Source organism: Lentisalinibacter orientalis, assembly GCF_040706535.1.
GTDB lineage: Bacteria > Pseudomonadota > Gammaproteobacteria > Steroidobacterales > Woeseiaceae > Lentisalinibacter > Lentisalinibacter orientalis.
In genome coordinates this window covers 1-451,501 of record NZ_JAPDRJ010000003.1, presented here as the reverse complement: position 1 = coordinate 451,501, position 451,501 = coordinate 1, and the positions used below count along the sequence as shown (strand labels likewise).

Below are 451,501 nucleotides of genomic sequence, written 5' to 3'. Positions count from 1 at the left end.
GACGTTCCCGCGGCCCACATCGTGCGCAGCGGCGACACCCTGTATTCCATCGCCTTCCGCTATGGCCTGGAGGTGCGCGACGTCGCCCGCTGGAACGGCCTCGGCGACGGCTCGCTCATCCATCCGGGCCAGCGCATCGTCCTGCGCCCGACGGGGGCCGTCGCGCGCAACGGGACGTCGGGTTCCGGGTCTCCGGCGGCCGGTCAGGCCGGCAATGGCAACGCCGGTTCCCGGCTGGCGCTGCCGGACCTGCCGTCGCCGTCCTGGCGCTGGCCCACCGACGGCGCCATTGCGGCCGGCTTCGGCGAAGACAACGCCGCGCTGACCGGCGTGCTGATCGAGGGGCGGATGGGCCAGGCCGTGCGCGCGGCCGCCGACGGCCAGGTGGTGTATGCGGGCAGTGGGCTGATCGGCTACGGCAATCTGGTCATCATCAAGCACAACGCCACGTACCTGAGCGCCTACGGCCACAACCGCGCGCTGCACGTGGCGGAGGGGGAGACAGTGAAGCAGGGCGAGCGCATCGCCGAGATGGGCGAGGGCCCGGGCCGCAAACCGCGGCTGCACTTCGAGATACGCCGCAACGGCGAACCGGTGGACCCCCGGCCGTTCCTGCCGCGAGGACGCTGAGGCACCCGGGGGGGGCGAGCGGGGCGGCAGGGGCCGCCCGATCCGCGACCTCCCGCCGGCTACTCCACGATGAGCGCCGCCACCACCCGCCGCTCCTCGGCGGTCAGGATATTGAAGGTACGGCACGCGGCCCGGGTATCCATGACCTCGAGACCGATACCCTGCCTGGCCAGACCGCGGGTGAGCGCGGCGTCGGGGAAGCGCAGGCTGCGCCCGGAGCCGAGTAACAGGATCTCCGGCGCCAGCTCGACGGCGGGCGCGAGGGTGACGGCGTCGAGGTTGTCCACGTCCGCGCAGTCCCAGTCCCGCACCTCCTCGGGCAGCAGCAGCACGCTGGAGCGGTACAGGGTGCCGCTGATGGTGATGCCGGCCTCGGAGCAGGCCGTGATGCTGAGTCCCGCGGGTCTGTCGAGAGTGAATTTCATGAGGTCAATTTCATGGCGTATCATGCGTGCCCGGATGCGGGCGACGGCCCAAGCCCCGACCTTAGGGATTCCGCGGGTCGTGTCAATGCCGCACCGCCCGCTCTGAAGCCACCTGACACGCTCGATGAAATCTCTCCTGTTCCTGACGGATCTCGATCAGCCGGCGCTCGCACAGCTGCTGCCCGGCGTGGAAGCGGCCGGCACCTGGCGCGCCCCGGATGCCGCGAGCGCCGCGGCCTGCTGGCTGGGGATCGCTCTGCCGGCGCCGCCGGCGTGGCTGCGACTGGACGGGGAGCGCCACCGATGCGATCCGGGGTCTGGCGCTGCGGACGCCGGGCCGGGAAGACCTTGGCTGGCCTGCATGGATCCGGTGTCCATGGCCGCCGACATGCGGGAGCTGCACCTGCTGGAGCACGCGCCCGCGCTTGCCGACGACGAGGCGGCGGCGCTGCGCGAGGACATTCTGCCGAGCCTGCAGGAGCGGGGCTTCTCGCTGTGGGCCGGCGGGGCGGGACGCTGGTACGTCGCCTCCGAGCGGGAGTACGCATTCACGGCGGCATCGCCGGCGGTGGCGGGGACCGGACGCATACGCGACGAGCTCCCCGGCGGGCCGGACGCCGGCCTGTTCCGCGCCCTCGGCAACGAGATCCAGATGCTGTGGCACGACCATCCGGTGAACCGCTTCCGTGCGGAGCGGGGCCTGCCGCCGGTGAATTCCGTCTGGTTCTGGGGCGGCGGCCGGGCGGAGACCGGGCCTGCGACGGGCGGGCAGCGCCTGCCGCCGCTCCATGCGGACGACCCGCTGCTGACCGGCCTCTGGCATCGGCTCGGCGGCGAGACGGCCGCACCGCCTGCCGGTGACGCGGGGGCCCGAGTGCTCGCCGCGGGCTGCGTCATGGCACTGTCCGGCGAGATCCTGGCACGGCCGGCCGTCGCGAAGGCCCTGCGGGGGAACCGCGTCCGCATGGTCACCCGGGACGGACTATCCGCCACATTGCCGCGCCGCGGACCGCGAGCGCTGCTGGCGGCGTGGAGGCGGCGATGAGCGAGGGCGGTCTGGCGATCGTACGGCGGACGGCGGGCGAGGATGCCGCGCTGCCGGCCTCGCTCCACCCGGTGCTGCGCCGGGTGTACGCGGCCCGGGGCATCCGCACGGCGGAGGAACTCGAACTCGGGCTCCGTCATCTCGCGCCGGTGGGCGGTCTCGCCAACCTGGAGCGGGCGGTGGAGCTGCTGCTCGCCCATCGCGGCGGCCGCGTCACGATCGTCGGCGACTTCGATGCGGACGGCGCCACCAGCACGGCGCTGGTGATGCGCTGTCTGCGCCGCTACGGCTACACGGCCGTGGACTCGCTGGTGCCGAACCGCTTCGACTTCGGTTACGGGCTGACACCGGAGATCGTCGAGGTGGCCGCCGAGGCCGGGCCCTCGTTGATCGTGACGGTGGACAACGGCATCTCCAGCGTGCGCGGCGTCGAGCGAGCCCGCGAGCTCGGCATCGACGTGCTGGTCACCGACCACCATCTGCCCGGCGAGCGGCTGCCCGCGGCCGCTGCCATCGTCAATCCGAATCTGCCGGGGGACCCTTACCCGAGCAAATATCTCGCCGGCGTGGGCGTGGCGTTCTGCGTGATGGCCGCGCTGGGGCGCCGCCTGGCGGCGGAGGGGCAGGCGGGTGCCGAGCGCATCGCAGCGGATTACCTGGACCTGGTCGCCCTCGGCACCGTGGCCGACGTGGTGCCCCTGGACCGCAATAACCGGGTGCTGGTGCGCCAGGGGCTCGCGCGCATCCGCGCCGGGGCCGCGGTGCCGGGCATCCCGGCGCTGCTGCAGGCGGCCGGCCGGGACCCGCGGCGGGCGGTGGCCAGCGACCTCGCCTTCGGCGTCGCGCCGCGCCTGAATGCGGCCGGACGGCTGGAGGACATGAGCACCGGCATCGAGGCGCTGGTGTCGGATTCGGTCGCGGAGGTGCGCGGGCTGGCGTCCCGGCTGTCCGAGATCAACGACGAGCGCCGCCGCATCGAGGCGCGCATGCAGGCGGAGGCGCTGTCCTCGCTGGAGGACATCGACCTGCCGGCGGGGGAGAGCGCGCTGCCCCACTGCGTCACCCTGTACGATCCCGGCTGGCACCAGGGCGTGGTCGGACTGGTAGCCTCCCGCATCCGCGAACGGGTCAATCGCCCGGTGATCGCGTTCGCCGATGCCCGCGGCGGGGAGCTGAAGGGCTCGGCCCGCTCCGTACCGGGGGTGCACATCCGCGACGTGCTGGCCGCCGTGGCGGCGTCGGCGCCGGAGCTGATCGGGCGCTACGGCGGGCACGCCATGGCGGCCGGTCTCAGCCTGCCGCGCTCGAATCTGGACCGGTTCCGCCGGCTGGCGGCCAGCCGGGTGGCCGAGTGTTTCCCGGACGCGGACTTCAGCGGCACGCTGCTCACCGACGGCGAACTCGACGCCGCGGACATCGGCCTGCCGCTGGCCGAGGCGCTGCGCGAGGCGGGTCCGTGGGGGCAGGCGTTCCCGGAGCCGCTGTTCGACGGCGTCTTCATCGTCCGCGAGGCCCGCGTCGTCGGCGAGCGGCACTGGAAGCTGAGACTGACCGGCAGCGGCGCCGGGGCGCCGCTGGACGCCATCGCCTTCAACCAGGTGGACGCGGTGACGGTAATGCCGGGGCACCGGGTGCACGTCGCCTATCGGCTCGACGTGAACGAGTACGGCGGCATCCGTCGCGCCCAGCTCGTGGTGGAGAGCATGCAGCGGTTGTAGCGCCGTCGCTCGCGCCACTCATGATAGACTGCGCCGCTTGTTTTCGGAGGGGTGCAATGGACACCAACCAGATCAGAACAGAGATCGAAGACCTCTCGGCAAGGGCAGAGGCCCTGAGGAGGTATCTTTGACTACGCGGGCAAGTCGGAGCGACTGACCGAAGTCCTGCGCGAGCTGGAGGACCCGGCCGTGTGGCAGGACCCCGAGCGCGCCCAGGCGCTCGGCCAGGAACGCGCCGAACTCGAGAAGGTGGTCGGCACCCTCGATCGCATCGGTACCCGCGTCGCTGATGCCGGCGAGCTGTTCGAGATGGCGGCCGAGGAGGGAGACGAGGACACCCTGGCGTCCATCGCCCGGGACGTCGGCGGCGTCGCCCGGGACGTCGAAGGACTCGAGTTCCGCCGCATGTTCTCCGGCGAGATGGATTCGGCCAACGCCTTCGTCGACATCCAGTCCGGCGCCGGCGGCACCGAGGCGCAGGACTGGGCCGAGATGCTGTTGCGCATGTATCTGCGCTGGGCCGAGCAGCACGGCTTCCGCACCGAGATGATCGAGGCCTCCGAGGGTGAGGTGGCCGGCATCAAGAGCGCCACGGTGAAGTTCGTCGGCGAGTACGCCTACGGCTGGCTGCGCACCGAGACCGGCGTGCACCGCCTGGTGCGAAAATCGCCGTTCGACTCCGGCAACCGCCGCCACACGTCGTTTGCGTCGGTGTTCGTCTCGCCGGAGGTGGAGGACGACATCGACATCGAGGTGGACCCCTCGGACCTGCGCATCGACGTCTATCGGGCCAGCGGCGCGGGCGGCCAGCACGTCAACCGCACGGAGTCGGCCGTGCGCATCACCCACGAGCCCTCGGGGATCGTGGTGCAGTGTCAGAACGACCGCTCCCAGCACAAGAACAAGGCCACCGCGATGAAGCAGCTGAAGGCCAAGCTCTACGAACTGGAGCTGCAGAAGCGCCGCGCCGAGGCGGACGCCCTGGAGGACACCAAGGCCGACGTCGGCTGGGGCAGCCAGATCCGCTCCTACGTGCTGGACCAGTCCCGCATCAAGGACCTGCGCACCGGGATGGAGACCGGCAACACCCAGGCGGTGCTGGACGGCGACCTGGACGAATTCATCGAGGCGAGCCTGAAGCAGGGCCTGTGACAGCGCCGCCGGCAGAGCATCCGGCAGAGCATCCGGCAGAACATTGAGGGAAGAGCATTGAGTCAGGATAAGCCCGCGGAATCCGAGAACAAGCTGATCGCCGAGCGCCGGCGCAAACTCGCCTCGCTCCGCGAGGCGGGCGGCGCGTACCCGAACGACTTCCGCCGCGATGCGCTGGCGGCCGAGCTGCATGCCGCCTGGGACCAGGAGGACGGGGAGGCGCTGGAGGAGCGCGGCATCCGCGTCTCGGTCGCCGGCCGCATGATGGCAAAGCGGGTGATGGGCAAGGCGAGCTTCGCGAAGCTGCAGGACCACAGCGGCCAGATCCAGCTCTACATTCAGCGCGACGCGCTGCCCGAGGGCCTCTACCGGCAGTTCAAGGGCTGGGACCTCGGCGACATCGTGGCGGCCGAGGGCACGCTGTTCCGGACCCGCACCGGCGAGCTCAGCGTCAAGGTCGACGTCCTGCGGCTGCTGGTGAAGGCACTGCGGCCGCTGCCCGAGAAATGGCATGGTCTCACCGACCAGGAGACCCGCTACCGCCGGCGCTACGTCGACCTCATCATCAACGAGGACAGCCGGCGGGTGTTCACCACGCGCTCCGAGATCGTCTCCTTCATCCGCGCGTTCATGGACGAGCGGCAGTTCCTGGAGGTGGAGACGCCGATGATGCAGACGCTGCCGGGCGGCGCGCTGGCGCGTCCGTTCGTCACCCATCACAACGCACTGGACATGCAGCTGTATCTGCGCATCGCGCCGGAGCTGTTCCTGAAACGGCTGGTGGTCGGCGGTTTCGAGCGCGTCTACGAGATCAACCGCAACTTCCGCAACGAGGGAATCTCCACCCAGCACAATCCGGAGTTCACGATGCTGGAGCTCTACTGTGCCTATGCGGATCACCGGGATCTGATGGAGCTGGTGGAGAGCCTGATGCGCGGCGTGTGCGAGGCGGTCACCGGCGGCACCGCCGTCGAATACCAGGGCAGCACCTACGACTTCGGACCGGCCTTCCGCCGGGTCACCGTCGAGCAGTCGATCCTCGACGCCAACCCGGGCCTGGAGCCTGCCCGCGTGCGGGATCGGGACCACCTGGCCGCCGTGGCGGAATCCCTCGGCATCCCGGTGCTGGCCGGCTACGGGCCCGGCAAGCTGCAGATCGAGATCTTCGAGAAGACCGTCGAGGACACGCTGGATCAGCCCACCTTCGTGACTGCCTATCCCGTCGAAGTTTCGCCGCTGTCCCGGAGCAACGACGACGACCCCTTCGTCGCAGACCGGTTCGAGTTCTTCGTGGCGGGCCGGGAGATCGCCAACGGTTTCTCCGAACTGAACGACCCCGAGGACCAGGCGGAACGTTTCCGCGCCCAGGTCGAGAATCGCAGCGCCGGCGACGAGGAGGCCATGTCCTACGACGAGGACTACATCCGCGCGCTGGAATACGGCATGCCGCCCTGCGCCGGTCTCGGCGTCGGCATCGACCGGCTGGTCATGCTGCTGACCGACTCACCGTCGATCCGGGACGTGCTGCTGTTCCCCTACATGCGGCCGGAGCATGGCCATGAACATGGCCAGGAACAGGGCCAGGACGACGCTCAGCCGGTCTCGAGTTCCGGCACCGAGTAGGGCAGCGAGCCGGGGGCGGCCGGTGTGCCGTCCTCCAGGCGCAACTCGCCGCCGAGCTGCTTGATGGCGACCACTGCGAGGAATTCGCTGCCGCCGTCGGCGGCCGCGGCCCGCACCACGGTGCCGGCCGTGCTGCCGGCCTCGTCCAGCAGCCGTGCGCCGGGCGCGGGCGGCTCCGCCCCCGCGCTGAAACGGAGCATGCGCCGCGACGGCCGGCCCAGGTTCTCCGTGCGCGCCACCACCTCCTGCCCGGTGTAGCAGCCCTTGCGGAAGCTGATGGCATCCAGCAGGTCCAGGTTCAGCATGTGGGGCGTGAAGGACTCGGCCGTCTCGGGAGACAGCGCGGGGCGCCCGGCGCGGATGGCCGCGCGGCGCCAGGCTTCCGGCGGGAGCAGCGTCGCGTCCAGGCCCTGGAGATGATCGGCCGCCGTGCAGATCTCCATCACGCGCGGTTCGGTGCCGGGCAGCAGCCGCGTCGCCAGCACGGGTTCGCCCTCGGGCAGCTGCATGCCGCCGGGTCCGGAGTCGACGGCGACGAGCCGCGTATCCGGCTCGGGCGTGATGTCCACGTCGGCGCGCAGCCGATAGCGCAGCAGGCGCGCGGTGAAGTCGTCCGCCTGCCAGTCGGGCAGGAACAGCAGCACGCGATCGCGGCCGTGCACGAGGGTGAGCAGCGCGATCACCCGGCCCTTCGGGTTGCACCAGGCGGCGGTCAGGATCCGCTCCGCCTCGAGTCGCCCGAGGTCCTGGGTGAGCTGTCCCTGCAGGAAATCGATCCGGTCCGCGCCGGTCGCCGCGAGGCAGACCGGAGCGTCGCTGCCGGGATCGTTGCCGCGATCGTTGTTGGGGTTCGACGGTTCGCTCAATTCGCCTCCTCGGCCGTCCTGCCGGCCCGCTCCGGACGCCGCCGCAGTGGCCGGGTTTCAAGGGTTTGACTCAGTTCGGGCGGGTGCATCGAATGATCGCCTCTGGCATACTTAAACCATGTCTAAGCAGCCGCCCGAAACCTCCCCGGAGAGCAACGACGGAGCCCGCGAAGACGCTGGAAATGCGCCGCTCCCGGGTGACGACGCGCCGAAAGAGATCGGCGGCCGTCAGGGTCCCGATCCTACGCGTTACGGCGACTGGGAGAAAGGCGGCCGTTGCATAGACTTCTGAGGTGCCGCCGGGCCAGCGGGCCCGAGGCGCCGGGCACACCCGCCGTGTAGAGGCTGTCATCCGGCGCCGGATGACGAGACCGCGCGGCCGTGTCCTGCGAGCGCGACAAGGGTTCGACGCCGGCATCGGGAACAGCTTCGTCAGACGAAAAAGAGGGACATGGACAACACCAACAGGCCACTGTCACCGCACATCGGTGTCTACCGCTGGCGCATCACTTCCACGCTTTCCATCCTGCATCGGGGAACGGGTGTGGCGCTGTCCCTCTCCACGCTGCTGCTGGCAGCCTGGCTGCTGGCCGCCGCCTCCGGCGATGCGGCCTACGAGTCCGTCGCCGGCTTCGTCGGCTCGCCGCTCGGGCTGCTGATCCTGCTCGGCGGCAGCTATGCCTTCTTCTTCCACCTCGGCAACGGCATCCGGCACCTGTTCTGGGACGCCGGCATGGGCTTCGAGATGGAGCAGGCGAGGGCATCCGGCTGGGCCGTGGTCGCCATCAGCGTAGTGGCAACGGCGGTGCTGTGGGCCGTCATCCTCGCGTCGGGCAGCTAGAGGGAGCACGCACATGACCATCAAGACTCCCATGGCCCGGGCGCTCGGGCTCGGATCGGCCAAATCGGGCACGGAACACTGGTGGATGCAGCGGGTGAGCGCCGTGGCGCTGGTGCCGCTGACCCTGTGGTTCGTCATCGCGCTGCTCGGCCTGGACGGGCTGGATCACGCCACGGTGACTGCCTGGATCGCCCGGCCGGTAACGGCAGTGCTGCTGCTGCTGCTGGTCGCGACCCTCACCTATCACTCGTTCCTCGGCACCCAGGTGGTGATCGAGGACTACACAGGCGGCGCCACCCGCGTGATTACCCTGATGGCCGTGCGTTTCCTGCACGTCGTGGTGGCCGTCGCGGCGCTGTTCGCCATCCTCAAGATCGCTTTCGGGACTGATACATGAGCCTGGACAAGGACTTCATCGACCACAAGTACGACGTGGTCGTCGTCGGCGCCGGCGGCGCCGGACTGCGCGCCACCTTCGGGCTGGCCGAGGCGGGTTTCACGACCGCCTGCGTGACCAAGGTGTTCCCCACCCGCAGCCACACCGTGGCCGCCCAGGGGGGCATCAGCGCCGCGCTCGGCAACATGGGCGAGGACGACTGGCGCTGGCACATGTACGACACCGTGAAGGGCTCCGACTGGCTCGGTGACCAGGACGCCATCGAGTACATGTGCAAGGAGGCCCCGGACGCGGTCATCGAGCTCGAGCACTACGGCGTGCCGTTCTCCCGCACCGAGGACGGGCGTATCTATCAGCGCCCCTTCGGCGGCATGACCACCCACTTCGGCGAGGGCACCGCGCAGCGCACCTGCGCGGCGGCGGATCGCACCGGGCACGCCATGCTGCACACGCTGTACCAGCAGTCGCTGAAGCACGAGGCGGAGTTCTTCATCGAGTACTTCGCCATCGACCTGATCATGGAAGACGGCGTGTGCCGGGGCGTCGTGGCGCTGGATCTCGCCACCGGCCGCCTGCATCGCTTCAGCGCACATCAGGTCATCCTCGCCACCGGCGGCTACGGCCGTGCCTACTTCTCCTGCACCTCCGCGCACACCTGCACGGGCGACGGGGGCGGCATGGTGCTGCGTGCCGGCCTGCCGGTGCAGGACATGGAGTTCGTGCAGTTCCATCCCACCGGCATCTACGGCGCGGGCTGCCTCATCACCGAAGGCGTGCGGGGCGAGGGCGGCTACCTCACCAACTCGGAGGGCGAGCGCTTCATGGAGCGCTATGCGCCGAACGCGAAGGACCTCGCGTCCCGGGACGTCGTCAGCCGGGCGGAGACCATCGAGATCCGCGAGGGCCGGGGCGTCGGCGCGGAGAAGGACCACTGCTACCTGCACCTGGAGCATCTCGGTCGCGAGGTGATCGAGGAGCGGTTGCCCGGCATCGCCGAGACGGCGAAGATCTTCGCCAACGTCGACGTGCTGAAGGAGCCCATCCCCGTCCTGCCCACCGTGCACTACAACATGGGCGGCATCCCGACCGACTACCGGGGCCGGGTGGTGACCTCCAGGGACGGCGACCCGGACAGCGTGGTGCCGGGGCTCATGGCTGTCGGCGAGGCGGGCTGCGTGTCGGTGCACGGTGCCAACCGGCTGGGCTCGAACTCTCTGCTGGACCTGGTGGTATTCGGCCGCGCTGCGGCGCGGCACTGCGCCGAGAGCATGGACCGGGGTGCGCGGCACAAGCCGCTGCCGGACGACGCGGGCAAGACGACCGTGGAGAAGATCCGCGGCCTGCTGGAGCGCGACGGCGAGCGCCCGACCGCCGAGATCCGCCTCGAGATGCAGAAGCTCATGCAGAATCACGCGGCGGTCTTCCGCACCGGCGACCTGCTGGCCGAGGGCATCGAGAAACTGAAGGACACCTTCGGTGACTACCGCCGGGTCAGCGTCGCGGACAAATCCATGGTCTGGAACTCCGATCTGGTGGAGACGCTGGAACTGGAGAACCTGCTGCTGAACGCACTGGCGACGATCCACTCGGCGGCCAACCGGAAGGAGTCCCGCGGCGCCCAGGCGCGCGAGGACTACCCGGACCGCGACGACGAGAACTGGATGAAGCACACGCTGGCCTGGGTCGGCGAGGACGGGGGCGTGGAGATCGACTACCGCCCCGTGCACGGTCAGACGCTGACGGACGAGGTCCAGGCCATCCCGCCCAAGGCGCGCACCTACTGACCCGGACGGGCACACCCCGACACGGCAACACCAAGAGGAATCGGCAGACGTGGCAGAATTTCGACTCCCGGAGAACTCACGGATAGGGAAGGGCCGCCATTTCCCCGCACCCGACGGCGCGAAGAACGTGCGCCGGTTCGTGATCTATCGCTACGACCCGGACAGCGGCGAGAACCCGCGCATGGACACCTACGAGGTGGACATGGACGAGTGCGGCCCCATGGTTCTCGATGCGCTGATCAAGATCAAGAACGAGGTCGACCCCACGCTCACCTTCCGCCGCTCCTGCCGGGAGGGCATCTGCGGCTCCTGCGCGATGAATATCGACGGCGGCAATCACCTGGCCTGCATCACCGCCAACGAGGACGTGGGCGGCGACATCAGGGTCTACCCGCTGCCGCATCTGCCGGTGGTGAAGGACCTGGTGGGCGATCTCACGAACTTCTACGCCCAGTACGCCTCCATCAAGCCCTGGCTGCAGACCCGCACGCCGGCGCCGCCGGACCGCGAGCGGCTGCAGTCGAAGGAGGACCAGGAGAAGATCAACAGCCCGTCGGCCTGCATCCTGTGCGCCTGCTGCTCCACCAGTTGCCCGAGCTACTGGTGGAACGGCGACCGCTACCTCGGTCCGGCCACGCTGCTGGCCGCCTACCGCTGGCTGGTGGACAGCCGGGACGAGGCCACCGGGGAGCGGCTGGACGCGCTGGAGGATCCCTTCCGCCTGTACCGGTGCCACACCATCATGAACTGCACCCAGACCTGCCCCAAGGGCCTGAATCCGGCGAAGGCCATCGCCGAGACGAAGAAGATGCTGGCCGAGCGCCGGCTCTGAGGGCCGGGCGGCGATGACGGATTCCGCAGCGCCGCCGGGGCGGCTGCGCTGGCTGTGCCGGCGTGGCATGCGCGAGCTCGACGTCCTCCTGAGCGGCTTCCTCGAACAGGAGTATCCGCGCCTGGATGAGCCCCTAAAGGCGGATTTCGCGGCCTTACTGGAGTCGCAGGACCCGGAGATATGGGCTTATCTGCTCGGCAGAGCCGAACCGGAGCCCGGGTTTGCCGACATCATCCGACGGATTCGCGATTTCTCTGCCCGTTGACCGCGCGCATGGGCGCTGGCTGCACGGTTACATCGCGGCGGTCGCGCTGCTCACGGCCTTTGCGCTGGCCGCAGTCGGCAGCGGCTGGGGCCGCCTGGCCGGCGTCCTGCCGCTGGCGGCGGGGCTGGTCTGTCACCGCCGCCTTGCCGCCTGCGCGGCCCTGCCCGAGGCCGTGAGCTTCGATCCGGCGGGCGGCTGGTCGCTCAGCACCGGTCACGGGGAAGTGTGCGTCAGCCTGTCGCCGGCGAGCTGGTTCGGCCGCGGCGCCGCGCTGGCCGCATTCCGCGGCGACGGCGGGCGGCGGTGGCTGGTGCCGCTGCGGCCGCCGCGCTCGCAGCGCGGGGACGACTGGCGCCGCCTGCGCATACTCTGGCGCACGCGGCGAGGCGCTTTGGTTGCAAACTCGCCCAACTGCTAGAATTGATTCGGTCGTCCCGGCGTCTTTCATCAGGTCCATCATGCGCTGTAGCCCGCCACGCTAGCGGCACGTCGCGTGAGGCGCATCACAAACCGCATCACAAACAAGGATTTTCCTGCTCGCCGATGCCTTATCCCGAGAACTTTCCAGACGGCCCCCTGTCTATTGCGTTGGCAGTGCGCGATACCGTCCTGCGTGAGTCCGACCGATGAGCGCGAAGCGGAGCGACGCCGCACTGGTAAAGCGGGTACAGCAGGGGGACAAGCAGGCTTTCAACCTGCTCGTGCTCAAGTACCAGACGAAGATCGTGAACCTGGTGATGCGCTATGTGCGGGACCCCGACGAGGCCAACGACGTGGCCCAGGAGGCATTCCTCAAGGCCTACCGGGCCCTGCCGCGGTTCCGGGGCGACAGCGCGTTCTACACCTGGCTGTACCGTATCGCCGTCAATACGGCCAAGAACTACCTGGTGGCGGCGAAGCGCCGGCCGGTGGAATACGACCTGGATCTCCAGGACCCGGAACAATACGACATGCAGGCCCGTCTCAAGGATATCGACAGCCCGGAACGGGTTCTGATGAAGGACGAGGTGCAGCAGACGATCAATGAGGCGATCCAGGATCTGCCCGAGGATTTGCGCACGGCGATTGTCCTGCGCGAGTTGGAAGGCATGACCTACGAGGAAATCGCCGAGACCATGGAGTGCCCCGTGGGTACCGTGCGCTCGCGCATCTTCAGGGCGAGGGAAGCCATCAGTAAACGGATCGAGCCGCTCCTCGCGTGAGGCGTGCGGTCCGGCAGAAGAGATCGGTGTGACATGAACGACAAGCTACGAGACCAGATGTCGGCCTTCCTGGACGACGAACTGCCCGACGGAGAAGCGGAGCTGTTGTTACGGCGGCTGCAGGGCGACGAGGAACTGCGGCGCGTCGCCGGGCGCTATCTGCTGATCGGACAGGCGCTGCGGGGCGAACGCCTGGCGGGCGTCGACCTGGCCGGGCGGGTGGCGGCGGCGCTCGACGACGAGACCACCTACGGCGGCACCGTAGCCGGGCCCGTCCGCTCCCGCTGGCTGCGCCCGGCGGCCGGCGTGGCGGTGGCCGCGACCGTGGCGGTGGTCGCGCTGATGGGGCTGCAGAACACCGGCGAGGTGGCCGGGCCCGAGGCGGTCACCGCGGACACCGCCGAGGAAGCCCCGGTGGCGGCACCCCTGGATGCGGCCGCCGAAGGCTACGCCTACACCGTTCCGGCGGATGCGCCCGTGACCGTCCGGCCGGTGAGTGCCGTGCCGGCGCGGCTGACCAACTACATGATCAGCCACGGCGAGCGGGCTGGTACACTCATGCGCAGCGGCATGCACAGCCGCATCGTCACGCAGCCGAACGGACCGCTGGTAAATGCCACGGAATACGCCACGGAAACCTCCACGGAAAACTCCACGGTGACCTCTGAAGACGGACGGACGGGAACGGCAGAGAACCCGGCGGATGATGCGGCCCGGTAACGCAGCGGTGCGCGGCGGCAGCCTCTTCGCCGGCTTCGCCGCCGCGGCGCTGTGCGGCGCCGCGCTGGCGGCGGAACCCTCGCCCATGGAATGGCTGCAGCGCATGGCGGTGGCCGTCGAGCAGGCGAACTACAGCGGCACCGTCGTGCGGGTGCATAACGGTCAGGTGCAGACGCTGCGCATCGTCCATCGTTATGAAGACGGCGAGGTGAGCGAGAAGCTCGAATCCCTGGACGGGGCCGGCCGGGAGATCATCCGGGCCGGCGACGAGGTGCACTGCATCCTGCCCGAGAGCCGCATGGTGCTGGTCGAGCAGCAGATCAACCAGGAAGGTCTGTTCGGCCGTCTCGCCGTGCAGCCCGAGGCGCTGTCGCGCAGCTACGACCTCACCATCGAGGACTACGAACGCGTGGTGGGCCGCCCGTCGGTGCAGCTGGCCATCCGCCCCCGCGATCATTTCCGCTTCGGTCACCGACTCTGGCTGGACAAGGCCTCCGCCCTGCCGCTGCGGCGTCAGGTGGTGGGCACCGGCGGCGACATCGTCGAGGAGATGCGCTTCGCCGAGATCACCATCGGCAAGCCCATCCCGGCCTCGGCGTTTCGCCCGTCGATGGACATCGAGGGTTTCACCTGGGTGCGGGACGCCGGGCAGACGCCCGGGCGCGACGACGTCAATCCCACCGGCTTCGAGGCCCGGGAAGTGCCGAGCGGCTTCCGGCTGGTCTCCGCGGGCACGGAGCGTTTCCCGGACAGCGAGGGCGAGGTGGCCCACATCGTCTATTCCGACGGCGTCGCCAGCGTGTCCGTCTTCGTCGAGGCCGGGCAGCAGGCGGGCGGCAAGCTCGAAGGCGCCTCCCGTATCGGCGCCGCCTACGCCTTCGGCACCGTGGTCAACGGACACCAGGTCACGGTGATCGGCGAGGTGCCGGGGCATACGGTGCGGATGATCGCCAATTCTCTCGCCGCCGCGCCTGCCGGTGAGTGACAGCGACGGACTGCTGGTCCGCGACGGCCGGGTCGAGGCGGTCGACGGGCAGAGCGTGGCGGTGCGGGTGGCAGCGGCGGGCGCCTGCGCGCGCTGCGCCCGCGGCGAGGGCTGCGGTTTCGGTTTCGCGGCGGCGCGCGCAGGCGAGGGCCGGCTGATACTGACCAGGCCCCCGGGTTACCGCCCGGCGCCGGGCGACACCGTCCGCGTGGCCATGAAGCAGCGCGGTCTCGCCGGTGCCGCCGTTGCGGTCTACGGCATCCCGCTCGCGGGCCTGCTGGCGGGCAGCGTGGCGGCGACCCTGCTGGGTCTCGGCGAGCCTGCCGCTGTCGGCCTCGCGTTCGGCGGATTCGCGGCGGCTCTGCCGCTGGCCCGGGGGGTATCGCGGCGTCTGGACGCGGACGGCCGCTGCCATCCCCGCCTGCTCGTGGACGGATCGGCGGAGGCCGCCGCGGATGCGTGAGCTGACGGTATTTACCCGGCGCGGCTGTCACCTGTGCGAGGTCCTCATCGAGGAACTGATGCCGCTGACGCGGGGCCGGGTCCGCCTCCACCTGCGCGACGTGGACCGCGACCCGGACCTGGTCGAGCGCTACGGGTTGCGCGTGCCGGTGCTCGAGGCGGACGGCCGGGTGCTCTGCGAGGCCAGACTGGACCGGGCGCGGGTGCTGGAATACCTGGATCAGTGCGGCGCACCCACTGAAATCGGCGAACCGGAACCCCCGGGCCGTTTATAATCCGCGCTGCCCCGGGGACTCTCGGGTATCCGGGCCCGCCCGGGCACCGCGAGCCGGCTCCCCGCGCACCATCCTGAGTCGACTCCGCTTATATGAAGAATATCCGCAACTTCTCGATCATCGCCCATATCGACCACGGCAAGTCCACCCTGGCCGACCGCATCATCCACATCTGCGGGGGGCTGAGTGACCGGGAGATGGCCGCCCAGGTGCTGGATTCGATGGACCTGGAGCGCGAGCGGGGCATCACCATCAAGGCGCAGACCGTATCGCTGGAGTACACGGCGACGGATGGCCGCGTCTACGAGCTGAACTTCATCGATACGCCGGGCCACGTGGACTTCTCCTACGAGGTCTCCCGTTCGCTGGCCGCCTGCGAGGGCGCGCTGCTGGTGGTGGATGCCGCCCAGGGCGTAGAGGCGCAGAGCGTCGCCAACTGCTACACGGCCATCGATCAGGGGCTCGAGGTGGTGCCCGTCCTGAACAAGATCGACCTGCCGGCCGCGGAGCCCGAGAAGGTGATCAACGAGATCGAGGAGATCATCGGTCTGGAGGCGCACGACGCCGTGCTGGTCAGCGCGAAGACCGGCGAGGGGGTGCGCGAGCTGCTGGATACGCTGGTCACCCGCATACCGCCGCCGGTGGGCGACACGGAAGCGCCCCTGCAGGCACTCATCGTCGATTCCTGGTTCGACAACTACGTGGGCGTGGTCTGTCTGGTGCGGGTGGTGAACGGCACGCTGACGAACCGGGACAAGATCCGCGTCATGTCGACCGGCCGCGCCCACCAGGTGGACCGCGTGGGCAAGTTCACGCCGAAGATGCTCGATACGGAAACGCTGGAGGCGGGCGAGGTGGGCTTCGTCATCTCCAGCATCAAGGAGATCGACGGAGCGCCCGTCGGCGACACGCTGACCATCGACAAGCGGCCCTGCGACAAGCCGCTGCCCGGCTTCCGCGAGATGCAGCCGCGGGTGTTCGCGGGCCTGTTCCCGACCCAGTCCGACGACTACGAGACCTTCCGCGAGGCGCTGCAGAAGCTCAGGCTGAACGACGCCGCGCTGCACTTCGAGCCCGAGACCTCGGTGGCGCTCGGGTTCGGCTTCCGCTGCGGCTTCCTCGGCATGCTGCACATGGAGATCGTGCAGGAGCGGCTCGAGCGCGAGTACGGCATCAACCTCATTACCACGGCGCCCACCGTCGTCTACGAAGTGCTGACCGTGAGCGGAGAGATAATCAGCGTGGACAATCCGTCCGCCCTGCCGCCGACCGGCGAGATCGCCGAGATCCGCGAGCCGATCATCGTCGCCGGCATCCTGGTGCCCGAGGAGCACGTCGGCGCCGTCATGAAGCTGTGTATCGAGAAGCGCGGCGTGCAGACCAAGATGCTCTACCTCGGCGGCCAGGTCTCGCTGGAGTACGAGATGCCGCTGTCGGAGGTCGTGCTCGACTTCTTCGACCGCCTGAAGTCCGCCAGCCGCGGTTTCGCCAGCTTCGATTATCATTTCGCCCGCTTCCAGGCGGCCGATCTCGTGCGTCTCGACATCCTGATCAACAAGGAGAAGGTGGACGCGCTGTCGGTCATCGTCCATCGGGACAAGGCCTATCCAAGGGGCCGGGAACTGGTGGAGAAGATGAAGGAACTGATACCGCGGCAGATGTTCGAGGTGGCCATACAGGCGGCGATCGGCGCCCACGTCATCGCGCGCAGCACGGTCAAGGCACTGCGCAAGAACGTGACCGCGAAGTGCTACGGCGGTGACGTCAGCCGCAAGCGCAAGCTGCTGGAGAAGCAGAAGGAGGGCAAGCGGCGCATGAAACAGCTGGGCTCCGTGGAGATTCCCCAGGAGGCTTTCCTTGCCGTACTGCAGGTGGAGAAGTAAGGTGCTCAACCGGATCGTCGTGCGGAAATGAAATTGGACCTGTCACTGCTGTTGGTACTGGCCACGCTGATCACCGGCGTGATCTGGCTCGTGTGGGCGCTGGCCGGCCGCGGGCGCCGCGCCGGCGCGGGGGCGGAGGCCGGTGGCGGCATGCCGAAGATCGTGGAGTATTCGCGCTCATTCTTCCCCGTGCTGCTGCTGGTGCTGGCAATACGCTCGTTCGCCTTCGAGCCCTACCGCATCCCGTCGAGCTCCATGGTGCCCACCCTGCTGGTGGGAGACTTCATCTTCGTCTCCAAGTACTCCTACGGCCTGCGGCTGCCGGTGCTGCACACCGAGGTGGTGGAAACTGGCCGGCCGGAGCGGGGCGATATCGCAGTCTTCCGGCTGCCCTCCAACCCGGACATCAACTACATCAAGCGCGTGGTCGGACTGCCCGGCGACGAGATCGTGTACCGCAATCATCGGCTGTTCATCAACGGCGAGCCGGTCGAGATGGAGGCCGCCGCGCGCTGGACCGAGGACGGCGAGGCGGGCCAGCTGTTCATAGAGCGGCTGGGCGATAACGAACACCTGGTCCTGCTCCAGCGCAGCCCGCTGTCGGGCGTCTACCGCTTCGAGGTGCCCGAGGCCTGCTATTTCATGATGGGCGACAACCGGGACAACAGCCGGGACAGCCGCTTCCCGCAGGTGGGCTGCGTGCCGGAGGACAACCTGGTGGGGCGGGCCAGCCGCATCTGGCTCAACTGGCGCTGGGGCGAGTGGCCGCGCTGGGATCGCATCGGCGATAAAATCCGATAATGTGGCGCAGGTCACTGCGTGATCGGTTAATATCGCGTGACATAACGCTTTCCCAGCAGGTTCCGGAGGCGGATATGGTGGAGATTCGTCACATCGATTGCGGCGGCAGGCAGCGGGGCATGACGACACTCGGCATGCTCATCCTCGTGGCCTTCGTCGGCCTGTTCGTGTTCGCCGGCATCCGCCTGGTGCCTGTCTACCTCGAGCACATGAAGATCGTGAGCGTGCTCGACGGGGTGAAGGACGAGTTCGAGGGGCAGGGCCCGACCCGGCAGGACCTGATGCGTTCTCTGTCGCGGCGCTTCGACATCGAGAGCATCAACATCATCAGCGAGCGGGATCTCAGCATCAAGAAGATCGCGGATGGCTATGTGATCGAGGCCGATTACGAGAACCGCACGCCGTTCATCTCCAATATCTCGTTCGCCGTGAAGTTCAACAAGACCGTCGAGGTCCGCAGCTGATCTCAGCGGATCGAGGGGCGCCGCAGCGGGCTTTGGAAGACATCACCCAATGGGTCCGGCGGACCTTCGACTACGAGTTCGGCGATACCACACTGCTGGAGCGCGCGCTCACGCATCGCAGCGCGCCGGGACGCAGTAACGAGCGGCTCGAGTTCCTGGGCGATGCGGTGCTCGACTGCGTTATCTCCGACGCCCTCATCTCGCTGCGCCCCGACGCCGAGGAGGGGGAACTGAGCCGGCTGCGTTCGCGCCTGGTGCGCGACCATTCCCTGGCGCAGATCGCCCGCCAGCACGGCCTGGGGGAGCACCTGAAGCTCGGCTCCGGCGAGATGAAGAGCGGCGGCTTCCGCCGGGACTCCATCCTGGCAGACGGACTGGAGGCGCTGCTGGGGGCCATCTTCCGCGACGGCGGCTACGCGGAGGCCGAGCGGGTGGTGCGCCGGCTCTATGCGCGCCGGCTCGAGCACCTGCCCGAGGGCGATTCCCTGAAGGATCCGAAGACCCGCCTGCAGGAATGGCTGCAGGCCCGCGGCCTGCCGCTGCCCGCCTACGAGCTCACCGGGGCCAGCGGACCGGCGCACGCGCAGCGTTTCGAGGTACGCTGCCGGCTGGTGCAGCCCGAAGGCGAAGCGACGGCGAGCGGTGCCAGCCGCCGGGAGGCCGAACAGGAGGCCGCGCGCCGGCTGCTTGCCTCGCTGAGCGCCGGTTCGCCATCGTAGGACCCCATCGTAGGACCCCATCGTAGGACCCCATGTCGGAACAACAGCAACAGGACCACAGGTGCGGTTTCGTGGCCGTCGTCGGGCGGCCGAATGTGGGCAAGTCCACGCTGATCAACCGCATCGTCGGCCGCAAGGTGAGCATCGTCACGCCGCGGCCCCAGACCACCCGCCACCGCATCCACGGCATCACGGAGCGTGAGGGCGCGCAGATCATCTTCGTGGACACGCCGGGCCTGCACGGCAACCAGCCGCGCGCCATCAACCGGGCGATGAACCGGGCGGCCACCGGTGCCGCCGCGGAGGCGGATCTGCTGCTGTTCCTTTTCGACGCCAGGGGCTGGCGCGGGGCGGACCAGATGGTGCTGGAGCGCATCCGCGACTCGGGTCACCCCGTCATCGCGGTCGCCAACAAGGCCGATCTCGTGCGGCCGAAGGAGCGTCTGCTGGAGACGCTGGCGCGGGTCGCCGACCAGGCGGATTTCGCCGAGATCGTGCCGCTCTCGGCGCGCACCGGCGACAACGTGAACCGACTGCTCGAGCTCATCCCGCGCTACCTGCCGCTCTCGCCGCCGCTGTACGACCGGGACACCGTCACCGACCGCAGCGAGAGCTTCATGGCCGCGGAGCTGATCCGCGAGAAGCTGACGCTGAGGCTGCGCGACGAACTGCCCTACGGGCTCACCGTGGTCATCGAGAAGTTCGACCGCAGCCGCACCGGCTACGAGATCCACGCCGTCGTGTACGTGGACAAGCCGTCCCACAAGGGGATCGTGGTCGGACGGGGCGGCGGCGTCCTGAAGGCGGTGGGCACCGCGGCCCGGCGGGAGCTGAAACGGATGCTCGGCGCGCCCGTGCACCTGGAGCTGTGGGTCAAGGTGCGCGAGAACTGGGCGGATAGCGAGAAGAGCCTGCGCGAGTTCGGTTACGAGTCCCGGTGAGCCAGCGCTCCCGCATCGCCTCCCAGCCCGGCTTCCTGCTGCACAGCCGGCCGTTCCGGGACTCGAGCCAGCTGATCGAGATCTTCAGCCGGGACCACGGCCGCATCGGCCTGGTGGCGCGCGGCGTGCGCTCCGCCCGCTCGCGCTACCGCGGGGTACTGCGACCCTTCGCCCCGCTGGAGCTGTCCTGGTCCATCGCCGGCGACCTCGGCACGTTGACCGGCGTGGAGGCGGCCGGCCGGCTGCCCGACCTCTCCGGCGATGCGCTGATGGCCGGTTTCTACGTGAACGAGCTGGTGCTGAAGCTCACCCATCGCCACGACGCCCAGCCCGACGTCTACGCCGCCTATGAGGCGGCGGTGACCGGCCTGACCAGCCGTCTCGACGTGGAGTTCACGCTGCGTTGCTTCGAGCTCAGGCTGCTGCGCGCCATCGGCTACGGCCTCGATCTGGAGCATGATATGGTTACCGGCCTGCCGGTGGAGGACGACGCCTGGTACCGGGTGAAGGCGGCGGAGGGCGTCGCCCGGGTCACCGCGGACGGCCCCGACGCCTCCCTGTACAGCGGCGCCGAACTCCGCGACATCGCCGCCGAACGGCTGGAGGATCCGGTGCTCCTGAAACGGGCGCGCCGTATCCTGCAGGTGGCGCTGGAGCACTGCCTGGAAGGCAGGGAGCTCAGCAGCCGGCGGGTGATGCGCGCGATGCGCCGGCGCAGCGAAGCAGGCGACGGCGAGGCCCGTTAGGGCCGGAGCCGGTCTGCGCCCGGCCGGACAGGAAGACAGCGAGATGCAGACACTGAAACTCGGAGTGAACATCGACCACGTGGCCACCCTGCGCCAGGCGCGGGGCACGCGCTATCCCGATCCCGTGGAGGCGGCGTTCATCGCGGAGCGTGCGGGCGCCGACAGCATCACCGTGCACCTGCGCGAGGACCGGCGCCACATCCAGGACCGGGACGTGCGCGTGCTGGCCGGGACGCTGCAGACGCGCATGAACCTGGAGATGGCCGTCACGGAGGAGATGATCGCCATCGCCCTCGAGCTGCGGCCCGCCGATTGCTGCCTGGTGCCGGAGAAGCGGGAGGAGCTCACGACCGAGGGCGGCCTCGATGTCCTCTCGCGTCGTGACGAGGTGACCGACGCCGTGCTGCAGCTCTCCACGGCAGGCATCCGTCCCTCCCTGTTCATCGATCCGGATCCCGAGCAGCTCAGGGCGGCCTACGATTGCGGCGCGCCGGTGGTGGAACTGCACACGGGTGCCTACGCGGAGGCGGACGGTGCGGAGCAGGCCGGGGAACTCGAGCGCATCCGCGAGGCCGCGCGCTTCGGGGCGGAGAACGGCCTGACCGTGCACGCCGGGCACGGCCTGCACTATCACAACGTGGGGCCGATCGCCGCCATCCCGGAGATCGTCGAGCTCAACATCGGCCATGCCATCATCGCCCGTGCCGTCATCGAGGGACTCGGCGCCGCCGTGGCGCGCATGCGCGAGCTGATGCAGGGAGCGCGGGGCTCTTGATATTCGGCGTCGGCACGGACGTCGTCGAGATCTCCCGTATCGCCGATGCCTACCAGCGGTTCGGGGAGCATTTCGTGCGCCGGCTGCTGATGCCGCGGGAAGCCGAGCTGTTCCGGCGCAACAAGCGCCCGGTGCGATTCCTGGCGATGCGCTTCGCGGCCAAGGAGGCGGTGGTGAAGGCCATGGGCACCGGTTTCGCCCACGGCATGTGGATCCGGGATGCCGGCTTCGTGCCCGATCCCCGAGGGCGTCCGGTGGTGATCTTCTCGGAGCGCGGGCAGGCCGTCTGCCGCCAGCTGGGCATCGGCAACACCCACGTCAGCCTCACCGACGAGGCGGGGCTGGTGCTTGCATTCGCCGTCGCGGAGAGGGCAGACGGGCCGCCCGTCAATGATCCAGTGGATGATAAGTCAAATTAAGAAGATAGCTTAATGCATTGTTTTTCCTTTGATATAGAGACCATACCCGACATCGAGGCGGGGCGGCGCCTGTGGGATCTGGGCGACCTGTCCGACGACGACGTGGCGACCGCCATGACCTTCAAGCGGCTGCAGGATGCCGGCACGGAGTTCATGCCCCTGCATCTGCACCGGGTGGTCGCCATCTCGGTGGCGCTCAGGACCGGCGACAGCTTCCGGGTCTGGAGCCTCGGCGAGCCGGATGCCGACGAGGCGGAGATCGTCACCCGCTTCTTCGACGGCATCGAGCGCTTCGCACCCACGCTCGTGTCCTGGAACGGCAGCGGCTTCGACCTGCCGGTGCTGCATTACCGGGCCCTAATGCACGGCGTGGTGGCGTCGCGCTACTGGGAGACCGGCGACAGCGAGCGGGACTACCGCTACAACAACTACCTCGGCCGCTTCCACTGGCGCCATATCGATCTCATGGACGTGCTGTCCGGCTATCAGGCCCGCGCCCGGGCGGGCCTGGACGACATCGCCGTGATGCTCGGATTCCCCGGCAAGCTCGGCATGAGCGGCGACAAGGTCTGGGGCGCGTGGCAGGCCGGCGACATCGAGGGCATACGCAATTACTGCGAGACCGACGTCGTCAACACCTACCTGGTGTATCTGCGCTTCGAGTTCATGCGCGGCCGTATGTCGGCGGCCGACCTCGAGCAGGAATACGAACGGGTGCGCCGGAGCCTCGGCGAGAGCGGGGAGGCACACTTCGCGGAGTTCCTCGAGGCCTGGGACGGTGCCGCCGGCCGCTGAGGCCTGCGCCATCGCGAAGAAAATGGCGAAGAAGCAGCGCGAGCCGGAAGAGGCCGGCATCCTGGGCATTACCCACGACGGCCGGGGCATCGCCAACGTGCCCGGCAAGAAGGTATTTGTGGACGGCGCCCTTGCCGGCGAGCGGGTGCGCTTCCTGCGGCTGCGGCGGCGGAAGAACTTCGACGAGGCTCGGCTGGAGGCCGTGCTGGAGCCCTCGCCGGATCGGGTGGAGCCGCGCTGCGCGGTCTACGGCATCTGCGGCGGCTGTTCGCTGCAGCACCTGGCCGCCGAGCGTCAGATCGAGGCCAAGCAGCAGGTCCTGCTCGACAACCTGGAGCGCATCGGCGGCGTCACGCCGGAACGGGTGCTCGAGCCGCTGCGCGGGCCCGCCTGGAATTACCGGCGCCGGGCCCGCCTGGGCGTGCGCTATGTCCAGGGCAAGGGCAGGGTGCTGGTGGGCTTCCGGGAGCGCTTCAAGCCCTACGTCACCGACACGGGCCGCTGCGAGGTCCTCGCGGAGCCCGTCGGCGGGCTGCTCGGCGAACTCGCGGAGCTGATCTCCGGGCTGTCCGTGCGCGAGCAGATCCCCCAGATAGAGGTGGCCGTCGGCGACAACCTCACTGCGCTGGTACTGCGCGTGCTCGAGACGCCGTCGGCGGAGGACGAGGCGCGGCTCAGGGGCTTCGCGGAGGCGCACGAGCTGCGCTTCTTCCTGCAGACCGGCGGGGCGGACACGGTGCGGCCGCTGCCGGATGCCGACGGCGGCCTGCCCGAGCCGCTCCGCTACGAGCTGCCCGAGTTCGACCTGTCGATCCGGTTCCGGCCGCTGGACTTCATCCAGGTGAACGGCGCACTGAACCGGGCGCTGGTGTCCCGGGCGGTGGAGCTGCTCGAGCCCGGGCCGGAGGAGCGCGTGCTGGATCTGTTCTGCGGCATCGGCAATTTCACGCTGCCGCTGGCCAGGCGGTCCGGCGAAGTGCTGGGCATCGAGGGCAGCACCGATCTGGTGCGACGGGCGGAGGAGAATGCGGCGGCTAACGGCCTCGGCAATGCCGCCTTCCTGAACCGCGACCTGGCCGAGCCCGATCCGGGCGAGGACTGGCTGCGTTCCGACTGGGACCGGGTCCTGCTCGATCCCGCGCGGCCGGGCGCGGACGCGCTGGCACGGCACTTCGCCGAGCGGCCGCCGCGGCGGCTGGTGTACGTGTCCTGTCACCCGGGCACCCTGGCGCGGGACGCGGGCACGCTGACCGCCCCGGGGCGTCTCGGATTGTCTGCGGCCGGCGTTCTGGATATGTTCCCCCATACCAGCCACATGGAATCCGTCGCGGTATTCGACAGAATATGATGAAGTTCAGAGTTTTAGACTCAGATGCTGAAGTATTTTGTCGGACGGGGGCGAGATCTTCGGCAGGAACGACGGAGGGCGCATGTCACTCGGCCCGCTGATGGCGGACATCGAAGGGACGGAACTGACGCCGGCGGACCGGGATTTCCTGATGCATCCGGCCGTGGGCGGCGTGATCCTGTTCAGCCGCAACTATGCCTCGCCGGATCAGCTGACCGCCCTGACGGAGGCGATCCACCGGCTGCGCACGCCGGCGCTGCTGGTCGCCGTCGATCAGGAAGGCGGCCGCATCCAGCGCTTCCGCGAGGGTTTCACCGAGCTGCCGGCCGCCCGCTGGCTCGGGCGGCGCTATGACGTGGATCCGGACACCGGCCGACGGCTCGCCCGCCACACTGGCTGGTTGCTGGCAGCCGAGCTGGGTGCGGTCGGTGTCGACTTCTCCTTCGCACCGGTGCTCGATCTCGACTGGGGTCTCAGCGAGGTCATCGGCGACCGGGCCTTCCACGCCCACCCGGAGGCGGCCGGCGAACTCGCGGCGGCCTACATGCACGGGATGCAGGACGCCGGCATGGCGGCGGTGGCCAAGCATTATCCCGGGCACGGCGCGGTGGTGCCGGACTCCCATGAGGAACTGCCGGTCGACCGCCGTCCCTACGGCGAGATCATGGAAGACCTGAAGCCCTTCGAGCGACTCGTGCGCGCCGGCGTACCCGGCATCATGACGGCCCACGTGGTCTACAGCGAGATGGATGCCCGCCCGGCTACCTTTTCCCGCTGGTGGATCGGCGAGGAGCTGCGCGGGCGGCTGGGCTACAACGGCGCCGTGTTCTCCGACGACCTCAGCATGAAGGCCACAGAGAGCGTCGGCAGCATGTCGCGCCGGGCGCGGGCGGCGCTGGATGCCGGCTGCGACATGGTGCTGGTCTGCAACGACCGGGCACGTGCCGAGGCGACGGCCGAGGGCCTCGGCGATTACCGCAATCCGCCCAGCCTCGTCCGCCTGGCCCGTTTCCACGGGCGGCGGCGTACCGGCCGCCAGCGGCTGCTGGGCGGCGAGCGCTGGCAGGCGCTGCACGCCGAACTCGCGGAGGCCATGGACCGACCGGTGCTGGAACTCGATGCCTGACGACGCCTCCTGCGGCAAGGGCGGCGACGTGCGCATCCCCGAGGGTGCCGAGCGTATCGCGAGCCCGGAGGAGGTGGCTGCCGCCTTCGATCGGCTGGCCGGCGACATCAGCGCGCGCCTGGCCGGCCGCGAGCCCGTGCTGGTCGCCGTGCTGGAGGGCGGGCGCATGCCGGCCAATGAGATCTCCCGCCGGCTCGGCATCTCCCACGTAAACGACACGCTGCGGGTAGGGCGCTATGGCCGCGGTGCGACCGGCGGAGAGCTGCGCTGGCAGGCCGTGCCGGAGACGCCGCTCGCGGGCCGGTCGGTGCTCGTCGTCGACGACATCCTCGACGAGGGCGTCACGCTGGCGGCCGTCGCGAATCATTGCCGCGAGGCCGGGGCCGAGGAGGTGCTCACCTGCGTGCTGACCGTCAAGGATCTGCCCGACCGCGCAGCGCGCTTCAGCCCGGACTTCGTCGGCCTGCTGGTGCCGGACCGCTACATCGTCGGCTGCGGCATGGACTATCAGGGACGGTGGCGAGAGCTGCCGGGCCTGTACGCTCTCGAGGAACCCTTGTAGCAGGCCAGGTAACGGGCGAGGTAATGGGCGAGGTAATGGGCGAGGTAATGGGCGAGGTAATGCAGGAAGGGACGAAGGACAGCGGAATTGCCGTGATCGGCGGCTCCGGGCTGGAGCGCATGCCCGGCGTGGAGGTGGTCGACACGCGGGAGATGACGACGCCGTTCGGTCCGCCGTCCGCGCCGCTGATGGAGCTGGCCGCGGAGGGCGAGCGGTTCTGGTTCCTGTCCCGCCACGGCGACCGGCACGACATCGCACCCCACCGGGTGAACTACCGGGCCAACCTCTGGGCCCTGGACCAGCTCGGCGTGTGCCGCGTGATCGCGGTCAACGCCGTCGGCGTCATACCCGCGGAGCCGCCGCTGGGCACGCTGGCCGTGCCGGACCAGCTCATCGATTACAGCTGGGGCCGGGAGCCCACCTTCTTCGACGGCGAGTCCGGGCCGCTCGAGCACATCGATTTCACGGAGCCCTACGATGCGGCCCTGCGCCAGGTATTGATCGGCCGCGCCGCCGCCCTGGGCATCCCGTGCCGCGCCGGCGGGATCTACGGCGTCACCCAGGGTCCGCGGCTCGAGACCCGGGCAGAGGTGGACCGGCTGGCGCGGGACGGCGTCGAGTACATCGGCATGACGGGCATGCCGGAGGCGGTGCTGGCACGGGAGCTCGCGCTCGAATACGCTTGTTTGGCGGTGCTGGTCAATCGCGCGGCCGGACGGGGCCAGGCGGCGATACACGCGGACCTGGAGGAGAACCTCACTCGTGGCGCCGAAGCGGCCAGCCGCGTGGCGCTGGCACTGGTCGTCAGCGCCGCAGCGCCGTCGCCGGAGGATGCCTGAGAACCGATGAAGTCACTGTCCAAGAATCTGCTGGAGTCACTGCTGCTCGGCCTGCCCGAGGGGATGATGGTGGTGACGAGGCAGGGCGAGGACTGGCAGGCCGTGTTCTTCAACCCGGCGTTCGGCGAGCTGGCGCGGCTCAGCCCGGGGGAGGTGTCGGGCCAGAGCCTGAAGAGCATCCTGCACAAGGTCGGCGGCCGCGACGACTGGCCGCGGGTGGCGCAGGCGCTGGCGGACCGCGAGCCGATCTATCTCACCGTGTATCCGGGCATGCCGGACGAGCCCGGGCCGCCGTTGTCCCTGTGTGTGACGCCGCTGGAGGCGTCCGAGGGGAAGGAATACGCGGCCTGCCACCTGTCGTTGCGCAGGGGCGAGGCACAGGCGGCGGACGGTCCCCCGGACCCCGCCGAGGCACTGCCGGCGACGGAGAGGCGGGACGCGTCGACGGGACTCGCGCCGCGCGCGTTCTTCGACGGCGTGCTGACCCACGACTGGGCGCTGGCCCGCCGGGAGGGCCACCGTCTGTCCCTGCTCGTCTTCCGCATCGAGGCGTTCGGAGCCTATCTCGATACCTTCGGCCGGCATGCCACCGAGTCGATGATCCGGCGGGTCGCCCGCTGCATTACCCGGCGCCTGCGCCGGGCCAGCGATATCGCTTCCCGGCTGGAGGAGGACTGCATCGTGGCACTGGTCCACGGCGGCGACGAGTCCGCGGTGCGCGCCTTCGCCGATTCCATCACCCGTCAGGTACGTGAACTCGGCATCCATCACCCGCACTCGCCGGTGGGCCGGTTCGTCACGGTCCATTGCACGGTCACCGCCGCGCTGCCCGACGCCGAGCAGGACGCCAACGATTTCGTCATGGAAGCCCTGGCCTCGTCGGCCGAGCACTGAACGCGTCAGTCGGGCGCAGGCGAGGCGTCTGTGGGCGCCGGATCCGCCGCTGCTCCCGAGCCGGTGCCCGACGCTTCCCCGGCGGGTTCTTCCTCCACTTCCACCGGCGTCACCTTCGCCAGCACGCCGTAGCGGGGATGGTCGTAGTAGTGGAGTTCGCCGCTGCGCAGCTTGCGCCGCTCGCTGAGCCGGTACACGTCGGGCTCCAGCGCGTCCAGCGGCTCGCCGGCGTCCCGCCGCCCCCGGTCCGGGAATAGCGGCTCGGCCGTTGTCGTCTCCGGCGCGGGCAGGGACCGCCCCGGCTGCGACCACAGTTCCAGGTCCAGCTCCAGGTGCAGGAAGCGCGAGCGGTACAGCCGGGCCTCGCCCTGCAGGCGTTCCGGCAGCTCCGCAAGGCGGGACAGCGCCAGCGGCCGCGCCGTCTCCGGATCGTAACCCGGCTGCTGCCAGGCGATGTGCAGCAGCGGTTGGTAACCGTCCGTATTGCGGAGCCGCCGATACATCTCGCCCAGTTCGAGTTCCTCTTCCGGCAGCGGCATGAAACGGAAGACCGGTTGTTCGGGTTGATCCGCGTCGATGCCGGTCTCGCCCTCGGGATCGGCCGATGCCCCGGGCGAGGCGGCGTCCGCGACGGGCCGTTCTGGAAGGCGGTCGCCCCGCAGAGCGCCGCTCTCGGCGGCCTCGGCGTGGGCCTCGCTCCCGGCGTCTGCCTCGTCACCGGTTGCGGTGTCGTCGGCAGGGTCCGGCGGCGCGGACCAGTCCTCGGTGCTGCCGGCGAGCGAGTCGCCGTACTCGAAGACGATCAGCTCCACCCGGTATTGCTCGAGGGGCTCTTCGGCCCCGGTATCGGCCGGCACGCCGTCGGCCGACCCGGGCGGCGCCTGCTCCTGGGCCGGGAGCGGGCCCGCGGCCAGCAGCAGCACCGCGGCGAAGGCCGGCGCGAGGGCGGCTCGGAAGCAGCGTAGCCCGGTGAATGCTGTGCCCGGTGTGACCATGGCGCTAGCTTGCCATCGCCTCCGGCCGGGCGCCAGCGGCCAGACGGCCCAGCAGCGCGTGCAGATGCCCCACCCGATCGTCCACTTCGGGCAGCGGCGCGCGGAAGTTCAGCCGGTCGTCGTTCTTCAGGCGGTAGATGCTGCCCGGCTCCTGGATGAGCTCGATGAGCGTGATGGGCTCGACGGCCGGCTCCGGACCGAACTGCACCGAGCCGCCCTCCGGGCCGACGTCGATCTTGCGGATGCCCAGCGGCTCGGCCGCGATACGCAGCTCGGCCACCTGCAGCAGCCGGCGCGCCGGTTCCGGCAGCAGGCCGAAGCGGTCGATGAGTTCCACCTGCAGCTCGCGCAGATCGTCGGCGCTGTCGGTGCCGGCGATGCGCTTGTACAGCACCAGGCGCAGGTGCACGTCGGGCACGTAGTCGTCGGGCAGCAGGGCGGCGCAGTGCAGGTTGATCTCGACGCCGCCGTGCAGGGGCTTGTCGAAGTCCGGCTGGTCGCCCCGGCGCAGGCTCTCCACGGCCCGCTGCAGCATCTCGGTGTACAGCGCGAAGCCGATCTCCTGGATCTGCCCGCTCTGCTCGTCGCCCAGCAGTTCGCCGGCGCCGCGGATCTCCAGATCGTGGCTGGCCAGCGCGAAGCCGGCGCCCAGATCCTCCAGCGAATCGATGGCCTCCAGCCGCTTCACCGCGTCGGCGGTCATGGCGCCTTTCGGCGGCGCGATCAGGTAGGCATAGGCGCGGTGATGGGAACGTCCCACCCGGCCGCGCAGCTGGTGCAGCTGGGCCAGGCCGAAGCGGTCGGCGCGATTGATCACGATGGTGTTCGCCGTCGGCACGTCGATGCCGCTCTCGATGATGGTCGTGCACAGCAGCACGTTGAAGCGGCGGTGATAGAAATCCAGCATCACCTGCTCGAGCTCGCGTTCCGGCATCTGGCCGTGCCCCACCCGGATGTCGGCCTCCGGCACCAGTTCGGCGAGCTTCTGGCGCACCCGCTCGATGTCCTCCACCCGGTTGTGCACGAAGTAGACCTGGCCGCCGCGCTTGATCTCGCGCAGGCAGGCCTCCCGCACCATGGCGTCGTTCCACTGGCTGACGAAGGTCTTCACGGCCAGGCGTTCCGACGGCGGCGTGGTGATCAGCGACAGCTCCCTCAGCCCGCCCAGCGCCATGTTCAGCGTGCGCGGGATGGGCGTGGCGGTCAGCGTGAGCACGTCCACGTCCGCGCGCAGCGCCTTCAGCGCTTCCTTGTGACGCACGCCGAAGCGGTGTTCCTCGTCCACGATCACGAGACCGAGGTCCCGGAACAGCGAGGTGTGCTGCAATAGCTTGTGGGTGGCGATGACGATGTCCACCTTGCCCGCGGACACGTCGGCCAGCACGGTGTCGGTGTCCTTGCGGGAGCGGAACCGGGACAGCACCTCGATGCGCACCGGCCAGTCGGCGAAGCGGTCGCTGAACGTCTGATAGTGCTGCTGGGCGAGCAGCGTGGTCGGCACCAGCATGGCCACCTGCTTGCCGGCCTGGACGGCGACGAACGCGGCCCTGAGCGCCACTTCGGTCTTGCCGAAGCCCACGTCTCCGCAGACGACCCGGTCCATCGAGCTCGCGGTGCGCATGTCGGCGAGCACCTCGTCGATCACGCGCTGCTGGTCCTCGGTGGGCTCGAACGGGAAGTCGGCCTCGAACGCCCGGTAGTCGTGCTCGTCCAGGCGGAAGGCATGACCGGGCCGTGCCGCGCGGCGCGCGTACACGTCGAGGAGTTCGGCCGCGACGTCGCGCACCTTCTCCGCGGCGCTTCGCTTCGCTTTTCCCCACTGGTCGCTGCCCAGCCGGTGCAGCGGGGCGTTCTCCGGGGAGGCGCCGGTGTAGCGGGAGATCAGGTGCAGCGAGTGCACCGGCACGTACAGCTTGTCGCCGTCCGCGTATTCCAGCGTGAGGAATTCGGCCGGTATGTCGCCGACCTCGAGCGTCGACAGGCCCACGTAGCGGCCCACGCCATATTCCTCGTGCACGACCGGCGCTCCCTCGCGCAGGTCGCTCAGCTGGCGGATGATGTTCTCGGGGTCCCGGCTCGCGCGCCGCCGCCGGCTCGTCTGCCGGGCCCGCTCGCCGAACAGGCTCTGCTCCGGCACGATGGCCAGTCCCGCCGCGGGCAGGATGACGCCGTTCTCGAGCGGGCCGAGTGCGATGGCCAGCAGGGCGTCCGTGGCCGTGAACTCGTGCCAGTCGGCGACCCGGGCCGGCGCCCGTTTCAGGTCGGTGAGCAGGTCGGCCAAGGCTTCCCGGCGGCCGGCCGACTCGGCGGTGAAAAGCACCCGGCCGTCGAAGCCGTCCAGGAAGGCGGTCAGGGCGCCGGCCGCCTCTTCCCGCCGGCTGTCGAGCCGCAGCACGGGCACCGGTTTCGCGCCGAAGTCCTCGCCTTCGCCCGGCAGCGGCTTGTTGGCGGACAGCAGGATGCGCGGACGTCCGGCGAGCCGCTCGCGCACGGCGTCCACCGGCAGGAAAGCCTCGTCCGGCTCCAGGACGGGGCGATCCGGATCGAGCGACACCAGTGCATGGCGTTCCTCGATCTCGGCACGGAAAGCCGCCAGCGAGTCGTCCAGTTCGGCGCCGGCGGTGATCAGCGTGGACGGCGGCAGATAGTCCAGCAGCGTCGCGGTCTCGTCGAAGAACAGCGGCAGGTAGTACTCGATGCCGCCGTGGGCGATGCCTTCCGATACGTCCCGGTAGATCGGCGAGCGCGCGGCCTCGCCGGCGAAGCGGGCCCGGTAGCGGCGGCGGAAGCCGCGGACGGCATCCTCGTCCAGCGGCGCCTCCCGGGCCGGCAGGATCTCGATCTTCTCCAGCGACTCGCCCGAGAGCTGGGTGTCGGGATCGAAGGCCCGGAGCGTGTCGATCTCCTCGTCGAACAGGTCGATGCGGTAGGGCTCGCGGGAACCCATGGGGAACAGGTCGATGATGGCGCCGCGGACGGCGAACTCGCCGTGCTCCGAGACCTCGGGCACGCGCAGGTAGCCGCCGGCCTCCAGGCCGCGGATGAACTCGTCCCGGTCGAGGGTCTCCCCCGTGCTGAGCGACAGCGCGCGCGCCGTCACGTAGTCCGTCGGCGGCAGCCGCTGCATCAGGCACGGTGCGGCGACCACGACGATACCGCGCTGTAGCGCCGGCAGGCCGGCCAGTGTGGCGAGCCGCTCGGAGACGATGTCCTGGTGCGGTGAGAAGCTGTCGTAGGGCAGCGTCTCCCAGTCCGGGAAGTGGAACACCGGGGTATCGGCGTCGGCGAAGAAGCCCAGCGCCGCCTCCAGGCGGTCGGCCTCCCGCGCGGAGGCGGCGACGGCGAGCACCGGGCCCGGATGACGGGCCGCCGCCTCGGCGATGGCCAGCGCGTCGGCCTCGCCCACGAGTCCGCCCCAGCGCACGGGCGATGCGCCGGTTGCAGGCAAATCCGGTCTGCGTAGTGTTGCCGTCATAATGAAAAAGGCCGCCCGCAGGCAGCCCGCAAACAACGCGGGCCGCGTGCAGGCGGCCCGTCAGTATCTCACAACCGGCTTGTCGTTGCCGCCGCCGGGCCGTGGCCGGGGCGGTGGGCGGAAGAAGGTCAGGTAGAACGCCCGGGAGGCGTCGTCAGCCGGCGCTGCCGCGCTTCAGGACGGCGTGGATCACCCGGTCGTGCTCGAAATAGACCACGAACTCCGGATATTCCCAGCGCGTGATCGGTGGCTCGCCGACCGGCGCGCGGCGCATCTTCGGCTGTCCCCAGTCGGACTGTACCTTCTGCATGGTCATACCCCGGGTGGGTCGGTCGCCGCCGGTGAGCATGGCACTGCCGGTGTCCATGTCGAGGCTCTCCGCGTGGGCGGCGCTGCCCATGGTCATCAGCATGGTCATCGGCATGGCCAGCACCAGACCCGTCGTCAGGGCGGCAAGCGTCAGTTTCAGGCTCTGCATGGCGGCTCTCCGCTTCGAAACCGGGTCGAATATAGCACCGGCCGCATTGAGGAAAAATGTCGTAGTGCGTAGATTTGCCGGAATTTTTGTTGTAGGGAGCCGTCTGTGGAGTTCGACCGCCCGCTGCGCGAGGCCCGTCTGCTGCGTCGCTACAAGCGCTTTCTCGCCGACGCGGAATTCGCCGACACCGGGGAGGCGTGCACCGTGCACTGTCCGAATACAGGGGCGATGACCGGCTGCGCCGAGCCCGGCTCCCGCGTCTGGCTCAGCCACTCCGACAACCCGCGGCGCCGCTACGCCTGGACCTGGGAACTGGTGGAGACAGCCGACGGCACCCTGGTGGGCATCCACACCGGACGCACCAACGCCATCGTGGGCGAGGCGCTGGAGGCGGGCCGCATCCCCGAGTTGGCCGGTTACTGCGCGCATCGTTTCGCGGACCGCGATGCCGGCCGCCCGGCGCATGACGGGGGCCTGCGGCGGGAGGCCCGATACCCGGACTCGCGCAGCCGGGCAGACTTCCTGCTCGACGGCGAGCCGCCCTGCTGGGTGGAGGTCAAAAACGTCACCGCGGCGGTCAGCGGCCGCCGCGCCGTGTTCCCCGACGCCGTCAGCGCACGGGCGTCCGCGCACATGCGCATGCTGGCCGGGCGCCGGCGGGCCGGCGATGCCGCGGTCCTCGTCTTCTGCGTGCAGCGCGGCGACGTGGACGTGGTCGCGCCGGCCCGCGAGATCGATCCCGCCTACGCGGAGGCCCTCGCCGCGGCGGCGGCCGAGGGCGTGCAGGTGCTCGCGTGGGGTGCCAGCGTCACGCCCGAGGGCATCCGCCTGGACCGTCCGCTGGAGGTGGACATCGCCGGGTGAGCCGACAGCGCTTGTGGTTTAATCCTCGTCATGGCCGGCATGAAGGGACCGCTGGAACTCGCGATCGGACTCCGATACCTGCGTGCGCGCCGGCGGACCCGCTTCGTCTCGTTCATCACGCTGGCCTCGTCCATCGGGATCGCGGTGGGCGTGGCGGCGCTCATCGTCATCCTGTCGGTGATGAACGGTTTCGAGAACGAGCTCCGCAGCCGCCTGCTCAGCATGACTGCCCATGCCTCGGTGACGGGCACCGACGGCACCCTGGAGCGATGGCCGCAGGTGCTCGACCGGGTGCGCGCCGAGCCCGGGGTGCTGGCGGCGGCACCGTACGTGGAATTCGAGGCGATGGCCCGGTCCCGCGCCGGGCTGCAGCCCCTGTTCGTCACCGGCATCGACCCGGCGCTCGAGAGCGGGGTCTCGACCGCCGCCGCCAGCATGGTATCGGGGCGGCTCGGACGGCTGGAGCCGGGCAGCTTCAATATCGTGCTGGGCCGCCTGCTGGCGATCAATCTGGGCGTGCGGGTGGGCGACGAGGTGATGCTGCTCATCCCGCGGCTGACGGACGGCGAGGTTCGCCCGGAACTCCGGCGCTTCCACGTGGCCGGCGTGTTCGAAGCCGGATTGCAGGACCACGACGCCTCGCTGGCCCTGGTCGCGCTCGAAGACGCGGCGGCCATCCAGCGGCTGGGCGACGCGGTAAGCGGTATCCGGGTGAAGACCGACGACGTCATGCAGGCGCCTGCAACCGCGGCGGCGCTGCAGGAGAGCCTCGGCGAGGGCTACGAGACCAGCGACTGGAGCCGGGAGAACGCGAGCTACTTCCGTGCGGTGCGTCTCGAGAAGACCATGATGTCGCTGATCCTCTCGCTCATCGTCGCCGTCGCCGCCTTCAATATCGTGGCGAGTCTGGTCATGGTGGTCACCGACAAGGAGACGGACATCGCCATCCTGCGGACGCTCGGCATGAGCCCCGGCAGCGTGCTGCGCGTATTCCTCACCCAGGGACTGGTGATCGGCTGGGTGGGGGCCATCGGCGGCGTGGCGCTCGGCACGTTGCTGGCCGTGAACGTGCCGGTGATCGTGCCGGTGCTGGAGCAGACCTTCGGCTTCCAGATCATGCCCGGCGACGTCTACTACGTCACCGAGATCCCCTCGGACCTGCAGCTGGCCGACGTGATCGCGATCGCCACGGCGGCGCTGGGACTCACGGGCCTGGCCACCCTGTATCCGGCGCGGCGCGCGGCCGCCGTAGCGCCGGCGAGGGCGCTGCGCTATGACTAGGGGTGTTTCCGGGCAATCGCCCGGCGCAAGATACTGGGAGTGGCTGGTGGGCACGCGCTACGTGCGCTCCCGCCACCGCAACAGCTTCGTCTCCTTCATCTCCCTGATCTCGATGGCGGGCATCGCCGTGGGCGTGATGGTCCTCATCGTGGTCCTGTCGGTAGTGAACGGGTTCGAGCGCGAACTGCAGGAACGCATCCTGGCGATGTCGGCGGAGGCCACCATCGAGGGACCGGCCGGCCGTCTGGAGGACTGGCAGCGGCTCGCCGAGGGGGCGCTGGCCGACCCGCGGGTGCAGGCCGTCGCGCCGTTCGTCTCGGGCCGCGGGCTCGTGGCGGGTGCCGCGGCGATGAGCGGCGTCGCCATCCGCGGCATCGATCCCGCCCGGGAGAAGGACGTCTCCGGCATCGAGAGGCTCATGCGGGCGGGCTCGCTCGCCGACCTGCAGCCCCGCGGCTATCGGGTGATCCTCGGCGTCGACCTCGCCGACGCGCTGGGCGTCGCAACCGGCGACCAGGTACTGCTGATGCTGGCCGAAGGCGTGGTCACGCCCGCCGGCCTGATCCCGCGCATGCGCCGCTTCACCGTCGCCGGCACCTTCCGCGCCGGCATGTACGAGTTCGACCGCCGGCAGGTCTTCATGCATATCGATGACGCCGCCCGGCTGTTCCGTCTGGGCGACGACGTCAGCGGCCTGCGGCTCGCGCTGGGCGATCTCTTCGGCGCGCCGGCCATCGTGCGCGAGGTGGCGACGTCGCTCGGCGGCGGCCTCCTGGTCAGCGACTGGACGCGGCGGCACTCCGGCTTCTTCCGCTCCATCAAGATCACCAAGTCGATCCTGTTCGTGATCCTGCTGCTGGTGATCGCCGTGGCGGCTTTCAATATCGTCTCGACGCTGGTGATGGTGGTGAAGGACAAGCAGCGCGACATCGCCATACTGCGCACCTTGGGCGCACCGCCCGGCGGTATCCTGTCCGTGTTCGTGATACAGGGCGCCATCATCGGCGTGATCGGCACGGGCGTCGGCCTCGCGCTGGGCGCGGCGCTGACGCTGAATCTGGAGACGATCGTGGGTTTCGCCGAGGGGGCGCTGGGCTTCAAGTTCCTGGCGCCGGACGTGTATTTCATCAGCGATCTGCCGGCGGACCTGCGCGCGGGCGACCTGGCGCTGATCTGCGGCGTGGCGCTCGCGCTGTCGCTGCTGTCCACGCTGTATCCGGCCTGGCGGGGCGCGCGCACCGACCCGGCGGACGCCCTGCGATTCGACTGATTTCCGGGCGGGGCGGGCAGAAACGGCGGCGGCAGAGGCCGCGGCGCACATAGAGGATAGGCAAGGGAAGAGCACATTGACGGAAGGTATGGAGCCGGTCATCGAGTGCCGGGGACTGAAACGCAGCTTCCGCGAAGCGGGCGGCGAACTGACCGTGCTGGAGGGTGTCGACCTTACGGTGGCGCCCGGCGAGCGGGTGGCCATCGTCGGTGCTTCCGGCTCGGGCAAGACCACGCTGCTGCAGCTGCTCGGCGGGCTGGATGCGCCGACCGCCGGCGAGATCAGCATCTGCGGCAGGGCGATGCACCGGCTCGGTGACGGCGAACGGGGCCGGCTGCGGAACGAGGCGATCGGCTTCGTCTATCAGTTTCACCATCTGCTGCCGGAGTTCACGGCGCAGGAGAATGTGGCCATGCCGCTGCTGATCCGGCGGGTGGAGCGCGCGAGCGCGCTGGAATCCGCGCGGGAACTTCTGGCCCGGGTGGGGCTCGCCGAGCGCACGCACCACAAGCCCGGCGAGCTGTCGGGCGGCGAACGCCAGCGGGCGGCCGTGGCCCGGGCGCTGATCACCCGGCCGCGGGTGGTACTCGCCGACGAGCCCACCGGCAATCTGGACGGGCATACCGGCGAGCACGTGCTGGACCAGATGCTGGCGCTGAATCGGGAATACGGCACGAGCCTGGTGATCGTGACCCACGATCTCGGGATCGCGGCGCGGATGGACCGGCAGCTGGAGCTGAAGGACGGCCGGCTGGCGGCCGCCTGACGGTTTTCAGGGCAGGTCGCTTTCGTCAGGCCCGTCGCCGTCATCGCCGGCCGCGCGGTCCGCGCGGCGGCGCCGCGCCCGCACGTAGCCGCTGACCGACAGCCGCCAGATCAGGTTCAGCGAGAAGTAGCCGACGGCGGCGGTGGCGCTGCCGAGGATGAAGCAGCCCAAAAGGAAAGGCTGCCAGACGCCCATCATCTCCGTCACCGAGTCGGCGGGGATGTCCACGTTGGCCCGGGTCCGCATCTCCAGGATGGCGGCGCCGACCCGGTACGCCGCATAGTAGAAGGGCCCCATGGTCACCGGGTTGGTGATCAGCGTAGCGAGGACGGCGACAGGGATGTTCACCCGCAGGGCCAGCGCGACCAGCGCCGCGATGATGCTGTGCCCGGGCACCGGGATCCACGCGCAGAACAGCCCCACGCCGACCCCCGGTACGATACTGCGTCGGCGGGTGCTCCAGATGCGCGGCTCGTGCAGGATGCGCTCGAACGGGCGCATGTACCACTGCCGGGCCACGGCGTGGCGGTCGAAGTTCAGGCGGCGGAAGAAGTGTCTGGGCATGATCCCTGCGGGGCGCGGTGTCCGGGCGCGGCCATCTTAACGGATCGGGCCGGGGGATTCCGACGATGGCGCGCACGGCTCTCGCCCTGCTCGCGGGCATGCTGCTCGCGGCCCGGCTGCCCGCCCTGCCGCCGCTGTGGCTGATTCTCGCGGGTCTTGCACTGGGCGTCGCCGGACTGCTGCTGCGCCCGGCGCGGCTGGCGGCCGTCGCCCTGGCCGGGGCGGCCTGGTTCGCGCTGCATGCCCACTGGCAGCTGGCCGACCGCCTGCCTGCAGCCGACGACCGTCTGCAGACGACCGCAACGTTCGTGATCGAGGACTTTCCCCGTCTTCGCGGCCGGGCGGTGACCTTCGTGGCACTCAGCACCGATCCGGCCCTGCCGGCACGGATCAGGCTGAACTGGTACGAGCCGGAGACGATGCCGCGCATCGGCGAGCGCTGGCGCTTCACGGTGGTGTTGCGCGCACCCCGCGGCCTGGTCAACCCGGGCGGCTTCGACTACGAGCGATGGCTCTTCACGCGGGGCATCGGTGCCACCGGCTACGTACGCGGCGAGGGACGGCGGCTCGGCGGACCCGGTCCGCGGCGGCTGGCCTGGTGGCGCTCGCGGCTCGAGAGCGCCCTCGCGGCCGTGCTCCCGGAGGGGGCCGGCCGCGGTGTCATGGTGGCGCTGGCCACCGGCAGCCGCCATCGCCTGGATGGGGCGTCCACCGAGCTGTTCCAGGCGACGGGTACCTCCCACCTGATGGCCATTTCGGGGCTGCACGTGGGGCTGGTCGCCGGCCTGGTCTTCGCCCTGGCGGGACGGTTGCCCGGCGGTGGCGGACGGGACCGCGCCGCGCTGCTGGCGCTGGCCGCGGCCACGGCCTACGGCCTGCTGGCCGGCTTCGGCACGCCGGTGCGCCGGGCGCTGCTGATGCTCGGGACCGTGGTGCTCGCCGGCCGCTGGCGTCGGCCGCTGGGGCCCGTTACCGGGCTCGCGCTGGCGCTGATCGTCGTGCTGCTGGTGCAGCCGCTCGACTGTCTCACGCCCGGTTTCGCGCTCTCCTTCGGGGCGGTGGCGGCGATACTCGCGATCGCGGGCAGCGACGCCTCGGCCGGGAATGACGCCGGGGCGGTGGGCAGACTACGCACCCTGGCGTCCCTGCAGTGGCGGCTCTGGGTGCTGCTGGCACCGCTGACGCTGCTGTTCTTCGACCGGGTCGCGTGGTCGGCCATCCCGGCCAACCTCGTGGCCATCCCGGCGTTCGGCCTGTTCGTGGTGCCGGCCACGCTGGTCGGCGGCGCCGCGGCCGCCGCGGGCGGGATCCTCGCGGGTCCCGCAGCCTGGCTGCTGACGCTGACCCACGAGGCCCTCGGTCTCGTGCTTGCATTGCTGCAGTGGCTGGCCGGGCTGCCGGGCGCGGGTTACCAGCCGCCGGGCCGCGGCCCGATCGTGATCGCGCTCGCCGCCGTTGCCACGCTCGCGCTGTTGTTGCCGCGTTGCCTGCCGGGGCGCTGGATACCGGTGTGGCTGAGCCTGTCGCTGCTGCTGTGGCGGGGGAGCGGGGTGCCTCCGGGCTGCATCCGGGCAGACGTGCTGGACGTCGGCCAGGGCCTCGCCGTGATCGTGCGCACGCGCCATCACGCGATGCTCTACGATGCAGGGCCGGCCTATGCCAGCGGCTCCGATGCGGGGGAGCGGGTGGTCGTGCCGGCGTTGCGCGCGCTCGGTGTGCGGCGCCTGGACCTGTTGATGCTGAGTCATGCCGACAACGACCACGCGGGCGGCGCGGGAAGCGTCGCCGCCGCCGTGCCCGTGGCGCAGGTGGTCAGCGGCGAGCCGGGCGAGCTGACCGGCGTGGACGCCGCCGCCTGCGAGCGCGGCGGCCACTGGTCCTGGGACGGCATCGGCTTCCGCGTGCTCTGGCCGGTTGCCGCGGGCGCCGCGGGCAACGACGGCTCCTGCGTGCTGGAGGTGAGTGCCGGCAACCGCCGCCTGCTGTTGCCGGGCGACGTCGAGCGCGACAGCGAGCGGCGGCTGCTGGCGGCGGGCGGGCTGCAGCGGGCGGATGTGGTGCTGATGCCGCATCACGGCAGCGCCACCTCGTCCAGCGCGGCGCTGGTGGATGCGCTGACGCCGCGTTTCGCGATTGCCACGGCGGCCTGGCGCAACCGCTGGGGGTTCCCGCGTCCTGCCGTCGCCCGCCGCTGGCAGGCGAGCGGGGCCCGCGTGATGAGCACCGGCGACTACGGGGCGCTCGCGGTCACGCTCTGCCGTGACGGCCGCGAGGCGGAAATCGCTGCGCGCAGGGAGTCGCGACGGCGGCTCTGGTCGCCGGCGCCGCCTGCCGAGGCTTCTGGTCCCGGCAGTTCCTAGCAGGTATATTTCCGTTTTCTGGCGCAGCCTTGGATTATGGTCGAAATCATCAAAGCCGGCGGCTGGCTGATGCTGCCCATTATCCTGTGCGCGGTCCTCGCCATGGGCATCATGCTGGAGCGGCTCTGGTCCCTTAAACAGGAACGGGTGGTCCCGCAGGACCTCACGGCCCGGGTCTGGGGCTGGATCAAGAAGAACGAGCTCACCCAGAGCCACATCCAGTCGCTGCACCAGGGCTCGCCGCTGGGCCAGATCCTGGCTGTGGGCCTGGTCAATCGCAATCGCGACCGCGCGGTGATGAAGGAGAGCATCGAGGATACCGGCCGCCACGTGGTCCACGAGCTCGAGCGCTACCTGGATACCCTCGGCACGATCGCCGCGATCTCGCCGCTGCTGGGGCTGCTCGGCACGGTGGTCGGCATGGTGGAGGTCTTCACGGCCATCACCACCGAGGGCGTCGGCGATCCCGGCGCGCTCGCGGGCGGCATCTCCGAGGCGCTGATCACCACGGCCGCTGGACTCACCGTGGCCATCCCGTCGCTGATCGGTTATCGCTATTTCCGCAGCCGGGTGGACGCGCTGGTCGTGCAGATGGAGAAAGAGGCCCTGAAGCTGGTGGAAGCCGTGCAGCGGCGGCGCGATGCGGGACAGCGCCAGCCATGAATCTCGCCACCCGATCGAAGGAGGAGCCCGAGGTAAACCTGACGTCACTGATCGACGTCGTGTTCCTGCTGCTGATCTTCTTCATGGTCTCCACCAGTTTCGTGAAGGAGTCCCGGCTCACCATCACGCTGCCCGAGGCCGAGAGCGAGGCGCCGGCGGCGCAGACCGAGCGCCTGGAAGTGGCCATCACCGCCGCCGGCACTTTCCTGGTCAACGGGCGGGAGCTGGTCAACAACAGCCCGGTCACGCTGCGCCGCGCCCTGCTGGAGGTCTCCGGCGGCGACACCGGTCTGCCGGTCACCATCGTCGCGGACGCCGATGCCCGCCACCAGTCGGTGGTGACGGTGATGGACGTCGCCGGCCGCATGGGCTTCGTGAAGATCGACATCGCCACGGTCGCCGGCGAGGACTGAACGGACATGGCCGTGGTCTCCGTCGACTCTCACGGGCTCTCCGTCTATCGGCGCCTGCTCGGCTACACCGCCCACCATCGGCTGGTACTGATACTGGCCGGCATCGCCATGGCGCTCTCCGCGCTGGTGGAAGCCGGCATCGCGATGCTGATGGAGCCGCTGATGGACGAGACGCTGCTCGCGCGTAACGAGAGCGTCGCCTCCTGGATGCCGATCGCCTTCGTCGCCGCTTTCCTCGTGCGCGGCATCGCAGGCTTCGGTTCGGAGTACGGCCTGGGCTGGATCGGGCGCCAGATCATCACCAAGCTGCGTGCCGAGACCTTCGACAAGTACCTGGTGCTGCCTGCCTCGTTCTTCGATACGCGTTCGTCCGGGCCGCTGCTGTCGAAGATGACCTACAACATCGAGATGGTGGCCGAGTCCGCCACCAACGTGGTCACCGTGCTCATCCGCGACACGCTGAAGATCATCTCGCTGCTGGCGGTCATGATCTACCAGAGCCTGATCCTCACCGCCTTCGTCGCCCTGGTGGTGCCGCTGATCGCGGTGCTGATCGGCTACCTCAGCAAGATCTTCCGCCGCTACTCCCAGCGCATCCAGAACTCGGTGGGCGACGTCACCCAGGTGACCGAGGAGGCGGTGCAGGGCCATCGGGTGGTGAAGGTGTTCAACGGCCAGGACTACGAGCGCCGACGGTTCGGCGACGCCAACGAGAACAACCGCCGCCTGAACATGAAGCTGGTGGCCGCGAAGGCCGGCGGCATCGCCGTGACCCAGATGCTGTTCGCCGTCGGCGTGGCGGGCGTGGTGTACGTGGCCGGCGTGCAGTCGTTCGCCGGCGAACTCACGCCGGGCACGTTCACGGCATTCATGACGGCAATGGTATTCCTGCTCGACCCGCTGCGCCGGCTCACCAACATGAATGCGCCGCTGCAGCGGGGCATCGCCGCCGCCGACAGCGTGTTCGAGGTGCTGGACATGGAGGCGGAGCAGGATACGGGCACCTGGGAAGCGGACCGGGTGGCCGGCAAGGTGGAATTCCGCGACGTCAGTTTCGCCTACGCCGAGGAGAAGGGCGTGGTGCTGAGGGACGTGAACCTCACGGTGGAGCCCGGGCGCACCGTCGCCATCGTCGGCCGGTCCGGCAGCGGCAAGTCCACGCTGGTGAGCCTGCTGCCGCGCTTCTACGAGACCGATTCGGGCGAGATCCTGCTCGACGGGCGCCCAGTGCGCGACTACACCCTGGCCAGCCTGCGCGCGCAGATCAGCCTGGTGAGCCAGGACGTGGTGCTGTTCAACGACACCATTGCCAACAACCTGGCCTACGGCGCGGCCGGCGGGGTCGAGCGTGCGGACATCGAACGGGCGGCGGAGCATGCCTACGTGATGGAGTTCGTGCGGGAGCTGCCGCTGGGGCTGGAGACGGTGGTGGGCGATCGTGGCGTGCTGCTCTCGGGCGGTCAGCGCCAGCGCATCGCGATCGCCCGCGCGTTGCTGAAGAACGCGCCCGTGCTCATCCTGGACGAGGCGACGTCCGCGCTGGACAGCGAATCCGAGCGGCGGATCCAGCGCGCGCTGTCCGAACTCATGGAGGATCGCACGACGCTGGTAATCGCCCACCGGCTGTCGACCATCGAGAACGCCGACCTGATCGTCGTCATGGAGGCGGGCCGGGTGATCGAGACCGGTACCCACGAGGAGTTGCTGCAGCGCGAGGGGCCCTATGCCATGCTCCACCGCATGCAGTTCAGCGATAGCCAGGCCTGAGGATGCGCCGCCGGCTGGAAGACGTCTGGTACGGCGACGGCTCCGGCGGCCTGCTGTTGCGGCCGCTGGGCGCGCTGTTCGCCTTGCTGGTAGGGTTGCGGCGGCGCCTGTTCGCGGCGGGCGTGCTGCCGCGGCACCGGGCGGGCGCGCCGGTGATCGTCGTGGGCAACATCAACGTCGGCGGTACCGGCAAGACGCCGCTGACGCTGTGGCTGGCGCGCCGGCTCGCCGAGCGCGGCCGTCGGCCGGGCATCGTCAGCCGTGGCTACGGGGGCGACCCGGGGCCGCGGCCGCTGCGCGTGGAGCCCGGTTCCGACCCGGCGCGGGTGGGGGACGAGGCGCTCATCTTCGCCCGCCATGCCGGCTGCCCGGTGTACGTGCATCCTGACCGGGTGGCCGCCGCCAGAGCCGCCGTCGAGGCGGGCGCCGACGTGATCATCGCCGACGACGGCCTGCAGCATTATCGGCTGGCCCGGGACTTCGAGATCGCCGTGGTCGATTTCGACCGGGGTCTCGGCAACGGCCGCTGCCTGCCGGCCGGCCCGCTGCGCGAGCCGCCCGCTCGGCTCGACACCGTCGACCAAGTCTTCAGCCAGGGCCTGACCGGTATCGATCACGCCATCGGCTTCACCCTGCGCCCGGAAGGGGCCGTGAACCTGGCCGACGGCTCCCGGCGCGACCTGGCGGAGTTCTCCGGTCAGGCGGTCTATGCGATCGCGGGCATCGGCAACCCGGCGCGGTTCTTCCGCATGTTGCGCGACGCCGGAATGAAGGTGATCGAGCACCCGCTCGCAGACCACGCCGAGCCGTCGCGGCAGGAGCTGGACCCGCCGGACGCCCTGCCGGTATTCATGACCGAGAAAGATGCGGTGAAGGTGGCGGAGCGCGCCGGCCGGCGCCACTGGTACGTGCCGGTGAGCGTCGACATCGAGGCGGCGACCGCTGATGCATTCCTGGAGAAGCTGGATGAGCGACTGGATGCGGCGCGATGAATCATAGCTCCGAGAACCCCGCCGAGAGTAAAGCCGACGACGGTGTCTTCGTGTCATTCCACGTGGTCATACCGGCGCGCTACGCCTCCGAGCGGCTGCCCGGCAAGGCGCTCGCGGACATCGCGGGCCGGCCGATGATCCATCACGTGTGGGAGCGGGCGCGGGAGAGCGGAGCCGACAGCGTGATCGTCGCGACGGACAGTGAGCGGGTGCTCGAAGCGGCGCAGGCATTCGGAGCGGATGCGGTCCTTACCCGCGAGGATCACGCATCGGGCACCGACCGCATCGCCGAGGTGGCCCGCAGCCGGGGCTGGTCCGACGAGACGATCGTCATCAATCTGCAGGGGGACGAGCCGCTCATGCCGCCCGCGCTGATCGGCCGTGCGGCCTCGTTGCTGGCGCAGGGCGGGGCGGACATCGCCACGCTGGCCGCCCATCTGCACGACGTGGACGAGTTCCACGACCCCAACGTGGTGAAAGTGGTAACGGACGAGGCCGGCCATGCGCTGTATTTCAGCCGCGCGCCGATCCCGTGGCCGAGGAGTTCCACCGCCGAGCCGGAGCGGGTGGCGCCCCGTCACGCGCTCCGCCATCTGGGCCTGTATGCCTACCGCTGTGGCGCGCTCGCCCGCCTGGTGGACGCCGCGCCGGCGGAACTGGAGCTCACCGAGCGGCTGGAACAGCTGCGTGCCCTCTATCTCGGCCTGCGCATCCGTGTCGGCGTGGCCGGAGAACTGCCCGCACCGGGCGTCGATACGGTGGCGGATCTGGAACGGGTGCGGCAGATCCTCTCCGAGCGACTCTGACCTTCAGCGGGCGACGGCGTAGTCCAGCGCCGCCTGGCCCGCCGCAGCGGCCAGCAGTGAGGAGGCGCGCCGCATGCTCTCGCGGGTTGTCAGGCCGGGTCCGATCAGCCGCCATTCGTCGAGGCCGGCGGACAGGACGGCGTCGGCGTCCGGTCCCGCGGCCCCGACCAGCGCCACCGTCGGCACGCCCCGGGCGGCCGCGGCCCTTGCGACGCCCAGGCAGGCCTTGCCGGCGAGGGTCTGCCCGTCGATCCGGCCTTCCCCCGTCAGGCAGAGATCGGCTCCCTGCAGACGCTCGTCGAAGCGGCAGGTCTCCAGCACGCGCTCGATGCCGGATTCGAGCCGTGCGCGGGCGAATACCGCGAGCCCGGCGCCGAGACCACCGGCGGCACCGCCGTACCCGAGGGTGGCCATGTCCGCGCCCAGCTCCCGCCGCACGAGGCGGGCGAGGTGGGTAAGCCCATCCTCCAGCGCCGCGACGCCGTCCGGGTCGGCGCCTTTCTGCGGCCCGAAGACCGTGGCCGCACCCGCCGGTCCGAGCAGCGGCGCGTCCACGTCGCAGGCGCCGATGACCTCCGCGCCGGCGAGGGCCGCATCCGCGCCGCCGGTCTCGACGTGGAGGATGGAGAGGAGGTCGCCGCCGGACAGAGGGGATTCGAGCACGCGGCCATTGCCATCGCGGAAATGCCACCCCAGGGCCTGGGCCATGCCGCAGCCGCCGTCCACGGTGGCGCTGCCCCCCAGTCCCACGATCAGGCGCCGGGCTCCGGCACGGACGGCGGCGAGCATCAGTTCGCCGACGCCGAAGGTGGTCGTGCGGCGCGGGTCCCGCCGGGTCCTCGGCACGAGTTGCAGTCCGGCGGCCGCGGCCATCTCCATGACCGCGGTGCCGTCATCCACCAGTCCCCAGCAGGCGACGACGGGCTCGCCGCAGGGACCGGTTACGGGAGTCTCGCGGTATTCCCCGCCGAGGGCGGTCACCAGAGCCTCCACGGTGCCTTCGCCGCCATCCGCGACCGGGCAGACGTCCACCTCGGCGTCGGGCAGCGCGCGACGCACACCGTCGGCCATGGCGGCCGCGGCCTCCGTGGCGGAGAGGCATTCCTTAAAGCTGTCGGGTGCGCAGACGACCTTCACGCTGGCAATCACTTCTCTCCGGTCCGCCCGGTTTCGATGTTACAGAATCCCGCGGTCCGAAATGTCTGCGTCGAGCGCGCCATCGGCACGAACGGACGAGAATGCCCGGATCAGGACGCGTCAAGCCAACGCCCGGTTCAGGTTCAAGGCAAGGCCACCGTCCGACCATGCCGGCATTGCGGCGGTCCGCAACTGAGCAGGAGTGTTCGCGGCGTATCTCAATATCGGCCTGGTCTCTACAGCTACTTTTCCAACCACCGTGCTGCTTGCGCTCGCTTCAGGGGGATTTTGCGCTATGATTACTTTGTATCCATTGTGAACCGCAATGAACTGCGATGAACCGCCGAGGCGATAGGACATGACCACGGAAGCATTCAGTATTCGGACTGACCCCAAGAAGATCAGAAAGCTCGATAAGCTGGCCGAGCAGCAGGACCGGTCGCGAAATTACGTGGTAAACCAGGCGATCGACCAATATCTGGATCTGCTGGCCTGGCAGGATGAGCGGATCAAGGAAGGCATCAAAGCCGCGGATGCAGGTCGATTTGTCTCAGATGCTGAGATGGACGCGATATTTGACAAATACAAAGACGCTTAATCGTGCGCGTTCGTTGGACGACGCCGGCTGCGAAAGCTCTGCTCGCAATTCAGGAATACATCGCGAGAGAGAATCCACGTGCGGCATTCGAGGTCGCGCAACACCTTCGCGTAGCGGTGGATCAGCTGCGGGATCATTCCAGGATGGGTAGGGAAGGACGAGTGCGGGGTACACACGAATTCGTCGTTCACGGCATACCCTATATCGTTGCGTATCGTATCAAGCGGAAAGAGATCCAGATTTTGAGCGTTTATCATACGTCGAGAAAATGGCCCGAGTCGTTCGAATAGCAGGACCCAATTGATCGATATCGTCGGCATAACGCACAAGTCGACGGATACGGGCCCGGTATCTTCAAATTTGTGCGCCTGCTTGTGGGTACAATTCTGGCTACAAGCCTTGTCGGACACCCCGGATTTCGGCGGGCGTTCCGGAAAGGAATAATCATATAAACAAAGGCTTATGGAAAAACCCTCAACTATAAACGTACTCTTCGTCTGCATGGGCAATATCTGCCGGTCGCCCACGGCGGCCGGCGTGTTCCGCAAGCTCGTGGCCGACGCGGGACTGGAGGAGTTCGTGCACATCGACTCCGCCGGTACCCATGCCTACCACACCGGCGAGCCGCCGGATCAGCGGGCGGCCGCCGCGGCGGAACGGCGGGGCTTCGACCTCTCGGGCCAGTCGGCGAGACGAGTGACGGCGGAGGACTTCGAGCGTTTCGACTACGTCCTCGCGATGGATCGGGACAACCACGAGATCCTGCTGGGTGCCGCCCTCGAGGACCATCACGGCAGGATCCGCCTGTTCCTGGAGTTCGGCAGCGACCCCGCCCGGCAGGAGGTGCCGGATCCCTACTATGGCGGCGCGGTGGGTTTCGAGCGGGTGCTCGACCTGGTGGAAGACGCCGCGCAGGGACTGTTGCGCGACGTCCGGGCGAGGCTCGGGCGGGCCTGAGCCGGCTCCCGCCGACCCGGGCCCGCCCGGTCGTTCAGGGCTTGTCGCCGTCGTCCTCGGGCGTGGAGGACCAGACGGTGTAGCGCTTGTCCGGATCGGAGCGGATGGGCATCTCCCACGGCAGGAGCTTGTCCTGGTCCGCCGGCTTTGCCTGGCGGCCGGCGTCTTTCTCTGCTGGCTCGGATCCCGTCGCCGCCTCGCGTCCGGCAGGCGGTGAGTTCGCCTCCTTCGTGCCGGCATCGGTGCCGCGCCCGCGGCCTCGACCATTGCCGCCGTCGCTGTCGCCAGTGCCATCGCCAGTGCCGTCGCCATTGGCGGGGGCCGGTTTCGCGGCTGCGCCCGCCTGGTCCGGCCGGTCTTTCCTGTCTGCGGCTTTGCCCTCGGGAGCTGCACGGTCGGGAGCTGCGAATTTCTCCGCCGCCGCCGGCTTTCCGGCAGGCGCCGGCTTTGCCTCGGCCGACGGCTTGTCCGCCGCGCCGGAATCCGCCGCCGCCGCAGGCTTCTCCGAGCGGCCACGGTCGCCGGAACTCTCGCCGGCGGCCCGCGCGTCGCCGCCGTCGGCGCCGCGCCGGGATTCCGGTTTCGCGTCCTGTTGCGGCTTGCCCTCGTCGACCGTCTTGTCGCCGCCGGCCTCGCCCGAGCCGGTCTGCTGCTGACCGTCCTGCCTCGGCCCGCGGCGACGACGCCCGCGCCCGCGGCTGCCGCGGCGCTTCTTCTGGCTGCCTTCGCCGCTGGCCCCTTTCTGTTGCTGCTGCTGGCCCTCGTTCTGGCCCTGGCCTTGGCCTTGGCCCTGGTTCTGGGCCTTCTTGTCGTCCGCGCTCTCCTTGCCATCCGCGGCGGATTTCTGCGGTTTCTCGGCCTGCTGGCTCTTGCCGTCGGTCTTGCGGCCCTTGCGCGCGCCGCTCTTCTTGCCGCCGCGACCGCGCTGGTCGTCGCCATCCTTGCGGGCCTGTTGCTGCTTGCCCTGGCCGGCCTTGCCGCTCTTGCCGCTCTTGCCGCCAGTGCTGCCCTGGCGGGACCGGGAGGAGGCCGGGCGCTTGCCCGAGTCCCGCTTCCCGCGGGTCTTCCTGCCGCCGCTGTCCTCGTCGCCTGTGGCGAACAGATAACGCCACAGGCGGACGAACAGGCCGGGTCCCTGCGGACCCTGAGACGGGTCTTCCGCCAGCCGCTGGGGCGGCGGGGCAGGGGCGGACGGGACGATGGCCGTCACCGCCGGCTTCTCCAACGGCTTCTTGTCCGCCTGCCAGGAGGGGATCTCGTCCTCGCCGTCGACGGCTGCCAGCTCGTAGCTGACGCCGGTGTTCTCCGGCAGCAGCGTCTGGTCGTCACGCACGCGGCGGATGGAGTAGTTGGGCGTCTCGAGGTCCGGGTTCGCGACCAGCAGGAGTTCGACCTCGTTACGGTCCTCGACATTCTGCACCCAGTCCCGCTTCTCGTTCAGGAGGTAGGTGGCGACGTCGACCGGCAACTGGGCGATGACCTTCGCGGTGCGCTCCTTGCGCGCCTCCTCGCCGACCAGCCGCAGGATCGCCAGCGCGAGCGACTCCACGCCGCGGATGTTGCCGGTGCCGTTGCAGCGGGGGCAGATCTGGTGGCTGGATTCACCGAGCGATGGCCGCAGCCGCTGACGGGACATCTCCAGCAGCCCGAAGCGCGAGATCTTGCCGATCTGCACACGGGCGCGGTCCATGCGCACGGCCTCGCGCAGCCGGTTCTCGACCTCGCGCTGGTTCTTCTGCGGGCCCATGTCGATGAAGTCGATGACGACGAGTCCGCCGAGGTCGCGCAGGCGCAGCTGGCGCGCCACTTCGTCGGCTGCCTCCAGGTTGGTGTTGAGCGCGGTGCTCTCGATGTCCTCGCCCTTGGTCGCCCGTGCCGAGTTGATGTCGACGGAGACCAGCGCCTCGGTGTGGTCGATCACCAGGCTGCCGCCGGAGGGCAGAATCACCGAATGGGCGAAGGCCGACTCGATCTGGCTCTCGATCTGATAACGGGTGAACAGCGGTACCGCGTCGTCGTAGTACTTCAGCTTGCGCAGGTTGTGGGGCATTACCCGCTCGACGAACTCCCGGGCCTCGTTGTAGGCCTTGGTATCGTCGACCAGGATCTCGCCGATGTCGTTCGTGAGGTAGTCGCGCATCGCCCGGATGATGGCGTTCGATTCCTGGTAGATCAGGAACGGGGAGGGTCGTTCGACGACCACCTTCAGGATCGCCTCCCACACGGCGAACAGGTTGTCCAGGTCCCACTTCAGTTCCTCGGCGGAACGGTCGATGCCCGCGGTGCGCACGATGATGCTCATGCCGTCGGGAATCTCCAGCTCTTCCAGCGACTCGCGGATCTGCTCGCGGTCCTCGCCGACGATGCGGCGCGAGACGCCGCCTGACTTCGGCTTGTTCGGCTTCAGGACGAGGAAGCGCCCCGCCAGGCTGACGAAGGTGGTCAGCGCCGCGCCCTTGGTGCCGCGCTCCTCCTTGTCGATCTGGACCACGATGTCCTGGCCCTCGCGCAGCACGTCCTTGATGCCGGGACGGCCGCTGCCTTCGGGCTCCTTGACGTAGTACTCGGGAGAGACTTCCTTGAATGGCAGGAAGCCGTGCCGTTCTGCCCCGTAGTCGACGAAGGCCGCTTCGAGGCTGGGTTCGATCCGGGTGATCTTGCCCTTGTAGATGTTGGCTTTTTTTCGTTCCTGTGACGGTGTCTCGATATTAAGGTCGTAGAGCCGCTGGCCGTCGACCAGCGCCATGCGCAACTCTTCTTCCTGAGTTGCGTTCACCAGCATTCTTTTCATATTGCCCTGCTTTGATTTCTTGTGCGGGCGGCGAGTCGGTGTCTGCTGCCGGGACTGGCCGAGCGAACCGGGACGGGCAGGGGTATGCGGCGACCGGCCGGAGGCATCCGGGGTCGACCTCGTACTTCAGATAAGACTTGCCGAGTCGATGCGCGATGATCGACAGCAGCGCGGCAATGATCATGAAAAACCCTTGAAACCCTGGCGGCTCAGATGCTCGGGTGTCCCCCGGCCTGCAGGCCGACTCGCGACCACGCACGGCCCCCGAATCCGGGGCCTCTGAACAATGGCGTCCCTGTCTCTGTACCGGGAAATTACTCCGGGTTGACGGGGGCGCCCCGCTGAATCCGTCCGATCCGGTACGATAGCGGAGTACGGGACCGTGACCGGTCAGTAATATAGCAACCTCTTGCGCCTTCAGCAATCGGCTTAAGTTATTGTCCTCCTTCGATAAGTCCTCCACCGACTCCGGCCCCGGCAATGCTCCGGTGCGCCATGGCGTGAGAAAGCTCGCCGTCGCCGCCGACGACGCCGGTCAGCGCATCGACAATTTCCTCGCCCGGGAGTGGAAGGGCCTGCCGAAGCCGCGTATCTACCGCCTGCTGCGCAAGGGGCAGGTGCGGGTAAACGGCGGCCGTGTGAAGGCCGACTACCGGCTCTGTGCCGGTGACGAACTGCGCCTGCCGCCGGTCACGATCGAGCCCGCGCAGGCGGGCCGCCCCGACCGCGGCCTGGTGGAGCGGCTGCTCTCTGCCGTGCTGTACGAGGACAAGCGGCTGCTGGTCGTGAACAAGCCGAGCGGCGTCGCCGTGCACGGCGGCAGCGGCATCAGTTTCGGCGTGGTCGAGGCGCTGCGCGCCGGCCGCCCGGAGCTGAAGGTGCTCGAGCTGGTGCACCGGCTGGACCGGGAGACGAGCGGCTGTCTCGTGCTGGCGAAGAAGCGGAGCGCGCTGCGCGAACTGCATGCGCTGTTCCGCGAGGGGTCGGTGGAGAAGGTCTATCTGACGCTGGTCGCCGGCGACTGGCAGCTGGGCGCGCGCACGGTGGATCTGCCGCTGGCGGTGCACCGGCGCAAGGGCGGCGAGCGTCACGTCCAGGTGGATCAGGAAGCAGGCAAGCCGTCACGTACCCGGTTCAGCGTGCAGGCGGCCTACGGCAGCTGCACCCTGCTGAAGGCGCAGCCGGAGACCGGGCGCACCCACCAGATCCGGGTGCATGCCGCAGCCTGCGCGCATCCCGTGCTGGGCGACGAGCGATACGGCGACGAGGCGGCCAATGCGCGCTTCGCCCGGCTGGGGCTGCGGCGGCTGTTCCTGCACGCCCAGTCCATCGGCTTCGTCGACGGCAACGGCAACGACCGACTGTTCACCGCACCGCTGCCCGAGGAGCTCGACGCCGTGCTGGCGCGACTGAAAGAACGCCGCAGCTGACGGGTCGTCAGAGCAGCGGGACGCCGAGATCCTCGAGCGTGCGGGCGAGCCAGATCAGCGGCAGTCCCACGAGTCCTGTCGGATCCTGGCTCTCGATGCGCTCGAACAGGACCGGTCCGCTGGCTTCGGCCTTGAAGCCGCCGGCACAGTCCCAGGAGCGGTCCCGGTCCACGTAGCGCTCCGCGAGCGCCCGCTCGAAATGCCGGAAGCGCACCTCGGTGACGTCCGTATGCACCCTTTCCTCGCGGCCGGGACCATGGATGACGCAGACCGAGGTCAGAAATCGCATCGGCAGGCCGCGCGCCGCCAGCAGCTGGGCGATGGCGGCGTCCCGGCTGCCGGGCTTGCCGCAGGCCCGGCCTTCCAGCACCGCGACCTGGTCGGAGCCTATGACCGTTGCGCCGGCGTGCCGGGAAGCGACGGCCGCGGCCTTCTCCCGTGCCAGCCGCAGCGACAGCGCGGCGGGGGCTTCGCCGTCGAGCGGGGTCTCGTCCAGCTCGGGCGCCACACAGTCGAAGCGACCCAGGATCCGTGCCAGCAGGTCGCGCCGGTAGGGCGAGGAGGAGGCGAGGACGACGTCGGTCGGAGCGGGATTTTCCATTCTCGATCAGTCACCTGTACGGGCTCGCGGGCCTCTGCATGGCCCCGCATTTTCTTTGACAGCAGGGGTCAAGGCTCTTATCATCCGCCGGCTATGTCCAGCCCCATGCTTCAGGCGGTGCGGCCCGACGCGCTGGCCGCCCGACGTGAGGAGATCAGGGATACCATTCCGCTGGGCTCCACGGATCGTCTGGCGGCACTCGTCCGCGAGGTGCTGACGCGGTGCGACGGGGAGGTGCCCGGGGACTGGGAACGCCGGCCGCTTGCGGTCGAACTCGGTTTCGAGCGCCGGCAGGTCGAGGGCAATCAGCCGGTGCCGGCGGTTACCGGCACAGCGCGGGTTACGCTGCCGCTGGTCTGCGAGCGATGCCTGGGAATGATGGAGCTAGCGCTGGAAGCGGACATCGCGTTCCTGCTGCCGGACGCCGACATGACCGACGAGGCCCTGCCGGGCTTCGAGGTCTGGCCGGTGGAGGGCCGCGGCGTGCGGCTGCTCGACCTGGTGGAGGAGGAGTTGCTGCTGGCGTTGCCGCTGGCCCTCATGCACGAGGACCGTTCGCATTGCCGCCTGGTGACGGAGCACTACGCAGCGGACGACGCGGCAGCCGAGCCGGACACGCAGCGGCCGTTCAGCGCACTGAAGGCGCTGCTGAAAGAAGACGAGGATTAGCGTGGGTGACCGGCTGGCCGGATGCTCATATGACTTACAATCGATTCGAAACCGATCCCGCCTGATGCTCCAGGGCTGCCGGCGGGTCACTATTTTGGAGACCTGAAAATGGCCGTTCAGAAAAGTCGCAAGACACCTTCCAAGCGTGGCATGCGCCGCGCCCACGACGCGCTGAAGGGCGAGACGCTCTCGGTGGAGCCCACCACCGGCGAGACTCACCTGCGTCATCACGTGAGCCCCGACGGGTTCTACCGGGGCCGCCAGGTGGTCAAGCCCAAGGTCGTGGAAGAGCAGGACTGATTCCTGCCTGAGCCGGCGCGGGGCGAACCCCGGACCGGCTCTCCACACTCATGCAGGCCGTCGATTTCACCATCGCCCTGGATGCCATGAGCGGGGACCTCGGTCCCGGCGTCGTGGTGGCGGCGGCGAGGCAGGCGCTGCGGCGCCATCCTGCCCTGGCCATCGCGCTGGTGGGCGACGAAGCCGTGCTCGAGCCGCTCGTCGCCGCTGCCGGTGACGATGCCGCCGGCCGTCTCGCCGTCCGGCATGCCCCGGAGATCGTCACGATGAACGATGCGCCGGTGGACGCGCTGCGCCGCAAGAAGCGCTCGTCCATGCGCGTGGCCGTCGATCTGGTGAAGCAGGGCGAGGCCCAGGCCTGTGTGAGCGCGGGCAATACCGGCGCGCTGATGGCCATCGCGAAGTTCGTGCTGAAGACGGTGGAGGGCATCGACAGGCCGGCCATCCTCGCCGAGATGCCCGCGCGCGGCGGTTCGGTTCACATGCTCGACCTCGGCGCCAACGCCGACTGCACGGCCGAGCAGCTGTTCCAGTTCGCCATGATGGGCTCGGTCGTGACGGCAGACGTGCGCGGTCTGGAGAACCCGCGGGTGGCGTTGCTCAACATCGGCGAGGAAGAGATCAAGGGAGACCAGACCGTGAAGGCTGCGGCGGCCCTGCTCGCCGCCAGCGGGCTGAACTACGTCGGTTACGTCGAGGGCAACGACATCATCTCCGGCAAGACCGACGTGGTGGTGACCGACGGTTTCACCGGCAACGTGGCGCTGAAGACCATGGAAGGGACCGCCGGCTTCATCTCCGAGATGCTGAAGGCGGCCTTCACCGAGACCTGGCTTTCGAAGCTGCAGGCACTCGCGGCGCGGGGCGTGCTCGGCCGGCTGCGCGCCCGGCTGGATCCCAGGCACTATAATGGCGCGAGTCTGGTCGGTCTCACCGGCATCGTCGTGAAAAGTCACGGCAGCGCCGACGAGCTGGCCTTCCTGCACGCCATCGAGACGGCGGTGGTGGAGGTCGAGCACGACGTGCCGTCCCAGATCGGACGTCTGCTGCAACGGGAAGCCGCATGAAATATTCGCGCATCGAGGGTACCGGCCGCTGTCTGCCCGACAGGGTCCTCACCAACGCCGAGCTGGAGAAGATGGTGGAGACCACCGACGAGTGGATCCGCACGCGCACCGGCATCGAGCGCCGCCACATCGCCGCCGACGACCAGTACACCAGCGATCTCGCGGTGGGCGCCGCGCGGGAAGCCATGGCCGCCGCCGGCGTCGGCCCGGCCGATATCGACTTCATCGTCGTGGGCACCACCACGCCGGACCGGGTCTTCCCTAACGTGGGCTGTCTGGTGCAGGAGAAGCTGGGCATCCACGACTGCGCCGCATTCAGCGTCGAGGCGGCCTGCACCGGTTTCATCTATGCCTTGAGCGTGGCCGACAAGTTCGTGCGCACGGGCGCGGCCGGCTGCGCGCTGGTGATCGGCGCCGAGACGCTGTCCCGGATCACCGACTGGGACGACCGCCAGACCTGCGTGCTGTTCGGCGACGGCGCCGGCGCCGTGGTGCTGAAGCCGGCCGAGGAACCGGGTGTGGTCTCCACTCACCTCGGTGCCGACGGCCAGTACAAGGACCTGCTGTACTACCCGGCGGGTCCGTCCGAGAAGCTGGACGACATGCTGCGGGGCGAAGCCGCCATCCACATGCGTGGCAACGAGGTCTTCAAGGTGGCGGTGAAGACCCTGGGCAACATCGTCGACGAGACGCTGGCCGCCAACAGCCTGTCGAAGAGCGACATCGACTGGCTCATCCCCCACCAGGCGAACATCCGCATCATCCAGGCCACCGCGAAGCGCCTCGACATGCCCATGGAACGCGTCGTGCTCACCGTGCAGGACCACGGCAATACTTCCGCTGCTTCGGTGCCGATGGCCCTCGACGTGGCGATCCGCGACGGGCGCATCAAGCGCGGCCAGACCCTGCTGCTGGAGGCGTTCGGCGGCGGCTTTACCTGGGGTTCGGCGCTGATCCGCTACTGAGGGCCCGGCCGCTCTACCAGAGCGGAGCGGGTACGGCGGCGGTCTCCCGGTCGCGACGGGTGCGCCGGAACATGCGGTCGTGCAACTGCTCGCGCCGGGCGGCGATGCGCTCGCGGCGGGTCGCCGCGTCGGTGCCCACCTTGAAGCGCCGGAAATAGTTGTCCCGGAATCCGCAGAAATCCTCGTAAGCCTCGATGACGTGCTTCAGTTCCCGCAGGACGAGCTCGATCATGATGGCGTCGTCCAGATAGCCGAGTCCGGGCATGTCGTCGGGGATCAGGTCCTCCGGGTCGCCGAAGTAGATCAGCGCGGAGAGCAGTTTCAGCCGTTCCGTCGCAGGCAGCGCCCATTCCTCGTCCTCGAGCATGGCGCACATGGCCTGCAGGCGCGGCAGCCGCTCGCGGACGAAGTCCGGCAGCGCTCCCGGGTGCAGGGATTCCATCACGTCCCGGGTGGCCCTGACGATCTCCGCCTCGTCGGCGTCTTTCGCCGCGGCGCGGGCGCCTTTCATGGCCTTGCGGAACTGCTGGAGATCGCGCTCGCTGATGTACAGGCTGATTTTCACGCTCATGGGCTTCGCTCGCGGTCGTGGGGCCGGGGAGGGGCACGAGGGAAAGGTAGGCGACTCCGGAGAGGCGGTCAACGCCGGCCCGTCGACCGGATGCGGGATATCTGGGAGAATCTCCGCCGTTGCACCCCACGGTGCGTTGCGCAGAGATCCGCTCGATGAGGACGGTTGCAGGGAGGCTCGGCCTGGTCGCTATGGCGACGCTCGGTCTGTTAGTCACGATGCCGGCACGGGGCGAAGTTTTCGACCTGCCGGACAACGGCGATACCGTGGTCGGGCAGGTGACGACCGTCGAGTCCCGCGAGTGGGACACGCTGCTGGACATCGCCCGCCGTCACGGGCTCGGCTATTACGACATCGTCCGGGCCAATCCGGGCGTGGACCCCTGGTTGCCGGGCGACGGTACCGAGGTGGTCCTGCCGGCCCGCTTCATCCTGCCCGACGTGCCCTGGGAAGGGGTGGTGCTGAACCTGCCCGAGTACCGCATGTATTACTTCCCGCCGGCGGAGGCGGACGGCACGCGCACGGTCATGACCTTCCCGATCAGCATCGGCCGCATGGACTGGGAGACGCCGCTGGGGGTGACGCGCATCACCGTCAAGGCCCGGGACCCGGCGTGGTACCCGCCCGAATCCGTGCGCAAGGAGCACGAAGCCGACGGCCGCTCACTGCCGCGGGTGGTGCCGCCGGGGCCGGACAACCCGCTCGGGCAGTTCGCCATGCGTCTGGCGATCCCCGGCTACCTCATCCACGGGACGAACCGGCCGGCCGGTGTCGGCATGCGGGTGACTCACGGCTGTATCCGCATGTTCCCCGAAGACATCGAGTTCGCCTTCGAACGTATCCCGACCGGGACGCCGGTGCGCATCATCGACGAGCCCTACAAGTTCGGCTGGTACGACGGGCAGCTCTTGATGGAGGCCCACGAGCCGCTGGAGAGTCCGGCGGAGACGGACGACCCGGCGCCGGTCAGCACTCTCACGCGGCTGACGGAACTCTACGTGGCGGCCACCGGCGATCGTCGGGTGGAGGTGGACTGGGACCGGGTGGAAGCGCTGCATCACGCCGCCGACGGCATACCGCGCCGGGTGGACGCGGCCGGCGTCGGCGAGACGCTGGTGGCGGACCAGGACTAGCCCGTCGGAAGGGCGGAGGACTCGCGGACGAATCCTGCGGACAAAAAAACGCCGCGACGAGCGCGGCGTTGAAGAATCTCTGAACCTGCGAATTATTTGGACATCGATTTCTGGAACATGCGCTCCAGGCGTTCGCGGTTCGCATCGCAGCAGCTCTGCGCGCCCTGTGCGGCCGACAGCGCCTGGCTGGCGGTGCTCTGAGCGCTGGAAGCCATCTGGCTGGCACGGTCCGCTGCGGAACGTGCGGCTTCTGCAGCCGACTTCGCAGCAGCGGCGTCGGCAGCAGCGCGTTCGGCGGTCGCCTGCACTTCGTCGAGAGCGGTCTGGTTGGCACAACCGGTGACCAGCAGCATCGTGGCTGCGACGGCGCCGAGTTTCGTTGCGATTCTCTTCATATGCTTTTCCCCTATTGGAGGCATTAAAAACAAGCGTATTATTTATTAAACGCGGTCAGTGTTCAACGTAATCAGGCATCGAGGGCGGTTTTTTTTCGCTCCGAGGCATTTGATTTGTCTGCGTTTTGCGACAGGTATCCGGCGCTGTCCGTCAGAGTTCGCTGAGCAGCCGGCGGGCTTCGTCCTCCAGCCGTGCCAGTTCGCGCTCCAGGGAATCACGGTCGCGCTCGAGATTGCGGAGGCGGTAGTAGATCGAACGGCGCTGATCGTCGGTCAGGTCGCCTCGCTGGAGGTCGAATTCCAGCTGTCGTACCGCCCGTTCGGCATCGTCCAGATCCTCGCTCACCCGATGGATGCGCCGGCCCACCTGGTAGCCGCGGTAGAAGTCCTCCTCGTAGCCGGGCGGGCAGACGTCCTGATAGGTGCGGCCGGCACGGCCGTGGGCAAGGCCGCCGGGGACCGTGCACAGCCGGTCCAGGCCGGCGAGGCGACCGCGGGCGTAGGCGTCCTCGGCGGGGACGATGCCGTATTCGGCGCAGGCCTCCCGGTGTTCCTCGATGCGGTCGGGCGGATAGCCGGCGGCGCCATCGGCTTCTCCCAGCGCTTCCCAGTCGGCCTGGCGGCATTCGGTCTCCGAAAGGGTGGCACAGCCGCCGGCCAGGAGGGCGGCGGGCAGGATGAGCCAGAGAAACTTGCGCCGGACCCGAACCTGTATATAATCACAGTATCTGGGCATGCATACAGGATAACACCATGGCCGATCTCACCCCACGCCAGTCGCAGATTCTGAAACTCATCCAGGATTTCATCGCCGAAACGGGCATGCCGCCCACCCGGGCCGAGATCGCCGAGGAGCTGGGTTTCCGCTCACCCAACGCCGCCGAGGAGCACCTCCGGGCGCTGCAACGCAAGGGCGTGCTGGAACTGAGGCCCGGCACCTCCCGCGGCATCCAGCTGAAGGATTCCCTGCGCGAGCAGATGGGCCTGCCGCTGGTCGGGCGGGTGGCCGCCGGTCAGCCCATCCTGGCCGAGCAGAACATCGAGGCCCACTACCAGATCGACAAGAGCCTGTTCCGGCCGAAGCCTCATTACCTGCTGCGGGTGCAGGGCATGAGCATGAAGGACGTGGGCATCCTGGACGGGGACCTGGTGGCCGTGCACCGCACGCCCGAGGTGCGGAGTCGCCAGATCGTGGTGGCCCGTCTGGAGGACGAGGTCACCGTGAAGCGCTACCGGCAGGAAGGCACCATGGTCTGGCTGATGCCGGAGAACAGCGAGTTCGCCCCGATACGGGTGGATCTCGCCCATCAGCCGCTGGTCATCGAGGGCGTGGTCGTCGGCGTCATCCGCGACGGCATGCCGGTGCACTGACGCGTCTCCCGCTCCCGTGGACGAAGCCCTCGAACAGTTACTCGGCAGTTACCGGCTCTGGCGCGGCAGCGAGGGCGCCGTGCGGGAGGGTCAGGCCGGCCGGGTGGCGGCCACCGGTTACCGCAAGCTCGACGCCTGCCTGCCCGGCGGCGGCTGGCCGCTCGCCTCGCTCACCGAAGCCCTGTCCGCCGCCTGCGGCATCGGCGAGTTGCGCCTGTTCATGCCGGCGCTCTCCGCACTGTGCCGGCAGCGTGAGGGCTGGGTGGTCTGGATCGCGCCGCCCCATGTGCCCTATGCACCGGCGCTGATGCAGTGGGGGCTGGAAGTCTCCCGGGTACTGCTGATCCATCCGGCCCGTGATCAGGAAGCGCTCTGGGCGATGGAGCAGGCATTGACTTCGGGCACCTGTGTGGCGGTTCTGGCCTGGATCAATCGCATGGACGAGCGCACCAGCCGGCGGCTGCAGCTCGCGGCCGGCAGGGGAGAGAGCTGGGCCATCGCCTTCCGGCCGGCCGCCGCCAGGCGGGAGGCGTCCGCTGCCGCGCTGCGGCTGATGCTTCGCCCCGGCAGCAACGGCACCGATGTGGACCTGTTCAAGGTACGCGGCGCGCGGCCCGCGCTGGTGAGCGACTATGACGGCCGGGACGGCGGTAGTCCGTTGCCGCTGGTGCGCCCGCCGGGGGAGGGCCTGGAGGAGAGCGCGGCAGCGGTGGGCGTCGGCGGGCGCGCCGGTTCGGGCTGACGACGTGGCCGCCTCTCCATGGTATCGCCGCCCGAGCCCGATTCCGCCCTGCCGGCAGCAGGAGAGTCTCCGCATCCCCGGCCTGAACGGGGGCGGGTAACGGCCGCGCACGGACCCGCCCGGCAGCAGCCGCTGCCCCTCGGTGGTGGAGAACCGCCGGCCGAAGACCCGTCTCCTTCGTATTCGCGGCAGCGCCGCTCGCAGCTGTGGCTGTGCATCCGTCTGCCCGGGATCGCCCTCGAGGCACTGGGTGAGTCCGCGGCGTCGGCCGGGCCGGTGGCGGTGATGGAAGAGGAAGGCGGGCAGGTCGTCGTCCATCTCGCGAACGGGGCCGCCGCGGCGGCCGGGATCCGGCCCGGCCAGACGCTGAACGCCGCCCTGGCACTGGTACCGGAACTCCTCACCGTCTCGCGTCGGCCGCGGCGCGAGCGCATCCTGCTGGAATCCCTGGCTGACTGGGCGGGACGCTTCAGTCCCCTGGTCAGTCTGGAGGGCCCGGATGCGCTGCTGCTGGAAGTGCAGGGCAGCCTGCGTCTGTTCCGCGGTCTGGATCGTCTCTGCCGGCTGGTCGTCGAGGGGCTGCGGCAACGGGGGCACCGGCCCCTCGTCTGCGTGGCCCCCACGCCGCTGGCGGCGCTCTGGCTCTCGCGGGACGGCGGCGGCCGGGTGGAGGGTGTGGCGGAACTGCCACGGCATCTCAATTCGCTGGATCTGCGGGTCACCGGATGGCCGGCGGCGGTGCTGCGGGGGCTCGCGGGCACTGGCGTGACGAGCATCGGCGAGTGCCGCCGGCTGCCCCGGGAAGGATTCGCCCGGCGCTTTGGCGCGGCGCGGCTGCAGGCGCTGGACCGGGCCTTCGGCCGGCTGCCGGACCCGCGGCCCCATTACACGGGTCCGCCGCAATTCCGCGAACAGATAGACCTCGGAGAGGAGACCCGGGACGAGGCGCTGCTCGCGGCCGGCTGCTCGCGCCTGCTGGCCTCCCTGGAGGACTTCCTGCTGCGCCATCAGCGGGCGGCGCGGCGTCTGCGGTTCCGCTTCTTCCATCTGCGCGGCGGGGCGACGCCGCTCACCCTGGGCTTCAGCGATGCCTGCTGCGATGTGGAGCACTGGCGGAGCCTGCTCGGCATCCGGCTGGAGCGCCTCCGCCTGCCGGCGCCGGCGATCGCCGTGGAACTCGCCACGGGACGCCTGGAGCACCGCGAGGGCGACACGACGGCTCTGCCGCTGATACACGGCCAGGCCGGCCAGGCCGGCCGGCATGACGGCGGGCTGCCCCGGCTGGTGGAGAGCCTGCGGGCCCGGCTGGGCGAGAATGCCGTCCGCGGGCTCAGGAGTCTCGCGGAGCACCGGCCCCAGCAGGCCTGGGACGAGGTCGACCCCCTGGAGGGCCTGGCGGGCGGCGGCGGTGCGGGGCCGTCACCCTGGAGCCGGGTACGGGAATTGTCCGCGGTCGCCGACCGGGGAGAGGGCGATGATCTGCTGCTCGAGCGTCCGCTGTGGATATTGACGCAGCCCCAGCGGCTCGCCGTGCACGAGGGGCATCCCTGCCACGACGGCCCGCTGCAGTTCGTGGACGGGCCGGAGCGTATCGAGAGCGGCTGGTGGGACGGCGCGGACACGGCCAGGGATTACTACGTGGCCGAGACGGGCGCCGGCGCGCGGCTCTGGGTCTTCCGGGAGCGTCGCCCGCCGGCCGGATGGTATCTGCAGGGCATCTTCGGCTGAGATGACCTCTCGCTACGCCGAACTGCACGCCGTCAGCAATTTCACTTTCCTGCGCGGCGCCTCCCATCCGGAAGAACTGGTGGAGCGGTCGGACGCGCTGGGCTACACCGCGCTGGCCCTCACCGACGAATGCTCGGTGGCCGGCGTGGTGCGTGCCCACGGCGCGGCCCGCGGGCGAGACCTGAAATTCATCGTCGGCGCCGAATTCCGCCTCGCCGACGGGCCGGCGCTGGTGGCGCTCGCGGCCAGCCGCCGCGGCTATGCCCGGCTGTGCCGGCTGATCACCCGGGGCAGGCGCAATGCGGAGAAAGGTGCCTACCGGCTGCAGCGGGAAGACCTGGAAGACGGCCTGCCGGACTGCCTGGTGCTGTGGCTGCCGGGCCGGGACCTCGGCGGCAGCCGGCACGGCGACTGGTTCGCCGGGCTGTTCCCCGGCCGCTGCTGGATCGCCGCGGAGCTCGCCGCCGACGGGCTGGACCGGCCCCGGCTGGACGGGCTGGGCCGGCTCGCCCGGCGCACCGGCCTGCCGCTGGTCGCAGCCGGCGACGTGCACATGCATCGCCGCGGCCGCCGCGCTCTGCAGGATACGCTCACGGCCATCCGGCTGAAGGTGCCCGTGGCCGAGGCGGGGTTCGCCCTGCATCCCAACGGCGAGCGTCACCTGCGCTCGCGCCCGCGCCTCGGCGAGCTCTATCCGCCGGCGTTGCTGCGCGAGACGGTCGCGGTGGCGGAGCGCATCGACTTCTCCCTGGACGAACTCGCCTACGAGTATCCCCGGGAGCTGGTGCCGGCGGGCCATACCGCCGCGAGCTGGCTGGCGCACCTGACGGAGGAGGGCATGGCCCGGCGCTGGCCGGACGGTGCCCCGCGCAAGGTGCGCGACCTCGTGCAGCACGAACTCGCGCTCATCGCCGATCTGGCCTATGAGCCTTATTTCCTGACGGTGCACGACATCGTGGCCTGGGCGCGCTCCCGGGGCATCCTCTGTCAGGGGCGCGGCTCGGCCGCCAATTCCGCGGTCTGTTTCTGCCTCGGCATCACCGAGGTGGACCCGGAGCGGATGTCCACGCTGGTGGAGCGCTTCATCTCGAAGGAGCGGGACGAGCCGCCGGACATCGACGTGGATTTCGAGCACGAGCGCCGAGAGGAGGTGATCCAGTACATCTACGCGAAGTACGGCCGGGAGCATGCCGCGCTGGCGGCCACGGTGATCACCTACCGGCCGCGCAGCGCGATGCGCGACGTGGGCAAGGCGCTCGGCCTCTCCTCGCTGCAGACCGACAGGCTGGCGCGCGCCATGCAGTGGTGGGACGGCAGCCACGTGGACCCCGAGCGTGTGCGCGAGGCCGGCCTCGACCCGGACAGCCCGGGCATGCGCCGGCTGCTCACGCTGGTGCGCGAGCTCATCGGCTTTCCCCGCCATCTGTCCCAGCACGTGGGCGGCTTCGTCATCTCGGACGGCCCGCTGGAAGAGCTCGTGCCGGTGGAGAACGCCGCCATGGAGGGGCGCACCGTCATCCAGTGGGAGAAGGACGACCTGGAGGAGCTGGGACTGCTGAAGGTGGACGTGCTGGGCCTCGGCATGCTGACGGCGATCCGCCGCTGTTTCGACCTCATGCGCGGTTTCGACGGCCGCGAGCTGGACCTGGCCGGCGTGCCGGCGGAGGACCCGGCGGTCTACGACATGATCTCGGCGGCGGACACCATGGGCGTGTTCCAGATCGAGTCCCGCGCCCAGATGGCGATGCTGCCGCGGCTGCGGCCCCGCTGTTATTACGACCTGGTCATCGAGGTGGCCATCATCCGCCCCGGTCCCATCCAGGGCGACATGGTGCACCCGTATCTGCGCCGGCGCAGCGGCGAAGAGGCGGTGAGCTACCCCAGCGAGGAGGTCCGTGGCGTGCTGGAGCGCACCCTGGGCGTGCCGATATTCCAGGAGCAGGTGATGGAACTCGCCGTGGTGGCGGCCGGCTTCACACCCGGCGAGGCGGACCGGCTGCGCCGGGCGATGGCCGCCTGGAAGCGCCGCGGCGGGCTCGGCCCCTTCGAGGACAAGCTGAAGGCCGGCATGCGCGAGCGGGGCTACGGCGAGCAATTCGCCGAACAGATCTTCAACCAGATACAGGGTTTCGGCGAGTACGGTTTCCCGGAGTCCCACTCGGCGAGCTTCGCGCTGCTGGTCTACGTCTCCGCCTGGCTGAAATGCCATGAGCCGGCGGCGTTCCTGTGCGCGCTGCTGAACAGCCAGCCCATGGGTTTCTACGCGCCCTCCCAGCTGGTGCAGGACGCCGTGCGCCACGGCGTGGACGTGCGCCCGGTGGACGTGAACGCGAGCCGGGAGGAGTCCTCGCTGGAGCGGCGCGAGGACGACACGGCCGCGGTGCGGCTGGGATTCGACCGGGTCAAGGGGCTCGCCGCGGCCGCGGCGGAGTCGCTGGTGGCGGCGCGGGAGAGCGGGGGGCGGTTCGGCTCGGTGCAGGACCTCGCCGAGCGGGCGGGGCTGGATCGCGCCGCCCTGTCCGCCCTGGCCGCGGCGGGTGCGCTGGCCACCCTCGCGGGACACCGCTTCCGGGCCCGCTGGGACGTGGCCGGCGTGGAGGCTCCGGAGGGGCTGTTCCGGTCCATGACCCGCTACGAGGCATCGCCGCTCCTCGCCCGGCCGTCCGAGGGGCAGGACGTGCGCGCCGACTATGAGAGCCTCGGCCTGACCCTGGGGCGCCATCCGATGGCGCTGCTCAGGGAGCGTTTCCGCCGTCGGCGCTACATCACGGCGGAGGAATTGCCGGCAGCCGGGCACGGGACGCGGGTACGGGTGGCCGGGCTGGTGGTGACCCGCCAGCGGCCGGGGAGCGCGAGCGGGGTCACGTTCGTCACCCTCGAGGACGAGACCGGTCAGGTCAATCTGGTGGTGTGGAAGGCGACCGCGGAGGCCGAGCGGCGTGCGCTGCTATCGGCGCGGCTGATGGGGGTGGAAGGCGAGGTACAGATAGAGGGGGAGGTGGTCCATGTCATCGCCAGGAGGCTGACGGAGCACAACGGTCTGCTGGGGAGTCTGGCCGTGCGCTCGCGGGACTTCCACTGAAGTGTCGGAGTCAGTCGTCGAAGTCCCAGTCGTCCATGTCGCGCAGCGCACGCTCGAAGCGCTTCTGCTCCATCAGTTCCTCCAGCCGGCGACGCGCCGCGAAGCTGCCGGTGCCGCCGGACTGCGAGCCCTCAATCTCGGCGACCAGCTGTTCGACGTTGATCTCGACGGATAACTCTCCGACGTTATCATCGTCAGCGTCGTCTTCTGCGGACAGATCCGCATCCTCCATATCTTCATCCTCGAATTCGTCGTCCACGTCGAGTGGATCTTCCCGTTCCAACTGCATCAACGTCTCGTCCATGGGAGCGCCCCCGCGCCGGCTCGTGTCAGAGAGTTTATGTCACGTTCGGCGCATGTATATCCCGAATGGGGGTGCCAGCGCAACAGGGCGGGCCACAGTTTTTACAAAACTCGTAACTTTTTGTATTTATGCGGGAATTCGGCTATTGGATGAGATTGTTTATCTGGAAGATCGGCAACAGGATGGCCAGCACGATGGTCAGCACCACGCCGCCCATGAACACGATCAGCAGCGGCTCCATGATCCCCATCATGGTCGTGATGAGCCCGTCCATCTCCCGCTCCTGGTTGTCGGCGGCGCGGCCGAGCATCTGTTCCAGCTGACCGCTGGACTCGCCGCTGGAGATGAGGTGAATGGTCATGGGCGGGAACAGGCGGCTCGCGGCGAGCGAGCGGGAGATGGCGCCGCCCTCGCGCACCCTGAGCGAGGCTTCCTGCACGGCCTCGCGCATCGGCACGTTCATGATCACCTCGGCGGAGATCTTCAGCGCCTCCAGCACGGGCACGCCGCTGCCGGCGAGGATGCTGAGCGTGCGGGTGAACCGCGCCGTGTTGACACCCCGGGTGATGCGGCCGATCAGCGGCAGGCGCAGGAGCAGGCGGTGATAGCGCCGGCGCGGCCCCTCGAGCTTCAGCAAGCGCCACACGCCGAACGCGACGGCGGCGATTCCGGCGATGAGCAGCCACCACCATTCCCTCAGGAAATCGCTGATGCCGATCAGCAGCCGGGTGAGGATGGGCAGCTCGGCGCCGGTGGTCTCGAACACGCCGACCACCTGGGGCACGACGTAGGAGAGCATGAAGGCGATGATGCCGAGCGACATCAGCACGAGCACGATGGGGTAGACCAGCGCGTTCGTGATGCGCTGGCGCAGTGCCTGGCGCGTCTCCGTATAGTCGGCCAGCCGCTCGAGCACGGCGTCCAGATGACCGGACTGCTCGCCCGCCGAGACGGTGGCGCGGTAGATCTCGGGGAACGCCTGCGGGAACTCCTCCAGCCCGTCGGCGAGCGTGTGGCCTTCCATGACCTTGGCGCGCACTCCCAGCAGGATGCTCTGGGTGCGCGGTTTCTCCGTCTGCTGGGCCACGGCCTGCAGCGTTTCCTCCAGCGGCATGCCGGAGTTGACGAGCGTGGCGAGCTGCCGGGTGACGAGCGCGAGTTCCGTCGCAGAGAAGCCGCGGCGCAGCCCCACGGAGAACTGGCGCGCGGATTCCTTCTCGGCCACTTCCGAGACCTCGAGGGGCACGAGCGCGCGCTCGCGCAGGAGCTGGCGGACCTGCCGGGCGGTGTCGCCCTCCAGAACGCCTTTCTTCTCCTTGCCGGCGCTGTCGAGCGCGACGTATTCGAATGCTCCCACCTGGCCGGTCCCGGACGGATTCAGTCAGCCCGCGTAACCCGGAGTACCTCCTCCAGGGTGGTAACGCCGGAGAGGACTTTGGTGCGACCGTCGTCGCGGATGCTCGGGCTGAGATTGCGGGCGTATTTCTCCAGTTCGTGCTCGCCGGCGCCGTCGTGGATCATCGTGCGCATGTGATCGTCCACGGGCACCAGTTCGTAGATGCCTGTACGGCCGCGGAAACCGCCGTCCTCGACGTCGCCGGCCCGGTAGATGGTGGGCGGGTTGTCGGGGTCGGCCTTCAGGACGCGGCATTCGTACTCCCGGGCCGTATAGGGCACTTTGGTGTCGTCGTCGAGCACGCGCACCAGGCGCTGGGCCAGGACGCCGATGAGGCTGGACGACAGCAGGAAGGGCTCCACGCCCATGTCGCGCAGGCGGGTCACCGCCCCCACGGCGGTGTTGGTGTGCAGGGTCGAGAGCACGAGATGGCCGGTCAGCGACGCCTGCACGGCGATCTCGGCCGTCTCCAGGTCGCGGATCTCGCCGACCATGACCACGTCCGGGTCCTGGCGCAGGATGGCGCGCAGTCCCCGGGCGAAGGTCATCTCCACCTTGGTATTCACCTGGGTCTGGCCGATGCCGTCGATGTAGTACTCGATCGGGTCCTCCACCGTCATGATGTTTCGGCTGTTGTCGTTGATGCGCTCCAGCGCCGCATACAGCGTGGTGGTCTTGCCCGAGCCGGTGGGGCCGGTCACCAGCAGGATGCCGTGGGGCTTGTGGATGAGCTCGTCCATGGTGCGCTGGGAGGCCTGGTCCATGCCCAGCGAATTGAGATCCAGGCGTCCCGCCTGCTTGTCCAGCAGACGCAGCACCACCCGTTCCCCGTGGCCGGACGGGATCGTGGAGACGCGCACGTCGACGGCACGCCCGGCGATGCGCAGCGAGATGCGGCCGTCCTGGGGCAGGCGCTTCTCGGCGATGTCGAGCCTCGACATGACCTTGATGCGCGAGGTGATCAGCGGGGCCACCGCGCGCCGGGTCTCCAGTACCTCGCGCAGCACGCCGTCCACGCGGAAGCGGATGACGAGCCGGTTCTCGTAGGGTTCCACGTGGATGTCGGAGGCGTTCTCCTTGACCGCCTCGGTCAGCACGGCGTTGATCAGCCGGATGATGGGCGCGTCGTCGTCGCTCTCCAGGAGGTCGGAGGGTTCCGGCAGCTCCTGGGCCACCTGCAAGAGGTTCGTGTCGTCGCCGAGCCCCTCCATCATCTGCATGGCGTTGTTGCTGCCGCCCTCGTAGGCCTGTCGCAACATGGCGTCGAAGGCCTCCGCCGTCACGCGGGTAAGCTTCAGCGGCACGCCGGCATAGCGGCGCACCTCCGCCAGGCTCACCGGCGAGACGCCGACCCGGCAGATCACGTCGGCCTTGCCGTCGGCGTAGTCGCGGATCAGTACCCCGTGGCGCTTGGCGAATGAGAAGGGCAGGCGCTTCTCCGGCAGGTCGCCGATCTTCGGCGGTTCCGTCGCAGGGATCTCTTCGGCGAGACTCAGTTCCGTGGTCTCCATCTCACTCATTCGTCGATGTCCTCCCCGGACATTATGTTGCCGGGACGCTCGGACGGTTCGCTCGGCTCGTAGGTCTCCAGCGGCGGCAGCGTCGGCCGTGTCTTGCCGGGCATGAGGCGGATGCGGCCCTCTTCCTGCTGCATGTCGCGCATGTAGTTGTACTTCTCCTCGGTCGCCATGTGCGTCTGTTCCGGGTTGCGGAGGATGGAAGTACGGATGAATACCATCAGGTTCGCCTTCACCGTATTCGTGGAGCGGGAGCGGAACAGGTTCCCCAGCACCGGGATGCTGCCGAGCACGGGCACGCGCTGGTCGCTCTCGCGGATGGTGTCGTCGATGAGGCCGCCGAGCACCAGGATGCCGCCGTTCTCCACGATCACCGAGGTGGAGATCTTGCGCTCCTGGGTCACCAGGTCGACCGCGCCGGTGGCGCCCTGGGCAATGCTCGAGATTTCCTGGTTGATCTTCAGCACGATGGACTCGCCCTCGCTGATCTGCGGCGTGATCTCGAGTTTCGTGCCGACACTCTCCCGGTTGATGGTCTGGAACGGATTGACCGCGCCGGTATTAGCGCCGGTGTTGGTGAACTGCCCGGTGAGGAACGGCACCTCCTGGCCCACCTCGATGGATGCCTCCTCGTTGTCCATGGTCACGATGGTGGGCGTCGAGATGATGTTGGTGTCGGCGTCGCCCTGCAGGGCGCGCAGCAGCGCGACGAAACTCGTGCCGTTCTCCGAAATCCGCCCCACGCCGAGCGTGATGCCCGAGCCGAGACCGGACAACGCATTCGCCGCATCCTCGCCGCCGCCGGCGGCGGCTCCCGCCAGCCCGAGCAGATTCACGCCCGAGGAGGGGAAGTTCTGGATGCCGATGGCGTTGTTGTCGGCGCTGCCGTCCACCGCCCATTCCACGCCCAGCTCGGCGGACTTGTCCGCGGTGATCTCGACGATGATGGCCTCCACCAGCACCTGGGCCCGGCGGATGTCCAGCTTGTCGACCACGGCCATGATGGCGCGCATGGCCTTCGGCGGCGCCGTGACGATCATGGCGTTGGTGAGCTCGTCTGCCCAGATCTGCACCGGGCCGCCGGCGGCGCCGGCAAGACCGCCGCCCTGGGCTGCGGCCTGAGCGCCCTGGCCGCCGGCGCCGGCGCCCGTGAACTGACTTTGCAGCTTTGTGGATAGCTCTTCGGCGTTCGCGTAGCGCAGATAGCGCACGCGGGTATTGCCGCCGTCTTCCAGCGGCGTATCCAGGTGCGCGATCAGGGTGCGCATCTTCAGGCGCTGGTTCTTCTCGCCGCTGATCAGCACGCTGTTCGTGCGGTCGTCGGCCACCAGCCCGATCTGGCCCGCCCCCTCCGTGCGCTGGGCCTGCGCCAGCGAGGTCAGCACCCGGACGACGTCGCCCGCGGTGGCGTGCTCCAGCGGCACCACCTCGATGTCCTCGTCGCCTGCCTGGTCGATGCGGCCGATGATGCGCAGCAGCCGCCGGACGTTCGCGGCACGGTCGGAGATGATCAGCATGTTGGACGGCGGATGCGCCGCCAGGTGGCCGTACTGGGGGATCAGCGGCCGCAGTATCGGCACCAGCTGAGCGGAGGCGATGTTCTGCACCTCGATGACCTGGGTGACGATGTCGTCGTTGGCGGCGTCACCGGAGTAGGTCTCGGCGCCGGGTATCTGGCGCGCGTTGGCATCCGGCAGGATCTTCACGACATTGCCGCTCTGCACCGCCACGAAACCGTAGACATCCAGGATGGAGAGGAACGTCTCGTAGAACGCGTCCGCCGACATCGGCGTGGACGACAGCATGGTGACCTGCGCCTTCACCCGCGGATCCACGATGAAGTTGCGGCCCGTGACGTCGCTCACCGCCTCGATGATCTGGCGTATGTCGGCGTCCTTGTAATTGGGCGTGATCGTCGCGTTCTGGGCGACGGCCAGCCCGCATACCGCCAGCGCGGCCGCCGCGAGGGATGCGCGCAACAGCGCCGTGAGGGAATTGCGGGTGTGGCTGTTCTCGTTGTGCATGTTCACTGCCGTCTTCATCTGCTTCCGTCATCGCCCAGTTCCAGCTGGCTGGTGCTGAGCGTGAGCTGTTCGGACTGACCGTTGCGTTCCACGGTCACCGTGATCTGGGTGGCGTCGCCGAGGGTCCGGAATACCTCCATCCCGGTGCGGGGGTCGTTCATGGGCGTGCCGTTGATGGCGGTCACCAGGTCGCCGGGCCGCAGGCCCAGCGCGGCGAAGCTCTTGCGGTCACGGCCGGGGTACACCCGATAGCCGCGCTGCTGGCCGTCGGCGAAATAGGGTTGCGGACGGATGACGTCCATGAGCTGGACTGCGTTGTCCGTGATCATCTGCTGCACGCTGGGCTGGCTCGACGTCGTCGCCACGCGCGCCGAACTGGTCTGGCGGCTGCGGTTGACCGTCTGGCCCTCGGCTTCGCGGGGCAGTTTCAGTGCCTCCAGCGTGCCCGCGCGGTTCAGAATCACCCGGTCGGCGTAGACGGCATGCAGAGAGGCACCGCCGGGGATGCTGTCGCGGATGGAATACACCTTCTCGTCGCCGCGGCTGTCGGCGATGATGGCCAGCGAATAGGCCGGATCGTCGGCCGCCACCGTGCCCTTCAGGGTCAGGCTCAGGCGGGTCTCGGGCGCGTCGTCGATCTCCGACTGGACCGGAGCTGGCGCATCGGCGGAGGCTTCGCCGAACAGGTGTGCGTTGACGATGCCGGCAACGTCGATGCCGCTGACACGGGTATTGGACGCCGACGGGGCAGGGGATGCGGCCGGCGGCGGTGCGACGTCGTCCTCCTCGCCGGCGGGCACGAGCATCCAGATCATGGAGGCGAGCTGCCAGCCGATGGCGATGACCAGCGCGAGCGCCACCCACCGGGGCAGGTGGCGGCCCGCAGCCGACACCGCATCCGAAGGGCTCATGCTCTTGAGCTCCGCCAGTTTCATTTCCGCATTCATGGGTTTGCGCGGCACCCCTGCGCCTTGTCTGGCCCCCCGCCCGGAGAGCATCCCGCTCCGTCTAACGCACCGGAGGCATGATAAGGGTCAGCATATCACCGAACAAGGTGGTAACTACCTAAAAAATCGGCGCAAACGGAGCGCTGGCGCGGCTTCCGGCGGGGCGGTACCCGTGCCGGGGAACGTGCGCCGCCGCGGGTTGTCAACGGCACAGGCGGCCGCATATATATAATCCGTAGTCGGGCATCGCCGGCCCGCGGGCGTCATCGTCGAACAGCAGGAAGCTCCTCACCGGATCATGAGCGAAGAGACACCGAACAAGGATCAGCAGGACAACACCGGTCTGGCCGTCGAGGAATCCCGGCCAAAACTGAAGCGCCCGCCGCTGTACCGTGTGGTCCTGATCAACGACGATTTCACACCCATGGAATTCGTCGTGGAGGTGCTGGAGCGGGTGTTCGGCATGGACCGGCCGAAGGCGACCCGCATCATGCTCGAGGTGCACACGCGGGGGAAAGGCGTGTGCGGTGTCTATACCTACGAGATTGCCGAGACCAAGGTGGCCCAGGTGAACGGCTACGCGCAACAGCACCAGCACCCGCTGCTGTGTACCATGGAAGAGGCCTGAGCCTCAGAACTACTTCGACGACGGACGGTCGTAACCAACTATGCTGAACAGTGAACTCGAATTCTGCCTGAACGAGGCCTTCCAGTCGGCGCGCGAGAATCGCCATGAATTCATGACGGTGGAACACCTGCTGCTCGCGCTGCTGGACGTACCCCAGGTACACGACGTGCTGAGGGCCTGCGACGCCGACGTGGCGAAGCTGCGCGCACAACTCACCGAATTCATCGACGAGTCCACCCCGCGTGTGTCGCTGGAAGACGAGAACGATGTCCAGCCGACGCTCGGTTTTCAGCGCGTGCTGCAGCGGGCGGTCTTCCACGTGCAGTCGAGCGGGCGCAAGGAGGTCACCGGCCTGAACGTGCTGGTGGCGATATTCAGCGAAAAACAGTCCCAGGCGGTCTATTTCCTGAACCTGCAGGACGTCACGCGCCTCGACGTGGTGAACTACATCTCCCACGGCATCACGAAGATCGGTGACGAAGGCGGCGAGAATGCCGAGGCTACTCAGGAGGAGCCCGGCGTCGAACCCGAGGGCGGCTCGTCGGCGCTCGATAAATTCGCCACCAATCTGAACCGGCTGGCCGAGGAGGGGCGCATCGACCCCCTGATCGGCCGCAGCATAGAGATCGAGCGCACGGTGGAAATACTCTGCCGGCGGCGCAAGAACAATCCCCTGTACGTGGGCGAGGCCGGCGTGGGCAAGACCGCGCTCGCCGAGGGCCTGGCGCGGATGGTGGTCGAGGAGAAGGTCCCGGAAGTACTGCAGGACTGCACCATCTATGCCCTGGACATGGGTGCGCTGATCGCGGGCACCAAGTACCGGGGCGATTTCGAGAAGCGGCTGAAGGCCGTGCTGGCCGAGGTGCGCGAGGACCCGGGCGCCGTCCTGTTCATCGACGAGATCCACACCGTGATCGGCGCGGGTGCGGCTTCCGGCGGCGTCATGGACGCCTCCAACCTGATCAAGCCCGTGCTCGCCAACGGACAGCTGCGCTGCATCGGCTCCACCACTTATCAGGAGTACCGGGGCATCTTCGAGAAAGATCACGCACTGGCACGGCGCTTCCAGAAGATCGAGGTGCCGGAGCCGACGGTGGAGGAGACGGTGGAGATCCTGAAGGGGCTGCGCAGCCGCTTCGAGGAGCACCACGGCGTGCGCTACGCCACCGACGCGCTGGAGGCGGCCGCGGAGCTGTCCTCGCGCCATATCAACGACCGCCATCTGCCGGACAAGGCCATCGACGTCATCGACGAGGCCGGTGCGAATCTGCGGCTGAAGCCGGCGGCGGAGCGCGGCGATACGGTGACGGCGGAGATGGTCCAGAACGTCGTCGCCCGCATGGCGCGCATCCCGCCGAAGAGCGTATCCGCCTCCGACAAGGACGTGCTGAAGAACCTGGAGCGGGACCTGAAGCTGGTCATCTTCGGCCAGGACACGGCCATCGAGGCGCTGGCGTCGTCCATCAAGATGGCGCGCTCGGGCCTCACCGAGGAGGAGAAGCCGGTCGGCAGTTTCCTCTTCGCCGGTCCCACCGGCGTGGGCAAGACCGAGGTCACGCGACAGCTGGCCCTCTCGCTCGGCATCGAACTCGTGCGCTTCGACATGTCCGAGTACATGGAGCGGCACACGGTGTCGCGGCTGATCGGGGCCCCGCCGGGATACGTCGGCTACGACCAGGGCGGCCTGCTGACCGAGGCCGTGAGCAAGAACCCGCACTCGGTGGTGCTGCTCGACGAGATCGAGAAGGCCCATCCGGAAGTCTTCAACCTGCTGCTGCAGGTCATGGATCACGGCACGCTCACCGACAACAACGGCCGCAAGGCGGACTTCCGCAACGTGATCCTGGTGATGACCACGAACGCCGGCGCGGCGGAGGTGAGCCGCAGCTCCATCGGCTTCATGCAGCAGGATCACTCGAGCGACGCGCTGGCGATCATCAACAAGACGTTCACGCCGGAATTCCGCAACCGGCTGGACGCCATCATCCAGTTCGCCTCGCTGGACGCCACCTCCATCGCCCGGGTCGTCGACAAGCTGGTGGTGGAGCTCGAGGCGAAGCTCACCGCCAACAACGTCACACTGGAGCTCGACGACGAGGCCCGTTCCTGGATCGCCGAGCGCGGCTACGACCCGACCATGGGCGCGAGGCCGATGGCGCGGCTGATCCAGGAGAAGATCAAGCGTCCGCTGGCGGAGGAACTGCTGTTCGGCCAGCTGGCCGAAGGCGGGCACGTACGCATCCGGGTGAGCGAAGACGGGGATCTGGAGCTGAAGCCGGAGCCGGTGCGCCGCGAGCTGGCCCACCTGCCGGAGGATTCCGAGTAGGAGTGTAGGAGGGCCTTCAGGCCCGATTCGGCAAAATGGATCGGGCCTGAAGGCCCTCCTACATTATCAGGCTACCGTCCGCGGTAGACGATGCGGCCCTTGGAGAGATCGTAGGGCGTCAGTTCCACCGTGACCTTGTCACCGGTGAGGATGCGGATGTAGTTCTTGCGCATCTTGCCCGAGATGTGGGCGGTCACCACGTGACCGTTCTCGAGTTCCACACGGAATGTGGTGTTGGGAAGCGTCTCGATGACGACTCCTTCCATCTGAATGGCATCTTCTTTCGCCACGTGTTCGGCACACCTCGGTTCGCTGGGAGGCCGGCATTGTGCAGAAACTAGACCCCGTTTGCAACGCGGCCCGGAGCGGCCAGCGCCCGCGCCGGAAGCGGCTCCGCGGGCGCATCCCGGAGTTTCCGGCGCCCGGCGCAATGGCGGCGGAGGAGGTCGAGGAAGTCGTGCCTGGGCATGGTCTTCGCACCCATGCTGAGCAGGTGGGGTGAAACCACCTGGCAATCGATCAGGGCGAAATGCCGCCGGACCAGCTCGGCGCCGAGGGCGGCCATGGCGGTCTTCGAGGCGTCCGTCCGCCGGCTGAACATGGACTCGCCGAAGAACACCCGGCCGATCGCCAGGCCGTAGAGGCCGCCGGCCAGCTCGTCGCCCTGCCACACTTCCAGCGAGTGGGCCCAGCCCCGGGCGTGCAGTTCGGCGAACGCCTCCTCCATCGCCGCAGTGATCCAGGTGCCGTACTGGCCCGGCCGCGGCTCGGCGCAGGCGGCCATCACGCGCCGAAAAGCCCGGTTCCAGGTCACGGCGTAGCCCGCTCGACGCAGGCTGCGGCGCAGGCTGCGAGAGACGTGTATGCCGTCCGGGCGGAGCACGGCGCGGGGGTCAGGGGACCACCACAGCACCGGCTGGCCTTCCTCGTACCAGGGGAAGATGCCCCGCTCATAGGCGGCGAGCAGCCGCTCCGCCGACAGATCCCCGCCGGCGGCCAGCAGGCCGTCCGGATCGCGCAGCGCGAGTTCGGCGTCGGGGAACGCGTCCGGCGGGTCGTGTCGTGACAGCCAGTGGATGCGGTACATCGTGGCGGCGCCGGGCGGATCAGTCGGCGCGGAGGTCGCTGCGGAACGGAGAATGCTCCGCGGCCGCCTCGATGTAGTCGTCCACGTGCGCCCGCTCCTCGTCCAGATAGCGGCCGACGGCGGCCGCAAACTGGGGATGCGCCAGCCAGTGGGCGGACCAGGTCGCCGTCGGCAGGAAGCCCCGGCGGATCTTGTGCTCGCCCTGGGTGCCGGGCTCGAACAGCACGATCCCCTCGGCGATGCAGTATTCGATGCCCTGGTAGTAGCAGGTCTCGAAGTGCAGGCTGTGATAGTCGTCGTCGCTGCCCCAGTAACGGCCGTACAGCGTATCGCTGCCGCGATAGAAGACGGCCGCCGCGACGATGGCGCCGTCGGACTCGGCGACGATCACCCGCAGGGCGCCCGGTAGCGTGCGGCGCAGCTCCAGGAAGAACTCCAGGCTGAGATAGGGCACGTTGCCCCGGCGCATGAAGGTGTAACTCAGGAGCCGGAATACCTCGGTCCACTCGGCCTCGCTCAGCTCGTCGGCGGCCAGGTTGCGGAAACCGATGCCCGCTTCGGCCACGCGGCGGCGTTCGCGCCTCGCTTTCTTGCGCTTGGCGGAGCTGAAGTCGGCCAGGAAGTCGTCGAAGTCGGCATAGTCGCGGTTGCGCCACTGGAACTGGCAGTCCTTGCGCGCATGGAAACCGGCGCCCTCGAGTGCCGGCAGTTCCTCCCGGATGGGGAAAAGGACGTGGGCCGACGACAGGTCGCGCTCCCGGGCATGGGCGATCACGGCGGCCGCCAGCGCGGCGCGTCGGGACTGCGCCCCGTCGCCGCGGGTCAGCAGCCGGTCACCGGTGGCCGGCGTGAACGGGACCGCGGCGACCAGTTTCGGGTAGTAGGGGAGCCCGGCGCGGCGGTAGGCGTCCGCCCAGGCCCAGTCGAAGATGAACTCGCCCCAGGAATGGGTCTTCTCGTACAGCGGCACTGCGCCGACGAGTTCTCCTGCCTCGTACAGCGCCACGTGGCAGGGGGTCCAGCCGGTTTCGGGGGAAGCGCAACGGTGGCGCTCGGCCGCCGCCAGGAACTCGTGGCGCAGGAAGGGATAGCGCGGGTCGACCAGCGCGTTCCACGCCGCGGGCGCGATCTCGTCGATGCCGGCATGGATGCGGATGCCGGTGTCGCTTTCGCGTGGCAGCGGGCCGGCCACGGCTTAAGCCGCGGCCTCCCGGGACTGGTTCGTCTCCTGGGACTCGAGGTACTTGTCCGCATCCAGCGCCGCCATGCAGCCGGTGCCGGCCGAGGTGATCGCCTGACGGTAGACGTGGTCGGCCACGTCGCCGGCGGCGAAAACCCCCGGCACGCTCGTGGCGGTGGCGTTGCCGTCGATGCCGGACTTCACCACGATGTAGCCGTTGCGGGTCTCGAGTTGCTCGCGGAACAGCTCCGTGTTCGGGTTATGGCCGATGGCGATGAACACGCCGTCGCAGTCGATCTCGCGGGTGGCGTGCTCGTGGGCCGCGTCCCGGATGCGCACGCCGGTGACGCCGCCGTCGTCGCCCAGCACCTCGTCGAGCACGTGGTCCCAGACGATCTCCACCTTGCCTTCGTCCGCCCTGGCGAAGAGCTTGTCCTGCAGGATCTTCTCGGCCCGCAGGCTGTCGCGCCGGTGCACCAGCGTCACCTTCGACGCCAGGTTGGAGAGATAAAGCGCCTCCTCCACCGCCGTGTTGCCGCCGCCGACCACCAGCACGGGTTTGCCCCGGTAGAAGAAGCCGTCGCAGGTGGCGCAGGCCGAGACGCCGCGGCCCTTGTAGGCCTCCTCCGACGGCAGGCCCAGGTACTTCGCGGAGGAGCCGGTGGCGATGATGAGGGCGTCGCAGGTGTAGGTGCCGTAGTCGCCCTGGAGCGTGAACGGGCGCCGGGTGATGTCCGCGGTATGGATGTGGTCGTTGATGATCTCGGTGTCGAAGCGCTCGGCGTGGCGGAGCATGCGGTCCATCAGGCCGGGGCCCTGCAGGCCCTCCACGTCGCCGGGCCAGTTGTCCACGTCGGTCGTGGTCATGAGCTGGCCGCCCTGTTCCATGCCGGTGACGAGCACCGGGTCGAGTCCGGCCCTGGCCGCGTAGACCGCCGCCGAATAGCCGGCGGGCCCCGAGCCGAGGATCAGTACCCGGCAGTGTCTCGTCTCAGTCATAATTGCTCCGCGTCTCGTGCTCTCGGTGCGTCGGTGACCGGGCGGAACCCTGGTGGAACCGTGGCGGCCCCGGTCGATCAGAGGGACCGAGTTTATGGGATTGCGGCCGAGGTCGGCAAAATCCCGTGCTCGGCCGCCGGCCGCGTCGAAGTTGTGCTGAAGTTGCCGCGAAGTTGCCAAGGCGCCGGCCCGCGACCTATCGTAGGCGGCTCCGTCCGAGACATAATTCCCACTATGGCGAAAGCAACGCGTCTGAAACAGTCACGCACCGGTCCCCGCGCGCCCGTGCAGGCACCCCTCGTGCGCACCCTGAGGGAGGCGGCGCTGTGGGTCTTCGGCGCGCTCGCCATCATCCTGTTCGTGGCACTGGCCACCTATCACCCGGCCGATCCGGCCTTCTCCCAGGCCGGCGGGGCGGATCGCATCCATAACCGCATCGGCACGGTGGGGGCCTGGTTCTCGGACCTGAGCTACATGCTGTTCGGCGCGCCGGCGTACCTGTTCCCGGTGATGATGCTGTTCGCCGGCTGGCTGATCTTCCGCGAGCGCCGGAATCCCGAGCCCCTGGACCGGGCCGAATTCGGGCTGCGCTTCGCCGGCTTCCTGCTGACGCTGGCGACCAGTTGCGGCCTCGGCACGCTGCACTTCGCCGCCGCGGAGCTGCGCGAGACCGCGGGCGGCGTGGTCGGGCAGCTGGTCGGCGGCGGCCTGCAGTCGCTCATGGGCACGCTCGGCGCCACGCTGCTGCTGCTCGCCGTCTGGGTCGGCAGCGTGGCGGTGTTCCTCGGATTCTCCTGGCTGGCGGTGATGGACCACGTGGGCCATTTCGCGCTCGAGGGCTGGGAGCGGCTCGTCGGGCTGTTCGACCGGCTGCGGGACCGGGCCCGGGGTCGGCGCGCGCAGCAGGAGCGTCAGGAGGTGGTGCGGGCGGAGAAGAAGCGCACCGCCAGCCGGCCCAAGCCCCGCATCGAGCCGGTGATCCCGGCGCTCGAGACCAGCAACCGGGCCGAGAAGGAGCGCCAGGTGCCGTTGTTCGAGCCGCCGGGGGCCAGCGAGCTGCCGCCGCTGAGCCTGCTGGACGATCCGCCGAAGCAGAGCTCGGGCTATTCCGAGGACGCGCTCGAGGCGATGTCGCGCCTGGTGGAGCTGAAGCTGAAGGACTTCGGCATCGACGTCGAGGTGGTCTCCGTGCATCCGGGGCCGGTCATCACGCGCTTCGAGCTCGATCCGGCGCCGGGCGTGAAGTCCGCCCAGATCTCCAACCTGGCCAAGGACCTGGCACGCTCGCTTTCGGTGGTCAGCGTGCGGGTGGTGGAGGTAATCCCCGGCAAGGCCTACATCGGGCTAGAGATACCCAACGAGAGCCGGGAGCTGGTCACACTCGGCGAGATCCTGCGCTCGAAGGTCTACGACGAGATGGCCTCGCCGCTGACGCTCGCGCTCGGCAAGGACATCGGCGGCAACTCCGTGGTGGCGGATCTGTCCCGCATGCCTCATCTGATGATCGCGGGCACCACCGGCTCCGGCAAGTCCGTCGGCATCAATGCGATGGTGCTGAGTCTCCTCTACAAGGCCCAGCCGGAGCACGTGCGGCTGATCATGATCGACCCCAAGATGCTGGAGCTCTCCGTCTACGAGGACATCCCGCATCTGCTCACCCCCGTCGTCACCGACATGAACGAGGCGGCGAACGCGCTGCGCTGGTGCGTCGCCGAGATGGAGCGGCGCTACAAGCTGATGGCGGCGCTGGGCGTGCGCGGCATAGGCGGCTACAACCGCAAGGTGCGCGAGGCCGCCGACGCGGGCGAGCCTCTGAAGGATCCCACCTGGGAGCCGCCGGAGCTGGTGGACGAAGACAAGCCCGTCGAGGCGCCGGACCTCGAGCCGCTGCCGTTCATCGTCGTGGTGATCGACGAGCTGGCCGACATGATGATGATCGTCGGCAAGAAGGTGGAGGAGCTCATCGCGCGGCTGGCCCAGAAGGCCCGCGCCTCGGGCATCCACATGATCCTGGCCACCCAGCGGCCGAGCGTCGACGTCATCACCGGCCTGATCAAGGCCAACGTGCCGGCCCGCATCGCCTTCCAGGTCTCGGCCAAGGTGGATTCGCGCACCATCCTCGATCAGCAGGGCGCCGAGAACCTGCTGGGCCACGGCGACATGCTGTTCCTGCCGCCCGGTACCTCCATGCCGGAGCGCGTGCACGGCGCCTTCGTGGCCGACCACGAGGTCCACAAGGTGGTGAAATATCTGCGCAAGGCCGGCCAGCCGCACTACATCGATGAAATTCTCAGCGGCCCCACGAGTCCAATACCCGGCATGCCGGATATCGGCGGCGCCGGCGACGCGGGCGTGGACAGCGAGCAGGACCCCCTCTACGACGAGGCGGTGCGCATCGTGACCGAGACCCGCAAGGCCTCGATCTCCGGGGTCCAGCGGCGCCTGAAGATCGGCTACAACCGGGCCGCGCGCATGGTGGAAGCCATGGAAGAGGCCGGCCTGGTGGGACCGTTGCAGGCGAACGGCTCGCGCGAGGTGCTCGCGCCGCCGCCGCCCGAGGACTGAATGTGGGATCGAGAAAACGATGAGAATCCGGGTAGCACTGATCACGGCCGTGGCGGCCGCCCTGCTGGCGGCGCTGCCGGCTGCGGCCCCGCTGCAGGCGCAGTCGGGCGATGCGGACCCGGCGGCGGCACCGGCCGATCAGGCCGGGCAGACCGATCAGGCCGATCAGGCCGGGCAGACCGATCAGGCCGATCAGGCCGGACAGATCGATCAGGCCGACCAGGCCGATCCGGGCGCCGCCGGGCGCGAAGACCTGCGCGACGAGACGCGGGTGCCGGCGCAGTTGCGCCAGTTCTTCGCGGACATCGATACCATCCGCGGGGAATTCCGGCAGGTGCTGTTCGATACCCGCGGGGAGGCGGTGGAGCGCTCGGCCGGCGAATTCGCCATCCTGAAGCCGGGCCGCTTCCGCTGGGAGTATACCGAGCCGTACGAGCAGCTGATCGTCGCCAACGGCGACAAGATCTGGCTCTACGACGCGGATTTCGAGCAGGTCACGGTGCGCGAGCAGACGGATTCGCTGAGCCAGTCGCCGGCGATGCTGCTGGGCGGGGATGCCGCCGCCCTGGAGGCGTTCCGTTATCTCGGTTCCTACAGCCGGGACGGCCGTGACTGGCTGCGGCTGGAGCCGGTGGCGCCGGAATCGGACTTCCGCGCCGTGAGCCTGTCGTTTGCGGGCGGCGAGCTGGAGATGATGGAACTCACCGACGCACTGGGCCAGGTCACCCGCATCGAATTCACCGAGCTGGTCACGAACGATTCCCTGGACGCCGCGCTGTTCACGTTCGAGCCGCCGCCGGGGGTGGACGTCATCGGCGTCGGGGAGTCATCCGCGGCCACACCGACGGCGACAGGCAGCGGGTGAACACGGTGGCCGCGCTTCGCTACCGTCGCTGGTGGCAGGCGGCGGGCTACGCGCTCGTCGTCGCGCTGACCGTAAATTCGCTCATCCCCTGGCCCGAGCTCGCGGAGGCGCCGGACCATTTCGACAAGTGGCTGCATGCGGGCGCCTACCTGACCCTCACCCTGTGGTTCTGCGGCGTACACGAGCGCCGCCACTGGCCGCTGGTGGCCGTGGGGCTGCTCCTGCTGGGCGCGGCCATCGAGTTCGCCCAGGGCCGCACCGGCTATCGCCAGGCGGACCTGGCCGACATGGCCGCCAACGCTGCGGGCATCGCCGTCGGCCTGGCGGTGGCCGCCGCCGGCGCCGGTGCCTGGTGCCGCCGGCTGGAATCCCTGCTGCCGGGAGGCCGCCATGCCTGAGCCTGCCGGCGAACGCAGCCGTCGCGGCGACAGCCGCCCGCTGGCCGACCGCATGCGGCCGGCGGAACTGGCCGAGTTCGCGGGCCAGGAGCATCTGCTCGGCCCCGACAGCCCGCTGCCCCGGGCCGTGGCCGAGGGGCGCATCCATTCCATGGTGCTGTGGGGTCCGCCGGGCAGCGGCAAGACCACGCTGGCGCGGATGGTGGCGCGGCAGGGGGAGGCCCGGTTCATTGCGCTTTCGGCGGTGATGGCGGGGGTCAAGGACATCCGCGCCGCCGTCGAGGAGGCCCGCAAGGCGCGGGAAGACTTCGACGAGGCGACGGTGCTGTTCCTGGACGAGGTGCACCGCTTCAACAAGGCGCAGCAGGACGCCTTCCTGCCGTTTGTGGAGGACGGCACGCTGACCTTCATCGGCGCGACCACCGAGAACCCGTCCTTCGAGCTGAACAACGCGCTGCTGTCCCGGGCCCGGGTCTACGTGCTGCGGCCGCTGGACCGGGCGGCGCTGGTGCGCATCCTGGAGCGGGCCCTGGCGGACGAGGAGCGGGGCCTGGCCGGGCGGGTACTGCTCACGCCGGAGCAATTGCAGACGCTGGCCGAAGCGGCGGACGGCGACGCGCGCCGGGCACTGAACCTGCTCGAGCTCTGCGCCGACCTCGCGGGCGAGGAGGGCAGCGTCACGGACGGCGTGGTCGCCGAGGTCATCGCGGGCGGACGCCGGCGCTTCGACAAGGGCGGCGAGGCCTTCTACGACCAGATCTCGGCCCTGCACAAGGCCGTGCGGGGCTCGGACCCGGACGCCGCCCTGTACTGGCTGGTGCGCATGCTGGACGGCGGCTGTGACCCGCTCTACATCGCGCGCCGGGTGGTGCGGATGGCGAACGAGGACATCGGCTGTGCCGATCCGCGGGCGCTGCGCACGGCGCTGGACGCCTGGGAGGCCCAGGAACGGCTCGGCAGCCCCGAGGGAGAACTCGCCATCGCGCAGGCGGTGGTATTCATGGCTTGCGCGGCCAAGAGCAACGCGGTCTACACCGCCATGAAGGCGGCGCAGGCCGACGTGGAGCGCTACGGCTCGCTGGAGGTGCCCCTGCATCTGCGCAACGCGCCCACGCGGTTGATGAAGGAACTGGACTACGGCAAGGCCTACCGCTATCCCCACGACGAGCCGGACGGCTATGCGCCGGGCGTGGACTACTTCCCCGAGGAAATGCCGCGGCGAAAGTATTATCATCCCGTGCCCCGCGGCCTCGAGCAGCGCATCGGCGAGAAGCTGGAAGAGCTTCGCCGCCGGGACCGGGAAGCCGGCCAGGACCGAGCGCCGCCTCGCAAGACGACCAACGACGAATAGCCCGCAACGAGCCGCAGCCATGATCGACCCGAAGAGACTCAGAAACGAGGCGAAAGCCGTCGCGGCCAATCTGGCCCGGCGCGGATTCCGGTTCGACGCTGAAGCCTTCCTGCAGGCCGACGAGGAACGCAAACGCCTGCAGGTGGAGACGGACGAGCTGCGCCAGGAGCGCAACCGCAGCGCCAAGTCCATCGGCCAGGCGAAGGCGAAGGGCGAGGACATCCAGCCGCTGCTGGACGCCGTGCAGGATCTCGGCGACCGTCTCGACGCGGCGGAGAAGGAACTCGAGCGCGTGCGGGGAGAGCTGGAGGCACTGCAGCTCGGCCTGCCGAACTTGCTGGACGATTCCGTGCCGGACGGCGACACCGAGGACGACAACGTGGAGATCCGCCGCTGGGGCGAGCCGCGTGAGTTCTCGTTCGAGCCGCGGGACCACGTTGCCATCGGCGAGGCCGACGGACAGCTCGACTTCGAGGCGGCCAGCCGGGTATCCGGCGCACGCTTCGCGGTGATGTCCGGCGGCATCGCGCGGCTGCACCGGGCGCTGATCCAGTTCATGCTGGACGTGCACACCGGCGAGCACGCCTACCGCGAGGTCTACGTGCCCTACATCGTGCGCGGCGAGGCACTGCTCGGCACCGGCCAGCTGCCCAAGTTCGGTGAGGACCTGTTCCACATCGAGGACGAGCGGGATTTCTATCTGATCCCCACGGCCGAGGTGCCGGTCACCAACCTGGTGCGCGAACGCATACTGGAGGCCGACGAGCTGCCGCTGAAGATGGCCGCGCACACGCCGTGTTTCCGCTCGGAGGCCGGCTCCCACGGCAAGGACACCCGCGGCATGATCCGCCAGCACCAGTTCGAGAAGGTGGAGCTCGTGCACATCGTGCCGCCGGACCAGTCCTGGGACGCGCTGGAGGAGCTCGTGGGCAATGCCGAGAAGATCCTGCAGCGCCTGGAGCTGCCCTACCGGGTGGTGGCCCTGTCGGCGGGTGACACCGGCTTCTCCGCGGCCAAAACCTACGACATCGAGGTGTGGCTGCCGGGCCAGAGCCGCTACCGCGAGATCTCCTCCTGCTCCAACTGCACGGACTTCCAGGCGCGCCGCATGCAGGCCCGCTGGCGCAATCCGGAGACGGGCAAGCCGGAACCGCTGCACACTCTGAACGGCTCCGGCGTGGCGGCGGGCAGGGCATTGATCGCCGTGCTGGAGAACTACCAGCAGGAAGACGGCAGCGTGGACGTGCCGGAGGCATTGCGGCCCTACATGGGCGGCCGGGAGATTATTGCCTGACGAGCCTGCGGCGCCGGAACCCGGCGCGCCTGCTCGCCTGACGGTTCAGCGGGCCGTGGCCCGGTTCTTCAGCACCTTCTGCAGCTCGGCCAGCGCCTGTTCCCAGCGCTCCTCGGAGCCGCGGTAGTACTCCTCCCAGTCTTCCGTCGCCGGGATGCCGGCCACCTTGATCGTCAGCACCACGGCCTCGTCGGCCTCGCGGATGATGTATTCCTCGGTGATCGGGCCGGTGGGCAGGTGCTCGTCGCCCTCAGGCGGCACCATCACCACGCGCATGCGGCGCGGCGGCATGAATATATCGATGCGGCCCTCGAGCACGGAGTCGTCCTCGAATTCCACCCGGTAGCTGCCGCCGATGTGCGGCTCCACCGCCGCATCCCGTGCGTACCAGCGCACCAGCCATTTCTCGTCGGTGACGGTGCTCCAGACCGTCTCCAGCCGGTTCGTGAGACGGATCTCGTGAGTGTGGCTGCGGGTCATCTCCTCCGGGTGCACCGGCGGCGTCGTCTGTGGTTTCGCCGGCGCGGGCTCCGCTTCGTGCTCACGCCGTGCCTCTGCGGCGGCGTCCATCTTCGCCTGCTCCGGCAGGGAGATGAGGTGCAGGTCGCGCTGCGGGAAGGGGATGGTGATGCCGGCCTCGCGGAACGCCTTGTCGACGCCGAAGTTGATGTCGCTGATCACCGTGAAACGGCGCTCGATGCGCTTGATGCGCACGCGCAGCTCGAAGTTCAGCGAGCTCTCGCCGAAGGCCATGAACAGCGCCCGCGGCGCCGGCGCGCGCCCGTCCGTGATGACCTCGGGGTGTTCCCTGGCGATGGTCTCGAGGATGTCGCGCACCTTTTCGATGTCGGAGCCGTAGGCCACGCCCACCTCGATGCGCAGCCGCCCCTGGGGATTGCGGAACACCCAGTTGGTCACCCGGCCCGAGACCAGCTCCGAGTTGGGCACCAGCACGTTCTGGTTGTCGAGCGTCTCGATGTCCGTGGCGCGGATGCGCACCCGGCGCACGAAGCCCTCGGTGCCGCCGACGGTGACGAAGTCGCCCGCCTTGATCGGACGCTCGAACAGCAGGATCAGCCCGGAGACGAAGTTACTGGCGATGGCCTGCAGACCGAAACCGATACCGAGGCCGAGCGCCGTGACGAACCAGGCGAGGCCGGTCAGGTCGATGCCCGCGACGTTCAGTCCGATCAGTATCGCGATGACCACGCCGACGTATCCGAACAGGGTCACCAGCGCATCCCGCGCGCCCCGGTCGAGCGCCATGTGCCGCAGCCAGCGCCGGTCGATCCAGCGCTTTATCCAGCCAGTCACGACGATGAGTGCGGTGAGGATCAGGAGACCCTTGACGATCTCCGAGGGCACCAGCTCCAGCTGGCCGATCTCCCAGCCCTCGAAGATGCGGTACTCCAGCCGGTCCAGCGTGTTGCCCGAGCTGTCCCAGACGTAGATGACGTAGACGATGAAGCTGATCCAGAGGAACAGATCGATCACCAGCTGGATGAAGCCGAAGCTGGTGCGCGATTCGCGCTCGGCCGCGCCGAGCAGATCGCGCACACGCTGGGCCAGCGGTGCCTCGCCCTCGACCAGGCCCTCGAATGCACGGAATACGAGCCAGAGCAGTATCCACAACGCGAACAGGGCCAGCGCCGTGCGCACCAGGCCGTGGATCATGAAGCTCGACAGATTGTGATAGCCGAGCGCGGCGGCGCCCACGGCGGCCAGTACGGCGGTGATGCCGGCGAAGCGGAGGAAGCGGAAGCGCCCCTGCAGGCCCGGGATGCGGCGGATATAGATCAGCACCGACAGCAGCGACAGCGCCACGGCCAGCAGCAGGAGCACGTGCAGCAGGTTGTCGCCGACCGTGGCGCGGGGCCCCAGCCAGCCGGGGCCGAGCACGACGTAGCTCGACACCAGTCCGACCAGCAGCACTCGCATGCGCAGCCGGAGCGGCTGCACGTGATCGGGTATCAGACCGGGGACTTTGGCCGACGGTGATAGCGGGCCGGTCGCCCAGTCGATGATCACCGCGCCGACGCCGAACAGGAAGAGGGCGCCAGCGAGCCGCATGGCCGCCAGGTCGAAGTCCGCCCCGCGGATGGTCAGGAACAGCACCGACGTGAGAGCGGCACCCTCCAGCAGCAGCGGTGCATAGTTCGCCAGCGGTTTCGGGAACAGGTATTTCAGCCGCGGCGTATCGTCGATCTCCGTGACCGCCCGGAACCAGCGCATGAACCGGTGCCGGATGAATAGCCCCGCAGCGGCCGAGACGACCGCGGCGGCCAGCAGCAGCCAGAGCAGGCCGGCCTCGGTCACACCGGGCTGCAGGTCCAGTTTGGCGGTCTGGCGCAGACGCGACGGCCAGTCCTGCACGGTCTGCGGTATGGCGCGGATCAGCCCGATGATGGTGCTGCGGCGCTCCCACAGGAACGCCGCCGAGATCTCCGCCTGAATCTCGGCCACCAGATCGCTCAGATCCGAGGCCTGATTGACGATCTCGCGACAGGTCGAAAGACGCGCCTGCGCATTCGTGAGTTCGTTACGGATGCGCACCCGCTGATCCCAGAGCGAGGTGTCGATGGTGGGATCGACGTCTTCCAGTATCTTGTTCTGTTCGGTGAGGCGTTCGACCTCCGGCGACGTCTTGCGGACACAGGCCCGGCCGCGCTCGCCGAGCGCCTCGGCTTCCCGCTGTGCCTCCCGGAGCAGTTCCTTGTCGCGCTCGCCGGCCTCGAGCCGTCCGGCGAGATACTGCAGACGTTCCAGAGCGGCGGGCGGGGAAAAGGCCTCTCCCGTCTGCGCCAGGGCGCCCGTGCCTGCCGTCGCGAGTGCGCAGAACACGAGACCGAGGAAGGCTGGCCATCGGAGTCGGGCGCGGCGTTCAGCCTTCATGATTCGAGCGGTGTCCCCGGCGCGGCAAGATGCGGCCAGTATAACCAAAGGGTTGCGCGCAGTTGAAACGCCGTCGGCGCGGCGCCACAATGCCACGCACCGGAGAGGTGGCAGAGCGGTTGAATGCACCGGTCTTGAAAACCGGCAAGGGTTAGTAGCCCTTCGTGGGTTCGAATCCCACCCTCTCCGCCACTACCTTATTTTCGGCCATCCGAGTACGTCCACGAAACCCTACAAAATAAGGGTAATCCGCACATCTGAGGTCTATATCCGTCCGGTAATGTCCGCTACAATCTGCTTTGTAAGGGTAGGTGAATATGTAGGTGGAATAATGGCAGGTAAGGCAGCGAAGCCCTTTTCGGCTAAGGGTGTGGAGGCAAAGAACAAGCCCGGCATTTACGCGGATGGAGGTGGGCTGTATCTGCAAGTCAAACGGTCCGCGGCAGAGGCAGGTGATGGCCGCAAGATGCCGCCTGTCGTGAAATCTTGGCTGTACCGTTACAAGGTGCCTAAAGCGTCAGCGAAGAGCGGCTACAAGGACGTGTGGGTGGGTCTCGGTCCCGTGCGCGATGTGACCCTTGCCAAAGCCCGAGAGGCGGCGAAGGAGCTTCGCCAGTGGAAGCGAGAAGGGCTAGATCCTCTGACGGAGTTACGCCGCCGTCGCGGTCGGGTCGCGGCAGACAATACCTTCCGCGAGATCGCAGTGGCCTACATCGAGTCGAACCGGGCCGGCTGGACTTCGGACAAGCACGCGAAGCAGTGGAGCAATACGCTCGACACCTATGCCTACCCGGTGATCGGTGACACGGACGTGCAGGACGTGGACACGGTATCGGTGCTGGAAGTGCTGCGGCCCATCTGGTCTACCAAGACGGAGACAGCCACAAGGGTCCGCGCTCGCATCGAGGCCGTGCTGGACTACGCTGCCGCCCTAGAGCTGCGCGACGGTGAGAACCCCGCCCGCTGGCAAGGGAAGCTGAAGAAGCTGCTGCCGGCTGCGTCCAGGGTGAAGCGGGTACGCCACCACCCGGCCATGCCCTACGCCGAGGTGCCGGCGTTCATGCAGGCTCTACGGGAGGTCGAAGGCATCGCCGCCCGCGCTCTTGAGTTCACGGTGCTGACCGCCGCTCGCACGTCCGAGGTGATCGGCGCGACGTGGGATGAAATCGACCTGAAGGCGAAGCTGTGGACGGTGCCCGCCGAGCGCATGAAGGCCGGCAAGGAGCATCAGGTACCGCTCTGCGATGCCGCTGTGGCCGTGCTGGAAGGCATGAAGGCCCACGGTGACACCGGGTATCTGTTCAAGGGCCGCGATCCTGACAAGCCCCTCAGCAACATGACCATGACGAAGGTACTGCGCCGCATGGGCCGGGATGACGTGACCGTGCATGGATTCCGGTCCAGCTTCCGCGACTGGTGCGCAGAGGCGACCGACTACCCCCACGCGGTTGCCGAGCAAGCCCTGGCGCACACGATCCCGAACGCCACGGAGCAGGCATACCGACGCGGCCAACTGCTGAAGAAGCGCACCCTGCTGATGACGGACTGGTGCAACTACACCAGCAAGCCGGCAACGGCGAAGGTCACGCGGCTGCGCTCGAAAGCCAAGTAGTCCACCCGCGCCACGATCCCCCGCAGCGCGCACGTCTGTGTGCGCTCATGGCCCTGTCTATTTCACGGAGAAACCCGCGTTATTACCCGCTGACCATCTATTAGAAAACGGCTACGGTTGATCCCGAACTAAGGCAACCCGCCGTAAACAATCACGGATAGGTCGAGAGGTGACGACGATGAGGATTCTCCGCAAGCCCGAGGTGCTGAAGCGCACCGGCCACAGCCACAGCGCGCTCTACGAAGCCATTGCCGAGGGCCGATTCCCCAAGCCGGTGAAGCTGGGGCCGCGTGCATCCGGCTGGGTCGAGTCCGAGGTGGACGCCTACATCGAAAGCCTGATCCAGCAGCGCGACAGCAGCGGGCAGCAGTCTCAGGCCGCATAAACAAAAGCGCCGCCGGTTGTGAGGGGCCGGCGGCGCTTGGATTGCTTCAGATGGTGGAGGAAGCATGGGCAGTATACCGAAAAACCCTCAGCGTGCGACCGTGACCCCGATTGACTCACGGCGCACGGAGTCATTCTTCGCAGCGATACCGATGCGAGCGATTCAGGACAAGCGCCTCAAGCTGACGCACTGGCGAGTGCTGGCGGCAATCGCCAATGCGGACCAGTTCGGCAAGAACGGGCATCACTGTTTCGCTAGCCATAGCCGCATCGCGGAGTGGTCGGCCACGACGCGCCCCCTGGTCACCCGGACGATCCACGAGCTGATCGACTTCGGATATCTGGCAACCGAAGAGGTCGCCGGGCGGAATACCTATCGCGTGCTCTACGTCGATGGCCCCGAGGATGTATCCCACCAGATACCGAACGGTATCCCACCAGATACCACCGAAGAGGGGCGTGGTATCCCACCAGATACCGGGGGTGGTATCCCACCAGATACCGGGGTGGTATCCCACGGGATACACATAAGAAAAGAAGTAAATATAGAAGCTGAAGAAGAGGCAGCAGACGAAGGGACCGATATCGTCATTCCACTGAAGGACGGTACGCAGTGGTCACCGGATGCGCACCTGCTGTCGGTATGGCGCAAGGCGTACAGGAATATCGACGTGGTTGCCGAGCTGGCCCGCTGCGCATCATGGAACGAATCGAACGAAGCGAAGCGCAAGACCCGGAACGGGATCAAGCGGCACGTCAACCTGTGGCTGTCCGACAAGGATCACAAAGCCACGGCGCAGGCTGCCGAGGTCAACGAGCGAGAGGCCCGCATAGTCTGGGGCTAGAGGACAGCATCATGCCGAAACAGAAATCAGTCGCCGCCCTTGAGCGGCAAGTCGAAGAACTCACCGAGCGCGGTTACGAGCTGCGCGAGGCCCGAGAGGCGGCACGCACCGAAGAGAACCGGCTGCTGCTGGCCTACTCCGAGGGCAAGGCGAACAAACGCGACGTGGACAAGGCCACGCTTGCGGCCCGCGCCGCCGAAGTCCGCCTGGACGAGAACATCGCCGAGGTGGGCCGGCTGCGCGATGAACTCTCGGATGCCCGCCAGCAGGCCGAGGAAAGCGAGCGCCAGGCCGAGCGCCAGCGGATCGAGGATCTGATAGCCGAGCGCCGTCAGATGGTCGAGAGGGCCGCACAGGCGGCGCGGGAGTGCCGGCAGGCTATCGACCGAATCGTGGCAATCGACACGTCCGACGAGCTGCGCCTGTCCGGTACGTGGTACGGCACCGCGCATCTGCGAGAGGGCGTGCTGTGCCTTGCCGGGGAGATCGTGGACCGGCTCTTCCGGGTCGAAGAGATCGACCGCGCCAACCGAGGCCCCGGCGCAATAGGCCGAGGGGCGCACGGTGCGGCAGCATTCACGCAACTGGAAACCGAACGGTGCGACAGCGCCACGGCCAAGTCGGGAGGGTTCGACAATGCCGCGTAAGAAACTGACACCGGAGCAGGCGCGGGAGCGTCTGCACGAAATCATGGATGACGACAGCCATCCGTATCACGGTCATTGGGACCCGAAGCGCCGACGCGGGGCCCTGGACGAAGTGCTCGAGCTTCAGCGCATCGCGGAGGGCAAGCCCGAAGAGAGTGCGCCGAAGATCGGCCCGGAAGAGGCGACGGAGAAGCTGGACGCCATCTTCGCGGACCCCGATCACGCTTACTGGAATGCCGGCGATCTGTGGCCCTGGGAGCGCGACAAGGTAATGGCCGAAGTCGCCGACCTGGTCGCTGCCGAGGGCAAGGGCCGCGCACCCGAGCGCCCCGGCGTGGCGATGAACACGAACCCCGCATCAATCACGACAGAGGAATGACGACATGGCAACAGCAGCAGAGATCAATGCACGGCACAGTGAGCTGACGGCCGAGCGCGAGGTACTGGCAGAGCAGGCCCGGCATGGCAACGTGCAGGCAGCGGCCCGCTTGCAGCAGATTCTTCCGTGGATCAGTGCGCTGGCTACGGAGCTGACGAACGCTCGCCGGCTTGAGCTGGTGGACGAAGCCATCGCGGACGGTCAGCCGTGAGCGCGGCGGCAGAGGCGCGGACGACTGCACCCGTACAGGTCCGCACGGTCGAAGAGGCGGACGTTCCGCACCTGCTGCGCCTCTTTCGTACGTTTCATCAGGAGTCGCCGTTCTCCGATGAGCCGTACAATCCGCGCTCGGTCGGTGACACGCTCGGGCATTGCATGGATGAGAAGTTCCCCGACCGTGTGGCATTCGTGGCGGAGCTGGATGGCGAGGCGGTTGGTGCTGCCGGCGCAGTCATGCAGCACGTCTGGTTCGACTACTCGACGTTCTACGCCATAGAGGCGTTCTGGTTCGTGGCACCCCGTTTCCGGGGTCAGGGAATCGGCACGGCGCTGGCGTTTGCGATGGAGGGCTGGGCGAAGGGCAAGGGCTGCAAATACCTTGTCCTGAGTTCATTCGGTGATCGTGTGCCGCTCGACTATGAGCGGTGCGAAACAACGTACAGGAGGATGCTCTGATGGTCGCTACAGTCATTGCAGGGGTCGGCGCGGCTGCCGGCCTGTACGGAGCCATATCGTCCGCAGAGGCCGCGAGCGATGCGCGCCGCCAGGGCGATAAGGCAGCAGAGCAGGAAAGGCTCGCCACGGAAGAGCGGATCAGGCGTCTGGGCCGGGACCGTGATCTGATTATCGGCGCTCAACGGGCAGGCGCGGCAGCGGGCAACGTGGACGTGGCAAGCCGCTCAGTGAACGAGCTGCGGGCCGAGACTATCCGAGAGTTCGAGACTCAGATGGCCTTCACCCGGCGCGCTGGTGCCTTCGCTGCGCAGTCCGCCGAGATCCAGGGTGAGAGTGCCTCCTACCAGTACTTGGCGAGCGGTCTGCAATCGCTGGCCGGTGCCTTGCGGATCACTCACGATTCCAACTTCTTCGGGCTGGGTCCGAAGAATCAGCCGACGAACGAACGCACCGGATGAGCCGTACACACGCCAAACTGATCCGGCTCGAAACCTATCTGGCCGAGCCGCCACCGCCGCCCCCGAAGCCGGACGAAGAGCCGCCGGCCCCGATGGCGGACGAGCTGGTGACGCTGACCGGCGAAGAGGTGGCGATGGTGGTCCGTGACATGGCCGTGCAGTCGGCGCAGATGCGCCACACCGGGCAGTTGCAGGAAGGCGAACCCTGGATTCTGTACGCCGAGATTGCCGGCCTCATCAGCGATGCACGCGAGCACGCGCCGGATCGGTGGCTGGACCTGACGGACGAGCTGGCCGGGCTTGTGCCCGAGGACTGGATGCGGGGAGGCTGGCGGCGCTATATCGGCTGGACCGGCGAGCCGAAGCCGCACCCCCGCGAGGCGTACCGACGCGCTGGACTGCTGGACACGGACGGCAGGGTGGCCGATGGATGCTTCGCACGGCTGGACCCGGTAACGGGCACTGTGCGCGCTGTGCTGCCCTTGGCAGACCTGCACGATGATGGTCGGTACTGGCGGGAGCGTGGCGAAGAGATCGTCATGGCGGGAGCGTTGATCGGATCAGGCCGGGAGCAATGACCCCATGCCGTTTCAGAAGGGCAAATCAGGCAACCCGAAGGGCCGACCGAAGGGCATCAAGGATTCCCGCATCCGCTTCCGCGAGGCGATGGAGAAAGACCTGCCCGACGTGATCGCCGCCATGCTCCGGGCCGCGAAGGAGGGCGACGTATCGGCAGGCCGCGCCATCCTCGACAAGACGCTGCCGAGTCCGAGCAAGGGTGGGGCATTCATCCGCCTGGAACTGCCCGCGAAGGCCACACCCGCTCAGAAAGCCGAGCGGATCACGGACGCCATGCTGGCCGGCGAGATCGACGCAGACAGCGCATCCGTCATGTTGGCGAACGTGGAGAAGCAGGCCCGAGTCGAAGAACTGGCCGACCTGGTGCCGCGCCTGCACCGGCTGGAAGAGGCCATCGAGGCGATTCACCGCAAAAACCCGATGCTGGTCCCCGGCAAGCGGTGAGCTGTCTACCACGGTAGACAGGGTACAATTTGTACCCACCTGCCAGCAGGGTACCAATGGTACCCACCCCGCCCGAGAACAGTTGTTCACACCCTGCCGGCACCGGCTGAAATTTTGTTCGCGATTCAAAGCATGCTTAACACGATCCGTGGGAGAGTGGATGCGAGCCGTGCGGCTCTGATCTGCAACCACGGAGGACGAAGCAATGACCGAACACTGTGAACCGCGGTTCTCACACCGAGCGCCCGCACCGGGCTGGCTGAAGTCTCAGACACGCTGCGCCGAGGCGCTGATACCTGGGGCGAATCGCTCCCGGCTACTCGCGCACGATCTGCTGGAACACGTAGTAGGGGAGGCGACGGACGACAGGGCTATCCTGCTGGCCGATCTGCTGCGCCGTGAACTGGATGACGTGCTCGCACTGCTGAGCGTCATGGAGGCCGAGGGAATGAAGGCGCGAGCCTGAGAGTTGCCCAGGTCGAAGCGGCGGGAGTCTATGCAGGCTTCCGCCGTTTTCGTTTCTAGCCCCTCTGTGAGCGCGTGTGTGCCGATCTGCGGGACGCTGGTAGGGTGGTACCAGTGAAGGGGAGATCGCGCTTTCTAGACCCATAATCTTGCCCCGCACGGTGATGCGTTTCTCTGCGAGTCGGGCAGATATGGCGATGGCAGGGCGAGGGGTCGAGGCCAAGCGGGCGAAGGAGCGGATGTCTCGCGGGGGTCAAGGTGTGGAAAAAATTCCACCCGTTGAAACCGGCAAGGCCCGCGACAAGGCGGCTAAGGCGGTCGGAGCAGGGGTCAAAAGGGCAGGTAGCAACAGAAGATATGTAGGTGAGTGTGTAGGACAGAAATTGTGATCGCAAGAAACCACAATGCCTTCAGCACGTTACGAGACAGGTAGAGTGACACCCTCTCCGCCATCGCCGACTTCACTGCATTGAACTATCGGCTCCCCAACCAGTCGCATCCCATTATGATCACCACGGCCAAATTCGCCGCGACAGTTCTCTTGCTTGCTCTGATTTCCGGTATGTTTCTGCCGGCCAACGCACAACAGCAAACACAGGAACGCCCCCGCCCCTGCACCGAACGCCCCGAGTTCGCCCAGTTCGATTTCTGGGTCGGGAACTGGGAGGTGCGCACGGCCAAGGGCGATCTCGCGGGTACCAACCGGATCACGAAGCGAGCCGATGGCTGCGCGCTGCTGGAGGAGTGGACCAGCGCAGGCGGCGGCAGCGGCATCAGCGTGAACTACTACGACCCGGCCGCTGGCGAGTGGGTGCAGGTCTGGAACGGCAGCGGCGGCACCCAGATCACCATCCGCGGTGGTCTCGACGAGGGCGGGGCCATGGCCCTCTCCGGCACGCTGCACTACGTCAGCCGCGAGCAGACGGTGGCGTTCCGCGGCCTGTGGACGCCGCTGCCCGACGGCCGCGTGCGTCAGTACTTCGAGCAGTCGACCGATGACGGAGAGACCTGGCAGCCCTGGTTCGAGGGTTTCTACAGCCGTATCGACGAGACGGAGGAGGGCGCGGAGTGAGCCGCCGGTACCAGGGTCACCAGGGCGGTTACGGCGCCACGTCCCGCACGTTCACGTTCCCCACGACGAATCCGCTGCTGAACGGCGTCATCGTCGTGCTCGGTTTTCTCGCGCTCGGCGCGGCCATGCTGCTCGGCCTGGTCGTGCTGGCCGTGTTCCTCGTCTCGTTGTTCGTGCTGGCCGGCGTGGTCGGGCTGCGGCTGTGGTGGCTGCGCCGCAAACTCGGCAAACGGGAGCAGGGCACGACGGCTCGTAGCGGGGTCATCGAAGGCGAATATCGGGTCGTGGACCTCGAGGAACGACGCCGCGAGCGACGCTGAGGCGCCGTAGCCTGCCAAGGCAAAACCGCGTAAGCTTGCGCGCGTGGCAGCCAGCAGTTCGAAACGCCGTCGTCTCCGCCAACGCCTGATCTCGATGACGGGCTTCGTGCTCGTCGCCGTCGGACTCGCCTGGTTCTTCGAATCCCAGGCCACCACCACCATCCTGTTCGTCCGCCATGCCGAGAAGGCGACCGAGCCGGCCAGCGATCCGGGCCTGAGCGCGCAGGGCGAACAGCGAGCGAGGCTGCTCGCGCGAGTGCTCGGCGATGCCGACGTGGTGGCCGGCGTGGATCATATCTACGCCACCCAGTACCGGCGCACCCAGCAGACGGCGCGCCCGCTGGCCGACAGGCTAGAGATCACGCCCGTGCTCTACAACGCCGGAGATATCGTCGGCGTGCTGGAGAAGATCCTGCGGGAGCACAAGGGCAAGATCATCCTGGTCGTGGCTCACAGCGACACCATCCCCCAGCTCATCGCCGAGCTCGGCGGCAGCAAGAACGTGCCGCCCATCGCCGAGAACGAGTACGACAATCTCTACGTGGTCTCGATACCCTGGTTCGGCAAGACCAAGACCCTGCGCTTCAAGTACGGCGAGCCGCCGCCTCAGGCGGAGGCGGAGCCGGGGCCGGCCGGCAGATAACCCTCCTCGTCGAGCTCAGGGTAGGGCCGCCCCTCCCGGCGCAGCTGGTCGGCCACTTCCGGATAGCACCACTCGAACAGCTTCTGCCGATGTAGCTCGGGATCCAGCCGGCGCTGCTCGTACAGGCCCGCCGCCTGCCGCTGCCGTTGCGCCTCGTAGAGGATCAGGGCGGTGGCCACCGAGACGTTCAGCGAGGCCACCATGCCTTCCATCGGGATGACGATGTGCCGGTCCGCCGAGTCCGCCGCCTCGCGGCTGACGCCCCACAGCTCGGAGCCCAGCAGGACTGCGGTCGGCCCCGTGTAGTCGATGTCGCGGAAATCCACCGCGGTGTCCGAGAAATGGGCGGCGAGGATCTGATGGCCGGCGCTGCGCAGATGCCGCAGCGCCGAGCCGAGGTCACGGTGTGGCCGGATCTCCACCCATTTGCGCGAGCCCGCCGAGGCCATGTGATGGCGCGGGACCTCGCCGCCCTCGGAGATGGCATGGGCCTCGTAGATACCGACGGCGTCCGCGGTGCGCAGGATGGCGGAGATGTTGTGGGACTTGTGGACGTTCTCGGTGAGCAGGGTGAGGTCGGGCTGACGCCGGTCGAGGACTCTGCGGAGCTTCCGATATCGGGCCGGTGTCATGCGCGACTCCCAGGGAGCGCCCCTTTCAGCCGCTCCGTTTCCACCGTAAGGTTAAGGGATTCTAAACCGAGTGCGAGCGGAGATCACAACCATGTTCCGGCAGAAGACGATCGAGTTCCGGACGTCGGGGCGGGAGACGCTGGACATCACCGGCGAGGTGGAGTCGGCGGTGGCGGAGAGCGGCATCGAGACCGGACTGGCGCATTTGTTCCTGCGCCACACGAGTGCCTCCATCATGCTGTGCGAGAACGCCGACCCCGCCGTGCGGGAGGATCTGGAGCGCTTCATGCAGCGGGTCGCGCCCGACGGCGATCCGATGTTCCGCCACCGCTCGGAGGGCCCGGACGACATGCCCGCCCACGTGCGCACGGTCCTCACCCAGTCGGAGATGACGCTGCCGGTGGGCGCCGGGCGCCTGCTGCTCGGGACCTGGCAGGGAATCTACCTCTGGGAGCATCGCCACGCCGGGCACCGGCGGCAGCTCGCGGTGACCGTCTACGGCGAATGAGCTGACTCCGGCCCGGCCTGTGCGGCCGTCCTGGCCATCCTAGCCGTCGGCGTTGAGGCGGATCGCGTTCTCGATGAAGCTGCGGTGCTTGCCGATCATGAGATCGGCCTGCACGGCGTCGCCGATCTCGCCGTCGGGGGCGATCAGGTAGGTCACGCGCCGCACGCCGATGCCGAGCGGCCCGTCCGCGTCGTAGCGTCGGATCACTTCCTTGTCGGTATCGCAGAGCAGCTTGAAGGGCAGGCCGTGCTTGTCGCGGAAGCGCCGGTGGCTCTCGGCGTCCTGCGGGCTCACGCCGGTCACCTGCAGTCCCGCCGCGGCGAGTTCGCCGTGGATGTCGCGGATGTCGCAGGCCTCTTTCGTGCAGCCCGGCGTGAAGTCGGCCGGATAGAAATAGAGGATCAGCGGTCCGTCGGCGAGCAGGTCGGACAGCGAGACGGGATTGCCGTCCGCATCCGGCAGCGTGAACTCCGGTGCGCGTGTTCCAGGCTTCAGCATGGCTGGGTGCTCCTCAGTGATTCTCGAAAATGTCTTCCATGACCCGGTAGCCGCCGTCCTCCATGCCCATGGCCTGGTAGATGCGCCGGGCCCGGTCGTTACGATCGTCCACGTAGAGCCGCAGCCCGCCGATGCCGGGCGTCTCGCGGGCCAGTGTCTCGACGTGGCGGTACAGGGCGGAGAAAACGCCGCGGCCTCTCGCGTCGGGGCGGACGTAGACGCTCTGGATCCACCACAGCATGCCGTTGCGCCAGTCGCTCCATTCCCGGGTGGTCATGATCTGGCCGACGATCTCGCCGTCCAGTTCGGCCAGCCAGTAGCGGCCGAGCGAAGGGTCGGCGAGCAGGGCCGCCACGCCGGCGGCCACTGTCTCCGGGTCCAGCGTGACGTCTTCCGACTCGGCAGCCAGCAGCCGATTGAATTCCGCGATGATGGCCGCGTCCGCCGGTTCGGCATCTCTGATGCGGAGGGTCATGGGGTCTCCGTGGGATCTCCGTGGGGTCTCGTGCCGCTCATGATACCGGTTGCCGAGGCGCGGGTGGGGGCGGCCGGCGCCCCGCTGTTCCTGCGGAAGCTTCTGCTAGAATGCGGCCTCGGCAGGGCCCCGGTAGCTCAGCAGGATAGAGCATCAGATTCCTAATCTGAGGGTCACAGGTTCGAATCCTGTCCGGGGCGCGTTTCCCCTGCCGTGTGCATCCCCCGCCGGAGTCCGCTCATGAAGGTATTCGAAGTCAGAAAAGACCGTCTCGACGAAACCCGGATGGTGCAGCGGGATTTCCCGTCCGTGGGCGACGGCGAGGTGCTCCTCTCCGTGGACCGCTACGCCTTCACGGCGAACAACATCACCTACGCCGTGTTCGGGGAAGCCATGCATTACTGGGATTTCTTCCCGGCGGAGGAGGAGGGCTGGGGCATCGTCCCGGTCTGGGGATTCGCCGACGTGGTGGCCTCGCGCTGCGAGGGCATCGAGCCCGGCGAGCGCTTCTATGGCTACTACCCGATGGCGAGCCACGTGAAGGTGAGGCCCGGGCGGGTGGGGAAGTCCGGGTTCTCGGACGTCTCTGCGCACCGCCGTGAGCTGCCGGAGGTGTACAACCGCTACACCCGGACCAGCGCTGACCCGGCCTACCGGGAGGCGCTGGAGGCGCAGCAGATGCTGTACCGGCCGCTGTTCATGACCTCGTTCCTGCTGGACGACTTCCTCGCCGAGGCGGACTTCTTCGGGGCGCGGGAGGCGGTGCTCACCAGCGCCTCCAGCAAGACGGCGTTCGGCCTTGCGTTCCTCCTGCACCGCAACCGCAAGCCGGGCATCGAGATCCGCGGTCTGACCTCGCCGTCCAACATCGACTTCGTCAACGGCCTCGGCTGCTACGACACCGTGCACCCCTACGACGCCATCCACGAACTGCCGGGCGAACATCGCACCCTGCTGGTCGACTTCGCCGGCAATACCGGGCTGCGCCGCGCCATCCACGAACACTACGGAGAGTCTCTCGCCTACAGTTGCTCGGTCGGCGCCTCCCACTGGGATCAGGCGGCGGGCGGGGGCGAGCTGCCGGGCCCGAAGCCGACCCTGTTCTTCGCCCCTTCGTGGGTCGAGAAGCGGATGAAGGATTGGGGTCCCGGCGGCATCGAACAGCGTGTGTCCACCGCCTGGCAGGCGTTCCTGGAGGCTTCGCGTGACTGGCTGGAGATTCGCGAGGACAGCGGCGACGAGCCGCTGGAGCGGGTCTATCAGCGGACGCTCGCCGGCGACATGCCGCCCGGAGTGGGCCAGATCGTCGTCATGGCATGAGCGGGGCGGCGACGGACCTCGAGCCGGATCTCGAGCAGGAGAAGGCCGCCTGGCACGAGCGCTGGCAGGACGGCAGGACGGGGTTCCACAACGACGCGGTCAATCCGCACCTGGCACGGTTCTGGCCCGGGTTCGGGCTGCCGGCGGGCGCGCGCGTGTTCGTGCCGCTGGCCGGCAAGTCCCTGGATCTGCTGTGGCTGGCCGAGCACGGCTACCGGGTGGTGGCCAACGAGCTGAGCCCGCTGGCCGTCGAGGCATTCTTCGACGGCGCCGGCATCATGCCGTCACGCCGTCACGCGGGACCCTTCGAGATCTGGTCCCATGGGCTCATCACCATACTCTGCGGCGACTACTTCGCTCTGGATGCGGCCGTCACCGGCCGACTGGATGCCTGTTACGACCGTGCGGCACTGGTCGCCCTGCCGCCTGCGCTGCGACGCCGCTACATGGAGCGCCAGGCCGTGCTGCTGCCGGCGGGCGCGCCGGTGCTGCTGATCGGCCTGGATTACCCGCAGGAGGAGATGGAGGGGCCGCCGTTCTCCGTGCCGCAGGCCGAGGTCCGGGACCTGGCGGCCGGCCGTTTCGCGGTGGAGGTCCTCGCCTCTGGCATGGACATGCTGGCCGACAACCGGCGTTTCGCGGAGCGTGGCGTGACGCGCATGGAAGAGACGGTGTACCGGCTGGTGCGCAGCGGCTGAACGGGCCGCCGGCGCCGGGTTAGAATCCGGCGTGACCCGGCGGCAGGGTGAAGACGGCAGGGTGAAGACGGCAAGGGAGGCGAGATGAGCGACAAGTACCGTGAAGTGGGCTACAGCAGCGGCGTCATCGAGTACGGAGAACGGCCCGCGGTGGTGGTGGTGGACTTCCAGCTCGCCTTCACCGATGACGCTTATCCTCTCGGCGGGCTGCCGATGATCGACCGCGCCGTGGACCGTACCGCCGAACTGCTGCGGGTGGCCCGGGAATGTGGCGTGCCGGTCGCGAAGTGTTTCACCGCCTACGACAGCCCGCGGGACGTGCCGCACTGGAAGGTGCAGGCCGTGCACGACCAGTTCTACTTCGGCCATCCCTGCACCGCCATGGACCCGCGGGTGGACGATCCCGACTACGATTTCAACTTCGCAAAGAGTGCGCCCTCCATTTTCTTCCTGACGCCGCTGACCACCTTCCTGCACAAGGAGCGCGTGGACTCGGTGATCGTCACGGGCTGCACCACCAGCGGCTGCGTGCGGGCCTCCGTGGTGGATGCCTTCTCGCACGGCTACCGGGTGTTCGTGCCGACCGACTGCACGGGCGACGTGGACGAGGGCCCGCATCAGTCCAACCTGGCCGACGTCGGCAAGCGCTACTGCGAGGTCACCGACGCCGCGGCCATGATGGAGTGGTTCCGCGGCGGCCGGGCGGTAGAGGGCCGGCGCGCATGAGACGGGCGGGAAGCCGGAACCGCACCCTTGCGCCCGCGATCCTGCTGCTGCTTCTGGCCGGCTGCGGGGCCGGGCCGGACAGCGCCGATCGCCAGCCGGCGGTGACCGCCGCCGGGCTGGGCGAGCAGACGGTGCTGTCCGCCGCCGAGTATCTCGCCCAGCCGGCCTATGCCGGCGCGGATCTGGAGCGCGGCCGCAGCCTGTACCTGCAGTGCCGGGCCTGCCACACGATCGAGGAGGGCGGGAGCAATCTCGCCGGGCCGAATCTGCACGGCATCTTCGGCAGCCGCACGGCGGCCGTCGAGGACTTCCCGTATTCGGAAGCGCTGAGCGAGGCGGATTTCGTCTGGACGCCCCGCGCAATGGACGCCTGGATCACCAACCCCTGGCAGTTCCTGCCGGGCAACCGGATGAGCTACGGCGGCATGCGCCGGCCGGAGGATCGCCGCGACCTGATCGCCTGGATGCTGCAGGCTTCCGACGAATGAGGCTCAGGTGGCGGCGGAGCCCGTCGCCATCACGGCCGTCCAGCTGTCGATGAGGCGGCGCAGCTCCCGGGCGAAGCGTTCGGGCTGCTCCATCATCAGAAAGTGCCCGGCGCCCTCGACGATCACCAGCTCGAACCCGGGCTGCGCGCGGCGCAGTGCCTCGGCATCGGTGGGCCGGATATCGGCGTTGATCGTGCCGACCGGAACTTCCAGCGCGCTCAGGGCGGCCGACTCGTCGTAGCGCACGAGGCTCTCCAGCGCCGGCACCGAGACACCGACCGGAGCCGCCGCCATGTCCCGCCGTATCCAGTCTTCGAGTTCCGGCTCGGTGGAGGGCGCGAAGAACACGGGGTCGAGTATGCGCAGCGCCTTGCCGAGGTCTCGTCGGAACGGTTCCAGCTGGTTATCCAGGTCGTCCGGCGGCCGCTCCTCGACCGCCTGGAAGGTGTCCACGCCCACGACGCCGACCACCCGGCCTGGCAGGCGGCCCGCCGCTTCCACGGCCACGGGCCCGCCCATGGAGTGCCCGACCAGCACCACCCGCTTCAGATCCAGCTGCCGCACGACGGCGGCCACGTCCTCGCCAAAAGCGCCGATGGTCCAGGCCTGGCGGTTGGCACCCGACTCGCCGTGTCCGCCCAGGTCGACTGCGACCAGGTGATAGTCGTCCTCGAGCACCGCCATCGCGGGCTCCCAGTAGCGGCGGTCGCAGTTCCAGCCATGGATCAGCACCAGCGTGGGGGCGCCGGCGCGCCGGCCGCGCTCCTCCCACACAATGGACACGCCGCCGGCGCCTTCGGCCCGGTCGGCCGCAGGTATCGTTCCGTCCGGCATGCCGCTACAACCCGCCGTGAGTATCAGCCATCCGGCCAACAGAAGACCGGAGCCTAGTTTCTTCATTTCTTGCAACCAGTTGCATAAGGTTATTCAGGTCTATTCTGGAATTAGTGTGTCGCTGTGACGCCGCCTCCGGCCACCTTGAGCGGCGTCGGACATTCTTACAAACGAGGGCCGCCAGGGCGACCCCCTAGCGGCTAAGCCATTGTGGGTCGGCGACAATCCGGAAACGGTCCGGTTATTGCATCATTGCGGTGCACGTGCCGATCCGAGAGCCGATCCGAAAGGAGAACCGGAACCATGCGCCGAATCAGTCCTCCCGTCACCATTCCCGTCACCGCCGGCGCTGCGCCGCTGGAGCGCCGGGGGGACGACAGGCGACGATTCGGCTGGCGCACGGTGCTCCACGGCTTCTTCCGCTCCCGGCGGCGGCGGGCGCGGCGGGACGGCGACCGGCGGCACCCGTTCAGCGACTGGCACCATCCGTGGCTCCTGTTCCTCGGCATCGGCGTGATGGCGATGAGCGCGACGGATGCGTTCCTGACGCTGCGGCTGCTCGAGCACGGCGCGGTGGAGGCGAACCCCGTCATGCGCGTCCTGATCAATGCGGATATCCAGTGGTTCGTCGTGATCAAGCTGACGCTGACGGGACTCGGCCTGATGCTGCTGGTCTACACCAGCCGGGTGCTCCTTTTCCGCCGGGTCCGGGTGGGGCTGCTGATCACCGGCTTCTTCTGCGGTTATGCGTGCCTGATCTGCTACGAGTATCTCGGCCTGCTGGCGCTGGGCATCATCTAGGCGGATTCGTCCGGGGACGTGACCCGGTGCTTTCCCTGCGGGAAGCCCATCCGCTAAACTAGCGGCTTAGTTACCGTCATTTACCGCTGACCGCTGTATGCTGTTCGCTGCGGGCTGCCATGCGGCCCCTGCGGGGTTCCTTTTGCTATGTCACAGTCGCTGAAAGAGCAGTACGCGTCCTCGCCGCTCTTTGGCAGTAATGCCAGTGCCGTAGAGGCCCTCTACGAGCAATTCCTCGATGACCCGGACAGCGTTCCCGAGCGCTGGCGGCGTTTTTTCGGTGATATCGCCCCGGATGCCGACGGCGAGGTGCCCCACGGCCCCATCCGCGATGCCTTCCGCGAGCGCTCGCTGGCCGCCGGCGGCAACGGACGCGCCGGCACGGCCGTCTCGCGGGGGCGCACCCGGGCGGTAACGGCCAGCGAGAAGCAGGCCGCCGTCTCGCGTCTCATCCAGGTCTACAGCCTGCGCGGGCATCAGATCGCGGATCTCGATCCGCTGGGGCTGCAGGAGCGCCACGTGCCGGCGGTCCTCAAGTTCGACTTCCTGGGCCTGAGCGACGCCGACCTCGACGACGAGTTCTACACCGGCGGCCTCGCCGGCACCGGCCACGAGCGCATGAAGCTGCGCGACATACTCGCGCTGCTGCGCAAGATCTATTGCGGAAAGATCGGCGCCGAGTTTGCGCACATCTCCCGCGCGCGGGAGCGGCTGTGGCTGCGCGAGCGCTTCGAGCGCGGCATGGCCGAGGACCACCTGGACGTGGAGCAGCGCCGCTGGCTGATGGAGCAGCTGACCCGCGCCGAGGGCATCGAGCGCTATCTGCACACACGCTACGTGGGCCAGAAGCGCTTCTCGCTGGAGGGTGGCGAGAGCCTGATCCCGCTGCTCGACGACCTGATCCAGCGCGGCGGCGAGGGCGGCATCAAGGAAGTGGTCATCGGCATGGCCCACCGAGGCCGCATCAACGTGCTGGTCAACCTCCTCGGCAAGAGCCCGGAGGAGCTGTTCTCGGAATTCGAGGGCAAGGTGGACCTGGAGAACCTCTCCGGCTCCGGCGACGTGAAGTACCACATGGGCTTCTCCTCGGACATCCGCACGGCCGGCGGCAACGTCCACATCGCGCTCGCCTTCAACCCGTCGCATCTCGAGATCGTCAATCCCGTGGTGGAGGGCTCTGTGCGCGCGCGCCAGCAGCGCCGCGGCGACCTGGACCGCAACGAGATCCTGCCCGTGCTGATCCACGGCGACGCCGCCTTCGCCGGCCAGGGCGTGGTCACCGAGACGTTCCAGATGTCCCAGGCGCGGGGCTTTCGCACCGGCGGCACGGTGCACATCGTGGTGAACAACCAGATCGGTTTCACCACCAGCGACCCGTCCGACGCCCGCTCCACGCCCTACTGCAGCGACGTCGCCAAGATGATCGAGGCGCCGGTCTTCCACGTGAATGCGGACGACCCGGAGGCCGTGGTGTTCGTCAGCCGGCTGGCCCTGGCCTATCGCCAGCATTTCAAGAAGGACGTGGTCATCGACCTGGTCTGCTACCGGCGCCACGGCCACAACGAGGCCGACGAGCCGGCGGCCACGCAGCCGGTGATGTACGGTCGCATCCGCGAGCACCCGACCACCCGCGAGATCTACGCCCGCCAGCTGAAGGAGGCCGGCATCGTCGACGACGACGCGCTGAAGCAGATGACCGATGCCTACCGCAGCCGGCTGGACGAGGGCCAGCCCGTGCCGCAGGCGGCACTCGGCATGATCGGCAACGAGTTCACGGTGGACTGGACCGGTTACCGGGATGCCGACTGGGACCAGCAGATCGTGACCGCCATCGGCAGCGAGCGGGTGGAGGCACTGGCCGAGCGCATCGTGACGCTGCCGGAGGACTTCGAGCTACACAGTCGGGTCAAACGGATCATCGACGACCGGCGCAAGATGGGGCAGGGCGAGCTGGAGATGGACTGGGGCTTTGCCGAGACCATGGCCTACGCCTCGCTGATCGAGGACGGCTACGACGTGCGGGTCACCGGCCAGGACAGCGGCCGGGGTACCTTCTTCCATCGCCATGCGGTGCTGCACAACCAGCCGGACGCGCGCGAGTACGTGCCGCTGAAGCACATCGCGGAGCGGCCCGGTGCGTTCACCGTCATCGATTCGCTGCTCTCCGAAGAGGCGGTGCTGGGTTTCGAGTACGGCTTCTCCACCACCGACCCCAACGCTCTCGTGATCTGGGAGGCGCAGTTCGGCGACTTCTGCAACGGCGCCCAGGTGGTGATCGACCAGTTCATCAGCTCGGGCGAGGCGAAGTGGGGCCGGCTGTGCGGCCTGACCCTGTTCCTGCCCCACGGCTACGAGGGCCAGGGCCCGGAGCACTCCTCGGCGCGCCTGGAGCGCTTCCTGCAGCTCTGCGCCGAGCACAACATGCAGGTCTGCGTGCCGTCCACGCCGGCGCAGATGTTCCACATGCTGCGCCGCCAGATGCTGCGCTCGTTCCGCAAGCCGCTGATCGTGATGACGCCGAAGAGCCTGCTGCGCCACAAGCTCTCCGTCTCGCCGCTCACCGACCTGAGCGAGGGCCGCTTCCAGACGCTGATACCCGAGGTGGACGCCATCGAGCCGGACAAGGCGCACCGGGTGATCTTCTGCAGCGGCAAGGTGTACTTCGACCTGCTGCAGGCGCGCCGCGAACACGAGATCGACGACGTCGCGATCGTGCGCATCGAACAGCTGTATCCGTTCCCCATCGACCAGTACGCCGAGATCCTGCAGCACTACTCCCGGGCCGAAGAGGTCGTCTGGTGTCAGGAGGAGCCGCAGAACCAGGGCGCCTGGTACCAGATCCGCCATCGCCTGCAGGAGCCGCTGCGCTCCCGTCACACGTTGTTCTATGCGGGCCGTTCCCACGCGGCGGCGCCGGCTTCGGGCATTTTCAAGCTGCATGTGAAGCAGCAGGAGGCGCTGGTCGCGGCCGCGCTGGGCCTGGAGACCGGCGGCGACGACTGAGCCCGCCAACGTCAACACGCAAAACCATCGGAATCCACGAACAATGAGCATCGAAGTCAAAGTTCCCCAGTTACCCGAATCCGTCTCGGACGCCACGCTCGTCTCCTGGCACAAGCAGGAGGGCGACCGCGTCTCCCGGGACGAGAACCTGGTGGATCTGGAGACCGACAAGGTCGTGCTGGAAGTGCCGGCGCCGGCCGACGGCACGCTGAAGGAGATCAAGATCGGCGACGGCACGACGGTCACCAGCGGCGAGGTGCTGGCGCTGCTCGAGGAAGGCGAAGGCGGCGGCGAGCCTGACAAGGGCGCCGAAGCCAAACAGGGCGATAAAGGCGAGAAAGCCGACAAGGGCGACGAGGCCGCCGGCGAGGACGACGAAGACGGGAAAGACAAGGTCGCCGCCGAGGCGTCGGAGAAGAAAGACGAAGCGGGCGGCAGGAAGCAGGCCGACGAGGAGCCGGAGGAAGAGGAAGGCGGGGAAGAGGGCCGCGGCGCCCGCAAGCTCAGCCCCTCGGTGCGGCGCATGATCGAGGAGCACGATCTCGACCCGGACGACATCGAGGCCAGCGGCCGCGGCGGGCGCATCACCAAGGCCGACGTGCAGCGGCATCTGGAGTCGCTGGATCACGATACCGCGCCGGAGGATACGCCGGCCGAAGGCGAGGCCTACCCGGCGTCGGGCGGGCGCACGGAGGAGCGGGTGCCGATGACCCGTCTGCGGGCGCGGATCGCGGAGCGCATGGTGGAGGCCCAGCAGTCGGCCGCCATGCTGACCACGTTCAACGAGGCGGACATGTCGGCCATCATGGAGCTGCGCTCCCGCTACAAGGACCGCTTCGCCGATCAGCACGACGTGAAGCTCGGCTTCATGTCGTTCTTCGTGCGTGCCGCGGTCGAGGCGCTCCGGAAGTTCCCGGTGGTCAACGCCTCCGTGGAAGACAAGGACATCATCTACCACGACTACCAGGACATTGGCATCGCCGTGTCCACCGACCGTGGCCTGCTGGTGCCGGTGCTGCGGGACGCGGGCCGGATGAGCCTGGCGGACATCGAGAAGGCCATCAACGACTACGGCAAGCGGGCGCGGGAAGGCAACATCGGCATCGACGACCTGACGGGTGGTACGTTCACCATCACCAACGGCGGCATCTTCGGCTCGATGATGTCGACGCCCATCCTCAACCCGCCGCAAAGCGCCATCCTCGGCATGCACGCCATTCAGGAGCGGCCGATGGCCGTGGACGGCAAGGTGGAGATCCGGCCGATGATGTATCTGGCGCTGACCTACGACCACCGCATCATCGACGGCCGCGAGGCCGTCCAGTTCCTCGTCAGCATCAAGCAATCGCTGGAGGATCCGGCGCGCCTGCTGCTGCAGGTCTGAACCGGCGTCTGCCGCGGCGGACCCACACACGAGACAATCAGGACAGGGAATGAGTAACAAGTACGACGTAATCGTGATCGGCGGCGGACCCGGCGGTTATCCGGCGGCCATCCGCGCCGCGCAGAACGGCATGAACGTGGCCTGCATCGACGCGTGGGAGAACTACGATGGCAGCCATGCCTTCGGCGGCACCTGCCTGAATGCGGGCTGCATTCCGTCCAAGGCGCTGCTGGAGTCCTCCGAGCTCTGGCACCGGGCGGAGCACGAGTTCGCCACCCACGGCATCGGCACCGGCAAGCTGAAGCTGGACCTCGCCGCGATGCAGAAGCGCAAGGCCGGCATCGTGCAACAGCTCACCGGCGGCATCGGCGCGCTGTTCAAGTCCAACAAGGTCACCGGTCTGGTGGGCCACGGCAAGCTGCTGGCCGGCCGCAAGGTGGAGTTCACGCCGAAGGACGGCGGCGACGCGCAGACCCTGGAAGCCGACCACGTCGTCCTCGCCAGCGGCTCCGCGCCGGTGGAGCTCGGCGCCGTGCCCTTCGACGGCGAGACCATCGTCGACTCCTGGGGCGCGCTCGAGTTCGAGAGCGTGCCGAAGCGCCTCGGCGTCATCGGCGCCGGCGTCATCGGCCTGGAGCTCGGCAGCGTCTGGAGCCGGCTGGGCGCCGAGGTGGTGATGCTGGAGGCCATGGAGGACTTCCTCTGGATGGCGGACCACGACATCGCGAAAGCCGCGCAGCGCCAGTTCAAGAAGCAGGGCCTCGACATCCGCCTGGGCACGAAGGTGACCGGCACGGAGTCCGGCAAGAACGGCGTCACCCTCGTTTTCGAGGAAAAGGGCGAAGAGCAGCGGCTGGAATTCGACAAGGTCATCGTCGCAGTCGGCCGCCGGCCGTACACGGAGGGCCTGCTGGCCGACGACGCCGGCGTGGAGCTGGACGAGAAGGGTTTCGTCAAGGTGGACGAGGAGTGCCGCACGGGCGTCTCCGGCGTCTATGCGGTCGGCGACTGCGTGCGCGGCCCGATGCTCGCGCACAAGGCCACGGAGGAGGGCGTCATGGCCGCGGACCTCATCGCCGGCAAGGTCGCCGAGGTGAACTACAATGCCATCCCGTCGGTGATCTACACCGCGCCCGAGGTGGCCTGGGTGGGCCGTACCGAGGCCGAGGTGAAGGAGAGCGGGCGCCCGTACAAGACCGGCTCCTTCCAGTTCGCCGCCAACGGCAGGGCCAAGGCCATGGAGCAGACTGCCGGGCTGGTGAAGATGGTCTCAGCCTCCGACGACGACGAGTTGCTGGGCGTGCACATCGTCGGCCCCATGGCCGGCGAGCTGATCGGCGAACTCGTGCTGGCGATGGAGTTCTCGGCGAGCACCGAGGACATCCAGCGCACCGTGCACGCGCATCCGACGTTGTCCGAATCGGTGCACGAGGCCGCACTGGCCGTCGACGGCATGGCGATCCACGCCATCAACCGCTGAGCAACCGCGCCGCTCAGGCGTCCCGGCGCACGCTGATCACGTTCGGCAGGCGTTCCAGGCGGCTGAGCGTGCGGCTCAGCGTCTCGAGATCCGGCACCTCCACGCTCAGCTCGATGCTGGCCTTGCGACTGCGCCGGTCGGTGTCCGAACGCGTGCCGATGATGCCAATGTGCTCGTCGCTCAGCACGCCGGAGATATCCCGCAGCAGGCCGTCCCGGTTCCAGGCATCGATGCGCAGCTCGACCGGGTAGCGTGCCTCGTCGTCCTCGCCCCATTCCACTTCGATGATGCGGCTGGCCTGCTGCTCCATCAGGCGCAGCAGGTTGCGGCAGTCCCGGCGGTGGATGCTCACCCCGCGTCCCACCGTGATGTAGCCCAGGATCGGCTCCGGCGGGACCGGGCCGCAGCAGCGGGCCAGGTTGCTCATGAGATCGCCCACGCCGCGCACGCGGATGTCGCCGCCGCCCTCCGAGGGTCGCCGCCGGCGCCGCCGGACCGGCAACGGCTCCGGTTCCTGCGCGGTGAGCTGGTGCGCCGCATTCGCCACCGCGGAGGCCGTGAGATCGCCCGTGCCGAGGGCTACGTAGAGCGCGTCCGGATTCTCCTGCTTCAGCTGCGCGGCGATCTCGGCGACCGGCAGTGACTTCAGGTTCAAGCGGGAGAGCTCCCGCTCCAGGATCTCCCGGCCCTGCTTGCGGTTCTGTTCCCGGTCCTGGTGGCGGAACCAGGCGCGCACCTTCGCCCGGTTGCGGGCCGAGGCGAGGAAGCCGAGCCGGGGCACCAGCCAGTCCCGGCTGGGCGAGGGTTTCGAGGCCGTGATGATCTCCACCTGATCGCCGTTCCGGATCTGGTAGCCCAGCGGCACGATGCGCCCGTTCACGCGGGCGCCCCGGCAACGATGGCCCACCTGGGTGTGTACGGAATAGGCGAAGTCCAGCGGCGTGGCGCCGGCCGGCAGATCGACCACGTCACCCTTCGGCGAGAAGGCATAGACCCGGTCCTCCATGATCTCCTCGCGCACCCGTTCCACGAAATCGTCGCCCGCCTCGGCCTCGGACGGCTCGAGCAGCTGGCGCAGCCAGCGCACCTTCTGCTCGAAGGCGCCTGCGCCGGAGCCGCCCTCCTTGTAGCGCCAGTGGGCCGCCACGCCCAGCTCGGCATGGCGGTGCATCTCGTGGGTGCGTATCTGCACCTCGAGCGGCTGGCCGTGGGGGCCCATCACCGCCGTGTGCAGCGACTGGTAGAGGTTTTTCTTCGGGTTGGCGATGTAGTCGTCGAATTCCTGGGGCAGGTAGCTCCAGAGGTTGTGCACGATGCCGAGCGCCGCGTAGCAGTCGCGCACGTCGTTGACGAAGATGCGCACGGCGAGCACGTCGAAGATCTTGTCCAGCTCCGTGTCCTTGCGCTGCATCTTCCGCCAGATGCTGTAGATGTGCTTGGGGCGCCCCGATACCTCCGCCTCGATGCCCGCTGCGTCGAGTTCGGCGCGCAGCCGCTCGCGCATCTCGCGGATGATGGCCTCGCGCTCCTCGCGTCGCTGCTTGAGCTGGCGGGCGATGCGGCGATAGGCGTCCGGCTCCAGGAAGCGGAACGAGAGATCCTCGAGCTCCCACTTGAGCTGCCAGATGCCCAGCCGGTTCGCGAGCGGGGCGTAGATGTCCCGACACTGGGCCGCGATGCGGCGCTGGGTCTCGGCTGGCGCGTCCTTCGCTTCGCGCAGGGACAGGAGCACGTCGGCGAGGCGCACCAGCACCACGCGCACGTCGCGGACGGCGGCCAGCAGCATGCGCCGCAGCCCTTCCGCCTGGTCCGGCGCGAAATCCGACGGATCCTGCCCGTGCAGCTCCGGGCTCATGTCGGTGAGCTGCGCGAGGTCTGCGCACAGGGCGGCGGCGGAGCCCGGATAGCGCCGTTTCACCTCGTCCAGGTCCAGAACACCGGCCTGCACCGCCGGGTAAATGGCGGCGGCGGCGACGATCTCCGGCTCCATGCCGAGGCCGGCGACCAGGGCGGCGAGTTCGCGGCAGCGCGCGCCGGCGGCCGGCTGACCCGCGTCAGTGCACAGCTGCCCCAGCTCGTCCGCCAGACTGGCGGATCCCTCACTTTTCACGCCCTGCGTATCCGTACTCGCGTCCATGGCCGATCGTCGTATCGTGGATGTCTCAAGTGCTGAATATCGTTATCATAAACGCTGACCGGGCGTCGCGTTTGGGTACTACGCCTGCAATCTTCGAGGATCCATATGCTTTCCATGCTGAAACGGGCGCCGCTCGTGCTGGCGCTATTACTGCTCATGGCCGCGCCGTCTGCCGGCGCCGCCGACCTGGACATCAACGTCAACGACGATGCTGCCCGCCTGACCTATGCCTGGCAGGTGCCGGAGCGCAAGCTGCAGTTCGACGCCGGCTGGCTCCATCACCAGGATCGGGGCGACGTGGGCCACCTCGGCCTGCACCTGGTGGACCTGGCCTCCGGCGGCCGCAACCCCGTGCGGGGAGGACTGGGCGGCAAGCTCTTCTACACCAACGCGGACCGACTGGACGAGAGCGGATTCGTGGTGGGCCTCGGCGGCTTCCTCGCTTATACGCTGCCCACCTACAACCGGTTCTCCGTGAGCGGCCACCTCTATTTCGCGCCGGACGTGCTGGCCTTCAGCGGTGCCGACGGCTACCAGGAGTTCGAGGCGCGCCTCAGCTACAACGTGCTGCGCGAGGCCGACATCTACCTGGGCGCCCGCTACAGCAAGGCCGACTTCGACGACCGCGGCGACGCGCTCATCGACAACGGCCTCCACGTCGGCATCCAGCTCCGTTTCTGATCGGCACGAGAGAGGAGCGAGACTGACATGGCCGGTCACAGCAAATGGGCCAACATCCAGCACCGCAAGGGAGCCCAGGACAAGAAGCGCGGCAAGCTCTTCACGCGGCTGATCCGGGAGATCACCGTGGCCGCCCGCATGGGCGGCGGCGACATCGACGCCAACCCCCGTCTCCGTCTGGCCGTCGACAAGGCCAAGGCGCAGAGCATGCCGAAGGACAACATCGAGCGCGCTATCAAGCGCGGTTCCGGCGATCTCGAGGGCGACGACTACGAGGAGATCCGCTACGAGGGCTACGGCCCGGGCGGCGCCGCGGTGATGGTGGACTGCCTCACGGACAACCGGAACCGCACCGTGGCCGACGTGCGCCACGCGTTCTCCAAGTACGGCGGCAATCTGGGCGCGGACGGCTCTGTGGCTTATCTGTTCAACCACTGCGGCCAGCTCCTGTATCCGCCCGGCAGCGACGAGGACGCCATCACGGGGGCAGCCATCGAAGCGGCTGCGGAGGATGTGGTGGTGGCCGAGGATCACTCCATCGAGGTGCTGACCGACCCGGCGGAGTTCGAGTCGGTGCGCGACGCGATGGTCGGCGCAGGCTTCCCGCCGGAGGAGGCGGAGACGACCATGCGCGCCTCGACCAGCGCAGACCTGGAGGGCATGGAGGCCATCAGCATGGTGAAGCTGCTGGAGGCGCTGGAGGACCTGGACGACGTGCAGAACGTCTACACCAACGCGGAAATCCCGGACGAGGCCTATGAATCGGCTTGAGAGGCGGCCTGACCGGGCGGCGCGGCGGCGGGCGCGATGAATGCACCCGTGCGCATCCTGGGGATCGACCCGGGTTCCCGCCTCACCGGCTACGGCGTGGTGGAGACCACCGGCGACCGCATCGCCTGGGTGCAGCACGGGGTCATTCGCACCAACGGAGACGATTTTCCCTCCCGGCTGGCGCAGATCTATGCCGGTATCGGCGAGGTGCTGGAGACCTGGCAGCCGCAGGAGGTGGCCATCGAGCGCGTGTTCGTCCATCGCAACGCGGACAGCGCGCTGAAGCTGGGTCATGCCCGCTCGGCCGCGATCTGCGCCACCTTCGTCCACACGGTGAGCCTGTACGAGTACGCGCCGCGGGCCGTGAAGCAGGCCGTGACCGGGCTGGGCGGCGCGGACAAGGAGCAGGTGGCGCGCATGGTGGGCATGCTGCTGGGCCTCAAGGGCGAACTGCAGGCCGACGCCGCGGACGCGCTGGCGATTGCCATCTGCCACTCGAACAGCCGGCGGCTGAACACCCGGGTGGCGGGGGCAGGCCGGTGATCGGCTCGCTGCGCGGGCGGCTGGAAGCCAAGCAGCCGCCGTGGATCGTGCTCGACGTGGGCGGCGTGGGCTACGAGGTGGAGACGCCGATGTCCACGTTCTTCCAGCTGCCGGAGACCGGCGCCGAGGTGCGGCTGCTGACCCATCTGCTGGTGCGCGACGACGCCCAGCAGCTGTACGGTTTTGCCACCGAGGAGGAGCGGGCGCTGTTCCGCAACCTGCTGAAGGTGAGCGGCGTGGGCGCGCGGATGGCGCTGGCCATCCTCTCCGGGATCAGCGTGGAGGGATTCCGCCGCTGCGTGGAATATGAGGACACGGCCAGCCTCGTGAAGGTGCCGGGCATCGGCAAGAAGACCGCGGAGCGCCTGATCGTCGAGATGCGCGACCGCGTGGCCGCTGTCGGCCCGTCCGGCGTGGCGGGGGCGCCGCCGGGCACTGTGCCGCCGGAAGATGCGCGCGGCGAGGCCTCGACGGCACTGATGGCCCTGGGCTACCGTGCCGCAGAGGTGGCGAAGCTGCTGCGCCAGGTGGACACGGAGAACCTGAGCGCCGAGGAGATCATCCGCCAGGCGCTGCGTCAGGCGGCACGGTGAGGAGATGAACGGGAATAGGGATACCGAACAGGACCGGTTCATTGCCGCCGCGGCGAGCGGCGAGGACGCCGTGTTCGACCGGGCCATCCGGCCGAAGCGCCTCGTGGACTACGTGGGGCAGTCCGCCGTCAAGGAGCAGATGGAGATATTCATCGAGGCCGCCCGCAAGCGTGGCGAGGCGCTCGATCACGTGCTGATCTTCGGTCCGCCCGGCCTCGGCAAGACCACGCTGGCCCACATCATCGCCAACGAGATGGGCGTGAACCTGCGCCAGACCGCGGGCCCGGTGCTGGAGCGCCCCGGCGACCTGGCCGCCATCCTCACCAACCTGGAGGAACGCGACGTCCTGTTCGTCGACGAGATCCACCGCCTGAGCCCGGTCGTCGAGGAGGTGCTGTATCCGGCGCTGGAGGACTTTCAGCTGGACATCATGATCGGCGAGGGCCCGGCGGCCCGTTCCATCAAGCTCGACCTGCCGCCGTTCACGCTGGTGGGTGCCACCACCCGGGCGGGGCTGCTCACCTCGCCGCTGCGGGACCGCTTCGGCATCGTCCAGCGGCTGGAGTTCTATACCACCGGCGACCTGGAGGCCATTGCGACGCGCTCCGCCGAGATCCTGAATCTCGCCATCGAGCCGCCCGGCGCGCGCCAGATCGCCGCGCGTTCCCGCGGCACGCCCCGCATCGCCAACCGGTTGCTGCGCCGGGTGCGCGACTACGCCGAGGTGCGTTCCGACGGCGTGGTCACCGAGGCCGTGGCCCAGGCGGCCATGAACATGCTCGAGGTGGACCCGCACGGCTTCGACGCCATGGACCGCAAACTGCTCCTGACCGTCATCGAGAAGTTCGACGGCGGGCCCGTGGGCGTGGAGAGCCTGGCGGCGGCCATCGGCGAGGAGCGGGGCACCATCGAGGACGTGATCGAGCCCTATCTCATCCAGCAGGGCTTCATGATGCGCACCGCGCGAGGCCGGGTGGCCACGCGCAATGCCTACCTGCATTTCGGTCTGCCGGCGCCCGAATCCGAGGTGCCCCCCGATCTGCCCCTGTTCGATTAGTCGCCGGAGGCGCCCATGGATACCGAAAAGGCAGGCGCCGACGGCGCGTTTCACTGGCCCGTACGGGTCTACTACGAGGATACCGATGCCCAGGGGCTGGTATATTTCGCGAATTACTTCAAATACATGGAGCGAGCCCGCACCGAGTGGCTGCGCGCCCGCGGCATCGAGCAGGACCGGCTGCGCGCCGAGGAGAACCGCCTTTTCGTGGTGGTCGAGACGGGCGCGCGATTTCTGGTGCCGGCCCGCTTCAACGATGAACTCTGGGTGAGCGTCGAGCTCGAAGAGATAGCCCGGGCGAGTTTCCAGATGGCGCAGGAGATCCGCCGCGGCAGCCCCGACGGCGAGCTGCTGTGCAGCGGCACCACCCGCGCCGCCTGCATCACCGCCGATTCCTATCGCCCGGCACGCCTGCCCCGGACACTGCTGGAGGTTTCCACCGGATGACTACCGATTTCTCCTTTCTGCAACTCATCCTCGAGGCGAGCATCGTCGTCCAGGCGGTCATGGCGCTGCTGGTCGCGGCGTCGGTCTTCTCCTGGTTCATCATCGTCAAGAAGCGCCGCACCATCTCGAGCGCGGTGGGCATCGCCGACGAGTTCGAGGCCACTTTCTGGTCCGGGGGCGACCTGTCCTCGATGTACCAGGACCTCACCCGCCAGAGCGGCAGCCCGCAGGGCATGTCCGGCATCTTCGAGGCCGGTTTCCGCGAGTTCCGGCGGCTGCGCGGCCAGGAGGGTGTCGCGCCGGACAAACTGGTGGAGGGCGCGCGGCGGACCATGCGCGTCACCCAGACCCGCGAGGTGGAGCGCCTCGAGCAGGGGCTGGCGAACCTCGCTACCATCGGCTCGACCAGCCCCTACGTCGGCCTGTTCGGCACCGTGTGGGGCATCATGAACTCCTTCAGCGCGCTGGGTGCCGGCACCCAGACGGCCACGCTGACCGCGGTGGCGCCCGGCATCGCCGAGGCGCTGATCGCCACGGCCATGGGCCTGTTCGCCGCCATCCCGGCGGTAATCTTCTACAACCGCTACGCCGACAAGGTGGGCCGGCTGGAGAGCCGCTACGAGACCTTCGTGGAGGAGTTCCTGACCATCCTGGAGCGCCATGCGCACCGGGCGGCCACGGGAGGGCAGTAGCCATGGCGAAGAACCGGCGCCTGATGGCCGAGATCAACGTAGTGCCCTACATCGACGTGATGCTGGTGCTGCTGATCATCTTCATGGTGACGGCGCCGTTGCTCACCCAGGGCATCGAGGTGGAGCTGCCGAAGGCCGCGGCCGAGCCGCTGGACCCGGAACTCACGCAGGATGAACTCCCGCTGGTGCTCTCGGTCGATCGGGAGGGCAACCTGTATCTCAACGCGGGTGATAACGAGGACGCGCCCGTGGATGCGCGCACCGTGATCGCCCGCACCGCGGCCGTGCTGCGTCGGCGGCCGGAGACGCCGGTACTGGTCAAGGCCGATCAGGCCGTGGCCTACGGACGGGTGGTGAATGCGATGGTGCTGCTGCAGCAGGGCGGCGCAGAGAAGGTCGGTTTCATCACGGACCCGCTGGACGAGACTACCTTCGACTGAGGAGAGGCAGGCCGGATTTTGCGCGATAACCTGATTCCGCTGGCGGTATCGTTACTGCTGCACGCAGCCGTGCTGGCAGCGTTGCTCGTGGGCGTCGACTTCCACCGGCCGCACAACCCGCCCCAGCAGGTGGCGCTGCAGGCCACGGTGGTGGACGAGGCGGCCATCCGCGAGCAGATGCGCGAGCTCGAGGAGGCCGAGGAACGGGATCGCCGGGAACGCGCGGCCGAAGAGCAGCGGCTGCGCGAACAGGCGGAGGCCGCGCGGCGCGAGCGCGAGCAGGAGCAGCAGCGGCTGGAGGAGGCCCGCAGGGAACGCGAGCGGGCGGAGCAGCAGGCGGCGGAGGCCGAGCGCCAGCGTCAGGTGCAGGAGCAGCGGCTGGCCGAGGAGGCGGCCCGCAAGGCCGCGGAAGAGCAGGCCGCCCGCGAGGAGCGGGAGCGGCTGGAGCGGATCCGGCGCGAGCGTGAGGCAGAGGAGGCCAGACTCGCCGAGATCCAGCGGCAGAAGGAAGAAGCCGAGCGCCGGCGCCAGGAAGAGGAGCGCAAGCGCCGCGAGGCCGAGGAGGCGCGCCGCCAGGCGGAGCGCGAGGCGGAGCTGCAGCGCCTGATGCAGGCGGAGGAGGAACGCCGCAGTGCCGTCGAGTCGGGGCTGCTGGACCAGTACATCACCGTGATCCGCCAGACGGTGGAGCGCAACTGGGTCAAGCCGGCGACGGCCGGCTCGGGCATCGAATGCGAGGTGCTGTTGACCCAGCTACCGAGCCGCGACATCGTCAACGTGCGCTTCGGCGAGTGCAACGCGGATGCGACCGTGCGCCGTTCCATCGAGGCGGCGGTGATGAAGTCCTCGCCGCTGCCGCCGCCGCCGGACCGCAGCCTGTTCGAGCGCAACTTGCGATTCATGTTCAGACCTGAACAATAGTGGCGACGGCGCCCGCCCGGAGGCGGGTGCCCTTCGCTTGGAGCACACACAATGAAACGAGCGCTGATTCTCATCGCGCTGATGGCCTGTGCCGGAGTGGCCCGGGCCGAGCTGACCATCGAGATCACCCAGGGCGCCGGCCAGGCCGTGCCCGTGGCGGTGGTGCCCTTCGGCTGGGACGGTCCCGGCGAGGCGCCGCTGGACGTCGCGGCGGTGATCGGCGCGGATCTGGCCCGCAGCGGGCGCTTCGAGCCGCTGGAGCGGCGCGACATGCTGGCGCGGCCCACCCGCGGCGTGGAGATCGACTTCGACGACTGGCGCATGGTGGGCAGCGACCTGATCGTGGTCGGACGCCTGGTCCGCGAGGCCGAGGACGACTACACCATCGAGTTCCAGCTGTTCGACATCCTGCGCGGCGAGCAGCTGGTGGGCTACCGCATGCCCGCCTCGAAGCGGGGCCTGCGGCTCGCGGCGCATCGGGCGGCGGACATGATCTTCGAGGAGATCACCGGCATTCCCGGCGTGTTCGCCACCCGCATCGCCTACATCACCGCCGAGGGCGAGGATGCCACCAACCGCACCTATCGCCTGATCGTCTCGGATGCGGACGGCGCCAACCAGTACACCATCGTCGAGTCGGCCCAGCCGCTCATGTCGCCCACGTGGTCGCCGGACGGTCGGCGCATCGCCTACGTGTCCTTCGAGGGCAACCGTTCGGCCGTGTGGGTGCAGACGCTCAGGACCGGCAACCGCCAGCGGCTGTCCCAGGAGCAGGGCATCAACGGCGCGCCGGCCTGGTCGCCGGACGGTCGGCGCATCGCGCTGACGCTGTCGGGCGCCGACGGCAACCCGGATATCTGGCTGCTGACGGTGGCCAGCGGCGAGAAGCGGCGGCTGACCACCAACCCGGCCATCGATACCGAGGCCGCCTGGGCGCCGGACGGCAAGTCCATCTATTTCACCTCGGACCGCAGCGGCGGCCCGCAGATCTACCGGGTCGGCGTCGACGGCGGCAATGCCAGTCGCGTGACGTTCGAGGGCCGCTATAATGCGCGCCCGAGGATATCCCCGGACGGCAGCAAGCTCGCCGTGGTCCACGACGACCGGGGCAACTACCGCATTGCGGTGTACGACCTGGAGAACGATCTGTTCCAGGTGTTGTCCGATGGCAGGCTGGACGAGTCGCCGGATTTCGCGCCCAACGGAGCGACGCTGATTTATGCCACGCGGCAGGGCGACCGGGGCGTGCTGGCCACGGTCTCGGTGGACGGCACGGTGAAGCAGCGGCTCGCCTCCACGGGAGGCGACGTGCGTGAACCGGTCTGGTCGCCGTTCCGGCGAAATTATTAGGTAAAATCTGATTAATGCCTGTAATCTATTGATTTTTATGTCCCAGCGGCCCCGTCCCGACGAGAGTGACCGGAGCCGCTTTCCAACCGAGGAACCGAGATGAAGATGAACCGAATCCTGGCCGTGGCCGTACTCGCGCTCGCCGTGAGCGCCTGCGGCGGCCGTTCCAACACGCTTCCCGCCACCGACACGGTGGATGATGTGCCGCCGGGCACCGCCTCCGGCGCCAGCAGTTCCGGTGCCGGCAGCGCCGGCGGGCGCGCGGGCAGCGCCATCGCCGACGACCGGCTGGACGACGAGACCCGCGCCTACCTGGACGATCTGGTGGTCTACTTCGAATTCGACCGCAGCGAAGTGCAGCCGCAGTTCACCGACCTGCTGGCCGCCCACGCGCGCAACCTGGCCGCGAACCCGCGTATTGAGGTTCGCCTGGAAGGGCACGCCGACGAGCGGGGGTCACGCGAGTACAACATCGGCCTCGGCGAGCGCCGCGCACAGGCCGTGCGCCGCATCCTGCTGATCCAGGGGGCTTCCGCGGGGCAGATCACCACGGTGAGCTACGGCGAGGAGCGGCCCGCGGAGCCGGGCAGCACCGAGTCGGCCTACGCGAAGAACCGCCGCGTTGAGATCGTCTATCAGGACTGACGGGGAAGATCGGGGCCAACACGGATGAAAGAATGCCAATGAAACGACGACACAGAGCCAGCGCCGCCGTCGCGCTCACCCTGCTGGTATCGGCCTGCGCCACGGTACCGCCCGAAGAGGATCCGGTGCTGCTCAAGCTCAACGAGCTCGACCGGCGCCTGGCCGCAGTCGAGCGGGTGGTGCAGAACGACAGCCTGGTACAGCTGGTCACGCGGGTGGATGCCCTGCAGGCCGAACAGGCGGAGCTGCGCGGGATGATCGAGGAACTCGCCCACGGCGCCGAGTCGACGGCGAGCCGCCAGCGCGACCTCTACGTGGACCTGGACCAGCGGCTCCAGCGCCTGGAGCAGTCTTCGGGCGGCGAGGGCCGGCTGGCGCCGGGACAGTTGCCGATGCCCTCCGGCTCGGACCGGGACAACTACCAGGCGGCCTTCGAGCTGCTCAAGGACGGGCGCTACGAGGAGGCGGCGACGGCCTTCCAGGAGTTCCTGAAGACCTATCCCGACAGCGAGCTGGCAGACAACGCCCAGTACTGGCTGGCGGAGTCGTACTACGTCACGCAGAAGTTCAAACAGGCGCTGCCGGCCTTCGAGAAGGTGGTCGCGCAATACCCGCGCTCGGGCAAGGTGCCGGACGCGCTGCTGAAGATCGGCTACTGCAACTACGAGCTTCAGCGCTGGGAGGCGGCGCGGAACGCCCTCACGCGGGTGCGCTCCGAGTACCCGGACACCACCGCGGCACGCCTCGCCATCCAGCGACTGGAGCGGATGGACACCGAGAATCGCTGACGCCCGGGCCATGGCGGCGACCCTCACCATCAGAGACGAGCTGCCCGCCGCGGGACGCCTGCGCCTCACCGAGATCTTCTACTCGCTGCAGGGCGAGGGGCTGACCGCCGGCGTGCCGACCGTGTTCGTACGGCTGACTGGCTGCCCGCTGCGCTGCCGCTACTGCGACACGGCCTACGCCTTCACCGGCGGCGAGTGGCACGGCTACGACGAGATCCTCGCGCGGGTGGGGGAATGGCCGGCCCGCCACGTCTGCGTGACGGGCGGCGAGCCGCTGGCCCAGCCCAACTGCCTCGGGCTGCTAACCGCGCTCTGCGACGCCGGCTATTCGGTGTCGCTCGAGACCAGCGGGGCGCTCGATATCGCCGAGGTGGACGAGCGCGTCTCCCGCGTGGTGGACATCAAGACGCCGGGCTCGGGCGAGGCGAAGCGCAACCTCTGGGAGAACGTGGCCCTGCTCACGCCGCGGGACCAGGTGAAGTTCGTGATCTGTGACCGCCGGGATTTCGACTGGGCGCTGGAGCGCGTGAACATGCACGGTCTCACCGAGCGCTGTCCGGTCTTCTTCTCCCCGTCGTGGGGGCAGGTGGAGCCGGACGAACTGGCCGACTGGATTCTGGAAGCCCGGGCACCGGTGCGACTGCAACTCCAGCTCCACAAGGTGTTGTGGGGCGACGTGCCGGGGCGCTGATGGCGGACGGTGCGCGCAAGGCGGTAGTCCTCCTCTCCGGCGGACTCGACTCGGCAACCACACTGGCCATGGCGAGGAACGCCGGCTGCGAATGCCACGCGCTCAGCGTGCGCTACGGCCAGCGCCACACGGCCGAACTGGACGCCGCCGCGCGGCTGGCCGAGACCCTCGGCGCCGCTTCGCACCGCAGCATGAGCGTCGATTTCGGCGGCATCGGCGGCTCCGCGCTCACCGATCCGGCGCTGGCCGTGCCCGAGACGCCCCAGGAAGGCATCCCGGTCACCTACGTGCCGGCCAGGAACACCGTATTCCTGTCGCTCGCACTGGGGCTGGCCGAGGTCATCGAGGCCGACGGCATCTGGATCGGCGTGAATGCCGTCGACTACTCGGGCTACCCGGACTGCCGGCCGGCATTCATCATGGCCTTCCAGGAACTCGCCAACGTGGCCACCAAGGCGGCGGTGGAAGGCAAGGCGGTGCGCATCCACACGCCGCTCATCGAACTCAGCAAGGCGGAAATCATCCGCCGCGGCATGGAACTGGGCGTGGACTACTCGCTCACCGTCTCCTGCTACCAGGCGGACGACGACGGCCGCGCCTGCGGCGTTTGCGACGCCTGCCGCCTGCGGCGCAAGGGCTTCGAGGAGGCCGGCGTCGCCGATCCCACGCGCTACGGCGACGAAAAGGCCTGATCCGCAGCCATTTCCGGGCACGACTTTCTGATCCGGGCGGCTTCCGGTATTATGCCGCCTCCCGGCCGGGTCCCCGGCCACCTGGCGGGCCGTTAGCTCAGTTGGTAGAGCAGTTGGCTTTTAACCAATTGGTCGTAGGTTCGAATCCTACACGGCCCACCAATTTCCCAATGAAAACAATGCGCTATGGCCTAATAAGCTGGCTTTTCCATCCGCAGCGGCAGCGCTTTTTCCTGCCCGCGACCGGTGTCTGGATTCTCGCACTGGATTGGGTCCTGTTCTCTTCGAACGTCTTCTCGGCATGGCTGGCGACGCCCGCCGTGACGGTGGTCGGCTTCCTGCTCGGCAGCGCTGGCGCGTTCCTCGCCCAAAGGCGCGGGGGCAGGGATACGGTGTGGCGCGCAGCCCTGAAGGCACTGCTGGCCGGGATCGTGGTCGGCGTTCCGTGGCCCATTGGCGGCACCCTGGTTGGTGGCTGGGTACTGCTATCCTCCGGGCTGACGGACGCAAGAAGACAATTCATGGGCAAGTGACAGGAGTCGTCGCCCCTAACGAGACCCCTCAAACGTCGGAACCGGGCGAACGTTCGCTTCCTCCCTGGTGGCTGCGACCCCGTTCTGACGGATGTCGTCGAGCAGCCACTCCATCTCCCGGATCTCCCTGCGCTGCGTCGCGATGATCTCGGTGGCGAGTCTCCGCACCCGAATGTCACGTATCCCGGCCCTTTCGCTCGTGAGAATCGCGATGGAATGATGGGGGATCATGGCCTTCATGTAAGAGGCATCCTGCACCGTCGCCTGGCCGCGAACGAGCCCGATCGCAACCGCGATGACGAGCACACTCGCCAAGTAGATCAGGACGTTTATCGTCCGATTCCGGTACATGCCCAGCATGAAGCTCAGCATCACGATGCCCATGCCGCCGCCCATCACGAACATCATGAAGAAGCGGGTTTCGCTCCAGCGCACGTGACTCCACTGGTAAGTGTTCACGTACATGAGTGCGAGCATGACGATCATCGAGGTCGCGATCATCGCGACGAATCGGAAATAGCCAGTGTTTATATGCTGCATCGCCAATCTCCCGTCGTGGCGGCCGGGACGGTCTGATTCGGCCCTCGAATCGGCGGATTCCGGGCTCGTTCGGGCACAGTATCCGCCGGCGGCACGATCAGCGAATTGGCAAATCGCAATCGCCTGAGGTATATCGGATCGGTCTTCAGTTTGTTGCCGTGCCGGTCTCTATGGACATTCTCGCCGATATCGGACGTTGGATATCCGAAAACGAATCCCTGTTGAGCGGGTCGGCCGCGCTCATTGTCGTTGCGGGCTTTGTTTTGTCTCCTCTCGGGGCAGGAATCCGGCGTTTGTTCCGAAGTAGCCCGGTGCAGTCGCAGCCGGAGCGCGCGGTATCAGACGTAGCGGCGGGCAATGGACAGGATCGGCTTACCCTGAAGGAATTGACTGCGCCATCGCCTGACGAGGTTCGGTTCGCAAGAAGCGGTGCTACCCGGATAGCATTCAACCAGCGGGGTAGTGGTCCGGTCGATCTGGTCGTGACACCGGGCATCATCAGCAATCTGAATATCTTGGGGAATCTCCCGGCCTCGCGAGATTTTTTGCGCAGCCTTTCCGGCTTTGCGCGTGTTCTCACTTTCGACAAACGGGGTCAGGGTCTCTCGGATCCGTCCCTGGCTACGCCTGCCCTCGAGGATCGCACTAGCGATATCGAAGCGGTCATGGATACGGCCGGCATAAAGCGGGCGATCCTCGTCGGAGTCTCGGAGGGCGGGCCGATGTGCATTCATTTCGCTCACTCGCATCCGGATCGGGTCCTCGGTCTTATCCTGGTGGGGACGACGGCCCGATTTACGCAGAGTGAAGACTTCCCTATCGGTATTCCACAGCATCATATCGAACAAATCGCCACACTCTGGGGTACCGGGGCCCTGCGCGACATTTTGTTTCCGAGCCTTTCACGAGAGCTGATAGACGACGACACCTACAAATCGATGGAGCGTTTGATGGGCTCGCGCGCCACTTTGCGCCAGTTGGTAGAGATGATGGCCGAGATAGACGTGCGCGCCCTGCTGCCCGACATCCGGGTGCCCACGCTGGTGGTCCATTTTTCAGGTGACCTCGCGATCCCGATCAGGCTCGGGAGATACCTCGCGGAGAACATAGCGGATGCCGAGTTTCTCGAAGTGAATGCCGTGGATCACGCGGATCTTTCGCAATCGCCCGAGGCGATCGAGCGCATCAGAGGATTCTGCGAGGACAATGCGCGCAAGGAGTTCCCGCGATTCATGGGAAACCTCTTCTCGAATCGACCTGGAGATCCTGGCGCAAACTGAGACTGCCGTCACTCGCGATGGCATCGCCATCCGGGTATTCTGAATCGTCCGCGTACCGGAGGCGGCTCATCTTGCGACGAATCGGGCAACTCGGATCGAGTGCCGCGTTGGCGACGGCTCTGGCCACCGCTGTCGCACTCGGCGGTTGCGCCTGGCAACCGGCGGAACTGCCGTCCGGCCACGTCGAAGCTCCCGTGCGTCCGGTCTCACAGCAGACCACGCTCGGCGACCGTGCCGCGGCGATCGCTCTCCAGCAGGTGGGAACCCCTTACCGCTACGGCGGGCAGACACCCGCGGGCTTCGACTGCAGCGGGCTCGTTCATTACGCATACGGTCAGGCGGGCCGGGCGGTGCCACGCACGACCGGTGCGCTGTGGTCGCGAACGCGGCCGGTGCCGCGCGACGAGCTTCGTGCCGGCGATCTGTTGTTCTTCTCCATCGACGGCAAGATGCAGCATGTGGGTCTCTACGTCGGCGAGGGACGCTTCGCGCACGCGCCCTCGTCCGGGCGGACGGTCACGGTCGAGTCCCTGTCGGCGGATTTCTACCGGCAGGCGTTTCTGCGCGGCGGGCGATTGCATTAGCCGGGCTCGTGCTTCGGGGAGGGAGAGCGTGGGAACAGCCGAGAAAAAGCAGGTGGTTCTGGACTTCTACGAAGCCGGAGCGCGAGGCGATATGGACGCCTGTTTCGCGCTGGTGGCCGATGACGTGACGTGGACGAACATCGGGTCCACGAAGTTCTCCGGGACGTATACGGGCAAGCAGGCCCTCCTCGAGAACCTCGTCGGGCCCTTGTTCGGGCAACTGAGGGCCGGGATCTCCTCGCAGGTCGAGCACGTCGTCGCCGAAGGCGACACGGTGGTCGCGCAGACCCGCGGCACGGCGGAGACTCACGATGGGACTCCCTACAACAACACCTACTGTCAGGTCTTCCGGATCCGCGACGGCCGGATCGCGGCGGTGACGGAGTACATGGACACGGCCCTGATCGACGCCGTGTTCGGCGCGGCCTAGCAACGGCCCGGCGACGGTCCAGGGGCGGTCCCGCGACGGCCCACCGATAGCCCAGGGAGGGCAGGCGTGGGTGATGAGCCTTGTGTTAGGGTGGGGCCGAAGCCCAAAGCGACCCGAACAAGACAGCCATCAGCCGGAAAGAGACGAAACCCGACCAGCCCGCCTGCCTCGAATGCGGTCACCCCTTCACCGCCGGTGAACTCGCCGCCATGACGGCATCCGAGGAGTCCCGCGACCTCTGCGTGGTCGACTGCTCGGCCTGCGGCGCCCACAACATCGCCCGTGCCGAGCCCCAGGGCGGCTTCAACCGCCAGCCCCGGCTCGTCCTGCTGCGCACCGCCGCGCACAAGCCGGAAGCGCCGGACGTGTTTGACGAGACCGTGGAGCCCGGTGTCGACGTGCACCCGGTCACCCGGGGCAAGTCGGACTGACGCGGCGCCCGCCGCGCGACGGTTGCGCCTGATACCTTCAGGGCGCGACGAAAGCCCCTGAATGCCGCTATCATTACGCACTTTTTGACCGTAGGAGGGCCTTCAGGCCCGATCACGAAATCGGGCCTGAAGGCCCTCCTACCCTAGGACGGACTGAAACCCGTGGAACGCGCGCGCTGGAAGCTTCACAAGTTCGGCGGTAGCAGCCTGGCAGATGCCGGGTGCTTCCGCCGCGTCGCCGAAATCCTGAAACAACAGCCCACACGCCCGCTGGGCGTGGTGGTTTCGGCCATGCGGGGCATGACCGATACGCTGCTGGCCCTGGTGGAGGGGGCCCAGCGGGGCACCACCGACCACGATCAGGTGCTCGGGCCGCTGCGCGAGCGCTACGCAGGGGCCGCCGAGGCGCTGCTCTCGCCGGAGAACCGGGCCCCCGTGCTGCAAGCCTGGGAGAAGGATGCGAGCGACCTCGGCGACCTGCTGCGGGCCATCGCGCTGGTGCGCAGCGCCGACCAGCGCAGCCGGGACGTGGCCGCCGGGTTCGGCGAACTGTGGTCCGCCAGGCTGCTGGCCGCCTTCCTGGATCAGGAATTCGACGGCGCGGCCGTGGACTGGCTGGATGCGCGCCGCGCCCTGACCGTGCATCAGACCGAACTCGGCCCCAGCGTGATCTGGGACGTCTCGCGCCGGCGTACCGCCGAAGCGGTGCCCGCCGAGACACCGGACGTGTTCGTCATCACCGGCTTCATCGCCGAAGACGAGCAGGGCCTGCAGACTACCCTGGGCCGCAACGGCAGCGATTTCTCGGCGGCGATCTTCGCCGTGCTGCTGGACGCCGACGAGCTCAGCATCTGGACCGACGTCGACGGCGTCATGAGCGGGGACCCCAACCGGGTGCCCGAGGCCAAGGTCATCGACACGCTGTCCTACAACGAGGCGATGGAGCTCGCGTATTTCGGTGCCAAGGTCATCCATCCCCAGACCATGGGCCCGGCGGTCGCGAACAGCATCCCCATCCTGATCCGCAACACCTTCGCGCCGGATCATCCGGGTACCCGGGTGGTGGCGGCTTCCGGCGGCGAGGACAAGATCAAGGGCATCACGGCCATCGACGGCGTGGCGCTGGTGAACGTGGAGGGCGCCGGCATGATCGGCGTGCCCGGCACCGCGGACCGCATCTTCGGCGCCCTGCGGGAGGCGGACGTCTCGGTGATCCTCATCTCCCAGGCGAGTTCGGAGCACTCCATCTGCTTCGCGGTGCCGGAGCTGCTGGCGGATACGGCCCGGCAGGTGGTCTCGGATGCGTTCGCGGAGGAACTCGAGAGCGGCCAGATCCAGCGGGTGGAGGTGACGCCGTCCTGCAGCATTCTGGCGGTGGTGGGCGACGGCATGTCCGGCACGCCGGGCGTCGCCGGCCGCTTCCTGAATACGCTGGGGCGGGCGGGCATCAACGTGAGCGCCATCGCCCAGGGCTCCTCGGAGCGCAACATCTCGGCCGTGGTGCGCCAGGAGGATTCCACCCGGGCGCTGCGCGCCGTGCACTCCGGCTTCTACCTCTCGGCCAAGACCATCTCCATCGGCATCATCGGCCCGGGCATGGTGGGTTCCACGCTGCTGGCGCAGATCGCCGAGCAGGCCGGCCGACTGCGCGAGCAGTTCAACCTGGACCTGCGCATCCGGGCGATCGCGACCTCGTCGAAGATGCTGCTGGACGAGCGGCGCATCGACCTGACCGACTGGCAGTCGGCACTGGCCGATCACGGCGAGGACACGGACCTGGACCGGCTGGCCGACCACATCCACGCCGATCACCTGCCGCACTCCGTGCTGATCGACTGCACCGCCAGCGACAAGGTGGCGGGGCGCTACGCGGAATGGCTGCGCCGGGGCATCCACGTGGTCACGCCCAACAAGAAGGCGTTCAGCGCCGGCTACGACTATTACCGGGAGCTGCAGGAGGCGGCCCGGGAAGGCAGCTCGCACTATTTCTACGAGACGACGGTGGGCGCCGCGCTGCCCGTCATCCAGGCGCTGCGGGACCTGCGCGAGACCGGCGACCGCATCGATCACGTGGAAGGCATCTTCTCCGGCACGCTGGCCTATCTCTTCAACACCTTCGACGGCAGCCGGCCGTTCTCCGAGATCGTCGCCGAGGCGCGGGCCAGCGGCTATACCGAACCGGATCCCCGCGACGACCTGTCCGGCATGGACGTGGCCCGCAAGGTGATCATCCTGGCCCGGGAGATGGGGCTCACGCTCGACGTCTCCGAACTCGCCATCCGCAGCCTGGTGCCGGCGGAACTCGAGTCGGGCTCGGTGGAGGACTTCCTGCGCGAGCTGCCGAAGTTCGACGACGAGATGCAGCGCCTGTTCGACGAGGCCCGGGAGAACGGCAAGGTGCTTCGCTACGTCGGCAGGCTGGACCGGGACGGTCACGCCAGCGTGGATCTCGTGCAGCTGGACCGCAGCCACCCGTTCGCTAACATCAACCTGACGGATAACGTGGTGCAGTTCGTGAGCGAACGCTATTCGGCGAACCCGCTGGTGATCCAGGGGCCGGGCGCCGGGCCCGCGGTCACCGCGGCCGGCATCTTCGCGGATCTTCTGCGTCTGACGGCTTACGTGGGCGGCGAGGAATGAGCGCGCCGGTCTCGCGGGTGACGGCGTTCGCGCCGGCCTCGGTCGGCAACGTCGGTGTGGGTTTCGACCTGCTCGGCCTCGCGGCGGCGCAGGTGGGCGACCGGGTGACTGCCCGGCGGACGGACGGCAGCGGGGTGAGCATCGCCGAGATCACGGCGACGTCGCTGGCCGCCGGTGCCGAGGCGCTGTCCCGGGAGGCGGCCGGGAACACCGCCGGCATCGCGGCGGCCGCGCTGTGGCGGGACTTCGGGCCGGCAGGCGGCGTGGAACTCGGCATCGAGAAGGGCATCCCGCTCGGCTCCGGCATGGGCAGCTCGGCGGCGTCGGCCGTCGCGGCCGCCGTGGCCGTGAACGGACTGCTGGACGAGCCCCTGGGGCACGCGGAGCTGCTGCGCTATGCGCTGGAGGGCGAGCGCTACGCGAGCAAGGCGCTGCACGCGGACAACGTAGCGCCGAGCCTGTTCGGCGGCCTGGTCCTGTGCCCCGCGCGTCTGCTGCCCCGGGTGATCCGGCTGCCCGTGCCCACGGGCGTGGTGTGCGTGCTGGTGCACCCGGACCTGACCGTGCACACGGCGGATTCGCGCCGCTCGCTCGGCGCCGAGTGTCTGCTGCGCAGTGCCGTCGAGCAGAACGGTTGCCTGGCGGGTTTCCTCGCGGGCTGCTACAACGACGACGTGGACCTGATCGCCCATTGCCTGCGCGACATCCTGATCGAGCCCCAGCGTGCCGTGGCGGTGCCCGGGTTCGAGTCGGTGAAGGCCGCGGCGTTCGCCGCCGGCGCCCTGGGCGGCTCGCTGTCCGGCAGCGGGCCCAGCGTTTTCGCCTGGGCGCGGGAGGGCGACGGCGAGGCCGTGCGCGAGGCGATGGTGGCCGCATTCGCCGATGCCGGCATCGAGGCCCAGTCCTGGGTGAACCCGCTGGATGCGCCCGGGGCCTTCGTGGAATACACCGAATGAGGTTCAGGAGCACGCGCTCCGACGGCTCCGCCGATCTCGTCTCCGCGCTGGTTGCGGGGCTGGCCCCGGACGGGGGCCTCTATGTCCCCGAGACCCTGCCGACCTTCTCGCCGGAGGATTTCGACGGCGCGGAGACGCCGGCGCAGGTCGGGGAGACGCTGCTCGCGCCATTCTTCGCCGGCTCGGCGCTGGCCGATGCCCTGCCGGACGTGCTCGCCGAGACATTCGGCTTCGACGTGCCGCTGCGCCCGGTGGACGGCGCCCCCGCGCCGCTGTCGGTGCTGGAACTGTTCCACGGCCCCACGGCGGCGTTCAAGGACGTCGGGGCCCGCTTCCTGGCCGCCTGCCTGCAGCGCATCGAGGACGAGCGGGGCGCCGACGAGCGCCCGGTCACAATCCTGGTGGCCACTTCCGGCGACACTGGCGGCGCGGTGGCGGCCGCTTTCCATCGCCGCCCCGGCTTCCGGGTGGTGGTGCTGTTCCCGCTCGGCATGGTGTCTCCCCGCCAGCAGCAGCAGCTGACCTGCTGGGGCGACAACGTGGTGTCCGTGGCCGTCCGCGGCAACTTCGACGACTGTCAGCGGCTGGTGAAGAGCGCCTTCGCCGACGCGGATCTGGCCGCCCGCCACCGGTTCAGCTCGGCCAACAGCATCAATATCGGCCGGCTCCTGCCCCAGAGCGTCTACTACGCCCACGCGGCGCTCGCGCACTGGCGGGAGCGGGGCGAGGCCTCGTCGGTCATCGTGCCCACGGGCAACCTGGGCAACGGCCTGGCCGCCGTGATGGCGCGCGCCATGGGCCTGCCCATCGGCGACGTCGTCTTCGCCACGAACGCGAATCGCACCATCGCGGATTACCTGGAGGAAGGCGAGTACCGGCCGCGTCCGAGCGTGCGCACCCTGGCCTCGGCCATGGACGTGGGCGACCCGAGCAACATGGAGCGGCTGCGCAATCTCTTCGGCGAGGCGGACCGGCTGCGCGGCAGCGTGGAGGCCCGGGTGGTGGAGGACGACGTGATCCGGGAGCAGATCCGCCGGGACTACGAGCATTACGGTCTCATCGAGTGCCCCCACACCGCCACGGCGATGCACGTGTGGGAGATCCTGCCGGCCGAGCGGCGGGAGGGGCGGCACTGGATTGCGGTGGCCACGGCCCATGCGGCCAAGTTCCCCGAGGTGGTCGAGCCGCTCATCGGCACCACCGTGCCGGTGCCGGCGGCGTTGGCGGACCTGCTGGCGCTGCCCGCGCACTACGAGGAGATCGATCCGGCGCTGCCCGCCCTGGGGCGGGCGCTCGAGGGGAACGGATGACCGAGGTGATCGACAGCCTGCCGCCGTGGGCCCTATGGGCGGTATTCGCCGCCGCCGCCGCCCTGCTGGTGGCGCTGCTCGTGCTGCTGGCCGTGCGCCGCCGCCGGGCGCAGTCCACGGCCGGCCAGCTCGCGAGCATCAGCCACGAGATGCTGACCGACATCATCGTGCCGAAGGCGGACGACGGCGAGATCCAGATCGGCTATGCGCTGCTCACGGGCCGCGGCGTCCTGGTCGTCGAGACCAAGGAGGTGGCCGGCGTGGTCTTCGCCAGCGACCGCATGGACGACTGGACGGTGATGGCGGGCGACCGCCGCTATACCTTCGCCAACCCCCAGCCGACACTCTACGACCGCATTGCCGCCGTGGCACAGGTGGTGGGCGACGTGCCGGTGGAGGGCGTGGTGGTCTTCCCGGACGCCGCGGACTTCAGCAAGGGGCGGCCGCGGCACGTGACGACCCTGGCCGGGCTGCTCGCCGACTACCCCCGGGTGGACCGCAATCGGGAGCGCAGCGAGGTGGCGGCGTTCATGCCCCACTGGGATCGGCTGCGCCAGGAGGCCGTCAGCGCCCGGGTCGGGCGACTCGCCGACTGACGCCTGCCGGGACCGGCCCGGCGCCGGGCCGGAAGGCGGCGCTGCTCAGCCGTCGTCGGCGGGCAGGGCGAAGAAACGCTCCGCGTTCGCCGTGGTCTGGCGGGCGAGTTCCTCCTCGGAAACCCCGCGGGCCTCGGCCACCGTCTCCAGCACCCAGGGCAGCCAGGCCGGCTCGTTGCGCCGGGTCTTCGGCCGCGGGCGGATGGTGCGCGGCAGCAGGTAAGGCGCGTCGGTCTCCAGCAGGAGCCTGTCGGCGGGGATGCGCGACACGAGTTCCCGCAGGTGCAGCCCGCGGCGCTCGTCGCAGATCCAGCCCGTGATGCCGATGTAGAGCCCCAGCTCCAGGTAGGCCTCCAGCTCCGCCTCGCCGGCGGTGAAGCAGTGGGCCACGGCGCGGGTCAGATCCGGCAGGCGCGGTGTCAGCACCTCCAGGAAGTCCTCGTGGGCGTCGCGCTGATGCAGGAAGACGGGCAGGTCGGTGCGGGCCGCCAGTTCCAGCTGTTCGGCGAAGGCGTGCCGCTGGTTCTCGTGGGAGGAATAGTTGCGGAAATAGTCGAGGCCGCACTCTCCCATGGAGACCACGCCCGGCCGTGCCGTGACGGCGAGCAGGGCGTCTCGCACGCGTTCGTCCCAGTCGTCGGCGTGGTGAGGATGCATGCCGGCGGTGGCGAACAGCCGGCCCGGCCAGGCCGCGGCCAGGTCGGCGGCCCGTTCGCTGCTCTCCACGCTGCTGCCGGTCACGACGATGCGGCGCACGCCGGCCGCGGCCGCCCGCTCGAGCACTGCCTCGCGGTCGTCGTCGAAGCTGTCGTGGGCGAGATTCGCGCCGATGTCGATCAAATCGAACGGGTCCATGGTCCGCCTCGCTGCCGGTGGACGCACACCCTAATGGCAGCCCTGCCGCCAGACAAGTCGGCGCGGCTGCGGCCTCGGGCCGGGGCCGACGGGAGGCGCGGAAAGTGACCTGGCGCACAGGGCGAGGCTGCGATCCGCGGTAGGCTTCCCGGATGGCAATCCCATTGCTCAAACGGCATCTCACGCGGCATCTCGCGCGGCATCTCGCAATCGTCCTTGCCGTCGTCGGGCTTGTCCTGGCGGCCCCGGCACAGTCGGCCGTGGACATGGACGAGCTGTCCGACCTGGCCGCGCGCATCCAGTTCGCCGTGTTCGAGGCGGATTTCGACACCCTCGACCGGCTGGCCGCGGAGCTCGCGGACGAGCGGGCGCGCGGCGGGCTGAAGCCGCTGCTGCGCTACCAGGCGGCCTATGCGGCCTACCGGGCGGGCGAGCTGGCGCCGCAGGCGGGTCGGGCCGACAGCCCCTACCTGGAGCGCTGCGAGGAACAGGCCCTGGCCGCGGCAGACGAGGCGGAGGAGGAATTCGCCGACGCACTGGCGCTGGCGGGTGCCTGCGCGGCCCTGGACGCCTCCCGCAACCTGACGGCGCTGCTCTCGGCGACGCGGGCGCGCCGGCACCTGCGCGCTGCCCGGGAACTCGAACCCGACAATCCCCGTGTCCTGCTGCTCGCGGCGGTCAGCCTGATGCGCCAGCCGTCGCTGGCGGAGGGCTGGGGCACGCCGGCGAAACTGCTCGATCGGGCCGCGGAGCGCTACGCCATGGCCCTGCCGCCCGTCCGGGGCCGGCCGGACTGGGGCGAGGCCGAGACGGCGGCCGTTCGGGCCGAGCTGTCCATGGCGGCGGGAGAGGTACTGGCCGCCCGCGATGCCGCGGAGCACGCGCTCATGCTGGCGCCGGATTACCGCCGCGCCCGCGCCGTGCTCGAGAAACTGAGCGCATCGACCAGATAACCCGGCCGAAACCCGCTTTACCGGCCTTGACGCCCGCGCGGACTTGCCGCAGGGTTTCGTCCTGTCCCGCTTCCGGGGATGGGGAGAGAACCATGCAGACACGTTTGTTCCGTTCGGCGCCGGTCCGGTGCGTCCTGGCTCTGTTGCTGGCCGTATCCGCGAGCGGGTGCGAGGTCGGCGTCAACAAGGATGTCGCAATCGCCGCCGGCGAGCGCAGCTCCGGCGCGGCAGTCATCAACGGCCGTATCGACGTGGGACCGGGCGCCGAAGTGACCGGCGAACTCTCCACGGTGAACGGCCGCGTGAACGTCGATCGCGACGCCGCCGTCGCCGGCATCAATACGGTGAATGGCCCGGTCACCCTCGGCCCCGGCGCCGGTGCCCGCAGCATCAATACGGTCAACGGCGACGTCACACTCGGTGAGTCGGCCCGGGTCGAGCGGGAGATCGAACTCGTGAACGGCGATATCCGGCTCGGTATCGGCGCCGAAGTCGGCGGTGACCTCGGCGCCGTCAGCGGCAGCATACGCCTGCGCGACGCGAGGGTGGGCGGCGACGTGACCACCGTATCGGCCGACGTGACCCTCAGCGGCAGCAGTGTTATCGCGGGCAGACTGCGGGTCGACCGCGGCGGCGGCATGGCCGGTGGGGTGCCGCGCATCATCATCGGGCCGGGCAGCCTCGTGGAGGGCGTGCTGGAATTCGAGGACGACGCGGAAGTCTACGTGAGCGAGGACGCCGAGATCGGCGGTGTCGAAGGCGTGCTTGGTGAAGAGGACATCGTGCGTTTCGCCGGCCCGGAGCCCACGCTGCAGTGAAGCCGGATCAGCTGTCGCTGTTCTCCCGGCCGGCGCCGTCGGTCCCGGCCGACGATTTCGTGGTGCGCGAGAGTCCCCGTGCGCGGCGCATGTCCATCAAGGTCTTCCCGCGCGGCCGCGTGGAGGTGGTGACGCCTCGCCGTGCCAGGCCGCGGGACGTGGAGGCGTTCGTGCGCGAGAACCGGGCCTGGATCGATCGGGCCCGTGCCGAGTTCGCCGTGCGCTATCCGGCCGAGGACCCGGCGCCGCCGGAAGAAATCCGCCTGCCCGCACTGGATGCGAGCTGGCCCGTGCACTACCGGGCCCGTGAGGGTCGGGCGGTGCGCTGCCGCGACCTCGGCGACCGGCTGGTGCTGAGCGGCCCGGTGGCCGACGACGCGCTGGTGGTCGACGCCCTGCGGCGCTGGCTGGCAGGGCGCGCCCGCGACCATCTCGGGCGCCAGTTGGAGCAGCTCTCGGCCATCACGGGGCTGGGCTACAGCCGTCTGCAGATCCGCGCCCAGCGCACCTGCTGGGGCAGCCATTCCGGCCGCGGCACGATCAGCCTCAACTACTGCCTGCTGTTCCTGCGCCCGGAGCTGGTGCGCTATCTGCTGATCCACGAGCTCTGCCACGCCCGGCACATGAATCACTCGCGGCGTTTCTGGCAGCTGGTCGGCCGCCTGGAACCCGACTACCGGCGTCTGGACCGGGAGCTCGGCGAGGCCTGGACCCGGGTGCCTGCCTGGCTGGGGCTGTATTGAGACGAGGCAGCCGGCGGCACCATCTGCTGCGCTTCTGGGCGGGGCTGCCGCTGCTCGCGCCGATCGCGGTCGGGCAGGGCCTCTGGACTCGGCGTAACGCGGTCCGGCTGCCGCCGGTGCTCGACGATACGGCCGCCGGCGTTCGGCCCGACGATGGCTCCGACAATGGCCCCGGCGACGCTTCCGGTGATGTCTCCGATGGCGAGACGCCCCTGCGCCTGCTGGTGGTCGGCGAGTCCACCGCCGTGGGCGTCGGCGCCACCCGGCCGGAAGCGGCGCTGGCGCCCCGGCTGGCGGATGCTCTGCACCGGGAGCAGGGCCGGCCGGTGCGCTGGCAGGTGGTGGGGGAGAACGGCATCCGCGCGGCAGGCCTCGCGCAGAAACTGCGCCGGCACCGGGACCTGCTGGGCGCCGACGTCGCCGTGGTCCTGCTCGGCGCCAACGACACCAGCGGACTGAGCAGCGTCCCGCGCTGGCTGCGGGACCTGGGGTCGGTGCTGTCGCTGCTCGGCGAGCGCTGCGAGCGGATCTTCGTGGCACCCGTGCCGCCGTTCCATCTGTTCAGGCTGCTGCCATATCCGCTGCGCTGGCTGCTGGGCCATCGCGGGCTGGCCCTCTGCGACGCCCGGCGGGCTCTGGCCCGCCCCGGGCGCGTGATCGTGATGGAGGGCGAGTTCCCCAGGGAGCGCCGCTATCTCGCCACCGACGGCTACCATCCGTCGGACGTGGCTTACGAGACCTGGGCGAATCAGATCGCGGAAGTAATTAAAAACAATCCGTTGGACGGTATTGTTGAAGTACCGCCTCAGCCCTGATCGAGGAGATCCCTGAGGTCGATCACGGCGGCGTTGGCCCGCGAGAGGTACGAGGCCATCACCAGCGAGTGGTTGGCGAAGATGCCGAAGCCGCCCCCGTTCAGCACCATCGGGCTGCGCATCGGCGCCAGGCTCGCCTCCAGTTCGCGGATGATCTGGCGCAGACTCACCGTGGCGTTCTTGTCGTCCAGCACGTCGCCGAAGTCGATCTGCGCGGCGCGCAGGAAATGGATCAGCGCCCAGGCGTTGCCCCGGGCCTCGAAGAACACGTCGTCGAGTTCCAGCCAGGGTGTCTTCACGATGACCTCGTCGCCGCCGCCCGGGCTGACCGCGGCGGCGGGTTCGCCTGCGGTGTCGGTGTTGACCCGGCTCTGGCCGACGCTGGCGGTGAGCCGCTGGGACAGGCTGCCGAGGCGCTTCTCGATCTGGGCCAGCCACTCGCGCAGGTTGTCGGCGCGGGCGAAGAAACGGGCCTCGGGCGTCGCCGCGCCGGTGAGCCGGTCGCGATAGCTCGTGAAGCCGGAGATGGCCTCCCGGTACTGGCTCTCGGTGGTGGGCAGTATCCAGGAGTTGTTGTCGAAGAAGAACTTCGGCTCCGCCACGGCCAGGTCCGGGTCCTCGGTGGACTGGGACTGGGAGCGGCTGTAGTCGTTGCGCATCACCCGAGCCAGGTCGCGCACCTGGGTGAGTACGCCGAATTCCCAGTTGGGGATGTTGTCCAGGAACACGCTGGGCGGCGCGACGTCGTTGGTCAGATAGCCGCCGGGCTTCTCCAGCAGCGTCTCGGCCACCCGGATCAGCGTGTCCGCCGTGGCATAGCCCACCGGGGCCGGCTCGCCGTCGATCTCGGCATTCACCCAGAAGAGATCAGGCGTGCGTGACCAGTACCAGGACAGCCCCAGCATGAACACCAGGAGCACGCCCAGGACGATCAGTCCGGCGTTGCGCGCGCCGGCCGGCAGCTTGCCGGGCTTAAGTTTCTCCAGGACCATTGACGCTTCCCCTGTTCCTTCAGTGCTGGTGTTCCGGTTGCTGCAGTGATTCGACCACGGCGGGCAGAACGGTTCCCGCCGGCCCCGAGATTACATGATCCGCGGCACGGGTGAGCGGCGTCTCGTTCGGGTTGATCTCGACCACCGGCACGCCGGCCGCCAGCGCCTGCTCGGCGAGGCCTGCCGCCGGGTAGACCAGCGAGGAGGTCCCCACCGAGAAGAACAGGTCGCAGTCGGCCACGGCTGCGAAGGCCCGATCCAGCGCGTCCTCCGGGATGGCTTCGCCGAACCAGACCACCGCCGGTCGCAGCCCGGCGCCGCAGTCGGGGCAGGGCGGCGGTCCGCTCGTCTCGTCGCCGCCACTGCCTGTGTCCAGGCCCTCGCCGCGAAAACCGCAGCCCGGGGCGGAGCAGATATCGGTCAGCAGGTTGCCGTGGAACTCCACCACGTCGCTGCTGCCCGCCCGCTGATGCAGGCCGTCCACGTTCTGGGTGACCAGAGTGAGCCGGGGCAGCAGTGTCTGCAGCTCCGCCAGCGCGTAGTGCGCCGGATTCGGTTCCACCTCGTGCACGAGCCGACGGCGCCACTGGTACCACTGCCAGACCAGCGCCGGGTCGGCGGCAAAGGCCTCCGGCGTGGCGAGCTGCATCGGGTCGTAGTGCTCCCACAGCCCCGTCATCGCGTCGCGGAAGGTTGGCACGCCGCTCTCGGCGGAGACGCCGGAGCCGCACAGCACCATGAGGTGGCGTGACTCCCGCAGCGCCCGGACGAGCGCTGCGGGGATCTGTACCGGGGACGCGCCGATAGCTATCAGGCCGGTTAGACCGATCAGACCGATCAGGCCGCCTTCGGGCTGCCGGCGAGCTGGCGCAGGACGTAGTGCAGGATGCCGCCGTGGGCGTAGTAATCCTGCTCCTTCGGCGTGTCGATGCGCACGACGGCCTCGAACTGGATCGGATCGCCCTCGGCCGGCGTGGCGGTGACCTTCACCGTCTTGCCGGAACGCCCGGCCAGGCCGGTGATGTCGTAGGTCTCGGTGCCGTCGAGGCCGAGGCTCTCCGCGTTCTCGCCGTCTTTGAACTGCAGGGGCAGCACGCCCATGCCGATCAGGTTGGAGCGGTGGATGCGCTCGAAGCTCTCGGCGATGACCGCCTTCACGCCCAGCAGGAGGGTGCCCTTGGCCGCCCAGTCACGGGAGGAGCCGGTGCCGTATTCCTTGCCCGCGATGACCACCAGCGGCACGCCGTCTTCCCGGTAGCGCAAGGAGGCGTCGTAGATGCTCATCTGGTCGCCGGAGGGCTGATGACGGGTCCAGCCGCCCTCGGTGCCGGGCGCGAGCTCGTTGCGCAGCCGGATGTTGGCGAAGGTGCCGCGCATCATCACCTCGTGGTTGCCGCGGCGCGAGCCGTAGGAGTTGAAGTCCTTCGGCTCCACGCCCTGCGCCTGCAGGTATTCCGCCGCCGGGCTGTCCTTGGCGATGCTGCCGGCCGGGGAGATGTGGTCGGTGGTGACCGAGTCGCCGAGCAGGGCCAGCACCCGGGCGCCGCCGATGTCGGCGATGTCGGCGGGTTCGGCGCTCATGCCCTCGAAGTAGGGCGGGTTCTTCACGTAGGTGGAGTCCTCGTCCCACGTGTAGATCTCGCCCTCGGGCACGTCCAGCCCGTTCCAGTTCTCGTCGCCGGCAAAGACCTCCGCGTAGCTCGAGCGGAACATCTCGGAGTCGATGTTCTTCAGGATCATCTCCTGGATTTCTTTCTGGGACGGCCAGACGTCCTTCAGGTAGACCGGCTTGCCGTCGGCGTCCTCGCCGATGGGATCCGCGTAGATGTCCACGTCCATGGTGCCGGCGATGGCGTAGGCGACCACCAGCGGCGGCGAGGCGAGGAAGTTCATCTTCACCAGCGGGTGGATGCGTCCCTCGAAGTTGCGGTTGCCGGAGAGCACGCTGCAGCCGATCAGGCCCGAGGACTCGACGGCCTCGTGGATCTCGTCCTTCAGCGGCCCGGAGTTGCCGATGCAGGTGGTGCAGCCGTAGCCCACCAGGTAGAAGCCCAGCGCGTCCAGGTCGTCCATCAGCTCGCACTTCTCCAGGTAGTCGGTGACCACCTTGGAGCCGGGGGCGAGACTGGTCTTGACCCACGGCTTCACCGTCAGGCCGCGCTCGCGGGCGTTGCGGGCCAGCAGGCCGGCGCCTACCATGACCGCCGGATTGGAGGTGTTGGTGCAGCTCGTGATGGCCGCGATCAGGACGGCGCCGTCGCTCATCTCGAACTCCTGGCCTTCCATCTTCACCTTCGCCTCGCCGCTGCCCTTGTCGCCGCGCTCCTCGACCATCGGGCCAAGGACCTCCCGGTAACGAGTCTTCGCGTTCTTCAGCGGGATGCGGTCCTGGGGCCGCTTCGGTCCCGCCAGGCTGGGCTCCACGTCGCCGAGGTCCAGTTCGAGCACATCGGTGTAGTAGCCGTCCGGCTCGCCTTCCTCGCGCCACAGACCCTGTTCCTTCGCGTAGGCCTCGATCATCTCGATGTGCGCCGGCTCGCGCCCGGAGAGCTCGAGGTAGCGCACCGTCTCGCCGTCGATCGGGAAGATGGCGCAGGTGGAGCCGAACTCCGGCGACATGTTGCCGATGGTGGCGCGGTCGGCGAGCGGCAGGTGGGCGAGACCGTCGCCGAAGAACTCGACGAACTTGCCGACCACGCCCTTCTCGCGCAGCATCTCCGTCACCGTCAGCACCAGGTCCGTGGCGGTGGTGCCCTCGGACAGGCGGCCGCTCAGCTTGAAGCCAATCACCTGCGGGATGAGCATGGTGATGGGCTGGCCGAGCATGGCCGCCTCGGCCTCGATGCCGCCGACGCCCCAGCCGAGCACCCCCAGGCCGTTGACCATGGTGGTGTGGGAGTCTGTGCCCACCAGCGTGTCCGGGTAGGCGGAGAGCCTGCCGTCGGCCTCCTTCTCGAAGACCACCCGGGCCAGATATTCCAGGTTCACCTGGTGGACGATGCCCGTGTTCGGCGGCACCACCTTGAAGTTATCGAAGGCGGTCTGGCCCCAGCGCAGGAAGGAGTAGCGCTCCTTGTTGCGCTGGAACTCGATCTTGTTGTTAAGGTCCAATGCGTTCGCGGTGCCGTAGCGGTCCACCTGCACCGAGTGGTCGATCACCAGCTCCGCGGGGGACAGCGGGTTGATGTCCGCGGCCTTGCCGCCGAGGTCGACCACCGCGTCGCGCATGGCGGCGAGGTCCACCACCGCCGGCACGCCGGTGAAGTCCTGCAGGATCACGCGGCTAGGGGTGAAGGAGATCTCCTGGCTCGGCTCGGCCTTCGGGTCCCAGTTGGCCAGCGCCGCGATGTCCTCGCGGGTGACGTCACGGCCGTCTTCGTGTCGCAGCAGATTCTCGAGCAGGATCTTGAGCGAGTAGGGGAGTCGGGCGACGTGCCCTTCGCTGACGGCGTCGAGCCTGAATATCTCGTATTGCTTGCCGCCGACCTCGAGCGTCGAACGAGCGCCGAAGCTGTCCTTCATAAATCCTCCGGTGTGTGCAACAGGGCCGTGTGACGGGCAGCCGGTTGGAAAATGGTTGATCCAGAGCCCGCAATTATAACGGATCAGGAGGCCGCGCGCCGTCCGCGAGCGGCCATGCGCGCCTCGTCTTCGGCGTGGCCGCGGGCACGATCGCCGGCTGTTCCGTGCGCGGCGCGGATGCGCCCGCCGCCGAGGCAGACCTCGCCCTGGTAGAAGACCACGAACTGCCCCGGCGCGACGGCGCGCTGGGGCGAGTCGAACCGTACCTCGATCGTTTCCCCCGTGCCCCGGCGCACGCGGCAGGCCTGGTCGGGCTGGCGGTAGCGCACCTTCGCGCTGCAGGCCAGGGTGCCGCCGTCGGCCAGCTCTGCCGGCGGGCCGCCGATCCAGTGCACCGCGGCGGCGCTCAGCGATCCGCTGTAGAGCAGCGGGTGATCCGGGCCCTGGACGGCCACGAGGGTATTGGCGGCGAAATCCCGGGTGGCGACGTACCAGGGCGCCTCGCCGGCATCGCGCCGGCCGCCGATGCCGAGGCCCTGGCGCTGGCCCGGCGTGTAGTAGGGCAGGCCGTGGTGGCGGCCTATCTCGCGGCCGGCCTCGTCCACGATGGGGCCGGGCTCGGCGGCGACGTAGCGGGACAGGAACTCCCGGAACGGCCGCTCGCCGATGAAGCAGATGCCGGTGCTGTCGCGCTTGTCGTGGGTGGGCAGGCCGTGGTCGCGGGCGAGGCGGCGCACCTCGGCCTTGGTCAGCGCTCCCAGCGGGAACAAGGTCTCGGCGAGAGCCTCCGCCGCCACCTGGTGCAGGAAATAGCTCTGGTCCTTGCCGGGATCGGCGCCCTTCAGCAGCCGTGGCGGGTCGCGGTGTTCCACCCGGGCGTAGTGGCCGGTGGCGATCAGCTCCGCGCCCAGGCGCCGGGCGTAGTCGCGGAATACCCCGAACTTGATCTCCCGGTTGCAGAGGACGTCCGGGTTCGGGGTGTAGCCGGCCCGGTAGTCGGCGAGGAAGTCCTCGAAGACCCGCTCCCGGTATTCCGGCGCGAAGTTGACGTGGTGCAGGGGGATGCCGAGGTGCTCGCAGACCCGCCGCGCGTCCTGCAGTTCCTCGGCCGCGCTGCAGTAGCCTTCCTCGTCCTCGTCCCAGTTGGTCATGTGCAGCGCGTGCACCTCGTAGCCCTGCTGCGCGAGCAACAGTGCCGCCACCGAGGAGTCCACGCCGCCGGACAGCCCCACGACCACCCGACGGCCCTTGTGCGCCGTTTCCGTCATGCGTGGATTCTACCGCGGCGCCGGATGCCCGGGCGAGGCGGGGTCACACGACAGCGGCGATACGGGTGGCCCGTTCCAGGTTCTCGGGCAGCGGCCGCAACGGGGCGAAATCACCTGGTGCCAGCCGTACCCCGGCGAGGTAGTCGTCGATGCAGCGCAAGACCATGGGCGAGCGCAGGCTATCGACACGCGTGGCGATCTCGCCACGGCTCATCCAGTGGGTGCGGACGATGACCTCGTCCAGGGAGCGGCACGGGTCGCGGGCCGTGCAGGCGCCGGTGAAGGCGATGCGCAGGTAGTGGCGGCCGTTGTCCGGGTGGCGCCACCGATACATGCCGACGAGTTCCCGGGGCATGAAGCCGCGGCCGGTCTCCTCCAGCATCTCCCGCACCACGGCCTGCTCGAGGCTCTCGCCGTGCTCGAGGTGCCCCGAGGGCTGGTTGAAGACGATCTCGCCGTGGGCGCGTTCCTCCACCATGAGGAAGCGCCCCTCGCGCTCGACCACGGCGGCCACCGTAAGGTCGGTCTCGATGCCGGCCGGTGCGTCGCTCATGTCAGATATTGAGCCGGCGGAACTCGTGCTCCACCTCGCTCGCGTGCCAGATCTCGTCGAAGGTGGTCAGGTACATGTCGGTGACCGCGGGCACGTTATGGTCGACGATGCCCTCCCAGCGCGAGGCGTCCAGCCGGTAGACGATACCGCCACCGTCGGCGATGCAATAGGCCTCGCGGTGATTGCGATAGTCCTCGCGCACGTGGCGGAACTCGATGAAGCTGTTGAGCCGGCGGCCCAGCGCGACGAAGCGGTTGCCGTTCTTGATGGCGCGGGAGGGGTCCGCGATCAGCACTCGCACCCGCGCATAGGCGCGGGACAGGATCAGCCGCTTGATGACCTCCAGGAAGTCCAGGTCGTCATAGATGCCCGGCTCGAGGTCGTGGGTGAAGATGGCGAGGCTGCGATTGGCGGTCTTGGCGATATCGATCGCCGCCCGGCGCATCTCCTCCCGGGTGGAGATGACGCGCCGTTCGTGCTCTTTCGCCTTCTTCTCGCTCATCCTTGGCAGGTCCGCTGGCTGATGGATTACGGGTCGCCCGTCGGACGGATGATGTTAAGCGGGGGGATGCCGGCGACCGTGCCAACTGCGTCACGTTTTCGGGCCCGGATGACGTGATGAGAACGGTTCTCAGCCGGGTAGTGTCTCGACAAGGCCGTGGCGGGCGAGCAGCGTGAGCAGGCTTTCGGCCGCCTCGTCCGGCGGCGGGGCTATGACGAGACCCTCGGCGCCCTCGGCGCCGGCGAGCCGGCAGGCCAGCGGCCAGGCCGCTTCCGGCACCGGGAAGGACTCGCCGGCGGCGCAGAGCACAGGGCCCGCGCTGCCGCGGAAACAGGCCGACTGCGCGGCCCGGAGCGGCCGCCCTTCGCCCGCCGCCGCCACGATCGCGGCGGTCTCGGCCGGCGTCGCGGGTTGCGGGCGATGGCCCGGCTTCGGCAGGGTGACCAGACGCCCGAGGGCTTCGGCGATATCGTCGTCGTCCACACCGGCCGCGTCGGGCAGGGCGGCGCGGCAGCGGCGGACCGCGGCCGGGTGGATGACGCCGCCCCGGCACTCTTCGGGCACCAGGTCGGGATCGGCGTAGCGCCGGTCCGGCTCGATCTCCCGGGCATCGAGGTCCAGGTACAGTGCCAGGTCGCGGACGAGCGGCGCCTGCAGCCCCAGGGACCAGGTGGTGCAGAGTGTCTCGGCGACCCCGTGATGGCCGGCGCCCGGCGGCACGTAGAGTGCATCGCCAGGCCCGCAGACGAATTCCTCCTCCGCGCGGAAATCCTCCAGCAGCCGCAGCCCGGAACTCGCCCGCGCCGGGGCGCCGCTGCCCAGCTGCCAGCGCCGCCGTCCCTCGCCCTGCAGCAAAAAGACGTCATAGCTGTCCCGGTGCGGCCCCACGGAGCCGCCGGGGGCGGCCACGCTCGCCATGAGGTCGCCCATGCGCCAGGCCGGCAGGAAGCGTGGGGCCAGCAACAGGGAGCGCAGCTCCGGCAGATGACGGTCCAGGTCGTGGACCAGCAGCGTCCAGTCGGATGGGGGCAGGGCGGCGAGATACCCGGGCTCGAACGGGCCGGTCTCGGCGCGGTAGCGTACGGCGCCGGCGCCTCGTTCCGTGAAGACCAGCCGGGACTCCACCTCGGGCTCGCACGCCAGTCCCGCGAGTTCGTCGACGGTCAGCGGCGGGCGGAAGCCGGGCAGGGCGCCGGGCAGGAACAGGGCACGCTTCTGCCAGTAGCGCGACAGGAACCCGGCCTGGGTCAGGCAGCCGGGCAGTTGCAGCGCCGGCGGAACGGTCATGCCTGGCCGGTCAGCGAGAGCGGGCCAGGCTCTCCGCGAGCCCGGTGTAGGTCGACGGTGTCAGCGCGAGGAGACGTTCCTTCTCGGCCTCGGGGATCTCCAGCGAGCGGATGAACGCGGCCATGGCGTCGCGGTCGATGCGTCGTCCGCGGGTCAGCGCCTTCAGCTTCTCGTAGGGCTCGTCGATGCCGTAGCGGCGCATCACCGTCTGCACCGCTTCGCCGAGCACCTCCCAGGCGCCTTCCAGGTCGGCGCCGATGCGCTCCGGGTCCACCTGCAGCTTGGCGAGCCCGCGGCGGGCCGACTCGATGGCGATCAGGCTGTGCGCCAGCGCCACTCCGAGGTTGCGCAGTACGGTGGAGTCGGTCAGGTCCCGTTGCCAGCGGGAAATCGGCAGCTTGTCCGCGAAGTGGCCCAGCAGCGCGTTGGCGACGCCCAGGTTGCCCTCTGCATTCTCGAAATCGATCGGGTTGATCTTGTGCGGCATGGTGGAGGAGCCCACCTCGCCTTCCACCCGGCGCTGGCGGAAATAGCCGAGCGAGATGTAACCCCAGACGTCCCGGCACAGGTCGGTGAGCACCGTGTTGTAGCGGCTCAGCGCATGGCAGTACTCGGCGATCCAGTCGTGGGGTTCGATCTGGGTGGTGAAGGCGTTCGGCGCGAGGCCGAGGGATTCCACGAAGCGCGCGGACAGCGCCGGCCAGTCCACGTCCGGGTACGCCGCCGCGTGGGCGTTGAAGTTGCCGACGGCGCCGTTGAATTTGCCGCGGACCGCGACCTGCTGCAGACCGCGTCTCTGCAGGCGCAGGCGCTCGGCCACGTTGGCGATCTCCTTGCCCAGCGTGGTCGGGCTGGCCGTCTGGCCATGGGTGCGCGACAGCATGGCGAGGCCGGCGTGCTGGCGGGCCATGGCATCGAGCGAGGCACCGAGCTCGCGCATCGCCGGCAGCAGCACGTCGTCGCGGCCGTGGCGCAGCATGAGCGCGTAGGCCAGGTTGTTCACGTCCTCGGAGGTGCAGCCGAAATGGATGAAGCTCCGCACCCGCGCCGCATCGGCGCCCTCGCCCAGGCGCTCGCCGAGGAAATACTCCACCGCCTTCACGTCGTGGTTGGTGGTGGACTCGATGGCCTTGACGCGGGCGGCGTCCTCGCCGGCGAAGCCGTCGACGATGCGGTTCAGCATGTCCTTCAGGTGGCCGGGCAGCGGGGGCAGCTCGGCGATGGCCGGCTCATCCGCCAGGAACTGCAGCCAGCGGACTTCCACCAGCACCCGGAACCGGATCAGCCCGAATTCGCTGAAGACGTCCCGCAGCGGCGCCGCCTTCGAGGCATAGCGGCCGTCGACGGGGGAGATGGCGCGCAGCGTGGTCAGTTCCATATTCGGTCAGCCGCTTTCTGTCCGCCGGGAGGCGGCCTGGACTTGGCTCGGCAAAGCGCGAATCATACACCACCCTAGACCCGGCCGGGACCGCTCCGGGCGGCCGCCGGAGCCACATACTCCGTGACAGCAAAGGCGAGAGCCAGACGATGACTGACAGCAAATTCCGCACCGAGAAAGACAGCATGGGCGAACTCCAGGTCCCGGCCGACGCGCTGTGGGGCGCACAGACCCAGCGCGCCGTGGACAACTTCCCGATCAGCGGTCTCACCATGCCGCGCAGCTTCATCCGCGCGCTGGGCCTGGTGAAATGGGCAGCGGCCGGCGCCAACTCCGAACTGGGCCTGCTCACCGGCCCGCGGGCGGCGGCCATCCAGAAGGCGGCGGCGGCCGTGGCGGACGGCGAGCACGACGCCCACTTCCCGGTGGACGTGTTCCAGACCGGTTCGGGTACGTCGTCGAACATGAATGCCAACGAGGTGATCTCGCGCCTGGCGCGGCAGTACGGCGTGGACGACATCCACCCGAACGACGACGTCAACATGGGCCAGAGTTCCAACGACGTCATCCCCACCGCCATCCACGTGAGTGCTGCGCTGGACGTCACGGAGAAGCTGCTGCCGGCCCTGGAGCACCTGGCGGAGGTGCTCGGCGACAAGGCGAAGGAGAACGCGGACGTGGTGAAGACCGGCCGCACCCACCTCATGGACGCCATGCCGGTCACCCTCGGCCAGGAGCTGGACGCCTGGAAGACCCAGGTGGAGCACGGCGCCGAGCGCATCCGCGCCGTCATGCCCCGGCTCTGCGCGCTGGCCCAGGGAGGCACCGCCGTGGGCAGCGGCATCAATGCCCATCCGAAGTTCGGGTCCAAGGTGGCCACGCTGCTGGCCGAGCGCACCGACGTAGCGTTCACCACCGCCGACTCCTGCTTCGAGGCCCTGTCCTGCCAGGACACGGCGGTGGAGCTCTCGGGGCAGCTGAAGGTCGTCGCCGTCAGCCTCATGAAGATCGCGAACGACCTGCGCTGGATGAACTCCGGGCCGCTGGCCGGACTCGGCGAGATTGCGCTGCCGGCTCTGCAGCCCGGCTCGAGCATCATGCCCGGCAAGGTGAATCCGGTGATCCCGGAGGCGGTGACCATGCTCTCGGCCCAGGTCATCGGCAACGACGCCACCATCACCGTGGCCGGACAGGCCGGCAATTTCCAGCTGAACGTGATGCTGCCGGTGGTGGCCTACAACCTCCTGCAGAGCATCGATGTGCTCGCCAACGGCGCGACCGTGCTCGCCGACCGGGCGGTGGCCGGCTTCACCGTCAACCGCGACCGCCTGAACGAGGCGCTGGACCGCAACCCCATCCTGGTGACCGCGCTGAATCCGGTGATCGGCTACGAGAAGGGCGCGGCCGTCGCCAAAAAGGCCTACGCCGAAGGTCGGCCTGTGAAGGACGTGGCCCGCGAGATGACCGATCTCACGGACGAGGAGCTGGACCGGCTGCTCGACCCGGCCGACCTGACCCGGGGCGGCATAAAGCATTGAGTCGATGAGCATCAGCGCGCTGCGCGAGCGCATCCTGGCGGCGCTGGCGGACAGCGCCGCGCCCCGGGACCCGACGCTGGCGACTCCGCCCTCGGCCTACGGCGACGTGCCCGAGGCGCTGCGCAGGCGCTTCGCGGGGCGCAAGACGCCGGCAGGCGTCCTCATCGCGCTGCTCGCCCGGGGGGCGGACTACCACGTGCTGTTCACCCGGCGTTCACCGGATCTGCGCCATCATCCCGGCCAGGTGAGTTTCCCCGGCGGCCGGATGGAGCCGGAGGACCGGGACGTCACGGACGCCGCGCTGCGGGAGGCCGAAGAAGAGGTGGGCCTGCCCCGCGGCCACGTCCGCATCGCCGGTTACCTGGAGCCGCACCTGACCATCACCGGCTACGCAGTCACGCCGGTGGTCGGGCTGATCCACCAGGGCTTCCCGATCCGACCGGACCCGGCGGAGGTGGAGGAGGCCTTCGAGGTGCCCCTCGACTTCCTCATGGACCCGCGCAATCTGCACCGGGCCTGGCGGGAGTTCGAGGGCGCCGAGATACCGGTGTATGAATACCGCTACGGCGGCCACCGGATCTGGGGCGCGACAGCGTCGATGCTCGTCACGCTGCATCACAAACTGGAAAGACATTTAAAACAGTAAGTAATGCAAAATATCTCGAAACTGCTTGATATCATGGCCCGGCTCCGGCATCCGGAGAGCGGCTGCGAGTGGGACCGCCGCCAGACCTTCACCACGATCGCGCCCTATACCATCGAGGAGGCCTATGAGGTGGCGGACGCGATACATCGCGGCGACACGGAAGGCCTTAAAGACGAACTCGGCGACCTCCTGCTGCAGGTGGTCTTCCACGCCCGCATGGCCGAAGAGGCCGGGGATTTCGACTTCCAGGACGTCGCCGGTGCCATCAGCGACAAGCTCGAGCGGCGCCATCCGCACATCTTCGGCGGCGGAGCGCCGGCCGACGAGGCCAGCGTGCGGCGCAACTGGGAAGCGATCAAGGCGGCCGAGCGGGAGGAGCGGCACGGCGCCTCCGCCAGCCTGCTGGACGGGATCCCGCGGGCCCTGCCGGCGCTGAAGCAGGCCCAGAAGCTGGCGGGCCGCGCCGCGGGCGCCGGTTTCGACTGGCCGGATGCCGCGGGCGTGCGCCGCAAGATCGACGAGGAACTGGCGGAACTCGACCGGGAGCTGGAGGCGGGCGAGCGGGAGCGCATCGAGGACGAGATCGGCGATCTGTTCTTCTCGCTGGTGAATCTGGCCCGGCATACCGGGGTGGATGCGGAGGCTGCGGCGGCCTCTGCCAACCGGAAGTTCGAGCGGCGCTTCCGGGCGCTGGAGGCCGCGGCGGCCGCCCGGGGCGCTCCGGTGGCCGCGCTGGACGCAGGCGAGCTGGAAGACCTCTGGCAGGCGGTCAAGGCGGAGGAGGCCGCGGCGCCCCGAAAGTAAGGCGCCAGGGGGCGGCCAAGAGCAGCCCCGGGACGACGATCGTTACGTTTCGCGACGTTCAGGACCCGTTCAGCACCGCCGGCCTATGCTCCTTCCCACACCCGGGAGTAACGGGTTTTCGAACCCGGGTGCTCATGGAAGCAGAAGGAGTCAGCCATGTTCAATCGAAACCGAGTCCGCCGGATCACCGGCAGCCGTCGCAGCAGTGCTGCGGCAGCGGCGGCGGTCGCGGCGACGGCCCTGATCGGCGGTGCGCTGTTGTCGGCGGGTCCTGCCCTGGCCGACCCCGGCCGGGACTGGCGCCCCGCCAGCGACCATGGCGCCGGCTACGACTACGCCCGGGTCGTCGATGTCGATCCCATCGTCCGCCACGTGCGGGTGCGCACCCCGGTGCGCGAATGCTGGGAAGAGACGCGCTATGACCGCTATGACGAGCGCTATGACGACTATAGCCGCTACGACCGTCACGACAGGCCGCGCCGCAGCGAAGCCGGCGCCACCATCGCCGGCGGCATCATCGGCGGCGTGATCGGCCGTCAGTTCGGCGACGGCAAGGGCCGCGATGCGATGACCCTGGTGGGCACGCTGGTGGGCGCCGCCATCGGTAACGAGCGCGCCAGCCGCGGCCGGGAGTACGACGAGCGTTACGACGACTACGGTGCGTACGAGCGGCACTCACGGCCGGTGACCCGCTGCGAGACCCGTTACCGCACGGACGCCGAAGAGCGGATCGACGGCTACCGGGTCACCTACCGCTACCGGGGTCAGACCTACACCACCCGCACGGACTACGATCCGGGCGACCGCATCCGGGTGCGGGTGGAAGTCGAACCCGTGCGTTACTGAGTCGGCGCACGATCGGACGGCGGGCTTCGGCGCCAGGGACGGCGCCGCGGTCCGCGGGGCGTGACGGGCCGGATTTCCCACGCGTGTCGTGTTCCGTTGCAAAGCCCGTCTCCAGGGCCGAAAATCACCTTATGAAGCAGACTCTCCGCCTCGCACCGCCGCTCCTGTTCGCCCTCGTGCTAGGAGTGGCGGCCTCCGCCGCGCCGGCTCATGCGGTCGGTCCTGGATCCGTCCTGCCGCCGCAGTCCGCCGGCATGGCGGCCGTACGGGACGAGGTCAGCCTGAGCGAGGCAGTGGCCCGGGTGAAACGGGAGTACGGCGGGCGCATCCTCGAGGCCGAGACCCGGGAGCAGAACGGGCGCCGGGTCCACGTGATCAAGGTGCTCACCCGCGAGGGCCGTGTGCGCACCGTGCGGATCCCGGCCGGGGATCGCTGAGGCCGGCCCGCCGCGGCATCCGTGCGCCATCGATACGCCATCGACACGGCTCTGACCCTATGCGACTTCTGATCATCGAGGACGAGGAGATCATCCGCGAGTCCCTCGCGGCCCGGCTGCGTTCAGCCGGCTTCGGCGTGGAGACGGCGAAGGACGGCGAGGAGGGGCTGTACTACGCCCGCGAGTATCCGGTGGACCTGGCGGTGGTCGACCTCGGCCTGCCGAAGATGAGCGGCCTGGAGATCATCACCACGCTGCGTCAGGAAGGCCATGCGTATCCCATCCTGATCCTGACCGCGCGGGACCGCTGGCAGGACAAGGTGGACGGACTCGGCGCGGGCGCGGACGACTACGTGGCCAAGCCGTTCCACGTCGAGGAGATCATCGCGCGGGTGAACGCGCTGCTGAGGCGGGCCGGCGGCTGGGCTTCCTCAGAGCTGGTCGCGGGCCCGATTACCCTGGACACTGCGGCCCAGGAGCTGAAGGTGGACGGCCGCGCCGTCGAGCTCACGGGCCACGAGTACAAGCTGCTGGAACACCTGATGCTGCGGGCTGGACAGGTCGTGTCCAAGACCGAACTCACCGAGCGACTGTACGACCAGGACTTCGAGCGCGACAGCAACGTGATCGAGGTTTTCGTCGGACGGCTGCGGCGCAAGCTCGATCCGGACAACACGCTGAAGCCGATCGAGACCCTGCGCGGCCGGGGCTATCGTTTCGCACTGGAGCGCGCCGGCGAGGCGTCCACCGGCGGCGGTGACTGAGTCCGGACCCGCGGCCGGGCCGCCCGGGCCATCGCCCGGCCAGTCACCAGGGCAATCGCCCGGCCAGTCACCAGGGCAATCGCCCGGCCAGTCACCAGGGCCGTCGCCCGGCCAGTCACCAGGGCCATCGCCCGGACAGTCCCCCGGGCCGTCGCCCGGTCAATCACTGAGGCTCCGCGTGCTCGTTTCGGGCACGCTCCTGCTGCTGGTCTTCTTCGGCCTCATCGTGGGCGTACTGGATTCCGCCTTCCGCAGCGCTGCGCTGGAGGCCGAGCGGGACCTGCTGGACAGCCGCATGATCATGCTGCTCGCGGCCGCCGAACCCGCGGACGGCAATACGCTGGTGCTGCCCGTCGACCTCCCGGAGCCGCTGTTCGGCTCGCCGGGGTCCGGGCTGTACGGCGCCCTCGTGCGGCGCGGCGACGGACCGGTCTGGCGCTCGGACTCGGCCATCGGCATCGACATCCCCTGGGGCGCGGCGCCGGCCACCGGCGAGCGGCGCTTTCGGCGCATCGAACTGACCGACGGCACGCCGCTGCTCGCGCTCAGCATGGGCATCGACTGGGAGTTCCCTGACGGCACCGTGCAGGCCTACATCGTCCACGTGGCGGCGGGGCTCGATTCGCTGAACGCCCAGGTCGCCAGCTTCCGGCGCCAGCTGCTGGTGTGGTTCGGGCTGGTGGCGGCGCTGCTGCTCGCCTCGCTCGCGTTGCTGCTGCGCTGGCTGCTGCGCCCGCTGGCGCAGATCGAATCCGAGATCACCGAGATCGAGGCCGGCGAGCGGCCCGCGATGTCCGCCGGCTACCCGGCCGAACTGGCCGGCGTGGCCCGCAACCTGAACCAGCTGATCGACAGCGAGCGGGCCCGTGCCGAGCGCCATCGGCGCACCCTCCAGGACCTGGCCCACAGCCTGAAGACGCCGCTGGCCGCGATGCGCTCCCTGCTGGAAGGCGAAGGCGGGCGGGACGCGCTGGCCGACCAGGTGGGCCGCATGGAGGAGATCGTGCGCTACCAGCTCGCCAAGCCCCTGGCCGGTACCGGCGCCACCCTGGGCACGGAGCCGGTGCCGGTGGAGGCGGAGCTTGGCAAGCTCGCGGACGGTCTGCAGAAGGTCTACCGGGACCGGGGGCTGCGCTGCGAGCTGGACGTGGAGCCGGGCCTGAGGTTCTACGGCGACCGGGGCGACCTGCTGGAACTCGCCGGCAACCTGATGGAGAACGCCCACAAGTGGGGCGAGAGCCGGGTGCGGGTCACCGCCACCCGCGCGGCTGACGGGGTCTCGCCGCGGCAGGGGCTGGTGCTGACGGTGGAGGACGACGGTCCCGGCATCCCCGACGGCGGAGACCGTTCGCTGCTGGAACGCGGCCGGCGGCTGGACGAGACCAAGCCGGGCCAGGGCATCGGCCTCAGCGTGGTCGTGGAACTCGCCGAAGCGTACCGGGGTGGCGTCGAGGTGGGTCGGTCGGATCTGGGCGGCGCCCGGGTGACGGTGCGCCTGCCGCCGTGATGAGCGGGCCGGCGCGCAGGGGAGGCCGGCGGCAGCGGCAGGCGGAGGCACGCCGGGCGCACCGGCCCCATCTGGAATTTCCGGACGCCCTGCCGATCTCCGCCCGGGCGGGGGAGATCGCCGACGCCGTCCGGGAGCATCCGGTGGTGGTCGTGTGCGGCGAGACCGGCAGCGGCAAGACCACCCAGCTGCCGAAGATCTGCCTGCAGCTCGGCCGCGGCATCGACGGCATGATCGGCCACACCCAGCCGCGTCGCCTGGCGGCCCGCTCGGTGGCCGCGCGCATCGCCGAGGAGACCCGTCTGCCGCTGGGCGGCGGCATCGGCTACCAGGTGCGCTTCGACGATCGCAGCGAGCCCGGCACGCGGGTCAAGCTGATGACCGACGGCATCCTCCTGAACGAGCTCGGCTTCGATCACGATCTGCGCCGCTACGATACCCTGATCATCGACGAGGCCCACGAGCGCAGCCTCAACATCGACTTCATCCTGGGCTACCTGAAGCGGCTGCTGCCCCGCCGGCCCGATCTCAAGGTGATCATCACCTCGGCCACCATCGATCCCGGCCGGTTCTCGCGTCACTTCGGCGACGCGCCGGTGATCGAGGTGTCGGGACGCGGCTATCCGGTGGAGATTCGCTACGAGGCGCCGGCCGGCGACACCGAGCTGGCCGATGCGGTCACCGAGGCGGCCCGGCGGCTGATGGGCGAGCTGCCGGACGGCGACATCCTCACGTTCCTGCCCGGAGAGCGCGAGATCCGCGAGGCCGCCGAAGCCCTCGAGCGGGCCCGGCTGGGTTCCCGCCGGGGCGAGGCGGGCTGGGAGATCCTGCCGCTCTACGGCCGGCTGTCCGAGACGTCCCAGGGGCGGGTCTTCCGGCCCGGTCGGAGGCGCCGGATCGTGCTGGCCACCAACGTGGCGGAGACCTCGCTGACCGTCCCGCGCATCATGGCCGTGATCGACTCGGGCCTCGCCCGGATCAGCCGCTATTCGTATCGCAGCAAGATCCAGCGCCTGCAGGTGGAGCCGGTCAGCCAGGCCAGCGCCAACCAGCGGGCCGGCCGCTGCGGGCGCATCGCGCCGGGCATCTGCGTGCGTCTCTACGACGAGGAGGATTACGCCGCGCGACCGGCCTTCACCGACCCGGAAATCCGGCGCACCAACCTCGCGAGCGTCATTCTGCAGATGGCGGCGGCCCGGCTGGGCGAGATGGAGGACTTCCCGTTCATCGATCCGCCGGATGCCCGCTACGTCCAGGACGGCTATCGCCTGCTCGGCGAACTGGAGGCCGTTGACGATGCGCGGGAGATCACGGAGGCGGGCCGGCGCATGGCGCGCCTGCCGGTGGACCCCCGGCTCGCGCGCATGCTGCTGGCCGCCGAGGAGCGGGGCGAGCTGCGCGACGCGCTGGTGATCGTGGCGGGGCTGGCCGGCCAGGATCCGCGGCTCTTCCCGCCGGAGGAGGGCGCGAAGGCCCGGGCGGCCCAGGAGGAGTTCGCCGATCCGGTATCGGACTTCATGTCACTGCTGAACCTCTGGCGCGCCTGGCGGGCGGCCCGGCGAGGCACGAGCCGCCGGCAGGCAGAGCGCTGGGCCGAGGCGCGCTACCTCTCGCCGCGCCGGCTGCGCGAATGGGGCGAGGTCCACTCCCAGCTCACCGGTCTGTGCCGCGATGCCGGCATGCCGGTCGCCCACGGCGCCGGCGACCGCGAGGCCCTGCACAAGGCGTTGCTGACCGGATTGCTCGGGCACATCGGCCGGCGGGACGAGGCGGCCCGTTACGATGGCGCCCGCGGTACGGTCTTCCACCTGCATCCTTCTTCCGGCCTGCACGGGAAACCGCCGGCCTGGGTGTTCGCGATGGAGCTGGTGCGCACGAGCCGGCTGTTCGCCCGCACCGTGGCCGGAACCGAGCCCGCACCGATCCTTGACGTGGCCGGCCACCTCGTCCAGCGCGCCTACGAGGAACCGCGCTGGAACCCGCGCCGCGGGCGGGTCGAGGCCAGCGAGACCGTCACGCTGTTCGGCCTGGCGCTGGCGGCCGGCCGGCGGGTGAATTACGGGCCCGTCGACCCGGCGGAGTCGCGGCGCATCTTCATCCGTGAGGCCCTGGTGCATGGCAGGGCGAATCACCGTGACCGCTTCTGGCGGCACAATCAGGCGGCCATAGCGCGCATCCGTGAGAAAGAGGGCGAGTCGCGGCGGGCGCTGCTCATCCCCGACGGCGAAATGGCGGCCCTGTACGAGCGCGAGATTCCGGAGCACGTGGTCGACCTGGGCAGCTTCCGCCGCTGGCTGCGCAAGGCCGCGAAGCGCAACCCGGAAATACTCTGCTTCCCGGAACAGGATCTCGCCCGCGACCCGGGCGGTGGCGGCACCGAGATGCCGGCCACCGTGGAGCTGCTGGGCCAGGATCTGCCTGTCATCTACCGCTTTCGTCCCGGCGAAGCCGACGACGGCGCCACGGTGAGGCTGCCGGCGCCCGCGCTGGCGCAACTGGAGCCGGCCGAGCTGGATCGCGCGCTGCCGCCCCTGGTTGCGGAGCGGGCGGAACTGCGCATGCGCTCGTTGCCGAAGTCGGTGCGACGGCGGCTGCAGCCCATCGCCGACACTGCCGCGGACTTCGCCGCCCGCTACCTGGTGATGCCGGGCAGCGGCGAACTGGAGCAGGCGCTGGCCGATTTCCTGGCCGGCGAATTCGGTATCACGCCCGATCAGATACCGGCGGTGACGGCGGACGAACCGGAGCACCTCAGGCTGCGCCTGGAAGTTACCGACGAGGCCGACCACGTGATCGCCGCCGGCCGGGATCTGGAAGCCCTGCGCGGGGAGGTCGGAGAGGCAGCGCCGGCGGCCGCCGCTCCGTCGGGCGACGCCCGACCGACGCTGCACCGCGACTGGGACTTCGGCGAACTGCCGGGGGTGCAGGAGGAGGTATCAGGCGGTTTGCGTCTGGAACGCCACCCGGTACTGGCCGATCGTGAGAACGGCGTGACGGTGGAGTCCGTGAGGGACGAGACCGAGGCGGCGACGGTCCATGCCGGCGGCGTTTTGCGGCTGCTGCGTCTCGCGTTGCCGCAGCAGGAGAAACTGCTACGCGGGAAGGTGACAGGAGACCGACGTTTGCAGCTCGCCTGGGCGGGCGTGGGCGGCGCCGGCGAGCTGGCGGAGGATTTCGTCGCCGCCGCGTTCGGTCGGGCGTTCCCGCGGGAGCGCAGGGCGACGGTGCGAAACCGCGGCGACTATGAGGCGCTTCTGGAATCAGGCCGAAGCGAGCTGGTGGGGGCGGGCGAGGGACTGGCCACCCTGCTCGGCGAGATACTCGAGGCGCGGCGACTCGCCGCGGTGGCTGCCGCGGATCTGCCCGAGCGGCTGGACGACGTCCGCGCGGATATCGATGCCCAGCTCGCGGCACTGGTGTATCCGGGATTCCTCAGCGCCACTCCGGCGCAGCCGCTGGAGTCCCTGCCGCGCTATCTGCGGGCGGCCGAGCTGCGTGCATCGAAACTGCCGGCCGGCTCGGACCGGGACCGGGCGGATGCGCAGGAGATCGCGGTCTGCCGCGGCCGTCTCGCGCAACTCGAGCAGCGCCGCGCCTCCCTCGACGCCGAGCGGCGCGCTTTGATCGACGAATTTCGCTGGGGTATCGAGGAGCTGCGCGTGTCCCTGTTCGCCCAGCAGCTCGGCACCCGCGGCAAGATCTCGCCGAAGCGCCTGGAGAAACTCTGGCACCGCATCACGGGCGTGACTCGCTGACCCGACCTCTTCCTGTCGGGCTTCCCTTCTATTGTGGCCGCCCTGCGGGGGTATCCATCTTGCTCCCGACAAAAGGTCGCGGCGATGGATACCCCCGCATGACGGCCGTGCTCGCGGTGGCGTGCAGGGAGCATCAGTCAGCAGCGCTTACTGACTGGTGCAATCTTTCACGACTAAGGGCACGTCAGCGGGCGGACACGGGTTGCGGGGTCGTCCGGGCCGACTGGAGCCGGTAGACAATGCTAGGAGCGGCTTCAGCCGCGATTGATCGGGCCTAAAGGCCCTCCCACAGGAGCGTCCCCGCCACCCTTGCCCACCCGATGGCGGGCCAACGCCAGAAGAAATCCGGGTCGGGCCTGAAGGCCCTCCTACCTATTCTTTCTTCTGGGCCATCATCTCCTTCGCCTTGTCCATGAACGGCCCGATCAGGTCGAGGGGCAGGGGGAAGACGATGGTGGAGGATTTCTCGCCGGCGATTTCGCGCAGGGTCTGCAGATAGCGCAGTTGCATTGCCAGGCGCTCGGACTCCAGGGTCTTGGCCGCATCCGCCAGCTTCTGTGCTGCCTGGAACTCGCCCTCGGCGTTGATGACCTTGGCGCGCCGGGCACGCTCGGCTTCCGCCTGCTGGGCGATGGCGCGGATCATGCTCTCGTCCAGGTCCACGTGCTTGATCTCGACGTTGGCGACCTTGATGCCCCAGTTGTCGGTGTGCTGGTCGAGGATCAGGCGGATGTCGGAGTTGAGCTTGTCGCGCTCGGCGAGCATGTCGTCCAGTTCGTGCTGGCCGAGGACGGAGCGGAGCGTGGTCTGGGCCAGCTGGCTGGTCGCCTCGAACACGTTGGCGACCCGGATGATGGCCTTCTCGGGATCCACGATGCGGAAGTAGATGACCGCGTTCACCCGCACGGAGACGTTGTCCCGGGAGATGACGTCCTGGGTGGGCACGTCCATCACCACCACGCGCAGATCCACCTTGGTCAGCGTCTGCAGGAACGGGATCAGGATGATCAGGCCCGGTCCCTTCACCGTCTGGAAGCGGCCGAGGAAGAAGACGACGCCGCGCTCGTATTCCTGCAGGATGCGGATCGCATTGAACAGGAACAGCAGGACGAGGCCGACTGCGATTCCGATATAGAGCATCATGATGGCATTCCCTCTCTCGCGTGTTCAGTCAGTTTCAGATTCGTTACCGGCGGGCGAGACATCGAGTAAGAGCCCGTCGATACGCTCGACCCGCAGTTTCTGGCCCTTCTTGACCGGTTCGCTGGTGCGCGCCGTCCAGATCTCGCCTTCCAGCATGACGGCGCCCTGGTCGGAGAAGTCCTCCCGGGCGACGGCGATCTCCTTGAGAATCTGCTCCTGGCCGCTAACGGCGCCCTTGCGCCGCAGGCGCAGCAGGTAGGCGATGACCCACATCAGCAGCAGTCCGAAGGCGCCGACGACGAAGATGACGAACCAGGGCGAGATACCGAAGCCCGGGACACCCGTGTCGAACATCATGATGGCTCCCATGACGAAGGCGGCGATGCCGCCGAAACCGAGCGCGCCGAAACTGGGCACCAATATCTCGGCGATCATGAGCACGATGCCGAGCAGGATCAGGCCGAGGCCGGCGTAGTTCACGGGCATCACCTGCAGCGCGTAGGCGGCCAGCAGCAGGCAGATGGCGCCGACCACGCCCGGCACGATGGCGCCGGGATTCCAACCCTCGAACAGCAGCCCGTAGATACCGACCAGCAGAAGCAGCAGCGCGATCTCGGGACTCGCGATCACTGACAGGAGCTTCTGCCGCCAGGTGGGTTCCACGGTGTCGATGCGCATGTTGCCGGTGGCGAGCGTCACGGTGCCCGTGGGCAGCTCGACCTCGAGCCCGTCGATCTGCGCCAGCAGGTCGGCGGCGTCGCTGGCCAGGAGGTCGATGACGTTCATCTCCAGCGCCTCGCTGGAGGTGAGCGTGGCGGCGTCTCGGACCGCCTTCTCGGCCCATTCGGCGTTACGGCCCCGGCGTTCCGCGAGCCCGCGGATGTAGGCTACGGCGTCGTTCAGGATCTTGCGGCTCATGGCGTCGCCGGACTGTTCCGGCGGCGTCTGGGCGCCGCCTTCCGGTTCCGCCGCGCTCTCGCTGCCGGCGCCGTCGTCAGCGGCCTGTCCGTTTGACTGCTCGGACGACGGGTCGGCGGCGGGGGTTTCTCCGGACCCGGTGCTGCCGTCGCCGCCGTCCGTCGGCAGGGGCTGGCCGCCGGGCAGGGGCGGCCGCGGCCGGTCGCCGCCGCCGCCGGCCAGGGGTACGGGCGTTGCCGCCCCCAGGTGGGTGGTCGGCGCCATGGCGGCGATATGGCTCGCATACAGGATGTAGGTGCCTGCGCTGTCGGCGCGTGCGCCGGAGGGGGACACGTAGGTGGCGACCGGTACGTCGGAGTTCAGGATGGCCGAGATGATGTCCCGCATCGAGCTGTCCAGCCCGCCCGGCGTATCCATGCGGATGATCACGAGATCGGCCGCTTCCTCTTCGGCCTGGCGGATGCCGCCGGTGATGAAGTCCGCCGTGGCCGCACCGATGGCGCCTTCCAGGTTCAGCTGCAACGCGCGGCCAGCCTGACCCTGCTCCTGGGAGACCAGCGGGCCTGCCAGCCCGGCCAGGCCGAGCGCGACAAACAGCATCCAGAGTATTCTTGTTCGGGCCATGTTTCTCACCGCGCCATCATATCAGCCCGGGACCGGCGTTGATCCCCGCTGCGGCCGCCTATAACCTTCGGCTCCTGTTCAGACCACGGGGCGCCATGCGTGTTCATCAAGTTCCTCACCACCGGCGGTACCATCGACAAGATCTACTTCGACGACAGCAGCCGCTTCGAGGTGGGCGAGTCCCAGGTGGAGCATATCCTGCGTGAAGCCCTCGTCGATATCGATTATGAAGTGGTCTCGTTGCTGCGCAAGGACAGTCTCGATATTGACGAAGCCGACCGGGCGCGCATCCGCGACTATATCGAGCGCGACTCGGCCGAACGTTACGTGATCACGCACGGCACCGACACCATGGTGAAGACCGCACTCGCCCTGGATGGGCTCGGCGAGCGCGTCATCGTGCTCACCGGCGCGCTGAGTCCGGCGCGCTTCCGCAGCACGGACGCCGTGTTCAACGTGGGCATGGCGACGGCCGCTGCCCAGACGCTCGGCCCCGGCGTCTACATCGCGATGAGCGGGACCATCTTCGCCGCCGATCAGGTGGTGAAGAATCGGGAGAAGAACCGTTTCGAAAGTATCGCCCGGCGAGATGCCGGCTGAGAGGAGAGAATCGATGAAGTGGAGAATGATCATGGCCGCGGCCGCCGCTGCCACCGCCGTGGCCGCAGGCCCGGCGCAGGCCCAGGACGACATGGCCGACGTGGAGATCGGCGTCACGGATCTCGGCGACGGGCTCTACATGCTGACCGGCCGTGGCGGCAACATGGGGCTGTCGGTGGGCGAGGATGCCACGTTCCTCATCGACGACCAGTTCGCGCCGCTGACGCCGAAGATCAAGTCGGCCATCGCCGGGCTGACGGAGAACTCAGTGAAGTTCGTGTTCAACACCCACTGGCACTTCGACCACGTGGGCGGCAACGAGAACTTCGGCGAGACCGGTGCGGTCATCGTCGCCCACGACAACGTGCGCGAGCGGATGAGCGAGGATCAGTTCCTCGAGGCGTTCAACCAGGAAGTGCCGGCCTCGCCGCCGGAGGCGCTGCCCGTCGTCACCTTCAACGACAAGGTGACGCTGCATCTGAACGGCGAGACGATCCGCGCGTTCCACACGCCCCACGCCCACACCGACGGCGACAGCGTCATTTACTTCGACGGTGCCAACGTCTTCCACATGGGGGATACGTTCTTTCACAAGATGTACCCTTTCATCGACGGCAGCAGCGGCGGTACGGTGGACGGCGTCATCGAGGCGGCGAACACGGTGCTCGCGATGTCCGACGAGGACAGCGTCATCATCCCGGGCCACGGCCCGATCGCCACCCGGGACGACCTGCGTGCCTACCGGGACATGCTGGCCACGGTCCGCGACTCCGTGAAGGCGATGATTGGCGACGGCATGACGCTGGAGCAGGTGCAGGCCGCCAACCCCACGGCCGACTTCGACGCCGTGCATAACGAGATGGGCATGTTCGAACCCGCCCAGTGGGTGGGGCTGCTGTACGGACTGCTGGCCCCGGCGGAGGACGCCGGCGAGGAATGAGGGGAGGGCCGCCGGGCGCTGCGCCCGGCGGCCGGCCTGCGGCCTAGATGCGGAAGCGGATGCCCTGCGCCAGGGGCATCTCGGTACCCCAGTTGATGGTGGTCGTCTGACGGCGCATGTAGGCTTTCCAGGCATCGGAACCGGATTCCCGGCCGCCGCCGGTCTCCTTCTCGCCGCCGAAGGCGCCCCCGATCTCGGCACCCGAGGTGCCGATATTGACGTTGGCGATGCCGCAGTCCGAGCCCCCCGCGGACAGGAAGCGTTCGGCGTGCTGCAGCTTGTCGGTGAAGATGGCTGACGACAGGCCCTGGCCGACGCCGTTGTGCAGCGCCAGCGCCTCGTCCAGGGTCTCGTAGCCGATGAGATAGAGGATGGGTGCGAAGGTCTCGGCCTGCACGATCGGCCAGTGATTCTCCGCCATGACCAGCGTCGGCTCCACGTAGTAGCCCGGCCGGTCCAGCCGGTGGCCGCCGTACAGCACCTTGCCGTGGTGGGACAGGATGTCCTCGACGGCCCGCTCGAAGTTCGTGACCGCCTGGCTGTCGATGAGGGGTCCCATCAGGGTGTTCTCGTCCAGCGGGTCGCCGATGCGCACCTGGTCGTAGGCGCGGATCAGGCGCTCCTTCAGTTCCTCCCGGCGCGAGTCGTGCACCAGCACGCGGCGGGTGGTGGTGCAGCGCTGCCCGGCGGTGCCGACGGCGCCGAAGACGATGGCCGGCACGGCCAGGTCCATGTTGGCGTATTCGTCGACGATGATGGCGTTGTTGCCGCCGAGTTCCAGCAGGCTGCGCCCCATGCGGGCGGCCACCCGTTCGCCGACCTTGCGGCCGACGGCCGTGGAGCCGGTGAAGGAGAGCAGATCCACGCGCGGGTCGTCCACGAACGCCTCGGCCCGTTCGGTGCCGCCGTCGTTGAACAGGTTGAAGATGGGCGGATGCGAGAGGTCGGCCAGCACCTCGTTGCAGATCTTCTGCACCGCCAGCGAGACCAGCGGCGTCTTGGGTGACGGCTTCCAGACCGAGACGTTGCCGCAGATCGCCGCGATGAGGGCGTTCCAGGACCAGACCGCCACCGGGAAATTGAAGGCCGTGACGATCCCGACCACGCCCAGCGGATGCCACTGCTCGTACATGCGGTGGGAGGGCCGCTCCGAGTGCATGGTCTTGCCGTAGAGCATGCGCGACTGGCCCACGGCGAAGTCGGCGATGTCGATCATCTCCTGCACTTCGCCGTCGCCCTCGGCCTTGATCTTGCCGTTCTCCAGGGTGACCAGACTTCCGAGCGCATCCTTGTTGTCCCGCAGCGCGAGCCCGACGCGCCGCACGGCCTCGCCGCGCACCGGCGCCGGCGTGTTGCGCCACTCGGCGAACGCCTCCCGCGCCGCGACCATGAGCCGGTCGTATTCGCCCGCACTGCTGGCCCGCACGCTGCCGAGCACCTCGCCCGTGGCCGGGTTGATCGACTCGATCGGAGGTCCCGGGTCCTTTTCGATGGCCTTGCCGCCGCACCAGGTCCCGTGGTTCTCGGCCTCCAGACCGAGCCGCTTCAGGATATCTTTCATGGCTTTCACTCCCGGCCGACCCGGCGAGGCCGCGAGCCGGCTTGCTAAAGTTACGAAAGGGATGGGGGTCGCTGCGGCGCATTGTCCCATCTGACCGGACGAGTCGCCACTGAGGGTTTCCCCGATGGCGAGCCGTCGGGGCCGGCGTCCTCGCGTTGCCGCACCATTCGGGCCCGGACCCGGGAAGGGCCGACGATTTCTTACGTAACTTATTCGAATCCCTGAAAGTTTTGCTTTGCAGCAAAGCCCGTGGCATATTGCCGCAATGTCCCGAAGCACCGCACAGACGAACTGGCATCCCACCAGCTGGCAGAGCCGCGAGGCCACCCAGCAGGCGGCTTATCCCGACCGCGACGCGCTGGACGACGCCGTCGCCCGGCTGAGCCGGCTGCCGCCGCTGGTCACCTCCTGGGAGGTGGACAACCTCAAGCAGCACATCGCCGCCGCCCAGCGCGGCGAGGCATTCGTGCTGCAGGGCGGCGACTGCGCCGAGACCTTCGACGACTGCACCTCCGAGAGCATCGTGCAGAAGCTGAAGATACTGCTGCAGATGTCGCTGGTGATGCTCTACGGCCTGAAGAAGCCGGTGGTGCGGATCGGACGCATGGCGGGGCAGTACGCGAAGCCGCGTTCCGCCGACACCGAGACCCGCGACGGGGAGACGCTGCCGAGCTTCCGTGGCGACCTGATCAACCGCAGCCCATTCACGGCCGACGACCGGGTGCCGGATCCGGAGCTGATCCTTCGCGGCTACGAGCGGGCGGCCCTCACCCTGAATTTCGTCCGCTCGCTGGTGGACGGCGGCTTCGCCGACCTGCATCACCCGGAGAACTGGGATCTGGACTGGGTGGGCCATTCGCCGATGGCTGCCGAGTACCAGCGCATCGCCGATGCCATCTCCCACTCGCTGGATTTCTTCGAGTCCATCGCGGGGCGGCCCATCCATCACACCCGGCGTGCGGACATCTACGCGGGCCACGAGGGGCTGCACCTGCACTACGAGCAGGCCCAGACGCGGCTGCGGCGCGACCGCTGGTACGACCTCACGACCCATTTCCCCTGGATCGGCATGCGCACGGCCAACGTGGACGGTGCCCACGTGGAATACTTCCGCGGCGTCACGAATCCGCTCGGCGTGAAGGTGGGTCCCGGCATGACGGCGGAGTGGCTGCAGGAGCTGATCGGCATCCTCAATCCCAACAACGAGCCGGGCCGTCTTACCCTGATCCATCGCCTCGGCGCGAAACAGGTGGAGGAGGGGCTGCCTCCGCTGATCCAGGCGGCCCGTGCCACGGGCAGCCCGGTGCTGTGGGTCTGCGACCCGATGCACGGCAACACGGAGAGCACATCCGGCGGCTTCAAGACGCGGCGCTTCGACAACATCGTCGGGGAGCTCAAGGCCGCCTTCCGCATCCACCGCGAAATGGGCAGCTACCTCGGCGGCGTCCACCTGGAGCTGACCGGCGCGAACGTCACCGAGTGCATCGGCGGCGCCCGCGGTCTGGCCGAGGCCGATCTCAAGCGCGCCTACCGCTCCCAGGTGGATCCCCGGCTGAACTACGAGCAGGCGATGGAGGTGGCGATGCTGATCGCGGGCCTCCGCGACGCCGTGGAGTCCCACCGCAAGGCCGGCTAGCCCGTAGGAGGGCCTTCAGGCCCGATCGATCGCGGCTGAAGCCGCTCCTAACATTGTCTATCGGCTCCAGTCGGCCCGGACGACCCCGCAACCCTTACCCACCCGCTGACGGGCCCGTAGCCGAGAGGCACGGCACCAGTCAGCGGGCGTTGCTGACTGGCAGATCCTTTCGGCCACCGCGAGCACGGCCGTCATGCGGGGGTATCCATCGCCGCGACCTTTTGTCGGGAGCAAGATGGATTCCCCCGCAGGGCGGCCAGGAGAGAAGGAATCGGGCCTGAAGGCCCTCCCACAGCCGGATCGGGCCTGAAGGCCCTCCTACCGGTGGGGTTTGCGGAGCGTGTGCCAGGCCTCGCGGGCCGGGAGCTCGCGATATTCGCCGGGCTGCAGGCCGTGCACTTCCCAGGGTCCGATGCCGGTGCGGATGAGCCGGAGCACCGGCAGGCCCACGGCGGCGCCCATGCGGCGCACCTGGCGGTTGCGTCCCTCGTCTATGGTGATCCTGAGCCAGGAGTCCGGGACGCGCTGGCGGTAGCGGATGGGCGGATCGCGGGGCCACAGCCACTCGGGTTCGTCGACCGCGTCTGCCTCCAGCGCGCGTGCCGTATGGCCCCGGATGTCGACCCCGGCGCGCAGCCGGGCGAGAGCGTCCGCGCTGACGTGGCCCTCGACCTGGGCGTAGTAGGTCTTCGGCAGCTTGTGGCGGGGATGGGCTATGGCGGCCTGCAGCCGGCCGTCGTCGGTAAGGGCCAGCAGGCCTTCGCTGTCGTAGTCGAGCCTGCCCGCCGGGTAGACGTCCGGAATATCGACGTAAGCGGCGAGCGTGTCGCGGCCGCGGGTGTCGGTGAACGCCGAGAGCACATGGTAGGGCTTGTTGAGCAGCACGAGTCGCATGGCGCGACCATACCCCCGACGAGGGGACGGGAACAGCCGGCGGGGGCGGTCCGGGATCGGCCCGGCAATCCTTCCGGATGGCCGCGAGTGAGCCGTTTCGAGGGGTTTCCGGATTGCAGCGGCTGTTGGCGGCCGGTATCATGATGCACCGCAATAAAAACGGTCCCGCGGACCTCTGCCGGGGTGTAATTCCCCCGCAAGTGATTGATTCCCGTGGACCTGTGTGATCAACCGGACTGGAGTGAGTCATGAGTAACCCCGCGCATACGTCTCCCGGAGAAGGCCTGGAACTGTTGGGAACGATGCACGAGGGATTCGACGAGATACTCACCCCAGAGGCGCTGCAGTTCCTCGCCGCCCTGCATCGGGAGTTCACGCCGCGGGTCCGCGATCTGCTGAAGGCTCGTGACGAGCGCCAGGCCCGCATCGATGCGGGCGAGATGCCCGATTTCCTCGCGGAGACCCGCGAGATCCGCGAATCGGAATGGCAGGTGACAGAGGCGCCGGCCGACCTGCAGGACCGCCGGGTCGAGATCACCGGCCCGACCGACCGCAAGATGGTCATCAACGCGCTGAACTCCGGCGCGAAGGTGTTCATGGCCGACTGCGAGGATTCGATGACGCCCAACTGGTACAACGTGGTCCAGGGGCAGATGAACCTGCGCGACGCGGCGAACCGCAGCATCAGCTTCGACGCGCCCAACGGCAAGCACTACGAGCTGGGCGAGAAGATCGCCACACTGATCGTCCGTCCCCGCGGCTGGCACCTGTTCGAGAAGCACCTGAAGGTGGACGGCGAGGAGGTGCCGGGCGCCTTCGTGGACTTCGGCCTGTACCTGTTCCACAACGCGAAAGAACTCAAGCGCCGGGGCACCGGGCCTTATTTCTACCTGCCGAAGATGGAGAGCCACAAGGAAGCCGCGCTCTGGTCCGACGTGTTCCGCTTCGCGGAGAAGGCCGGCGTGGTGGACGAGGGCGCCATCAAGGTCACCGTTCTGATCGAGACGATCCTGGCGGCCTTCGAGGTGGACGAGATCCTGTACGCACTGAAGGATTACATCGTCGGCCAGAACTGCGGACGCTGGGACTACATCTTCAGCTTCATCAAGAAGTTCCGGAAGTTCCCTGAATTCGTACTGCCGGACCGCAACGAGGTGGGCATGACCACCCACTTCCTGCGCTCCTATTCGCTGCTGGTGATCAGGACCTGCCACCGCCGCGGCGCCTTCGCCATCGGTGGCATGGCGGCCCAGATCCCGATCAAGGACGACCCGGAGGCCAACGAGGAAGCCATCGCCAAGGTGCGGGCCGACAAGGAGCGCGAGGCCACCGACGGCCACGACGGCACCTGGGTGGCGCATCCGGGTCTCGTGCCGATCGCCATGGAGATCTTCGACCGCCACATGCCGCAGCCGAACCAGGTGGACCGCCAGCGCGAGGACGTGGAGGTGACCGCGGCGGACCTGCTGCAGGTGCCCCAGGGGCGCATCACCGAGGCGGGGCTGCGCAACAACATCTCGGTAGGCGTGCAATACATGGCGGCGTGGCTCGGCGGCAACGGCTGCGTGCCCCTGTACAACCTCATGGAGGACGCGGCCACGGCGGAGATCGCCCGCGCGCAGGTCTGGCAGTGGGTGCACCACGAGACCGGCGTGCTCGACGACGGCCGGCCGGTGACCCTGGAGTTGTTCGAGACCGTGCTCGCCGAGGAGATGGTGAAAATCCGAGAGGACGTCGGCGAGGAGACCTACGCCGCCGGCAACTACGAGAAGGCGGCGGAACTGATGGACAAGATTACCCGCGAGGACGACTTCGAGAGCTTCCTGACGCTGGAGGCCTACCGGGAGATCGATTGAGCCGGCGGACCCGGCCCGCATTAGACGAAAGTACCAATGGTCCCGCCGTGACCATCGGGTACCATCCGAAACCCACTAACGGCGTGTCAGCGAGGAGTAGAGAATCATGAGTGTCATGTCAGCCGAGGAGCTTCAGAAATCGTGGGACAGCGACCCGCGGTGGAAAGGCGTAACCCGACCCTACAGTGCAGAAGACGTCGTACGGCTGCGCGGCACGGTAGAGGTGGAATACTCCCTCGCGCGCCAGGGCGCGGAGAAGCTGTGGAAATACATCCACGAGAAAGATTTCGTGAATGCGCTCGGCGCACTGACCGGCAACCAGGCCATGCAGCAGGTGAAGGCCGGCCTGAACGCCATCTACCTGTCCGGCTGGCAGGTGGCCGGTGACGCCAACCTGGCCGGCGAGATGTATCCCGACCAGTCGCTGTATCCGGCCGACTCGGTCCCGGCGGTGGTCCGGCGCATCAACAACACGCTGATGCGCGCCGACCAGATCCATCACGCCGAAGGCGACGACTCCATCGACTGGATGCAGCCCATCGTGGCCGACGCCGAAGCCGGCTTCGGCGGCGTGCTGAATGCCTTCGAGCTGATGAAGGACATGATCGACGCGGGCGCCGCCGGCGTGCACTTCGAGGATCAGCTCTCCTCGGCGAAGAAGTGCGGCCACATGGGCGGCAAGGTGCTCGTGCCCACCCAGGAGGCCGTCAGCAAGCTGGCGGCGGCCCGGCTGGCCACCGACGTCTGCAATGTGCCCACCCTGGTGGTGGCCCGTACGGATGCCGACGCCGCCAACCTGCTGACCTCGGACATCGACGAGCGCGATCAGCGTTTCATCACCGGCGAGCGCACCGCAGAGGGCTTCTACCGGGTTAAGCCGGGCCTGGAGCAGGCCATCGACCGGGCGCTGGCCTATGCGCCTTTCGCCGACCTGGTGTGGTGCGAGACGTCCACGCCGAGCCTGGAGCAGGCGAAGGAGTTCGCCGAGGCGATGCACAAGGAGTATCCGGACCAGCTGCTGGCCTACAACTGTTCGCCGTCGTTCAACTGGCGCAAGAACCTGGACGACAAGACCATCGCGAAGTTCCAGAAGGAACTCGCGGCCATGGGCTACAAGTTCCAGTTCATCACGCTGGCCGGCTTCCACGCGCTCAACTACAGCATGTTCACGCTGGCGAAGGGCTACCGGGAGCGCCAGATGGCGGCCTACGTGGAGCTGCAGCAGGCGGAGTTCGACTCGGAGAAGGACGGCTACACCGCCACCCGCCACCAGCGGGAAGTGGGCGCGGGCTACTTCGACGCCGTCACCCAGGCGGTGAGCGCGGGGTCCTCGATCACGGCGCTGACCGGTTCCACCGAAGAGGAGCAGTTCGACGAGGCCAGCTGAGCCGTCGTTGGAGTATCCTTGTCGGAGTAACCCAGGAACGGCGCCCCCGGGGGCGCCGTTTTCTTTGCGGGTCCAGAGGAACACACGATGCAGTACGAGAAGATCCAGATCCCGGAGCGCGGCGACGTCATCACCATGAACCGGGATTTCCGGCTGAACGTGCCGGACGAGCCCGTCATCCCGTTCGTCGAGGGCGACGGCATCGGCAGGGACGTGACGCCGGTCATGAAGGACGTGGTGGACGCTGCGGTGAGCCGTGCGTACGGCGGCAAGCGTCGCATCGCCTGGATGGAGGTGTACGCGGGCAAGAAGGCCAGCGAGGTCTACGACAGCGCCAATTTCCTGCCCGAGGAGACGCTGCATGCGCTGCAGAAATACGTGGTCTCCATCAAGGGGCCGCTGACCACCCCCATCGGCGGCGGCATCCGCTCGCTGAACGTCTCCATCCGTCAGACCCTGGACCTCTATGCCTGCGTGCGGCCCATCCGCTACTTCCCCGGCGTCAGCACGCCGATGAAGGAATCCGACCTGGTGAACATGGTGGTATTCCGCGAGAACACCGAGGATATCTACGCGGGCATCGAATACCCCGCGGGCTCCCAGGAGGTGCAGAAGCTGATCAAGTTCCTGCAGGAGGAGCTGGGCGCCACCCAGATCCGCTTCCCCTCGAGTTCCGGCATCGGCATCAAGCCGGTCTCCCGGGAGGGCTCCGAGCGACTCGTGCGCAAGGCCATCAATTACTGCATCGACAACGACTTCGGTTCGGTGACCCTGGTGCACAAGGGCAACATCATGAAGTTCACCGAGGGTGCGTTCTGCCAGTGGGGATACGAGGTCGCCCGCGAGGAGTTCGGTGCGGAGCCCAAGGACGGCGGGCCCTGGCACGCCTTCGCGAATCCGCGCACCGGCCGCGAGATCATCGTCAAGGACGTGATTGCCGACAACTTCCTGCAGCAGATCCTGCTGCGGCCGGAGGAGTACGACGTGATCGCCACGCTGAACCTGAACGGCGACTATATCTCCGACGCCCTCGCGGCCCAGGTGGGCGGCATCGGCATCGCGCCGGGCGGTAACATCGGCGACGGCATCGGCGTGTTCGAGGCCACCCACGGCACGGCGCCCGGCTTCGCCGGCAAGGATCGGGTGAACCCGGGCTCGCTCATCCTCTCGGCCGAGATGATGCTGCGCTACCTCGGCTGGACCGAGGCGGCCGATCTCATCATCAAGGGCGTGGCGAACACCATCGCCGCCAAGGAGCTCACCTTCGACCTCGCGCGGTTGCGCGAGGCGATCCGCAAACCGAAGCGTCCCGCGGGCAGCCATCCCCACGGCAAGCAGGATGTGGAGCAGGAACTCGATCAGCTCATTCCGGGCGCCACGCTGGTGGGCACGAAGGGTTTCGGCGAGGCGGTGATCCGGCACATGGACGACTGATGGCCGCGCCTCGGATGGAACTGCCGCCGGAGCAGTACGACCCGGACTGCACCCGCTGCCCGCGTCTCGCCGCCCATCTGGCCGCGGTGCGCGAGACGCACCCCGACTACCACGCGCTGCCGGTACCGCCGTTCGGCGACCCGGAGGCCAGCCTGCTGATCGTGGGACTCGCCCCGGGCATGCACGGCGCCAACCGGAGCGGGCGGCCGTTCACCGGCGACTTCGCCGGCATCCTCCTGTACCGGGCGCTCTACGACGCGGGCTTCGCCAGCCGCCCGGAGTCGGTGTCGGCCGACGACGGGCTGGAGCTCACGGACTGCCGGATCACCAACGCCGTGAAATGCCTGCCGCCGCAGAACAAACCGACCACCGCCGAGGTGGACGAGTGCAATCCCTATCTGCAGGCGGAACTCGGCACGGTGGGCGAGGGCGGCGTGGTGCTGGCCCTGGGCTCCATCGCCCACCGGGCGGTGCTGAAGGCGTTCGGCCTGAAGCAGAACGCGAACGGCTTCGCCCATGGCGCGGAACACGCGCTGCCCGGCGGCCTGACGCTGCTGGATTCCTACCACTGCAGCCGCTACAACACGCAGACGCGGCGTCTGACCGAGGAGATGTTTCATGCCGTCATCGGTCGCGCGCGGGAACTCGTCGACGGCTGACAGCGCGGCTCAGACGACGCCCGAGTGCCGCCGTCCCGCCGTATTCAGCCTCATCACCATAGCCAGGCTCCGTCCGTTATCCTAGAGATCATGGACGACGCCGCCTTCGATCATCGCCGTTTCCTCGCGAACCTGAGCCACCGGCCCGGCGTTTACCGCATGCTGGACGGGGACGGCGGAATCCTCTACGTGGGCAAGGCGCGAGACCTGCGCAAGCGGGTGGGCAGCTACTTCAGCGGCAAGGCCAAGGACGCCAAGACCATGGCGCTGGTGGCGGAGATCCGCGACATCGAGGTGACGGTCACCAACACCGAGGCCGAGGCGCTCATCCTCGAGCACAACCTGATCAAGCGGGAGCGCCCCCGCTACAACGTGCTCCTGAAGGACGACAAGAGCTATCCCTGGATCCACGTGACCGACCACGCCTACCCGCGGCTGGCGTTCCACCGGGGCGCGCGCAGCGCCCGGGGCCGCTATTTCGGGCCCTATCCCAGCGCGGGGGCCGTGCGCCGCACCCTCGGCGAGCTGCAGAAGCTGTTCCTGCTGCGCAACTGCACCGACACCTTCTTCGCCAACCGCTCGCGGCCCTGCCTGCAGTATCAGATCCGGCGCTGCTCGGCGCCCTGCGTCGGCCACATCGGCGAGGCGGACTACGCACGGGACGTGCAGAACGCGATCGCGTTCCTGGAGGGCCGCAACCAGGCCGTGATCGACAGCCTGGTGGAGCGCATGGAGGCGGCCGCCGAGGCGCTGGAATTCGAGCGGGCGGCGCAGTTCCGCGACCAGATCGCACGGCTCAAGCGGGTGGACGCCGAGCAGATGGTCTCCCGGGAGAGCGCGACGGATGTCGATGCCGTGGCGCTGGCCCGCCGGGGCAGCATCGTCTGCGTGGCCGTGCTGTTCGTCCGCCACGGCCGCCTGCTGGGCAGCCGTTCGCACTATCCGAAGGTGGCGCCGGACACGCCCGACGACGAGGTGCTGTCGTCCTTCCTCGGCCAGTATTACCTCGAGTCCGCGCCGCCGCGGGAGATCCTGGTGGAACGGGCGGTGGAGGACGCCGACCTGCTGGGCGAGGCCCTGACCGGTCGGGCAGGACACCGGGTGGAGGTCCGCCACCGGGTGCGCGGGGATCGGGCGCGCTGGCTGCAGATGGCCGCGACCAACGCGCGCCAGGGGGCGGATCTGCGCGCCGCCGGCAACGCCGGGGTGCGCCGGCAGCTGGAGGCGCTGGCCGAGGCGCTGGAGCTGGACGACGTGCCGGAGCGCCTCGAGTGCTTCGACATCTCCCACACCGGCGGTGAGGCCACGGTGGCCTCCTGCGTCGTCTTCGGCCCCGAGGGGCCGATGAAATCCGACTACCGCCGGTTCAACATCCGGGGCACGGCCGCCGGCGACGACTACGCCGCCATGCGAGAGGTGCTGGAGCGGCGCTACAAGCGCGTGAAAAAGGGCGAGGTACCGCTGCCCGACCTGGTGCTGATCGACGGCGGCCGTGGCCAGCGCACCCAGGCGCTGGAGATCCTGGCCGACCTGGATCTGGAGTTCCTGAAGGTGGTGGCGGTGGCCAAGGGCCGGGCGCGCCGTCCGGGCAGCGAGCAGCTCTGGGTGGAGGAGGAGGCCTATCCACGCACCCTGCCGTCCGGCTCGCCGGCGCTGCTGCTCCTGCAGAACATCCGCGACGAGGCGCACCGTTTCGCCATCACAGGCCACCGGGCGCGCCGCGCGAAAGCCCGCCGGGGCTCGGTGCTCGAGGACATCCCGGGCCTCGGCCCCAAGCGGCGCCGGGATCTGCTGCGCCACTTCGGCGGGCTGAAGGGCGTATCGGCGGCAGGCATGGACGACCTGACCAAAGTGCCCGGCATCAGCCGCGTGCTGGCCGAGCGCATTTATACTGTACTCCACGCCGAGCAGGAACCGGCCGGCGAGGCGCAACCGAATTGACAGCGACGGATCTGCCGTGCAACTGAATACCGCGAATACACTGACCTGGATACGCATCGCCGCCATTCCGCTGTTCGTGGTGCTGTTCTACCTGCCGTACGAGTGGGGCCGCCCGGCCTCCGCGGTGGTCTTCATGCTCGCGGCCATCACCGACTGGCTGGACGGCTACGTGGCCCGCAAGCTCGGCCAGATCACGCCCTTCGGCGAATTCCTGGACCCGGTGGCGGACAAGCTCATCGTCGCCGTCGCCCTGGTGCTGCTGGTGCAGACGGACCAGCGCATCTCGCTGGCCCTGGTGGCCGCCATCATCATCGGTCGGGAGATCACCGTATCCGCCCTGCGGGAGTGGATGGCGGGGCTCGGGCAGCGTACGACGGTGGCGGTGTCCATGGTGGGCAAGGTGAAGACCGCCCTGCAGATGATCGGCCTGACCCTCATGGTCTGGCACCTCGATACCGGCGGTCTGCCGGTGTATGACGCGGGTTTCCTGTTCCTGCTGGCGGCGGCGGGCCTGACGCTGTGGTCCATGTATGCTTACGTCAAGGCGGCCTGGCCGGTGCTGAACGCGAATAGCTGAGTGCGGTGCCTTGACAGTCCCCCGGGAGTCGCTAGAATTGCGGTCCCTTCGAGACTAGGCGGGAATAGCTCAGTTGGTAGAGCGCAACCTTGCCAAGGTTGAGGTCGCCGGTTCGAGCCCGGTTTCCCGCTCCAACAAAATCAACGATTTAGGCCACTCTTCGGGTGGCCTTTTTCGTTCTCGGCGGAGTGGACGTCCCCCGTTCCTCACCAGCGTCCGCTTCGCCGGCCAATGGTATTATTTATCACGCGGCCGGCAGCCGGGCGGCTCCGCGTCGAACAAGCAGTACAAGGTGTCGTCCAGATTGCCGGAGTAATCGGTCGTGAGTGACATCACGCAATTGATCGCCGCTGCTGCGGGAGGTGACGCGGACGCCTCCGAGGAACTCTTTTCCCTCGTTTATGCCGAGCTGAGAAAAATCGCGCGCTCCCACCGCAGGCGTTGGCAGGGTGACGAGACGGTCGGCACCACGGTCCTCATCCATGAGGCCTACCTGAGACTGGCTGAAAGCGGAGGATCGTACGAAAACCGGCGCCATTTCTATGCCACCGCTTCGCGGGCCATGCGCCAGGTCCTCATGAACTACGCCGAGAAACGGCTGGCGCTGAAACGACATGGCGAGCGCGCCGCCGTGCAGCCCGATGACCTTCCGCTCGCCGACGAGCGAACCATCGAGGATTTGCTTGCGCTGGAGCAATTGCTGGGACGTCTTGAACTGGACAGCCCCAGGCGCTGCCGCATCATCGAATGCCGCGTTTTCGGCGGTATGAGCATCGACGATACCGCGGCGGCCCTCAGCATCTCGCCGGCCACCGTGAAGCGGGAATGGGCCGTCGCCAGTGCCTGGCTGTACCGGGAGATGAAAACCGACTTCATGCCCGGTGCCGTCCCGTGATGCCGCGGCAATGAGCCGGTACGCTGCCGGAACCGGTAAGTCAGGACAGGGAATTCGCAGGCGGGAGTGAAATCGCGATGCTGATCTCCGCGGAAGCCGAACGCCTGTTCCTCGAGGTGCTGGAGCTGGAACCGTACGCAAGGGACGCTTATCTGACCGCAAACTGCGGGCACAACCCCGTGCTGCTCCGGGAGGTGATCTCGCTGGTGGGCGCGGCAGGCGAGTCGGAGCCGTATTTCGCCGATTTGGCCGGGCGGATCGGCCTCGGCGCGCTCGCCGACGACTCCCTGCCGACCGCCGTCCCCGAGACCGTCGGGCGCTGGAGGCCGCTACGTCTCGTGGGGCGCGGCGGCATGGGCGCAGTGTACCTCGCCGAGCGCGCTGACGGTCACTACGAGGCGAAGGTGGCGCTGAAGATCCTGCCCCTCGGGCTCGGGGATGCGGCCGCGCGCGAGCGCTTCGTTGCCGAACGCCAGATTCTCGCCAAGCTCGTTCATGAGAACATCACGCGACTGCTGGACGGCGGGGTCACGGGGGACGGCACGCCGTATTTCGTCATGGATTACGTCGACGGCCGGCCGATCGATGCCTGGTGCGACAAGCACTCTCTCCCGGTCGACGACCGTCTCGCGTTGTTCCTCTCGGTCTGTGAGGCGGTGCAGTTCGCGCACCGCAAGCTGGTCATCCATCGGGACATCAAGCCGGCAAACGTGCTCGTCGACGCCGCCGGCGCGGTTCGCCTGCTCGACTTCGGTATCGCGAAGCTCATCGACCGGGAGGAGCAGGGAGCGGAGGTTACCCGCCTCTCCCGGCGTCCCCTCACGCCCACTTACGCGAGCCCGGAGATGCTGCGCGGCGAGGCGGTGGACGTAACCACCGATGTCTATTCGCTGGGAGTGCTCTGCTACCGGCTGCTGACGGGCCATCCGCCGCGGGAATTCCCTGATCCGTCCTTCGCCGGAATCGAGGCGGCGCTGCGTGCGACGGAACCGCCGGCGAGCGCCGCCGTCCTGCGGTCCCGGCAGGAGGCTGACGGCACCCTCGTCGGTCCGGAGGAACTTGCCGCCCGGCGGGGGACGAACCCGCGGCGTCTTGCCGCGCGCCTCACCGGTGACCTCGACGTGATTCTTGCTACCGCGCTGGCCGTCGGGAAGGAGCGCCGCTACGGCTCGGTGGAGCAGTTTGCCCACGACGTGCGGCGCCATCTGGAGGGCCTGCCGATCGTGGCCCGGCCGGCCACCGCGGGCTATCGGCTCGGCAAGTTCGTGCGGCGCCATCGCATTGCCATCGCGGGCGGCGCCGTCGCCGCTGCGCTCCTGGTGGGCATCACGGCCGTTTCGGTGAATCACGCCATCGTCACCGCACGGCAGTCTCTCGAGATCGCGGCCGAAAGGGACCGCGCCGAAACGGTGACGGCATTCCTGAAAGGGATCTTCTATACGGCGGACCCTGGCGTCTCCCAGGGCGCGGATCTCACCGCCAGAGAGATACTGGAGCGGGCCGTGCTGGGACTCACCGACGACAGCGAGGAGAGGCCGGACGTGCGCGCCGATCTGCTTGATGCGGTGGTGGACGTCTACGTCGGTCTCGGCTTCTTCGCGGAAGCGCTGCCATTGGCAGAGGAGGTCGCGACGCTCCGCAGGGAGATCGCCGGGGAGTGGTCCGCGGCCTACGCCGACGCGCTGCACACACAGTCCTACCTGCTGGAGCAGCTGGGCGACTACGGAGAGGCGCTGGACGCCGCGGGTCGCGCCCTCGAGCTGCGGCGGGCGATCGGCGCGCCGGTCCCGCTCGGTGACAGCCTCATCGTGTATGCCCGTGTGCTGCATCGCCAGGGCGAGCCCGAGCGGGCTGAACCTTACTACCGCGAGGCGGTGGCGCTGCATCGGTCGGCCTTCGCCGGGCCGGACGAGAAGCTCGCCCAGAGTCTGGTATCCCTCGGTACCCTGGAGAAGGCGCTGGGCCGCCTGGACGAGGCCGAGACGCTGCAGCGAGAGGCACTCGCCATGCGACTTGCGCTCTATGAGACTCCGGCCACGGAACTCATCGAGAGCTACTACAACCTGGGTACCGTTCTCCACCAGCGGGAACTGTACGAGCAGGCGCGAGAGGCTTACGAGTCGGCGCTCGCCGTGGGAGCGCAGCTCTGGCCGAAGCCGGAAGGTCACCCCGACGAGGCCTTCATGCTGAACGGTCTGGCTCGCGTGCACGAGTCGCTGGGTGAGGACGCCCGGGCCGCCGAGCTGTTCGGTGAAGCTTCCGTCAGGGTCGAGCGTCTTCTGGGACCGGATCACCCGAATCTCGGCATCGTCGAGGCTAACCGCGGTCGAATCCTGTTGCGGGTGGTGGGCTGCGAGGCTGCGGAAGCCCCCCTCGAGCGCGCAGTGAGCGTCCTCGAGGCTGCTGCACCGGCAATTCTGCCGCTTGCGCTAGCCCGTTCCCGGCTCGGCCGCTGCCGACTTGACGGAGGGCGCCTGGACGAAGCGGAAAGTCTCCTCCAGGCGGCTCTGCCGCCGCTCCGCGACGGCCCGGGGATCGATCATCCCGAGACGCGGGCGGTGCTCGAGCGACTCGTGGCCCTGTACGAGGCCCGGGGCGACCGCGAGCGGGCGGGCGAGTACGCTGCGCTGTCCGCGTCCGGTCCCGCCGAATAGCACCAGCCCCCACCGGTCCCGCCGTTGCTCCCGGCTGCACGCCGCCGTGAGCCGGTTTCCGTCCGTGTCCGGTATGCAGAGTTGCGGACCCGACAACTGCAGGACACCGACATGCGCAAACGAAGATTTCCGATCCTCACCGGGGTACTGGCCACGGTATTCATGGCCGCCTGTGGCGGCGGCGGCAATGGAGTCAGCGACGAAGGCGACGATACGAACGATCCACCGCCGCCACCGCCTCCGCCTCCCGTCGTGATAGACATAGCCGACGCTTCGGCCGCGGAGGGAGACGGCAGCGGCGGCGAACTGGTCTTCGAGGTCACGCTCAGCGAGGCGGCGGCGGACGACGTCACCGTGGACTATGCCACCGCCGACGGCAGCGCGAGCGCCGCTTCCGACTACACGGCGGAGGCGGGCACCCTAACCATACCTGCCGGCGACACGCTCGCGACACTCGTCGTCGGCCTCATCGGCGATACCGATGTCGAGCCCGACGAGACGCTAACGGTCACGCTCAGCAATCCCTCCTCGAATGCCGAGCTGGGTGACGCCGAGGCGACGGGCGGGATCATCAACGACGACGCGGACAGCCAGCCGGTCGGGACCGGCCTGAACGACACGGGCGTGACCGGCTGCAGCACGGAGATCGCAGACGACCTGCCCTGTGGGGATGCGAGTGCTGGCACTGACCAGTTCCCGCGCCAGGACGCACAGTTTGGCCGTGACGTGACCGCACCGGCCCCGGGCGACGGCCGGGTGGGCTTCTCCTTCGTGAAGCTGGATACGAGCGGTCAGCCCCTGGCCGACCAGTCCGCGGCCTACGCCGCCTCCCCCTGGGACTGCGTCCGCGACGAGGTCACCGGTCTCGTCTGGGAAGTGAAAACCGACGGCGCCGCCACCTACAGCTGGCGCAACACCAGCGGCATCGACGATGCCGGCGATCCGGGCGAGGCTGACGGCGGCAACTGCCCCGCGCCCGGCGCCTGCGACACCGAAGCCTATGCGGCGGCCGTGAACGCAGGAGGACTCTGCGGTCGCAGCGACTGGCGGCTGCCGAAGCGCAGCGAACTCGTCTCGCTGGTCGACTACGGCGTCGCCGGCGGCGCCCGCATCGATACCGCCTTCTTCCCCAATACCGCGGCCGGTCGATACTGGAGCGCCGAGCCGAATGCCCGCGGCGACGTCCACAGCGTTGATTTCGCCACCGGCGAGTCGGACGGTGCGGACCGTTCGGATGCGCTCGCGGTGAGACTCGTCAGCAACGGAGAGATTCAATGATCCCCCTCGGTAAAACGAACACCCCGGAGCGGACGATGGCTTCGGCCCTGCTCGGCCTCCTGGCCGTCCTCAGCCTCACAGCCGGCCAGGGGCACGCGGCGGTGGTCGCGAGCTCTTTCGCCGCCTGCGACATCAAGGCCTCTACCGGCCTCGTTCGCTCCGACACCGGCGTCTCCCAGCAGGCGTCGGGATCGGACGCCTTCCCGCTGGAGCTCAGCGTGCCGGTCTGGGAAGATATCCGCCGCGAGCCCGATCTCGCCCAGGGCGGTTACTGCTATGCCGACGAGAACGGACGGGTACGCGGTCGGGTCGTCACCGGCAACGACCTCGACAGCCCGGTCGATGCCGAGACCGTACTCGTTTGGAAAGGCTCCTACGTCCGGCGGTCCGGATCCCCCGACCCCAAGTTCACCGTCTACCCGAGCCGGGTGCGCATCCTGGCCGATCCCATAGACATCCCGGACGGCGACGCCGCGAAGATCTTCGCCGAGATGGATTTCGAGGTATGGCTGGCCGTCCGCGGCGGTCCGCAGACCACCGGCTACACCCGCTACCAGATCTACCGGCAGTGGTCTCGGATGCAGGGCCAGCCGGGGAAAGACAATTTCGACTTCGACACCGATACGGGGGGCATCGCCGCCTACCTGGGGTCGGACGGGAGGAAGCGGCATCCGGCTACGGACGGCGTCGAGCCCGACATCCGCGAGGGCAGCGCCCTGTACGAAGTGCCGCTCTACAGCGAATCCATCCCACTGGCCCGGGCCGGAGTCGACGTCGGCGATGAGTACGTCATCGAATACGTACTCACGGTGAAGGCGGGTGAGGCGCCGGGCCCGGAGTCCTGGGCAGAAGCCTTCGTCGGCGATCCCCTCGACATCGATACGGGCATCCTCCTGGAGATCCTGGACGATCCGGCCCCGACGCCGATCACGGGCTGCGATACGGCGCCGGATCCGCTGCGCTACCTGGACAACCGGGACGGGACGGTCACTGATGCACGCACCGGCCTCATGTGGCAGCGCTGTCCGCTCGGCTACACGCTGGACGACGGCGGCACAGCGGCCGACCCGGCCGACGATACTTGCTCGCCGGACTCGGGCGCAACGGTATTCAGCTGGCAGGCCGGCCTGGCCGCCGCGACGGACAGCGAGCTGGCCGGACACGGAGACTGGCGCAAGCCCGATCTGAAGGAACTCGAGTCCCTGACCGAAGCGTGCTCGGCACCGATACTGATTGATCAGTCCGCGTTCCCGGGGACACCGCCTGAGCCGGTCTGGACGTCAACGCCGGAGACGACCGGCACGGAGGACCCGCGCGGTGCATGGCAGATCGACTTCGGCAGCGGCGAGGCTCGTACGGAGTCGCGCACGGCGGAGGCGCACGTGCTCGCGGTACGCAACACCGGGGCCGGACCCGACGCGCTACGGCGGGCGATCACGGCCGGCGACGCGGCAGTGGGAGAGGGCGACGCGGGCGTGGCGACCCTGGAGATTCCGGTCGGGCTGTCCCTGCCCGCAGTCGGGAATATCACCGTGGACTACGAGGTGGTCGGCGCAGGTGCTACAGCCGGCATCGACTTCACTGCCGTCGCCGGCACGCTCATCATCCTGGCCGGCGAGACGGCGGCGGTCGTGCCCGTGGAGGTAAACGGGGACACGGAGTTCGAGTATGACGAACGCGTGCTCCTGCGCCTCTCCAATCCGGGGGGCAATGCCTGGCTGCGTCGATCCGTCGGCATCGGCACCATAGTGGACGACGAGCCGGCCTTCCTGCCCCTCGACGCGGCGGAGTTCGCCGAGACCGATGCCGCCCAGGTAGTGGACCTGATCATTGCGCTGGACCGGCCGGCCCAGGCCACGATCACCGTGGATTATGCCACCGCCGACGAAAGTGCGGTGGCTGGCGAGGATTACCTGTCAGCCTCCGGCAGCCTCGTTTTCCAGCCGGGCGAGAGTGAGGCCGTACTGCCGCTCACGCTTCTGGGCGACCTGGCGACGGAGGGCACGGAACGTTTCCAGGTGGAGCTCGACAACGCCTCCGGCGCGGCGCTGATCGGCGCACCCGTCACCATCGAAGTGAGGATCCTGGACAACGACGGTGCCGGCACCTATGCCGCTATCAACGACAGCGGTACGACGGAGTGCGCAACCGCGACCCAGGCCCTCGTGCCGTGTCCGCAGACGGGCTATCCGGGGCAGGATGCGGAATTCGGCAGGGACGTGATGGCTGACGATCCGTCCGACGGCGCCCTCGGCTTCTCCTTCTTGAAGCTGGATTCGGCGGGCGCGCCACTCACCAATCAGGCCGCGCTCTACTTCCAGTCCCCCTGGGAGTGCGTGGAGGACCAGGTGACCGGTCTCGTCTGGGAGGTGAAGACCGACGAGCCGACGGACCTCCGTTACTACGACCACACCTATACCTGGTACGACTCCAGTGGCCAGAACGACGGCGGCGACGCCGGCACCGCCAACGGCGGCATCTGCGCCGACGGCGTGAACTGCGACACGGAGAAGTATGTTGCCGCCGTGAACGCGGCGGGTCTGTGCGGCTACAACGACTGGCGGCTTGCCTCTGCGGATGAGCTCTACACTGTCGCATGGCTCAGCAACCAGTCGCTGCGCGGCATGGACACGTCCTACTTCCCGAATCACTTCAATCCGCCCGACGGCCGCGGCTACTGGAGCTCCACGCCGGTGGCCACCGACGCTGCCAGCGCCCTGATGGTCCGCATGGACGCGTCGGTGAGTTCATCGACCACGGTGCTGGCGCTGCCGAAGAGCTTCACGCAGCGCATCCGTCTGGTGCGTGGCGGGACGCGGCTGTCCGACCTGCCCTGAATCCAAGGAGAACGACCATGAGAAAACTGATGATCGTGATTGCGGGCCTGGCGACCGCCGGTGGGGCGACCGCCCAGACCTGCAAGGACCGGATCGAACCGACCGCGCCCCTGGAGCGCTACACGCTGCACGACGACGGCACAGCCACGGACCGCCGTACCGGTTTGCGCTGGCAGCGCTGTCCCCTGGGCTACACCCTGGACGATGGCGGCACGCCGCTCGATTACGCCGACGATCTGTGTACGGCGAGCGGAGTGACCACCTACGACTGGCAGGCAGCTTTGCAGGCGGCGGCGGATCTGAACGCCACCACCGGATTCGCCGGCTTCTTCGATTGGCGGGTGCCCGGCATCAAGGAGTTGATGACCATCGTCGAACGGAGGTGTGCGGCGCCGGCTGTCAATACAGTCGTGTTTCCGGATACTCCGGTGAGCGGCCTGCTTTGGAGCTCTACCACGTACATCCGAAACACAGAGGCGAATACCCTGTCATTGGCGGACGGTCTTCCGGGCTCGGGCTTCAAGAGCGGGACCGGTTCGGCGCACTACGTGCGGCTGGTGCGCTAGCCAGGCCTCATACCCCGGTGGCGGTCACGGGCCGCCCTCTGCGCGGGCCCTGCGGGGCCCGTTTTTCTTGCCTGCCGGTTCGCCTGTGATGTCCGATCTGGTAATCTCCCGTCGCCGGCTCCGCCCGCATCAAGTCACTGACGAATAAAGGACAATTCGAGAATGACTCTGCCCCCCGGGATCGGCGGCGCCGCTGCCGTCTGTCTGCTCGCCGTGATGGCCGCCGGGCCGCTGACCGCGCAGGAAAAGACTGACGGCGCCGCCGCCGCGGACGCCGCCATCGAAGAGGTCATCGTCACCGCGCGCCGCCGCAGCGAGAACCTGCAGGAGATTGCCGACGCCATCACGGTGTTCGACCAGGCCGCCATCGAGGATGCGGCCATCCAGCGTATGAACGACGTGGCGGCGCTGACGCCCAACCTGCGCTTTTCCGACGACCAGGAGGTGGGCCAGAGCACGATCACGATTCGCGGCGTCACCCAGCAGCGGGGCATCGGCGAGACGCCGCTCGCCTTCGTCGTCGACGGCGTCACCGTCAATAACTCGCTCGTCACCACCCAGGACCTCTACGACGTGGAGCAGATCGAGGTGCTGCGGGGGCCGCAGGGCGCGCTGTACGGCCGCAACTCCGTCGCCGGCGCGGTGAATATCACGACCCGCGGTCCCACCGAGGACTTCGAGGCCTACGTCGAGACCCGCTTGGGGGAAGGCGAGGACTACACCCTGCAGGGCGCCGTCTCCGGCCCCCTGTTCTCCGACAAGGTGCGCGGCCGCCTGGCGGTCTACAACAATGACCGGGACGGCCAGCTGCTGAACGAGGGCCTCGGCGAGTACGTGGACTTCAAGGATTCGACGTCGCTGCGCGGACGGCTGCTGATCGAGCCGAACGAGCAGCTGAGCGTGGACCTGCGCTATCAGTACGCTGACCAGGAGGCGGGTTCCGGCTATTTCATGCCGGGCTCGGCCGACACCGAGGAGAACCGGCTGCCCGGCGATCCTTTCCCGTTCCCGCTGGACAACACGACCTACACCATCCAGTCCAATATCCTCGGAGTCTCCAGCGTCAGTTTCGACGACTACACCGCCAAGGTGGACTACGACTTCGATGCGTTCACCCTGACATCGATCACCGGCTGGCACGACCTGGAGTCCCGCAACGATCAGGACCTGGATCAGACGGACCGTGAGTTCCTCAACATCGACGTGGACGACAACCAGAGCCAGTTCAGCCAGGAGCTCCGACTGGTGTCTACGGCGGAGGGGGGGCCGCGCTGGATCGTCGGCGCCTACTACAGCGACCAGGAGCGCGACCGCACGCTCGCGACCTTCCTGAACGTCGCCGGCTTCCAGAATGGCGGCGACTGGAGCACCGGGAGCGCCTTCTTCGTGCCCCAGGCGCCGGCCATCCTGAACGAGCAGTACGAGACCCGCGCGGTATTCGGGCAGGTGAGCACGGACCTCACGGACCGCCTGGAGCTGACCGTGGCCGGGCGCTTCGATGACGTGAGGCGGGAGAACGACACCAACAACCCGCTAGCCAATGGTGTTAAGGAATTCAGTGAGTTCCAGCCTAAACTTCAACTGGCTTATGCTCTCACCGAAAACCTTAATCTATTCGCGACCTATGCCGAGGGGTTCCGGCCCGGCGGCTTCAACACGCTGGCGAACGACCCCGCGGTGCAGTTCGCGCCGTCGTTCGATTCGGAACACCTGGACAACTACGAACTCGGGCTGAAGTACGCCAGCGCCGACGGCAGCCGGGTGCTGAACGTGGCGGCGTTCTACATCGATTACGAGAATCAGCAGTGGTTCCTGTTCGACCCGTTCGGCTCCCAGGCCCTGATCAACGCCGACGAGAGCCGTATCCTCGGCGGCGAGGTGGAGGCGGTGATCCGGCCGCTGGACGGCCTCACCCTGGCGCTCGCCTACGGTTTCGTTGACAGCGAGATCGAGGCCATCGGCGCCGAGCCGGGGCTCACGGTGCCGCCGTCGGACGTGATCGGCAACGAGGTGCCCGGGGCGCCCGTGTACACGCTGAACCTGAGCGGGGAGTACGTCTGGCCGCTGGGTCCCTGGCAGGGCTTCGCCCGTGTCGACGTGGACCGGCGGGGCAAGACCTACTGGAGCATCGACGGCCGTGACGCGGAGGGCGCCTACACCGTCGTGGATCTGCGCCTCGGCCTGCGTGGGGACGCCTGGAGCGTGACCGCCTTCGCGGAGAACGCCACGGACGAGGATTGGATCGAGTACTACGTCTCCCGCCGCTTCACGAGCCTGCGCACGGACATCGCCTGGCCGAGCCCGCCGCGCATGATCGGCGTCGAGGCCCGCTATCGTTTCTGATCCGCTGCACGCGTGGCGCATTGCGGCGACCGGGAGCCGCGGGCACACTAGGCCAACGGTAGGTCGGCAGCCCGCCCGCTCGGGCAACTTCGGCGCAGGTCGGTACAGAGGGCATCGCGGCAGGCACGCTTGTGAGTGAACCGCTGGTCAGAGGCCGGACCACGCTGATCAGCGTGGCAGCGGTCATCATCATCATCTTCGCCATGCAGGCGGCGAAGGTGCTGCTCGTGCCGTTCCTGCTGGCGGTGTTTCTGTCGCTCGTGAGCGTCCGCCCGTTGCTGTTCATGCAGCGACAGCGCATCCCCGGCGTGGTGGCGGTGCTGCTGATCGTCGTCGTGATGATGCTCATCCTCGCCGTGTTCGGCGTGATCGTGGGCACCTCCATCGCCGAGTTCACGGCCGCTCTGCCCACCTACCAGGCCCGCCTGGACGCGATGATGGACGGGTTCCTGAAATTCGTCGCGGCGCGAGTGGACAGCGATCAGCCCATCGAGAGCCTGGGCGACATGATCGATCCCGGCTGGGCCATGGGCATGGCCGCCAATACGCTGAACGCGCTGAGGGACGTCCTCACCAACACGCTCCTCATCTTCCTCACGATGACCTTCATCCTGCTGGAGGCCTCCACCTTCCCGGTGAAGATCACGGCCGCCTTCGGCCGGGGCGAGGAGCACATGGCGGCGTTCCGGGACTTCCTGGTCAACCTCGGGCGCTATCTCGGCATCAAGACGCTGGTCAGCCTGGCCACGGGCATCTCGGCCTGGCTCCTGACCTGGGCCGTGGGCCTCGACTTCCCGCTGCTGTGGGGGCTGCTGGCCTTCCTGCTGAACTACATCCCCGTGATCGGCTCGATCATCGCCGCCATACCCGCCGTGCTGCTGGCGCTGCTCCAGTTCGGCCTCGGGCCCGCGGTGGGCATCGCCATCGGCTACCTGATCATCAACGTGCTCTACGCCAACGTCATCGAGCCGCGGATGATGGGCTACGGCGTCGGCATCTCGCCGCTGGTGGTGCTGCTCTCCATCGTGTTCTGGGGCTGGGTGTTCGGCCCGGTGGGCATGCTGCTCTCGGTGCCGCTCACCATGACGCTGAAGATCGGTCTGGAGGCCAACGACGACACCCGCTGGGTGGCGGTGCTGCTCGGCTCGGGACGCGACGCCCAGCATGTCCTCGAGGAGGAGGAGCCGGTGGAGGGTGTTCACGCGGAGGCCGAGATTTCCTAATATCGGGGGTGTGGTCCGGGGTCCTTCGCGGCCCGAGAAACCGGTGCCCGTGCGGGGCCTTGTGTGGTATGGTCCGGGTCCCCGGCGCCGCCGGGGCCGTGGACAAACGATGGCTAGGTGGCAGAGTGGTTATGCAGCGGCCTGCAAAGCCGTGTACGCCGGTTCGATTCCGACCCTAGCCTCCATCCCACCACCCACTTCCATGCATCCGAAAGTCCCGCGCCCGATTGCCACCTGACCCGGCCTCGGCTAGCATGTCCCAAAACGGTGCAGGCCTTGTATCTTGCTTCTGGATCGGGGAGGGGACGAGATGACTATCAGACTATTGGCATCGGTACTGGGGACCCTGTTCCTGATGGCGGGTTGTGCCGCGAACAATGGTGGTGACCCGGCCGTGGTCGCACAGACGGACAGCGCCGCAGCCGGCGAGACCCGGGCCGCAGGCGGTGCGGCTGACGAGCCGCAGCTGATCTGCAAGGAAATCGTGAAGACCGGGACGCGCTTCTCCGAAAAGGTATGTGCCACCAAGGAAGCCTGGGACGGCGCCGCGGAACACGGGCGGAGGGCTACAGAGGAAATTCAGCGCAGGCCGGTCTACGAGGACGGGCAGAATCCAGTCGGCGGCGGCTGAAATTGCTGTTCGCCGGCTCCGGGCCTCCCTGGTAAGGTTTCGCGCGCCCGTCGCCCACTTGCAGGCCGGGCCTTTGCTTTGTGCCGGTGCGCCCGGGTGGCGGAATTGGTAGACGCTGCGGACTTAAAATCCGCTGTCCGCAAGGACGTGCCGGTTCGAGTCCGGCTCCGGGCACCAAACTAATAAAAACCGTAATTTATAGTATATTTCTCAGATAGATTCTCGCGCCAGTCGTTACCGACCGCCAGCGTACACGGACCTTCACTCCTCCCGGCCCCGACCCTCGAGCCGCGTCAGCCGCTCCACCAGATCGGCCACCTGTTTCTCCAGCGCCTCGATCCTCTCCAGCGTGGCATCCGCCTTCTTCGTGGCCGGAGCGGGCGCGTCGACCGGCGCGGCTGTCCCTGCAGACACGGGTTCCCCGCAGAACAGGTGAGCCCAGCGGATCTCGCGTCGGCCAGGTTCCCGGGGCAGGGTGGTGACGAGGGGACCCTCCTCACGACCGGCGAGGGACTCCAGGCACTGCTGGACCTCGCCCAGACTCGAAAAAGTATGCAGCCGTCCGCTCCGGGAACGCAGTTCGCCGGGTGTCTGGGGCCCTCGCAGGAGCAGCAGGCAGACGATGGCCGTCTCGCCGGGCGTGAAGTGCAGATCGCTGAACTCGGTATTGCAGAACCGCTGCTTGAACTTCACCACCCGGCTGCCGAAGCCGCTGCGGTCCAGCACCAGGTGTTTCCGATGCAGCGAATCCAGCGCTTCCTGCACCTCGGTCTCGGTGAGATTCATCACCGGGTCCCGGTTGCTCTTCTGGTTGCAGGCGTTCGTCAGCGCATTCAGCGACAGGGGGTAGTGATCCGGCGTCGTGATCTCTTTCTCGATCAGGGCGCCGATGACGCGGGCCTCGACGGTGTCGAAAAGGGCTTCCATGGTGGCGGGTTCCTCCCGGCGGCCGGTCGCGGTTTACGCGGATAGGCGCCCGGCGTGATCTGTGGTTGCATGCCTGTGCGACCGTGTACGGGTCTGCGCAGACGCCGACGCATTACGTATCATCCCCGGGCGTACCGGACAAGCAAGGAAAAAAGATGGAGAACGCCGCCAGACTGATCCTCGACTCATCGCTGGGTACCGAGCTGACGGACGAGGAGGCCACGACGCTCGCCTCGCTGATGCAGATGCGCAGTCTCGGGGACGGCGAGTATCTCACGACCGAGGGCGCCACCGACGACTCGCTGCACGTGCTGCTGGAGGGCAAGCTCGAGGTGGTGAAGCAGGCCGGCGCCGGCGAGACGGCCACGCTGGGCATCCTGCGTGACGGCGAACTGGCCGGGGAGCTCAGTTTCATCGACGGGGCCCCGCATACCGTGGGCCTGCGCGCGCTCTGCGACAGCCGGGTATTCAGCCTGAAGCGGGATGTTTTCGAGGGCCTCGTGGAGGATCATCCGGGCATCGTCTACAAGGTGATGCGCGCCATCGTGCGCTCGGCGCACAAGACCCTCAGCCGGATGAACTACGAGTTCATCGAACTCAGCAATTACATCTTCAAGCAACACGGGCGCTACTGAGTCTCGCCGGCGCCGGGTTCGGCGTTGGCCGCCTTGTAGTCCGTCAGCGCCGCCTCGACGCTCTGCGTGAGGATCCGGTCGATGTTGTCGAGGCTGTCGATGCCGAAGCTCTCATACCGGGCCCTGACGTACTGCATCATGTAGGTCGGCTGCTCCTGGTAGTTCACGGCGAAGCCCACCCGGGTGACGTAGAGATAGATGTCCGGGTAATTCGTGGTCTGGGTGCAATCCACCTCTGCCGTCAGGAACAGCTCGCCGGGAGCCCAGCCGGAAGCCCGCGGCACCGCGAGACGGGTGAATGCCGTCTGCACGGCCAGGTCCGCCTCCGTACGCCGTATCGCGCATTCCTCCCCGACGGACAGCAGCACGTACAGGCCCTGAGGGTTGTCGCTGCGCATCCACGGCTGGGGGGCCGCCATCGCAGCCGCCGCCGGCAGTGCGAGAGCCAGCACGCGGGCGAGGCCGGCGATGCGTTTCGCTGTCGTCATCAGTGTTCCTCCCTGGGTCGGGGACGTCCGGAGCCGAGGACGCAGTTTACTGCAGGCGGGAGCCCGCCGCAGTGGGTTGCGGTGGGCGGAAAACCCGAGCGGCGACAGCAGCTTGCGAAAAGTGCGAAGGATTTGTCTCCGCCGCGGCCTCTAACGGTCCGAGCCGGCGGCACCACGCCGACGGATGCGACTGGCATAGGAGGCCGCGTGAAGACACAGACCCACCCCCTTACCGACATGCGAGACGGTTTGCCGCCGATGCCCGGCGCGCCGCGGTGCTCTGGCGTGAGCCTCGACCTGGTGGGCCCTTCCAGTCCCGGCAGGAGGGCGCTGGAGGCGGAGATCAGGGATTGCTACGCCCTTCACTTCGGCGCCCGGGTGGAGGAGTTCATGCCCTGGTTGCTGCGGGTGACCTGCCGCGGCGACGGCGCCCGCGGCGTCATCGGGCTGAGACCGGCGTCGCGGGAACGACTCTACCTCGAGGACTATCTCTCGCGGCCCGTGGAGGAAGCCATCGCGGCCGTCGCAGGCCATCCCGTGCCGCGAATCGCGGTGGTGGAGATCGGGCAACTGGCTGTCGAGAGCCGGCAGGTGGTGGTGCCGCTTTTTCGAGAGCTGGTGCCGTTCCTCCTGCAGCAGGGCTTCGGCTGGGTATGCTTCACCGCCACCGGGCCCGTGCGCTCGCTGCTGGCGAAGGCCGGTCTTGCCGGCTGCGAGCTGGCGCCCGCGAGGGAATCCTGCGTGGCCGGCCGCCAGGACGCATGGGGCAATTATTACCGTCACGACCCGCGGGTGATCGTCGGCGACCTGCAGCGCCCGACAGGGTTCAGGTGCAATCCCGTCGACGCCGCGTGCCGCATCAGGGAGGCCGGCGCATGAGCGTGGTGCTCACCGCGCTGCGCCGCCATGCGGCCGAGCGCCCGCTCGCGGCTGCCGTGGTAGCGGAGGCCGGCGTGCTGGGCTATGCCGCGCTGGAGGCCCGGGTGACGGCGCTCGCCTCCCAGTTGCGGGCGGCGCGCGTCCGGCGGTGCGCCCTGATGGCCGACAACGGCCCGGACTGGATCGTCGCCGATCTCGCGATGGTGGCGGCCGGCATCACGGCCGTCCCCGTACCACTGTTCTTCACGCGGACCCAGCTGGACCACCTGCTGACCGACGCCGGCGTCGATGCGGTCCTCGCCGCCGGCGGCGCGGCCTTTGCCGACGACGGGCACGGCTTCCGGCGACGGCCCCTGGCCGGGGCGGGCGGCCTGACACTGCTGCGCCGTTCCATCCGTCGGGACACCGCCCTGAACGGCCGCACCGACATCGCCAAGGTGACCTATACCTCGGGCAGCACCGGCAGTCCCCGCGGTGTGTGCCTCGGCCAGGATGGAATGGAGGCCGTGGCATCGAGCCTGGCCGGCCGCCTGCGGGAGGTCGGGGTACGGCGCCACCTCTGCGTCATGCCGCTGGCGACGCTGCTCGAGAATATCGCGGGGGTTTACGTGCCGCTGCTGCTCGGCGCCGCCATCCATGCGCCGGCGCTGGAGCGGGTGGGCCTCAGCGGCTCCAGCGGTCTCGTTCCGCTGCTCCTGCGCCGCGCCATCGGCGAGAGCGGCGCCGAGAGCGTGATCCTGCTGCCGCAGATGCTGGCCGCGCTGAACCGGACCGCCGATCTCGACCCCTGGACCGACTGCCCCCTGCGCTTCGCCGCGGTGGGCGGCGGTCGCGTGGCGCCGGCCGAACTGGAGCAGGCCCACGCACACGGACTGCCCGCCTACGAGGGTTACGGCCTCTCCGAGTGTCATTCCGTGGTGTCGCTGAACACCCCCGGCGACAGCCGCCCCGGCAGCGCGGGACGGCCGCTGCCCCATGCGCGGGTCAGGATCGCGCCCGACGGCGAAATCCTGGTGGCGGGCGCGGTGATGCAGGGCTATCTGGATGCGCCGGTGCGCGAAGACGCCGGCATCGCCGGCAGCGACGTCCCCACCGGCGAGATTGCCACCGGAGACCTTGGCCGGCTGGACGACCAGGGCTTCCTGCACGTGCAGGGCCGCAAGAAGAACCTGTTCATCACGGCATTCGGCCGCAACGTGTCGCCCGAGTGGGTGGAGAGCGAACTGGTGCACGAGCCCGCGATCGCGCAGGCGCTGGTCTGGGGCGAAGCGCTGCCCCGCAATGCCGCCGTCATCGTGCCCGCCGTTCCGGTGGGAGCCGAGGGCGTGCAGGCGGCGATCGACGCCGCGAATCGCCGGCTGCCCGATTACGCACGCGTATCGGCGTGGGTGCCGGCCGACGCACCGTTCCGAACGGACACGGGCGAGCTGACCGCCAACGGTCGGCTCCGCCGGGACGCACTCATCCGGCGCTACGGCGGCCGGCTGACCGATCTGATCCACGGCGCCACCGCGCCCGACAAGAAGGTGATCAACGCATGACCGATTTCTTCCAGGCCCTGGCCGACCACACCGCCGCCGAGCGCGAATACCTGCTCGGCTCGCCGATCATCCACGACGCCCTCGAGGGCCGTGTGACCCTGGCGCAGTACCTGGCGTTCCTCACCGAGGCCTATCACCACGTGAAGTGTACGGTGCCCCTGCTGATGGCCTGCGGCAGCCGTCTCGGCGACGACTACGAGTGGCTGCGCGGCGCCATCGTCCATTACATCAACGACGAGTACGGCCACCAGGAGTGGATCCTGAACGACATCGCCGCGGCCGGCGGCGATCCGGAAGCGGTGCGCCACGGCACGCCGGGGTTCGCGACCGAGCAGATGGTGAGCTACGCGTGGGACACGATCGGGCGGGGCAATCCGGTGGGCTTCTTCGGTATGGTCTACGTGCTGGAAGGCACCAGCATCGCCATCGCGGGACAGGCTGCAGGCTCCATCGGCCGTAGCCTCGGGCTCCCCGAGGGTGCCTTCTCCTACCTCATCTCCCACGGCGAGGTGGATCAGGAGCACGTGAAGTTCCTCGCAGGTCTGCTGAACCGGCTGGAGCGCGAGGAGGATCGCCGGGCGGTCCGTCACTGCGCGCGCCGCTTCTTCCTCCTCTATGCCGGGATCTTCCGTTCGTTGCCGGCCGCGGGGAGCGCCACCGAGAGGGCCGTGGCGTGAATCTCGCCGGACGACGTGTGCTCCTCACCGGCGCCACCGGCGGCATCGGCGCGGCGCTGGCCGCCGAACTCGCCCGGGCCGGAACCCACCTGCTACTGAGCGCACGGGACGCGGCGAAGCTCGAAGCGCTGGCCGCGGAACTGCAGGAGCAAACCCGGGCAGCCGAGCGCCGGACCGCCATCCTGACCGAGCCTGGCGACATCACCGACGCCACCGCCCGAGAGCGCCTCGCGCGGCGGGCCCGCGGCTTCGAGGGCGGCATCGATGTGCTGATCAACAATGCGGGCGTGAATGCGCTATCCCGCTTCGGCGACCAGAGCGCGGCGGACATCGAGGCTCTGGTGCAGACCAATCTGCTGGCGCCCATGCTACTGACGCGGACCCTGCTGTCCCATCTCCTGGCACGGCCGGCGGCCTGGCTGCTGAACGTCGGCTCGGTGCTGGGCTCCATCGGCATGCCCGGCCAGGCGGTCTATTCCACGACGAAATTCGGGCTGCACGGGTTCACCGAAGCGCTGCGCCGGGAGTGCGCCGGTACCGCTCTCGAGGTGCTCTACCTCGCTCCGCGCGCCACCCGCACCGCGATGAACGGTGATGCCGCCTGCCGCATGAACGAGGAACTGGGGGTGGCCATGGATCCCCCGGAGCGGGTGGCCCGGCGGGCGATGGCGTTGCTGGCCGGTTCCCGGCCGGAACAATTCATCGGCTGGCCCGAGCGCCTGTTCGTGAAACTGAATGCGGTCGCACCCCGCCTCGTCGACGGTGCGCTCGGCAGGCAGAGACCGGTGGTGGAGGCCTACCTCCGTCCACGTACCCACAGCCAATGAGGTGAACGAAATGATACGGACGATACGGAGCCGGGCGACTGCCCGGATCATGCTGACCGGCGCGATGCTCGCGTTCGGCCTGACGGGCGCGGGCCTGGCCCGGGCGGCAGACATGGAGCAGGGTCTGCGGGAGATCCAGCAACGCTGGGCGGAGGCCAATTATCAGCTGGAAGGAGGCGAGCAGAAGGACGCGTTCGAGGCCCTCGCCGAGGACGCGGCCGCGCTGGTCGCGGCCCACCCGGACCGGGCCGAGCCACTGGTATGGCAGGGCATCGTGCTCAGCACCTACGCCGGCGTGAAAGGACCGTTCGGCGCCATGAGCCTGGCGAAGAAGTCCCGGGATGCGCTGCATGCCGCGGAGAAGCTGGACCCGACCGTCCTCCAGGGTTCCGTCTACACCAGTCTCGGCGCGCTGTACTACAAGGTGCCCGGCGGCTTCATCGGCTTCGGCGACAGGGACCGGGCGAGGGAATATCTGGAGAAGGCCATCGCCATGAACCCGGACGGGATCGACCCGAACTATTTCTATGGCGAATTCCTGTACGAGGAGAAGGACTACGATGCGGCGCGGCGCGCGCTCGAGCACGCGCTGGAGGCGCCGGCGCGGCCGGATCGCACGCTCGCCGATCAGGGCCGGCGCGAGGAGATCCGGGAGCTGCTCGCCAGGGTCGAGGAGAAGGCCGGCTGAGCTTGCCGCCGTCCGTGACGGCAAGGTGACGGCAACGTGACGGGGCAGGGATCGCGCGTTATCCTCGACGCCGGTTGAACAGAGAACCGGCGCCGAGGTGGCCATGTCGCAGCTGTCACTCCTCGACTACATGCTGCTCTTGCTCGAGACCAAGGACAGCCCGCGTCACGTGGGCGGCCTGCAGGTCTTCGAGCTGCCGCCGGATGCGCCGGAGGACTTCGTGCGCAGCCTGGTGGCGGAGATGCTGGCCAGCGAGCCGGTGGAGCCGTTCAACCAGAAGCTGAAAGTCCCGCTGGCGGGCCGGCCGCGCTGGGTGGTCGATCCGGACATGGACCTGGCCGATCACATCCTCCACGAGGCGCTGCCGGCGCCGGGCCGGGAACAGGACCTGCTGGACCGGGTGGCACAGCTGCACGGCCGCCTGCTCGACCGTAACGCGCCGCTGTGGGAGGTCTACGTCATCGAGGGGCTCGAAGGCGGCCGCTTCGGCGTCTATGCCAAGATCCATCACGCCTACATGGACGGCATCAGCATGTCCCGGCGTTCGATGGCGAGCCTGTCGAAGACGCCCGACGAGGACGTGGCGCCGATGTGGGCGAATGCCGAGCACAGCCGCGAACACGAGGCCGTGCGCAAGGGTATCGTCGAGACGCTGTTCGGCTCGGCGAAGACCTTCGGCCGACTCGCCATGGTGGGGCCGCAGCTCAGTCAGCTCGCACTGCGGCACGGCTGGCGGCTCCTCGGCGGCGGCGGCGACCTGCCCGTGCCTTTCACGGCGCCGCGCACGGCCTTCAATCAGCCACTGACGGCCGCCCGCGCCTTCGGCGTGTGCAGCGTCCCGCTCGAGCGGACCAGGTCGCTGGCGAAAGAGCAGGGCGTGACCGTCAACGACGTGATACTCGCCCTCTGCGACACCGCGCTCAGGCGCTATCTCGACGAGCGCGACGAGCATCCCGACAAGCCGCTGGTGGCGCAGATGCCGATCTCCGTGCGCAGCGACGAGGGCGGCAGCGGCAATCAGGTGACCATCGCGCTGCTGGAACTGGCCTCGGACGAATCCGATCCGCTCGCCCGGCTGCAGGAGATCCACGAGCACGCCGGCAGCGTCAAGCACGAGTATGCCGAGATGGGCGTCGAGGCCGCCGAGGCCTATACCATCCTGGTGCAGACGCTGATGCATATCGGCGATCTCGCACACCTGTCCGAACGTTTCCCGCCGCTCGGCAACGTGCTGGTCTCCAACGTCATCGGCGGCACCGAGCCGCGTTACATCCGCGGCGCGCGGCTGACGGCCAGTTACCCCATCTCCACCATACCGCCCGGCATGTCCATGAACGTGACCATCTACAGCTACGCCGGCAACCTCCATTTCGGCGTGTTGACCGGCCGCCGGGCCATCCCGGACCCCGCGCGTATCGCGGAGGGCATCACAGCCGCCTTCGACGAACTCGAAAGCGCGGCCGCGGTCAGCGCCTGAGCCGTCACGCGCCCCGAACCATGCCCAGCATCCGGATACGGCGCAGACACCGGCTCAGCCACGACGAGGCCGTCGCCGCGGTCAATCGCATCGCCAACGAGCTGGCTTCGGAATACGGCGTGCGCATCCGCTGGCAGGACGACCGACTCAGTTTCGAGCGTCCGGCGCTGAGCGGCCATATCGACGTGCACGAGGACGATATCGTGATCGACGCTTCGGTGGGACTGTCGCTGATGTTCTTCCGTCAGGACATCGAGCGTGAGATCGACCGCCTCATCGAGGCGGAATTCCGTTGATCGGCAGTGGAGCGGTCAGCCGGCCTTGTCGCCCGCGGTGCCTGTCTCGCCCGCATCCTGCAGCACCGTGTCGTCGCCCGCTTCGTCCACGGCAAACAGGTGGCGCACTTCCTGCAGGCTGCGCATGATGGCGGTATCTGCGAGTCCCGGTTCTTCCGCGGCGTCCCCGTAGCGGGCGGCCGGATTCAGGTACTTGACCCGGTGATTGCCGATGGAGATGACGTCGTCGTGCTGCAGCGCCTTCTGCGAGACCCGCCGCGAGTTCACGTAGGTGCCGTTCATGCTCTTCAGGTCGGCGATCCAGGCGCGTCCGTCTTCCACCACGATCAGCGCGTGATGCCGGCTGATGTAGCGGCTCGGCAGGGTGACGTCGTTATGGGCGTCGCGGCCGATCAGGACCCGGCCGGCCGGCCAGTGCCTGTCGCTGACGATCTCGCCGTCCCGCGACACCACCAGACGGGTGGGCGGCTCGGACCGGGTGGCGTGGGCGGTGTCGCCGACGGCCGGAGATACCGCCGCTATGTCGTCGAGCCCGAGTGCCTCGCGCACTTCTTCCTTGTCCGCCGGCAGCCTGCCGCCGAGGAGCACGTCCAGGGTGAGGGACTCGATCTCGCCCGGCAGCCCGCCACTGGCGCGCCAGAGCAGAGCGATGGCCCCGTCGGTGAGGTATTCGGTGTGGGTGCTCGCACCGGCCGCGCGCAGATGCCGCACGATGTAGTCGTCGGTTTCGATCAGATCGAGGGGGCGCAGGCGGCAGCCGGCGGTAATGCGCTCGCGCACGGGTCCCATGGCCGGGGCGCGGATGATCTGCTCCAGGCGATCGTCGCAGGCGAGCACCAGTCTGGCAGCCGCCTCGTTCGCGGCGGTGATCTGGGCGAGCCGGCAGATCTCCTCGAGCGCCGAGGGGTGCATGCCGCTGACGTTCACGAAACCGAGGAAGACGGGCTGGCCGGCGTGGCACTGGTGAATCAGGAAGACCCGCAGCATGCTGGACAGATCGTCCGGGGCAACGGTATCGAGTTCGTAACCAATCTCACTAAGCACTGTCCGCAACAGCGCAAGCCGGTCCATTCCGTTACCATCCACGACCACTGCGGAGACGTCCTCGCGCCGGAGCCGGGATGCGAACTGCTCCAGCACGGTCCGTCGACCGCTTCCGGCCAGGCCGCTGAGCGTGCCGAGCCCCTTCGGATCACGGTAGACTTCGTGCATCATCGCAAGGGCGTCGCGCATGGGAGGCGTTTCGATATAGACGGGGGAATTACCGTCCATGCCGAAAGGCTCACGCTCGAGACCAGGTATGCGACTGTTCATTCGAAGCTTTGAAAACCCCGGAAGGCTTGGAAGCCGACGTTGCCGTCTTTGTTGTTGGTCGGGTGACGTCTTCTACGGACTCCTGCCCGCCGCAGCGGGCCGTCCAGTTTACGACAGACACTGAACTTATGTAAACGCTTTGACACCCGGTATACAGGCGCAGAATGACACTTCGATGGCCGTTCTGAGATTCAGATTTAAAAACCCTAGTTAAAATGCTGAAAATAATGATTTTATCTGGCCGGTACATCAACGGCCATCGGCAGCCCTCAGGTTGCCGCTGCCGGCGGGAGGCTGCCCGTGGCTGAACTCGGTGCCCCCCATCTGAAAGCTCACGGGCTCACCCTGTTCCGCGGCGACCGGTGTCTGTTCAAACGTCTGGACCTGGAAGTGGGTCCCGGTGAGGCCCTGCACGTGGTCGGCCCGAACGGCAGCGGCAAGACGACGTTGCTGCGCACGCTCGCCGGGCTGACGCTGGCAGAGGACGGTCAGGTGTACTGGTGCGGGCACCGCATCGAGAGCGTGCGGCAGGAATATGCCCAGGATCTCGCCTGGTGCGGCCACCGGCCGGCGCTGAAAGACGACCTGACGCTGCGCGAGAACCTGTCGATGCACCGGCGGCTTCGCTTCGGCCGCGATGCCTCCGCCGTGGCCGGGGTCATGGACAAGCTGCAGATCGGGCGGCTGTCCGAGATACAGGCAGGCCGGCTCTCGGCGGGGCAGCGCCGGCGCGCCTCGCTGGCGAACCTGCTGCTGAGCGAGGCGCGTCTGTGGCTGATGGACGAGCCATTGACCAACCTGGACGTGGCCGGCAAGGCCCTGGTGAAGCAGCTGATCTCGGAACACGTGATCGGCGGCGGCGTCTGTGTCCTGGTGGCCCACGAAGCGGTCGAGGTCGAGCGGGTCGAGCTCGCGCAACTCGAACTCGGGAGGAAGTCATGACACCGCATAGCCGACCCGAGCCCGCGGGACTGTGGGATGTCTGGCTGACGATCGTCGCCAGGGAGCTGCGGCTCGCATTCCGGCGGCCCGGCGACATGGCCACGCCGCTCATCTTCTTCGCGATCGTGGTGAGCCTGTTCCCGCTGGCGGTCAGCCCCGACAAGCAGCTCCTGATGAAGTTCGGGCCGGGCGTGCTGTGGGTGGCGGCGCTGCTCGCATCCCTGATGTCGCTGGGCTCGCTGTTCCGCCAGGACCGGGAGGACGGCACGCTGGAGCAGCTGCTGTTATCGGGTCAGCCTGTGTCTGTTCTTGTCCTCGGAAAAATCGCGGCGCAGTGGCTTGTGACCGGGTTGCCCCTCGTGGTCATATCGCCGGTGGCCGGTGTCGCCTTCTTCATACCGGAGGAGTCGCTCCCGATCCTTGCCGGTTCGCTCGTGCTGGGCACCCTGAGTCTCAGCCTGATCGGCTCGGTGGGAGCCGCCCTGACGGTGGGGCTGCGCCAGGCCAATTCGCTCCTGAGTCTGTTGGTGCTGCCGCTGGTCATGCCCGTATTGATTTTTGGTGCGAGAGCCGTGAGTCTCTCGGCTGACGGAGAGACGACGGGGGGATCGCTCTACCTTCTCGCGGCACTCACCATGCTGACAATGACGTTTTCACCCTTCGCGGCTTCGGCAGCGCTGAGGATCAGCGCGGACTGACGCGCACAGGCAGACAGGAGCAGGACAGGACTCATGTGGACTTGGTTTCATAAGCTGGGCTCGCCGCCCCACTTCTACCGGATCGCCGGCAAGCTCGCCCCCTGGTTCGGCGTACTGGCCGCCATCGCCCTGGTCGTCGGCACGTTCAAGGGCCTGGTGCTGGCCCCTGCGGACTATCAGCAGGGTGACGGCTTCCGCATCATCTACGTGCACGTGCCGTCCGCCTATCTCTCGCTCATGGCCTATGTGGTCATGGCCACCGGCGCGGCCATCGGCCTGATCTGGCGCATGAAGCTCGCCCACGCGGTGGCAGCGGCGTGCGCGCCCATCGGTGCCTCGTTCACCTTCCTCGCGCTGGCGACCGGCTCCATCTGGGGCCGGCCCATGTGGGGTACCTGGTGGGAGTGGGGCGACGCACGGCTCACTTCCGAGCTCATCCTCCTGTTCCTCTATCTCGGCTACATGGCCCTGCGTGCCTCCATCGACGACACGAACAAGGCCGACCGGGCCAGCGCCGTGCTGGCGATCGTGGGCGTGATCAATGTGCCGATCATCCATTACTCGGTGGAGTGGTGGAGTTCCCTGCATCAGGGCGCCACGCTGGCCAAGTTCGACCAGCCGTCGATCACCGGCAACATGCTGACGCCGCTCCTGATCATGATCATCGGCTTCACCCTGTTCTTCGCCGCGGTGCTGCTGACCCGGGCCCGGGCCGAGGTGCTCGAGCGCGAGCGCCATTCCCGCTGGGTCAAGCGTGAACTTCTCGGCGATAACGCGGTCGGGGAAAGTATCCCGGCAGGGGAGTTGCAGAGATGACCGAATTCCTGGCCATGGGCGGTTACGGCGGGTACGTATGGAGTTCCTTCGCCTTAACCGCAATCATTCTCGTTTTTAACGTGACCGCGGCAAGACGCCGCCACGCAGCCGCCAGGCTGAACGTGGCCCGCAGAATCCAAGCAATGGAGGAAGACTGATGACCCCTCGCCGACAGCGGATGCTGGCCGTCGGGCTGGCCGTGACCGGGCTCGCTATTGCCACGGCCCTGAGCCTGACCGCCTTCCGGGAGAACATGATGTTCTACATCGAGCTCGACCAGGTGGCAGCGGGCAACGTGCCCGAGACGCGGACCTACCGGGTCGGCGGCATGGTGCAGGAAGGCACCATCGAACGGGCCTCGGGCAGCATGGACGTGGAGTTCACCATCACTGATTATCAGAACTCCCTCGGCGTGCGCTATAACGGGGTGCTGCCGGATCTGTTCCGCGAGGGCCAGGGCGTGATCGCACATGGACGCCTCGGGGAAGACGGCGTCTTCCAGGCGGACAAGATCCTGGCGAAGCATGACGAGAACTATATGCCGCCGGAGGTCGCCGATTCGCTGAAGCGCAGCGGCCACTTCCCGGAGCGGACCAAGCCATGATCCCGGAAATAGGACAATTCGCGCTCATCCTCGCCCTGACGCTCGCACTGGTCCAGGGCGTCGTGCCGCTGGTCGGCGCGCAGCTCGGCAAGACGCAATGGACGGCGGTCGCCCGCCCGGCCGCGGCGGCGCAGTTCGGCTTCATGGGGGTCTCCTTCCTGTGCCTGACGTGGGCTTTCATACAGAACGACTTCTCGGTTCTGTACGTCGCCAACAACTCGAACTCCATGCTGCCGATCGGCTACCGCATCGCCGCGGTATGGGGTGCGCACGAGGGATCCCTGTTGCTGTGGACGCTGGCGATGGCGGCCTGGACCGTCGCCGTGGCCTATTCGTCGCGCCACATGCCGCAACGCTTCGGCGCCCGGGTCATCGGCGTGATGGGCCTGCTGAGCGTCGGCTTCTACGCCTTTACGCTCTTTACCTCGAACCCGTTCGAGCGGCTGGTGCCGGCGGCCCCCGACGGCGCGGACCTCAATCCGCTGCTGCAGGATCCGGCGCTCGTCATCCATCCCCCGATGCTCTACATCGGCTACGTCGGCTTCGCGGTGGCATTCGCCTTCGCCGTGGCGGCCATGCTGGAAGGAAAACTCGACCGGGACTGGGCGCGCTGGACGCGGCCCTGGACGACCGCCGCCTGGATGTTCCTCACCATCGGCATCGCGCTGGGCAGCTGGTGGGCCTACTACGAACTCGGCTGGGGCGGCTGGTGGTTCTGGGATCCGGTGGAGAACGCCTCGTTCATGCCCTGGCTGGTCGGCACGGCCCTGATTCACTCGCTGGCGGTCACGGAGAAACGCGGCCTGTTCAAGAGCTGGACGCTGCTGCTCGCGATCACCGCTTTCTCGCTCAGCCTGCTCGGCACGTTCCTCGTACGCTCCGGCGTGCTGGTCTCCGTGCACGCATTCGCCAGCGACCCGACCCGCGGCGCCTTCATCCTGGCATTCCTCGCCATCGTGGTGGGCTCGGCGCTCGCGCTGTACGCCTGGCGGGCACCGAAGATGGATTCCGACGCCGGCTTCAAGCCCCTGTCCCGGGAGACCTTCCTGCTGCTGAACAACGTGCTGCTCGTGATCACGGCCACGCTGGTGCTGCTGGGTACGCTTTATCCGCTGTTCCTGGACGGCCTCGGCCTCGGCAAGATCTCGGTGGGACCGCCGTTCTTCGACCTGGCCTTCATCATCCCGATGCTGCCGCTGGCGCTGCTGATCGGCATCGGCATGAATACCGCCTGGCGCAGCGGCGACAAGATGGCCATCTGGCGGCAGGTGCGCGTACCGCTGGCCATCGCCGTGCCGCTGGCCCTGTTCGTTCCCTGGCTGATCTACGGCCGTATCACGCCGCTGATCTTCACGGGCATGCTCGCGGCCATCTTCGTCGGCTTCACCGCCGTCTGGGATCCGCTGATGCGCTTCTTCGGCAAGCGGTCCGGCCCCCGGCAGAGCCGCAGCGTGACGGGCATGCAGCTGGCCCACCTCGGCGTCGGCATGTTCATCATCGGCGTCGTTGCGGTGATGTCCTACGGCAAGGAAGTCGACATGCGGGCGAGCCCGGGTGAGACCATCCAGGTGGCGGGTTACGACTTCACCATGCGCGGACTGCGCGAGGTGCAGGGCCCCAACTACGACGCTATGGAGGCGGAGTTCGAGGTGCGCCGTGACGGCGAACTCGTCACCGTTCTCACCCCCCAGAAGCGGGTGTACCGGGTGCGCCAGAGCCCCATGACCGAGGCGAGTATCGACGCCGGGTGGCACCGGGACCTGTTCGTCGCGTTGGGTGATTCGCTGGGCAACGGCGCCTGGAGCGTCCGCATCCAGTACAAGCCCCTGATCCGCTGGATCTGGTTCGGCTGTGCCGTGATGGCGCTCGGCGGCATAGTAGCCATGACCGATCGTCGCTACCGGGTGCCGGCGGCCGAGCGGCGGGCAATGGAGGCGGCCGCGGAGGGCAGGGCGGCAACATGATTCGCTACATCCTACCCATTGCCGTATTCCTGGGGCTGCTGATCGCCCTGATGGCGGGTCTCGGCAAGGACCCGGGCGAGCTGCCCTCGCCGCTGATCGGGCGGGATTCGCCGACCTTCACCCTGCCGGAACTCAGCAACCCGGAGGAGACCGTGTCCGACACGGACATCCGCGGCGAGGTGGCGCTGGTCAACGTCTGGGCGAGTTGGTGCGTAGCCTGCCGTCAGGAGCATAATTTCCTGATGGCCCTTGCGCGTTCCGGTACCATCCCCATCTACGGGCTGAACTGGCGGGACGAGCGGCCGGCAGCACTGCGCTGGCTGCGCGATCTGGGCAACCCGTATACGGCCAATGCCTTCGACGGCGACGGCCGGGTGGGCATCGACTGGGGGGTCTACGGCGCGCCGGAGACTTTCCTGCTCGACCGGGAGGGGCGCGTAATCTACAAACACGTGAGCCCGCTGACCCCGCAGGTGTGGCGCGAGGAATTCGAGCCGCGGATCGCCGAGGCGAGGAAAACCGAGACCGGGACATCCGAGGCCAGGAAATCAGGTTCGTGAAATTGCTCAAAACAGGTTGGTTGGCGCTCCTCATGGCGCTGACGGTGTCGGCTTTCGCCATCGACAAAGGCCCGGCCTTCGAGGATCCGGCCACGCAGGCCCGCTACGAGGAGCTCATCGACGAGATCCGCTGCGCCACTTGCCAGAATCAGTCCATCAAGGACTCGAACGCGATGCTGGCCGAAGATCTCCGCCGGGAGATCCGCGAGATGATCTCCGAGGGCAAGTCGAACGACGAGATTCTGGTCTTCCTCACCGACCGCTACGGCGAGTTTGTGCTGTACCGGCCGCCGCTCGACCAACGCACGGCCTTGCTGTGGGGCGCTCCCGTCCTGCTGCTGCTCGTTGCCGGGTTCGTGCTGTTCCGGGTGATCCAGCGGCGCACCAGCCTCCCCATCGACGATGAAAGCTAGACGATGAAAGCTAGACAGAGCGGCCGGTCCCCGGCCCGGTGAACTTATGACAACGACGATCTTCTGGGCCATAGCCGGCCTGATGGCGCTGGTTGCAGCGGCCCCCCTCTACCTGGTGCTGCGCAAGGGCAGCGAGGGCAGCAACGGCAGTTCCGCCGGGTTCGCGGCCGTAGTCGCCGTGGCCTTCCTGGGTGCCTCGGTGGGCACCTATGTGTACCTGAGCGATTACGATTTCGACAGCGTCCTCGCCTCGGCGGGGACGAACGACAATCCGCACGCGAGCGACGCACAGGATGCCATCGCGGAGCTGGCCGCCAGCCTGGAGGAAAATCCGGACGACGTCGAAGGCTGGAAATTCCTCGGCCGCAGCTATCGCGCGCAGGAACGTTACCGGGAGGCGGCACGGGCCTTCGAGCGCGCTTACGAACTGGCCGACGACGATCCGGCCGTGATGCTCGATCTCGGCGAGGCCATCCTGTTCGCCGACAGCACGGCCATCACGGGACGTGCGGGTCAGCTGTTCGAGAACGCGCTGCAGCTGGCGCCGAACAATGCCCGGGCGCTTTGGTATGCGGGTCTGGCGGCGGCGAACCGGGGCGAGCGGCTGCTCGCCGCGGACCGCTGGGAGCAAATCCTGGATACTGCGCCGCCGGACGACGTGCGTCAGATACTCGAGAGCAATATTCGCGAGCTGCGTGCCGCCGCGGGTGCCGGGGAGGGCGATGCCGGGGCGCCGATGGCGGCCGCGGCAGAGATGCCGTCGCAGGAAGCGGCGCCTGCCGCCGCTGTCGAGCCAGAGCCCGAGCCCGAACCCGAGCCTGCGGCGCCGCCGGTCCCTGCCGCCGACGTCACGCCGGGCACGGTCCCGCTGCAGGTGACGCTGAGCCCGGAACTCGCCTCCCAGGCGCCCGCCGATGCGCCGCTGTTCGTCTTCGCGCGTACGCCGGGCGTCGGCGGACCGCCGATCGCGGCCGTGCGCCTCCGGGCCGGCGATCTGCCGCTGTCCATCACGCTCAGCGACGCCAATGCCATGATGGCGGGACGACAGATCTCCACCCAGGAGGAAGTCGAGCTGGTGGCCCGGGTCGCGAAAGGCGGCTCGATCAGCGAGAGCGAGGGTGACCTGATCGGCGAGACCACCTACCGCATGGACAGCGGCGAGACGGCGCGGCTCGTGATCGACCAGGTCGTCGGCCGCTAGGACGCTTTCCGGCCGGCAGATCGCCGGCCTTTCCCCTATCAACCGTCGCTCAGTCGTCGATCGAATTGTCGCTCGACTGACGGCCGATCCGTCAGGTGGGTCAGCCGGATCAGCCGGCCGCGGCGCGGGCGCGTTCCAGCATGCGCCGCCGCGGCAGCCTGACGTCGGAGATCAGGCCCAGCCTCTCCATCCCCCGCAGCAGGACCCAGGTCAGGTCGAACTGCCACCATTCGAGGCCGTGGCGGGCCGAGTAGGCGAACTTGTGGTGGTTGTTGTGCCAGCCCTCGCCGAGCGCCAGCGCGGCCACCAGCCAGTTATTGGTGCTGGTGTCGCCGGCGTCGAACGGGCGGCTGCCCCAGAGGTGGCAGACCGAGTTCACCATGAACGTCGCGTGCCACAGGGCCACGGTGGCGATGAACCACGCCCAGACGAGCATCTGCGCTCCGGAGGTATCCACGCCGAGCGCGGCCAGTCCTGCGCCGAGGGCATAGATGGCGGCGCCCTGGCCGAGCACGATCCAGACATAGTGCTGTTGCAGGAATTTCAGCTCCGGCACGCGGTAGAGGTCCCTGGCATTCGCCCCGTTCTCGCGGAAGCTCTCGGCGGACAGCATCCAGCCCATGTGCGAGCGCCAGAAACCCTGGGTCCGCGGCGAGTGGATGTCCCGGTCCGTCTCGGTGTAGCGGTGATGGCTGCGGTGGTGGGCCACCCACCAGAGCGGGCCGCCCTGGGTGGCGAGACTGCCTGCGAGAGCCAGCATGAACTGCACCGGCCGGCCGGCGCGAAACGACCGGTGCGCCAGCAGCCGGTGATACCCGGCCGTGATGCCGAAACCGCGCACGAGGTAGAGGATCAGCGCCGCCGTCAGCGCGGCCGGGCTGACGCCAGTCCAGAACGCCCCCAGGCAGCCGAGGTGGAAGATGCCCATGCCGACCAGTACGGCGCGGGCCTGCTTCTGCGCAGCCGTCAATGCTCTCTCCTCTGCCAGTCTTTGCGCCGGTCCGGCGGGGTGGTTGCATCCGCCGTCGCCGCCTTGTCGAATCCTCGTAGGGAAGCGGCATGGTACCGCATGGTTTCGAGGAGACCGGCACTATGGATGCAATCGGGCGAATCCCGGCGGCGGCGCAAGCGCGCCGGCGCGTGTTATCGGGGCTGGCGTCGCTGCCCCTGATCTTTACGGCAATGTTATTGGCAATGGTATTGGCGACCGGTCAGGCTGTAGCCGACGCCGACGCGTCGGACGGGCCGGCAACGGACGGCCTCGAGGTGGTCGGCCAGGGCGAGTACAACTGGTTCGGCCTGCGCGTCTACCATGCCTCCTTCGCGACCGAGACCGGCCGCTTCAGTGACTGGACGGACACCGAGCGGGCCCGCTTCGAGATCTACTACCACCGCGACGTGAGCGCATCGAAGCTGATCGATATCGCCCGGGAGGAGTGGGATCGCCTCGGTGTGGAGGCGCCGCCGCGCTGGTTCGGCTGGTTGCAGCAGCTGCTGCCCGACGTCCGGGAAGGCGACACGCTGTCGTGCCTCGTGCTGCCCGACGAGCGTACCGTCTTCTATCACAACGGCGAGAAGACCGGCGAGGTGGCGGAGCCCGACTTCGGACCCGCCTTTCTGTCCATCTGGCTGCATCCGGAGGCGCGGGCGGCCGACCTCAGACGCGCGCTGCTGGGGGAGTCCGGGCGCAGCTGATCGGGGCGCGCCGACGCGCTCGGCGCTTTCAATGAGGCCCGGCCTCGGGCATCCTCCGTGACTCCCGCGCACAGCCCGACGGAGTCCCGTGGAGGCGATGGACACGATGGCCGCAATGGGCCCCGAGCTTCTGACACTCGCATTGCCCGTGCTCGCCGCCGGCATCGTCGCCGGCTTCCTGGCCGGGCTGCTCGGCATCGGCGGCGGCATCATCATCGTCCCCGCGCTGCTGGTGGCCCTCGCCGCCACCGATACCGCCGGGGCGGTGACGATGCACGTCGCGGTGGCGACCTCGCTTGCCACGATCATCCCGACGTCGCTGTCCTCGAGCCGCGCCCATTGGCGGCGAGGATCGGTCGACGTCGAACTGGCGCGTCGCTGGGCTCCCGCCGTCTTCCTCGGTGCCTGTGCCGGCGTGCTCATCGCCGATCGCCTGCACAGCGATACCCTCACTGCCATCTTCGCCGTCATGGCCGTCATCTTCGGCGTGAAGATGTGGCTGCCGCTGGACGACGTGGTGCTGCGAGACGGAGTGCCCCGCGGCGGTCCCGCGCTTTCCCTGCCGTTTTCGATCGGCGCCTTGTCCACGCTGATGGGTATCGGCGGCGGTACTTTCGGCGTCACCGCCCTGAGCCTGTTCAACCAGGCCATCCACCGTGCCGTGGGCACCGCGGCGCTGCTCGGGTTCGTGATCAGCCTGCCTGCCACCGTGGGCTATGTGCTCGCAGGCTGGGACGAGCCGGGCCGGCCGCCGTTCAGCCTGGGCTACGTCAACCTGCTGGCGGTGGCGCTCATCATCCCGGCGACCATCCTCATGGCGCCCCTGGGGGCCGCCGTGGCGCACCGGCTGAGCCGGCGGTGGCTCAGCCGGCTGTTCGGGGTGTTCCTGGTCGTCACGGGAATTCGACTCGGCATGGAGGTGTGGCCGTCATGACAGAAAACTCGAGCGTGCTGGTGGAGCGAGAGGACTACGTCACGCTGGTGACCCTGAATCGACCCGCCCATCGCAATGCCGTCGATCGGGATACGGCGGCCGCTTTGCTGGCCGCCTTCGAAGCGTTCGAACGGGATCCGGAGGCACGGGTGGCGGTGCTGACCGGGGCCGGCGGCTGCTTCTGCGCCGGCGCCGATCTGAAGGCCTTCGCCGCGGGCACCGGCAACCGGGTGGCGGCGGACGGTCCGGGACCCATGGGACCGACGCGCCTGCAACTCACGAAACCGGTGATCGCCGCGGTGGAAGGCCATGCGGTCGCCGGGGGACTGGAGCTCGCGCTCTGGTGCGACCTGCGGGTGGCCAGCCGCGACGCCGTCTTCGGCGTCTTCTGTCGGCGCTTCGGCGTGCCTCTCATCGATGGCGGCACGGTGCGCCTGCCGCGCCTGATCGGCCAGAGCCGGGCGCTGGACATGATCCTCACCGGGCGCGGCGTCGGCGCGGAGGAGGCGGCGGATTTCGGGCTGGTCAATCGGCTGGTGGGGCCCGGTCAGGCCGTCAGCGAGGCGATGGCGCTCGCCAGGGAGCTCGGCGCGGCGCCGCAGACCTGTCTCAGGAACGACCGCCTGAGCGCGCTGCGGCAATGGAGCCTGGATGAAGACGGCGCGATGGCGCTGGAATTCGCCCTCGGCCGCGCCACCCTGGACAGTGGCGAGAGTTCGACCGGTGCCCGGCGTTTCGCGGCCGGCGCCGGTCGCCACGGCGCTGCCGCCGACGGAGATACCGAAGCCGGGACCGATTGACAGCCGTCAAGGCGGCCCGCTCCGCTCGCTGACACGCCGGACCCGTCGTTGGGGAAGGCGGTGCCGGGCCGTCGTCATGTTAGGATCTGGCGCTCCCATCCGACCCCGAGGAAAACGATGCAAGCCGGTTGGAAAACGCTCTCGGCCGCCTGTGCGGCCCTGTTGCTCGCGGCCTGCGGCGCCGACGAGGCCCCGCAGCCGCGGCCTTACGACTCCACGTACGAACCGCCTTCCGCCGGGCCGGTGCTCATCCGCGGCGCCACGGTCCTGACCGGGACCGGCCAGCGGCTCGAAGAGGCCGACGTGGTCCTGCGCGACGGGCTGGTGGCGGCAGTCGGCAGCGGGCTCGACGCGCCCCGGGGCGCCCGCGTCGTGGAAGCGGAGGGGCGCTGGGTGACCCCGGGCCTCATCGACGTGCACTCCCACCTCGGTGTCTATCCCTCGCCGGCCCTGGCCGCCCATTCGGATGGCAACGAGATGACCGCGCCGGTGACGGCCGAGGTGTGGGCGGAGCATGCGGTCTGGCCCCAGGACCCCGGCTTTGCCACCGCACTCGCGGGCGGCGTCACGACGCTGCAGATCCTGCCCGGCTCGGCAAATCTGATCGGCGGGCGCACCGTCACGCTAAAGAACGTCCCCTCCCGCACGGTCCAGCAGATGAAATTCCCGGACGCTCCGCACGGCCTGAAGATGGCCTGCGGCGAGAATCCGAAAGGGGTGTACGGAGAACGCAACCAGGCGCCGTCCACCCGGATGGGTAATGTGGCGGGTTATCGCAGGGCGTGGATCGAGGCCGCCGCGTATCTGGAGAAGCTGGAGGCAGCGGCAGCGGGTGACGGGGAGCCGCCGGCGCGGGACCTGGGCCTGGAGACGCTCGCCGGTGTGCTGCGGGGCGAGATACTCGTGCACAACCATTGTTATCGCGCCGACGAGATGGCGATCATGCTGGATGTGGCGGAGGAGTTCGGCTACCGCGTCACCGCCTTCCACCACGCCGTGGAGGCGTACAAGATCGCCGATCTGCTGGCCGAGCACGATGCCTGCGCCGCCGTGTGGGCGGACTGGTGGGGTTTCAAGCTGGAAGCCTACGACGCGGTGCGGGAGAACGGTCCGCTGGTGGACGCGGCGGGCGGCTGTGCGATTATCCATTCCGATTCCGACGAGGGGATACAGCGCCTGAACCAGGAGGCCGCCAAGGCCATGGCAGCGGCCAACCGGGCCGGCATCCCGGTCGAGCCCGAGGTGGCCATGACCTGGCTCACCCGCAACGCGGCCCGCGCCCTCGGCGTCGACGACGTCACCGGCACGCTGGAGGCCGGCAAGATGGCGGACGTCGTGATCTGGAGCGGCGACCCGTTCAGCGTGTATACGCGGGCCGACGAGGTCTACATCGACGGCGCGCTGGTCTACGACCGCACGGACCCCGGGCGCCAGCCGGTCACGGATTTCACGCTCGGCACCACTCGGCGGACAGGAGGCCCGGAATGACTCGCACGAATCATCGGAGAGGACGCCTGCTAACGGCACTCTGCCTCGCGGCTGCCATGTCCGCCCCTGTCGTCGCCTCGGCCACCGGTTCGGACGGCGGGTCGAGTGACGGGTCGAATGGCCGTTCGAATGGCAATATCCCGGTCGCGATCACCGGCGCGACGGTCCACACGATGGGCCCCGAAGGCACGCTCTCGCCGGCCGTGGTGCTGATCGAGGACGGGCGTATTGCGGCCGTGGGTACGGACGTCGAGATCCCGGCCGGGGCCCGGCGGATCGACGCCGCCGGCAAGGTGATTACACCCGGGCTGTTCGATCCGGCCAGCGTGCTGGGCGTGGAGGAGATCAGCCTGGAATCCACCACGGTGGACCACGTGCAGCGGGGTGAGCGTTATACGGCGTCCTTCACCGTAGCGCCCGCCATCAATCCGCGCTCCACGCTGATCGCGATCAACCGTATCGAGGGTGTCACCCGGGCGCTGGTCGCGCCCACGTCTTCCGCGCCGGACGAGGCGGGCGTACGCAGCAGCGTCATCTCCGGCCTGGGCACCGTCATCTCCCTGTCGGGCCATCCGGATTCCGTCACGAGGGAACGCGTCGCCCTGTTTGCGAGGCTCGGCAGTGCCGGCGGCGCGGTCGCGTTCGGCTCCCGCGCGGAGGCCCTGCTGCGGCTGCAGAGCGCGCTGCGTGACGCGGCGGAATACGCGGACAACGCCGAGGCTTATGCACGGGGCGAGCGCCGCACGCTCAGCGTGAGTGCGGAGGACCTCGAGGCACTGCAGCCCGTGCTCGCGGGCGACCTGCCGCTGGTGGTCAACGTCGAGCGGGCGAGCGACATCGACGCGGCGCTGGCGCTGGCCCGCGCACACGGCCTGCGCCTCGTGATCTCGGGCGGGTCCGAGGCCTGGATGCGGGCCGACGAGCTCGCCGCCGCGGGCGTGCCCGTAATACTGAATCCGCTCGCGAATCTGCCCGCCGACTTCGATAGGCTGGAAGCCACCCTGGAGAACGCCGCGCGGCTGCACGAGGCGGGGGTCACCCTCGTTTTCTCGGCCGGCGACAGCCACAACCCGCGCAACATGACCCAGGCGGCCGGCAACGCGGTGGCCCACGGGCTACCCTGGCACGAGGGACTGCGGGCCATCACCCGGGCACCGGCCGAGGTCTTCGGCCTGGGCGACGAACTGGGCGCGATCCGGCCCGGCCTGACCGCCGACCTGGTCGTCTGGGACGGCGACCCGCTGGAAGTCACCAGCTTCCCCGACCAGGTCTTCATCGACGGCGAGGCCGTGCCCATGCGGAGCCGGCAGACCCTGCTGCGCGACCGGTACCGTGATCCGGCCGGCGCGCCGGACAGCGGCCTGCCGCCGGCCTACGTGAGGCCGTGGACCGGGGAGGAGTTCTGACGGACCGCTGTGCGTCTGCGTCAGGGGGGAGCGAAAGCGCCGCCGGTGCGGGCAGGCGGAGCGGCGGGATTGCGGGCCTGTTCGCGGCCGTTCTGCTGGCTGCCGCAAGCATTGCCACCCTGGCGGTGCCCGCCGCCAGGGCCGAGCTGCTCATCGAGGGCATCGAGGGTGAACTCCTCGGCAACGCCCGGTCCTTCGCGGGCCTCGCGGACGAGCCCTGCGACGCGCCCGCCTGGCGGGTGCGGCGGGGTTTCCGCAACCTGGACCAGGAGATTACCGACGCGCTGAGGGCGCTGGGCTATTACGGCCCGACCTTCGAGAAGACGCTGGACCTGGAGCGTGAAGGCTGCTGGCTGGCGACCGTGGTCGTCGATGCCGGGCCACGCACGCGCTACCGGGAAGTGGAGGTCCGCATCGGCGGGGCCGCCGAAGAGGATCCGGCTTTCCTGGTCGAAGCGCGGGAGGGCCGTCCGCGGGAAGGCGAGCCGCTGCATCACGGCGACTACGCAGCGTACAAGGATCGCCTGCGCATCGCCGCCGCGGAGCGGGGTTACGTCGAGGCGGATTTCACGGCGGCCCGTATCGACGTGTGGCCGGAGCAGCAGGCGGCCGACGTCACCCTGCATTTCGCTTCCGGGCCCCGCTACCGGGTGGGCGAGATCACCGTCGAGCAGGACTTTCTCGAGCCGAGTCTGGTGCGCGCGTTCCTGGACCTCTCGGAGGGAGTCCCTTACGACGCGGCCCTGGTCAGCGACGCCTATCAGGCCATGCTCACCAGCGGGTATTTCCGCAGCGTGCGTATCGAGCCGGACCTCAGCGTCTCGCCCGACCACCGCATCCCGGTGACGGTGCGCCTCACGCCGGCGACCCGCATCGAGTACAACGTGGGCATGGGGGCTTCGACGGACGGCGGCCTGCGGCTGCGAGGCGGCTACGAGAACATGCGCGTGAACGACCGGGGCCACCGCCTGCGGGCCGAGCTGCTGGCCTCGGACGTCGAGTCTTTCCTCACGGCCAGCTACCGCTTGCCCGTCGGCGATCCCACGGTCGAGTGGCTGAGCTACAACGCGGGCCTGCGCAACGAAGACACCGATACGTCGGAGACCGACAGTGCGACCTTCGGGGTAAAACGCGTGACCAAGCTCGGCGGCGACTGGCTGCGCACGGAGGGTCTCGAACTCGGCTACTGGGATTATCAGGTGAGCACGGACAGCGACGACAGCGTGCTGGTCCTGCCGTCGCTCGCGTTCAGCCGGGCCCGGTTCGACTGGGACGTCAATCCCCGCCGCGGCTACAGCGTGGGAGTGGAAGCGAGGGGCACGCACCAGGCCATCGGGTCCACGACCAGCTTCGTCCAGTTCTCCGGCTACTTCCGCTTCGTGTATCCGCTGGGGCCGAAGGGCAAGCTGATCGCAGGCACCGAACTCGGCGTGACGATGAAGAGCGAACTGGACAAGCTGCCGCCCGAGTTTCGCTTCTTCGCCGGCGGCGATGCCAGCGTCCGGGGCTACGGCTACCAGACCCTGGGACCCACCGACGAGGAAGGCAACGTGGTCGGCGGCACCCGCCTGGCGACCGCACGCCTGGAGTACGTCCACGACCTGTTCGGCAACTTCGCCGGTGCGGTGTTCGTGGATGCCGGCAACGCGTTCGACCAGCTGGACTGGTCGCCCAGCGTCGGTGCCGGCATCGGGCTGCGGTGGCGCTCGCCGGTCGGGCCGCTGCGCCTGTACCTCGCCCATCCGTTCGACGACCCGGATCGCAGCGTGCGCCTGCACATCGCCCTGGGGCCCGACCTCTGATGCGCGTGTTCCGCGGCATCCTGTACCTGCTGATCGGCCTGATCGCGGCCGCCGTCGTCCTGACGGCACTGGTGGTGGCGACGCCCGCCGGCCTGCGCCTGACCCTGGAGGCGGCGCAACCCTATCTGCCGTCGGCGCTGGAACTGGGCGAAGTGGACGGTACCCTGGCCGGGGGCGTCGTGCTTCGCGGCGGCGCCTGGCGGGGCGAGGGGGTGACCGTCGAGATGCGGCAACTGGAGCTGGAACTCGACCCCTGGCCCCTGATCCGCCGGGACATCCGGCTCGAGCGGCTGCGGGCCCGCGGTGTCTCGGTGACCGTCGCGGAGGGGGAGGCGGAGGAGCCGCCGGAACCCGGCGGCCGGTTCCGGTTTCGCATGCCGGTACCGCTCGCCATCGAGGACGGCCGACTGGAAGACGTACGGGTGAGCGGTCCGGGCTGGTCCCGCTCGGCCCGTGTGATCGACCTGGCGGCCGGGATGCGTGACAGCCGGCTGGAGGTGGATCGGCTGGTCCTCGATAGTGACTGGCTGGGTCTGGATGCCAGGGGCGAGGCCCGGTTCGTGCCGCCATACCGGCTCCGGCTGCTCGCGGACTGGCGCTACGGGGGCGACGAGGCCGGGCCGGCTCTGGCGGGGTCGGGCCGGATCGAGGGCGACGCCGACGCCTGGACGGTGACGCACCGGCTGAGCGAGCCCGAAGAGGTGCGCACGGAAGGCACCGTGGAACTCAACGAGGCCGGCTTCCATGCCCGGCTCCGGAACGAAGTGGCCACCCTGGAGTTCCCTGTGGGCGGCGGCCGGGTTCTTGCCGTGGTCGAGGGTCGCGTCACGCTGGAAGGCTGGCTCGACGCCTACACGGCCGAGGCGCAGGCACGGCTGACGACGGACGGCGTCCCCGCCGTGAACGCGCAGGCCGCGGGCCGCGGCAGCCTCGAGTCGCTGGAGGTCGAGCGCCTGCGGCTCGAGAGCGAGGCGGGGAGTCTGGAGGCGGAGGGCCGCCTGGGTCTGCTGCCTTCCCGGCGGTGGGACGTGGCGTTTCGCCTTCGGGAACTCGCGACCGGCGCATGGGGGGCGCCGCTGCAGGGGACGCTCTCGGCCAGCGGCCGCAGCACGGGCCGATGGCCGGAGGGAGCGACGCCCGAAGGGATACTGCGAATCGAGGAACTGACCGGCCGTTATGGGGGCGAGCCCCTGGCCGGACGCGGCGAAATGGAGCTCGGCGAGGGCGGCAAGGCCACCGCCCGGGGCGTGGAATTCGCAGTCGGGGACAATCGTCTCACGCTGGATGGGCGCCTGGCGCCGGAGCCCGATCTGGGCCTCACCGTGCAGGCACCCCGCGTGGCGGCGCTCTGGCCGGCCTTGCAGGGCGATCTGCGCGGAGAGGTGGCGCTGTCCGGTTCTTTCGCCGACCCGGCGCTCGACGGAACGCTCGAGACCGATGGTCTGCGTTGGGACGGCCTGTCGATCGGGCCGTCCAGTCTGCAGGTGACTCCCGCGGCCTCGGGCTCACGGTTGCGGCTCGTGGCCGCGCAGGTCGAAGCCGGTGCCGTGAGCCTCGCCTCGCTGCGTGTCCGGGCGAATGGCGCGCCAGATTCTCACGAGTTGGCGCTGGAATTGGAAGCGGATTCCGGAACAGCTGACCTGCAGGCCACCGGCGGCCTGGCTGACGGGGGATGGTCGGGACAGCTGCGCGCCCTGCGCATCAGCCAGCCGCAATTCGGCGACTGGCGGCTGGACGAATCCGTCGCCCTGGCCGTGGCGCCACCGGCGATCACACTGGGCCGCGCCTGCCTGACCGGCGAGGGGCGCGGCACCCTGTGTCTCGAGGCGTCCCGTGATGCGGAGGCCGTCCGGGTAAATGCGGACGTCCGACGGTTACCCGCCGCGCTGCTCGCACCGCTTTTCCCCGCCGGCTCGCGTTTCGAGGGCGAAGCTGCGGGTCGGACCGATCTGACCTGGCAGGCAGGTGTCCTGGACGGCGGCGCCGATCTGACCGCAGAGGACGCCCGCATCGAGGTCATGCTGGACGAGGACCGACAGACGGAGCTCGAAATCCGTTCCTTCACCGCCAGGGCGTCGGTGGAGCGCAATGCCGCCCGCATCGAGGCGAACCTGGACCTGGGCGAGCAGGGCGACGGAGAGGCACGGCTGCAGACGGCGGACCTGTTCGATCCGGCGGCCCCGGTGGATGGCCTCCTGCGGCTGGACTTCCGCGATCTCTCGATGGTGCCGTTGCTGGTGCCGGAACTGGCCCAGGTCCGGGGCCACGTCATGGGGCGGGTCGAGATATCGGGCAGCCGCCGCGAGCCGCGCCTCGGCGGCGCGCTGCGGCTGCGCGAGGCCGGGTTCCTGTTCCCCGACGCGGGCATCGAGATCAGCGAGTTGGAGCTGGTGGCCCGGCAGGACCAGCCGGGCGTGGTCGACTACGAGGGCAGCGCGCGCTCCGGCGAAGGCACGGTGCGCATCCGCGGCACGACCCGGCGCGCGGACGAGGCGGGCTGGGTCAGCCGCTTCACGGTGGAAGGGCAGGATTTCCTCATCGTCCGGCTGCCGGACATGCAGGCCACCGCGAGCCCGGATCTCGACATCCTGCTCGACGAGAGCCGTCTCGAGGTGCGGGGCACCATCAATGTGCCGGAGGCGGACGTCACGCTGCGCGAATTGGGCGGCGATGCGGTGCGCACGAGCCCGGATGCGGTGGTGCACGGCCGCACCGAAGCCGGCGCGGCTCGGCTCGGCCCGACATTATTCGTCGAGGTGGAGGTGGCCCTCGGGGATGCCGTGCGTCTGCGCGGGTTCGGCCTGGAGACGGGTCTCACCGGATCCCTGCGACTCACGGGTGGCAGCGAGCGGCCCTGGCTGGGATTCGGCCGCCTGAGCCTCGTCGACGCCCGTTACAAGGCCTATGGTCAGGAACTCACCGTCGAGCGCGGCGAGCTGGCGTTCTCGGGCCCGCTCACCAACCCTACGCTGGATATCCGCGCGGTGCGCGATACCGGCGAGGTGCTGGCCGGCGTGCGGATCGGCGGCACCGTGCGCTCGCTCAGTTCCACGGTGTTCTCCGAGCCGCCGCTGCCGGAAGCCGAGGCCCTGTCCTATCTGCTGACCGGCCGGCCGCTGGCGGGCACCACTTCGGCCGAGGGCGACGTCCTCAACCGGGCCGCGCTGTCGCTGGGGCTGTCCCGGGCCGGCGCCGTCGCCTCCCAGATCAGCCAGGAGGTGGGCCTGGATATGCTGGCAGTGGAGGGCGGTGCCGACGACGGACGGGTGCTGGCCGGCAAGCGCCTCAGCGAGGACCTCTACCTGGAATACGCCTGGGGCATCTTCGACTCCATCGGCACGCTGCTGGTGCGCTACGACCTGAGCGACCGCCTGCGGCTCGAGTCCCGCTCGGGCGAGCAGCATGCCGTGGACCTGATGTACCGGGTGGAGACCGACTAGGCCGTCGCTGCTTGCGGCGGCGCGCGGCACTGCCTACCATGCGCTGCGGCAGCGCCCGGCGGCCGCCGGCGCCTGTCACTCGTCACTGCGAAGGAAGAATCCATGGCTCTGCCCGAACTGCTGCAGGGGAACCTGCGTCTCCCGGTCATCGGTGCGCCGATGTTCATCGTCTCCACCCCGGACCTGGTGCTCGCCCAGTGCAAGGCCGGCATCGTCGGCGCCTTCCCGGCGCTGAACGCGCGGCCCCAGTCCATGCTGGACGAATGGCTGGACCGCATCACCGGCGAACTCGATGCCTACCGCCAAGCCAACCCTGACAAGCCGGTGGCACCGTTCGCCGTCAACCAGATCGTGCACGCGAGCAACGACCGTCTGCAGGCGGACATGGAGACCTGCGTGAAGTACCGGGTGCCCATCATCATCACCAGCCTGCGCCCGCCGAGCGAGGTGGTGGACGCCGTGCACGGCTACGGCGGCCTGGTTTTCCACGACGTCATCAACCTGCGCCACGCGCGCAAGGCGGCGGAGCAGGGCGTGGACGGCATCATCGCCGTCTGCGCCGGCGCCGGCGGGCACGCGGGCACCCTGAGCCCGTTCGCCCTGGTCAAGGAGATCCGCGAGTTCTTCGACGGCACCGTGATCCTGTCCGGGTGCATGTCGAACGGCGGCGACGTGCTCGCCGCCCGGGCCATCGGCGCGGACCTGGCCTACATCGGCACCCGCTTCATCGCCACCGACGAGGCGAACGCCATGCCGGACTACAAGCAGATGCTGGTGGACAGCGCCGCTTCCGACATCGTCTACACGTCGCTGTTCAGCGGCGTGCACGGCAGTTACCTGAAGCCCAGCGTGGCCCGGGCCGGCATGGATCCGGACAATCTGCCCGAGGCGGACAAGAACGCCATGGATTTCGGCAGCGGCGGCAACACCCACAAGAAGGCGTGGAAGGACATCTGGAGCGCCGGGCAGGGAGTGGGCAGCATCCACGAGGTGTTGCCGGTGGCGGACCTGGTGGAGCGGCTGGCCGACGAGTACGCCGAGACCAAGCGCCGACTCGCGGTCGGCTGACGGGCGCGCCGCGCATCGAGCTGAACGCCGGGGCGAGCATGCGGGATGCCGGTCGCCCCGCTCATGCCCTATACTGCAGGGGAGCCCGCCAGAGACTCCGCACGGAGCCCGGGCTCGATGCAGAGGCAATCATGCTCATTCTTGCGCGAAAGGCCGGTGAATCCATCCGCATCGGCGACGACGTGAAGGTGACCGTGATCAGGGTGAGGCGCAACGAGATCAGGCTCGGATTCGAGGCCCCTTCCGACGTGAAGATCCGCACCCCGGAGCAGGACGCCGAAGAGGGCCGGGATTCCGGCACCGACGCGGGCGACGAAGAGTAGGCGGACTCCCGCCCGCGGCATGACCAGTCTGTCGGCCCTGATCATGGTAGCCCTGGGCGGCGCGGCCGGGGCGCTGGCGCGCTTCGGCCTCACGGTGGCCTTCCAGCGCCAGGCCATCGTATTCCCTTTCGGCACCCTCGGCGCGAACCTGCTCGGCTGCCTGCTCATCGGCATGCTGGCGGAAATGGCGGCCCGTACCGAACTCCTGAGCGGTAACGCGCGGCTGCTGCTGGCCACCGGCTTCTGCGGCGGCTTCACCACGCTCTCCACCCTCACGCTGGAACTGGTCCAGTACGTGCGCGGCGGTTATCTGCTGACCGCCGCGGGCTACTTCGCCCTCACCTTCGCCGGGGCTTTCGTGAGCTTCTTCGCGGGACTGGCGCTGATGCGCTTGCTGCTGCGCGCCGGCTGACGCGCCCTCAGCCGGCCGCCGCGCGCAAATGTTCGAGGATGGCCGGCAGCGCGCGGTCATGTTCGGGCTTCATCAGCACCGAGCGCAGCACCGTCACCGACTCGTCGTCGAACTCCATGCCGGGCCACCAGCGGGCCGCCAGCAGCGACGGCAATTCCATCAATGCGAGGTGCAGGCCGCTTTCGGCTGCGCGCTCGAAGCAACGCCGCGATGCCCGACTGACGGCACCGGCAGTCGCAGCCGACGGCGCCCAGACGACGATGTCCAGGTCCGGCGGCATCAGCGTCAGGAACGCCGGGTCGTCGGCGAGTGCCCGGTGCAGCGCGACGGCGGCCTGCCGGCAGCGCGCCAGCCCGGCGGCGAACTCGCCGCCGGGCTCCGGCGGCAGCAGGCGCTGGGTGGCCCACAGCGCGACAGCGGCGGCGCCGGCGCGGGAACACTCCAGGCTGATCTCGCCGAGATGCAGATCGTCGGAGGTGAAATAGGTATAGGCCGACTCGTGGCGGTAGTGGACGGCGACCGCCGGGTCGCGGAACAGGATGCAGCCGCAGCCATAGGGCTGCAGGCCGTGCTTGTGCGGGTCGATGACGATGGAATCGGCCCGGTCCACGACGGCAAAGGCGCGGACTGCCGGCGGGGACAGGGAGTCGAGCAGGCGGAAATAGCCGCCGTAGGCGGCGTCCACGTGCACCCGCAGGCCGTGACGCTCGGCGATCTCCAGGATCTCGGGCAGCGGATCGGTGCTGCCGGTGCCGGTCGTGCCCAGGGTGGCCACCACCGTGCCGATGCCGCCGGCGCGGACGGCCGCGTCGAGGGCGTCCGGGTCCATGCGCCCGTGGGCGTCGGCGGCCACCTCGGTAAAAGGCATCCGCAGCACGTCCGACAGCCGCCGGTGGGTGTAATGGGCCATGGCCGAGGCGGCGATGCCACGGTCCGGATGCCTCTCACGGGCGATCCACAGTGCCTCCAGATTGGCGACCGTGCCCCCGCCCGTGAGGTGCCCCAGGTGCGTGTCCCAGCCGAACATCGCCGCCAGCTGCCCGACCGCCTCCTTCTCCATCGCCGAGCTCGCCCGGCCGCCGTCGAGGGCGTGATTGTTCGGGTTGACGGTCATCGCGAGGGCGTAGGCGAGGCGCGCCGCCGGGTGGGGCGGCTTCAGCATCTGGCCCGCGTAGAGCGGATGATGGTAGGGGAAGTTGTCATGGAGGCGGCGCGCCGTATCCAGCAGCACCTGCACGAGGGCCGGATCGGCCGCGGGATCCTCCCGCTGCGGGTCGGCAGGCAGACCGGCGGCGAGTTCCGCGGCGGCGCGGGCGAGGGCCTCGAGTTCCTTTTCGGTGTACATCGGCGGGGTCTCCCGGGAACGGTGGCGGGACAGTACCGGGCCTCGTAGTGCGTCGTCCAGACATTGGTCGCGCACGGGAGCCGGTTTATCATGTGTCCCATGGACCTGATTGCGCTGGCCGTCCCGTTCTTCATTCTCGCGCTGCTCGCCGAAGTGGCGATCGATCGCTGGCGCGGCACCGGCTACTACCGTCTGAACGATGCCATCGGCAGCCTCAGCACCGGCATGCTGAGCACCACCATCGGGCTGTTCACGCGGGTGGTCAATATCGCCATCTACGCGTTCGTGCTGGATTACTTCGCGATCGCGACCCTGGACATGGCGCTGTTCGATTTCAGCCCCGCGGGGCTGGCCATGTGGGCGGGCGCGCTCCTGTTCTGGGACTTCTGCTATTACTGGGTTCACCGCTTCGGCCACGAGATCAGCGTCATGTGGGCGGCACATGCGGTGCATCACCAGAGCGAGGAGTACAACCTCTCGACGGCGCTGCGCCAGACCAGCTCCGGGTTCCTGCTGAGCTGGATCTTCTACCTGCCGATGTTCCTGGTTGGCATCCCGGTCGAGGTCTTCATCACCGTGAACGCCATCGACCTCATCTACCAGTTCTGGGTCCACACCCGCCACGTGGGCAAGCTCGGCTGGGTGGACCGGGTGTTCGTGACGCCGTCGAATCACCGCGTCCATCACGCGCAGAACGAGCGCTATATCGACAAGAACTACGGCGGCATCCTGATCCTGTGGGACCGGCTGTTCGGCACCTTCCAGGAAGAACTGGACGAGGAGCCGGTGGTCTACGGCGTGCGCAAGCCGCTCAGGAGCTGGAATCCGTTTTACGCCAACCTGCACGTTTACCACGACCTGTGGCAGGACGCCGTGCGCACCCGCCGCTGGCGCGACAAGCTCGGGCTGTGGTTCCGGCGCACCGGCTGGCGGCCGCCGGACGTGCGGGACGAGCCGCGGGGCAACGTGGTGCCGGAGCAGTTCGAGAAGTTCGATCCGACCCTGCCCGCGGGGGCGCGAACGTATCTGCTGGTCCAGTTCGTGCTGGCGGTGCTGGCGTCCTCCGCCATCGGCGCCGTCTTCACGACCGCGGCGCTCCCCACCACGCTGGTCCTCTGCCTGCTGTTCTGGTTCCTGGTCTACAACCTCGCCTTGATCAACGAGGGGCGGTCGAGCGCGGTGCGGCTGGAACTGGTGCGCCTGCTCGTAGCCGTCCCTCTGGGCGCCCTCTGGCTCGCCCAGGCCGAACCCGCCTGGTTCGCCGAGCCTGCGGTCTGGCCCGCAATCGGGGGCTACGTGGCCTTGTCCGTCGTCGTGCTCACCAGGATGCCGGGGTTCGGCCACAGCGCAGTAACCGAACAGGCATTAAGCTGATATTTCATAAAGATGCCGATGATTCCTGAGACGCTTTCTAGATCGAGGCCGTCTGCCTGCCGGATGCCTGCATGAGCGCCAGGCGAAAATTCTGGGGCTGGGGCTTCGAGGGGCAGGGACCCACCGCAGCGGAGGCGGAGACCGTCCGCCGGATGACCGGCGCGCGCTTCGGCGGCCTGCCGGAAGCCCTGTCGGTGCCGCAGGCGGCGCAATTCGAGCTGCCGGCGCCACGGCTGCAGGTGCCGGACGGTCTCGCAGAGCGGGTCAGCACGGACGATGCCGACCGTCTTGCTCACGCGATGGGGCAGAGCTACGCCGACATCGCCCGTGCCTTCCTGAGGCAGGTACCCCATGTGCCGGACCTGGTGGCCTACCCGCAGGACGCGGCGGACGTGGAGCGGCTCCTGGAGTGGGCCGACGGGGAAGGGGTGGCGGTGGTCCCTTTCGGCGGCGGTACGTCCGTCTGCGGCGGCGTGGAGCCCGACGTGGGCGACGATTACCCGGGCGTCATCAGCCTGGATCTGTCGCGCATGAACCGGGTGCGGGCGGTCGACCGGCAGGACCGCTGCGCACTGATCGAGGCCGGCGCGCGGGGCCCGGAGTTCGAGGCGGCGCTGAAGCCGGAAGGACTCACGCTGCGGCATTTCCCGCAGAGTTTCGAGCTGGCGACGCTGGGCGGGATGATCGTCACCCGTTCGGGCGGCCATTTCGCCACGCTGTATACCCACATCGACGAGTTCGTGCAGAGCGTGGAACTGGTGACGCCGCGGGGCCGGATGACCACCCGACGGCTGCCGGGGAGCGGTGCGGGGCCCCAGCCGGAACGCCTCGTCTGCGGCTCCGAAGGCATCCTGGGTATCGTGACGGCCGCCTGGATGCGGCTGCAGTCGGTGCCCCGCCACCGGGCCTCCGCCACCGTGCGCTTCGACGGCTTCGCCGCGGGTGCCGAGGCGGTGCGGCAGGTGGCAAGAAGCGGACTGAACCCTGCAAACTGCCGGCTGCTGGACCCCGGCGAGGCGCTGATGAACGGTGTGGGCGACGGCCGTTCGGCGCTGCTGGTGCTGGGATTCGAGAGCGCCGATCATCCCCAGGAGGCGAACCTGGCCCGGGCGCTGGAGATCTGTGCCGAGGCGGGCGGGGAGAGCTCCGCCGGTCGTGAGGGCGGCAGGAGCGACAGCAAGGGGGAGGGGGGCCGCGACGCCGCCGCCGCGGCCTGGCGGCAGGCATTCCTGCGCATGCCCTTCTACCGCGAGGTGCTCGTGCCCCACGGTGTGATCGTCGATACCTTCGAGACCGCCTGCACCTGGTCGGCGTTCCCGGACTTCCATGCGGGCATCACGGCGGGCATCCGCGAGGCCATTCGCCGCTCGACCGGCCGTGACGGCGAGATCACCTGCCGCTTCACCCACGTCTATCCGGACGGGCCGGCTCCCTACTACACGCTCTATGCGGCCAGCACGCCGGAACGCATGCTGGCGCACTGGCGCGAGATCAAACTGGCGGCCAATGCGCTGGTCGTGGAGGGCGGCGGCACCGTCACCCATCACCACGGCGTCGGCCGCGATCATCGCCCTGCCGGCTACGATCGGGAACGGCCCGATCTCTACGCCGAGATGCTGACCGGCGCGAAGCGGGCAGCCGATCCCCGGGGCATCCTGAACCCGGGTGTCCTGCTGGGCCGCCAGGGCGGCGTGCTGGCGGACGCGCAGGAATGAGGCCGTGATCCCTCAGCGGGTCACCGCGCTCCTCACGGCCCTGCTGCTCGTCGCGGGCTGCGCAGGCGATGACGGGGACGATCCGGCCGCTGCGGCGAGCGATCCGGTATCGCTCGCACTTGCGGCCGAGGCCCGCCCCGCCGCGGACCGGGAGCGGGACGCCGCGCGCAAGCCGGGCGAGGTGCTCGCCTTCTTCGGCATCGAGCCCGGCATGACCGTGCTGGACGTCTTCTCCGGCGGCGGGTACTACACTGAGATCGCGGCCCGCATCGTCGGACCCTCCGGACGTGTGATCGCCCACAACAATCAGGCCTACCTGGACTATGCGGCCGAGGAGATCGCCGCACGCTATGCGGGCGGGCGGCTGGCCAACGTGGAACGCCTGGACGGTCCGGTGAGCGACATCGAGCCGGAGGCGGGGAGCGTCGACGTGGCGCTGCTGATCCTGGCCTATCACGACATCTATTTCCGACCCGACGACGGCTCGTGGCCGCGCATCGACGGGCCCGGGATGCTGCGGCGCATCCGCGAGGCGCTGCGCACGGGCGGCATCCTCGGCGTGGTCGACCACGCGGGCAGCCCCGATATCACGATCCCGGAGATCGGCCGGCTGCATCGCATCGACGAGGCGCGGCTGGTGCGCGAGATCGAGGCCGCCGGCTTCGAGCTGGTGGAGCGCAGCGACGTCCTGCGCAACCCGCAGGATACGCGCCTTGCGCCCATGTACGACCCGGAGATACGGGGCCGCACAGACCGCCTGGTACTGAAATTCCGCAAGCCGGAGTGATGTAATCGGGGCGGGGCCCGGTATGTGAACCGGTTCACGACAGCCCACGCGCCGCGCGCCATACACTGCCGATGGTAACCGTACCAGGGGCAGGACGCTGTATCCGGATCCGCATATCGTCAGTTCTCTCACCGCGGGCGCGGCATTCGCCGCCGCGTTCCTGCTGACCAGCAAGTGCTGGCTGGTCGCCGGCGGGCTGTTGCGCAGGCCTTCGCCCCTTGGCGAACGCATACGCAGCGAACCGGGTGACGAGTTCCGGCGCCAGCTCCGTGACGCGGACGTCCGCGCGGCCATCCACCTGGCCGCGGCATTCGTCCTGCTGAGCGTCTTCGTGGCACTGTTCTTCGCCGGCACCGAGCGCTGGTGGTCCGACCTGCATCCCTTGGCCTGGTGGCTGGTGTCGCTGTTCCTGGCGGCGGTCGCCGCCTACGAGGTGCGGGTGCTCCTCGGCCTGCTGCAGACGCGGCGGCGGGCGGCGCGCTCGCTGGATGCCCATATCGCCACGGCACAGCGCCTGGAGTACGTGGCGGTGCGTGGGAACTATCTGTTCCACTGCGTACCCGTCGGCGACGAGCGCATCGACCACGTCGTGCTGGGCACGAACGGACTCTACGCCGTGCACGTGATCGACCGGCCGCCGACCGGGGAACGCACGGCCCGCCTGGAGGCGGGCAGCGTCGTGTTCGGGCCCGAAGGTGGCGAGCGGCACGCTCTCAAGGACTGGCGGGGCGTGGTAGCACGGCTCACCCGGGAACTCGAGGGCGGGCTCGGTCGCGCGCTCACCGTCCGCTCTGTGATCGTCGTGCCCGGTTGGGAAGTCCTGGCCGCGGAGGAGCGTGACACCCTGCTCGTGAACCAGTCCGGCCTCACGATGATGACCGGCTGGCGGGACCAGCGGGCTTTCCTCCTCGACGAGGAGGTGGCGGAGCTGGAACGCCTGCTGTCGCAGCGCGTGAGCGCCTGATCAGCGCGGCCCCAGCAGCATCCGTACCTCCAGCCCCGTGTGCTTCCAGGAGCGCCAGGCGATCAGGAAGAAAGCCTGCATCAGGATGGCGAAATTCCACTCGATCACGTTCTCGGCCTGATCAGGATCGGGCAGGACCGCCTTCAGCACGACGTTCGTCAGACCCATCGCGAGCATGCCGGCACACAGCCACAGGATGATGAGCGCGTGCAGCCGGATGCGCCGGTCGGCCCGCTTAGCCGCGCTGGCCAGCATGTCCCTGGCGGTGAGCAGTTGGGCAAGCGCGGTGAAGGCGAAGAACACGTAGATACCGTAGCGGCGCATCAGCCGCTGGAAGTCGCCCTCGGTGCCGAGAAAGGTCACGTACACGCCCAGGAACACGGCCCCGATCACACCCAGCCACAGGATTACGGCGCCGCGGGTCTCCGGCTCGCCGCGCAGCAGGTTCAGCCAGCGGTGGTTGATGACCCAGAACAGGATCAGGGTCGCCGCCGTCGGCAGCATCACCAGGCGGAACAGGTAGATGGCCGGCGGATTGCGGCCGGCGGCGCTCACCGAGGTGCAGCCCTCGAGATAGGGGATGCAGTTCGGGATGGTCTGCGCCTGGATGCTGATCACGAGGCAGACGTTGACGACCAGGATCGGCAGCACGCCGACCAGCAGGGCGGGCAGCGTGACCGGGTCGGGGCGGCCGTAACGGATGGTGTCCATAGTGCTCATAGTTCGTCCATGGTAAGGATGGCTGCGGGCGCGCGATAGCCGTGCCCGTCACTCCCGGGGCGGGCTCCGCCGCAGGGACTTGACCGTCCCGCGGCGCTTCTTCTCGTCGACACGCCGCCGCTTCGCCGCCGGCCCGGGCCGGGTGGGAATGCGTGGCTTGCGGGAGACGCTGGCGCTGCGGACGAGTTCGCGCAGGCGCTGGACGGCCTCGCGCCGGTTCTGCCGCTGGCTGCGGTGTTCCCTCGCCTTGATGACCAGCACGCCTTCGTTGCTGATGCGCTGGTCGCCGAGGCCGAGCAGCCGGCGCTTGACGTTGCCGGGCAGCGACGAGGCGGGGATGTCCAGGCGCAGGTGGATGGCGGTGGACTGTTTGTTCACGGCCTGGCCGCCGGCACCGGCGGCGCGCACGGCGCTCATCTCCAGCTCGTCGTCGGGCAGTACGATGTTTTCCGTCAGTCTGACCATGCGGCAGCGTGCCTCAGAGGTAGGGGGAGAACAGCCAGGCGAGCGCATCCCGGAAGCGCACCGGCACCGAGCGGTCGGCGATCTCGCGGTAGCCCACTGCCCTGGACCGGGCCCGCGTCACTTCCATGTGTTCGATCATGCTGCGTGCGAAACTCGAATCGAAAATCTCGACGGCCAGCTCGAAGTTCAGCCGCAGACTCCTCGGGTCCACGTTGGCCGTACCTATCTGACAATAGTCATCGTCGATGAGAAAAAGTTTCGTGTGGACGAAGGGCCCCGGCTGGTAGTACACGCGCACGCCCCACTGCAGCAGTTCCAGCAGCGAATTTCGTGTGGCCCAGTGCATGTAGATCAGGTTGTTCTTCGCCGGCAGGATGACGTTCACCTCGATGCCGCGTATGGCGGCAGCCTGGAGCAGGGCCACCTGTTCACGGGAGGGCAGGAAGTAGGGCGTCATGAGCCAGACGCTGCGCTTGGCGTCGGCGATGGCGCCCTGCATCACCAGGGCGATGCGGTCCAGATCCTCGTTGGGCCCGTCGGTGATGACCCGGCAGCGCTTTCGTCCCGGCGCTATGGACCAGTCGGCCTCAAGCGTCTCCTCCGGCGGCTCGCCGGTGGCGAAGAGCCAGTCGTCCCAGAATGCGTCGGCCAGCTGGCGCACCACGGGGCCTTCCAGCCGGAAGTGCATGTCCACGACCCGGCGGCGGCCGTCCTCGCCGACGACGTGGCGGTCACCGATGTTCATGCCGCCCGTGTAGCCCACGCGGCCGTCGGCCACCAGGATCTTTCGGTGCGTGCGCAGATTCAGGTGCAGGGTCGGCGGCAGCAGGCGCGGCGGCAGGAAGCGGGCCGCCGGCAGTCCGCGGCGGGCGAGGAGCCGGCTGATGCGCGGCCAGGAGTAGAGCTCGCCGATGCCGTCCACCAGCACCCGGACGGAGACGCCGCGGTCATGCGCCGCCGCCAGCGCGTCGACGAAGCGGCGGCCGGTGACGTTGTTCTCGAAGATATAGCTTGAGAGCAACACCTGACGTTCGGCGGTGTGGATACTCTCCAGCATGGCGGGATAGGCTTCCTCGCCGTTGTGCAGGGCGCTGACGCTGTTGCCCTCCAGCAGCGGACGCAGGGAGACCACGGCGCCGATATGACCGCGCCCCGGTTCGTGCTCGGCCAGGTCCTCCTCGGTGATGATGTCGCCGCTCTCGTAGCCGATGCGGAAGTGGCCGCCGCGCAGCTTCTTCGCCCGCGTCCGCACCCGGTTGATGCCGAACATGTAGTAGCCGAGCGGGCCGAGGAACGGGATCGCCAGACAGACCACCATCCAGCCGAGCGCGGAACGGGGATCGCGCTTGTACAGCAGGGCATGTATGGCTCCGATGACCGCCAGCAGGCCATGAAGGGCGACGGCGAGCCAGCGGAGGAGCAGATCGGGAAGCTCCATGGCAGTATTCTCGCCCGCCCGGACAACGCGGGCAACGTGGCGGGCGTCTTCAGACCACGCCGTAGGCCAGCATGGCTTCCGCCACCTTGCGGAATCCGGCCCGGTTGGCGGCGTCGAGATAGTCGATGCCGCCGTCGTCCTCCATCTCGTGAGTGCACTTGTCGTGGATGTCGCGCATGATCTCCTTCAGGCGCCGGTCCACCTCGTTGCGCGGCCAGCTCACCCGGGCCACGTTCTGGGTCTGCTCCAGCCCGCTAACGGCCACGCCGCCGGCATTGGCGGCCTTGCCCGGCGCGAACAGCACCCGATGCTCGCGGAAGCACTCGATGGCCTCTTCGGTGCAGGGCATGTTCGCCCCTTCCACGACGGCCATGAGCCCGTGCTCCACCAGCGCGGCGGCCGCCTCCGCGCCGATCTCGTTCTGGGTGGCGCAGGGCATGGCCACGTCGCAGGGCACGCCCCAGGGCGCCTCGCCCTCCGTGTAGACGATGCCGCTGATCCTGCCGTCCAGCTCCGCCAGGCGCCCGCGTGCGCGGAACTTCAGCTCCTTGATCTCGTCGAGGGCCTCGGCCTCGAGGCCCGCCTCGCAGCGGATATGGCCGTGGGAGTCGCTGAGGGTGACCACTTTCGCGCCTTCCTGGATGGCCTTCTCGGCGGCATACAGGGCGACATTGCCGGCGCCGCTGATGGCGATCCGCTTGCCCTCCAGGGGTTCGTCGGCGCGCTCCAGCATGTTGCGCAGGAAGTACACTGCGCCGTAGCCGGTCGCCTCCTTGCGCACCGCGCTGCCGCCGTAGGACAGGCCCTTGCCGGTCAGAACGCCCTCGAACTCGTTGGTCAGGCGCATGTACTGGCCGAACATGTAGCCGATCTCGCGGCCGCCGACGCCGATGTCTCCCGCCGGCACGTCCACGTCGGGACCGATGTGGCGGAACAGCTCGGTCATGAAACTCTGGCAGAACCGCATCACTTCCCGGTCCGACTTGCCCTTCGGGTTGAAATTGGAACCGCCCTTGCCGCCGCCCATCGGCAGGCCCGTGAGGCTGTTCTTGAAGGTCTGCTCGAAGCCGAGGAACTTCAGCACACTCTGGTTCACCGTCTTGTGGAAACGCAGACCGCCCTTGTAGGGACCGATCGCGCGATTGAACTGCACGCGCCAGGCCCGGTTCACGTGCACGTTGCCGCTGTCGTCCTCCCAGGTCACGCGGAAGACGATGATACGGTCCGGCTCGGTCATGCGTTCGAGTATGCGGGCCTGGCGGTAGGCGCTGTTGGCATGGACCAGCGGCATCACCGAGCGGGCGAGCTCACAGACGGCCTGGATGAATTCGGGCTCGTGAGCGTTGCGCTTCTCCAGTCCCTGCATGAACGCCTTCAGCATCCTTTCCGGCTTCGCGCTGTCCATTAATCGGCCTCCTTCTCCCGGTTGCTTGACGGCTGCGGTCACGCGGTACTATACCAACAGGCACAGGTACACGCGGCGCGAGCCGGGACAGGGAGAACGTTATGAACATGGACATGAGCTGGCCACGAAATACGCTGGCCGCGGCGGCCGTACTGCTGCTCGCAGGCTGTGCCACCGGTCCGCGGGAAGCGAAGCCCACCGACGTCGCCGCCGACGATCCGGAGGCGGTCCGTTGCGTGCAGCTGTCGCGGGTGGACCGCACCAAGATCGTCGACGACGAGAACATCTTCTTCTACATGAAGGACGGCACGATCTATCGCAATCAGCTGCCGCGCGCCTGCCCGGGACTCGCCCGGGAAGAGCGCTTCATGTACAAGGTGCCCACCGGCCGACTGTGCGATCTCGACATCATCACCGTGCTGACCGACTTCGGGGGCGGCCTCAGGCAGGGGGCCGGCTGTGGGCTCGGTCGCTTCCATCCGGTGGACCCGGAGGAGGCCGAAGAGCTGATCGAGATCCTGCAGCGGGACGAGTAGGCGGACGTCAGGCCGGCGCTTGCGTCGGCGGCGCCTCGTCGTCGGCGAGGCGGAAAGGCTGCGGATGCTCCGCGAAGATCCGCTCCATGATGCGGGTCTCCCGGTCCTCGATGGCCTGCAGGAATTCCTCTGCGCCGTCCATGGCACGGAAGGCCCTGAAACCGTCTTCCAGGAAGTCGTGCAGCGCGCCGAAGCCCGCCAGATGGGCCGGGCCGTGTGCCATCCGGATCAGGGTGTAGATCATCGGCAGTTTCACCAGGCGCTCCAGATCCCGGCCGGCTTCCAGGATGAAGCCGATCTGGCGCTCGCGGTCGTCCCGGCGACCGACGGTGCGGTAGGCCTCGGCGTAACTCTGCTCGTCGATCATGGTGCCCGCGCCGAGCGCCCGGGTCATCTCGCCGTCAAGCTCCTGGCTCAGCACCTCCAGTTGCACGGCCATGCGCATCGACTCCTGGGCCTGGGCGGGCAGCATCCGCTTCAGGATGGGCGAGGCGCGTTCGAGCTGCGTGTCGCGGGGCAGGTAATCCTTGTCGGTGTAGAGTTCCTCCAGGAAGAACTCGACGCCCGGACGGTAGCGCTCGCGCTCCTGCAGATCCGCGTAGGTGCGCTCCAGGCGTCCCGCCTGCCAGCGCTGCAGTGCCTGGAGTTCCTCCTGGAGGCCGGGGTCGTCGCTGAACTGGGCGCGCAGACTGCGGTTGCGCACCAGCAGTTCGTCCAGGCTCATCCGGCTGATTTCTTCTCCGCTCATGTCTCCGATATGGCGCCGCACGCGCCCGGCTCAACCCGCGCGCATTGTCCCGGTTTTACGGCGGCGTTGCCAATGCCGATGGCGGCGTGAGCTGCGCCTCAGAACGGCTTGGTCGCGCCCAGGAAGGCCACCGAGGCGATGCCGATCCAGTACACGTAGGCCATGCCGCGGCCGATGGCCAGCTCCGAGGACAGCCGCTGCTCCAGCGCCGGATTCGGGCCCTTCTCGGCGAGCTCGCGGAAGATCGGCACCCAGTGGCGCATGATGAAACGCAGGCCCAGGCCGATCACCAGCAGCAGGCTGTAGATGAGCACCTTGGTGGAGTACCAGTCGGCGCGGAAGGGCCAGTCCGTGAGATACGACCAGATCGCGGCAAGGAACAGCGCCGGGATCACGACGTAGCGGATGGCCTCGTCGATTTTTGTCAGCCGCAGACCGCGGTCGGTGTCCCGGTAGACGAACGCCGCCCAGGTGAGCGACAACCACGCGAAGGCGAGGATCCACACGACCCACAGCCAGCCGCCGCCGTAATCGTGCACACCCAGGTTGAACCCCATGTGCAGGCCGAGAGGCAGCAGCAGGATGATGCCCGTGCGGGCGAGGATATCGATCCGGTAGGCGGTCTCCATGTGCCGCCGGCGCTCGTCCAGTGAGAGTTTCGGATTCGCCACGTTGTAGGAGGTCTGGAAGACGCCCCACTCGCCGCCCAGCCAGTACACCATCGCAAGGATGTGAAGCCAGCGCAGGACGGACTCCGGATTGATGTACATCGCTCTCCCCGATTTTCTGTTCCGGACTCTCGACGGTATCCCACGGCATTTAAGCAGCAACGGGGAGGGCCCGGCATAGTGGCAAACCGAAGGCCGGCCGGCCGTTGCAGGGGGCCTGAGACGGTTGGTCGAGGCCAAAATTGCGCGGCGATTTGACATCATGCCGTGCCGGAACGTGTCGGGCTCTGCCCACGATTGACACTCTGTCGGCACCGTGCGACGCTCGGCCTTCGTTTGAAAAAGGCACACCGTCCGAAAGGGCGGGTCGCAAAGCCACCGGTCCCCGGCCACCGCCGGGACAGCGGAGCTGCCAGACGGAAGCGCGATGCGGCGTCCTGCCGCGCCACGCCCATCCGGGCCATCCTCCGCTCATTCCCGCACCGGGACCGGTGACCAGCCACGTGCCGCAATTCGTTGGCGGGACCCGTCCCGCGGAGGAACGAAACCGATGAGAGATGCAGTCAGCCACGACCGGGTCCGCGACTGGATCCACGGCGATATCCATGGCAATGGCCACGGCGACGTTCGACAAAGCACGCCACGGCGCCCCGGACGCCGCACGCCCGCGCTACCGGTGGCCAGGCCGGAGAGTCCGGAGGCACTGCGGGACCTGCTGCAGACGGGCTCGGGCATCCCGGCACCGCTCCGCCCGATGGGCGCCGGCAGCGCATCGACTCCCTGTTCGGCCGCAGAAGGGGGCACGGTGATCGATATGACGGCCCTCGATCGGGTCCTCGAGGTCGGCGACGAGCATGTCACCGTGCAAGCCGGGCTCAGGCTGCAGCGCCTCGCGGACGAGCTGGCGGGCTACGGGCTCGAACTCGCCGGCGGCCACGACCTGATGGGCCGAACGGTCGGCGGAGCGGTGGCGGGCGCCTGCATCGGTCCCGGCACCGGCGTGGGGACCCGCCTGTTCTCGAGTCAGGTCGTCAGCATGAAGGTGGTCACCCCCGAGGGCGGCGAACTCACCGTCGATGCGTCCCGTCCCCACCTGCTCGACATGTTCCGGCTGAGCTACGGCCTGCTCGGCGTCATCCACGAGGTGACGCTGCGGGTGCGGCCCATGAGCCCCTTCACCATCCGGCGGCGCCGCTGCAGCACCGCCGAGCTCGCCGCCGTCACCGACCGGCTGCTGGGCTCGAAGCTGGGCCTGCGCTTCTACCTCCTGCCGTTCCGCGATCAGGTATATCTCGAGCTCCGGCGCAACGGCGACGAAGATACCCACGTCAACCGCCTGCTGTGGAAGATCAAGGACTGGGGCGAGAGCACGATCCTGCCGGCGATGACCAGCTCCATGTCCTGGATCGTACCGATACCCGCGCTGCGCTACGGCATGATCGACCGTATCAACGGGGCGGGTCAGACGCTGTTCAGCGCCCCCGTCCACGCCGGCAGCGCGGCGGTGGAGCAGGGCGGGGACCGTGCGGGGTCCCGGGGCGGCCGCCGGCTCGCCTGTTCCAGCTGGTGCTTCCCGGCGGCCGAGTTCCCGCTGATCGTGCAGGCCTATCGGGAATTCTGCCGCGACTACTACGCCCGCACCCGTTTCCGTTGCGACATGCCCACCGTCGGCTACCGCCTCGCCCAGGACCGCAGCGCGTTGCTTTCGCCCTCGTTCGACGGACCGGTGTTCGTACTGCGGGCGGTGAGCACGCCCCGTCCGCAATGGCAGGACTTCGTGCTCGAGTTCGCCGATTTCGCCGAGAAGTGGAACGGCATCCCGTTCCTCGACCAGACGGACGGGCTGTCGTCCGGCCAGGTGGCCGCCTCGCTGGGCAGCCGGCTCGAGTTCTTCCGCAAGATGCGCCGGCGGCTCGACCCGGACGGCCGCTTGCTGAACCCCTACCTGGCCCAGTTCTTCCTGTAGGACGGCCGGGGCGGGCCCGGGTCGGTCCTGGGATGGGCCTCGGATGGCCCAGGGGCGACGTGGCGCCGCGCGTCAGCCGTAGGTGCGGTCGAGGTAGTCCACGATGTCGCCGGACTCGGCCAGCTCGGTATCGGTGTTCGGGTCCACCAGGTAAGGGATGGAGACGCGCCCGGCGCGGGACTTCAGCGCTCGTCGGTTCTCGAGCTCCGGCTGGCCTTCCATGCCCAGCGCGTCGCGAACCACGGGTGGCACCCAGTCGCTCGCCTTCGTGCGGCCTGCCGAGCGCAGGATGTAGGGGATCTCCAGTTCGCACAGCCGCTCGCGGACCACACGCGCGAACGGGCTCGACTCGAAGCTGTAGAGCTCAAGCAGGCGTTCCGGGCGGCTGGCGGAGGGGCGTGCCCGGGTGCCCGCAGTGAAGCGCGGGATGCCGGCCAGTGTGGACGAGAACTTCTGCAGGTTCTGCGCCTGCCAGCGCAGGGGCACGTCGCGCCGGCCGTAGGTGACGAACAGGTATTCGATGATATCCGCTGACTCGTACATGCTGGCACCCGTGTTCGGGTCCACGAGGAACGGGAACTGCGCCTTGCCGCCCCGGGCGAGCACTTCGGGCCGGAAGCGCTCGCTGCCCTTCGGGCAGGGGTAGATGACCGCGTCCAGATCCAGCTCCGTCAGCACTTCCCGGACCAGACGACAGAAAGGGCAGCCCTCGAACTCGTAGAGCTCCAGCATCTTCTCCGGCTTGTCCAGCGCCGGGCGGGCCTGGATGCCGTTGAAGCCGCGGAGGAAAGAGGTGGCGGTGGAGGAGAGGACGTCTAGCGTGCGATGGATCATCGGGGCTCCCTCGGTCGTGGCAGGGTGGCGGTGCAACGCGATGATGCGGGGGCGGCGCGGCGGACGCAATACGGGGGCGCCGCCGCCGGATCGGCTCAGGACGAATCCTGGCCCTCGTCCTTGCGCCGTTCCCCGGTCGGCGGCCGTTCCCGGCTGCGCCGGCGGCGCAGGACGAAACTCATGCCGAGGGTAACGAACAATATGCCCAGAATTGCGATGACAGGCAGGATCAGGGCGACGGGCACGTAGTAGTTGCTGATTTCCATCGGCCGGACCGTAGCGCGTACCTCCTGCGGCCCACATTGCGGTTTCTCAATGCGCCCGCCCGGCAGCCGGCGCGACGCAGCCGTCGGCCTCAGTCACCGTTTCCCGACACGCCTATACCCCGATTCCGGTATTGGTGGCAGCACTGTCTGCCGCCACACTGAATACGGAGACAGGAGACATCTCCCGCGAGGGGATCGACTGTCGCCGGAATCAGGATGAATCGCTGCAAAGGGGACGCTGGATAATGTCCGGGATGACGCAGACCATCGATACGACGGAGAGGATCCCCGAGAACCGCTTGCTGAAGGACTCGGGGTACGCGGATCCGACCGCGGGACCCAACGGCGGTCCCGTCTCGGTGTCCTCCGACCGGCATTTCGGGCCTGAGACCACGTTGCTCCGACAGGGCAGCAGGGCCTCGAGCGTGTACGTCATTCACGACGGTCTCGTGAAGCTCGTCCGGCACCTGCCGAACGGGCGCGCGCGTATCGTGGGCCTTTACGGGCCCGGCTCCGTTCTGGGCATGCCGGTCATGGACGGGAACGAAGCCGTCTCTCCCCACAGCGCCGTCACACTGGGTCACGTGGACGCTCAATGCTGGCCGTCCAGCCACCTGCGCCGTCTGCGTGACGAACGGCCGCACCGCTACATCGATCTGCTGGAGTCGCTGCACGGGCACATCCGCCAGGCGGATGTGTGGATCACCGAGTTCTCCACCGGCCGCATCAGAAGCCGTGTAGCACGGCTGATCCTGTATCTGGAGAGCGTGGAGGACGGCCTGCCGGACGGCGAGGTGGAACTCCTCACCTGCCAGGACATGGGCGAGGCACTCGGGGTGACGCCCGAGAGCGTCAGCCGTGTCGTCGCGGAGCTGAAGAGGGACGGCGTCCTGCAGCCGGTGCCGTCGGAGCAGGGCGAACACTTGTGCTGCGACCGGGAGAAACTGCGTTCGCTCGCTCGGGATTGATCTCGCGCCGGCTTATTGCCGGCTGAACCACGCCAGTAACCGGCACACTGCTTCCCGATCCGGCAGTGTGAAGGGAGCGATGGTGGATTCCGGGGAGCGTCCGACCGAGATTCCGATACCGCGCTCGTCGATGGCTGCGAACGCGTCCTCGTCCCGAACGTCGTCTCCCAGGTAGACCGGGACCACGGACCTGTCCCCGGCCACCCCCAGTATTTCGAGCAGCCGCTGCAACGCTTCGCCCCGGTCCCAGGCCGTACCCGCCGCAGACTCCGCCCGGTGCACGCGTCGACCCTCCGGCAACTCCACCTCCCGGCCGTCACTCGCGGCATAGACGATGCCGGGCACGTCGAGCTCGCCGCGCAGGTTCTCCAGATTGCATTCGCTGATCACCGCCGTCGGATAACGTCGGGCCAGCCGCGCGAGGAGCCGCTTCAGCAGTCCGGTCAGCGGATCCTCGGCCCGAAGTCCCGCTTGCGAGGCCAGCGTGCCCTCGTAGTCGACGAAGAAGGCCGGGACGGCGTCTCCGAGACGCGCTTCCAGCGCCTCCAGTGCCGGACGATCGAGCGGCGCTGCAGCTGCAATTTCGAGTTCGTGCAGCCAGCGGTCATCGAGGACGGTGTCGGCACCCAGATGCGACAGCGCTTCAGCTCGCTCCTGCCGGCCCCGGTTGAGCGCGATCACCCGGCCGCACCCGGCCTTGCGGGCCGCCCTGATCCCGGCCGCGGAGTCTTCCACCGCGATGCATCGCCGGGCCGGAACATCCAGTTCACGGGCCATGGCGATCAGGAAGTCCGGCGCCGGCTTCGGCGACAGGGAGCCCCGCGCCGCATCCCCTCCGTCCAGCTTCGCGTCGAACAGTTCCAGCGCCCCGGCTGCCGCCAGCACCGCTATGCAGTTCCTGCTCGCCGACACCACGGCAGTGCGCAGTCCCCGCCGGCGGAACTCCGCCACGAGACCCAGCGCGGAGCCCGCCTGCTCGATGCCCCGGGCCTCAAGCAGCGAGAGGAAGATGTCGTGTTTCAGTGTTGCCAGCGCGTGGATGCTTCCGGTACCCGGAAGGTCGTCCGGCGTGCCCGGGGGCAGGCGGATGCCGCGCGCCGCGAGGACCGCGGCCGCGGCGTCCAGGCGCGGCCGGCCGTGGCAGCAGGCGGCGTATTCGCTCTCGATGGAGAACGGACGCCCGTGCTCCGACCCGGTCACGTGAAACAACCGGTCGAAGGCGTTCTTCCACGCCCACGCATGGAGCATCCGGGCGCCGGTCAATACGGCATCCAGATCGAATATCACTGCAGCGAAGCCGGCCGTCCGCAGTGATGCGCCGCTTTCGGCCGTGCGGGGCTCCAAGTCTCCCTCCTTCCGTTTCTCACGGCAGGCGCAGGGGGCAGCGCCGGACCTCCCGGCATGGCGGTGGCGTGCCGCGCCGATTTGCTTCACAAGTAAGTGTCGGAGCCGCGCCGGAGGGCCGCATTGCGCTTCGTCAATACTGGTCAGGTTCCGCACCGAAGGGGGCGACGGGGTATCCGCAAGGGGCGCGAGAGCCGGAGTGAAGGGCCGATGCTGCGCGGAGGCTGGAGCGAGACAGTCCCCGTGGATTCGGTTAACCTCCCGGCAGAATGCCTGCCCGCACGCCCCTCCCGAAATGGCCGACACTGAATATCGAGCGTGAGTTCGAGGGCCGTGTCTGCGGTATCGACGAGGCGGGCTACGCGCCCATCGCCGGTCCGGTGGTCGCCGCCGCCGTCGTCCTGCCCCCCGGCGCCAAGCCGCGCCGGCTGCGCGGGCTGACCGATTCCAAGCTCCTCACCGCCTACGAACGGGAACGCTTTCGGGACATCATCCTCGGCCTGGGTGACGCTGCGGTAGGCATGGCCAGCGTCGAGGAGATCGACCGCCTCAACATCTACCATGCGAACCTTCTCGCCATGCAGCGGGCGGTTGCAGCGCTGGGCCTGCCGCCGGACGCGGCCATCGTCGACGGACGGGCGGCACCGCGGCTCGACTGCACGGTCAGGACCGTCGTCAAGGGCGACCGGCGTTCGCTGACGGTGGCCGCGGCCTCGGTGATCGCAAAGGTCGCCCGCGACCGCCTGATGCGCGAACTCGCGGCCGAGTGCCCCGGCTACGGCTGGGAGACCAACGTGGGTTACGGCACGGACCAGCATTACCTCGGCCTGCTGCGCCAGGGCCCGACCCCGCACCACCGCCGCAGCTTCGCGCCGCTGACCACGTTGTTCGCCCCGGACGGGCCCGGCGTCGCGCGTTTCCGTTTCGAGGCGGTCGAGGGCATCGCGGAGCCGCGGCGCCCGGAGTTACTGGAACTCCGTCAGGATCTGCACGCCGTGTTCGATGCGAGAGGCTGTCACATCGGGCAGCTGAAGAACCTGCGCGGCCACTGGACGTTCCAGGCCGTGGGCTACGCGGCCGAGGGGCGGCCGGTGCCGGGCGGCGGTCCCTGTGCCGCCTGCCACGGCGAGAGGCTGAGCGCGCCCGCGGCCGCGGCCGTAGCCGAATTACTGGCCGCCCGGCTTGGCTGAGGACCTGCAAACGCGTCAGCTCGCCCGGTTGCCTTCCTCGGCGTAGCTGTTGAGACGATTGTAGAGGGTACGCAGGCTGATGCCGAGCGTCTCCGCGGCGGCGCTCTTGTCGTTCCCGTGGCTCTGCAGCGTCGCCAGGATCAGGGCTTTCTCGGCCTCCTGCACCGACGAGCCGACCCGCACCCGGATGTGGTTCCCCGCCACCGCCGGCTCGCCCGTCAGGGGCGGCAGATGGCAGGCCCGTATCTCGCCGGGGGAGAGCAGGAAGGCGCGCTCGACCAGGCTCTGCAGCTCGCGAACATTGCCCGGGAAGGGGTAGTCGGCGAGGGTGCCGAGCGCATCGCGGCCGAGGGTCTTCGAGCAACCCTCGCGCTCGTTCAGCCGCTGCAGGAAGTAGCGCGCCAGCCCCTCGACGTCTTCTCCACGCTCTCGCAGCGGCGGCATGGCGATGGGGAAGCGGGCGATCCGGTAGTAGAGATCCTCGCGCAGCCTGCCGTCGGCGATTGCCTCGTCCGGCTCCCGGTTGCTGGCGGCGATGATCCGCACGTCGGCGCTCAGGTCTCTCTCGCCGCCCACGCGGCGCAAGGTCGCGCTCTCGAGCACCCGGAGCAGCTTCACCTGATGTTCGGGCTGCATCTCGGTGATCTCGTCCAGGAAGAGCGTGCCGCCGTGGGCCTGCTCGAACAGCCCGTGGTGACAATGGCTGGCGCCGCTGAAGCTGCCCTTCTCGTGCCCGAACAGCTCGCTCTCGCAGAGTTCGGGCGGTATCGCCGCGCAGTTCTTGGCGACGAATGGCCCATCCGCCCGGTCGCTGAAGCGGTGGATCGTGCGTGCGGCCAGGTCTTTCCCCGTGCCACTCTCTCCGGTTACGAGTACCGAGGTTTCGACCGCGGCCACCTTGCGCAGCAGGCAGAACAGCTCGCGCATGATCCCGGAGCTGCCGCGCAGGTCCCCGAACTGGTCGAGCGGGGGAACGGCGACGGCCTTCGCCGCCTGGCGGCGCTCGCGCCGGGGCCAGTCGACCATCTGCCGCAGCAGATCGGTCAGGAACGCCTCGTCGAACGGCTTGGCGAGGAAGTAGCCGGCGCCGCGGGACATGCCTGCGCGGATACGACGGGGCCGGTCCTGCTCGTGCATCAGCACGATCTCGTCGCAGGCCTCCAGGCCGGGCAGATCGAGCAGCTCGAGTACGTCGCCGTCACCGATGTCCAGCGCCAGGAATGCCACCTGCGGCGAAGGGCCGGTCAGTTCGCCGGCGGCGTCGGCACAGGAGTGGCAACGCTCTGCATCGAAACCCTCGCGGGCCAGCACTTCCTGCAGCGCACCGCTGTGGTCCTTGTCGTCGTCGACGATCAGCGCGCGCGGCCGCTTCAAGCCGCGGGAGGGAACCCCGGCATCGCTCTCGTTCGCAGGAAGCTCGGCCGCCGCGAGATCTTCCACGGCCGACGTTACGTTGCCGTTGCGGCGAGCGTCATCGCTGCGGCGCGATCGATTCGATCGATTCATGATCCCCTTTCCCATCAATGGTGCCCAGTGAATGCCGCGCTGCCACGCGGCTATGCCTGCGAACCTGTCATGACGCGCACCGGCGGGCATTGCGATTTGTCAAGCGCGCGGCCCGCTCACGAGCGCCCGGAAGGTGAGGGTATCCTCGGATGTATTCCGCCCGCGGGTGGGGGATACTCATACGTTTGGCAGCGAGGGACGAGGGATTGGGCATCAAGGTCCTGATCGCGGACGACCATGCGCTGATGCGGGAGGGTCTCCGCTCGATACTGACGCGGGAAGACGGCATCGAGATCACCGGCGAGGCGTGCAGCGGGCTCGAAGTGCTGGAGTTGTGTCTTGAGGCGGTGCCGGACATCGTCGTCATGGACGTCGCCATGGAGGATCTGAACGGCGTGGAGGCCACGCGGCGCCTCCGGGAGCGGCATGCGAGCGTGCGTGTGATCGCCCTGTCCAGCCATAACGACAGCCGCCTGATGGCCGAGATGCTCCGGGCCGGGGCATCGGGCTACGTGCTCAAGGAGAACGCCTATACGGAGCTGCGCCGGGCGATGGACGCCGTGAGCCGCGGCTCCACCTATCTCTGCCCCGGCGCCGCGGGCAAGGCGGCCGAGATCATCCAGGATACGGAGGCGCCGAGGGGCTCGGCCTGGGATGTCCTCGGCGACCGGGAACGCGAGGTGCTGCAGCTGCTGGCGGAGGGTCTCACGTCGGCGGAAATCGCCGGGAAGCTGCACATCGCGCCCAATACCGTGGAGACCCATCGGCGCAACATCATGCGCAAGCTGGACCTGCACAACGTGGTGGAGCTGACCCGCTACGCCATCCGGGAAGGACTGACGCGAGTCGACGACTAGCGTCAGCGGGCCACGGCGCCGCGGTCCCCGCTCACAGCGACAGGGTAATGTACACGATCTCCGGGTCGTCCGGCGAGGTGCGGCGCCGGAAGCCGAGGTCCTTCGCCAGCGCCAGCATGCCCCGGTTCTCGCGCAGCACCACGCCGTCCATCTCCTCCAGGCGCCGCTCCCGCGCGATATCGATCAGGCGCCGCAGGAGCTCGGTGGCGAGGCCCCGGTTCTGCCACTCGTCGGAGACGACGATGGAGAACTCGCAGCCCCGGCCGTCCAGGTAGGTCACGTAGCGGGCCACGCCGACCTGCCGCTCGGCGCCGTCGACGTCGGCGAGCGCGATCAGCGCCATCTCCCGGTCGTAGTCGATCTGGGTGAAACGCGAGAGCATCGCCGGCGTGAGTTCTTTCATGGCGTACATGAAGCGCAGGTACTTCGAGCGCTCCGACAGGCTGCTGACGAATGCCTGCTCCAGCCGCGCGTCCTCCGGCCGGATGGGCCGGATCACCAGCGGCGTGCCGTCGCGCAGCACGTGCTCCCCGACCAGGCCGCTGGGGTAGGGGTGGATGGCCATGTGACCGTATTCCCGCGCGGAGGCGCGGCTCTCGCGCAATACCACCCGGGCATCGAGCGCGATGGCCTTGTTCTCGTTGACCACCAGCGGGTTGATGTCGAGTTCCTCGATCCAGGGGAGTTCGCAGACCATGTCCGAGAGGCGCAGGATCACGTCTTCCAGTGCCCGCCGATTGGCCGGCGGCTTGCCGCGGAACTCGTCCAGGTAGCGCGACGCCCGGGTCTCCTCGATCATGCGCCGTACCAGGAAGCGGTTCAGCGGCGGCAGGCCCACCGCCCGGTCGCGGATCACCTCCACCAGCGTCCCGCCCAGGCCCACCGTGATCGCGGGGCCGAACACCGGGTCGTTCATCACGCCCAGCATGATCTCCCGGCCGTTCCGGGGCCGCCACATGCGCTCCAGCAGCACGCCGCCGATGCGCGCATCGGGCATGCGCTCGCCTACCGAGCGCACGAGCTCCCGATAGGCGGTGCCCAGCTCGGCGCCGTTGGCGATACCCAGCCGCACCCCGTCCACGTCCGACTTGTGCGAGATGTCGGGCGAGTGGATCTTCATCACCAGCGGGAATCCGAGCTGCTCGCCCAGGGTGAGTGCCTCGCGCGCACTCGCGGCGGGCACGCTCTCGAGTATCGGGATGCCGAAGGTCCTCAGCAGGGCCTTCGATTCGATCACATCCAGCACCCGGCGGCCCTCGGCGAGGGCGGCGTCGATGATCAGCCGCGCGCCCTCCCGGTCCGGCGTCTCCCGCCGTCCGAGCGGCTCCGGCACCTGCAGCAGCATCTCCTGGTTGGCCCGGTGGGCGGCGGCCGCCGAGAACGCCTCGACAGCCGCCTCGGGCGTCGCGTAGGTGGCGATGCCGCGGGCGCGGAAAGTCTCCCGGCTGGGCTCCATCGAGCGCCCGCCCATCCAGCAGGTCAGCACGGGCTTCTTCGCCTTTGTCACGATGTCCGCCACTGCCTCGGCCACGGGTTCCGGCTGGGTCATCGCCTGCGGGACGAGGATGGCCAGCACGCCGTCGCAGCCGTCTTCCTCCAGCACGAACTCGAGCGCCTTGGCGTAGCGGTCGGCACCGGCGTCGCCCAGCACGTCGACCGGATTGCCGCCGGACCAGGCGCGGGGGAGGGCGCCGTCGAGCTTTTCCCGGGTCTCTGCCGACAGCTGCGCCAGGGGCAGGCGCTTGTCGGCGAGGAAATCCGCCGCCATGACGCCGGGGCCGCCACCATTGGTGATGATGGCGAGCCGCGGCCCGCGGGTGCGCACGCCGAAGTGCAGGGTCTCGGCCACGGCGAAGAAATCCACGTAGTTGTGCACCCGCACCACGCCGGCGCGGCTGACCGCGGCATCGAAGACGTCGTCGGAGCCGACCATGGCGCCGGTGTGGGAGATGGCGGCCTGGCCGGCATCGGCGTGGCGTCCCGCTTTCATCACGATCACCGGCTTGGCCCGGGAAGCGGCACGCACGGCGCTCATGAAACGGCGCGCGTCGTGGATGCCCTCCACGTAGAGCATGATCGCGCGGGTCGCCGGGTCCACCGCCAGGTAGTCGAGGATCTCGCCGAAATCCACGTCTGCCGCCGTGCCGCTGGAGACCACGCAGGAGAAACCGATATTGCGCGGTCCGGCCCAGTCGAGGAGGGCGGTGCACAGCGCCCCGGACTGGGAGACCAGCGCGATATGGCCCTCCCGGGCCATGACCTGGCTGAAACTCGCGTTCAGCCCGGCATCGGGGCGCAGGACGCCGAGACAGTTGGGGCCGATGAAGCGGATTCCGTGGCGCCGCGCCGCGGCCAGCGCGTCGGCCTCCAGCTGCCGTCCCTCCGGGCCCGCCTCGCGGAAACCGGCCGAGAGGATCACCGCCACCGGGACGCCGGCCTGGCCGCATTCCTCCAGCACGCCGGGCACGGCGGCGGCGGGGGTCACGATGACCGCCAGGTCCACGTCGCCCTCGATGTCCAGGACGCTGGCCACGCAGGCATGCCCCTGGACCGATTCGTGGGCCGGATTCACGGCGTGGATGGGGCCCTCGAAACCGCCTTCCAGCAGATTCCGGTAGGTTACCGTACCGAGCGAGCCGGGCCGCTCGCTGGCCCCGATGAGGGCGACCGAGCGGGGTTCGAACAGGGGTGAGATCTCGGCCGTGGTGGCGCCGCGGCGTGCCATCAGTTGCGTCCTTCAGGGTGTGGATGGGAGGCGGAGCGCAGAGGGTAACCGGAATCCGCGGCCGCCGCATCGCCGACGCTGCCGAGGCCGGGCGCTGAGGCCATCCGGTAGAATGCCGCCGGCAACCGCCTGCCACGGGGGCAAGGCGTGCCATCATCAGGAGCAGGCGATTGGAAACCCAGGAGACACCCGGCAGCCGGGGAATCGACCATCCGGCGGAGGCGCCGCAGGAAACCCCGGCCGGTGCCCCGGCGATGTCGCGCACCGAGAAGCTGTTCGTAAGGGTGTCGGTCTGGCTGAGGGACAGCCGGGACGAGGCTGCGGATCCACGGCGGGTGGAGGCCTGTCCGGACTTCGGGGAGGCGGGATTCCGCTATTGAGGGTCTGTGCCGATCCCTGGCATGACCGCGCATAATGTATATTATGTTAAATAATGACTATCGGTAAGGAAGGACGCCAGGCCGGACCCGACTGAACCACTGTTCATGCCAACATAATCCAGGGATGCCCGGAGGCTCACGAATCCTCGTTTAATCAATTAATAACGATCTCTTTCTAATTCGTTTTCTCACAGATCTGCATCCGCCGGTCCCTGCTTGCCCGCTTACGAGAACGGCCAGGTCCATTGCTGGAGATCCGGCGCATCGACGCCGTGCTCGTAGGCGTACTGGCGGCAGTCGATCTTCCGGTCGCGGAGCTTGTCCTTCACGTGGGCGCCTGCCACGTGCAGCTGCGGCAGGCGGTCGATCACGTCGATGGCGAGGCTGAAGCGGTCGATCTCGTTCTCGATCGCCAGTTCCAGCGGCGTATTGATGTTGCCTTTCTCCTTGTAGCCGCGGACGTGGAGATTGCGGTGGTTGGTACGGCGATACGCCAGCCGGTGTATCAGCCAGGGATAGCCGTGGAAGTTGAATACGATCGGGCGGTCCACCGTGAACAGGCTGTCGAAGTCCCGATCGGACATGCCATGGGGGTGTTCGGTATCGGGCTGCATCCGGAACAGATCCACCACGTTGATGAAGCGGATCTTCAGGTCCGGGAAACTCTCCCTGAGCAGCGCGGTGGCGGCCAGCGCCTCCCGCGTCGGGATGTCGCCGCACCCGGCGATCACGACGTCGGGCTCACTGCCCTGGTCGTTGCTGGCCCAGTCCCAGATGCCGATCCCCTTGGTGCAATGGCGGATGGCCTCGTCCATGTCCATGTACTGCAGATGCTGCTGCTTGTCGGCGACGATGACGTTGATGTTGTCGGTGCTGCGCAGGCAGTGATCGGCGACCGAGAGCAGCGTATTCACGTCCGGCGGCAGGTAGATGCGGGTCACCTCCGGGTTCTTGTTCACCACGACGTCGAGGAAGCCCGGGTCCTGGTGGGTGAAACCGTTGTGGTCCTGACGCCACACCGTGGAGGTGATCAGCAGATTCACCGACGAGACGGGTGCCCGCCAAGGGATCTCGCGGCTGATGGCGAGCCATTTCGCATGCTGGTTGTACATGGAGTCTATGACGTGGACGAAGGCCTCGTAGGTCGAGAAGAAACCGTGGCGTCCGGTAAGCACGTAACCCTCGTACCAGCCCTCCAGCGTATGCTCGGACAGCATCTCCATGACGCGGCCGTCCGGTGACAGCTCGCCGCCGTCCTCGTCCTCCGGCAGGTAGTCGGCGAGCCACAGCTTCTTGCTGACCTCGTAGATGGCATCGAGCTTGTTGGAGCTGTTCTCGTCCGGACCGAAGACCCGGAAACTGCGCCCGTTGCGACGCATCACCTCGCCCAGGAATCGCCCCAGCGGACGGGTGTTCTCCGCCACTGAGACCGCCGGACGCTCGACGCCGAGGCCGAACTGGCGGAAATCGGGCATCCGCAGCGAGCGCCTCACCAGGCCGCCGTTGGCGATCGGATTGGCGCTCATCCGCCGGTTACCGACAGGCACCAGGGCCTGCAGCTCCGCACGCGGCGCGCCGCTCTCGTCGAACAACTCCTCGGGCCGGTAGCTGCGCAGCCACTCCTCGAGCTGGCGCAGCCGCTCCGGGTTGTCCCGCACGCCCGGGATCGGCACCTGGTGCGCACGCCAGTAGCCTTCCACTCGGTGACCGTCCACGCTCTCCGGGCCGGTCCAGCCCTTGGGCGTGCGCAGGACGATCATGGGCCAGTGCCCGCGCCTGGCGCGGCCGCTCTCGCGGGCCTCGCTCTGGATGGCGCGTATCTCGCCGAGGCAATCCTCCAGTGTGGCCGCCATCTGGCGGTGGACGTCGAGCGGGTCGTCTCCGGTCACGAAATGCGGCACCCAGCCGTAACCGCGGAACAGACTGGCGAGTTCCTCCTCGGGGATGCGCGCCAGGATCGTCGGATTGTTGATCTTGTAGCCGTTCAGATGAAGGATGGGCAGCACCGCCCCGTCGGTTACGGGATTCAGGAATTTGCCGGAATGCCAGGCCGTCGCCAGCGGTCCGGTCTCCGCTTCGCCGTCGCCGACGGCCACCGCCACCAGCAGCTCCGGGTTGTCGAACGCGGCGCCGAAGGCGTGTGACAGGCTGTAGCCGAGTTCACCGCCCTCGTGGATGGAACCGGGCGTCTCCGGTGTGCAGTGGCTGCCGACGCCGCCGGGAAAGGAGAACTGCTTCATGAACCGGCGCATCCCCTCCTCGTCCTGGCTCTTGTCCGGATAGATCTCCGAATAGGTGCCCTCCAGGTAGACGGGGGCCAGGACACCGGGCGCGCCGTGGCCCGGCCCGGCGAGGAAGATCGCCTCGAGGTCGTGATGCCGTATCAGGCGGTTGAGATGCGCGTACATCAGCGACAGGCCGGGGCTCGCTCCCCAGTGGCCCAGCAGGCGATTCTTGATGTGTTCCGGCCGCAGCGGCTCGCGCAGCAGCGGATTGTCGCGGAGATAGATCATGCCGGCGGCGAGGTAATTGCAGGCGCGCCAGAAGGCATCGATGGATTGCAGTTCCTGCTCGTCGATGACCGCGGTGTTCGCTTCGTTCGTCTGTTTGTTCATCCCTGACCTCCTGCCGGTCTCGTTATCTGGTTGTGCGGACGCAAGCGTCCTCGCCTATTTCCCGGGCGCAAGCGCCATCGTCTATTTCCCGGACGCGAGCGTCCTTAGCGTCTCTCTGGCGATCTCCGCCTCTTCGTCGGACTGGATCACCAGCAGCGCCACCGACGCGCCGTCCTCGTGCATGGCGCCGCCGTCGCCGGCCTGCCGGTTGCGGACCGGATCCACGACGATGCCGAGACCCTCGAGCCCCGCAATGCACTGCTGGCGCACGGCGGCGTCATTCTCGCCGATGCCGCCCGAGAAGACGATGGCGTCTGCCCCGCCGAGCACCGCGAGATAGGCGCCGATGTATTTCTTCACCCGGTAGCAGAAGACCTCGAACGCCAGCTGCGCTCCCTCGTGACCCGCCGCACGCAGGCGGTGGATTTCCCGCATGTCGTTGACGCCGGCGAGGCCGCGCAGACCGCTTTCGCCGTTCAGCAGTTCGTCGACCTCCGCCGCGCTCATCCCGGCTTCGCGCTGCAGATACGTCACCACGGACGGATCGAGATCGCCGCAGCGGGTGCCCATGACGAGACCCTCGAGCGGTGTCATCCCCATCGACGTATCGACGCTTGTTCCGCCCCGCACCGCCGCCGCACTGGCGCCGTTGCCGAGGTGCAGGGTGATGAGCCTGGTCTCGCCGAGCGCTCTGCCGAGGATGTCGGCAGCCCTGCGCGCGAGAAACTGGTGGGAGGTGCCGTGAAAACCGTAGCGGCGGATGCCCCGGTCAGCGGCGATCCGCTGCGGAAGCGCATAGTGCCAGGCCATGGGCGGTATGGTCTGGTGGAAGGCGGTGTCGAATACGGCGACCTGCGGGGTATCCGGGTAGCGCTGTCCGGCCACCTCCATACCCAGCCGGTTGAGGGGATTGTGCACCGGCGCGAGCACACCGGTCTGCTCGATGGTCGCGAGCACGGCAGCGTCGACCCGCACGGCTGCGGCAAAGCGGTCACCGCCATGTACGACGCGGTGACCGATCGCGGTCGGTTCCGCCCCCGGCGCGATCTCCGGCAACGCGTCGAACAGGTATTCGAGGCAGCGGCGATGATCCGCCATCGGCAAACGCGCGTCGTGTGCGTCGGGCGCCGCACGGGCCTCGTCCGTGCGCCAGGAGAACGTCGTGTCGCCGGTCCCGATGCGCTCGAAGGCCCCTCTTCCGATCCGCGCCAGGGTCCCGGCATCGAACAGGGCGATCTTGATGGAGGAACTGCCGCTGTTCAGTACGAGAATGCTCATGGTGATCGTCGGACGGTGGCTGCGCCGGTCGCCAGCATTCGACAAACGAAGCCGGTAAAGGAATAGGTGAATCTACGAACCGGCGGCGACGAGCGTCACCGGCTGCCGGCACCCGGCATCGGGCACGTGCCCGGATACGGCTTCACACGAAAAAAATGGCCGGGGCACGGCCGTGGACACCGTGCCCCGGCCCAGGCGGGCATCAGGCAGCTCTGTGATTCGCTCCGGCCGCAGCCTCGGTGAGGGCCTGGATGGACTGGCCGGCACTGCGGTGCAGCTCGACCACCAGCGCGGTCGGCAGCGCCAGCGCCTCGGCGAGTTCGGCCAGATAGGCGCGGGAGATCGCCTGGGTCTCGTCGACGGCCAGCAGTGCGGCGGCGTATACCTCGGCAGCCAGCTCGGGGGTGCCGGCCGCGGCAGCGAGTTCGCTCACGCCGAGGGGCCGGCGCAGTTCGTCGAACAGCAGTCCCTTCTCGGCGGCATCCAGATCCAGCGTGTCGATGCGGTCGAAGATACGGCGACGCTCGCTCTCGTCCAGGTGGCCGTCCGCGTGGGCCGCCGCAATCATCGCCCGGATGATCAGCAGGTCCCGGTGGCGGCACGCGGCCGGTTCCGCCGGCTGGAAGCCGCGTTCCGTCAGGCCTTCCCAGGTCTTCGACTGCGCAGCGTCAGCCGCCGTCCGGCCGTCCGCCGCACGATATCGCTGGTAGGCCTTCCAGGCGAGTCCGCCGACGGCGACGGCCCCGCCGATCTTCAGCGCGGAGCCCGCGAGCTTCCGGGTCTTCTTGCCGCTGATCGCGTTCGCGGCCAATCCGCCGGCGAGTCCGGCCGCCAGGCTGCCGCCGATACCGCTCCGCATCAGGCCTTCCAGTGCTCGATTCAGGTCCATGGGCATGCTCCTTGCCGGGGGTTAAGCCTGCAGATTGCCCATGCCGGACGCCGATGACCAGCGGATTGTGCTTGGGGATTACTTCGGGCAGGCCGAAGTATCGGCGCGCCACGAGGAGGTATTCCCGAACCTTAAGGTTCGCCGCCGCCGAACAGCTGCTCCCGCGCCGCCTCCGTGATGGCGACCACCGACGCATGCTTCAGGCGCCGCTCCGGGGAGATGGCGTAGAAGCGCTCCCTGACCTCCTCCGTCGCGCCGATGACCCGGGCGCCGTAGGTGCGGCAGATCTCGTCCGCGATGGCCGACGGGCCTGCGAAGGCCCCTGCCCCGGCTTCGCCGAAGGCCTTCAGCAGGGCGCTGTCGTCGAATTCGGCGGCCACGACCGGCACGAGACCGTTCGCCTCGAACCATTCCTCCAGCCGGCGCCGCAGCGCGGTGCCCTGGCTGGGCAGCAGCACGGGGGCACCGTCGAGAACCGCGGGGAAGTCCCCCTGGTAGCGCTCGTACAGGGCCTCGCTGACGAAGAACGAGGTGCCGCTCTCCCCCAGCACGTAGCTGTACGCCTTGACGTTCAGACCGGCGGGCAGCGGCTGATCCGACAACACGAGGTCCAGCCGATGGACGGCCAGTTCTCCCAGCAGGCGGTCCAGCGTGCCTTCCTGACAACGGATGCGGGGCGCGTCTTCGGCCTCCAGGGCCGGCGCGATGATGCGGCACGCCACCAGCTTGGGGATGGAATCCACGATGCCGACGTTCAGGTGCCGGGGCACGTCGGGCCGTCGGCCGCGCACCACCTGGGCGAGCTCCGCGCCCAGGTTGAATATCTCGTCGGCGTACTCGAACACCATCTGGCCGGTCCGGGAGAGCACCAGCCGCCGGCCCGCCTTGCGGAACAGACGCTCCCCCACCGCCTCGTCCAGCAATTTCAGCTGCCCGCTGATGGTCTGCGGCGTCACGTGCAGCACCTCGGCCGCGCGGGCGATGCTGCCCTCGCGGGCCACCACCCAGAAATATTGAAGATGCCCGTAGTTCAGATGGCGCATGACCGGTCTCCGGACGGGTTCTCCCGCCTGCTTATGATTCGCGCCCGAGGCGCCGTTCGATGCGAGCCAGCCTCTCGGCCGTCTCGCGGATCAGGTCCAGCATCTCTTCGCGCTCGGCGTGGGCTTTCGCCTCGGTCTCCTGGCGGCGACTCTCCTCTTCCTCCCAGTGCAGCGCCTGCATGGAGTTGACGATGATGCCGATGAACAGATTTAGGATCGTGAACGCGGAGATCAGGATGAAAGGCACGAAATAGAGCCAGGCGTGGGGATAGGCCTCCATCACCGGCCGGGCGATGCCCATCGACCAGCTCTCGAGCGTCATCACCTGGAACAGGGTGTACATGCTGGCGCCCACATTGCCGAACCAGTCGGGGAAGCGCTCGCCGAAGAGCTCGGTGCCGATCACCGCGAACACATAGAAGACCAGACCGAGCATGAAGGTGATCCAGCCGATGCTGGGAATGGCCGAGAGCAGCGACTCGGTCAGCTGACGCAGCCGGCGGACGGTCGACAGCAACCGCAGCACCCGCAGGATGCGCAGACTGCGCAGGATGGACAGTGGGCCGGTGGCCGGCACCAGCGAGATGGCGACCACCAGGAAGTCCATCACGTTCCATCCGCTGCGGAAGAAACGCGGCCCGAAGGCAACCAGCTTGATCAGGATCTCGACGGTGAAGACGGCGAGTACGACGACGTTGAAAGCGCGCAGCCAGCCGCCCGCCTCGGCCACGACGGCATCCGACGTCTCGAGGCCGAGCGTGACCGCATTGGCCACGATCAGGCCCAGGATCAGATAGTGGGGCCAGCCGCTCTCGATCCAGCGGCCCATCCGTCCTCGCCAGTGGTCGGGTGTCTCCAAGCGCGTGACTCCAGAAAATTGCCGGTCCCGGTGCCGGCGAGACAGGTTAACTCTTTCCGGCTATTTAAGACTAGATATTGTTTTCATATTTCCTTTTCCTTATGCTCCGAGCCGCTCCTCCCTCCGGAGCGCGCCGAGACACGTCCCGACCGGCCGCACGCGGCCGGCCGGCGCTCGTGCGCTAGAAACCGGGCGCCCGGAACGGTATCTTCTGCGGTCGCCATGGACGGGGGACGCGGGGCCGACGGTGGCGCCCGCGACACCAACGCACTAACTCGACCCGGGGAAGCATTCCTCATGCAAAGCAGCCGCACATCGTCCAACGCGGAGAAGCTACTGCTGCTCGTCGCCCTGGTCGCGGCCTGGTTGCTGTGGTCCGGGCTGTACAAGCCGCTGCTGCTCGGCCTCGGCGCTTTCTCCTGTCTGCTCACCATTTTTCTGGTCTACCGGATGGGCCATTTCCATCGCGAGGCCTATGCCCTCAGCTACGGCTTCGCGATGGTGGGATACCTGTTCTGGCTGGCGCGGGAGATGGTTCTGTCCAGCCTGGAGGTCGCGCGCATCGTGCTGACGCCCTCCCTGCCGGTGGACCCGCAGGTAATCGAGATCCGTGCCACCGCCGACCATCCCATGGATCAGGCGATCCTCGGCAATTCCATCACGGTCACCCCCGGCACCCTGACGCTCGACGTACACGACGGCGTGCTGAAGGTGCACAGCCTGACCCGCGCGGGGGCGGAGTCGCTGCTCGCCGGCGAGATGGACCGGCGCGTGGCTACGCTGCGGAGGCGCTGAGCATGTATTACGTGGTCAGCATCGCCGTCATCGTGACGATGGGTCTCGCGCTCGTACGGGCGCTGCTGGGCCCCACGCTCTATGACCGGGTGCTCGCCGTGAACATGTTCGGCACGAAGACGGTGCTGCTGACGGCCGTGATCGCCTTCCTGTACGACCGCCCGGACTTCCTGGACCTGGCGCTGGCCTACGCGCTGATCAACTTCACGGGCGTGCTGGCGGTGCTCGAGTTCTTCCGCAACCGGGCCTCCCGCCAGCCCGCCGGCGGCGAGGGCTGACGCCATGGAACTGGCGCTGGACATCGCGAGCTGGGTCCTCATGTCCGTCGGCGGCGTGTTCGTCTTCATCGGCGGGCTCGGCGTGCTGCGCATGCCCGACCTGTTCACGCGCATGCACGCTGCCAGCGTGACCGACAGCATGGGGCCGCCGCTGATCCTGGTCGGCGTCATGCTGCAGTCGGGCCTTTCGCTGGCCACCTTCAAGCTGGTCGCGATACTCGTCTTTCTGATGCTGACCAGCCCCACCGCCTCCAATGCCCTGGCCAGCGCGGCGCTGCTGGCCGGGACGAAGACGCTCGACGAGGCAGGGGACGACGAAAAGGCGGAGGACGTCTCCTGATGTTCATGACGGAGATCTTCAGCGCGTTTCTGCTGACACTGCTGGTCGTGACGGCGCTGGCTGCGGTCAAGACCCGCAACCTGTTCGTCTCCGTGATGCTCACCGGCATCTACAGCCTGCTGATCGCCATCAATTTCTTCCTGCTGGACGCCGCCGACGTCGCCCTGACCGAGGCCGCCGTGGGCGCCGGCGTCGCGACGGTGTTCTTCCTTGGAGCGCTCGCGCTCACCGCCGAGCAGGAACGCAGCCCGTCGGCGTACCGGCCCGTCGCCATCGGCATATTCATCGCCGTCACCCTGGTGCTGGGCTATGCCACCCTCGGCATGCCGAGCTACGGCGATCCGGACGCGCCGGTGCACGTCCACGTGGCGCCCTTCTACCTGGAGAGGACGCCGGAGTTCATCGACATACCGAATATCGTCACGGCCGTGCTGGGCAGCTACCGCGGCTACGACACGCTGGGCGAGGTGTTCGTCGTCTTCACCGCCGGCATCGGGGTGATGTTCATCCTGGGCGTGCGCCCGTCCCGCAAGTCCGGAGGAACGGGCATGATCGCCACGGGCGAGAACGGCCTGCGCCACTACCTGATCCCGCGCGTCGTCGGCCGGCTCTTCATCCCCTTCATTCTCCTGTTCGGCCTGTATGTGCAGTTCCACGGCGAGTACAGCCCGGGCGGCGGCTTCCAGGCCGGCGCCATCATCGCGTCGTCCATCATTCTCTATGCGCTGCTCGAGGGCGAGGAGCGCGCCCTGCGGCTGATCCCGCGCAAGGTCCTGAACGGTCTCACCGCCGGCGGCGCCCTGCTCTACGGCGCCGTCGGCGTCGCCGGCATGCTCGCCGGCGGCAATTTCCTCGACTACTCGGTGCTGGCCAGCGACCCGGTCAAGGGCCAGCAGATGGGGCTGCTGATCATCGAGGCCGGGGTCGGCATCACGGTCACCGGCGTGCTGCTCACGATCTTCCACGCCTTCGCCGCCCGGGAGCGCTTCTGATGATGGAGTTCCTCGGGCTGTATCACTATCTGGTGTTCCCGCTGCTGCTGATGAGCGGCATCTACGCGGTCATCGCCAAGCGCAACCTGTTCAAGAAGCTCATCGGCCTCGCACTGATGCAGTCGGCCGTGTTCCTGCTCTACATCACCATGGCCAAGGTCGAAGGCGGTACCGGCCCCATTCTGAAGCCCGGTGATGAGGACGTCCTGTACTCGAATCCCCTGCCCGAGGTGCTGATCCTGACGGCCATCGTGGTTGGCATCTCCACGGCGGCACTCGGGCTCGGCATCATCGTGCGCATCAAGGAGGAGTTCGGCTCCGTCGAGGAAGACATCGTCAGGGAGCTCGGGGGGCGGTGACCGCACTGGAGCAGCACCTCCCGGCACTCCAGGTCGTAGTGCCGATGCTGACCGCGCCGCTGGTGATGCTGCTGCGCCCGCGCCGGCTCGCCTGGGCCGCCACGACGGCCGCCAGCCTGTGTGCGTTCGCCATAGCGCTGAGCCTGACGGCGGCGGTGCTCGCCGGCGGCCGGCCCCACTACGAGATGGGCAGCTGGCCCGCGCCTTTCGGCATCGAACTGGTGGTGGACTCGTTCAACGCGCTGATCCTGCTGCTGGTCACGGGCGCCTCCAGCATGGCGCTGCTCGCCGGCGCCCGCAGCATCGATTCCCAGATCGAGGAGGAGCGCCAGCCGCTCTTCTATGCCGCGTGGCTCCTGGCCCTGTCGGGCCTTGCCGGCATCGCCGTGACCGGCGACGCCTTCAACGTCTTCGTGTTCATGGAGATCTCTTCGCTCGCGAGCTATGTGCTCGTGGCCGGCGGCCCGGACCGGCGCGCGCTGCCGGCGGTATTCAAGTATCTGGTGATGGGCACGATCGGTGCCACCTTCTACCTGATCGGCATCGGCCTCATTTATATGATGACGGGCACCCTGAACCTGGCCGACATGGCGGAGCGGGTGGGACAGGTGAGCGACCTGCGGCCGGTGCTGGTGGCCGCCGGCTTCGTGACGACCGGCCTCGCGCTGAAGGCGGCGGTGTTCCCGCTGCATCTGTGGCTGCCGAACGCCTACACCTACGCACCGCACATGGTGACGACCTTCCTCGCGGCCTGCGCCACCAAGGTCTCGCTGTACGTCCTGATCCGCTTCGACTTCATGGTGTTCCAGCCGAATCTGGCCGAGCACGGCCTGCAGTTCGCGCTGTTCCTCATGCCGCTCGCCCTCCTCGCCCTGCTGATCTCCTCGGGCGTGGCCCTGTTCGAGCGCAACCTGAAGCGACTGCTCGCCTGGTCGTCGGTGGCGCAGATCGGCTACATGACCCTGGGCGTCAGCTTGCTCACCGCCACCGGCATCACGGCGGGCATCCTGCACATGTTCAACCATGCCCTGGCGAAGGGCGCGCTGTTCCTCGCGGTGGCGGCACTCGCCGCCGGCTGCGGGGGCGTTCGGCTGGAGCAGATCCGTGGCGCGGGCAAGCGCATGCCCTGGACCATGGGCGCCTTCGTGCTCGCCGGGCTGAGCCTGGTCGGCGTGCCGGGGACGGCCGGATTCGTGAGCAAGTGGTATCTGCTCTCGGCGGCGATAGCCACCGAGGATTACGGCCCCGCGCTGGCCGCGGTCATCGTCGTAAGCTCCCTGATGGCACTGGCCTACATCTGGCGGGTGGTCGAGGCGGCCTATTTCGAGGAGCCGGCCGCCCCCGGCACGACGGAGACGAGACGGGGTGAGGCGCCCGTGGTGCTGGTGGCCGCAGCCTGGCTCGCGGCGCTGGCGAACATCTTCTTCGGCCTCTCGCCCGACGTGCCGCTGGCGCTGGCCGGCCAGGGCGCCGATATCCTGCTGGGGTACGCGCGGTGAGCGCCGCCGCCACCATTCTGGCCGCCCTCGCCGTGCCAGTCGCCGGTGCGCTGGGCATCCTGCTCGCCGGCCGCGTGCACGCGAACCTGCGCGAAACCGTCACGCTGGTCACCGCCACGCTGCTGGCGGTGGTGGTATGGAGCCTGATCCCGGAGATTATGGCCGGCGGTCGGCCGGCGGTGAGCGTCGCCGAGGTGGTCCCCGGCATCGAGATCGCCTTCCGCGTGGAGCCACTCGGCATGCTGTTCGCGGCGCTGGCGTCCGGGCTCTGGATCGTCAACTCGGTCTATTCGATCGGCTACATGCGCGGCAACAACGAAGCGAATCAGACCCGCTTCTATACTTTCTTCGCCATCTCCCTCGCCGCCGCCATGGGCGTGGCGTTCGCCGCGAATCTGTTCACCCTGTTCCTCTTCTACGAGCTGCTGACCCTCTCCACCTATCCGCTGGTCTCGCACAAGGGCGACGCCGCCACGATCCGCTCGGCCCGCGTGTATCTCGGCATCCTGCTGACGACCTCGATCGGCCTGTTCCTGCCGGCCATCATCTGGACTTACATGGTGGCCGGCACCGGGGACTTCACGCCGGGCGGCATCCTGGAGGGCAAGCTGGGCGGTCCGCTGCTGGGGCTGCTGCTCGGCCTGTTCGTGTTCGGCGTCGGCAAGGCGGCCGTGATGCCGGTGCACCGCTGGCTGCCCGCCGCGATGGTGGCGCCGACGCCGGTCAGCGCGCTGCTGCACGCCGTCGCCGTGGTCAAGGCCGGCGTGTTCACCATCACCAAGCTGATCGTCTATATCTTCGGCGTCGACTACCTGTTCGGCCAGCCGAGCGGCCAGTGGCTGCTGTATGCCGCCGCCTTCACGATCGTCGCCGCCAGTGCCGTGGCCCTGCGCCAGACCAATATCAAGCGCCTGCTGGCCTACTCCACGGTCTCCCAGCTCTCCTATGTCGTACTGGCGGCGGATATCCTGAAGCCGCTGGCAGAGGTCGGCGCGGCCATCCACATGGTGGCCCACGCCTTCGGCAAGATCACGCTGTTCTTCGCGGCCGGCGCCATCTACACGGCGTCCAAGAAGACGGAGATCTTCCAGCTCGCGGGCATCGGCCGGCGCATGCCGTGGACCACGGCGGCCTTCACCATCGGCGCGTTTAGCATGATCGGCGTGCCGCCCACGGGCGGCTTCGTCTCCAAGTGGTACATCCTGGCCGGCGCCTTCCAGGCCGACAACTACGTGGCCATCTTTACGATGATCGCCAGTACGGCGCTGAACGCGCTCTATTTCCTGCCGATCGTCTACCTGGCCTGGTTCGGCAGGGAGCCGGAAGGCGCGAAGGAGCACGGCGAGGCGCCCTTCCCCGCCGTGCTGGCGCTGACCGTGACCGCGGCGCTGACGATCCTGTTCTTCTTTTTCAACGGGCCAGTCATCGCGCTCGAACGGCAGCTGATCGAGGTTTGGCAATGAGCGGGCAAGCGGAACACGACAAACGCGATCACTGGCTCGCCAGGCCGGAGAACATCCGGCGGTTGTGGCGAGGTTTCTGGGCGGTGCTCGCACTCACCGTGGTCGCCCAGTTCTTCATCCCGGTGAAGGGACACTTCGTGGTGGACGGCTGGCTCGCGTTCGGCGCCGTCTTCGGGTTCTTCTCCTGTCTGGCCATGGTGCTGGTGGCGAAGGCCCTCGGCTACTCGCTGAAGCGCGACGAGGATTACTACCTCAAGGGCGGCTACCTCGAAGACATGGAGGACCGGGATGCCTGAGTATCTGCCACCCGCGGTCATCCTGATCGTCGCAGCCCTGCTGATCGGGCCGACACGGGGGCACGTGCGCTCGGCCATCGTGCTGCTGGCGCCGCTGGCGACGCTGTGGGCCATCTGGCAGGTGCCGGATGGCGTCGTCGTCACCGTGCCCTTCCTGGATTACCAGATCGAACCGGTGGAAGGCAGCGACGTCCGCCGCCTGTTCGCGACCATCTTCGCCATCATGGCGTTCGCGGGCGGCCTGTTCTCCTTCCGTCAGGCACGCTGGTACGAGCTCGCCGCCGCCAATGCCTATGCGGCCGGCGCAATCGGCGTGAGCTTCGCCGGCGACCTCATCACGCTGTTCCTGTTCTGGGAGCTGATGGCGCTGTTCTCCACGGTCATCGTCTGGGCCGGCGGGACGCCGGCGGCGCGGGCGGCGGGCATCCGCTACGCGATCATGCACCTGATCGGCGGCGTGATTCTGAAGGTCGGCATCGAGGGCACGGTGGTGCATACCGGCTCCATCGACATCATGCCGGTCCTCGCCACCAACTTCGACACCTGGATGATGCTGATCGGCATCCTCATCAACGCGGCGGCGCCGCCGGTTTCCGCCTGGCTGGCCGACGCCTATCCGGAGTCGAGTCCGACCGGATCGGTGTTCCTGTCGGCCTTCACCACCAAGACCGCCGTGCTCGCGCTGATACTCCTGTTTCCCGGCGAGCCGGTGCTGATCTGGGTGGGGGTCTACATGGTGATGTACGGCATCATCTATGCGCTGCTGGAGAACGACGCGCGGCGCATCCTCGCCTACTCCATCGTCAACCAGGTGGGCTTCATGGTCTGCGCGGTAGGCATCGGCACCCAGATGGCGCTGAACGGCGCTGCCGCTCATGCCTTCGCCCACATCATCTACAAGGCGCTGCTGTTCATGAGCGCCGGCGTGGTCGTCTATCGCACCGGCAAGAGCAAGTGCACGGATCTGGGCGGGTTGTTCCGCACCATGCCGCTGACCACGATCTGCGGCATCATCGGCGCGCTCGCAATCTCCAGCTTCCCGCTGACTTCCGGCTTCACGACGAAGTCGATGATCTCGGATGCGGCCGCCAGCGAGCACCTGGTGGTGGTCTGGTACCTGCTGGCTGCGGCTTCCGCCGGCGTGTTCCTCCACGCCGGCATCAAGTTCCCCTGGTTCGTGTTCTTCCAGAAGGACTCCGGCCTGCGGCCCAAGGACGCGCCCTGGAACATGGCGGCCGCGATGGTGCTGTTCGCGGTGCTGTGCGTCGCCCTCGGCGTGTATCCCCAGCCTTTCTACGAGTTGCTGCCCTACCCGGTGGACTACGAGCCCTACAAGCCGGGCAAGGTACTGTTCTACCTGCAGCTGCTGCTGTTCTCGGGTCTCGCCTTCTTCCTGCTGCTCCCGCTCATGCAGCGGACCCGCACCATCAGCCTGGATACGGACTGGGTCTGGCGGGTGGCGTTTTACCGCGTCGCCTACGGCATCGGCGCCGCGGCCGGCGAGGCCGGCGGCCTGCTGCGGGAGACGGTCGAACGTATCCGCGGCGACATCGGCCGGCTGGGCCGGCGCCATCTCGGCGCCGGCGAGTCCGGCGAGGACCGGGGCGTCTTCTCCCAGGCCTGGCCCATCGGCGTGACCGCGCTCTGGATCGCGGTGCTGCTCATCGCCTACGTCGTCGTCTATCTGCTCTGACGGGACGGCCGGATGGATCCCGTCATCTGGTTCTTCCTGCTCGGCCTGACCGCGGGTCTCCTGCGCTCGGACCTGCGCCTGCCGCCCGCCATCTACGAACTACTGAGCATGCTGCTGCTGCTCACCATCGGCCTCAAGGGCGGTGTGGAACTCGCCCAGCAGCCGTTCGCAGGCGTGCTGCCGCAGATGGTCGCGGTGATCGCCATGGGCATCACGCTGCCGCTCCTGCTCTTCCCCGTTCTGCTCTACGTCGGGCGCTTCAAACGACCCGACGCGGCCTCCATCGCGGCCCATTACGGGTCGGTGAGCGTGGCCACCTACGCCGTCGCGGTCGCGTACCTCGGCAGCAAGGAGGTCAGCTTCGAGGCGCACATGCCGCTGTTCGTGGTGCTGCTGGAGATGCCGGGACTGATCGTCGGCATCCTGCTCGCACGCGGGCTCAGCAGCGGCATGCGCTGGGGAGCGCTGGCCCACGAGATATTCCTCGGCAAGAGCATGGTGCTGCTCCTCGGCGGCCTGCTGATCGGCTGGGCCACCGGGCCCGAGGCCATGACGCCGCTGGAGCCGCTCTTCTTCGACCTGTTCAAGGGGGTGCTGGCGCTTTTCCTGCTGGAAATGGGCCTCATCGCCGCGAGCCAGGCGCAGAGTCTGCGCCGGTACGGCGTGTTCCTGGTCGCCTTCGGCCTGATCGTGCCGATACCGCTCGCCGCCGCAGGCACCGCCCTCGGCTGGGCCATCGGCCTGTCGCCCGGCGGCAGCATGCTGCTCGGCGTGCTCGCCGGCAGCTGCTCCTACATCGCCGCGCCGGCCGCCATGCGTATCGCCGTGCCGCAGGCCAATCCGACCCTGTCGCTGACCGTATCCCTCGGCATCACCTTCCCGTTCAATATATTTTTCGGCATACCCCTGTACCATCTGATGGCCAACACGATCCACGGTTGAGGAGGGTCGAGACGTGCAGCCCGAGACGAAGAAACTGCTGACCATCGTCACCGAGGCCGTCATCGAAGCCAGCCTGACGGCCGACCTGAAGCGCCTCGGCGCCGGCGGGTACACCGTCGTGGACGCACGCGGCAGCGGCAGCCGCGGCGTGCGTGACGCCGGCTGGACCTCCAGCGGCAACATCCGCGTCGAGGTGGTCTGTGAGCCGGCGGTAGCGGCACGCATCGCCGATCACCTGCGCGAGAACTATTACCGGGATTACGCCATGATCCTGTATCTCTCCGACGTCTCGGTGTTGCGGCCCGAGAAGTTCTGAGCCGGGCTGTTGACAGTGCCCGGCGTGCGGCTCAGGCTGGTTCAGGCAGCGGGCGGCACGCCGGACCCGGCAGCGGTCGTCCGGCACTAAGGACGAGCTGACAAGGGAGGACAGTCATGAGTACATCCCCGGCGACGAGCAGAGACGACGCCGAGCGGGCGTTGCAGGAGCGCTCGCAGGCGCTGCGCCGCGATATCCAGCGCGAACTCGTCAAGGTCGATTCCGAGCATTACGAGGAACTTGCCGGCCGCGTGTCGGACAGCGGCGAGAAGGCGGTGGCGGATCTGCTGGTGGACCTGGATCTCGCCGAGATCACCCGCGACGTGGAAGAGTTGCGCGAGGTGGAAGGAGCGCTGCTGCGCATCGCGCGCGGCACCTGGGGCCACTGCGTGGACTGCGGCGAGGAGATCGAGCCCGACCGACTGGCCGCCCTGCCCTCGGCATCGCGCTGCCTGCGCTGTCAGCAGCGCGCCGAGAACCCGGCTCGCGAGGAGCATCACCGCACGCTCTGAGTGCCGGCACTCAGCGGAAGTACGAGGCGCCGTTCACGTCGATGATGGCGCCGCTCAGAAAGTCCGTCTCCTCGCCCGCCAGGAAGGCAATGGTGTTGGCCACTTCCTCCGGCCGCGCGGCCCGGTTGAGCGGGCTCTGGGCGCGGATATCAGCGCCCCCGGGTCCCTGCAGATGTGCCGCCGCCATGTCGGTCTCCACCCAGCCGGGAGCCACCCCGTAGACCATGATGCCGCGGCGGCCCAGCGCCTTCGCCAGTGACTGGGTCAGCGAATTCATGCCCGCCTTGCTGGCGCCGTAGGCGGGGGATTCCGGCTCGCCCCGGTAAGCGCCCCTTGACGAGACGTTGATGATCTTGCCGCCGGTCTCCGGGAAGTGAGGGAGGCAGCAGAAGGCGAGATCGGCGGCCGCCACCAGGTTCACGGCGAGCGTCTGCCGCCAGGCCGCGCGCCAGGCGGCGAGATCGACCCGGCCGGGATCGTGGTCCAGGAACACCCCGGCGTTGTTCACCAGCAGGTCTATCCTGCCGCAGGCGTCGACGACCCGCTGCACGAGGCCACCGACCGCCTCCGGGTCGGCCAGGTCGGCTCCGAACGTTCCGTGGCCGGCGCCGGCCAGGGATTGCGCGACCGCGCGCGCGTCGTCTTCCCGCCTTCCGTAGTGCACGGCCACCCGGTAGCCGGCCTCTGCCAGCCGCTGCGCCGCGGCTCTCCCGATTCCCCTGCTCCCGCCGGTCACCAGCGCCACCCGCGTCGATTCCGCCATCGGCCTCCCCTGTATCCCTGCGCCACCGCCCCGCGGTCCGCCGCAATCGGCCACCGACACCCGCGCGGCGGCGGGTGCCGCACAGGTTAGAATGAGTCTTCTGCCACGGCAACGACCGCGATCGGGAGAGGGTCGGTATGCGCGTACTTCTGCACGATCCGGCGACGGGTACCACCCGTTTCGGCGGCGACGAACTCATCCGGCGCTGGACGCCGGATGGTAACGAGTGGCTGTGGATCGACCTGGACAGCGAGGAGCGGGCGTTCGAGAACCATATCCTGGTCGAGCGCTTCGCGCTCGAACCCCTCGCGGTGAGTGACGTCCAGCGCGACCGGCACCCGCCCAAGCTCGAGATCTTCGACGACTACCTGGTGCTCCTGCTGAAGGGCCTGAGCGCGCACTCGACGGATATCGACTTCGAGACCATCCAGATCGGCTTCTTCCTCGGCGAGAAATTCCTGATTTCCCGCCGTGACGAGACCTCGCCCAGCATCGAGCGCATCTGGGCCGAGGCCGAAGCCGGCACGCTGGCGCTGGACCGCGGGCCCGCCCACGCGCTGTACCGGATCTGCCGCACCATCGCGGACCGCTACTCGCCGATCGTCCTCGCGCTGGAGGGGCGCCTGGAGGCGCTGGAGGGCGAGATGTTCCGGGATCCCAGGGACGAGCTGCTGGCCGAACTGCTGAACGACGTCGCGAACCTGCGCAAGCTGCGCCGGGTATTCGCGTATCAGCAGGCGCTGATGGCGGATCTCATGAACGGCGAGCGCCGTTTCATCGGCGAACGCGGCGAGCACGAGTTCCGCGATGCCTACGAGCAGATGGAGCGGCTCGCCAGCCTCTCGCAGCTGTATCAGGAACTGGCGGTCGACCTCATGAACGGACACATATCCCTCACCAGCCATCGCCTGAACCAGATTATGAAGGTGCTGACCATCGTGACGGTCATCTTCCTGCCCCTCGGCATCCTGGCGGGCATCTACGGGATGAACTTCGACTACATGCCGGAGCTCGACTGGCGCTACGGCTACTTCGTCGCCCTGGGTACGATGGCCGCCGTCGTGATCACGCTGCTCACCGTGTTCCGCCGCAAGGGCTGGCTATGAGGCGTCCGCACGAGCGGAACCACTTATAATACGTTAAAATTCCGTTATTTATGAACTATTTCTCGAATAATTCGAGACACGCGGCGCCGTTCACCCGTCACGGTTCAGCCGCCGGGCCGGGCCGCCGCCGAAGGATTTATGCCGCTCGGACACTCTAACCCTGCGAGCCCCCGGGGCCAGGAATGACGACGCAGATCAGTATCGACAAAGCCCTGGCACTACGGGTGGGTCGCGGAGACGAAGCGGCGTTCGAGGAATTCTTCTCGGAGTATTTCCCGCGCCTGTTCCGATTCGCGCTGAGCCGCACCGACGGCGACGAGACCGTGGCGGAGGAAGTGGTGCAGCGGACACTGTGCAACGTGATGTACAAGATGGACAGCTACCGGGGCGACGCCCCGCTGTTCACCTGGCTGTGCAGTATCTGCCGCAACGAGCTGTCGGCGTACTTCCGCAAGTCGGGGCGCGAGGAATCCTTCGGCGAGGCGGTGGAGAACAACACGGAGATAAACGCGGCCCTGGAACGGATCAGCGAGGGCGACGACGATCCGCTCACCGAGCGTCACCGCGACGAGATCGCCCGCTACGTGCAGGCCACGCTCGAGGAGCTGCCCGATAACTACGCGAAGGCGCTCGAGTGGAAGTACATGCAGGGCCTGAGCGTGGCCGAGATCGCCGGCGAACTGGGGCTGGGCGGGAAGGCCGCGGAATCGGTCCTGACCCGGGCTCGCAAGGCTTTCCGGGAAGAGTTCCAGCGCCTCTGGGGATTTGCACCGCGCCTGTTCGCGGACAATTAGAGACCAAAGCGATGAGCGAAGAACAACGGACCGACAGAGACGGAAAGCCACGGCCGATCGACGAGGCCACGGCACGGCTGATTGCACACGGGCGCCCGCGGCGGGCCATTCCGCCAGGCGCGCAGGAGCGGGTGCACGCCACGGTCCACGAAGCGTGGCGCGATGCGACCCGGGAGCGGCGGCGCCGGCAGGCCGGCCGCCGATGGCACCTGCCGATCGCACTCGCCGCCAGCGTCGCGCTGGCCGGAATACTCATCGCCCGCTTCCCGGCGGAGACGGTGGCCCCGGCCGCACCCGTGGCCACGGTGGTGGTTGTGCGCGGCGAGCTGAGCGGTGCGGACGGCACACGACTGCGTCCCGGCGATGAACTCGCGGCGGGGAGCAGTCTCTCCACCGACGGTGCGGGACGTGCCGCCCTCAGCCTCGCGGACGGCACGTCGCTGAGAGTGGATCACGACACCCGGATGACCCTCACCGCCGATGCGCGGCTGCGGCTCGACGCCGGTGCCGTGTACGTGGACACCGCCCCGGCCGGGTCCGCGGGCGACGGCGTGACGATCGTGACCGCTTATGCGGCGGCGACCGACCTGGGGACCCAGTTCGAGGTACGCCTGGCCGGCGAGGCGGCCCTGATCCGCGTACGCGAAGGGAAAGTGGCCATCGCACCCGGCCCGGCTGCAGACACCGGGTCCGCAGCCGGGGCTCCCGGACATCACGTGGCCCCTGCCGGGCGGGCCGCCCTTGTTAGCGCCGCCGGCGGCATCGAGACCAGCGACGTGTCCCCCAACGACCCGTCCTGGGCCTGGGCCCAATCGGTGGCGCCCGCCTTCGAGACGGCCGGCGGCCGCAAGCTCGGCGAGTTCCTGAGCTGGTCGGCGCGCGAACTCGGTCTGGAGCTGCACTATTCCGGGGACACCGGGGCCGCCGCGGCCGCGGTGGACCTGTCCGGGAGCGTGGAGGGGATGACGCCCGGCGAGGCGCTGCAGGCCGTCATGGCCACGACCACCCTCGCCTACCGGGTGGAGGACGGCCGACTCGAGGTCTATCGTCCGTAGCCTCCCGTCCGTAGCCTCCCGTCCCTGGCCTCCAGCGCCGTGGTCCCCGGCCCCCGCCCGCGGGTGTGTGTCGACCAGGCCATGCGGAATCTGCGGGGAGCCACTAGAATCCCCGCATGGATCGCCTCCGCGCCGGCCTGGTGGCCGCCCTCCTCCTCGGTCTGCCGCTGCTGCTGCAGGCGGCCGGCGAGCCATGGCTGGGCCGTCCTCTGGCCGACTACATCGATTCCCTGAACCTGCCGGTCATTTATTCCAGCGACGTCGTGCCGCCCGGTCTGCGGGTAGCCCGGGAGCCGACTGCCAGCGACCCGGAATATGCCCTGCGCCAGGTCCTGGCCGCTTCCGGCCTGGCGCTGGTCAGCGGACCCGACGAGCGCCTGCTGGTGGTCAGTGCGCGCGGCCCGGCCACGCAGACCGACGCGGCCGTGACCGGCGTCGTCCGCGCGGCTGACGGGGGACGGCTCGGCGGCGCAGAGGTCGTCGTCGACGGTGCCGGCCGGGGACGAACCGGGCGGGCGGGTGAGTTCCTGATCCGCGACGTCGCGCCCGGCAGCCACACGCTGCGGGTACGGCTCGAGGGCTATCTGTCGGCGGAGCGCGAGCTGGAACTCCGCGACGGGCAGGTGCTGGTGGCCGACATCGTGATGCCGAGCGCTCCGCGGGCACTGCCGGACCTGGTAGTGACCTCGAGCCTGCACCGGCTGGTCTACGAGAGCCCCGGCTCACACACGTTCCTCGACCGGGAACGGCTGCTCGACCTGCCCAATCTGGCCGACGACCCGCTGCGGGCCGGCGAACGCCTGCCGGGCGTCGCCGGCGGCGGCCTCTCCGCCCGCGCCCACGTGCGCGGCGGCGAGGAGACCGAGACGCTGGTCCTGTTCGACGGCCTGCGCCTGTACGAGCCGTTCCACCTGAAGGACTTCCAGAACATGGTCAGCATGCTGGACATGCAGGCGGTGGGCGGCATCGACTATTACTCAGGCGGCTTCCCGGCCCGCTACGGCGACCGCATGAGCGCGGTCATGGATATCGCCATCCGCCGGCCCGTGGCGCCTCGCAGCACGGAGGTGAGGGTCGATTTCCTGAACGCCGGCGTGACCTCGCTCGGCACGTTCGAGGCCGGCGACGGCGAGTGGCTGGCCGCCGTCCGCCGGGGCAACCTGGACCTCATGCTGCAGGCCGTCAACCCGGATCTCGGCACTCCGCGTTACCTCGATCTGCTGCTGCATGCCGAGCGCGACGTCGGTGCCAGCCTGCGGCTCGGCGGCAACGCTCTCGTTTCCCGGGACAAGATCGGTGTTAGCGACTCCGGCGACACGACGGCGGCGGACGCCCGCTACGAAAACCGCTACCTGTGGCTGAACCTGGACTGGTTCGCGACTGCGCGGCTCAGTGCCGCCACCGTGCTGTCCGCGAGTCTGATCGAGAACGCCCGCGCCGGTTTCGTCGAACGCCCGGGCGTGGTGAGCGGCCGGGTCATCCGCGACGAACGGGATTTCCGCATCTTCGGGCTGAAGCAGGACTGGACCTGGCAGCGCAGCGAGTCGTCCCTCTGGCGCGCCGGTTTCGACCTCAAGCACGTGGAGGGCGAGTACGAGTACGCGAGCGAGCGCGTGGTCGACGCGCTGTTCGCAGGGCTCGCCGGCGTCACGGCCGCGGGCACCGAGGCGCGAGACTATTCGCTGTCGCCCGGCGGCGCCCAGTTTGCCACGTACCTTGCCCATCGCTGGCAGCTGAACGACTGGCTGACCGCCGATGCCGGCCTGCGCTGGGACCAGCAGACCTACACCACCGCCGCCGACGACGAACAGATCAGCCCCCGCTTCTCCCTGCTGGCCCGGCCGCGTGCGGGGACGGAGCTGCGGCTGAGCTGGGGCCGGTACTACCAGGCGCAGGAACTGAACGAACTCAAAGTGGCGGACGGCCAGCCCGACTTCGAGGAAGCCCAGCGCTCGGAGCACCTGATCCTGAGCGCCATCCAGGATATCGGTGCCTACCGCCTGCGTGCGGAGCTCTACCGCAAGAAGATGCGCAGCCTCGCGACCCGGTTCGAGAACCTGACCGACCCCCTGACCCTGCTGCCCGAACTGCAGCCGGACCGCATCCGCCTGGACCCGGACTCCGCCACGGCCCGGGGCGCGGAGCTGCTGCTGACGCGGCGGCCCGGCGGCGAAGGCCTGTCCTGGTGGGCCAGTTACGCCTGGTCCGAGGCGCTCGACCGTTTCGACGAGGGCAAGGTAGCGCGCAGCTGGGACCAGACCCATGCGGTGAAGTTCGGGGTGGACTGGTCGGCCGGTCCGTGGGATTTCAGTCTCGCGGCGAGCGTGCACACGGGCTGGCCGAAGACCCGCCTGCTGCTGGTGGAAGGCGAGGCGGGACCCGAGGTGATCGCGGAGGCCCGCAACCGCCGCCGCTACGAGGATTTCCACCGTCTCGACCTGCGGCTCGGCCGCGAATTCCGTCTCACCCGGGGCACCCTCGAGGCCTACCTGGAGGTCAGCAACCTGTACAACAGCCGCAACCCCTGCTGTCTGCAGTACACGCCGGTCACCGGCGAGGATGGCGGACTGGTACTGCTCGAGGAGACCGATTACTGGCTGCCGCTGGTGCCCTCGCTCGGTGTGGCCTGGCGCTACGAGTGATACTCGCGTGATCCGGGCGCCGTCGGCTCAGGGGCGCGGCACCTGGCGCACCAGGCCCAGCTCGTCAAAGACAGCGGCGGCACGGTCGGGGAAATCGGTGAACAGGCCGTCGACGCCCAGCTCGGTCACGAACCAGCGCAACATCTCCTCGAGGTCCGGGAAACCGGCGGCCAGGTCGTCGGCACGGAAGGTATACGGATGCACGGCGAGCCCCGCCGCACGGGCGTCGGCCGCGAGGCGGCCCGCCCTGGGCCGCCCGTTGTCGTCCAGTGCGTAGAGCTGGCCGACCCAGGGTCCGATGGCATCGGCGGTGGCGGCGAGCGCGGCCAGTCCCTCCTCCGTCTTCAGCGCGTCGTAATCGGTGTCGGACTCGCCCCAGTCGTTCTCGCCGATGAGCTGGACGAGCCGGAAGTCGGTGCGGAATTCCTCGCGCAGGCGGCGCAGCTCGCCGGCGTCGAAGCACTGGAGGTAGACGGCGTCCGAGCGCGGCGTGACACCGGCCTCGTCCAGGGCGGCGAGCAGGAGTGCCGAGAGGTCCACCCCCTCGGCCCGGTGCCAGGCCGGGCGCTTGATCTCGGGGTAGATGCCGACCTGCCGCCCGGTGGAGGCGTTCAGGCCGCGGACCAGCGCGATCTCCTCGGCCAGCGTGTTGATGCGGAAATTGCCGCTGCGTGCGGGGAAGCGCCCGGGGTAGTTCGCCTCCCGGCCCTCCCCGTCCAGCCTCTCGGTCACCCGCAGCGTGCGGATTTCGGCCAGGGTCAGATCCCGGGCGTACCAGCGCCCGTCGGACCGGGCCCGGTCTGGGAAGCGCTCGGCCACGTCGGTGACGCGGTCCAGGTGGATGTCGTGCAGCACCAGGAGCGCGTCGTCCTTCGAGGCGACGAGGTCCTGCTCCAGGTAGTCCGCGCCGAGGCCGTAGGCCAGCGCCTTGGCTTCCAGCGTGTGCTCCGGCAGATAGCCGGAAGCGCCCCGGTGGGCGATCACGACGGGCCGGCGGGTGGATATCGCCATGCCGGCCGTCGTTGCCATGCCCGTCGTCGCCGCCTCAGTCGTCCACGCCGAGGCGCTTGTGCATGATCGGGCTGGTCGTCGTGTACTGCAGGTGCACTTTCTTGTCGGGCTCGATGAAGGACTTGGCCGCGAAGGCCGCCAGCGCGGCCTCGTGGAATCCGCTCAGGATCAGCTTCTTCTTGCCCGGGTAGTGGTTGATGTCGCCGATGGCGTAGATACCCGGGATGTTCGTCTCGAACTTCTCCGTGTCTACGTTGATGGTCTTGCGATTGATGTCCAGGCCCCACTCGGCAATGGGACCGAGTTTCGGCGCCAGGCCGAAGAACACCAGCAGGTCGTCCAGCTCGACGCGGCGCTCGTCCTGGTCCTTCACCGACACCGTCACCGACTGCAGGGTGTCGCCGTCGGCCTCGATGGCGGTCACGTTGCCGAACTCGATCAGGTCCATCCTGCCGGTGGCCACCAGCTCGCGCATCCGCGCCACCGAGGCGGGTGCGGCCCTGAACTGATCCGAACGATGCACCAGCGTCATGGACTCCACGGAGTCGATCAGTTCCAGCACCCAGTCCAGCGCCGAGTCGCCGGCGCCGAGCACGACCACCCGCTTGCCGGCGAAGCGACCCGGATCGCGCACCCGATAGAAGACGTGCTTGTCGATCAGCCCGTCGACGCCCTCCACGCGGAGCTCCCGGGGCTGGAAAGAACCGACGCCGCCAGCGATGATGACGGTCTTCGCCTCGAACTCCTTGCCACCACTGGTCTTCACGTGGAATGGCCCCTCGCCGGAGACCTCGGTGACCTCCTCGCCCAGGTGGAAGCCGGGCGAGAACGGCTTGATCTGCTCCATCAGCCGCTCGACCAGCTCGGCCGCGCTGCACACCGGGATGGCGGGGATGTCGTAGATCGGCTTGTCCGGGTAGAGCTCGGCGCACTGCCCGCCGACCACGGGCATGGTCTCCACCACCTCCGCGTGCAGGCCCAGCAGCCCCAGCTCGAATACCTGGAACAGCCCGCAGGGGCCGGCCCCGACGATCAGCGCATCGGTCTTGATTGTCATGATTCTCCGTTCACTCCTCCGGACAAAATCCTGCCCCGCGGGGAACCCGTCCCCGGCAGTTCGACTGCTTCCATGGCGAGCGCCCGCCGCCGGACGGGGCCTCAGGGGAAGTCGATGACCTCCCAGCGGTTGGTATCCTCGTTCCGTGCCGCCCGCTTGATGGCGTCCACGATCTCCCGCTCGTTCCATTCCGGTTCTTCGCGGGCCACCCGCGACACCTCGGCCGGCATCGGCAGGACGCCGCCGAAGGGCTTCATGGCGATGATCGGCCTGCCGAGCGCCTGGGCGGCGTCGATCTGGTACTGGATCCAGTCCCGTTTCTTCTCGAACAGGCTGGCCAGGACGACGACGGTTTCCGCGGCCTCGATCTGCTCGCGCAGCGCCGCCTTGAACGCCTCGCTGCCGCCGGCGGGCAGCCCGTCCGGCTTGCTGGTGTTCACGTAGAAGAAATTGGGGTTGCTCTCGATGTACTCGAACAGCCGCAGGTAGTCGTCACTCTCGCTGAACGTGTGGGTGACGTACACCCGGATAGGGTTATCTTCGGACACGAAAGACCTCCGGCGGCCGGCTCGGAACCCGGGTAGTGTAGCGAATCCGGCAACCGGGGGGCCAGCATGTGCGGCACGCTCCGGACTGCCTCCCGGAGCGGCCCGACCTGCTATCATCCGTGGGAGTCAGGCTGTCCGGGGAGTCGGCAGCGCCGGCAAGGTCCCGGCCCGCCCGACTGCCCCTCCGAACGCCGGGAACAGGCATGCGCTTATTGCTCTACAACATCCGCTACGGAGTCGGCGGCGGTGCATCCATGCACGTGCCCGTGCCCGGCGCGGGCTACCTGCTGGGCAACCGGCCGAACCTGGACCGGATCATCGAGTTCATCCAGTCGGTGAGCCCGGATATCGTCGGCCTGGTGGAGGTGGATACGGGCTCCATCCGCAGCCGGCGTGTGAACCAGGCGGAGGAGATCGCCCGGGCGCTCGGCCACAACACCTCCTACGAGATCAAGTACGGGGCCAGTTCGGTCAACAAGCTGCTGCCGATCATCCGCAAGCAGGGCAATGCGTTCCTGGCCGCCCCCGGCATCCACGGCGAGCGCTTCCACTACTTCGACACCGGCATCAAGCGGCTGATCATCGAGCTGGAACTCGACGATTTCGCCGTCTTCCTGGTGCACCTGTCGCTGAAGTACCGGCATCGCCATCTGCAGTTACGCCATCTGCACGACCTGGTGATGAAGACCGAGAAACCGGTGATGGTCGCCGGGGATTTCAATACCTTCTGGGGCGAGAACGAGATGTATCTATTCATGCAGGCCACCGGCCTGAAGAGCGCGAACACCACCGGCGCGCCCTCCTACCCCAGCCGGGCGCCGCGCAAGGAGCTGGATTTCATCCTCTACCAGGAGGGTATCCGCATCGAGCATTTCGAGATCCCGCAGGTCCGCTTTTCGGACCATCTGCCGCTGGTCTGCGACTTCTCGGTGCAGGCGGCCTGAAACGAGGAAATCGGAACAACGACGCCGATACGGCGCAAGGAGCAGGCAATGAGCGACGAAAATGCACGCGGCGGGCTCGAGCACTGGCGCACGGAAACCGATTCGAGCGGCGTCCTCTGGCTGGCGGCGGACAAGGCCGACGGCGGCGCCAACGTACTGTCCGGACCGGTCCTGCGTGAACTGGACACCGTCATCGGCGGCATCGAGGACGACCCGCCCAAGGGCGTGGTCGTCTATTCGGTGAAGCCGAGCGGCTTCATCATGGGTGCCGACATCAACGAGTTCACCCGCATCGAGTCCACGGAGCAGGCCTTCGAGCTGGTGCGCCTGGGCCAGCAGGTGCTCGACCGGGTCGAGGCGCTGCGTTGCCCCACCGTGGCGGTGATCGACGGCTACGCCCTCGGCGGCGGCCTGGAACTCGCCATGGCCTGCGATTACCGCCTGGCCGTGGACAGCGAGCGCAAGACCATCGGCCTGCCCGAGGTGCAGCTGGGCATCCACCCCGGTTTCGGCGGCACCGTCCGGGCCGTGCAGATCGCCGGCGTCACCGCGGCGATGGAGCTGATGCTGACCGGCAAGTCGCTGACGCCGAAGAAGGCCAGATCCGCCGGGCTGGTGGACCGACTCGTCACGCGGGACAACTGGAAGGCGGCGGCGCGGGAGATCATCGGCTCGCGCCCGCCCCGCAGCCGGGCCGGCTTCACCCAGAAGCTGCTGAATCTGGCGCCGGTGCGGCCCTTCGTCGCCAGACAGATGCGCGCACGGGTCGCCAAACGCGCCCGGCGCGACCACTACCCCGCCCCGTACGCCATCGTCGAGCTCTGGCAGAAACACGGCGGCAGCCCGGACGGCGGCTACGTGGCCGAGGCGCACTCCATCGCCGAGCTCATGTGCACGGACGCCTCCCGCAATCTGGTACGCGTGTTCTTCCTGCAGAACCGGCTGAAATCCCAGGGCAGCCGCGATGCGCCCCGGGCCCGCCACCTGCACGTCGTCGGCGCCGGCGTCATGGGCGGCGATATCGCGGCCTGGTGCGCGCTGCGCGGCCTGGAGGTCACCCTGCAGGACCGGGAGGAGAAATACATCACGCCGGCGCTGGAACGGGCGGAGAAGCTCTTCGACAAACGGATCCGTGACGACGAGGAACGGGAGGCGGCGAAGGGCCGGCTGCGGGCGGACGTGGCCGGCGATGGCGTGGCCGCGGCGGATCTGGTGATCGAGGCCATCTTCGAGGACAAGGACGCGAAGCAGGAGCTGTACCGGGAGCTGGAGCCGAAGATGAAGGACGGCGCGGTGCTCGCCACCAACACCTCGTCCATACGCCTGGAGGAGCTGCGCACGGTGCTCGCGGCGCCGGCCCGGCTGATCGGTCTGCACTTCTTCAACCCCGTGGCGCAGCTGCCCCTCGTGGAGGTGATCCGCTGTGCCGATACCGAAGCCGCCGCCGTGGACGCCGGCCATTGCTTCGTCAAGGCCATCGGCAAGTTCCCGCTGGAGTGCGCGAGCTCGCCGGGCTTCGTGGTGAACCGGGTGCTGGCGCCTTACATGGGCGAGGCGATGCGCCTGCACGAGGAAGGCGTCGCCCTGGAGGTCATCGACCAGGCGGCCGTGGATTTCGGCATGCCCATGGGGCCGGTGGAGCTGGCCGACAGCGTCGGGCTGGACGTCGCCTGGCACGTCTCGACAATCCTCGCCGATGCGTACGGCTACCCCCTGCCCGAGAAGCTCAGGGAGATGGTCGACGCCGGCAATGTGGGGAGAAAATCCGGCCAGGGCTTCTACCGCTGGGAGGACGGCAAGGCCGTCAAGCAGTCCGACCCGGAAGGGCCCGAGCCGCCGGACCTGCAGGACCGGCTGATCCTGCCCATGGTCAACGAGGCCGTCGCCTGCCTGGCGGAGAGCGTCGTGGAGGACGAAGACCTTCTGGATGCCGGCGTGATCTTCGGCACCGGATTCGCGCCGTTCCGCGGCGGCCCGCTGCACTACGCCCGGTCCCGCGGCGTCGCCGAGATCCGCAGCCGCCTGGAGAAGTTCGCCATGGAGTACGGCGAGCGGTTCCGGCCGGCGGACGGCTGGGATGCCTTCGCCTCCCGCGACGAGTGAGCGCCGCTGTCAGTGGAAATTGGGACGCGTTCCTGATCTTGCCAAGCCATTGAATGTACAATGCGCCACCCGGGAGTCGACGTTTTCTCTGACCGCGGCCCGCGCACCGGCCGGCGGCCCACCACGGATGAACTGGCGATAAAATGACGGAACGAGGACAGGTAGATCCGAACCTGCTGAAGGGCTTCTCTCCGCTCGACGGACTCAAGCGCGAGAATCTGTCCGCGCTCGCGAAGAAGACCCAGGTCCACGAGCTGGAGCCGAATCAGGTCCTGTTCCGCGAGGGAGACTCCGAGAAGCGCACCCTCTACATCGTCAGCGGCAGCGTCGAACTCGTGGACGGCAATCAGGTGGTGGAGACCATCCAGGGCGGCACCGAGGAGGCGCGCAATCCGCTCTCCCCCATACTGCCCCGGCGCTACACGGCCCGTACCCGCACGAAGATCCAGTATCTCAACATCGACAGCGACCTGCTGGACGTGATGCTGACCTGGGACCAGACCGGCTCCTACGAGGTGAGCGAGCTGCGCGACGATCAGACCGAGGGCGGCGACGACTGGATGACCACCCTGCTGCAGACCAAGGCCTTCCACAAGATCCCGCCGGCCAACATCCAGGCGATCTTCATGCGCATGCAGCAGATCAATTACAAGGCTGGCGACCAGGTCATCAAGCAGGGCGCCGAGGGCGATTATTTCTACGTGATCACCCGCGGCAAGTGCGCGGTCACCCGGGAGACGCCGCTGAACAAGGAAGGCATCCGGCTGGCCGAACTCGGCGTGGGCGACACCTTCGGCGAGGAGGCCCTGATCTCCGACGCCAAGCGCAACGCGACGGTCACCATGCTGACCGACGGCTCGGTGATGCGCCTCGGCAAGGACGATTTCAACACGCTGCTGAACGAGCCCATGCTCGAGTGGGTGGACTATACGGAAGCCCAGGACATCGTGGGGAAAGGCGGCCAGTGGCTGGACGTGCGCCTGCCGAGCGAGTTCGACAACTACCACCAGGAAGGCGCGGTCAACATCCCGCTGTACTTCATCCGGCTGAAGCTCGGCACGCTGGACAAGGACAAGCGCTACATCGTCTGCTGCGACACGGGGCGGCGCAGCTCGGCCGGCGCCTACATCCTGAGCGAGAGGGGCTTCAACGCCTGCGTCCTGCGGGGCGGCATCAACAGCGCCCGCAATCCCTGACCGGCAGCTGCCGCGGCCTCACATGGTGTGGGTGGGCTTGTCCCCGCTCAGCGCGCCGGCCAGATAGTTCTCGATCTTCTTCTGGGTGTTGCCCTGGTCCTGCTCGGAAAACTGGACGCCGATGCCGGCGGTCCGCTTGCCCTGGGCTCCCTTGGGCGTCATCCAGATCACCTTGCCGGCCACCGGGATCTTCTCGTCCTCGCCCATCAGGTTCAGCAGCATGAACACCTCGTCGCCCAGCCGGTAAGAGCTGTTGGTGGGTATGAACAGACCGCCGTTGTGCACGAACGGCATGTACGCCAGATACAACGCGCTCTTGTCCTTGATCGTCAGCGTCAGCAGACCCGGCTTGGACATGGTGAAATCCCTCGATGACTATCCGACGCCACCGCCGGCCGATGCGCCCGTCGGTGGCCGTTCCAGGCCTGCCTGCTCCCCCCGGAACCCTTCGGCCCAGGGGATCAGCAGCGATTCCAGTGCCACCTGCTGCTCGTTCGCCGAGCCGGGCGGCTGGTTTCGCAGCCTGGTCAGGCGATCTAGATAACAGAACAGATTTCGGCTGTCCATGCGCTGCAGCACGCTTTCCGGCATCACGCCCGCCGGGGCCTGCGAGCGCCCGGCAATGCGGCCCCGGATCAGGTCTCTCATCAGGCGTTCCAGCCAGTCCAACGCGAACACGGCGTCGGCCTTCGCCCAGCGTGCGGCCGCGTCCAGCGGACCCAGCCGGCCGGCCACGACGGCGCCCAGATCGTCACGGAAGCGTGCCGGCAGCTCCGCCTTGCCGTCGCGCACGTAGGCCACCGCCCGCAGAGGCGCTCCGCCGGCCAGCGCCAGGGCCTCGGGCCAGTCCGCCTCGTCGTCCAGCGCCTCCAGCCAGGCAAGGGCCGTGGCCGGCGGCGGCAGGGAGACCCGCAGCGTGGCGCAACGGCTCAGGATGGTGGCCGGCATGCCCGAGAGCGTGTCCGCCACCAGGATGATGAGCGCGTCCCCGGGCGGCTCCTCCAGGGTCTTCAGCAGGCTGTTGGCCGCGTTCAGCGTCATCGCGTTCGCCGGTTCGATAACGGCCGCCTTGCCGCCACCGGCGTGGCTCTTCAGGCCGATATTCGCCACGAGGGCCCGCACCTGGTCCACCGAGATCCGCGACTTGCCCTCTTCCGGCGAGATGCGCATCGCGTCCGGGTGGTGCCGTCCTGTGGCGGGCCAGACAGGCCGCGCGGGACTGCTGGCAGCGCCCGCGGCGCCGGCGAGATAACCCGCGCAGAGCCAGTCGGCCAGTGCCCGCTTGCCCGTGCCGGCCGGACCGCTCAGCAGCAGGGCATGGCCGAGACGCCCGTCGCTGCGATTGCGATCGAGGCTTTGGCAGATGTCATCCAGCCAGGTAATGTCTTTTATTTTAGTATCTTGTGTCACTTCTCTAAACTTATTTCTCCGCGATGAGCCGATCGATATGACGGGCGATCTCCCCCTGCACCGACTGCAGCGGGCGGCTGGCGTCTATCACGGCGTAGCGTTCCGGCTCGGCTTCGGCCAGCGCAAGGTAACCGGCGCGGACCCGCTCGAAGAAAGCGCCCTGCTCGTTCTCGAAACGGTCGCTGATGCCGCGGTCACGGCTGCGTTGCCGGCTCACCGGGAGCGGCGCGTCCAGCAGCAGCGTGAGATCGGGCCACAGCCCCGGGTGCACGATGTCGGCGATCTGGCGTATGCGGCCGGTATCCTGGCCGCGTCCGTAGCCCTGGTAGGCCAGCGTGGCATCCGTGAAGCGATCGCAGACGACCCAGTCGCCCCGCTCCAGGGCCGGCAGGATCAGGTTCTCCAGGTGGACGGCCCGGGCCGCGAACATGAGCAGGAGCTCCGCGGCCGCCGGCACGGACTCCGCCCGCTCGGCGAGTACGACATCGCGGATGTCCTCGGCCAGCGGCGTGCCGCCCGGCTCCCGGGTGCTGACGACGCCGTAGCCGGCCGCACCGATGCGCTCGCAGATGAAGCCGACGTTGGTGCTCTTGCCGACACCCTCGATGCCTTCCACCGTGATGAAGCGCCCCCTTTCCATGCTCAGCGCCTCCGCTCCCGCAGCCGCTCGAGATAGCGCTCCACGGCGGCCTCGTGCTCTTCCCGCGTGACCGAGAAGTAGTGGCTGCCGTCGGGCTCGCCGGTGGCGACGAAGAACAGCGCCTCGCCGGGCGCCGGATTCACCGCTGCGTCCAGCGACGCACGGCCCGGCAGGGCGATCGGCGTCGGCGGCAGACCCGCGCGGGTATAGGTGTTGTAAGGCGTATCCGTGCGCAGGTCCCGGCGGCGGATGTTGCCGTCCCAGTCCTCGCCCAGGCCGTAGATCACGGTGGGGTCCGTCTGCAGGCGCATGCCGCGCTCGAGACGCCGCGTGAAGACGCCCGCGATGCGCCGGCGCTCGTCGTCCCGGGCGGTTTCCTTCTCGATGATCGACGCCAGGATCAGCGCCTCGTAGGGCGAGTCGAGCGGGATGTCGTCGCGGCGCGACTGCCATGCCGCAAGCAACTGTTCCTGCATCAGCGCGTAGGCCCGGCGCAGGATGGTCACGTCCTCGCTGCCCCGCGGGAAATGGTAGGTCTCCGGAAACAGCAGGCCCTCCGGGTGGTCCTCCGCGGCCTCGACGGCCTCGAGCAGCGCCGCCGGCTCGTAGGGCCCGAGGGTCGCCACGATGGCCTCGTGCGCCTGCAGCGCGCGTACCGCCTCGGCGGTGGTCCATCCCTCCACGATCGTGAAGCTGTAGAGACGCACGTCGCCGGCGACGAACTTGGCCAGCGCCTCCGCCGCGCTCAGTCCCGGCTGCAGGACGTACTCGCCCGCCTTGATCCGGGACGCCTCGCCGGACAGGCGGCCGTACCAGGAGAGCACGGCCGGATGGCGCAGCATGCCTCTGGACTCCAGCTCGGCTGCCACTCTCGCCAGCGGCGTCCCGGGCGGGATCTCCACCACCGCGGGCGCCTCCAGGGCGAGCGGGCGATGCAGCTCCGCCCGCGCCCACAGCAGCGTGCCCCCCAGCGCCACCGCCAGGGCCAGCATGCCGGCCAGCGCCGCTATTACGAGTCTCGTCATATTGCTGTCGTTCCGACTGTCATTCCGTCAGTCCCGCCGCCTCCAGCGCGGCCGCGATACTCGCGGTGAGCGGCCCGCCGGCCCACTCGTGCGTGCCCAGCCGGGCGACCGGCCAGAGCACGTACTGGCTGTTGGTCAGGAAGAGTTCGTCCGCCGCGATGACCTCCGCCGGATCCACCTCCCGGACCGTCGTCTCGAGTCCCAGGCGGTCGGCCAGCTCCAGCACGAGGCCGCGCATGATGCCGGCCACGCCGGCATGGGTGACGGCCGGCGTGACCAGCCGTCCGCCGCGCACCAGGAACAGGTTGCTCATGGTAGCGCAGACCACCCGGCCGTCGCTGTCCAGCATCAGCCCTTCGGCGATATTGTTCTGCCTATCGTGATCGTCCCATTCGGCCCGGGCAAGCACCTGTTCCAGCCGATCGAGGTGCTTTAGGCCCGCCAGCGCCGGATTGCGGCCGAGGCGCGTGCGGCACCAGCGCACCGCGACGCCGCGCGCCCGACGCTCCCGCGGCCAGGTGCCGGCGGGCCCGATGCCCGCCAGCAGCCGGGCATCCGAATGCCGGTAGGCGTAGCCGCGCTCGCCGTCGCCGCGCGTGGCCACCAGTTTCAGCACGGCCCGCCCGTCCGCGGCCGGTTCTTCGTCGACGACCCGGGCCAGGAATTCCTCGATGCGTCGGCGCGCCGGCAGTCGCAGCGAGAGGCGGTCGGCGCCGAGACGCAGGCGCTGCAGGTGGCGCTCGAGCAGCCGGGGCCGCCCTTCACGCACCGCGATGGTCTCGAACAGGCCGTCGCCGTAGGCGAAACCCCGGTCGTCGGGCCCCGGCGCGTCGGCCACGCCGTCGATATAGTGCCAGCGCATCACGCCCCGCCCTCCCCTTGTCCCTGTCCCTGTCCCAACGCCAGCAGCAGCCCCTTCGCCTTGGCCCGCGTCTCGGCCAGCTCGCGCTCCGGCTCCGAATCCGCCACGATGCCGGCCCCGGCCCGCAGGGTCAGCTCGGTGCCGTCGGTGACCACGGTGCGGATCAGGATGTTCAGATCCAGGCTGCCGTCGCGGGAGAGATAACCGAAAGAGCCGGTATAGGCGCCCCGCGGACCGGATTCCAGCGCGGCGATGATCTGCATGCAACGGACTTTCGGGCAGCCGGTGATCGTGCCGCCGGGGAACACGGCACCGATGGCGCGGCCGGGCGTCACGCCGGGCTCCAGTTCGCCGGTCACGTTGCTGACGATGTGGTGCACGTGGCGGTAGGTCTCGATGGTCATCATCTCGTCCACCCGCACCGTGCCCGGCCGGCAGATGCGGCCGAGGTCGTTGCGTTCCAGGTCGATGAGCATGACGTGCTCGGCCCGCTCCTTCGGGTGCGCCAGGAGCTCCGCGCTGAGCGCACGGTCGTCCCGGCGGCTGGCGCCCCGTGGCCGCGTGCCGGCGATAGGCCGGGTGGAGGCGATGCCGTCGGCGAGGCGGAGCAGCCGCTCCGGCGAGGAGGAGATCACGGAATGCTCGCCCACTCGCATGAGGCCGGCGAAGGGCGCCGGATTGGCGCGGCGCAGCCGCCGATAGATGATCGACGGCGTCATCCCCTCCGCGAGCCTGCCGTGCCAGAGTCGGGACAGGTTGGCCTGGTAGACGTCCCCCGCGGCAATGTGGGCCTTCGCCGCGGCGACCGCCGCGAGGTAGTCCGCGGGCGGCTCCTCTTCGGCCGGGCCGGCCAGTGCAGGACCGCCCTCGTCCGCACCGCTGCGTGCCGCGCCGGCGTCGGCGGCCATCGGATCGAGGCTGGCTTCGCTGCCGGGCTCCGCCACAGCCCAGGTGCGCCCGCTCCGCCGGTCGCGGATCAGGGCGCCGCGGACCCGCGTGGCGAGGGCGACGGGCAGGCCTGCCGGCGCGGTCAGCTGCAGACCGGGCTCGATCTCGGCGGCGAGCTCGTAGCCCAGGTAGAGGAACCAGCCGCCGGCGAAAGGCGCCTCGCCGGCGCCGGCCCGCTCGCTCTTCCACCACAGGTCCAGGGAGTCCAGGAATCCGTCGCCCACCGGCACATCCGGCGGTGCCGCGAGCCTGCCGCCGGCGTCCAGCCGCAGGGTCTCCCCCGGCAATGCGAACAGGAGGTCGTAGCGAGCCTGGGCATTGGTGCCCTCGACGCTCTCCAGCAGGAAGGGATAGCGCTCCGGCCAGGCGTCGTGCATGGCCAGCAGGTCGACGCTGGGCGCGAGTTCACGGACCGGCTTCATGGGTGGGTCGTGCGGCAACGGTCGTGCGGCAACGGTCGTGCGGCGCCCCTGCACCGCCTGCAGGCCCGAATGCCGTCAGACGGCCCGGAAGATCAGCGTGCCGTTGGTGCCGCCGAAGCCGAAGGAGTTCGACATGGCCACCTGCAGCTTCGCATCGCGGGCCGTGTTGGGCACGTAGTCCAGGTCGCACTGGGGGTCCGGGTTATCCAGATTGATGGTCGGCGGCAGCACCTGATCGCGGATCGCCAGGATGGAGAAGATGGCCTCCACGGCTCCCGCGGCACCGAGCAGGTGGCCGGTGGTCGACTTGGTGGCGCTGACCGGCAGGGAAGCGGCGTGGTCCCCGAAGCAGCGCTTGATGGCGACGGTCTCGGCGATGTCGCCGGCGATGGTGGAGGTGGCGTGGCCGTTCAGGTGATCGACGTCGTCGGGGTTCAGGCCGGCATCGCCGAGTGCCGCCGCCATGCTCTTGCGGGCGCCCTCGCCGTCCTCGGGCGGCAGCGTGATGTGGGAGGCATCGCCGCTCATGCCGAATCCGACGACTTCCGCCAGGATGGGCGCACCCCGGGATTTCGCGTGCTCGTATTCCTCGATGACCAGGCAGCCCGCGCCGTCCGCCAGCACGAAACCGTCCCGGTCCCGGTCGAAGGGACGGCTGGCACGCTGGGGCTCGTCGTTGCGGGTGGACAGCGCCCGGGCCGCGCAGAAGCCGCCCAGCCCGAGCGGGGTGGTCGCATATTCCGCGCCGCCCGCCAGCATCACGTCGGCGTCGCCCCAGGCCACCGAGCGGGCCGCCAGGCCGATGCTGTGCGTGGAGGTCGTGCACGCGGTGACGACGGCCAGATTCGGGCCCGTCAGCCCGTGCATGATGCTCACGTGACCCGAGATCATGTTGATGATGGCGCCCGGTATGAAGAACGGCGAGATGCGCCGCGGGCCCTGGTTCAGGTACTTCTCGTGGTTGGCCTCGATGGTGGCGATGCCGCCGATGCCGGCGCCCATGGCCACGCCGATGCGGCCCCGGTTGTCGTCGGTCACTTCCAGGCCGCTGGCCGCGAGCGCCTGGTTGCAGGCGGCGACGCCGTACTGCACGAAGGTATCGATCTTGCGGGCTTCCTTCTTCGGGATGCCGTGCTGTTCCGGATCGAAGTCCTTCACCAGGCCGGCGAAACGGGTCGCGAACGGCTCCGTGTCGAAGTCCGTGATGGGAGCCATTCCCGGGCGGCCTTCCACGACATTCTTCCACGCCTCGTCGACCGTATTGCCGACGGGCGAGATGATGCCGAGTCCGGTCACGACTGCGCGGCGTCTCTCCACGGGATTACCTGTTCGGGATGGGTGGAAGGGAAGCGCGGGCCGGGCGCACCGCGCCGGCCCGTGCCCGTGACATCAGGAGGATTCCGACTTGCGGGCGTTGATGTAGTCGATGGCCTGCTGGACGGTGGTGATCTTCTCGGCTTCTTCGTCCGGGATCTCCGTCTCGAATTCTTCCTCGAGGGCCATGACGAGTTCCACCGTATCCAGCGAATCGGCGCCGAGGTCGTCGACGAAAGAAGCATCGTTGGTGACCTCTTCCTCCTTCACCCCGAGCTGCTCGGCTACGATGCTCTTGACCTGTTCTTCAATGCTGCTCATTGCTTCTGTTTCTCCTTCGCAGAGACTGCCTGAATTCTACTGCCGGACCGCGGGAGAGTCCCCCAATCGGTATTCCGCGCCGGCCCCGGCTTTCACCTGAACGCAGCCGCTGCCGCGAACACCCCTTGCGCCGCCCCGTCCGGGCCCCGGCGCCTCCGAGGGCCGGTATTGTATTGGAAAACCGGCCGTCCATTCTACAGCACCGGCATCGGGGGCCGGATGCCTTTCAGATCATGTACATACCGCCGTTCACATGGAGGGTCTCGCCGGTGATGTACGCGCCCGCCGGCGACGCCAGGAATACCGCCGCCGCGGCGATATCCGCAGCCTCGCCGAGCCGGCCGAGGGGAATCTGCCCGAGCAGCGCTTCCTGCTGACTCTCTTCCAGCGCGCCGGTCATGTCGGTGCGGATGAACCCGGGTGCGATGACGTTGACGGTGATACCGCGGGAGCCGACCTCGCGCGCGAGCGATTTGGAGAAGCCGATGATGCCGGCCTTGGCCGCCGCGTAGTTGGACTGTCCGGCGTTACCCATCACGCCGACCACCGAGGCGATGCTGATGATGCGGCCGGCGCGCTTCTTCATCATGCCGCGCAGGCAGGCCTTGCTCATGCGGTAGACGCCGGACAGGTTGGTCTGCAGGATCTCGTCCCACTCGTCCGGCTTCATCCGCAGCAGGAGATTGTCCCGCGTGATCCCCGCGTTGTTCACGAGTATGTCCGGGGGCGCCTCCAGTCCGCCGATCAGCGCATCCACCGAGGCGTGGTCGGAGACGTCCAGCACGGCACCCTCGCCACGCTCGCCCAGCCGTTCGCCGATGGCTTGCGCGCCGGACCCGGAGGTGGCGGTGCCGATCACCCGGGCGCCCGCGGCGGCCAGCCCGTCGGCGATGGCGGCGCCGATGCCCCGCGAGGCACCCGTCACCAGGGCGGTCTGCCCGTCCAGCACGTCGGCAGCAAAGATTCCAGCCATCGGTTACTCCTCTTCTTGCAGCAATGCGTCCAGGGCCGCCGGCGTGTCCAGCGCAGCGTGGGGCAGCGAGCGATCGATACGCCGGCCCAGCCCCGCCAGTACCTTGCCGGGACCGCATTCGACCACCCGGCCGGCGCCCTCGGCCGCGAAGCGCTGCACCGTCTCCACCCAGCGCACGGGGTTGTAGAGCTGGCGCACCAGCGCATCGGCGATGGCCGCCGGGTCGGACTCGACCGCGACGTCGACGTTGTTGACCACCGGTATCGCGGGCGGATCGATCGACACGTCCTGCAGCGCCGCCCGCAGGCGGTCCGCCGCCGGCCGCATCAGCCGGCAGTGGGACGGCACGCTGACCGGCAGCAGCATGGCCCGGCGAGCCCCGCTCTCCTTCGCCGCCTCGATCGCGCGCTCCACGGCCGCCTTCTCGCCGGCGATGACGACCTGCCCCGGTGCGTTGTAGTTGACCGCCTCGACCACGCCGGCGGAAGCCGCCTGCTCACAGGCCGCATGGACGGCGGCGTCGTCCAGGCCGAGGACGGCGGCCATGGCCCCGGCCTCTTCCGCGACCGCCTCCTGCATGAATCGGGCCCGCTCGGCGACCAGCCGCACCGCAGCGGTGAACGACAGCGCGCCGGCCGCCACCAGCGCGGTATATTCGCCCAGCGAGTGGCCCGCGACCCAGGCCGGCGCCGGCCCGCCCCGCTCCTGCCAGACGCGCCAGGCGGCCATGCCCGCCGTCAGCATCAGCGGCTGGGTGTTGACCGTCAGCGCGAGCTCCTCCTCCGGCCCCTCGCGGGACAGCTGCCAGAGATCGCGCCCGAGCGCGTCGCCGGCCTCCTCGTAAGTATGGCGCACGACCGGAAACGCCTCGGCGAGCTCGGCCTGCATGCCGAGGGACTGCGATCCCTGGCCAGGAAACACGAATGCGGTTTTCACACGGTCCTCCCCTCTGTGCGGATACCGGTGTCGGCGAGGAATCCCTCCCGACGCGGCTGGCGGGATTATAACGTCTGTGCCGTCCGGCTCCGCCGCGACCGTACCAGCGCGCCCAGCCCGGCGAGCACGCCCCCGAGCGCGCCATAGCGATGGGCTTCCACCAGCACCGGACCGCCGGCCGTCTGCTCCGCCCCCGGCAGGGGCCCGGCCATCGCCTCCCACGCGAGCTTGCCGGCCAGCAGTGCAGCGAGAATCATCATCGCCGTATCCCGTCGGCGCAGGGCGGGCACGAGTCCACCCGCCAGCAGCCCGTGCAGGACGCCGGACAGGCCGACGTACCAGGCGACGCCGGGATGCAGCAGATACAGCGCGGCGGAAATCGCGGCCGCCGATACCCCGGCCACGAGCCACCAGCCGGTTGCCCCGTACTCGCGCCCGGTCAGCCAGCCCACCAGGGCGAGCCCGGCCAGGTTCAGCAGCAGGTGGCCGGCGCCGAGATGCACCAGGTGCCCCGTCGCGAGCCGCCACCATTCCCCGTCGGCGACGGCCGCCCGGCTGTAGCGCAGCGCGGCCGCTCCTCCGTCTCCGGCCGCGGCCGCCGCGAGAGCCGCGCATGCCAGCACGGCGAAAGGAACCTTCGCGCCGCCGAAGGAGTCCCACCAGCCGTCAGCGGAATTGCCGGTTCGTAACCCCATGTTTGCTACAATTTCGTTGATTGAAGGACAGCGCTCGAACGCTGTAGACCTGGCTACCCTGGTTTTCCCCGGAGCAGAGATATCGTGCAACATTACCTGACTTGCGAGGCGCCGGAACGCGGCGCCGCGGGCGCGGCCCGACAGGCGGGCTTCACACTGATCGAGATCATGGTCGTGGTGGTCATCATCGGCCTGCTCGCGGCCATCATCGCACCGAACGTCATCGGCCGCATCGACGACGCCCAGATATCCAAGGTCAAGCAGGATATCCGCAGCATCGAATCGGCGCTGAAGCTCTATCGCCTGGACAACTTCCGCTACCCCACCACCGAGCAGGGCCTCGCCGCGCTGGTCGAGCGCCCCAACGATCCCAACATCAAGAACTGGCGGGCAGGCGGCTATCTGGACCGGCTGCCGAAGGATCCCTGGGATAACGTCTATCAGTATCTGAACCCGGGTCAGCACGGCGAGATCGACATCTACACCCTGGGTGCCGACGGCCGCCCCGGGGGCGAGGGCATCGATGCGGATCGGGGGAACTGGTCGCTGGACGAGTGATCGGCCGATCACCGCAGCGGCGATGATGTCCGGCGCGGCGCAGGAAGCGGGACGCCGGGCGGCCGGTCGGGGCTTCACCCTGATCGAACTGCTGGTGGTGATCGTCATCCTCGGCATCTCGGTGGCGGCGGTGCTGCCGAGCATCGGGCTCCTGCAGGACGACCGGGAACTCCAGCGCGAGGCACGCCGCCTGGCCGCGCTGATCGAGCTCGCGGCCGAGGAAGCGGCCATGCAGAGCCGGGACTACGGGCTGCGTTTCGGGCTGCACGGCTACCGCTTCTACGAGCAGGACCCGCAGACGGGCGCCTGGGTCGAGCTGGCCGGCGACGAGATCCTGCGCGAGCGCACCCTGGCCGACGACCTGCGCCTCGAGCTGACACTGGAGTCACGCGACATCCGGCTGTTCGAGGCCATCGAGGGCGACCGCCAGCCCCGCGACCCGGACGACGGGCCGGACCCCGGCCCCACGCCCCATGTGCTGCTGCTCTCCAGCGGCGATACGACACCTTTCGAGCTGACGCTGAGCCGGGACTTCGACGACGCCCGCGCGGAACTCACCGGCGACTTCCTGGGCCGGGTCGAACTGGTTACGGAAGACGAGCCTTGAACGCGCGGGGCTTCACCCTGGTGGAGGTGCTGATCGCGCTGGCCGTGGCGTCGCTCGGTCTGTCCGCGGTCCTGGCCATGGGCACGCAGAGCATCGATACCTCACGCAGCCTGCGGGACCGCACCCTCGCCCTGTACGTCGGCCTGAACGAGATCGCCGAGCTGCGTCTGAGCGGCGAATTCCCCGACCCGGGGCGCTCGAACGGCGAGACCGAGATGGCCGACCGGCTGTGGCGCTGGGAGTACGTGATCTCGGAGACCGGCGTGGAGAGCCTGCGCCGCATCGACATCGCCGTCTCCCTGGCCGAACGGCCGGAAGACGTGGTGCGCAACGTCAGCGGTTTCATCGGCGAACCCGGACCGCCGGGCGCCGCCAACATGGCCTGGTCGCTGCCGCTCGGCGAAGGGGCGGACCGGTGAGAGCGGCGCGGCGGCAGGCCGGCTTCACGCTGATCGAGGTCATGGTCTCGCTGGCCATCTTCGCCGCGCTGGCGGCAGCCGCCTACACCACACTGAACGGGGTGGTGGAAGCCTCCCGCGTGGTCAGCGAGCAGATGAGCCGCCTGCAGGCCCTGCAGCGCACCGTGCAACGCATGAGCCTCGACTTCGCGCAGCTCACGCCGCGGCCCGTGCGCGACGAGCTGGGCGACGGCCGCCTGCCGGTGCTGCGCGCCGACGGCCGCTCCCTCGACCTGGTCGAGCTCAGCCGGGGCGGCTGGTCGAATCCCCTGGTGCTGCCCCGCCCCGCGTTGCAGCGGGTGGCCTATCGCATCGAGGAGGATCGCCTCATCCGGCGGCAGTGGCCGGTGATGGACCGTACCCTGGGCACGGAGCCCGCCGAGGCGACGCTGCTCGAGGGAGTGCGCGACATCCGCATCCGCTATCTCGCCGGCGACGAGTGGACGGAGCAGTGGCCGCCGGACGCCGGCGCCGGGGCTCTCGGTCTGGCGCTGCGGCCCCGGGCCGTCGAGATCGTGCTGGTGGTGGAAGAGCTCGGCGAGATCCGCCGCGTCGTCGAGGTGATCCAGTGAGCACCCCGGCGCGCCAGCGGGGCGCCGTCGCCCTGATGTTCGCGATGCTGATCGTGGCGCTCTGCACGCTCTACGCCGTCAGCCTCGCCTGGGACACGACGCTCGACGTGCGGCGCACCACGAACCTGCTGTGGCGGGAACAGGCCGCCCAGGTGGCCCTCGGCGCGGAGGAATGGGTGGGCACGATCCTGCGCCAGGATGCGGAGGAGAGCGACACCGATCACCTGGGCGAGATCTGGGCCCAGCAGCTGCCGCCCCTGCCGGTGGACGGCGCCGGCATGAGCGGCGAGATCGCCGGCGGACTCACGGACCTGCAGGGCCGCTTCAACATCAACAACCTTCTGAACGCAGACGGCGCCATCGACGAACCGTCCCTGGAGCAGTTCCGCCGCCTGCTCCTCGCCCTCGGCCTGCCGCCCGCGCTGGCGGGCTCCGTGGCCGACTGGCTGGATGCGGATACGGAACCGCTGTTCCCCGACGGCGCGGAAGACGGCGAGTACACCGGCCGCGTGCCGCCGTACCGCAGCGCCAACATCTTCGTCGCCAGCGCAAGCGAACTGGCGGCGGTAGCCGGCATGGACCCGGACAGCTACCGCATCCTGCGGCCCCACGTGACCGCCCTGCCGGGCCGCACCACGATCAACGTCAACACCGCCACGCCGGCCGTGCTGCAGTCGCTCGACGAGAACGTGACGGCGGCCGATGCCGAACGCCTGCTGGCCGAGCGGGAAGACGGCGGCTTCGCCGACGTCACCGCGTCGTTCTCCTCGCTGGTGCAGCCGGAGGTGCTGAATACGCTCGGCGAATCAACGAATTACTTTCGGCTGGAGAGTGTTGTCCGTATTGGCACCGTCAGGCTCACCATGTACAGTCTCCTCCAGCGTGGCCCCCAGGGCGACGTGTCGCCCATCCTGAGGACGTTTGGCACCGAATAGAGCATGGCCGAGATCTTCGTCATCCGCGTAGCGGGCGCTGACGCGAGCGAGACGGACTGGCTGGCGGTCGACTCCAGCGGTGCGCGCCGCGGCGAACCCGGCCACGGCACGCTGGCCGAAGCCGCCGCGGCGGCCGGCGACCGCCGCGTGCACGTCCTGGTGCCCGCCACCGAAGTGCTGCTGACTTCCGCCGACGTCCCGGCCAAGGGGGCCCGCCTGCTGCAGGCCCTGCCCTTCGCCCTCGAGGAACAGGTCGCCCAGGACGTGGACCGGCTCCACTTCGCGGCCGGCGAGCGGCGCAGCAACGGCCGTACCCCGGTGGCAGTGGTCGAACGGGCGTTCCTCGACACCCTGCTCGCGCGGCTGCGCGAGGCCGGCATGGAGCCGGCCGGCGTGTTCAGTGAAGCGCAGGGTCTCGCCCGCATCCCCGGCACGCTGAGCGCCCTGATCGAGGACGACCGCATCATCCTGAACGACGGCGCCTCGATGGAACTCGCGCTGGAGGGACTGCGCCCCGGCGACGCACTGGCGGCCATCGGCGCGCTGGACGACCCGGACGAGCATGGCGAATCTGCCGGAGAGAGGGCGGAGGTGCCCCGGCACGTGCTGATCTACAGCGACGCGGAGGTGGCCGAGCGCCACGAACTGGAATTCCAGGCGCTGCGCCAGCAGCTGGACAGCCTGGAGGTCAAGCTGCTGCCCGACGGCGCCCTGCCCCGGCTCGCCGTGACGGTCGCCGCGGGCGGCGGCATCAATCTGCTGCAGGGCCGTTATGCGCCCCGCAGCGCCACCGGCTCGCTGCTGCGGCCATGGCGGGCAGCGGCCGCGCTGGCGGCCGCGCTGATCGTGCTGACGCTGATCGGCAGTGGGCTGCGATACGCCGAGCTGCGGGCCGAGGACGAACGTCTGCGGGCCGAGGTGGTCGAGGCCTTCCGCGCCGCCTTCCCCTGGGTGCGCGAGGTGCGCGACCCCCGCGCCCAGATGAACTCCGAGCTGGCGCGTCTCGGCCAGGGCGGCGGCACCGAGCAGACGCCCCGGCAATTCCTCGCCACGCTGGAGAGCATCAGTGCCGCGATGAGCCAGACCTCGGGCACGCGCATCGAGGCCATCAGCTATCGGGACGGGGTCATGGACATCCGGCTGACCGCGCCGGACGTCGCGACGCTGGACCGGTTGCGGAAGCTCGTGGACCAGGGCGGGCGGTTCACGGCCCGGATTCAGTCCACCGACCAGCAGGAAGGCAGCGTCCGCAGCCGTCTGCAGATTCAGGGAGCCGGCGCATGAAGGACTGGTTCCAGGGCCTCGCTCCCCGGGAGCAGATGCTTGTGGCACTGGCGGGCGTGCTGACCGTCGTGGTGGTGATCTACCTGGGCGTCTGGCTGCCTCTCGACCGGGCCAACAGCCGGCTCGAGAACCAGGTGGAGAGCCAGCGCGAACTCGTCACCGATCTGCGCCAGCTGCGCGGTCGCCTCCCGTCACCTTCCGCCGGCGGCACGGCCTCCGCGCCCGGCGGGCAGTCGCTGGTGGTGGTCGTCGACAGCACCGTGCGCCAGCGCGGGCTCGGCACCGCGCTGAAACGCAGCCGGCCCCTGGACGGCGATTCCATCCAGGTCAGCTTCGAGAACGTCGCCTTCGATGCGCTGGTGGAATGGCTGGGCCAGCTCGGCAGCCAGCACGGCATCGACATCGGCGCCGCCTCGTTTTCCAATCGTGCGGAACCCGGCCGCGTGGATGCCACGCTGACGCTGGAACGGGCGCTTTAGTGTTCTCCCGCCGTCTGCTCATCGCGGCCGCGGCCGCGGCGTTCGTTCTGGGCCTGGTCGCGCTGTTCCCCGCGCGTCTCGCCCTGGCCTGGTTCGCCCCGGCGGAATTCCGCACCGCCGGCGTCGAGGGCACGATCTGGAGCGGCCGGGCGGCGCGCGCTTCCGCCGGCGGAATATTCCTGGCGCCGCTGAGCTGGGAGTTCCGTCCTTCGGCCCTGCTGGGCGGTGCAGCAGGCTACCGGATCGACGCGGAAATGCCGGGCGGCAGCGTCCGCGGGGACGTCGCGGTGAGCGTCACCGGCGCGCTGAAGGTGTCCGACCTGCAGGCCTCCGTGCCGCTCGAGAGCGTCTCCCGGATCATGCCGGTAGCGCAGGCGGAGGGCCGCCTCCGGGCGGACATCGAGCGCGGCCGTTTCGACGACGGCTGGCCCAGCGAGCTGGTGGGCACCGTCAGCGTCGAGGATCTCGTATATCGGCCGGCGGGCAGCAATTCCATCGGCAATTACCGGGTGGAGTTCCTGCCCACCGAAGACGGCGGCCTGCGCGGCGTCCTGGCAGACGGCGGCGGTCCGCTCGAAGTCGCCGGCGAGATCGCGCTCACCGGCGAAAGGAACTACGAGCTCCGCGGCGAGGTCAAGGCGCGGCCGGATGCGCCCGCCGCACTCGCGAACTCGCTGCGCTTCCTCGGCTCGCCGGACGAGGCCGGACGCCGGGAATTCAGCCTGGCAGGCCGTCTCTGAGCCGCAAGGTCGCCGCCTCGTCCATGGCCACCACGCGCCCGTGTAGCGGGTAGTACAGCAGGCTCAGGGGCGTCTCGCCGAACACGGCCGCGTACAGCCGCCGATATCCGGCCATCTGTTCCGCGTAACGCCTGGCCTCCTCGCTCAGGAACCGCTCCAGGTCGCCGCCTTCGTGCAGGGACGTCTTGTAGTCCACCACCCAGTGCGTGCCCGATGCGTCGACGAAGCTGCGATCGATGACCACCCGCAGCAGTCTTCCGTCGGCAACGCCCTCGATGGGGAGTTCCGCCGCCGCGCTGCGATGTTGCCCGAACAGGATCCACCGTCCGGCCGGGTCTTCCAGCGTCCCGCGCAGGGCAGCCCGAACCCGGCTCACCGCCGCCTGCAGGCCTTCCGCCGAGACCCCGGTGGCCGCGAGCAGAGAGGCGTGCCGCTCGTCGAGACCGTCGAGCCGGCGCCGCGCCAGGTCCTCGTCCGGCCAGTCCGCCATCCGCTGCAGCCAGCCGTGCACGACCGTGCCCACGTGGCGCAGGTCGCGGCCGACCCAGGCGTACTCGATCGCGGCTTCCGCACCGGGCGACGCGAAGCGCAACGCCGGCGGCGCCACCGGCACCGGCAGCTCGCCGGGCCGATAGGGCTGCACCGCGCGGCGGATCCGGGGTGCCACGAGCTCGGCGCCCGGGTCGCCGGCCGTGTGCCCTTCATCGGCACCGGCGTCCGCCTCCGCGGCCCGCGCGAAGTCGGCTTCGAGCGCCGGCCAGAGGCGGGCCAGCAGCGTGCCGGCCGGCGGCGGCCGGGCGCTGCCGTCCCGGCTGAGGGTGTGGCCCACGAGGTGCAGGGTGCGGCGGGCACGGGTGCAGGCCACATACAGCAGGCGGTCGAGCTCCAGCCGCTGTTTCTCCGCTTCCACGCCGTGGATGAACTCGTGCAGGGGATCGTTGTCCCGCTCGCCGCGAGCGCCGATCGGGCTCGGCAGCAGGTGTTCGTGACCTTCTTCGTCCGGCAGCGTGAGCCAGTTGAGCACCGCGCGGAGGTTGCCTCGCGGCTGGCGGCCGAGCCCCATCAGGACGACGGTATCGAACTCCAGCCCCTTCGCCTTGTGGATGGTCATCACCTGCACCCGGGCGCCGGCGCCTTCGCTGGAGACCCGCTCCTCGTCCAGACGGGACTCGAGGTCCGCCACGTCCGGCAGGGTGCCGCCGGATTCGAGGCTCTCCAGGATGTCCAGATAGCGACAGGCATTCGCCGCTTCCGCAGCACCCGGGAGCAGCGTCGGTCCGCCCAGCGAGAACCAGGCCAGCTCCACCCGCTCGCGCAGGGAGCGCAGCCCGGGGCGCTCGAGGGCTGCCGCGAGTCGCTCCCGCAGCCACTCCACCCGTCGCCGCTCGTCGGCGTCCAGACGCGCGAGGCGCTCCTCCTGGTCCATGAGGTCCATGAGGGGGCTGAGCGCATCGCCGACCGTCAGCGCATGCAGCCCGGCCAGCGTGAGGCCGCACCAGGGCGCCCGCAGCAGCGCGAGCCAGGCGACCCGGTCCAGCGGGTGAATCAGGGCGCGGGTGAGTGCGAGCAGATCCTGCACCTCCGGCAGGTCCGTAAGCCGGTCGATCTCCAGCGCCTCGTAGGCGACGCCGTCGGCGCGCAGCAGTGGCAGCAGTTCGCGCAGGTGGGTGCGGCTGCGCACCAGCACGGCCACCTCGGCGCACCCCGGCTCGTCCAGGGCCTCCCGGAGCAGCGTTCTCACGGTCTCCGCCTCCTCCCGGGGCGAGGCATTCAGCAGCGCGTGAACGCGGCACTCGCCCAGGCCCTCCCGGCCCGGCGCCGCCTGCGACGGGCTGTGCCGGATGGCGCCGGTGGCCAGGTCGTCCACCGCCGGCATCACCCGGGCGAAGGCCCGGTTGGCCCACTCCACCAGGTTGCCGCCGGAGCGGAAGTTGGTCTGCAGTACCAGCTCCCGGGGCCGCAGCAAGCCGATGCCTCTCGCCCGCAGCGCCAGGAACAGGCCCACCTCCGCCTCCCGGAAGCGGTAGATGGATTGCATGGGATCGCCGACGCAGAAGACGGTGCGCCCGTCCCGGCCGTCCCAGCCTGCGGTCAGGCTCTCCAGCAGCGCGTACTGGCCCAGCGAGGTGTCCTGCATCTCGTCGATGAGCAGGTGCCGTATGCGGTAATCGAGCGCCAGCGCCAGGTCGGTCGGCTCGTCCGGCGGTCCCAGGGCCGTGCGGGCGGCGAGCGCCACTTCCACGTAGTCGGCCAGTCCGCGGGCGGCGAAGCGGGTCTTCAGCTCGGCCGTGGCCCGGGGCAGGACGTGCAGCAGGGACGTGAGGGCTTCCCACTGCTCGGAGGCGTAGCGGGGCGGTGGCAGTTTGCCTGCATCCGCCAGCAACCGGTCGAGGCCGTCGCGCCCCGCCAGCGATTCGATCACGGCGGCGAGCGCCTCCTTCTCGCGGTTGCTGCCCGGCGGGAAGCCCAGATTCTTGTCCGTGCGCTTGCGCCAGCTGCCGCTGCTCGGCGCGACCAGCAGCCAGGCCAGCCCCTGCCATTGCGCGAGCTGGCGGGCCTCGGCAGCGGGCCAGACGTCGCAGTCCTGCAGCGCCGCGAGCGGCGTCTCCCGTCCGGCTTCCGCCAGGTTGCCGGCGGCGAAACGGGCGAGTTCGAGCAGGGGTTCCCGCGCGGGCTCCGGCAATGCCCGGTCCAGTGCTCGCAGCCGATCCGTCACCAGCATGGCGATGGCCTGTTCGAAGTGCCGCCGCAGCCGTTCTTCCCGGCCGGTCGGCCCGCTACCGGTGATGGCCAGCCACTGGTCCCGTCTCTCGAGCATCTCGGCGATGGAGCGCTCCCACACCAGCGCGTCGTTGTCCAGGTGACGGAACAGTCCCCGCACGGCGTCGCCGGTCTCCCCGCTTTCCGCGACCCAGTCCAGCGTGGCCCGGGCCGCCTCCCGGTAGATGCCCGACTCGCCGGCCTCCGAGACCATGCGCACCCGGCCGCCGAGACCCGAGGTGACCGGCAGCGCAGCCGCCAGGCGGGCGTTGAACGCATCGAGCGTCATGATCTGCATGCGCTCCGGGAAGGCCGTCAGCTGCCATTCCTTGCGCCGGTCCCGGTCCAGGGCCTCCCCCGCTGCCGCCAGCGTGCGCCGTTCGTGCTCCGAATCGCCCTGCTCGCCCGCCCGCGCCCGCTCCAGTGCCGCCAGTATGCGGGTACGCATCTCCGCCGCGGCCTTGCGCGTGAACGTGATGGCCAGGATTTCCTCCGGCCGCTCCACGCGGGCCAGGAGGCGGAGATAACGCTGGATCAGCAGCTCCGTCTTGCCCGAACCCGCGGGCGCCTGGACGATGAAGGAGCGCTCCACGTCGAGGGCCGCGTCGCGCTCGGCCTGATCGGGGATGGTCCGATCGCTCACGGCCCCTGTTCTCCGTCGGCCAGGTCGGTCAGTTCCGCCACCCGGCTCAGCACGGCCAGCGGCCGCTGGGCGTCCAGGCCCAGGCTGAGATTCACCCGCGCGTCGCCCGCCGCCACCGCCTCGGCCAGCCCGTGGGCCTGGGCCTTCCAGGCGTTCAGCAGCCCCGGCCAGTCGTCCACCGATTGCACGCCGCTGCCCAGCCATTCCAGGTCCGCCTCCCGGGCGCCCCGATAGCCGATGCGGTGCGGATGGACGACGCCGACGGCCAGCGCGCGCACGCGGCCGGGCTGGCTGATGGCGTAGACCACGAGCTGCAGCTGACGCGGGTTCTCCGGGTCCGTCCCGGTGGCGGTGCCGGTGGCGCCGGTCTTGTAGTCGATGATCGCCCAGCCGCCGTCGACGGCATCGATGCGGTCCGGCCGGATGGACAGCCGCAGCGGTCCGACGGCCACTTCCCGCGGTTCCTCGCAGATCACCTCGCGGAAACCGGGCCGGCCGAGGTCCGCCTCGATGAAGCGCGTGACCAGAACGGCGCAACGCTCGCTCTCCAGCGCGATCAGGCCCGCGAGTCGCGCATCCGCACCCCTGGCGTAGCGGGCCAGGGCCCGTTCGACCGCGTCAGCCGCGGCTTGCGCCCGGTCGTCCGCGCCCGCCCCGGCCAGCCGGTCCCGGTCGGGCCAATGCCGGTAGACCGCTTCCAGCGCCCGGTGGATGACCGTACCCCGCTCCCGCGCGGACAGTCCTGCCACCGGCGTCTCCAGCGGCTCCGCTCGCAGCCGGTAGCGGGCGAAGGCATCGAAGGGCTGGGTGCGCTGGGCGGACAGCACACCGTGCCCGCCGGGCAGCGTCTCGCCGGCCGCGAGCGGCGGCGCGGGATCCGGTTCCACCGGCACCAGCGCGGCGCCGCCGGCCAGCGTTTCCGCGTAGACGGGCACCTCTGCGACGCTGCCGGCGGTGGGCAGCCCGGCGAGCAGCGGGCTCGGCGTCAGCTCCGCGTCCCCCTCCCTGCGCGGCCAGCTCAGCACGACTTCCGGAGCGGAACCGAGCAGTCCGGTATAGATGCGTCGCGCGTAGTCGAGGGTGTCCGCCGGCGTCGCATCGGGCATGCCGTAGTCCCGCTGCAGGCCGATCGGCAGCAGCGGATCGGGCCGCTGCGGCGGCGGCCAGGTGGTGGTGTCGAGTCCCGCGATCCAGAGCGCATCGAAGGTCATGCCGGAGGCCTCCAGCATGCCCATCACCTGCACGGCCTCGTCGTCGGATTCGGGCTGGAACAGCGTATCGCGCGCGATGGCGGCAACCTGCGCCACGGCGCCATGCCCGCTGACCGGCCCGCTGACCGGTCCCGTGGCGGCAAACTGATTCAGCACGTTGCGCCAGGCGTTGACCAGCTGCCACGTCTCGCTGTCCATGGCGGTTTCCCGGCCCCAGCCGACCGCCGTCAGCAGCGTATCCATCCGCTCCGCCCAGACGGCCGGCATGGCGCGCGACCGCCAGTCCTCGCGCTGCGCCGCGACGCCCGCCAGCGTTTCCACGAATTCGCCGGCGGACTCGGGCAGCCGGTCGGCCGGTCGCCCCAGGGCCTCGGGCAGCCGGGCGAGGTCCCAGCGGCGGTCGGGCAGGTCCCGCAGGGCGATCTCCAGGGCGGCCCGGCCGTCTGCGCCGACCGGTGCCAGGAACGGGCTGCGCAGCAGCCGGCCGAGCGCGGCGAAGTCCGGGTCGTCCCGGATCAGCCCGAGCACACCGAGTGCCGCATCGACGAGGCCGTATTCCGCCAGCGGACGGCCGTAGGAGACGTTGATACCGGCGGGCGAGCCTGGGCGCAGCTGCCAGCCGGGGCTGAAGCCCTCGCCGATCAGACGCGCGGCCCGGGCTGCCCCGGCCGCGAGGTCAGGGACGATGATCCCCACCCGGCATTCCGGCTGCGCCAGCAGGCGCTCCCGGGCCCAGGCACCGGCCGCCCGCAGCTCCGCATCCCGGTCCGGCGCGGCGCGCACCGAGACCGTCGCGGCCGCGGGCCGGCCCTCGCCCGACTCCAGGGTCACCGGGACGCCGGCCTCCCGCATGGCGTCCACCAGGTCCCGCTGCGCCGGCGCGGGCCGTTCGAAGCCGGCGAAGGTGACCGGCCCGTCGACCAGAGCCTCCCCCCGGCGGAAACGCGCCGCCAGCGCGGCGGCCAGTGCCGCCGGATCCTGCCAGCCGCCCTCTTCGCAGGCCGCGGTGTAGTAACCGATGGCCCGCGCCAGGAACGTGGCATCGGGTGAGCGTGCCGCCTCGCGCAGGGCCTCGGGTGGGACGCGCCAGTCGCAGGCCCGCTGCCAGGAAGCGGCGGCCTGGGCGGCGAGGCCGCCGGTTGCCGCCAGGGTGGATTCCCCGAGCGCCCGCGACGCCGCCCGCTCCCACAGCGTGCGGCTCTGCCGCGGGGTGAGCACGGGCGCGGGCAGCGGCGCTTCCGGACGGTAGCCCGCCGCCTGCCAGACCTCGGCCAGCCAGACGTCCCAGGGGAGGTAGCGCGGGGCCACCCAGGCCGCGGCTCCGGCGGCCGCGCGCCCGGCCGCGTGGCGCAGGCGCAGATGCCGTGCCAGACGCCGGCTGGCAGTGACGATGACGGCGTTGTCAGCCACCGGATCGTCAGCCATAAGCGCTAAATATCAGTAGGTTGGCTTCGGTTTCTCGAGACGGATCAAGCAACGGTCACACGGCCGCGCACGCCACTCTCCAGCACTTCCTCGATGCGCCCGAAGACCTCCTCCAGGGTGTCGGAGTCGGGCAGCATCGTGATGCGGAAGTGGTTGCGGTACGGCGTGTTGAAGCTCGTCCCCGGTGCCACCAGCACGTGCCGGTTCTCCAGCAGGTCCAGCGCGAACGCCTGGTCGTCGAAGCCGGGATAACGGCGCGGATTGACGCCGATGAAGGCGTACATCGAGCCCATCGGTGCCACCAGCTCCAGGTAACGACTCGCCCCCACGGCGTCGAGCACGGTCTGGCGCGACTGGTAGAGCCGCCCGCCCGGAGCGACGAGCTGGCGGATGCTCTGGAAGCCGCCCAGCGCGGTCTGCACCGCCCACTGGGACGGCACGTTGCTGCACAACCTGAGCGCGGCCAGCAGCTCGAGCCCTTCCATGTAGCCCCCCGCGCGCTCCAGGGCCCCGCTCAGCACGGCCCAGCCGACCCGATAGCCGCAGGCCCGGTACACCTTGGACAGACCGCTGTAGGTGATGCAGAGCGTCTCGTTGACGAGGGTCGCCATGGGGACGAACTCGGCGTCGTCGTAGACCATCTGGTCGTAGATCTCGTCGGCCAGCATGATCAGACGGTGGCGCTCGGCGAGCGCGGCGAGCCGCTCGAGCAGCTCTCGCGGATAGACCGCCCCCGTGGGATTGTTCGGATTGATGACCACGATGGCCCGGGTGCGCGGCGTGATCAGCGATTCGAGCACGTCGGGATCCGGCAGGAAGCCGTTCTCCGGCAGGCAGGGATAATGCACCGCGCGGCCGCCATTCAGGGTCACCGCCGCCGTCCACAACGGATAATCGGGGCTGGGCACCAGGATCTCGTCGTCCCGGTTCAGCATGGCCCGCAGGGTCAGGTCGATCAGCTCGCTGACCCCGTTGCCGATGAACACCTCCTCGGCCGTGACGCCCGCCACGCCCCGGCTTTGCTGCTGCATCACCACGGCTTCGCGGGCGGGGAAGATGCCCTTCTGGTGGGAGTAGGCTTCGGACTGGGCCAGGTTTTCGATCATCGCCAGGCGCATGGTCTCCGGCGTGCGGAAGCCGAAACGGCCCGGATTGCCGATGTTCAGATGCACGATCTCGTAGCCCAGTTTCTCGAGCTCGTGGGCGCGCCGCGCCAGCTGACCGCGGATCTCGTAGCGGACGTCGTGCAACGCTGCGCTGGAATCGAATACGGGTCTCGTCATGGTCCTCTTCCCACCGGTCGGGGCCTGTCCATCCCTCATGATCCTGGCCCTCATAATCCTGGCGTCATAATCCTAGGCCGCATTGCGGTCCGATTCAGTGACCCACGCCACCATACCGTCGGATTCTGCCACGGAATCGCCTTCCCCGCCCGCCCCGCATTGCCCGCCACAGCCGCTGTTTGGCCGGCCGGCCCACGCGCGCGCAGCCGGCGTTATACTCCGGGCGGACCGGCGCGAACCGCCCCGAAACCCTGACGGAGGAACCGATGACCGACATCCGGAAAGCGATGCCGCTGCTGGCGGCCAACGAAGGCGTCTGGGACGGCTGGTACCGGCACGCCGACGCCGAGGGCAACAAGATCGACGAGCACCGCAGCCGGCTGATCTGCCGCTTCCCGGCGGAGGGCGAGTATCCCTACCATCAGAGCAACCTGTACACCTGGGAGGACGGCAGCACCGAGACCCGGGACTTCCCCGCCACCTACAAGGACGGGCGGATCTGGTTCGACAACGAACTCATCACGGGCTGGGCCGCCGAGGTGCCGCTGGACGACTACAACCGCACCCTGATGCTGAACTGGGTGCGCAAGGGCGAGCCCGACCTCTATCTCTACGAGATGATCCAGATGTCCGATTGCGGGCGCTACCGCTGCCGGGTATGGCAGTGGATCAAGGCGGGGAAGATCGCCCGCCGAACTCTCATCGACGAGGAGAAGGTCAGCGACAGCTGGGAGGGTTACTGAACGGCATCACCCCGGGCTCCGGTCGCCCTGGCCGCCCTGGCCGCCCTCGCCGTCCTCGGCGCTCGCCCCGGGCGGCAGCTCCGGAATCCGGATCGCGAGCCCCGCCAGCAGCGCCGCTCCCACCAGGCCGGCGATGACGGCGAATGACAGCTCGTAGTTGCCGCTAAGGTCGTAGAAGTAGCCGGTGAGGAACGGCCCCAGCCCGCCGCCGGCCGCGTCCAGGATGGTGATGGTGCCGATGATCTTGCCGAGCGCCTTCAACCCGAAGATATCGGCACACAGCAGCTGCAGCAGCGTGTAGAGGCCGCCCCACCCGAACCCGAACAGCACCAGCCCGATCCAGATCGCCCCCGGCTTCAGGATCAGCAGGCTGCCCCCGAACATCACGGCCAGGCCCAGGATGAAGACCCGCTTCTTGCCGATCAGGTCGGCGAGCACGCCGCTGCCGATCTTGCCGAACAGGCCCAGTGTGAACACGAGCCCGATGCCGGCCGCGGCAGTCTGCGGCGTGAATCCCCGGCCGTTCAGGTACAGGAACAGATTCGAGGCGGCGCCCAGGATGGCGTAGAAGGTACAGAACGCGATCAGTGCGATGAGCCAGAGATTCCGGTTCCGCAGTGCCTCCGCGTAGGTCATGCCCGGCAGATCGTCCGACGAGGCGCGGCCGGCCCGGGTCTGCACTCCGCCCAGCGGCGCCAGTCCCTTGTCGGCGGGCTTGTCCCTGACCAGCAGCAGCAGCGGCGGGATCAGCAGCACCGGCAGGATGGCGATCCAGCCGAAGGCGGCGCGCCAGCCTTCCGACTGGATCAGCAGGGTGTTGATGGTGGGCAGCAGCGCGTTGCCGAGACTGGTGCCGGCCAGGGTGATACCGATGGCGACGCCGCGCAGCCGCACGAACCATCGTGACACCAGCATGACGTTGACGATCAGCCCGGCGGTGGTGAGCACGATGCCGAACAGGAAATGGATGCCGTACATCTCCCAGATCGTATCCACCCGCCCGTACATCAGGTTGCAGCCGGACAGCAGCAGCAGACCGAACACCATCAGGGGCCGGATGCCGATGCGGTCGGCCAGCGCGCCCGCCAGCAGACCCATCAGGCCCGCGGACAACAGCGTCAGCGTGTCGCGGAATTTGTAGGCGGCGCGGGATATCTCTCCCTCGTCGGTGAGAATCTGCTGCGCCGCCCAGCCGCGCAGACCGCCCTCCTCGGCCATCTGCCGGATCGGTCCGATGCTCTCGGGCTGGTTCAGGGCCGCCAGCAGCTCGTTATCGAAGACCGTGAGCCCGCTCAGGGTCATGCCGTTGGATATCCACAGCGTCACGAAGGCCATGGCGACGATCACCCAGCCGTAGAACAGCCAGGTGGAGCGGGTGCCGGCGGGAGCCAGGTTGGTCATGGTCGTCTCCGGGCCGGGAGCGCGCTCAGCGGCGCAGGCTGGCCAGTTCGTAGTGGGTGCGCATGTAGCCGCCGGTGAGGCCGCGCAGGAAGAGGAATTCGTCGGGGGTGCACCAGACGTCGTAGGGCGGATGCTCCTGGGGCAGCCCGGGCGTGGACACGAAACGGAAATGCAGCGCGTCGAATGTGCCCGCCATCACCTCGATGGTCTCCTCGCCGACGTATTCGACGCCGATGCCGATGGAGAAGAGCATCGGGCCGGTGGCGCCGCGGTGGTCGGGCGAGGACAGCAGTATGGGCTCGATCACCTGCACTCCCGGTCCCTGGCTGCGGTCATAGAGCCGCAGGTGCCAGGCGTCGCAGGCGATGGCATGGTTCTGGAAGGTCTGCAGCGGACGCGCCAGGTCCATGCGCTGGGTGACGCGGCCCTCGGCCGCGGACCAGGTCTCGCACTCGGCGTGATCCGCGGCGAAACGGAACCAGCCGCTGCCGGTGAAGCGGTCGCCCACGCTCAGGCGCACGAAGCAGTCGGTGGGCATCCAGTCGGCGTCCACGCTGTAGGTGATGTCGCGCATCACGCTCGGTGCCTCGTCGATCTCGCAGTGAGCCGTCACCGTGCGCCAGCCGTCCGCATGGACGTGGATCTGGAAATTCTCGCGCCCGCGCTCCGTGCCCTCGTGGCCGGGCTTCGCGCTCAGGTAGGCGATCTCGCCGGACAGGCTCGTGTGGTCGCGCTGCAATATGAGGTCTTCGCTCATCGGTGTCCTCTCGCTGTCTGTCTGCCGCCGGCCCTGCCCGCTCAGATCACGCCGTCGCCCCGGAGGGCCTCGATTTCCCCGGCCGTGTAGCCGAGCTCTTCCAGCAGCGCGTCGCTGTCTGCCCCGAGCCCCGAGCCGGTTCTCCCGGGTGCCCGCTCGCCGTCGATGCGGATGGGATTGGCCAGGCTGCGGAACGACGCGCGCGCCGGGTGGGGCGTCTCCTCCACCATGCCGACGGCGTGGGCGAAGGCGTTGTCCAGCGCGGCGGGCACGTCGAGTACCGGCGCTGCCGGGATGCGGCCCTGCATGCGCTCGAGCCACTCGGCGCTGTCGCGCTCGCCCAGCACCTCGTCCAGCACGTCGGTGAGCGCGTCGCGATTGTCGTTACGCGCCGCGAGGTCCCGGAAGCGGGGGTCCCCGCCCAGGTCGGGGCGGCCGATGATCTCCAGCAGTATCTCCCAGAACTTCTGCGTCATGCACATGATGAATATCCAGCCGTCCCGGGTGCGGCACAGCTGACTCGGCGAGGCGTAGGGATGGGCGCCCCGTGGCAGACGGCCGGTCACGGCGCCCCGGTTCAGGTACCAGGTACCCGGATAGGTCAGCTGGTGCAGGGCCACGTCGAACAGGCTCACGTCCACGTCGCCGCCCTCCCCGCTGCGCTCGGCCTCGCGCAGCGCCGCCACCAGACCGAGCGCACCCACGACGCCGGTCATGAAGTCGATGATGGACAGCCCGAAGCGCGCCGGCGGCGTGTCCGGCTCGCCGGTCAGCGACAGGAAACCGGCCTCGGCCTGCATGAGGTAGTCGTAGCCGGGCCAGTCCGCGCGCTCGTTGTCCCGGCCGTAGGCGGAGATGTGACCGCAGACGATGGCACGGTTGTGGGGTGCCAGGGAGGCGTAGTCGAGACCGAGACGCGCCGGCTGGCTGCCCCGCAGGTTGTTCATCACGGCATCGCTGCGGGCCACCAGGCGGTGCAATATCTCGCGCCCCTGCGGCCGCTTCAGGTCGAGGGTCAGACTGCGTTTCGCCAGGTTGAAGGTCTGGTAGTAGTCGCTGTCGTCCGCGCCCAGCCGCCAGGCCCCCATGTGCCGCGCCGGGTCGCCCGTGCCGGGCTGCTCGATCTTGATCACCTCCGCGCCCAGATTGGCCAGATACAGGCTGCCGTAGGGGCCCGCGCCGAACTGCTCGACGCTGAGGATGCGCAGGCCTGCCAGCGGTGCTCTCACAGACGGCGGCGCTCGATCAGCTGGCGGGCGATGATGATGCGCTGCATCTCGTTGGTGCCCTCGCCGATGCACATCAGCGGCGCATCCCGGTACAGCCGCTCCACCTCGAACTCCGGCGAGTAGCCGTAGCCGCCGTGGATGCGCATGCATTCGGTGGCATTCTCCAGCGCCGCCTCCGAACAGAACAGCTTCGCCATGCCGGCTTCCATGTCGCAACGCTCGCCGCGGTCGTACTTGGCCGCCGCCTGCATCATCAGCAGACGACCCGCCTCCGTGCGCGTGGCCATGTCGCCCAGCTTGAGCTGGATGGCCTGGTGCTCGCAGATCGGCTTGCCGAAGGTCTTGCGTTCCTGCGAGTAGCGCACCGCCCGGTTCAGCGCGGACTGCGCGATGCCGACGCCGCGCGCGGCGATGTTGATGCGGCCGAGCTCGAGGCCTCCCACCGCCTGGATGAAGCCGCGCCCTTCCTCGCCGCCCACCAGCGCGTCGGCGCCCACGCGGTAGCCGTCGAAGACCAGCTCCGCGCTGTCGATGCTCTTGTAGCCGAGCTTGGCGAGCTTGCGGCCGACGGTGAATCCCGGCCCCTTCTCCGCGATGAAGAGGCTCATGCCGCGATGGCGGGGTTCGGCGTCCGGGTCGGTCTTCACCAGCAGCGCGACGCAGTCGCCGTGCAGGCCGTTCGAGATCCAGGTCTTGGTGCCGTTGACCACGTACTCGTCGCCCTCGCGGGCCGCCGTCGTGCGGATGCCCTGCAGGTCCGTGCCCGCGTCCGGCTCGGTGAGCGCCAGCCCGCCGCGCAGCTCGCCGGTGGCGAACCGGGGCAGCCACCGTTCGCGCTGCTCGTCGGTGCCGAAACGCTCGACGCAGGCCGCCATCATCAGATGGGAGTTGAAGATGCCGGTGGGCGCCATCCAGGCCTCACTGATCAGCGCGACCAGGCGCGCATAGGTGCGCGCGCTCAGGCCGAGTCCGCCCCAGCGCTGGCCGATCGTGGCGCCGAAAAGCCCCAGGCCCTTCATCTGTTCGACCAGTTCGTGGGGGTATTCGTCCGCCAGATCGTACTCGCGCGCGATGGGCCGGACCTCCTGCTCCACCCAGCGCCCGACCGCGTCCAGGATGGCCTCTTCCTCCTCGGCGCTGTAGCGGTTGTCGCCGTCGGCGTTGCTGGCGTTCTCGCTCATGGCTGCTCCCGGGTCAGTCGCGATGTCGCGATTCAGTAATCGATGCGGTCGTCGACGGCGTGGCCGCGTTTCGGTATCAGCATCGTGCGCTCGAATTCACACACCACCACGCCGTCCTGATTGCGGCCGATCGTGCGCACCGTGACGATGCCAGCCTCCGGGCGCGAGCGGGACTCGCGCTTCTCCAGCACCTCGGTCTCGGCGTACAGCGTATCGCCGGCGAACACGGGATGAGGCAGCCGGATCTCCTTCCAGCCCAGGTTGGCGATGGCCTTCTGGCTCACGTCGCTCACGCTCATGCCGACCAGCAGCGACAGCGTGAACGGGCTGGCCACCAGGTTGCGGCCGAACTCGGACGCCGCACCGTAGCGCTCGTCGAAGTGCAGGGGGTGGGTGTTCATGGTGAGCAGGGTGAACCAGGTATTCTCGGTGGCCGTCACGGTGCGGCCGGGACGGTGCTCGTAGACCGCACCGGGCTCGAATTCCTCGAAGTAGCGGCCGAAGCTCTCGCGGTAACGCTTCGGGCCGACCTCCCTGCTGCTATGCATGGTTCTCCTCTGCGCCATTCTCATGCGGCGCTTCCAACGAGTACCCGACTTCGGGCACTCGACTATGGGCTCTCGAGTATGGGCTGCCGGATAGCCGCCGTCGCCAGTCGCCCGCAGCCGGCATGGCTGCCGGCGAATGCTACTATCTGCACGCCCCGATGTGTACTTGGAAGGAGACGCCGATGACCATGGCAGCCTGGCTGCGGGACGGACCGGACGGCGCGGAGATCCGCCGCCGCCACCTCGCCGCCCACCTCGAGTTCGTGGAGGCGCATCTCGACACCATACTGGTGGCCGGTCCGCTGCTGGACGGACCGGACGGCGAGATGAAAGGGAGCCTGTACGTGCTCGACGTCGGCGACCGGCAGGAAGCCATGGCTTTCCTGGAACGCGACCCCTACCACGCTGCCGGGCTCTGGGACGAGACGGACATCCGCCCGTTCCGCGGCGTGGCCGGCCGCTGGGTGGGCGGCCGCAACTGGTAGTTCGGCGTGGATTGTTCGGCCGGGTAGTTCGGCCCGGGTAGTCCGTCCCCGCTAGTTAGGTCCCGGCAGGCCGCAACGGCACTGCGGCTCAGGCGAGCCCGAGTACGCCGGGGTTGATCAGCCCGTCGGGATCCACCTGCCGTTTCACGGCCTGCAGCAGCGTCCACGCGCCGGGATCCCTCCCCTCCCGGTACCGGTAGAACTTGCCGATCTGGAAACTCGTCGCCCCCGCCACATGGAACAGGTCGGCGAGCTCGTCTTTCAGCAGCGCTGCCAGCGCCGCCGCCTCGGGATTGTCCTCCCCCCGCGGCAGACGCGCGAGATGAGCGTCGTCCATAACCCGTTCATGGAAGGCCGTGCGCTCGCCGGGCCAGTACAGGCACGGCTCGATCAGGAGCGCGTGGTTGGAGATGGTGCAGAAGAGGTAACCGTGATGTACCCCGAGCCGCGCGGCCTCTTCGCCGTGGCGCTCGAACAGCGCCTCCAGGCGGGCGTACAGCGCCGCGGCCTCGGACGGTGGAACGATGCCGTGCACGGGGGCCCAGCGCTCTCCCGCCGGGCCGAGCATGCTGTTCACTTCGGCGAAGGGATTCGCCCGCATCACCTTCGGCACGGCGTTGTCGATTTCCTTCCCCGCACCGCCGACGGCAGCGCGCACGGCCGCGACGCCGGACGCCGCCTCCACCGCGTCCCTGCCGTCGACGCTGACGTGCAGCGAATAGGGCACGTCGTCCAGGAAGCCGCGACCGGATCTGGCGAGCTGCAGGCCGTCGCGCAGCCCGCGGGCGAGCGAGCCGGCGCCGCCCACCACCTTGCCCAGGGTGCGGACGTCCTCGGCCAGACTGGAGCGCTTCATCCGGAGCGACTGCAGGTACGGGTCGAAGGCGAAGACCTCGGAGGCCGCCTCGCTGCGGGCCACCGCCGACATCGCCCGGAACAGGGCATCGGCGTCCGGCAGCGACCAGGACAGGTATTCGGTTGCCGCCGGGCGGCGAATCAGGCGCAGGCTCGCCTCCGTCTTGAAGCCCAGCGCTCCGCAGTCGCCGGTGAACAGGCCGGTGAGATCCGGCCCGTGGTAGCGGAAGAACGGCCGCGCGCGGCCCGTGGCCCCACTGCCGGTCACGATGCGGCTGCCGTCCGCGGCGATCACCTCCAGGCCGAGCACGCTGTCCTGGGCCGCGCCGTAGCGTCCGGAGCCGAGGAAGATGCTGCCCTGGGAGAGCGCACCGCCCACCGTGGCGCGGATGCCCGACAGCGGCCCCCAGTAGGGCGTACGCACGCCCTCTTCGGCCAGGCGTTCGTTCAGCGCCGCCCAGGTGCAGCCGGCCTGGACGCGCACGTAGTTGTCCTCCGCGTTCACCTCCAGTACCCGGTCCAGCCGGCGGCTGTCGACGATCACCGTATTGGCACAGATGGGCAGGTAGGCGTCGGTGTAGGACATGCCGCCGCCGCGGGCGATCACGGCATAGCCCGCGCGCGTGGTCGCCGCCACGACCGCCGCGAGTTCGTCGGCGTCGGCCGGCGCCGCCACCGCGGCCGCGGTGGCCCCGTTGCGGTACACGTCGTGAGAGAAGAAAGCGCGCTCGTCCCGATCGGTCGAGACGAAACCGGCGCCACAGATGGACTCGAGTTGCCTGATCAGGTCCTGTTCTTCTGAATACTTGGCGACCATGGGGCGGTTTCGTGCGCGTCTTCGCGCGCGTCTGTGTCAGGATGGCCTGACACTTTAGGTCCTCGGCCGGGAAAGTCAAATCCCCATGCCGCGCGCCGCCGACAGGCCCCGGCACGATGAAACCCGGGCCAATAAAAACCCGGGTGACCCTGACGGGCCACCCGGGTGGGTCCGCACGGAGATGATGCGCGGATCGCGAGACAGGTCGGACCCGCTATTGCGGGCTGGGTATCGGCCTGTCCAGCTCTTCGACCCCGGCGTCCGGCACGTCGGCCGGCTCCGGCGCCTTTTGTTCCTCGGCCTCTCGGCGGCCGAAGTGGACCATCAGCGTGTCGACGTCGCGGTCACTGATCTCGCGGATCGAGGCGATCCGCAGCTCGCGCTGCACCGGATCGTCGACGAAGATCGCATCGCCACCCCAAGGGCAGAGACGCGTATCCCGCGTCCTGAAAGCGATGCGCCAGTCGGTCCTGAGGCTCGTGGCGGCACCGGTCACCGTGACCAGGTAGGCTCGCTTGTGGGAGGGTCCCCACAGGATCAGGTGCGACCGATCGAGCGGAGTGTAGTCTCTGACGGATCGCGCGAAGATGCAATCGTTAGCGGGCTCGAGAAGCGCCTGCGGCGAGGCCTCCACCCGTTCGTCGGCGCCTGCCACAAGCGAGAAAATGCATAATAAAAAAGCTATAAATAAATGATACATATTACTTTACGAGCGGCTATGATGCCGGACAAGATCCTGCATCAACGGGCTGTTGCAGAAATAAGACAGCCGTGGGCGCCGCCGGTTCCCGGCGCCGGGTGCGCGCCGTTCAGTCCCGCCCGGAGGCCACCGGACGCTCCGGATCGCGTATCCACTCGCTCCAGCTGCCCGGATACAGGCGGGGCTCGGGCAGCCCGGCGACGGCGGCGGCGAGGATGGTGTGGCAGGCGGTAACGCCGGAGCCGCACAGCGAGACCGCGCGGCCATCCTCCCCCACGCCGAGCCGAGCGAGCCGGGCGGCCAGCTCGGCGGGGGGCAGGAAGCGCCCGTCGTCGGCCAGGTTGGCGGAGAAGGGATGATTCAGCGATCCCGGGATATGGCCGGCCACGGGGTCGATGGGTTCCTGCCGGCCCAGGAAGCGGTCCCGGGCGCGCGCATCGAGCACCGGCACTCCGGCCGCCAATGCCTCCAGCACCGCTGCCGTGCCGGCCACCCGCTCCGGGTCCGGCCGCACCGGGTAAGCCGGTGCACCGGGCGGCGACGGCTCGGCGACGGTCAGCGCCAGTCCTGCGGCAAGCCAGGCGTCGATGCCCCCGTCGAGGACCCGCCGCCGCTCGTGCCCTACCCAGCCCAGCATCCACCACAGGCGTGACGCCAGCGCCCCGGAGGCGTCGTCATAGGCGACGACCAGCGTGTCGGGACGGATGCCCCAGGCGCCGAGCAGCGCGGCGAAGTGGTCGGGATCCGGCAGCGGATGGCGGCCACTCAGCGGTGTCACCGGGCCCGCGAGGTCGTCGTCGAGATGCGCATAGACCGCCCCGGGCAGGTGCCCCTCCCCGTACGCCCTGCGCCCGGCGTCCGGCTCGGACAGCACGAAACGGCAGTCGACGATGCACAGGCGGTCGTTGGCCGCGAGGGCGGAGAGTTCGGCGGGGTCTATGAGCGGGGTTTCGGACATCGGGTGGTCGACGGTTGCCGTTTTCGCTGCATTGCAGCACCTTGTCACTCCGGCGTCGGTCAGTGACAATAACGTGTTTGCATGTGTCATCCAACAAGGGTGCCGACACGCACCCCCGAGGAGAAGTATTCGTGGACAAGATTCTGGTAGGACTGAAGCGGGTCGTCGACTACAACGTCCGCGTCCGGGTCAAATCGGACGGCAGTGGCGTGGAGACCGAAGGGGTGAAGATGAGCATCAACCCCTTCGACGAGATCGCGCTCGAGGAGGCGCTGCGCATCAAGGAGCGCGGCGACGCCAGCGAGGTCGTGGTGGTCTCCATCGGGCCCGGCGAGGCCCAGCAGCAGCTGCGCACCGGCCTCGCCATGGGTGCCGATCGCGCCATTCTGGTCGAGACCGCCGAGGCCGTGGACCCGCTCAGCGCCGCCCGGGTCTTCAAGGCCCTCATCGACAAGGAGGAGCCGGGACTGGTGATCCTCGGCAAGCAGGCCATCGACAACGACGCCAACCAGACCGGTCAGATGCTGGCCGCGCTCTGGGACCGCCCCCAGGCGACGTTCTGCTCGGGCCTGGAGCTCGCCGACGGCAAGGCGAAGATCACCCGTGAGGTGGACGTCGGGCTGGAGGTGATCGAGGTGGACCTGCCGGCCGTGGTCACTGCGGATCTGCGCCTGAACGAACCGCGCTACGTGAAGCTGCCGGACATCATGAAGGCGAAGAAGAAGCCGCTCGAGACCATGAGCACCGACGACCTCGGGGTCAGCGTGGGGGCCGACTTCGAGATCACCGCCTACGAGCCGCCGCCCCAGCGCCAGAAGGGCATCATGGTGGAAAACGTCGCGGGGCTGGTAAATGCACTGAAGGAAAAGGGGCTGGTCTGATGGCTAAAGTACTGATCATTGCGGAACACGACCGGCAATCGCTGAACCCGAGCACGCCGAAGTGCGTCAAATGCGCCTCCGGTATCGAGGGCGCCGAGATCCACGTCGCCGTGTTCGCGAAGGATGCCGCCGCCGTGGCGGAACAGGCGGCCGGCATCGACGGTGTGGCGAAGGTGCTCACGGTCGAGAACGACGCCAACGAGCATGCCCTCGGCGCGGTTCTGGCGCCCCAGGTGGTCGAGCTCGCCGACGGCTACAGCCACGTCCTCGGGCCGTCCACCAGCTTCGGCAAGGACCTCATGCCCCGGGTGGCGGCGCTGCTCGGCGTTAACCAGATCTCCGACGTCATGGAAGTGCTGGGGCCGTACGAGTTCAAGCGGCCCATCTACGCCGGCAACGCGATCATCACGGTGAAGGCGCCGCAGGACAAGACGCTGGTGGCCACGGTGCGCGCCGCCTCCTACCAGGCGGCGGCGGACGGCGGCAGCGCCGAGGTTGAGGCGGCCTCGGTCGGCGCCGAGCTGCCCACGCATACCCGCTGGCTGGAGCTGCAGGCGGGCTCGTCGGACCGGCCGGATCTGGCCACCGCCCCGCGCGTGGTGTCCGGCGGCCGGGCGCTCGGCAGCGAGGAGAACTTCGAGATCATCTTCAAGCTGGCCGACAAGCTCGGCGCGGCCGTGGGCGCCTCCCGGGCGGCCGTGGACGCGGGTTACGTGCCCAACGAACTGCAGGTGGGTCAGACCGGCAAGATCATCGCGCCGGAACTCTACATCGCCATCGGCATCTCGGGCGCCATCCAGCATCTCACCGGCATCAAGGACGCCGGCACCATCGTCGCGATCAACAAGGACGAGGATGCGCCCATCTTCGAGGTGGCGGACATCGGCCTGGTGGCCGACCTGTTCAAGGCCATCCCGGAGCTCGAGGACGAGCTGGGCAGCTGATCGGCCGCGGGTGCGGCGGGCGTCCCCGTCCGCCGCATCCGGGCATCGTGCGCGTCTGCAGACCGGTGCTAGACGGGCCGCTGGAAGATCCCGAGCGCCGCTTCGAGTACCAGCGCGACCCAGATCACGATAACGAAGGGGCGCGCGCGGGTGAGGCTGCGCTGGATGGCTCCCTCGGTCGCCGGCCGGGACCCCTCCTCCATCAGGCTGGCGAACGCGGGACCGAAGGGCTTCAGCGCGATGCGGATCGCCAGACCGCAGCCCACCGTCACGGCGAAGAGGAGCAGTTTCAGCGCGATCCAGTCGCCGCGGATCCAGGCCGGATCCACAATGTGCCACACGGCGGCACCCGCCGTGGCGGCGATGACCACGAGACGCAGCCCGAAATCCGTGCGCTGAAGTGCGCGGGCCGCCGGCGGCGCATGCACGAAGTGCACCGCCAGCACCAGCGCCAGCCAGACGAACGACGCGACCCACATCAGGGCCAGCGCCGCATCGGACAGCGGCAGCTGCTGGCGGATGGCGGCCAGGTGCAGGCCGGCGGGGAGAATCAGCACCATGCAGATGCGCGGCGACATGTCGACCGCCAGCATGATGGCCGCCGCAGTCTTGCGCGCCTCGCGCCCGAGGTCGGGATTGGAGACGAAGCGGCTGGCGTAGAACACGCCCAGGTCGCCGCCGAGCCAGTAGGCGAACAGGATCACGTGCACGAGCACGAGCAGATCGTAGAGCATCAGGCTGCCTCCGCCACCCTGACCAGGGCCTTGCCGACATTCTCGCCCCGCATCAGGCGGCAGAACGCCTCCGGCGCATTCCGAAGACCGTCCGTGACGTCCTCCCGGGCCCGGATCAGGCCGTCCCGGTACCAGGCCCCGGCCTCCGCCGCGAATTCGTCCCAGCGGTCGTAGTAGTCGTAGACCACGAGCCCGTGAATATGGGCGCGGGCGCCGATCACCGGTCCGAGGTTCGGGCCCGGCGGCGGCTCGCCGCTGCGATTGTACTGGTCGATCATGCCGCAGAGCACGATGCGTGCACCGAGCGCCAGATTGCCCAGCACGGCCGCGAGGGTATCCCCCGCGACGTTGTCGAAATAGACATCGATGCCGTCCGGGCATGTGGCCGCCAGGCGTTGCCGCAGATTCTCCCGGCGGTAGTCGATGCAATCGTCGAAGCCGAAGGTCCCGGTCACCAGCTCGCACTTTTCCGCCGAACCCGCGATGCCGACCGCCCGCGCGCCGCTCAGACGCGCGATCTGGCCGACCATGCTGCCGACCGGTCCCGCCGCCGCGGAGACCACCACCGTTTCGCCGGCCCCGGGACGGGCCAGGAACTTCAGGCCGGCCCAGGCGGTCAGGCCCGGCATGCCGAGGATGCCCAGGGCGAGCGACGGGGGCGGCCCGTCCGCATCGAGGACGCGCACACCCTCCCCGTCCGACAGGCCGTACTCCTGCCAGCCGTTGCGGTCGGCAACGAGCATCCCGGGCCGGTAATCCGGGTGCCGGGAGGCCACGATCTCCGATACGGTGCTGCCCACCACCACGTCGCCCGGTCCGACCTTGTCAGCGGAGATGTGACGGCCGGAGATCACGCCGCGGACGTAGGGGTCGAGCGACAGCCAGAGCGTGCGCGAGACGAATTCGCCCTCGCCGGCTTCCGGCACCTCACCCTCCGTCAGGCGGAAGTCCTCCGGCACCGGGACGCCGTCCGGGACCCGTGCCAGGACGACCCGGCGATTGACCGACGCGGTCACTGCGTCGCTCAGACCGCCGCCAGCATCGTCTCCGCCGAACTCACCTCGAACTGCCCGGGCGCCTCGACGTTGACCACTTTCGCCACGCCGTCGTCGACCAGGATGGCGAATCGCTGGCTGCGCTGGCCCATGCCGAAACCGCTGGCGTCGAGCTCGAGACCGAGTTTCCGCGTGTAGTCACCATTGCCGTCGGCGAGCATCAGCACCTTGTCGCCGACGCCCCGATCCTTGCCCCAGGCACCCATCACGAACGCGTCGTTGACCGACATGCAGGCGATGGCATCGATGCCCTTGCCGGCGAATTCGTCGGCATGCTCGACGTAGCCGGGCAGATGATTCATGGAACACGTGGGGGTGAACGCGCCCGGCACGGCGAAAAGCACCACCTTCCTGCCGCTGAACAGCTCGTCGGTCGTCATCTGTCCGGGACCCTCCGACGTCATCACGCCGAACGTTCCCTCGGGCATGCGTTCTCCGGGACTGATAGCCATTTGCTCTCTCCTCTCTGGAAACCGTTATGCGGCGGTCTTCGTGCGCAACGCCGCTGCTTTTTCTTCGCGGCCGTCCCGTCCCTCAGTCGTCGATGAGGAACAGGGACAGCTCGGGCCAGAAGGATACCACCGCCAGGCCGACGAGCATCAACAGAAGGAACGGCACCACGGCCCGGCAGATGAGCCAGAAGTTCTCCCGGAATGCCCCGAGCGCGACGATCAGGTTCAGGCCCAGCGGCGGCGTCAGGTAGCCGATCTCGAGGTTGACCACCATGATGATGCCGAAGTGCACGGGGTCGATGCCCTGGGCGGCGGCCAGCGGCATCAGCATCGGCGCGAGGATCAGTATGGCCGAGCCGATATCCATGATGCAGCCGACGATCAGCAGGAAGACGTTGACGATCAGCAGGAAGGCCACCCGGCTGTCGATCTGCCCGCTGAGCCAGTCCACCAGTTGTTCCGGCACCTTCTGGTAGGTGAAGAAGACGTTCAGCGCCAGCGCCAGCATCAGCACCGGGAACAGTCCGCCCAGCAGCCGTCCGGTATCGGCCATGACCTCGGCGACGTCCCTGAGGCCGAGTTGCCGATGCACCAGCACCTCGACCAGGAGCGCGTAGACGACGGCGACGGCGGCCGATTCCGTCGCGGTGAAGTGGCCCGTATAGATCCCGCCGAGGATGATCACCGGCATCAACAGCGCCAGCACGCCGTGCCAGGCGGCCTCGCGCACCTCCGCATACACGATAGGCTGACGGTCGCGATGCCAGTTCACGGCCACCGCGTAGGCCGCCATCAGGCCGGTCAGCAGCAGCGCCGGGCCGAGTCCGGCGATGAACAGATCGGCGATCGAGGTCTGCGTCATCACCCCGTACAGGATGAGCGGGATCGATGGCGGCACGATGATTCCCAGCGTGCCGGCCGAGGTCAGCGCGCCCAGCGAGAAGCGCTTGCCGTAGCCGGCCTGCAACAGCGCCGGATACATCACCGCGCCCACTGCGAGCAGCGTTACCGTGCCCGAGCCGGAGATGGCCGCGAAGATGGCGCAGGAGAGCACCGTGGCGATGGCCAGGCCGCCGGGCACGGGTCCCGTGAGCGCCTTGACCAGCCGCACCAGGCGCAGCGCCATGCCGCCCTTGGCCATGATGTTGCCGGCCAGGATGAACAGCGGAATCGACAGCAGGACTTCCTTGTTCAGCGCGCCCCAGGCATCCAGCACGATGAAGCCGAGCTCGTCCTCGGTGTAGAACAGGTACAGGTAGGCGACGGCCGTACCGAGGATGACCAGCAGGTTCTGCCGCAGGGCCAGCAGCACGAGGACGAGCGCGAGCAGCCACAGCGCGCCCATGTCAGCTGTCGTCCGTGCCGGTCGACGCCGCCGCCGGCCTCAGTTCCGGCCGCACGGCGTAGATGCCGTGGCGCAGCGCCGCGATGCCGAACACGAGGGGGATCACTGCCTGGATGGGCCACACGGGCAGGCGCAGGATCTCGGAGCGCTCGTCGAGCCGGACGCTGGTGACCACCATGTCGGTCGCGACGACGGCGAAGGCGACGCAGAAGAGAGCGAACAGCGCGTGCTGCAGGAAAGCGAGCTGGAACTCCCATCGCGCGGGCAGCCATCCGTCTGCGAACCGGGGGCGCAGGTGCGACCCGGCGGCCGAGGCGAGCCCGATGCCGAACATGACGACGACGATGTTGAAGTAGACGCCGACCTGTCGGGCCCAGGGCAACCCGATGCCGGTGACCTCCCGCGCCAGCACGTCGGCGAACACGACGCCGACCATGCCGCTGAAGGCGACGATCACGATGGTCCGCTCGACGCGATGCAGCGAGGCCAGCAGGTCTTTCACATCCCGCCCCCGCGGCTCGGGCCTGTCAGCACTGGCAACTTCACGCTCCTGTCGGTACCGTCCCGTGCGCGGCATCGCGCCGCGGGCCGAGTATCGCAGACTACGGTCGCCCAGTGCGAATGAGACCGGCCTGCTGCATGGCTGCCGGCCGTGGCGTACCATGGCAGGCGCACCGGGATGCCCCGGAGAAGCGACGGGAAAACGACGGGAAAACAATGATCACGCTCTACACGGCCGCCACGGCGAACGGTCAGAAGGCCGCCATCGCTCTCGAGGAGGCAGGCCTGGATTACCGCACCCGGATCCTCGATCTCGCCGCCGGGGAACACCTGGACGCCTCGGTGCTGGCGCTGAATCCCGTGGGACGGATCCCTTTCATCGAGCCCGGGGACGGCGATGCGGGCCGGGTCATCTACGGCACGCTGCCGGTAGCCATCTACGCAGCGGAACGCAGCGGCCGCCTCCTTCCCGCCGCCGGCCCCGGCCGCTATGCCGTGCTGCAGTGGGCCGCCTTCGCCGCCACCGATCTCGGCCACGTGTTCGCCAATCAGTTCCTGCTGGAGGAACTGGTGGGTACGGAGGACGCGCGGGTGCGCGAGTTCGTTCACAGCCAGATCGCACGCATGCTCGGCATCGTGGAGGAGCGGCTGGAGCAATGTGAATACCTGGCGGGCGCCGAGTACAGCATCGCCGACGTGCTCGCCTACCCGACCGCCGCCAACTCGGCCAACCGCCTGCCCCGCAGGCTCGAGGACTATCCGAACATCCGCCGCTGGGCGGACGGCGTCGGCGGCCGGCCGGCCGTGGCGCGCGGGATGGAGGCCGCGTGAAACCGTTGCGCCCGGGTCTCCTGGGCGTCGCCCTGGCCGTTCTCCTGAGCCTCGCGGCGGGCTGCGGCGAGAGCACACCGGATACCTCGAGAGTGCGGGTCACCGCCCTGAGCCCGCCGGGCACGCCGTGGCACGAGGGCTGGGTTCGCTTCGAGGAGCGCTTTCACGCCAGGAACGACACGGACCTCGAGCTGGACATGTTCGTCACGGGCCAGCTCGGCAGCGAGGAGACCATGCTCTCCAGCCTGCGGCGCGGCCGCGTCCACATCGGCGGCTTCTCGCTGCAGGGCCTGGCGGTGGTGGTGCCGGAGCTGAACGTCCTGCTCGCGCCCTATCTGTTCGATTCGACGGGCGAGGTCGACTTCGTCATCGACAACTACCTGACCCCGGCTTTCCGCGAGCTGTTCGCCGCGAAGGGCATGGAGCTGCTGCAGTGGGCCGAGGTCGGCTGGACGCACATCTACGGACTGACACCCATCATCACGCCGGAAGATGCCCGGGACCGGCCGATGCGGGCCTCCAACGCGATCGGCTCCCAGGTCTTCACGGAGGCCATCGGTGCCGACAGCACGCCGGTCACCTTTTCCGAGGTGATCCCGTCGCTGCAGACCGGCCTGATCGAGAGCGGCCAGAGCGGCACCGGCATGTACGCCATCGCCGGCATCTCCCGGGAGGCCAGGCACCTGACCCTGACCCGTCACGCCTTCGACACCGGACTCATCGTCGCCAACCGGGCCTGGTTCCGCGCGCTGTCCGAGCGCAAGCGGCAGGTGATCATGGACTCCCTGGACCCGCTGCAGTACAGCCGCGACGACGTGCGGCGGGTCCTCGCAAACATCTTGACCGAGCAGCTACCCGCCCAGTCGGTGGAGATCCACCGGCTGGACGAGGAACAGCGGCAGCGCTGGCGCGCCGCGCTGGCCGGTACCCACGAGACGCTGCTGGAGCGCGTCGGCGGGCGGGCGCGGGAGATCTACCGCCGGGTGCAGGAGGGGAAACGCGAATGGGCCCGCCTGCAGGAGGCCGGCAAAGTTCCGGCCGAAAGCGCGGCGGCCGAGCGCAACTGACGGAGGAACGACGACCATGCCACAGCCCGATTACATCATCGCCCTGGATATCGAATTACCGGATCCTGCCGACCTCGACCCCGACATGGCGAAATACTTCCGGGTCTGCGAGGAGAAGCTCGGCATGGTGCCGAACGTGCTGAAGGCTCACAGCTTCGACCAGGGTCAGCTGCGCACCTTCGCCGGCTTCTACAACGGCCTGATGCTGGAGGAGTCCGGCCTCACGCCCCTGGAGCGGGAGATGATCGCCGTCGTGGTCTCCTCCGCCAACCACTGCTATTACTGCCTGGTCGCCCATGGTGCCGCAGTGCGGGAGATGTCCGGTGACCCCGAACTCGGCGAGATGCTGGTGATGAACTACCGGGTGGCGCCGCTGGAACCGCGCACACGGGCGATGCTCGATTTCGCCTGGAAACTCACGGTCACGCCCCACCAGATCGTGGACGAGGACCGGGAGGAGCTGCGCAGCTACGGCTTCAGCGAACGCGATATCTGGGACATCGCGGCCGTCGCCGCGTTCTTCAACATGAGCAACCGGATGGCCACGGCGGTGGACATGATGCCGAACCGGGAGTACCACGCCGCGCACCGTTCGGGCTGAAGCGGCCGGACGCTAGCTCGCCGCTTTCTCCCGCGGCGCCAGTCCGAACACGCGACGCGCCGCCAGGATGTGACTGCGCATGACCGAAGCGGCCCAGTCGGGGTCCCGCGCCTCGATGGCCGCCACCAGCTCGAGATGGTGCTGGGCGCTGCGGACCAGCGATTCGGTGTCGTAGTTGCGGAAGGTCAGTGTGACCAGCGCCGACTGGGTCAGCGTGGTGAGGATGTTGCGCAGCAGCCGGTTGCCGCAGGCTTCGGCGATCTCGTGGTGGAAGCGATCGTTCAGCTCGCTGATGCGCGCGGGATAGCCCGGCTTGCGCTGCCGGGAGGCCTGCACCTGCTGCTCGGCCAGCGAGCGCAGGCGGGCCACCGTCTGCGCATCCGCGTGCCGCGCGGCCTGGGCGGCTGCGAAAGACTCCAGCACCGCGCGCAGGTCGAAGATCTCGTCCAGCTCGCGCTCGGACCAGCTGGTGACGACCGCGCCCTGATTCGGCACGAATTCCAGCAGCCCCTCGACGTTCAGCTGACGCAACGCCTCGCGCACCGGCGTGCGGCTGACGCCTGCCAGCTCGGCCACCTCCTGCTCGGTAATGCGCGTACCCGGCTCGTACTTGCCCGACACGATGCCGTCCCGGACCGCCGCATAGGCTTTTTCGACGGCTTTCACCCTGCCCTCCCCCCGGCTAATATCGCGAACCAGGCACCCACGGCGACGAGCGGAGCAACCCATTGAGCGGCATCACGATCTACGGCCTGCTGGACTACCTGCATATCCTGCTACTCGTCTTCTGGCTCGGTACCGACCTCGGCGTCCTGCTGGCCGCGCGGCGCGTCCGCGATGCCGCCCTGAGTCCTGCCGAGCGACTCACGCTGCTCGATCTGGCCCTCCGGATCGATCTCCTGCCCCGCATCGCCTTCAGTCTCATGTTCGCCGTCGGCGCGACGCTGGGTTACCTCGGCGGCACGCTCCCGTTGCCCGGTTGGGCTCTCGGCCTGCTTTGGGCCCTCACCGCCGCGTGGCTGACCCTGACCCTCGCACTGCTAGCCGCAGAGGGCAAGCCCGTACAGGGCCTGCTGGCAGCCGTACAGCGCGTCTGGCTGGTCGCAGTGGCCCTGGCCTGCGGCCTGGCCGCCCTGTGGCTCCTCGCCGGCAGCGGCGAGGCAGCCGTTCCCGGCTGGCTCGCGCTGAAGATCGGCCTGTACGGCTTCGTGTGCCTCGCTGCCATCGGCATCGACCGCGCCTTCCTGCCCCTGATCCCGGCGATGGGCGAGCTCGCCCGATCCGGCAGCTCAGCCGCGCTGGAGACCCGCATCAGCGGCGCCATCAACCACGCCCTGCGCTACGTCCATACCCTCTACGGCCTCCTGTTCCTGGCCGCGTTCCTCGGCGTCACGAAGCCGATGCTCGCCGCCGCCGTCTGACGTCGCCGTCTGACGGCGGCACGGGTCAGGACGGCCGTCAGGCCGCCTTCGACTTGCGCCCGCCCTTCTTCTTCACCTGCACCCGGTTGTCGGCCTTCACCCAGGTCTTGAACTCCGGCTGTCGCGGCGGGTTCAGCCCCGTCTCGCGCTTGCAGCGTTTCTTCAGCTCCTCGATGGTGCCGCCCTTGTCGAACAGCTGGGCCGGGCCCCGCTTCTTCGCCATGCGCGCGCGCAGGGCCTTCGTCTTCTTCTCGTCGACGCGGAGGTCCGAATGCAGCACGACGCCGTAGCGCCGCGCGCCGTCCAGGGTGACGAGGCCGGCATCGACGTCGGCCACCACCTTCTCCACGGGCCGCTCCAGGGGATCGCCCCAGCCGCCGCCGCCCCAGGTGTCGAAATAGAGCAGATCGCCCTCGCGCACCTCGATCCGGTCGCACTTCGATTGCAGCAACTCCCGGCTGCCGTCGGTGCGCATCAGGATCTTCTGGCTGCGCTGACCGGGCAGGCCGCCGTTGACGCCCCACGGATAGGTCAGCCAGCGGTCGTCGTGGATGGATATCTCGCCGTCCTCCAGGAAGCGATAGCCCACCCGCAGCGCATTGCCGCCGCGGTGGAAACCGGGTCCGCCGCTGTCCGGGATGGTCTCGTAGACGTCGATACGCAACGGGAAATAGCTCTCCAGGAACTCGTTCGGGACGTTGGTGAAGCTCGGCCACAGTGAATGGCCGTCCGGGCCGTCGCCCGAGGGCTTGCCCGGCACGCCGCCGAAGCCGATCTGGTAAAGCTGATACCACTCGCCGTTCTTGTCGTAGCCCGAATACATGAAGTGCGGGCTGTCGGAGAATCCGGCGGCACAGAGGAAGTCCGGGTTGCCCTGGCCGAGCAGCCCGCCGAGCACGTCGAAGATGCGGCCCAGCGCGTGGGTGCGGCAGGACAGCGCCGCGGGCTTCTTCGGCTTCAGCAGCGTGCCCTCGGGGATGCGCACTTCCATCAGGTCGTAGAAGCCGTCGTTGAACATGATCTGCGGATCGAAGACCATGATCATGTACACGCCGCAGAACATCTTGAACATCTCCTCGTTGAGGAGGAAGTTCACCGAGCCGATCGACTGCGGGTCGGTCCCCTCGAAGTCGAAGATGACCTTGTTACCCTCGCGCCACATCGCGCAACGGATCTTGTACGGGCCCATGCCCAGGCCGTCGTCGCAGAGGTAGTCCTCGAACACCTGCTTCTTCGTCGGCACCGTATCCTTGATGAGCCTGCCCATCGCCCGCTTGTTGCGGTCCAGCAGGTCTTCCAGCGCCGAGTACAGGATGTCGTCGCCGAAGCGCTCGGCGAGTTCGATCACCCGCTTCTCCGCCGTGCGCACGGCCGCGACGATCGCGTTGAAGTCGGACCGGTTCCAGTGCGGCAGGCGGCAGTTGTGCAGGATCAGCTCCAGGACGTCCTCCTGCAACTCGTCCTTCTTGTAGATCTTCGTGGGCGGCACGCAGATGCCTTCCTCGTAGATCTGGCGCGCATCCGTGGGCAGCGAACCCGGCACCTTGCCGCCGATGTCGGTCATGTGGCCGAACATGGCCGAGTAGGCGATCAGACGGCCATCCTTGAAGATGGGGCGCAGCAGCAGCCAGTCGTTCGCGTGGCTGACGGCACCGTTGCAGGCGTAGGGGTCCGAGGTGAGGAAGATGTCGCCTTCCTCGATGGTGCCGTCATAGGCTTCCTTGAAGCCGTGGATGAAGCTGCCGAACTGGCCGACGACCATCTTGCCGTCCACGTTGGCGATCATCGGGAACTCGTCGTGCTGCTCCCGGATGCCCGGCGACATGGCGGTGCGGAACAGCACGGTGTCCATTTCCCAGCGCGCGTTCTGCATGGCGTTCTCGATGATGTCGAGTGTGATCGGGTCGATCTTCTCCCGCTTGAACTTGCGCGGCTTGGTCTCAACTAGTCTTGCAGGCATGTCGTGCTCCCTTCGTAATCATGCATCGGGGCGGATGAGGATATTGCCGAACTCGTCCACCTTGCCGGTGTGTCCGGGCAGTATCAGCGTCGTCGAGTCCATCTCCAGCACGATGGCCGGACCCGGGATCTCGTTGCCCGCCTTCAGTTTCGAACGGTGATACAGCTTCGCGTCGCGGTCCTTGCCGTCCACGTAGACCTTGTGTTCCGCGATCACGGCGTCCTTCGCGCTCCTGCCGCCCTTCTCGATGACCGCCGGCTTCACGGTGGTGGCCTTGCCGTTCACCACCGCACGCAGGTTCACCAGTTCCTTCTCCTCATCGAGGGCGAAGGTGAAGAGCTGGCGATGCATCTCGTCGAACTGGTCGCCGATGGCGTCGAGGCCCTTCTTCTTGATGTCAGCGAGGTCCACGTCCACCGTCAGGGTGAGACCCTGGCCGTGATAGCGCAGGTCCGCCTGGTAGGAGATGGTCTGGTCCTTCTTGGCCACGCCCTCCTTGTCCAGGGTCTTCGAGGCTTTCGCCGCGAGCTGGGTGAAGATCTTCTCGAGGCCGGCCGGCGTCGTATTGGAGAAACGCTTGATATAGGTGCGTGCTGCCTCGTTGCGCATGCGCGTGGTGGCGTCACCATAGGCGCAGAGCACACCCGGGCCGGGCGGGATGATCACGGGCCAGGAGTTCATCAGCCGGCCGAGGGCGTTCGCGTGCAGCGGACCGGCACCGCCGAAGGCGATGAGGGCGAACTCCCGCGGGTCGTAGCCCTTCTCCACCGAGACCAGCCGCAGGGCGCCGAACATGTTCTCGTTCACCAGCTTGATGATGCCCTCGGCGGCGCGCTTCAGCGGCAGCCCCAGCGCGTCGGCCACCTGCTTGACCGCCTTCTCGGCCAGGTCACGGCGGATCTCCATGTCGCCGCCGAGACGGGCGTCCGTGGGCAGGTAGCCCAGCACCACGTTGGCGTCGGTGACCGTGGGGGCCTCGCCGCCCTTGTTGTAGGCGGCGGGACCGGGATCGGCGCCGGCACTCTCCGGTCCGACCCGGAGCGCGCCGGTGAGTTCGGGCACGTGGGCGATGGAGCCGCCGCCGGCGCCGACGGTGCGCACGTCGACCGATGAGGCGCGCACGGTCACGTCGCCCACGCTGGTCTCGCGGCGCAGCTGCGCGTAGCCGTTCTCGACCAGCGCCACGTCCGTCGAGGTGCCGCCCATGTCGAAGGTCAGCAGGTTCGGATACCCGGCCTGCTTCGCCACCCAGATGGCCCCCGAGACGCCGCCGGCGGGACCGCTCATGAGCAGGTTGACCGGGTAGTTCCGCGCCTGGGTGGCCGAGGCCAGGCCGCCGTCCGAGCGCAACACGTGCAGCTGCACTTCCTTGTTCAGGTCCTTGCGCAGGTTACGGCGCAGGTTGTTGATGTAGGCGTCCACCTTCGGACGCACGTAGGAGTTGGCCACCGTCGTGATCGTGCGCTCGTACTCCTGCATCTCCGGCACCACCTCGGAAGACAGCGATACCGGCATCTTCGGGAAGACTTTCTTGGCGACCTTCGCCACCTCGCGCTCGTTGGCCGGGTTGGCGTAGGAGTTGATCAGCGAGACCGTCAACGCTTCCACGCCCCGGCCCTTCAGCCGCTTCAGCTCCTTCTCGAGCTTGCCCTTGTCGAGCGGCGTGACCACCTTGCCGTCGGCGCCCATGCGCTCCTCGGCCTCGACCGTCAGGGCCAGCGGCGCCAGCGGCGCGCTCTTGTTGTAGATGACCCAGCCGCCCAGGCCACCCGGCACGAACGAGCGGGCGATCTGCAGCACCTGCCGGTAGCCCTGGGTGGTGACCAGCCCGACCGTGGCGCCCTTGCCCTCCAGGATCGTGTTCGTGGCCACGGTGGTGCCGTGCATGACATGCGTGATCTTCTTCGGGTCGATGCCCGCCTCGTCACAGATCTTGGCGATGCCGTTGAGAACGCCGATGGAGGAGTCCGCAGGCGTACTCGGGACCTTCGCGGTCCAGGTATCCCCGTTCTTCTCGTCCACGAGCAAGAGATCTGTGAACGTGCCTCCCACGTCCACGCCGAGTCGGTAGGCCATGGCTTCCCCTTAATGGCTTTGGTTCATATCCACAGGTACGCCGCGTTCGCCGTACCCCAGTCGTGTCGTTTTCTCTCCCGGAGCCCCGGACAGGATAACCGGAGTCTCGCGGCTTTGCGCGCGGCCCGCAACCGCGCCCTCACCCCCCGGCGGAGGCGCGCTCCGTCGCCACGTCCGGGAAGATGCCCGCCTTCGGCAGCATCGCCGGAACCCCCCGCCCGAGCTGCTTCTCCAGCCAGAGGCTGGTCTCGATGATTTTCGCAAGCGACACGCCCGTCTCGATGCCGGAGCGCTCCAGCATGTACACGAGATCGTCGGTCGGGATGTTGCCCGTCGCCGCCGGCGCGAACGGGCAGCCGCCGATGCCGCCGATGCTGGCATCGAGCGAAGCAACGCCGGCCTCGACCGCCGCCTGTGCGTTGGCGAGCCCCGTGTTGCGGGTGTTGTGCAGATGGCAGCGCAGCGGCATGCCGGGGACCGTCTCGGCCACGCGACCTAGCAGGTCGCGAACCTGGGACGGCACGGCGACGCCGATGCTGTCCGCCAGCGCCAGCTCCACCGGTTCGGCCTCCGCCACCCGTCGCACGATCTCCAGCACCCGTTCCGGCGCCACCTCCCCTTCGAAGGGGCAGCCGAACGCGGACGAGACCATGATGTTGGCGCGGATACCGGCCGCCTTCGCCTGCGCGGCGATCTTCAGCCACGTCTCCACGGACTCGTCGCTGCTCACGCCCTGATTGCGGCGGTTGTAGGTATCGCTGGCCACCACCACCATCCCGACCTCGTCGATGCCGCAGTCGCGGGCCCGCTCGAAGCCACGCTGATTCAGTACCAGGCCGATGTAGGTGACGTCGTCGCGTTGCGGCAGCGCCGCCACCAGTTCTTCGGCGCCGGCCATCTGCGGCACCTTCTTCGGATTGACGAAGCTCGCCACCTCGAGACGCCGTATGCCGGCGTCCACCGCGCGGCGGATGAATTCCGCCTTGATCTCGACGGGCAGGATCTCCGGCTCGGACTGCAGTCCGTCCCGGGGCCCGACTTCGATGATGGAGATGCTGCGCTTCATGTCACGTCGGCAATTCTCTGGTCGGCAATTTCGGGTCGCTGGAAGCGAACCTATTGTATACAAGTGACTGCAACAGACAAGAGAATCCTGAATGCCTTAACGCAGATCCGGCAAAATTGTATACACTACCGGGATTCCAACCGGCGGTGCGTGCCGCGCCGCCACGCGCATTCAGAGGGAGAACCATGGCGAGCGAATCGGCGAATCGTGACACTAACCGGGGACCGCTGTCCGATCTGCGGGTGATCGAGATGGGCACGCTGCTGGCCGGCCCTTTCTGCGGCCAGCTCATGGGCGATTTCGGCGCTGAGGTGATCAAGATCGAGCCGCCCGGCCAGGGCGATCCGATGCGCGACTGGGGCCAGGAGAAGGCCCACGGCAAATCCCTCTGGTGGCCGGTGATCGCGCGCAACAAGAAATCCGTCACGGTGAATCTCCGGGTCGAGGAAGGTCAGCAGATCGTGCGCGACCTGGTCCGCGAGGCCGACTTCCTGCTGGAGAATTTCCGGCCGGGCACGATGGAGCGCTGGAATCTCTCCTACGAAGAGCTGAAGAAGATCAACCCGGGACTCATCATGATCCGGGTGTCCGGGTTCGGTCAGACCGGCCCCTACGCCAAACGGGCCGGCTTCGGCGCGGTCGGCGAATCGATGGGCGGGCTGCGCTACGTCTGCGGCGACCCCTCCGCGCCGCCGAGCCGGGTGGGCATCAGCATCGGCGACTCCCTGGCGGCCACCTTCGCCACGGTCGGCGCCCTCGCGGCACTGCACCACCGGGAGCGCACCGGCGAGGGGCAGGTGGTCGACTCGGCCATCTACGAGGCGGTCCTCAACATGATGGAATCGCTCATCACCGAATACGACAAGGCGGGCTACATCCGCGAGCGGCAGGGCTCCATCCTGCCCGGCGTCGCCCCGTCCAACGTCTACCCCACCCGGGACGACAAGCTGCTGCTGATCGCCGCCAACCAGGACACCGTCTTCCGGCGCCTGACCGCCGCCATGGGCCGGCCGGAACTCGCCGAGGACGAGCGTTACCACAACCACTCGGCGCGCGGGGCGAACCAGCAGGAGCTCGACGAGCTGGTGGCCGACTGGACCCGCACGAAGGACCAGAAGGAACTCATCGAACTCATGGAGGAACACGGCATTCCGGCCGGCGGCATCTACCGCGCTCCGGAGATGCTGGAGGATGCCCACTTTCAGGCGCGCCAGGCGATCATCGAGACCCTGCACCCGGAGTTCGGCACGCTGAAGATGCAGAACGTGGCGCCGAAACTCTCGGGCACCCCGGGCTCGGTGCGCAGTCCGGGTCCCGCCCTCGGCGAGCACACCGAAGAAATCCTCGCGGACCTGCCCGGCTATGACGCCGAGCGCCTGAAGGCTCTCCGTGAGAACGGAGTGATCTGACGTGGCGGACAGGCTCGAGGACGACTATCGGCAGGCCGGCTTCGGCCGCGCGCTGCAGCCCGGGGCACGTCCCGCGCTCCTCGTCGTCGACTTCGTGCGTGCCTACCTGGACCCCGACTGCCCGCTGTACGCCGGCGTGGAGGATACGCTGACGCGATGCCGTGAGCTGCTCGCCGGGGCCCGGGACGCCGGCATCCCGGTGCTCCACACCAACGTGGCCTTCATGCCCGGCGGTATGGACGGCGGTGTGTTCTATCGCAAGGTGGGGGCGCTGCGCTGCCTCGACCGCGGCTCTGCCTACGGTGAGTTTGCGGAAGGACTCGAGCCACTGGACGGCGAGCCGGTGGTCACCAAGCAATACGCCAGCGCGTTCTTCGGCACCTCCCTCGCCTCGACGTTGACGAGCCTCGGCATCGATACCGTATTCATCGCCGGACTCACGACCAGCGGCTGCATCCGCGCGACCACGGTGGACGCCATCCAGCACGGCTTCCTGCCGTTCGTCGTGCGCGAGGCGGTCGGGGACCGGGATCCCGCTCCCCACGAGGCGAATCTGTTCGACCTGCAGGCGAAGTATGCAGAGGTCATCGCCCTGGATACCGCCCTTGGCCGCCTCGAGCGCTACCGGGCGGAGGCAAGGCAGCCGTGATAGGGCCGATACGCTGCGTCACCGTCACCGTGCCGGACCTCTCCCATGCCGTGGAGACGTACCGGCAATACCTCGGCTACCGTCTCTTCCACGAGGAGCGGCTGGCGTCCGCGCAGGCCGACTACCTGGGCGCCCCCGCCCTCGCCGACGCCGACTGCGCCTTGCTCGGCCCGGCCGCCGGAGGCGATTTCTGTTTCCGCTTCATCGCCCAGCCACTGCCTCCCGAATACCGTCCGCTGACGACCTGGGGCTGGAACGCCGCCGAGCTGATCGTGGAGGACGTCGACCGGCTGGCGGCCGAACTCGCGGACTCTCCGTTCCGTATCGTCGGCCCGCCGGAGGACCTGTCCTTCTCGGACGCCATCCGGGCGATGCAGGTGATCGGGCCGGCGGAAGAGGTGCTCTACCTGACCATGGTCAAGGAGCAGCTGCCCGGGTTCGATCTGCCCCGGCCGGCCTGCCCCGTGGACCGGACCTTCATCGTCATCCTGGGCGGCACGGACATGGCGGCCATGCAGGCGTTCTACCACCGCAGCCTGGGTGTGCCCGAGGCACCCGTCATGGAGGCCCGCATCTCGGTGCTGTCGCAGGCCCTCGACCTGCCGGCAGACACCATGCACCCCATCGCCGCGATGCCGCTGGCGGGCCAGTCCCTGATCGAGGTGGACGACTATCCCGCCACGACGACGCCGCGGGACTGCCCGCCCGGCGGACTGCCGCCGGGCATCGCGATGGTGAGCTTCGCCGCCGATCTGCTGCCGGACGACCTTCCGGCCGGGCGCTTCTCCGCCCCGCCCTATCACGGCGCGCCGAGCGCGCTCACCACCGGCGCGGCCGGCGAGCTGCTCGAACTCATCCGGACCTGACCCCGCGCAACGCCGATCTGGACAGCCCCTTCACAGGGACGGGCGGCCCGGCAGGCATCGCGCTGCAACGCACAAACGATCTTTCATACACCGTATAATCGGGGCGGACAAAAGGAGCTGACTATGGATTTTTCACTGACCGAAGACCAGGAGATGATCCAGGCCGCGGCACGTGAGTTCGCACAGAACGAGATCGCGCCGGTCGCAGCCAGATTCGACGAGAGCGGCGAATTCCCCGAGGAGACCATCCGCAAGGCGGGTGAACTCGGCTTCATGGGCATCGAGGTGCCCGAGGAGTACGGCGGCGCGGGACTCGACGCCGTCGGCTACGTCCTGATGATGGAGGAGATCGCCGCGGCGGACGCCGCCCACAGCACGATCGTCTCAGTCAACAACTCCCTCTATTGCAACGGCATACTGCTGTTCGGTACCGAGGATCAGAAGAAGGCTTTCGTGACGCCGGTCGCCTCGGGCGAAGCCATCGGCGCCTACGCGCTCACCGAACCCCAATCCGGCTCCGACGCCGGCAACATGCGTTCCCGCGCGGTGCTGTCGGACGACGGCAGCCATTACGTGATCAATGCCAAGAAGTCCTGGATCACGTCGGGCCCCGTCGCCCGCTATCTGGTGCTGTTCGCCATGACCGACCCCGAGAAGGGCGCCGGCGGCGTCAGCGCATTCCTGATCGACACGGAGAAGGAAGGCTTCAGCCGCGGCAAGACGGAACCCAAGCTCGGCATCCGCGCCTCGGCCACCTGCGAGATCGAACTCACGGACTACCAGTGCCCCGTGGAGCACCGACTCGGCGACGAAGGTCAGGGCTTCAAGATCGCCATGACCGTGCTGGACGCCGGGCGCATCGGCATCGCGGCCCAGGCCGTCGGCATTGCGCGGGCAGCCTACGAGGCCTCGCTCGAGTACGCCAGGGAGCGTGAGGCATTCGGCTCCCCCATCGGCAGCTTCCAGATGATTCAGGCCAAGATCGCCGACATGAAGACCCGCCTGGAAGCGGCGCGGCTGTTGACGCTGCGCGCCGCGTGGGCGAAGGACGAGGCAAAGAAGACCGGTGCCCGCAACACGCTGAACGGCAGCCTGGCGAAACTGTTCGCCTCCGAGGCGGCCATGTACATCACTCATCAGGCCGTACAGATCCACGGCGGGATGGGCTACAGCAAGGAGTTGCCGGTGGAGCGCTATTTCCGCGACGCGAAGATCACGGAGATCTACGAGGGCACCAGCGAGGTGCAGCGCATGGTCATCGCGAGGCAGGAGACGGGACTCCGCTGAGGGGCCCCGCCGCTGCCGGCGTCAGAGTTCGTTCTCGGCGACGTAGACGACGAGGCCGTCCAGCTCGTCGGTCACCTCGATCTGGCAGGTGAGCCGGCTCGTGGGTCGGCGCTCATACGCCGCGTCCAGCATGCTGTCTTCCATGTCGTCCATGTCGGACAGTTTGCCGAGCCAGGCCTCGTCGATGTAAGCGTGGCAGGTGGCGCAGGCGCAGGCGCCGCCGCATTCCGCGACGATACCCTCGATGTTGTTGTCCATCGCGCCTTCCATGACCGTGTAGCCGGTCTCGACCTCGACGTCGTGGCGTTCTCCGTCGGTGCTGACGTAGGTGATCCTGGGCATTCTCCGCTCTCACAAAAAAGGCGCGCCGGCCTGGACGCGCCGTAGTTCATAAACCACTGATGCGAGCCGGCGCATGCGCCGGCCCGTAATGATGCTGACGATTACTCGTTCTGGGCGATGGCCTGACGCAGCTGCTCGAGCCGCTGGATCTCGCCGTCGATCACGCTGATCCACTGGCTGCCGATCTTCTGGTACTCATCGTCCCGGCGGACCACCATGAAGGTCTGCCGCGCATCCTGGTAACGATCCAGGTTGTACTGGCACATGCCGATGGTGATGCGCACGTCGTTCGGCTCGCGCACACCGCCCTTGTCCAACGCCTGACGACCCGCCTGTATGCAGTCCTCGTAGCGGTCCAGGTTGAGGTAGGCGACCGCCAGGCGGGCGTTCAGCTCACCGTCGTCGCTGAGCCGTGCCGCCTGCTGCAGCGCCGGGACCGCCTGGTCGGGCTCCTGGGCGAGCTGCCACGCCTGGGACAGCAGCCGGTAGTTCTTGCCCGTCTCCTCGATGTTGCCGTTCTCCATGCCCTCGGACAGGACCTTGGCGGCCTTGTAGGGAATCTCGCCCTGCAGATAGAGCTGGGCGAGGGTCACGAGTTCGCTCTCGGAGGACAGCAGATTCTGCGTGTAGGCGGCATCGTAGGCGGCCAGCATGTTCTTCTCTTCGCCGAGCTCCGAATAGACGCCGGCCAGCGCCGTCCAGTAGTTCTTCTTCGGCCAGTTGGCCAGCAGGATCTTCAGGATGTCCTTGACCTTGGCGAAGTTGTTCTGCTGGTAATAACCGTAATACAGCAGGTTCCACCACTCCTCGCGGATCTCGGTATCGCGCTCACGCGCAACCTCGATGGCCTTCTCGATCTGGGGGATCATCAGATCGTACTGCTCCGTCTGGGCATAGGACTGCCCGAGCAGGACGTAGGCCTGGGGACCCGGATTGTTGGCGATCTGGAACCACTCCTTCAGCAGCTGGATCGTCTTCGGGAAATTCTCCTGCACCGCGTAGAGCTGGGCGAGCGTATACAGGGTCTGTGTACGCAGCTGCGGCTCGAGTTCCGGGATCGAGAGCAGCCGCTCGTACGATTCCACGGCCTTCGCCGTGTTGCCCTGGTTGTAGTAGATGAAGCCGTAGAAGTTGAGCATGTTGGCCCGCTCGTAGTCGCTCAGACCCTCGTCGCGGGCGAGTCCATCCAGCACGCGGATGGCCTGATTGAACTGCTGGTTGTCCGCCAGCTCCTGGGCTTCGGTCAGCTTCTCGTAGACAGCCTTGCTGAGCGCCTCCGCCTTGCGCGTCTTCTGATTGTCACGCGCCTCCTGGTCGTCTTGGGCCACGGCCGTGGGCGCAAGAGACGCCATGCAGACGCCAACCAGGGCAGCCAGCAGCGTGCTGCGGAAGTTCCGTGTGAAGAATTTCGTCATCATCAGTGAATCCCGTTAATGGCTGTCCCGGACGCCGTCAGTCCTCCAGTTCGAAGCGGATGCGCGTCTTCACGCCTGGCACCTCGACCGGCTGACCGTCCACGACGCGCGGCTTGTACTTGAACTTGAGCACGGCGCGCATGGCCGCTCGGTTGAACAGGCTGCTGGTCGAGTAGATCACCACCGGGTCCTTGACCGTACCCGCCGTGGTCACCGTGAATTCGAGATCCACGTACCCCTCGATGCCCCGGGACAAGGCCCGGCTAGGGTAGATGGGAGCGACGCGAACGATAGGCAGGTACTCGCCGTCGGTGTAGGACAGGCTGCCCGGCCCGGAGATGCTCACGTCGGTGGACGAGGAAGGCGGCCGCACGTTGATGGCCGGGGCGTTCGGATCGATGTCGTCCTGGGACGGCGGCGGCGTATCCGGCGGCGGCTGCTGCGGCTTGGGCGGCTTCTCCGGCTTGGGCTCCTCGACGTTCACTATCTCCTGTTTCTTCACGCGGACGAAGTCAAGGAAATAGCGCTTCTGGGGATCCGTCAGCGCACTCTCACCGGTCTCGATCAGGAACTGCATCAGGAACAGCAGCCCGAAGGTCACGGCGACCCCGCTCACGATGGAGATGATATACCGGACGATCATACTCTAGCCTCCGTTCCGGAAACCGGAACCCTTGTCAGTGAACGGCCGCCTGCCCGCCATCGGCGTCGTCCTCAGTCCTCGTTGGCGGCAATCGAGACGTTGTACACGCCGGCCTGCCGCGCCGCATCCATGACCTGCACCAGCGTCTCGTTGTAGGACTTCTTGTCCGCCTGGATCACCACCGATCCCTTCGGGTTCTCGGCGTGCAGCCGTTCGATGTTGGCCCGCACCGCGCGCGGATCCACGCGGCGCCGGTCGATCCAGATCTCGTTGTTGTCGCTGATCGCAATCAGGATGTTGGCGTTCTCCTTCCGCTCCGCCGTCGGAGCATCCGGCCGGTTCACATCGATGCCGGCTTCCTTGATGAACGAAGCCGTCACGATGAAGAAGATCAGCATTATGAACACCACGTCGAGCATGGGTGTCAGGTTGATCTCGTTTTCTTCCTCTTCTGCGCCGCCCATGGCGCCGATCGGTCTGCGCATTATTCGGTCCTCTGGTGAACTCTAGTGATCCATGGTCAGCGAGTCTTCGAGCATGATCACCTCATGCTCCGCGCGTCTCGATAATATTGTGACAAGCAGGACGCCGGAAAGTGCGCCGACCATGCCGGCCATCGTGGGAATGGTGGCCTTGGAGACACCCGCGGCCATCGAGCGTACGTTGCCGCTGCCGGCAAACGCCATGACCTCGAAGACCTCGATCATGCCGGTCACCGTACCGAGCAGCCCGAGCAGCGGACACAGCGCCACGAGCGTCTTGATGAAACCGAGCCCCTGATTGGCCGCCATCGAGACCCGGGAAATCATCGCATCCCGGATCTGATGGGCGTTCCAGGACTGGCGCTCGGGCCGCGCCTCCCAATCCTCCAGCACCTGCCGGGACAGAGCCCGCAGATTGCCGCGGAAGAATATCAGGCGCTCGACGATCAGCAGCCACATGACGAAGATCGTCACCGCGATCAGGTTCAGCACCGGCCCGCCGAGTTCCATGAAGTCTCGTACGGCGAGGAGTGCGTCTTCGAGCCAGACCATGTGCGGCCTCCCCTAGCTTGCCGACTTGTGTTCGGCTTCCGAGTGCTCGGCGATGATGCCCGCGCTCTGCTCCTGCAGGATATTCAGAATCCGCTTGCTGCGGCCCTGCAGGAACGTGTGCAGAAGCACCATCGGGATGGCGACCACCAGGCCGAGCACGGTCGTGACCAGTGCCTGGGAGATGCCGCCCGCCATGAGCTTCGGATCGCCGGCGCCGTAGAGCGTGATGACCTGGAAGGTCTTGATCATGCCCGTCACGGTGCCGAGCAGACCGGCCAGCGGTGCGACGACGGAGATCACCTTCACGAACAACAGGCCCCGGCTGAGCTTCGGCGCTTCCTTCAGCACCGCTTCGCTCAGTTTCAGCTCCAGGGTTTCGGTGTCCACGTTCTTGTTGTCCTCGTAGGCACCGAGCACGCGGCCGAGCGGGTTGTTGCTGTTCGGCTTGTCGGTCTTCAGCTGCGAGCTCACCTTGCGGTCGGCGATCACCAGGCTGAACAGGGAGACCAACGCGATCAGCAGGCCGAGCAGACCCAGGCCGATGATGCTGTAGCCGACCACGCCACCCTGATCGATGCGCTCACGCAGCGTCGGGCGATCCACCAGCTGGGCGAGGATGCCTCCGCGGGTCGGGTCGAGACCGAAGGTCACCGTTCCGTTGTCCGCGTCGAACAGGGCCGCCGTGGAGTCTGTGTACCGCGCCTGTTCCGGCTGACGCTGCAGCTCGACCACGTTGCCGGTCTCGGAGGTGTAGTTCAGATAAATGCCGTCGCCGACGATGTTGAAGGTGCCGACCCGGACCACCGGAATAGTGGATTCGGCGCCGTCGGCCAGGATGACGCTGCGGTCGAACTGCACGACCTTGCCGCTCTCGGTCATCTGCCGCTGCAGCTCGAACCAGAGACGCTCGATGTCCTCGATGGAAGCGAGCCTCGTGGTGCTGGCCATCGTGGCACCGAGTTCAACCAGGAACTGTTCACGGCCCGGATACTGCGCACTGATGAGCGAATTCTGGAACGTGCTCTGCGTATCGCCGGCCACCTGCTGCAGCACGCCGAACAACTCCTTCAGCGAGCCGAGACGCTCGTCGAGTTCCGCGGCTGCGGTGGCCAGCTTGCGGTTGTTCTCCTCGAAAAGCTCCTCGAGCTGCTCGCCGCGCTGCTCGAGGGAGGCGCGTTCGTTCCTCGCCTGGTTCAGCAGCGCCTGCTGCTCGGACTGACGCCGGCGGAATTCCGCCAGACGCTGTTCGTTCTCGCGTGCTTCGCGCGCCTGGCCCTGCTTCACCATGTCCAGGAGTTCGTCCAGGGAGGCAGCTTCCTGCGCGGTCGCGCTGCCGCTGCCGAGGCCGAATGCGAGCAGGCCGGTAGCGGCTATGGTTACGATCTTCTTCATCAGCCGGCCTCCTCAGGTGCGGGCACGGGCAGAAGGAGCAGTTCGGGCGCGATCAGCTCGTTGGCGACGCGCAGGCCCTTCTTGACCTCGTTACGGTGCTCATCGGACATGTCCCAGGATTTCGCCTCCTGGTCCCAGACCCCGGTCATGCTGCCGTCGGCGCTCTGGAACAGCAGCGCTACCCGGCCGATACGCAGGAACTCGACCTCGCGCACGCCGCCGTCGATCTCGATGGTGTCCGTGTACGACTCGATGGTGCGTCCGAACTCGTTCTCGATCTGGAAGGCTTCCATGACCTTGCGGAACTTTTCCGCGACGGACACGTTGGGCTCGTCCATCAGATCCTTCAGTGTATCGATGCGCTGGGTGCGCTCTTCGAGGAGGAACGGGATGTCCAGTTGTACGAACTGCTCAAGACCCTCGATCATGCGCTCCATCAGCGGATAGATCTGGCGATTGATGACGGTCGCCTTGTCAAGGGACTCGTTGATCTCGTCCAGCCGGGCCTGCTGCTTCCCTGTCTGCGCTTCCATCAGCCGGTTGTAGATCTTGAGCCCGTCGATCTCCTTGGTGACCGCCTTGTAGTCGTCGACCAGACTCCGGGTCTGCTGTACCACACGGTCGATCCGCTGCTGAGCCTCGCGGTTCTGAGCGAGCCGCTGCTGCTCAGCCCTGAGGACGGAATCGACGGTCTGTGCGACAGCGACACCGCCCCCGGCGATCAACGCTGTCGACACGATCGCAACGGCCAGATGCCGTGCTCCCGAATTCCACGGTTTCATGAACGCTCCTTGGTTAAGTCCGGACAACAATCCTAATAATTATTCGTGACAGTTCTTTGAGGACCACCCGCGCTGTCTCGTCCGGCCTTGCAAGCCGGCAACATGCCAGCAACGGTGCTGCCCCGCCACCACCGGCCATACACCATACTACAGATAGGAGGGAGTGCATAAACACAGCGGGGCACCGCCGCAAGCGGCCCGCCCTGCTGTTGCCTGCAGCACTCTCCCCTGCTGCGACTGTGAAGGCCGCCGGTCGAGAACCGGCATCCGCGCCCCCGCCGCCGACGCGTTCGGCCGTAACCGGAACACGCCGGGCGTCCCGGCCTTGCGGCGGGTCACACTGCCGCGAAGCATAACATACGCGATCCGGCGCGCCAGTCCCGCTGACGAGGTTCCGTCACGTGCCCCGCAGGCTGCGCTGCCGGCCGAGTTCGAGCTTCGCCAGGCTGTTGCGATGCACCTCGTCCGGCCCGTCCGCCATGCGCAGCGTACGCAGGTTCGCCCACGTGCGGGCGAGGCTGAAGTCCTGGCAGACACCGCCGCCGCCGTGCACCTGGATGGCGCGATCGAGCACGTTCAGCGCCATCGTCGGGGCCACCACCTTGATCATGGCGATCTCGGCACGGGCCACCTTGTTGCCCACCTTGTCCATCATGTCGGCCGCCTTCAGGGTCAGGAGCCTGGCCTGATCGATCTCCATGCGGGAATTCGCAATAGCCTCCCGGACGACGCCCTGATTGGCCAGCGGCCGGCCGAATGCGACCCGCTCGTCGGCACGCTTGCACATGGCCTCGAGCGCCCGCTCGGCCGCGCCGATGCAGCGCATGCAGTGATGGATACGACCCGGCCCGAGCCGGCCCTGAGCGATCTCGAATCCGCGGCCCTCTCCCAGCAGCAGGTTCGAGACCGGCACGCGGACGTCTTCGAACGACACCTCGGCGTGGCCGTGGGGCGCGTCGTCGTAACCGTAGACGGTGAGCGGCCGCACGACGGTGACGCCGGGCGTGGCCCGTGGCACCAGGATCATGGACTGCTGGGAATGGCGATCCGCGTCCGGGTTGGTCTTGCCCATGAAGATGAAGATCTCGCAGCGGGGGTCCATGGCGCCGGAGGTCCACCACTTGCGGCCGTTGATGACGTACTCGTCGCCATCGCGCACGATGGAGGCCTCGATATTCGTGGCATCGGACGAGGCCACCGCCGGTTCGGTCATCGCGAACGCCGAGCGGATGCGACCCTCCAGCAGCGGCTCCAGCCATTCGCGGCGCTGCTCGTCGTTGCCGTAACGGACCAGCACCTCCATGTTGCCGGTATCCGGCGCCGCACAGTTGAAGACCTCGGGAGCGATGGGCGAGCGGCCCATGATCTCCGCCAGCGGTGCGTACTCCAGGTTGCTGAGGCCTGCGCCGTACTCGCTCTCGGGCAGGAACAGGTTCCACAGCCCGGCCTCCTTCGCCTTCGCCTTCAGCTCCTCCATGACCGGCGGTATGACCCAGCGATCCTCGCTCGCGTCGATGTACTCCTCGTACGCCGCTTCGTTCGGGTAGACGTACTCGTTCATGAACTCGGTCACGCGCTCGCGCAGCCGGTTCACCTTGTCGGAATATTCGAAATTCATGCGGACTCCGCTCTGGAATGAAGGGTAAGGACATGCGCCGCCGCTGCCGCGCAAAGAGCGCACGCGCTGCACAGCCCGGAGAGCATAACGCGGGGTCGGACGGCGTGCCAGCGGCCCGCGCCCGGCATCCGTGCCGCACAGGGATGCTAGACTCTCGCGCCACGACGCACTGCCCGTGCGCGCGAGAGCACCACGCAATCGTCCCTGCCAACGGAGGCAACGTGAAAGCAGCACTATGTAAAGAGTACGGACCGCCCCGCAGCCTCGTCGTCGAGGAGGTCGAGTCCCCGGAACCCGGTCCGGGCGAGGTCAAGGTACGCGTGCACGCCTGCGGCGTGAACTTCCCCGACATCCTGATGATGGCGGGCAAATATCAGTCGAAGCCGCCGATGCCCTTCTCCCCCGGCGGCGAGGTATCGGGCGAGGTGGTCGGCCTCGGCGCGGGCGTCGAACACCTGCGGCCGGGCCAGCGAGTCCTCGGCATGACCGGCCATGGCGGCATGGCGGAAGAGATCTGCCTGCCGGCCGTCGCCGTGGTGCCGATACCGGACAATATGGACTACGAGACGGCTGCCGGTTTCATACTGACCTACGGCACCTCCTACCACGCGCTGAAGCAGCGCGCCCGGCTGCAGCCCGGCGAGACGCTGCTGGTGCTCGGCGCGGCCGGCGGCGTGGGTCTGGCGGCGGTGGAACTCGGCAAGCTCATGGGCGCGCGGGTGATCGCGGCCGCCAGCAGCAAGGAGAAGCTGGACCTCGCAGGCGAGTACGGTGCCAGCGATTTCATCAATTACACCGAGGAGAGCCTCAAGGAACGGGTGAAGGAACTCACCGACGGCCGTGGCGCCGACGTGATCTACGATCCGGTCGGCGGCGACCTGTTCGACCAGTGCATGCGCTCGGTCGCCTGGAAGGGCCGCGTGCTGGTCATCGGCTTCGCCTCGGGAGAGATCCCCAAGGTGCCCGTCAATCTCGCTTTGCTGAAGGGCTGCGAGATCGTCGGCGTGTTCTGGGGCGCCTTCACCCAGCGGGAACCGAAGGCCCACGAGGAGAACACGCGGGAGCTGCTCGAGTACGTCGCCCAGGGCAAGCTGAAGCCCCATATCTCGGGCACTTTCCCGCTGGAAGAGGCCGGCGAGGCGCTGGCGACGCTGGCCGAGCGCAAGGCCCTCGGCAAGGTGATCGTGACCGTCGCCTGAGCCGGGAGCGCGGGCCGGATTAGTGTCAGCCGCAACTATGCGAGCGAAAACAACAACCTGGCAGTTGACACCCGGACGGGCATGCAACATTATCGCCGCGATGACCGACGCACCGCACAACACCGGACGCCCGACCGCACGCAGCCCGCGTGCCGTTCTGCTGTCCGGCCTCCTTCTTCTTGCCCTCCAGGGGAGCATGCGCGGGTAGCCGACAGGCAAGGCGAACGAGAAGGCAAACCCCGCATCCGAAAGGTCGCGGGGTTTTTTTTTGACGGAGAGGACGTATGAGCATTGACGACGGCGACCGAAACGACGGCGACCGGGTCCGGATTTTCGACACCACACTGCGTGACGGCGAGCAGGCGCCGGGCTGCAGCATGACGCTGCGGGAGAAGCTCCGGGTGGCCACGGCGCTTGCCGAACTCCGGGTCGACGTCATCGAGGCGGGTTTCGCCGCGGCCTCCCCGGGGGACTTCGAGTCCGTGCGGGCGATCGCGAGCGAGATCGAGGGGCCCGCCGTCTGCAGCCTGGCGCGCTGCAATCCCGAGGACATCGAGAAGGCCTGGAAAGCGGTGCAGCCGGCGGCGAAGCCCCGCATCCACGTGTTCGTGGCCACCAGCGAAATCCATCGCACGCACAAGCTGAACATGGCCAAGGAGGAGATCATCCAGAGCGCTACCGGCGCCATCAGGATGGCCCGGGAGTTCTGCGACGACGTCGAGTTCTCGCCGGAAGACGCATCCCGCACGGAGCTTCCCTATCTGGCCGAGGTGGTCACCGCGGCCGTCGAGGCCGGCGCCGGGACCATCAACATCCCCGACACGGTCGGCTACACCGTGCCCGGCGAATTCTACGACCTGTTCCGCTACCTCAAGCAGCATGTGCCGGGCATCGACGACGTCGTGCTCTCGGTGCACTGCCACGACGACCTCGGCATGGCGGTGGCGAACAGCCTGTCGGCCGTGCGCGGCGGCGCCCGTCAGGTGGAATGCACCATCAACGGCATCGGCGAGCGCGCGGGCAACTGCTCGCTGGAAGAGGTGGTGATGGCGCTGAAGACCCGCCGCGAGTATTTCGGCGTGGACACGGGCCTGGATACGACCCGCCTCTATCCCACCTCCCGGCTCGTCTCCAGCATCACCGGCATCCACATACCCCGGAACAAGGCCGTCGTCGGGGAGAACGCCTTCGCCCACGAGGCCGGCATCCACCAGCACGGCATGCTGAAGCACGCCTCGACCTACGAGATCATGCGGCCGGAAGACGTCGGCATCAGCCGATCCAATCTGGTGCTCGGCAAGCACAGCGGCCGCCACGCCTTCCGCGACCGGGTGCGGGAACTCGGCTTCGATCTGGACGACTTCGAGCTGAACCGCGCGTTCCAGGAGTTCAAGAAGCTGGCGGACCGCAAGAAGGAGCTCTACGACGCCGACATCGAGGCACTCATACTGAATGCCGAGGGCGCGGCGCCCGGCCCCTGGGTGCTGGAGGTGCTGAACGTCAACTCCGGCACGGGGTCCACCGCCACCGCCTCGGTGCGCCTGCGCCACGAGAGCGGCGATTGCCCGGAAGAGGCGGCCGTCGGCGACGGCCCCATCGCGGCCGCCTGCCAGGCCGTGGAGCGGATCACGGGCATCCACCTGGTGCTGCGCAATTTCGACCTGCGCAGCGTCACCAAGGGCGAGGACGCGCAGGGTGAGGCCACGGTCACGGTGGAATATAATGGCGTGACGTTCCGCGGCCACGGCGTCAGCACCGACATCGTCGAAGCCGGCGCCCTGGCCTGGCTGGAAGTCACCAACAGGATCATCCGCCGCCAGCAGTCAGGGCTGGAGATCACCCCTGCGCCGGATGCCGGCGAGATCGCAACCATTTAACGGCCCGGCCGTCAGGAGTTTCGTATGACCATCCATGCGAGCAAGTACATCTGGTTCAACGGCGAGATGCTGCCGTGGGACCAGGCCAAGGTGCACGTCCTCGCTCACGCCCTGCATTACGGCTCGTCCGTATTCGAGGGCATCCGCGTCTACAAGACGCCCGCCGGCAGCCGGGTATTCCGCCTGCACGACCACATGCAGCGCATGTACGACTCGGCGAAGATCTACCGCATGCGCATCCCGTATCCGTTCGACGAACTCATGCAGGTGTGCCACCGCGTCGTGATCGAGAACGAGCTGAACAACGGCGCCTACATCCGGCCGGTGGCCCTCAGGGGCTACGGCGAGGTGGGACTGTCCCCGAAAGACGATCACCCGATCGACGTCGCCGTGGCCGCCTGGGAATGGGGCGCCTACCTCGGCGCCGAGGGGCTGGAGAAAGGCGTGGACGTCTGTGTCTCTTCCTGGCAGCGGGTCGCCCCGAACACCATGCCGGCCATGGCCAAGGCGGGCGGAAACTATCTGTCCAGTCAGCTCATCAGCATGGAGGCAAAGCGGCTCGGTTTCGCCGAGGGCATCGCGCTCTCCACCGACGGCCTGGTCAGCGAGGGTGCGGGCGAGAATCTCTTCCTGGTGCGCGACGGCACGCTGTACACGCCGCCGGTCTCCTCCTCCATCCTGAACGGCATCACGCGCCACACGGTGATCTGCCTGGCCGAGGACATGGGCCTGCCGGTGATCTACCAGAACATCCCGCGCGAAATGCTCTACCTCGCCGACGAACTCTTCTTCACCGGCACTGCGGCCGAGGTGACGCCCATCCGCTCCGTGGACCGCATCCAGGTCGGCGACGGCCGCCGTGGGCCGGTCACGGCCCGCCTGCAGCAGGCCTTCTTCGGCCTGTTCACCGGCGAGACCCAGGATACCCGCGGCTGGCTGGAGCCGGTCGAGGCGGCCGGCACGGCAGCAGGGGCCGCCAGCGCATGAGTTCGATCGACATGAACGGAGCGCAGACCCTGTTCGAGAAGGTTTGGAACCAGCACGTCGTCGTGCCCGAGACCGACGAGACGCCGGCGGTCCTCTACATCGATCTGCACCTGATCCACGAGGTCACCACCCCGCAGGCCTTCAGCGTGCTGCGCGAGCGCGGCCTGCCCGTGCGCCGTCCGGACCTCACGCTGGCGACCATGGACCATTCCACGCCGACGACGCCGGTGCGCACGCTCGCCGACATCGAGGTGGTCGGCGAGAGCGCGGCCAACCAGATCCGCCGCATGGAGGCGAACTGCCGGGAGTTCGGCATCGAGCTGCTCGGCTTCGACAGTGACGCCCGCGGCATCGTCCACGTCATCGGCCCCGAACTCGGGGCCACCCAGCCCGGCAAGACCATTGTCTGCGGCGACAGCCATACGTCGACCCACGGGGCCTTCGGGGCGCTGGCCTTCGGCATCGGCACCACGGAAGTGGGCCACGTGCTCGCCACCCAGTGCCTGCTGCAGCGCCGGCCGAAGACACTGGCCATCGAGGTCACGGGCCGGCTCGGACCGGGCGTCTCCGCCAAGGACATCATTCTCGCCATCATCGGCGAGATCGGGGTCGACGGCGGCACGGGCCACGTCATCGAGTACCGGGGCGATGCCATTCGCGCGCTGGACATGGAGGCCCGGATGACCATCTGCAACATGTCCATCGAGGCCGGGGCGCGCGCCGGCATGATCGCGCCGGACGACACCACCTTCGAGTATCTCTGGGGCCGCCCGCGGGTGCCCCAGGGCGAGGAATGGGAGCGGGCGCTGGCCCGCTGGCGGGCGCTCGCCACCGACGACGATGCCGCATTCGACCGGGAGGTGCGCATCGATGCCTCGAGCCTCGCACCCATGGTCACCTTCGGCACCAACCCGGGCATGGTCGTCCCCGTGACCGAGAACATACCGGAGGGGCCGGGACCGGCCTTCGCCAAGGCCCTGGACTACATGGGGCTCGAGAGCGGCCGGCCGATCGCGGGTACGCCGGTGGACGTCGTCTTCGTCGGCAGCTGCACCAACTCCCGGTTGTCGGACCTCGAGCAGGTGGCCGGCATCCTGCGCGGCCGGCGCGTCGCGGACAACGTCCGCATGCTGGTGGTACCGGGCTCGCAGCAGGTCAAGCGGCAGGCCGAGGAAAGAGGTCTGGACGAGGTATTCCGCGCGGCCGGCGCCGAATGGCGTGAGTCCGGCTGCTCCATGTGCCTGGGCATGAACGGCGACACGGTGCCCCGCGGCAAGCTCTCGGTCAGCACCAGCAACCGCAACTTCGAGGGCCGACAGGGCGCGGGCGCCCGCACGGTGCTGGCGAGCCCGCTGACGGCCGCCGCCTCCGCCGTCGCCGGCCGCATCGCCGACCCGCGGCCGCTGCTGGAAGGAGTCTGAGCCCATGGAACCCGTCACCCGCATCGAATCGCCCACGGTCGTCATCGACCAGAGCGACGTCGACACCGACCAGATCATCCCCGCCCGCTTCCTGACCACCACCAGCAAGGAGGGGCTCGGCGAGGCCCTGTTCGCGGACTGGCGCTATCGCGAGGACGGCAGCGAGAACCCGGACTTCGTGCTGAACGATCCGCAGAACGCGGGCCGTACGATACTCGTCGCCGGCAATAATTTCGGCTGCGGCTCCTCCCGCGAGCACGCGGCCTGGGCGCTCGCGGATTACGGCATCCGCGCCGTCATCAGTACCGAGATCGCGGACATCTTCCGCAGCAACGCGCTGAAGAACGGCCTGCTGCCGGTGGACGTGCCCGCCGAGTTGCACCGCTGGCTGCTGGATCATCCCGGGGCGAACGTGGTCCTGGACCTCGAGAGCAATACACTCACGCTGCCCGACGGCCGCGAGCACCGCTTCCGCATCGAGGCCTTTGCCCGCTACTGTCTGATGCAGGGCACCGATCAGCTCGGCTTCCTGCTGAGTCAGGAGGAAGCCATCGCCCGCTTCGAGACGACACGGCCATGGAAGCCCTGATCGCCCTGCTGCCCGGGGACGGCATCGGCCCCGAGGTGACGGAGGCCGGCCGGCGAGTGCTCGAGGCCGTGGCGTCGCGGCACGGCCACCGCTTCGAGATGCACGAGGGGCTCGTCGGCGGCGCCGCGATCGACAGCCGCGGCAGCGCCCTCCCCTCCGATACGCTGGAGCTCTGCACCCGCGCGGACGCCGTGCTGCTGGGCGCCGTCGGCGGGCCGAAGTGGTCCGATCCGGAGGCACCGGTGCGACCCGAGCAAGGCCTGCTGGACCTGCGCTCGGCGCTGAGCGTCTTCGCCAATCTCAGACCCGTGCGGCCGCTGCCGGAACTGTTCGACGCCTCCGCCATCCGCGCGGAACGGCTGCAGGGCACCGACCTCATGGTGGTGCGCGAACTCACCGGCGGTATTTATTTCGGGGAGAAACACCGCGACGCGGACAGCGCCTCCGATCTGTGCCGCTATACCCGACTCGAGATCGAGCGCATCGTCCGGGTGGCCGCGGGACTGGCGCGGGACCGGCGCGGCCGGCTCGCGTCGGTGGACAAGGCCAACGTGCTGGAGACCTCACGCCTGTGGCGCCGGGTCACCACGGAGATAGTATCGGCGGAGTTCCCCGAGGTGGAACTGGAGCATGTGCTGGTCGATGCCGCGGCCATGCATCTCATCAGCCGGCCGGCGGACTTCGACGTCATCGTCACCGAGAACATGTTCGGGGACATCCTGACCGACGAAGCCTCGATGCTGTCCGCCTCGCTCGGCATGCTGCCGTCGGCCTCGCTGGGCGCCGGCACCCGGGGCCTGTACGAGCCCATCCACGGTTCGGCTCCCGACATCGCCGGCCGGGACGCCGCCAACCCCTGCGCCACCATCGCCAGCGCGGCGATGCTGCTGCGCTACAGCCTCGGCCTGCACCAGGAAGCGGACGAAGTGGAGCGCGCCGTGGCGGCCGCTATCCGCGGCGGCGCCCGGACCGCGGACATCGCCGCGCCGGGGCATGCCTTCCTGGGAACGCGGGAGATGACCGCCGCCGTGATCGAGCGTCTGGGCGAGACCTGAGGGGCCGCCGGGCGGCCTCAGCCGGTTGCCAGCGCCCGCGGCGCAGCGAGGCTGCGGCGGAACTCCCGCACCAGTTCGCCCAGCGCCTCCAGGTCGATCAGGAAACCGTCGTGCCCGTGGGGGGTGTCCAGCACCTCGTAGCGGGCGTTCGGCAGGTGGTCGGCGAGGTAGCGCTGCTCGGCGGGCGGGTAGAGTACGTCGGAGCTGACGGAGACCACCAGGGCGGGCTGGCGCAGGCCGGCCAGCACCGTCTCCAGCTCGCCGCGGCCGCGGCCCAGGTCGTGGCTGTCCATGGCCTGGGTCAGACGCACGTAGGCCGCCGCATCGAAACGGTCCACCAGCTTGTCCCCCTGGTAGCGCAGGTAGGACTCCACCTGGAAGAGGTCCGGATGCGCCTTCTCCCGCCCGAAGCGGCTCTCGAAGTTGTCCCAGCTCCGGTAGCTGACCATCGCGATCATGCGCGCCACCGCCATGCCCTGACGCGGCGGCGCGTCGTCCGGGTAATGCCCGTCCCGCCACAGCGGATCCCGCCAGATCGCCTGGCGCTGGGCCTCGCTGATGCCGATGCACCAGGCGCTGTGTCGGGCCGAGACACCGATGGGGGCGATGGCCTCCACCCGGTCCGGATAGCAGGCCGCCCACTCCAGCACCTGCATCCCGCCGAGCGACGGGCCGATCACCAGTGCCAGCCGGCCGACGCCCAGCGCATCCAGCAGGCGCCGCTGCAGGTGCACCATGTCGCGCACCGTCACGCGGGGGAAGTCGCCCCCCTGCCGCCGGCCGCCGTCCGGCGTCGGCGACAGCGGCCCCGACGTGCCGTAGCAGCCGCCGAGCACGTTGCTGCAGACGATGAAGTCCCGCTCCGGATCCAGCGCCCTGCCCGGCCCCAGCATGCCCGCCCACCAGTCATCGGCATCGGCCGAGCCGGTGAGCGCATGGCATACGAGCACCGCGTTGGTACCGTCCCGGTTCGGCGTGCCCCAGGTCCGGTAGGCGACCACCGGGTCGTCCACGGTCTCGCCGCTCTCGAGACGGAACGGGCCGGGGAGCTCCCGGTAGCGGGTGTCCGACGAGAGCCAGCGGGCGATGCCGGGAGGCAGGCTCATGCGGCGTCCCGGCTCCGGGCCCTGGTGAAGGCCTGCTCGAAGTCCGCCTTGATGTCGTCGATGTGCTCGATACCCACGGATACCCGGATCATGTCCGGCGTCACACCCGCGGAACGCTGCTCTGCCTCGCTCAGCTGCTGGTGCGTGGTGGTCGCCGGGTGGATCACGAGTGTCTTCGCGTCGCCCACGTTGGCGAGATGGCTGGCCAGCTCCACCGACTCGATGAAGCGCCTGCCCGCCTCGGCGCCGCCGCGGATGCCGAAGGTCAGCACCGCGCCAAAACCGTTGGTGAAATACTGCTTCGCCCGCTCGTGATAGGGGTGGGACTCGAGGCCCGGGTAGTTCACGAACGAGACGTCGGCCTGCTCGCCCAGCCAGCGGGCGAGTTCCAGCGAGTTGTCGGCATGGCGCTGGGCCCGCAGCGACAGCGTCTCCAGCCCCTGCAGCAGCAGGAAGGAGTTGAACGGACTCAGCGCGGGGCCGATGTCGCGCAGGCCCTCCACGCGGGCACGGATGATGAAGGCGATGTTGCCGAACGGCCCTTCCGGCCCGAACACCTCGGCGAATTTCAGACCGTGGTAGCCGGGCGACGGGTCGGTGAAGACGGGGAACTTGCCGTTCGACCAGTCGAAGCGACCGGAGTCGACGATGACGCCGCCGATGGTGGTGCCGTGGCCGCCGATCCACTTGGTGGCGGACTGCACCACGATATCGGCGCCGTGGTCGATCGGCCGCACGATGTAGCCGCAGCAGCCCAGCGTGTTGTCCACGATCAGCGGGATGCCGTTGTCGTGAGCGAGATCGGCCAGCGCCCGGAAGTCCGGCACGTCGAAGCCCGGGTTACCGATCGACTCGACGTACAGCGCCTTCGTGTTCTCGTCGATGGCGGCCGCATAGTCCTCGAGCGCGTCGCCCTCGACGAAGCGCACGTCGATGCCGAGCCGCGGCAGCGAGACCTTGAACTGGTTGTAGGTACCGCCGTAGAGCGAGCTGCGGGCGACGATGTTCTCGCCCGCCTGCGCCACCGTGGTGATGGCCAGGAACTGGGCCGCCTGGCCGCTGCCCGTCGCCAGCGCCGCCACGCCGCCCTCCAGCGCGGCCACCCGCTGCTCGAAGACGTCGTTGGTCGGATTCATGATCCGGGAGTAGATGTTGCCGAACTCCTCCAGGCCGAACAGGCGCGCGCCATGCGCCGTGTCGTCGAACGTGTACGAGGTGGTCTGATAGATGGGGACCGCCCGCGAGTTCGTGCCCGGTGCCGGCTCCTGGCCGGCGTGGATCTGCAGGGTCTCGTAATGAAGCTTGCTTTTGTCCAGTGCCATCGCTCTGTCCTCTCTCCCTTGTGAGGTTCCGTTGATTCGTCGTGTGCGGCGCGCCGCTCAGCCGGCCACCGCCCGCAGGTCGCCCCGCGCGCCCAGGCCGTCCAGCGCCCGCTCGAGGTCGCCGATCAGGTCCGTCGCAGACTCGATGCCGACGCTCAGTCGGATCAGGCTGTCGCTGATACCGGCCGCGGTGCGGGCCTCCGGCGTCATCGGCGCATGGGTCATCGTCGCCGGGTGGCAGACCAGGCTCTCCACCCCGCCGAGGGACTCGGCGAGCGAGAAGTGGACGAGTCCCTCCGCGATGCGGCGTGCATCTTCGATGCCGCCCCTGAGCTCAAAACTGACCATACCGCCGAAACCGCTTTGCTGCCGGGCGGCGATCAGGTGGCCGGGATGACTCTCCAGTCCCGGGTAATACACCCGCGCCACCTGTTCGTGACCCGCCAGGAACTCCGCCAGCGCCGCGGCATTCTCCTCGTGCTGGCGCATCCGCGCGAACAGCGTGCGCACGCCCCGCAGCGTGAGGTAGCTGTCGAACGGCGCTCCCGTTATGCCGATACAGTTCGCCCAGTCGGCGAGTTCCGATGCCAGCGCCTCGTCGCCGGCGACCACCGCACCGCCCACCACGTCGCTGTGGCCGTTCAGATACTTCGTCGTCGAATGCACCACGAGGTCGGCGCCGAGGGCCAGCGGCTGCTGCAGCGCGGGCGACAGGAAGGTGTTGTCGACGGCGACCAGAGCGCCGCAGTCCCTGGCCAGGCCGACGACCCGGTTGATATCGGTGACGCGCAGCAACGGGTTGCTCGGCGTCTCCACCCAGATCAGCCGCGGGCCGCGGCTGCAGGCCGCCTCCAGGGCGCGGACGTCGGTCTGGTCGACGAACTCCAGGTCGAATGCGCCCCGGTCCGCCAGGTTTCGGAACAGCCGGAAGCTGCCGCCGTAGCAATCGTGGGGTGCGATCAGCAGGTCGCCCGGCCTGAGCAGCTGGCAGACCAGCGTGATGGCCGACATCCCCGACGCGGTCACGACGGCGCCGGCGCCGCCCTCCAGTTCCGTCAGTGCCCGGCCGAGGGCGTCCCGCGTGGGGTTGCCGCTGCGCGTGTAGTCGTACTGGCGCGGCCGGCCGAAGCCCTCGAAGGTGTAATTGGACGACAGGTGCAGGGGCGGCACGACCGCGCCGTACTGGGCATCGGATTCCAGCGCCGCACGCACAGCCTGGGTCGCACTCTGGGGGCCTTGTGTCATGGATGTTCTCCGTCTGATCACGGGCCCGGCACTCAGGCGGCCACTCTGCGGAGAACTCGAGGAAGGTGCCTCGCCCATCGGTATCGCTACCGCTGCTCGGACACTCATCTTTCGCCCAGCACCGTTTTCGTGCTGCCGCAGGAGTTGGCACCTTTTCAGGCTGGTTAGGCCTGAAGGTTGCCCCGGCGTCGTCGGGCCCTTCCCTCAGCCGGTCTCGATGAGTAGCGCCGACTATAGTGGGCGCCCGCGGGCGCCGTCAACCGTTGTTTGGTTACAGCGGAAAGCATTGCCACAGGCCTTATGCAGCCCCGCGAAGCCTGTTGACCGGACCGTCATTTTGCATTAGTGTATTAACGCATTAATACATTGGTACGTCATGAAACCCAATCGCGAGACGAGTGCGCGCCGCACGGCGCGGGAGCAGACGGCTCTGTGCGAGGCGCTGGTGGCCATGCGCGGCGCCGACGAGATGCGCGCCCTGCTCGCCGACCTGTGCACGCCGGCCGAGCTGCAGGCACTCGTCGACCGCTGGCGTGTGGTGCAGCTGCTCGACGAAGGTCTGCCCTATCGCCGCATCAACGAGCTGACCGGCGTCAGCGTGACCACCATCGGCCGGGTGGCGCGGTTTCTCGCCGACGGCTTCGGCGGCTACCGCACGGCGCTGGAGCGAACCCGCAAGGACTGACACGGAGCCGCCGACGCGTCTCCCCGAGGAACCCCGAATGCAGAGCGAAACCCCGCGGCTGAAGATCGCGATCCAGAAATCCGGCCGCCTGACCGAGCACTGTCTCGATCTCCTGTCCCGGTGCGGACTGAAATACACCCAGAGCAAGGACCAGCTGTTCTGCTTCGGCGAGAACATGCCCATCGACATCCTGCTGGTGCGCGACGACGACATACCGGGCCTGGTCGCCGACGACGTCTGCGACCTGGGCATCGCCGGGCTGAACGTGATCCACGAGAAGCGTCTGCACGGCGACGGCAACGGCGAGCTGTCCAGCTTCGAGGTCATCCGCGGCCTGGACTTCGGCCACTGCCGGCTGTGCATCGCCGCTCCCGACGATCTGCCCTACGAGGGCCCGGCCTCTCTCGCCGGCCGGCGCATCGCGACCAGTTATCCGGGCGTCCTCGCGGGTTTCCTGCGCGAGGCCGGCATCGAGGCCGAGATCGTCCACTTCTCCGGCGCGGTGGAGATCGCCCCCCGGCTGGGACGGGCCGACTTCATCTGCGACCTGGTGTCCACCGGCTCGACGCTCGCCGCCAATCAGCTGCGCGAGGTGGAGACCGTGCTCGAGAGCGAGGCGGCGCTGATACGCACCGCCGCCGAGCTGCCCCAGGCCAAGATCGAGTGGATCGAGCGCCTGCTGATGCGCATCGAGGGCGTACAGCAGGTGCGCGAGAGCAAGTACATCATGCTGCATGCCCCGCGCAGCGCGCTGGCCGAGATCACGCGCCTGCTGCCGGGATCCGAGGCGCCCACCATCCTGCCCCTGGAGGGTCGCGAGGACCGTGTCGCCGTGCACGCGGTGTGCCGCGAGAATGTATTCTGGGAAACCCTGGAGAACCTGAAGGCCGCCGGCGCCAGCGCCATGCTGGTGCTGCCGGTCGAGAAGATGCTCGCCTGATGCGGAGTCGAGCAAAGACGGAGCCGACCATGTCCCTGACCCTTTATCGATGGAGCGAACTGGACGATGCGCAGCGCGAGAATCTGCTGCGCCGCCCGGCCGTCGCGGCCGGCGCCTCGGTGGACGCCACCGTGCGCGAGATCCTGGCCGCCGTGCGCGCGGACGGCGATGCCGCCGTGCGCCGCCTGACCCGCGAGCTGGACCGCGCCGAGGTCGACGAGCTGCGCGTGCCGGAGGAGGCCTTCACGGCCGCGGAAGCGGGGCTCGGACGCGAGGCGGTCGCCGCCATCGACCGCGCCATCGAGACCGTCGAGAGCTTCCACCGTGCCCAGCTGCCGCAGCCGGTGCGGGTGGAAACCGCCCCCGGCGTGGTCTGCGAACGGCTCAGCCATCCGCTGGACGCGGTCGGACTGTACGTGCCGGCCGGCACGGCGCCCCTGCCATCGGCCGCCATCATGCTGGCCGTCCCGGCGACGATCGCCGGGTGCCCCGAGCGTATCCTCTGCACACCGCCGCGTCCGGACGGCACGGCGGACCCGGCGGTGCTGGTCGCCGCACGGCGCTCCGGCGCCACCGCCGTCTACCGAATCGGCGGTGCGCAGGCGGTCGCCGCCATGGCCTACGGCACCGAGTCCATCCCCCGGGTGAACAAGATATTCGGCCCCGGCAACGCCTGGGTCACGGCCGCGAAGAGCCTGGTGGCGGCCGACCCTGACGGCGCCGCGCTGGACATGCCGGCCGGACCTTCGGAGGTGCTGGTCATCGCCGACGGCGACGCGGACCCGGCGTTCGTGGCCTCGGACCTGCTGTCCCAGGCGGAGCACGGGCCGGACTCCCAGGTATTCCTGGTCACGCCGGACGCCGCGCTGGCCGCGGCCGTCGCCGCCGCGCTGGCCGAACAGACGGAGGCACTGGGCCGGGGCAGCATCGTGCGCGAGGCCCTGTCCCATAGCGCCGTCATCATCGTGGACGATCTGGCCGAGGCGGTGCGGGTCAGCAACGCCTATGCGCCGGAGCACCTGATCGTGCAGGCGGCGGACGCCCGCAGCTGGCTGCCCCGCATCCGCAATGCCGGATCGGTGTTCCTCGGGCCGTGGACGCCCGAGTCCATGGGCGATTACTGCAGCGGCACCAACCACGTGCTGCCCACCTACGGTTACGCCCGCACCTACAGCGGTCTCGGCGTCGATCAGTTCCTGCGCCACATGACGGTGCAGGAACTGAGTGCCGCCGGGCTGGAGGGACTGGGGCCCACCGCCGTGACCCTGGCGGGCCTCGAGGGGCTGGACGCCCATGCCCGGGCGGTCACCCTGCGTCTCGAAAAGATCCGCCGGCGGACGGTGGCATGAGCGACGCGGTGCTCGCACTCGCGCGCCCGGAGATCCGGGCGCTCAAGGCCTACGAGCCGGCCGGCTACGCGCCGGACGCCGTGCGTCTCAATGCCAACGAGGCGCCCTGGCGCGCCGGCGGCGATACGAGCGAACGCGGCCTGAACCGCTATCCCGAGGCCCGGCCGGGCGCACTGACCGCGCTGCTCGCCGAACACTACGGGGCCAGCCCGGAGGAGACCTTCGTCACCCGCGGCACCAGCGAGGCCATCGACCTGCTGATCCGCTGCTTCTGCCGCCCCGGACTGGACGACGTCGTGATCTGCCCGCCCACCTTCGGCATGTATCAGGTCTACGCCGACATCCAGAACGCGGGCGTGCGGCGGGTGCCGCTGCTCGCCCCGGCGTTCCACGTCGATGCCGACGGCATCCTGGCGGCATGGGACGAGCGCTGCCGCCTGCTGTTCCTGACCTCGCCCAACAACCCCACGGGCAACAGCATCCCCCCGGAGGCGATCGCCGCGCTCTGCACGGGGCTCGCCGGCCGCGGGCTGGTGGTACTGGACGCCGCCTACGTGGAATTCGGCGCCGAAGATCCCTGCCCCGCCCTGCTGGCCGCACACGACAACCTGGTGGTGCTGCGCACCCTGTCGAAGGCCTACGGGCTGGCCGGCGCCCGCTGCGGCGTCGCCCTCGGCCGGCCCGCCGTCATGCGTCTGCTGGGCAAGGTGATGCCGCCCTACGCCATCCCGACGCCGACGGTGGAGGCCGCCACCGCCGCCGTCGTAAACGAATCGTTCCGCATCATGCCGGAGCGCATCCGCGCGCTCTGCGACGAGCGCGAGCGGGTCCGTGAGGGGCTGGAAGCATGCCCGGCCGTCGTCAGGGTATGGCCGAGCGACGCCAACTTCCTGCTGGTGCGGTTCCGCGACAGCGCCGACGCCCTCGCCCGCGCCCGGCACGCCGGCCTGCTGCTGCGGGACTTCGGCCGCGAACCGGGCCTCGAGAACTGTCTGCGCATCACCGTCGGCGAGGCGGCGGACAACGACCGGCTGCTGGCGGCCCTGGGCCGCCAGGCGGTGCGCGCATGAGCGGCCTGCGGGTCCTGTTCGTCGACCGGGACGGCACGCTGATCGAGGAACCTCCCGACGAGCAGGTGGACCGTCTCGACAAGGTGCGCCTCGTCCCGGGTGTCATCCCGGCATTGCTGCGCCTGAAGGCGGCGGGCTACCGCTTCGTGCTCGTGTCCAACCAGGACGGGCTGGGCACCGACTCCTTCCCCGAAGACGACTTCCGCATTCCCCACGAGCACATGCGCGCGCTGTTCGCCAGCCAGGGCATCACCTTCGACGAGGAGTTCATCTGCCCCCACTTCGAGACGGACGGCTGCGCCTGCCGCAAGCCCGCCACCGGGCTCCTGACCCGCTACCTCGCGGCGAACACGCTGGATCTCGAACGCAGCGCCGTGGTGGGCGACCGGGAGACGGATACCCGGCTTGCCGAGGCCATCGGCATCCCGGGACTGCGTCTGGGCGAGGACGGCCTGGACTGGGGCGGCATCGCCCATCGGCTGTGCGCCCTGCCCCGCCGGGCGAGCGTCACCCGCAACACCCGGGAGACGCGCATCACGGCCGCGGTGGACCTGGACCGGGAAGGCGGCAACCGCATCGCCACCGGTATCGGCTTCTTCGATCACATGCTGGAGCAGATCGCCACCCACGGCGGCTTCTCGCTGCGGCTCACCTGCGACGGCGACCTGCACGTCGACGAGCATCACAGCGTGGAGGACGTGGCGCTCGCGCTCGGCGAGGCCATCCGTGAGGCCCTGGGCGACAAGCGCGGTATCGGCCGCTTCGGGTTCGTGCTGCCGATGGACGAGGCCCAGGCCCGTATCGCGCTGGACCTCTCCGGCCGGCCCTATTTCGTCTTCCGTGGGGAGTTCCCCCGGGACCGGGTCGGCGAGCTGCCCACCGAGATGGTCACCCATTTCTTCCGTTCCCTGGCCGATGCGCTGCGCGCCACGCTGCACGTCGAGGTGGAGGGCGAGAACGCTCACCACATGGTGGAAATCTGCTTCAAGGGACTCGGGCGCACGCTGCGCCAGGCCCTGCGTATCGAGGGAGACGCGTTGCCTTCCTCGAAAGGGACGCTGTAACCATGGCGAGCGATTACCATCACGAACACGATGTGGTGATCGTCGGCTCGGGCGGTGCCAACATCGCCTCGCTGACCGGGGCGCTCGCGCGCCTCGGCGCGGACGCCACCCTCAGCACCGACGTGGACGAGATCCGCGGGGCAGGGGCGGTGATACTCCCGGGCGTCGGCGCCGCGGCGGACGCAATGGCGCGGCTCCGTTCCTTCGGCCTCGACGCGGTGCTGCCCACGCTCGCGCAGCCCGTGCTCGGCATCTGCCTCGGCATGCAGCTGCTGGCCGCCGGCTCCGAGGAGGACGATGCGGACTGCCTCGGTGTCGTCCCCGGACGCGCCCGGCGGCTGCCCGCCTCGCCCGACCTGCCCGTCCCGCACATGGGCTGGAACCGGGTGAGAAAGGAAGGCGAATCGGTGCTCCTGCGGGACGTGCCCGACGGCGCGCACTTCTATTTCATTCACAGTTACGCGCTGCCGCTGGCGGAGACCACCACCGGACGCACGGAGTACGGGAGCGAGTTCACGGCCGTGTTCGAGAGCGGCAACTTCTTCGCCACGCAGTTCCACCCGGAGCGCTCTTCCGTCCACGGCGCGACGGTGCTGAAGAACTTCCTGGAGTACGCGCTGTGATCGTGATGCCGGCCATCGATCTGCGCGGCGGGCGCTGCGTGCGTCTGTTTCAGGGCGAGTTCGACGCCGAGACCGGCTACGACCACGACCCGCTCGAACTCGCACTGGAGTACCAGTCGGCCGGCTGCCGCGAGCTGCACGTCGTGGACCTGGACGGGGCCCGAACCGGCGACCCCGCCAACCTGGACATCATCCGCGCGATCGCCACCGGGACGACGATGACCGTCCAGGTGGGCGGCGGCATCCGCGACCAGGAGCGCCTGGAGCGGCTGCTCGGCTGCGGCGTCGATCGCGTGGTGATCGGCAGCCTGGCGGTGAACCGGCCCGAGACCGTCACGGGCTGGCTGCGCGAGGCGGGACCGGAGCGGATCGTGATCGCGCTGGACGTGCGCCTCGACGAGCGCGGCATCCCCCGGGTGACCAGCCACGGCTGGACGCGGGACTCGGAGCTGACCCTGTGGCAGGCCGTGGAGCGGTTCACGGAGCCGCCCTTGCGCCACGTGCTGTGCACCGACATCAGCCGGGACGGCGCGCTGACCGGACCCAACGTGGATCTGTACGGCGAGTTCGTCTCGCGCTTCCCGGCTATCGGCCTGCAGGCTTCCGGCGGCGTGCGGGACGTGAACGACCTGGAGTCGCTCAGGCGCGCCGGCGCCGCGGCGGCGATCACCGGCAAGGCGTTGCTGGAAGGCACGCTGACCAGAGAGGAGCTGCAGTCATTCTCGCGCGACGCATAATCCCCTGCCTGGACGTCCGCGACGGCCGCGTCGTCAAGGGCGTGCGCTTCCGCAACCACCGCGACGTGGGCGATATCCTGGATCTGGCCCGGCGCTACCGGGACGAGGGCGCCGACGAACTGGTGTTCTACGACATCACCGCCAGCCCCGACGGACGCTCCGTGGACCGCAGCTGGGTCTCACGCGTGGCGGCCGTGCTCGACATCCCCTTCTGCGTCGCCGGCGGCATCCGCAGCCTGGAGGACGCCGAGAGCGTGCTGAACCGGGGCGCCGACAAGATCTCGATCAACAGCCCGGCGCTCGCCGACCCGGAACTGATCAGCCGGCTCGCCGCCCGCTTCGGCGTGCAGTGCGTCGTGGTGGGCATCGACAGCCGGGAGGAAGACGGCGACTGGTTCGTCTACCAGTACACCGGCGACCCGGACCGCACGACGGCGACCCGCCGGCGTACCCTCGACTGGGTGGCCGAGGTACAGCGCCGCGGCGCAGGCGAGATCGTGCTGAACTGCATGAACCAGGACGGCGTGCGGGAGGGCTACGACCTCCGCCAGCTCGCCGCCGTGCGTGCGGTCTGCGGCATCCCGCTGATCGCCTCGGGCGGCGCCGGCGCGCCGGAACATTTCCTGGCGGCATTCGCAGAGGCGCGCGTCGACGGCGCGCTGGCGGCGAGCGTCTTCCACAGCGGCGAGATCCATATCGCGGAACTGAAACGCTGGCTGGCCGACCGCGGCACAGAGATGAGGATCTAAGGCTATGGCAGAAGAACGGGACCCGGCCTTCCTCCGGGAACTGGAACAGGTGATCCACGCGCGCCTGGATACCCAGGCGCCGCAGAGTTACACGGCCCGCCTGGTGGCCGGCGGCAAGACCCGGGTGGCACAGAAGGTGGCCGAGGAAGCGGTGGAAACCGCGCTGGCCAGCGCCACCGACGCGGGCACCAACGCGGTCGTCGGCGAGGCAGCCGACCTGGTCTATCACCTGCTCGTCCTGCTGGCGGTCGAGGGCCTCGATCTGGCGGACGTGGCGGCCGAGCTGGAGGCCCGCCACCGCAGCCTCACCCGCTGAGCGCTACACTCCCGAGCAGCGTCTCGGCCGCCGGCTCGCGCAGGTTGTAGCGCGAACCCATGGTGTAGCCGTAGGCGCCCGTGTTGGCGATCAGGATCACGTCGCCCTCCCGGCACTCGGGCAGCAGGCGGTCGTTGCCCAGCCGGTCGCCGCTCTCGCAGATGGGCCCGACCACCGTCACCACCTCCGTCGCCGGCTCGCCCAGCCGGGAGAGATTCACGATCTCGTGATAGGCACCGTAGAGCGCCGGACGGATCAGGCTGTTCATGCCCGTCTCGATGCCCACGTAGCGCACGGCCCCCTTGCCCTTGGTCTGGGTCACCCGCGCGAGCAGCACGCCCGACTCGGCCACCAGATACCGGCCCGGCTCCACCCAAAGCCGGTAGTCCGGCCAGGCGCCGCGCAACTCGCCCAGCAGCCGCGCCAGCTCCCCGGTATCCAGCGGTTCCTCGCCCGGTTTCTCCGGTATGCCGAGCCCGCCGCCGAGGTCCAGCGTGTGCACGTCTGGGAACCGGGAGGCGGCATTGGCCAGCTCGTTCGCCACCTCGGCCCAGTTGGTCGGGTCCAGGATGCCGCTGCCGGTGTGGGCGTGGATGCCGACGATCCGCGCGCCGGCCGCCGCCGCCAGCGACTCCAGCTCGTCCAGCTCGAACAGGGGGATGCCGAATTTGGAATGGGTGCCGGCCGTGCGCACGTGCTCGTGATGGCCCCGGCCCTGACCCGGGTCGAGCCGGATGAAGACATCCCGGCCGCGGAAGAGCTCCGGCCAGGCACGCAGCGGATGCAGGTTGTCGAGTGTCACCCAGACGCCGAGCTCCAGCCCGTCGGCGTATTCGCGGCGCGGCGCGAAATTGGGTGTGAACAGGATGCGCCGCCGATCGATGTCCGGGAACAGCTCCAGTACGCGCTTGATCTCGCCCGGCGAGACGCATTCGAAATTCACGCCGGCACTCTCCACCAGACGCAGGACGTCCGGGTTGGAATTCGCCTTCATGGCGTAGAACACCGCGTCCAGATGCTCGATGGACTGCAGGCGGCCGATCGCCGAACGGATCGTATCTGCGTCGTACACATAGCGCGGCGACTCCTCTTCGCACAGCGCCAGCAGCTCCCGGCGGCGATGGCTCCACCACATGGGCGGCAGGCGCGGCGCCTCCTCGCCCTCGGCCTGCAGCGCCTCCCAGGTGGGGCCGAAGGCCTCGCCCCGCCGCTGCGGCGCGATGATGGAGCTATGCAGCTTCTGCACCAGCCGGTAGCCCTGCTCGTCGTCGACGACGAAGGTCAGGTTCAGGTCGCTCGCCGCCTGGGTCACCAGGTGGATGCGCTGCTCCTCGAAGACCTCCAGCGCGGGGCCGAGCCGGTGCAGGATCGTGCGGATCTTCCGCCCCACGAGACTGACGGCGGCGCAGTCCTCGATCACCCGCACCCGGCAGATGGTCTCCAGCTCCTCGACCAGCGCCTCCATCGCCTCGCCGCCGAGGGCCCCGGAAGCGGTGTCGATGGAGACGGTAACGTTGCTCTCCGAGGTGGAGACCAGATCCACCGAGACGGAGTGACGCCGGAAGACGTCGAAGGCGTCGGCCAGGAAACCGACCTCCTGCCACATGGCCACGCCTTCCATGGACACCAGCGTCAGCCCCATGCGCAGCGAGATCGCCTTGACCCGCGGCTCGGACTCCCGGGTGGCGGCCGAGACCACGGTGCCGTCCAGGTCCGGCCGCGCGGTCCAGCGCACGTGGATCGGGATCTGCGCCCGGCGCACCGGCGGGACGCAGCGCGGGTGCAGGACGCTGCCGCCAGTGGAGGCGATCTCCTGGGCCTCGTCGTAGTGCAGCGCCGTCAACAGCCGCGCCGACGGTACGGCCCGCGGATTGCCGCTGAACATGCCGGGCACGTCGGTCCAGATTTCGAGGCGACGCGCCCCCAGCAGGGAAGCGAAATAGGCCGCCGAGGTATCCGAGCCGCCGCGCCCGAGCAGCACCGTCTCGCCGTCCTCGTTGCGGGCGATGAAGCCCTGGGTGAGTACCGCGCCGGTGCCCGGCCCGAAGCGCTGCGGGAAGTCCGGATCCCGTTCGTGGGCGCAGACGGCGCTCAGGAAATGCTGGCGCTCGTTCTTGTTCCGCTGCCCCGTGGCCGCCAGGTGGTCGCGGGCATCGGTCCAGGCCGCATCGACGCCCCGGGCGCCCAGCCAGGCAGCGCCGAGCCGCGTGCTCATGAGTTCGCCGAGCCCCATCAGGCGGGCCTGCACCCGCGGGCTCGCCTCGCGGATCAGACGGATTCCGGCGGCGAGCTGGCGCAGTTCGTCGAAATACTCTCCCAACACTTCGTCGGCATCGAGTTGCAGCTCGCCCGCCAGGCGACGGTGGCGCTCGAGGATCTCGCCCAGCACCGGTTCCGGGTCGCCGCCGATGGCCTGGTCGATGAGGGTCTGCAGCGCGTTCGAGACGCCGGCCACCGCCGAGCAGACCACGAGCGGGCGCAGGCCCGCCCGCATCCGGTTGCCGATCAGCCCGGCGATGCGCTGCCAGTCTTCCAGGGACGACACGCTGGTGCCGCCGAACTTCATCACCACCCAGGTGGAGTCCGCACAGGCTGGCGGCGCGCCGAGCTCGCGGGCGTCCTGGAATGGCGCTTCCGTAAGCGCCGTGTCGGTCACCTCTGCCATGCCGCCGGCGTCAGTCGTCTTCGAAGCGGTCGGTCACCGCGCCCAGGGAGGCGGAGCTGACCTGGCGGGCGTACTTGGCGAGCAGCCCCCGCGCGGGCGGCCGCCGGGAAGGCGCCCAGTCGGCACGACGGGCCTCCAGTTCCTCCGCAGAGAGGTCCGCCTCGATGCGGCAGGCGGCGCCGTCGATGGTGATGCGGTCGCCGTCGCGCAGCAGTCCGATCGGGCCGCCAACCGCGGCTTCGGGCGTCACGTGCCCCACGACGAAACCGTGGCTGCCGCCGGAGAAGCGCCCGTCCGTGATCAGCGCCACCTTGTCGCCGAGGCCCTTGCCCATGATCGCGCTGGTCGGGCTCAGCATCTCGCGCATCCCGGGACCGCCGACCGGGCCCTCGTAGCGCACGACCACCACGTCGCCGGCCTGCACCTCGCCGTCCAGGATGGCCTGCAGGGCCTGCTCCTCGGCCTCGTAGATGCGGGCGGTGCCGGTGAAGCGGGTGCCCTCCTTGCCCGAGATCTTGGCCACCGCGCCCTCCGGGGCGACGTTGCCGTACAGCACCACCAGATGGCTGTCGGCCTTCAGCGGATCGGAGAGCGGCCGCACGATGTCCTGGTCCGCCGGGTAGGTGCCGGCATCGGCGAGATTCTCGGCCAGCGTCCGTCCGGTCACGGTCAGGCAGTCGCCATGCAGCAGACCGGCGTCCAGCAGCATCTTCATCAGCGGCTGGATGCCGCCGATGGCCACCAGGTCGCTCATGACGTAGCGTCCGCTCGGCTTCAGGTCGGCCAGCACGGGCACGCGTCTGCCGATGCGGGTGAAGTCGTCCAGCTCCAGCGGCACGTTCGCGGCATGGGCGATGGCCAGCAGGTGCAGCACCGCATTGGTGGAGCCGCCCAGCGCGATGACCACCGTGATGGCGTTCTCGAAGGCTTCCCGGGTCAGTATGTGCGAGGGCCGGATGTCGCGCTGGAGCAGCTCCAGCACGGCGCGCCCGGCCCGCCGGCAGTCTTCGATCTTCGCGCCGGAGACCGCCTCCTGGGCGGAACTGTCCGGCAGGCTGAGCCCGAGCGCCTCGATGGCGGAGGCCATGGTGTTGGCCGTGTACATGCCGCCGCAGGCCCCGGGTCCCGGTATGGCCGTGCGCTCCACCTCGCCGAGTTCCTCCATGCTCACGGAGCCCGCCGAGACGCCGCCGACGGCCTCGAATACCGAGACGATGTCCCGGCGCTTCGGCCCCGGCTGGATGGTGCCGCCGTAGACGAAGACGGAGGGGCGGTCGAGCCGCGCCATGGCGATCACGCAGCCCGGCATGTTCTTGTCGCAGCCGCCGATGGTGACCAGGCCGTCGAAGCCCTGCGCGCCGGTCACCGCCTCGATCGAGTCGGCAATGACTTCCCGCGAGACCAGCGAGTAGCGCATGCCCGGCGTGCCCATGGAGATGCCGTCGGAGACCGTGATCGTATTGAAGATGACCGCCTTGCCGCCGGCCCCGTCGGCGCCCTCCGCGGCAGACCGGGCCAGCCCGTCGATGTGCATGTTGCAGGGCGTGACCATGCTCCAGGTGGAGGCGATGCCGACCTGGGGTTTGGTGAAGTCCTCGTCGCCGAAGCCCACCGCCCGCAGCATCGCCCGGCCGGGCGCGTGCTCCACGCCTTCCACCACGATGCGCGAATACCGCCGCTTGTCCTTCTGTTCGCTCACACTGCCTCCGTCAACTTCGCCGCCCTCGTCGCCCGCGCCGTGCCGGCGGCCGCCTGTCGTTGTCGCCGGCGCACGGGCGAGCGCCGCAGCGCATTGTAGCGGATCGAGGGACCGCCGGCGCCGGCGTTCGCGCGGGTCTCGCTGCCGTCAGATCGCGACCAGCGGCAGGACGACCGCCGCGGCGGCCAGCAGCGCCACGGCCACTACCAGCAGGGTGCGACGGCGCCGTCCGACACCTTCGGCGGCGAACGGGCGCAGGAAGGTGCGCACGTCCGCCGGTCGCTCGTAGCGAGAGTACGCGAGCGCCGCCTCCAGGGCGCGCCAGCGGGTCTCACTCAGGCCCTCGATGCGGCGCGGCGACTCCCCCGCGGCCTCGGCCTCCGTCGCATCCCGGCTGCCGAATACCCGGTGGCCGGACAGCATGCGGTAGGCGAGGCAGGCGAGCGAGTAGACGTCGTCGCGGATCGTCGGCGTCTCGCCTTTCAGGACCTCCGGACTGGAATAGGCCGGCGTGGCCGCCTTCAGGACTCCCGGGTCGAAGGTGCCCGTGCCGGTGGCGAGCACCCGGTCCAGCCGCGCGATACCGAAATCGCAGAGCTGAACGCTCCCGTCCGGCAACAGCATGACGTTGCCGGGTTTCACGTCGGCGTGGACCACGCCTCTCTCGTGGGCATGGGCCAGGGCCGCGCCGATGCTGCGCACGATTCGCAGGGCATCGCCGGTGGGCATCGGCTCGCCCGGCCGCCGATCCAGCCAGTCGGCCAGCGAGCAGCCCGGAAGCCACTCCATCACAATGTAGAAACGATTGCCGTCCCGGCCCAGGCCATGGAAGCTCACCACGTTGGGGTGGTCCAGGAGGAGCCCGGTCTCGGCTTCTCTCTGCAGCGCGCGCAGCGCCGGGCCGTGCTGGTCGAGTCGGGGTTTCAGCACCTTGACGGCGACCCAGGCCGGCTCGTGGGTCTCGAGCGTGCGTTGCCGGTCGAGGGCCTTGTAGACCACCCCCATGCTGCCGCCCGCCACCCGGCGCAGGAGCTCGTAACGCCCGCCGATGACCGTGCCGATGGCGAGTTCGGCGCCGCGGACGGCGTCCCTGCGCCCTCCCTCGCCGCCTTCGTCCAGCCGCTCGGTAGCGAGATGCTCGCTGTCGGCGGACGCAACACCCGCGGCCGGGTTTTCATCGAGGTGCGCGGTGGCAGCTTCTGACTCGCGCTCCGCACCGTCCCGGCCGGGCCCGTTCACAGCACCTTGCCCGGGTTCAGGATGCCGGCCGGATCCAGGGCTGACTTCAGGCGGCGCATCAGGTCGAGTTCCGTCTCGTCGAGGTAGCGGCGCATCTGCTCGCGCCGCAGGAGGCCCACACCGTGCTCGGCGCTGAAGCTGCCGCCGCACGCATGCACCGTGTCGAAGACGATCCCGTTGATCTCCGGCTCGGCGGCGCGGAACGATTCCGCATCCGCGCCGACCGGCTGGCTCAGGTTGTAATGGAGATTGCCGTCGCCGACGTGACCGAACACCACCAGCCTGGCCTCGGGAAAGCGGGCGGCCAGCGCCGCCCCGGCGCGCTCCAGGAATTCACCGATGCGCTCCACCGGTACCGAGATATCGTGCTTCAGGCTGACGCCCTCGTGCCGCTGGGCCTCGGAGATGCTGTGCCGCAGCCGCCACAGGGCCTCCCGACGACGCCCGTCGCCCGCGGCCGCCGCGTCCCGCACCAGCCCCTCGCCCAGTGCCGCCTCCAGGGCGGCTTCCAGCCGCGGCATGGCGTCGCCCGGTTGGTTGGCCGTGCTCTCCATCAGCACGTAGGCCGGATGATCCTCGTCGAAGGGGTGGCGGGTATCGGCGATGTGCGCGAGGACGAACTCGAGCGCCCGGGCGGAGATGAGTTCGAAGGCGCTGACCTCCTCGCCGAGCCGGCCGCGCATGGCCTCCAGCAGTGCCACCGCGTGGTCGGGGCCGTCGATGGCGATCATGGCCGTGGCAACGTCGGCCGGGCGCGGATGGAGGCGGAGTGCCGCCGCGGTGATGATGCCCAGCGTCCCCTCGGCCCCGACGAACAGGTCGCGCAGGTCGTAGCCGGCCGTCTTCTTGCGCAGGGTGCGCAGCCCGTTCCACACCCGCCCGTCCGCGAGTACGACCTCCAGCCCCAGCACCTGCTGCCGCGCGGTGCCGTAGCGCAGCACGTTGATGCCGCCCGCGTCGGTGGACAGGTTCCCGCCGATCTGACAACTGCCCTCCGCGGCCAGGCTGAGCGGGAACAGGCGGCCGGCCTCCTCGGCCGCGGCCTGCAGGTCGGCCAGCACGCAGCCGGCCTCCGCGATCAGGAAGTCTCCCGCCGTGCTGAGTTCGCGGATGCGGTTCATCCGCCGCAGGCTCAGGATCACCTGCAGGTCGTCGCCGCCGGCCACCGCGCCGCCGCACAACCCCGTGTTGCCGCCCTGGGGGACGATGCCGATGCCGTGCCGCCCGCACTCGGCGACCACCCGGGCGACCTCATCGGTAGTCGAAGGCAGCAGCACCAGCGGGGTATCGCTCCGGTAACGCCCCCGCCATTCCTCGAGATAGGGCGCCATCGCCTCGGGGTCGTCCAGGTATCCGCCCTCCCCCACGGCCGCTTTCAGGCCCTCGAGTCTTTTCATCGAGCCTCCGCTCTGCGTGCCTCCGCTGCACCGGCCACCGGCGTGACACCGGCGCCCCGGGCGCGACCGCAGTTTAGCACCGGGCCGGCCCACGTCGGCCCTCTGCACCGACCGCTTGCATCCGAAGGGCCTGTTGATTAACTTCGAGCGGGTCCGCCGCCGCGCGCGGGCCCGCGGACAGCACAGGGGCTGCCCGCGATCGTCCGCCAACGAGCCCGAAGACGAGCTCGAGCACGAGCCCGACCGCGAACCCGGCGGCAAGACTTCCGAGCGGAGCCGAGATGAATCCGGATGACTATTCGACGGCCGACGACGGCCCGGCGGGCGCCGGCCCGCTGTACTCGGGTACGTTGTCCGACCTGCCGCCGGACATGGACCTGCGCCAGCGCAGCAACCTGGTCCAGCTCGAGCAGCGCCTCCACCGGGAATGGGGCCTCGGCCAGAACTGCATCCTGAACTGGTGTATTCACGACGACGGCGTGCTGCTGCTGGTTGTGCCCCACTATGCGGTGGCGGAGTACACGGCCATGCCGGCGCCCGGGGAGCCGCGCCGCTGGCGGGTGTCGGAGCGCTTCATCATGGACCTGATCTCCGGCCGCCGTCAGCTCACCCCGGCGCAGATGGAGAAGGTCTCGCGCCTGCTGCGGGTGGAACCGCGCCGCGTCCGCCTGCGCGAGCCGCTGCGCGGCACGCCCGCGGAGACGCGGATCATCGACATGATGGTGAAACGCTACGGCATCAGCTACGTCGAGAATCGTGCCGTGGCGCTGTTCGACATCGTCGGCTTCAGTCTGCTGAGCCCGTTCGAACAGATGACCCAGCTGAACAGCCTGTCGTATTCGCTGAATTCGGCCTACGCCAAGATGCTGGAAGGCGAGCTGCGCATCAATTTCGCCCGCTCCTCGACCGGGGACGGCTTCTACATCTGGAACCGGGACGGCGGGGCGGACTCCAACACCAACCTCTATCACTTCATGCACCTGGTGCTGGCCGACAACGCCATCGCCCGCAGCAAGGCGAAGACCGCATCGGTGCCGCGCCTCAGGGCCGCCTTCCACGTCGGCAGCTGCTACGAGTTCCACCAGGCCGACGGCCTCAATCCGACCGTGCACGACTACATCGTGGGCGAAGTCACCATCGAGCTGGCGCGCATGATCGAGCGGGCCATGCCCGGGCAGATCTTCGTGGGCGATTTCCATGCCCGCGGCCCGCTGGACGAGACACCCGGGACCGGGCTGATCGGCCTGGACGCCATCCGCTTCGTGGATCAGGCACAGCACAACCTGCGCAGACTGAAAGGCCTCGTGCTCTCCGGCGAACGCATCTCGGCGATCAAGTGCTATCTCACCGGCGAGAAGCTCGCCTCCGGCAAGTACTCCATCCGCAAGCTGGAGATAGCGGACAAGCACGGGCTGTGCCGCTGCGTGTACAACGCCAAGGTGAACATCTACCGGGAACAGGCCGAACCGATCCTGCTCGGCATCGAGGACCGGGTGCTGCGGCGCGACGCCCATGCGACGCCGACCGCCGAGCTGCTCGCCCGGGATTGAACGAAGAGAAACCGAATGGTCGGGGCGAGAGGATTCGAACCTCCGACCCCCACAACCCCATTGTGGTGCGCTACCAGACTGCGCTACGCCCCGACTTCCGGCGGCTGAATCATACTCCCGCGAGCCGCCATTGCAACCCCGGCATCAGCGCCGGAGAATCTTCATGATCTCTTCAAGTTCTATGCGTAACTGCTTGATAATCTGCTGACTCTGGCTGACGTCAGACTTGGCCGCCTCGCCGGTGAGGCGCTGCCGGGCGCCACCGATGGTGAAGCCCTCGTCGTACAGCAGACTGCGGATCTGGCGGATGATCAGCACGTCCTGGCGCTGATAGTAGCGCCGGTTGCCGCGGCGCTTGACGGGTTTGAGCTGCGGGAATTCCTGCTCCCAGTAGCGCAGCACGTGCGGCTTCACCGCACAGAGTTCACTCACCTCGCCGATGGTGAAATAGCGCTTTCCGGGGATCGGTGGTAATTCGTCGTTATTTCCCGGTTCCAGCATAGGCTTCCACTCGGGCTTTTAATTTTTGTCCGGGCCTGAAAGTCACCACACGTCGTGCGGAGATCGGTATCTCCTCCCCCGTCTTCGGGTTGCGGCCGGGCCGCTCGTTCTTGTCCCGAAGGTCGAAGTTACCGAAGCCCGAAAGCTTTATTTGTTCGCCGGCGGCCAGTGCGGACCGGAGGTCCTCGAAGAAAAGGTCGACCAGTTCGCGAGCTTCTCTCTTGTTGAGACCCAGCTCGTTGAACAGCGACTCCGCCATTGCTGCCTTCGTCAGTGCCATCAGTCTCTCAGTTTCGCTCCGAAGTCCCGTTCCAGAATCTGCACTGCCGAACGCACGGCGGCATCCGCTTCATCGTCGGTAAGGGTGCGCGATGTTTCTTGCAAAATCAAGCCTAAAGCTACGCTTTTTAGCCCTTCTTCTATGCCTTTGCCGCGGTACACATCGAACACGCGGACCTCGCGCAGGGCCCCTTCGCCGACGCCGCCGAGTGCCGCGGCCATGCCGCCGACCGCCACGTCGTCCGCCACCAGCACGGCGATGTCCCGGCGCACCGACGGATAGCGCGAGATCGGCGCGGATACCGGCACTTTCGCGGCGAATGCAGCGGGGAAATCCAGCTCGAAGAGGACGACCGACTCAGGCAGGTCGAGGCGGGATGCCAGCGCCGGGTGCAGCCGGCCGATATGCCCGAGCCGCTCTCCACCCCTGAGCACCGCCGCGCACTGGCCCGGGTGCATCGCGGGATGGGCCGCGGGCTCCGTCCGGACGGCGGCGGCATCGCCGCTCAGCGCCAGTGCGGCCTCCAGGTCCGATTTCATATCGAAGAAGTCCGCAGGACGCTCCTCGGCACCCCACTGCTCGGGCAGCACCGGTCCGCACGCCACCGCCGCCAGCCGGGGCGTCTCCGCCACCGATCCCTCCGCGCCCGAGAAGCACACGCCGATCTCGAACAGCCGCACCCGCGCGCGCTGACGGCTCACGTTTCTGGCGACGGCCTCCAGCAGCCCGGGCAACAGCGAGGAGCGCATCACCGACAGCTCGGAGGAGATGGGATTGGCCAGCGCGAGCACGCCGCTCTCGCCCATGATCTCCTGCTGGCGCCGCGGATCGACGAAGCTGTAGGTAATCGCCTCGTGATAGCCCCGGTCGACCATCGCCGAGCGCACCCGGTCCCGATCCACCGCGGTCTCGGTCACCGCCGGCAGACCCAGGGCGCCGCGCGTACGGATCTCCGGAATCTCGTCGTAGCCATGGACACGGGCCACTTCTTCTATGAGGTCCTCTTCGATGGCGATGTCGAACCGGAAGGTGGGCGGCGTGACCTCCCAGCCCTCGTCCACCGGGGTCACCGTGTTGCCGAGCCGCTCCAGGATGCCCCGGACCTCGCCATCCTCCAGGGTTACGCCGAGGACCCGCGCCAGTCGCTGCCGGCGCAGGAGCACGGCCGCGCGAGCCGGCAGGCAGGCTTCGTCCGCGACCTCGGTCACCGGGCCCGGCGTACCGCCGGCGATGTCGACCAGCAGCGCCGTCGCCCGTTCGATGGCCCGCCGCTGCCGGGCCGGGTCGACGCCGCGCTCGAAGCGCATGGAGGCATCGGTGTGCAGGCCGAAACGCCGCGCCCGGCCGGCTAGTGCGTCCGGCGTGAAGAAAGCGCCCTCCAGCAGCACGTCGACGGTGGTCTCGCTCACCGCGGTGGACTCACCGCCCATGATGCCGGCAAGCCCGATGGGGCCCCGGTCGTCCGCGATGACCAGCACCTCGGCGTCCACATCCACCGTTCGCCCGTCCAGCAGCACCAGCGATTCCCCTTCCTCGCCGGCGCGCACCTGTATCGCCCCCTGCAGCAGTCCGAGATCGTAGCCGTGCAGCGGCTGTCCGTACTCGAGCAGCACATAGTTGGTCACGTCGACGACGGGATGGATGGCGCGGACGCCGCTGCGCCGCAGCCGCTCCTGCATCCACAGCGGGGTGCGGGCGCCAGCGTCTATGCCGCGCACGACGCGGCCGATGAACCGGGGACAGCGCTCCGGGGCCAGCACCCGGATGGGATGCGTCTCGTCGCTGCCGGCGTCCACCGGCGGCACCGACGGATCCGCCAGGGCGGCGCCGGTGAAGGTCGCCACCTCGCGCGCGACCCCGAGGACGCTGAAGCAATCGCCCCGGTTCGGGGTGAGGTCGATATCGATGACGGTATCCGGCAGGCCCAGCAGCTCGCCGAGCGGCGTTCCCGCCACTGCGTCCGCGGGCAGTTCCATGATGCCGTCGGATTCCTCGCCGAGACCGAGTTCGGCGATGGAGCAGAGCATGCCCGCCGACTCGACGCCCCGCAGCTTCGCCCGCTTCAGCTTCAGGCCGTTCGGCAGCACGGTGCCGGGCAGGGCCAGGGCCGAGCGCAGTCCGGGGCGCACATTCGGGGCGCCGCAGACGATCTGCACTTCATCGGCGCCGGTGGCGACCCGGCAGACGCTCAGCCGGTCGGCATCCGGATGCGGCGCGACCTCCAGAACCTCGCCGACCATGACGCCCTCCAGCCCGGCGCCGAAGCGCTCCGTGCCGTCCACCTCCAGACCCGCGAGGGTGAGGCGCTCGACCAGCGCATCGGTCGATGCGTCGGGGTTCACCCAGCGGCGCAGCCATGTCTCGCTGATCTTCATCGGCCCGCGAACTGCTCCAGGAAGGCGAGATCGTTATCGAAGAAGGTGCGCAGGTCGCGGACGTCGTAGCGCAGCATCGCGAGCCGTTCCACGCCCATGCCGAAGGCATAGCCGGTGTATTCCTCCGGATCGACGCCCACGTTGCGCAGCACGTTCGGATGCACCATGCCGCAGCCCAGGATCTCCAGCCAGCGGCCCTGCTCGGAGAGCACGTCCACCTCGGCGGAGGGCTCCGTGAACGGGAAATACGAGGGCCGGAACCGCAGCGTGGCGCGGCGTTCGAAGAACTGCTCGACGAAGTCGTGCAGCACCGCCTTCAGGTTGGCGAAGCTGACGTCGCGGTCGATCACCAGACCCTCCACCTGATGGAACATGGGCGTGTGGGTCTGGTCGGAATCGCAGCGATAGACCCGCCCCGGCGAGATGATCCGGATGGGCACGCCCTCGGCCTGCATCGCGCGGATCTGCACCGGCGAGGTGTGCGTGCGCAGCAGGTGCCCGCCCGGGAAATAGAACGTGTCGTGCATGGCACGGGCGGGATGGTTCTCGGGGATATTCAGGGCCGTAAAGTTATGGAAATCGTCCTCGATCTCCGGCCCTTCGCGCACCTCGAAACCGGCGTTGCGGAAGATGGCCTCCATCCGCTCCAGCGCACGCACGACGGGATGGCGCCCGCCGGGACGCTGGCCCCGGCCCGACAACGTGACGTCGAGCGCCTCCGCCGCCAGCCCCGCCTCGAGCGCCTCGGCCTCCAGCGCCGCACGGCGCTCGGCGATGGCATCGGCGACGGCGCGCTTCGCCGCGTTGATACGCTGGCCCGCCGCCGGCCGCTCCGCGGCCGGCAGGCCGCCCAGGCTCTTCAGCGCGGCGGTGAGTTCGCCCTTCTTGCCGAGCAGCCTGACACGGATGCGATCCAGCGCCTCGAGATCCGGGGCCGCCGCGATATCTTCGCGCGCACGCGCTTCAATCCCGTCGAGATCAAGCATGCTTCCAGGGTTCCCGCTGCGGGGTCCCCGCCACGGTCAGGCGGAGAGACCGGCCCTGGCCTGCTCGGCGATGGCGGCGAAGCCCTCCGGATCGTGCACCGCGATGTCCGCGAGGACCTTGCGGTCGATCTCGATCTCGGCCTTCTTCAGGCCGTTCATCAGTCGGCTGTACGACAGGCCGTTCGCCCGCGCAGCCGCGTTGATGCGGGTAATCCAGAGCGCGCGGAACTCGCGCTTGCGATTGCGGCGGTCACGGTAGGCGTACTGGCCGGCCTTGATGACCGCCTGTTTCGCCACCCGGTAGGTCTTGCGCCGGGCACCGTAATAGCCCTTCGCCTTGTCCAGTACCTTCTTGTGGCGACCGCGGGCGATGACGCCTCGTTTCACTCGTGCCATGGTCCTGCCCTCCTCAGCTGTACGGCAGCATGCGACGCACGGCCGGTACGTCGGCGTCGGCTACCTGAAGTGTGTGACGAAGATGGCGCTTACGCTTGGTGCTCTTCTTCGTCAGGATATGGTTGAGGTGGGACTGGGAACGCTTGTAGCCGCCCTTGCCCGTGCGGCGGAAGCGCTTGGCGGCGCCCCGGTTGGTCTTCATCTTCGACATCGTCGTCTCCGTTTTGTCTGGCCTGGTACCGGTCGTTGCCGGATCAGGCGGGCTCGGCACCCGCAGGCGTCCTCGCCACTTCTCTTTACGTCGGGCCTGACGGCCCTCGTGCGTATCGGGCCTGAAGGCCCTTCTGCCTATCGGGCCTGAAGGCCCTCCTACCTGTCGGGCCTGAAGGCCCTCCTACTTCTTTCTCGGTGCCAGCACCATGACCATCTGCCGCCCTTCCATCTGCGGCATCTGCTCGACGGTGGCAAGCTCGTCGAGATCGTCGCGTACTCTTGCCAGCAGTTTGGCGCCGAGTTCCTGGTGGGCCATCTCGCGGCCACGGAATCTCAGCGTCACCTTCGTCTTGTCGCCACTCGTGAGGAATCTCGTGAGATTCCTCAGTTTCACCTGGTAGTCACCCTCGTCCGTATTCGGCCGGAACTTGACTTCCTTGACGTGAACCTGCTTCTGCTTGCGCTTGGCGGTCTGGGCCTTCTTGTTCTGCTCGAAGATGTACTTGCCGTAGTCCATGATCCGGCAAACGGGCGGATCGGCGTTCGGCGACACTTCCACCAGATCCATGTTCTGACCGGATGAAAGCTCGAGTGCTTCGGACAGTGGCAGTACGCCGACCTGGTCCCCGTCGGCTCCGATGACTCTGACCGTCGACGCATCGATCTCGTCGTTGCGTCGGACGCGTTTTGGTGCAGCGATACGAAGTTCCTCCAATAAACAACGGCCGCGGCTCGCGACCCGTTCCGCCGGCCCGTCGAGGCCGACCCGGGTAAGCGCGTGCCCACGGCCCGTGTCGAACACGGACACGGGCGTTCTCGCTGACGCCCGTATACCGTTCGCAGATTCCGGAATTTTATCGCCGGCCCCGCCCGGAGACAAGCCCGCAGCGGCGCAATTTTACTCGCCGCAACAGTCTGTTGGCCTACTCCGGAGGCACCCGCCGGGATGCAACTGGTGGGCGATGGTGGGATCGAACCACCGACCTCCACGATGTCAACGTGGCGCTCTACCCCTGAGCTAATCGCCCGCCTCCCCCTCGCAGGGGTGCGCAAAGATACCGGATTGTCACCAATGCAGGCAAGCGGCTCAGCCGGCCGCCACGTCGTCCAGCCCGAGCCCGACGCGGCGGATGCGCTCGATCTCGTCGCGCAGCTTCGCCGCCTGCTCGAACTCCAGGTCCCGGGCGTGGCGGTACATCTGCTGCTCCAGCCGGTTCGCCCTGCGCAGCAGCTCGTCCTCGCTCATGCCCTCCCACTCCGGATGGTCCTCGGCCACCCGCCGGCGACCGCGGCCGCGGCCCGGTGCCGAGCGCGCGCCCTCCATGATGTCCGCCACCTGCTTGCGAATGGTCTGGGGGGTTACCCCGTGCTCGGCGTTGAAGGTCTCCTGCTTCGACCGGCGCCGCCCGGTCTCGTCCAGCGCCCGCTGCATGGAACCGGTGATCCGGTCCGCGTACAGGATGGCCTTGCCGTGGATATTCCGCGCCGCCCGGCCGATCGTCTGGATCAGCGATCCCTCGGAACGCAGGAAGCCCTCCTTGTCCGCATCCAGGATCGCCACCAGCGAGACCTCGGGCATGTCCAGCCCCTCGCGCAGCAGGTTGATACCCACCAGCACGTCGAACTCGCCGAGGCGCAGGTCGCGGATGATCTCCGTGCGCTCGACGGTGTCGATATCGGAGTGCAGGTAGCGCACCCGCACCGAGTGCTCGGCCAGGTATTCGGTGAGGTCCTCCGCCATGCGCTTGGTCAGCGTCGTGATCAGTACCCGTTCGTCCAGCGCCACCCGCTCCCGGATCTCGGAGAGCACGTCGTCCACCTGGGCGCGCACGGGCCGCACCTCGACCTCGGGGTCCACCAGACCCGTGGGCCGGACCACCTGCTCGACCACCGCGTCCGCATGTTCGTATTCGTAGCGCCCGGGGGTCGCCGAGACGTAGACGGTCTGGGGCGCCAGCGCCTCGAACTCGTCGAAGCGCAGCGGCCGGTTGTCCAGCGCCGAGGGCAGTCGGAAGCCGTACTCGACCAGGGTCTCCTTGCGCGATCGGTCGCCCTTGTACATGCCGCCGAGCTGGGGGATGGTCACGTGACTCTCGTCGACCACCAGCATCGCGTCCGGCGGCAGATAATCGAACAGGCACGGCGGCGGCTCCCCCGGCGCCCGGCCGGAGAGGTAGCGGGAGTAGTTCTCGATGCCCTGGCAGTAACCGAGCTCGGCGATCATCTCCAGATCGAACTGGGTGCGCTGCTCGAGACGCTGCGCCTCCAGCAGCTTGCCCGTGTCCCGCAGGACCCCGAGCCGCTCCTTCAGCTCCGATTTGATGTCGTCGATGGCGGCCAGCAGCCGCTCCCGCGGTGTCACGTAATGGGTCTTCGGGTACACCGTCAGCCGGGGCACCCGGGCCGTGACCTCCCCGGTCAGCGGGTCGAACCACGCGAGCGACTCGATCTCGTCGTCGAACAGCTCGATGCGCACCGCCTCGCGCTCGGACTCCGCCGGGAACACGTCGATCAGGTCACCACGCACGCGGTAGGTGCCCTGGGAGAGCTCCATGTCGTTGCGCTTGTACTGCATCTCCGCCAGCTTGCGCAGCATCGTGCGCTGGTCGAGCCGGTCGCCCCGGACCAGGTGCAGCACCATGCTGAAATAGGCCTCCGGGTCGCCCAGGCCGTAGATGGCGGACACGGTGGCGACGATGATCGCATCCGGCCGCTCGATCAGCGCCTTGGTGGCCGACAGCCGCATCTGCTCGATGTGGTCGTTGATCGAGGCGTCCTTCTCGATGTAGGTATCCGACGCGGGCACGTACGCCTCGGGCTGGTAGTAGTCGTAATAGGAGACGAAGTACTCCACCGCGTTATTGGGGAAGAACTCCCGGAACTCGCCGTAGAGCTGGGCTGCCAGCGTCTTGTTCGGCGCCAGCACGATCGTCGGCCGCTGCACCTGCTGCACGACGTTGGCGATCGTGAATGTCTTGCCGGAACCGGTGACGCCGAGCAGGATCTGGCGGGCGAGCCCGTCGCGTACCCCCTCCACGAGCGAGCGTATCGCCTGCGGCTGGTCGCCGGCGGGTTCGTAGTTCGAAGCCAGTGTGAAACGTCTTTCGGACATCGCTCGAGTTATGCATGTGGGGCCGGGTCGGCAACGCCGCCAGCGGCTACCATGGGCGCCGTCCCGGTTGGGGGCCCGACAGTGTTCCAGTACCATTCGGCGGAGAATCCCGCCCGGAGGCAAGCACTTGAGTCTAACAGTTTCGAGCCGGCTGAGCCGCGTGCGTCCCTCGCCCACCATGGCCGTCACCGCCCTCGCCGCCGAGCTTCGCGCCGCCGGCAGGGACGTCATCGGCCTCGGCGCCGGCGAGCCCGATTTCGACACGCCGGAGCACATCCGCGAGGCCGCCATCGAGGCGATCCGCGCCGGCCGTACCCGCTACACCGCGGTGGACGGCATCGCGGAACTGCGCGAAGCGGTGGCGGAGAAGTTCCGCCGCGACAACGGACTGGAGTACGCCGCGGATCGCGTCATCGTCTCCGGCGGCGCCAAACAGATCTGCTACAACGTCTGTCAGGCGGTGCTGAACCCGGGCGACGAGGCCGTCATCCAGGCGCCTTACTGGGTCTCCTATCCGGACATGGTGCGTCTCGCGGCCGGCGAGCCGGTCATCGTGGAGACCGGCCTCGAGAGCGGCTTCCGCATGCGGCCGGAGCAACTGGAGGCCGCCATCACGCCCCGCACCCGCCTCGTGATCCTGAACAGCCCGGGCAACCCCAGCGGCGCCGGCTACCGCCGCGAGGAGCTGGCCGCGCTGGGCGAGGTGCTCGCCGGCCACCCGGACATCGTCGTGGCCACGGACGAGATCTACGAGCACATCTGGTGGGCGGACGAGCCCTTCACCTCGCTCGCCGGGGCCTGCCCGGCGCTGTTCGAGCGCACCGTGACCATCAACGGGGTCTCCAAGTGCTACGCCATGACCGGATGGCGGATCGGCTACGCGGCCGGGCCGGCAACCCTGGTCGGCGCGATGAAGAAGATCCAGAGCCAGAGCACGTCGAACGCCTGCACGGTCTCCCAGTATGCGGCGCTGGCCGCCCTGACCGGCGATCAGTCCTGCGTTGCCGAAATGAACCGGGCATTCCGGCAACGGCACGACTTCGTGGTCGACGCCCTGAACGGCATCGACGGCGTCGCCTGCCGGCCCGGCGAGGGCACGTTCTACGCCTTCGCCGACGCCCGGGAGGCCATCGCACGCCTGGGTCTGGCCGACGACACCGACCTCTGCCAGATGCTGCTGAACGAGGCCGGCGTCGCCCTGGTGCCCGGGTCGGCGTTCGGCACGCCCGGACACTTCAGGCTGTCGTATGCCTGCGGCCTGGAGACGTTGCGGGATGCGCTCGGCCGGCTGGAATCGGCCCTCGGCCGCCGCGACGCGGTCACTTGACTTGGATTGCCGCCTCCCCCAGAATTCTGCGCCTGCTGCGGCACGCTGCAGCGTCCTGCCATTCCCCGGTAGCTCAGTTGGTAGAGCGGTTGACTGTTAATCAATTGGTCGCTGGTTCGAGTCCGGCCCGGGGAGCCAGATTCCGGAATCCCTGGTAAGACCGGAGATTTCCTCGAAAGCCCGCCACCGTGCGGGCTTTTTCGTGGGCGCACGCGTATCCCCTGTCAGAGAAATTGCATCATCAGCGTCGCGATACCGAGGAAAGAGAAGAAGCCCGCGATATCGGTGACGGTGGTGAGAACAATCGAGGACGAGGTGGCCGGGTCCTGACCGAGCCGGGTCAGGAGAATCGGGATCAGCGCGCCCGCGAAGCCGGCGGCCACCATCGCCAGGATCATCGAGGAGAAGATGACAGCCACGAGCCCGGCCGACTGGCTCCAGAACCACACGCCGAGCCCGCAGGTGACCGCGATACCGATGCCGTTCACCAGGCCGACGATGACCTCCTTGCGGACCACCCGCAGCCACTGGCGCACGCTGATCTCCCGCAGCGCCAGGCCGCGCATGGTCACGGCGAGAGCCTGGGCGCCTGCGTTACCGGACTGTCCCGCGACCACCGGCAACAGGACCGCCAGCGCCGTAACCTGGGCGATGGTGGCCTCGAACAGTCCGACCACGGCGGCCGCCAGGAACGCGGTCAGCAGGTTGATCTGCAGCCAGGGCATGCGCCGCCGAACGGTGAACATGGGGGTGGACAGCGCCTTCTCCGCACGACCGGCACCGACCATGGTCTGGATGTCGATAGACGCGTCCTCCTGGACCGCCCGGGCGAGATCGTCGTGCGTCACCGCACCGAGGAATACGCCCTCGCCGTCCACCACCGGCAGATCGAGGATGCGATAGCCCTCGAACGCGTGCGTCACGGTCTCCATGGAATCCATCGGATGCACGGTCATACTGACCGGGAGCTCGAGCGCCGACAGCGGCAGATCCCGGCTCGACAGGGCGACGTCTTTCAGCGGCGCCCTCCCGGTCAGGCGACCGGCGCCGTCCACCAGGAACAGCGACCGGGCCGTCAGCATGCCGGACTCACCGAGCGCGCGCAGCAACTGGCCGACCGTCAGATCCCGCCGGTATGCGCCGACGCCCGGGTTCATCACCCGGCCCGCGGTATCCGGCGGATAGGAACCCAGACGCTCCAGTTCGTCGCGCACGGCGGGCTCGAGGCGCGCCTGACGTCCGGCCCGCTCGTCCTGCGGCAGGGAGGCCATGATCCGAAGAGTCTGTGCCGGTTGCAGCTCTTCCAGAATGCGATCGCCGAGACCCTCCGGCAGTGCCGTCAGCAGCCGGGCCGCGCTATCAGGCATCAGGAATGCGAATACCGGCGCGAGGGTGGCCGCCGACTGGCGTGAGACGGCGTCCAGTACTTCCGCCGGCTCCAGTTCCTCGATGCGGCGCGCCGCCTCTACCGGAAATTCGCGCAGATAGCGCCGCGTCATCAGGTCCTCTGCAATCGCAAGATCGTTGCTGGTCACGTCCTTCTCCCCGTGTCGGGGCCGGCAGACCGGCCATCGGCGAATTGCAGGAGACCGCCGACGAAACCCACGAACGCATCGGCCAGCGCGACCGGCAAGGCATCGTCAGCACGGCCGGCAGCAGTGGACTCGACCGCCAGCGCTTCGCGCAGCGCGCTGCGCGAGATCGTGCCGATGACGTGTTCCTGCCGACTCACGACCGGCAGGCTGAGATAGCGGTCCCAGGCCTCCAGCGGCCGGATGGCCGCGACACGCGCCCGTGCGGACAGCGGCGCAACGCTGCGGTCAGTGATCTCGCCGAGCGGCGTGCGCCCGCTGTAGCGCAGGAGCAGAACCGGATCGACGAGGCCGGACAGGCGCCGCTGGTCGTCGACCACGATCACGCAGCCGGTTTCCGCCCGCGTGGCCTGACGCACCAGCTCGCGGGCATCTGCCACCGTCTGATCCGCAGCCTGGGTCAGTATCGCGGGCGTCATGTGTGCACCCACGGTATCGGCCGGAAAATCGAGGGTGGCTCGCAGATCGCGGCGCACCGCTCTCGGCAGTTCCGCGAGGACCGTCTCCCTGAAATCGGCGGGCATCAGGCGCAGAAGTGCCGCTGCGTTCTGGTAGGCCAGGCCCCGCAGCACGGCGGCTGCGGTATCTGCGGGCATGCCCGCGAGCCGCTCGCAGGCGACCGAGGGACCCATACGCGAAATCACCCGGCTCGCGAAACGTGCCGGAATATCCGCCAGCAGGGCCCGCGCCTTCGCCGGCTCCATCGCCGTCAGCGCGCGCGCCGCCGTGTCGGGCTGGCGGTCGATGAAAGACAGGATCAGAGAGCGCGGCGTCTTCGCCTTCTTCCTGGCCATACCCCTAGTCACCCTCCCGGCCCGCCTCTTCACGGTCCGCGCCGCGCTCCGGATCGGCGGTCAGGATGAGCACACGGCCCGCGTCCAGCCGGTGGGCGGGCAGCAGCACCCTCCCCTCATCCGTCTCGAGAGCTATGTGCGTGCGGGAGATCTCGAGCAGTTCGCCCTCGGCATCGTCGACCCGCAGACGCATGCCGGGGAGCAGCACGTGACGGGCGTTGCGGGCGGCGATGAGATTGGAGACGAATGTACCGGAACCCGCCGCGAAAGAGACCACCACTCCGAACACGGCACCGCCCAGGATCACGGTGAAGGCGATCAGCAGTATCGCCACCTCTATCCCCGCCTGATCCAGTCCGATGATGAGCGCGATGGCGAGAACGGCCAGCTGAGCCAGCCGGCCGAGCAGTGCTGCAGTACGCAGCTCGGCCGCCTCGGCGGACGAGGCGACGAACTCGCGCAGATAGACGCTCGCAAAATAGCCGACCACCAGGATGGAGGCCCCGATGATCACGCTCGGCAGATGGACCACGAGCTGATTCAGCCACTGCCCGATGGAACCGATGCCGACCACGCCTGCCGCGAGCACCAGCGCCAGAATCAACACGAGCCAGAAAGCGATCTCGCCGGTGACCGTCGTGAAGGCGAGCGAGATGCGCACCCCCGCCGCGGAGCCCCGACGAAGCGCCCGTTCGAGCAGCCGATTGGCGAACTCGGCAGAGCGGCGGGCGCCCCGGCGTGCCAGTCGGGCCAGGAACCAGCCAGCGATGACCACCAGCGATGCGGCGACCAGCGATGGCAGGTTGGCCGCCACGGCTTGATAGACCCCGCTCAGGGTCTCGGTCAGAAAACTCGATGGGGAGGTTTCGGCGGTTCCCAGGGTACTGCTCCCTTGCTGCGACTGCGTCTCATCATACAGCTACAGTCGGACGCGCCAGCCACCCAGGGGCGGCGCGATGCAGTTCGCGGTCCATGGGGACCGGTCCGTCAGGCAGGTCGGATTGCTCCTCGGAACGGCGATCGAGCGCCAGGAAATCTTCTAGAATCTATCGAGAACTACTATCTAATATTATGATTTTATTCTTATTCTGTTGCCCTGTTCTCGCGTTCTGGCAGTACTCGTATCGGCTCGCCATCTCCTGCGGGCCGCAGCAGATAGCCCCCTTCCGCCTCCGGGTCCGGAATCACCTCCGCCTCGAAGGGCAATTCCCGCTCGCCGTCCGGCTGATCGTCCCGCAGCCGCCAGTAGCGGCCGTCGTCACTCACGTAGCGCCGCCAGTCCCGCCCGCGGCGATGCTCGTGGACGAAGGCGACGACCCGGATGTCCCGGAAGCGGGCTTGATAGTCGTCAGGCCGCTCGCCGCGCCCTTCCATGACCGTCGAATAGCGGCGGGAGCCGTCCTCCCCGGCCGCGGCCTCGGACAGCTTCTCCGCTGCGAGGCGGTCGAAACAGGCCAGCCGCTCCGCATCGTCCTGCAGCGCCACGCAGCGCCTTAGTTCGGCGGTGGACCAGGTCTGCGCCGGCGCAATTGCCGGGCACAGCAAGAGCACGGTACTCGCCAGTGCAGGGCCGACTGTCAGGGTTACCCGCCGGTGCACCATCACTCCGTCCGGCTCCGGAGATACTCACGGAACGGCTCGCCCAGCGTCGGGTGCTTCAGGGCCAGTTCCACCGTCGCCTGCAGGTAACCGAGCTTGCTGCCGCAGTCGTAGCGCGTGCCCTCGAAGGTGTAGGCGTAGACGGGATGGGTATCCAGCATGGCGGCGATCCCGTCGGTCAGCTGAATCTCGCCCCCGGCACCACGCTCCGTCTTCTCCAGCTTGTCGAAGACCACCGGGTCCAGCAGGTAGCGCCCCACCACCGCCAGCGTCGACGGCGCGTCCTCGGGCGCGGGTTTCTCCACCATCTGGCGGATCCGCTGGCGCCCCGGTGCATCCTCTTCCACGGCCACGATGCCATAGCTGGAGGTCTTGTCCCGGGGGACCTCCTGCACGGCGAGGACACTGCCGTCATGGTCGGCGTACTCGGCCGCCATCTGCTTCAGGCAGGGCACCTCGGCGTCGATCAGGTCGTCGGCCAGGTGGACGAAGAACGGCTCGTTGCCCACCGCAGGCCGCGCGCAGAGCACGGCATGGCCCAGGCCGAGGGGGATGCCCTGGCGGATGAACACGCAGTCCACGCCTGCCGGCAGCGTGTTGCGCACCGAATCGAGCAGGCGTTCCTTGCCGGATCCGGCGAGGGCGCGTTCCAGTTCCGGGTCGACGTCGAAGTGATCCTCGATCGCCCGCTTCGTGCTGCCGGTGACGAATACCAGCTTGGTCGCACCCGCCGCGATCGCCTCTTCCACCGCGTATTGGATCAGCGGCTTGTCGACCACCGGCAGCATCTCCTTCGGGCTGGCCTTGGTGGCCGGCAGGAAACGGGTTCCCCTGCCGGCGACGGGGAAGACGGCGGTCTTTACCGGTTTGCTCAATGTCGCGCTCCTCTTGCAGGTGGCGCGACCAGTTTAGCGGGAGCACCCGTGGTTGACCATGCGGTCCCCGCCGGCGCAGGCGGGGACCGCGGTGCGACCGGCCCGGTCTACTCGGCGGATTTCTCCGCGGCGGCCAGGCGGATATTGTCCCGATTGGCCGCCAGGATGCGCTCTCCCACGCCTTTCACCGCCAGCAGGTCGTCGACGCTGCGGAACGGCCCGTTCGCCTGCCGGTAGGCCACGATGGCGCGCGCGCGGGCGATGCCGATCCCGTCCAGCTCGGCCGCGATGGTCTCGGCGTCCGCCGTGTTGACGTTGACCGGGCCCGAGACGGCGGCCAGCGGCGCCAGCAGGCCCGCGAGCAACGCCGTGATCCATGGGGTTTTCCTCGTCATTGCATTGTTCCTCCGGTTGCGGTTCCGCGGGCGCCGACTCTGCGCCCGCATACCGGAGGATCATGCCGGGGTGAGCCGGCCGGAGCCGGCGATCAATCTGGCCGAAGCACGGAGATTAGGCCGACAAGTGCGAGATCTCGCCCTGGCGCAGCAGCGAGTCGAAGCGGACTTTCTCGGCCGGCCGCTGGGTCTCCCAGGCCTTGCAGCTCGGACACTGCCAGAGCAGCTGCATGCTGGAGAAGCCGCATTCCTTGCAGCGGTAGCGCGGAGTGCGCCGCGCCAGCAGGGCGAGCCCTTCGCGGATGCGCGCGAGGGCCTCGCGCCGCGGCTCGCTGCCCGCGGTGGCCAGCTCCTGGCCGGCCACGAAGGCCGCCAGCGTCGGCTCCGTGAGGATGTAGTGCTCCACGCAATCGTCGATGACCGGCCCGCGCAGGTCGTGCAGGATGGCGCTGTAGGCGATGGCGTTGCGGTAGTCGGCGTCGCGCCGGATCAGCGCCTCGATCTCCTGCTGCAGTTCGCCGGCCCTGCCGGTCGCCGCCAGGAGATCCGCCATGCGGGGCAGGACCTCCACCAGGAAGTCCGGGTGTTCCTCCAGGGTGCGCCGATAGAGCCGCAGGGCCGTGCGGGCGTCCCCCTGCTCCCGCGCGATGCCGGCCCGGTCGAGCGCACCGCGCACGGTGGGCCTGCGCCGGTTGCGCGCCTTGCGCAGCAGGTTGCGGGCCCGCTGCCATTCCCCGCGCTCCATGGCCTGCTCGGCCAGTTCGCAGTAGTAGTGAGGCACCCGCCGGCTCATGGAACCGCGGCTGTCCTCGAGCCGCTCGCCGGCCTCGATCGCCTTCTCCCACTCGTGTTCCTGCTCGTAGATGCCGCAGAGCGCGAGCAGCGCGTCCTCCCGATAGACCGGTTTGTCCACCAGCGTCTCGAACATCTTCTCGGCCCGGTCCAGCAGTCCGGCGCGCAGGTAATCGCGGGCGAGCGCGTTCATCGCCTCGTCCCGCTGCTCGGTGGAGAGATTCGGCCGGGCGATGATGTTCTGATGTATCCGGATCGCCCGGTCCACTTCGCCGCGCCGGCGGAACAGGCTGCCGAGGGCGAAGTGGGTCTCCAGGGTGTCGTCGTCCACCCGGACGACCTTCAGGAACAGGTCGAGCGCCTGATCCGTCTGCTCGTTCAGCAGGAAGTTCAGACCCTTCAGGTAGTCGCTGCTGAGATTGCCGCCGTTCTCTTCCCGTTCGCCGCTACTTTCACCGAACCGGCCGAACAGCCATCCGGCCGCTGCGATCAGCAGGAATAGCCCGGCGAGTAGGAATGCCTGGTTACTCGGCAGCATCTTGCAGCGGCAGGCTGCGCAGCTTGCTCACCTCCTGTTCCGCGGCCGCGAGGTTCTTGCGCAGCCGCCGGCGCTCGGCCACCGATCGCAGGACGAAGAACCCGGCACAGAACAGGCCGAACAGCCAGCCCAGGGCGAAGGTAATGGTGAAGGCGACCGCGATCTGGGTCTGGACCGTCGTGAACGCCAGATCGAGGCTGACCTCCTGGGTGTTCAGCCAGGTGAAGACGATGATCGCCACGAGCAGGGCGATGATGAGGACGATGGTCGCGATCTTGCGCAGCATACCGGCACCTGAATCAGCAGCGGGGCTCAGCGGAACGCCCCCTCACGAGTCTAGTGCAGATGGCTGCGGATTGGTAAGCCCGCCGCGGGCCGATCAGTTCTTGATGGGGAGGTGTCGGCTCTCGTTGACCCTCTCACGCAGATCCTTGCCCGGCTTAAAATGGGGGACGTGCTTGCCGGAGAGGGCGACGGCCTCGCCGGTCTTCGGATTACGCCCCATGCGCGGCGGGCGGTAGTGCAGGGAGAAGCTGCCGAAGCCGCGGATCTCGATGCGGTCGCCGCGGGCCAGCGCATCGCTCATGATCTCGAGCAGATGCTTGACCGCGAGCTCGACGTCCTTCGCGGGCAGATGCTTCTGCTTCCTGGCGATTATCTCGATCAGTTCAGACTTCGTCATAGGTGCGTTCGCTTTCTTCCGCCCGCGCAGCCGCGCGGCTCCCCGCCGTCCGCAAGCGCCCGGGCGGGAGCACCGCCCGGGCGCCTCCGGTCCCCTGTCAGTCGGAATTGCCGGAGATCTGCTCCTTCAGCAGCTCGCCCAGCGTCGTGCCCGAGGCGCTGCCGCCGGACTCCGACTTGTAGCTCTCGAGGGCTTCCTGCTCCTCGTGGGCCTCCTTGGCCTTGATGGAGAGTTGCACGCTGCGGTTCTTGCGATCCACCGCCGTGAACTTGGCCTCCACCTCTTCGCCGACCTTCAGCACGGTGCGGGCGTCTTCCACCCGGCCGCGCGCCAGCTCCGAGGCGCGAAGGTAGCCGGTGATGCCGCCGCCGAGATCCACCTCGGCGCCGCGGGCATCCACTTCCGTGACCGCGCCCTTGACGATGCTGCCCTTCGGGTTCTGCGCCAGCCAGGACGAGAACGGATCCTGGTCGAGCTGCTTGATGCCGAGGGAGATGCGCTCACGCTCGGGGTCGATGGCCAGCACCATGGCTTCCACTTCCTGACCCTTGCGGTAATTGCGCACCATGTCCTCGCCGGACTCGTCCCAGGAGATGTCGGACAGATGCACGAGCCCGTCGATATCGCCTTCCAGGCCGATGAAGATGCCGAAGTCGGTGATGGACTTGATCTGGCCGCTGACCTTGTCACCCCGGTTGTAGTTGGCGGCGAACTCGGCCCACGGGTTCGGCTTGCACTGCTTGATGCCGAGCGAGATGCGGCGGCGGTCCTCGTCGATGTCGAGCACCATCACCTCCACCTCGTCGCCGACCTGCACGACGCGGGACGGATTGACGTTCTTGTTCGTCCAGTCCATCTCGGAGACGTGCACCAGGCCCTCCACGCCGTCCTCGATCTCCACGAAGCAGCCGTAGTCGGCGATGTTCGTGACGCGGCCGAAGATGCGCGTGGTCGGCGGGTAGCGCCGGCTGATGTTCTGCCACGGGTCGGCGCCCAGCTGCTTGATGCCGAGGGAGACGCGCTGACGCTCGCGGTCGAACTTCAGGATCTTCACATCGATCTCGTCGCCGACGTTGACGATCTCGGAGGGGTGCTTCACCCGCTTCCACGCCATGTCGGTGATGTGCAGCAGGCCGTCGATGCCGCCGAGATCCACGAAGGCGCCGTAGTCGGTCAGGTTCTTCACGATACCCTTGACCACGTGGCCTTCCTGCAGGCTCTCCAGCAGCGCCTCGCGCTCGGCGCTGTACTCTTCCTCGACCACCGCGCGGCGGGAGACCACCACGTTGTTCCTGCGCTGGTCGAGCTTGATGACCTTGAATTCGAGGACCTTGCCCTCGAGATAGGACGGGTCGCGCACCGGCCGCACGTCGACCAGCGAGCCGGGCAGGAACGCCCGCACGTTGTCGATCTCGACCGTGAAGCCGCCCTTGACGCGGCCGTTGATGACGCCGTTGACGATCTCGCCTTTCTCGAACGCGTCTTCCAGGTGCGTCCAGGTCCGGGCCCGGATGGCCTTCTCGCGGGACAGGCGCGTCTCGCCGAAGCCGTCCTCGACGGCGTCCAGTGCCACCTCGACGGTGTCGCCGACCTGTACGTCGACTTCGCCGTTCTCGTTCTGGAACTGCTCGGCCGGGATGACCGCTTCGGATTTCAGGCCGGCGTTGACGATGACCACGTCTTCGTTAACGGAAACGACCATGCCGTTCAGGATGGAGCCAGGTTTGATCTGTTGACTGGCGATGCTCTCTTCGAAGAGCTCAGCAAATGATTCAGACATTGATTTGGAAACCATGCCGCCCGCAGGCAGCCCTCGTTGAAAATACACGCCTGCCGCTTCCTGCGACCGACGGTCCACACAAAATAAAAGCCGGACTACCCTGTCCGACCTGCACTACCCTGCCTGCTCGTCGCCGAGCCTTTCCGCGGCCAGACCGAGCACTTTCTCCGTCACCTGCTCGATGCCCAGTGAGGTCGAATCGATCACGATGGCGTCCTCGGCCGGGACCAGCGGCGCCACCGATCGCTCGGTATCTCTGCGGTCACGCTCCGCGATATCGCGGGCAAGGCCGGCAAGCGTAACACCAATACCCTTGTCTTTCAACTGCTTATAACGCCTCCGAGCCCTCTCCTCGGCGCTGGCCGTCAGGAAGATTTTCAGCTCGGCCCCGGGAAAGATCGCCGTGCCCATGTCGCGGCCGTCGGCGACCAGACCGGGCGACTCGCGGAAATCCCGCTGCCGGGCCTTCAGCGCCTCGCGTACCTCGGGCACCGCGGCGATCCGGGAGGCCAGCCGGCCGCACTCCTCGGTGCGCAGCTCGCCGCTCACCTCGTCGCCGTCCAGCCAGACTTCCTCGGCCCCGTCGCCGGCGCCGAACGACACCCGCATCTCCCGCGCGGCCCGCACCACGGCGGGTACGTCGTCGGCGTCGATACCCCGGCGTTCGGCTGCCAGCGCGGTCAGGCGGTAGAGCGCGCCGCTGTCCAGCAGGTGGAATCCCAGCGCGGCGGCCACCCGCCGGGCGATCGTCCCCTTCCCGGATCCGCTCGGCCCGTCGATGGCGATGACGGGCACCCCGCTCACGCCAGCGTCTCCAGCTCGAAGCCCGCCTGGCGGCAGGTCTCCAGGAAGCCCGGGAACGAGGTGGCCACGTTGGCGACGTCGTCGATCTCGATGGGTTCCTCCGCCGCGAGTCCCGCCACGGCGAAGGCCATGGCGATGCGGTGATCGCCGTGGCTGTCGACCTTGCCGCCGGCGAGCCGTCCGACGCCGCGGATGCGCGCAGAGTCCACCGTCTCCTCCACCTCCACGCCGAGCCGCCGCAGGCCCTCGGCCATGGCGGCAATCCGGTCGCTCTCCTTCACCCGCAGCTCGCCGATGTCGCGGAACAGGGTCTCGCCCTCGGCGCAGGCGGCCGCCACGAACAGCACCGGGAACTCGTCGATGGCCAGCGGCACGAATTCCGGATCCACGTCGATACCCCGCAGCGCCGAGCGGCGCACCGTGATGTCGGCCACGGGCTCGCCGCCGGCCAGCCGTTCGTCCGCGATCTCGATGTCCGCCCCCATCTCGCGGAGGATGCCGATCACGCCGGTCCGGGTCGGGTTCACGCCCACGTTGCGGATGACCAGGCCATCGTCGGCCGCCACCGCGCCGGCCACGAGGAAGAACGCGGCCGAGGACAGGTCGCCGGGCACGGGGATCTCGATGCCCTGCAGCGTGGACGGCCCCTCCAGCAGGATCGCGTTGCCGCTGCGGTGCAGCCGCGCCCCCATGGCGGTCAGCATCCGCTCGGTGTGGTCGCGAGTCACCTCGGGCTCCGTCACCCGGGTGGCGCCGCGGGCGTACAGGCCCGCCAGCAGGATCGCCGACTTCACCTGGGCGCTCGCCACCGGCAGCAGGTAATCGATGGCATCCAGCGGGCGCCGGCCCCGGATCACCAGCGGCGGACGACCGGATTCGCTGTCGATCTCCACGCCCATCAGCGTCAGCGGATCGATGACCCGGCCCATCGGCCGCTTCAGGAGCGACGCATCGCCGGTCAGCACCGAGCGGAACGGCTGACCGCCCAGCAGGCCGCAGAACAGGCGCATGGCCGTGCCCGAATTGCCGAGATCGAGGGGCGCGGTCGGCGTGGCTAGGCCGTCGGCGCCGACGCCGCGCACCCGCAGTGCGCCGTCCGGTTCACGCTCCACCGCCACGCCCATGGCCTCGAGCGCACCGAGTGTGGCAAGGCAGTCCTCGCCCTCCAGGAAGCCGGTGACTCGCGTGTCGCCCTCGGCGATGGCCCCCAGCATCAGCGAGCGGTGGGAGATCGACTTGTCCCCTGGCACCCTGATCTCGCCCGACGGCAAACCGCCGGGCACCGTGCGGAAAGCCCTGACGCTCACAGCACCGCCTTCGGGTAGGCCCCCAGCACGCGGAACAGCGACGTCCCCTGCTCCAGCTCGGCCAGCGCGTCGGCCAGCGGCGGCTCGTCCGCGTGGCCTTCCAGGTCGATGAAGAACACGTAGTCCCATTTCTTGCGCCGGGACGGTCGCGATTCGATGCGGGTCATGCTGATGCCGTGCTTCGAGAACGGCGCGAGCAGGGTGTGCAGCACGCCGGCGCCAGCCGTATCGCTCGCCGATACCAGCACTGACGTCTTGTCGTCGCCGCTCGGCGTGAGGAGATCCCGGCCGATCACCAGGAAGCGCGTGGTGTTGTCGGGCCGGTCCTCGATGTCCGCGACCATGACATCCAGACCGTACACCTCGGCGGCGGCCTCGCCCGCAATGGCCGCCGTGCCCGCCTCGTCGCGGGCCCGGCGCGCGCCGGCCGCGTTGCTCGTGACCGGTATCAGTTCGGCCTGGGGCAGATACTCACGCAGCCAGACCCGGCACTGCGCCAGGGACTGCTGGTGCGCGCAGATACGCTCCACCTTGTCCAGCGACGGCAGGTTACCGAGCAGATGCTGGCGGATGCGAAGCTCGATCTCGCCGCAGATCTTCAGCGGCGACATCAGGAACATGTCCAGGGTGTGGTTCACCGTGCCCTCGGTGGAGTTCTCGATGGGGACCACGCCGAAATCGGCATGGCCGGCCTCCACCTCGTGGAAGACCTCCTCGATGGTGGCGAGCGGCAGCGCCCGCACCGAATGCCCGAAGTGCTTGCTGACCGCCGACTGGGTGAAGGTGCCCTCCGGGCCGAGGAAGCCGATTTTCAGCGGTTCCTGCTGGGCGAGGCAGGCCGACATGATCTCCCGGAACAGACGCACCATCTCCTCGTCGCTTAGCGGACCCTCGTTGCGCGCGAGCACGCCGCGCAGCACCTCCGCCTCCCGCTCGGGCCGGAAGTAGTCGATCGAGCGGGCGAGCTCGCCCTTGCTCTCGCCCACCCGTTTCGCCTGCTCGGCACGGGCGCTGATCAGGGCCTGGATCTGCTCGTCGATCTCGTCGATGCGTTGCCGGATCTCGGCGAGATCCGGTTCCGGTTTGCGCTCGTTCATCGGGGATTTCCTGTTATCAGGCGGCAAGTCTAACGGCTGGCTCGGCACGGGACACCTCAGGCGCGCGTCCGCTCGAACTCCGCCATGAAGGCCACCAGCGCATCCACCCCCGCCTGGGGCATGGCGTTGTAGAGGCTCGCACGCATGCCGCCCACCGAGCGATGGCCTTTCAGATTGGCCAGCCCGGCGGCCTCGGCCTCGGCCAGGAAGGTCGCGTCGAGGGCCGGCTCGGCCAGTGTGAACGGGACGTTCATGCGCGAGCGGGAGACGGGCTCCACCGGGTTCGCGTAGAAATCGGACCCGTCGATAGCCTGATAGAGGGTCTCCGCCTTGCGGGCGTTCGCGGCGCCGATGGCCTCGAGCCCGCCCTGCTCCAGCAGCCAGTCGAAGACCAGACCCGCTATGTACCAGGCGAATGTGGGCGGCGTGTTGCTCATGGAGCCGGCCTCGGCATGCACGGCGTAGCGGAGCATGCTCGGCACGTCGTCCCGGGCCGCCTCCAGCAGGTCGTCGCGGACGATGACCAGGGTCAGCCCGGCCGGGCCGATATTCTTCTGCGCGCCGGCATAGATGAGGCCGAAGCGGCCCACGTCGAGCGGGCGCGAGAGGATATTGGAGGACATGTCCGCCACCAGCGGCACGTCGCCCGTGTCCGGTATCCAGTGGAACTCGACGCCGCCGATGGTCTCGTTGGGCGTGTAGTGGAGGTAGGCGGCATCCTCGCGCGCCTGCCATTCGGAGGCGGCCGGCACGCGGGTATAGCTCGAGCCCGCCTCGTCCGCCGCGACGTTCACGTGGCAGAAGCGCCGCGCCTCGGCCACGGCCTTGCGGCCCCAGTTGCCGGTCACGACGTAGTCCGCCACGGCCTCTGCCGTCGCGAGATTCAGCGGCGCCATCGCGAACTGCAGCGTGGCCCCGCCCTGCAGGAACAGCACGCGATAGTTGTCGGGCATGTCGAGCAGCCGGCGCAGCGCCGCCTCCGAGCGCTCCGCGACCTCCCGAAATGCGGCGCCGCGATGGCTGAGCTCCATCACGGACATCCCGGTGCCGGCGAAGTCGGTCAGCTCCTCCCGCGCGCGCTCCAGCACCGCCAGGGGCAGCGCTGCGGGACCGGCACTGAAGTTATGGACCCGTGCGCCTGCGGCTACCGTCGCCATTGCCATGGGGCTGTTCCGGCGCAGCGCCGCCGGTGCGGGCGGACCGTCACTCGTCCTCTTCCTCCGCCAGGGCTTCGATGCGCTCCAGGCCCACGAGGGCTTCGTCGTCACCCAGGCGGATCAGGCGCACGCCCTGGGTGTTGCGGCCGAGAATCGAGATGTCAGCGACCGGCGTGCGCACCAGCGTGCCGGCGTTGCTGATCAGCATGATCTCGTCGTCGTCGGAGACCTGCAGCGCGCCCACCATGCGGCCGTTGCGCTCCGACGTCTGGATGGCGATGAGCCCCTGGCCGCCGCGACCCTGGACGGAGAATTCGTCGGCTTCGCTGCGCTTGCCGTAGCCGTGCTCGGTCGCCGTGAGGATGAGGCCCTGCGAGAGGATGATGAGCGCGATCACCTCGTGGTCCTCCGCCAGGCGGATGCCGCGCACACCGGCGGCGCCGCGGCCCATCGCCCGCACGTCGGCCTCGCTGAAACGGATGGCCTTGCCGCTGCTCGCGAACAGCATGATGTCGCTGTCGCCGTCGGTGAGGGCCACGTCCACCAGGTGGTCACCCTCGCGCAGATCGATGGCGATGATGCCATTCGAACGTGGCCGCGAGAACGCATCCAGCGGCGTCTTCTTGACCGTGCCATGACTGGTGGCGAAGAAGACAAATTTGCCCGCCTCGAAGTCGCGCACCGGCAGCACGGCATTGATGCGCTCCTCCTGCTCCAGCGGCAGGAGATTCACGATCGGTTTGCCCCGCGCGCCGCGGCCGGCCTGCGGCAGCTGATAGACCTTCAGCCAGTAGGCCTTACCCCGGCTCGAGAAGCACAGCAGCGTATCGTGGGTATTGGCGACGAACAGGTTGTCGATGAAGTCCTCGTCCTTCATGCGCGTGGCCGCCCGACCCTTGCCGCCCCGGCGCTGCGCCTGATACGAGTCCAGCGGCTGCGCCTTGGCATAGCCGCCGTGGGACAGGGTGACCACAACATTCTCCTCGGGGATCAGGTCCTCGATGGTCAGGTCGGAGTGGTCCTCCATGATCTCGGTGCGCCGCTCGTCGGCGAACTGGTCGCGTACCGCCTGGAGTTCCTCACGGATCACGGCCAGGAGCCGGTCGGGGTCGGCCAGGATAAGAGAATACTCTCTAATTTTATTGAGTATCTCTTTGTATTCGTTGATTATTTTTTCTTGCTCGAGACCGGTCAGGCGGTGCAGTCGCAGATCCAGGATGGCCTGGGCCTGGGTCTCCGACAGGCGGTACACGGTCTGCCCCTCCTCCTCGACGACGCCGAACGCGCCGTGGTCGGCATCCGGCCGGGTATCGATATCGCCGGCCCGCTCCAGCATGCCGGTGACCGCGCCGGGCGCCCAGCGTCCCGCGACCAGCCCGGCCTTCGCTTCGGCCGGCGACGGCGAGGCCTTGATCAGCGCGATCACCTCGTCGATGTTGGCCAGCGCCACCGCCTGGCCTTCCAGGAGGTGGGCACGGTCCCGGGCCTTGCCCAGATCGTAGATCGTGCGCCGGGTGACCACCTCGCGGCGGTGGGCGACGAACGCCTCCAGGATGCCCTTCAGCGTCATCAGCTTCGGCTGGCCCTCGTGCAGGGCCACCATATTGATACCGAAGACGCTCTGCAGCGGCGTGTGCTTGTAGAGGTTGTTCAGGACGACCTCGTGCACCTCGCCGCGCTTGAGCTCGATCACGACCCGCATGCCGTCCTTGTCGGACTCGTCGCGCAGCTCGCTGATGCCCTCCAGCTTCTTCTCGCGGACGAGCTCGGCGATCTTCTCAATCAGCCGGGCCTTGTTGACCTGGTACGGCAGCTCGGTGATCACGATGGCCTCGCGGCTGCCCTTGCCGATCTCCTCGATGTGGCTGCGGGCGCGGATGTGCACGCGGCCACGGCCCGTCTTGTAGGCGCTGTAGATGCCCTGGGCGCCGTTGATGATGCCGGCGGTGGGGAAGTCGGGCCCCGGCACGTGCTGCATGAGCCCGGCCACGTCGATGTCCGGGTCGTCGATCACCGCGACGCAGGCATCGATGATCTCGCCCAGGTTGTGCGGCGGTATGTTGGTGGCCATGCCCACCGCGATGCCGGAGGAGCCGTTGACGAGCAGGTTCGGGATTCGCGTGGGCAGCACCGAGGGCTCGCTCTCGGAACCGTCGTAGTTCTCGACGAAATCGACCGTCTGCTTGTCGATGTCGGCCAGCAGTTCGTGGGCGATCCGGGCCATGCGCACCTCGGTGTAGCGCATGGCCGCCGGGGCGTCGCCGTCCACCGAGCCGAAGTTGCCCTGCCCGTCCACCAGCATGTAGCGCATGGAGAACGGCTGCGCCATGCGCACGATGGTGTCGTAGACGGCGCTGTCGCCGTGAGGGTGGTACTTACCGATCACGTCACCGACGACGCGGGCCGATTTCTTGTACGGCTTGTTGTAGTCGTTGCCCAGTTCCCGCATCGCGTAGAGCACCCGCCGGTGTACCGGCTTCAGGCCGTCGCGGACGTCGGGCAGCGCCCGCCCCACGATCACGCTCATGGCGTAATCGAGATAGGACTGGCGCATCTCGTCTTCGAGATTTACCGAAAATATTTCCTGGGCGATGTCACTCATGGCTACTCACATAAAACCGGTCCATCGCCTTCCCCTTGCAGGGTGCCGGCGGACGATCCGTGCTGCAGGAATCAGGTCTCGGCCAGTGCTTGCGGCGGGAGCTGGTATGGCCTGCCTCTGCGTCTTTTTCTGGCTCCTGATCAGGTGAAAATTTTAGCATAAATCGGGACTTGTACGTAGCCGCAGGGCCCCCGGCGGCGGCGGAAGCGAGGGCCAGGCGCGGGCCCTGCCGGGCGGGCCTGTATACTGGGCTCCCGGCTCCGGTCCGGGCATCGTTCCACCCTCAATAAAGTCAGTATTTTCATACAGATGGACCAATGCGACCTGATCATCTCGTGCCGCTGGGTGGCACCCGTGGCGCCGGCGGACACGGTGCTGGAGCACCATGCCCTGGTCATCCGTGACGGCGTCATCGTCGCGCTGGTGCCCGCGGCGCAGGCGAGCGCCCGTTTCGCGGCCGCCGACGTGGTCCATCTCGATGACCATCTGGTGATCCCCGGGCTGGTCAACGCCCACACCCACGCCGCCATGTCCCTGTTCCGCGGGCTGGCCGACGACCTGCCGCTGGAGGTCTGGCTCCGCGAGCACATCTGGCCGGCCGAGGGCCGCTGGATCGACGCGGAATTCGTCCGCGACGGCACCCGGCTGGCCATCGCCGAGATGCTGCTGGGCGGCACGACCTGCTTCAACGACATGTATTTCTTCCCGGACATCGTCGCCGAGACCGTGGCCGCGGCCCAGATGCGCGCCTCGGTGGGCATGATCCTGGTGGACGCGCCGACGCCCTGGGCGAAGGATGCCGGCGAGTACCTGTCCAAGGGCGTCGCCGTGCACGATCGCTATGCCTCCCATCCGCTGGTGAGCACCCATTTCGCGCCCCACGCGCCCTACTCCGTGAGCGAGGCCAGCCTCGGCAAGCTCCGTGCGCTGGCCGACCAGCTGGACGTGCCGGTGCACATGCACGTCCACGAGACCGCGGCCGAGGTGGCCGCCGAGGAGGAGGCCAACGGCATCCGTCCGCTGGAGCGGCTCCGGCGCCTCGGCTTCGTGAACGGCTCGCTGCTGGCCGTGCACATGACCTGTCTCAGCGACGAGGAGATTGCGCTCGCCGCCGGCGCAGGCGTCTCCGTGGCCCATTGCCCGGAGTCGAACCTGAAGCTCGCCAGCGGCATCGCCCCCGTCGCGCGCCTGCTCGAGGCCGGCATCAACGTGGCCCTCGGCACCGACGGCGCGGCCAGCAACAACGACCTGGACATGCTGGGCGAGATGCGCACCGCCGCCCTGCTCGGCAAGGCGGCCGCCGGCGATGCGAGCGCACTCTCCGCCCACACCGTCCTGCGCATGGCCACGATGAACGGGGCCGCCGCGCTGGGCCTCGCCGACAGCATCGGCAGCCTGGAACCGGGCAAATGGGCGGACGTCTGCGCCGTCGACCTGTCAGCGCCACGCACCCAACCCGTGTACGAGCCGGTCTCCCAACTCGTCTACGCCGCCGAGGCCTCGCAGGTCAGCGACGTCTGGGTGGCCGGACGACAGCTCGTCAAGCGCGGACGGCTCAGCCACCTGCGCCTGGACGACATCAGCGGCCGGGCCGCAGAATGGAGAGAGAAAATCTGGAATTACGATCATGAATGACCCGCAAGCGAAGACCGGCGGTAACGTCGATGAGGGCGAGATCCGCAAGTTCGAGGCGATGGCCGAGACGTGGTGGGACCCGGACGGCGACTTCGCCCCCATCCACCAGATGAACCCGCTGCGGCTCGGCTACATCGATGAGCGGGCGCCGCTGTCGGGCCGCAAGGTACTCGACATCGGCTGCGGCGGCGGCATTCTCAGCGAGGCGATGGCGGCGGCCGGAGCCGAGGTGACCGGCATCGACCTCGCGCCCGGCCCCCTCGCCGTGGCACGCACCCACGCCCGGGAATCCGGCGTGGAAGTGGAGTACCTGGAGACCGGCGCCGAAGACCTGGCGGCCGAACGGCCGGAAGCCTATGACGTCGTCACGTGCCTGGAGATGCTCGAACACGTACCCGAGCCCGGCAGCGTCATAGACGCGTGCAGCCGCCTTGTGCGGCCGGATGGCCACGTGTTCTTCTCGACCATCAACCGCACGGCGAAAGCCTTCGCGCTCGCCATCGTCGGCGCGGAGTACGTGCTGCGCCTGCTGCCGCGCGGCACCCACGAGTACGACAAGCTGATCCGACCGTCGGAACTGGAGGCGTGGGCGAGGCAGGCGGACCTGCGCCTGGAGGAACTGACCGGCGTGCGCTACAACCCGCTGACGCGCCACTTCAGCCTCACGAACGACGTGGACGTCAACTACATCGCCCACTTCCGCAGGCGGGGCGCCGCCGGATGACGGAGCCGAGGCCTTTCGCCGGCTGGCTGTTCGATTTGGACGGCACGCTCATCGACACCGCGCCGGACATGACCGACACCCTGGCGGAGCTTTGCCGGGCGTACGGCACCCGCCCGCCCGAATACCGCCTGGCGCGAGCGAATATCACCAACGGCGCCGCCGGCCTCATCCGCCTCGCCTTCCCCGATCGGGACGAAGAGAGCCGCCGCGCCCTGTACGAGGAATATCTGCAACGCTACGCCGACCGCGTCCACCGCAGCTCGCGCCTGTTCGAGGGCATGGAAGAGGTGCTGGCCGCCATCGAGGCCATCGGCCTGCCCTGGGGCATCGTGACCAACAAACCCCAGGGCCTCACGGACGCGCTGCTCGCCGGGCTCGGACTCGACACCCGATCCCGGGTCACCGTCGGTGGCGACGCACTGCCGCAGCGCAAGCCGCATCCGGCGCCGCTCCTGCACGCGGCGCACGCGCTCGCCGTGGATGCGGGGGACTGTGTCTACGTGGGCGACAACCTGCGCGACATGGAGGCCGGACGCGCGGCCGGGATGCGCACGATCGCCGCGGCTTACGGCTATCTGCTGCCGGAGGACGATGCCCGGGGCTGGCACGCCGACCTCGTCATCGAGCATCCGGTGGCGCTGCTGCCGATCCTGGAGGAAGCGCGCGGGTGAGCGACTGGCTGCAGGTCCCGGTACCCGCGTGGATGGCCGGCGTCGCTTCTGCAGTTTCGCTGGCTCTCGGGCTGCTCCTGCTCTGGCTGTTCGTCCGCGGGCGTCTCGCCCGGCTGGCGGCCGAGCGCGACGATGCCGAGCGCCGGGTGAAGGATCAGGAGGCGCTGCGGGCGGAACGGGAAGCGGCCTTCGAGCTCGCCGCCAGCCGTCTCCAGCAGTCCTTCGGCGACGTGGCCCACCGCAGCCTCAGGGTCAACAGCGAGGCGTTCCTGCGTCTCGCGAAGCAGAACCTCGGCGCCCAGCAGCAGCAGGCCACGCACGCGCTGTCGGAACGGGAGAAGGCCGTCGAGAACCTGGTGAAACCCATCCGCGAGGCGCTGGAGAAGACGGAGCGCCAGATCGGCGCGCTCGAGAAGGCCCGCTCGGAGGCCTACGGCAGCATCACCGCCCAGCTCGAGGCCATGCAGGCCAGCCAGCAGGCCCTGCAGGCCGAGACCAGCAATCTGGTGAAGGCCCTGCGCCGACCGGAGGTTCGCGGTCAGTGGGGCGAGATCACGCTGCGGCGTCTCGTCGAGCTGGCCGGCATGGTCGAGCACTGCGATTTCGTCGAGCAGGAGACGGGCGGCGCCGCCGGCGAGCGCATACGTCCCGACATGATCATCCGCATGCCGGACGACCGGGAGCTCGTCGTGGACGTGAAGACGCCGCTGGATGCCTACCTGGAGGCGGTGGAAGCCACCGACGACCAGCTCCGCACGGCCGCTCTCGCCCGCCACGAGCGCAAGGTCCGCGAGCGCATCCGGGAGTTGGCGAGCAAGCATTACTGGTCCCAGTTTCCGCGCAGTCCGGAGTTCGTGATCCTGTTCATCCCTGGCGACCAGTTCCTCTCGGCGGCGATGAACCAGAATCCGGACCTGCTGGACGAGGCCCTGCGACAGAAGATCATCCTCGCCACGCCCACCAGTTTCGTGGCGCTGCTGAAGGCGGTCGCCTACGGCTGGCGTCAGCTGGCGCTCGCCGAGAACGCGGAGGAAATCCGCGGACTGGCCGTCGAGCTCTACGACCGGCTGGCCACTTTCGGCAGCCACCTGAATCGTGTCGGGCGCCAGCTCTCCGGCAGCGTCAACGCGTTCAACGCGGCCGTCGGCTCGCTGGAGCGCAGCGTGCTCCCGGGGGCACGCAAGTTCAGGGAGCTCGGCGTGCAGACCCGGAAAACCCTGGATACCCTGGAGCCCGTGGAAGAGATCACACGCGTGGCCGAATCGGTGCCGGAGGCGAACGCCGAGTCACCCGCCGACGGCGGCGACGGCGCGGCGGACACCTCCGACGAACCCACGGACGGACCAGCGCGCCCCTGAACCGTGACGGACACGCCCGAGAACTGGACAAAGCTCCCGGCCGGTTCCGACGAGGAACTGGTCGCCAATTTCCTGCGGGGCGATTCCGAACGCCGCTTCCGGCTGCTGTGCGCGCTGCGCGATACGATCCTCGCCGCCTCAGCCGGGAGCCGGGACCCCGCCATCGGCGCCGTCAAGCTGGACTGGTGGCGGCAGGAGATCGCCCGGCTCGCCGGCGGCGCGCCCCGTCATCCGCTGACCGGCGGGCTGGCGGAGCTGCTGCCTGCGGACTCGCCCTTCGTCCCCTGGCTGGAAGAACTCGTCATCTGCGCGGAATCCCTGGGGCGCGGCGAGACGCCGGAGTCGGTCGACCAGCTAAGGCTGTATTGCTTCCGCCGGGAAGGCGCCGCGCTGACGCTCGCCGGCGCGCCATCCGCTGAAAAGACGCGCGACGAACCGGCCCGCGCGGCTGCGCGGCACGCAGGCATCGCCTGGGGTATGGCGAACACGACCGCGGCACTCGCGGCCGGACGGCAGCTTTTCCTGCTGCCCCGGGACGTCGCCGCCGATGCCGGCCTGGATGACGTCGCGCCGGGCAGATGGCCGGAGCAGGACGGATTCCGTCGCGCGATCGAGCGGCTGGCGGAGGCCGGACTCGAGGAACTCGGGCGCGCCGGGCCCGGGACCTGCGAAGCCAGCGCCGTCACCGCCGTGGTCGCCGCCGTCAGCGAGGCGCACCTGACGGCGCGGCGCCGCGACGGGACCCGCGGCCGGGCCCATCCGTTACAATTGCTCTGGCGCGCCTGGCGCGCCGCCCGGCGCCACGCGCGCGCCCCCACCACCCCCGATCAGGAGCAGCCGTGACCTTCGATCCCCGCACCTACACTCCCCCCGAGAACCTGCTGGCCGACCGCGTCATCCTCGTCACGGGCGCCGGCGACGGCATCGGCCGGGCCGCGGCGAAACGCTTCGCCGAACTGGGGGCGCGCGTGATCCTGCTCGGCCGCACCGTGAGCAAGCTGGAGTCGGTCTACGACGAGATCATCGACGCGGGGCACCTGCGCCCTTCCATCGCGCCCGTGGACTTCGAGAAGGCGGACGGCGAGACCTACACGAGCCTTGCGGACAGCATCGCGGACGAGTTCGGCCGGCTGGACGGCCTGCTGCACAACGCCGGGATCCTGGGCGAACTCGCACCCATCGAGCACTACGACGTCGCCCTGTGGCAGCGCGTCATCCACGTCAATCTGACGGCGGAGTTCGTCCTGACCAAAGTCTGCCTGCCGCTGCTGCGAAAATCCGAAGACGGCTCCATCGTCTTCACCTCCAGCGGCGTGGGCCGGCAGGGCCGCGCCTACTGGGGCGCCTATGCCGTCTCCAAATTCGGTGTCGAATGCCTCTCCCAGGTGCTCGCCCAGGAAACCGAGAAGGCGGGCATCCGCGTCAATTGCGTGAACCCCGGCGCGACCCGCACCGACATGCGGCTGAAAGCCTATCCGGCGGAGGACAGGGACAAGCTGGCCACGCCGGAAGAGGTGCTGACACCCCACATCTATCTGCTCGGCCCCGACAGCCGGGGCGTCACCGGCGGGTCTTTCGACGCCCAGTAGGCCTGCCCGCCCCGCGCGCGGCCTGGCGCCCCGTCTTCGCACCGGTGGTTCGCCGGCGCCCTTTCGGATCCGGCCCGGCGTCCTCCGGACTCTCTGCGGCGGTCTCCAGGCCTGCCGCCGCGTACAGCACCGCCGTCTCGGCCGCCGTCAGGGGACGGTGTTGCCCCCGGCGCAGGCCCCGGGGAAGGCGTATCGGACCGTAACCGATACGGATGAGCCGGCTCACCTCGACACCCGCCGCTTCCCAGAGCCGCCGCACCTCCCGGTTGCGGCCCTCCCGCAGCGTGACCTCGTACCACTGGTTCACGCCCTCGCCGCCTTTCTCCGTGAGGCTGTCGAAAGCGGCAGGACCGTCCTCCAGCTCGATGCCGTCCGTCAGTCGTGCCAGGTCCTCTGCCGAAGGCGTGCCTCGCACGCGCACCGCGTAGCGCCGTTCGATGCTGCTGGAAGGATGCATGAGGGCATTGGCCAGCGCGCCGTCGGTGGTGAAGATCAGCAGCCCACTGGTGGCCACGTCGAGTCGGCCGACGCTCACCCAGCGCCCGCGATGCAGCCGCGGCAGCGCAGCGAACACGGTGGTGTGGCCCGACTCGCTGCTGCGCGAGCACACCTCGCCCTGGGGCTTGTGGTAGATCAGATGCTGGTGGGAACCGGCTTCGGGCCGACGGACTGCGAGGGGACGGCCGTCGAGGGTGATCCGCTCCTCACCGGTGACCGTATCGCCGAGCACGGCCGTGCGGCCGTCGATCGCCAGCCGCCCGTCGCTTATCCAGCGCTCTATCTCGCGGCGGGAACCGTGGCCGGCTGCCGCCAGCACCTTCTGCAAGCGCTCAGCCATGACGGCGCGTGTCAGCTCGAGGGCGGCGCGCCCGCGCTGGCGCGTTCTTCCTCCCCGGCCTCCTCACTCTCCCCGCTGGCCTCGGCCTCCGCGACTTCGTCGGCGTCGGCGGATTCATCGGTGTCCTCGTAGGCGCTCTCGCCATCCTCGGCGTCGTGGGCGTCGTGGGCGTCGGCGGCGGCGTGCTCGGCCTCATCGCTGCCCGCCGCTGCCTCCGCGCTGTCCTCGCCGTCTCCCGCCCGCAGGGCCGTAACGTTGGCCGGGACCGCTTCGCTCTCTTCGCCGGTGGCGAATTCCAGCTGCGCGTTCAGGCCCTCGATATCCTGCAGTTCGGCCAGGGGCGGCAGATCGTCCAGCCGCTTCAGGCCGAAATAATCCAGGAAGGCCTTCGTCGTGCCGAACATCTCGGGCTTGCCCGGCACGTCGCGGTGGCCGAGCACCCGGATCCACTCCCGGTCGAGCAGCGTGCGGATGATGTTGGGGCTGACGGTGACGCCGCGCACATCCTCGATCTCGCCGCGAGTGATGGGCTGGCGGTAAGCGATCAGCGCCAGCGTCTCGAACAGCGCGCGCGAATAACGCGGCGGACGCTCCTCCCACAACGGCTGCAGCATTGCCGACATCGACCGGCGCACCTGCACGCGGAAACCCGACGCCACCTCGGCCAGCATGATGCCCCGGTCCTCGTAGTCGGCCTCCAGTTCGTCGAGAGCCGCCCGGATATCCTTGCGCTCCGGACGCGAACTCTCGTCGAACAGCGACATCATCTGCTCGACCGAAAGCGGCTCCGACGAGGCAAGCAGCGCTGCCTCGAGAATATATTTGATACTCGTCTCATCCATAGGTCACTTTACCGGGAACGCTCAGGACGTGGCGCTCTCGTCCGACGCCGTGGCGTCCCCTTCATCATTCACAACGCGCACATTCGAGGCCGCCCGCACGTGCAGGGGGGCGAAGTCCTCCGACTGCACCACCTCGATGAGCGACTCACGAAGCAGCTCCAGCACGGCGATGAACGTCACCGCGACGCCCATGCGGCCCTCCTCCACGTCGAACAGCTTGTCGAACTGGGTGAACTGCGCGCCGCGGATCCGCGTGAGAATCTCCGACATGCGCTGCCGTACCGACAGCGGCTCGCGCTGCACATGGAGGTTGGAGAACATGTCGGCGCGGGCCAGCACCTGCTGCAGGGCCACCATCAGCTCCTTGAGCGTCACGTCCGGCAGCTTTGTGACCACCTGACGCTCGGGCGCTTCGGCCTGCACCACGTGCACGTCGCGTTCCAGCCGCGGCAGCTCCTCGAGATTTTCCGCCGCCTTCTTGAAGCGCTCGTATTCCTGCAGCCTGCGTACCAGTTCCGCCCGCGGGTCGTGTTCCTCGTCCTCCTCGACCACCGGCCTCGGCAGCAGCATCCTCGATTTGATCTCTGCCAGCATGGCCGCCATCACCAGATACTCGCCGGCCAGCTCCAGCTGGAGCTCCTTCATCAGTTCGATGTACTCGATGTACTGCCGGGTAATCTCGGCGATGGGGATGTCCAGAATGTCCAGATTCTGGCGCCGGATCAGATAGAGCAGCAGATCCAGCGGTCCCTCGAACGCCTCCAGGAACACCTGCAGCGCATAGGGCGGGATATACAGGTCCTGAGGCAGCTCGGTGACCGGCTCGCCGTCCACGATGGCAAACGGCATCTCGGCCTGGGAAGGCCGCAGATCCTCGGGCACCGCCTTGGGCGCCCCCTGGTCGCTTACCACCCGGAGGACCGGCTGCTTTTTCTCTGATTCGGACACAGGGTGATTCTAACGTAATCCCGGCGGGGCCGCGGCCCCCTCATTCGAAGGCGCTGACGTCGCCGATCCCGCGCCGCAAGATATGCACCGTGCCCTCCGTGAGATCCAGCACGCTGGATGGCTCCATCCCGCCGGGCCCGCCGTCGACCACCGCGTCCACCTGATTACCCAGCCGACCGGCGATCTCGACCGGGTCGGTCATGGGCACGTCGTCGCCGGGCAGCAGCAGCGTGGAACTCATCATCGGCTCGCCCAGCGCCTCGAGCAGCGCCTGGCTGATCGGGTGGTCGGGTACGCGGATGCCGATGGTCTTCTTGCGGGGATTCTTCAGCCGGTTGGGCACTTCCCGGGTGGCCTTCAGGATGAACGTATAGGGTCCCGGCGTGAAATGCTTCAACAGCCGGTACGCCCAGTTGTCCACCCGGGCATAGGTGGCGATCTCCGACAGGTCGCGCACCACCAGCGAAAAATCGTGGAGTTTGTCCGCCTGGCGCAGCAGCCTGATGCGGTCCAGCGCCTTCTTGTTGCCGATCTCGCAGCCGAAGGCATAGCTCGAGTCGGTGGGGTATACCAACAGGCCGCCGGCGCGGATTATGTCGACCGCCTGGTCGACATAGCGCTTCTGCGGGTTGTCCGGGTGTATGGTGATGATCTGCGACACGCCCGGCATTCTACCGTCACGCAGACACAAATCCGACTGTCGTGAACCGCTGCGTTGGGGCTGCGCCGGCGTGTGCGCTATCATTCGCGGATCACGGTACTCACCGCAAAACAGACTCCCAGCGCATGCAACTGATACTAGACTATCTGCCGGTGGTCGCATTCTTCGTGGCCTACAAACAGGCCGACATCTACACCGCGACCATCGTCCTCATGGCCACCATGCCGCTGGTGCCGCTGGCCCACTGGATATTCACCCGGCAGGTCGGACGCATCTACCTGATCTCGACCGCGCTGGTGCTGGTACTCGGCGCCGTGACACTGGCACTGCGCAACAGCCTGTTCCTGATCTGGAAGCCCACTCTCCTGAACTGGGCCATGGCCGCGGTGTGCCTCGGCAGCCTCTACATCGGCGAGAAACCCCTGATCCAGCGGCTGCTGCAATCCGCCGTGGAACTTTCCGCAGCCCAGTGGCGTCAACTGACCGTGATCTGGGGCATATTCTTCGCCGTGGCGGGCGCGGCCAACATCTTCGTCGCCTACCGTTTCGGCGAGAGCGCCTGGGTCAGCTTCAAACTCTTCGGGCTGCTGGGTATGACCCTCGCCTTCATGGTGATCCAGGGCGTCTGGCTGGCCGTCATGGTCTCCAGGAACGAGCGCAAATCAACCAGCGGAGCCGAATAACGATGTGGTATGCCATCATCAGTGAAGACGTACCGAACAGCGGGCCTCTGCGCTCCGGCGCGAGGGCCAGACACCTCGAGCGGCTGCGCACGCTGCGCGACGAAGGCCGCCTCCTGGTCGCCGGACCGCACCCCGCCATCGATAACGAGGATCCGGCCGAAGCCGGTTTTACGGGTAGTCTCGTCATCGCCGAATTCGCCTCGCTGGAGGATGCCAGGGCCTGGGCCGACGATGACCCGTACGTGGAAGCCGGCGTGTACCAGCGAGTGGTCGTGAAACCGTTCAACAAGGTCCTGCCGTGACGGAGCGTCAGGCGGCGCTCGAGAAACGGCTTCGGGACGCGTTGCAACCCGAGGACCTCCTGATCAGGGATCAAAGCCATCTGCATGCCGGTCACGCCGGCGCGCAGGATGGCCGCAGCCACTTCGCCGTGCGGCTGACCGCCAGCGCCTTCGAAGGACTCTCACGCATCCAGCGGCACCGACTCGTCTACGATGCCGCCGGGGACATGATGGACACCGACATTCACGCGCTCAGTATTTCCGCCCTCGCCCCCGGTGAAGCCCGGAGGGATTAAGGGCAAGATTCGACCACGGAAACAGAGGACCAACTATGACGACTACGTATCTGCGCCAGCTAGGCGCCGGCAAGGCCCTCGTGCTTGCCACTGCAGTGCTGCTGAGCACGGCAGCCTGCGCACAGTCCGACACCGGGGCGGTGGCGGACCCCGAGGTGGAGGCCAAGGTGCTCGAACTCTACATGCAGAATCGCATGCGGGGCGCACAGGGCGACGCCACCGCCGAGCAGCGCGAGCAGTTCCGCGAGGAAGTCGCCGACCTCTACCTGCTTGCCGAAGAGGCCGAAGCGGCCGGGCTTGACGACGACCCCGAAGTCGCGGCTCAGATAAAGCTCCAGCGCATGTCCACCCTTGCTTCGGCCCTGGCCGGAAACTACCTGGAAGAGAACCCGCCCACAGAGACGGAGCTCCGCGCCGAATACAGCGCCCAGGTGGCCGGATACCAGCCCCAGCAATACAAGGCGCGTCACATCCTCCTGGAGACGGAGGACGAGGCCAAAGCAGTGATCACCCAGCTTGACGAAGGCGGTGACTTCGCCGAACTGGCCAAGGAGAAATCGACCGGCCCGTCCGGCCCCAACGGCGGCGATCTCGGCTGGTTCCCGCCGGACTCGATGGTCAAGCCGTTCTCTGACGCAGTCGTGGCACTCGAAGACGGCAGCTATACCAGCGAGCCGGTTCAGACTCAGTTCGGTTGGCACGTGATCCTGCGCGAGGACTCGCGGGAAACGGAGGCCCCTTCCTTCGAAGAGGTGAAGGACAGGCTGAGGCCGGTAGTCGAGCAGAAGAAGCTGCAGGAATACCTGGATGGCCTGAGATCGGGCAACGATGGCTCGGCCGACTGACGCCTTCGGACAAGCCAGAAAAAAGGGCGCCAATGGCGCCCTTTTTTTGTCCGGGAATTGTGACTCGCATCACACCGGGCGAGTCAGCCCTCCGGTAACTTCTCTCTCGAATCTTCTCTTATCGCTCGGAGAAGATTCCTCCAACCCTCAAATCTCCTAAGTTGAGGCGAGATATTAGCCGGCAGGGATGCCGGCTTTTTTTTAGTCAAGTTCGCTTAGAGCACTCGCGAAAACTGACACGTTGGTCGCCGGGAAAGCGCTTCCATACGCTGCGAAGCGATTGCCCGCTGAAATGGCCGGAAGAGCCGCCTGCCCCAGTGTCTGCGTCATGTCGACACTAAATCCGCCAATCACAGCAGTACCAGTTGTCCGATCAACAGACTGGACGGGTCCAGCTACTAGAACCTCTGTGGAACCAGGAACATGGGCCTCAGGGTAGACAACCGCGGTCAATGCCCTAAACGTGCCGTCCTTACCAACAACACCTTGGAAATACGTCATGTTACCTGCAGAAAAGACACCAGCCGCATTCTCAGGAAAACTACTTAAGTCCACTGTACGGCCAAGTACCTGAAGCGTACGACTACCGGTCACAGCGTCTACGGGAGCAAAAAGTTCGATGAGTGAGGATGAATCTACATCCTTCACACCGCTGCCTACTGCAATTGCATCGACACCACTGCCGACCTGGATAGCATGCGCGCCGCTGCCGACCTGTATAGCGTGAGCGCCACTACCCACTTGGATCGCGTGTACCCCACTTCCGACGGCAATAGCGTCTACACCGCTGCCAACCTGGATAGCATGCGCGCCGCTGCCGACCTGGATAGCGTGAGCGCCGCTACCCACTTGAATCGCGTGAACTCCACTTCCGACAGCAATAGCGTCTACACCACTACCAACCTGGATAGCGTGAGCGCCACTACCCACTTGGATCGCCTGCACCCCACTTCCGACAGCAATAGCGTCTACACCACTGCCAACCTGGATAGCATGCGCGCCGCTGCCGACCTGGATAGCGTGAGCGCCGCTACCCACTTGGATCGCGTGTACCCCGCTTCCGACAGCGATAGCGTCTACACCACTACCAACTTGGATAGCATGCGCGCCGCTACCGACTTGGATAGCGTGGACACCGCTACCAACCTGAATCGCGTGCGCCCCACTACCGACAGCAATCGCGTCCACACCACTTCCTACCTGGATAGCTTTGGATCCGCTGCCCACAGCGATTGCCTTGGCACCACTCCCAACGCTAATCGCATGCGTTGAAGACGTGGCCTGCTCGGCAGTCACATGCGAGGCCGCAAACCCCAGCGCGACGGCAAACGCAATGCCCCAAGTCATCCTCATTGTACTTCTCCTAAGTTTTCGCTCTGACAGCTCGCTCGTGCTGCCATTAGTCCCAGTCAATCGGGCGTCCTAGCCGTCAACTGGGTTTCTATTTCTTGTCCTCTTCGCTCGCAGAGTCGGCCTCATCCAGGAACTGATAGACGCCGACCCCGGCATACACTCTCCGAATTCCTCGTCGCGCCGCTCTGATGGCTGGCGTATCCGGAGCGTTATCCGAAAGTTCATTCGCCACGATCCAGGAATTGATCGCTTCCAAAAACTCCGCCGACCTATCTCTTACTACTCTCTGAAAATCTGGGTACTTCGATTCCGGAAATCCCTGATCGGAATACACCAACCGCTCTACTCGCTTCGTTGCCGCGTATCGCTCGTCATTATTGTGATTGAGCGTATCCGCGATCCTTTGTATTACCGTGCCTAAATGCTCAATGCTCGCTTCATCCATCGGCGAGGGAAGATACGTAGAGCTCTGCAGCTTCAGCGTTCCATCGTCAAATTGCTTAACAGCATCGATCCTCAAGAGTTCATCCAACATCGCCCTCGGCAGCATGTCCCCGCTGTAGAGCTTGACCAGCTCCGTGAAACTCGGCTCGTCTCTATCGGCATCGAAAGGCAACTCAAGAGGAACACCATAGGCTCCTGTGTAACGCGCGTTTCGCTGCCACTCGTTCAGTACCCGAGCGACACGGGACATGTTGCTAAAGTCTCTTTGAAACGACTCCCCCCTCCTAAGCCTCGCAATCTCTTTACGAGTGAGCCCAGTGAGAATTGCCAATCGTGTGTTGCTAACCCGAGATCGACCCTCGATCGCGAACTCTTCTGAAGAAGCAACATCTACGAAGACTTGTCTGACAATCTCCTCTAAGTCTTTAGCCACCATCCCACTTCGCAGCAGAATCCTGACGAGCGGGTTAAGCAAACGCCGAAATGCCTTTCGCAGGCTGTCTCTGATCTCCGGCGATCCAGCAGCGGCCGCGTTATCCGCGCTCATCTGGTGGAACTTCGTATTTTCTGGGTTCTTAACATAGTTTCTAATTATTTCAAATACAAGCGAGAAGATGTAAAAGGCGGTATCCGCTTTGCGACATAATTCTCCTCTTTCGGAGACAAATTGACAAATTTTTCCCAAAATTGACTGAAATTCGCCAAGTAGGGGGACCGACCGCCCGAGTGGGTAGCCGGTGGGTAGCCAGTCTAGTTCACATAACTCACTGATTTTATGTCAACTAGATGTGACACAAAATTTGTTGAGTCGCTGCGTCGTTAGATCTAGAAGGGCCCGCGTACGCGGTCAGCTTTTTGTGCGATCGCACAAACAAGCGCGTTGGGTAGGAAAACCCAGGATAGGCTCTTAATGCCAATTTTGCTGCGACAGATCTGATTCTGCGCAACTCTCCCTAACACCGACCGAAGGAAGAGGTCCAACGGGCGGCAGTTATTAATCCCCTTGGAAATAGTAGAGCCCAACTCCGATTACTTCATTGGAATTGTCTGCTTCACTCTCGTGAAGCGCTTCATACGCCCCGAAAAGGTCATCGATGGATTCCGAGAACTCAATCAAGCGGCTGCTGACGATACGCCGAAGTCGTTTAGCGTCTTCGGCGCTAATTCGCTTGGTTTCGACGGTCCTCTGCACATAGGTGCTAACACCTTTATCCAACGAATCAGCGTTGTGAGCAACCGTCTGTCCCAAGGCGCTCAAACCAACCAAGCCCTCCGCGATTTTCTCCGACGATGTCGGAAGAGAGAAGCTTCGTTTCAGCGCCCTCAGACGTCCATCCTCATCCTCGCTTACAGCGCCAACCCTCTTCAGTTCAGTCCGCATAGCCCCAGGAGGAATATCTCCACCGTACTTCTTTACAAGCGCGGCAAAGGAGTTGTCGTGATCATCGAAATCGAGCGCGGCAGGCTGTCCATCTTCGTCAAGAAATAACGGATCTGTATGCCAGAAATGCAGTACATCTGAAGCAGGCACAGTACGATAAACTCTGCTCGCTTCCGCTCCGTCTATTTTCGAACGAATTCGTCTGATTTCTTTCCGGGTAAGCCCCGTCATAACGGCTACACGGGAAATATTGGTTGGACGACCACGTAAGCCATAATCAGTCGTCGAAACATCTACGAAAGCTGTCTTTGCTATCTCAGCAAACTCTCTATATCCAATACCTGAACGCAGAAGAATCCTAGCCACCTGCCTCATGAGGCCATAAAGAGCATCAAGAATTTTCTGTTGAGTGGCGCCGAGCATGGCGCGGAATATAGGACTGCCAACAGGTACGGTCAATTAATTCCAAATGCTGGGAAAATCTCCCCATTTGCCAACTGTCCGACCCACTGTTGTCCCTCCCTCGCAATTGAGCCTTTTTCGTTAGACGCTATCTGCGACCTGGATCATCTCCCCCAGCCTATCCTCATCAATCGTCTCAATGCCCAGAGCCTCGGCTTTTTCCAGTTTGCTGCCCGCGTTCTCACCGACTACGACAAAGTCTGTTTTCTTCGAGACACTTCCGGTCACTTTGCCGCCTGCCGCGCGGATGCGGTCCTTTGCTTCATCCCGGGTCATTGACTTGAGCGTTCCCGTGATCACGACGGTCTTGCCGGCGAATGGTCCGGTTTCGGATACCGCACCCGCCGCCTTGCCCTTGGGCCAGGTGATGCCGAGATCCTGCAGAGCCTGTATGACCGTGCGGTTGCGGTCTTCTGCGAAGAACGCATGGATGTGCGATGCGACTACCGGTCCCACGTCCGGTACCGCTTCCAGCGCTTCCTGATCCGCGACCATCAGTGCGTCCAGGTCGCCGAAGTACTGCGCTAGATTCGCAGCAGTCGCCTCGCCCACCTCGCGGATACCGAGCGCGTAGAGGAAGCGATCCAGGGTCGTCTTCTTGCTGCTCTCCAGTGCCGCGACGAGGTTCTCTGCGGATTTCTCGCCCATCCTCTCGAGTTCGGCGAGTTCCTCTGCCGTCAGCCGGTAGAGATCGTCCGGGGATTCCACCTTGCCGGATTCAACGAGCTGCTCGACGATTTTCTCGCCGAGCCCGTCGATGTCCATGGCACGGCGCGAGGCGAAGTGCCGGAGCGACTCCTTGCGCTGGGCGGCGCAGATGAGACCGCCGGAGCAGCGGGCGACGGCCTCGCCTTCCGGGCGTTCCACCGCCGAGCCGCAGACGGGGCAGCGTTCGGGCAGACTGATCTGCCTCGCGTTCTTCGGACGCCGGTCGGTAACCACCGAGACGATCTCGGGGATGACGTCTCCCGCCCTCCGCACGATGACGGTATCGCCGATTCTGACGTCCTTGCGGGCGATCTCGTCCATGTTGTGCAGGGTGACGTTGCTCACGGTGACGCCACCGACGAAGACGGGCTCCAGGCGGGCCACCGGCGTGACGGCGCCGGTGCGTCCGACCTGGAATTCCACGTCGCGCACGACCGTGAGTTCCTCCTGGGCCGCGAATTTGTGGGCGATGGCCCATCGCGGTGCACGGGAGACGAAGCCGAGTTCGCGCTGATGATCGAGTCTGTCCACCTTGTAGACGACACCATCGATCTCGTACGGGAGCGAGTCCCTTTTCTCGGCGATTTGCCCATAATAACGAAGGCAGCCCTCGGCCCCGCTCACGGTCTCCGTTTCCGGACAGGTACGGTGGCCCCAGTGGCGCAGCTGCTCCAGGATCCCACTCTGACGATCGGGCAGATCGCCGCCGGAGTATTCGCCGATGCCGTAGACGAAGATCTCGAGCGGCCGCTTCGCGGTGATGCGTGGGTCGAGCTGGCGCAGGCTGCCCGACGCCGCGTTGCGAGGGTTGACGAAGGTCTTCTCACCCGCTTTCTCCGCCCGGCGGTTGAACGCCTCGAAGCCGGCTTTCGGCATGAAGACCTCGCCGCGGATCTCGATGACGCGCGGATAACCGGAGCCGCGCAGGCGCAGGGGGACGCTGCGGATGGTGCGCACGTTGTGGGTGATGTCCTCGCCCGTGGTTCCGTCGCCGCGGGTGGCGGCCTGCACGAAGCGGCCGCCCTCGTAACGCATGCTGACGGCGACACCGTCCATTTTCGGCTCGGCGTGGTAGACGAGTTCTTCGCCCTGCTCCTCGTCCAGCTCGAGTCGGTCGATCACCCGCCGATGAAAGTCCCGCAGCTCCTCTTCCGAGAATGCGTTGGCAAGTGAGAGCATGGGCACGCCGTGCCGGACCTCGCCGAATTCGCTGACCGGTGTGGTTCCCACCCGCTGGGTCGGCGAGTCGGGGTCCTGCAGTGCCGGGTACTCCTCCTCCAGCGCTTCCAGCTCACGCATGAGCCGGTCGTACTCGGCATCGGGGACGGAGGGATCGTTGAGAACGTAGTAGCGGTAGTTGTGCTGGCGGATCTCCTCGCGGAGCTGCTCGACGCGTTTTCTCTTGGCGGCGGGAACGCTCACGGAGCGCCTTCAGCTCACGGCCAGACCGTGCTGGTACTGGATGATCTCCTCGCGCAGGAACCGCTCACGCTGAACGCTCATGGTGCTGCCGGCCTCGTCGAGGAGTTCCCCGTTCAGCGAGTCCGCCAGTGCGCGGGCGGTTTCCATCATCTCGTCGAAGGCCTCGGCACCGTCCTTCGGTCCGGGCAGCACCATGAACATGCTGACACCGGGCAGTTCCTGCTGGCGGATGTTCGCAAGATCGAAGGTGCCCGGCTCCACGAGGCTGGCCACGCTGAAGACGATGCTCTCGTCGTCGGTGCCCTCCACACGGTGGAAAATGCCGAACTTGCCGTGGCGCAGGCCGAGGCCGCGCAGGGCGAGTACGACCTGCTCGCCGTTGAAGTGATCGTCGCCGCGTGCCACCAGTCGCAGCGTGACGATCTTCTGCTCGATCTGCGGCTGTTCGGCCGTCTCGGCGTTCTCCTCGCTGTCGCCGACGAAGTCGCGGGTCTCGCCGACCGGGATATCGTCGTCGAAACCGTCATCGTACTCGTCATCGTCGCGGACGGTAGCGTCGGGCTCGTCCGCTTCCAGCTCCGGGAGTGAGGCCGTGTCGTCGTCGGCGCTGACGTCGTTCTCGTCGAACGCAGGCTCCAGCCTCACCTCCGGCTGGGACTCACGGCGCCGGGCCTGACGTCGGCTGTGCCAGTACACGAGGCCGACGACGGCGATACCGACCAGGAGAAGGATGACGCGTAATTCGTCCATGGCAACGACCAGCGACGCCGGATCAGCTCGCCGCCATTTTCACCGCCTCGTCGAGATCGACCGATACCAGGCGGGAGACGCCGGGCTCCTGCATGGTAACGCCGGTGAGCTGGCGCGCCATCTCCATGGTGACCTTGTTGTGCGTGATGAACACGAACTGCACCTGAGACGACATTTCCTTGACGATGTCGCAGAAGCGCCCGACGTTGGCGTCGTCCAGCGGCGCATCCACCTCATCGAGCATGCAGAACGGTGCCGGGTTCAGCTCGAATATGGCAAACACCAGCGCGACCGCGGTCAGCGCCTTCTCGCCGCCCGAGAGCAGGTGGATGGTGCTGTTGCGCTTGCCGGGCGGCCGCGCCATCACCGTCACGCCCGCGGAGAGGAGATCCTCGCCGGTGAGCTCCAGATAGGCGTGCCCGCCGGCGAAGAGCTTGGGGAACAGCCGCTTGAATCCGGCGTCCACCAGGTCGTAGGTCTCGCGGAAGCGCGTGCGCGTCTCCTTGTCGATCTTGCGAATCGCGCCCTCCAGCGTGGCCAGGGCCTCATGCAGGTCGGCCAGCTGGGCGTCGAGGTATTCCTTGCGCTGCGACTGCTCCTTGAATTCGTCGATAGCGGCGAGGTTGATGGGCCCGAGCCGCTCGATGCGGGCGCTGAGTTTGTGCAGGTTCTCTTCCCAGACCTCCGCCGAGGCATCTTCCTGCATCTCCGCGAGGACGGGCTCCAGTTCGAAGCCGGTCTCGGCGAACTGCTCGGCCACGCCTTCACGGCGCACCCGTATCTCCTGGGCCGCCATGCGCACCTGGTCGACGGCCTGGCGGGCCGAGTCCACCGCGGTCTCGTTAGACAGGCGCTGCTGATCGAGTTCGCGCAACTCCGCATCCACGGCTTCCACCGCGCGGCGCGCCTCGGCCAGGGTGCCCTCCACTTCCACGCGCTCGCGCAGCTGCACCTCCAGCGCCTCTTCCTGGCGCCGGATCGGCTCCTCGCCGGCGGCCAGCTGCTCCTTCAGCGCGGCCTCGCGCTGGTGGAACTGGCCGAGCTGGGACTTCATGCGCGCCAGGCTCTGACTGGCGGATTCCCGCGAGGAACGGCGTGATTCGTAGCGCAGCGCGATCGCCTGGGTCTCGGCCCGGTCCTGCTCGGCCTGCTGGCGCACCCGCGCGAGTTCGCCGCGAAGCTGCTCGCGCTGGGATTCGAGCTCCGAGCGCTGCTTGTCGATCGAGCCCACGTCCGCCCGCGACTGCTCCAGACGCTGGCGGCTCTCCTCGAGCCGCTGCCGGGTGGCCTCGAGCTCCCGGTCGATATCGGCGGTTTCGGTCCGGAACGACTCGATGCGTTCCTCGATCTGGGACAGCCGGTAACGAGCGCTCTCGAGCCGGGCCTGAGCGTCGGCCTGGCGGCGATGGCGGTCGGCAGCGGCCTGCTGTACGGATTCGCGCTGCTCCTCCAGGCTCTCCAGCCGGCGGCGCGTGTCGTGCAGGGTCTTCTCCAGGGTCTCCACCCGCACACGCTGCTCGCGCAACTCGTCCTTCAGCGTGCGCATCTCCTGCTCACGCTTCAGTATGCCGCCACGCGCATCCTTCTCCCGGTTGACCCGCAGCCAGTTGCGGCCGAGCCAGATGCCGTCCGCGGTGATGATGGATTCGTTGTCGTCCAGCCGGTCGCGCAGGGCGAGCGCCGCCGGCAGCGAATCCGCCGTGCGCACGTGCTGCAACTGATCGAGCACCGCCTGGGGCGCGCCGCTGACCCGGGCCGCGAGCCGGCCGTCCCCGGCCGACAGGGAACTCTCCCGCCCCTGTACGAGCGTCAGGGAGCCGTCGTTCAGTTCTTCCAGCGAACGGGTCGCGGCGACGAGGTCGTCCACGCAGACTGCCTGCAGGTAGGAGCCCAGCACGGTCTCCACCGCACGCTCCCAGCCGTCGTCGACCTTCAGCCGCTGCGCAAGCCGCGGCCGGTCCGCGAGCCCCGCGGATTCGAGCCAGCCGCCGACGGTGCCGTCCGCCTCGCCGAGCGCCGCCTTCTGCAGGGCCTCCAGCGACGTGTAGCGGCCGCTCGCCTTCTGCAGCTCGTCCTTGCGCGCCTCCAGGTGCCGGCCGATGCGCACCTCCTGCTCCCGCAGCGTGGCGATCTGCTGGCGCAATTCGTTCACCCTGGCGTCCGCTTGCTCGGCCGCCTGGCGCAGCGCGCTCTCCTCGCCGGTGAGGCCGGAGACGGCCTCCTTCTGCTCGTCCACGGAGAGGCCGCGGGAGTCGTCGCCGATCCGCTGGCGGCGCTGGGTCAGCTTCTCCATCTGACCCTCCAGCTGTTCGATCCTGGCGCGCTCGACCTCCCCGGACTGCTCCACGTCGCTCGCGCGGCGCACGAACTCGTCCCAGCGCGACTGCCACGCCGCCATGGCTTCCTCGGCCCGCTGCAGCGATTCGGCCGAGGCGGCCTCCCGCCCGCGGGCCTGCTCCAGGTCCGGAGTGAGCTCGTTCAGCGCGAGTTCCAGCTGGTCCAGCTCGTTGCGGTCCTGCTCGATGTGGTCCTCGATCTCGCGCGCCGCGGCCCGGGCCTGCGCGAGGTCCTGCTCCTGGCGCTGGCGCAGCTCCCGGCCGTGCTCGATGGACTGTTCCAGACGGGCGATCTCGGCGCCGATGCGGTAGTAGCGACCCTGGACCTCGTTGAAAGCCTCGCTGCGCTCGCCCTGGCTCACGCGGGCCTGCTCCATGGCCGCCTCGATGCGGCGCTGTTCGGCGACCGCCGCCTGCAGTGCGTTCTCCTTCTGCGCCTGGTGGCGCTCCTGCTCCGCAGCCCGGGTATCGAGGTCCCGCAGCTTCAGGGCCAGAAGCTCCGCACGGGTGCGGCGCTCTTCGGCCTTCAGGCGCTTGTAGCGTTCGGCGGTCTTGGCCTGGCGGTCGAGATGCTTCAGCTGCTTCTCGACTTCGTCCACCAGGTCGGCCAGACGCTCCAGGTTGTCCTTGGTGTGGCGGATCCGGTTCTCGGTCTCCCGGCGCCGGTCCTTGTATTTGGAGATGCCGGCCGCCTCTTCCAGGTAGACACGCAGCTCCTCCGGCTTGGCCTCGATCAGCCGCGAGATCATGCCCTGCTCGATGATCGAGTAGCTCCGCGGCCCCAGCCCGGTGCCGAGGAAGACGTGGGTAATGTCCTTGCGGCGGCAGCGCGTGCCGTTCAGGTAGTAGGTGGAGATGCCGTCACGGGAGACGGAGCGCTTGATGGAGATCTCCGCGTACTTGGCGTACTGACCGCCGATGGTGGCATCGGAATTGTCGAACAGGAGCTCGATCGTGGCCGCGCCCACCGGCTTGCGGGCGCTGGAGCCGTTGAAGATGACGTCCGTGATCGAGTCGCCGCGCAGGCGGCTCGCCGAACTCTCTCCCATCACCCAGCGCACCGCGTCGATCACGTTCGACTTGCCGCAACCGTTCGGGCCTACGACGCCGACGAGGTTGCTCGGAAACGAAATGGTGGTGGGATCAACGAAGGACTTGAAGCCGGATAGCTTGATTTTGCTCAGTCGCATCTCGTGATCTTACGGCATTAGCCCGCCAAAACGCGCTAGTGTAAAGTAAATTCCGGACGGTGACGATTGCGAGGAAAATCGCCGCCGACTGGCCACACGAGGAGCAGAAATCCCGATGAGCGAGATTCGTTCGCCGGCCGCCGTAGCGGGCCCGAGCAAGCAACTGGAGACGTTCGAGAATCCCAACCCCGGCCGGGATTATACCATCCGGATAACGGTGCCCGAGTTCACCTGTCTGTGTCCCAAGACGGGCCAGCCGGACTTCGCCACCCTGTACCTCGAGTACGTGCCCGACGCACGCTGCGTCGAGCTGAAGTCCCTGAAGCTCTACGTCTGGTCGTTCCGCGACGAGGGTGCCTTCCACGAGGCGGTGACTAACCGGATCCTGGAGGATCTGGTCGCCGCGATGGATCCCCGCTTCCTGCGGCTGACCGCCGATTTCAACGTGCGCGGCGGCGTGTATACCGAGGTGGTGGTCGAGCATCGCCGGGCCGACTGGGAGCCCGGAATTCCGGTGGTTCTGCCGCCTCCCGCCGGCGGCGACTGACCGCCGCGCGGCACCGTTCCCCGGGGCCGCGTTTCCACCCGAAAAAAAGCCGTAAATGTCGCTTTTCAGGGCGCGTATTGGATGTATAATCCCGCGCTTTTGACGCGCCTTTCCCGGAGGGAGATGATGCCTGCAAAGAAGAAGGCAACGAAGGCCAAGAGCCGCAAGAAGACCGCTTCCAAGTCGAAGGCCGCGACGCGCAAGAAGGCCACGGCGAAGAAGAAGGTCACCCGGAAAGCGCCGGCGAAGAAGGTCGCCAAAAAGAAGGCCGTGAAGAAGAAGGCGGCCGGCAAGAAAAAGGCTGCGAAGAAGGCACCGGCGAAGAAGAAGGTGGCGAAGAAGAAGGCCGCCACGAAGAAGGCCCCGAGCAAGAAGAAAGCCGCCGGCAAGAAGGCGGCCAAAAAGGCACCGGCGAAGAAAGCGGCCAGGAAGAAGGCCGCGAACAAGCGCACGCGCAGCCGCTCGGAGGTGCTGTCCGGTCCGCTGCACGGCCTGGAGCCGTACAAGCCGCGGCGGGGCGAGGAATACATGAGCGCCGACCAGCTGGAGCACTTCCGCCAGATCCTGAGCGCCTGGAAACGCGAACTCATGGAAGAGGTCGACCGGACCGTGCACCACATGCAGGACGAGGCGGCCAACTTCCCCGACCCCAGCGACCGGGCCACGCAGGAGTCCGAGTTCGGCCTGGAGCTGCGTACCCGGGACCGGGAACGCAAGCTTCTGCGCAAGATCGACGCGGCGCTGAACCGCATCGACGAGGGCACCTACGGCTACTGCGAGGAGACCGGCGAGGAGATCGGACTGAAGCGGCTCGAGGCGCGCCCGGTGGCCACGCTCTGCCTGGAGGCCCAGGAGCGCCGCGAGCTCGCCGAACGGCAGTTCCGCGACCGGGACGACCAGTACCGCTGAGTCCCGCGGCGCCGACGGCGGAGCCGAGTTGAACGCCGATGCCGCCCCGGCGCCCGGCGCGGGCCGCTTTGCCCCCTCGCCCACCGGCCCGCTCCATTTCGGTTCCCTGCTGGCCGCCGTCGCCAGCTATCTCGAGGCCCGCGTCCGGGGCGAGCGCTGGCTGCTCAGAATCGAGGACATTGACCCGCCGCGGGAAGAGGCCGGCGCGGCCGAGGCCATCATCCGCTGCCTCGAGGTCTATGGTTTCCAGTGGGACGGGCCGGTGCTGCGGCAGAGCCGCAACGAGGAGCGCCATCGGGCGGCTGTGGAACGCCTGCTCGCCGACGGCCTCGCCTACCCCTGCCGCTGCACGCGGCGCGTCCTCGCCCGCACGGCCCGCCAGGGTGCGATGGGACCGATCTACCCGGGCACCTGCCGGGACGGCAGCGGCCGCGGCGCACGGGCCATACGGGTGCGCACGACGGAGGAGCCCATAGCCGTGGTGGACCGTCTGCAGGGACCCATCGAACAGCGGCTGGAGAGCGAACTCGGGGACTTCGTGATCCGGCGCCGGGACGGTCTCATCGCCTACCAGCTGGCGGTGGTGATCGATGATGCGGTGGACGGGGTTACCGACGTGGTCCGCGGCATCGACCTCCTCGACTCGACACCGCGCCAGATCCACCTCCAGCGGCTCCTCGGGCTGCCCACGCCGAGCTATATGCACATCCCCGTCGCCGTGGGCGCCGACGGCGAGAAGCTCAGCAAACAGACGGCGGCACCGCCCATCGCCGTCGACACGGAGGCGGTGGCGCCCACGCTGTGCCGCGCGCTCGCCTGCCTGCGCCAGGTGCCGCCCGCGGGTCTGGCGGACACCTCGCCGGACGCCGTGTGGGAGTGGGCCCTTGCCAACTGGCGGCCCGCGAGACTGCGCTCGCTGGCGAGCGTGCCGGGTCTCTGAAGGGTCTTTCCGCTATGCAGCAAAATCGGCTATCTTACGGACATGAGTGAAACCCGAATCATCAAGAAGTATCCCAACCGCCGGCTCTACGACACCGAGGAGAGCCGCTATATCACGCTGGCCGATATCAAGCGGCTGGTGCTGGAGAAGGCGGATTTCACCGTCATCGACAAGAAATCCGGCGACGACATCACGCGGAGCATCCTGCTGCAGGTGATCAGCGAGCAGGAGGCCCAGGGCGAGCCGATCATGAGCCAGGACTTCCTGTCCCAGATCATCCGCGCCTATTCCAGCGCCATGCCCAATTTCGTCAGCACCTACCTGGAGCAGAGCCTGAAGCTGTTCCTGAACCAGCAGAAACAGGTGCGCAGCCAGGTCAAAAAGGTGGTCGGCGTCGACCCGGTGGCCGCCGTGGCGGGCGTCACGCAGCGGAATTACGCGCGCTGGAAGTCGGTGCAGGAGGAGATTTTCCGTACTCTCACAGGCACCCGGAAGGAAGACGAGAAGCAGGAGGACAAGCGGGACAACGAGCGCTGAATTTCTTGCCCGCGAGGGGTTGACACCGGCCTTCCGATAGCCTAATTTGTGCACTGCAGCAGGCTTCATGCTCCCCCGCTACCTGCTGCACATGCCTGAAGGAGTGCAACACTCCGATTGGCTGGCCCCTCGCGCTTGCGAGGGGCCTTTTTTATGCCCGGACGGCATGCCCGCGAGATGGCCATGGACAAGCTAGCACCCTTCCAGCCGCCCCGCTGGCTGAAGAATCGCCACGCCCAGACACTGTTCACCAGCTCACCGCTGTGCCGCCCCCCGGCCCCGCGCTGGCGCCACGAGACCGTGGAGCTGCCCGACGGCGACTTCGTCGAGGCCCACTGGCTGGACGACCCCGCCGTCGTCCGCCCGGCGGCGACCCTCGTGCTGTTGCACGGCCTGGAAGGCTCCAGCGAGGCCACCTACGCCCGCATGATGGCGCCGGCGGCCGCGGCGCGGGGTTGGCGGCTGGTGGTGCTGCACGCCCGGGACTGCGGGGAGCGGCGAAACCGCCTCCCCCGCCGCTATCACGCGGGCGAGACCGGCGATCTGCGCTATTTCATGGGCCGCCTCGCAGCGGCGCACCCGGAAGGGCCCTTCCTCGCGGCAGGCTACTCCCTCGGCGGTAACGTGCTGCTGAAGTATCTCGGCGAGGAAGGCGCCGACAGCCCGTTTGCGGCCGCGGCCGCAGTCTCAGTGCCGTTCGAGCTGCAGGATTCGGCCGAGTCGCTGAACCGGGGCTTCTCGCGCTTCTACCGCTGGTATCTCCTGCGCCGCATGAAGACCGCGATGAGACGGAAGTTCACGCCGGACACCGCGCCTTTCGACTGGCAGGCCGCGCTGCGCGCGCGGGATTTCGTCGCCTTCGACGATATCGTCACCGCGCCGCTGCACGGCTTCCGCGACGCGGCGCATTACTACGAGGAGTGCTCCTCCGGGCGATACCTCGCCGGCATACGGACGCCGACGCTGATCCTGAACGCCCGGGACGACCCGTTCATGAGCCCGGCCGTCATTCCCGACGCCGCATCACTGCCCGTCCCGGTCCGTCTGGAGATCACCGACGCCGGGGGCCACATCGGCTTCGTGCACGGGTCCGCGCCCTGGCGGCCGTCGTACTGGATGCCGGCGCGCCTGCTGGCCTGGTTCGACCAGGCACTGGCCGTGCGGGACGGCGCAGCCGCCCACGGCTGGTTCTCACACCGCGAGCCCGCCGCCAACGGGCGGACATGAAAAAGGCCGGCGGCGCTCACGCGCCCGCCGGCCTATTGCCTTCCGTTCGCCGCCGATCCGAAGCCGACGGCGGCGAACCGGGTCAGGCCGCGTCCGCTTCCTTCATGCTGAGGCGAATCCGTCCCTGGCGATCCACTTCCAGCACCTTCACGCGCACGATGTCGCCCTCGGAGAGTTTGTCGCTCACCTTCTCCACGCGTTCGTTGGATATCTGGGAGATGTGCACGAGGCCGTCCTTGCCCGGCAGGATGGTCACGAAGGCGCCGAAGTCCATCAGCCGCGCCACGCGGCCCTCGTAGGTGCGTCCCACCTCGACGTCGGCGGTGATCAGCTCGATGCGGCGCAGCGCTTCCTTGCCGGAAGCCCCGTCCACCGACGCGATCTTGACGGTGCCGTCGTTCTCGATGTCGATGGTGGCGCCGGTCTCTTCGGTGATGGCGCGGATGACGGCGCCGCCCTTGCCGATGACGTCGCGGATCTTATCGGGGTCGATCTTGAACGTCATGATGGTGGGCGCCCAGTCGGACATCTCCTCGCGGGGCTCGGCCAGCACCTTGTTCATCTCGCCCAGGATATGGAGGCGGGCTTCCTTGGCCTGCGCGAGGGCCTTCTCCATGATCTCGCGGGTGATGCCCTCGATCTTGATGTCCATCTGCAGCGCGGTGACGCCTTCGGCGGAGCCTGCCACCTTGAAGTCCATGTCGCCGAGATGGTCCTCGTCGCCGAGGATGTCGGTCAGGACCGCGAACTTGTCGCCGTCCTTCACCAGGCCCATCGCGACGCCGGCCACCGGCGCCTTCAGCGGCACGCCGGCGTCCATCAGGGCGAGGCTCGAGCCGCAGACCGACGCCATGGAACTGGAACCGTTGGACTCGGTGATCTCGGACACGACCCGGATCACGTAGGGGAACTCGTCCATATTCGGCATGACGGCCTGGATGCCGCGCCGGGCCAGCTTGCCGTGGCCGATCTCGCGGCGCTTCGGCCCGCCCATGAAGCCGGTCTCGCCCACGCAGTACGGCGGGAAGTTGTAATGGAGCATGAAGGGCTCCTTGTACTCGCCCTCCAGCGCGTCGATGATCTGCGCGTCACGGCCGGTGCCGAGCGTCGCAGTAACAATGGCCTGCGTCTCGCCGCGGGTGAACAGCGCCGAGCCGTGGGTGCGCGGCAGCGTGCCGACACGGACGCTGATCGGGCGCACCGTGCTGTGGTCACGGCCGTCGATACGCGGCTGACCGTCCAGCACCCGGCTGCGGACGATGGACTTCTCCAGCTTGCCGAGAGCGGCGGACACCTCGTCGGCGCCGTAAGACGGCTCCTCGCCGCCCGCCAGTTTCTCGAGGGCCTCGCTCTTCGCCTTGCCGACCGCCTCCTGGCGCTCCTGCTTGTCGCTGATCTGGTAGGCCTCGGTGAGCGCGCCGCGGGCGATCTCGGCCACCTTCTCATCGAGGGTGGCGTTCGTCTCCGGAGGCTGCCAGTCCCAGGCCGGCTTGCCCGCCTGGCGTGCGAGTTCCCCGATCACCTCGATGGCCGCCTGCATCTTCTCGTGGCCGAACATGACCGCGCCCAGCATGACGTCCTCGGGCAGGATGTTCGCCTCGGACTCCACCATCAGCACGGCGTCGCCGGTGCCCGCCACCACGAGGTCCAGCTGGGAATGCTCGAGCTGGCTGGCGGTCGGGTTCAGCAGATATTCCCCGTCCTTGTAGCCGACGCGGGCGGCGGCGATCGGGCCCTGGAACGGCATGCCCGAGAGCGCCAGCGCCGCCGAGGCACCGATCATGGCCGGGATGTCGGCGTCGATCTCGGGGTCCAGGGAGATCACCGTGGTGATCACCTGCACCTCGTTCATGAATCCTTTCGGGAACAGCGGCCGGATGGGCCGGTCGATCAGGCGCGACGTCAGCGTCTCCTTCTCGCTCGGCCGACCCTCGCGCTTGAAGAAGCCGCCGGGGATACGGCCCGCGGCGTAGGTCTTCTCCTGGTAGTTGACGGTCAGCGGGAAAAACGGGCGGCCCGGATCCGCTTCCTTCCGGCCGACGGCCGTCGCGAGAACGACGGTGTCTCCCATGCTCACCATGACGGCGCCGTCCGCCTGTCGGGCGACCTCGCCCGTCTCCAGCGTCACTTCATGATCGCCGTAATTGAAACTCTGCTTGATTACTGTCACGCCTGATCCTTCTCTCTGCTAATGCGAAAACTGGATGCAGATCCGGCGACCGCGGGGTCGACGCACCTGCATCCAGTCCATGTTCCGATTCTGCGCTGGGGTGTCGGTCAGCAATTGCCGATCAGCAATTGCCGATCAGCGGCGCAGGCCGAGCCGCTTGATCAGGTCCTGATAGCGGTCCTGATCCTTCTTCTTGAGGTAGTCCAGCAGCTTCCGACGCTTGTTGACCAGCATCAGGAGCCCCTTGCGGGAATGATGGTCGCGCTTGTGCTCGGAAAAGTGCTCGGTGAGATCGGTGATGCGTGCGGACAGCAGCGCGACCTGTACCTCCGGGGAGCCGGTGTCGGCGTCGCCGCGGCTATACTCCTTGACGATGCTGCTCTTGCGTTCGGTCGAAAGTGGCATTGTTCGAAAACTCCAGTCTCAGTGCTCTTTGCCCTTCTGTGCAGCCCGGCATTGTAACTCGGGTCCGGGCCCGCTAACAATCTAAATACAATCTAAATTTCCGCGCTTTTCCCGCCGTGCGTGAATACCCGCCGGGGCCGCACGGCGCCCGGGAACGGTATCTCGCCCACGCCGAGGAAACGTCCGGCACGGTCGTAGACCCGCAGATGGCCGTCCCGCGCCGAGTAGTCCGCCGGCACCTGCTGTCCCTGCAGGAAGCGCTCGGCTGCCCCGGGTTCGACTTCCGCAGCCGGCCAGTCGGCCAGCGCGGCGTCCACGGGCTGCAGGTAGCCGTCCAGCGACTCCGCGGAGGCGCCCTCCAGCGCATCCAGCGTCACCATCGCGGCGCCCGAGAACGGCCCGACGGCCACCCGGCGCAAACCGCGTGTGTAGGCCACCGTGCCTGCCGCCGCCGCGATGTCCTCCACCAGCGTGCGCACGTAGGTGCCTTTCGAGCAGCGCACCCGGAAGACGAGTTCATCGCTCTCCCGCGCGATCAGCTGCAGCGAGCGGATGCGCACGCGGCGCGGCGCCCGCTCCACTTCCCGGCCCTCGCGGGCCAGTTCGTACAGACGCCGTCCGTCCTTCTTCAACGCCGAATACATCGGCGGGACCTGCTCGATTTCGCCCGTAAAGCGGGCGAACAGCGCCTGCCAGTCCGCGCCGTCCAGGTCCGGCAGCTCCGCCGTCTCGATCACCCGGCCCTCCGAATCGCCCGTGTCGCGGCGCTCCCCCAGGCATGCCCGGACGAGATATTCCTTCTCGGCGTCCAGCAGCCAGGCGCTGACCTTGGTGGCCTCGCCGAAACACAGCGGCAGCAGACCCGTGGCCGCGGGATCCAGGCTGCCCGTATGGCCCGCCTTGCGCGCACGGAAAAAACCGCGCACCCGCTGCAGGGCCTGGTTCGAGCTCAGCCCCTCCGGCTTGTCCAGCAGGACGATGCCATGCACGTCACGGCGGGCCGGACGGCGCCGCTGGGCGAGGGCGCCCACCTCACTCCTCCGACTGCCGACCGCCGCCGGCGCGGTCGATGAGATTCGACAGCGCCAGCCCGCGCTCGGCGCTGTCGTCGTGTTCGAAGCGCAGCTCGGGCACATGGCGCACCGACAGCTCCTTGCCGAGACGGCTGCGCAGGAAGCCCGCGGCACGGCGCAGGCCGTCCGCGGCGGCGTCCACGTCCGCCGCCGGGTCCAGCACGCTGAACCAGACCCTGGCCACCGACAGGTCGCGCGACAGTTCCACGTCGCTCACCGAGACTTTCGCCAGCGCCGGATCCTTGCTCTCGAAACGCAGCAACTCGTTCAGCACGCGCATGATCTGACCGCCGAGCCTGCGGCTCCTGGGGTATTCACGTGGCATGGCGGCGCGGGCCGTCAGTCGAGCGAACGGGCCACCTCGACCCGCTCGTAGCACTCGATCTGGTCGCCGGCCTTGACGTCGTTGTAGTTGCGCACGCCGATGCCGCATTCCGTGCCGGCGCGCACCTCGTTGACGTCGTCCTTGTAACGGCGCAGCGATTCCAGCTCGCCCTCGTAGATGACCACGTTGTCACGCAGCACGCGGATGGGGTTCGAGCGCTTCACGAAGCCGTCCACGACCATGCAGCCGGCCACCTGACCGAACTTGGGCGAGCGGAACACTTCGCGCACCTCGGCGAGGCCCACGATCTGCTCGCGGATCTCCGGCGACAGCATGCCGGTGATGGCGGCCTTCACGTCGTCGATGGCCTCGTAGATGATGCTGTAGTAGCGCACATCCACGCCGGTCTCCTTGATCGCGCTGCGCGCTGCGCTGTCCGCGCGTACGTTGAAGCCGATCACGATGGCGTTCGAGGCCGAGGCGAGGTTGATGTCGGACTCGGTGATGCCGCCGACGCCGGAGGCGATCACGTCCACTTTCACCTCGTCGCCGGTGAGCTTCGTCAGCGCATCCCGCAGCGCCTCGGCACTGCCGTGCACGTCGGCCTTGATCAGCAGCTGCACGCTGGTCGTCTGCCCTTCGGACATCTGCGAGAAGACGTCTTCCAGCTTGGCCGCCTGCTGCTGGGCCAGCTTCACGTCGCGCGACTTGCTCTGGCGGAACTCCGCGACCTCGCGGGCCTTGCGGTCGTCCCTGACGACCAGCATCTCGTCGCCCGAATCCGGCGTGCCGGACAGGCCGAGCACCACCACCGGCGTCGAGGGGCCGGCGCTGTCCACCGGCTCCTGGTTCTCGTCGAACATGGCCCGCACGCGGCCGTACTCCTCGCCGGCGAGGATGGCGTCGCCCACCTTCAGCGTGCCGCTCTGCACCAGCACCGTGGCGACGGCACCGCGGCCCGTCTCCAGGCTGGATTCGACCACCACACCCTTCGCCGGGCCCTCGGCCACGGCCTTCAGGTCCATCAGTTCGGCCTGCAGGGAGAGCGCCTCGAGCAGCTCGTCCACGCCCTCGCCGGTGTGGGCGGAGACGTTGACGAACAGCGTGTCGCCGCCCCACTGCTCGGGGATCACCTCGTGCTGGGACAGCTCGTTGCGGACCCGGTCCGGATCCGCCTCTTCGCGGTCGATCTTGTTCACCGCCACCACAATAGGCACCCCGGCCGCCTTGGCGTGCTGTACGGCCTCGATGGTCTGCGGCATGACGCCGTCGTCCGCGGCGACCACGAGGATGACCACGTCCGTCACCTGAGCCCCGCGGGCCCGCATGGCCGTGAAGGCGGCGTGCCCCGGCGTATCCAGGAACGTCACGCTGCCCTTCTCGGTGGGCACCTGGTAGGCACCGATATGCTGGGTGATGCCGCCGGCCTCGCCTGCCGCCACCTTGGTGCGGCGGATGTAGTCCAGCAGCGAGGTCTTGCCGTGGTCGACGTGGCCCATGATGGTGACCACCGGCGAGCGCGAGACTTTCTCGCCCTCCACCTCGACGTCGGCGAGCACGTCCTCGTCGACGGAGCTTTCGGCCAGCGGCTTCGCCGTATGGCCCATCTCCTCGACGACGAGCACCGCAGTGTCCTGGTCGATGACCTGGTTGATGGTGACCATGGCGCCCATGCCCATGAGCACCTTGATGACCTCCGGAGCCTTGACCGCCATGCGCTGGGCCAGATCCGCGACCGTGATGGTCTCCGGGATCTCCACTTCGCGCACCACCGGGGCCGTGGGCCGCTCGAAGCCGTGCTGGGAATCCACGCTGACGGACACGGGGCGCCGGCGCTGGGGCCGCTTGCGCTTGCGCCGGCCGCTCTTGTCGCCGGCGACGTGCAGTTCCTTGCGGCCGTAGCGGGTGCTCTGGTCCTTCTTCGACTCCTTCTCCCGCCGTTCCTTGGCGGCCGTTTCCTTGCGCTCCTGTTCGGCGCGCTCGGCCGCCTGCAGCGCTGCGGCAGCCTCGTTCTCGGCCTTCTCGCGAGCCTCGCGTTCCTGCTCTTCCTTCTCCTGCTGCTCGGCACGGGCCGCCTCGGCCTCTTCCTTGCGGAGCTTCTCCTGGCGCTCGGCCTCGATGCGCTCCTGCTCCAGGCGTGCCGCCTCCTCGCGCTCCTGCTCCTCGCGGCGCTGGCGATCCAGCTCGTCCTGCTGCGCCTTGGCCTGCTGCTCCAGCACGTCGCGCTTCACGTAGGTACGCTTGCGGCGCACCTCCACGTTGACCGTGCGGGAACGGCCCTGGGCACCGGAGAGGCGCAGTTCCGACTGCGACTTGCGCTTCAGCGTAATCTTCTTCGGGCCGGCTCCGGCGCCTTCGTCACGCCCGTGGGAGCGGCGCAGGTGCGAGAGCAGCTCGAGCTTCGCATCCTCGCTGATCGTATCGTCCTGACCGCTGACCTTGATGCCCGCTTCGTCCAGCTGAGAGATCAGCTTGTCGACCGGCACCTTCAGTACCTCGGCGAACTGTGCGACAGTGACTTCAGCCATACCTAAAACTCCTGTTAATCAGGCCCGCTCCTGCTGCTGCTCTTCTTCCTGTTCGAACCAGTGCGCGCGCGCCGCCATGATCAGCGCAGCCGCCTGCTCCTGGTCCATGTCTTCCTGGATCTCCAGCAGATCGTCCACCGACTGCTCCGCCAGGTCTTCCCGCGTCACCACGCCCTCGCTGGCGAGCAGATAGGCGAGTTCGCGGGTCATGCCGTCGAGCGCCAGCAGATCCTCGGCGGGCTCCGCCTCGTCGATCTTCTCCTCGCTGGCGATCGCCTGGGTCAGCAGGACGTCGCGGGCGCGGTTGCGGAGCTCGTCAACGATGTCCTCGTCGAACTCCTCGATCTCGGCCAGCTCGGCCGCCGGCACGTAGGCCACTTCCTCCACGGTGGAGAAACCTTCCTGCACCAGGATCATGGCCACTTCCTCGTCGACGTCGAGGCTCTTCATGAACATCTCGGTGAGCTCGCGCATCTCCGATTCGCTCTTCTCCTCGGCGTCCGCGGCGGTCATGACGTTCAGCTCCCAGCCGGTCAGCTCGCTCGCCAGACGGATGTTCTGGCCGCCGCGGCCGATGGCCTGGGACAGCTTGTCCTCTTCCACCGCGATGTCCATGCTGTGAGCCTCCTCGTCCATGACGATGGAGACCACGTCCGCCGGCGACATGGCGTTGACGACGAACTGGGCCGGATTGTCGTCCCAGAGGATGATGTCGACACGCTCGCCCGCCAGCTCGTTGGAGACGGCCTGCACCCGGGAGCCGCGCATGCCGACGCAGGCACCCACCGGATCGATGCGCCGGTCGTTGCTCTTCACCGCGATCTTCGCCCGCAGGCCCGGATCACGGGCGGCGGCGACGATATCGATGAGGCCCTGCCCCACCTCGGGGACCTCCAGGCGGAACAGGTCGATCAGGAACTCGGGCGAGGTGCGGGTCATGAACAGCTGCGGGCCCCTCAGCTCCGAGCGGACCTCCACCAGGCGCGCCTTGATGCGGTCCTGGGGACGCACCGGCTCGCGCGGGATCATGTTCTCGCGCGGCACGAAACCCTCGGCATTGCCGCCCAGGTCGATGTAGACGCCATTGCGGTCGACGCGCTTCACGAGGCCGCTCAGCAGCTCGCCGACCCGGTCCTGGAATTCCTCGACCACCTGCTCGCGCTCGGCCTCGCGCACCTTCTGCACGATCACCTGCTTGGCGGTCTGGGCGGCGATGCGGCCGAACTCCACGGACTCCATCGGCACCTCGACGTAGCCGCCGGGCTCGGCGTCGGGGTCGATCTCGACGGCGTCGATCATCCTCAGCTCACGGTCCGGGAACTCGAGTTCGGTGGACTCGTCCTCGAATACCAGCCAGCGGCGGAAGGTATCGTAATCACCGGTCTGGCGGTCGATGGCCACGCGCACATCGATATCCTCGCCGTGGCGCTTGCGGGTGGCAGACGCCAGCGCCGCCTCGATCGCCTCGAAGATAATCTCCTTGTCCACGCCCTTCTCGTTCGAGACGGCGTCGACCACCATCAGAATTTCCTTGCTCATACCTGTCGTCTCTCCGCCCAGCCCGATATGGTGGCTAAAGCTCGGGAACCAACCTCGCCTTGTCGATATCGGCGATGCGCAGCCGATAGAGTTCGCCGTCCACACGCATCGCCACGTAACCGTCTTCCACGCCTTCCAGCGTGCCGCGGAATCGCCGCCGGCCGTCCAGCGGGACTCTGAGCTCGACCTTCGCCTCGCTGCCGATGAACCGCTCGAAGTGCTCGGGGCGCTTGAGCGGCCGGTCCAGACCGGGCGAGGACACTTCCAGCACGTACTCGCCGGGGATCGGGTCCTCCACGTCCAGCACGCCGCTCACCTGGTGGCTCACCCGCTCGCAATCCTCGAGGCTCACGCCTTCGGGCTTGTCGATGTAGAGCCGCAGCAGCCCCTTGCCGCCGATGCGGGCCTCCAGGTCCACGAGCTCGTAGCCCATGGTCGCCAGCGTCGGCTCCAGCAGCTGCCTGATCTCTTCCTCTGTCACTCTTCCTCTGTCACGGGCCCCGTCGGGGACCCCAACAAAAAATGGGCCCCAGGGCCCATTTCGTTCCTGCTCGTGCCCTGGCCTGCCGACCCTGGATCCGGCAGACCTATCCGGGCAAACAAAAAGCCCCGAGCGGGGCTTTTCGTCACCAAAAACCTTGGTAGCGGGGGCAGGATTCGAACCTGCGACCTTCGGGTTATGAGCCCGACGAGCTGCCAGACTGCTCCACCCCGCATCCGCAGGACCCGAATAGTACTAGAGAAGACGAGTTGGTTTCAACCGTCCCGGCAAGAACGGTCACGAATCCGCCCGATTCCGTCAGGCCATGACGCTCGCGCACAGGGCCAGCAGCGTGCCCGGGACCAGGCCGAGACCGAGAATGGCCAGCCCGTTCACGCTCAGCACCACCTGCATCTCGCGCGGCGCCGTCAGCGGCGCGCTGTCGTCCGGCGCGTCGAAATAAACGAACTTCAGCACCCGCAGGTAGTAGAACGCGCCGATGACCGAGAAGACCACCATCAGCAGGGCCAGCCAGGTGTAGATGACGCCCTCGGGCGCCAGCCGGCCCGCGTCCAGCACGGCGGAGATCACGTTCAGCTTGGCCCAGAAGCCCACCCAGGGCGGGATGCCGGCCATGCCGAACATGAAGCAGGCCATCATGGCGGCGAACCAGGGGCTGCGGCTGTTCAGCCCCTTGAAGTCGCTGATCTCCTCCGCCTCGAAACCCTGCCGCGAGAGCAGGATGACCATGCCGAAGGCGCCGGCGGCCATCAGGACGTAGGTGATGGTGTAGTACATGGCGGCCTGGTAGCCCGCCTGGGTGCCGGTGAAGATGCCGAGCAGGATGAAGCCGACGTGGCCGATGGTCGAGTACGCCAGCATGCGCTTGATATTGGACTGGGCGATGGCCACGACGTTGCCCAGGCCGAGAGAGAGCACGGCCAGGATCATGAGCATGCCCTGCCAGGCCCCGTGCAGCTCCGGCAGGCCGTCCACCAGTATGCGCATGGCGAGTGCGAACGCCGCGACCTTCGGCGCCGAGGCGATCAGCAGGGTCACGGGCGTGCGCGCGCCCTGGTAAACGTCGGGCAGCCACATGTGGAACGGCACGGCGCCGAACTTGAAAGCGATGCCGACCACCAGGAACGCCAGCCCGAACCAAAGCGCGATGTCGTCCGGCCCTGCGCTGCGGATGGCAAGCGACAGCGGGCCGAACTCGAGCACGCCGGTTACGCCGTAGATGTAGGAGATGCCGAACAGCAGCATGCCCGAGGCGATGGCGCCGAGGACGAAGTACTTCATGGCCGACTCGGCGGCCACGGCGGAGTCCCGGTCGAAGGCCACCAGCGCGTACAGGGCCAGGGACAGCATCTCGAGGCCCAGGTACATGGTCAGCAGGCTGTTGGCCGAGATCATCACGAGGACGCCCAGCAGCGCGAACAGCCCGAGGGTGTAGAACTCGCCCCGGGTGAGGCCGTTCACCGTCAGATACTGGCGGGAATAGATGAACACCAGCGCCATGAGGCCCACCGAGACGATCTTCAGGATCTGTCCCATCGGGTCGGCCACGTAGCTGCCCGAGAACGTGAGGGTGCGCAGGTCCGGCGCGGAGCCGAGGATGGCCGCGAGCGTCACCGCCAGCGCGCCCATCGCCAGCCACCAGGTCACGATGCGGCGATCGTCGCTCACGAACAGGTCGGCGATCAGCACCACGCAGATCAGCCCGAGCAGTACGATCTCGGGGAGCGCGGGACTGAAATCGGGAACGATGAAATCCATCTGTCAAACCTTGGGTTGAGTGTTCCGGTTTACCGCGCCGTTCACAGTTTCGACCGGCTCATCTGTTCGACCAGCTGGTCCACGCTCGCCGACATGAGATCCACCAGCGGCGCGGGCCAGACGCCCAGCAGCAGCACGGCGACGGCGAGCACGCCCAGCACCAGGAACTCCCGGCCGTTGAGGTCGGACAGGCCCGCGACCCGCTCGTTGGCCACGTCGCCGAAGACCACGCGCTTCACCATCCACAGGGTATAGGCCGCGCCCAGGACGAGGGTGGTACCGGCCAGCAGCGCGTACCAGAACGAGGCCCTGAAGCTCGACAGGATCACCATGAACTCGCCGACGAAGCCGGAGGTGCCGGGCAGCCCGGCGTTGGCCATGGCGAACAGGACCATGAACGCGGCGAATACCGGCATGGTGTTCACCACGCCGCCGTAGTCGGCGATGCGCCGGGTGTGCAGGCGGTCGTACATCACGCCCACGCACAGGAACAGGGCGCCGGAGACGAGGCCGTGGGAGACCATCTGCACCATGCCGCCGGTGAGGCCCAGCCCCGCCCCGCTGACCGAACCGGTGGACTGCTCGATGTCCCAGAGCACGAAGAAACCGAGAGTGACGAAACCCATGTGGGCGATGGAGGAATAGGCGATCAGCTTCTTCAGGTCCTGCTGCACGAGGGCGACGAAGCCGATGTAGACCACCGCGATCAGCGACAGCGCGATCATCAGCCAGTCCAGCGCCTGGCTGGCATCCGGCAGGATCGGCAGGGACAGGCGCACGAAGCCGTAGCCGCCCATCTTCAGCATGATCGCCGCCAGGATCACCGAGCCGCCGGTGGGCGCCTCCACGTGGGCGTCCGGCAGCCAGGTATGCACCGGCCACATCGGCACCTTCACGGCGAAGGCCAGCAGGAAGGCGAGGAAGATCAGGATCTGTGCCTCCATGCCGATGGGCATGGCGTGGAAATCCAGGATGCCGTAGCTGCCCGACTGCACGTACAGCCAGATCAGCGAGACCAGCATGAACACCGAGCCGAGGAAGGTGTAGAGGAAGAACTTGATGGTGGCGTAGATCCGCCGCTCGCCGCCCCAGACGCCGATGATCAGGAACATCGGCACCAGCATCGCCTCCCAGAAGACGTAGAACAGCATCGCGTCCAGGGCGCAGAACACGCCGACCATCAGCCCTTCGAGTATCAGGAAGGCGGCGAAATACTGGGCCGGGCGCTTCGTGATGCCACGCCAGCCGGCGATGATCACCAGCGGCGTGATGAACGTGGTGAGCAGGATCAGCGGCACCGACAGCCCGTCGACGCCGAGGTGGTAGAAGACGTTGAAGGTCTCGATCCAGGACACCCGCTCGACGAACTGCATGGCGGCGCTGGCCCGGTCGAAGCCGGTGAACAGCGGGATGCTGGCGGCGAGGGTCGCGAGCGAGGTCACCAGCGCCGTCAGACGCATGGCCGACGCCCGCGGCGAAGCCGCGTCGTCGCCGTCGCCGATGACGAGCGCCAGCACGCCGCCGGCGATCGGCAACCAGATGAGCAGACTCAGAAGATAATCGAAATCCATGGACAGACCCGTTCAGACTCCGGCGCTCAGCCGGCCCACAACAGCCAGCCGAGCAGCGCGGTGAGACCGATCACCATCGCGAACGCATAGTGGTAGAGATAGCCGGACTGCACCCGCCGCAGCGCCGCGGCGATGCGCCCGATGGCCCTGGCCGTGCCGTTGACCATCACGCCGTCGATGACCGCCTGGTCGCCCGCCTTCCACAGCACGGTGCCGATGCCGCGGCCGCCCGCCGCGAACACCCGCTGATAGAGCTCGTCGGCATAGTACTTGTTGACCAGCAGGCGGTAGACGAGCGACAGGCGCTCGCTCGCCTGTGCCGCGAGTTCCGGCCGGCGCAGCCAGACGTACCAGGCGACGCCGAGGCCGGCCAGCGCCAGATATACGGCAGGCCCGCCGAACGCGTGCAGGATGAAGCCGGCGGGCCCGTGGAACGTCTCGCCCACGGCCGCCAGCGCGCCGTGCTCGGGCGCTACCCGGATGGCGTCGCCGAAGAAGTCCCCGAACAGCAGCGGGCCAATGGTGAACCAGCCGACCAGCAGCGAGGGGATGGCCAGCAGCACCAGCGGCACGGTCACCACCGCCGGCGTCTCGTGCAGATGGGACCGGGTGGCGGCATCCATCCGCTCCTCGCCGTGAAACACGAGGAAGAACATGCGGAACGAGTACAACGCCGTGACGAAGACGCCGAGCAGCACGCTCCAGTAGGCGATGGCATGGGCCACGCTGCCCTGCTCCACCCACGCCGCGTGCACCGCCTCGATCAGGGCGTCCTTGGAGAAGAAGCCGGCCGTGCCCGGGAAACCTATCAGCGCCAGCGAGCCGATCAGCGCGGTCCAGTAGGTGACGGGCATGTACTTCCTGAGCCCGCCCATCCGGCGGATGTCCTGCTCGTGATGCATGGCGATGATCACCGAGCCAGCCGCCAGGAACAGCAGCGCTTTGAAGAAGGCGTGGGTCATCAGGTGGAAGATACCCGCCGCGTAGGCCGAGGCGCCGAGTGCCACGGTCATGTAGCCCAGCTGTGACAGGGTCGAATACGCCACGACCCGCTTGATGTCGTTCTGCACGATGCCGAGCAGGCCCATGAAGAAGGCCGTCACCGCGCCGATGATCAGCACGAAACCCAGTGCGGTGGCCGAGAGTTCGTACAGCGGCGACATCCGCGCCACCATGAAGATGCCCGCCGTGACCATGGTGGCCGCGTGGATCAGCGCGGAGATCGGCGTGGGGCCCTCCATGGAATCCGGCAGCCAGACGTGCAGGGGCGCCTGGGCCGATTTGCCCATGGCGCCGATGAACAGCAGGATGCAGATCACCGTCATGGCATTCCAGGGACTGCCGGCGAAGATCTCGATCTCCCGGCCGGCGATGCGCTCGGCCTGGGCGAAGGTCTCGGCGTAGTCCAGCGTGCCGGCGAACATCACCACGGCGGCAATGCCGAGGATGAAGCCGAAGTCGCCCACCCGGTTCACCAGGAACGCCTTCAGGTTGGCGACGATGGCCGTGGGCTTCTTGTACCAGAAGCCGATCAGCAGGTAGGACACCAGCCCCACGGCCTCCCAGCCGAAGAACAGCTGCAGGAAGTTGTTCGACATCACCAGCATCAGCATGGCGAAGGTGAACAGGGAGATGTAGCTGAAGAAGCGCTGGTAGCCCGGGTCGTCGTGCATGTAGCCGATGGTGTAGATGTGCACCATCAGCGAGACGAAGGTCACCACCACCATCATCAGCGCGCTCAGACGGTCGATAAGGAAGCCCACCTCCATGCGCAGCCCGTCGGTGACGGCCCAGGTGTAGACGGTGTAGTTCTGCACCTCGCCGCCGTCGAACACCAGGTCCTTCAGCACCAGCAGCGAGAGCACCGCGGAGAGACCCACCGCGAGGATGGTGATCCAGTGCGACCCGGCCCGGCCGATCTGCCGGCCGAACACGCCCGCAATGATGGCGGCGACGAGGGGCGCGAGGACGATGGTGAGATGCATCGCTTGCATGCGCTAGCCCCTCATCGCGTCCATGTTCTCGACGTCGATGCTGCGCCGGCTGCGGAACAGCACCACCAGGATGGCCAGCCCGATGGCCGCTTCGGCCGCCGCCACGGTCAGGATGAAGAACACGAATACCTGGCCGAGCTCGTTGCCCACGTAACGGGAGAAGGCCACGAAATTGAAGTTCACCGCCAGCAGCATGAGCTCGATGCACATCAACAGCAGGATGACGTTTTTGCGGTTGATGAAGATACCGGCGACCGCCAGCGAGAACAGGATTGCCGACAACGTGAGGTAGTGCTGCAGTCCGATGCCGCTCACTGGCGCTCCTCCGAGTCCATGCTGACCAGGCGCACCCGATCCTCGCGGCGGGCGCTCACCTGCCGGGAGATGTTCTGCACCTTCAGGCCCGGGCGCCGGCGCATGGTCAGCGTGATCGCCGCGACGATGGCCAGCAGCAGTATCACCGCGGCCAGCTCGAAGGCGTACACGTGCTCGGTGTAGAGCACCGAGCCCAGCGCCTTGGTATTGCTGTAGCCCTCCGGCAGGGGCGGCGCGTCCGCCATCGTCGTGAGCCCGTGGCTCTTCGCCCAGATGACCTGCACCAGCTCGACCACCATGATCACGGCGACCACGAGGCCCAGCGGCGCGTAGCGGGTGAGACCCTCGCGCACCGCCTCCACGTTGACGTCGAGCATCATGACGACGAACAGGAACAGCACCATGACCGCGCCGACGTAGACCAGCACCAGCACGATGGCCAGGAACTCCGCCTCGGCCAGCAGCCACAGCACCGCGCTGTTGAAGAACGCCAGCACGAGGAACATCACGGAATACACCGGATTCCGCGAGAAGATCACACCGAGTGCCGCACCGATCAGCACGGCGCTGAAGACGTAGAAGAGCAGCGTCTCAAACAAAATCCGGTCCCCAATGGCTCCGCTCCCGGGAGCCCCTCGTCAGTGGTCGATTGCGGCGCCCTGCCCTAGCGGTAGGGCGCGTCCGCGGCCTTGTCGGCGGCGATCATCGGTTCGTACTTCTCGCCGACGGCCAGCAGTTTCTCCTTGGTCATGATGTTCTCGCCCCGGTTCTCCATGTGGTACTCGTGGATCCGGGTCTCGACGACCGCATCCACCGGGCATGCCTCTTCGCAGAAGCCGCAGTAGATGCACTTGAACAGATCGATATCGTAACGGGTTGTGCGGCGCGTGCCGTCCGGCCCGACGTCGGACTCGATGGTAATGGCCAGCGCCGGGCAGACCGCCTCGCAGAGCTTGCAGGCGATGCAGCGCTCCTCCCCGTTCGGGTAGCGGCGCAGGGCGTGCAGACCACGGAAGCGCGGCGACTGCGGCGTCTTCTCCTCCGGGTACTGCACCGTCACCTTGGTGTGGAACAGATTCCGCCCGGTCAGCATCAGGCCGCGCCAGAGCTCGAGCAGCAGAAACGTCTTGAGGATATTCCTGACCATCCGCACTCTCCCCTACACGCCCGCCGCCAGCCGCGCCCAGGGGCCCACCTGCAGCCACGCGAGCAGGCCCTCGACGGCGATCCAGACGATCGTCACCGGGATGAACACCTTCCAGCCGAGCCGCATGATCTGGTCGTAGCGATAGCGCGGGAACGTGGCCCGCAGCCAGAGGAAACAAAACAGGAAGAATGCGGTCTTCAGCGCGAACCAGAAGAAGCCCGGCTGCACGATGAGGGCTGTCTCGCTGATGCCGGCGAACCCGATCAGACCCTCGAACGGCGACAGCCAGCCGCCCCAGAACAGCACCGCCGCCAGCGCCGAGATCAGCACCATGTTGGCGTACTCGGCCAGGAAGAACACCGCGAAGGCGATGCCGGAGTACTCCACGTGGAAGCCGGCGACGATCTCGGATTCTCCCTCGGCCACGTCGAACGGCGCCCGGTTGGTCTCGGCGACGCCGGAGATGAAATAGACCACAAACAGCGGCAGCAGCCACAGCCAGAACCAGTTGGTGATGCCGCCCTGCTGGGCGCGGATGATCTCGCCGAGATTCAGGCTGCCGGCCGCCATCAGCACGCCCACCAGCGCGAAACCCATGGCGATCTCGTAGGCGACGATCTGCGCGGCGGAGCGCATGGCGCCGAGGAAGGCGTACTTGGAGTTGGTGGCCCAGCCGGCCAGGATGACGCCGTAGACGCCCACCGAGGTGAGCGCGAGCACGTAGAGGAGGCCCGCGTCGATGTCGGCCAGGACGAAGTCCTCGCTGAGCGGGATCACGGCCCAGGTGGCCAGCGCCGGCGTGATGGACAGCAGCGGCGCGATCACGAACAGGAAGCGGCTGGAGTTGGTGGGTACCACGACCTCCTTCATCAGCAGCTTCAGCACGTCGGCGAACGGCTGCAGGAGGCCCCGGAAGCCCACTCGGTTCGGCCCGATGCGGTTCTGGATGGAGCCGATCACCTTGCGCTCGGCCAGCGTCAGGAAGGCCACGGTCAGGATCACGCACACCATCACGGCCACGATCTGGGTGGTGACGACCGTGACCATCTGCACCGTCTCCGGCAGCCGGCCCAGCAGCCCGAAACTGATGAGATTCAGGAACTCGTTCACCCTGCGGCCTCCAGCCGGTCGTCGTGCTCGCTGCGCTCGCGGCCCTCGCGACCGTCCACCGTCAGCTGCAGGGCGTGGGCGTGGCGAACCAGGGGATCCACCCGGTAGATGGGTACGTCGAGTATCGAGCCCTCGGGCTCGTCCGCCGCCTCGCACACGTGTTCGCCCGCGTAGGCGTTGTCCGGTACGGGTGTGCCGATCCTGCCGAGCGCCTCGTCCCGCACCTGTTCGGCGGAGACGTAATCGAAGCCGGGCACATCCAGCAGGTTGCCGATCACACGCAGTATCTTCCAGCCGGGGCGCGCCTCGCCCACCGGGCTGGCGACGCCCGCGAAGCTCTGCACCCGCCCCTCGCCGTTCACGAAGGTGCCGGCCGTCTCGAATGCGGTGCCGAGCGGCAGCATGACATCCGCGGCGGCCTCGACGCCGGGCGTGCGATAGGCGGTCAGCGCCACCACGAACTCACTGCCGGCGAAGGCCGGCCCCGCGTCGGCGGCGAAGTCTTCGTCCGGGTCGGCGCCCATCAGCAGCAACCCGCGCGGCGGCTCCGCGAGCAGGCTGGCGACGTCCCGGCCGGGCGTCTCCCGGCGGGCGCCGGCCGCGGCGCGATGGGGCAGCACACCGGCCAGGCAGGCCCCGGCCGAATCGGCGCCCTCGGAGACATAGCCGATAGCCGTGCCGGTCAGCTCCGCCAGCGCGGCGGCCAGCGCACGCAGATCGGCGTAGCGCGGGTGCCGCCCGGCGATCAGCCCGAGCAGTATCAGCCCGTCGTCGCCCTCCACGAGGCCGGCGGCGGCGCGGCGATGCTCGTCGTCGGGGGTAACACCCTCGGTCAGAGCGCGCACCGGAGCCGGCACCGCCGTATCCCGCAGTTCCGCGGCAGCGGCCGCGACGCCGGCCAGCCCGGCGAGCAGACCGCCCTCGGCGTAGGCCTCCACGCCGAAGAAATAGGGATAGCGCTCCGGGTTCACGAAAGAGACCTTCGCGCCGCCCACGGCCGCCTTGCGGACGCGATGGGCCAGCATGGGTACTTCCTTGCGCAGGTTCGAACCCACGACCAGCAGCGCGTCGAGATCCTCGAAGCCCTCCAGCGAGCGGCCGAGCGCGGGGAATACGGGGTCGGCGTCCTGGTCGCGGAAGTCGCGCCGGCGCAGGCGATGATCCACGTTCGCGGTGCCCAGGTGCTCGCCCAGGCGGGCCAGCAGGTGACACTCCTCGAGGGTCGCCGAAGGCGCCGTCAGCAAAGCGACGTCGGCCGGGTCCGCTGCGGCGATCTCGCGCAGGCGCTCGGCCGTCACCGACAGCGCGTCCTCCCAGGACACCGGCTCCCAGTGCCCGTCCCGCTTCACCATGGGCTCGCGCAGCCGGGCCTCGCTGTAGATGCCCTCGTAGCTGAATCGATCCCGATCGGCGATCCAGGTCTCGTTGATCGCCTCGTTGCGGCGGGGAACGATGCGCTTGACCGTGCCCCGGAGCACATGTGCATGGAGGTTGCTGCCCGCGCAGTCGTGCGGCGAGACCATCGGCCGCTGCACCATCTCCCAGGCGCGCGCGCTGTAGCGGTAGGGCTTGTTGTTCAGCGCGCCCACCGGGCAGACGTCGATGATGTTGCCGGAGAGTTCGTGATCGACGCTTTTCTCGATATAGGTGCCGATCTTCATGTGCTCGCCGCGGTCCGTGGTGCCCAGCTCCTGGATTCCGGCGATCTCCTGGCCGAAGCGCACGCAGCGGGTGCAGTGGATGCAGCGGGTCATGTCCGTGGACACCAGCGGCCCCAGGTCCTGATCCTTCACCACCCGCTTGCCTTCGGTGTAGCGGGAGACGTCGCGGCCGAAGCCCATGGCGAGGTCCTGCAGCTCGCACTCGCCGCCCTGGTCGCAGATGGGGCAGTCCAGCGGGTGGTTGATGAGCAGGAACTCCATGGTGGCCTTCTGCGCCGAGACCGCCCTGGCGGAACGGGTGAAGACCTTCATGCCTTCGTTGACCGGGGTGGCGCAGGCGGGCAGCGGCTTCGGCGCCTTCTCCACCTCCACCAGGCACATGCGGCAATTGGCCGCCACGGACAGCTTCTCGTGGTAGCAGAAACGCGGCACGTAGATGTTCGCCGCGTCCGTGACCTCGATCAGCATCTGGCCCTTGCGCGCCTGCAGGGGCTTGCCGTCGACTTCTATGTTGACCAGATCGTCGCTCATGATGCTCGCAGTGCGGTGCGGGTCACGCGGCCCGGCGGTCGTCGTCCTCGACGATGCTCCGGCCCTTGTGCTCGACCATGTATTCGAATTCGTGGCGGAAGTGTTTCAGGAAGCTCTGCACCGGCCACGCGGCGGCGTCGCCCAGCGCGCAGATGGTGTGGCCCTCGATCTTGTTGGCCACGTCGAGAAGCTTGTCCAGGTCGCCCGCCGTGGCCTTGCCCTCGAGCATGCGGGTCAGCATGCGATACAGCCAGCCCGTGCCCTCGCGGCAGGGCGTGCACTGGCCGCAGGACTCGGCCATGTAGAAGCGGGAGATGCGCCGCAGGACGCGCACCATGCAGGTGGTCTCGTCCATCACCATCACGGCGCCGGTGCCGAAGGACGAGCCCGCTTCCTTCAGCGAGTTGTAGTCCATGGTGCAGCCCATGATGATGTCGGCCGGCAGCACGGGTACCGAGGAGCCGCCCGGGATCACCGCCTTCAGCTTGCGCCCGCCCAGCATGCCGCCGCAGCGCTCCAGCAGGTCCGGGAACGGGATGCCCATGGGCAGTTCCAGGTTCTGGGGGCGCTCCACGTGCCCGGACACCGAGAAGATGGCCGTGCCGCCGGAGCCCTCCACGCCCAGGTCCGAGAACCACCTGGCGCCTTTGCGGATGATGGACGGCACGCTCGCGAGCGACTGGGTGTTGTTCACGGTGGTGGGCTTGCCGTAAACGCCGAAGTTCGCGGGGAACGGCGGCTTGAAACGCGGCTTGCCCTGCTTGCCTTCGAGGGATTCCAGCAGCGCCGTCTCCTCGCCGCAGATGTAGGCGCCGGCGCCGACGAAGGTGTAGAGATCGAAATCGATGCCGGAGCCGCGGATGTCCCTGCCGAGCAGCCCCGCCTCGTAGGCCTCGGCCAGCGCGGCCTCGAACCTCGGCACCGGCTCTTCCATGAACTCCCCGCGGATGTAGTTGTAACCCACCGTGGCGCCCATCGCGTAACCGGCGATGGCCATCCCCTCGACGAGGGAATGCGGGTTGTAGCGCAGGATCTCCCGGTCGTGGCAGGTGCCCGGCTCGCTCTCGTCGGAGTTGCAGACGATGTACTTCTGCACCGGCGCGCTGCGCGGCATGAAGCTCCACTTCAGGCCCGTCGGGAAGCCGGCACCGCCGCGGCCCTTCAGCCCCGACTCCTTGACCTCATCGATCACCGCCTCCGGCGTCATCTCGCCCTTCAGTATGCGCTCCCACGCCTCGTAGCCGCCCACCTTGCGGTAGGCCTCGAGGCTCCAGGGCTCGTCCTGCCCGAGCGTGGCGTAGCAGACCAGGTTCTCGTCGTTGCTCATCAGTCCAGTGCGTCCAGTATCTCGTCGATGCGCTCGGGGGTGAGATTCTCGTGGTAGACGTGGTCCACCATCATCATCGGCGCCCCGCAGCAGGCGGCGAGGCACTCCTCCTCGCGCTTCAGGTAGATGCGCCCGTCCGGCGTGCTCTCACCCAGGGAGACGCCGAGCTTCTTCTCGACGTGCTCCACCAGGTCTTCGGCGCCCCGCAGCATGCAGGAGACGTTGGTGCAGATGGAGACGCTGTGCCGGCCCACCGGCTTCGTCTCGAACATCGAGTAGAACGTGGCGACCTCGTACACCTGGATGGGCGGCAGCTGCAGGTAAGCCGCGACGGCGTCCATGATCTGCGGCGTGAGATAGCCGCCGTTCTCGTGCTGCACGGCATGCAGCGCACCGATCACCGCCGAGCGCTTGCGGTCCTCGGGGAAGCGCGCGGTCCACTTGTCGATCTCCTCGCGCACGTGGGTGCTGAGCTCCACCGCTGCCGTCTGCTCGCTCACCGGTCCACCTCCCCGAACACGATATCCTGGGTGCCGATCACCGCGACCACGTCCGCCAGCATGTGCCCCTGCACCATCTCGTTCATGGCGGCGAGATGGGCGAAGCCCGGCGCCCGTACCTTCAGCCGGTAGGGCTTGTTGGCCCCGTCCGATATCAGGTAGCAGCCGAACTCGCCCTTCGGCGCCTCGACGGCGGCATAGGCCTCGCCTTCCGGCACCACGTAGCCCTCGGTGAAGAGCTTGAAGTGGTGGATCAGCGATTCCATGTCGTCCTTCATCTCCACGCGGGTCGGCGGCGCGATCTTGCGGTCGTCCAGCATCACGGGGCCGGGGTTCTGCTCCAGCCAGTCGATGCACTGGCGGATGATCCGGTTGGACTGGCGCAGCTCCTCGATCCGCACCAGGTAGCGGTCGTAGCAATCGCCGTTGACGCCCACGGGGATCTCGAAGTCGAGCCGGTCGTAGACCTCGTAGGGCTGCTTCCTGCGGAGGTCCCACTCGATGCCCGAGCCGCGCAACATGGGGCCGCTGAAGCCGAGCTGCAGCGCCCGCTCCGGCGAGACCACGCCGATGTTCACCGTGCGCTGCTTCCAGATGCGGTTGTCGGTGAGCAGCGTCTCGTAGTCGTCCACGCAGGCCGGGAAGCGGTCGGTGAAGTCGCGGATGAAGTCGAGCAGCGAGCCTTCCCGCGCCCGGTTCATCTCGTCCACTTCCTTCTGGCTGTGCCACTTCGACGGCTGATATTTCGGCATCTCCTCCGGCAGGTCGCGGTAGACGCCGCCGGGGCGATAGTAGGTGGCGTGCATCCGCGTGCCAGACACCGCCTCGTAGCAGTCCATGAGGTCCTCGCGCTCACGGAAGCAGTACAGGAACACGGTCATGGCGCCGATATCCAGCCCGTGGGCGCCGAGCCACATCAGGTGGTTCAGGATGCGGGTGATCTCGTCGAACATCACCCGGATGTACTGGGCGCGCAGCGGCGGCGTGATGCCCAGCAGCTTCTCGATGGCCATCACGTAGCCGTGCTCGTTGCACATCATGGACACGTAGTCGAGCCGGTCCATGTAGCCGATGCTCTGGTTGTAGGGCTTCGACTCGGCCAGCTTCTCGGTGGCCCGGTGCAGGAGTCCCACGTGGGGGTCGGCCTTCTGGATCACCTCGCCGTCCATCTCCAGCACGAGACGCAGAACGCCGTGAGCCGCCGGATGCTGGGGCCCGAAATTCATGGTGAAGTTCTGGATCTCAGCCATCGCTCGAAGTGCCTCTCAATTGTTCTTCGTAGCGATGGTCGTCGCGGATCACCTTCGGCACCAGCGTGCGCGGCTCGATGGTGACCGGCTGATAGGCGACCCGTCGCTTGTCCGGGTCGTAGCGCACCTCCACGTTGCCGGACAACGGGAAGTCCTTGCGGAACGGATGGCCGATGAAGCCGTAGTCGGTGAGGATGCGGCGCAGGTCCGGGTGGCCGTCGAAGAGGATGCCGAACAGGTCGAAGACCTCGCGCTCGAACCAGTCGGCCGACGCCCAGATGTCCATGACCGACGGCAGGCGCGGCGGGTTGTCCGGGCCGCAGTAGACGCGCAGCCGGAGACGCCGGTTCTTCGCCACGGAGAGCAGATGGTAGACCACCGCGAAGCGCTGCGGGTCGAAGCTCTCGGCATCGTCGATGATGACCGGCTCCCGATCCACGCCCCGGGAGAAACCGGTGTCCGTGGCATCCAGCGTCTTCCACTCGGCATGCCCGTAATCCAGGTAGTCGACGCCGCAGACGTCCATCAGCATGTCGAAGGCGAAGTCGTCTTCGTCGCGCAGCGCCGTGGCCACCTCGAGCAGCCGGTCCTTCTCCACCTCGAAGGTGATCTCGCCGCAGGTGGACGGGACGCGGGCGACCGCTGCGCCGAAGCGCTCGTCGATGGCCGCAGCCAGAGCCTCTCTGCGTTCACTCATGCGGATGCCTCAACGCGCGATCGTGCTGGTGCGGCGGATCTTCTTCTGCAGCTGGATGATGCCGTAGAGAAGCGCCTCCGCGGTGGGCGGGCAGCCCGGCACGTAGACGTCCACGGGGACGATGCGGTCGCAGCCGCGCACGACCGAGTAGCTGTAGTGATAGTAGCCGCCGCCGTTCGCACAGGAACCCATGGAGATCACCCAGCGCGGCTCGGGCATCTGGTCGTAGACCTTGCGCAGCGCCGGCGCCATCTTGTTCACCAGCGTGCCGGCCACGATCATCACGTCGGACTGGCGCGGGCTGGGCCGGAAGATCACGCCGAAGCGGTCCAGATCGTAACGGGCGGCACCGGCGTGCATCATCTCGACGGCGCAGCAGGCCAGGCCGAAGGTCATCGGCCACATGGACCCGGTGCGCGCCCAGTTCACGACGTTATCCACCGCGGTGACGACGAAGCCCTTCTTCTGGATACTGCCTTCCGGCAGCGGCGTGCGGGCCTCGTCCAGGCCGAATTCCTGCCTGTCAGCCTCGCTCAGTCCCATTCCAGGGCCCCCTTCTTCCACTCGTAGATGAAGCCGACCACCAGGATGGCCAGGAACAGCGCCATGGCCAGCAGGCCGAAGCCGCCGACCGTATCCAGCGATACCGCCCAGGGGAAGAGAAACGCGATCTCCAGATCGAAGATGATGAACAGGATGGCCACCAGGTAGTAGCGCACGTCGAAACGCATGCGCGAATCCTCGAAGGCCTCGAAACCGCACTCGTAGGGTGCGAGCTTCTCCGGATCCTTGCTGCCGTGGCCGAAGACGAAGCCGAGGATCAGCAGCAACGCACCAACACCCGCCGACAGCGCCAGGAAGATCAGGATGGGCAAATAGTTTTCCAGCACGATAGGTGCAGCCTGAATCTCGACAGATGGAAACCTAAGGGCCGACAGCCCCAGTTGGCCCGCTATTGTATCAGCCTGGCAGCATGGTGTAACGCTCGCGCGACGCTACTTCGGCTTACACCGGACTTGTCCAGCAATCAAAAAAAAGAGCAAAAAAACGGCGGCCCCTGCCGGGACCGCCGCTCTTGTCGTGTGTGGTGCCGACGGCCGGACTCGAACCGGCACGGCTTGCGCCACTGCCCCCTCAAGACAGCGTGTCTACCAATTCCACCACGTCGGCATCGATCGAACGGATCTCCTTTACGGGCCGGTTACCGGTCCTGGCCGTCGCCGTCTTCCGCGGGCTGATCGACCGCCGGCAACTGATCTAGGTTCTGGTCCCCGCTATCCCCTGCGGAGTCCGGCAGTGGCAGCGGGTCCTCGATATTCTCGGCCGGCAGTGCCTGCGCCGGACCCTGCTCCGCCTGACCCGCCTCCTGCTCGAGCAGGCTCTCGCTGCCGCCCTGCTGACCGCTCAGGTAGGCGAGCGCCAGGCAGTTGGCGAAGAACAGGGTGGCGAGCACCGCGGTGGCGCGGGACAGGAAGCTGCCCGTGCCGCGGGCGCCGAACACCGTGCCGGAGGCGCCGGAACCGAAGGCCGCACCCGCATCTGCGCCCTTGCCTTTCTGCAGCAGGACCAGCGCGATGATGCCGATGGCCATGAAGACCAGCGCCACCGTCAGGATGACGTAAAGTGTGCTCATAGTGTGTCTCTTATCCTGCCGCGGCAGCCGCACGCCCGATGGCGAGGAACTCCGCGGCCTTCAGCGACGCGCCGCCGATCAGGCCGCCGTCGATGTCTTCCCGGGCGAACAGGCCCGGCGCATTGTCGCCCTTCACGCTCCCGCCGTACAGGATGCGCAGCCCGTCGGCCACCTTCGCGTCCCGGTCCCGCACCAGCCCGCGGATGAAGGTATGCACCTCCCCCGCCTGCTCCGGGCTGGCCGTGCGGCCCGTGCCGATGGCCCAGACGGGCTCGTAGGCCACCACCGCGTCGGCGAACGCCGCGATGCCGACCTCGTCGATCACGGCCAGCAGCTGGCGGCGGATCACGGCCTCGGTCTCGTCGGCTTCCCGTTGCTCCAGCGTCTCGCCGATGCAGAGGATGGGCACCAGGCCCTGCCTGTGCGCGGCGGCGAACTTGGCCGCCACCCGGTCGTCGGTCTCGCCGTACAGCGTGCGCCGCTCCGAATGGCCCACGATCGCGTAACGGCAACCGAGATCGGCCAGCATGGCGGCGGAGACTTCGCCGGTGTACGCACCAGACTCGTGCTCGGAGACGTCCTGGGCACCCAGCTCGACGCCGCTGCCGCCGAGCTGCTCGCCCACCGAGGCCAGATACGCCGACGGCGGGCACACCAGGAACTCCACGCCCGGCGCCTCGCCCACCCCCTCGAGGATGCCGTCGATCAACGCCCGGTTGTCCGCCAGGCTCCCGTGCATCTTCCAGTTGCCGGCGACCAGATATTGTCTCACAGTGCGTCTCCGCGCCCCATGGCCGGGGCCGTGAAAGGGCGCGAAGGATACCGGCCGCACCCGCGCAAATCAATGTCCGCAAAGGGTCGCAAGCCCGGCAAAGGCCCCCGCGGCAGCGCCCCTGCGCCGGGGGCCGCGGCCCGCCTCAGGCCGCGCTGCGCTCCACCACCGCGGCGATGCGAAGAGCAAGCTCCTCCACCTCGCCGGCGTCCTCGCCCTCCACCATCACGCGGATGACGGGCTCGGTGCCCGAGGGCCGCAGCACCACCCGGCCGCGGCCGCCCAGGAGCTCCTGCACCTCCGCGACGGCCTTCTGCACCGGGACCGAGCCGTCCAGATCGATGCGGCTCGCCACGCGGACGTTGACCATGTGCTGGGGCATCCGCGGCATGCCGGCGGTCAGCGCCTTCAGCGACTCGCCGCTGTCTTTCATGATGGCGAGCATCTGCAACGCGCTCACCAGCCCGTCGCCGGTGGTGGTTCGGTCCAGGCAGATGATGTGGCCGGAGGTCTCGCCGCCCAGGGTGCCGCCCGTCTCGCGCAGCAGCTGCATCACGTAGCGGTCGCCGACCTTGGCACGCCGGAAGTCGATGCCGGCCTCCCGCAGAGACAGCTCCAGGCCGAGATTGCTCATGACCGTGCCCACGACGGGCCCGCGCAGCTCGCCGGAACGCTGGCGCGCCAGCGCCACCACGTAGAGCAGCTGATCGCCGTCGATGATGTTGCCCTCGTGATCGACCATCACCACTCGGTCGCCGTCGCCGTCGAGCGCGATGCCCACGTCGGCACGCACCCCGGGCACGGTCAGCTGCAGGAGCTCCGGATGCAGCGAGCCGCAGCCGTCGTTGATGTTGCGGCCGTTCGGCGAGCAGCCGATGGGGATGACCTCGGCGCCCAGTGCACCCAGCACCCGCGGCGCCACCTTGTAGCCCGCACCGTTGGCGCCGTCGATCACCACCTTCAGGCCCCGCAGGCTCAGGTCGGGGGGCAGTGTGGACTGGCAGAACTCCATGTACTGGCGCCGCGCGCTGTCGATGCGCTGGGCCTGACCCAGGTGGGCGGAGTCCTTGGTGCGCGCCGGCTGCTCCAGCCCCTCCTCGATGGCGAGCTCGATCTGGTCGGAGAGCTTGCCGCCCTGGCGGTCGAAGAACTTGATGCCGTTGTCGTAATAGGGATTGTGGGAGGCGCTGATCACCACGCCGAGGTCCGCCTCGAACTTCTGGGTCAGGTGCGCGATGCCGGGTGTGGGCAGCGGCCCCAGCAGCAGCACGTCGGCGCCGGCGGCCACGAAGCCGGCCTCGAGCGCGGACTCGAACATGTAGCCCGAGACCCGCGTATCCTTGCCGATCAGCACCTTGCCGCCGTCGGGCACCAGCACCTCCGCGGCGGACGAGGCGAGCCGCATGGCGAATTCCGCCGTCATGGGGTGGTCGCCGACGCGCCCCCGGATGCCGTCGGTACCGAAATATCGTCTGCTCAAGTCCGTTCCCCTTGTTCCCTGGCCGCGGCAACAGCCGCCACTGCAGCGACTATCGCCAGCGCGTCCCGCGTCTCGGCCACGTCGTGAGCCCGTATGATATGGGCACCGCGCTCCGCCGCCAATGCCGCCAGCACCACGCTGCCGACCATGCGCTCCTCCACGGGACGCCCCGTGAGTGCCGCCAGCAGCGACTTTCTGGACAGCCCTGCGAGCACGGGGTAGCCCGTGCCACGCAGCGTCCCCAGGCCGGACAGCAGCGACAGGTTGTGCGCCACGGTCTTGCCGAAACCGAAGCCGGGGTCGATCACGATCCGCTCCCGGCCGATGCCGGCAGCTTCGCAGTCCGCTGCCCGCGAGACCAGGAACTCCGTCACTTCCGCCACGACGTCGTGGTAGCGGGGATCGGCCTGCATCGTGCGTGGCTCGCCCTGCATGTGCATAAGGCAGACCCCGGCGTCCAGGGCGGCCGCCGCCTCCAGCGCGCCCGGACGGCGCAGGGCACAGACGTCGTTGATCATCGAGGCGCCGGCGGCGACCGCCTCGCGCATGACCTCCGGCTTGGAGGTGTCCACCGAGACGGCCACGTCGAGTTCGCTGCGAATCGCCTCGATCACGGGCAGCACGCGGTCGAGTTCCTGCTGTACGGACACCGGCTCCGCGCCGGGCCGGGTGGACTCGCCGCCCACGTCCACGATGGCCGCGCCTGCATGGACCATCGCGCGCGCCTGTTCCAGCGCCGCGGCGCGCCCGGTGAAACGGCCGCCGTCGGAGAACGAGTCCGGGGTGACGTTCAGTACGCCCATCACGACCGGGCTCGAGAGATCGAGGACCGTCCGGCCCAGCTTCAGCGAGTCGCTCATGCGCCGATGCTCAATGTCCGATGCTCAGTGTGTCGATGCTCAGTGTCGATGATTCAGGACCGGCCGTTCCTGGCCAGGGGTCCCACCGCCCGGCGTTCGGGCCACCCAAACGAAACCGGCAGCCCTGGGGCTGCCGGTACGTGCGAATGGCGGGCTGCCGCTCAGTGCTGGCTTGCCGGACCGCCGATCTTGCCATCGCCTTCCTTCGCCGCCTTCCCGTCCTCGTCGCCCTGCAGACCCGGCGGCCGGCCGGTGTCGTCCCAGTCGACGGGCGGACGCGGCTCGCGGCCCTCCATGATGTCTCTGATCTGGCCCTCGTCGATGGTCTCGTACTTGATGAGTGCCTCGGCCATCAGGTGCAGCTGCTTCTCGTTGTCGATGAGGATCTGCTTCGCGCGCTGGTAGTTGGCGTCGATGATGGCGCGGATCTCCTCGTCGATGGCATGTGCCGTCTGGTCGGAGACGTTCTTGTGCTCGGTGACGGAGCGGCCGAGGAAGACTTCGCCCTCGTCCTCGCTGTAGGTCAGCGGGCCCAGCTTCTCGGACAGGCCCCACTTGGTGACCATGCTGCGCGCGATCTCGGTGGCCCGCTCGATGTCGTTTGACGCGCCGGTGGTCACCTTGTCCGCACCGAAGATCAGCTCCTCGGCGAGGCGGCCGCCGAACAGACTGGAGATCTGGCTCTGCAGCCGCTGCTTGGAGAAACTGTAGCGGTCCTGCTCCGGCAGGAACATGGTCACGCCGAGCGCCCGGCCGCGCGGGATGATGGTGACCTTGTAGACCGGGTCGTGATCCGGCACCCGCAGGCCCACGATGGCGTGGCCGGCCTCGTGATACGCGGTCAGCTTCTTCTCGTCCTCGCTCATGACCATGGAGCGGCGCTCGGCGCCCATCATGATCTTGTCCTTGGCCTTCTCGAACTCCTCCATGCCCACCACCCGGCGGTTGGCGCGGGCCGCGAACAGCGCGGCCTCGTTCACCAGGTTGGCGAGGTCGGCGCCGGAGAAGCCGGGGGTGCCGCGGGCGATGATGTTCGGCTGCACGTCGTCGCCGATGGGCACCTTGCGCATGTGCACCTTCAGGATCTGCTCGCGGCCGCGCACGTCCGGCAGCGGCACCACCACCTGGCGGTCGAAGCGGCCCGGGCGCAGCAGCGCGGGGTCGAGCACGTCCGGACGGTTGGTGGCCGCGATGACGATAATGCCCTCGTTGCCCTCGAAGCCGTCCATCTCGACCAGCAGCTGGTTCAGCGTCTGCTCGCGCTCGTCGTGGCCGCCGCCGAGGCCGGCACCGCGATGGCGGCCGACCGCGTCGATCTCGTCGATGAAGATGATGCAGGGCGCGTGCTTCTTGGCCTGCTCGAACATGTCACGCACGCGCGAGGCGCCGACGCCGACGAACATCTCCACGAAGTCGGAACCGGAGATGGTGAAGAACGGCACCTTGGCCTCGCCGGCGATGGCCCGTGCCAGCAACGTCTTGCCGGTGCCCGGCGAGCCCACCATGAGCACGCCCTTCGGGATCTTGCCGCCGAGGCGCTGGAACTTGCTCGGGTCCTTCAGAAAGTCGACGACCTCCACGACCTCTTCCTTGGCCTCCTCCACGCCCGCGACGTCGGCGAAGGTCACGCTGACCTGGTCCTCGCCGAGCAGCCGTGCCTTGCTCTTGCCGAAGGACATGGCGCCGCGGCCGGCCCCGCCGCCCTGCATCTGGCGCATGAAATAGACCCAGACGCCGATCAGCAGCAGGATGGGGAAGGAGTTGATGAACAACTGGGTCCAGAAGCCCTGGCCTTCCTGCTGCTTGGCGCGGAAGTCCACGTTGTTGTCCATGAGCTCGCCAATGAGGACGGTATTGTCGCTCTCGGGGCTGTAGGTCATGTAGCGCGCGTTGTCGTCACGGGTGAAGTGGATATTGCGGCCCTCGAAGACCACTTCTTCAACGTTGCCGCTGCGCACCTGCTCCAGGAAGTCCGAGTACGGCACCTCCTGGGACTGGGTGCCCACGGGACCGAAGCCCTGCGCCACGGACAGCAGGACGACGATGATGACGACAAAGACGATAATGTTCTTGGTGAGATCGTTCACTCCGGCCCCTCTTCCTTGGCCATGCTTAGACGCAGTCTAAACGTTAGACCGTACTACAGTTGATAGTTTCTCGCCAGCAGATAGACCTCGCGGCTGGCGGGCCGGGACGCCTTCGGCTTGACCACCCGGACCTGGCGGAAACGCTCCCGCGCGGCCCGTACGAAATCGTCGAATCCCTCGCCCTGGAACACCTTGCAGATGAAGGTGCCGCCGGGGCTCAGCGTGTCGCAGGCGAGTTCCAGAGCCAATTCAGCCAGATACATCGCCCGCGGTTGGTCAACGGATCGGTTTCCGGAGATGTTGGGGGCCATGTCGCTCAACACAAGGTCGGCACGCTCCCCGCCGAGTGCCGCCGTCAGCCGCTGTAGAACTTCTGACTCGGTAAAATCCCCCTGCAGGAACTGCACGCCGGGGATCTCGTCCATCGGCAGGATGTCGAGGGCCAGCACCCGGGTCTTCTCGCCCCACCGGCGCACCACGTACTGGCTCCAGGCGCCGGGTGCGGCCCCGAGGTCGATGACCAGGCCGGGGCGGCCCGGCAAGCGGGCCTTCTCCAGCAGCTCCTCCAGCTTGTACACGGCGCGGGAACGGTAACCCTCGTCGCGCGCGCGCTGGACGTAGGGATCGCGCTCCTGGCGCTGGCGCCAGCCGGCGGAACTGCCCTTCGGGTTGCTCATGGCCTGTTCATGACCGGCTCATGGACCGACCGCCGATGCCCGGCTGCTGGTAAACTGCGCAGCCATGGCACTCAGCGAGAAACAACGCAAGCATCTGCGCCGCCTCGGTCACGACCTCAAGCCGGTCATCCTGGTGGGCGACGCCGGCGCGTCCGAAGGCGTGATCCGCGAATGCGACCTCGCGCTGGAGCACCACGAGCTGGTGAAGGCGAAGGTGCACGGGGCCGACCGGGAAGTCCGCGACGCCGTCATCGACACGCTCGCCGAGGCCACCGGCGCCGAGGTGGTGCAGCGCATCGGGCACGTCGCCCTGCTCTACCGCCGCCACCCCGAGAAACCCCGCATCGTCGTCTGAGCCCGTCTGCGGGTGCCTGCGGACCGCCCCGTCAGACGTAGCGCACCTCCACGATCTCGTAGTGCTTGTCGCCGCCGGGGGCGGCCACGGTGACCTGCTCGCCCTCTTCCTTGCCGATCAGCGCACGGGCGATCGGCGAGGTCACCGAGATCAGGCCCGTCTTGATGTCCGCCTCGTCCTCGCCGACGATCCGGTAGGTGATCTCCTCGCCGCTCGCCTCCTCGATCAGCTGCACGGTGGCGCCGAACACCACCTTGCCGCCGTCGCCGAGTTGGGTGACGTCGATGATCTGGGCGTGGGAGAGCTTGCCCTCGATGTCCTTGATGCGGGCCTCGATGAAGCCCTGCTGCTCCTTGGCGGCGTGGTACTCGGCGTTCTCCTTGAGGTCGCCATGGGCGCGCGCCTCCGCGATGGCCTGGATGACGCGCGGCCGCTCCTGACTCTTGAGACGCTTCAGTTCCTCGCGGAGCTTCTCCGCGCCTCGCAATGTAATCGGTACTTTCGTCAAGCTGCCAACTCCTTGTGCAGATCCTGCAGTCGGTTGACCTCGTCATCGTCCAGATGCGCAAGGGCCTCGCACGTCGCCACGGCTGCCGCCAGCGTCGTGTAATAGGTCACCTTCTTGTGCACCGCCTCACCCCGGATGGAGTGCGAATCACGGATGGCCTGCTTGCCCTCCGTCGTGTTGACGATGAACGAGATTTCTCCGTTCTTGATAACGTCGACGATGTGCGGGCGCCCTTCCCTGACCTTGTTGATGCGCCGGCACGGCACACCGGCGGACTTGAGCGCTCTCGCGGTGCCGTCGGTGGCCACGATATCAAATCCTCTGGCCACTAGCAGCTCCGCCAGCGCGACGGCGCCGTCCTTGTCCCGGTCGCGCACCGACAGGAGCGCCGTGCCACGGCGCGGCAGGATCACGCCGGAGGCGAGCTGGGCCTTGGCGTAGGCCTCGCCGAAAGTGCGGCCGGTGCCCATCACCTCGCCGGTCGACTTCATCTCCGGGCCGAGGATGGGGTCGGCCTCCGGGAACTTGGCGAACGGGAACACGGATTCCTTCACCGAATAGAAGTGCGGCGTGACCTGCCCGGTGTAGCCCTGCACCGCCAGGGACTCGCCCACCATCACCCGCGCCGCCACCTTGGCCAGCGGGATCCCGGTGGCCTTCGACACGAACGGCACCGTGCGCGAGGCACGCGGGTTGACCTCCAGCAGATAGACGATGCCGTTCTGGATCGCGAACTGGGTGTTCATGAGGCCCACCACGCTCAGGCCGTGGGCGAGCTTCACCACCTGCTCGCGAATCTCGGCCTGGAGCTCCTCGTTCAGACTGAACGGCGGCAGCGAGCAGCCGGAATCGCCCGAATGCACGCCCGCCTGCTCCACGTGCTCCATGATGCCGCCGATGAGCACGTCCTCGCCGTCGCAGATGGCGTCCACGTCCACCTCGGTGGCCAGGTCGAGGAAGCGATCCAGCAGCACGGGGCTCTTGTTCGACACGCTCACCGCGGCCTCCATGTAGGCCACCAGGTCCTCCTCGCTGTAGACGATCTCCATGGCCCGGCCGCCGAGCACGTAGGAGGGGCGCACCACCAGCGGATAGCCCACCTCGGCGGCCAGCCCCGGAGCGGAGGCCTCGTCCCGGGCCGTACGGTTCGGCGGCTGGCGCAGACCGAGACCGTTGATCAGCGACTGGAAGCGCTCCCGGTCCTCGGCCAGGTCGATCGAGTCCGGCGACGTGCCGATGATGGGCGCCCCTGCCGCCTCCAGGTCCCGGGCGAGCTTCAGCGGCGTCTGCCCGCCGTACTGGACGATGACGCCCTCAGGCCGCTCGACATCGATGATCGCCAGCACGTCTTCGAGCGTCAGCGACTCGAAATACAGCCGGTCGGAGGTGTCGTAGTCGGTGGAGACCGTCTCCGGGTTGCAGTTCACCATGATGGTCTCGAAGCCCGACTCCCGCAGGGCCAGAGCCGCGTGCACGCAGCAATAGTCGAACTCGATGCCCTGGCCGATGCGGTTGGGGCCGCCACCGAGAATCATGATTTTGCGCCGGTCGGTAGGCTCCGACTCGCACTCCTCCTCGTAGGTGGAATACATGTAGGCGGTGTCGGTGGCGAACTCGGCGGCGCAGGTGTCCACCCGCTTGAATACCGGGACCACGCCGTGCTCTTGCCGCGCCGCGCGGAGCTCCGATTCCTCCGCACCGATCAGCCCGGCCAGCCGGGAATCCGAGAAGCCCTTGCGCTTCAGCTCCCGCAGCCGCGCGGCCGTCAGGATCTCGCGGCCCTCGCTGCGCACGCTCTCCTCCTCGCGCACCAGGTCACGGAGCTGAGCCAGGAACCAGGGATCGATGCGGGTGATGCGCGCCACCTCGTCCAGCTTCATGCCGTGGCGGAAAGCGTCGGCGACATACAGAATTCGCTCGCCGCCGGCGGCCCTGAGCTCGTGGCGCAGCCGCTCCATGTCCTCCTCGGCCGGCTGCGCCGGAATTCGCTCCACCAGGCCGTCGATGTTCGTCTCCAGCCCTCTGAGCGCCTTCTGCAGCGACTCCTGGAAGGTGCGGCCGATGGACATCACCTCGCCCACCGACTTCATCTGGGTGGTCAGCCGGTCGTTGCTGCCCACGAACTTCTCGAAGGTGAAGCGCGGGATCTTGGTGACCACGTAGTCGATGGTGGGCTCGAACGAGGCCGGCGTGGCGCCGCCGGTGATCTCGTTCCTGAGTTCGTCCAGGGTGTAGCCGACGGCGAGCTTCGCCGCCACCTTGGCGATGGGGAAACCCGTCGCCTTGGAGGCCAGCGCCGAGGAACGCGACACCCGGGGATTCATCTCGATCACCAGCAACCGGCCGTTCTCCGGGTTCACCGCGAACTGCACGTTGGAGCCGCCGGTCTCCACCCCGATCTTGCGCAGCACGGCGATGGAGGCGTCGCGCATGCGCTGATATTCCTTGTCGGTCAGGGTCTGCGCCGGGGCCACCGTGATGGAGTCGCCGGTGTGCACACCCATGGGGTCGAAGTTCTCGATGGAGCAGATGATGATGCAGTTGTCGTTGCGGTCGCGCACCACCTCCATCTCGTATTCCTTCCAGCCGAGCACGGACTCCTCGAGCAGCACCTCGTTGGTGGGCGAGAGGTCGAGGCCGTTGGCCACGATGCGCTCGAACTCCTCCTTGTTGTAGGCGATGCCGCCGCCGCTGCCGCCCAGGGTGAAGGAGGGCCGGATGATGGTCGGGAAGCCGATCTCGGCCTGCACCTCGATGGCCTCCTCGAGCGTATGGGCGATGATCGAGCGGGGCGACTCCAGTCCGATCTCGGTCATCGCCTCGCGGAACTGCTCCCGGTCCTCGGCCATGTCGATGGCATCCCGGGACGCGGCGATGAGCTCCACGCCGTGCTGCTCCAGCACGCCTTCCCGCACCAGGTCGAGAGCGCAGTTCAGCGCCGTCTGGCCGCCCATGGTGGGCAGCAGCGCATCGGGCTTCTCGCGCTCGATCACCTTGGCCACCGCGCGCCAGTGCACCGGCTCGATGTAGACGGCGTCCGCCGTCTCCGGATCGGTCATGATCGTGGCCGGGTTGGAGTTCACCAGGATCACCCGGTAGCCCTCCTCCCTGAGCGCCTTGCAGGCCTGTGCGCCGGAGTAGTCGAACTCGCAGGCCTGGCCGATCACGATCGGCCCGGCACCGATGATCAGGATGCTCTCGATGTCGTCGCGTCTTGGCATGGCGGCTCCTGACCGGCGCCGCCCGATCGGCGCCAGATCACTTTAAGAATCAACCCTAAGCTACTGTTATCTAAGGACCGACGCGGAGGCTTCCACCTCTCGACGCTGGGCTCTCGTGGCTTCGATCAGCTCCACGAAGTGCTCGAAGAGCGTATCGATGTCATGCGGCCCCGGACTCGCCTCCGGATGCCCCTGGAAACTGAACGCGGGCCGGTCCACCAGTTCGATGCCCTGCAGCGAGCCGTCGAACAGCGACCGGTGGGTGGTGCGGACGTTGTCCGGCAGGCTGTCCTCCGCCACCGCGAAGCCGTGGTTCTGGCTGGTGATGAAGACCCGCCCGGTGGCCAGTTCCTGCACCGGGTGGTTGGCGCCGTGGTGGCCGAATTTCATCTTCTCGGTCTTCGCGCCGGCGGCCAGGCCGAGGATCTGGTGGCCGAGGCAGATGCCGAACAGCGGCAGGCCCTCGTCGAGCAGCCGCCGGGTGGCCTCGATGGCGTAGTCGCAGGGCTCCGGGTCGCCCGGGCCGTTGGACAGGAACACACCGTCGGGCGCGAGCGCCAGCACCTCCTCGACAGGGGTCGTGGCCGGCACCACGGTGATGCGGCAGTCGTGCTCGGCCAGCCGCCGCAGGATGTTGCGCTTGATGCCGAAGTCGTAGGCCACCACGTGATTGGGCGCGATGCGGCGGGTCACCACCGGGTCGCGGTCGGGCCAGATGCTGCCCTGGGCCCACTGGTAGGCGCTGTCGGTGGTGACGAACTTCGCCAGATCCATGCCGGCGATGCCGGGGAATTTCCGCGCATCGCGCAGGGCCGTCTCGGCCATGTCCTCGCCGGTCATGATGCAGCCGGCCAGCGCGCCCTTCTCACGGAGCAGGCGGGTGAGCCGGCGGGTGTCGATGTCGGCGATGGCCACCACGTTGCCCCGGCGCAGGAACTCGCCGAGGGACTGCTCCGAGCGGTAGTTGCTGGCGACCATGGAGCGGTCGCGGATGACGAGACCCGCGGCGAACACCTTGCGCGACTCCAGGTCGTCGCTGTTGCAGCCGGTGTTGCCGATGTGGGGATAGGTCAGCGTGACGATCTGGCGGCAATAGGACGGATCCGTGAGGATCTCCTGGTACCCGGTCATCGCGGTGTTGAAGACCACCTCGCCGATGGTCCGGCCCTCGGCCCCGACGGAGATGCCGTGAAAAACCGAGCCGTCTTCCAGTGCCAGTACCGCAGGTGTCATCGTATGGCGGCCCCTCTTGCGAATCTATCGCGTCTATCGCGGTTTGCAGATGTGCAAAAGCGGAAGGAATCCCCCCTGGTACGCAACTGGGATGCCCTTCCGCCCGGGCCGCCACACTCTAGGGCGACCCGCCATAGTGTAATGCAGGCCTGCGGGTGACGCCAGATCGCATCCGGCGCCGCGGGGTTCAGCGGATGCCGAGCACGTCGGCCATGGCGTACAGGCCGGGCGCGCGCCCGGCGAGCCAGCGCGCCGCCGCCAGCGCGCCGGAAGCGAAGGCCGCCCGGTCCTGGGCCTGGTGCACGAGACTCAGGCGGTCGTAGTCGCCGCCGAACATCACCGTGTGTTCGCCCACGATGGCCCCGGCGCGGATCACGGAGAAGCCGATGGCGCCCCGTTCCCGGGGACCGCTCTCGCCCTGGCGGGCGTACACGGCCCGGTCCGCCAGAGTCTCGCCCCGGGCCGCCGCCAGCGTCTCGCCCAGCATCAGGGCCGTGCCCGAGGGTGCGTCCCGCTTCGCCCGGTGATGTGCCTCGGTGATCTCGGCGTCGTAGTCCGCGCCCAGCCGGGACGCGGCCTCGCGCACGAGGAAGTTCAGCAGCTGCACGCCGACGCTCATATTGCGGTCGTAGACCACGGGCACGGTGGCGGCGACGGCACCCATGCGCTCGAGTTCCGCCTGTGCCACCCCGGTGACGCCGCAGACCAGCGGCACCCGGTTGCGCTCGACCGCCTCCAGCACCGCCGCCGTGGCCACCGGCAGCGAGAAATCCACCACCACGTCGGCGCCGCCCAGCACCTGGTCCAGGTCCGCGGAGGTCACCGCCGCGGTGTCCGGCGCGCCCGGATGCCAGCTGGCGACGGGCTCCCCCGATCGGGCATCGCCCTCGCGCACCCACGCTGCGGCCAGCTCCAGATCCGGCTCCCGGGCCACGATATCGATGACGGCGCGGCCCATGCGGCCGGCCGCCCCCAGTACGGCGATGCGGGTGGTATCGATGACGCTGCCTCCTCCGGTAGCCCTGGTGGCCTGGTGGACCTGGTGGCCCTGGTGACCTTGGGCGAACAGCTTACCCCGCGGCCCGGCGGGCTGTCAGCAAACCCCGGGCGCCGCTCAGGTGATGCGCTCGAAGAAGCGCTTGACGGTGTCTTTCCAGTTGCCCGAGTGGGGGTTGTGGGTCTCGCCGCCTGCCTCCACCGAGGACTCGAACTCGCGCAGGAGACGTTCCTGCTCCGCGGTGAGGTTCACCGGCGTCTCGACGACCGCGCGGCAGAACAGATCGCCGTGGCGCGGGCTGCGCACCGTGATGACGCCCTTGCCGCGCAGCCGGAAGACCTTGCCGGACTGGGTGCCGGCCGGGATCTTCAGCGACACCTGGCCGTTCAGCGTGGGCAGGTCCACGGAGCCGCCCAGCGCCGCCGTGGCGAAGCTGATGGGCACGTCGCAGTGCAGATCCGCGCCGTCGCGCTGGAACAGCTTGTGGGGCTTGATGTGGATCTCCACGTAGAGATCGCCCGGCGGGCCGCCGTTGCGCCCGGCCTCGCCCTCGCCGGAGAGGCGGATGCGGTCGCCCTCGTCGACGCCGGGCGGGATCTTCACGGAGAGGCTGCGCTCGGTCATGACCCGGCCGCGCCCCTGACAGTCCTCGCAGGGATCGGTGATCCGGGTCCCCTCGCCGCGGCAGGACGGACAGGTCTGCTGCACCGAGAAGAAGCCCTGCTGCATGCGCACCTGGCCCACGCCGCCGCAGGTATCGCAGGTCTCCGGCGTCGAGCCGGGGGCCGAGCCGTTGCCGTCGCAGGTCTCGCAGCCGGTCAGCGAGGCCACGTCGATCTCCACCGTGTCGCCGGCCACGGCGCGCTCGAGCTCGAGCTCCAGGTCGTAGCGCAGGTCCGCGCCGCGGAACACCTGGCTGCGCCCGCCGCGGCGGCCGCCGCCGAAGATGTCGCCGAAGACGTCGCCGAAGATATCGCCGAAGGCGTCCGCCGGGTTGAAGCCGCCGCCGCCCATGCCACCGGCACCGCTGACGCCGGCGTGACCGAACTGGTCGTAGGCCGACTTCTTGCGCGGATCCGACAGGATCTCGTAGGCCTCCTTGGCCTCCTTGAACTTGATCTCGGCGTCCGCGTCGTCCCTGTTGCGGTCGGGGTGGTACTTCATCGCCAGACGCCGGTAGGCCTTCTTGATCTCGATCGCCGAGGCGTCGCGGCCGACGTTCAGTACCTCGTAGTAGTCACGTTTCGACATGCGCAGGTCCGTCACGGACGCGGCTCCCGGCCGACAGCCGGGAGCCGGGAGCCACGTTTCAGTTCACTCATCCCCGTGCCCGCCGCGCGGGCGGGCACCCCAATCGTCAGCTGCCGGTCAGGCCGACTTCTTGTTCTTGTCGTCGTCGTCCACTTCCTCGAACTCGGCGTCGACCACGTCGTCGGAGCCGGCCGACTCGCCGCCCTGGCCACCCTGGCCTTCGGCGCCGCCTTCCTCGCCGCCCTGAGCCTGCTCGTAGGCGCGCTGGGCGACGGCGGCGGAGGCCTCGGCCAGTGCCTTGGAGCGCGCCTCGATGGCGTCCTTGTCGTCGCCCTCCAGCGCCTTCTTCAGGTCGCTGATGGCGGACTCCACGTTGTGGCGCTCCTCGCCGCTGGCCTTCTCGCCCAGGTCGTCCAGCGCCTTCTCGGCGCCGTGGATCAGGGCGTCGGCCTGGTTGCGCACGTCGACGAGCTCGCGGAACTTCCGGTCCTCCTCGGCGTGGGCCTCGGCCTCCTGGACCATGCGGTCGATCTCGTCGTCGGAGAGGCCGCTGGAGGCCTTGATGACGATGTTCTGGCTCTTGCCGGTGGCCTTGTCCTTGGCCGAGACGTTCAGGATGCCGTTGGCGTCGATGTCGAAGGTGACCTCGATCTGCGGCATGCCGCGCGGCGCCGGCGGAATGTCCGCCAGGTCGAAGCGGCCGAGCGACTTGTTGTCGGCCGCCCGCTCGCGCTCGCCCTGCAGCACGTGGATGGTCACGGCGGTCTGGTTATCGTCCGCCGTGGAGAACGTCTGCTGGGCGTTCGCCGGGATGGTCGTGTTCTTCTCGATCAGCTTCGTCATGACGCCGCCGAGAGTCTCGATGCCGAGCGACAGCGGGGTCACGTCGAGCAGCAGCACGTCCTTGACGTCGCCCGAGAGCACGCCGCCCTGGATGGCCGCACCGAGTGCCACGGCCTCGTCCGGGTTCACGTCCTTGCGCGGCTCCTTGCCGAAGAAGTTCTTCACCTCTTCCTGCACCTTGGGCATGCGCGTCTGGCCGCCCACCAGGATCACGTCGTCGATCTCGGAGACCTTCAGGCCCGCGTCGGCCAGCGCCGTCTTGCACGGCCCGATGGTGCGGGTGATCAGCTCCTCCACCAGCGACTCGAGCTTGGCCCGGGTCAGCTTGATGTTGAGGTGCTTCGGCCCGCTGGCATCCGCCGTGATGTACGGCAGGTTCACCTCGGTCTGCTGTCCCGCGGACAGCTCGATCTTGGCCTTCTCGCCGGCCTCCTTCAGGCGCTGCATGGCAAGCGGGTCCTTGCGGATGTTGACGCCGCTCTCCTTCTCAAACTGGGAGGCGAGATACTCGATGATGCGCAGGTCGAAGTCCTCGCCGCCGAGGAAGGTATCGCCATTGGTGGCCAGCACCTCGAACTGGTGCTCGCCGTCCACCTCGGCGATCTCGATGATCGAGATGTCGAAGGTGCCGCCGCCCAGGTCGTAGACGGCGATCTTGCGGTCGCCGCGCTTCTTGTCCATGCCGTAGGCCAGCGCGGCCGCGGTCGGCTCGTTGATGATGCGGCGCACTTCCAGGCCGGCGATCTTGCCGGCGTCCTTGGTGGCCTGGCGCTGGGAGTCGTTGAAGTACGCCGGGACGGTGATCACCGCCTCGGTCACCTCTTCACCGAGATAGTCCTCGGCCGTCTTCTTCATCTTCATCAGCACCCGCGCGGAGACCTCCGGCGGCGCCATCTTCTTGTCGCCGACCTTCACCCAGGCGTCGCCGTTGTCCGCCTCGACGATCTCGTAGGAGACCATGTCGATGTCGCGCTGTACGACGTCGTCCTTGAAACGGCGGCCGATGAGGCGCTTGACGGCGAACAGGGTGTTGGCCGGATTGGTGACGGCCTGGCGCTTGGCCGACTGGCCGACCAGCACCTCGTCGTCCTTGGTGAAGGCGACGATGGACGGTGTGGTCCGGTCGCCCTCGCTGTTCTCGATGACCTTGGCCTTGTCGCCTTCCATGACGGCGACGCACGAGTTCGTCGTGCCGAGGTCGATGCCGATTACCTTACCCATGAGAATCTCCCCATAACGTGGTGTCAAAAACTGTAATGCCGTCTAGATGGGGCCCGCCCCGCGGCCTTTCAACCCTCGCCGCTCTGCGGTTCCGCGGCCACGATGACCCGGGCCGGGCGCAGCAGCCGCCCGTTGATGCGATAGCCCTTCTGGACCACCGTGAGGACGCTGCCCGGCTCCGCCTCGGCGGAGGGCTGCATGGTCATGGCCTCGTGGTATTCGGGGTCGAAGCGCTCGCCCCGGGGGTCGATCTCCTCGACGCCGAAGTCGCCCAGCACCTTGCGCAGCTGCTTCAGGGTGGCCTGCTTGCCCTCCAGCAGGCTGGCGGCGTCGGCCGCCTCGCCGGCGGCGATGCCCATCTCCAGGCTGTCCGCCACGCCGAGCAGCTCGCCGGCGAAGCGTTCGATGGCGTACTTGCGGGTGTTGTCCAGGTCCCGCGCGGCCCGCTTGCGGAAGTTCTCCAGCTCGGCCACGGCGCGCAGGTACTTCTCCCAGTTCTCGTCCGCCCGGCGGCGCTCGGCCTCCAGCGGGTCTTCGTCCACGCCGGCGCGGCCCTCGCCTTCCAGCACCTGGGTCTCGGCGAACTCGTCCGCCGGCTCTCCGGGCTCGTCTTCCCGCACCGGGTCGTCGCTGCGTTCGGGATCGTTGCTCATAAACCACTACTCCGCTGCAAATGCCGACGCCGCCGCGGGGCGGCGCCTGTGACTTCCTAGCATCCTGTGTGAGGCCTAGGTGCGGGAATTCAAGGCCGATCCCAGCAACTTCGCCGTGATATCGACGATGGGGATGACCCGATCGTAGGCCATGCGGGACGGGCCGATGACGCCCAGCACGCCGATGACCTCCTCGTCCACCACGTAGGGGGCCGCGACGACGCTGCAGTCGTCGAGAATGTTGTAGCCCGACTCCTCGCCGATGAAGATCTGCACGCCCTCCGCCCGGATGCTGCGATCGAGGAGATCGAGCATGAAGCGGCGCTCGTTGAAGGCCTCGAAGAGCCGGCGCAGCTTCTCCAGGTCCGAGAGCTCCGCGAAATCCATGAGATTGGTCTCGCCCGCCAGCACGTAGTCGCTGCGGTGCTCGCCCGCGCCCTCGAAGGCGTGGTGCGCCATGGCCACCATGTCCAGCATGGTCTGGTTCATGGAATCCCGGGTCTGCTCGAGCTCGTCCACCAGCTGCCGGCGGATGGTCTCCAGATCGCTGCCCGCGTAGCGGTCGTTCAGGAAGTTGGCGGCCCGGCGCAGCTCGGAGTCCGTGTAGGTGCGCGACGTGTGCAGGATGCGGTTCTGGACCTCCCGCTCGTTCACCACCAGGATGGCGAGCACCCGGTTGTCCGAGAGCGGCAGGAACTCGATCTGGCGGAGCGTCACCCGCTCCGTGCGGGGCACGGAGACCACGCCGGCCATGCGGGTGATGTGGGACAGCAGGCTCGAGGTGGAGGAGATCAGGGAGTCCGGGTCGTCGCGCAGCGTTTCCAATTCCTGGCGCAGGCGGACCACCTCTGACTCCTTCAGCGGGCGCAGCTTCAGCAGCGTATCCACGAAGAAGCGGTAGCCCAGCGCCGTGGGCACGCGGCCGGCCGAGGTATGCGGCGCCGAGACGAAGCCCATCTCCTCGAGGTCCGACATCACGTTGCGGATGGTGGCGGGGCTGAGATCCAGCCCCGAGTCGCGGGAAAGCGTGCGCGAACCCACCGGCTGTCCGTCGCGGACATACCGCTCGATCAGCACCTTCAGGAGGTGCCGGGCTCGCTCGTTCGGGACCGATCTGTCGACTTCGGCTGGCATAACGGACTACATCCTCGATTTTCGCCCGCTGGCACTCAACCCGCCAGTGTGCTAACAAAAGCTAGCAACGCCCCGTGACCCCGTCAAGAAGACATCGCCGGGGGTCGGCCGGGCGCCTCAATTCGCGTAAGCTCGACGCACTGAGAGCGCCGAGAGTCCTTGAAAACCGCCATTAGGCACGACAGCGACGACACCTGCCACATGACCAACACATTCGAGACCGTCGCCGTCTTCGGCCGTCACACCGATCCCCGTGTCGCCGAGCCCATGACCGCCATCGCCGAGTTTCTCAGCGACAGAGGCGTCGACGTGCTGGTGGCCGCCGGGGTCGACCTGGAGATCGCCGGCCGGAGGATCCCCGAGGAAAAGCTGGCGCCGTCCGCCGACCTGGTGATCGCCGTCGGCGGCGACGGCACCATGCTGTACGCCACCCGTCTCGCGGTCGGGCATTCCGTGCCGCTGCTGGGCGTGAACCGGGGGCGTCTCGGCTTCCTCACCGACGTGACGCCCGAGGCGATGCTCTCCAGCGTCGAGGCGGTGCTGGAGGGCGACTACAGCCGCGAGACCCGGCTCCTGCTGGCCGCCGAGCTGCAGCGCCCCGACGGCACCTGTGTCACCGACATGGCGCTGAACGACGTCGTGCTGGCCCGCCGCGAGACCGGCCGCATGGTCGACTACGAGACCTGGGTGGACAACCGCTACGTCAACACCCATTCCGGCGACGGCCTCATCGTGGCCACGCCCACGGGCTCCACGGCCTATGCCCTGTCCTGCGGCGGCCCCATCGTCCAGCCGGACCTGGACGCCATGGTGCTGGTGCCGGTCTGCCCGCACACGCTCAGTGACCGGCCCATCGTGATCCCCGCCGCCTCCGAGGTGCAGATCCGGCTGTTCGAGCGCCCGGAAACCCGGGGCGAGGTCACCTGCGACGGCTATCCGCTGGGTGCCCTCGAGGACGGCGACCGCCTGATCGTGCGGGCCGCCGACGACCGCATCACCCTGATCCACCCCCCGGGCCACGATTACTACGAGATCCTGCGCTCGAAGCTGAACTGGGGGCGGGACAGCCGGGTGCGCCGCACGATCCGGGCCTGAGGGACGGCATGCTGAAACGCATCCACATCCGCAATTTCGCCATCATCGACGAGATCGAGCTCGATCTCGGCGCCGGCATGACCGCGCTGACCGGCGAGACCGGCGCCGGCAAGTCCATCCTCATCGACGCGCTCGGCCTGATCCTGGGCGACCGGGGCAGCGCCGAGGTGGTACGCCAGGGCGCGAAGCGGGCCGAGATCAGCGCCGAATTCGAGATCGCGGGCATGGCCGCGGTGGAGAGCTGGCTTGAGGAGCAGAGCCTCGACCTCGACGGCGAATGCCTGCTGCGCCGGGTCATCGGCGCCGACGGCCGCTCCCGCGCCTACATCAACGGCAACGCCGTGCCGGTGCAGAACCTGCGCGCGCTCGGCGAGCACCTGGTGGACATCCACGGGCAGCACGAACACCAGTCGCTGGCCCGCCGGGAAGCCCAGCGCGACCTGGTGGACCACCATGGCGGCCACCAGGGCCTGCGCGAGGAACTCGGCGACGTCTGGCGGCGCTGGCAGCGCCTGGCCGACGAACTGGAAGACCTGCGCACCCGGCGCAGCGAGCGCGACAGCCGGCTGGAGTTCCTGCGTTTCCAGGTGGACGAGCTGGAGGCGCTGGCGCTGGCACCCGAGGAGCTGGCCGAACTGGAGGCCGAGCGCCGCCGGCTCGCCAACATGAGTCGGCTCGCCGAGGGCTCGGCCGCGGCGCTCGGCGCGCTGTACGAGAATGACGAGGTCAGCGCCCAGTCCCTGGTGGCCGAATCCGTCCGTCGCCTGGAGGAACTCGCCGAACTGGACCCGGCGCTGGAGGGCGCGGCGCGGCTGGCTGCCGAGGCCGAGGCGGCCATCAGCGAGGCGGCCGAGGAAATCCGCCGCTATACCGGCTCGCTGGAATCCGACCCGGGCCGCCACGACGAGGTGGAGACCCGCCTCGGCGCCATCCGCGACGTGGCCCGCAAGCACCGCATCGAGGCCGGGGATCTGCCGGCCCAGCTCGACAGGCTGCAGGCTGAGCTCACCGAACTGGAAGAGGCCGACGTGCGGCTGGAGTCCCTGGAGCGCGACGCCGCCACCGCCCGGGAGAAATACGACGGCCTTGCGGCCGAACTCACGGCGGCCCGGCGGCGCACGGCGGAGGACTTCTCCGAACAGGTCACGGCCGCCATGCAGACGCTCAGCATGTCCGGCGGGTGCTTCGTCGTGGCCGTGGAGACGCCGGCCGATGCCGGGCCGCGGGAGCACGGTGCGGACCGCATCGAATTCCTGGTCAGCGCCAATCCGGGCCAGGAGCCCATGAGTCTGGCCAGAGTGGCCTCGGGCGGCGAGCTCTCCCGCATCAGCCTGGCCATCCAGGTGGTCGCCGCCGGCGCCAGCACCATACCCAGCATGGTGTTCGACGAGGTGGACAGCGGCATCGGCGGCGGCGTGGCGGAGATCGTCGGCCGCCGGCTGCGCCAGCTCGGCGACCAGCGCCAGGTGCTGTGCGTCACCCATCTGCCCCAGGTGGCCAGTCAGGCTCACCGGCACCTGCGGGTGGCGAAGGTGACCGACGGCAAGAGCACGCGCACCGGCATCACGCCGCTGGGCGACAAGGAGCGGGTGGAGGAGATCGCCCGGATGCTGGGCGGTGTGGAGATCACGGAACGCACCCGCGAGCATGCCGCGGAGATGCTGGAGGAAGCCGCGGGCGGCCGCGAACGGACCGCCTGATCAGTCGCCGGCGCCCTCTTTCTTCTTCGGCCGTACGTAGAGGACCAGGCTGTGGTCCGCGATCTCGTAGCCGTGCTTGGCCGCGATCTCGTGCTGCAGGCGCTCGATCTCCTCGTCGACGAACTCGATGACGTCGCCCGTCTCGATGCAGACCATGTGGTCGTGATGCTCGCCGTCGTCCAGTTCGAACACCGAGTGGCCGCCCTCGAAATTATGCCGCGTGACGAGTCCCGCCCCCTCGAACTGGGTGAGCACCCGGTAAACGGTGGCCAGACCGATGTCCTCGCCGGAATCCAGCAGTTCCCGGTAGATGTCTTCCGCGCTGAGATGGGCCTGGCTGTTGGCCTCCAGAATCTCGAGGATCTTCAGGCGCGGCAGCGTGACCTTCAGGCCCGCGTTTCTCAGTTCCTTCTTCTGCATCATGGTCTTGGATTCCCTGGCGCCCGCCCTGCCGTAACCGGAGGCGTTCATGTATGATCGGCACGCAATTATGGCTCAGATGGCGGCCGCGCTCCACCGGTGCGGCAGAGGCTTCCGCGAATGACTGAACGAGGCGCAGACAGACAGACGAACACAGGCGCGACCCACGGCTGGATGCCAGTGCGTGCGCTGCGCGGCATCACGCTGGCGGCCCTGGCCGGGCTGCTGCTCGGCGGCTGCGTCTATCGCATCAATATCCAGCAGGGCAACCTCCTCGACGAGGAGCAGATCGAGCAGCTGGAAGTGGGCATGACCCGCAAGCAGGTGCGCTTCCTGCTGGGCACGCCCATGGTCGACGACCCGTTCCACGCCGAGCGCTGGGACTACGTCTACTACCTTGCCCTGGGCCGCCGGGAACCGATCATGTCCCACATGCTCACGGTGTACTTCGAGGGGGATCTCGTCTCCCGCATCGAGCGCCACGAAGATCTCGAGGACGAGACCATGGAGCCGCGGGGACTGCCGGAACCCGACCAGAGCGGCTAGTCGCCCTCGCCCGGATCCCTGTCCTCCTTCCTGTCGTCATACCGGTCGCGCCCGGCCCGGCCGAGCGTCCGGCCCGCTTCCGCCGCACGGCGCCGCGCCTCCCGGGGATCGACGATCAGCGGCCGGTAGACCTCCACCCGGTCGCCGGCGCGCAGCGGCCGGTCCCGGTCCGCCACCTCGCCCCAGACACCGACCGCGCAGCGCGCGAGATCCGGTACGCCCGCCTCCTCCGCGAGATCGGAAGCCGCTTCCGCGAGGGCATCGGCTACGGTCGCACCCGGCCGGAGACGAACCGGCACGCACCACTGCCGATCCGGCAGGGCGCACACCACTTCGACGTCCAGTCCGCCGTCCAGTCCGCCGTCCGGCGGCGTGTCGTCAGGTGAAGGAGAGGACACCGATCGCGTTCAGGAACACCAGGATCACCGCCACCGGCGCCACCCAGCGGGCCAGGAAGCGCCATACCCGGTACAGCCCGTCGGCGCCGCCCAGTTCTTCCGAGGTGGAATTGGCGCACATGATCCAGCCGGCGAACACGGTGATCAGCAGGCCGCCGAGGGGCAGCATGATGTTGCTGGTGAGGAAATCCAGATTATCGAACAGCGTGCCGGCAAGGAAGGTGAACTCCGACAGCACGTTGAACGACAGCACCGTGCCGAGTCCCAGGGCCCAGATTATCCCGCCGATAACGCTGGCCGCCGCCACCCGGGACAGGCGGAAGCTCTCCACCAGCCACGCTGTAGCCGCCTCCATAAGGCTGATGGCCGACGTCCACGCCGCGAACGACAGCAGCAGGAAGAAGACGGTGGCGAAGATCACGCCGCCGGTCATGTTACCGAAGGCAAGCGGTAGCGTCTGGAAGACCAGACCGGGGCCGGAGCCCGGGCTCAACCCGTTGGCGAACACGATCGGGAAAATGGTCAGTCCCGCCAGCAGGGCGATGAATGTGTCGGCCGATACGACCGCGAAAGAGGCCTTGGTGATGGATGTTTCCTCCGGCAGGTACGCGCCATAGGCCATCACGGCCCCCATGCCGACGCTGAGACTGAAGAACGCCTGCCCCATCGCCGCCAGCACAGCGTTCGGCGTCAGCGCCGAGAAATCCGGCGTGAACAGGAATGCGAGGCCCTGCTGGAAATAGCCCGTGGTCATCGAGTAGCCGAGCAGCACGAACATCAGCACCAGCAGCCCGGGCACCATGAATCGCACGGCCCGCTCGAGGCCGCCCTCCACACCCTTGGCGACGACAAACACCGTGAGCGCCATAAACAAGGTGTGCCAGCCGGCTGCAGTCCACCAGCTGCCGACGATGCCACCGAAAATGGCCGAGATGCCGGCAGCATCCTGGTCCGTAAACGAGCCGGTTATGCTGTGGCCGATATACGAGAGCGACCAGCCGGCAATCACACTGTAGTACGAGAGGATCAGCATGCCGCCGAACACGCCGGCAACGCCGACGAGGCCCCAGCGTCTGGTGCTGCCTTCCTCCTCTCCAAGCAGCGCCATGGTCGCGGCGGGGTTGCGCCGGCCCCGGCGGCCGATCAGGATCTCGGACATCATGATGGGCAGCCCGACCACGAAGACGCAGATCAGGTAGACCAGCACGAAGGCGCCGCCACCGTTCTCGCCGGCGACGTAGGGGAACTTCCAGACGTTGCCGAGACCCACGGCCGAGCCGGTGACGGCCAGCACGAACGCCATGCGCGACGACCAGTGCCCGTGCAGAGACTTGCGCGGCGCATTGACTGCAGCTTCTTCGCTCATCGGGACTCCCCACCCACCGACTGAAGGCGGGGATTGTGGCCGAATCCCGGGATAGTGACAACAGAAGGCCCGCCGCGTCGCCGCCCGGCGCAAGCCGAATCCGTTACACTCCCGCCATGGCCGGCAAGCAGAAAAACAAGGGCAGCGACAAGCCGTCGCGCACCATCGCGGTGAACAAGAAGGCCCGCCACGACTTCTTCATCGAGGAGACGCTGGAGGCGGGACTCGCGCTGGAGGGCTGGGAGGTGAAGAGCCTCAGGGCCGGCAAGGCGCAGGTGACGGAGGCCTACGTCCAGCTGCGGGACGGCGAGGCCTGGCTGTTCGGCTCCCACTTCCACCCGCTGCTGTCGGCCTCCACCCACGTGAAGGCCGACCCCACCCGCACCCGCAAGCTGCTGCTGCACCGGAACGAGATCGACCGGCTGGTGGGCGCCGTGGAGCGGCAGGGCTACACCCTGGTGCCGCTGGACCTGCACTGGACACGGGGTCGGGCCAAGCTCACGGTGGGCCTGGCCAAGGGCAAGAAGAAGCACGACAAGCGGGCGGCGGTGAAGGAGCGGGACTGGCAGCGGCAGAAAAGCCGCATCCTCAAGTCCGCCGGGCAGTAACTCGGGCCGGCATTGAATCACGGAACTTCCGCCCCACATCCGGTATCATATAAACAACTTGTAGAGACAACTTGGGGGCGACATGGCTTCGACGTGGGTCGCGAACCCCTGGGTGCATGCCGAGGTGCAGAGTACCTCGTTAAACCATCTGCAAACCTTATAGTTGCCAACGACGACAACTACGCTTTAGCCGCTTAAAAACCGGCTCGAAGCCTTCCGCCCGGCACGTGCCTGTGCGTCCGGTCCCGGGAGTCATCCACACAGGATCGCGCGAGGAGTCGTCCGGGCTCCGACCGTTAAAACCCAATTCCGGACTGGCTGCGGGTTTGCCCTTTCCACCGGGTTGCCCGTAGTGAGATCAAAGGTGGAATAAGCATGTAGACCTCAGGGCAGAGGGCTTGCGGACGCGGGTTCGATTCCCGCCGCCTCCACCAATCAATGGTTTAGAGCAGCCCGCTCTAGACCAGTCCCGACCGTTAAGAATCAGCCGTTTACCAGGGGTTCCTCACCCCTGCTAGCGGTCTGTGGTGATTGAACCGCCCTGGCCTGCCTGATTTCTCCGGACCACTGATTACTGGAGAACGGCTCCGTTGTTGATGAACTCCTTGGGTGTCAGATAGCCGAGACTCGAATGAGGTCGAACCTCGTTGTAGTGTTTCCGCCAGCTCTCGATCAGGACCTTCGCCTCACCCCGACTTCTGAACCATTCAAGGCTGAGGCATTCGTCCTGGAACTTGTCGTTGAAGCTCTCGTTGGTAGCATTCTGCCATGGCTTCCCCGGATCGATGAACGCAGTATCGATGTCGCTTGTAGTCAGCCACTGCAGTATCGCCCGTGAGACGAACTCCGGGCCATTGTCCGAGCGCAGATGGCGTGGCGCACCGTGGGTGCTGACCAGGCGCGTGAGCACCTCAATCACGTGGCGGGACCGGATGCTGCCCGATACCTCGATAGCCAAGCATTCGCGCGTCCACTCATCGACTACGGTCAAGCACTTGAGCTGCTGGCCGTTAGCGCAGCGGTCGAAGACGAAGTCATACGCCCAGACGTGATTGGCGGCCGCCGGTGGTAGCGGTCGCGGCCTTCCGCTGGCGATGCGCCGGCGTGGCCTTCGTCGAGGGACCTGTAATCCGGCTTGACGCCATAGTCTGTAGGCCCGATCTGAGCTCATCTCAAAACCCCGCCGCGCCAGAAAGACTTGGATCCGTCGGTAGCCGTATCGCGGATACTGTCGCGCCAACTCGTGCATTGCCTCGAGAACCGGCGCATCGCGCTGCTCGAGCCGGGAGACGTAGCCGAGCGATGACCGAGCCACCGAAAGCAGCCGGCAAGCGCGGCGCTGCGACAGGCCGCGGGCAGTCACGAACGCGACTTGGCGACGTCTGGCGGCCACGCTCACCACTTTTTTTTCGCGACCTCCTTCATTACGTCGATCTCCAGATCGCGCTCCGCGAGCATCTTCTTCAGTCGCGCATTCTCGGCTTCGAGCTCCCGCAGTCGCCGCACATCGGCGACATCCAGGGCGCCGTAGCGCTTGCGCCAGCTGTAGATCGTCTGCTCGCTCACCCCGTGGCGCTTGGCCACGATGGCAACGGGCTCGGCATCCGCCTCGCGAAGGATCCGGACCATCTGGTCCTCGGTAAATCGACTCTTCTTCATGGCTCCCTCTCCTCCAGGGAGCCATCCTCTCAAGTTTCAGGTGGTCCGAACATCGCCAGGCAGGCCACCCCCGGGTATCCCGGAGACTCTTTCCTGTGAGTCAGGCAGCGATTGCCTGACCGCTTTCTTGCTCGTAGTAGGCTGCCTCAAACTCGACCGGCGGGATATTACCGATTGGCTCCAGCAGCCGTTGGTTGTTATACCAACTCACCCACTTCAACGTCGCGTACTCGACGGCATCGAGATTCCTCCAAGGGCCTTGCGGCCAGATTATTTCCGTTTTGTAGAGACCGATGATGCTCTCGGCCATGGCGTTGTCGTAGGAGTCGCCGGTGCTGCCAACGGACGATTCGATGCCGGCCTCGCCGAGACGCTCGGTGTAGCGGATCGAGAGATACTGGCTGCCGCGGTCGCTGTGATGGATCAGGCGTTCCGTGACATTCCTGGCATGCAGCGCTTGCTCCAGGGCGTCGAGCACGAGATCGGTCTTCAGCGAGTTCCAGACGCGCCAACCGACGATCATGCGCGAGAACACGTCGATGACGAACGCTGCATACACCGGGCCCCGCCAGGTGGCCACGAAGGTGATGTCGGCCACCCACAGCCGATTGGGTGCGGTCGCGTTGAACGAGCGCTCGACCAGGTCTGCCGGCCGCTCTGTGCCCAGGTCCGGCACCGTCGTCTTGTAGCCCTTGCCCCGCACCAGGCCGCGGATACCGAGTCTCTGCATCAGCCGCTCAACCGTGCAGCGTGCTACCCGGATGCCTTCCCGATTGAGCTGCTTCCAGATCTTGTAGGCGCCGTAGGCACGGAAGTTCTCGTTCCACACACGCACGATCTCGATCTCGAGTATCAAGTCGCATCGCGCACGGGCGGACAGCAACGAGGGGTCCGCCTCGTGGGCCTTGCAGGCGTAGTAGGTGGACGGGGCAATCGGCAGCTGCGCGCAGATCGGCTCGACCCCGTACTCATCACGGTGATCGTCGATGAACGACGTCATCACTTCGGTCGGCGGTCGAGCTCCGCCTGG

Annotated in this window: 433 protein-coding genes, 11 tRNA genes, 1 other RNA gene, 1 pseudogene, 2 riboswitches and 1 other annotated feature (1 of these 449 cut by a window edge); of the genes and pseudogenes, 258 read left to right on the top strand and 188 right to left on the bottom strand. The window is 68.3% G+C overall.

Annotated features, from left to right (window positions below; all coding sequences use genetic code 11):
- Positions 1-630, top strand: the 3' portion of a protein-coding gene (locus ACJMK0_RS13710) for a peptidoglycan DD-metalloendopeptidase family protein (protein WP_405238971.1). The gene continues 87 nt to the left of window position 1, outside the view; only the last 630 of its 717 coding nucleotides appear in the window; its start codon lies beyond the left edge, outside the window; it ends in the stop codon at positions 628-630.
- Between the two features lie 59 nt (positions 631-689).
- Here the strand turns inward: ACJMK0_RS13710 and ACJMK0_RS13705 are convergent, their stop codons facing one another.
- Positions 690-1,055, bottom strand: a complete 366-nt coding sequence (locus ACJMK0_RS13705) for an Mth938-like domain-containing protein (protein WP_405238970.1) — start codon at positions 1,053-1,055, stop codon at positions 690-692.
- A gap of 124 nt (positions 1,056-1,179) precedes the next feature.
- Here ACJMK0_RS13705 and ACJMK0_RS13700 point away from each other — a divergent pair, with 124 nt between their 5' ends.
- From ACJMK0_RS13700 to lysS, 4 genes are all read left to right on the top strand, one after another.
- The gene (locus ACJMK0_RS13700; protein ID WP_405238969.1) at positions 1,180-2,100 is read left to right on the top strand and encodes a hypothetical protein; all 921 of its coding nucleotides are present in this window, start codon (positions 1,180-1,182) and stop codon (positions 2,098-2,100) included.
- Positions 2,097-3,818, top strand: coding sequence for a single-stranded-DNA-specific exonuclease RecJ (gene recJ, locus ACJMK0_RS13695; RefSeq protein ID WP_405238968.1), 1,722 nt, complete (start codon positions 2,097-2,099; stop codon positions 3,816-3,818). Before ACJMK0_RS13700 ends, recJ begins: the two co-directional genes overlap by 4 nt.
- A gap of 56 nt (positions 3,819-3,874) precedes the next feature.
- Positions 3,875-4,970 (top strand): peptide chain release factor 2 gene (prfB, locus tag ACJMK0_RS13690; protein WP_405238967.1). Its coding sequence is split into 2 segments (ribosomal slippage): positions 3,875-3,946 and positions 3,948-4,970, totalling 1,095 coding nucleotides; the frame shifts between segments, so codons are not numbered across the junction.
- 57 nt (positions 4,971-5,027) lie between these two features.
- Positions 5,028-6,593 carry a lysine--tRNA ligase gene (lysS, locus tag ACJMK0_RS13685; protein ID WP_405238966.1) on the top strand — a complete coding sequence of 522 codons (1,566 nt, stop codon included), beginning with the start codon at positions 5,028-5,030 and terminating at the stop codon, positions 6,591-6,593.
- Here the strand turns inward: lysS and ygfZ are convergent.
- Positions 6,563-7,459 (bottom strand): CAF17-like 4Fe-4S cluster assembly/insertion protein YgfZ, encoded by an 897-nt coding sequence (gene ygfZ / locus ACJMK0_RS13680; protein WP_405238965.1) that lies wholly within the window; start codon positions 7,457-7,459, stop codon positions 6,563-6,565. The two genes, lysS and ygfZ, sit on opposite strands and share 31 nt — an antisense overlap.
- Before the next feature lie 118 nt (positions 7,460-7,577).
- On the opposite strand from ygfZ, the gene ACJMK0_RS13675 reads away from it, so the two are divergent.
- The 26 genes from ACJMK0_RS13675 (at position 7,578) to ACJMK0_RS13550 (ending at position 27,534) form a co-directional block, all read left to right on the top strand.
- On the top strand, positions 7,578-7,751 hold the full coding sequence (locus ACJMK0_RS13675; protein WP_405238964.1) for a DUF1674 domain-containing protein: 174 nt from the start codon (positions 7,578-7,580) through the stop codon (positions 7,749-7,751).
- 159 nt (positions 7,752-7,910) lie between these two features.
- Entirely contained in the window at positions 7,911-8,300 is a 390-nt protein-coding gene (gene sdhC / locus ACJMK0_RS13670; protein ID WP_405238963.1) for a succinate dehydrogenase, cytochrome b556 subunit, read from the top strand.
- Between the two features lie 13 nt (positions 8,301-8,313).
- Positions 8,314-8,697 (top strand): succinate dehydrogenase, hydrophobic membrane anchor protein, encoded by a 384-nt coding sequence (sdhD, locus tag ACJMK0_RS13665; RefSeq protein ID WP_405238962.1) that lies wholly within the window; start codon positions 8,314-8,316, stop codon positions 8,695-8,697.
- Positions 8,694-10,481: a succinate dehydrogenase flavoprotein subunit gene (sdhA, locus tag ACJMK0_RS13660; RefSeq protein ID WP_405238961.1), complete on the top strand. Its 1,788-nt coding sequence runs from the start codon at positions 8,694-8,696 to the stop codon at positions 10,479-10,481. The genes sdhD and sdhA overlap by 4 nt, the downstream gene beginning before the upstream one ends.
- Before the next feature lie 49 nt (positions 10,482-10,530).
- Positions 10,531-11,313 carry a succinate dehydrogenase iron-sulfur subunit gene (locus ACJMK0_RS13655; protein WP_405238960.1) on the top strand — a complete coding sequence of 261 codons (783 nt, stop codon included), beginning with the start codon at positions 10,531-10,533 and terminating at the stop codon, positions 11,311-11,313.
- A gap of 13 nt (positions 11,314-11,326) precedes the next feature.
- Entirely contained in the window at positions 11,327-11,578 is a 252-nt protein-coding gene (locus ACJMK0_RS13650; protein WP_405238959.1) for an FAD assembly factor SdhE, read from the top strand.
- Positions 11,535-11,996: a hypothetical protein gene (locus ACJMK0_RS13645; protein WP_405238958.1), complete on the top strand. Its 462-nt coding sequence runs from the start codon at positions 11,535-11,537 to the stop codon at positions 11,994-11,996. Before ACJMK0_RS13650 ends, ACJMK0_RS13645 begins: the two co-directional genes overlap by 44 nt.
- 208 nt (positions 11,997-12,204) lie before the next feature.
- Positions 12,205-12,780, top strand: coding sequence for an RNA polymerase sigma factor RpoE (rpoE, locus tag ACJMK0_RS13640; RefSeq protein WP_405220113.1), 576 nt, complete (start codon positions 12,205-12,207; stop codon positions 12,778-12,780).
- Between the two features lie 33 nt (positions 12,781-12,813).
- On the top strand, positions 12,814-13,500 hold the full coding sequence (locus ACJMK0_RS13635; protein ID WP_405238957.1) for a sigma-E factor negative regulatory protein: 687 nt from the start codon (positions 12,814-12,816) through the stop codon (positions 13,498-13,500).
- Positions 13,484-14,485, top strand: a complete 1,002-nt coding sequence (locus ACJMK0_RS13630) for a MucB/RseB C-terminal domain-containing protein (RefSeq protein ID WP_405238956.1) — start codon at positions 13,484-13,486, stop codon at positions 14,483-14,485. Before ACJMK0_RS13635 ends, ACJMK0_RS13630 begins: the two co-directional genes overlap by 17 nt.
- A complete protein-coding gene (locus tag ACJMK0_RS13625) occupies positions 14,478-14,948 on the top strand; it encodes a SoxR reducing system RseC family protein (protein ID WP_405238955.1) in 471 nt (156 codons plus the stop codon). Before ACJMK0_RS13630 ends, ACJMK0_RS13625 begins: the two co-directional genes overlap by 8 nt.
- Positions 14,941-15,222, top strand: a complete 282-nt coding sequence (locus tag ACJMK0_RS13620) for a glutaredoxin family protein (protein ID WP_405238954.1) — start codon at positions 14,941-14,943, stop codon at positions 15,220-15,222. Before ACJMK0_RS13625 ends, ACJMK0_RS13620 begins: the two co-directional genes overlap by 8 nt.
- Positions 15,223-15,314: 92 nt before the next feature.
- A complete protein-coding gene (gene lepA, locus ACJMK0_RS13615; protein WP_405238953.1) occupies positions 15,315-17,105 on the top strand; it encodes a translation elongation factor 4 in 1,791 nt (596 codons plus the stop codon).
- A 27-nt stretch (positions 17,106-17,132) separates the two neighbouring features.
- Positions 17,133-17,906: a signal peptidase I gene (lepB, locus tag ACJMK0_RS13610; RefSeq protein WP_405238952.1), complete on the top strand. Its 774-nt coding sequence runs from the start codon at positions 17,133-17,135 to the stop codon at positions 17,904-17,906.
- 74 nt (positions 17,907-17,980) lie between these two features.
- Entirely contained in the window at positions 17,981-18,370 is a 390-nt protein-coding gene (locus ACJMK0_RS13605) for a DUF4845 domain-containing protein (protein WP_405238951.1), read from the top strand.
- Positions 18,371-18,402: 32 nt separating this feature from the next.
- On the top strand, positions 18,403-19,089 hold the full coding sequence (gene rnc, locus ACJMK0_RS13600) for a ribonuclease III (RefSeq protein WP_405238950.1): 687 nt from the start codon (positions 18,403-18,405) through the stop codon (positions 19,087-19,089).
- Positions 19,090-19,121: 32 nt separating this feature from the next.
- Entirely contained in the window at positions 19,122-20,030 is a 909-nt protein-coding gene (gene era / locus ACJMK0_RS13595; RefSeq protein ID WP_405238949.1) for a GTPase Era, read from the top strand.
- Positions 20,027-20,776, top strand: a complete 750-nt coding sequence (recO, locus tag ACJMK0_RS13590) for a DNA repair protein RecO (protein WP_405238948.1) — start codon at positions 20,027-20,029, stop codon at positions 20,774-20,776. Before era ends, recO begins: the two co-directional genes overlap by 4 nt.
- Positions 20,777-20,819: 43 nt before the next feature.
- A complete protein-coding gene (gene pdxJ / locus ACJMK0_RS13585) occupies positions 20,820-21,551 on the top strand; it encodes a pyridoxine 5'-phosphate synthase (RefSeq protein ID WP_405238947.1) in 732 nt (243 codons plus the stop codon).
- Complete coding sequence (acpS, locus tag ACJMK0_RS13580; RefSeq protein WP_405238946.1) at positions 21,548-21,970, top strand: holo-ACP synthase; 423 nt, start codon at positions 21,548-21,550, stop codon at positions 21,968-21,970. Before pdxJ ends, acpS begins: the two co-directional genes overlap by 4 nt.
- Before the next feature lie 12 nt (positions 21,971-21,982).
- Entirely contained in the window at positions 21,983-22,765 is a 783-nt protein-coding gene (locus tag ACJMK0_RS13575) for a 3'-5' exonuclease (RefSeq protein ID WP_405238945.1), read from the top strand.
- Positions 22,749-24,113, top strand: a complete 1,365-nt coding sequence (gene rlmD / locus ACJMK0_RS13570; RefSeq protein ID WP_405238944.1) for a 23S rRNA (uracil(1939)-C(5))-methyltransferase RlmD — start codon at positions 22,749-22,751, stop codon at positions 24,111-24,113. Before ACJMK0_RS13575 ends, rlmD begins: the two co-directional genes overlap by 17 nt.
- Positions 24,114-24,195: 82 nt before the next feature.
- Entirely contained in the window at positions 24,196-25,239 is a 1,044-nt protein-coding gene (gene nagZ, locus ACJMK0_RS13565) for a beta-N-acetylhexosaminidase (RefSeq protein WP_405238943.1), read from the top strand.
- Positions 25,232-25,801, top strand: coding sequence for a hypoxanthine-guanine phosphoribosyltransferase (locus tag ACJMK0_RS13560; protein ID WP_405238942.1), 570 nt, complete (start codon positions 25,232-25,234; stop codon positions 25,799-25,801). Before nagZ ends, ACJMK0_RS13560 begins: the two co-directional genes overlap by 8 nt.
- 23 nt (positions 25,802-25,824) lie before the next feature.
- Positions 25,825-26,640 (top strand): S-methyl-5'-thioinosine phosphorylase, encoded by an 816-nt coding sequence (locus tag ACJMK0_RS13555; protein ID WP_405238941.1) that lies wholly within the window; start codon positions 25,825-25,827, stop codon positions 26,638-26,640.
- Between the two features lie 6 nt (positions 26,641-26,646).
- On the top strand, positions 26,647-27,534 hold the full coding sequence (locus ACJMK0_RS13550; RefSeq protein ID WP_405238940.1) for a diguanylate cyclase domain-containing protein: 888 nt from the start codon (positions 26,647-26,649) through the stop codon (positions 27,532-27,534).
- A 5-nt stretch (positions 27,535-27,539) separates the two neighbouring features.
- Here the strand turns inward: ACJMK0_RS13550 and ACJMK0_RS13545 are convergent, their stop codons facing one another.
- From ACJMK0_RS13545 to ACJMK0_RS13535, 3 genes are all read right to left on the bottom strand, one after another.
- A complete protein-coding gene (locus ACJMK0_RS13545; protein ID WP_405238939.1) occupies positions 27,540-28,529 on the bottom strand; it encodes a CsiV family protein in 990 nt (329 codons plus the stop codon).
- A 4-nt stretch (positions 28,530-28,533) separates the two neighbouring features.
- Positions 28,534-32,004, bottom strand: a complete 3,471-nt coding sequence (mfd, locus tag ACJMK0_RS13540; protein ID WP_405238938.1) for a transcription-repair coupling factor — start codon at positions 32,002-32,004, stop codon at positions 28,534-28,536.
- 154 nt (positions 32,005-32,158) lie between these two features.
- On the bottom strand, positions 32,159-32,482 hold the full coding sequence (locus ACJMK0_RS13535) for a hypothetical protein (RefSeq protein WP_405238937.1): 324 nt from the start codon (positions 32,480-32,482) through the stop codon (positions 32,159-32,161).
- Positions 32,483-32,587: 105 nt separating this feature from the next.
- Between ACJMK0_RS13535 and sfsA the strand changes: the two genes are divergently transcribed.
- The 4 genes from sfsA (at position 32,588) to ACJMK0_RS13515 (ending at position 36,663) form a co-directional block, all read left to right on the top strand.
- Positions 32,588-33,346, top strand: a complete 759-nt coding sequence (gene sfsA / locus ACJMK0_RS13530; protein WP_405238936.1) for a DNA/RNA nuclease SfsA — start codon at positions 32,588-32,590, stop codon at positions 33,344-33,346.
- A gap of 30 nt (positions 33,347-33,376) precedes the next feature.
- Entirely contained in the window at positions 33,377-34,627 is a 1,251-nt protein-coding gene (locus ACJMK0_RS13525) for a lipoprotein-releasing ABC transporter permease subunit (protein ID WP_405238935.1), read from the top strand.
- Complete coding sequence (locus ACJMK0_RS13520) at positions 34,620-35,897, top strand: lipoprotein-releasing ABC transporter permease subunit (RefSeq protein ID WP_405238934.1); 1,278 nt, start codon at positions 34,620-34,622, stop codon at positions 35,895-35,897. The genes ACJMK0_RS13525 and ACJMK0_RS13520 overlap by 8 nt, the downstream gene beginning before the upstream one ends.
- 88 nt (positions 35,898-35,985) lie before the next feature.
- The gene (locus ACJMK0_RS13515; protein ID WP_405239071.1) at positions 35,986-36,663 is read left to right on the top strand and encodes an ABC transporter ATP-binding protein; all 678 of its coding nucleotides are present in this window, start codon (positions 35,986-35,988) and stop codon (positions 36,661-36,663) included.
- Between the two features lie 6 nt (positions 36,664-36,669).
- Here the strand turns inward: ACJMK0_RS13515 and ACJMK0_RS13510 are convergent, their stop codons facing one another.
- Positions 36,670-37,227 carry a DUF2062 domain-containing protein gene (locus tag ACJMK0_RS13510; RefSeq protein WP_405238933.1) on the bottom strand — a complete coding sequence of 186 codons (558 nt, stop codon included), beginning with the start codon at positions 37,225-37,227 and terminating at the stop codon, positions 36,670-36,672.
- Between the two features lie 65 nt (positions 37,228-37,292).
- Between ACJMK0_RS13510 and ACJMK0_RS13505 the strand changes: the two genes are divergently transcribed.
- The 6 genes from ACJMK0_RS13505 to kdsB are packed head-to-tail and all read left to right on the top strand — an operon-like array spanning position 37,293 to position 44,228.
- Entirely contained in the window at positions 37,293-39,587 is a 2,295-nt protein-coding gene (locus ACJMK0_RS13505) for a DNA internalization-related competence protein ComEC/Rec2 (RefSeq protein ID WP_405238932.1), read from the top strand.
- A gap of 36 nt (positions 39,588-39,623) precedes the next feature.
- Positions 39,624-40,250, top strand: a complete 627-nt coding sequence (locus tag ACJMK0_RS13500) for a MotA/TolQ/ExbB proton channel family protein (protein ID WP_405238931.1) — start codon at positions 39,624-39,626, stop codon at positions 40,248-40,250.
- Positions 40,247-40,663, top strand: a complete 417-nt coding sequence (locus ACJMK0_RS13495; RefSeq protein WP_405238930.1) for an ExbD/TolR family protein — start codon at positions 40,247-40,249, stop codon at positions 40,661-40,663. Before ACJMK0_RS13500 ends, ACJMK0_RS13495 begins: the two co-directional genes overlap by 4 nt.
- 6 nt (positions 40,664-40,669) lie before the next feature.
- Positions 40,670-42,430, top strand: a complete 1,761-nt coding sequence (msbA, locus tag ACJMK0_RS13490) for a lipid A export permease/ATP-binding protein MsbA (RefSeq protein ID WP_405238929.1) — start codon at positions 40,670-40,672, stop codon at positions 42,428-42,430.
- 2 nt (positions 42,431-42,432) lie between these two features.
- Complete coding sequence (lpxK, locus tag ACJMK0_RS13485) at positions 42,433-43,422, top strand: tetraacyldisaccharide 4'-kinase (protein WP_405238928.1); 990 nt, start codon at positions 42,433-42,435, stop codon at positions 43,420-43,422.
- A 50-nt stretch (positions 43,423-43,472) separates the two neighbouring features.
- Entirely contained in the window at positions 43,473-44,228 is a 756-nt protein-coding gene (kdsB, locus tag ACJMK0_RS13480; protein ID WP_405239070.1) for a 3-deoxy-manno-octulosonate cytidylyltransferase, read from the top strand.
- Positions 44,229-44,231: 3 nt separating this feature from the next.
- Here kdsB and ACJMK0_RS13475 read toward each other — a convergent pair whose 3' ends face one another.
- Positions 44,232-45,377, bottom strand: a complete 1,146-nt coding sequence (locus tag ACJMK0_RS13475; protein ID WP_405238927.1) for a glycerate kinase family protein — start codon at positions 45,375-45,377, stop codon at positions 44,232-44,234.
- A gap of 346 nt (positions 45,378-45,723) precedes the next feature.
- Between ACJMK0_RS13475 and ACJMK0_RS13470 the strand changes: the two genes are divergently transcribed.
- The 3 genes from ACJMK0_RS13470 (at position 45,724) to ACJMK0_RS13460 (ending at position 46,920) form a co-directional block, all read left to right on the top strand.
- A complete protein-coding gene (locus ACJMK0_RS13470) occupies positions 45,724-45,963 on the top strand; it encodes a CopG family ribbon-helix-helix protein (protein WP_405238926.1) in 240 nt (79 codons plus the stop codon).
- A gap of 2 nt (positions 45,964-45,965) precedes the next feature.
- On the top strand, positions 45,966-46,253 hold the full coding sequence (locus tag ACJMK0_RS13465; protein ID WP_405238925.1) for a type II toxin-antitoxin system RelE/ParE family toxin: 288 nt from the start codon (positions 45,966-45,968) through the stop codon (positions 46,251-46,253).
- Between the two features lie 172 nt (positions 46,254-46,425).
- A complete protein-coding gene (locus ACJMK0_RS13460) occupies positions 46,426-46,920 on the top strand; it encodes a low molecular weight protein-tyrosine-phosphatase (protein WP_405238924.1) in 495 nt (164 codons plus the stop codon).
- 34 nt (positions 46,921-46,954) lie between these two features.
- Here ACJMK0_RS13460 and ACJMK0_RS13455 read toward each other — a convergent pair whose 3' ends face one another.
- Complete coding sequence (locus ACJMK0_RS13455; RefSeq protein ID WP_405238923.1) at positions 46,955-49,711, bottom strand: Rne/Rng family ribonuclease; 2,757 nt, start codon at positions 49,709-49,711, stop codon at positions 46,955-46,957.
- Positions 49,712-50,211: 500 nt separating this feature from the next.
- On the opposite strand from ACJMK0_RS13455, the gene ACJMK0_RS13450 reads away from it, so the two are divergent.
- The gene (locus ACJMK0_RS13450) at positions 50,212-51,141 is read left to right on the top strand and encodes an RluA family pseudouridine synthase (protein WP_405238922.1); all 930 of its coding nucleotides are present in this window, start codon (positions 50,212-50,214) and stop codon (positions 51,139-51,141) included.
- A 7-nt stretch (positions 51,142-51,148) separates the two neighbouring features.
- Here ACJMK0_RS13450 and ACJMK0_RS13445 read toward each other — a convergent pair whose 3' ends face one another.
- Positions 51,149-51,742, bottom strand: a complete 594-nt coding sequence (locus ACJMK0_RS13445) for a Maf family protein (protein ID WP_405238921.1) — start codon at positions 51,740-51,742, stop codon at positions 51,149-51,151.
- A 105-nt stretch (positions 51,743-51,847) separates the two neighbouring features.
- Here ACJMK0_RS13445 and ACJMK0_RS13440 point away from each other — a divergent pair, with 105 nt between their 5' ends.
- From ACJMK0_RS13440 to ACJMK0_RS13425, 4 genes are all read left to right on the top strand, one after another.
- Entirely contained in the window at positions 51,848-52,411 is a 564-nt protein-coding gene (locus ACJMK0_RS13440; protein ID WP_405238920.1) for a YceD family protein, read from the top strand.
- Between the two features lie 108 nt (positions 52,412-52,519).
- On the top strand, positions 52,520-52,711 hold the full coding sequence (gene rpmF / locus ACJMK0_RS13435; RefSeq protein ID WP_405238919.1) for a 50S ribosomal protein L32: 192 nt from the start codon (positions 52,520-52,522) through the stop codon (positions 52,709-52,711).
- A gap of 50 nt (positions 52,712-52,761) precedes the next feature.
- A complete protein-coding gene (gene plsX / locus ACJMK0_RS13430) occupies positions 52,762-53,778 on the top strand; it encodes a phosphate acyltransferase PlsX (RefSeq protein ID WP_405238918.1) in 1,017 nt (338 codons plus the stop codon).
- Positions 53,775-54,743 (top strand): beta-ketoacyl-ACP synthase III, encoded by a 969-nt coding sequence (locus ACJMK0_RS13425; RefSeq protein WP_405238917.1) that lies wholly within the window; start codon positions 53,775-53,777, stop codon positions 54,741-54,743. The genes plsX and ACJMK0_RS13425 overlap by 4 nt, the downstream gene beginning before the upstream one ends.
- 13 nt (positions 54,744-54,756) lie before the next feature.
- Here the strand turns inward: ACJMK0_RS13425 and ACJMK0_RS13420 are convergent, their stop codons facing one another.
- On the bottom strand, positions 54,757-55,314 hold the full coding sequence (locus tag ACJMK0_RS13420; protein WP_405238916.1) for a YkvA family protein: 558 nt from the start codon (positions 55,312-55,314) through the stop codon (positions 54,757-54,759).
- Between the two features lie 155 nt (positions 55,315-55,469).
- On the opposite strand from ACJMK0_RS13420, the gene ACJMK0_RS13415 reads away from it, so the two are divergent.
- Positions 55,470-56,447 (top strand): L,D-transpeptidase family protein, encoded by a 978-nt coding sequence (locus ACJMK0_RS13415; RefSeq protein WP_405238915.1) that lies wholly within the window; start codon positions 55,470-55,472, stop codon positions 56,445-56,447.
- Positions 56,448-56,539: 92 nt separating this feature from the next.
- Here the strand turns inward: ACJMK0_RS13415 and ACJMK0_RS13410 are convergent, their stop codons facing one another.
- Together ACJMK0_RS13410 and ACJMK0_RS13405 are read right to left on the bottom strand one after the other, a co-directional pair.
- Positions 56,540-56,842, bottom strand: a complete 303-nt coding sequence (locus ACJMK0_RS13410; protein ID WP_405220207.1) for an Lpp/OprI family alanine-zipper lipoprotein — start codon at positions 56,840-56,842, stop codon at positions 56,540-56,542.
- Between the two features lie 151 nt (positions 56,843-56,993).
- Positions 56,994-57,578, bottom strand: a complete 585-nt coding sequence (locus ACJMK0_RS13405; protein WP_405238914.1) for a DUF2799 domain-containing protein — start codon at positions 57,576-57,578, stop codon at positions 56,994-56,996.
- A 17-nt stretch (positions 57,579-57,595) separates the two neighbouring features.
- On the opposite strand from ACJMK0_RS13405, the gene lexA reads away from it, so the two are divergent.
- The 4 genes from lexA to ACJMK0_RS13385 are packed head-to-tail and all read left to right on the top strand — an operon-like array spanning position 57,596 to position 63,765.
- Positions 57,596-58,213, top strand: a complete 618-nt coding sequence (gene lexA / locus ACJMK0_RS13400) for a transcriptional repressor LexA (RefSeq protein ID WP_405234680.1) — start codon at positions 57,596-57,598, stop codon at positions 58,211-58,213.
- A gap of 16 nt (positions 58,214-58,229) precedes the next feature.
- Complete coding sequence (imuA, locus tag ACJMK0_RS13395; RefSeq protein ID WP_405238913.1) at positions 58,230-58,955, top strand: translesion DNA synthesis-associated protein ImuA; 726 nt, start codon at positions 58,230-58,232, stop codon at positions 58,953-58,955.
- An 18-nt stretch (positions 58,956-58,973) separates the two neighbouring features.
- The gene (locus ACJMK0_RS13390) at positions 58,974-60,683 is read left to right on the top strand and encodes a Y-family DNA polymerase (protein WP_405238912.1); all 1,710 of its coding nucleotides are present in this window, start codon (positions 58,974-58,976) and stop codon (positions 60,681-60,683) included.
- 1 nt (position 60,684) lies between these two features.
- Entirely contained in the window at positions 60,685-63,765 is a 3,081-nt protein-coding gene (locus tag ACJMK0_RS13385) for an error-prone DNA polymerase (RefSeq protein WP_405238911.1), read from the top strand.
- 10 nt (positions 63,766-63,775) lie between these two features.
- Here the strand turns inward: ACJMK0_RS13385 and ACJMK0_RS13380 are convergent, their stop codons facing one another.
- From ACJMK0_RS13380 to gspC, 5 genes are all read right to left on the bottom strand, one after another.
- A complete protein-coding gene (locus tag ACJMK0_RS13380; protein ID WP_405234684.1) occupies positions 63,776-64,069 on the bottom strand; it encodes a hypothetical protein in 294 nt (97 codons plus the stop codon).
- A gap of 142 nt (positions 64,070-64,211) precedes the next feature.
- Entirely contained in the window at positions 64,212-65,426 is a 1,215-nt protein-coding gene (gene gspF, locus ACJMK0_RS13375; RefSeq protein ID WP_405238910.1) for a type II secretion system inner membrane protein GspF, read from the bottom strand.
- Between the two features lie 20 nt (positions 65,427-65,446).
- Entirely contained in the window at positions 65,447-66,985 is a 1,539-nt protein-coding gene (gene gspE / locus ACJMK0_RS13370; RefSeq protein WP_405238909.1) for a type II secretion system ATPase GspE, read from the bottom strand.
- Positions 66,982-69,024, bottom strand: coding sequence for a type II secretion system secretin GspD (gene gspD / locus ACJMK0_RS13365; RefSeq protein ID WP_405238908.1), 2,043 nt, complete (start codon positions 69,022-69,024; stop codon positions 66,982-66,984). The genes gspE and gspD overlap by 4 nt, the downstream gene beginning before the upstream one ends.
- Positions 69,021-69,917, bottom strand: coding sequence for a type II secretion system protein GspC (gspC, locus tag ACJMK0_RS13360; RefSeq protein WP_405238907.1), 897 nt, complete (start codon positions 69,915-69,917; stop codon positions 69,021-69,023). The genes gspD and gspC overlap by 4 nt, the downstream gene beginning before the upstream one ends.
- A 334-nt stretch (positions 69,918-70,251) precedes the next feature.
- Between gspC and clpS the strand changes: the two genes are divergently transcribed.
- Complete coding sequence (gene clpS, locus ACJMK0_RS13355; RefSeq protein WP_405238906.1) at positions 70,252-70,581, top strand: ATP-dependent Clp protease adapter ClpS; 330 nt, start codon at positions 70,252-70,254, stop codon at positions 70,579-70,581.
- A 40-nt stretch (positions 70,582-70,621) separates the two neighbouring features.
- Positions 70,622-72,907 carry an ATP-dependent Clp protease ATP-binding subunit ClpA gene (gene clpA, locus ACJMK0_RS13350; RefSeq protein ID WP_405238905.1) on the top strand — a complete coding sequence of 762 codons (2,286 nt, stop codon included), beginning with the start codon at positions 70,622-70,624 and terminating at the stop codon, positions 72,905-72,907.
- 71 nt (positions 72,908-72,978) lie between these two features.
- On the opposite strand, the gene infA is transcribed toward clpA, so the two are convergent.
- Genes infA through trxB form a run of 4 tightly spaced genes read right to left on the bottom strand, consistent with a single transcriptional unit; the run spans position 72,979 to position 76,173 of the window.
- Positions 72,979-73,197 (bottom strand): translation initiation factor IF-1, encoded by a 219-nt coding sequence (infA, locus tag ACJMK0_RS13345; protein ID WP_405234691.1) that lies wholly within the window; start codon positions 73,195-73,197, stop codon positions 72,979-72,981.
- Positions 73,198-73,244: 47 nt separating this feature from the next.
- Entirely contained in the window at positions 73,245-73,994 is a 750-nt protein-coding gene (gene aat, locus ACJMK0_RS13340) for a leucyl/phenylalanyl-tRNA--protein transferase (protein WP_405238904.1), read from the bottom strand.
- Between the two features lie 19 nt (positions 73,995-74,013).
- The gene (locus ACJMK0_RS13335) at positions 74,014-75,186 is read right to left on the bottom strand and encodes a GNAT family N-acetyltransferase (protein ID WP_405238903.1); all 1,173 of its coding nucleotides are present in this window, start codon (positions 75,184-75,186) and stop codon (positions 74,014-74,016) included.
- A 3-nt stretch (positions 75,187-75,189) separates the two neighbouring features.
- On the bottom strand, positions 75,190-76,173 hold the full coding sequence (trxB, locus tag ACJMK0_RS13330) for a thioredoxin-disulfide reductase (RefSeq protein ID WP_405238902.1): 984 nt from the start codon (positions 76,171-76,173) through the stop codon (positions 75,190-75,192).
- Positions 76,174-76,407: 234 nt separating this feature from the next.
- Between trxB and ACJMK0_RS13325 the strand changes: the two genes are divergently transcribed.
- Genes ACJMK0_RS13325 through serS form a run of 5 tightly spaced genes read left to right on the top strand, consistent with a single transcriptional unit; the run spans position 76,408 to position 82,646 of the window.
- Positions 76,408-78,738, top strand: a complete 2,331-nt coding sequence (locus ACJMK0_RS13325) for a DNA translocase FtsK (protein ID WP_405238901.1) — start codon at positions 76,408-76,410, stop codon at positions 78,736-78,738.
- A 19-nt stretch (positions 78,739-78,757) separates the two neighbouring features.
- Positions 78,758-79,603, top strand: a complete 846-nt coding sequence (gene lolA, locus ACJMK0_RS13320) for an outer membrane lipoprotein chaperone LolA (protein ID WP_405238900.1) — start codon at positions 78,758-78,760, stop codon at positions 79,601-79,603.
- Positions 79,600-80,001, top strand: coding sequence for a VanZ family protein (locus ACJMK0_RS13315; RefSeq protein ID WP_405238899.1), 402 nt, complete (start codon positions 79,600-79,602; stop codon positions 79,999-80,001). Before lolA ends, ACJMK0_RS13315 begins: the two co-directional genes overlap by 4 nt.
- Positions 79,994-81,352 carry a replication-associated recombination protein A gene (locus ACJMK0_RS13310; protein WP_405238898.1) on the top strand — a complete coding sequence of 453 codons (1,359 nt, stop codon included), beginning with the start codon at positions 79,994-79,996 and terminating at the stop codon, positions 81,350-81,352. The genes ACJMK0_RS13315 and ACJMK0_RS13310 overlap by 8 nt, the downstream gene beginning before the upstream one ends.
- 19 nt (positions 81,353-81,371) lie before the next feature.
- Entirely contained in the window at positions 81,372-82,646 is a 1,275-nt protein-coding gene (gene serS, locus ACJMK0_RS13305; protein ID WP_405238897.1) for a serine--tRNA ligase, read from the top strand.
- 45 nt (positions 82,647-82,691) lie between these two features.
- Here serS and ACJMK0_RS13300 read toward each other — a convergent pair whose 3' ends face one another.
- Positions 82,692-85,538, bottom strand: coding sequence for a mechanosensitive ion channel domain-containing protein (locus ACJMK0_RS13300; RefSeq protein ID WP_405238896.1), 2,847 nt, complete (start codon positions 85,536-85,538; stop codon positions 82,692-82,694).
- Between the two features lie 101 nt (positions 85,539-85,639).
- Here ACJMK0_RS13300 and ACJMK0_RS13295 point away from each other — a divergent pair.
- From ACJMK0_RS13295 to ACJMK0_RS13225, 15 genes are all read left to right on the top strand, one after another.
- Positions 85,640-85,730, top strand: a tRNA-Ser gene (locus ACJMK0_RS13295).
- 139 nt (positions 85,731-85,869) lie between these two features.
- Positions 85,870-87,150 (top strand): tyrosine-type recombinase/integrase, encoded by a 1,281-nt coding sequence (locus tag ACJMK0_RS13290; protein WP_405238895.1) that lies wholly within the window; start codon positions 85,870-85,872, stop codon positions 87,148-87,150.
- Positions 87,151-87,328: 178 nt separating this feature from the next.
- Positions 87,329-87,535, top strand: a complete 207-nt coding sequence (locus tag ACJMK0_RS13285; protein ID WP_405238894.1) for a helix-turn-helix transcriptional regulator — start codon at positions 87,329-87,331, stop codon at positions 87,533-87,535.
- 64 nt (positions 87,536-87,599) lie between these two features.
- A complete protein-coding gene (locus tag ACJMK0_RS13280; protein WP_405238893.1) occupies positions 87,600-88,379 on the top strand; it encodes a helix-turn-helix domain-containing protein in 780 nt (259 codons plus the stop codon).
- 11 nt (positions 88,380-88,390) lie between these two features.
- A complete protein-coding gene (locus ACJMK0_RS13275) occupies positions 88,391-89,026 on the top strand; it encodes a hypothetical protein (RefSeq protein WP_405238892.1) in 636 nt (211 codons plus the stop codon).
- Positions 89,016-89,405: a hypothetical protein gene (locus ACJMK0_RS13270; RefSeq protein ID WP_405238891.1), complete on the top strand. Its 390-nt coding sequence runs from the start codon at positions 89,016-89,018 to the stop codon at positions 89,403-89,405. The genes ACJMK0_RS13275 and ACJMK0_RS13270 overlap by 11 nt, the downstream gene beginning before the upstream one ends.
- A 4-nt stretch (positions 89,406-89,409) precedes the next feature.
- Positions 89,410-89,616, top strand: coding sequence for a hypothetical protein (locus ACJMK0_RS13265; protein WP_405238890.1), 207 nt, complete (start codon positions 89,410-89,412; stop codon positions 89,614-89,616).
- Positions 89,613-90,080, top strand: coding sequence for a GNAT family N-acetyltransferase (locus ACJMK0_RS13260; RefSeq protein WP_405238889.1), 468 nt, complete (start codon positions 89,613-89,615; stop codon positions 90,078-90,080). The genes ACJMK0_RS13265 and ACJMK0_RS13260 overlap by 4 nt, the downstream gene beginning before the upstream one ends.
- The gene (locus ACJMK0_RS13255) at positions 90,080-90,538 is read left to right on the top strand and encodes a hypothetical protein (RefSeq protein ID WP_405238888.1); all 459 of its coding nucleotides are present in this window, start codon (positions 90,080-90,082) and stop codon (positions 90,536-90,538) included. Before ACJMK0_RS13260 ends, ACJMK0_RS13255 begins: the two co-directional genes overlap by 1 nt.
- The gene (locus tag ACJMK0_RS13250) at positions 90,535-91,116 is read left to right on the top strand and encodes a hypothetical protein (protein ID WP_405238887.1); all 582 of its coding nucleotides are present in this window, start codon (positions 90,535-90,537) and stop codon (positions 91,114-91,116) included. The genes ACJMK0_RS13255 and ACJMK0_RS13250 overlap by 4 nt, the downstream gene beginning before the upstream one ends.
- Before the next feature lie 4 nt (positions 91,117-91,120).
- Positions 91,121-91,561, top strand: a complete 441-nt coding sequence (locus tag ACJMK0_RS13245) for a DUF5681 domain-containing protein (protein ID WP_405238886.1) — start codon at positions 91,121-91,123, stop codon at positions 91,559-91,561.
- A gap of 205 nt (positions 91,562-91,766) precedes the next feature.
- Positions 91,767-92,027 (top strand): hypothetical protein, encoded by a 261-nt coding sequence (locus tag ACJMK0_RS13240; RefSeq protein ID WP_405238885.1) that lies wholly within the window; start codon positions 91,767-91,769, stop codon positions 92,025-92,027.
- Between the two features lie 666 nt (positions 92,028-92,693).
- Positions 92,694-93,098, top strand: a complete 405-nt coding sequence (locus ACJMK0_RS13235; RefSeq protein WP_405238884.1) for a hypothetical protein — start codon at positions 92,694-92,696, stop codon at positions 93,096-93,098.
- Complete coding sequence (locus ACJMK0_RS13230) at positions 93,095-93,418, top strand: hypothetical protein (RefSeq protein WP_405238883.1); 324 nt, start codon at positions 93,095-93,097, stop codon at positions 93,416-93,418. Before ACJMK0_RS13235 ends, ACJMK0_RS13230 begins: the two co-directional genes overlap by 4 nt.
- A 43-nt stretch (positions 93,419-93,461) precedes the next feature.
- Entirely contained in the window at positions 93,462-94,061 is a 600-nt protein-coding gene (locus ACJMK0_RS13225; protein ID WP_405238881.1) for a phosphoglycerate mutase family protein, read from the top strand.
- On the opposite strand, the gene trmH is transcribed toward ACJMK0_RS13225, so the two are convergent.
- Positions 94,025-94,693, bottom strand: a complete 669-nt coding sequence (trmH, locus tag ACJMK0_RS13220) for a tRNA (guanosine(18)-2'-O)-methyltransferase TrmH (RefSeq protein WP_405238880.1) — start codon at positions 94,691-94,693, stop codon at positions 94,025-94,027. The two genes, ACJMK0_RS13225 and trmH, sit on opposite strands and share 37 nt — an antisense overlap.
- Positions 94,694-94,784: 91 nt before the next feature.
- Here trmH and ACJMK0_RS13215 point away from each other — a divergent pair, with 91 nt between their 5' ends.
- Positions 94,785-95,201, top strand: coding sequence for a secondary thiamine-phosphate synthase enzyme YjbQ (locus ACJMK0_RS13215; RefSeq protein WP_405238879.1), 417 nt, complete (start codon positions 94,785-94,787; stop codon positions 95,199-95,201).
- A gap of 39 nt (positions 95,202-95,240) precedes the next feature.
- Here ACJMK0_RS13215 and ACJMK0_RS13210 read toward each other — a convergent pair whose 3' ends face one another.
- Together ACJMK0_RS13210 and ACJMK0_RS13205 are read right to left on the bottom strand one after the other, a co-directional pair.
- Positions 95,241-95,699: a peroxiredoxin gene (locus tag ACJMK0_RS13210; RefSeq protein WP_405238878.1), complete on the bottom strand. Its 459-nt coding sequence runs from the start codon at positions 95,697-95,699 to the stop codon at positions 95,241-95,243.
- 13 nt (positions 95,700-95,712) lie between these two features.
- Positions 95,713-96,174, bottom strand: coding sequence for a GNAT family N-acetyltransferase (locus tag ACJMK0_RS13205; protein ID WP_405238877.1), 462 nt, complete (start codon positions 96,172-96,174; stop codon positions 95,713-95,715).
- A 126-nt stretch (positions 96,175-96,300) separates the two neighbouring features.
- Between ACJMK0_RS13205 and ACJMK0_RS13200 the strand changes: the two genes are divergently transcribed.
- From ACJMK0_RS13200 to ACJMK0_RS13180, 5 genes are all read left to right on the top strand, one after another.
- A tRNA-Arg gene (locus ACJMK0_RS13200) sits at positions 96,301-96,374 on the top strand.
- Between the two features lie 40 nt (positions 96,375-96,414).
- Positions 96,415-97,494: a DUF2855 family protein gene (locus ACJMK0_RS13195; RefSeq protein WP_405238876.1), complete on the top strand. Its 1,080-nt coding sequence runs from the start codon at positions 96,415-96,417 to the stop codon at positions 97,492-97,494.
- Positions 97,491-98,192 (top strand): thiopurine S-methyltransferase, encoded by a 702-nt coding sequence (locus ACJMK0_RS13190; RefSeq protein WP_405238875.1) that lies wholly within the window; start codon positions 97,491-97,493, stop codon positions 98,190-98,192. The genes ACJMK0_RS13195 and ACJMK0_RS13190 overlap by 4 nt, the downstream gene beginning before the upstream one ends.
- 84 nt (positions 98,193-98,276) lie before the next feature.
- Positions 98,277-98,918: an isochorismatase family protein gene (locus ACJMK0_RS13185; RefSeq protein ID WP_405238874.1), complete on the top strand. Its 642-nt coding sequence runs from the start codon at positions 98,277-98,279 to the stop codon at positions 98,916-98,918.
- Positions 98,915-99,406 (top strand): c-type cytochrome, encoded by a 492-nt coding sequence (locus tag ACJMK0_RS13180; RefSeq protein ID WP_405238873.1) that lies wholly within the window; start codon positions 98,915-98,917, stop codon positions 99,404-99,406. Before ACJMK0_RS13185 ends, ACJMK0_RS13180 begins: the two co-directional genes overlap by 4 nt.
- A gap of 3 nt (positions 99,407-99,409) precedes the next feature.
- Here ACJMK0_RS13180 and ACJMK0_RS13175 read toward each other — a convergent pair whose 3' ends face one another.
- Positions 99,410-100,240 (bottom strand): alpha/beta fold hydrolase, encoded by an 831-nt coding sequence (locus ACJMK0_RS13175; RefSeq protein ID WP_405238872.1) that lies wholly within the window; start codon positions 100,238-100,240, stop codon positions 99,410-99,412.
- 303 nt (positions 100,241-100,543) lie between these two features.
- On the opposite strand from ACJMK0_RS13175, the gene ACJMK0_RS13170 reads away from it, so the two are divergent.
- The 4 genes from ACJMK0_RS13170 to lpdA all read left to right on the top strand — a co-directional run bounded on the left by ACJMK0_RS13170 (position 100,544) and on the right by lpdA (position 106,908).
- The gene (locus ACJMK0_RS13170; protein WP_405238871.1) at positions 100,544-101,041 is read left to right on the top strand and encodes a DUF5658 family protein; all 498 of its coding nucleotides are present in this window, start codon (positions 100,544-100,546) and stop codon (positions 101,039-101,041) included.
- Between the two features lie 147 nt (positions 101,042-101,188).
- Complete coding sequence (locus tag ACJMK0_RS13165; protein WP_405238870.1) at positions 101,189-104,044, top strand: 2-oxoglutarate dehydrogenase E1 component; 2,856 nt, start codon at positions 101,189-101,191, stop codon at positions 104,042-104,044.
- A gap of 43 nt (positions 104,045-104,087) precedes the next feature.
- A complete protein-coding gene (gene odhB, locus ACJMK0_RS13160; RefSeq protein ID WP_405238869.1) occupies positions 104,088-105,428 on the top strand; it encodes a 2-oxoglutarate dehydrogenase complex dihydrolipoyllysine-residue succinyltransferase in 1,341 nt (446 codons plus the stop codon).
- A 49-nt stretch (positions 105,429-105,477) separates the two neighbouring features.
- Positions 105,478-106,908 carry a dihydrolipoyl dehydrogenase gene (lpdA, locus tag ACJMK0_RS13155; protein ID WP_405238868.1) on the top strand — a complete coding sequence of 477 codons (1,431 nt, stop codon included), beginning with the start codon at positions 105,478-105,480 and terminating at the stop codon, positions 106,906-106,908.
- Between the two features lie 13 nt (positions 106,909-106,921).
- Here the strand turns inward: lpdA and ACJMK0_RS13150 are convergent, their stop codons facing one another.
- Complete coding sequence (locus ACJMK0_RS13150; RefSeq protein ID WP_405238867.1) at positions 106,922-109,018, bottom strand: RelA/SpoT family protein; 2,097 nt, start codon at positions 109,016-109,018, stop codon at positions 106,922-106,924.
- Between the two features lie 132 nt (positions 109,019-109,150).
- On the opposite strand from ACJMK0_RS13150, the gene ACJMK0_RS13145 reads away from it, so the two are divergent.
- The 16 genes from ACJMK0_RS13145 to ACJMK0_RS13070 all read left to right on the top strand — a co-directional run bounded on the left by ACJMK0_RS13145 (position 109,151) and on the right by ACJMK0_RS13070 (position 119,889).
- Complete coding sequence (locus ACJMK0_RS13145) at positions 109,151-109,726, top strand: YfaZ family outer membrane protein (protein WP_405238866.1); 576 nt, start codon at positions 109,151-109,153, stop codon at positions 109,724-109,726.
- 27 nt (positions 109,727-109,753) lie between these two features.
- A complete protein-coding gene (locus ACJMK0_RS13140) occupies positions 109,754-110,497 on the top strand; it encodes a YebC/PmpR family DNA-binding transcriptional regulator (RefSeq protein ID WP_405238865.1) in 744 nt (247 codons plus the stop codon).
- 36 nt (positions 110,498-110,533) lie between these two features.
- Positions 110,534-111,040, top strand: coding sequence for a crossover junction endodeoxyribonuclease RuvC (gene ruvC, locus ACJMK0_RS13135; protein ID WP_405238864.1), 507 nt, complete (start codon positions 110,534-110,536; stop codon positions 111,038-111,040).
- Complete coding sequence (gene ruvA / locus ACJMK0_RS13130; RefSeq protein ID WP_405238863.1) at positions 111,037-111,633, top strand: Holliday junction branch migration protein RuvA; 597 nt, start codon at positions 111,037-111,039, stop codon at positions 111,631-111,633. Before ruvC ends, ruvA begins: the two co-directional genes overlap by 4 nt.
- A 4-nt stretch (positions 111,634-111,637) precedes the next feature.
- Entirely contained in the window at positions 111,638-112,690 is a 1,053-nt protein-coding gene (gene ruvB / locus ACJMK0_RS13125; protein ID WP_405238862.1) for a Holliday junction branch migration DNA helicase RuvB, read from the top strand.
- A gap of 15 nt (positions 112,691-112,705) precedes the next feature.
- Positions 112,706-113,137, top strand: coding sequence for a tol-pal system-associated acyl-CoA thioesterase (ybgC, locus tag ACJMK0_RS13120; RefSeq protein ID WP_405238861.1), 432 nt, complete (start codon positions 112,706-112,708; stop codon positions 113,135-113,137).
- Positions 113,134-113,829, top strand: a complete 696-nt coding sequence (gene tolQ / locus ACJMK0_RS13115) for a protein TolQ (RefSeq protein WP_405238860.1) — start codon at positions 113,134-113,136, stop codon at positions 113,827-113,829. The genes ybgC and tolQ overlap by 4 nt, the downstream gene beginning before the upstream one ends.
- Before the next feature lie 2 nt (positions 113,830-113,831).
- Entirely contained in the window at positions 113,832-114,269 is a 438-nt protein-coding gene (tolR, locus tag ACJMK0_RS13110; RefSeq protein WP_405238859.1) for a protein TolR, read from the top strand.
- Between the two features lie 18 nt (positions 114,270-114,287).
- Positions 114,288-115,190, top strand: coding sequence for a cell envelope integrity protein TolA (gene tolA, locus ACJMK0_RS13105; RefSeq protein ID WP_405238858.1), 903 nt, complete (start codon positions 114,288-114,290; stop codon positions 115,188-115,190).
- Positions 115,191-115,241: 51 nt separating this feature from the next.
- The gene (gene tolB, locus ACJMK0_RS13100) at positions 115,242-116,540 is read left to right on the top strand and encodes a Tol-Pal system beta propeller repeat protein TolB (protein WP_405238857.1); all 1,299 of its coding nucleotides are present in this window, start codon (positions 115,242-115,244) and stop codon (positions 116,538-116,540) included.
- Between the two features lie 99 nt (positions 116,541-116,639).
- Complete coding sequence (gene pal / locus ACJMK0_RS13095) at positions 116,640-117,185, top strand: peptidoglycan-associated lipoprotein Pal (protein ID WP_405238856.1); 546 nt, start codon at positions 116,640-116,642, stop codon at positions 117,183-117,185.
- A gap of 38 nt (positions 117,186-117,223) precedes the next feature.
- Positions 117,224-117,973: a tol-pal system protein YbgF gene (ybgF, locus tag ACJMK0_RS13090; protein ID WP_405238855.1), complete on the top strand. Its 750-nt coding sequence runs from the start codon at positions 117,224-117,226 to the stop codon at positions 117,971-117,973.
- Positions 117,974-117,983: 10 nt separating this feature from the next.
- Positions 117,984-118,664 (top strand): 7-carboxy-7-deazaguanine synthase QueE, encoded by a 681-nt coding sequence (queE, locus tag ACJMK0_RS13085; RefSeq protein WP_405238854.1) that lies wholly within the window; start codon positions 117,984-117,986, stop codon positions 118,662-118,664.
- On the top strand, positions 118,664-119,356 hold the full coding sequence (queC, locus tag ACJMK0_RS13080; RefSeq protein WP_405238853.1) for a 7-cyano-7-deazaguanine synthase QueC: 693 nt from the start codon (positions 118,664-118,666) through the stop codon (positions 119,354-119,356). Before queE ends, queC begins: the two co-directional genes overlap by 1 nt.
- Positions 119,357-119,442: 86 nt before the next feature.
- Positions 119,443-119,518, top strand: a tRNA-Lys gene (locus ACJMK0_RS13075).
- A gap of 8 nt (positions 119,519-119,526) precedes the next feature.
- On the top strand, positions 119,527-119,889 hold the full coding sequence (locus ACJMK0_RS13070) for a phosphoribosylaminoimidazole carboxylase (protein WP_405238852.1): 363 nt from the start codon (positions 119,527-119,529) through the stop codon (positions 119,887-119,889).
- Between the two features lie 15 nt (positions 119,890-119,904).
- On the opposite strand, the gene ACJMK0_RS13065 is transcribed toward ACJMK0_RS13070, so the two are convergent.
- Positions 119,905-120,429, bottom strand: coding sequence for a DUF305 domain-containing protein (locus ACJMK0_RS13065; protein ID WP_405238851.1), 525 nt, complete (start codon positions 120,427-120,429; stop codon positions 119,905-119,907).
- A 170-nt stretch (positions 120,430-120,599) separates the two neighbouring features.
- Here ACJMK0_RS13065 and ACJMK0_RS13060 point away from each other — a divergent pair, with 170 nt between their 5' ends.
- From ACJMK0_RS13060 to ACJMK0_RS13025, 8 genes are all read left to right on the top strand, one after another.
- Positions 120,600-121,709, top strand: a complete 1,110-nt coding sequence (locus ACJMK0_RS13060; RefSeq protein WP_405238850.1) for an alpha/beta fold hydrolase — start codon at positions 120,600-120,602, stop codon at positions 121,707-121,709.
- Positions 121,710-121,903: 194 nt separating this feature from the next.
- Positions 121,904-122,293, top strand: a complete 390-nt coding sequence (locus ACJMK0_RS13055) for a C40 family peptidase (protein WP_405238849.1) — start codon at positions 121,904-121,906, stop codon at positions 122,291-122,293.
- Positions 122,294-122,321: 28 nt separating this feature from the next.
- Positions 122,322-122,723, top strand: coding sequence for a nuclear transport factor 2 family protein (locus ACJMK0_RS13050; RefSeq protein ID WP_405238848.1), 402 nt, complete (start codon positions 122,322-122,324; stop codon positions 122,721-122,723).
- Positions 122,724-122,932: 209 nt separating this feature from the next.
- Complete coding sequence (locus ACJMK0_RS13045) at positions 122,933-123,154, top strand: hypothetical protein (RefSeq protein ID WP_405238847.1); 222 nt, start codon at positions 122,933-122,935, stop codon at positions 123,152-123,154.
- A gap of 162 nt (positions 123,155-123,316) precedes the next feature.
- Positions 123,317-125,794 carry a bifunctional aspartate kinase/homoserine dehydrogenase I gene (gene thrA / locus ACJMK0_RS13040; protein WP_405238846.1) on the top strand — a complete coding sequence of 826 codons (2,478 nt, stop codon included), beginning with the start codon at positions 123,317-123,319 and terminating at the stop codon, positions 125,792-125,794.
- Positions 125,791-126,750, top strand: a complete 960-nt coding sequence (locus tag ACJMK0_RS13035) for a homoserine kinase (protein ID WP_405238845.1) — start codon at positions 125,791-125,793, stop codon at positions 126,748-126,750. Before thrA ends, ACJMK0_RS13035 begins: the two co-directional genes overlap by 4 nt.
- On the top strand, positions 126,747-128,060 hold the full coding sequence (gene thrC, locus ACJMK0_RS13030; RefSeq protein WP_405238844.1) for a threonine synthase: 1,314 nt from the start codon (positions 126,747-126,749) through the stop codon (positions 128,058-128,060). Before ACJMK0_RS13035 ends, thrC begins: the two co-directional genes overlap by 4 nt.
- Positions 128,057-128,656, top strand: a complete 600-nt coding sequence (locus ACJMK0_RS13025; RefSeq protein WP_405238843.1) for a nuclease-related domain-containing protein — start codon at positions 128,057-128,059, stop codon at positions 128,654-128,656. Before thrC ends, ACJMK0_RS13025 begins: the two co-directional genes overlap by 4 nt.
- 45 nt (positions 128,657-128,701) lie before the next feature.
- On the opposite strand, the gene ACJMK0_RS13020 is transcribed toward ACJMK0_RS13025, so the two are convergent.
- Positions 128,702-129,511 carry a TatD family hydrolase gene (locus tag ACJMK0_RS13020; RefSeq protein ID WP_405238842.1) on the bottom strand — a complete coding sequence of 270 codons (810 nt, stop codon included), beginning with the start codon at positions 129,509-129,511 and terminating at the stop codon, positions 128,702-128,704.
- A 152-nt stretch (positions 129,512-129,663) separates the two neighbouring features.
- Between ACJMK0_RS13020 and ACJMK0_RS13015 the strand changes: the two genes are divergently transcribed.
- The 4 genes from ACJMK0_RS13015 to ACJMK0_RS13000 all read left to right on the top strand — a co-directional run bounded on the left by ACJMK0_RS13015 (position 129,664) and on the right by ACJMK0_RS13000 (position 132,840).
- Positions 129,664-130,464: a hypothetical protein gene (locus ACJMK0_RS13015; protein ID WP_405238841.1), complete on the top strand. Its 801-nt coding sequence runs from the start codon at positions 129,664-129,666 to the stop codon at positions 130,462-130,464.
- Positions 130,465-130,556: 92 nt separating this feature from the next.
- A complete protein-coding gene (locus tag ACJMK0_RS13010; RefSeq protein WP_405238840.1) occupies positions 130,557-131,282 on the top strand; it encodes a DUF4097 family beta strand repeat-containing protein in 726 nt (241 codons plus the stop codon).
- Positions 131,279-132,025 (top strand): M48 family metallopeptidase, encoded by a 747-nt coding sequence (locus tag ACJMK0_RS13005; protein WP_405238839.1) that lies wholly within the window; start codon positions 131,279-131,281, stop codon positions 132,023-132,025. Before ACJMK0_RS13010 ends, ACJMK0_RS13005 begins: the two co-directional genes overlap by 4 nt.
- Positions 132,022-132,840 carry an SGNH/GDSL hydrolase family protein gene (locus ACJMK0_RS13000; RefSeq protein WP_405238838.1) on the top strand — a complete coding sequence of 273 codons (819 nt, stop codon included), beginning with the start codon at positions 132,022-132,024 and terminating at the stop codon, positions 132,838-132,840. The genes ACJMK0_RS13005 and ACJMK0_RS13000 overlap by 4 nt, the downstream gene beginning before the upstream one ends.
- Here the strand turns inward: ACJMK0_RS13000 and ACJMK0_RS12995 are convergent.
- The 8 genes from ACJMK0_RS12995 to purB all read right to left on the bottom strand — a co-directional run bounded on the left by ACJMK0_RS12995 (position 132,831) and on the right by purB (position 142,342).
- Positions 132,831-133,832: a DUF2333 family protein gene (locus tag ACJMK0_RS12995; RefSeq protein WP_405238837.1), complete on the bottom strand. Its 1,002-nt coding sequence runs from the start codon at positions 133,830-133,832 to the stop codon at positions 132,831-132,833. The genes ACJMK0_RS13000 and ACJMK0_RS12995 overlap by 10 nt on opposite strands.
- A gap of 19 nt (positions 133,833-133,851) precedes the next feature.
- Positions 133,852-134,571 (bottom strand): SIR2 family NAD-dependent protein deacylase, encoded by a 720-nt coding sequence (locus tag ACJMK0_RS12990; RefSeq protein ID WP_405238836.1) that lies wholly within the window; start codon positions 134,569-134,571, stop codon positions 133,852-133,854.
- A gap of 98 nt (positions 134,572-134,669) precedes the next feature.
- A complete protein-coding gene (gene acnA, locus ACJMK0_RS12985; RefSeq protein ID WP_405238835.1) occupies positions 134,670-137,354 on the bottom strand; it encodes an aconitate hydratase AcnA in 2,685 nt (894 codons plus the stop codon).
- Positions 137,355-137,437: 83 nt separating this feature from the next.
- Entirely contained in the window at positions 137,438-138,622 is a 1,185-nt protein-coding gene (gene mnmA, locus ACJMK0_RS12980; RefSeq protein WP_405238834.1) for a tRNA 2-thiouridine(34) synthase MnmA, read from the bottom strand.
- A 43-nt stretch (positions 138,623-138,665) separates the two neighbouring features.
- Complete coding sequence (locus ACJMK0_RS12975) at positions 138,666-139,175, bottom strand: NUDIX hydrolase (RefSeq protein ID WP_405238833.1); 510 nt, start codon at positions 139,173-139,175, stop codon at positions 138,666-138,668.
- 1 nt (position 139,176) lies between these two features.
- The gene (locus ACJMK0_RS12970) at positions 139,177-139,677 is read right to left on the bottom strand and encodes a DUF7931 domain-containing protein (RefSeq protein WP_405238832.1); all 501 of its coding nucleotides are present in this window, start codon (positions 139,675-139,677) and stop codon (positions 139,177-139,179) included.
- A 129-nt stretch (positions 139,678-139,806) separates the two neighbouring features.
- A complete protein-coding gene (locus ACJMK0_RS12965) occupies positions 139,807-140,964 on the bottom strand; it encodes a cupin domain-containing protein (protein WP_405238831.1) in 1,158 nt (385 codons plus the stop codon).
- 10 nt (positions 140,965-140,974) lie between these two features.
- Positions 140,975-142,342, bottom strand: a complete 1,368-nt coding sequence (gene purB, locus ACJMK0_RS12960; protein WP_405238830.1) for an adenylosuccinate lyase — start codon at positions 142,340-142,342, stop codon at positions 140,975-140,977.
- 149 nt (positions 142,343-142,491) lie between these two features.
- Between purB and ACJMK0_RS12955 the strand changes: the two genes are divergently transcribed.
- The 8 genes from ACJMK0_RS12955 to hrpA all read left to right on the top strand — a co-directional run bounded on the left by ACJMK0_RS12955 (position 142,492) and on the right by hrpA (position 152,639).
- Entirely contained in the window at positions 142,492-143,880 is a 1,389-nt protein-coding gene (locus ACJMK0_RS12955; RefSeq protein ID WP_405238829.1) for a class II fumarate hydratase, read from the top strand.
- A 4-nt stretch (positions 143,881-143,884) separates the two neighbouring features.
- Positions 143,885-144,526: a CoA pyrophosphatase gene (locus ACJMK0_RS12950; protein ID WP_405238828.1), complete on the top strand. Its 642-nt coding sequence runs from the start codon at positions 143,885-143,887 to the stop codon at positions 144,524-144,526.
- 3 nt (positions 144,527-144,529) lie between these two features.
- Positions 144,530-145,330, top strand: coding sequence for a nucleoside triphosphate pyrophosphohydrolase (gene mazG / locus ACJMK0_RS12945; RefSeq protein WP_405238827.1), 801 nt, complete (start codon positions 144,530-144,532; stop codon positions 145,328-145,330).
- Positions 145,331-145,486: 156 nt separating this feature from the next.
- Entirely contained in the window at positions 145,487-146,176 is a 690-nt protein-coding gene (locus ACJMK0_RS12940) for a glycine zipper 2TM domain-containing protein (RefSeq protein ID WP_405238826.1), read from the top strand.
- A 131-nt stretch (positions 146,177-146,307) separates the two neighbouring features.
- Positions 146,308-146,613, top strand: a complete 306-nt coding sequence (locus ACJMK0_RS12935) for a PepSY domain-containing protein (RefSeq protein WP_405238825.1) — start codon at positions 146,308-146,310, stop codon at positions 146,611-146,613.
- 59 nt (positions 146,614-146,672) lie between these two features.
- The gene (locus tag ACJMK0_RS12930; RefSeq protein WP_405238824.1) at positions 146,673-147,377 is read left to right on the top strand and encodes a response regulator transcription factor; all 705 of its coding nucleotides are present in this window, start codon (positions 146,673-146,675) and stop codon (positions 147,375-147,377) included.
- A gap of 178 nt (positions 147,378-147,555) precedes the next feature.
- Positions 147,556-148,884, top strand: a complete 1,329-nt coding sequence (locus tag ACJMK0_RS12925; protein ID WP_405238823.1) for an ATP-binding protein — start codon at positions 147,556-147,558, stop codon at positions 148,882-148,884.
- Positions 148,884-152,639 (top strand): ATP-dependent RNA helicase HrpA, encoded by a 3,756-nt coding sequence (gene hrpA, locus ACJMK0_RS12920; RefSeq protein WP_405238822.1) that lies wholly within the window; start codon positions 148,884-148,886, stop codon positions 152,637-152,639. Before ACJMK0_RS12925 ends, hrpA begins: the two co-directional genes overlap by 1 nt.
- A 372-nt stretch (positions 152,640-153,011) precedes the next feature.
- Here the strand turns inward: hrpA and ACJMK0_RS12915 are convergent, their stop codons facing one another.
- Positions 153,012-153,782, bottom strand: coding sequence for a slipin family protein (locus ACJMK0_RS12915; RefSeq protein ID WP_405238821.1), 771 nt, complete (start codon positions 153,780-153,782; stop codon positions 153,012-153,014).
- A 24-nt stretch (positions 153,783-153,806) separates the two neighbouring features.
- On the bottom strand, positions 153,807-155,324 hold the full coding sequence (locus ACJMK0_RS12910; protein WP_405238820.1) for an NfeD family protein: 1,518 nt from the start codon (positions 155,322-155,324) through the stop codon (positions 153,807-153,809).
- 99 nt (positions 155,325-155,423) lie between these two features.
- On the opposite strand from ACJMK0_RS12910, the gene ACJMK0_RS12905 reads away from it, so the two are divergent.
- Both ACJMK0_RS12905 and ACJMK0_RS12900 read left to right on the top strand, forming a co-directional pair.
- Positions 155,424-155,924 carry an asparaginase domain-containing protein gene (locus ACJMK0_RS12905; protein ID WP_405238819.1) on the top strand — a complete coding sequence of 167 codons (501 nt, stop codon included), beginning with the start codon at positions 155,424-155,426 and terminating at the stop codon, positions 155,922-155,924.
- A 13-nt stretch (positions 155,925-155,937) separates the two neighbouring features.
- The gene (locus ACJMK0_RS12900) at positions 155,938-156,864 is read left to right on the top strand and encodes an MBL fold metallo-hydrolase (protein ID WP_405238818.1); all 927 of its coding nucleotides are present in this window, start codon (positions 155,938-155,940) and stop codon (positions 156,862-156,864) included.
- A 43-nt stretch (positions 156,865-156,907) separates the two neighbouring features.
- Here ACJMK0_RS12900 and amaB read toward each other — a convergent pair whose 3' ends face one another.
- Positions 156,908-158,425, bottom strand: coding sequence for an L-piperidine-6-carboxylate dehydrogenase (gene amaB / locus ACJMK0_RS12895; RefSeq protein WP_405238817.1), 1,518 nt, complete (start codon positions 158,423-158,425; stop codon positions 156,908-156,910).
- 265 nt (positions 158,426-158,690) lie between these two features.
- Between amaB and ACJMK0_RS12890 the strand changes: the two genes are divergently transcribed.
- On the top strand, positions 158,691-160,061 hold the full coding sequence (locus ACJMK0_RS12890; protein WP_405238816.1) for a class II 3-deoxy-7-phosphoheptulonate synthase: 1,371 nt from the start codon (positions 158,691-158,693) through the stop codon (positions 160,059-160,061).
- A 318-nt stretch (positions 160,062-160,379) separates the two neighbouring features.
- Here the strand turns inward: ACJMK0_RS12890 and ACJMK0_RS12885 are convergent, their stop codons facing one another.
- Positions 160,380-160,955 carry a pseudouridine synthase gene (locus ACJMK0_RS12885; RefSeq protein ID WP_405238815.1) on the bottom strand — a complete coding sequence of 192 codons (576 nt, stop codon included), beginning with the start codon at positions 160,953-160,955 and terminating at the stop codon, positions 160,380-160,382.
- Positions 160,956-161,203: 248 nt separating this feature from the next.
- Between ACJMK0_RS12885 and aceB the strand changes: the two genes are divergently transcribed.
- The 17 genes from aceB (at position 161,204) to ACJMK0_RS12800 (ending at position 181,413) form a co-directional block, all read left to right on the top strand.
- Entirely contained in the window at positions 161,204-162,811 is a 1,608-nt protein-coding gene (gene aceB / locus ACJMK0_RS12880) for a malate synthase A (RefSeq protein ID WP_405238814.1), read from the top strand.
- 106 nt (positions 162,812-162,917) lie between these two features.
- On the top strand, positions 162,918-164,198 hold the full coding sequence (gene aceA / locus ACJMK0_RS12875) for an isocitrate lyase (RefSeq protein WP_405238813.1): 1,281 nt from the start codon (positions 162,918-162,920) through the stop codon (positions 164,196-164,198).
- An 87-nt stretch (positions 164,199-164,285) separates the two neighbouring features.
- Positions 164,286-165,632: an NADP-dependent isocitrate dehydrogenase gene (gene icd, locus ACJMK0_RS12870; protein ID WP_405238812.1), complete on the top strand. Its 1,347-nt coding sequence runs from the start codon at positions 164,286-164,288 to the stop codon at positions 165,630-165,632.
- Positions 165,632-166,291 carry a uracil-DNA glycosylase gene (locus ACJMK0_RS12865; RefSeq protein ID WP_405238811.1) on the top strand — a complete coding sequence of 220 codons (660 nt, stop codon included), beginning with the start codon at positions 165,632-165,634 and terminating at the stop codon, positions 166,289-166,291. Before icd ends, ACJMK0_RS12865 begins: the two co-directional genes overlap by 1 nt.
- Positions 166,292-166,381: 90 nt before the next feature.
- Entirely contained in the window at positions 166,382-168,232 is a 1,851-nt protein-coding gene (gene uvrC, locus ACJMK0_RS12860) for an excinuclease ABC subunit UvrC (RefSeq protein WP_405238810.1), read from the top strand.
- Positions 168,233-168,254: 22 nt separating this feature from the next.
- A complete protein-coding gene (gene pgsA / locus ACJMK0_RS12855; protein ID WP_405239068.1) occupies positions 168,255-168,809 on the top strand; it encodes a CDP-diacylglycerol--glycerol-3-phosphate 3-phosphatidyltransferase in 555 nt (184 codons plus the stop codon).
- A 58-nt stretch (positions 168,810-168,867) separates the two neighbouring features.
- A tRNA-Gly gene (locus ACJMK0_RS12850) sits at positions 168,868-168,943 on the top strand.
- Between the two features lie 188 nt (positions 168,944-169,131).
- The gene (locus tag ACJMK0_RS12845) at positions 169,132-169,704 is read left to right on the top strand and encodes an ECF-type sigma factor (RefSeq protein WP_405238809.1); all 573 of its coding nucleotides are present in this window, start codon (positions 169,132-169,134) and stop codon (positions 169,702-169,704) included.
- Positions 169,705-169,781: 77 nt separating this feature from the next.
- Entirely contained in the window at positions 169,782-172,358 is a 2,577-nt protein-coding gene (locus ACJMK0_RS12840; RefSeq protein WP_405238808.1) for a tetratricopeptide repeat protein, read from the top strand.
- Between the two features lie 111 nt (positions 172,359-172,469).
- Positions 172,470-173,636: an Lcl domain-containing protein gene (locus tag ACJMK0_RS12835; RefSeq protein WP_405238807.1), complete on the top strand. Its 1,167-nt coding sequence runs from the start codon at positions 172,470-172,472 to the stop codon at positions 173,634-173,636.
- A 35-nt stretch (positions 173,637-173,671) separates the two neighbouring features.
- On the top strand, positions 173,672-176,473 hold the full coding sequence (locus tag ACJMK0_RS12830) for an Lcl C-terminal domain-containing protein (protein WP_405238806.1): 2,802 nt from the start codon (positions 173,672-173,674) through the stop codon (positions 176,471-176,473).
- 17 nt (positions 176,474-176,490) lie between these two features.
- Entirely contained in the window at positions 176,491-177,039 is a 549-nt protein-coding gene (locus ACJMK0_RS12825) for an Lcl C-terminal domain-containing protein (protein WP_405238805.1), read from the top strand.
- Positions 177,040-177,201: 162 nt separating this feature from the next.
- The gene (locus tag ACJMK0_RS12820; protein WP_405238804.1) at positions 177,202-179,382 is read left to right on the top strand and encodes a TonB-dependent receptor; all 2,181 of its coding nucleotides are present in this window, start codon (positions 177,202-177,204) and stop codon (positions 179,380-179,382) included.
- Between the two features lie 131 nt (positions 179,383-179,513).
- Positions 179,514-180,605, top strand: coding sequence for an AI-2E family transporter (locus ACJMK0_RS12815; RefSeq protein WP_405238803.1), 1,092 nt, complete (start codon positions 179,514-179,516; stop codon positions 180,603-180,605).
- Between the two features lie 111 nt (positions 180,606-180,716).
- Positions 180,717-180,790 (top strand) — tRNA-Cys (locus ACJMK0_RS12810).
- A 125-nt stretch (positions 180,791-180,915) separates the two neighbouring features.
- The gene (locus tag ACJMK0_RS12805) at positions 180,916-181,236 is read left to right on the top strand and encodes a hypothetical protein (protein WP_405238802.1); all 321 of its coding nucleotides are present in this window, start codon (positions 180,916-180,918) and stop codon (positions 181,234-181,236) included.
- Positions 181,237-181,326: 90 nt separating this feature from the next.
- A tRNA-Leu gene (locus ACJMK0_RS12800) sits at positions 181,327-181,413 on the top strand.
- Between the two features lie 84 nt (positions 181,414-181,497).
- On the opposite strand, the gene ACJMK0_RS12795 is transcribed toward ACJMK0_RS12800, so the two are convergent.
- Positions 181,498-182,163, bottom strand: a complete 666-nt coding sequence (locus ACJMK0_RS12795) for a YceH family protein (protein WP_405238801.1) — start codon at positions 182,161-182,163, stop codon at positions 181,498-181,500.
- Between the two features lie 155 nt (positions 182,164-182,318).
- Between ACJMK0_RS12795 and ACJMK0_RS12790 the strand changes: the two genes are divergently transcribed.
- Positions 182,319-182,798 (top strand): Crp/Fnr family transcriptional regulator, encoded by a 480-nt coding sequence (locus ACJMK0_RS12790; protein WP_405238800.1) that lies wholly within the window; start codon positions 182,319-182,321, stop codon positions 182,796-182,798.
- On the opposite strand, the gene ACJMK0_RS12785 is transcribed toward ACJMK0_RS12790, so the two are convergent.
- Positions 182,792-183,286 (bottom strand): hypothetical protein, encoded by a 495-nt coding sequence (locus ACJMK0_RS12785; protein WP_405238799.1) that lies wholly within the window; start codon positions 183,284-183,286, stop codon positions 182,792-182,794. The genes ACJMK0_RS12790 and ACJMK0_RS12785 overlap by 7 nt on opposite strands.
- 285 nt (positions 183,287-183,571) lie before the next feature.
- On the opposite strand from ACJMK0_RS12785, the gene ACJMK0_RS12780 reads away from it, so the two are divergent.
- From ACJMK0_RS12780 to ACJMK0_RS12750, 7 genes are all read left to right on the top strand, one after another.
- Complete coding sequence (locus ACJMK0_RS12780) at positions 183,572-184,165, top strand: thermostable hemolysin (RefSeq protein ID WP_405238798.1); 594 nt, start codon at positions 183,572-183,574, stop codon at positions 184,163-184,165.
- The gene (locus ACJMK0_RS12775; RefSeq protein ID WP_405238797.1) at positions 184,162-185,706 is read left to right on the top strand and encodes an AMP-binding protein; all 1,545 of its coding nucleotides are present in this window, start codon (positions 184,162-184,164) and stop codon (positions 185,704-185,706) included. The genes ACJMK0_RS12780 and ACJMK0_RS12775 overlap by 4 nt, the downstream gene beginning before the upstream one ends.
- The gene (locus ACJMK0_RS12770) at positions 185,703-186,383 is read left to right on the top strand and encodes a TenA family transcriptional regulator (RefSeq protein ID WP_405238796.1); all 681 of its coding nucleotides are present in this window, start codon (positions 185,703-185,705) and stop codon (positions 186,381-186,383) included. The genes ACJMK0_RS12775 and ACJMK0_RS12770 overlap by 4 nt, the downstream gene beginning before the upstream one ends.
- Positions 186,380-187,210, top strand: coding sequence for an SDR family oxidoreductase (locus tag ACJMK0_RS12765; RefSeq protein WP_405238795.1), 831 nt, complete (start codon positions 186,380-186,382; stop codon positions 187,208-187,210). The genes ACJMK0_RS12770 and ACJMK0_RS12765 overlap by 4 nt, the downstream gene beginning before the upstream one ends.
- Before the next feature lie 10 nt (positions 187,211-187,220).
- A complete protein-coding gene (locus ACJMK0_RS12760; RefSeq protein WP_405238794.1) occupies positions 187,221-187,898 on the top strand; it encodes a tetratricopeptide repeat protein in 678 nt (225 codons plus the stop codon).
- A gap of 103 nt (positions 187,899-188,001) precedes the next feature.
- Positions 188,002-189,375 carry a WS/DGAT/MGAT family O-acyltransferase gene (locus tag ACJMK0_RS12755; protein WP_405238793.1) on the top strand — a complete coding sequence of 458 codons (1,374 nt, stop codon included), beginning with the start codon at positions 188,002-188,004 and terminating at the stop codon, positions 189,373-189,375.
- 20 nt (positions 189,376-189,395) lie between these two features.
- The gene (locus ACJMK0_RS12750) at positions 189,396-189,671 is read left to right on the top strand and encodes a polyhydroxyalkanoic acid system family protein (RefSeq protein ID WP_405238792.1); all 276 of its coding nucleotides are present in this window, start codon (positions 189,396-189,398) and stop codon (positions 189,669-189,671) included.
- A gap of 15 nt (positions 189,672-189,686) precedes the next feature.
- Here ACJMK0_RS12750 and ACJMK0_RS12745 read toward each other — a convergent pair whose 3' ends face one another.
- The gene (locus ACJMK0_RS12745) at positions 189,687-190,943 is read right to left on the bottom strand and encodes an FHA domain-containing protein (RefSeq protein ID WP_405238791.1); all 1,257 of its coding nucleotides are present in this window, start codon (positions 190,941-190,943) and stop codon (positions 189,687-189,689) included.
- Between the two features lie 342 nt (positions 190,944-191,285).
- Here ACJMK0_RS12745 and ccmA point away from each other — a divergent pair, with 342 nt between their 5' ends.
- Genes ccmA through ACJMK0_RS12700 form a run of 9 tightly spaced genes read left to right on the top strand, consistent with a single transcriptional unit; the run spans position 191,286 to position 198,183 of the window.
- Positions 191,286-191,927, top strand: coding sequence for a cytochrome c biogenesis heme-transporting ATPase CcmA (gene ccmA / locus ACJMK0_RS12740; protein ID WP_405238790.1), 642 nt, complete (start codon positions 191,286-191,288; stop codon positions 191,925-191,927).
- Positions 191,924-192,625 (top strand): heme exporter protein CcmB, encoded by a 702-nt coding sequence (gene ccmB, locus ACJMK0_RS12735; RefSeq protein ID WP_405238789.1) that lies wholly within the window; start codon positions 191,924-191,926, stop codon positions 192,623-192,625. The genes ccmA and ccmB overlap by 4 nt, the downstream gene beginning before the upstream one ends.
- A gap of 33 nt (positions 192,626-192,658) precedes the next feature.
- Positions 192,659-193,441: a heme ABC transporter permease gene (locus ACJMK0_RS12730; protein ID WP_405238788.1), complete on the top strand. Its 783-nt coding sequence runs from the start codon at positions 192,659-192,661 to the stop codon at positions 193,439-193,441.
- On the top strand, positions 193,438-193,599 hold the full coding sequence (gene ccmD, locus ACJMK0_RS12725) for a heme exporter protein CcmD (RefSeq protein WP_405238787.1): 162 nt from the start codon (positions 193,438-193,440) through the stop codon (positions 193,597-193,599). Before ACJMK0_RS12730 ends, ccmD begins: the two co-directional genes overlap by 4 nt.
- Positions 193,599-194,045 (top strand): cytochrome c maturation protein CcmE, encoded by a 447-nt coding sequence (gene ccmE, locus ACJMK0_RS12720; RefSeq protein WP_405238786.1) that lies wholly within the window; start codon positions 193,599-193,601, stop codon positions 194,043-194,045. Before ccmD ends, ccmE begins: the two co-directional genes overlap by 1 nt.
- Positions 194,042-196,009, top strand: a complete 1,968-nt coding sequence (locus tag ACJMK0_RS12715; protein WP_405238785.1) for a heme lyase CcmF/NrfE family subunit — start codon at positions 194,042-194,044, stop codon at positions 196,007-196,009. Before ccmE ends, ACJMK0_RS12715 begins: the two co-directional genes overlap by 4 nt.
- Entirely contained in the window at positions 196,006-196,569 is a 564-nt protein-coding gene (locus ACJMK0_RS12710; protein ID WP_405238784.1) for a DsbE family thiol:disulfide interchange protein, read from the top strand. Before ACJMK0_RS12715 ends, ACJMK0_RS12710 begins: the two co-directional genes overlap by 4 nt.
- Positions 196,566-196,982, top strand: a complete 417-nt coding sequence (locus ACJMK0_RS12705; RefSeq protein ID WP_405238783.1) for a cytochrome c-type biogenesis protein — start codon at positions 196,566-196,568, stop codon at positions 196,980-196,982. The genes ACJMK0_RS12710 and ACJMK0_RS12705 overlap by 4 nt, the downstream gene beginning before the upstream one ends.
- Positions 196,983-197,028: 46 nt before the next feature.
- On the top strand, positions 197,029-198,183 hold the full coding sequence (locus ACJMK0_RS12700) for a tetratricopeptide repeat protein (RefSeq protein WP_405238782.1): 1,155 nt from the start codon (positions 197,029-197,031) through the stop codon (positions 198,181-198,183).
- A gap of 109 nt (positions 198,184-198,292) precedes the next feature.
- Here ACJMK0_RS12700 and ACJMK0_RS12695 read toward each other — a convergent pair whose 3' ends face one another.
- On the bottom strand, positions 198,293-199,153 hold the full coding sequence (locus ACJMK0_RS12695) for an acyl-CoA desaturase (protein ID WP_405238781.1): 861 nt from the start codon (positions 199,151-199,153) through the stop codon (positions 198,293-198,295).
- Between the two features lie 224 nt (positions 199,154-199,377).
- On the opposite strand from ACJMK0_RS12695, the gene ACJMK0_RS12690 reads away from it, so the two are divergent.
- From ACJMK0_RS12690 to ACJMK0_RS12645, 10 genes are all read left to right on the top strand, one after another.
- Positions 199,378-199,878, top strand: coding sequence for a chalcone isomerase family protein (locus ACJMK0_RS12690; protein ID WP_405238780.1), 501 nt, complete (start codon positions 199,378-199,380; stop codon positions 199,876-199,878).
- A 97-nt stretch (positions 199,879-199,975) separates the two neighbouring features.
- Positions 199,976-200,812: a sulfite exporter TauE/SafE family protein gene (locus ACJMK0_RS12685; RefSeq protein ID WP_405239066.1), complete on the top strand. Its 837-nt coding sequence runs from the start codon at positions 199,976-199,978 to the stop codon at positions 200,810-200,812.
- Positions 200,809-201,612 (top strand): crotonase/enoyl-CoA hydratase family protein, encoded by an 804-nt coding sequence (locus ACJMK0_RS12680; RefSeq protein WP_405238779.1) that lies wholly within the window; start codon positions 200,809-200,811, stop codon positions 201,610-201,612. Before ACJMK0_RS12685 ends, ACJMK0_RS12680 begins: the two co-directional genes overlap by 4 nt.
- A gap of 117 nt (positions 201,613-201,729) precedes the next feature.
- The gene (locus ACJMK0_RS12675; protein ID WP_405238778.1) at positions 201,730-203,100 is read left to right on the top strand and encodes an amidohydrolase; all 1,371 of its coding nucleotides are present in this window, start codon (positions 201,730-201,732) and stop codon (positions 203,098-203,100) included.
- A 56-nt stretch (positions 203,101-203,156) separates the two neighbouring features.
- Positions 203,157-204,506 (top strand): amidohydrolase family protein, encoded by a 1,350-nt coding sequence (locus ACJMK0_RS12670; RefSeq protein WP_405238777.1) that lies wholly within the window; start codon positions 203,157-203,159, stop codon positions 204,504-204,506.
- A 125-nt stretch (positions 204,507-204,631) separates the two neighbouring features.
- Positions 204,632-206,308, top strand: a complete 1,677-nt coding sequence (locus ACJMK0_RS12665; RefSeq protein WP_405238776.1) for an autotransporter assembly complex protein TamA — start codon at positions 204,632-204,634, stop codon at positions 206,306-206,308.
- Positions 206,308-209,748, top strand: coding sequence for a translocation/assembly module TamB domain-containing protein (locus ACJMK0_RS12660; protein ID WP_405238775.1), 3,441 nt, complete (start codon positions 206,308-206,310; stop codon positions 209,746-209,748). Before ACJMK0_RS12665 ends, ACJMK0_RS12660 begins: the two co-directional genes overlap by 1 nt.
- Before the next feature lie 102 nt (positions 209,749-209,850).
- Positions 209,851-210,816 carry an NAD(P)H-dependent flavin oxidoreductase gene (locus ACJMK0_RS12655; RefSeq protein ID WP_405238774.1) on the top strand — a complete coding sequence of 322 codons (966 nt, stop codon included), beginning with the start codon at positions 209,851-209,853 and terminating at the stop codon, positions 210,814-210,816.
- A 131-nt stretch (positions 210,817-210,947) separates the two neighbouring features.
- Positions 210,948-211,139 (top strand): carbon storage regulator, encoded by a 192-nt coding sequence (locus tag ACJMK0_RS12650; RefSeq protein ID WP_405238773.1) that lies wholly within the window; start codon positions 210,948-210,950, stop codon positions 211,137-211,139.
- A 19-nt stretch (positions 211,140-211,158) separates the two neighbouring features.
- Positions 211,159-211,551: a CrcB family protein gene (locus tag ACJMK0_RS12645; RefSeq protein ID WP_405238772.1), complete on the top strand. Its 393-nt coding sequence runs from the start codon at positions 211,159-211,161 to the stop codon at positions 211,549-211,551.
- Positions 211,552-211,558: 7 nt separating this feature from the next.
- Here ACJMK0_RS12645 and ACJMK0_RS12640 read toward each other — a convergent pair whose 3' ends face one another.
- Complete coding sequence (locus ACJMK0_RS12640) at positions 211,559-212,896, bottom strand: pyridoxal phosphate-dependent decarboxylase family protein (protein WP_405238771.1); 1,338 nt, start codon at positions 212,894-212,896, stop codon at positions 211,559-211,561.
- A gap of 99 nt (positions 212,897-212,995) precedes the next feature.
- On the opposite strand from ACJMK0_RS12640, the gene ACJMK0_RS12635 reads away from it, so the two are divergent.
- The 4 genes from ACJMK0_RS12635 (at position 212,996) to ACJMK0_RS12620 (ending at position 217,736) form a co-directional block, all read left to right on the top strand.
- Positions 212,996-214,270, top strand: a complete 1,275-nt coding sequence (locus tag ACJMK0_RS12635; RefSeq protein ID WP_405239065.1) for a sterol desaturase family protein — start codon at positions 212,996-212,998, stop codon at positions 214,268-214,270.
- 71 nt (positions 214,271-214,341) lie between these two features.
- Positions 214,342-215,985, top strand: a complete 1,644-nt coding sequence (locus ACJMK0_RS12630) for an FAD-binding oxidoreductase (protein ID WP_405238770.1) — start codon at positions 214,342-214,344, stop codon at positions 215,983-215,985.
- A 4-nt stretch (positions 215,986-215,989) separates the two neighbouring features.
- On the top strand, positions 215,990-216,772 hold the full coding sequence (locus ACJMK0_RS12625; protein WP_405238769.1) for a class I SAM-dependent methyltransferase: 783 nt from the start codon (positions 215,990-215,992) through the stop codon (positions 216,770-216,772).
- Positions 216,773-216,971: 199 nt separating this feature from the next.
- Positions 216,972-217,736, top strand: coding sequence for a hypothetical protein (locus ACJMK0_RS12620; RefSeq protein ID WP_405238768.1), 765 nt, complete (start codon positions 216,972-216,974; stop codon positions 217,734-217,736).
- On the opposite strand, the gene ACJMK0_RS12615 is transcribed toward ACJMK0_RS12620, so the two are convergent.
- The 4 genes from ACJMK0_RS12615 to gdhA are packed head-to-tail and all read right to left on the bottom strand — an operon-like array spanning position 217,737 to position 221,764.
- Positions 217,737-218,456, bottom strand: coding sequence for a hypothetical protein (locus ACJMK0_RS12615; RefSeq protein WP_405238767.1), 720 nt, complete (start codon positions 218,454-218,456; stop codon positions 217,737-217,739).
- A 48-nt stretch (positions 218,457-218,504) separates the two neighbouring features.
- A complete protein-coding gene (gene arfB, locus ACJMK0_RS12610; protein WP_405238766.1) occupies positions 218,505-218,921 on the bottom strand; it encodes an alternative ribosome rescue aminoacyl-tRNA hydrolase ArfB in 417 nt (138 codons plus the stop codon).
- Between the two features lie 13 nt (positions 218,922-218,934).
- Complete coding sequence (locus ACJMK0_RS12605; protein WP_405238765.1) at positions 218,935-220,359, bottom strand: phospholipase D-like domain-containing protein; 1,425 nt, start codon at positions 220,357-220,359, stop codon at positions 218,935-218,937.
- A 49-nt stretch (positions 220,360-220,408) separates the two neighbouring features.
- Positions 220,409-221,764 carry an NADP-specific glutamate dehydrogenase gene (gdhA, locus tag ACJMK0_RS12600; protein ID WP_405238764.1) on the bottom strand — a complete coding sequence of 452 codons (1,356 nt, stop codon included), beginning with the start codon at positions 221,762-221,764 and terminating at the stop codon, positions 220,409-220,411.
- Between the two features lie 101 nt (positions 221,765-221,865).
- On the opposite strand from gdhA, the gene ACJMK0_RS12595 reads away from it, so the two are divergent.
- Positions 221,866-222,300 (top strand): DUF6491 family protein, encoded by a 435-nt coding sequence (locus ACJMK0_RS12595; RefSeq protein WP_405238763.1) that lies wholly within the window; start codon positions 221,866-221,868, stop codon positions 222,298-222,300.
- Between the two features lie 7 nt (positions 222,301-222,307).
- Here ACJMK0_RS12595 and ACJMK0_RS12590 read toward each other — a convergent pair whose 3' ends face one another.
- Both ACJMK0_RS12590 and ACJMK0_RS12585 read right to left on the bottom strand, forming a co-directional pair.
- Positions 222,308-223,048, bottom strand: coding sequence for an FFLEELY motif protein (locus ACJMK0_RS12590; protein ID WP_405238762.1), 741 nt, complete (start codon positions 223,046-223,048; stop codon positions 222,308-222,310).
- Between the two features lie 98 nt (positions 223,049-223,146).
- On the bottom strand, positions 223,147-223,818 hold the full coding sequence (locus ACJMK0_RS12585) for a hypothetical protein (protein WP_405238761.1): 672 nt from the start codon (positions 223,816-223,818) through the stop codon (positions 223,147-223,149).
- Between the two features lie 232 nt (positions 223,819-224,050).
- A riboswitch (cyclic di-GMP riboswitch) is annotated at positions 224,051-224,133 on the top strand.
- A 133-nt stretch (positions 224,134-224,266) separates the two neighbouring features.
- Between ACJMK0_RS12585 and ACJMK0_RS12580 the strand changes: the two genes are divergently transcribed.
- Positions 224,267-225,682, top strand: coding sequence for an FAD-binding protein (locus tag ACJMK0_RS12580; protein ID WP_405238760.1), 1,416 nt, complete (start codon positions 224,267-224,269; stop codon positions 225,680-225,682).
- A 72-nt stretch (positions 225,683-225,754) separates the two neighbouring features.
- Here ACJMK0_RS12580 and ACJMK0_RS12575 read toward each other — a convergent pair whose 3' ends face one another.
- The gene (locus tag ACJMK0_RS12575) at positions 225,755-226,516 is read right to left on the bottom strand and encodes a glutathione S-transferase N-terminal domain-containing protein (protein ID WP_405238759.1); all 762 of its coding nucleotides are present in this window, start codon (positions 226,514-226,516) and stop codon (positions 225,755-225,757) included.
- A 95-nt stretch (positions 226,517-226,611) separates the two neighbouring features.
- Complete coding sequence (locus ACJMK0_RS12570) at positions 226,612-226,782, bottom strand: hypothetical protein (protein ID WP_405238758.1); 171 nt, start codon at positions 226,780-226,782, stop codon at positions 226,612-226,614.
- A 245-nt stretch (positions 226,783-227,027) separates the two neighbouring features.
- Here ACJMK0_RS12570 and ACJMK0_RS12565 point away from each other — a divergent pair, with 245 nt between their 5' ends.
- Positions 227,028-227,750 carry a Crp/Fnr family transcriptional regulator gene (locus tag ACJMK0_RS12565; RefSeq protein WP_405238757.1) on the top strand — a complete coding sequence of 241 codons (723 nt, stop codon included), beginning with the start codon at positions 227,028-227,030 and terminating at the stop codon, positions 227,748-227,750.
- Between the two features lie 12 nt (positions 227,751-227,762).
- Here ACJMK0_RS12565 and ACJMK0_RS12560 read toward each other — a convergent pair whose 3' ends face one another.
- Positions 227,763-229,094: an HAD family hydrolase gene (locus tag ACJMK0_RS12560; RefSeq protein WP_405238756.1), complete on the bottom strand. Its 1,332-nt coding sequence runs from the start codon at positions 229,092-229,094 to the stop codon at positions 227,763-227,765.
- Positions 229,095-229,363: 269 nt separating this feature from the next.
- Between ACJMK0_RS12560 and ACJMK0_RS12555 the strand changes: the two genes are divergently transcribed.
- The gene (locus ACJMK0_RS12555) at positions 229,364-230,284 is read left to right on the top strand and encodes a ribonuclease HII (RefSeq protein ID WP_405238755.1); all 921 of its coding nucleotides are present in this window, start codon (positions 229,364-229,366) and stop codon (positions 230,282-230,284) included.
- A gap of 15 nt (positions 230,285-230,299) precedes the next feature.
- Here ACJMK0_RS12555 and ACJMK0_RS12550 read toward each other — a convergent pair whose 3' ends face one another.
- Positions 230,300-231,790: a sigma-54-dependent transcriptional regulator gene (locus ACJMK0_RS12550; RefSeq protein ID WP_405238754.1), complete on the bottom strand. Its 1,491-nt coding sequence runs from the start codon at positions 231,788-231,790 to the stop codon at positions 230,300-230,302.
- Between the two features lie 185 nt (positions 231,791-231,975).
- On the opposite strand from ACJMK0_RS12550, the gene ACJMK0_RS12545 reads away from it, so the two are divergent.
- A complete protein-coding gene (locus tag ACJMK0_RS12545; protein WP_405238753.1) occupies positions 231,976-232,647 on the top strand; it encodes a response regulator in 672 nt (223 codons plus the stop codon).
- 31 nt (positions 232,648-232,678) lie between these two features.
- On the opposite strand, the gene ACJMK0_RS12540 is transcribed toward ACJMK0_RS12545, so the two are convergent.
- Entirely contained in the window at positions 232,679-235,372 is a 2,694-nt protein-coding gene (locus ACJMK0_RS12540) for a bifunctional acetate--CoA ligase family protein/GNAT family N-acetyltransferase (RefSeq protein ID WP_405238752.1), read from the bottom strand.
- Positions 235,373-235,542: 170 nt separating this feature from the next.
- Here ACJMK0_RS12540 and ACJMK0_RS12535 point away from each other — a divergent pair, with 170 nt between their 5' ends.
- Positions 235,543-235,752, top strand: coding sequence for a hypothetical protein (locus tag ACJMK0_RS12535; RefSeq protein ID WP_405238751.1), 210 nt, complete (start codon positions 235,543-235,545; stop codon positions 235,750-235,752).
- Positions 235,753-235,976: 224 nt separating this feature from the next.
- On the opposite strand, the gene ACJMK0_RS12530 is transcribed toward ACJMK0_RS12535, so the two are convergent.
- From ACJMK0_RS12530 to ACJMK0_RS12510, 5 genes are all read right to left on the bottom strand, one after another.
- Positions 235,977-238,367, bottom strand: a complete 2,391-nt coding sequence (locus ACJMK0_RS12530; RefSeq protein ID WP_405238750.1) for a phosphoketolase family protein — start codon at positions 238,365-238,367, stop codon at positions 235,977-235,979.
- 81 nt (positions 238,368-238,448) lie between these two features.
- Entirely contained in the window at positions 238,449-239,645 is a 1,197-nt protein-coding gene (locus ACJMK0_RS12525) for an acetate/propionate family kinase (RefSeq protein WP_405238749.1), read from the bottom strand.
- 202 nt (positions 239,646-239,847) lie between these two features.
- Positions 239,848-240,534 carry a tellurite resistance TerB family protein gene (locus ACJMK0_RS12520; RefSeq protein WP_405238748.1) on the bottom strand — a complete coding sequence of 229 codons (687 nt, stop codon included), beginning with the start codon at positions 240,532-240,534 and terminating at the stop codon, positions 239,848-239,850.
- A gap of 131 nt (positions 240,535-240,665) precedes the next feature.
- Positions 240,666-241,577 (bottom strand): transcriptional activator NhaR, encoded by a 912-nt coding sequence (nhaR, locus tag ACJMK0_RS12515; RefSeq protein ID WP_405238747.1) that lies wholly within the window; start codon positions 241,575-241,577, stop codon positions 240,666-240,668.
- 31 nt (positions 241,578-241,608) lie between these two features.
- Positions 241,609-242,406, bottom strand: coding sequence for an ion transporter (locus tag ACJMK0_RS12510; protein ID WP_405239063.1), 798 nt, complete (start codon positions 242,404-242,406; stop codon positions 241,609-241,611).
- Positions 242,407-242,733: 327 nt separating this feature from the next.
- Between ACJMK0_RS12510 and ACJMK0_RS12505 the strand changes: the two genes are divergently transcribed.
- The 12 genes from ACJMK0_RS12505 to ACJMK0_RS12450 all read left to right on the top strand — a co-directional run bounded on the left by ACJMK0_RS12505 (position 242,734) and on the right by ACJMK0_RS12450 (position 251,921).
- On the top strand, positions 242,734-243,231 hold the full coding sequence (locus tag ACJMK0_RS12505; RefSeq protein ID WP_405238746.1) for a Na+/H+ antiporter subunit E: 498 nt from the start codon (positions 242,734-242,736) through the stop codon (positions 243,229-243,231).
- A gap of 2 nt (positions 243,232-243,233) precedes the next feature.
- Positions 243,234-243,509, top strand: a complete 276-nt coding sequence (locus tag ACJMK0_RS12500) for a monovalent cation/H+ antiporter complex subunit F (RefSeq protein ID WP_405220501.1) — start codon at positions 243,234-243,236, stop codon at positions 243,507-243,509.
- A gap of 4 nt (positions 243,510-243,513) precedes the next feature.
- A complete protein-coding gene (gene mnhG / locus ACJMK0_RS12495) occupies positions 243,514-243,849 on the top strand; it encodes a monovalent cation/H(+) antiporter subunit G (protein WP_405238745.1) in 336 nt (111 codons plus the stop codon).
- A gap of 5 nt (positions 243,850-243,854) precedes the next feature.
- Positions 243,855-244,841, top strand: coding sequence for a DUF4040 domain-containing protein (locus ACJMK0_RS12490; protein WP_405239061.1), 987 nt, complete (start codon positions 243,855-243,857; stop codon positions 244,839-244,841).
- Positions 244,841-245,200, top strand: coding sequence for a cation:proton antiporter subunit C (locus ACJMK0_RS12485; RefSeq protein WP_405238744.1), 360 nt, complete (start codon positions 244,841-244,843; stop codon positions 245,198-245,200). Before ACJMK0_RS12490 ends, ACJMK0_RS12485 begins: the two co-directional genes overlap by 1 nt.
- Positions 245,197-246,699 (top strand): monovalent cation/H+ antiporter subunit D family protein, encoded by a 1,503-nt coding sequence (locus ACJMK0_RS12480; RefSeq protein WP_405238743.1) that lies wholly within the window; start codon positions 245,197-245,199, stop codon positions 246,697-246,699. The genes ACJMK0_RS12485 and ACJMK0_RS12480 overlap by 4 nt, the downstream gene beginning before the upstream one ends.
- Entirely contained in the window at positions 246,696-248,162 is a 1,467-nt protein-coding gene (locus ACJMK0_RS12475; RefSeq protein ID WP_405238742.1) for a proton-conducting transporter transmembrane domain-containing protein, read from the top strand. Before ACJMK0_RS12480 ends, ACJMK0_RS12475 begins: the two co-directional genes overlap by 4 nt.
- Positions 248,159-248,458, top strand: a complete 300-nt coding sequence (locus tag ACJMK0_RS12470) for a hypothetical protein (RefSeq protein ID WP_405238741.1) — start codon at positions 248,159-248,161, stop codon at positions 248,456-248,458. Before ACJMK0_RS12475 ends, ACJMK0_RS12470 begins: the two co-directional genes overlap by 4 nt.
- Positions 248,451-250,151: a Na(+)/H(+) antiporter subunit D gene (locus ACJMK0_RS12465; protein WP_405238740.1), complete on the top strand. Its 1,701-nt coding sequence runs from the start codon at positions 248,451-248,453 to the stop codon at positions 250,149-250,151. The genes ACJMK0_RS12470 and ACJMK0_RS12465 overlap by 8 nt, the downstream gene beginning before the upstream one ends.
- Positions 250,152-250,163: 12 nt before the next feature.
- On the top strand, positions 250,164-251,093 hold the full coding sequence (locus tag ACJMK0_RS12460) for a sodium-dependent bicarbonate transport family permease (RefSeq protein ID WP_405238739.1): 930 nt from the start codon (positions 250,164-250,166) through the stop codon (positions 251,091-251,093).
- 13 nt (positions 251,094-251,106) lie between these two features.
- A complete protein-coding gene (locus tag ACJMK0_RS12455; protein WP_405233279.1) occupies positions 251,107-251,409 on the top strand; it encodes a P-II family nitrogen regulator in 303 nt (100 codons plus the stop codon).
- 116 nt (positions 251,410-251,525) lie between these two features.
- Positions 251,526-251,921 (top strand): TraR/DksA family transcriptional regulator, encoded by a 396-nt coding sequence (locus ACJMK0_RS12450; RefSeq protein WP_405238738.1) that lies wholly within the window; start codon positions 251,526-251,528, stop codon positions 251,919-251,921.
- Between the two features lie 10 nt (positions 251,922-251,931).
- Here ACJMK0_RS12450 and ACJMK0_RS12445 read toward each other — a convergent pair whose 3' ends face one another.
- Positions 251,932-252,684 (bottom strand): SDR family NAD(P)-dependent oxidoreductase, encoded by a 753-nt coding sequence (locus ACJMK0_RS12445; protein ID WP_405238737.1) that lies wholly within the window; start codon positions 252,682-252,684, stop codon positions 251,932-251,934.
- 137 nt (positions 252,685-252,821) lie between these two features.
- Here ACJMK0_RS12445 and corA point away from each other — a divergent pair, with 137 nt between their 5' ends.
- From corA to ACJMK0_RS12425, 4 genes are all read left to right on the top strand, one after another.
- Positions 252,822-253,790, top strand: coding sequence for a magnesium/cobalt transporter CorA (gene corA / locus ACJMK0_RS12440; RefSeq protein ID WP_405238736.1), 969 nt, complete (start codon positions 252,822-252,824; stop codon positions 253,788-253,790).
- 182 nt (positions 253,791-253,972) lie between these two features.
- Positions 253,973-254,584 (top strand): RNA polymerase sigma factor, encoded by a 612-nt coding sequence (locus ACJMK0_RS12435; protein ID WP_405238735.1) that lies wholly within the window; start codon positions 253,973-253,975, stop codon positions 254,582-254,584.
- An 11-nt stretch (positions 254,585-254,595) separates the two neighbouring features.
- Positions 254,596-255,639 carry a FecR domain-containing protein gene (locus tag ACJMK0_RS12430; RefSeq protein WP_405238734.1) on the top strand — a complete coding sequence of 348 codons (1,044 nt, stop codon included), beginning with the start codon at positions 254,596-254,598 and terminating at the stop codon, positions 255,637-255,639.
- A gap of 116 nt (positions 255,640-255,755) precedes the next feature.
- Positions 255,756-258,281 (top strand): TonB-dependent receptor, encoded by a 2,526-nt coding sequence (locus tag ACJMK0_RS12425; RefSeq protein WP_405238733.1) that lies wholly within the window; start codon positions 255,756-255,758, stop codon positions 258,279-258,281.
- Positions 258,282-258,308: 27 nt separating this feature from the next.
- On the opposite strand, the pseudogene glpQ reads toward ACJMK0_RS12425, so the two are convergent.
- The 3 genes and pseudogenes from glpQ to ACJMK0_RS12410 form a co-directional block, all read right to left on the bottom strand.
- A pseudogene (gene glpQ / locus ACJMK0_RS12420) lies at positions 258,309-259,325 on the bottom strand (glycerophosphodiester phosphodiesterase); the annotation flags it as partial.
- A 1-nt stretch (position 259,326) separates the two neighbouring features.
- Positions 259,327-260,349 (bottom strand): NAD(P)/FAD-dependent oxidoreductase, encoded by a 1,023-nt coding sequence (locus ACJMK0_RS12415; protein WP_405238732.1) that lies wholly within the window; start codon positions 260,347-260,349, stop codon positions 259,327-259,329.
- Between the two features lie 101 nt (positions 260,350-260,450).
- A complete protein-coding gene (locus tag ACJMK0_RS12410) occupies positions 260,451-260,897 on the bottom strand; it encodes a TIR domain-containing protein (protein WP_405238731.1) in 447 nt (148 codons plus the stop codon).
- A 203-nt stretch (positions 260,898-261,100) separates the two neighbouring features.
- Between ACJMK0_RS12410 and ACJMK0_RS12405 the strand changes: the two genes are divergently transcribed.
- The 3 genes from ACJMK0_RS12405 to ACJMK0_RS12395 all read left to right on the top strand — a co-directional run bounded on the left by ACJMK0_RS12405 (position 261,101) and on the right by ACJMK0_RS12395 (position 265,140).
- Positions 261,101-261,841 carry an endonuclease/exonuclease/phosphatase family protein gene (locus ACJMK0_RS12405; RefSeq protein ID WP_405238730.1) on the top strand — a complete coding sequence of 247 codons (741 nt, stop codon included), beginning with the start codon at positions 261,101-261,103 and terminating at the stop codon, positions 261,839-261,841.
- Between the two features lie 48 nt (positions 261,842-261,889).
- Positions 261,890-263,944: a 3-hydroxyacyl-CoA dehydrogenase NAD-binding domain-containing protein gene (locus ACJMK0_RS12400; protein ID WP_405238729.1), complete on the top strand. Its 2,055-nt coding sequence runs from the start codon at positions 261,890-261,892 to the stop codon at positions 263,942-263,944.
- A 143-nt stretch (positions 263,945-264,087) separates the two neighbouring features.
- On the top strand, positions 264,088-265,140 hold the full coding sequence (locus ACJMK0_RS12395) for a cyclic nucleotide-binding domain-containing protein (RefSeq protein WP_405238728.1): 1,053 nt from the start codon (positions 264,088-264,090) through the stop codon (positions 265,138-265,140).
- An 18-nt stretch (positions 265,141-265,158) separates the two neighbouring features.
- On the opposite strand, the gene ACJMK0_RS12390 is transcribed toward ACJMK0_RS12395, so the two are convergent.
- The 11 genes from ACJMK0_RS12390 to rrtA form a co-directional block, all read right to left on the bottom strand.
- The gene (locus tag ACJMK0_RS12390) at positions 265,159-265,497 is read right to left on the bottom strand and encodes a PilZ domain-containing protein (protein WP_405220539.1); all 339 of its coding nucleotides are present in this window, start codon (positions 265,495-265,497) and stop codon (positions 265,159-265,161) included.
- A gap of 18 nt (positions 265,498-265,515) precedes the next feature.
- Entirely contained in the window at positions 265,516-266,550 is a 1,035-nt protein-coding gene (locus ACJMK0_RS12385) for a hypothetical protein (RefSeq protein ID WP_405238727.1), read from the bottom strand.
- 10 nt (positions 266,551-266,560) lie between these two features.
- Positions 266,561-267,190: a dTMP kinase gene (gene tmk, locus ACJMK0_RS12380; RefSeq protein WP_405238726.1), complete on the bottom strand. Its 630-nt coding sequence runs from the start codon at positions 267,188-267,190 to the stop codon at positions 266,561-266,563.
- Positions 267,191-267,192: 2 nt separating this feature from the next.
- On the bottom strand, positions 267,193-268,215 hold the full coding sequence (mltG, locus tag ACJMK0_RS12375; RefSeq protein ID WP_405238725.1) for an endolytic transglycosylase MltG: 1,023 nt from the start codon (positions 268,213-268,215) through the stop codon (positions 267,193-267,195).
- Positions 268,216-268,234: 19 nt separating this feature from the next.
- Complete coding sequence (pabC, locus tag ACJMK0_RS12370) at positions 268,235-269,077, bottom strand: aminodeoxychorismate lyase (RefSeq protein WP_405238724.1); 843 nt, start codon at positions 269,075-269,077, stop codon at positions 268,235-268,237.
- Positions 269,077-270,447, bottom strand: a complete 1,371-nt coding sequence (locus ACJMK0_RS12365) for an aminodeoxychorismate synthase component I (RefSeq protein WP_405238723.1) — start codon at positions 270,445-270,447, stop codon at positions 269,077-269,079. Before ACJMK0_RS12365 ends, pabC begins: the two co-directional genes overlap by 1 nt.
- A 75-nt stretch (positions 270,448-270,522) precedes the next feature.
- Complete coding sequence (gene fabF, locus ACJMK0_RS12360; protein ID WP_405238722.1) at positions 270,523-271,764, bottom strand: beta-ketoacyl-ACP synthase II; 1,242 nt, start codon at positions 271,762-271,764, stop codon at positions 270,523-270,525.
- A gap of 72 nt (positions 271,765-271,836) precedes the next feature.
- Positions 271,837-272,082, bottom strand: coding sequence for an acyl carrier protein (acpP, locus tag ACJMK0_RS12355; RefSeq protein WP_405220550.1), 246 nt, complete (start codon positions 272,080-272,082; stop codon positions 271,837-271,839).
- Positions 272,083-272,308: 226 nt separating this feature from the next.
- Entirely contained in the window at positions 272,309-273,055 is a 747-nt protein-coding gene (fabG, locus tag ACJMK0_RS12350; protein ID WP_405238721.1) for a 3-oxoacyl-ACP reductase FabG, read from the bottom strand.
- Between the two features lie 3 nt (positions 273,056-273,058).
- Positions 273,059-273,991, bottom strand: a complete 933-nt coding sequence (gene fabD, locus ACJMK0_RS12345; protein ID WP_405238720.1) for an ACP S-malonyltransferase — start codon at positions 273,989-273,991, stop codon at positions 273,059-273,061.
- 65 nt (positions 273,992-274,056) lie between these two features.
- Positions 274,057-274,686, bottom strand: coding sequence for a rhombosortase (rrtA, locus tag ACJMK0_RS12340; protein ID WP_405238719.1), 630 nt, complete (start codon positions 274,684-274,686; stop codon positions 274,057-274,059).
- Positions 274,687-274,782: 96 nt separating this feature from the next.
- Here rrtA and gspG point away from each other — a divergent pair, with 96 nt between their 5' ends.
- The 8 genes from gspG to ACJMK0_RS12300 are packed head-to-tail and all read left to right on the top strand — an operon-like array spanning position 274,783 to position 280,319.
- Positions 274,783-275,244, top strand: a complete 462-nt coding sequence (gene gspG, locus ACJMK0_RS12335; protein ID WP_405239059.1) for a type II secretion system major pseudopilin GspG — start codon at positions 274,783-274,785, stop codon at positions 275,242-275,244.
- 22 nt (positions 275,245-275,266) lie between these two features.
- The gene (gene gspH, locus ACJMK0_RS12330; RefSeq protein WP_405238718.1) at positions 275,267-275,851 is read left to right on the top strand and encodes a type II secretion system minor pseudopilin GspH; all 585 of its coding nucleotides are present in this window, start codon (positions 275,267-275,269) and stop codon (positions 275,849-275,851) included.
- Positions 275,848-276,270, top strand: coding sequence for a type II secretion system minor pseudopilin GspI (gene gspI / locus ACJMK0_RS12325; protein WP_405238717.1), 423 nt, complete (start codon positions 275,848-275,850; stop codon positions 276,268-276,270). Before gspH ends, gspI begins: the two co-directional genes overlap by 4 nt.
- A complete protein-coding gene (gene gspJ / locus ACJMK0_RS12320; RefSeq protein ID WP_405238716.1) occupies positions 276,267-276,881 on the top strand; it encodes a type II secretion system minor pseudopilin GspJ in 615 nt (204 codons plus the stop codon). The genes gspI and gspJ overlap by 4 nt, the downstream gene beginning before the upstream one ends.
- The gene (gene gspK / locus ACJMK0_RS12315) at positions 276,878-277,816 is read left to right on the top strand and encodes a type II secretion system minor pseudopilin GspK (protein WP_405238715.1); all 939 of its coding nucleotides are present in this window, start codon (positions 276,878-276,880) and stop codon (positions 277,814-277,816) included. The genes gspJ and gspK overlap by 4 nt, the downstream gene beginning before the upstream one ends.
- Before the next feature lie 3 nt (positions 277,817-277,819).
- Positions 277,820-279,100, top strand: coding sequence for a type II secretion system protein GspL (gene gspL, locus ACJMK0_RS12310; protein ID WP_405238714.1), 1,281 nt, complete (start codon positions 277,820-277,822; stop codon positions 279,098-279,100).
- Positions 279,097-279,579 carry a type II secretion system protein GspM gene (gspM, locus tag ACJMK0_RS12305; protein ID WP_405238713.1) on the top strand — a complete coding sequence of 161 codons (483 nt, stop codon included), beginning with the start codon at positions 279,097-279,099 and terminating at the stop codon, positions 279,577-279,579. Before gspL ends, gspM begins: the two co-directional genes overlap by 4 nt.
- Positions 279,579-280,319 (top strand): type II secretion system protein N, encoded by a 741-nt coding sequence (locus tag ACJMK0_RS12300; protein ID WP_405238712.1) that lies wholly within the window; start codon positions 279,579-279,581, stop codon positions 280,317-280,319. Before gspM ends, ACJMK0_RS12300 begins: the two co-directional genes overlap by 1 nt.
- Here the strand turns inward: ACJMK0_RS12300 and ACJMK0_RS12295 are convergent.
- From ACJMK0_RS12295 to ACJMK0_RS12285, 3 genes are read right to left on the bottom strand one after another with little or no spacing between them, the layout of a single operon-like run.
- On the bottom strand, positions 280,297-283,722 hold the full coding sequence (locus ACJMK0_RS12295) for a UvrD-helicase domain-containing protein (RefSeq protein WP_405238711.1): 3,426 nt from the start codon (positions 283,720-283,722) through the stop codon (positions 280,297-280,299). The two genes, ACJMK0_RS12300 and ACJMK0_RS12295, sit on opposite strands and share 23 nt — an antisense overlap.
- Positions 283,719-286,358: a PD-(D/E)XK nuclease family protein gene (locus ACJMK0_RS12290; RefSeq protein ID WP_405238710.1), complete on the bottom strand. Its 2,640-nt coding sequence runs from the start codon at positions 286,356-286,358 to the stop codon at positions 283,719-283,721. The genes ACJMK0_RS12295 and ACJMK0_RS12290 overlap by 4 nt, the downstream gene beginning before the upstream one ends.
- A 44-nt stretch (positions 286,359-286,402) precedes the next feature.
- Entirely contained in the window at positions 286,403-287,641 is a 1,239-nt protein-coding gene (locus tag ACJMK0_RS12285) for a pyridoxal phosphate-dependent aminotransferase (RefSeq protein ID WP_405238709.1), read from the bottom strand.
- A 266-nt stretch (positions 287,642-287,907) separates the two neighbouring features.
- Here ACJMK0_RS12285 and ACJMK0_RS12280 point away from each other — a divergent pair, with 266 nt between their 5' ends.
- The gene (locus ACJMK0_RS12280; RefSeq protein WP_405238708.1) at positions 287,908-288,384 is read left to right on the top strand and encodes a DUF3598 domain-containing protein; all 477 of its coding nucleotides are present in this window, start codon (positions 287,908-287,910) and stop codon (positions 288,382-288,384) included.
- Positions 288,385-288,390: 6 nt separating this feature from the next.
- Here the strand turns inward: ACJMK0_RS12280 and ACJMK0_RS12275 are convergent, their stop codons facing one another.
- Genes ACJMK0_RS12275 through ACJMK0_RS12255 form a run of 5 tightly spaced genes read right to left on the bottom strand, consistent with a single transcriptional unit; the run spans position 288,391 to position 293,500 of the window.
- Positions 288,391-289,785 (bottom strand): MFS transporter, encoded by a 1,395-nt coding sequence (locus ACJMK0_RS12275; RefSeq protein ID WP_405238707.1) that lies wholly within the window; start codon positions 289,783-289,785, stop codon positions 288,391-288,393.
- Positions 289,786-289,810: 25 nt separating this feature from the next.
- Positions 289,811-290,542: a hypothetical protein gene (locus tag ACJMK0_RS12270; protein WP_405238706.1), complete on the bottom strand. Its 732-nt coding sequence runs from the start codon at positions 290,540-290,542 to the stop codon at positions 289,811-289,813.
- A 41-nt stretch (positions 290,543-290,583) separates the two neighbouring features.
- Complete coding sequence (locus ACJMK0_RS12265) at positions 290,584-291,771, bottom strand: CaiB/BaiF CoA transferase family protein (RefSeq protein WP_405238705.1); 1,188 nt, start codon at positions 291,769-291,771, stop codon at positions 290,584-290,586.
- A complete protein-coding gene (locus ACJMK0_RS12260) occupies positions 291,768-292,952 on the bottom strand; it encodes an acyl-CoA dehydrogenase family protein (protein WP_405238704.1) in 1,185 nt (394 codons plus the stop codon). Before ACJMK0_RS12260 ends, ACJMK0_RS12265 begins: the two co-directional genes overlap by 4 nt.
- A 32-nt stretch (positions 292,953-292,984) precedes the next feature.
- On the bottom strand, positions 292,985-293,500 hold the full coding sequence (locus ACJMK0_RS12255) for a MaoC family dehydratase (protein WP_405233315.1): 516 nt from the start codon (positions 293,498-293,500) through the stop codon (positions 292,985-292,987).
- A 182-nt stretch (positions 293,501-293,682) separates the two neighbouring features.
- Between ACJMK0_RS12255 and ACJMK0_RS12250 the strand changes: the two genes are divergently transcribed.
- A complete protein-coding gene (locus ACJMK0_RS12250; RefSeq protein ID WP_405238703.1) occupies positions 293,683-293,985 on the top strand; it encodes a YciI family protein in 303 nt (100 codons plus the stop codon).
- Positions 293,986-294,073: 88 nt separating this feature from the next.
- On the opposite strand, the gene ACJMK0_RS12245 is transcribed toward ACJMK0_RS12250, so the two are convergent.
- The 3 genes from ACJMK0_RS12245 to ACJMK0_RS12235 all read right to left on the bottom strand — a co-directional run bounded on the left by ACJMK0_RS12245 (position 294,074) and on the right by ACJMK0_RS12235 (position 297,315).
- Positions 294,074-295,657 carry an FAD-binding oxidoreductase gene (locus tag ACJMK0_RS12245; RefSeq protein ID WP_405238702.1) on the bottom strand — a complete coding sequence of 528 codons (1,584 nt, stop codon included), beginning with the start codon at positions 295,655-295,657 and terminating at the stop codon, positions 294,074-294,076.
- 214 nt (positions 295,658-295,871) lie between these two features.
- On the bottom strand, positions 295,872-296,357 hold the full coding sequence (locus ACJMK0_RS12240; protein ID WP_405238701.1) for a DUF6491 family protein: 486 nt from the start codon (positions 296,355-296,357) through the stop codon (positions 295,872-295,874).
- Positions 296,358-296,466: 109 nt separating this feature from the next.
- Complete coding sequence (locus tag ACJMK0_RS12235) at positions 296,467-297,315, bottom strand: sulfurtransferase (protein ID WP_405238700.1); 849 nt, start codon at positions 297,313-297,315, stop codon at positions 296,467-296,469.
- A 131-nt stretch (positions 297,316-297,446) separates the two neighbouring features.
- On the opposite strand from ACJMK0_RS12235, the gene ACJMK0_RS12230 reads away from it, so the two are divergent.
- Together ACJMK0_RS12230 and ACJMK0_RS12225 are read left to right on the top strand one after the other, a co-directional pair.
- Positions 297,447-298,196, top strand: coding sequence for an electron transfer flavoprotein subunit beta/FixA family protein (locus tag ACJMK0_RS12230; RefSeq protein WP_405238699.1), 750 nt, complete (start codon positions 297,447-297,449; stop codon positions 298,194-298,196).
- Entirely contained in the window at positions 298,196-299,140 is a 945-nt protein-coding gene (locus ACJMK0_RS12225) for an electron transfer flavoprotein subunit alpha/FixB family protein (protein WP_405238698.1), read from the top strand. The genes ACJMK0_RS12230 and ACJMK0_RS12225 overlap by 1 nt, the downstream gene beginning before the upstream one ends.
- A 68-nt stretch (positions 299,141-299,208) precedes the next feature.
- Here ACJMK0_RS12225 and ACJMK0_RS12220 read toward each other — a convergent pair whose 3' ends face one another.
- From ACJMK0_RS12220 to ACJMK0_RS12200, 5 genes are all read right to left on the bottom strand, one after another.
- Positions 299,209-299,874 (bottom strand): hypothetical protein, encoded by a 666-nt coding sequence (locus tag ACJMK0_RS12220; RefSeq protein ID WP_405238697.1) that lies wholly within the window; start codon positions 299,872-299,874, stop codon positions 299,209-299,211.
- On the bottom strand, positions 299,874-300,890 hold the full coding sequence (locus tag ACJMK0_RS12215) for an NADP-dependent oxidoreductase (RefSeq protein WP_405238696.1): 1,017 nt from the start codon (positions 300,888-300,890) through the stop codon (positions 299,874-299,876). Before ACJMK0_RS12215 ends, ACJMK0_RS12220 begins: the two co-directional genes overlap by 1 nt.
- 8 nt (positions 300,891-300,898) lie before the next feature.
- Positions 300,899-301,381 carry a peroxiredoxin gene (locus tag ACJMK0_RS12210; RefSeq protein ID WP_405238695.1) on the bottom strand — a complete coding sequence of 161 codons (483 nt, stop codon included), beginning with the start codon at positions 301,379-301,381 and terminating at the stop codon, positions 300,899-300,901.
- 82 nt (positions 301,382-301,463) lie between these two features.
- Positions 301,464-302,726, bottom strand: a complete 1,263-nt coding sequence (locus ACJMK0_RS12205; RefSeq protein ID WP_405238693.1) for a TRAP transporter large permease — start codon at positions 302,724-302,726, stop codon at positions 301,464-301,466.
- Position 302,727: 1 nt separating this feature from the next.
- A complete protein-coding gene (locus tag ACJMK0_RS12200) occupies positions 302,728-303,228 on the bottom strand; it encodes a TRAP transporter small permease (RefSeq protein ID WP_405238692.1) in 501 nt (166 codons plus the stop codon).
- 215 nt (positions 303,229-303,443) lie between these two features.
- Here ACJMK0_RS12200 and ACJMK0_RS12195 point away from each other — a divergent pair, with 215 nt between their 5' ends.
- The 3 genes from ACJMK0_RS12195 to ACJMK0_RS12185 are packed head-to-tail and all read left to right on the top strand — an operon-like array spanning position 303,444 to position 305,726.
- Positions 303,444-304,058: a glutathione S-transferase family protein gene (locus tag ACJMK0_RS12195; protein ID WP_405238691.1), complete on the top strand. Its 615-nt coding sequence runs from the start codon at positions 303,444-303,446 to the stop codon at positions 304,056-304,058.
- On the top strand, positions 304,055-305,125 hold the full coding sequence (locus ACJMK0_RS12190; RefSeq protein ID WP_405238690.1) for a TRAP transporter substrate-binding protein: 1,071 nt from the start codon (positions 304,055-304,057) through the stop codon (positions 305,123-305,125). Before ACJMK0_RS12195 ends, ACJMK0_RS12190 begins: the two co-directional genes overlap by 4 nt.
- 16 nt (positions 305,126-305,141) lie before the next feature.
- Positions 305,142-305,726, top strand: a complete 585-nt coding sequence (locus tag ACJMK0_RS12185) for a peroxidase-related enzyme (RefSeq protein ID WP_405238689.1) — start codon at positions 305,142-305,144, stop codon at positions 305,724-305,726.
- Between the two features lie 12 nt (positions 305,727-305,738).
- Here the strand turns inward: ACJMK0_RS12185 and ACJMK0_RS12180 are convergent, their stop codons facing one another.
- The gene (locus tag ACJMK0_RS12180; RefSeq protein ID WP_405238688.1) at positions 305,739-306,392 is read right to left on the bottom strand and encodes a GntR family transcriptional regulator; all 654 of its coding nucleotides are present in this window, start codon (positions 306,390-306,392) and stop codon (positions 305,739-305,741) included.
- A 62-nt stretch (positions 306,393-306,454) separates the two neighbouring features.
- On the opposite strand from ACJMK0_RS12180, the gene ACJMK0_RS12175 reads away from it, so the two are divergent.
- Entirely contained in the window at positions 306,455-307,147 is a 693-nt protein-coding gene (locus ACJMK0_RS12175; protein WP_405238687.1) for a hypothetical protein, read from the top strand.
- A gap of 37 nt (positions 307,148-307,184) precedes the next feature.
- Here the strand turns inward: ACJMK0_RS12175 and ACJMK0_RS12170 are convergent, their stop codons facing one another.
- The 3 genes from ACJMK0_RS12170 to ACJMK0_RS12160 form a co-directional block, all read right to left on the bottom strand.
- Entirely contained in the window at positions 307,185-309,107 is a 1,923-nt protein-coding gene (locus ACJMK0_RS12170; protein WP_405238686.1) for a hydantoinase B/oxoprolinase family protein, read from the bottom strand.
- A gap of 18 nt (positions 309,108-309,125) precedes the next feature.
- Positions 309,126-311,183 carry a hydantoinase/oxoprolinase family protein gene (locus ACJMK0_RS12165; protein ID WP_405238685.1) on the bottom strand — a complete coding sequence of 686 codons (2,058 nt, stop codon included), beginning with the start codon at positions 311,181-311,183 and terminating at the stop codon, positions 309,126-309,128.
- A gap of 139 nt (positions 311,184-311,322) precedes the next feature.
- Positions 311,323-312,249, bottom strand: a complete 927-nt coding sequence (locus ACJMK0_RS12160) for a hydroxymethylglutaryl-CoA lyase (RefSeq protein ID WP_405238684.1) — start codon at positions 312,247-312,249, stop codon at positions 311,323-311,325.
- A gap of 185 nt (positions 312,250-312,434) precedes the next feature.
- Between ACJMK0_RS12160 and ACJMK0_RS12155 the strand changes: the two genes are divergently transcribed.
- The 4 genes from ACJMK0_RS12155 (at position 312,435) to ACJMK0_RS12140 (ending at position 316,460) form a co-directional block, all read left to right on the top strand.
- Positions 312,435-313,658, top strand: coding sequence for a CaiB/BaiF CoA transferase family protein (locus ACJMK0_RS12155; RefSeq protein ID WP_405238683.1), 1,224 nt, complete (start codon positions 312,435-312,437; stop codon positions 313,656-313,658).
- Position 313,659: 1 nt separating this feature from the next.
- On the top strand, positions 313,660-314,307 hold the full coding sequence (locus ACJMK0_RS12150; RefSeq protein ID WP_405238682.1) for an isochorismatase family protein: 648 nt from the start codon (positions 313,660-313,662) through the stop codon (positions 314,305-314,307).
- Entirely contained in the window at positions 314,304-315,173 is an 870-nt protein-coding gene (locus ACJMK0_RS12145) for a VOC family protein (RefSeq protein WP_405238681.1), read from the top strand. The genes ACJMK0_RS12150 and ACJMK0_RS12145 overlap by 4 nt, the downstream gene beginning before the upstream one ends.
- A gap of 123 nt (positions 315,174-315,296) precedes the next feature.
- Entirely contained in the window at positions 315,297-316,460 is a 1,164-nt protein-coding gene (locus tag ACJMK0_RS12140; RefSeq protein WP_405238680.1) for an acyl-CoA dehydrogenase family protein, read from the top strand.
- A 21-nt stretch (positions 316,461-316,481) separates the two neighbouring features.
- Here ACJMK0_RS12140 and ACJMK0_RS12135 read toward each other — a convergent pair whose 3' ends face one another.
- The 8 genes from ACJMK0_RS12135 to ACJMK0_RS12100 form a co-directional block, all read right to left on the bottom strand.
- On the bottom strand, positions 316,482-316,802 hold the full coding sequence (locus ACJMK0_RS12135) for a 2Fe-2S iron-sulfur cluster-binding protein (protein WP_405238679.1): 321 nt from the start codon (positions 316,800-316,802) through the stop codon (positions 316,482-316,484).
- A gap of 101 nt (positions 316,803-316,903) precedes the next feature.
- A complete protein-coding gene (locus ACJMK0_RS12130) occupies positions 316,904-318,220 on the bottom strand; it encodes a tetratricopeptide repeat protein (protein ID WP_405238678.1) in 1,317 nt (438 codons plus the stop codon).
- Between the two features lie 34 nt (positions 318,221-318,254).
- Complete coding sequence (locus ACJMK0_RS12125) at positions 318,255-318,857, bottom strand: energy transducer TonB (protein WP_405239057.1); 603 nt, start codon at positions 318,855-318,857, stop codon at positions 318,255-318,257.
- 74 nt (positions 318,858-318,931) lie between these two features.
- The gene (locus tag ACJMK0_RS12120) at positions 318,932-319,345 is read right to left on the bottom strand and encodes an ExbD/TolR family protein (protein WP_405233340.1); all 414 of its coding nucleotides are present in this window, start codon (positions 319,343-319,345) and stop codon (positions 318,932-318,934) included.
- A gap of 21 nt (positions 319,346-319,366) precedes the next feature.
- Positions 319,367-319,894 (bottom strand): MotA/TolQ/ExbB proton channel family protein, encoded by a 528-nt coding sequence (locus ACJMK0_RS12115; protein WP_405233341.1) that lies wholly within the window; start codon positions 319,892-319,894, stop codon positions 319,367-319,369.
- A gap of 12 nt (positions 319,895-319,906) precedes the next feature.
- Complete coding sequence (locus ACJMK0_RS12110) at positions 319,907-321,286, bottom strand: MotA/TolQ/ExbB proton channel family protein (RefSeq protein ID WP_405238677.1); 1,380 nt, start codon at positions 321,284-321,286, stop codon at positions 319,907-319,909.
- The gene (locus tag ACJMK0_RS12105; RefSeq protein WP_405238676.1) at positions 321,286-322,068 is read right to left on the bottom strand and encodes a DUF3450 domain-containing protein; all 783 of its coding nucleotides are present in this window, start codon (positions 322,066-322,068) and stop codon (positions 321,286-321,288) included. Before ACJMK0_RS12105 ends, ACJMK0_RS12110 begins: the two co-directional genes overlap by 1 nt.
- Positions 322,069-322,465: 397 nt before the next feature.
- Positions 322,466-323,686 carry an acyl-CoA dehydrogenase gene (locus ACJMK0_RS12100; protein ID WP_405238675.1) on the bottom strand — a complete coding sequence of 407 codons (1,221 nt, stop codon included), beginning with the start codon at positions 323,684-323,686 and terminating at the stop codon, positions 322,466-322,468.
- 221 nt (positions 323,687-323,907) lie between these two features.
- Here ACJMK0_RS12100 and ACJMK0_RS12095 point away from each other — a divergent pair, with 221 nt between their 5' ends.
- The 6 genes from ACJMK0_RS12095 to leuB all read left to right on the top strand — a co-directional run bounded on the left by ACJMK0_RS12095 (position 323,908) and on the right by leuB (position 330,814).
- A complete protein-coding gene (locus ACJMK0_RS12095) occupies positions 323,908-324,885 on the top strand; it encodes an NADPH:quinone oxidoreductase family protein (protein WP_405238674.1) in 978 nt (325 codons plus the stop codon).
- Positions 324,886-325,169: 284 nt separating this feature from the next.
- Entirely contained in the window at positions 325,170-326,762 is a 1,593-nt protein-coding gene (locus tag ACJMK0_RS12090; RefSeq protein ID WP_405238673.1) for a 2-isopropylmalate synthase, read from the top strand.
- Between the two features lie 24 nt (positions 326,763-326,786).
- Positions 326,787-327,749 (top strand): branched-chain amino acid transaminase, encoded by a 963-nt coding sequence (locus tag ACJMK0_RS12085; protein ID WP_405238672.1) that lies wholly within the window; start codon positions 326,787-326,789, stop codon positions 327,747-327,749.
- An 11-nt stretch (positions 327,750-327,760) separates the two neighbouring features.
- Positions 327,761-329,170 carry a 3-isopropylmalate dehydratase large subunit gene (leuC, locus tag ACJMK0_RS12080; RefSeq protein WP_405239055.1) on the top strand — a complete coding sequence of 470 codons (1,410 nt, stop codon included), beginning with the start codon at positions 327,761-327,763 and terminating at the stop codon, positions 329,168-329,170.
- Between the two features lie 4 nt (positions 329,171-329,174).
- Positions 329,175-329,759, top strand: coding sequence for a 3-isopropylmalate dehydratase small subunit (gene leuD / locus ACJMK0_RS12075; RefSeq protein ID WP_405238671.1), 585 nt, complete (start codon positions 329,175-329,177; stop codon positions 329,757-329,759).
- Entirely contained in the window at positions 329,747-330,814 is a 1,068-nt protein-coding gene (leuB, locus tag ACJMK0_RS12070) for a 3-isopropylmalate dehydrogenase (protein WP_405238670.1), read from the top strand. The genes leuD and leuB overlap by 13 nt, the downstream gene beginning before the upstream one ends.
- A 17-nt stretch (positions 330,815-330,831) precedes the next feature.
- Here the strand turns inward: leuB and metX are convergent, their stop codons facing one another.
- From metX to metB, 3 genes are read right to left on the bottom strand one after another with little or no spacing between them, the layout of a single operon-like run.
- Positions 330,832-331,920 carry a homoserine O-acetyltransferase MetX gene (gene metX, locus ACJMK0_RS12065; protein ID WP_405238669.1) on the bottom strand — a complete coding sequence of 363 codons (1,089 nt, stop codon included), beginning with the start codon at positions 331,918-331,920 and terminating at the stop codon, positions 330,832-330,834.
- Positions 331,917-333,242 carry an O-acetylhomoserine aminocarboxypropyltransferase/cysteine synthase family protein gene (locus ACJMK0_RS12060; RefSeq protein WP_405238668.1) on the bottom strand — a complete coding sequence of 442 codons (1,326 nt, stop codon included), beginning with the start codon at positions 333,240-333,242 and terminating at the stop codon, positions 331,917-331,919. Before ACJMK0_RS12060 ends, metX begins: the two co-directional genes overlap by 4 nt.
- Before the next feature lie 57 nt (positions 333,243-333,299).
- Positions 333,300-334,487 (bottom strand): cystathionine gamma-synthase, encoded by a 1,188-nt coding sequence (gene metB / locus ACJMK0_RS12055; protein WP_405238667.1) that lies wholly within the window; start codon positions 334,485-334,487, stop codon positions 333,300-333,302.
- A gap of 101 nt (positions 334,488-334,588) precedes the next feature.
- Positions 334,589-334,711: riboswitch (SAM riboswitch) on the bottom strand.
- A gap of 152 nt (positions 334,712-334,863) precedes the next feature.
- Between metB and ACJMK0_RS12050 the strand changes: the two genes are divergently transcribed.
- The 9 genes from ACJMK0_RS12050 to hisE are packed head-to-tail and all read left to right on the top strand — an operon-like array spanning position 334,864 to position 342,020.
- A complete protein-coding gene (locus tag ACJMK0_RS12050; RefSeq protein ID WP_405238666.1) occupies positions 334,864-335,172 on the top strand; it encodes a YerC/YecD family TrpR-related protein in 309 nt (102 codons plus the stop codon).
- Positions 335,173-335,209: 37 nt separating this feature from the next.
- Positions 335,210-336,112 carry an ATP phosphoribosyltransferase gene (gene hisG, locus ACJMK0_RS12045; RefSeq protein WP_405238665.1) on the top strand — a complete coding sequence of 301 codons (903 nt, stop codon included), beginning with the start codon at positions 335,210-335,212 and terminating at the stop codon, positions 336,110-336,112.
- A 29-nt stretch (positions 336,113-336,141) separates the two neighbouring features.
- Positions 336,142-337,461, top strand: coding sequence for a histidinol dehydrogenase (gene hisD / locus ACJMK0_RS12040; protein ID WP_405238664.1), 1,320 nt, complete (start codon positions 336,142-336,144; stop codon positions 337,459-337,461).
- On the top strand, positions 337,458-338,531 hold the full coding sequence (hisC, locus tag ACJMK0_RS12035) for a histidinol-phosphate transaminase (protein WP_405238663.1): 1,074 nt from the start codon (positions 337,458-337,460) through the stop codon (positions 338,529-338,531). The genes hisD and hisC overlap by 4 nt, the downstream gene beginning before the upstream one ends.
- Positions 338,528-339,595, top strand: a complete 1,068-nt coding sequence (gene hisB, locus ACJMK0_RS12030) for a bifunctional histidinol-phosphatase/imidazoleglycerol-phosphate dehydratase HisB (protein WP_405238662.1) — start codon at positions 338,528-338,530, stop codon at positions 339,593-339,595. The genes hisC and hisB overlap by 4 nt, the downstream gene beginning before the upstream one ends.
- 2 nt (positions 339,596-339,597) lie before the next feature.
- The gene (hisH, locus tag ACJMK0_RS12025; protein WP_405238661.1) at positions 339,598-340,218 is read left to right on the top strand and encodes an imidazole glycerol phosphate synthase subunit HisH; all 621 of its coding nucleotides are present in this window, start codon (positions 339,598-339,600) and stop codon (positions 340,216-340,218) included.
- A 5-nt stretch (positions 340,219-340,223) separates the two neighbouring features.
- Complete coding sequence (hisA, locus tag ACJMK0_RS12020; protein ID WP_405239053.1) at positions 340,224-340,955, top strand: 1-(5-phosphoribosyl)-5-[(5-phosphoribosylamino)methylideneamino]imidazole-4-carboxamide isomerase; 732 nt, start codon at positions 340,224-340,226, stop codon at positions 340,953-340,955.
- Positions 340,937-341,704, top strand: a complete 768-nt coding sequence (gene hisF, locus ACJMK0_RS12015) for an imidazole glycerol phosphate synthase subunit HisF (RefSeq protein WP_405239051.1) — start codon at positions 340,937-340,939, stop codon at positions 341,702-341,704. Before hisA ends, hisF begins: the two co-directional genes overlap by 19 nt.
- A 4-nt stretch (positions 341,705-341,708) precedes the next feature.
- The gene (gene hisE / locus ACJMK0_RS12010) at positions 341,709-342,020 is read left to right on the top strand and encodes a phosphoribosyl-ATP diphosphatase (protein WP_405238660.1); all 312 of its coding nucleotides are present in this window, start codon (positions 341,709-341,711) and stop codon (positions 342,018-342,020) included.
- On the opposite strand, the gene ACJMK0_RS12005 is transcribed toward hisE, so the two are convergent.
- From ACJMK0_RS12005 to ACJMK0_RS11990, 4 genes are all read right to left on the bottom strand, one after another.
- A complete protein-coding gene (locus ACJMK0_RS12005) occupies positions 342,010-344,685 on the bottom strand; it encodes a bifunctional aspartate kinase/diaminopimelate decarboxylase (RefSeq protein WP_405238659.1) in 2,676 nt (891 codons plus the stop codon). The genes hisE and ACJMK0_RS12005 overlap by 11 nt on opposite strands.
- 10 nt (positions 344,686-344,695) lie before the next feature.
- The gene (gene ilvD / locus ACJMK0_RS12000; protein WP_405238658.1) at positions 344,696-346,384 is read right to left on the bottom strand and encodes a dihydroxy-acid dehydratase; all 1,689 of its coding nucleotides are present in this window, start codon (positions 346,382-346,384) and stop codon (positions 344,696-344,698) included.
- A 147-nt stretch (positions 346,385-346,531) separates the two neighbouring features.
- Positions 346,532-347,623, bottom strand: a complete 1,092-nt coding sequence (locus ACJMK0_RS11995) for a serine/threonine-protein kinase (protein ID WP_405238657.1) — start codon at positions 347,621-347,623, stop codon at positions 346,532-346,534.
- Positions 347,620-349,020, bottom strand: a complete 1,401-nt coding sequence (locus ACJMK0_RS11990) for an FAD-binding oxidoreductase (RefSeq protein ID WP_405238656.1) — start codon at positions 349,018-349,020, stop codon at positions 347,620-347,622. The genes ACJMK0_RS11995 and ACJMK0_RS11990 overlap by 4 nt, the downstream gene beginning before the upstream one ends.
- Before the next feature lie 281 nt (positions 349,021-349,301).
- On the opposite strand from ACJMK0_RS11990, the gene ACJMK0_RS11985 reads away from it, so the two are divergent.
- Positions 349,302-350,570, top strand: coding sequence for a hypothetical protein (locus ACJMK0_RS11985; RefSeq protein ID WP_405238655.1), 1,269 nt, complete (start codon positions 349,302-349,304; stop codon positions 350,568-350,570).
- A 16-nt stretch (positions 350,571-350,586) separates the two neighbouring features.
- Here the strand turns inward: ACJMK0_RS11985 and ACJMK0_RS11980 are convergent.
- The 10 genes from ACJMK0_RS11980 to uvrB form a co-directional block, all read right to left on the bottom strand.
- Positions 350,587-350,663 (bottom strand) — tRNA-Pro (locus ACJMK0_RS11980).
- 51 nt (positions 350,664-350,714) lie between these two features.
- On the bottom strand, positions 350,715-351,071 hold the full coding sequence (locus ACJMK0_RS11975) for a MerR family transcriptional regulator (RefSeq protein WP_405233365.1): 357 nt from the start codon (positions 351,069-351,071) through the stop codon (positions 350,715-350,717).
- Positions 351,052-351,351, bottom strand: a complete 300-nt coding sequence (gene ihfA, locus ACJMK0_RS11970; protein WP_405220684.1) for an integration host factor subunit alpha — start codon at positions 351,349-351,351, stop codon at positions 351,052-351,054. The genes ACJMK0_RS11975 and ihfA overlap by 20 nt, the downstream gene beginning before the upstream one ends.
- Positions 351,351-353,726, bottom strand: coding sequence for a phenylalanine--tRNA ligase subunit beta (gene pheT / locus ACJMK0_RS11965; protein ID WP_405238654.1), 2,376 nt, complete (start codon positions 353,724-353,726; stop codon positions 351,351-351,353). The genes ihfA and pheT overlap by 1 nt, the downstream gene beginning before the upstream one ends.
- Positions 353,723-354,712: a phenylalanine--tRNA ligase subunit alpha gene (gene pheS / locus ACJMK0_RS11960; protein WP_405238653.1), complete on the bottom strand. Its 990-nt coding sequence runs from the start codon at positions 354,710-354,712 to the stop codon at positions 353,723-353,725. The genes pheT and pheS overlap by 4 nt, the downstream gene beginning before the upstream one ends.
- A gap of 36 nt (positions 354,713-354,748) precedes the next feature.
- Positions 354,749-355,108 carry a 50S ribosomal protein L20 gene (gene rplT, locus ACJMK0_RS11955; RefSeq protein WP_405238652.1) on the bottom strand — a complete coding sequence of 120 codons (360 nt, stop codon included), beginning with the start codon at positions 355,106-355,108 and terminating at the stop codon, positions 354,749-354,751.
- A 13-nt stretch (positions 355,109-355,121) separates the two neighbouring features.
- Positions 355,122-355,319 (bottom strand): 50S ribosomal protein L35, encoded by a 198-nt coding sequence (gene rpmI, locus ACJMK0_RS11950; protein ID WP_405220692.1) that lies wholly within the window; start codon positions 355,317-355,319, stop codon positions 355,122-355,124.
- 183 nt (positions 355,320-355,502) lie between these two features.
- On the bottom strand, positions 355,503-356,036 hold the full coding sequence (gene infC, locus ACJMK0_RS11945; RefSeq protein ID WP_405239049.1) for a translation initiation factor IF-3: 534 nt from the start codon (positions 356,034-356,036) through the stop codon (positions 355,503-355,505).
- A 238-nt stretch (positions 356,037-356,274) separates the two neighbouring features.
- A tRNA-Val gene (locus tag ACJMK0_RS11940) sits at positions 356,275-356,349 on the bottom strand.
- 59 nt (positions 356,350-356,408) lie between these two features.
- Positions 356,409-358,433 (bottom strand): excinuclease ABC subunit UvrB, encoded by a 2,025-nt coding sequence (uvrB, locus tag ACJMK0_RS11935; RefSeq protein WP_405238651.1) that lies wholly within the window; start codon positions 358,431-358,433, stop codon positions 356,409-356,411.
- A 127-nt stretch (positions 358,434-358,560) separates the two neighbouring features.
- Here uvrB and ACJMK0_RS11930 point away from each other — a divergent pair, with 127 nt between their 5' ends.
- Positions 358,561-359,760: a pyridoxal phosphate-dependent aminotransferase gene (locus ACJMK0_RS11930; protein WP_405238650.1), complete on the top strand. Its 1,200-nt coding sequence runs from the start codon at positions 358,561-358,563 to the stop codon at positions 359,758-359,760.
- Positions 359,761-359,822: 62 nt separating this feature from the next.
- A tRNA-Asn gene (locus tag ACJMK0_RS11925) sits at positions 359,823-359,898 on the top strand.
- Between the two features lie 86 nt (positions 359,899-359,984).
- Here ACJMK0_RS11925 and ACJMK0_RS11920 read toward each other — a convergent pair.
- The 15 genes from ACJMK0_RS11920 to gyrA form a co-directional block, all read right to left on the bottom strand.
- On the bottom strand, positions 359,985-361,295 hold the full coding sequence (locus ACJMK0_RS11920; RefSeq protein WP_405238649.1) for a magnesium transporter: 1,311 nt from the start codon (positions 361,293-361,295) through the stop codon (positions 359,985-359,987).
- Positions 361,292-362,146, bottom strand: a complete 855-nt coding sequence (locus ACJMK0_RS11915; RefSeq protein ID WP_405238648.1) for a magnesium transporter MgtE N-terminal domain-containing protein — start codon at positions 362,144-362,146, stop codon at positions 361,292-361,294. The genes ACJMK0_RS11920 and ACJMK0_RS11915 overlap by 4 nt, the downstream gene beginning before the upstream one ends.
- 4 nt (positions 362,147-362,150) lie before the next feature.
- A complete protein-coding gene (locus ACJMK0_RS11910; RefSeq protein ID WP_405238647.1) occupies positions 362,151-362,960 on the bottom strand; it encodes a mechanosensitive ion channel family protein in 810 nt (269 codons plus the stop codon).
- 269 nt (positions 362,961-363,229) lie between these two features.
- Positions 363,230-363,697: a hypothetical protein gene (locus ACJMK0_RS11905; RefSeq protein WP_405238646.1), complete on the bottom strand. Its 468-nt coding sequence runs from the start codon at positions 363,695-363,697 to the stop codon at positions 363,230-363,232.
- 50 nt (positions 363,698-363,747) lie between these two features.
- Positions 363,748-364,620 carry a UTP--glucose-1-phosphate uridylyltransferase GalU gene (gene galU / locus ACJMK0_RS11900; RefSeq protein WP_405238645.1) on the bottom strand — a complete coding sequence of 291 codons (873 nt, stop codon included), beginning with the start codon at positions 364,618-364,620 and terminating at the stop codon, positions 363,748-363,750.
- 107 nt (positions 364,621-364,727) lie between these two features.
- On the bottom strand, positions 364,728-365,015 hold the full coding sequence (locus ACJMK0_RS11895; protein ID WP_405220706.1) for a ComEA family DNA-binding protein: 288 nt from the start codon (positions 365,013-365,015) through the stop codon (positions 364,728-364,730).
- 115 nt (positions 365,016-365,130) lie between these two features.
- Positions 365,131-366,345 carry a lipopolysaccharide assembly protein LapB gene (gene lapB / locus ACJMK0_RS11890; RefSeq protein WP_405238644.1) on the bottom strand — a complete coding sequence of 405 codons (1,215 nt, stop codon included), beginning with the start codon at positions 366,343-366,345 and terminating at the stop codon, positions 365,131-365,133.
- The gene (locus tag ACJMK0_RS11885; RefSeq protein WP_405220709.1) at positions 366,332-366,631 is read right to left on the bottom strand and encodes a lipopolysaccharide assembly protein LapA domain-containing protein; all 300 of its coding nucleotides are present in this window, start codon (positions 366,629-366,631) and stop codon (positions 366,332-366,334) included. Before ACJMK0_RS11885 ends, lapB begins: the two co-directional genes overlap by 14 nt.
- Before the next feature lie 93 nt (positions 366,632-366,724).
- On the bottom strand, positions 366,725-367,057 hold the full coding sequence (locus ACJMK0_RS11880; protein WP_405220778.1) for an integration host factor subunit beta: 333 nt from the start codon (positions 367,055-367,057) through the stop codon (positions 366,725-366,727).
- A 67-nt stretch (positions 367,058-367,124) separates the two neighbouring features.
- Entirely contained in the window at positions 367,125-368,807 is a 1,683-nt protein-coding gene (gene rpsA / locus ACJMK0_RS11875) for a 30S ribosomal protein S1 (protein ID WP_405238643.1), read from the bottom strand.
- A 114-nt stretch (positions 368,808-368,921) separates the two neighbouring features.
- Positions 368,922-369,611 carry a (d)CMP kinase gene (gene cmk / locus ACJMK0_RS11870; protein WP_405238642.1) on the bottom strand — a complete coding sequence of 230 codons (690 nt, stop codon included), beginning with the start codon at positions 369,609-369,611 and terminating at the stop codon, positions 368,922-368,924.
- The gene (gene aroA / locus ACJMK0_RS11865) at positions 369,608-370,918 is read right to left on the bottom strand and encodes a 3-phosphoshikimate 1-carboxyvinyltransferase (RefSeq protein WP_405238641.1); all 1,311 of its coding nucleotides are present in this window, start codon (positions 370,916-370,918) and stop codon (positions 369,608-369,610) included. The genes cmk and aroA overlap by 4 nt, the downstream gene beginning before the upstream one ends.
- The gene (gene pheA, locus ACJMK0_RS11860; RefSeq protein ID WP_405238640.1) at positions 370,915-372,015 is read right to left on the bottom strand and encodes a prephenate dehydratase; all 1,101 of its coding nucleotides are present in this window, start codon (positions 372,013-372,015) and stop codon (positions 370,915-370,917) included. The genes aroA and pheA overlap by 4 nt, the downstream gene beginning before the upstream one ends.
- 56 nt (positions 372,016-372,071) lie before the next feature.
- Complete coding sequence (serC, locus tag ACJMK0_RS11855) at positions 372,072-373,178, bottom strand: 3-phosphoserine/phosphohydroxythreonine transaminase (RefSeq protein ID WP_405238639.1); 1,107 nt, start codon at positions 373,176-373,178, stop codon at positions 372,072-372,074.
- A gap of 40 nt (positions 373,179-373,218) precedes the next feature.
- On the bottom strand, positions 373,219-375,774 hold the full coding sequence (gene gyrA / locus ACJMK0_RS11850) for a DNA gyrase subunit A (RefSeq protein WP_405238638.1): 2,556 nt from the start codon (positions 375,772-375,774) through the stop codon (positions 373,219-373,221).
- A gap of 309 nt (positions 375,775-376,083) precedes the next feature.
- On the opposite strand from gyrA, the gene ACJMK0_RS11845 reads away from it, so the two are divergent.
- The 6 genes from ACJMK0_RS11845 to ACJMK0_RS11820 are packed head-to-tail and all read left to right on the top strand — an operon-like array spanning position 376,084 to position 381,751.
- Positions 376,084-377,409, top strand: a complete 1,326-nt coding sequence (locus ACJMK0_RS11845; RefSeq protein ID WP_405238637.1) for a TRZ/ATZ family hydrolase — start codon at positions 376,084-376,086, stop codon at positions 377,407-377,409.
- Positions 377,402-378,133, top strand: a complete 732-nt coding sequence (gene ubiG, locus ACJMK0_RS11840) for a bifunctional 2-polyprenyl-6-hydroxyphenol methylase/3-demethylubiquinol 3-O-methyltransferase UbiG (RefSeq protein WP_405238636.1) — start codon at positions 377,402-377,404, stop codon at positions 378,131-378,133. Before ACJMK0_RS11845 ends, ubiG begins: the two co-directional genes overlap by 8 nt.
- Entirely contained in the window at positions 378,130-378,804 is a 675-nt protein-coding gene (locus tag ACJMK0_RS11835; RefSeq protein ID WP_405238635.1) for an HAD family hydrolase, read from the top strand. The genes ubiG and ACJMK0_RS11835 overlap by 4 nt, the downstream gene beginning before the upstream one ends.
- Positions 378,801-380,162: a DNA recombination protein RmuC gene (rmuC, locus tag ACJMK0_RS11830; protein WP_405238634.1), complete on the top strand. Its 1,362-nt coding sequence runs from the start codon at positions 378,801-378,803 to the stop codon at positions 380,160-380,162. The genes ACJMK0_RS11835 and rmuC overlap by 4 nt, the downstream gene beginning before the upstream one ends.
- Before the next feature lie 3 nt (positions 380,163-380,165).
- A complete protein-coding gene (locus ACJMK0_RS11825) occupies positions 380,166-381,005 on the top strand; it encodes a squalene/phytoene synthase family protein (RefSeq protein WP_405238633.1) in 840 nt (279 codons plus the stop codon).
- Complete coding sequence (locus ACJMK0_RS11820; RefSeq protein ID WP_405238631.1) at positions 381,002-381,751, top strand: YciK family oxidoreductase; 750 nt, start codon at positions 381,002-381,004, stop codon at positions 381,749-381,751. The genes ACJMK0_RS11825 and ACJMK0_RS11820 overlap by 4 nt, the downstream gene beginning before the upstream one ends.
- Here ACJMK0_RS11820 and rluB read toward each other — a convergent pair.
- The 4 genes from rluB to ACJMK0_RS11800 all read right to left on the bottom strand — a co-directional run bounded on the left by rluB (position 381,723) and on the right by ACJMK0_RS11800 (position 385,040).
- Entirely contained in the window at positions 381,723-382,589 is an 867-nt protein-coding gene (rluB, locus tag ACJMK0_RS11815; protein ID WP_405238629.1) for a 23S rRNA pseudouridine(2605) synthase RluB, read from the bottom strand. The two genes, ACJMK0_RS11820 and rluB, sit on opposite strands and share 29 nt — an antisense overlap.
- A gap of 11 nt (positions 382,590-382,600) precedes the next feature.
- Positions 382,601-383,431, bottom strand: a complete 831-nt coding sequence (gene scpB / locus ACJMK0_RS11810) for an SMC-Scp complex subunit ScpB (RefSeq protein ID WP_405238627.1) — start codon at positions 383,429-383,431, stop codon at positions 382,601-382,603.
- Between the two features lie 21 nt (positions 383,432-383,452).
- On the bottom strand, positions 383,453-384,280 hold the full coding sequence (locus tag ACJMK0_RS11805) for a segregation and condensation protein A (protein WP_405239047.1): 828 nt from the start codon (positions 384,278-384,280) through the stop codon (positions 383,453-383,455).
- 139 nt (positions 384,281-384,419) lie between these two features.
- Positions 384,420-385,040 carry an L-threonylcarbamoyladenylate synthase gene (locus tag ACJMK0_RS11800; RefSeq protein ID WP_405220784.1) on the bottom strand — a complete coding sequence of 207 codons (621 nt, stop codon included), beginning with the start codon at positions 385,038-385,040 and terminating at the stop codon, positions 384,420-384,422.
- 125 nt (positions 385,041-385,165) lie between these two features.
- Between ACJMK0_RS11800 and ACJMK0_RS11795 the strand changes: the two genes are divergently transcribed.
- The 5 genes from ACJMK0_RS11795 (at position 385,166) to ACJMK0_RS11775 (ending at position 388,417) form a co-directional block, all read left to right on the top strand.
- Complete coding sequence (locus ACJMK0_RS11795; protein WP_405220735.1) at positions 385,166-385,723, top strand: inner membrane-spanning protein YciB; 558 nt, start codon at positions 385,166-385,168, stop codon at positions 385,721-385,723.
- A gap of 2 nt (positions 385,724-385,725) precedes the next feature.
- Positions 385,726-386,025: a YciI family protein gene (locus ACJMK0_RS11790; RefSeq protein WP_405220736.1), complete on the top strand. Its 300-nt coding sequence runs from the start codon at positions 385,726-385,728 to the stop codon at positions 386,023-386,025.
- Positions 386,022-386,300, top strand: a complete 279-nt coding sequence (locus ACJMK0_RS11785) for a BolA family protein (protein WP_405220738.1) — start codon at positions 386,022-386,024, stop codon at positions 386,298-386,300. The genes ACJMK0_RS11790 and ACJMK0_RS11785 overlap by 4 nt, the downstream gene beginning before the upstream one ends.
- A 35-nt stretch (positions 386,301-386,335) precedes the next feature.
- Positions 386,336-387,145, top strand: a complete 810-nt coding sequence (locus ACJMK0_RS11780) for a peptidylprolyl isomerase (protein ID WP_405220740.1) — start codon at positions 386,336-386,338, stop codon at positions 387,143-387,145.
- A 696-nt stretch (positions 387,146-387,841) separates the two neighbouring features.
- Positions 387,842-388,417, top strand: coding sequence for a hypothetical protein (locus tag ACJMK0_RS11775; protein ID WP_405238625.1), 576 nt, complete (start codon positions 387,842-387,844; stop codon positions 388,415-388,417).
- Positions 388,418-388,586: 169 nt separating this feature from the next.
- On the opposite strand, the gene ACJMK0_RS11770 is transcribed toward ACJMK0_RS11775, so the two are convergent.
- The 5 genes from ACJMK0_RS11770 to smc all read right to left on the bottom strand — a co-directional run bounded on the left by ACJMK0_RS11770 (position 388,587) and on the right by smc (position 397,191).
- Positions 388,587-389,489: a DUF6502 family protein gene (locus ACJMK0_RS11770; protein WP_405221881.1), complete on the bottom strand. Its 903-nt coding sequence runs from the start codon at positions 389,487-389,489 to the stop codon at positions 388,587-388,589.
- A 447-nt stretch (positions 389,490-389,936) separates the two neighbouring features.
- On the bottom strand, positions 389,937-390,782 hold the full coding sequence (locus ACJMK0_RS11765) for a DUF6502 family protein (RefSeq protein ID WP_405238623.1): 846 nt from the start codon (positions 390,780-390,782) through the stop codon (positions 389,937-389,939).
- Between the two features lie 84 nt (positions 390,783-390,866).
- On the bottom strand, positions 390,867-392,915 hold the full coding sequence (gene ligA / locus ACJMK0_RS11760) for an NAD-dependent DNA ligase LigA (RefSeq protein WP_405238621.1): 2,049 nt from the start codon (positions 392,913-392,915) through the stop codon (positions 390,867-390,869).
- A 9-nt stretch (positions 392,916-392,924) separates the two neighbouring features.
- On the bottom strand, positions 392,925-393,665 hold the full coding sequence (gene zipA, locus ACJMK0_RS11755; protein WP_405221890.1) for a cell division protein ZipA: 741 nt from the start codon (positions 393,663-393,665) through the stop codon (positions 392,925-392,927).
- Positions 393,666-393,687: 22 nt separating this feature from the next.
- Positions 393,688-397,191 (bottom strand): chromosome segregation protein SMC, encoded by a 3,504-nt coding sequence (gene smc, locus ACJMK0_RS11750; protein ID WP_405238619.1) that lies wholly within the window; start codon positions 397,189-397,191, stop codon positions 393,688-393,690.
- Between the two features lie 115 nt (positions 397,192-397,306).
- Between smc and queF the strand changes: the two genes are divergently transcribed.
- The 5 genes from queF to ACJMK0_RS11725 all read left to right on the top strand — a co-directional run bounded on the left by queF (position 397,307) and on the right by ACJMK0_RS11725 (position 401,351).
- Positions 397,307-397,738 (top strand): preQ(1) synthase, encoded by a 432-nt coding sequence (queF, locus tag ACJMK0_RS11745; RefSeq protein WP_405238617.1) that lies wholly within the window; start codon positions 397,307-397,309, stop codon positions 397,736-397,738.
- A gap of 123 nt (positions 397,739-397,861) precedes the next feature.
- Positions 397,862-398,647, top strand: a complete 786-nt coding sequence (dksA, locus tag ACJMK0_RS11740) for an RNA polymerase-binding protein DksA (RefSeq protein ID WP_405238615.1) — start codon at positions 397,862-397,864, stop codon at positions 398,645-398,647.
- Positions 398,648-398,675: 28 nt separating this feature from the next.
- The gene (gene gluQRS / locus ACJMK0_RS11735) at positions 398,676-399,587 is read left to right on the top strand and encodes a tRNA glutamyl-Q(34) synthetase GluQRS (protein ID WP_405238613.1); all 912 of its coding nucleotides are present in this window, start codon (positions 398,676-398,678) and stop codon (positions 399,585-399,587) included.
- A gap of 42 nt (positions 399,588-399,629) precedes the next feature.
- A complete protein-coding gene (gene phaR, locus ACJMK0_RS11730) occupies positions 399,630-400,124 on the top strand; it encodes a polyhydroxyalkanoate synthesis repressor PhaR (protein WP_405233406.1) in 495 nt (164 codons plus the stop codon).
- 183 nt (positions 400,125-400,307) lie between these two features.
- Positions 400,308-401,351, top strand: coding sequence for a hydrolase (locus ACJMK0_RS11725; protein WP_405238611.1), 1,044 nt, complete (start codon positions 400,308-400,310; stop codon positions 401,349-401,351).
- Positions 401,352-401,433: 82 nt separating this feature from the next.
- Here the strand turns inward: ACJMK0_RS11725 and pnp are convergent, their stop codons facing one another.
- The 29 genes from pnp to ACJMK0_RS11580 form a co-directional block, all read right to left on the bottom strand.
- Positions 401,434-403,521: a polyribonucleotide nucleotidyltransferase gene (gene pnp, locus ACJMK0_RS11720; RefSeq protein WP_405238609.1), complete on the bottom strand. Its 2,088-nt coding sequence runs from the start codon at positions 403,519-403,521 to the stop codon at positions 401,434-401,436.
- A 135-nt stretch (positions 403,522-403,656) separates the two neighbouring features.
- On the bottom strand, positions 403,657-403,926 hold the full coding sequence (gene rpsO / locus ACJMK0_RS11715; RefSeq protein ID WP_405233409.1) for a 30S ribosomal protein S15: 270 nt from the start codon (positions 403,924-403,926) through the stop codon (positions 403,657-403,659).
- A 92-nt stretch (positions 403,927-404,018) separates the two neighbouring features.
- Positions 404,019-404,957, bottom strand: coding sequence for a tRNA pseudouridine(55) synthase TruB (gene truB / locus ACJMK0_RS11710; RefSeq protein ID WP_405238607.1), 939 nt, complete (start codon positions 404,955-404,957; stop codon positions 404,019-404,021).
- A gap of 1 nt (position 404,958) precedes the next feature.
- Positions 404,959-405,324 carry a 30S ribosome-binding factor RbfA gene (gene rbfA, locus ACJMK0_RS11705; protein WP_405238605.1) on the bottom strand — a complete coding sequence of 122 codons (366 nt, stop codon included), beginning with the start codon at positions 405,322-405,324 and terminating at the stop codon, positions 404,959-404,961.
- Between the two features lie 14 nt (positions 405,325-405,338).
- On the bottom strand, positions 405,339-407,852 hold the full coding sequence (gene infB, locus ACJMK0_RS11700; protein WP_405238603.1) for a translation initiation factor IF-2: 2,514 nt from the start codon (positions 407,850-407,852) through the stop codon (positions 405,339-405,341).
- 18 nt (positions 407,853-407,870) lie between these two features.
- Entirely contained in the window at positions 407,871-409,391 is a 1,521-nt protein-coding gene (gene nusA / locus ACJMK0_RS11695; protein ID WP_405238601.1) for a transcription termination factor NusA, read from the bottom strand.
- 34 nt (positions 409,392-409,425) lie between these two features.
- Positions 409,426-409,872 (bottom strand): ribosome maturation factor RimP, encoded by a 447-nt coding sequence (rimP, locus tag ACJMK0_RS11690; RefSeq protein WP_405238599.1) that lies wholly within the window; start codon positions 409,870-409,872, stop codon positions 409,426-409,428.
- 158 nt (positions 409,873-410,030) lie between these two features.
- Positions 410,031-410,107, bottom strand: a tRNA-Met gene (locus ACJMK0_RS11685).
- An 83-nt stretch (positions 410,108-410,190) separates the two neighbouring features.
- Positions 410,191-411,651, bottom strand: a complete 1,461-nt coding sequence (gene nuoN, locus ACJMK0_RS11680) for an NADH-quinone oxidoreductase subunit NuoN (protein WP_405238597.1) — start codon at positions 411,649-411,651, stop codon at positions 410,191-410,193.
- 41 nt (positions 411,652-411,692) lie between these two features.
- Complete coding sequence (locus ACJMK0_RS11675; protein ID WP_405238595.1) at positions 411,693-413,222, bottom strand: NADH-quinone oxidoreductase subunit M; 1,530 nt, start codon at positions 413,220-413,222, stop codon at positions 411,693-411,695.
- A gap of 26 nt (positions 413,223-413,248) precedes the next feature.
- Complete coding sequence (nuoL, locus tag ACJMK0_RS11670) at positions 413,249-415,216, bottom strand: NADH-quinone oxidoreductase subunit L (RefSeq protein ID WP_405238593.1); 1,968 nt, start codon at positions 415,214-415,216, stop codon at positions 413,249-413,251.
- A gap of 3 nt (positions 415,217-415,219) precedes the next feature.
- A complete protein-coding gene (gene nuoK / locus ACJMK0_RS11665) occupies positions 415,220-415,522 on the bottom strand; it encodes an NADH-quinone oxidoreductase subunit NuoK (RefSeq protein WP_405223758.1) in 303 nt (100 codons plus the stop codon).
- 5 nt (positions 415,523-415,527) lie between these two features.
- Positions 415,528-416,133 carry an NADH-quinone oxidoreductase subunit J gene (locus ACJMK0_RS11660; protein WP_405239046.1) on the bottom strand — a complete coding sequence of 202 codons (606 nt, stop codon included), beginning with the start codon at positions 416,131-416,133 and terminating at the stop codon, positions 415,528-415,530.
- Between the two features lie 62 nt (positions 416,134-416,195).
- The gene (gene nuoI, locus ACJMK0_RS11655; RefSeq protein ID WP_405221934.1) at positions 416,196-416,678 is read right to left on the bottom strand and encodes an NADH-quinone oxidoreductase subunit NuoI; all 483 of its coding nucleotides are present in this window, start codon (positions 416,676-416,678) and stop codon (positions 416,196-416,198) included.
- A 12-nt stretch (positions 416,679-416,690) separates the two neighbouring features.
- Entirely contained in the window at positions 416,691-417,725 is a 1,035-nt protein-coding gene (gene nuoH / locus ACJMK0_RS11650; RefSeq protein WP_405239044.1) for an NADH-quinone oxidoreductase subunit NuoH, read from the bottom strand.
- A 59-nt stretch (positions 417,726-417,784) separates the two neighbouring features.
- Positions 417,785-419,980, bottom strand: a complete 2,196-nt coding sequence (gene nuoG / locus ACJMK0_RS11645) for an NADH-quinone oxidoreductase subunit NuoG (protein WP_405238591.1) — start codon at positions 419,978-419,980, stop codon at positions 417,785-417,787.
- A gap of 22 nt (positions 419,981-420,002) precedes the next feature.
- The gene (gene nuoF, locus ACJMK0_RS11640; protein WP_405238590.1) at positions 420,003-421,307 is read right to left on the bottom strand and encodes an NADH-quinone oxidoreductase subunit NuoF; all 1,305 of its coding nucleotides are present in this window, start codon (positions 421,305-421,307) and stop codon (positions 420,003-420,005) included.
- Entirely contained in the window at positions 421,307-421,807 is a 501-nt protein-coding gene (locus tag ACJMK0_RS11635) for an NADH-quinone oxidoreductase subunit NuoE family protein (RefSeq protein WP_405238588.1), read from the bottom strand. The genes nuoF and ACJMK0_RS11635 overlap by 1 nt, the downstream gene beginning before the upstream one ends.
- Positions 421,804-423,057 carry an NADH-quinone oxidoreductase subunit D gene (locus ACJMK0_RS11630; RefSeq protein ID WP_405238587.1) on the bottom strand — a complete coding sequence of 418 codons (1,254 nt, stop codon included), beginning with the start codon at positions 423,055-423,057 and terminating at the stop codon, positions 421,804-421,806. The genes ACJMK0_RS11635 and ACJMK0_RS11630 overlap by 4 nt, the downstream gene beginning before the upstream one ends.
- Entirely contained in the window at positions 423,050-423,754 is a 705-nt protein-coding gene (locus ACJMK0_RS11625) for an NADH-quinone oxidoreductase subunit C (RefSeq protein WP_405238585.1), read from the bottom strand. The genes ACJMK0_RS11630 and ACJMK0_RS11625 overlap by 8 nt, the downstream gene beginning before the upstream one ends.
- Before the next feature lie 9 nt (positions 423,755-423,763).
- Positions 423,764-424,318, bottom strand: a complete 555-nt coding sequence (locus ACJMK0_RS11620; RefSeq protein ID WP_405238582.1) for a NuoB/complex I 20 kDa subunit family protein — start codon at positions 424,316-424,318, stop codon at positions 423,764-423,766.
- Positions 424,288-424,584 (bottom strand): NADH-quinone oxidoreductase subunit A, encoded by a 297-nt coding sequence (ndhC, locus tag ACJMK0_RS11615; protein ID WP_405239042.1) that lies wholly within the window; start codon positions 424,582-424,584, stop codon positions 424,288-424,290. Before ndhC ends, ACJMK0_RS11620 begins: the two co-directional genes overlap by 31 nt.
- A gap of 255 nt (positions 424,585-424,839) precedes the next feature.
- Positions 424,840-424,924: transfer RNA gene (locus ACJMK0_RS11610), tRNA-Leu, on the bottom strand.
- Between the two features lie 31 nt (positions 424,925-424,955).
- A complete protein-coding gene (gene secG / locus ACJMK0_RS11605) occupies positions 424,956-425,387 on the bottom strand; it encodes a preprotein translocase subunit SecG (RefSeq protein WP_405238580.1) in 432 nt (143 codons plus the stop codon).
- Between the two features lie 10 nt (positions 425,388-425,397).
- Positions 425,398-426,159, bottom strand: coding sequence for a triose-phosphate isomerase (tpiA, locus tag ACJMK0_RS11600; protein WP_405238578.1), 762 nt, complete (start codon positions 426,157-426,159; stop codon positions 425,398-425,400).
- 145 nt (positions 426,160-426,304) lie between these two features.
- Complete coding sequence (glmM, locus tag ACJMK0_RS11595) at positions 426,305-427,639, bottom strand: phosphoglucosamine mutase (protein WP_405238576.1); 1,335 nt, start codon at positions 427,637-427,639, stop codon at positions 426,305-426,307.
- Entirely contained in the window at positions 427,636-428,499 is an 864-nt protein-coding gene (folP, locus tag ACJMK0_RS11590; protein WP_405238574.1) for a dihydropteroate synthase, read from the bottom strand. The genes glmM and folP overlap by 4 nt, the downstream gene beginning before the upstream one ends.
- 161 nt (positions 428,500-428,660) lie before the next feature.
- Positions 428,661-430,586 carry an ATP-dependent zinc metalloprotease FtsH gene (ftsH, locus tag ACJMK0_RS11585; RefSeq protein WP_405238572.1) on the bottom strand — a complete coding sequence of 642 codons (1,926 nt, stop codon included), beginning with the start codon at positions 430,584-430,586 and terminating at the stop codon, positions 428,661-428,663.
- A gap of 53 nt (positions 430,587-430,639) precedes the next feature.
- Positions 430,640-431,263, bottom strand: a complete 624-nt coding sequence (locus tag ACJMK0_RS11580; protein ID WP_405238571.1) for an RlmE family RNA methyltransferase — start codon at positions 431,261-431,263, stop codon at positions 430,640-430,642.
- A gap of 64 nt (positions 431,264-431,327) precedes the next feature.
- On the opposite strand from ACJMK0_RS11580, the gene yhbY reads away from it, so the two are divergent.
- Entirely contained in the window at positions 431,328-431,618 is a 291-nt protein-coding gene (gene yhbY, locus ACJMK0_RS11575) for a ribosome assembly RNA-binding protein YhbY (RefSeq protein ID WP_405238569.1), read from the top strand.
- A gap of 31 nt (positions 431,619-431,649) precedes the next feature.
- Here yhbY and greA read toward each other — a convergent pair whose 3' ends face one another.
- The 8 genes from greA to hrcA all read right to left on the bottom strand — a co-directional run bounded on the left by greA (position 431,650) and on the right by hrcA (position 442,679).
- Complete coding sequence (gene greA / locus ACJMK0_RS11570) at positions 431,650-432,126, bottom strand: transcription elongation factor GreA (protein ID WP_405238567.1); 477 nt, start codon at positions 432,124-432,126, stop codon at positions 431,650-431,652.
- Positions 432,123-435,347, bottom strand: coding sequence for a carbamoyl-phosphate synthase large subunit (gene carB, locus ACJMK0_RS11565; RefSeq protein WP_405238565.1), 3,225 nt, complete (start codon positions 435,345-435,347; stop codon positions 432,123-432,125). The genes greA and carB overlap by 4 nt, the downstream gene beginning before the upstream one ends.
- A gap of 66 nt (positions 435,348-435,413) precedes the next feature.
- A complete protein-coding gene (carA, locus tag ACJMK0_RS11560; protein WP_405238563.1) occupies positions 435,414-436,580 on the bottom strand; it encodes a glutamine-hydrolyzing carbamoyl-phosphate synthase small subunit in 1,167 nt (388 codons plus the stop codon).
- Between the two features lie 187 nt (positions 436,581-436,767).
- On the bottom strand, positions 436,768-437,556 hold the full coding sequence (dapB, locus tag ACJMK0_RS11555; protein WP_405239040.1) for a 4-hydroxy-tetrahydrodipicolinate reductase: 789 nt from the start codon (positions 437,554-437,556) through the stop codon (positions 436,768-436,770).
- Between the two features lie 138 nt (positions 437,557-437,694).
- Entirely contained in the window at positions 437,695-438,828 is a 1,134-nt protein-coding gene (dnaJ, locus tag ACJMK0_RS11550; RefSeq protein WP_405239038.1) for a molecular chaperone DnaJ, read from the bottom strand.
- Positions 438,829-438,945: 117 nt separating this feature from the next.
- Positions 438,946-440,892, bottom strand: a complete 1,947-nt coding sequence (dnaK, locus tag ACJMK0_RS11545; protein ID WP_405238561.1) for a molecular chaperone DnaK — start codon at positions 440,890-440,892, stop codon at positions 438,946-438,948.
- Between the two features lie 68 nt (positions 440,893-440,960).
- Complete coding sequence (gene grpE, locus ACJMK0_RS11540) at positions 440,961-441,545, bottom strand: nucleotide exchange factor GrpE (RefSeq protein WP_405238559.1); 585 nt, start codon at positions 441,543-441,545, stop codon at positions 440,961-440,963.
- A 75-nt stretch (positions 441,546-441,620) separates the two neighbouring features.
- On the bottom strand, positions 441,621-442,679 hold the full coding sequence (hrcA, locus tag ACJMK0_RS11535) for a heat-inducible transcriptional repressor HrcA (protein WP_405238557.1): 1,059 nt from the start codon (positions 442,677-442,679) through the stop codon (positions 441,621-441,623).
- A gap of 201 nt (positions 442,680-442,880) precedes the next feature.
- On the opposite strand from hrcA, the gene ACJMK0_RS11530 reads away from it, so the two are divergent.
- Positions 442,881-443,774, top strand: a complete 894-nt coding sequence (locus ACJMK0_RS11530) for an NAD(+) kinase (RefSeq protein WP_405238555.1) — start codon at positions 442,881-442,883, stop codon at positions 443,772-443,774.
- 8 nt (positions 443,775-443,782) lie between these two features.
- Positions 443,783-445,474 (top strand): DNA repair protein RecN, encoded by a 1,692-nt coding sequence (gene recN, locus ACJMK0_RS11525; protein ID WP_405238553.1) that lies wholly within the window; start codon positions 443,783-443,785, stop codon positions 445,472-445,474.
- On the opposite strand, the gene fur is transcribed toward recN, so the two are convergent.
- Positions 445,475-445,897 carry a ferric iron uptake transcriptional regulator gene (gene fur, locus ACJMK0_RS11520; RefSeq protein ID WP_405233439.1) on the bottom strand — a complete coding sequence of 141 codons (423 nt, stop codon included), beginning with the start codon at positions 445,895-445,897 and terminating at the stop codon, positions 445,475-445,477. It lies immediately after the preceding gene.
- A gap of 117 nt (positions 445,898-446,014) precedes the next feature.
- On the opposite strand from fur, the gene ACJMK0_RS11515 reads away from it, so the two are divergent.
- A complete protein-coding gene (locus ACJMK0_RS11515) occupies positions 446,015-446,440 on the top strand; it encodes an outer membrane protein assembly factor BamE (RefSeq protein ID WP_405238551.1) in 426 nt (141 codons plus the stop codon).
- Here ACJMK0_RS11515 and ACJMK0_RS11510 read toward each other — a convergent pair.
- Positions 446,437-446,838, bottom strand: coding sequence for an RnfH family protein (locus ACJMK0_RS11510; RefSeq protein ID WP_405238549.1), 402 nt, complete (start codon positions 446,836-446,838; stop codon positions 446,437-446,439). The two genes, ACJMK0_RS11515 and ACJMK0_RS11510, sit on opposite strands and share 4 nt — an antisense overlap.
- Positions 446,819-448,204, bottom strand: a complete 1,386-nt coding sequence (locus ACJMK0_RS11505; protein ID WP_405238547.1) for a sodium-dependent transporter — start codon at positions 448,202-448,204, stop codon at positions 446,819-446,821. Before ACJMK0_RS11505 ends, ACJMK0_RS11510 begins: the two co-directional genes overlap by 20 nt.
- Positions 448,205-448,320: 116 nt before the next feature.
- Between ACJMK0_RS11505 and smpB the strand changes: the two genes are divergently transcribed.
- Both smpB and ssrA read left to right on the top strand, forming a co-directional pair.
- A complete protein-coding gene (gene smpB, locus ACJMK0_RS11500; RefSeq protein WP_405238545.1) occupies positions 448,321-448,812 on the top strand; it encodes an SsrA-binding protein SmpB in 492 nt (163 codons plus the stop codon).
- Between the two features lie 73 nt (positions 448,813-448,885).
- Positions 448,886-449,246: a transfer-messenger RNA gene (gene ssrA, locus ACJMK0_RS11495) on the top strand.
- A gap of 137 nt (positions 449,247-449,383) precedes the next feature.
- Here the strand turns inward: ssrA and ACJMK0_RS11490 are convergent.
- Positions 449,384-450,471 (bottom strand): IS3 family transposase gene (locus ACJMK0_RS11490; RefSeq protein ID WP_405238543.1). Its coding sequence is split into 2 segments (ribosomal slippage): positions 449,384-450,225 and positions 450,225-450,471, totalling 1,089 coding nucleotides; the frame shifts between segments, so codons are not numbered across the junction.
- A gap of 100 nt (positions 450,472-450,571) precedes the next feature.
- A partial coding sequence (locus ACJMK0_RS11485) for an IS3 family transposase (RefSeq protein ID WP_405238541.1) occupies positions 450,572-451,501 on the bottom strand: 930 nt, incomplete at its 5' end.
- Positions 451,397-451,501 (bottom strand) — a sequence feature (AL1L pseudoknot). This feature is flagged as partial in the annotation. (Overlaps the previous gene by 105 nt.)

Bases quoted from the DNA above. Each gene is read 5' to 3' on its own strand.
- ACJMK0_RS13255 (WP_405238888.1), top strand. From the start codon at position 90,080: ATGGTCGCTACAGTCATTGCAGGGGTCGGCGCGGCTGCCGGCCTGTAC.
- ACJMK0_RS12940 (WP_405238826.1), top strand. From the start codon at position 145,487: ATGTTCAATCGAAACCGAGTCCGCCGGATCACCGGCAGCCGTCGCAGC.
- ACJMK0_RS12195 (WP_405238691.1), top strand. From the start codon at position 303,444: ATGATCACGCTCTACACGGCCGCCACGGCGAACGGTCAGAAGGCCGCC.
- ACJMK0_RS12685 (WP_405239066.1), top strand. From the start codon at position 199,976: ATGGACACGATGGCCGCAATGGGCCCCGAGCTTCTGACACTCGCATTG.
- scpB (WP_405238627.1), bottom strand. From the start codon at position 383,431: ATGGATGAGACGAGTATCAAATATATTCTCGAGGCAGCGCTGCTTGCC.
- ACJMK0_RS12395 (WP_405238728.1), top strand. From the start codon at position 264,088: ATGACGGAACGAGGACAGGTAGATCCGAACCTGCTGAAGGGCTTCTCT.
- mltG (WP_405238725.1), bottom strand. From the start codon at position 268,215: ATGACGAGACTCGTAATAGCGGCGCTGGCCGGCATGCTGGCCCTGGCG.
- nuoG (WP_405238591.1), bottom strand. From the start codon at position 419,980: ATGAGCGACGATCTGGTCAACATAGAAGTCGACGGCAAGCCCCTGCAG.
- recJ (WP_405238968.1), top strand. From the start codon at position 2,097: ATGAGCGAGGGCGGTCTGGCGATCGTACGGCGGACGGCGGGCGAGGAT.
- ACJMK0_RS12900 (WP_405238818.1), top strand. From the start codon at position 155,938: ATGAAGTGGAGAATGATCATGGCCGCGGCCGCCGCTGCCACCGCCGTG.
- ACJMK0_RS11775 (WP_405238625.1), top strand. From the start codon at position 387,842: ATGCGCGCCGCTGCCGACCTGTATAGCGTGAGCGCCACTACCCACTTG.
- ACJMK0_RS12210 (WP_405238695.1), bottom strand. From the start codon at position 301,381: ATGGCTATCAGTCCCGGAGAACGCATGCCCGAGGGAACGTTCGGCGTG.
- ACJMK0_RS12490 (WP_405239061.1), top strand. From the start codon at position 243,855: ATGACGGAGATCTTCAGCGCGTTTCTGCTGACACTGCTGGTCGTGACG.
- ACJMK0_RS12820 (WP_405238804.1), top strand. From the start codon at position 177,202: ATGACTCTGCCCCCCGGGATCGGCGGCGCCGCTGCCGTCTGTCTGCTC.
- ACJMK0_RS11805 (WP_405239047.1), bottom strand. From the start codon at position 384,280: ATGCCGTTTGCCATCGTGGACGGCGAGCCGGTCACCGAGCTGCCTCAG.
- ACJMK0_RS11725 (WP_405238611.1), top strand. From the start codon at position 400,308: ATGGACAAGCTAGCACCCTTCCAGCCGCCCCGCTGGCTGAAGAATCGC.
- ACJMK0_RS13325 (WP_405238901.1), top strand. From the start codon at position 76,408: ATGGCGAAAGCAACGCGTCTGAAACAGTCACGCACCGGTCCCCGCGCG.
- ACJMK0_RS13545 (WP_405238939.1), bottom strand. From the start codon at position 28,529: ATGGTCACACCGGGCACAGCATTCACCGGGCTACGCTGCTTCCGAGCC.
- ACJMK0_RS12790 (WP_405238800.1), top strand. From the start codon at position 182,319: ATGGAGAACGCCGCCAGACTGATCCTCGACTCATCGCTGGGTACCGAG.
- ACJMK0_RS13650 (WP_405238959.1), top strand. From the start codon at position 11,327: ATGACGGATTCCGCAGCGCCGCCGGGGCGGCTGCGCTGGCTGTGCCGG.
- ACJMK0_RS12465 (WP_405238740.1), top strand. From the start codon at position 248,451: ATGCCTGAGTATCTGCCACCCGCGGTCATCCTGATCGTCGCAGCCCTG.
- tolB (WP_405238857.1), top strand. From the start codon at position 115,242: ATGAAACGAGCGCTGATTCTCATCGCGCTGATGGCCTGTGCCGGAGTG.
- ACJMK0_RS12645 (WP_405238772.1), top strand. From the start codon at position 211,159: ATGACCAGTCTGTCGGCCCTGATCATGGTAGCCCTGGGCGGCGCGGCC.
- ACJMK0_RS13455 (WP_405238923.1), bottom strand. From the start codon at position 49,711: ATGAAAAGAATGCTGGTGAACGCAACTCAGGAAGAAGAGTTGCGCATG.
- rluB (WP_405238629.1), bottom strand. From the start codon at position 382,589: ATGGCTGAGCGCTTGCAGAAGGTGCTGGCGGCAGCCGGCCACGGTTCC.
- ACJMK0_RS12745 (WP_405238791.1), bottom strand. From the start codon at position 190,943: ATGGACGGTAATTCCCCCGTCTATATCGAAACGCCTCCCATGCGCGAC.
- ACJMK0_RS12485 (WP_405238744.1), top strand. From the start codon at position 244,841: ATGATGGAGTTCCTCGGGCTGTATCACTATCTGGTGTTCCCGCTGCTG.
- ACJMK0_RS11505 (WP_405238547.1), bottom strand. From the start codon at position 448,204: ATGAGCGAAGAAGCTGCAGTCAATGCGCCGCGCAAGTCTCTGCACGGG.
- ACJMK0_RS13210 (WP_405238878.1), bottom strand. From the start codon at position 95,699: ATGCTGAAGCCTGGAACACGCGCACCGGAGTTCACGCTGCCGGATGCG.
- ACJMK0_RS11515 (WP_405238551.1), top strand. From the start codon at position 446,015: ATGACTGAACGAGGCGCAGACAGACAGACGAACACAGGCGCGACCCAC.
- ACJMK0_RS12950 (WP_405238828.1), top strand. From the start codon at position 143,885: ATGAGCATCAGCGCGCTGCGCGAGCGCATCCTGGCGGCGCTGGCGGAC.
- metB (WP_405238667.1), bottom strand. From the start codon at position 334,487: ATGACACAAGGCCCCCAGAGTGCGACCCAGGCTGTGCGTGCGGCGCTG.
- lepA (WP_405238953.1), top strand. From the start codon at position 15,315: ATGAAGAATATCCGCAACTTCTCGATCATCGCCCATATCGACCACGGC.
- ACJMK0_RS12670 (WP_405238777.1), top strand. From the start codon at position 203,157: ATGTCCGCCCCTGTCGTCGCCTCGGCCACCGGTTCGGACGGCGGGTCG.
- ACJMK0_RS13185 (WP_405238874.1), top strand. From the start codon at position 98,277: ATGAGCGACAAGTACCGTGAAGTGGGCTACAGCAGCGGCGTCATCGAG.
- ACJMK0_RS12825 (WP_405238805.1), top strand. From the start codon at position 176,491: ATGAGAAAACTGATGATCGTGATTGCGGGCCTGGCGACCGCCGGTGGG.
- uvrB (WP_405238651.1), bottom strand. From the start codon at position 358,433: ATGTCCGAAAGACGTTTCACACTGGCTTCGAACTACGAACCCGCCGGC.
- ACJMK0_RS11885 (WP_405220709.1), bottom strand. From the start codon at position 366,631: ATGCTGCGCAAGATCGCGACCATCGTCCTCATCATCGCCCTGCTCGTG.
- ACJMK0_RS11625 (WP_405238585.1), bottom strand. From the start codon at position 423,754: ATGAGTGAACGCAGAGAGGCTCTGGCTGCGGCCATCGACGAGCGCTTC.
- ACJMK0_RS13280 (WP_405238893.1), top strand. From the start codon at position 87,600: ATGGGCAGTATACCGAAAAACCCTCAGCGTGCGACCGTGACCCCGATT.
- ACJMK0_RS12635 (WP_405239065.1), top strand. From the start codon at position 212,996: ATGGACCTGATTGCGCTGGCCGTCCCGTTCTTCATTCTCGCGCTGCTC.
- ACJMK0_RS13310 (WP_405238898.1), top strand. From the start codon at position 79,994: ATGCCTGAGCCTGCCGGCGAACGCAGCCGTCGCGGCGACAGCCGCCCG.
- recN (WP_405238553.1), top strand. From the start codon at position 443,783: ATGCTGAAACGCATCCACATCCGCAATTTCGCCATCATCGACGAGATC.
- ACJMK0_RS12520 (WP_405238748.1), bottom strand. From the start codon at position 240,534: ATGGACCTGAATCGAGCACTGGAAGGCCTGATGCGGAGCGGTATCGGC.
- ACJMK0_RS12955 (WP_405238829.1), top strand. From the start codon at position 142,492: ATGACTGACAGCAAATTCCGCACCGAGAAAGACAGCATGGGCGAACTC.
- ACJMK0_RS13065 (WP_405238851.1), bottom strand. From the start codon at position 120,429: ATGCAGCATATAAACACTGGCTATTTCCGATTCGTCGCGATGATCGCG.
- ACJMK0_RS12005 (WP_405238659.1), bottom strand. From the start codon at position 344,685: ATGGCAGAGGTGACCGACACGGCGCTTACGGAAGCGCCATTCCAGGAC.
- ACJMK0_RS11780 (WP_405220740.1), top strand. From the start codon at position 386,336: ATGACGACTACGTATCTGCGCCAGCTAGGCGCCGGCAAGGCCCTCGTG.
- ACJMK0_RS12050 (WP_405238666.1), top strand. From the start codon at position 334,864: ATGAAACCCAATCGCGAGACGAGTGCGCGCCGCACGGCGCGGGAGCAG.
- ACJMK0_RS12675 (WP_405238778.1), top strand. From the start codon at position 201,730: ATGCAAGCCGGTTGGAAAACGCTCTCGGCCGCCTGTGCGGCCCTGTTG.
- pal (WP_405238856.1), top strand. From the start codon at position 116,640: ATGAAGATGAACCGAATCCTGGCCGTGGCCGTACTCGCGCTCGCCGTG.
- ACJMK0_RS12170 (WP_405238686.1), bottom strand. From the start codon at position 309,107: ATGCCTGCAAGACTAGTTGAGACCAAGCCGCGCAAGTTCAAGCGGGAG.
- ACJMK0_RS12270 (WP_405238706.1), bottom strand. From the start codon at position 290,542: ATGAGCGAAGACCTCATATTGCAGCGCGACCACACGAGCCTGTCCGGC.
- ACJMK0_RS13380 (WP_405234684.1), bottom strand. From the start codon at position 64,069: ATGGACGAGACGTTGATGCAGTTGGAACGGGAAGATCCACTCGACGTG.
- ACJMK0_RS13550 (WP_405238940.1), top strand. From the start codon at position 26,647: ATGAAGTCACTGTCCAAGAATCTGCTGGAGTCACTGCTGCTCGGCCTG.
- ACJMK0_RS12965 (WP_405238831.1), bottom strand. From the start codon at position 140,964: ATGACCGTTCCGCCGGCGCTGCAACTGCCCGGCTGCCTGACCCAGGCC.
- nuoH (WP_405239044.1), bottom strand. From the start codon at position 417,725: ATGGTCACGGTCGTCACCACCCAGATCGTGGCCGTGATGGTGTGCGTG.
- gyrA (WP_405238638.1), bottom strand. From the start codon at position 375,774: ATGAGTGACATCGCCCAGGAAATATTTTCGGTAAATCTCGAAGACGAG.
- ACJMK0_RS13190 (WP_405238875.1), top strand. From the start codon at position 97,491: ATGAGCGGGGCGGCGACGGACCTCGAGCCGGATCTCGAGCAGGAGAAG.
- ACJMK0_RS13300 (WP_405238896.1), bottom strand. From the start codon at position 85,538: ATGAAGGCTGAACGCCGCGCCCGACTCCGATGGCCAGCCTTCCTCGGT.
- leuC (WP_405239055.1), top strand. From the start codon at position 327,761: ATGAACGGAGCGCAGACCCTGTTCGAGAAGGTTTGGAACCAGCACGTC.
- gspC (WP_405238907.1), bottom strand. From the start codon at position 69,917: ATGAGCCCTTCGGATGCGGTGTCGGCTGCGGGCCGCCACCTGCCCCGG.
- ACJMK0_RS12750 (WP_405238792.1), top strand. From the start codon at position 189,396: ATGCCCAGCATCCGGATACGGCGCAGACACCGGCTCAGCCACGACGAG.
- ACJMK0_RS13245 (WP_405238886.1), top strand. From the start codon at position 91,121: ATGCCGTTTCAGAAGGGCAAATCAGGCAACCCGAAGGGCCGACCGAAG.
- ACJMK0_RS11835 (WP_405238635.1), top strand. From the start codon at position 378,130: ATGACGGAGCCGAGGCCTTTCGCCGGCTGGCTGTTCGATTTGGACGGC.
- ACJMK0_RS12640 (WP_405238771.1), bottom strand. From the start codon at position 212,896: ATGTACACCGAAAAGGAACTCGAGGCCCTCGCCCGCGCCGCCGCGGAA.
- infB (WP_405238603.1), bottom strand. From the start codon at position 407,852: ATGGCTGAAGTCACTGTCGCACAGTTCGCCGAGGTACTGAAGGTGCCG.
- ACJMK0_RS12160 (WP_405238684.1), bottom strand. From the start codon at position 312,249: ATGAAGCGCAGCATCTCCATCATCGAAGTCGGGCCCCGGGACGGACTG.
- ACJMK0_RS12530 (WP_405238750.1), bottom strand. From the start codon at position 238,367: ATGAACAAACAGACGAACGAAGCGAACACCGCGGTCATCGACGAGCAG.
- queE (WP_405238854.1), top strand. From the start codon at position 117,984: ATGGCGGCGACCCTCACCATCAGAGACGAGCTGCCCGCCGCGGGACGC.
- nuoI (WP_405221934.1), bottom strand. From the start codon at position 416,678: ATGGTCAGGAATATCCTCAAGACGTTTCTGCTGCTCGAGCTCTGGCGC.
- sdhA (WP_405238961.1), top strand. From the start codon at position 8,694: ATGAGCCTGGACAAGGACTTCATCGACCACAAGTACGACGTGGTCGTC.
- ACJMK0_RS12105 (WP_405238676.1), bottom strand. From the start codon at position 322,068: ATGAAACCGTGGAATTCGGGAGCACGGCATCTGGCCGTTGCGATCGTG.
- trxB (WP_405238902.1), bottom strand. From the start codon at position 76,173: ATGACTGAGACGAGACACTGCCGGGTACTGATCCTCGGCTCGGGGCCC.
- ACJMK0_RS12935 (WP_405238825.1), top strand. From the start codon at position 146,308: ATGAAGCAGACTCTCCGCCTCGCACCGCCGCTCCTGTTCGCCCTCGTG.
- ACJMK0_RS12795 (WP_405238801.1), bottom strand. From the start codon at position 182,163: ATGGAAGCCCTTTTCGACACCGTCGAGGCCCGCGTCATCGGCGCCCTG.
- ACJMK0_RS12630 (WP_405238770.1), top strand. From the start codon at position 214,342: ATGAGCGCCAGGCGAAAATTCTGGGGCTGGGGCTTCGAGGGGCAGGGA.
- ACJMK0_RS12660 (WP_405238775.1), top strand. From the start codon at position 206,308: ATGCGCGTGTTCCGCGGCATCCTGTACCTGCTGATCGGCCTGATCGCG.
- ACJMK0_RS12775 (WP_405238797.1), top strand. From the start codon at position 184,162: ATGAGCGTGGTGCTCACCGCGCTGCGCCGCCATGCGGCCGAGCGCCCG.
- pheT (WP_405238654.1), bottom strand. From the start codon at position 353,726: ATGAAGATCAGCGAGACATGGCTGCGCCGCTGGGTGAACCCCGACGCA.
- ACJMK0_RS12590 (WP_405238762.1), bottom strand. From the start codon at position 223,048: ATGAGCGGAGAAGAAATCAGCCGGATGAGCCTGGACGAACTGCTGGTG.
- ACJMK0_RS12450 (WP_405238738.1), top strand. From the start codon at position 251,526: ATGAGTACATCCCCGGCGACGAGCAGAGACGACGCCGAGCGGGCGTTG.
- nusA (WP_405238601.1), bottom strand. From the start codon at position 409,391: ATGAGCAAGGAAATTCTGATGGTGGTCGACGCCGTCTCGAACGAGAAG.
- ACJMK0_RS11675 (WP_405238595.1), bottom strand. From the start codon at position 413,222: ATGGATTTCGATTATCTTCTGAGTCTGCTCATCTGGTTGCCGATCGCC.
- ACJMK0_RS13170 (WP_405238871.1), top strand. From the start codon at position 100,544: ATGCGCCGAATCAGTCCTCCCGTCACCATTCCCGTCACCGCCGGCGCT.
- phaR (WP_405233406.1), top strand. From the start codon at position 399,630: ATGAGTGAAACCCGAATCATCAAGAAGTATCCCAACCGCCGGCTCTAC.
- ACJMK0_RS13445 (WP_405238921.1), bottom strand. From the start codon at position 51,742: ATGGAAAATCCCGCTCCGACCGACGTCGTCCTCGCCTCCTCCTCGCCC.
- ACJMK0_RS12915 (WP_405238821.1), bottom strand. From the start codon at position 153,782: ATGATGCTCTATATCGGAATCGCAGTCGGCCTCGTCCTGCTGTTCCTG.
- ACJMK0_RS11795 (WP_405220735.1), top strand. From the start codon at position 385,166: ATGCAACTGATACTAGACTATCTGCCGGTGGTCGCATTCTTCGTGGCC.
- ACJMK0_RS12290 (WP_405238710.1), bottom strand. From the start codon at position 286,358: ATGGCTGACGATCCGGTGGCTGACAACGCCGTCATCGTCACTGCCAGC.
- ACJMK0_RS13535 (WP_405238937.1), bottom strand. From the start codon at position 32,482: ATGCAGAGCCTGAAACTGACGCTTGCCGCCCTGACGACGGGTCTGGTG.
- ACJMK0_RS12225 (WP_405238698.1), top strand. From the start codon at position 298,196: ATGGCTAAAGTACTGATCATTGCGGAACACGACCGGCAATCGCTGAAC.
- ACJMK0_RS12715 (WP_405238785.1), top strand. From the start codon at position 194,042: ATGATCCCGGAAATAGGACAATTCGCGCTCATCCTCGCCCTGACGCTC.
- ACJMK0_RS13675 (WP_405238964.1), top strand. From the start codon at position 7,578: ATGTCTAAGCAGCCGCCCGAAACCTCCCCGGAGAGCAACGACGGAGCC.
- ACJMK0_RS12525 (WP_405238749.1), bottom strand. From the start codon at position 239,645: ATGAGCATTCTCGTACTGAACAGCGGCAGTTCCTCCATCAAGATCGCC.
- ACJMK0_RS13275 (WP_405238892.1), top strand. From the start codon at position 88,391: ATGCCGAAACAGAAATCAGTCGCCGCCCTTGAGCGGCAAGTCGAAGAA.
- ACJMK0_RS12510 (WP_405239063.1), bottom strand. From the start codon at position 242,406: ATGGGCCGCTGGATCGAGAGCGGCTGGCCCCACTATCTGATCCTGGGC.
- smpB (WP_405238545.1), top strand. From the start codon at position 448,321: ATGGCCGGCAAGCAGAAAAACAAGGGCAGCGACAAGCCGTCGCGCACC.
- ACJMK0_RS13175 (WP_405238872.1), bottom strand. From the start codon at position 100,240: ATGCCGGACGGAACGATACCTGCGGCCGACCGGGCCGAAGGCGCCGGC.
- rpsA (WP_405238643.1), bottom strand. From the start codon at position 368,807: ATGTCTGAATCATTTGCTGAGCTCTTCGAAGAGAGCATCGCCAGTCAA.
- dnaJ (WP_405239038.1), bottom strand. From the start codon at position 438,828: ATGTCGAAACGTGACTACTACGAGGTACTGAACGTCGGCCGCGACGCC.
- ACJMK0_RS12400 (WP_405238729.1), top strand. From the start codon at position 261,890: ATGAGCGACGAAAATGCACGCGGCGGGCTCGAGCACTGGCGCACGGAA.
- rbfA (WP_405238605.1), bottom strand. From the start codon at position 405,324: ATGCCACGTGAATACCCCAGGAGCCGCAGGCTCGGCGGTCAGATCATG.
- ACJMK0_RS13025 (WP_405238843.1), top strand. From the start codon at position 128,057: ATGACCGAGGTGATCGACAGCCTGCCGCCGTGGGCCCTATGGGCGGTA.
- mazG (WP_405238827.1), top strand. From the start codon at position 144,530: ATGCAAAATATCTCGAAACTGCTTGATATCATGGCCCGGCTCCGGCAT.
- ihfA (WP_405220684.1), bottom strand. From the start codon at position 351,351: ATGGCACTGACGAAGGCAGCAATGGCGGAGTCGCTGTTCAACGAGCTG.
- hisE (WP_405238660.1), top strand. From the start codon at position 341,709: ATGGCAGAAGAACGGGACCCGGCCTTCCTCCGGGAACTGGAACAGGTG.
- ACJMK0_RS12245 (WP_405238702.1), bottom strand. From the start codon at position 295,657: ATGGTCGCCAAGTATTCAGAAGAACAGGACCTGATCAGGCAACTCGAG.
- ACJMK0_RS12690 (WP_405238780.1), top strand. From the start codon at position 199,378: ATGGTATTGGCGACCGGTCAGGCTGTAGCCGACGCCGACGCGTCGGAC.
- ACJMK0_RS12235 (WP_405238700.1), bottom strand. From the start codon at position 297,315: ATGTCCGAAACCCCGCTCATAGACCCCGCCGAACTCTCCGCCCTCGCG.
- ACJMK0_RS12100 (WP_405238675.1), bottom strand. From the start codon at position 323,686: ATGAATTTCGAATATTCCGACAAGGTGAACCGGCTGCGCGAGCGCGTG.
- ACJMK0_RS13575 (WP_405238945.1), top strand. From the start codon at position 21,983: ATGCATTGTTTTTCCTTTGATATAGAGACCATACCCGACATCGAGGCG.
- ACJMK0_RS13145 (WP_405238866.1), top strand. From the start codon at position 109,151: ATGCTTTCCATGCTGAAACGGGCGCCGCTCGTGCTGGCGCTATTACTG.
- pheS (WP_405238653.1), bottom strand. From the start codon at position 354,712: ATGCTTGATCTCGACGGGATTGAAGCGCGTGCGCGCGAAGATATCGCG.
- queF (WP_405238617.1), top strand. From the start codon at position 397,307: ATGAGCGAGATTCGTTCGCCGGCCGCCGTAGCGGGCCCGAGCAAGCAA.
- nagZ (WP_405238943.1), top strand. From the start codon at position 24,196: ATGTCACTCGGCCCGCTGATGGCGGACATCGAAGGGACGGAACTGACG.
- ACJMK0_RS13560 (WP_405238942.1), top strand. From the start codon at position 25,232: ATGCCTGACGACGCCTCCTGCGGCAAGGGCGGCGACGTGCGCATCCCC.
- ACJMK0_RS12120 (WP_405233340.1), bottom strand. From the start codon at position 319,345: ATGCGCAGACCGATCGGCGCCATGGGCGGCGCAGAAGAGGAAGAAAAC.
- ccmE (WP_405238786.1), top strand. From the start codon at position 193,599: ATGACCCCTCGCCGACAGCGGATGCTGGCCGTCGGGCTGGCCGTGACC.
- hisC (WP_405238663.1), top strand. From the start codon at position 337,458: ATGAGCGACGCGGTGCTCGCACTCGCGCGCCCGGAGATCCGGGCGCTC.
- ACJMK0_RS13495 (WP_405238930.1), top strand. From the start codon at position 40,247: ATGAATCTCGCCACCCGATCGAAGGAGGAGCCCGAGGTAAACCTGACG.
- ACJMK0_RS13525 (WP_405238935.1), top strand. From the start codon at position 33,377: ATGGCCGGCATGAAGGGACCGCTGGAACTCGCGATCGGACTCCGATAC.
- ACJMK0_RS12975 (WP_405238833.1), bottom strand. From the start codon at position 139,175: ATGAGCGACGCACCGGCCGGCATCGAGACCGACCTTACGGTGGCCGCC.
- lpdA (WP_405238868.1), top strand. From the start codon at position 105,478: ATGAGTAACAAGTACGACGTAATCGTGATCGGCGGCGGACCCGGCGGT.
- ruvB (WP_405238862.1), top strand. From the start codon at position 111,638: ATGAACGGGAATAGGGATACCGAACAGGACCGGTTCATTGCCGCCGCG.
- amaB (WP_405238817.1), bottom strand. From the start codon at position 158,425: ATGAAAGATATCCTGAAGCGGCTCGGTCTGGAGGCCGAGAACCACGGG.
- ACJMK0_RS11845 (WP_405238637.1), top strand. From the start codon at position 376,084: ATGGACCAATGCGACCTGATCATCTCGTGCCGCTGGGTGGCACCCGTG.
- ACJMK0_RS12805 (WP_405238802.1), top strand. From the start codon at position 180,916: ATGACTATCAGACTATTGGCATCGGTACTGGGGACCCTGTTCCTGATG.
- pabC (WP_405238724.1), bottom strand. From the start codon at position 269,077: ATGCGCTGGCACTATATCGACGGCGTGGCCGACGCGCCGGGGCCCGAC.
- ACJMK0_RS12840 (WP_405238808.1), top strand. From the start codon at position 169,782: ATGCTGATCTCCGCGGAAGCCGAACGCCTGTTCCTCGAGGTGCTGGAG.
- ACJMK0_RS13630 (WP_405238956.1), top strand. From the start codon at position 13,484: ATGATGCGGCCCGGTAACGCAGCGGTGCGCGGCGGCAGCCTCTTCGCC.
- ACJMK0_RS12115 (WP_405233341.1), bottom strand. From the start codon at position 319,894: ATGGTCTGGCTCGAAGACGCACTCCTCGCCGTACGAGACTTCATGGAA.
- acpP (WP_405220550.1), bottom strand. From the start codon at position 272,082: ATGAGCAGCATTGAAGAACAGGTCAAGAGCATCGTAGCCGAGCAGCTC.
- ACJMK0_RS12930 (WP_405238824.1), top strand. From the start codon at position 146,673: ATGCGACTTCTGATCATCGAGGACGAGGAGATCATCCGCGAGTCCCTC.
- ACJMK0_RS12595 (WP_405238763.1), top strand. From the start codon at position 221,866: ATGAACATGGACATGAGCTGGCCACGAAATACGCTGGCCGCGGCGGCC.
- ACJMK0_RS12655 (WP_405238774.1), top strand. From the start codon at position 209,851: ATGGCTCTGCCCGAACTGCTGCAGGGGAACCTGCGTCTCCCGGTCATC.
- fabG (WP_405238721.1), bottom strand. From the start codon at position 273,055: ATGGCTGGAATCTTTGCTGCCGACGTGCTGGACGGGCAGACCGCCCTG.
- ACJMK0_RS11580 (WP_405238571.1), bottom strand. From the start codon at position 431,263: ATGAGCAACCCGAAGGGCAGTTCCGCCGGCTGGCGCCAGCGCCAGGAG.
- ACJMK0_RS11630 (WP_405238587.1), bottom strand. From the start codon at position 423,057: ATGGCTGAGATCCAGAACTTCACCATGAATTTCGGGCCCCAGCATCCG.
- ACJMK0_RS13195 (WP_405238876.1), top strand. From the start codon at position 96,415: ATGAAGGTATTCGAAGTCAGAAAAGACCGTCTCGACGAAACCCGGATG.
- ACJMK0_RS13290 (WP_405238895.1), top strand. From the start codon at position 85,870: ATGGCAGGTAAGGCAGCGAAGCCCTTTTCGGCTAAGGGTGTGGAGGCA.
- grpE (WP_405238559.1), bottom strand. From the start codon at position 441,545: ATGAGCAACGATCCCGAACGCAGCGACGACCCGGTGCGGGAAGACGAG.
- ACJMK0_RS13385 (WP_405238911.1), top strand. From the start codon at position 60,685: ATGACCTCTCGCTACGCCGAACTGCACGCCGTCAGCAATTTCACTTTC.
- ACJMK0_RS12435 (WP_405238735.1), top strand. From the start codon at position 253,973: ATGACGACGCAGATCAGTATCGACAAAGCCCTGGCACTACGGGTGGGT.
- trmH (WP_405238880.1), bottom strand. From the start codon at position 94,693: ATGACACCGGCCCGATATCGGAAGCTCCGCAGAGTCCTCGACCGGCGT.
- queC (WP_405238853.1), top strand. From the start codon at position 118,664: ATGGCGGACGGTGCGCGCAAGGCGGTAGTCCTCCTCTCCGGCGGACTC.
- ACJMK0_RS13470 (WP_405238926.1), top strand. From the start codon at position 45,724: ATGACCACGGAAGCATTCAGTATTCGGACTGACCCCAAGAAGATCAGA.
- ACJMK0_RS13215 (WP_405238879.1), top strand. From the start codon at position 94,785: ATGTTCCGGCAGAAGACGATCGAGTTCCGGACGTCGGGGCGGGAGACG.
- rplT (WP_405238652.1), bottom strand. From the start codon at position 355,108: ATGGCACGAGTGAAACGAGGCGTCATCGCCCGCGGTCGCCACAAGAAG.
- rrtA (WP_405238719.1), bottom strand. From the start codon at position 274,686: ATGGGGTTACGAACCGGCAATTCCGCTGACGGCTGGTGGGACTCCTTC.
- ACJMK0_RS13250 (WP_405238887.1), top strand. From the start codon at position 90,535: ATGAGCCGTACACACGCCAAACTGATCCGGCTCGAAACCTATCTGGCC.
- ybgC (WP_405238861.1), top strand. From the start codon at position 112,706: ATGGATACCGAAAAGGCAGGCGCCGACGGCGCGTTTCACTGGCCCGTA.
- gspM (WP_405238713.1), top strand. From the start codon at position 279,097: ATGAAGGACTGGTTCCAGGGCCTCGCTCCCCGGGAGCAGATGCTTGTG.
- ACJMK0_RS12835 (WP_405238807.1), top strand. From the start codon at position 172,470: ATGCGCAAACGAAGATTTCCGATCCTCACCGGGGTACTGGCCACGGTA.
- hrcA (WP_405238557.1), bottom strand. From the start codon at position 442,679: ATGCCAGCCGAAGTCGACAGATCGGTCCCGAACGAGCGAGCCCGGCAC.
- fur (WP_405233439.1), bottom strand. From the start codon at position 445,897: ATGATGCAGAAGAAGGAACTGAGAAACGCGGGCCTGAAGGTCACGCTG.
- ACJMK0_RS12185 (WP_405238689.1), top strand. From the start codon at position 305,142: ATGCCACAGCCCGATTACATCATCGCCCTGGATATCGAATTACCGGAT.
- hrpA (WP_405238822.1), top strand. From the start codon at position 148,884: ATGAGCGGGCCGGCGCGCAGGGGAGGCCGGCGGCAGCGGCAGGCGGAG.
- ACJMK0_RS12405 (WP_405238730.1), top strand. From the start codon at position 261,101: ATGCGCTTATTGCTCTACAACATCCGCTACGGAGTCGGCGGCGGTGCA.
- hisB (WP_405238662.1), top strand. From the start codon at position 338,528: ATGAGCGGCCTGCGGGTCCTGTTCGTCGACCGGGACGGCACGCTGATC.
- ACJMK0_RS12280 (WP_405238708.1), top strand. From the start codon at position 287,908: ATGACCGACATCCGGAAAGCGATGCCGCTGCTGGCGGCCAACGAAGGC.
- ACJMK0_RS13180 (WP_405238873.1), top strand. From the start codon at position 98,915: ATGAGACGGGCGGGAAGCCGGAACCGCACCCTTGCGCCCGCGATCCTG.
- ACJMK0_RS12090 (WP_405238673.1), top strand. From the start codon at position 325,170: ATGAGCATTGACGACGGCGACCGAAACGACGGCGACCGGGTCCGGATT.
- ACJMK0_RS12540 (WP_405238752.1), bottom strand. From the start codon at position 235,372: ATGGCACGCCGCGGCGCCACCACGGCCGAGATCTCACCCCTGTTCGAA.
- mfd (WP_405238938.1), bottom strand. From the start codon at position 32,004: ATGACGGCAACACTACGCAGACCGGATTTGCCTGCAACCGGCGCATCG.
- ACJMK0_RS12415 (WP_405238732.1), bottom strand. From the start codon at position 260,349: ATGACAATCAAGACCGATGCGCTGATCGTCGGGGCCGGCCCCTGCGGG.
- leuB (WP_405238670.1), top strand. From the start codon at position 329,747: ATGGAAGCCCTGATCGCCCTGCTGCCCGGGGACGGCATCGGCCCCGAG.
- ACJMK0_RS12730 (WP_405238788.1), top strand. From the start codon at position 192,659: ATGTGGACTTGGTTTCATAAGCTGGGCTCGCCGCCCCACTTCTACCGG.
- ACJMK0_RS11530 (WP_405238555.1), top strand. From the start codon at position 442,881: ATGACCAACACATTCGAGACCGTCGCCGTCTTCGGCCGTCACACCGAT.
- ubiG (WP_405238636.1), top strand. From the start codon at position 377,402: ATGAATGACCCGCAAGCGAAGACCGGCGGTAACGTCGATGAGGGCGAG.
- serC (WP_405238639.1), bottom strand. From the start codon at position 373,178: ATGGCAATGGCGACGGTAGCCGCAGGCGCACGGGTCCATAACTTCAGT.
- nuoF (WP_405238590.1), bottom strand. From the start codon at position 421,307: ATGAGCAACGACGAGAACCTGGTCTGCTACGCCACGCTCGGGCAGGAC.
- hisG (WP_405238665.1), top strand. From the start codon at position 335,210: ATGCAGAGCGAAACCCCGCGGCTGAAGATCGCGATCCAGAAATCCGGC.
- aat (WP_405238904.1), bottom strand. From the start codon at position 73,994: ATGTACCGCATCCACTGGCTGTCACGACACGACCCGCCGGACGCGTTC.
- gspE (WP_405238909.1), bottom strand. From the start codon at position 66,985: ATGAGTGAGATGGAGACCACGGAACTGAGTCTCGCCGAAGAGATCCCT.
- ACJMK0_RS12550 (WP_405238754.1), bottom strand. From the start codon at position 231,790: ATGAATCGATCGAATCGATCGCGCCGCAGCGATGACGCTCGCCGCAAC.
- ACJMK0_RS12585 (WP_405238761.1), bottom strand. From the start codon at position 223,818: ATGTACATCAATCCGGAGTCCGTCCTGCGCTGGCTTCACATCCTTGCG.
- corA (WP_405238736.1), top strand. From the start codon at position 252,822: ATGCGCGTACTTCTGCACGATCCGGCGACGGGTACCACCCGTTTCGGC.
- ACJMK0_RS12260 (WP_405238704.1), bottom strand. From the start codon at position 292,952: ATGAGCGAGAACGCCAGCAACGCCGACGGCGACAACCGCTACAGCGCC.
- ACJMK0_RS13270 (WP_405238891.1), top strand. From the start codon at position 89,016: ATGCCGCGTAAGAAACTGACACCGGAGCAGGCGCGGGAGCGTCTGCAC.
- ACJMK0_RS12285 (WP_405238709.1), bottom strand. From the start codon at position 287,641: ATGACGAGACCCGTATTCGATTCCAGCGCAGCGTTGCACGACGTCCGC.
- gspD (WP_405238908.1), bottom strand. From the start codon at position 69,024: ATGAAGACGGCAGTGAACATGCACAACGAGAACAGCCACACCCGCAAT.
- lexA (WP_405234680.1), top strand. From the start codon at position 57,596: ATGGCCGATCTCACCCCACGCCAGTCGCAGATTCTGAAACTCATCCAG.
- metX (WP_405238669.1), bottom strand. From the start codon at position 331,920: ATGAGCCTGCCTCCCGGCATCGCCCGCTGGCTCTCGTCGGACACCCGC.
- ACJMK0_RS13205 (WP_405238877.1), bottom strand. From the start codon at position 96,174: ATGACCCTCCGCATCAGAGATGCCGAACCGGCGGACGCGGCCATCATC.
- tmk (WP_405238726.1), bottom strand. From the start codon at position 267,190: ATGGAAAGGGGGCGCTTCATCACGGTGGAAGGCATCGAGGGTGTCGGC.
- leuD (WP_405238671.1), top strand. From the start codon at position 329,175: ATGGAACCCGTCACCCGCATCGAATCGCCCACGGTCGTCATCGACCAG.
- folP (WP_405238574.1), bottom strand. From the start codon at position 428,499: ATGAGCGACTCGCTGAAGCTGGGCCGGACGGTCCTCGATCTCTCGAGC.
- ACJMK0_RS13620 (WP_405238954.1), top strand. From the start codon at position 14,941: ATGCGTGAGCTGACGGTATTTACCCGGCGCGGCTGTCACCTGTGCGAG.
- gspH (WP_405238718.1), top strand. From the start codon at position 275,267: ATGATGTCCGGCGCGGCGCAGGAAGCGGGACGCCGGGCGGCCGGTCGG.
- ACJMK0_RS13700 (WP_405238969.1), top strand. From the start codon at position 1,180: ATGAAATCTCTCCTGTTCCTGACGGATCTCGATCAGCCGGCGCTCGCA.
- ACJMK0_RS13705 (WP_405238970.1), bottom strand. From the start codon at position 1,055: ATGAAATTCACTCTCGACAGACCCGCGGGACTCAGCATCACGGCCTGC.
- rpoE (WP_405220113.1), top strand. From the start codon at position 12,205: ATGAGCGCGAAGCGGAGCGACGCCGCACTGGTAAAGCGGGTACAGCAG.
- clpA (WP_405238905.1), top strand. From the start codon at position 70,622: ATGCTGAACAGTGAACTCGAATTCTGCCTGAACGAGGCCTTCCAGTCG.
- mnhG (WP_405238745.1), top strand. From the start codon at position 243,514: ATGGAACTGGCGCTGGACATCGCGAGCTGGGTCCTCATGTCCGTCGGC.
- mnmA (WP_405238834.1), bottom strand. From the start codon at position 138,622: ATGACGGAAACGGCGCACAAGGGCCGTCGGGTGGTCGTGGGGCTGTCC.
- ACJMK0_RS12575 (WP_405238759.1), bottom strand. From the start codon at position 226,516: ATGATCCATCGCACGCTAGACGTCCTCTCCTCCACCGCCACCTCTTTC.
- purB (WP_405238830.1), bottom strand. From the start codon at position 142,342: ATGGAACTGACCACGCTGCGCGCCATCTCCCCCGTCGACGGCCGCTAT.
- carB (WP_405238565.1), bottom strand. From the start codon at position 435,347: ATGCCAAGACGCGACGACATCGAGAGCATCCTGATCATCGGTGCCGGG.
- ACJMK0_RS12605 (WP_405238765.1), bottom strand. From the start codon at position 220,359: ATGGAGCTTCCCGATCTGCTCCTCCGCTGGCTCGCCGTCGCCCTTCAT.
- aceB (WP_405238814.1), top strand. From the start codon at position 161,204: ATGAGTAACCCCGCGCATACGTCTCCCGGAGAAGGCCTGGAACTGTTG.
- sdhC (WP_405238963.1), top strand. From the start codon at position 7,911: ATGGACAACACCAACAGGCCACTGTCACCGCACATCGGTGTCTACCGC.
- ACJMK0_RS12500 (WP_405220501.1), top strand. From the start codon at position 243,234: ATGTATTACGTGGTCAGCATCGCCGTCATCGTGACGATGGGTCTCGCG.
- ACJMK0_RS12110 (WP_405238677.1), bottom strand. From the start codon at position 321,286: ATGAAGAAGATCGTAACCATAGCCGCTACCGGCCTGCTCGCATTCGGC.
- tolR (WP_405238859.1), top strand. From the start codon at position 113,832: ATGGCGAAGAACCGGCGCCTGATGGCCGAGATCAACGTAGTGCCCTAC.
- ACJMK0_RS13265 (WP_405238890.1), top strand. From the start codon at position 89,410: ATGGCAACAGCAGCAGAGATCAATGCACGGCACAGTGAGCTGACGGCC.
- nuoL (WP_405238593.1), bottom strand. From the start codon at position 415,216: ATGCAAGCGATGCATCTCACCATCGTCCTCGCGCCCCTCGTCGCCGCC.
- ACJMK0_RS12085 (WP_405238672.1), top strand. From the start codon at position 326,787: ATGACCATCCATGCGAGCAAGTACATCTGGTTCAACGGCGAGATGCTG.
- ACJMK0_RS12250 (WP_405238703.1), top strand. From the start codon at position 293,683: ATGACCATGGCAGCCTGGCTGCGGGACGGACCGGACGGCGCGGAGATC.
- thrC (WP_405238844.1), top strand. From the start codon at position 126,747: ATGAGGTTCAGGAGCACGCGCTCCGACGGCTCCGCCGATCTCGTCTCC.
- zipA (WP_405221890.1), bottom strand. From the start codon at position 393,665: ATGGACGAATTACGCGTCATCCTTCTCCTGGTCGGTATCGCCGTCGTC.
- pheA (WP_405238640.1), bottom strand. From the start codon at position 372,015: ATGAACGAGCGCAAACCGGAACCGGATCTCGCCGAGATCCGGCAACGC.
- ACJMK0_RS12770 (WP_405238796.1), top strand. From the start codon at position 185,703: ATGACCGATTTCTTCCAGGCCCTGGCCGACCACACCGCCGCCGAGCGC.
- ACJMK0_RS12155 (WP_405238683.1), top strand. From the start codon at position 312,435: ATGGCGAGCGAATCGGCGAATCGTGACACTAACCGGGGACCGCTGTCC.
- ACJMK0_RS12755 (WP_405238793.1), top strand. From the start codon at position 188,002: ATGTCGCAGCTGTCACTCCTCGACTACATGCTGCTCTTGCTCGAGACC.
- ACJMK0_RS12130 (WP_405238678.1), bottom strand. From the start codon at position 318,220: ATGATGACGAAATTCTTCACACGGAACTTCCGCAGCACGCTGCTGGCT.
- ACJMK0_RS13285 (WP_405238894.1), top strand. From the start codon at position 87,329: ATGAGGATTCTCCGCAAGCCCGAGGTGCTGAAGCGCACCGGCCACAGC.
- ACJMK0_RS12140 (WP_405238680.1), top strand. From the start codon at position 315,297: ATGGATTTTTCACTGACCGAAGACCAGGAGATGATCCAGGCCGCGGCA.
- ACJMK0_RS12255 (WP_405233315.1), bottom strand. From the start codon at position 293,500: ATGCATAGCAGCAGGGAGGTCGGCCCGAAGCGTTACCGCGAGAGCTTC.
- ACJMK0_RS13410 (WP_405220207.1), bottom strand. From the start codon at position 56,842: ATGAAGAGAATCGCAACGAAACTCGGCGCCGTCGCAGCCACGATGCTG.
- hisH (WP_405238661.1), top strand. From the start codon at position 339,598: ATGGCGAGCGATTACCATCACGAACACGATGTGGTGATCGTCGGCTCG.
- ACJMK0_RS13390 (WP_405238912.1), top strand. From the start codon at position 58,974: ATGGTATCGCCGCCCGAGCCCGATTCCGCCCTGCCGGCAGCAGGAGAG.
- secG (WP_405238580.1), bottom strand. From the start codon at position 425,387: ATGAGCACACTTTACGTCATCCTGACGGTGGCGCTGGTCTTCATGGCC.
- ACJMK0_RS12565 (WP_405238757.1), top strand. From the start codon at position 227,028: ATGTCCGGGATGACGCAGACCATCGATACGACGGAGAGGATCCCCGAG.
- ACJMK0_RS13405 (WP_405238914.1), bottom strand. From the start codon at position 57,578: ATGCCCAGATACTGTGATTATATACAGGTTCGGGTCCGGCGCAAGTTT.
- ACJMK0_RS13035 (WP_405238845.1), top strand. From the start codon at position 125,791: ATGAGCGCGCCGGTCTCGCGGGTGACGGCGTTCGCGCCGGCCTCGGTC.
- acnA (WP_405238835.1), bottom strand. From the start codon at position 137,354: ATGAAGGACAGCTTCGGCGCTCGTTCGACGCTCGAGGTCGGCGGCAAG.
- yhbY (WP_405238569.1), top strand. From the start codon at position 431,328: ATGGCACTCAGCGAGAAACAACGCAAGCATCTGCGCCGCCTCGGTCAC.
- ACJMK0_RS12885 (WP_405238815.1), bottom strand. From the start codon at position 160,955: ATGCGACTCGTGCTGCTCAACAAGCCCTACCATGTGCTCTCGGCGTTC.
- ACJMK0_RS12425 (WP_405238733.1), top strand. From the start codon at position 255,756: ATGGATCGCCTCCGCGCCGGCCTGGTGGCCGCCCTCCTCCTCGGTCTG.
- gspL (WP_405238714.1), top strand. From the start codon at position 277,820: ATGGCCGAGATCTTCGTCATCCGCGTAGCGGGCGCTGACGCGAGCGAG.
- lapB (WP_405238644.1), bottom strand. From the start codon at position 366,345: ATGCTGCCGAGTAACCAGGCATTCCTACTCGCCGGGCTATTCCTGCTG.
- ACJMK0_RS13140 (WP_405238865.1), top strand. From the start codon at position 109,754: ATGGCCGGTCACAGCAAATGGGCCAACATCCAGCACCGCAAGGGAGCC.
- ACJMK0_RS13070 (WP_405238852.1), top strand. From the start codon at position 119,527: ATGAAAACAATGCGCTATGGCCTAATAAGCTGGCTTTTCCATCCGCAG.
- ACJMK0_RS13020 (WP_405238842.1), bottom strand. From the start codon at position 129,511: ATGGACCCGTTCGATTTGATCGACATCGGCGCGAATCTCGCCCACGAC.
- ACJMK0_RS12785 (WP_405238799.1), bottom strand. From the start codon at position 183,286: ATGACGACAGCGAAACGCATCGCCGGCCTCGCCCGCGTGCTGGCTCTC.
- ACJMK0_RS13515 (WP_405239071.1), top strand. From the start codon at position 35,986: ATGGAGCCGGTCATCGAGTGCCGGGGACTGAAACGCAGCTTCCGCGAA.
- hisA (WP_405239053.1), top strand. From the start codon at position 340,224: ATGCCGGCCATCGATCTGCGCGGCGGGCGCTGCGTGCGTCTGTTTCAG.
- ACJMK0_RS11985 (WP_405238655.1), top strand. From the start codon at position 349,302: ATGAATCCGGATGACTATTCGACGGCCGACGACGGCCCGGCGGGCGCC.
- ACJMK0_RS13060 (WP_405238850.1), top strand. From the start codon at position 120,600: ATGGACATTCTCGCCGATATCGGACGTTGGATATCCGAAAACGAATCC.
- dksA (WP_405238615.1), top strand. From the start codon at position 397,862: ATGATGCCTGCAAAGAAGAAGGCAACGAAGGCCAAGAGCCGCAAGAAG.
- gdhA (WP_405238764.1), bottom strand. From the start codon at position 221,764: ATGGACAGCGCGAAGCCGGAAAGGATGCTGAAGGCGTTCATGCAGGGA.
- ACJMK0_RS11770 (WP_405221881.1), bottom strand. From the start codon at position 389,489: ATGAGCGCGGATAACGCGGCCGCTGCTGGATCGCCGGAGATCAGAGAC.
- serS (WP_405238897.1), top strand. From the start codon at position 81,372: ATGATCGACCCGAAGAGACTCAGAAACGAGGCGAAAGCCGTCGCGGCC.
- ccmB (WP_405238789.1), top strand. From the start codon at position 191,924: ATGACACCGCATAGCCGACCCGAGCCCGCGGGACTGTGGGATGTCTGG.
- ACJMK0_RS11990 (WP_405238656.1), bottom strand. From the start codon at position 349,020: ATGAAAAGACTCGAGGGCCTGAAAGCGGCCGTGGGGGAGGGCGGATAC.
- ACJMK0_RS12165 (WP_405238685.1), bottom strand. From the start codon at position 311,183: ATGGCCTACCGACTCGGCGTGGACGTGGGAGGCACGTTCACAGATCTC.
- ACJMK0_RS12060 (WP_405238668.1), bottom strand. From the start codon at position 333,242: ATGGCACTGGACAAAAGCAAGCTTCATTACGAGACCCTGCAGATCCAC.
- carA (WP_405238563.1), bottom strand. From the start codon at position 436,580: ATGACACCTGCGGTACTGGCACTGGAAGACGGCTCGGTTTTTCACGGC.
- ACJMK0_RS13415 (WP_405238915.1), top strand. From the start codon at position 55,470: ATGAGGACGGTTGCAGGGAGGCTCGGCCTGGTCGCTATGGCGACGCTC.
- msbA (WP_405238929.1), top strand. From the start codon at position 40,670: ATGGCCGTGGTCTCCGTCGACTCTCACGGGCTCTCCGTCTATCGGCGC.
- ACJMK0_RS12580 (WP_405238760.1), top strand. From the start codon at position 224,267: ATGAGAGATGCAGTCAGCCACGACCGGGTCCGCGACTGGATCCACGGC.
- ACJMK0_RS13420 (WP_405238916.1), bottom strand. From the start codon at position 55,314: ATGAGCGTGAAAATCAGCCTGTACATCAGCGAGCGCGATCTCCAGCAG.
- arfB (WP_405238766.1), bottom strand. From the start codon at position 218,921: ATGGTCAGACTGACGGAAAACATCGTACTGCCCGACGACGAGCTGGAG.
- ACJMK0_RS11790 (WP_405220736.1), top strand. From the start codon at position 385,726: ATGTGGTATGCCATCATCAGTGAAGACGTACCGAACAGCGGGCCTCTG.
- icd (WP_405238812.1), top strand. From the start codon at position 164,286: ATGCAGTACGAGAAGATCCAGATCCCGGAGCGCGGCGACGTCATCACC.
- ACJMK0_RS13505 (WP_405238932.1), top strand. From the start codon at position 37,293: ATGGCGCGCACGGCTCTCGCCCTGCTCGCGGGCATGCTGCTCGCGGCC.
- sdhD (WP_405238962.1), top strand. From the start codon at position 8,314: ATGACCATCAAGACTCCCATGGCCCGGGCGCTCGGGCTCGGATCGGCC.
- rpmF (WP_405238919.1), top strand. From the start codon at position 52,520: ATGGCCGTTCAGAAAAGTCGCAAGACACCTTCCAAGCGTGGCATGCGC.
- ACJMK0_RS12990 (WP_405238836.1), bottom strand. From the start codon at position 134,571: ATGGTGCTGTGCGGCTCCGGCGTCTCCGCCGAGAGCGGCGTGCCAACC.
- odhB (WP_405238869.1), top strand. From the start codon at position 104,088: ATGAGCATCGAAGTCAAAGTTCCCCAGTTACCCGAATCCGTCTCGGAC.
- ACJMK0_RS13500 (WP_405238931.1), top strand. From the start codon at position 39,624: ATGGTCGAAATCATCAAAGCCGGCGGCTGGCTGATGCTGCCCATTATC.
- nhaR (WP_405238747.1), bottom strand. From the start codon at position 241,577: ATGCGCCATCTGAACTACGGGCATCTTCAATATTTCTGGGTGGTGGCC.
- ACJMK0_RS12275 (WP_405238707.1), bottom strand. From the start codon at position 289,785: ATGACCAACCTGGCTCCCGCCGGCACCCGCTCCACCTGGCTGTTCTAC.
- ACJMK0_RS13555 (WP_405238941.1), top strand. From the start codon at position 25,825: ATGGGCGAGGTAATGGGCGAGGTAATGGGCGAGGTAATGCAGGAAGGG.
- lolA (WP_405238900.1), top strand. From the start codon at position 78,758: ATGAGAATCCGGGTAGCACTGATCACGGCCGTGGCGGCCGCCCTGCTG.
- ACJMK0_RS13240 (WP_405238885.1), top strand. From the start codon at position 91,767: ATGACCGAACACTGTGAACCGCGGTTCTCACACCGAGCGCCCGCACCG.
- smc (WP_405238619.1), bottom strand. From the start codon at position 397,191: ATGCGACTGAGCAAAATCAAGCTATCCGGCTTCAAGTCCTTCGTTGAT.
- ACJMK0_RS12995 (WP_405238837.1), bottom strand. From the start codon at position 133,832: ATGGTCCTGGAGAAACTTAAGCCCGGCAAGCTGCCGGCCGGCGCGCGC.
- ACJMK0_RS12390 (WP_405220539.1), bottom strand. From the start codon at position 265,497: ATGTCCAAGCCGGGTCTGCTGACGCTGACGATCAAGGACAAGAGCGCG.
- ACJMK0_RS12555 (WP_405238755.1), top strand. From the start codon at position 229,364: ATGCCTGCCCGCACGCCCCTCCCGAAATGGCCGACACTGAATATCGAG.
- ACJMK0_RS12710 (WP_405238784.1), top strand. From the start codon at position 196,006: ATGATTCGCTACATCCTACCCATTGCCGTATTCCTGGGGCTGCTGATC.
- rpmI (WP_405220692.1), bottom strand. From the start codon at position 355,319: ATGTCGAAGATGAAGACCAACCGGGGCGCCGCCAAGCGCTTCCGCCGC.
- ACJMK0_RS12470 (WP_405238741.1), top strand. From the start codon at position 248,159: ATGAGCGGGCAAGCGGAACACGACAAACGCGATCACTGGCTCGCCAGG.
- ACJMK0_RS12240 (WP_405238701.1), bottom strand. From the start codon at position 296,357: ATGTATCATTTATTTATAGCTTTTTTATTATGCATTTTCTCGCTTGTG.
- nuoN (WP_405238597.1), bottom strand. From the start codon at position 411,651: ATGGATTTCATCGTTCCCGATTTCAGTCCCGCGCTCCCCGAGATCGTA.
- ACJMK0_RS12830 (WP_405238806.1), top strand. From the start codon at position 173,672: ATGGCTTCGGCCCTGCTCGGCCTCCTGGCCGTCCTCAGCCTCACAGCC.
- ACJMK0_RS12970 (WP_405238832.1), bottom strand. From the start codon at position 139,677: ATGAGCGAGAAGAAGGCGAAAGAGCACGAACGGCGCGTCATCTCCACC.
- ACJMK0_RS13510 (WP_405238933.1), bottom strand. From the start codon at position 37,227: ATGCCCAGACACTTCTTCCGCCGCCTGAACTTCGACCGCCACGCCGTG.
- ACJMK0_RS12890 (WP_405238816.1), top strand. From the start codon at position 158,691: ATGTCCCGAAGCACCGCACAGACGAACTGGCATCCCACCAGCTGGCAG.
- ACJMK0_RS12760 (WP_405238794.1), top strand. From the start codon at position 187,221: ATGATACGGACGATACGGAGCCGGGCGACTGCCCGGATCATGCTGACC.
- ACJMK0_RS12505 (WP_405238746.1), top strand. From the start codon at position 242,734: ATGCAAAGCAGCCGCACATCGTCCAACGCGGAGAAGCTACTGCTGCTC.
- ACJMK0_RS13520 (WP_405238934.1), top strand. From the start codon at position 34,620: ATGACTAGGGGTGTTTCCGGGCAATCGCCCGGCGCAAGATACTGGGAG.
- ACJMK0_RS12205 (WP_405238693.1), bottom strand. From the start codon at position 302,726: ATGGGCGCGCTGTGGCTGCTCGCGCTCGTCCTCGTGCTGCTGGCCCTG.
- ACJMK0_RS12445 (WP_405238737.1), bottom strand. From the start codon at position 252,684: ATGGCGGAATCGACGCGGGTGGCGCTGGTGACCGGCGGGAGCAGGGGA.
- ACJMK0_RS12430 (WP_405238734.1), top strand. From the start codon at position 254,596: ATGAGCGAAGAACAACGGACCGACAGAGACGGAAAGCCACGGCCGATC.
- ACJMK0_RS12650 (WP_405238773.1), top strand. From the start codon at position 210,948: ATGCTCATTCTTGCGCGAAAGGCCGGTGAATCCATCCGCATCGGCGAC.
- ACJMK0_RS11895 (WP_405220706.1), bottom strand. From the start codon at position 365,015: ATGACGAGGAAAACCCCATGGATCACGGCGTTGCTCGCGGGCCTGCTG.
- ACJMK0_RS13010 (WP_405238840.1), top strand. From the start codon at position 130,557: ATGCAGACACGTTTGTTCCGTTCGGCGCCGGTCCGGTGCGTCCTGGCT.
- aceA (WP_405238813.1), top strand. From the start codon at position 162,918: ATGAGTGTCATGTCAGCCGAGGAGCTTCAGAAATCGTGGGACAGCGAC.
- ybgF (WP_405238855.1), top strand. From the start codon at position 117,224: ATGAAACGACGACACAGAGCCAGCGCCGCCGTCGCGCTCACCCTGCTG.
- ACJMK0_RS11915 (WP_405238648.1), bottom strand. From the start codon at position 362,146: ATGGCCAGGAAGAAGGCGAAGACGCCGCGCTCTCTGATCCTGTCTTTC.
- tolQ (WP_405238860.1), top strand. From the start codon at position 113,134: ATGACTACCGATTTCTCCTTTCTGCAACTCATCCTCGAGGCGAGCATC.
- ACJMK0_RS12615 (WP_405238767.1), bottom strand. From the start codon at position 218,456: ATGAGCACTATGGACACCATCCGTTACGGCCGCCCCGACCCGGTCACG.
- ACJMK0_RS12680 (WP_405238779.1), top strand. From the start codon at position 200,809: ATGACAGAAAACTCGAGCGTGCTGGTGGAGCGAGAGGACTACGTCACG.
- ACJMK0_RS13635 (WP_405238957.1), top strand. From the start codon at position 12,814: ATGAACGACAAGCTACGAGACCAGATGTCGGCCTTCCTGGACGACGAA.
- lepB (WP_405238952.1), top strand. From the start codon at position 17,133: ATGAAATTGGACCTGTCACTGCTGTTGGTACTGGCCACGCTGATCACC.
- ACJMK0_RS12700 (WP_405238782.1), top strand. From the start codon at position 197,029: ATGACAACGACGATCTTCTGGGCCATAGCCGGCCTGATGGCGCTGGTT.
- clpS (WP_405238906.1), top strand. From the start codon at position 70,252: ATGAGCGAAGAGACACCGAACAAGGATCAGCAGGACAACACCGGTCTG.
- ACJMK0_RS12365 (WP_405238723.1), bottom strand. From the start codon at position 270,447: ATGAAGCCGGTCCGTGAACTCGCGCCCAGCGTCGACCTGCTGGCCATG.
- era (WP_405238949.1), top strand. From the start codon at position 19,122: ATGTCGGAACAACAGCAACAGGACCACAGGTGCGGTTTCGTGGCCGTC.
- rpsO (WP_405233409.1), bottom strand. From the start codon at position 403,926: ATGCCACTTTCGACCGAACGCAAGAGCAGCATCGTCAAGGAGTATAGC.
- ACJMK0_RS12220 (WP_405238697.1), bottom strand. From the start codon at position 299,874: ATGCTCTACGATCTGCTCGTGCTCGTGCACGTGATCCTGTTCGCCTAC.
- plsX (WP_405238918.1), top strand. From the start codon at position 52,762: ATGCAGGCCGTCGATTTCACCATCGCCCTGGATGCCATGAGCGGGGAC.
- ACJMK0_RS11975 (WP_405233365.1), bottom strand. From the start codon at position 351,071: ATGCTGGAACCGGGAAATAACGACGAATTACCACCGATCCCCGGAAAG.
- pdxJ (WP_405238947.1), top strand. From the start codon at position 20,820: ATGCAGACACTGAAACTCGGAGTGAACATCGACCACGTGGCCACCCTG.
- uvrC (WP_405238810.1), top strand. From the start codon at position 166,382: ATGGACGACGCCGCCTTCGATCATCGCCGTTTCCTCGCGAACCTGAGC.
- ACJMK0_RS13425 (WP_405238917.1), top strand. From the start codon at position 53,775: ATGAAATATTCGCGCATCGAGGGTACCGGCCGCTGTCTGCCCGACAGG.
- lpxK (WP_405238928.1), top strand. From the start codon at position 42,433: ATGCGCCGCCGGCTGGAAGACGTCTGGTACGGCGACGGCTCCGGCGGC.
- ACJMK0_RS13460 (WP_405238924.1), top strand. From the start codon at position 46,426: ATGGAAAAACCCTCAACTATAAACGTACTCTTCGTCTGCATGGGCAAT.
- ACJMK0_RS12135 (WP_405238679.1), bottom strand. From the start codon at position 316,802: ATGCCCAGGATCACCTACGTCAGCACCGACGGAGAACGCCACGACGTC.
- ACJMK0_RS13440 (WP_405238920.1), top strand. From the start codon at position 51,848: ATGCTTCAGGCGGTGCGGCCCGACGCGCTGGCCGCCCGACGTGAGGAG.
- ACJMK0_RS13605 (WP_405238951.1), top strand. From the start codon at position 17,981: ATGGTGGAGATTCGTCACATCGATTGCGGCGGCAGGCAGCGGGGCATG.
- ACJMK0_RS12460 (WP_405238739.1), top strand. From the start codon at position 250,164: ATGGATCCCGTCATCTGGTTCTTCCTGCTCGGCCTGACCGCGGGTCTC.
- ACJMK0_RS13015 (WP_405238841.1), top strand. From the start codon at position 129,664: ATGGCAATCCCATTGCTCAAACGGCATCTCACGCGGCATCTCGCGCGG.
- ACJMK0_RS13165 (WP_405238870.1), top strand. From the start codon at position 101,189: ATGTCACAGTCGCTGAAAGAGCAGTACGCGTCCTCGCCGCTCTTTGGC.
- ACJMK0_RS13045 (WP_405238847.1), top strand. From the start codon at position 122,933: ATGACGGCATCCGAGGAGTCCCGCGACCTCTGCGTGGTCGACTGCTCG.
- ACJMK0_RS12570 (WP_405238758.1), bottom strand. From the start codon at position 226,782: ATGGAAATCAGCAACTACTACGTGCCCGTCGCCCTGATCCTGCCTGTC.
- ccmD (WP_405238787.1), top strand. From the start codon at position 193,438: ATGACCGAATTCCTGGCCATGGGCGGTTACGGCGGGTACGTATGGAGT.
- ruvC (WP_405238864.1), top strand. From the start codon at position 110,534: ATGAATGCACCCGTGCGCATCCTGGGGATCGACCCGGGTTCCCGCCTC.
- hisD (WP_405238664.1), top strand. From the start codon at position 336,142: ATGTCCCTGACCCTTTATCGATGGAGCGAACTGGACGATGCGCAGCGC.
- ACJMK0_RS12865 (WP_405238811.1), top strand. From the start codon at position 165,632: ATGGCCGCGCCTCGGATGGAACTGCCGCCGGAGCAGTACGACCCGGAC.
- dnaK (WP_405238561.1), bottom strand. From the start codon at position 440,892: ATGGGTAAGGTAATCGGCATCGACCTCGGCACGACGAACTCGTGCGTC.
- ACJMK0_RS12910 (WP_405238820.1), bottom strand. From the start codon at position 155,324: ATGGCCCGAACAAGAATACTCTGGATGCTGTTTGTCGCGCTCGGCCTG.